This window comes from Bacillus sp. AR2-1, from assembly GCF_008368755.1.
GTDB lineage: Bacteria > Bacillota > Bacilli > Bacillales > Bacillaceae_G > Bacillus_A > Bacillus_A wiedmannii.
In genome coordinates this window covers 173,014-555,370 of sequence record NZ_QORY01000001.1, presented here as the reverse complement: position 1 = coordinate 555,370, position 382,357 = coordinate 173,014, and the positions used below count along the sequence as shown (strand labels likewise).

Genomic DNA, 382,357 nt, shown 5'->3' with positions numbered 1-382,357 from the left:
GCGCCCGTGTTACCTCGAGGTCCGGTAGCACCAGTGGCGCCCGTGTTACCTCGAGGTCCGGTAGCGCCAGTAGCGCCTGCTGGCCCAGTAGGCCCGGTAGGTCCTTTAATGAATGAAGCAGAATTAACTAGAGCGGTTTGTAATGCTGCTATTAATTTAAGAAGCTCTTGAAGTGTGCAAGGGTCGATTCGGAATAGTTTTGTAATGTATAGTAAATAATTAATTAGATTTTGAAGCTCGATAAATACAGCGCTTGCTACGAAGGTTGGATTTTTTAATATAGTTATTAAGTTTTTAATAATAGCTAACCCTTGTGCTTTCAGGGAGGAAGTAGCGTCTAGTGAACAAATAAATTTACTTAGTAGGTTCAATGTATCGATTAGATCTTCAATGTTTTGAGGAGATGGATTTGCGAAAAGTTTTGGGATTATTTTTGTTAAATCAATAATGATTGCACGGAATGTTCTAAGTTGTACCTTAGTAACTGGGATTGATGGGGTATTTGGGATTCGTCCGGCGCTACTTGGAAAGCATGGTTTGGAGAACTTGTTCTGACTGTCGTTAAAATGAGACATTAAATCTCTCCTTTCTCATGAGGATATGAACGAAACTCATCATAGTAGATGCAAAAATTAGTTAAATGGTCATAGTAAAATCGTTTGTTTAAAGAAAAAATAGAAAAAACGCCTTATCATAAGGCGTTTTTTCTATTTTCTGCGTATTGATAATATCGTTTTAGTGAAACTTTTGATTTGAATCCAGCTAGTTTTATAATTTCTGACTCCGGAGTTTCTTTTTTTATTAAGTTTAAAATATAGGTGTTACGAAAGTGTTGTCCTGAGATTCCTTTGCGTAAATTAGCTCTAGATACTTCAAGGCGAATCATTTTTTGGATAGCGATTTCTGTTAATCCCTTCGGTGCATCATTTTCGTATACCCATCTGTATGTTCCACGATTAAAATCAAATGCGATAAATAATGGGTCATGGCTATGATATTTTGGACGAACGGGTTCCGGGATGCTTTTGTAATAAGCATATAGTTGTTTTTTGTCTTCGTTAGTTAATGTAATTGTTCTTTCTACCCCTGCGGTTGCTGGGATAGATAATGTGTTAGTTTCAAAGTGGACGTGATGCAGAGTTAATGCTGTAAGTTCCTGTAAGGATAATCCATAGTCGATTAATAAGTTTAAAATAACGATATTACGGTCTATCAATAAAGGGCGCACAGGACGTTGTTTTTCTGAAAGTCCTTCCAATGAAGAGACTATATGTTTTAATCTTTTTTCCTCATCAGATGAAATGAAATCTTCATCGCGAAGCCTGCGGTCTGGTTGGATAGAAATTTCCATATTCTTTAATGGATTAGGGATGTTTAGAAAGTGATGCATTCTATTTAATACAATAAATACACGGTGCATCGTTTTCTCTGAGTAATGTCGATTCTTTTTTAAGTCGAAAAAATAATCTTCATAGTCTTTTGTACAAAGTGTAGCCCATATATTACTGGAAGGGAGCTTTTTGTTTTTTTTTAACCAATGTCCGAAATCTTCAATGTCATAAACATAACGTTTAATGGTTGAAGGTTTTCGGCCTTTATTCAATAAAAAAATAGAAAAGGCTTGTATTGTATCATGGAATTCCGTTGTCTCCATAGTCCCACCACCTTCATTATTTCTTATATTATAGCAAACTTTTCTGAAAATAGTCATTTGCAAGGGAGACAGGAATAATAATATTTGGTGAGTGGATAAAGCGAAATTTTAATCAGTGGGATTTTGTTAATCCATCGCTGATCATTAGCCTGCACCAATCGGGCATTTACGGGCAATTATCTGCCGCCTAACTTCCTAATATTTGCTGAATTTTGAGGTGGGAGTCTTACTGCTCGCAAATAGCGGGATAAAATGAGGTGATTGTATGGAACAATCGATGCGAAAGAAAAATAATAATCAAATTAATATTGTGTTAAATCATCGAAAGAAAATTTCTTTACCAGCCGCAGAAAATAAAACAGTAATTTCAAATGAAACTACTACGAAACATGAGATGCTGCAAAGAATTGAAGAAGAAATGGGAAAGCTTATTGGGATGGATGATATAAAAAAGATAATAAAAGAAATATATGCTTGGATTTATGTAAATAAAAAAAGACAAGAAATAGGGTTAAAGTCTGAGAAGCAAGTACTCCATATGTTGTTTAAAGGGAATCCAGGTACAGGGAAGACAACTGTTGCTAGGATGATAGGGAAATTGTTGTTTGAGATGAATATTCTATCAAAAGGGCACTTAGTTGAAGCTGAACGTGCGGATCTTGTAGGAGAGTACATCGGTCATACAGCTCAAAAAACAAGAGATTTAATAAAAAAAGCAATGGGAGGTATTTTGTTTATTGATGAGGCGTATTCATTAGCCCGAGGGGGAGAAAAAGATTTTGGGAAAGAAGCAATTGATACACTCGTAAAGCATATGGAAGATAAACAACACGGTTTTGTATTGATATTAGCCGGATATTCAAGAGAAATGAATCACTTTCTTTCATTAAATCCAGGTCTGCAATCACGTTTTCCGTTTATAATTGAATTTGCGGATTACTCAGTAAATCAGCTGTTAGAAATAGGGAAGAGGATGTATGAAGAACGTGAATACCAGTTATCGAAAGAGGCTGAATGGAAATTTAGAGATCATTTACATGCCGTAAAGTACTCATCGCAAATTACATCGTTTAGTAATGGAAGATATGTACGGAATATTGTTGAAAAATCGATTCGTACACAGGCTATGCGGTTGTTGCAAGAGGATACGTATGATAAATATGATTTAATTGGGATATCAAGTTGTGATTTGATGCTTGAAGAGGAGACGCACAGTACGTAAACTGTGCGTCTGTTTTTTGTATAAGTGCTTTTACTCTTTTTTTGCTTTTTCTTGATAAGATTTATGGAAGTGTTCCATTTTAGCGCTTTTTTCGTGTGCAGAATTAGGATCGTGTCCAATTTGACCTACTGAGCTTTTTTGAGCGCCTTTATTAACATGGTTTGTCATTTGTATTCACCTCGCTTTGAGGATTAGTATAAACATTATGTAAAGAAAAACTCATTAGAAAAGAAAAACCTCTTTACGATATGTAAAGAGGTTAGATTGCTATTTATGCATTGAACGTTCTTTTGTATCGATACGTCTATGCGGTAAATGCCATTTGTAATGAATAGAAACCATGCGGAAGCAAACAATTAAAATGAATAAGGTATATAGAGCCCAATCGCTAACAATAATTTGAGCGCCGATTAAGAAACCTGCTAGAATCGTCCAAAAGGCATATACTTCAGCTCGAAGGACGAGAGGTTTTCTGCGGGCTAAAAGATCGCGGATGATACCACCGCCAATACCAGTTAAAACAGCTGCTACGATTGTAGCGCTAATTGGTAAATTTAATTTTTGAGCATATAATGCTCCTTGTACGGCGAATGCTGATAAGCCGATAGCATCAGTGATATTTTCCCACTTTTTCCAATGTCTAATTAATTTATTAGGAAAAAGAAAAATAATCGTCATTGATAGTAGTGCGATTTGGAATAACATGTCTTGTTGCCAAAACGCGACAATCGGATAACCGATTAATAAATTACGAAGGGCACCTCCCCCAAATGCGGTTGCCATTCCTAAAATATACACCCCGAAAATATCATAATCCTCTTCCATTGCAACAATGGCTCCGCTTAGTGCGAAAGCGATTGTGCCTATGATGCTAAAAATCTCCCATGCCATGAATTTTCTCCCCCGCTAACTAGATGAAATGTGCTTCCTCTGCTATTATATTAGAAGGTTTAAATTTCGAAAAGGATGAGTGAACATATTTGATGGAAGAAAAAGAAAAAGTCATATTAGTAGGCTGTCAATTGCCACAAGATGATGATGAAAAGTTTATGCATTCCATGAAAGAGCTTGCATCGCTAGCGAAGACTGCACGAGCAGAATTGTTAGTGTCTACAACGCAAAAACGACCGAAGTTTCATCCGGCGACCTATATAGGTAAAGGTAAATTAGAAGAGCTTACAATGTTAACGGAAGAATTAGAACCGGATGTTATCGTATTTAATAACGAATTAACGCCGAGTCAAATTCGGAATTTATCCTCAGTATTAGATGCGAGGGTGATTGATCGAACGCAACTAATATTAGATATTTTTGCGCAACGTGCGAAGTCGAGGGAAGGTAAGCTTCAAGTAGAATTAGCTCAGTTGCAATATACAATGCCACGTCTTATGGGGCAAGGATTGTCTTTATCACGTCTTGGTGGTGGTATTGGAACGAGAGGGCCGGGTGAGACGAAACTTGAGACGGATCGTCGTCATATTCGATCACGCGTTGATGAAATAAAGAAACAACTTGCAGTTGTTGTGGAGCATCGAAAAAGATATCGTGAGAGAAGAAAAGATAATAAAGTATTTCAAGTTTCATTAATAGGGTATACGAATGCGGGAAAATCTACACTGTTTAATAGATTGACGGAAGCAGATACGTTTGAAGAAAACTTGTTGTTTGCAACGCTAGACCCGACGACAAGGAAGATGCCGTTACCTTCAGGTTATACAGTATTACTAACTGATACGGTGGGCTTTATACAAGATTTACCTACGTCATTAATTGCTGCTTTTCGTTCGACATTAGAAGAAGCTGGTGAAGCGGATGTTATTTTACATGTAGTTGATTCAGCGGATCCTAATTATGTAGGGCATGAGAAAACAGTAAAACAATTATTGTCAGAACTTGAAATTAATCATATTCCTATTATTACGTTATATAATAAAAAAGATGAATTACATCAAAACTTTATTCCGTTTCCGAAAAGTGACTTCTTAATGACTAGTGCCTTTGAACAAAGTGATTTATTGCATATAAAAGAAGCGATAGAAACGAAAATGAAGGAAGAAATGAATCGTTATCAAGTGGAAATTCCACCGAGTGAAGGTAAGTTGTTAACGCTATTAAAGACGGAGACGCTATTAACAAAGATGGAGTTTCTGGAAGATAAATTTGTATATAATTGCGTGGGGTATATTTTTGCTCATTCATCGCTTAATGTGCAATTAAAGAGATTTTTAGTGGAAGAAGGAGAAAATAAAAATGTTTGATCGTTTGAAAAATGGAGAAAAAATTGCTCCAATCGTAAAAGAAGTAGAGAGCCAGATTACAGAAGTACATAAACGCGCGGATGAAGTAATTGAAAGCAATCAGTTTCGAGTGTTAGAAAGTTTCCGTAAACATAAAATTAGTGACTCGCATTTTATTCCGACGACAGGTTACGGTTATGATGATATTGGCCGTGATACGTTAGAAAAAGTGTATGCGGATGTATTTGGAGCGGAAGCTGGTCTTGTTCGTCCGCAAATTATTTCAGGTACTCATGCTATTTCTACAGCGTTATTCGGTGTTTTACGTCCGGGAGATGAGTTATTGTACATCACTGGCAAACCGTATGATACATTAGAAGAAATCGTTGGTGTACGCGGAAAAGGTGTAGGTTCATTTAAAGAATATAATATTGGTTATAATGCAGTTCCGCTTACTGAAGAGGGGCTTGTTGATTTTGGAGCTGTTGCGACTGCAATTCATAGTAATACGAAGATGATTGGGATTCAGCGCTCAAAAGGTTATGCTACTCGTCCATCGTTTACTATTTCTCAAATTAAAGAGATGATAGCATTCGTTAAAGAAATTAAACCTGATGTTGTTGTGTTTGTAGATAACTGTTATGGTGAGTTTATTGAAGAGCAAGAACCATGTCATGTAGGTGCAGATTTAATGGCAGGTTCGCTTATTAAAAACCCTGGTGGTGGAATTGTTAAAACTGGTGGTTACATTGTTGGTAAAGAACAGTATGTTGAAGCGTGTGCATATCGTTTAACATCTCCGGGAATCGGTGCGGAAGCAGGGGCATCTTTATACAGTCTGCAAGAAATGTATCAAGGTTTCTTCTTAGCGCCGCATGTAGCGGGGCAAGCGCTAAAAGGTGCGATTTTTACAGCTGCATTTTTAGAGAAGTTAGGAATGAATACATCACCAGCATGGAATGCACCAAGAACAGATTTAATTCAGTCTGTTCAATTTGATGATAAAGATCGTATGATTGCATTCTGCCAAGCGATTCAATATGCATCTCCAATTAATTCTCACTTCACTCCATATGCCAACTATATGCCGGGTTATGAAGATGATGTAATTATGGCTGCGGGAACGTTTATTCAAGGTGCAAGTATTGAATTGTCAGCTGATGGTCCAATTCGTCCGCCTTATGTTGCTTACGTGCAAGGTGGGTTAACTTATTCACATGTGAAGATTGCGATTTGTTCTGCAATTGATGCGTTAATTGAAAAAGAATTATTAACAATTTCTTAAGGGGAAGCTGTCGATTTCGACAGCTTTTTTCGTGTGAAAGTAATGATTAATCTCATTAGAAAAAAGAATGAAAAAATTTATAAAAAAATCATGTAAGAAAAGCTAACATCTATTGACACTAAACATAACATGGTATAAAATGAGAAGCAGTTAAGGCGAAGGAGGAACTGAAACAATGAAAGAAGATAGACGTTCTGCCCCGCTGTTTCCTATTGGTATTGTTATGGATTTAACACAATTATCTGCACGTCAAATTCGCTACTATGAAGAGCATAATCTTGTTTCTCCAACCCGTACAAAGGGGAATCGTAGATTATTTTCATTTAACGATGTAGATAAGTTGTTAGAGATTAAAGATTTATTAGATCAAGGCTTGAATATGGCTGGTATTAAACAAGTGTTACTAATGAAAGTAAATCAAACAGAAACAGTGAAAGTAAAAGAAGAAACGAAAGAAATTTCAAAAACTGAGCTTCGCAAAATACTTCGAGATGAACTACAACATACAGGTAGATTTAATCGGACTTCATTGCGACAAGGTGACATTTCAAGGTTTTTTCACTAAAGATAACTGATTCTGAAGGTGTTTAGAGGGACTAAGGAGGAATTTATAATGGCTAGGTACACAAGAGAAGATATTTTCCGTTTGGCGAAAGAAGAGAATGTAAAGTATATCCGCTTACAATTTACGGACCTTTTAGGAGTAATTAAAAACGTAGAAATTCCAGTGAGCCAATTAACAAAAGCTCTTGATAACAAAATGATGTTTGATGGATCTTCTATTGAAGGTTTCGTACGTATTGAAGAATCTGATATGTACTTATATCCAGATTTAGATACTTGGGTAATTTTCCCTTGGACAGCTGAAAAAGGAAAAGTAGCTCGATTAATCTGTGATATTTACAATGCAGATGGCACTCCATTTGATGGCGATCCACGTAACAACTTAAAGCGTGTATTAAAAGAAATGGAAGCATTGGGATTCTCAGATTTCAATCTTGGACCAGAGCCAGAATTCTTCCTATTTAAAGTAGATGAAAAAGGAAATCCAACATTAGAATTAAACGATAACGGTGGATACTTCGACCTTGCGCCGATGGATCTAGGGGAAAACTGTCGTCGTGATATCGTGCTTGAACTTGAAGAAATGGGCTTTGAAATTGAAGCGTCTCACCATGAGGTTGCTCCAGGGCAACATGAAATTGACTTTAAATATGCAAATGCAATTCGCTCATGTGATGACATTCAAACATTCAAACTTGTTGTAAAAACAATTGCTCGTAAACACGGTTTACACGCAACATTTATGCCAAAACCATTATATGGTGTGAACGGTTCAGGTATGCACTGTAACTTATCACTATTCAAAAATGGTGAGAACGTATTCTTCGATCAAAACGGTGACTTACAATTAAGTGATGATGCTCGTCACTTCATCGCAGGTATTTTAAAACACGCACCAGCATTTACAGCGGTAGCAAATCCAACTGTAAACTCTTACAAGCGTTTAGTACCTGGATACGAAGCTCCTTGTTACGTAGCATGGTCTGCACAAAACCGTAGCCCATTAGTACGTATCCCTGCATCTCGTGGTATTAGTACACGCGTAGAAGTACGTAGTGTTGACCCAGCTGCAAACCCATATTTAGTAATGGCTACATTATTAGCAGCAGGTCTTGATGGAATTAAAAACAAATTAACTCCACCAGCTGCAGTAGACCGTAACATCTATGTAATGACAAAAGAAGAGCGCGAAGAAGCAGGTATCGTTGACTTACCAGCAACATTAGCGCAAGCATTAGTTACATTACAATCTAATGAAGTAGTATGCGGTGCACTAGGAGAACATTTACTTGAGCACTTCATCGAAGCAAAAGAGATTGAGTGGGACATCTTCCGCACACAAGTTCACCAATGGGAACGCGATCAATATATGTCTCTATACTAAGAGAGAAAAAAGCCTTGATACTACGGTATCAGGGCTTTTTTTATTTGTGGGCAAATATAAAGGCTTGTGAAATGAATTAGATGGGTGCCCGCAAAGTGCTCGAAAAAAGTCATGTGGATTATTTAAAATGCGTGCTAGCTATGAATGAAAATGTGGAAGTTGAAATATGGTGTGGATGTATTTAATTCGAAAATTAAGTATTGAAAAATATAGTACCTTGCAATGAATAATACTAAGTGGTATATTATGGATATAACGGGTACCGTGTATTGAATAGTACTGAAATGAGAAAGGGGGATTGACCTTGAACGTTCAGTTTAAAAAAGGCGTGTTAGAACTGTGTGTTTTAGCACTTGTGAAACGTAAAGATTGTTACGGCTATGAACTTGTTCAGCAAATCTCAAATAAATTTTTAATATCGGAAGGGTCAGTGTATCCTTTATTACGTCGTTTAACGAAAGAAGGATATTTTCAAACGTATTTAAAAGAATCTACAGAGGGACCGCCTCGTAAATATTATCAACTAACTGAGCAAGGGGAAACGCAACTGAATTTGTTAGTAACGGAGTGGCGTGATTTTGCAAAAGGCGTACAAGAAATTATTGAAGGGGTGGAATGGGATGAGTAAAGAACAGTTTCTTAAAGAATTATCAAGTCATCTTAGAAAGTTACCGGAAGAAGAGAGGAAAGATATTTTATTTGATTATGAAGAGCATTTTCAGTTTGGAATAGAAGAAGGAAAAACTGAATCGGAAATAATAAAGGGCCTTGGCTCTCCGAAAGTAATTGCAAAAGACTTACTTGCTTTGTATCGCTTTGACGAAATGAAAAAGGACCCATCAACTACCAATATAACAAGGGCTGTTATGGCAGCGATTGGACTTAGTTTGTTTAATTTTATTATTGTGTTAGGCCCGTTAGTTGCAATTATTGCTTTTATATTTTCCTTCTGGCTCGGTGGAATTGCTAGTGTAGTGAGACCATTTTTCGTTATTGGAAAAGTATTTATGGGTACTTTTATATGGTTGGATTTATTCGTTAGTATAACGTTTGTTGGAGTAGGTTTGTTGTTATGTATTATCGCTTATTATAGTACGAAGTGGTTTAAAAAGTTATGCGTACGTTATGTAATATGGAACTTCAAAATGATAAAAGGGGAGTAGATGATGAAGAAAATATTGTTAGTAGCTATCGCTTGTATCATTATTGGAGTAATAGGGATTTCACAAACATATGAAAAAGCAGTGCAAACTGCAGAAGAAGGAAATAAAGAAGACGTAATTAAAAACGAAACACTAAAAAATATAGAAGTTAAGTTAGATGCTGGGGATATTGTTGTCCAAAAATCTCCCGACTCTTCTTTTTATGTAAAGCAATCAGGAGATGTACGTAAACACGAGGTTCGTATTGCCGAAGATGGTGACACATTAAAAATTATTGGGGAAAGAGAAAAAGGTGCTTCATTTGATTTTTCTTTTTACGATTTTAGATTTCAAAGGTCTACAATAACTCTCCTTGTGCCTGAACGTTCATACCAAGAGATAAAAATAAATTCATCAGCTGGACAAATAGAAATAAGTGATGTGAAAAGTGATTGTGTAAGTGTTGGGACACTCGCTGGAGAAGTAGATTTGAAAAATGTCACAGCAAAAAGTGTGGAAGGATCTTCAAAAGCTGGTGAGGTGAGCTTTAAGAAGGTAATAGGAAAAGTAACTGCGAAGTCGGCTAGCGGGGAAGTGCATATTATGGATCATGATCCTAAATATGATGTAGAGGCAAGTTCAACCGCTGGGGATGTAGATATTACTTTATTAGAAAAACCACAAGATGCAGTTATAACTGGGCAAAGTGCTGCTGGCGAAGTAATGATTTTTAATGAAGAAAATAAAAATATAACAATTGGCAATGGTAGTAAAAAGATTAGTGGTAAAACAGCTGCTGGCGATGTGACGATTGAAACTCGTTCATAAGAAATAAAATGTATGAAAATCTATCAAAATACAAAAAAGAAGATAATTACCGTATATAAATAAGGTAATTATCTTCTTTTATTATTCTTAATGTAAATCACGATATACGCCAATTACTTTTCCAATAACTGACACTTGTTTTAAAATGATAGGTTCTAATGAAGAGTTTTCCGGTTGTAGACGGAAATGGTCTTTTTCTTTATAGAAACGTTTAACAGTTGCTTCGTTATCTTCTGTTAAAGCGACTACAATTTCACCGTTGTATGCAGACTGTTGTTGGCGAACAACAACTAAATCCCCATCGAAAATACCAGCTTCAATCATACTATCTCCGGAAATACGTAACATAAATACTTGGTCTGCTCCAGCAACAATGCTAGCTGGAAGTGGGAAATGATCTTCTACACTTTCAACTGCTGTAATAGGTAATCCAGCAGTAACTTTTCCGACAATTGGAACTTGAATAACAGATTGTGTCTCTGTATCCATTCGGTTGTCACCTAAAATTTCAATTGCTCGTGGTTTTGTTGGATCGCGTCGAATATATCCTTTTTCTTCTAGTCGTGATAAATGTCCGTGCACTGTAGAACTAGAAGCGAGGCCGACTGCTTGACCGATTTCACGTACGGAAGGTGGATATCCTTTTTCTTGTACTTTTAGCTTAATAAAGTCGAGAATGTCTTGCTGGCGTTTCGTTAACTTTTCCATGTTTTCTAACACCTCGTTTTCTTTCATTTTTCTTATTAATAAGTATAACATGCGAAAAAACATTCTACAAACATAAGTTCGAACGAAAGACGAATTTATGATACACTATAAGGAAAATATAGTGAGAAAGAAGGGTTCAATATGAATGCAATTATTTATGCACGTGTGAGCACAACAAAAGAAGAACAGGAAACATCATTATTGCGTCAAAAAGATGAATTATTGCATTTAGCTGAGCGCTATCAAATGAATGTTGTAAAGGTGATTGAGGAGCAGGCTAGTGGTTATACAATTGAACGTGATGGCATATTAGAAGTGCTAGATACAATTCGCGATGAACAAGTTGATGTACTTCTCATACAAGATGAAACGCGCCTTGGTAGAGGGAATGCAAAGATTGCATTAATGCACTGTTTACATAAAGAGGGAATAAAAGTATATACGCATACGCATAATGGAGAATTAGAACTCTCTGACTCTGATTCGATGGTACTAGATATAATTGGGATTGTTGAAGAGTATCAAAGGAAGATCCACAATTTAAAAATTAAACGTGGCATGCAAAGAGCGGTAGAGAAAGGATTTCGTCCAGAGAATAATTTGAAAAATCGTCATTTAAGTATAGGACGTGAGAAAAAAGAAGTGCCAATTGAGGAAATTGTACGTTTACGCCGGAATGAATTAACTTTTGAAGAAATTGCAGCAACACTTCGTGGTTTTGGTCATGATGTTTCAAAAGCAACTGTACATCGAAGATATGTAGAATATACAAAGCAATTGCTTGATAAAGAGGACTAACTATTGTATGATAATAATCAGTTTTGAGTAAAAGGGGGATTCGAGATGCAAAGTCACGAACTCATTGAACGCATTAACTTCTTAGCGAAAAAAGCAAAAGCTGAAGGTTTAACTGAAGAAGAACAACGTGAGCGCCAATCGCTACGTGAACAATATTTAAAAGGATTTCGTCAAAATATGTTAAACGAACTTAAAGGAATTAAAGTTGTTAACGAAGAAGGTACTGATGTTACACCGGCGAAATTAAAAGCTTTAAAAAAGCAAGATAATGCAAAATTAAACTAAAAGATGGGCGAAGCCCATCTTTTTTATTTATTATATCCGTTATTTAATAACTTTCCAGTTGTTATTGAATGTTGCTTCTATCTTTTTGTGCTTCAATATATAGTTAGCGATAAGTTCAGACATATCTGTTGGTATGTCTTTTATTACGGGCTTATTTTGAAACATAAAGAAGTTCCCTCCGCCACTTGCGCGATAATTATTCATAACGACGTTATATTCTTCATTCATATGAAGTGGAGCGCCTTTATACTGTAAGGATTCTACTCTCTCGCCAATTGGTTTGGAAATGTTTAATACGTACGAAATTCCTTCCCACATATCGTAATTATAGTGTTGCGGCTTTGGTTCTATGTAGGTAGGGTTTACGATGATAGTTCCATCTGCTTTTAATATGAAATAAGAAGCAGAGAGTTCAAGGGCATCTTTTATATCCGCTCCAGTTATTCTAATTACTTTTAATGTATTTGGATAAATATAATTAGAAACGATGTCACGCATTGTTACATATTTCGGGAAACCTGGAGATGTATTATGGAATAAGCTTGTACAAGAAATGGAAACATTAGCTATATCCATCTGTATTTTATTTATGAATTCAATAAAAGGATGGTCTTGCAAACGAGTTTGCATAGCATCTGAAATTTGCATGTTCCCATAGATTACTCCAATAGGTTGATCGAGCCAATTTTGTGTTTTTTCTTCATAATCGGCAACCAAGGAAAGAATATCTTGGTCAGCCTCAATTCCTTGTACGGGCAATAATTGTGAATAACTCTCTTTTTTTACCCATTTTTTTTCTGTTTTTTCGAATGTTACTGTTACTTTTCCAACGGAGTGTCCATTGCATCCAGTCTGTAAAATTGTTACACCATTCATTACGTTGTGAGCGATTTCCCGGTGTTGGTGGCCTGTTAGTAAAATGTCTATGCCTTCAATTTCATGGCACATTGCATATCCTTGGTTTTCACCTGTTAAAACTTCAGTCGGTACCCCAGTTTGTAAATCGCGTTCAAATCCCCCATGGTAGGCTACGACTAATAAATCGGGTTTCTCGTGTTCGCGAATGTAAGAAACCCATCTTTTTGTTGTTTCTAATGCATCTTCAAATTGTAAATCTTGAATGTGATGGGGGTGTTCCCAATTGGGAATGTAATGCGTTGTCATCCCTAAAATAGCAATTTTTATATTTGATTCAATATGTTTTATTATATATGGTTTCCCGAAATAAGGTTCTTTTCTGTTTTTATCTAAAATATTTGCTGATAGATACGGAAAGTTTGCAGTAGAAATAGCATTATTTAATATGTCCATTCCATAATTAAATTCATGATTCCCAATAACTGCAGCATCATAACGTAAATAGTTCGCTAATAAAGACATTGGATTTTTCTTATCTTCTTCATATGTAGCGTAATGATAAGTGAAGGGTGTTCCTTGTATGAAGTCACCGTTATCAATTAAAAGAACGTTTCTATTTTGGGAACGTTCTTTTTTTATAAGAGTAGAAATTTTGGCTAAACCAATTTCAGCTTGGGAGTTATCTTGGTAGTGAATTGGATAAACAGTGCCATGTATATCACTTGTTAATAAAATGTTTAAAGTTACAATTTGATTTGGATTTAATATCATTCACCTTTTCTATTGTTATCTACTAATTAAGCATATCAAATATATGAAGAGAATTTTAATGAGAATGTATAGAATGTGTAAAGATTCTGTAAATAAGCAATTGTACGTGAAAATGTGTGATATATTTCTTCATGTTTACGGAAGGCAATTTCATAACAACAAAATTGGAGGCATTAATATGTTGAAAAAAGTTTTTGCAATGAGTACGACAGTTGTACTAGCGGCGGGATTATTAAGTGGTTGTGGAACGAAAGAATCAAGTGCAAGTAAAACTGAAGATACGAAAAAAGGTTATGTACCGAAGACTTTAAATGTTCAATTTGTTCCTTCTCAAAATGCAGATACGTTAGAGGCAAAGGCAAAACCATTGGAAAAGTTATTAAGTGATAAATTAAATATTCCGGTAAAAGTTAGTATTTCAACGAATTACAATACAATTGTAGAAGCGATGGCGTCTAAGCAAGTAGATGTAGGGTTTTTACCTCCAACAGCGTATGTGCTAGCGCATGAGAAAAAGGCTGCAAACGTAATTTTACAAGCACAACGTTTTGGAGTAGATGATGAAACGGGAGCTCCTACAAAGGATTTAGTAGACTTTTATAAATCTGAGTTTGTAGTTAAGAAAGATTCAAATATTAACAGTGTAAAAGATTTAAAAGGTAAAAAAATTGGTTATCAAGATGTAACGTCATCAGCGGGGTATGTATGGCCTGCGGCTGTATTGTTAAAAGAGGGAATTGATCCGCTAAAGGATGTGAAACCTGTTACATTAAAAGGTCACGATCAGTCGCTGATTGCTCTTTTAAATGGTGATGTAGATGCATCTGTTGTATTCCAAGATGCTCGTAATATTGTGAAAAAAGATTATCCGAATATATTCGATCAAACGAAAATAGTGAAATTTACGGAAAAAATTCCAAACGATACGATTTCGGTACGTTCTGATTTAGATGCAGAGTGGAGTAAGAAATTACAGGACGCTTTCATTGAAATAGGAAAGAATGAGGAAGGTCACAAAATCATTAAAGAAGTATATTCACATGAAGGATATGTTAAATCTGATGATAGTAAATTTGATATCGTTCGTGAATATGGAAAGAAAGTAAAAACGCAATAATACATATGGAAATGGCAGCTAACTGGAAGGGATATGTTTCCAGTTAGTTTGCCATTTTGAATACATAGAAGGTAGGTAAGATGTGTGATAGAATTTCGAAATGTTTCCAAAATGTATCCGAATGGTACAAAAGGATTGAATAATATAAACTTGAACATTCAAAAAGGTGAGTTTGTTGTAATGGTAGGGCTGTCGGGGGCTGGAAAGTCTACACTTCTTAGATCGGTAAATCGCCTTCATGAGATTACAGAAGGAGAAATCTTGATTGAAGGTGAGTCTATTACTGCTGCGAAAGGAAAAGAATTACGCCGCATGCGCCGGGATATTGGTATGATTTTTCAAAGTTTTAACCTTGTAAAACGATCAACGGTTTTGAAGAATGTATTAGCTGGGCGTGTTGGATACCATTCGACTTTTCGTACAACGTTAGGTCTATTTCCAAAAGAAGATTTGGAGCTTGCCTTTCAATCGTTAAAAAGGGTGAATATTTTAGAAAAAGCATATGCGCGAGCTGATGAATTATCAGGAGGACAACAGCAACGTGTATCGATTGCTAGAGCGTTGGCGCAAGAAGCAAAAATCATATTGGCAGATGAACCTGTTGCGTCGTTAGATCCGCTAACAACAAAGCAAGTATTAGATGATTTGAAAAAAATTAATGAAGATTTTGGGATTACAACAATTGTAAACTTACATTCTATTGATTTAGCTAGGCAATATGCGACACGCATTATTGGATTACATGCAGGCGAAATTGTTTTTGATGGTTCAGTAGAAGAGGCAACGGATGAAAAATTTGCTGAAATTTATGGAGACGTAGCGCAGAAAAGTGAATTATTAGAGGTGGCAGTTAAATGAATGACGCGACGATATATTCGAAATCGATACCGAAGCCGCCGAGTAAGTTGAAACATATGTTAACGGCTATTCTAGTCATTTTACTGTTGTGGGGAAGTAGTGTACAGGTCGACGCATCATTTTCAAAACTAGTAGTTGGTTTTCCTAATATGATTGATTTGTTAAAAGAGATGGTGCCGCCTGATTGGAGTTATTTTCAAGTTATTACAACAGCGATGTTAGATACAATACGTATGGCGATTATTGGGACGACTTTAGGAGCGATTTTAGCTATTCCACTGGCACTATTTGCGGCAAGTAATGTGTTTACTAGTACATTTTTGTACGGTCCAGCTCGATTGGTTTTAAATTTTATCCGAACGATACCAGATTTATTATTAGCGGCAATTTTCGTAGCTATTTTTGGAATAGGACCACTTCCAGGTATTTTAGCTCTTACTTTTTTCTCAATTGGGCTCGTGGCGAAATTGTTGTATGAGTCAATGGAATCGATTGATCCAGGTCCATTAGAGGCGATGACAGCAGTAGGAGCAAATAAAGTGCAATGGATTGTGTATGGGGTAATTCCGCAAGTGAAAGCACATTTTGTCTCCTATGTTCTTTATACATTTGAGGTGAACGTACGTGCAGCAGCTGTTTTAGGTTTAGTAGGAGCGGGTGGTATTGGGTTGTATTATGACCGTACACTTGGATTTTTACAATATCAACAAACTGCATCTATTATTATTTATACTCTTGTTGTTGTATTGTTAATTGATTATGTAAGTACATTGTTGCGGGAGAAATTATAATGAGTAAAACGACGATAATTGTACCAAAACCGAAGAAACCGAGTGTGTATCGCTGGTTTATTTTTATAGCACTTGCATTTGTTTATGTATGGGCTTTTTCAGGAGTCCCGCTAGAGGGAATAAAGGATACGGCAGGAGAAATTACAAAAGCAATTATGACAGGTGTATTGAATCCAGATTGGTCGTATGTATCTTTGCCAGATGGTGAAGATTTATTACATGGCTTAATTGATACGTTGGCAATTGCGATATTAGGTACATTTATTTCTGCCTTTTTATCTGTTCCATTAGCTTTTTGGGCGGCAACGAATATGAGCAGTGGAAAATTAACGGCAGGAACTGGGAAATTTGTACTTAGTTTTGTTCGTACATTTCCTGAATTAGTTATGGCTCTTTTATTTATAAAAGCTGTTGGACCAGGCTCCTTTGCCGGAGTTCTAGCTTTAGGATTACACTCTATCGGAATGTTAGGGAAATTATATTCAGAAGGAATTGAAAATATAGATAAAGGACCGACGGAAGCGTTAATAGCTACAGGTGCGAATCGCTTTCAAATACTTTGGTATGCAGTATTGCCACAAGTATTACCGGATTTTCTATCGTATACGTTATACAGGTTCGAAATTAATGTACGATCCGCTGCTATTTTAGGTGTTATTGGAGCAGGTGGGATTGGTACGCCTCTAATTTTTGCACTGAGTTCACGCAACTGGTCTCGTGTGGGGATTATTTTATTGGGTATTATTTTAATGGTAATTATCATTGATTTTATTTCAAGTTCGATACGGAAGAAAATTGTATAATTTATTTTAAGCACCTATAAAAGGTGCTTTTTTATATAATAAGAATAATAAATGTGAGCAATAGGGGGGATAATTTGGCTTTACAGCACGAGTTTGTATTTGTTTCGAATGAAAAAAAGGGTTGGATTTTATAGGTATAGATTGGATTGAACTTTGTTTTCTATATAAAGAAGAGGCAACGATAGATGAGTGTGTTGTATTAAGTGATGAGCTAATCGTATATCTATTAGATTTTACCCATTGGATTCCGACCTATTATCCAGCGAAAAGAGCAGAAGGATTTGGAATTCACTATTATGGTATTACGAAAATAGAACAGCAAGGGGCAGTGATAGCAGAACAGTTATTTTGTTCGGTAGTTAACATGTTTTCTCTAGCGCCAGAAACAATCGAACTGACAGGACAGTTTCAATGGGAAAATGATAATAATACTGATGGAGAATATGAAAGATACGTATTTGATCGAGATAAATTATGCCAAGATTTAAATTCTTTTATTCGTTTGCTTTGCAGAGTGAAAAATGGGGAAGGATATATTTTGCATTATGGAATTTGAAAATGATGAATAAATATACAGATAATTCCCTTTCTTTTTAAAATAAAAACAATGAAAAAGTATGTCATATTGAATACCCATACATTCCCGAAATCATTGATTTTTTTATGAAAAACCAAAAAAATATCAACATATTTGTCGATACATGTTGTATAATCTTGCGTGGGAAGCTATCATATAAATGTATAAAACGTTTACTAATATAAGCGAAGGGAAGAATAGCATGTCACATTCAATCGAACAACTTTCTATCAACACGATTCGCACATTATCCATCGATGCGATTGAAAAAGCAAACTCTGGTCACCCAGGAATGCCAATGGGTGCAGCACCAATGGCTTATACATTATGGACTCAATTTATGAAACACAATCCAAATAACCCAACGTGGTTTAACCGTGATCGTTTCGTATTATCTGCAGGTCATGGTTCAATGTTACTATACAGCCTACTTCACCTATCTGGTTATGATGTAACAATGGATGACTTAAAGAACTTCCGTCAATGGGGAAGCAAAACTCCAGGACATCCTGAGTACGGTCATACAGCAGGTGTAGACGCAACTACTGGTCCACTTGGACAAGGTATTGCAACTGCTGTAGGTATGGCAATGGCTGAAAGACATTTAGCGGCTAAATATAACCGTGATGCGTATAATGTAGTAGATCATCATACATACGCTATTTGTGGTGATGGAGATTTAATGGAAGGCGTTTCTGCTGAAGCATCTTCATTAGCTGCTCATTTACAATTAGGTCGTCTTGTTGTGCTTTATGATTCAAACGATATTTCATTAGATGGCGATTTAAATCGTTCATTCTCTGAAAGTGTAGAAGATCGTTACAAAGCATACGGATGGCAAGTAATCCGTGTTGAGGATGGAAACGATATTGAAGCTATCGCGAAAGCAATCGAAGAAGCGAAAGCTGACGAAAAACGCCCAACGCTAATTGAAGTAAGAACGACAATTGGTTTCGGTTCTCCAAACAAATCAGGAAAATCAGCTTCACATGGTTCTCCACTTGGTGTAGACGAAACAAAATTAACGAAAGAAGCATATGCTTGGACTGCTGAGCAAGACTTCCATGTAGCAGAAGAAGTATATGACAACTTCCGTAAAACTGTACAAGATGTTGGTGAAACTGCGCAAGCAGCGTGGAACACTATGCTAGGTGAATATGCACAAGCATACCCAGAATTAGCAAACGAATTACAAGCGGCAATGAATGGTCTTCTTCCAGAAGGTTGGGAGCAAAACTTACCAACTTATGAATTAGGATCAAAAGCAGCAACTCGTAATTCTTCAGGTGCTGTAATTAATGCAATTGCAGAGTCTGTACCATCATTCTTCGGTGGATCTGCTGACCTTGCTGGTTCTAACAAAACATACATGAATAACGAAAAAGACTTTACAAGAGATGATTACAGCGGAAAAAACATTTGGTACGGTGTACGTGAGTTCGCAATGGGTGCAGCAATGAACGGTATTGCACTGCATGGCGGTTTAAAAACTTACGGTGGTACGTTCTTCGTATTCTCTGACTACTTACGTCCAGCAATTCGTCTTGCAGCATTAATGCAATTGCCAGTAACGTATGTATTCACACACGACAGTATCGCTGTTGGTGAAGATGGTCCAACACATGAACCAATCGAGCAATTAGCAGCGCTACGTGCAATGCCAAATGTATCTGTTATTCGTCCAGCTGATGGTAACGAATCTGTTGCAGCTTGGAGACTAGCTCTAGAATCTACAAACAAACCGACTGCTTTAGTATTAACTCGTCAAGACCTTCCAACATTAGAAGGTGCAAAAGAAGATACGTATGAAAAAGTAGCAAAAGGCGCATATGTAGTTTCTGCAAGCAAGAAAGAAACAGCTGATGTAATCTTACTTGCATCTGGATCTGAAGTAAGTCTAGCTGTTGAAGCGCAAAAAGCGTTAGCAGTAGACGGCGTTGACGCAGCTGTTGTCAGCATGCCATCTATGGATCGCTTTGAAGCTCAAACAGCTGAGTACAAAGAATCTGTATTACCAAAAGCAGTAACAAAACGTTTCGCAATCGAAATGGGTGCTACATTCGGATGGCACCGTTACGTAGGTCTTGACGGAGATGTGCTAGGTATCGATACATTCGGTGCTTCTGCTCCTGGTGAGAAGATTATGGAAGAGTATGGATTTACTGTAGAGAACGTTGTTCGTAAAGTAAAAGAAATGCTTTAATGATTTTAGAAAAATCTCTCCGGCATGGAGAGATTTTTCTATGTAAATGAGTTTTTTCGACAGAAAAAGTTTTTTATCTCTCCGCAGTCAGACAATCATTGCAAAATTTCTTCTATATAATGAAGGGAAAAGGTTGTCCAGATTGGGAGGCGAAAGATGAAAACGTATGAATTGTATTTAATTCAAGAGGATATTGCGAAAGCTTACTTTGGTCGTGAATATTTGTTTTTTGATTTATTTGCTAGATTTTCAGAATCTGGGTCCCTTTCGGAGAAAAAAGTGTTATATAAACAAATGATGTATATAACGATGCCATTACAAGTAATGAAAATTCACCATAAATTAGAACAAGCTTTGCGCGTTCTTGGTAAATATGATCGAACACATCATACACATACACTTTATACAGGAGCGGAATACGGCGAAATAATGGTGAAACCGCACTATATTCGCATGAATACCTCTGGAAACGTTTCTATGGAAACGACTTTCTTTGAGGTGTTAAGAAAGTGTGAATTAACATTTTTAGCTATGGATTATGAAAATACAAAGTACGGATGGCTGAATCCTCTAAAACAAGTACGAACATATGTGTAAAAAATGTCGAATTGTATCTTGTCTTATTGAAAAGGTTTTAGTACACTGTAAGGTAGACAACATGAAGGAGGAAAATATATGCCAATTTGGTTAGGTATTCTAGTGGGCGTAGTAGCACTAGTAGCAGGCGTGGCGTTAGGATTTTTCATTGCCCGCAAATACATGATGAACTACTTAGAAAAAAATCCACCAATTAATGAACAAATGTTAAAAATGATGATGATGCAAATGGGACAAAAACCTTCCCAAAAGAAAATCAATCAAATGATGAGCGCGATGAATAAGCAACAAACGAAATAAGCGCTAAAAGACACTCGCTAAGAGTGTCTTTTCTTTTTGTTAGTTATGCAGTTTAAAACTTTTAAAAATTCTGTATTTTTGGTAAACTGAAAACATCGCTCATTTTAAGGGAGGAGGATAAAAATGAAGGTATTTATTAATTTAGCGTGGTTTTTTAAACAAGAAAAACGAGCGTATATAATCGGAATTATTATGTTATTTGGTGTCGCGCTTCTTGAACTTGTAGCTCCGAAAGTACTAGGTATTGTAGTAGATGAAATTAATAATGGAACATTAACATCTGAAAAATTGTTGAAGTGGGTTATTCTGTTAGTAGTTGTAGGGATTACTATGTACATATTACGTTATTTATGGCGTATTATGATTTTTGGATCTTCGTTAAAACTAGCCCGTCAATTACGAAAGAATTTATATGAACATTTTACAAGGATGAGCCCATCTTTCTATCAATCACGTCGTACGGGTGATTTGATGGCGCATGCGACTAATGATATTCAGGCGATTCAACAAACTGCTGGATCGGGCGTTTTAACACTTGTTGACTCATTAGCGGTTGGGGGATGTGTACTCGTAGCGATGGGTTTTACAATTAGTTGGAAGTTAACATTGTTAAGCTTAATTCCAATGCCGATTGTAGCGATTTCGACAAATTATTACGGAACGTTATTACATAAAAGGTTTCATAAAGCGCAGCAATCGTTTTCAGAAATCAATGATAAAGTGCAAGAGAGTATGAGTGGGATGAAGGTAATTCGATCACTTGGACAAGAGAAAGAAGATTTACAAGCATTTCGAAAAAAATCAGAAGATGTTGTACATAAAAATATGTTAGTCGCACGTATTGATTCGTTGTTTGATCCAACAATCTCTCTTATCGTTGGATTTTCTTTTTTAATTGCAGTGTGTTACGGGTCAGTATTAGTTGTGAGGGGTGAATTAACTGTAGGTGATCTCGTTACATTTACAACGTATTTAGGTACCCTCGTTTGGCCAATGTTAGCCTTTGGATGGTTGTTCAACATTATGGAACGTGGGCGTGCTTCGTATGACCGTGTAGAAAAAATTCTCTCGCAAAAATCAGATGTAGTAAATAGAGAAGATGCTGTACATAAAGTAGCAAGCGGTGATGTTACATTTGCGGTCGATTCATTTTCATATAAGAAAAATGAACTGTTACAGCTAATAGATGTTCACTTTGATTTGAAGAAGGGTGAGACACTAGGCGTTGTCGGACGTACAGGAGCAGGGAAAACGACTTTATTAAAATGTTTAATCCGTGAGTATGATCATTTTAGTGGTGAATTAAAAGTTGGGGAGCGGGATATTCGCGATGTAACACTTTACGGTGTCCGTTCTGCCATTTCATACGTGCCGCAAGATCATTTTTTATTTTCAGCGAGTATTGGGGAGAATATTGCTTTTGGAAAGGCGGATGCTACATATAATGAAATAACCCGCGCTGCAGAGATTGCTTGTATTCATAATGACATCCTCCAATTTTCAGAAGGGTATGAAACGGTAGTAGGAGAAAGAGGCGTTTCGTTATCTGGAGGCCAAAAACAGAGAATCTCTATTGCACGTGCTTTATTAACGAATGCGGAAATTTTAATTTTAGATGATTGTTTATCAGCGGTAGATGCAAAAACAGAAGAAACGATTTTAAATGCATTAAAGAGGGAAAGAGCAGGAAAAACAACGATTATTACTGCTCATCGTTTAAGTGCAATTCAACATGCCAATCTTATACTTGTTGTGGATGAAGGCAGAATTGTGCAACGAGGTACACATGAACAATTAATGAAAGAAAACGGTTGGTATAAAGAAATGTACGAGAGCCAGCAGTTAGAAGCATTAGTCGAGAAAGGAGGCGTATGATGACCGGGAAGAAGCGGAGTGATTTAAGTAGATTACTTTCTTATATGAAGCCATATAAAAGGTTACTATCTTTAGCATTTATCTTTTTAGTTGGTGCAACTGTAACTGAAATGATGGGTCCTTTTTTAATTAAACAATTTCTTGATGAACATTTAGTACCACGTAACTTTGATCAATCAGCACTTGTTACTCTATTTGTAGTGTATCTTATTGCTCACTTATTAAAAGTATTATTTACTTATTTAGACTTATTGTATTTTCAAAATATCGCTTTTAAAATTGTTCAAGATATGCGTGTTGAAGTGTATAATCATGTTCAAAAGTTGTCATTAAGTTTCTTTGATCGTACGCCGATTGGTACGCTTGTATCGCGCATAACGAATGATACGGAAGCAATTAAAGATTTTTATGTCAGTGTATTATCCACATTTGTCAAAAATGTAGTCTTTTTAATAGGTATTTTAGTAGCAATGTTTTTATTAAATGTAAAACTAGCGCTATTTTCTCTCGTATTAATTCCGATAATGTTTGCAATTATGGTGCTATATCGCCGGAAGAGTGCAGCCTTTTATTTAGAAGTACGTAATCAATTAAGCGTGTTAAATGCAAAGTTGAATGAGTCCATTCAAGGAATGAATATTGTTCAAGTGTTCAGACAAGAAAAGCGTATGAGAAAAGAGTTTGAAGAAGTGAATAATAAACATTATAGTGCAGGGCGACGGACGTTAAAGTTAGACGCGTTACTTTTACGCCCAGCAACGGATTTAGTTCATATTATAGCAATTGCGTTAGTACTTGGTTTATTTGGAATTGATGCGCTGAAGAGTCCTGTTGAAGTAGGTGTCTTATATGCGTTTGTTAACTATATACATCGTTTCTTCCAGCCTGTAAATGAGATGATGATGAAATTATCATTTTTCCAACAGGCACTTGTTTCATCATCACGTGTATTTCATTTAATGGATGAGAAAGATTTAGCTCCAGTTCAAAAAGGGGATGGAAATCCTCAAGTTGTTAATGGAGAAATTGAATTTAAAAATGTTACTTTTTCGTATGATGGAAAACGTGATGTTTTAAAAAATGTATCTTTTCACGTGAAACAAGGGCAAACGGTTGCTTTCGTTGGGCACACTGGTAGCGGAAAAAGTACCATTATGAATTTGTTAATGCGATTTTATAATATTAAGTCCGGAAATATTGTAATAGATGGTGTGGATTTAGAGAAATTTGAAGAACGAGAAATTAGAAAGAAAATAGGACTCGTATTGCAAGATGCATTTTTATTTGCGGGAAATGTAAAACAAAATATTCGTATGTACAATGAAGAAATTACGGATGAAGAAGTAAAAGAAGCGGCACAATTTGTGCAAGCGAATACGTTTATTGAAAAATTACCAGAGCAGTATGAAACAGAAGTAGTAGAAAGAGGAGCTGCATTTTCTAGTGGTCAACGCCAATTAATTGCTTTTGCTAGAACGATAGCAACGAATCCGAAAGTATTAGTATTAGATGAAGCAACAGCTAATATTGATACAGAAACAGAAGATGCGATTCAAACAGCATTACAGCAAATGCGAAAAGGGAGAACGACTATAGCAATTGCACACAGATTATCTACAATTCAAGATGCAGATCAAATTTTTGTTATGCATGATGGAGAAATAGTAGAAAGAGGAACACATCAAGAATTACTGAGTGAGCAAGGGTTGTATTATAATATGTATTTACTACAAAATAAAGGGATTTTACAAAAGGCCTTGTAATTACAAGGCCTTTTTACTTTGTTTATAAAATATGTTTGCTCTCAATATCTATAGTATAAACGTCGTGACCCTTTATTAAAGTTGTACATATTGTATGTATACGAAATGAAAAAAATTGATAGGAGCTTTTATATGCAAGATAGATCTAGTTCAAATATTACGTTTATCGATGTGTCTCATTGGGAAGGGAACATTGATTGGAATGCAGTGAAGGGATCGGGTATTTCAGCGGCGTATGCAAAAGCGACAGAAGGTGTGAATAATCTTGATCCTACTTTGGTTCAAAATGTACAAGCAGCGCGAAATGCGAATGTATTAATCGGTGCATACCATTTTGCACATCCAGAACTAAATGATGCAATTTCAGAAGCGAAACATTTTGTGAACATATTACAAAGCAATCAGACAGACTTAATACCAGTTTTAGATTTAGAATCACCGATAGATCCGAGTAATAGTAATTTAACTGGTACTGCTATATCTAATTGGGCAAGAAGTTTCATAAATTATGTGAAACAGGCTACTGGAAAAGATGTCATGTTATATACAGGAGTTTGGTATATTAATGAGTTTGGAATTAACGGATTAAGTGATATTCCACTTTGGATTTCTAAATACTCTAGTACGCCGCCTGCTGATGCTGGTGGATGGACAGAGTGAACAGCATGGCAATACACAGATTCTGGTCAAATTTCAGGTGTAGTAGGAAATTGTGACGTATCAGCAGCGGTTTCATTAGAAGCTTTGCAAGGAAATGGAACAAATGGTGGTGGAAATGTTTCTCCACCTAGTACTGCTACTGCAGTCTACGGCGTTGCTGTAATTAAAGGCGATAATGTAAATTTACGGAGTGGACCATCTTTACAATCTAGTGTAATTCGCCAGCTAAATAGAGGAGAATCGTATGAAGTTTTGAATGAACAAGATGGTTGGCTTGCTTTAGGTAGAAACGAATGGATATACTATGATCCAAGTTACATTCAGTATAAACATTATGTGGCGACTATTACTGGTGATAATGTGAATCTGCGGGATGCTCCATCATTAAATGGAAATGTTATAAGACAGTTACATCACGGTGAGGCTTATAGAGTATGGTGTAAGCAAGATGGCTGGCTTGGGTTAGGTGGAAATGGCTGGATATACTATGATCCAAGTTATATTCAGTATGGTGTACAATAAAATGCACGTAAAAGGTATCTCGCCTGAGATTCCTTTTATTCTGCTATTTGCGGGCAACCTGAAACAATCAGTGGGAAATGAGAAAAATCGCTTATTAAAGTCTCTCTTCATTAAAAATATGTAATTCTTACAAAGTGTATATTGAAAGCATAGTATAATATAATGGATGTTTATAAAAATAAATGAAAATGGAATAAAGGAGTAAAGATATGGATTATGTGCTAATAGGTGTGATTTTATTATTATTAGCTGTAGTATTCGTGCTGTTCTATAAAAATAAACAGCTAGAATCAGAGAGTCAGCAAGTAGAATTTGAAAAGAAACAAGCAATTGAAACGTATGAAACTGAAATTGCAGCTACGGTTACAGAGCATAAAGAACAACAAAATACATTAAAAAATATGGAACAGAAGAAATACAATGATTTACAAATAAGTGCAGCTAGAGAACTTGAAAATATGCGTATGATGAAAAATCAATTAGCTATGCAACATAGTAAAGAACGAAGTGAAATACAAGAAAAACATAGTAACGAAATACACATGTTTCAAAAGTTAATTGCAAATTTGCGAGAGTATACGAAAAATGGAGCTGAAGTGAATACACACGAAACATTACATTATATGAAGCGTGGATTCGTAGAACAAGGCATAATACTAGACAATGAATTTCATATTATGCCGAATGTTTTTATTAAAAGTCAGCACGGAGGAAATGATTTTCGCATTCATCATCTTGTCTTAAGTAAAACGGGTATGTATCTACTTGAGACGAAAGAATGGACAGGGAAATTAATTCATGGCTTAACGAAAGAAAATGCTAGTATATATTCATTTATGATTGATGAAATTGGCAAGTATCAACAAGAAGTAGAGAAAGAAGAGACGTTTGAATGTATTACAGGTGAAGATTCATTAACGATACAAGTGAAAAATGAAGGGAATCCAGTATATAGAGCGAAGAAACTATCCCATATTCTATACAATTATTTGAAAGAAATACAAGTTGATATTGTAAAGGAAAACGTAAAACCGATTGTATATTTTTATAATGAGAGTGGGAAAGAAGTGCTAGATCTGTCTGAAGAAAAAACGCCGAGATTAAAAGATAGAGAGCAAATTGTAATGTTCTTTAGAAATGAGATCTTAACAGGGAAAGTAATATATACAGATCAAGAGTTAGAAAAACTTCGAGAAATCATTAATCGGATGAATTATAAAATGAATTAAAAAGAGGTGGGCTTTCTGCGTGCTATATTAAGGGGTATTTTGTATGCTTATGTATGTTTGTATATACTAATGTATCTTGCGTTTATTTACATTATCGATATAACTCATACGTCATTAAGTGTAAAGAGTATTTTTGTAGTAATCATGCCATTTGCTTTATTAATCATGATTCAAAAATCTATCTTATATGTTTCTAAAAATCGTAATGAAGAAAAGAAGCAAATGTCGGGAGTATTAATAGTAGCACTCATTCCGTTAATAGTGTGCACTGCGCAATTAAGTATGAATATATACACTTCTAAGTTTAATCAAAATCGGTGGTTACATGCTGAAGAGAAACGGGTACATATGGTAGATGATCTAATGCAAAAATATAAATTAACAGGGAAATCAAATGAAGAAATTACAAAATTATTAGGAGCACCTACTAAAACGAGAAATGGAGAAGAAGGGATTACCACTTCGTACTATCTTGGAAATGAACGTGGCTTCATTTCAATAGATAGTGAACAGCTTGTTTTACAATTTGATAGAAATGGTAGAGTTATAAAATGTGAGATACTAAGAGATTAAATAAATTTAGAGAGAAGCTATATGTTATAGCTTCTTTTTTATTTTTCAATATGTTACGGAAGGGAGAGAAGGATTTTGAGTGGAATAAGGAATGAAAGCGGAGGTGATGCATATATATGGATGCATTGGGTTGTTTTTATCTCGCTATTTGCGGGCAATAAGACTCCCACTTCAAAGTTTCACTTTATCATATTGTATAAATGAAAAGGAGGTAAGACGGTGAAAGCAATCCCGACTGATGTCCTGAGTAAAGAATTAATGGAAAGAGAAGGAGTTATATCTATTACAGTAAAGGAATTTGAAAAGATAGAAGTAGCTGGAGTAGTAGTTGCTGGTCCGGCAGTTATTTTGATTAATCAAGATTAAGTACATATTATTGAAATAAAAAGCATCCATCTAGGATGCTTTTTATTTGTATACAAGGAAGAATATGATGGATAATTGCTTTACTGGAGGGAAAGTCTGTGGCAATTATTATAACGATGTTAGTAATGGGAGTTTTATTAGGATTTGTTGGAGCAGGGGGAGCTGGTTTTATTATCGCAATACTCACTTTAGTATTCCACATTCCTATTCATGTTGCGCTTGCAACGTCTTTAACTGCAATGGCATTTACGACATTATCTGGGGTTATAAGTCATTATCGTGAAGGAAATGTTGTAGTTACTATAGGAGGGATTGTTGGTGGATGTGGAGCACTTGGTTCTTATATTGGTGCAAAGCTTGGTTCACTTATACCACCGCATCTTCTTCATTGGTTTACAGCTGGGATGTTATTTTTATCTGCAATTTTTATGTTTGTTAAATTAATTAAGTTTCAAAATAGGAAAGAACTACTTTTAGCAGAAATTAAAGATTTTTCGAAAGACAATATAATGAAATGTATATGTCTCGGATTAGTCACTGGAATGATGGCTGGTTCATTTGGGATTGGTTCTGCACCATTTATTCAACTTGGATTAATGGTTCTATTAGGATTAACAATCCAGCAATCTGTAGGAACAACAATGCTTGTCATATTGCCGATTGCGATTGGAGGTGGGCTAGGATATAGTTCAGAAGGCTACCTAGATTATATACTGTTATTGCAAGTATTAATTGGCACGATGTTAGGAGCGTATATCGGGGCGAAGTTTACAAATTATGCACCACGTATGCTTTTGCAGCTTTCAATGATTATGACACCAGTTGTAGCTGGATGTATGTTATTGATGGAATAAAAATAATATAGCAAACTAATATGTTTTACGAATGAATTATGTAAGTAATTCATATTTCCCATATAAAAGGATTTGCTTTAATATAATGAGTGTAAAGTTCGAGTATTCGAAGTACTACTTGAATTATATCCCTATCCCTTTTCTAAAAATGCGAACAAGTTTTGCCCTATTCTATTCAATAATTAATTGCATAGAAATATATTGTTCGATGACCATTATGGAACGTACATAATGGGAAAATCCCGATCCTTAAAGAGGATGCCCCTAATCTTCATGTGAAAATATGATCGGATAAGAAAGCTGACCAATTTATGGTCGGCTTTCTTTTTGTTCAAAAGTTATTTCTTCTTTAATTTCTGTTTGCAATAATAAAGCTTTTCCGAAACGACGTTTACATTCCGCACGCACTTTTTCAATGGCTAGTAGCTGAGTAGTGGCGGGAACTGTTACGATAGCTTGGCGTGGTTTTCGATTTTCTTCACAAAAGACACATTCCACAACATATTTAGAAATCATATTTTCATCCTTCCGTTTTTAATTTCTAAGAAGGGATTGTCTATGAAGTTAATGTGATTTTTCGTCATTAGTTTACTTTTTTCCTCTTTTTTCAAGGAGAAAATGATAAAGAAGGTGAATTTTTGTAGGGGAGGGATGTATATGGAAAGATGGATAGGTTGTGCAGCAGTATGTATAAATGAAAAAAATGAAGTTTTAATGGTGTTGCAAGGGCAAAAGGGTGAAGAAAAAAGGTGGTCTGTTCCAAGTGGAGGGCTTGAAAAGGGAGAGACACTAGAAGAATGTTGTATTCGAGAAGTTTGGGAAGAAACAGGTTACAATGTGGAAGTTGTAAATAAAATATACGAAAAAGAGGGTATTACATACGGGGTTCCTGTATACGTTCATTATTATGTCGTTAAAAAAATAGGCGGTAGTATGAAAATCCAAGATCCTGATGAGTTAATACATGAAATTGCTTGGAAGAGGATAGATGAAATGAAGGAATTAACGCTATCTTTCCCGGAGGATTATGAGGTTTTAAATAAATATATAAATAAAAAAGCAAGTGTTTAAACACTTGCTTTTTCAATGTATCCACGACAAGAAAAGCGGAACGATAACTAAACTAGCTCCTGCTGTTAAAAGCATAGATAAACTTGCAATGGTTCCTTCTACAGGGCCGATTTCGAATGCTTTTGATGTACCGGTTCCATTTGCGCTAGTGCCTAACATAATGCCTTTTGCGAGCGCTGTTTTAATACGGCATATACGTATGAGAGCAGGTCCGAGCAATGCTCCTGTTAACGCAGTTAAAACAACAAATACAGCTGTTAATTGTGACATACCACCGATCATTTCTGAAATGGCCATTGCAATTGGTGTCGTTACAATATGAGGCGCTAAACTATGTTCTAACGATGAATCAATTTGAAAATAATTAGCTAGTAGTGCTGAAGTAATAACTGATAAAAATGAGCCGACAATGACATTAAGTAAAATAGCTATTCCATGTTTCTTGAGTAAATCAAAGTATTTATAGATTGGCCATGCGAAAGCAACTGTTGCAGGCTTTAATAATTCTGTTAACCATTGACCACCTGTTTCATATGTTTCATAAGGTGTGTCTAGTCCGAGTAATAAAGCAATTAAAATAATAGGGCAGACGAGAAGAGGAGAAAGTAAGCTCCAATTCCAGCGTTGATACATTTTCTTCGATATCCAATATGTGAATAGTGTTAATAGTAAACAAAGAAAGCCGATCATTGTGTTGATCCTTTCCGCTTTAGTAGCAATTCTGTTAGGAGTCCTGTAGCGAGAGTGACACAAAGTGTACTAATCATAATAATTAAAATGAGATCGATTCCATATTGTGATAGTGTATCTTTGTAGCGTATGACAGCGACTGCAGAAGGAATGAAAAATAAAATAAGTTCTTTTAATAAAAAGTCTGCTCCGTCCTGTACCCACTCTTTCTTCACTAGGTTAAATTTTAATGAAATTAACAATAAAAAAATACCGAGTATACTTCCTGGAACTGGGAGGTGTGCCTGTTTTGCAATCCATTCACCTGTCCAAGCGAAACAAAATAATAATAAAATTTGTCCGCTTAATTTCCACCATTTCATACAGTACCCACCTCTTTCTTTTTTTACATAAAAATTGTAAAAAAGAATTAACAATTTCTACTATACGTTCATTCGAAAAATTTGTCTAATATATAAATTATATGTTATTAATATATTAGATGTATTAATTGAAAGTGAAAAGGGTGTCCAAAATGGAATTACGGCATTTGCAATATTTTGTTGTAGTGGCAGAGGAGTTACACTTTGGACGAGCAGCTGCTCGTTTACAAATGACACAACCACCGCTTAGTCAACAAATTCAGCAATTAGAAAAAGAAATGGGAGTTATGTTATTTTCAAGAACGAAGAGAAAAGTTGAATTAACAGAAGCTGGAGAAATGTTTTTAAAAGAAGTAAAAAAAGCGTTCGAACAAATTGATAAAGCAGTAGAAGTTGCACAAAGTGCCCAAAGGGGAGAAGTGGGATCACTTTCAATTGGTTTTGTAGGTGCGGCGATATATGATATTCTACCATCTATCGTAAGGGAGTATAGAAAGAAATTTCCGAGAGTGTCTGTTGCATTACATGAACTGTCAACACCGGATCAGGTGCATGCACTTCACGATAACCGTATTGATATTGGCTTTTTGCGTCCGCCAATTCCAACGCAATTACTAGAGTTAGAACCAATTCAAAAGCTTTCTTGTACGTTATGTTTACCGAAGGCACATCCACTTGCTGAAAAGGATGAAATACATATTGAAGATTTAAGAGACGAACCGTTCGTATTTATTACGAGACCGGTATGGCCAGCGTTATACGATACAATTTTATCACTTTGCCGCGACGTAGGATTTAGTCCACACATTGTACAAGAAGCAACGGAATATCAAACAGTTATGGGACTTGTAGCAGCAGGAATCGGAATTACGGTAATACCTGTATCAGCGAATAAATTGTATAAAACAGAAGTCGTATATAAAGAGTTATGTGATTCTAATTTTGTTGCAGAAATGTCAGTAGCGTACAAAAAAATGAATACTAATCCAGAACTTTTAGAGTTTTTGAAAATTGCAAGAGAGAAGAAAAGAATAGAAGTTGAGGATGAGATTAATTAATTTGTTAAAAAGTACACCTCGTTAAACACTAAAGCGGAAATGCAATATAATTGCATTTCCGCTTTAGTGTTCTTTTTTTAGTTCTATACTAAAGAGATAAACATGTTCGTTTTCTTGTAATAGTTGGTCAATAGCAGTTTTTTCCTCAAGCATTGGAATTCTTACGGTTTCTTTATTCGTTTTTATTATAGCCGCTAAAGTCGTCTTTTGATTGTATGTTAAGTTTATAGCAGATTGAAGAGTAGTAGAGGTAGAGCTATTTATGATTGGAGGTGCTTCTTCAGGAGCGAGCATGGAACTACCTTCAATATTAACATACCAATGTTTTTGCACTTGTACATCTTTATCGAGCTGGGATTGAGGTGGTAAAAAAGAAAGCTTTACTTTCTTTTTTTGAAAATGGGAGGTAGCTATATTCGCAATTACGTTTGTTTTTTTACCATTTTGATAATAATCAATTGTAGCATGTATTTCATCTTTTTCATTTTTTAGGGTAACGTTATAAAACATGCTGTCTCCTTCTTGAAAAGGAGTCATTTGTAAAATAGAAGATTGCTCTTCTGTTAATTTGTATGGCTCAACAATGGCGATCTCATTGTTTTTAAGTGAGCTACAACTTGTGAGAAATAATAAAAATAAGATTGATAGTAATTTTATGCGCATGCAACCCCCTCCTTTTTACAATTATATTCTGAATATGAATTATTTCCTATTTTATTTTCTAGGACTAAAGACTTAGAAAAAATTCAGATTGTAGTGCGATGTTTAAAATGTCATATTTTTATACACTAGTAGTATAGAATGAGTATGGTATGAAGTAAGGTAGGGGAAGAACATATGTCTTTATGTCAGTTAGTGAGAAAAAATATAAGAACATTTGCTGCCAAAAGGATGAAGCAATTCATGTGGGTTGCTATGAGTACTATGATTTTATTTTTTATGATATCGCTCCAATTTAATGAAGGAGCTATTGGGAAATTAGAGACTACACTTTTATTTCAAATGAGCTTTTACATGCTTTTTATTGTATTCATTTTTATTTGTATTTTTACTACATATAAAATAACGTTTTCTCTTCTGCAAGTGAGGAAAGAGGAAATTAAATCTTATGTAGCAGAGAGTAGGAAGAGAAATGACGTACTATGTTTATTATGTCAGGAGCAATTATTTATTTATGGAGCAGCGTTTGTTTTTGGATTAGTGAATGGGATGTTATTTTTGAAATTATTTACGATTATCTTTATGAAAATAGCAGGAATACAAGGGATAAATAGTGCACCGATTACAATATATGCAATAGTAGTTGTTAGTATAATTATGATTGTGATCGTCCTATTATCGATGATGCAATGTTTTCGATTTGTTCAAAGTTTACAAGATGAAAATTCGTTTTAATTCAAGGAAAAGGCATGAGAAATCATGTCTTTTCTTATTTTACACATAAAAATAATCATGTTACAGTGTAAAGACCTGACAAAGAATGGAAAGGAAAGGTTGTATAGTATGACAAATGAACAATCAATTGTAAAGGTTGAGCGGTTAACGAAGCGAATCGGTTCAAAGACACTTGTAGAAAATATTAGTTTCGAAGTTAAAAAGGGTGAAGTAGTTGGCTTACTCGGACCAAATGGTGCTGGAAAAACGACTTTAATGAGAATGATGGTCGGCATGATTCGTATGACAGAGGGTGAAGTTTGGATTGACGGTCAATCTGTAAAACAGCAATTTGAAAGTACTGCTGCGAAAATTGGAGCAGTAATTGAGACACCAGAATTTTATCCTTTTTTGAGCGGCTATGAAAATTTAACATATTTCGGACGAATGAATGGTAACGTGACGGAAGAACGTATCGATGAAGTAGTGAAATTATTAGGGATGGAACAAGTAATTGACCGAAAAGTAAAAGCATATTCACTCGGCATGAGACAACGTTTAGGAATTGCCCAAGCGCTTATTCACGATCCAGATGTATTAATATTAGATGAACCAACGAATGGATTAGATCCTAGTGGAATACATGAAATGAGAATGTACATAAAGAAAATTGCACATGAACAAGGAAAAGCGGTACTTGTATCTAGTCACTTACTTTCAGAAGTTGAATTAATGTGTGATAGAGTTATCATTATTCAGCATGGAGAATATGTGGCGACGCAAAATATTCAGCATAATCAAAGAGAAGAGATGGAGACAATCCGTATACGTGTAGATGATGCGAATAAAGCAGCAGAAATGTTAGACCAAGATGTTTTAATAAAAGGTAATGATCTACTTATTCATGTGAAAGATGAAGAAATCCCAAATGTTATTCGTATATTGCTTGAGAAAAATATTCAAGTGTATCGTGTATATGAAGAAAGAAAAACGTTAGAAGAGCAATTTTTAGAATTAACAGGGGGAAAAGATATTGTTTAATTTAGTGTATAACGAACTGTATAAAATATTTAAGCGAAAGCGAACGATTATTCCCTTTGCAGTTATTGCAGTATTAATAATTGGATTAGGGTGGGTCACGGTAAAGTATTTAGAACCGGAAACAAAAGGATGGAAAGCCGATTATACAGAACGAACTGTAGAAATAGAGAAAAAGCTAGGTATGAAAAAAGAATCTATATTAGCAGAACGATCTGGGGACGAGCTTGTAAAGGAATATCAGCTTAAGATGAAGCATTTAGATACAGATACAGCACCGGCAAGCAGTTCTCCGCTTTCTTTCATGAGAGATACAGGTTTTATCGTATTTCCAATATTGCTCCCATTTATTCTCGTGTATGCAAGTACAATTTTTGCGAATGAATATAGCTGGGGAACATATAAATTTTTAACGATACGACCAGCGAGTCGATTTAAAATTTTGACAGCTAAATTTTTAGCAATTGTGATATTTGCAGCGTTATTGTTTATATTTAATATGATTTTCTCCACTTTATGTGGACTTGTTATTTATAAATTCCAACAGCCTGCATGGAGCGAGCTTATTTTCCAAGATGGAAATATTATAAAACAAAATATTTTTGTGGAAGCTAGTAAGTATTATATTTTATCGTGGTTGCCGACCATTGTGTACGCAGCGTTTGCATTTATGATTTCTGTATTAACAAGATCTAGTGGGGGCGCGATTGGTATTTCACTATTTCTTGCTTTATCAGGAAATATTGCATTACTAGCAGCAACTAGATATGATTGGGCGAAATATTTATTGCCAGCAAACACAGATTTATACAGTATTTCAAAGAATGGAAGTTTTATTGATGGAGTAACATTCCCGTTTGCTTCATGTATGTTATTACTATATTTATTTGTATTTTTAAGCATTTCCTATACAGTATTTTTAAAACGCGATTTAACTTAAAAAAAGGAGCCGTTAAGTATTTCTTAACGGCTCCTTTTTTATGCAAATTGTTTAAGTGCTTTTTCAGCTAACAAAGCGAAGTATTCTGCACTTATAGGTAATGCTTGCTCATCTACTGTAAAAGCTGGATGATGCCATTCATGTGTACCACTCGTTCCCATAAAAACGAATGAACCAGGTATTTCTTGTTGATAAAAAGAAAAATCTTCTCCGGCCATTGACGGGGTAGGAGAGATGATATTTAAATTCATTTTTTCAGCAACTTGAGAGGATAAGTTTGTTAAAGATGTATCGTTATGAACAGCAGGAGGACCTGCATAAAAACGAAATTCTGTTTTTACACCTAATGCATCAGAAATCCCTTGAATAATACGTTTCATTAGTGCAGGAATCTTTTCACGTGTTTCAGTTTGGAATGTACGTACAGTTCCTTCCAGCGTTGCTTTTTCAGGAATTACGTTCCACGTATTTCCTGAATGGATGTTTGTGACACTGACGACGGCATTATGTGAAGAGCTTATATTTCGGCTTACAATTGTTTGGAGTGCCATCACGATTTGAGAGGACGCGACAATAGTGTCTACCCCAGCATCTGGTACAGCTGCATGTGTACCAACTCCGTGAATTTCAATTTCAAATCGATCGACCCCGGCCATCAGTGGACCATCTTTAATACCGATTGTACCTACTGGTAAATCAGGTTTATTATGCATACCGAAAATAGCTTGCACGCCATGTAAATGCCCAGCTTCAATTACTTTGCGAGCACCATTGCTACTTTCTTCAGCTGGTTGGAATATAAAGCGTACAGTTCCGCTAAGAGAAGATTCTTTTTCTTTTAATAAATAAGCGGCACCTATAATAGCAGCTGTATGAAAATCATGCCCACAAGCATGCATTTTACCGGGAATTTTTGAAGCGTACGGTAAATTTGTTTCTTCTTGAATAGGAAGGGCATCAATATCAGCACGGATTGCTATAATTGGTCCGCTATTATTCCCTGAAATTTCAGCAATAACGCCTGTTTCTAAACTAGAATTTATAATCGTAATGTTTTTCTCTTCTAACCAATTTTTTATAGTCTTCGTCGTTTCAAATTCTTCGTATGATAATTCTGGATGCTCATGTAAATTTCGACGAATAGAAATTAGCATCTCAGTTAATTGCTCTAGATTTGCTGCCACGTATAATGCCTTCTTTCTTAATTAATGTATTTACATTAATTATACAATAAGAAAAGAGAGGATTCTCAAATGAAAATCCTCTCTTTTCTTATGCTGCCAATTTTTTGTGTGTATGATGTTTATGATAACGTCCACGCATTGCATAGGCAATTTGCGGGATTGCAATACCGATTAAAATAAGTGATACACCGATCCATTGTGAAGATAGCACCGCTTCTTTTAAAACGAATACAGACATAATTGTTGTAACTGGTAGTTCTGCTGCACCAAGAATAGTCGCTAAGCCAGAACCGATCTTTGGAATACCGATTGTAAAGGCGATAGAAGGAATAACGATACTAAATGTTCCTAATCCTAAACCGTATTTCCAAAGTCCTTCAGAAATAGCACCGCTAAAAATAAATGTTGGCGGGAATACGATCATTACTAAAGTTAAAGCGCCAGTCATTAAGAGAACACCGCGCGGTAATGAAGGTACTTCAACAGCAACTTTTCCGCTCACGAAAATGTATGTTGCGAATGTAACAGCAGATAATAAACCTAGTATGATTCCAGTCATATCGAAATTACCTGCTGATTTTTCTAGTAAACCACTTGATAAAAATGTACCTGCAAGTAAGAAAATAACGGAAATAACCTTTTCTCTTGAAGGTAATGTTTTTGTTGCGACTGCTTCAATAATAATTCCGACCCAAACGAATTGGAATAAAAGTATAATTGCAATAGATGCTGGTACAGTTTTTAATGAAGCATAATAAAAAATTCCAGTAAAACTTGCAGATGTACCTGCAACGAATAAAATTAACGCTTGTTTTAATGGAACACGATGTCTAGAAAATAGAAGAGTAATAGCAAACAAAATAATCCAACCGAACAAATATTGGCTGCCAATTACCTCTCCAAGTGAAAATCCTTCTGCATAGGCAAGTTTAACGAAAATAGCTAAAATTCCATAACTACACGCTCCTAATAAAACTAATAGAGAATAACGAAGCATGAAAAATTCCTCCCATCTATATGAAATTGTTCCTAACGGACATATATAACTAGAGGGAAGTATACAAAATTAAAAATAAAGGGTCAAATAAAAGAAAAGTGTGACATTTTATAGAATAATAATAAAAGTATGATATTTATGCATAATCTTGAAATTAGTAATAATAAAAGTATTGTAAAATCAGCTTCGTATTGTATAAAGACAGCATTTGAAAAAAATATTTTTTAGGGATATAGAAGGGTAGTCCATTATAGTGTGCTAATCATTTGAGAAACTATGTTACCTTTGTTATGTTAATAACAATTAAAGAAGTTTCTTAGTCCAATTGAGATTGTTCTATATAATAGAAGGAAATGAAAGCGTTTTATTAGAAACTGTTTGTAAGGGGAGTTTTTCTTATTATCACGTTGTTAAAGTGAGTTCACGAATTGTTCATAGTATTTTTATGTGTTTTTGCTACAATATGTAAGGAGAGGAGTGGAATCATGCAAGATATTAGTATTTTTTTAGCGTTTGGCGCTGGATTTTTATCATTTATTTCCCCATGTTGCTTACCGCTTTATCCGGCATTTTTATCGTACATAACAGGTATGTCGGTTTCTGAGTTGAAAGAAGAAAATGCAATGCTTCGCAAAAGAAGTATGATACATACAGCGTTTTTCTTACTTGGATTTTCAATTATATTTATTGCAATTGGGTTTGGTACAAGTTTTATTGGAGGCATCTTTACAAATTATAAAGATTTAATTAGACAGTTAGGTGGTATATTTATCATCGTGTTCGGTCTTATTATTGTCGGTGTGTTTAAGCCAAAGTTTTTAATGCAAGACCGTAAATTTACGTTTAAAAATCGTCCGAGTGGCTATTTTGGATCCGTTCTAATTGGATTGGCTTTTGCTGCAGGATGGACGCCTTGTACTGGACCTATTTTAGTGTCTGTCATTGGATTAGCTGCAACAAATCCAGAATCAGCAATGATTTATATGATAGCATACATACTTGGGTTTGCTATCCCATTTTTCGTGCTATCTTTCTTTATTACGAAAATGTCTTGGATTAAAAGAAATAGTATGAAATTCATGAAAATCGGGGGATACGTTATGATTGTCATGGGTATCTTCCTATATTTTAACTGGATGACGAAAATTATCGTATATTTCTCAAGTTTATTTGGTGGTTTTACCGGTTTTTAGTATTATTCTGTGAAAATGTTGGAAATACTAACGGAAAAGCATATAATGAAAGTATATTTTGCATATAGCCACAAAAAAGGATGAGAAAATATGAACATAGTTGTTTTATCCAGTATCGTTGCTGTTTGTATGGCTGTTGGTGCGATGTTTATTCGTTTAAAAGCAGCTAAGAAACCGGCAACATTGAAAAAAATTATACTTCCACCATTTTTTATGAGCACGGGAGCGTTGATGTTTGTTTTTCCTGAATTTCGATTAACTCCAGCAGAAATGTTAGAAGCAATTGGCGTCGGTTTGTTTTTCTCTATTTTTCTTATTAAAACATCTAAATTTGAAATTAGAGGACAAGAGATTTATTTGAAGCGTTCAAAAGCATTTGTTTTTATATTAATTGGATTACTTGTCGTGCGGATTGTATTTAAAACATACTTAAGTCAATCTCTTGATTTAGGACAACTTAGTGGCATGTTCTTCTTACTGGCGTTCGCGATGATTGTGTCATGGAGAATTGCTATGTATCGTTCCTTTACGAAATTACAGAAGGAAATGGAAAAAGAAGATGGTTTTTATAATGAAAAAGATATGAAATTAACTTAAAAACTGTATATGTATAAAATGAAAAGACAGCGTTTTTTGACGCTGTCTTTTCATTTTATATTGTTAACATCTTCTGTCCCAACCGCGTCGTATAAAGCGTTCCCCATTAAAGAAACAATTTAAATTTGGTGACACAAACGGACCGATAAACGGAATAATATTTGGTTCTGTAGTCTCATCAACAGGAATCGGTGGTTTAGTAGGATCAGGTCTAAGTGTATAGCGAACGCGGGCGGTATTTCGAATGAGACCGTTTCGTGGCTCTGCTGTTACTTGAACGATAAAACGGAAAACAACGGATTCACCTGGATTAACAGTTTCAATAAGAATACCAATAGTTGGATTACTTCCAGGACGTGAAACGCCGTTTACTGTTACTGAATTTGGATAGAAAGTAACTTCGGGAGGTAGTGGATCGGTAATGAGTACATTATTTGCAGGGATAGCGCCATTGTTAGTAAAGGTAAGTGTATATGTGATGAAGTCACCGAGCTCCACACTATTTACATTTGCGGTCTTAATGAATGTGTTTGGCACATTAGGGTTTACTTCTATCGTAATTGGTGGTGTTGTTGTCGTTGTTGTGACAGGTGGGTTGGATACGGCTGTTACAACGGCTGTTGTTGATGCGAATCCACCAAATTTAGTTACGCCTGATGGAACGAGTACACAAGTGACAATAAATTCAGCAGGGTCATCAGGAGGGATGAATTTACCTTTCATAGCCAATGTTTATAATCGAGCAGCAGACGTAACATCTTTACTACAAGGATTACCAAATCGAGCAGCAGGAAGGTATAGCGTAACAAGATTACATACACGTCAGCCAGTCGGTTATGGTGCTGGATGGTCGTTGATTGTTGTATATCGTGATTCTTCATACCCGATGAGAAATGTGAGTTTATTTCCAGGTTTTTTATTATCAGGTACACCACAAACCCTTTCTGGATTTTTCACACCAGCTGCAGGGACAGTGACAGCAAGAGCTTTTGTAATGGCGGTAAATGGTGATCCGAACTTTACAGGTGATAATTTTCAATTGAACTCTGTGACATTAACAGGACCAAATAATCCAATAGGAAACTTTTTTAGAGGGCAAGTAAATGATATTAATGGAAATTTAAATACAATTGGTAGTTTTGCAGATCGTAATTTTTCTGGAACAACTACAAATGCAAATGCGAGAGCTGAGTTTGATATTACAAATGTAAATGCAACAGGTTCTATTGCACCAAATACGATATCCACACAAGTCAACATTACAGGCACAGGCGATACGATTTATACGAGTGTGGTCGGATTACAAATAGACTTGGCAGAAGCTAGATTAACAGCCGTAAAATCAGTAACTGTAAGTTAAAAAAAGATTGCTATAATCTAGCAATCTTTTTTTATGAGGAGGATTTTGTCAGTAAAGATTCATAATGAGAATAATCAATCTCTTTTTCTTGTAGTTTTTTAACTAAAAATTTATGGTCGCGTTTTGGTGTAGCAATAATATATCCTTTAATAATTAAATCTTGTGTAATTTGAGAGGCTTTTTCTTGTAATGCCAGTTCTCCAATTTTGCCAGCAATTTTTGATTTAGCGACATCGCGAAATAGTTCTGGAACAGGACTTACGAGCTCTTCTAACAATTGTTTTTGTTCTTCATCCCATAAATGTCTAGTTTTATTAATATAGTGCTCTTCCCAATCTAAAATGGACATACCATCTTCTTTAGGTAATCGTTTTAGAAATTTTCTGAACATAAAGTATCCACCGATAGACATAAGTCCTAATAAAATAACAGTCCATAGCACTATGAACCAACTGAACCATCCTTCGAGCAAGTTTATCCCCCCTTAATGATTGCGGTTTTCTTTTATTCATATTATAAACAGTGAGATTCATAGAAAGCAAGAACGCTTGGTCATTTTGACCAAGCGTTATCATTTAAACAAAGTATAGTTGTTCAACACATAAATTATTATTATCATCTTCTACATATTCAATGATTAATGTGCCAACTTTACGATCTTTATCTTCAGTTGTGAAAATAGAGTAAGAAGTAAAACGTACTGTTGATAGGCCGCTTATATGTGTAGGTAAAGAAATGTAGTCGTTATCGCGGAAGAATTCCATCAGTTCAATATCTTCAAATTCTTTTCGATCAACTTGTTTGTTTGTATAGCGGCGTTGAAGTTGTTTTAAAGACTCATTCCAAGAAATTGCTTTTGTGTCGTATACCATTGTTCTATCTCCTTACTGTATGTAATCATTAAGAACATACGTTCTAAACTAGTATACTCTTTTTATTAGAAAAGGGAAAGCAAAAAATAATGTAAGCTTGGATTTCCAAGCTTACATTATTGATGCGTCCGTCATAATCTCTATTTTTTATTATAAGTTAGATAAGAATAAGAAACAAGATGATATATATTCTGTTGATGATTTTTAAAATTCTGTATATTATAGATATACTAAAATGCAAGGGAATGAGAGGAATGGCATATGTAATTTCACTCCAAGGATCGATGGCAAGCGGAAAAACAACATTGACTAAAAGGTTAGAGAGAAGTGGGCTTTCAGTTATATATGAAAATCCATATCCAATTGTAGAAAAGCGAAAACAATTAAATTTGGATATGAATTCAAAAGAAGGATTTATTATAAATCAAAAAATGTTTATTGAAGCAAAAATAAAGGAGTTTCAAAATGTGAAAGATTCAGTCGTGATTTTTGATCGCGGACCAGAAGATATTGAATTTTATACACTCTTTTATCCGAAAGTGATAGGGAAAGAGTGGGATATAGAAACAGAATTAAAAGATGAATTGTATAAATTAAGAGAATGCTGTTCGGATGCAATTTTTTATTTAGATGTTTCGAAAGAAAATTTATATGATAGAAAAAATAATGACGGGGCAAGAAATCGAAGTACATTCGAAGAACAATTTAAATTAGTAGAAACTGAAAAAGAATGGTATAAACAATTTCCTGTAACTTATGTGGACACGAATACATTAACAGTGGATGAGTTAGAAGCATATTTTATGGGCTGGTTAAAGGAGAAAGGACTATGAAAAAAATATTATTATTCGTATACCCAACATTTGCGGAGTTTGAAATTACAGTAGCAACAGCATTGCTGAAAAAGAAATATGAAATCATTACTGCGGGCTTAACAAAAGGGTTGATTATAAGTGAAACAGGCTTGCAAGTACAACCGCATATAGAATTAAGTGAAGTGCGTGTAGATGAATATGAGGGGATTATCATTCCAGGGGGAGACGCAGTACATATGAAAGACGCAGATATTCTCTTTTCAGTCATTCGCCAATTTTCTGAAAAAGAAAAATTAGTAGCTGCGATTTGTGCTGGACCGTATGCGTTAGCAAGAGCAGGTTTATTTAAAGGGATTTCTTATACAGCGACTATAGATTATCAAAAGTTAGATTGTTTTCCAGTAGAAAATTTTGTATATAAAGAAGTTGTACAATACTCAAATATTATTACTGCACAAGGACATGCTTTCGTACCATTCGGAATAGCAGTTGCTTCTTATTTTGGAGTAGCGAACGAACATAATATAAATTTTTATGGCGGAAAGGGCAATATGATGATGGACAAACTTTTACATGAGAATGTATAAAAGCTAGCATTTTTGCTAGCTTTTTTCTTTTTGACATCGATAAATGGCTAACGTTTTCGGGTCGCGCCATATACCGTTATGAAGTGACAATTCATTTTCTACTTCTTTTTTTAGCCATTCCTTCATTTCGGCGTGAAGATATGTACTATCAGGTATATTTAGCGATGGAAACATGCTAGAAATATAGCTTACAATCGGAGTAGCATGATGAAAAACGAGAGCATTATGAATAACTGTTTCTTCAACAGTTGAAAAAACAGACTGTAATATCTCTTTACCATTTTCTAAACAAAATGGAGTGACTGATGATGTTGTTTTCGGTAAATCAAATGCGTCTAACATGCGGTTACACATTTCAACTATATGAGGTAATGTAACGTCAGAATTTGTTGTAGCTAAAAGTGAGCCTCCGGGACGAATTACTTTATGGAATCCTTGAACTGTTTTTTCGACATCTTTCATGTGATATAACATATGTCTTGCGATGACCCAGTCATAGCAATTAGCTTCAAAAGGAAGTTTACCAGCATCACCTAGTTTCCATTCAATAATGCTATTCTTTATTGCAGCTTCAGAAAGCATCGTTTTTGATTGATCAAAACCGGTTAGTTGGCCTTTATGACCGTTAGTTTGTAAAAGGGAAAGAAAATTTCCATTAGCACAGCCAACCTCTAATATTTTTTCTTCTCCTTGAAGTTGTAAATGTTCCATGACGAGTTCATCTAAATTTACTTGTTTTTCTTCGTAATGTTTATGCGTATCGATACGTGTTTGTAAATGGTTGCTTACGTTATATTGGCGTTTTACATCATTCATTTTTTCACATTCCACCTTCGTGCAAAATTGCTGAATCGCGTGTGTTAATACGTCGGTTTTCTTTAAACCTTCGTAATGGAGTGCAGATTCAAACCTTTCAAGTAGTTTTTCTTCAATTCGAAAATGAATATCTTTTCGCTTCGTCATTGAAATATCGCCCCTTTGCATCTGTTAGTGAGACTATAGCACGCCTGAAAAATTCGTGTAAATAATTTGTGTACACAAATGGAGGGGATGAAAAAATTGTTCGAATGTGAGTTTAAACTATTGACGATTTAACCGTTTTCATATATTCTTAAATTAAGAAATATTCAAATAATTAAAAGAAATGAGAGAGTCACATGCTTCTTCAAGGAACACATCGAATTGGTCGTATGGCCATGTTGTTGGCACTTGCGGATGAGAATGAAAGCCCTGTATTATCTATTCCAAAAGGTTGGAAGTATTGTACGGGGAAAGTGGGTTCGATGAATTCGCAAAAAGTTGTAGCAGCAATGGAAACAGCGGCTAAGAGCACCCAAGTTATTGAAACAGATGTTTACAGAGAAACACATGCACTTTATCATGCAATTATGGAAGCTTTGTACGGAGTGACGAGAGGTCAAATTCAGTTAGCAGACGTTCTTCGTACAGTAGGACTTCGCTTTGCGATTGTGCGCGGTAGACCATACGACGGAAAAAAAGAAGGCGAATGGGTTGCTGTTGCATTATATGGAACGATTGGTGCACCTGTAAAAGGATCTGAGCATGAGGCGATTGGTTTAGGAATTAATCACATATGATTTGCCCATAGTCTATTAGTTAGAAGGGGGCCTTACTTTTTTAGGACAGAAGTCTGTCTTAAAAAGATAAGGTCCCCTTTTGCCTTTTTAAGGAGGAAAAAGAATGATTACGTTAACAGGACACACATTGACAATTGAAGAAATGAAGAGGTTGTTACTTGAAGGGGAAGGTGTAACAGCTTGTCCAAATAGTATGCAAAAGGTGGCGGAGTGCCGCGAAGTTGTTGAGAAAATTGTAGAGGACGGAAAAGTCGTTTACGGTATTACAACTGGATTTGGAAAATTCAGTGATGTGCTTATTCAAAAAGATGATGTAAAGGCACTTCAACACAATTTAATTCAGTCACATGCATGCGGTATAGGTGATCCATTCCCTGAAGAAGTATCACGCGGTATGTTAATTTTACGAGCGAACACGATGCTTAAAGGAGTATCTGGTGTTAGACCACTTGTTGTAAATATGCTTCTTGAGTTTGTAAATCGTAAAATTCACCCAGTCGTTCCGCAACAAGGGTCACTTGGTGCGAGTGGCGATTTAGCACCTTTATCTCATCTTGCGCTTGTATTATTAGGCGAAGGTGAAGTGTTCTATAAGGGGAAACGCGTTCATGCGATGGTTGCTCTTACAGAAGAAGGGCTTGAACCGATTGAACTTGAAGCGAAAGAAGGGCTTGCATTAATCAATGGTACGCAGGCGATGACAGCGCAAGGAGTTCTTTCTTATATAGAAGCAGAAGCAATGGCGTATCAAGCTGAATTCATTGCTTCGATGACAATTGAAGGATTACAAGGCATTATTGATGCATTTGATGAAAATGTTCATAAAGCACGTGGTTATAAAGAGCAAGTGGAAGTAGCGAGCAGAATTCGTGACATCCTTCATGATAGTAAATTAACAACAAAACAAGGAGAACTACGAGTACAGGATGCATATTCACTTCGTTGTATCCCGCAAGTACACGGTGCTTCTTGGCAAGTTTTAAATTATGTGAAAGAAAAATTAGAAATTGAAATGAATGCAGCAACAGATAATCCGCTAATCTTTGATGGCGGAGAAAAAGTAATTTCGGGTGGGAATTTCCATGGTCAACCGATTGCGTTTGCGATGGACTTCTTAAAAGTAGGAATGGCGGAACTTGCAAATATTTCAGAGCGTCGTATCGAGCGTTTAGTAAATCCGCAATTAAATGATTTACCTCCATTTTTAAGTCCAGAACCAGGACTTCAGTCTGGTGCAATGATTATGCAATACGCTGCAGCGTCACTTGTTTCTGAAAATAAAACGTTAGCACATCCAGCGAGTGTTGATTCAATCCCGTCATCAGCTAACCAAGAAGATCACGTCAGTATGGGAACAATCGCTTCACGCCATGCACATCAAATTATTCAAAATGTAAGACGTGTTCTTTCAATTGAGATGATTTGTGCGATGCAAGCAGCAGAATATCGCGGTATTGAAAACATGAGTACAGTGACGAAGAGCTTCTACCATCAAGGCCGTCAACAAGTACCTTCTATTACAAATGATCGCATATTCTCAACGGATATTGAAAATATTACGCACTGGTTAAAAACGAATTATTCGATAAAAGAAAGATTAGATGTAAACGCGGCACTATAAAATGAGAAAAGGGAGAGATTGAAATGGAAAAAGTTAAACAAACAATTCGCGCGCCAAGAGGTACTGAATTACAAACGAAAGGGTGGGTTCAAGAAGCTGCACTTCGTATGTTAATGAACAATTTAGATCCTGAAGTTGCTGAAAAACCAGAAGAATTAGTTGTATATGGCGGAATTGGCCGTGCAGCTCGTAACTGGGAAAGCTACCATGCGATTGTAGATTCATTAAAAACGTTAGAAAGCGATGAAACATTACTTGTTCAATCAGGAAAACCAGTTGCAATCTTTAAATCGCATGAAGATGCACCTCGCGTTCTTTTAGCGAATTCAAACTTAGTACCAAAATGGGCGAACTGGGATCACTTCCGTGAACTAGAGAAGAAAGGTCTTATGATGTACGGACAAATGACAGCAGGTAGCTGGATTTACATTGGAACACAAGGTATTTTACAAGGAACATATGAAACGTTTGGCGAAGCGGCACGTCAACATTTCGATGGTTCATTAAAAGGTACATTAACACTTACTGCTGGCTTAGGTGGTATGGGTGGTGCACAACCTCTTGCTGTAACGATGAACGGCGGTGTTGTCATTGCTATTGATGTTGATAAGCGCAGCATCGATCGTCGTATTGAAAAGAGATATTGTGATATGTATACAGAATCATTAGAAGAAGCATTAACGGTTGCGAACGAGTATAAAGAGAAGAAAGAACCAATTTCAATTGGTTTATTAGGAAATGCGGCAGAGATTTTACCAGAACTAGTGAAGCGCAATATTACGCCAGATTTAGTTACGGATCAAACATCTGCTCATGATCCATTAAACGGTTATATTCCAGTAGGTTTCACATTAGAAGAAGCAGCGAAACTTCGTGAAGAAGATCCAGAACGTTACGTACAATTATCAAAAGAAAGCATGACAAAACATGTAGAAGCAATGCTTGCTATGCAAGAAAAAGGCGCAATTACATTTGATTACGGAAATAACATTCGCCAAGTTGCTTTCGATGAAGGTTTGAAAAATGCATTCGATTTCCCAGGATTCGTTCCAGCATTTATTCGTCCATTATTCTGCGAAGGAAAAGGACCATTCCGCTGGGTAGCACTTTCTGGTGATCCAGAAGATATTTATAAAACAGACGAAGTAATATTACGTGAGTTTGCGGATAATGAGCATTTATGTAACTGGATTCGTATGGCTCGTCAGCAAGTTGAGTTCCAAGGTCTTCCATCTCGTATTTGTTGGTTAGGTTACGGTGAGCGCGCGAAATTTGGTCGCATTATTAATGAAATGGTGGCAAATGGTGAATTATCAGCACCAATCGTTATCGGTCGTGACCATTTAGATTGCGGATCAGTAGCATCTCCAAACCGTGAAACAGAAGCGATGAAAGACGGTAGTGATGCAGTAGCAGACTGGCCAATTTTAAATGCATTAATTAATAGTGTAAACGGTGCGAGTTGGGTATCTGTTCACCACGGTGGTGGCGTTGGTATGGGTTATTCACTTCACGCTGGAATGGTTATCGTTGCAGATGGAACAGAAGCAGCAGCAAAACGTATTGAGCGCGTATTAACTTCTGACCCTGGTATGGGTGTTGTTCGTCACGTTGATGCAGGATATGACTTAGCTGTAGAAACTGCGAAAGAAAAAGGCGTTAACATTCCGATGATGAAATAAGGAGGAGAAAACATGCTGGACACTTTACTAATAAATATCGGTCAATTACTAACAATGGATCAAGAAGATGGCTTGTTAAGACGGGAAGCGATGAACACGCTTCCTGTTATCGAAAATGGTGTGGTTGGAATTGAAAACGGCGTAATTACTTTCGTTGGAACAGTGGAAGAAGCTAAAGGATTACAAGCGAAAGAAGTTATTGATTGCGGCGGGAAAATGGTTTCTCCTGGTCTTGTTGATCCGCATACTCACCTTGTATTTGGTGGATCTCGTGAAAATGAAATCGCACTAAAATTACAAGGAGTTCCGTACTTAGAAATTTTAGAAAAAGGCGGAGGTATTCTTTCAACTGTAAATGCAACGAAAAAGGCGTCGAAAGAAGAACTTGTTCAAAAAGCGAAATTCCATTTAGACCGTATGCTATCTTTCGGAGTTACAACTGTAGAAGCGAAGAGTGGTTACGGATTAGATGATGAGACGGAATGGAAACAATTAGAGGCAACTGCACAATTACAAAAAGAGCACTCGATTGATTTAGTTTCCACATTTTTAGGTGCTCATGCAGTTCCGAAAGAGTATAAAGGTAGATCAAAAGAATTTTTACAATGGATGTTAGACCTACTACCAGAAATGAAAGAGAAGCAATTAGCTGAATTCGTTGATATTTTCTGTGAAACAGGTGTGTTCTCTGTTGAAGAGTCAAAAGAGTTTTTATTAAAAGCGAAAGAGCTTGGGTTTGATGTGAAAATTCATGCAGATGAAATTGACCCTCTTGGTGGCGCGGAAGCAGCGGCTGAAATTGGTGCAGCATCAGCGGACCATTTAGTCGGCGCTTCTGATAAAGGAATTGAAATGCTTGCAAACTCTAATACAGTAGCGACTTTATTACCAGGAACAACTTTCTATTTAAATAAAGAAAGCTTTGCTCGTGGACGTAAAATGATTGATGAAGGTGTTGCAGTTGCTTTGGCTACAGACTTTAACCCAGGTAGTTGTCCAACTGAGAACATTCAGCTTATTATGAGCATTGCAATGCTCAAGCTGAAAATGACACCAGAAGAAGTTTGGAATGCAGTAACAGTTAACTCTTCTTACGCAATTAATCGTGGCGATGTAGCTGGGAAAATTAGAGTTGGTCGCAAGGCAGATTTAGTTCTATGGGATGCTTACAATTATGCTTACGTACCGTATCATTACGGCGTAAGTCATGTAAATACAGTATGGAAGAATGGTAATATCGCATATACAAGAGGTGAACAATCGTGGAGCACGGCCACTATTTAAAGAAAAATGCAAAGTTTATCGATCGTGAAGTGACGAAATGGAGTGAGATGATTAAAGATTGGGAGGAAGGCTTGGAAATATTCGGTGCTGCCTTAATTGGAGCACCCCTTTCTAAACCATCTATTAGTCATTCAGGAGCAAGTTTTGCACCAAAAACAATTCGTGCAATGTTAGATGCATATAGCACGTACGCAATTACAGAAGAACATGATATGAAAGAAAGTGTCTTATATGATTGCGGCGATATTACGATGCATGTGACGGATATAAAAGAAAGTCATAAGCGAATTGCGAAAACAGTTGGTCATGTAACGAAAGTAAATCCGAACATGATACCAATCGTTCTTGGTGGTGACCATTCGATTAGTTTTCCGAGTATAACAGGGTTTGCAAATAGTAAAGGGAAGGTCGGCGTTATTCAATTTGATGCCCATCATGATTTACGTAATTTAGATGATGGTGGCCCATCAAATGGGACACCGTTCCGTAGTTTACTAGAAAATGATGTCATTACAGGAAAACAACTCGTTCAAATCGGAATTCGTAATTTTTCAAATGCACGAGCGTACCATGAATATGCAAAAGAACATGGCGTGACAGTGTATACAATGAAAGATGTACGAGAGCGACAAATCAAAGATATTATCACAGAAAGTATTGAAGTATTAAGAAAGCAAGGCGTGACTTCTATTTACATTTCTCTTGATATGGATGTACTAGATCAAGCATTTGCACCAGGTTGTCCAGCAATTGGTCCTGGCGGTATGGATAGTACGACTTTACTTGATGCGATTGAATTTCTTGGTAAAGAACCGCTTATTCAAGGGATGGATATAGTAGAAATTGATCCAACCCTTGATTTCAGAGATATGACGAGTCGAGTAGCTGCACAAGTGATTATGAGTTTTCTTTTAGCGAGAGAGACAGTACGTAAGCAGGTAAGTGTATAGGCGTGAAATTAATAGGGAATGTTTAACGATTCCGTATAAAAAACACATTACTATTTATATGTAGTAATGTGTTTTTATGTAAAAAGAGAAGGTGCAATTAGAATGTATATATGTGCGGAAAAGTTAATAAGATTGCGGGTTTTTAATGATATTTTACGAAATTATTTTCTTAGTTCGAAAGGATTGACATTAAAAATAATTTTATGATAAAATAAAAATTTTGCTAAAAAATTGATTGTGTGTTAAGATTGAGAAGGTTACCATATATGGAGGTGGATTATTTGTTTCAAATTGGCGATAACATTGTTTATCCAATGCAGGGAGCAGGTATAATTAAAGCCATAGAAGAGAAGGAAATCACAGGAGAAAAACAACAATATTATGTTATAAAAATGTCGGGTAGTAATATGGAAGTAATGATTCCGGCAGGGAGAATATTGAGCTCAAATATACGACCAGTCACGGATATAACGGCAATAGCACACATATTGGATATTTTTCAACATGGAGAATCTGATAGATTACTTACGTGGAAACAAAGGTATAAATTGAACACTGATAAAATAAAGACGGGTAAAATACAAGAAGGTGCTGAAGTTGTACGTGATTTATTACGTATGCAGAAAGAAAAAGCACTTAATGCAAGCGAAAAGAAAATGTTAGATAACGCACACGAATTTTTGATTAGTGAACTGGGATTAATTGAAGGTATCACAGAAAGTCAAATAAAAAGCTTTTGTTAAGATTCATTACAAATAATGTATTAGATCCCAAAAAAGGTTTTGAATTTTTTGGGAACATAATTATAGAGAATTAATCATTTCAAAGACATTCAATTCTTTCAAACCACTTTTAGAGCATTAACCTCTTTTGTTATTACTACAATCAAATCCATTTTTATTTTTTAAATTCTTTACGAATATTCGAAGTTTAATTAAACACTTCGATAGAATAGTTACTTGATTTTTGCAATCCTGATTCACACTGGCACGGACGAGGAGCCGTAAGGATGAAAGAGAGGTAGGGCTTTCATTGTTTTAGGTTTATAAGTTATTATTTTTAGAAGAATACTGAACCATTCTCACTTCTACTGCTAAGGAATTTTTTATATGTGAAGAGATAATAATTGTTTATATTCTTTATATTAAAGACATAAATGAATTTTTAGCCATATACGGTCAACTAAAAAGGAGCTGTCACATAGTCAATAATTCGACTATGTGACAGCTCCTTTTTTCATGGGGATGAACGGATAAATAGAAAAAACAACGTGTTAGATATGCAATTTTATATTAAAGACATAAATGAATTTTTAGCCATATACGGTCAACTAAAAAGGAGCTGTCACATAGTCAAACTATGTGACAGCTCCTTTTTTCATGGGGATGAACGGATAAATAGAAAAAACAACGTGTTAGATATGCAATTATTATCGTAATGCTTGTTGTTTGCATGTTGGAAACGAATTTGTTCCCTATCTTCTTTAGAGCAATGACAGAGATGGAGACTAGGCGATGTGGACTAAGAAATCAATCACGAAAGAATATAAATGGCGAGGCTGATGTACGTATATGGGGAAAAAACCGTGCTTTTGCACGGCTTTTTTTATGTTAGTTATGAAGAGAAAGCAAACAAATGTTACTCCATTACGATAATCGGCTTAATCGTTTTCCCTGTTTTAGAATCTTCAAATGCTTGAGCGATTTCTTCAAAAGAATAGAATTGTACAAATGTATCGAATGGGAATAATCCTTTTTGATAGAAATTAATTAATTTTGGAATGAATAGTTGTGGTACTGCATCACCTTCAACTACTCCTTTAATTGTAATAGCTTTTACGACAATTTCATTTGTTACGTTTATAGTTAAATCTTTTTTACCGACAGCAACAGTTGCCATAGTCCCTTTTACTCGTAAACATTGAATGGATTGAAGTGTAACAGTATTTACGCCAGTTGTTTCAAATGAGTAATGAGCTCCACCGTTTGTAATTTCTTTAATTTTGGCAACTGGATCTTCGATTAAGCTATTAATCGTGTGTGTAGCCCCTAATTCTTTTGCTAATTCTAAACGACTATCATGAATATCAACGGCAATGATTGTAGTACATCCAGCAATTTTAGCTGCCATTAAGCCACTAAGACCAACAGCGCCAGTTCCAAATACAACTAGGCTACTACCTGGTTTTGCTTGTAGTGAATGTAAGATTGTACCGCTACCAGTCATAATTCCGCAACCAAGTGGACCTAACAAACGTATATCAACATCTTTTGTTACTTTTACAACATTATTTTCATCAACTACGGCATGGTATGCGAATGAAGATTGGCCGAAGAATTGAGAAATATCATTATTGCTAAGATCGTGTATAGGTGTTACATGGCGTTTGTTTTTTCCAGAGAAGTTTAACTCAATCATATTTTCGCAAGCAGCAGCATTACCATCTAAGCAACTTTCACAATGACCACAGTAAGAGAATCCGAGTACTACATGGTCACCAGGTGTAACGGATGTTACATTACTTCCCACTTTTTCCACGATACCAGAACCTTCATGTCCTAAAACAACTGGTTTTGGTGTGGGCATTGTCCCGTCTAAAACTGTTGCATCTGTATGACATATACCAGAAGCGATAATTTTTACTAATACTTCATCATCTTTAATCTTGTCTAAGTATACTTCTTGCATATTAAAATCTTTTTCGGGTTTAGAAACGATAGCTTTTGTTTTCATTGTTATCCTTCTTACTAAAAGTTAAATAAGAAAAAATACGTTCAACTATGTAGGAGTCTTTTATTCGTTCCTAAAATTTTGTTTGTACAATAAAAAACAAATGAATGATTGAAGCCTCGTTACTGTAAGTTTGAATATAGTACAGTGGAAATCGTTTTTTTTAGTAAATAGTTTGAAAAACAATTACCAATATATTCTATAGTAATAAAACTAGAAGAAATGAAAACATCCACTTAACAAGTATTTTCCTCATCCACTTACTGAACATAAAAATAGACAGTAGAGTCTTGAATACCAGAACCCTTAAAGTTAAAAAACAGTTAGTTTTATTATGCGAATATTTCTACATAAGAGCGTATAAATTGACGTTACTATCTAAAAGTAAGTATGATGCGATTATAGTAAGAATTTTTTAGGGGGAAGAAAAATGACAAGTTCAAATAATAAAGCAGCAAGTATTTATGAAGGAACAAATATAAATGATTGGGGTTCTTTTGAAAAGATTGAAGAAACGAAGTTATTTGACTCGATTCAAATTGGACCTTGGTCTCTTCGTAATCGCATAGCAATGGCACCGATGACGAGATGTTTCGCGAATCATGAAACAGGAATCGTTGGTACTGATGTAGTCGAGTACTATAGAAAACGTGCAGCTGATGGAGTTGGCTTAATTATTACAGAGGGAATCGTCATTAGCCCAAGAGCAAAAGGAAATCCAGGAGTACCAGGGATTTATACACAAGAGCAAATCGATTCGTGGAAGCCTGTTACAGAGGCAGTACATAAAGAAGGTGGAACGATTATTGCTCAAATATGGCATGTTGGCCGTATGAGTCATCACGAGATAATTGGTGGACAAATGCCACAAGCACCGTCTGCTATCGCTGCAGAGGGAAATGTTCCGCGTTTTCGTAAACCGTTCGACACGCCAGAAGCAATGACGTTAGAAGAAATACAAGAGGTGATTGGTCAATACGCACAAGCTGCGAAAAACGCGATCGAAGCTGGATTTGATGGAGTAGAAATACACGGTGCACACGGATATTTAATCGATCAATTTACTTATGAGTTCGCAAATAAGCGTACTGATAAATACGGCGGAGATTTAAAGCAAAGGCTAACGTTTATGAAAGAAGTAACGGAGGCTGTAATAGAAGCTGTTGGGGCTGATAAAACACTTCTTCGCTTCTCTGCTTTCAAAGGTGATAATCCAACTTATATGTGGGAAAACCCTAAGCTTGCAATTGAAACGTTTGTAAATATGTTCAACGAAGTTGGATTAACGATGATTCACCCTTCAACGATGAATTATACTGCAGTTATTGCTGACGGAAAGAATTTTCATCAATTAGTAAGAAAATATTGGGAGGGTACGATTGTAGGAGTAGGGAATTTAAATCCGAAAGAGGCTGAAGAAGCGTTGCAAGAAGGAACAATTGATGTAGTGGCATTCGGAAGACCTTTAATAGCTAATCCAGATTTTGTTCATCGAATTAAAAATGCTGAAAGTTTAGTTGAATATGATGCGAAAGAGCATCTTGCTACGTTAATTTGAATAAAGATAAAAGGAGAACACATCAGGTGTTCTCCTTTTATTATGGATTTTCATAGGAGGAAGCGGGATGAGTGAAACGCTACTCGTTATTATTAGTATATTGCTCTTATTGATGTTACTATTAATCATTTTTTTTATTATTACATTTTTTATTAAAAAACGGACGCATCATTCTATATTAAAGCTGCATCCATACTTAGGAAGGATGCGTTATTTACTTGAAAAGATAGGACCGGAATTTAGGCAATATTGGTTTGATCATGATACGGATGGAAAGCCCTTTTCACGTTATGATTTTCAAAGTGTAATGTTTCTAGCGAAATACCGTTCAGAAATACTCGGTTTTGGATCAAAACGAGATTTTGATGCATCTGGATATTATATTGCTAATACATTATTTCCGATATTAACAGATGAATTAAGTGTGAATGTAACGCAAGAACATGAAGGGAAAAAGTATGTGATTCATAAAGAAGGGTTATTTTCACGAAGAGAAAAATTGACAGCGGATACAACGAATCTTTGGTTATATGAAGAAGACGATGCAATTATAGTCGGTGAAAACCGCAAATATCCGTGGAAACTACATGGCATGTTTGGGGCATCTGCGACTTCTTACGGTGCGATTGGCGAAAATTATATTTTAGCGAGCGGATTTGGTGCGAAGATGGCTGGCGGATCGTGGATTAATACTGGCGAAGGTGGCGTTATTCCAGAACATTTACATACAGGTGCGAATATCGTTGCGCAAATTGGTCCGGGTTTATTTGGGTACCGTGATGAGGGTGGTAATTTTTCAATGGAGAAATTTATGGAGAAAGCAAAAGAAAGCAATATTAAAGCATTTGAATTGAAATTTGGGCAAGGTGCGAAAATACGTGGTGGTCATCTAGAGGGACAAAAAGTAAATGAGAAAATTGCTTCTGTTCGGAATGTGCGAGAAGGAGACACGATTAATTCACCGAATCGATTTCCATTTTTAAAGAATGCAGTAGATACACTTTATTTTATTCAACGTTTGCAAGAAAACGGCGGTAAACCAGTCGGTATGAAAATTGTAATTGGACAGCAGGAGCCGTTGGAAGATTTATTCAAATCGATGAAAGAGTTAAACATTTATCCAGATTTCATTACAGTTGATGGTTCAGAAGGTGGATCAGGTGCAACGTATAAATCGATGGCAGATAGTATGGGGATGCCGCTTATTCCAGCGTTACTGACATGTATTGATACAGCGAATCATTATGGTGTTCGGGACAAATTCAAAGTGTTTGCCTCGGGGAAATTAATTACACCAGATAAAGTGGCAATTGCTTTAGCTATTGGTGCAGATGCTGTAAATTCAGCACGTGGATTTATGATGGCAAGTGGCTGCATAATGGCACTTCAATGTAATTCCGGACAATGTCCATCTGGAGTTGCCACGACGAATCCGCACTATCAAAAAGCGCTAGATCCGTATGAGAAGAAATGGCGAGTAATGAATTATGTTGTTAGCATGAGATATAGTTTGTTCTCACTTGCGGCCGCAGCGGGAGTAAAGAGCCCGCGTCATTTAACGAGAGAGCATATTGTGTTTAAAGATGAGGTGGGGCGGATAGTTCCTCTTTCAGAATTGTTTCCTACTAGTAAATAGAAGATAAGCTATGTTTAATAGATTAAAAGTCATACATTCGTATGGCTTTTTTTCTTTTAAAATTTGTCTGATAAGTGAATGAAAATAAGGTGTGAAAAAACGGTATTATATTTTCTGAATATTTTTACTTTAATTTATTTTAAAACCGGGGTAATCCACTGGGATAAAGGCGTTTATAAAGGTTTTCACATGTAGTGAAAAGGGCCTGTTCACTTGAAAGAACAAAAAATGTTTGTTAAGGTAGGGAACCATAAGCGAAAACAAGAAAATAGAAAAAGTCATTTTTCGAAATTTTGAATGGCTTATGTAACTAAGGGAGAGATTCGGTGAAGATTGAGATTATGGTTTCGCTTGCTATTTATATGGCAGGTATGTTGTATATCGGTTATTGGTCTTATAAGAAGACATCCGATTTATCAGATTATATGTTAGGCGGAAGGGGACTCGGTCCAGCAGTTACAGCTTTATCAGCTGGTGCTTCTGACATGAGTGGTTGGATGCTAATGGGATTACCTGGTGCGATGTATGCAACAGGATTATCTAGTGTATGGATTGCGATAGGGTTATTAATAGGTGCTTATGCAAACTATTTAATTCTTGCCCCGCGTTTGCGAACGTATACAGAAGTGGCAAATGATTCAATTACGATTCCAGACTTTTTAGAGAATCGATTTAAAGATCGTACGAAAATACTTCGTTTTGTCTCCGCTATCGTCATTTTAGTATTTTTCACATTTTATGCGTCGGCTGGTTTAGTATCAGGTGGGCGTTTGTTTGAAAACTCTTTCAACCTTGATTACAAAATTGGTTTATTTGTAACTGTCGGTGTCGTAGTTGCTTATACACTATTCGGTGGCTTTTTAGCAGTAAGTTGGACCGACTTTGTGCAAGGATGTATTATGTTTATTGCGCTTGTATTAGTACCAATTGTTGCTTTTACAGATGTGGGCGGTGTAACAGAAACATTCAATACAATTAAGCAAGTTGATGCATCGCGTTTAGATATGTTTAAAGGGACTACAATTCTTGGTATTATTTCATTTTTAGCATGGGGTCTTGGGTATTTTGGGCAACCGCATATTATTGTTCGCTTTATGGCAATTACTTCTATTAAAGATTTAAAAACTTCTCGTAGAATCGGTATCGGTTGGATGACGATTTCAATTATAGGTGCAATGCTTACTGGTCTAATTGGTATTGCTTATTACGCTAAAAATAATGAGACATTACAAGACCCGGAAATGGTCTTTGTAACATTCTCAAATATTTTATTCCATCCGTACATTACTGGGTTTTTACTATCAGCTATTTTGGCTTCGATTATGAGTAGTATTTCCTCGCAATTACTTGTTATTTCAAGTGCAGTAACGGAAGATTTCTATAAAACATTTTTCCATCGGGACGCTAGTGATAAAGAACTTGTATTTATCGGTAGACTGTCAGTATTAGTAGTAGCTATGATTGCAGTTGTTTTAGCATATCATCCAAGTGATACAATTTTAACACTTGTCGGTTATGCTTGGGCAGGATTTGGTTCAGCATTCGGACCCGCTATTTTATTAAGTTTATATTGGAAGAGAACGAACAAATGGGGCGTTCTTGCTGGGATGATTGTAGGTGCAGTAGTTGTTATTACTTGGGTACAAATTCCAAGTTTAAAAGCCACTATGTATGAAATGGTACCTGGATTCTTCTGTAGCTTATTAGCTGTTATTGTTGTAAGTTTATTAACGAAAGAACCAGTGAAAGCAATTCATCGTGAATTTAATGAGATGGAAGCAGTGTTGGAAGAGGAAACGAAATAATTAGCGAAGAGAGTAAATGATAACTAGCATTTACTCTCTTTTGATTTAAAATGAAAATAAGTAACTTGTTGACAACTAAAAGTAAGTAACTTATAATAAATCTTAAGTTCAAGATAATTTATTTCCGAATAAAGATTTCAGATGGAGTAAATATTTTTTGGAAATTATCTCGAATTCGAGATGAATTCAATGATATAGAAGATAATGCGTAATTTCACAGCTTATATCTCGAATTAAAGATAAAATCATAACGATGGATTTTACTTTGCAGTATGGACAAAATGAATAATGAATTTTAATGTATACAAGTTTTTAAAATGAAATAAAAAGGGGCGGAGAAAATGGAAAAGAAAATGATGGGAATTCATCACATTACAGCAATCGTAGGACACCCACAAGAAAATGTAGATTTTTATGCTGGTGTGTTAGGTTTACGTTTAGTGAAACAAACAGTGAATTTTGATGATCCAGGCACGTACCATCTTTATTTTGGTAATGAAGGAGGAAAGCCTGGAACAATTATTACGTTTTTCCCATGGGCAGGTGCTCGTCAAGGAATTATTGGTGACGGTCAAGTAGGCATTACGTCTTATGTCGTACCAAAGGGCGCAATGGAGTTTTGGGAAAATAGATTAGAAAAATTCGATATTTCGTATACAAAAATGACTCGATTTGGAGAGCAGTATTTAGAATTTGATGATCCACATGGTTTGCATATAGAATTAGTAGAAAGAGAAGAAGGCGAATTAAATAATTGGACTTTTGGAGAAGTTACGCCAGAAGTAGCAATTAAAGGATTTGGCGGTGCTGTTCTTTTATCTGCACAACCTCAAAAAACAGCTGAATTGTTAGAGCATGTTATGGGTCTTGAGAAAATTGGAGAAGAAGGTGAATTCGTTCGATTCCGTTCTTCTGCTGATATTGGGAATATTATCGACTTGAGGCTATCGACAATCGGGCGTGGCCAAATGGGTGTTGGTACAGTCCACCATATTGCTTGGAGAGCGACTAACGATGATGATCAACTAGACTGGAAAGAGCATGTGTCTCGTTTTGGATATCACGTAACTCCTGTACAAGATCGAAATTATTTTAACGCAATTTATTTTAGAGAACACGGGGAAATCTTATTCGAAATTGCAACAGACCCTCCTGGTTTCGCTCATGACGAATCGTTAGAGACGATGGGTGAGGAATTAAAGTTACCGGAGCAATATGAACCACATAGAAAACAAATTGAACAAACACTTTTACCATTTGAAGTGAGAAATTTAGACGAAAAGTGATTGAAAGGGGAAAAGGATTATGATGAAACATATTTTTCAAAAAGGAAAAGATACGTCAAAACCAGTGTTGTTATTACTTCATGGTACAGGAGGTAATGAATTAGATTTATTACCACTTGCAGAAATAATTGATCGGGAAGCATCTGTATTAAGTGTTAGGGGGAATGTATTAGAAAATGGCATGCCACGTTTCTTCCGCCGATTGGCAGAAGGTATTTTTGATGAAGAGGATTTAATTTTCCGTACGAAGGAATTAAATGAATTTTTAGATGAAGCTGCAAAAACATATGAATTTGATAGAAATAACATTGTAGCTATCGGTTATTCAAATGGAGCAAACATTGCTGCAAGCTTATTATTCCATTACGAAAATGCATTAAAAGGTGCTGTGCTTCATCACCCAATGGTGCCTAGAAGAGGAACACAATTGCCTAATTTAGCAGGGGAATCCGTGTTTATCGCTGCTGGGACAAATGACCCGATTTGTTCATCAGGAGAGTCAGAGGAATTAAAGGTACTATTAGAAAATGCAAACGCTACTGTTACAATGCATTGGGAAAATAGAGGGCATCAATTAACAATGAGTGAAGTAGAAAAAGCAAAAGAATGGTATGACAAAGCATTTTAAAAAAGAAGCATCTGCTAACAACTAGTAGATGCTTCTTTTTTTATTTACGGCTGAATTGCAAGATGAGACGAAGAAAGTGGTAGCTGAATATCAACGATCGTACCTTTATTTAATTCGCTTGAAATGTGTAATTTACCATGATGTTCTTCAATTATTTTGTAACACATCATTAATCCTAGTCCTGTTCCCTTTTCTTTTAAACTATAAAATGGTTCACCTAGACGAGAGATACGATCTTCTGGGATACCGCAACCTTCATCGATAATCCGTATTAAAATGAAGGTATCATCTAATGGTTTTGTCTGGATGTAAATATTTCCGCCATTTGGCATTGCTTCTATCGCATTTTTTAATATATTTATAAAAACTTGTTTTAATTGGTTACCATCACATTGAATATCATGTTTGTAATCAAAATGATCCATAATGATATGAACACTATGCATAATAGCAGTTGGTAAAATAAATGTAACTACCTCTTCAATTAAAGCTTGTATGTTACAAGTTTGGATAGATAGTACTTGTGGTTTAGACATCGCCATAAATTGACTTGTGATAGATTCCATCTGTGAAATCTCACTTAACATAACATCGATATACCATTTCTGCTCCTCATTTATTTCAGGGAGTAGCAATGTTAGAAAACCTTTTAGAGAAGTGAGTGGATTTCGAATTTCATGTGCAATTCCAGCTGTCAGTTGTCCGACTACTGCGAGCTTTTCTGATTTTCGTAATAACTTTTCCGTTTCTTTTAGCTCGGTAACATCTCTTCCCATTACGATAAGACCTTTACGGGAGCCGTCAGAATGATAAAGTGGAACTTTCGATATACTTAAGATTAGATCGAAATCATCTCTATGAATAATAAATTCCTCGCCATGAAGAATTTGTCTTTGTTGCCATGCTAGTTCGTCGACTTCTTCACAATGTAAAAAAGCCTCTCGGTACGCTTCGTTATATTGAATGAGTTCACTATCTTTTTTCCCGTGGTAAGGTACATGATGGAAATTGAAACAAGAAAGTGCGTAGTCATTTGCCTCAAGCCAGCGTCCCTCATGATCCTTAAATATAACAAACGCAGGCATGGAGTTCACTAATGTACGTAACCTCTTCTCACTTTCTTTTAGCATATTCTCAATTCTTTCTGATTTTTCAAGAGGCTTCATAATGGCATATACGCCAGTTAGACGATTTTGGACAAAAATAGGAACTAGTTTTGTCACGACGTCTAATAAGAATCCATTTTTATGATAAATTGATAAGATATACTCTTGTTGATTATCCGCTCCAGTATTCTTTATATTTTGTAATACTTGCTCAGAAATACGAGCTTCTAAAATAGAGGTAATATTTTTCTGTTCTAATTCTAAAGAAGTGTAACCTAATATTTTTTCGGCAGAAGGATTTATATGTAGTATAACTCCCTCTAAATTTAATGAAATAATACTATCAGGATTGTGTTCGAACAGAGATGCGTACATTTCTGTTAATGAACGATTTTGTATATGGTCTCGCAAACGTCTAGAAATGTTCGGATGACGTTTTCTTTGAGTTGATGAATATTTTTTACGACTCATAATAGTTCCTCCGTACAAATAGCATCTAAAAAGATTTGTCTATTCATAACTATAATATAGATGTAATGTGTATTTCTATAAAAAATGGAAGTTATATAATAAATTTTGTTTTCTTTATTTTTTGCAAAGTGAGTACAAGTTGGTAATAAGGGGAGCTTATATTGTTTTATAACTCTTTTGTAAGTTACAAAAGTAGGTTTTCTTTATAACATTAGGGTAGAAGAGGGGGAAAGAAAATGAGACATTATATTCAAGGTATCGATCATGTACAAGTAGCTGCGCCTGTAGGATGTGAAGAAGAAGCACGAGCGTTTTATGGTGGAAAAATAGGTATGGAGGAAATACCGAAGCCGGAGGAATTAAAGAAGCGTGGTGGGTGCTGGTTTAAGTGTGGAAATCAAGAGATTCATATCGGAGTTGAGCAAAACTTCACCCCAGCTAAAAAGGCGCATCCAGCTTTTTATGTTTTAAAAATTGATGAATTTAAACAAGAGTTAATAAAGCAAGGCATTGAAGTAATAGATGATCATGCACGGCCAGATGTAATTAGATTTTATGTGTCAGATCCGTTCGGAAATCGAATTGAATTTATGGAAAATAAAAACTAGGTGGAAATCCACCTAGTTTTTTAACCTTTTCTAAACAATCCTAATACTTCAACTGTTTCGGTAATGTTAACGAATGCATGAGGGTCAATTTCGGAAATTGTTAATTTCATACTTGCTAATTCTTCACGAGAAACGACGGTCATAAGTACACGTTTTTTTTCGCTGGAATAAGCACCTTCGCCATCAAGTAATGTAATTCCACGTACAACAGTTGAAAGGAGTTGTTTTTTCATTTTTTCTGCTTCATTTGTTACAATCATAAGTGTAACCTTTCGATGTTTCGTATGAATAGCATCGATCACTTTACCAGTTACATAAATTGAAAGTAAGCTTGTAAGAGCAACATCCCAAGTGAAGAAGAATCCTGCAATTATTACAACGACTGCATTTAAAATAATAAGGAATCCACCAAGTTTAATGTCTCTTTTTCGAGACAATAGCATACCGATAATATCAAATCCACCAGTTGATCCATTACAGTTAAAAACAAGGCCGATACCAGCTCCGGCAATGACACCACCAAAGATAGATGATAAAAGTGGGTCTGTTGCTACGACTTTTACTGGAACGTAGTATAATGCAACAGATAATACAATAACAGAGATAACAGTGTTAAAAATCACTTTTTTTCCAAGACCTATGTAACCTAAAATAAGGATAGGTAAGTTTAATACAAAGTTAATAATACCCGTGTTTACAGGAGTTACAATCCCTAAAATAATAGCAATTCCGCCAATTCCACTACTTAAAATTTTGTGGGGGATAAGGAAAAGATTAAATGCAATCGCAATAATAATAGAACCGATAATAACACCAAGAAATCTGACCATTTCTTTCCCGTCCTTCACTAAAAAATTCATATTATTTCAAGATTATATATGATATTGAAAGTTTTGGGTAAAAACAGTTTATTTCGGAAAATTAGATTAATCAAAAGAATTCGAGTATTTTCTCATTTGAAAGGGGATACAGATATGAGGATAAAAACGTATCAACAGAAAAGCCCGTTGAAGCAAGAATGTGAGGATTCTTATTTTTGTAATGAAGAAAAAAAGATGTATGGTGTATGTGATGGTGCAACACCGCTCGTCCCGTTTCGTGATGAAAAGGGACATAATGGAGCATACATCGCTTCGCATTTATTTGCAAGTTATTTTGCTTCATTACGTGAAAATCATAGTTTGCAAGTTGCCGTTGCAAAAGCAAATGAAGCATTGCAAAGCAAAATGTTAGAGTATGAAGTAGATACGAGAAAGAAAGAGCATTTGTGGTGTACATGTATTGCGGCAGTTCAAATAGATGGTGAGAAAATTGAATACGCACAGTTAGGGGACTGTATGATTGTCGCAATACTTCAAAATGGAACGATGCAAGTATTAACGCAAGACACGGTTGAAGGAATTAGTAAACGAGCAAAAAAAAAGAGGGAAGAAGACCGTAATAAAGGGTTAACTGTACCAGAAGAACATGTTTTTCAAGATGTGCGAGAACAGTTAAAATATAATCGTTATCTTGCAAATATGCAGGAAGGGTATTCTGTTGCAAATGGAATGAAAGAAGCGATACATTATTTACAACATGGTGAACTACATATAGATGAAGTGAGTGGGATTTTTATTTGTTCAGACGGATTATTCCACCCAGATTGGCCACTTGAACAAACTGTTGCATATATAAGAAAGAATAGTATAAGTGAATATGTAGCAATTATTGAAGAGCTAGAAGGGGAAAAGAGAATAAGACCAGATGATAAAACAATTATGATCATTGATTTTTAAGGGGAGGATGTTCAAATGGAAATTAAATGTGTTAATTTAACATTTCAAGATGAATTAGTTCCTTTAGAGAAAGTTAATAAACTGATTATCCACCATACATCCGAAGATGGATGGGATGTGTATAAAACACATGAATTTCATCAAAAAGTAAGAGGGTGGAGCGGGATCGGTTACAATTATTTTATTGAAGAAGATGGAACTGTAGTCCAAGGGCGAGGTTTACATATTGGAGCACATGCGAAAGATAATAATAGGGATACAATTGGAATATGTATGACGGGTAATTTTGATAAATATGATCCAACTACCGCACAAATGAATGCATTATATTCTTTATGTAAAATGTTTATGAAGCAGTTTGCTATAAAGAAAGAAAATATACTTGGTCACAGGGAGCTAGAAGGCGTTACAAAAAGTTGTCCTGGAAAGCATTTTTCTATGGTAGAGTTAAGAAACGGACTAACTTAAATATAGAGGAGTAACAAATGATGATGAATATAAAAATACCTAATGATAAAAAAGAAGAGCTTGTGGCACAAATTCAGCAATTTTTCGTTGAAGAAGATTTAGATGAAATTGGACGTTTCCAAGCAGAGCGATTAATAGAAGAAATGATTAAATTAGTAGGACCGTTTGCATACAATCAAGCAATTGGAGATGCTAGAAAGCTTGTAACAGAGAAACTATCTAATATTGAAGAAGATTTGTATGTGTTAGAGAAGAATGAAGGGAAGTAAAAAGAGCCATTTTGGCCGTATTCCGTCAATTATAAAATAAGTATTATGCCACGGCTTTTTCCGATGTTCTGTTTGGAAAAGGCCGTGAAGTTGTTTTTGGGCATATAAAATAAAGTTTCATTTCTTTTGTCAAAAAGAACCCTAGAACTAAAAACGTTATTCTTTCTTAACAAGCTAGATGAGAAAGAATAACGTTTTTTAGATTGAGATTAAAAATATATTATCTTAATTTTATCTTTTTTTAATAATTTATTTATAGGCAATTTATAGTTGCTATTTATAATTCCTATATATAGCAGCTATGGATACTACAAAGAAGAAATTTGGATGTGTAACCCTTTGTATCCAATTAGCTGTAATCAAAATTTAAAACATGAATTGCTCACATAGAATCTTCTTTTGGAAGATAAGTGGTGTAATTCTTTGTTAAATGAAGGAAGGGATTGGGAAGCTATGAATAAAACAATTTTAAAAACATGTATCATATCAGCAGTTTTAGGTGGAAGTTTATTAAGTGAAACGAGTGGAGAGGTGAAAGCAGAAGAGGTTACACCAAACACGAATCATACTGGTGTATTCAAAGATGTTCCAAAGGGGCACTGGGCATATGAGGCGATTCAGCAATTAGCAGGTGAGAAAATCATTTTTGGCTATGATGATGGAAGATTTGGTTTTGGAGATAACGTAACACGTGAACAAGTTGCAGCTTTAATGTATCGTTATTTTAATATGGAAGAAAACAAAAATTATCAAAACCCATACGGTGACGTAAGTGAAGATTCAACAAGCTATATAAAGGAAATTTTATCTTTAACAGAAATGGGTGTTTTTAAGGGGGATGAGCATGGAAACTTTAGACCGAAGGCATCCTTAACACGCGCAGAAATGGCACAGGTTCTTACAAATGCTTTTCATTTAAAGGCAAAGAGTGATCATACTTTTAATGACGTTGCAACGAACTCATGGGCAAGAAATGCAATTAGTGCTGTTCAAACAAATAATATTGCAAAAGGAGTAGGAGGAGGGAAATTTGCTCCAAGTATGGATGTGACGCGTGAACAGTACGCACAATTTTTATACAATGCAATACAAGAAACCGAGCAAATTCAACAAATGAAAGGGCAACTACTAGCTAGCATGCTTGGTGAAACAAACTGGAAAGGGACAAAAGTCTATGACAAAGATCATAATGATGTAACGAAAGAAAATCAAAATTTCATCGGGCTTGCAAAATATGATGCTAAAACTGCAAGGTATGAATTTTTTAATGCAAGTACAGGAGAGAGTCGTAATGATAGCGGTACCTTTTTTATAACGAATGATGGAAAGAAAAGGGTGTTAATTTCTGAAACGCAAAATTATCAAGCAGTTGTTGAATTAACGCAATTAGACAAGGAGAAATTTACATATAAAAGAATGGGAAAAGATGCAAAAGGGAACGATGTAGAAGTGTTTGTTGAACATGTTCCTTACCATGGAAAAGAACTTTCTTTCACGCGACCTGATAAAAAGTTGGAAAGCTCGACGGGGAAAATAGTTACAGACGTTAATGGAGATGAAATTTTATCTAGTACACTATGGAATGGAACGGTGGTATTAGACGAACAGGGTAATGATGTAACAAAATACAACTCAAACTTAATCAGTCTAGCAAAATACGATAAAAATACAAATAAATACGAGTTTTTCAATGCGAATACAGGAGAAAGTCGTGGAGACTATGGTTTCTTTGATGTTGTACATGGTAATAAAATAAGGGCTCACGTTTCGTTAGGAAATAATAAATATGGTGCGGTCCTTGAACTGACTGAGCTAAATAAAGAGAAATTTACGTATACAAGAATCGGGAAAGATGCGAATGGAAAAGATATAAAAATCTTTGTTGAGCATGAACCGTATACAGGTGACCTAAAACCAAATTTCACAAAGTAATCTTTTACTCTAGCAAATGCACTATGTTAGTAAGAGAAAGCCTGAGCTATTAGGTAATTATACAGTAGAAGTAAAATAGTTATTTAAAGACAAATAGATGCCTTGAGGCATCTATTTGTCGGTTTAAAATGATTTTATGGGCAAATATAAAATACAAATTCTTTTTTCTAGGATCTAGTAACTCCCTACTTGCACAACCATATATCCTAGTTCTTTTTTATTTATTCTCTTTATGCTCTTTATATTCATGTACTTTCTCTTTTACATTACCGACCGTATCTTTAGCAGTGCCTTTCACTTTATCCCATTTTCCTTCAGCTTGTAATTTCTTATTGTCAGTTACTTTCCCGACAACTTCTTTTACTTCACCTTTTACTTTATCAATGGCACCTTCTACTTTTTCCTTTAAACCATGATCATTCTTAGTCATACATTTCTCCTCCTTGTAGTTTGATTAGAATTCTCTTTTCATGTTGCAAGTTGAATGATGTATCTAGTAATAGCGTAACAAATCTAGTTTGAATATTCAAATGATTAATAGGATAGAAAAGGAATTGTCATGAAATGTATAAAATTGTAATGAGAAGAGAAAGCATGTAAATTACATGTCTTTTGCAGTCCATATTGATTTTGTATAAGCAATTTTCATATGGGCACGTTCCATATTATTTTGACTTCCGGTACCGAACCTTGCTTGTCCGACTATTAAATGACAGTTTTTCGCTAGGGCTTTTTCTATTCGTTTTTGAATTAAGGCAGTATGACAGCCTTTACGCTGAAATTCTGGCAAAGTAGCAGAAGCAGCTAATGAAGCAATCCCATTATTTATATACAGGACACCAATGCCTGCAGGAGTATTTTGAACTTCGGCTATGAAAAAATGCCAGCCAGGTTTATTGTAGAGAATTTCGTTATTTTGGCGTACGCCATCTTTTGTAAAGGGTGGCATGTTAAATCCACGTACATATATGTCTGCAAAAATATGAAATTCATTTTCTTTTAGTTGGCGTACTGAAATGTTAGAAGTAAGTAGGGATGGATCTTCTCTCGGTATACTATATAAAGCGGTATGGAAGCTGGATTGGTAAAATCCTTTTTGAGATAAGTATTGAAATAATTCAGCTGTACCTTGAGCGGGTGTAATTTCAAAACGACAAGGGATTTGTAGCGATTGATAATAAGAGATGATTTCATCTATCTCATCTGTATTTGTAAAGGTAACGCCTTTTACTGTGTTAAAAGCAGGACCAAAAATTATTTTTGATGAAAAGGCAGTGGCATTCCCGAACTTTTTCATTTGTATTTGCATTGGATTTTCAGCTAACGCTTGTAGTGCTTGTAGTCTAGAAGAGAGCATATGTATTTCTGCGTTTTCAATTTCTTGAGCTGCATTGAGTGTCATAATTGTACTCATAATATTCCTCCGTCAATAAATATATTTCATAGTACATATACGATGTTTGTTCGGAGATTCCTGTTGAAATGTAAGAGAATAAGAGGTTTTTTGGAAGGGAAATGGAAGTGAACTGTCGAAGGAAGTGGAAACAGATTAAAGGTGGTGCTCTCATGAAACAGGAAGACGTGCAGACATGCTCTAATTGTGGTTCTCATAACATAGGAGAAGGGGAGTTTGTCGGTTATGCACAAATACGGAAAAAGGAGACGATGTTCACATCTTCACCAGTAGATGCTTATATTTGTACAGATTGTGGGAATATCCTTTTATTAAAAGTACGACATTATGAAAAGTTTAAGCAGAAGCCGTTATGATTATGGAGAAGTGTTTTTATTAGGGAAGTTAGAGGAGTAATATTTTACATATATATATATATGAGTATGTCCTTATATAAAGAGATGACAACATATACTGTGTGGGATGCTTATTAATCGTTGCACGACATACAAAAATGTATAGAAGAAATTGTGAATCAATATGGGGAAGACAAATTAACCCTTATTGGAATACTTCATATCGAAAACTCCTTTAAATGAATAAGGGAGTTTTTGTTTTTTCGTGACAGTAATTACCTTTAATTGTTATAATTGGTTATTAGGAGAGGGTATTTTATTAACGCCATAATCATAGAAGAAAACTAGCTAAATCGTATAGAAAACGGCTATATAACACAATCGCAACCATAAGTTTACAAAGTGCAACTGCAGGAAGATAGAGATAAGGGTAATGTTTACATACAATTTAGTTAAGAAAACAAAGGGGGACACACATATGGGATTTGGTGAAAAGCTTTTTAAATTAAGAAAGGAAAAGGGCCTTTCTCAAGAAGCATTAGCTGAAAAATTAAACACAACAAGGCAAGCGGTTAGTAAATGGGAAAACGGTCAAGGTTTTCCTGAAACTGAAAAGTTAATAATGATTGGAAATGTATTTGAAGTATCACTCGACTATTTATTAAAAGAAACTGCTGAGCAAAGTAATGAAAATGTGGAGGGCTATTACGTAAGTCAGGAAATGGCAGAAGGGTATATAGTGTATGGGCAAAAAATTTCTAAATATATTGCGTTAGGATTTAGTTTGCTCATTTTATCGACAATACCGTATTTATTATTTAAAGAAAATGCAACAATGTCGACATTTCTTGTCATTATCATTGCTGTCCTTGGAATTGGAGCAATGATGGTACCGGCAACGATAGAAGAGAGTCGATACAATGTATTGAAAAAAGAAGAACTACTATTTGATCAAAACTTTCTAAAAGAATTGACAAAAAGATATGCGATTATTAAGAAGAAGTATGCTGCAGTGATGATTGTTGGATTTTGTTTTATAGCAGCAGGAGCGATACCATTTTTATTTGAGAAAAAGCATATCACTTCAGGAGAATTAGTGCAGTATTATCCGTACTGTGTTGTACTTATTGCGATTGGAGTCTATCTTTTTGTTCGTGTTGTAGGAGTGTGGGAGATATATCGAATTTTAGTAGAGAATAAAGAATATAGCAATCGTATTATTTTTAAAATGAAAAAGAAAGTAAGAAAAAAGGTAGATAGTTTATAAAAAATAAAAAACATGTTTCGAATCAATGTATTCAAAACATGTTTTTTATCGTTCTGAATTATTTCCAAAGAAATAATTCAGAAAATACAGAAAAATGTCGTAATCACTTGTAGAAGTCTGTTATAATGAACGAAATGAAAACGCTTTAAAGGGGGATATAACCAATATGATGATGAATGTACCGTTAACAATTAGTTCTATGATGGAAAGAGCAGAAAAACTGTTTTCAAAGAAAGAAATTGTTTCACGGACACATGATACAGTTACGACGTTAACGTATAAGCAGTTAGGTGAAAGGACGAGAAGGCTTTCTAGTGCGTTACAAAAGCTTGGGATTAAAGAAGGCGAGCGTATAGGAACGTTAGCGTGGAATCATCATCGACATGTGGAAGCGTATTTTGCTATTCCTGGTATTGCTTCCGTTTTACACACAATTAATATTCGTTTATCTCCTCAACATATTTCATACATTATTCAGCACGCAGAAGATCGAATTCTACTTATAGATGAAGATCTCGTACCACTTGTTGAAAATATTCAATCACAATTATCAACTGTACAAGCCTACATTATTATGACTGATAAAGATGAACTTCCCAATACTACGCTAGAACCTGTATATCATTATGAAAAGCTATTAGAAGAAGGCAATCCAACTTTCCAATTTGTAAAAGATATTGATGAAAATACACCTGCTGGTATGTGTTATACGTCAGCGACTACAGGAAACCCAAAAGGTGTTGTATATACGCATCGTAGTACTGTATTGCATTGTATGGCACTCGGTTTAGCGGATACAGCTGCTTTATCGGAAAGTGATGCGGCGATGGCAATTGTACCGATGTTCCATGTGAACGCTTGGGGGCTTCCTTTTGCAGCTACTTGGTTTGGAACTAAACAAGTACTGCCAGGACCAATGTTTACTCCAAAAATTTTATTAGAGATGATTCAAGCTGAAAAAGTAACGATAGCAGCAGGTGTGCCGACAATTTGGCTCGGTGTATTACAAGAGTTAGAAAATAATAGTTACGATTTATCTAGTATAACGAGAATATTATGCGGTGGTGCTGCTGCACCGAAAAGCGTTATTAAAGCATTTGAGCAAAAATATAATGTTCCTTTCGTACATGCATATGGTATGACTGAAACAAGCCCACTCGTAACACTTGCACGTTTAAAAAGTTATGAAACAGAATTATCATATGAAGAGCAATTAGAAATCCGCTCAAAACAAGGGTATCTTGTCCCTGGTGTAGAGATGAAAGTAGTCGGTACAAATGGTGAAGTGAAGTGGGATGGTACGGAAATGGGAGAACTATGTTTACGAGCACCATGGATCGCTGAAAGTTATTATAACGATGAACGTACTGTCGAAGGTTTTCGTGATGGTTGGTTATATACAGGAGATGTCGTTACGGTTGACGAGGAAGGCTGCGTGAAAATTGTTGACCGTACGAAAGATGTTATTAAAAGCGGAGGTGAGTGGATTTCTTCAGTTGACCTTGAAAATGCATTAATGGCACATGATGCTATATTTGAAGCAGCTGTCGTTGCCGTTCCTCATCCGCAGTGGCAAGAGCGACCAATTGCCTGCGTCGTTCAAAAGAAAAATAGTACAGTAACAAAAGAAGAAATATATGAGTTTTTAAAACCACAGTTTGCGAAGTGGTGGTTACCAGATGATATTGTATTTATGGAAGAAATACCGAAAACATCTGTTGGGAAGTTTTTAAAACAGGCGCTTCGGAAAGAACTTGAGCATTTGCATAAAGAGAAATAATTGAAAAAATATTTGTAAACCTATATTTAAAACAAGTTGACAAAGACTAAATAGAAAGATAATATAACTCCTATAATATGTTACCTGAAAATCATTTTAAGTTTACAAATAGGAGAAGCAAATATGAATACAAAAAACTTAGTTTTCGTCGCTTTATTTAGTTCTATTATGGGAGTGTTAGGGTTAATACCTCCAATTGCTCTTGCTATTACACCAGTTCCGATTACATTACAATCACTCGGTGTTATGCTTGCTGGTGGATTGTTAGGATCACGTCTTGGTGCGTTAAGTCAGCTTATTTTCTTACTTATAGTTGGAGTTGGAGCACCATTACTTGCTGGTGGACGCGGTGGTCCAGGCGTATTTGTTGGGCCAAGTGCAGGATATTTACTTGGTTATATCGTTGGAGCGTTTGTCATTGGTTATTTAATTGAGCGTTTACGTGAAGTTTCTATAATAAAGGTATTATGTATTAATATAATTGGTGGTATTTTCGTAGTTTATGTATTTGGTATTATTGTACAAGCTTTCTTTATGGATGTTTCTATATGGCAGACGATGAAAGTAAGTGCCGTATTTTTACCAGGTGATTGCATAAAAGCGATTATAGCAGCAATTCTTGTAACGAAATTACATCGTTCATTGAAACATATTATTACGCCTGCTCTCAAGAGTGGGAAATATACAAATGCGGGATAAGAAAGAGAAGAAACACGTTCATTGCGTGTTTCTTTTTATTATTTTGTAAAGAAAGGACGTCTCAAATGGGGATTACAAAAGAATATAAAAAGTATGCCTCTTTACAAACAAATAAAATAGCAATAAAGGAAAATGATCGAGTATTAACATTTAAAGAATGGTTTGAGTCAGTATGTAAAGTAGCAAACTGGTTGAATGAAAAAGAATCGCAGAATAAAACAATAGCAATTCTATTAGAAAATAGTATGGAGTTTTTACAACTATTTGCTGGTGCTGCTATGGCCGGATGGGTTTGTGTGCCGTTAGATATAAAGTGGAAACAGGATGAGCTCAAAGAAAGAATTGCGATCAGTAATCCGGCTATGATTGTGACAGAGCGATATAAGGTAAAGGATTTACCGGATGAAGAAGGAAGAGTAATTGAAATTGATGAGTGGAAAAGAATGATAGAGAACTCTCTGCCTGCATATGCCCCTGTAAAAGATGTACAACATGCTCCGTTTTATATGGGATTTACATCAGGATCGACTGGGAAGGCAAAAGCATTTTTACGTGCACAACAATCGTGGGTTCATAGTTTTGATTGCAATATACATGACTTTCATATGAAAAAAGAAGAGTCTATTTTAATAGCTGGGACGCTCGTTCATTCTCTTTTTTTATACGGCGCAATAAGTGCATTATATGTAGGGCAAACGGTGCATATTATGAGAAAGTTTATTCCAGATCAAGTACTGGAAAAGTTAGAAACAGAAAATATTTCGGTCATGTATACAGTTCCGACAATGCTAGAATCTTTATATAAAGAAAATAGAGTAATAGAAAATGGGGTTAAAATTATTTCGTCAGGAGCGAAATGGGAAGCTGAAGCGAAAGAAAAAATAAAGAGTATATTTCCTTATGCGCAAAAATATGAATTTTACGGTGCATCGGAACTAAGTTTTGTAACAGCACTTGTTGATGAAGAGAGCGATAGAAGGCCAAATTCAGTAGGAAAACCTTGTCGCAATGTTCAAGTTCGAATATGTAACGAAGCAGGAGAAGGAGTACAGAAAGGCGAGATAGGAACTGTTTATGTGAAAAGTGATCAGTTTTTTATGGGCTACATATTGGATAAGGTTTTAGTTCCAGAGTTGACTACGGATGGCTGGATGACAGTGCGAGATGTAGGTTATGAAGATGAAGAAGGCTTTATATACATAGTGGGTAGAGAGAAGAACATGATTTTATTTGGAGGAATTAATATTTTTCCAGAAGAAATAGAAAGTGTATTACATGAACACCCAGCTGTTGATGAAATAGTTGTAATTGGTGTGAAAGATAGTTACTGGGGTGAAAAACCTGTCGCCATTGTAAAAGGAAGTGCTACGAGGCAACAATTAAAAAGTTTTTGCTTACAACGATTATCCTCGTTTAAAATACCGAAAGAATGGCATTTTGTAGATGAAATACCGTATACAGATAGTGGGAAAATCGCTCGTGTTGCAGCAAAAAATATGATTGAAAACCGGGAGAAGATATATGAATAGAGCGGTTATTGTAGAAGCGAAAAGGACACCTATTGGTAAGAAAAATGGGATGTTGAAAGATTATGAAGTTCAGCAATTAGTAACGCCGCTTCTTACGTTTTTAAGTAAAGGGATTGAGAGAGAAATAGACGATGTCATATTAGGGAATATTGTGGGGCCGGGAGGGAATGTTGCAAGATTATCTGCTTTAGCGGCAGGACTTGGTTATCATATTCCTGGTGTAACGATTGATCGGCAATGTGGTGCCGGATTGGAAGCGATTCGCACCGCATGTCATTTCATTCAAGGCGGCGCAGGTAATTGTTATATTGCAGGAGGAGTAGAGAGTACAAGTACATCAACTTTTCAAAATAGAGCACGATTTTCACCAGAAACAATTGGTGATCCTAATATGGGAGTGGCGGCTGAATATGTTGCAGAGCGTTATAATGTAACGAGAGAAATGCAAGACGAGTATGCTTGCCTTAGTTATAAACGGACACTGCAAGCATTAGAAAATGGATATTTACAAGATGAAATACTTTCTTTTAATGGACCTTTAGATGAGGCTATAAAACGAGAAATGAATTATGAAAGAATGATTAAAAGAACTAAGCCCGCATTTTTACAAAATGGTACAGTAACGGCAGGTAATTCGTGCGGTGTAAATGACGGAGCATGTGCTGTTCTTGTAATGGAAGAGGGGCAAGCCCGAAAACTAGGATACAAGCCTGTTCTTCGTTTCGTCCGCAGTGCTGTAGTTGGAGTGGATCCAAATCTTCCGGGGACTGGTCCGATATTTGCGGTGAACAAATTATTAAACGAAATGAATATGAAAGTAGAGGACATTGATTATTTTGAAATAAATGAAGCATTTGCTTCAAAGGTTGTTGCTTGTGCAAAGGAGTTACAAATTCCTTTCGAAAAATTAAATGTAAATGGTGGTGCAATTGCGCTCGGTCATCCGTACGGTGCATCTGGAGCTATGCTTGTGACACGTTTGTTTTATCAAGCGAAAAGAGAGCATATGAAGTATGGAATTGCGACGTTAGGAATTGGTGGTGGAATAGGGTTAGCGCTATTATTTGAAAAAGTAGAAGACTAGAAAAGAACTAGTTTTCTACTTTTTGAGGAACATAAGCATTGCTACCAGGTTGTGCTTTTATTTCATTCCAAGCAGCGATAGCATCAGCTTTTGATTTCCCTTTGTTATTTGGATCTTCGAAAAAGTCGCGAGTGAAACGATTGTATTCAAACTGCGCGCTAATAGTTGTTTTGTATGTAGGATCTTTTTTTCGTTCGTTTTCTTCATACCAAAACGTTAGCGCGTCTTCATATGTTTTTCCGACATTCTCTTTAAAAAACTTTTGAAGAGCTACTGTAAAGCGGAAGTTTGCTCCGATTTTTTCTTTGAAAAAAGCACGAACTTCTTCGCTGCAGCGGTGATTGTTAGTAATAATCGTTTGAAGAGAAAGTTCTTTATAAGAGAGGGAAGCTTTACTCACCTTTTGACGAGAGTTGTTTTTTAATATTTTACCAGTATGTAAATAATGTGAGATACGCTCGGTTATTTCAATCTTAGAGCCACTAGCTGGCAAACCATGCTCACGACAAAATGTTTGGAGTTCTGCTTTTAACCAATAAAAGTTTTGGAAATCTTCAAGTGATATAGACTTTGTTAAAGGTGGACGCATAGATGTAACAACTTCTTTCTTCCATAATTTTCTTTAATTATAAAACGTATGTTCTTTTTGTGAAAGGATTAATTTGTAAATATAACGGGAAGAGGAGATTACATATGGAAAGTGTAATGCAAGTTCGTGTTACGGGAATTTTAATTGAAGATGAACAAGTATTGCTAGTAAAGCAAAAAGTTGCTAATCGCAATTGGTCTTTACCTGGGGGAAGGGTAGAAAATGGTGAAACGTTAGAAGAAGCGATGATTCGAGAAATGAGAGAAGAAACAGGATTAGAAGTTAAAATTAAGAAGCTACTCTATGTTTGTGATAAACCAGATGCTAGTCCATCTTTATTACATATTACGTTTCTGCTTGAAAGGATTGAAGGTGAAATTACGCTACCTTCTAATGAGTTTGATCATAATCCAATTCAAGATGTGCAAATGGTACCGATTAAAGATTTAAGTCAATATGGTTTTTCGGAAACTTTTATAACTCTTATAAGTGAAGGTTTTGCAAGTGCAGGGAGTTATCAAGGCTTGAAACAAAATATAGGCTTGTAAATATAGTTGAAGGATAGCAGTTAGCTATCCTTCATAAACATGTTTTACACTTCTGACTGTAAAGAAGAAACAAGTTGATTTAAAAATTCGTCTCCGGTCATAACCGCTTTTCCGCCGCCGCGAGCACTCTTTTTATTTCCGCCACCTTTTCCTTCAATTGTAGGAAGTGCCTCTTTTAAAAGAGCATTCATATCGAGCGTGACTGTTTTTCCGCAAGCAAGGATACATTGTAATTTGTCTTCATTTTCAATAACGAAATATGTAATGGCATGCTCTTGTTGTTCTGTAATAATGGCAGAAAGTTTTGCGATTTCTTTCATAGAGCGATTTGTAAATACTTTAGAAATAAGAATGCCAGCATGTATTTCCGTAGGCTGTTGAAGTAGTTCATTTGCCTCTACAAATAATAATTTTTCATTCATTGTTTGTATTGCTTTTTCATTTTCTTTTTGAGAAGTAAGAAGTTGTGCTACTTTTGCGGGGATATCAATCTCGCTACTGTTTAATTGTTTAGAAACATTTTTCATAATTTGTAGTTGTTGGCCCATTAAATTTAGTGTGCGCCAACCAGCGATAAACGTTAATCGTATGCCACCTTTATTGCGCTCCCACCCTAGTACTTGAATAGGACCTACTTCACCTGTACGTTTCGGATGCGTTCCGCCACAGCCGTTGTAGTCGAAGTTCTCAATTATAACAACACGTATATTTTCTGTTATAGTCGGTTCTTTACGAAGAGGTAACGTTTTCGCTTCTTCTAAATTCATCCACAGGGTACGGATTGGATGGTTTTCAAAAACAATTTTGTTTGCAATTTGTATTGCCTTTTCAACTATTTCTGCATGAAGATTTTCTGTTTCTAAATCAATTGTTACCGTTTCTTTACCAAGGTGGAATCCAATCGTAGGTATGTTAAAATGGTCCCAAAAAGCAGCAGATAAAATGTGTTGAGCCGCATGTTGCTGCATATGATCAAAACGGCGCTCCCAATTGATTTTACCTTCTACTTCTTCTGTATGTAATTTTTCTACAATGAAGTGACGAATTTCTCCATGTATCTCTTCTACATTGATTACATCGATATCATTTAATGTGCCAGTATCATGCGGTTGTCCGCCACCTGTCGGATAAAATGCTGTTTCATTTAAAACAACGTATAAGTTACCGTCTTTATCATAATCTTGCTTTATGACTTTCGTAGTAAAGTCTTTTTTATAAGCGTCAGTGTAATATAATTTTTGCTCCAATTTTCTTTCCCCTTTCGTGTTCACTAGTTTCATTGTAAAGCAATCGAAATTAGTTTCCTAATATTTCAGAAGAAAGAAACTATTTTTAGAATTTTCTTGCTATAATAAGAAGAAAATGCGGGGGTGGAATGAATATGTTATATGAAAACGGCGTAGATAAACTGCTTAGTTTAAGCAAAAATATTTCTGAATTGTATCGAGAATTAAATGAAATGACCCGGATTTTAACGGATTGTAATCGAGAAAGTGTGAAGTTTGATCGGTTATATGTAAAAGAGGTACTGTGGAAGAAAGAAGATGTAATAGAGAAATATGATCAGCTGCTTGTGCAACTTTGTATAAATGAATGCTTTGATTTAAAAAGTGTCATTACAGGGGAGTATAAGTATACATATGAAGAAGTAGAAAATATCGTTTTACAATTTAATGAGAAGTATAATGTTGCAATTTTAATTAAAGATGTTTGTAAAGAATTACAGTTTACATATGGCATAGATATGGATATAACGAGAACAGCTCGGGTATCAACAGCTCAAGTATAAAAAGGGAAAAGAAAGCAGATCCTTTGCTTTCTTTTTTTTTGTAAGAACAGGGAGAGTAGGTTTAACGATGAAAGGGAAGTTACAAAATATTCATCCGTTAGGAATGACAATTATAATAGGGACTTTATTTGCGAGGTTCGCCACGTCAATGAGTATTCCTTTTTTAGCAATTTATTTAACGACTGTTAAAGGTGTATCAGCTGGAATGACGGGTGCTATTATCGGAACGAGTGCACTTGTTGGAGTGTTTGCTAGTTTTATTGGAGGGAATTTATCGGATCGATTCGGCCGAAACATGATTATAATATGGTCCATGATCGTTTGGGTGTTTGTATTTATAGGTTTTTCATTTGCAAATCATGTTTTAAGTTTCTTTTTATTAAATGCTTTGAATGGATTATGTCGGTCTTTTTTTGAGCCGACGTCAAGAGCATTATTATCAGATTTAACGAAACCAGAGTATCGTTTACTCGTATATAATTTGCGTTACGGTGCAATAAATGTTGGAGTAGCGATTGGCCCACTTGTCGGATTACAGATTGGAAGTGCAAAATCTACAATTCCTTTTTTAGTAGCAGCTGGAGTATATATTCTATATACAGCTATATTAGCATTCCAATTTAAGAAGTATCCAATTGAAAAAAAGAAAGTAAATACAGAAAAGCCTGTCACAATGTTAAATGCAGTTCGTATATTGCGAAAGGATGTCGTATTTTTAGTTGCTTTAGTCGGTATTATTTTGAGTAATTGTGGCTTTTCACACTTAACGACAACAGTATCTCAATATTTTGCGAATTCACATATATTTCAGGATGGAGTGACATTGTTTTCGTATATGTTAGCTTTAAATGCGATTGTTGTAGTCGTAATTCAATACCCTGTTATTCAAATATGTAAAAAGTATACACCGTTAACATCAATTATGGTTGGAACTTTATTTGTGAGCGGAGGGTTGTTTGGATTTGGAATAGCAGAATCTATGCTAGGTGCTGCTATTTGTACAATTATTTTTACAGTTGGAGAAGTTTTAATGTTTTCCATGACGGATGTATTTATTGATGATATAGCTGTTTCACATTTAAAAGGAACATATTTTGGAGCAATGGGATTTTCAGGGATTGGAGCAGTAATTGGTCCATGGTTTGGAGGAGTGCTTCTCGATTACTACGGGTATCAAAATGGGTTTGTAGTATTTTCAGCACTAGCTATATTTTCAACTGTAGCATTTCCTGTACTTGTAGTTACAAAAGGTTTATTGAAAAAAAGATATGATAGAAATTGTAATTTAGAATTAGATGCGAAATAAAATAAGCCCCAGCAGATGACTGGGGCTTATTTTTGTATTTATCCCGCATTAACGGGCAAGTAAGAACCCCCACCTAAAAATTCAGCGAAAGCAAAGAAGTTAGGTGGGGGAATCAACTACCCGTAAAAGCCCGATTGGTTCAACTAATAATCAGTGGGGGATGAAGCCCCCACTGATTAAAGTTTCACTTTATCCCGCTATTTGCGGGCAGTAAGAACCCATTGATTAAAGCTTTACTTTATTTTAATTCTCAATTTGAAAAAGAACTTTTTCTTCATGTTTATTAGCAACTTCATTTTTGGAAATATGAATGGCTAAATATCCATTCTCTAAGCAGGCTAGCATCTTTTTATAAATAATAGTAGCGGGTAAAGGGATGATCCGCTGCAAAGAAATATTTTTATGAAGTATGCAAATATTTAGGCCTGTCTCCATCTTTTTAATAACTACATTTTGTTCGGATACATTTGGTACATCTGTTTCCAAAATGTATTCTTGTTCAGTTTCACAAAGGTCAATATGAATTTGATTTGGGAAACTAAAGTTACTACAAGAATCAGAACAAAATTGATCCATCCATTCTTCGAAACCATCAACATGAAAAAGACAATCCTTCTTTTTCTTGCCCATGTAAGACACCCTCCGTAAAATCTCAATTCATACTATGTTATGCATGAATGAAGTAGGGGTGAAGAATAAATGGAAAAATATAAACATTGTATGTGGCAAAGGTAGCTAGTGTGAGCCTTTTGTTTTACATATCATGATGTGCATGATTTTTTTGGCGTGAATGGTTACGGTTTTTTACTTTATGAGATCCGCTTAATGGTTCAGGTTGTCCCTTTTTTTCTTTCGCTTCACGATTGTTTTTTCCCATTGTATGTGACACCTCCTCTTTCTCTTTAGAATGAGAGAAGTTTGCAAATTTATACGAGAATGTTTTTAGAAAAAAAGGTAAAGATAAATGGGACTAACTATTATGGAAAGGGGATTATATAATGCCATATCATAAAGATAAACAACAAGCTTTTCAAGCAGCGCAGCAAGGAGTTACACAAGCAGAAAACGCATTTAATAACATTGTAAAAAATGATCCAAACTACGGTCATGATTTAAAAGAGTTACGCCAAGAGGTTCAGGAAGCGTATGAACAAATTCAAAATGCGTTAGAGGTAGCTTCAGAAACACAACGCCCACAACTTGAGCAATACGAAAATAATCTCCAAAACATTATGCGAAATGTAGATCAATTAGAAAAGTAAATGAGATTGTTGTGTATTCGACAACCTTATTACTTTGACGAACGTTATGCTAAAACAGAAGATTTTTCTATTCGTTTTTTGTTTATTATGCGCAGTACATATATTTCAAGTTGAAAAAGTGGAAGCGAAAATGTTGCTCAGAAAAGAGCTAGAACCAACTGGCTATGTAACGTGGGAAGTACCTAATAATGAAAAGATTATTGCCATTACATTTGATGATGGCCCAGATCCAACTTATACACCGCAAGTTTTACATTTATTACGTCAATATAAAGCAGAAGCAACATTTTTTATGATTGGATTTCGAGTTCAGCGTAATCCATATTTAGTGAAACAAGTGTTAAAAGAGGGACATGAAATTGGAAATCATACGATGAATCATTTATATGCGAGTAATTCATCGGATGAAAAATTAGAAAATGATATTTTAGATGGAAAGAAATTTTTCGAAAAATGGGTGAAAGAACCTTTACTATTCCGTCCACCTGGCGGATATATTAACGATGCTGTATTTAAAACAGCGAAAGAAGCAGGTTATCAAACTGTTCTATGGTCGTGGCATCAAGACCCGCGTGATTGGGCAAATCCAGGGGTTGAATCCATTGTAAATCATGTAGTAAAAAATGCTAAAAGTGGAGATATCGTATTGTTACATGATGGAGGAAATGATCGTAGTCAAACAGTAGCAGCATTAGCAAAAATTTTACCTGAGCTGAAAAAACAAGGATATCGATTTGTAACGGTTTCAGAATTACTACGTTATAAACATTAGAAAAAATCCCAAAAGGAAATGGACCTTTTGGGATTTTTCGTTACTGGTTCTTTTTACGTTTTTTATTATTTTGTCGCTCTGCTGGAGTTAAAGGCTCGTTTGCAAATTCTTCATTATAACCAGCACCTTGTCCTTGTGCAGATGCCGCATTCATTCCTGAAATAGTATGATTTGCTTTTCTTTTACCCATTTTATTTCACCTCTATAACTTTTTTTGTATGTTGAATGATGAGCAGTTCATAGTATGTATGAACTGTAAGTAAAGCACTAATAGAGCACTTTACTTTATGGTAATAGTATTCATAAGGAGCGTGAACACTATTCAAATTTAGAAACATAAAGAAAACTTATGATAATCTATAAGTTTCTTATTATTTACTTATTTAGAAAGTTGTAATAAGATATTATCGTAAGGTATTGAAAAGTTTGTCTACATTTTATATTCAGACAACTTAGTCACGTTTAACAGGGGGGAAACATAATGGTCAAACATAATCCATTTCAATCACGTGCAACTTTTGAATTAGATGGAAAAACGTATCATTATTATGATTTGAAAGCGCTTGAAAACGCAGGGGTTGGCAACGTATCTCAATTACCATATTCCGTGAAAGTTTTACTTGAATCAGTACTTCGTCAAGTAGACGGACGTGTAATTACAGAAGAGCATGTTACAAATTTAGCGAAATGGGGAACGAAAGATGTGCAAGATATCGATGTTCCATTTAAACCATCTCGTGTAATTTTACAAGATTTCACTGGTGTACCAGCTGTTGTAGATTTGGCTTCGCTTCGTAAAGCAATGGCAGATATGGGCGGGGATCCTGATAAAATTAATCCAGAAATTACTGTAGACCTTGTAATTGACCACTCTGTACAGGTTGATAGAGCGGGTACGGCAGACGCGCTTGCATTCAACATGGACTTAGAGTTTAAACGTAATGAAGAACGTTATAAATTTTTAAGCTGGGCACAAAAATCATTTGATAACTATCGCGCAGTGCCACCAGCTACAGGTATTGTACACCAAGTAAACCTTGAATATTTAGCACCAGTTGTTCATGCTGTGAAAAATGCTGAAGGTGACTTAGTTGCATACCCAGATTCATTAGTTGGAACAGACTCACATACAACAATGATTAACGGTATCGGCGTTCTTGGATGGGGCGTTGGTGGTATAGAAGCGGAAGCAGGAATGCTTGGACAGCCTTCATACTTCCCAGTACCTGAAGTAATCGGTGTGAAATTAACTGGTACACTTCCAAGTGGTACTACAGCAACTGACGTTGCATTAAAAGTAACACAAGTATTACGTCAAAAAGGTGTAGTTGGTAAATTCGTTGAGTTCTTCGGTAATGGACTAAAGAGCATGCCTTTAGCTGACCGTGCAACAATTTCAAACATGGCACCAGAATACGGTGCAACTTGTGGATTCTTCCCAATTGACGATATTTCATTAGAATACTTACGTTTAACAGGTAGAGATGAAGAGCAAATTCGCATTGTTGAAGAATACTGTAAAGCAAATGGTTTATTCTATACAGCAGACAGCAAAGATCCAATTTACACTGATCTTGTTGAAATTGATTTAAATACAATCGAATCTAACCTTTCTGGACCGAAACGCCCACAAGATTTAATTCCACTTTCAGATATGAAAGATGCGTTCCATAAAGCTGTTGTAGCACCAGTTGGAACACAAGGACTTGGATTTAATGAGCAAGAGTTCGATAAAGAAGTGAAGGTTACATTAGAAGATAAAGAAGTAACGATGAAAACAGGTGCAATTGCAATCGCTGCAATTACAAGCTGTACAAATACATCAAACCCATACGTATTAATTGGGGCAGGTCTAGTTGCGAAGAAAGCAATTGAAAAAGGGCTTGTAGTACCTGAGTACGTAAAAACATCATTAGCACCAGGATCTAAAGTTGTTACTGAATACTTAGATAAATCAGGTTTAACAACATATTTAGATCAATTAGGTTTCCAAACAGTTGGTTACGGTTGTACGACTTGTATCGGTAACTCTGGTCCGTTAGCAGAGGAATTAGAAGAAGCAATCGCAGCAAACGATTTATTAGTAACATCTGTTTTATCTGGTAACCGTAACTTTGAAGGTCGTATTCATCCACTTGTAAAAGCAAACTACTTAGCATCACCACCACTTGTTGTGGCATATGCACTTGCAGGTACTGTTGATATTGACCTGAAAAATGATGCAATCGGTAAAGATGCAAATGGCAATGCTGTTTACTTCAACGACATTTGGCCATCAGCTAAAGAAATTGAAGATGTAGTTCAAAACGTTGTTACATCTGAACTGTTCAAGAAAGAATATGCACAAGTATTTAACAGCAATGAGCGCTGGAATGAAATTCAAACTTCAAATGAAGCTTTATATACTTGGGATAATGATTCAACTTATATTCAAAACCCACCGTTCTTTGAAGGATTATCTAAAGAGCCAGGTGAAGTTGAAACGTTATCAGATTTACGCATAGTTGGTAAATTTGGAGACTCTGTAACGACAGACCATATTTCACCAGCAGGTTCAATTGGTAAGCATACACCAGCAGGACGCTACTTATTAGAAAACGGCGTACAACCTGTTGACTTTAACTCTTACGGTTCTCGTCGTGGTAACCACGAAGTTATGATGCGTGGTACATTCGCGAACATCCGTATTAAAAACCAAATCGCACCAGGAACAGAAGGCGGATACACAACATATTGGCCAACTGGTGAAGTAACATCAATCTATGATGCTGCTATGAAATATAAAGAAGATGGCACAGGCCTTCTAGTTATTGCTGGTAAAGATTACGGTATGGGAAGTTCTCGTGACTGGGCTGCGAAAGGTACAAACTTATTAGGTATTAAAGCGGTAATCGCAGAAAGCTTCGAACGTATTCACCGTAGTAACTTAGTATTAATGGGTGTATTACCACTTCAATTTAAAGATGGCGAAAGCGCTGAAACGTTAGGTCTTGTTGGTAACGAGTCATTTGAAATTCAAATTGACAAAACAGTTAGACCACGCGATCTTGTAAAAGTAGTTGCAACTGATGCAGATGGCAACGAAAAACAATTTGAAGTAGTAGCTCGTTTCGATAGTGAAGTAGAAATTGACTACTACCGTCACGGTGGTATTCTGCAAATGGTTCTTCGTGAGAAAATTGAAGAGTCTAAAGTGTCAAACTAAATAATTGAAATGAACGATAAGGAAGCTAACAACTGTTAGCTTCCTTATTTTATGGAAAGGGATGAAACCATTTGGTTTCATCCCTTTCTTTTTACTATAAAAATGGAGGGAACATCATGAAAGAATATAAAAGAATATTGTTACCGTTACAGAAAGAAAAATTATTAGTAATAGCAGCTGTATGTAGTGGATGCTTTGCTGCTATTTTAAATTTATCTCGTCCACTATTCATGGGATTAATTGTAGATAACCTTATTCAACGAGAGTTAAAGGAGGTGTATCTTTACATTACTTTGTTTGCAGCTAGCCGCTTGTTGATGTGGGTGAACAATCTTTCATTTGATTATGTAAGTTCAAAAGCGAGTCAGCGAATATTACGAGAGAAGCGTATAGATGTATTGCGTCATTTCTTCTCATTACCGTTTGAAGAGAGTGAGAAGATTAAGGGAGGAGAGTTAGAGACATTAGTTGTGTCTGATATTCCGAACTGGGTCAGATTATATGGATCTATATTAATAGAATATATACATGCTATTGCCCAATTTATTGGCGCAATCATAGCACTACAACATATAGATATAAAGTTCATATTATGGGTAGCTCCGTTTTTATTTTTAAGTGCAACGGTTCCGATGTTGATGGGGAAAAAGGTAAGAAATATCGCCAGCATTGCTCAAAGAAATCAATCAAGTGTTGTAGAGATGGTGTCACAGTTTGTAAAAGGAGCACAAGATTTACGTAGTTTGCAAAAAGAAAAATGGGCCATTCGCTTATTTAAGGGAGTAACGGCACAATCTTATAAAACAGAAGTAAAGAAGACGATGATGCAACATTGCATTGGAGTAGTTGGAACCGTGATTGAAACAGGGGCATATATCGTTGTTCTCATTATAGGCGCGCAGAAAATAATGAAGGGGGAAATGGAAGTTGGTTCAATTGTTGCCGTGTTAGCCACAATTGAAATGCTCTTTTTTCCAGTCCGCTACGTTGGCGATTTATTAATGATGACACAAGTTGCAGTTGCTTCGGCAAATAGAGTTTTTTCCTTTTTAGATAAACGAGTGGCAAATAGTAAGGTAGAAAGAGCGATGGGGATGACGGTAACAAATGTTTCATTTCAGGAGAGTAATGAAGAGAAATGCAGAATTCATAATATTGATTTGCAAATTAATCCTGGTGAACTCGTTATGATTGTAGGAGAAAGTGGTGCAGGAAAGACGACACTTTTAAAATTAATGATAGGGTTGTATAAACCATCTAACGGTAACATTGTTTATTATGGTAATGAGGCTCGTATGACGACAGTGTGGCAAGAACCTCGTTTCTTTCGGACGACAGTAAAAGAGAATATGTATTTCGGGGGAAAGTATCTAGAAAATCAGTTAGAAAAAAATATTGAACTTGTAAATGTGAAACCGATTATTAGTGATTTACCTAGGGGGATTGAAACTGTACTACATAAAAGCGGGGAAGAGTTTTCTGGAGGGGAAAGAAAACGTCTTGCATTATTACGCGCTATTGGTTCAAATCCGAATCTTATTATTTTAGATGAACCGACTGCGGGATTAGATCCGGGCAATCAAGAAACTGTTTGGAATATGATAGAAGGATTAGGAAGAGGGGTCACGAGAATTGTGGCAACACATGATGTAGAGAAAGCGATACTAGCAGATCGTGTTGTTATAATGAGAGAAGGAAGTATTGTTGCATGTGGAAGTCCTGAAAAATTAATAAATAGTCATTCGTTTTTACAGAGATATGAATAAAGATAAGAGAACTGCTCTTATCTTTATTCAGCATCATTTATTTGATACTCGATAGATTCGGAGTGATTCAGATCAACGTTAAAAGTAGCAGTCATAAGGAAAGTTGCAATTCCGAGAATTAAGAAAAGGACGAATGAGACTAGAGAGACGTAGAGACAAATACGCCCTACTTTCTTTTTTTCAAGATCTTTACTAAAGAGTGAAATGATCCATGTAATAATGCCGATTGGGTATAAAAGAAAACTAAGAATATATAATGTTGTTTTTTCGAATGAATTCATAAACAATCCCCCTTTTGTTGAAGGTTATTTAACTACGAGAGTAAATAGGTAAGTGGGTCAATAAGAAGATAAAACACCTCATCTGTTTTTCTAATTATATGATAAAAAGGAAAAAACTTCACTTTGAATAAGAATATTCTAATTATTTTGACTGTGAATATTTCCAAGCTTGTCCGTATAAGCTAAAATAAGGTATATAGTATTTGGGTAATTAGGTTAATAAGAAGATAAATACGTTAGGGTGATATAAAATGTGGCGGAAGCTTACGATTATTGTAGTGTTACTTTGTTTAGCGGGATATGCAGCTTATGAACAGTTTGGTAAAAAAGACCAGGCGGTACAAGGGGAGCAAGAAAAAAGTGAAGCTGCTATGAAAGAGATGATTGCAAGTAATGGTATCGAAATAGGGAAGAGTGCGCCAAACTTTGAATTAACGAAGTTAGATGGAACGAATGTAAAGTTATCAGATTTGAAAGGAAAGAAAGTGATTTTAAACTTTTGGGCAACGTGGTGTGGACCTTGCCAGCAAGAAATGCCGGATATGGAGGCTTTCTATAAAGAACATAAAGAAAATGTAGAAATTTTAGCAATAAATTATACGCCTTCAGAAAAGGGCGGGGGAGTAGAAAAGGTAAGCAATTTTGCAAAAGAAAAAGGAATTACTTTTCCTATTTTATTGGACAAGAACATTGATGTGACAACAGCGTATAAAGTAATTACGATTCCAACTTCGTATTTTATAGATACGAAAGGTGTCATTCAAGATAAGTTTATTGGACCGATGACGCAAAAAGAGATGGAGAAACGGATTGCTAAATTAAAATAATGGTGAAAAGGTAGAGGTGGAAAGTTACCATTTCTGCCTTTTCTTTTTCACGTAGTGATAGCAGCATGTTATGATAAAAGAAATATAAACGTTTAGAGGTAAAGGAGTGTTTGGAGTGGGGAATATATCCTTACCGTTAGATTATGTTGTAATTGATTTTGAAACAACAGGATTTAACCCTTATAATGATAAAATTATTCAAGTAGCAGCAGTGAAATATCGTAATCATGAACTAGTAGATCAATTTGTTTCCTATGTGGATCCAGAGCGTTCAATTCCGGACCGAATAACGAGTTTAACAGGTATTACAAATTATCGTGTTTCAGATGCACCGACGATTGAAGAAGTATTACCTTTATTTTTAGCATTTTTACATACAAATGTTATTGTCGCTCATAATGCATCTTTTGATATGCGTTTTTTAAAAAGTAATGTAAATATGCTTGGGCTGCCTGAACCTCAAAATAAAGTGATTGATACTGTGTTTTTAGCGAAGAAATATATGAAGCACGCACCTAATCATAAACTTGAAACGTTAAAGCGAATGCTTGGCATTCGTTTAAGTTCTCATAATGCATTTGATGATTGTATTACTTGTGCAGCTGTTTATCAAAAATGTGCATCTATTGAAGAAGAAACAAACAGGAAATCGAATACAGAAGTACTTGATGAAACAGTAGTATATGAAGCAGTAAAAAAGATACTTGTACGAAATAAACGTGATATCGAATGGATTCGTTGTATGAATGTAGGAAGCTATTTAGATATAAAAGCTTTTTATCCAGTTATGAGAGTAAAAGTAAAAGGGCGAAAGAAATACGTATTAACAGAGATATTAGAAGATGATGTGAAAGAAATATGTACGAGTTTAAATTGTGAACCCGCGTTAAAAAGTGAAGTTGGTAATACGAGAATTATGCTTAATAGCTTAGAGGATGTCCTGAAATTAGAAAGTTATATTTTAGGACAGTATGATTTCGTACTGCAAGCGCTAAGTGAGTATAAACAAAGTGAAATGAATGCAGATGAAAAGCTAAAAGAATATTTAAATATAATGGTATAAAAAACTCCGTGTACAAGAAGTTGTGCACGGAGTTTTTTTAGGAGTACTAAAACATAAAATTTTCTTACAAATCTGATTAAAGAGTTTTTCATTTGCTCATACTATGTATAGTAAGAATGCGAAGGAGAGAGGGTGAACAGCATGAGAAGAAGTCGCCGTAAATCATTTGACGAACTTGTGAAAGAAAATAAACAACAATTATTAAGTGATCGTGATGCAATCGATCGCATTGAAGAGCGTATTGAAAAACGTTATGAAATGCAACTTTTTAAGCAAGCTGAATAATTCTTAACACTAGTACGATACTAGTGTTAAGGAGGCGATAGTAATGGGTAATCCGAAAAAGAATTCAAAAGACTTTGCACCGAATCATATTGGAACACAATCAAAAAAAGCTGGTGGCAATAAAGGAAAGCAAATGCAAGACCAAACAGGCAAACAACCGATTGTTGATAACGGTTAAAAAAGAGAGAATGTTGTCATTCTTCTTTTTGTGACGGATTTTTAATAATCAAAAAGGGCTGACTTATGTCAGCCCTTTTTCGTAATCGTAAAATTTTCAACGAGTAAACGCCAATTTTGCGGGAATGGTAAGCCAATCTTCCAGTAACTAATACCGCCTATACCTTGTTCTTTCATTAAATTGAATTTGCTTTGAATAGACCGTGAATCTTCAAACCAAACTTCGTGTTGAACACCATTTTCATCAAAATAATTAAAATGAGGAGCTTGAGCTGTGAAATCATAGCGGATGGGGACATTGTATTTACGAGCTAGTGCGACAGCTGCGACAGAGCTAATTGCTTTTGCAGGCGGATTGCCTTGTTTGAACGGAAGTTTCCAATCGAATCCGTATAAGTTTTGCCCCATCATAATTTTTTGGGGAGGCATTTGAGATTTTGCATATTGAAGTACTTCTTTTACAGGACCGATAGGAGAAATAGCCATCGGTGGCCCGCCTTGCCAACCCCAGTCATATGTCATAATGACGACGAAATCAACAATTTGCCCTTGTGCTTTATAATCGTGAGCTTCGAAAAATTTTCCCTTTTGATTTGAACTTGTTTTCGGTACAAGCGTTGTACTCAATGTGTATCCGTTAGGTAAGCGTGTTTTTACATTTCGTAAAAAACGATTATACGCTTCGCGATCTTCAGGTGCTATACTCTCGAAATCAAAATGAATGTCTCGCATACCGTACTTCTCAGCTGTTTGTAAAATGTTAGTAATAAATTTGTTTTGAATCGATGCATCGCGTAAAATAACCGATGTCAGATCGGCACTGAAATTTCCATTTTCAATATTTGTAATAACGAGCATCGGGATGGTTTTGCCTTGCGTTGCAATATTAGCGATTTTAGCTGTTTCAGTTGGTTCTTTTAACGTACCATCTCTTTTTGCCTCGAAACTGAAGTAAGCCAAATATGTTAAAAATGGATTAATGGCACGCGTAGCGTTAACCAAACTTTCTTTTATTGGTATTGTTGAAGGTTGTAAATAAGCGATGGATTCTACTGCGCGTTTTGTCCCTTTTGGTATATATAATTGCTGTCCAACATGGAGAATGGATTTTAAAGATAAGTTATTAACCTTAGCTAAACTAGCGAGAGGTACGTTATATGTTTGAGAGATTCGATATAGGCTATCGCCAGGCTGTACATAATAATTATTCCCTTTCGTATTAACGATCAGTGCCTGACCTACAACGAGTGTTTCAGCTGGATTTAGTCCATTGTCCTTTACTATTTCGTCAGGTGTTGATCCGTACTTTGATGCCAAGCTATATACGCTATCACCGCTACGAACAGTTACAATTTGAATCATATGCTTGCTCCTTTCAGTAAAAGATTCACTGTTTTTATTTTATTTTTGATGTCACTGTATTATGATTAAATGTATGCAAGGTAGCAGAAGTGAAAGAAGGCGAATACATATGTTTGTAGCAGAACATGAAGTTGAAATCCGTTATGCGGAAACAGATCAAATGGGTGTTGTTTACCATTCAAACTATTTGGTGTGGCTTGAACTAGGTCGCACGAAACTTATACAAGATTTAGGATTTTCATATGTTGAAATGGAGAAAGAGGGAATTATTTCTCCTGTGTTAGATTTGCAAATTTCATATCGTAAAGCGATGCGTTACGGAGAAAAAGCAATTGTGAAAACGTGGATTGATACTGTTAGTCCGCTTCGCGTTGTATATGGTTATGAAATATATAACGGTGAAGGTGAACTTTGTATTACTGCAAGTACGACGAATATTTGCGCGAAAAAAGAAGGGTTCAGGCCTGTATCATTTAAAAAGTTATATCCAGAGTGGTATGCGAAATATGAGGAAATTAAGAAAAAATAAAAAAGCGTGGCAGAAGCCACGCTTTTTTATTTTTCATAATTAAATTGCGGGAAATCATCACCGTCGTTAAATGTAACAGCTAAATTATGTCCATCGAAGAACCACTCATCATCGCCTTCAATAAAGAAGTTAATACCTTCTTCTTGAGTTTGAACAGCAGGATGTGCAGGATCATCTTTACGAATACCTAAAGAAAGTCCTTTTTGCACAGTACTGCAACCGCCGTATTGTACGAAAAGGCGTAGTGTTTCACCCGATTGTAAGTTTAATTCGTTTTTATACCATTGTGCTGCTTCTTTTGTTACGGAAAGATTCATGTATAGTTCCTCCAAATTATGTTGCTTTTTCTTTAGTATAAAAAATAACGCAAAAAGACGCTATTAATATGCTTCACGTTTTCTTTTTGCGTTATGTGGGTTACGATCTTATTTTTGCTTTTTTGAAAAGTTTGCTTTCGGTTCAGTTTTATTTATAATTCGTCCGATATTTGCACGGTGTTTATAAATAACCATACCTGCTAATAAACACATCGCAATAATGAAGATTTTATCCCCGCTAACAATGGATGCAATAACAGCAACGACGGCTGTTACCATAGAAGAAAGTGATACGTATCTTGTTGTAAATAAAAGGCTGAAAAAGACAACAGCTAATATTGCAAAAACAACTGGAGAGTAGCATAATAGCACGCCAGCAGAAGTTGCAACAGCTTTACCACCACGGAATTTCGCGAAAATCGGATACACATGTCCAAGAACAGCTGCTAATCCGAACCATAGTGGGTGAACATCTAAACCGAAAATAATCGGTAGACTTGTTGCTAATGTACCTTTTAAAATGTCAGCAATTGTAACGATAAAACCTGCTTTTTTCCCTAGTGTGCGGAATGTATTTGTTCCGCCTAGATTACCGCTTCCGTGCTCACGAATATCGATTCCGTAGCCGATTTTTCCAACGACTAGTGCGAATGGAATCGAGCCAAGTAAGTAGGCAACGATAAATAAAAGATATGTAATAACCATAAGTTCAGTCTCCTTTATTCAAATGTGTTGATAAAGGGTAAAAAGAGTTTTTCCCGTATATTGTACCATACATTTGTAAAGAGCACATTTCTTTTTTGTAAATGAAAAATTCATTATTTCGTGAAAAAAATTTCACAGGAATGTTACATTTCTCACAGAAACACCAAGACTATATGTAGTAACATTTTAATCAAAAGACAACAACATATTGGTGGAGGGTTATAAATGTTACAACGAAATGTACGTGGAGAAGAATTAATGAGAGTGTTTGAGACGATTGTCCACGGTAGTGAGCAAGATTTAATGCAAGAAAATGCAAATGTAGATGGTCGCTCTCCAATGGGAGTAATGGGAACGTTCGCATCAGAGAGTGCGAAATATTATGCAGTTGAAAATTTATTGTCAGATCAAGTGAAAAAAGCGATAAATCAAAATATATTATATCCACATGACTTAGATTTTTATGCGACAGGAACGACGACTTGTTCGCAAATTCCGTTAGCGCAAATGCTTGCGGACGGTTTTCATACCGGACATGGGCATATGAGACAACCGCAGGATATTAAAAGTGCATTGGCTCTTTCGTCTATTATTTTTCAGGCGAATCAAAATATGCAGCACGGTGGTCAATCATTTGCACTCTTTGATATTGATTTAGCTCCATATGTGAGAAAAACAGTAGCGAGACATAAGAAACGATTACAGTCATATCCGCTTACGAAAGAACAAATAGAAGAATTTGCATGGAAAGAAACAGAAAATGATACGTATCAGGCGTGTGAAGCCTTCGTTCATAATTCAAATAGTATGCACAGTAGGGGCGGGGGACAAGTACCGTTTATTTCTATTAATTATGGAACAGACACATCAAAAGAGGGACGGTTATTAGTTAGACAACTTTTAAAAGCGACACAAGCTGGTCTTGGTAAAGGAGAAACACCAATTTTTCCGATTCAAATTTTTAAAATGAAAAAAGGTGTGAACTTTGAAGAATGTGATCCGAACTATGATTTATTTGAATTAGCGTTAGAGACAACGGCTGAACGATTATTCCCTAACTTTTCATTTTTAGATGCGCCATTTAATGCAGTGCATTATGACGGACGACCGGAAAGTGAAGTATGTTATATGGGATGTCGTACCCGTGTCATGTCTAACATACATGGAGAAGAAACAGCGATTGGAAGAGGCAATTTATCATTTACGTCTATCAACTTAGTGAAATTAGCGTTAATTAGTGGTTCAAAAGAAGCATTTTTTGAAGCGTTAAATTATTACTTAGATTTAGGGATTAAGCAATTATTAGAGAGATTTGAGTATCAATGTACGAAGCGAGCAAGAGATTTTCGATTTTTATATTCACAAGGTGTATGGCGCGGTGGAGAGAAGTTACAGCCTGAAGATTCTGTAGCATCCATTTTAAAGCAAGGGACGTTAAGTCTTGGTTTTATCGGTCTTGCGGAGTGTTTAGTAGCTTTAACAGGAAAGCATCATGGAGAAGATGAAGAATCATGGAAACTCGGATATGAAATCATTTCCTTTATGAGAGATAGAATGGATAAAGCAACGGAAGAACATGAACTGAATTTCTCAGTAATTGCAACTCCTGCAGAAGGGTTATCAGGGAAGTTTGTGAAAAAAGATAGAGAAGAATTTGGTGTGATTAGCGGTATAACGAACCATAATTATTATACGAATTCATTCCATATCCCAGTTTACTATAGCATTCAAGCGATAAATAAAATTCGTTTAGAAGGACCTTTCCATGCTCTATGTAACGGGGGACATATTACGTATATTGAGCTAGACGGAGCAGCTATGCATAACAAACAGGCGTTAAAACAAATTGTACGAGCGATGGCAAATCATGGCGTTGGATACGGTTCAATTAATCATCCTGTTGACCGTTGTAAGTGCTGCAGTTATCACGGAGTTATTGGAAATGAATGCCCAAGTTGCGGAAATGAAGACGAAGCTAATATAGAAAGAATTCGCCGTATAACAGGTTATCTTGTAGGAGATATGTCGAAGTGGAATAGTGCGAAACGTAGTGAAGAGATGGATCGGGTGAAGCATAAATGAAAGTGATGAACATCATTCATGATAGTGTAGTAGATGGGGAAGGGTTGCGGACAGTCGTGTTTTTTGCGGGCTGTCCGCATCGTTGTTTCGGTTGCCATAATCCAAAATCGTGGAATATTTGTAATGGAACTGAAATGACAGTAGAAGAAATTGTGAACGAGATTGCAAGTAATTCATTAACTGATGTAACATTTTCAGGTGGAGATCCATTCTTCCAAGCTGCTGAAGTGAAAAAAGTAGCAAAAGCTGTGAAAGACTTGAAAAAAAATCTATGGATGTATACAGGTTATACGTTAGAAGAGATACAGAGTTCTCAAAATAATGATATGATAGAGTTGTTACATTATGGGGATGTTTTAGTCGATGGAAGGTTTGAAATCGAGAAAAAAGATTTAACACTTCCATTTCGCGGAAGCTCCAATCAACGTATTATTCGATTGAAAGAGTAAAAAGGCGGGATAGATTATATGAATAAAACAGTATTACTTGTTGAAGATGAAAGAAGATTACGTGAAATCGTTAGTGATTATTTTCGTAATGAAGGCTTTGAAGTAATCGAAGCAGAAGACGGAAAAATAGCGTTAGAATTATTTGCAGAGCATGAAATTGATTTAATTATGTTAGATATTATGTTACCAGAAATAGATGGATGGTCTGTTTGTAGACGAATTAGAAAAGAATCAGCAGTACCGATCATTATGTTGACAGCACGTTCAGATGAGGATGATACACTACTAGGGTTCGAATTAGGTGCAGATGAGTATGTAACGAAACCTTTCAGCCCGAAAGTGTTAGTAGCTCGTGCGAAGACGTTATTAAAACGCGCGGATGGTGTGGTAGGAGTAGCGGAAGAAAATGCTATGTCTTTAGCTGGAATAGAAGTGAATCGTCTATCTAGAACCGTTTTAGTAGATGGAGAAGAAATTATATTGACACATAAGGAATTTGAACTTCTTGTTTATTTAATGGAGAACAAAGGAATTGTGTTGTCACGTCAACATTTATTAGATCAGTTATGGGGATATGATTACTACGGTGATGACCGAACGGTTGATACTCATATTAAAAAACTACGAAATAAGCTAGGAGATAAAGCGAAGCATATCGGTACTGTTATTCGAGTGGGTTACAAATTTGAAGAATAACCTTTAAATTACTATGCGCTTTGGCTTTGGGATATAGCAAATTTATACTCTCTTTTGTAGGTGGAATGTACAAAAAATACTTTTCTTGTCTACAATGTTAGATAAGAGTATTTTTTTAATTGGATTTCACGATGAGTTCACAAGAAGGACACAAAACGTGACTATACTGAAAATACGAATTCACCAGAGAGGGGAAGTAAACATGGGATATTACGACGGACCAAATTTAAATGAAGAGCATAGTGAAACGAGAGAAGTGAGAAAATCAGGTAGTAAAAAAGGTTATTTTTTCACAGGTTTAGTCGGAGCTGTAGTTGGGGCTGTCACAATTAGTTTTGCGGCACCATATATGCCATGGGCTCAAAATAATGGAGCGGCTGTATCATCATTCAGTTCGGATTCAAAAGTTGAAGGTACTGTAGTTCCTGTTGTCAATAAAGCAAAAAATGAAACTGATTTACCTGGTATGATTGAAGGCGCGAAAGATGTTGTTGTAGGTGTTATTAATATGCAACAAAGTGTTGATCCATTTGCAATGCAACCGACAGGCCAAGAGCAACAAGCTGGCTCAGGATCAGGTGTTATTTATAAAAAAGCAGGAAATAAAGCGTATATTGTAACGAACAACCATGTAGTAGATGGAGCGAATAAACTTGCTGTAAAACTAAGTGATGGTAAAAAGGTAGATGCAAAACTTGTAGGGAAAGACCCTTGGTTAGATTTAGCGGTTGTAGAAATTGATGGATCTAATGTAAATAAAGTTGCCACTTTAGGTGATTCAAGTAAACTTCGTGCGGGTGAAAAAGCGATTGCAATTGGTAACCCACTAGGGTTTGATGGAAGTGTAACGGAAGGTATTATTAGTAGCAAAGAACGTGAAATTCCAGTAGATATCGATGGCGATAAGCGTGCAGATTGGAATGCTCAAGTTATTCAAACAGATGCAGCAATTAACCCAGGTAATAGTGGTGGTGCGTTGTTTAACCAAAATGGTGAAATAATTGGGATTAATTCAAGTAAAATTGCACAACAAGAAGTTGAAGGAATTGGATTTGCTATTCCAATTAATATTGCAAAGCCAGTTATTGAATCACTTGAAAAAGACGGAGTAGTGAAACGTCCAGCTCTTGGAGTAGGTGTCGTTTCATTAGAAGATGTGCAAGCTTATGCAGTAAATCAATTGAAAGTACCGAAAGAAGTAACAAACGGTGTTGTATTAGGTAAAATTTACCCAATATCACCTGCAGAAAAAGCTGGTTTAGAGCAATATGATATTGTAGTATCATTAGATGATCAAAAAGTAGAAAATTCACTTCAATTCCGTAAATATTTATATGAAAAGAAAAAAGTAGGCGAGAAAGTAGAAGTTACATTCTATCGTAACGGTCAAAAAATGACGAAAACAGCTACTTTAGCAGATAATTCAGCTACAAAGAATCAATAATTGAAATAAAAGAAAGTCTCTTTCATATTGAAAGAGACTTTCTTTATCGGCTATACTAAAGGAATAGGAGGGATAAATTATGACAATTGAAAACCCAACTCGTACGGAAATTGGTGAAGTATTAAAGAAAAGCAAAACGATTGCAGTTGTTGGATTATCGGATAAGCCAGAACGTACATCGTATATGGTTTCAAAAGCAATGCAAGATGCTGGGTATCGCATTATTCCAGTAAACCCAACAGTAGATGAGGTGCTTGGAGAAAAAGCAGTTTCTTCACTAAAGGATATTAAGGAACATGTTGATATTGTAAATGTATTCCGTCGTTCAGAATTTTTAATGGATGTTGCGAAAGAGTTTGTAGAGATTGATGCAGATGTTTTTTGGGCACAATTAGGAGTACAAGATGAAGATACATATAAACTTTTGCAAGAAAAAGGCTATACTGTAATAATGGATCGTTGCATTAAAGTAGAACATGCGATGACAAAATAGTATAGGTTTTAAAGAGAGAAAGATTGATTCAGCCCTCTTTATAAATAAGTAGGGCCGATGAACGAGGTGTTCATCATGAGATTTTTTAAAGGCTGTTTTTGGGGAATGTTACTTGTTATCCCATTTTGGATATTGATCATTTGGATCATGATAAAGGTTTGGAATGTATAATCTTGGCATACATATCCATTTCTCGTTGACAAACGATTATTTTTCTGAAATAGTAGCCTAGAGGAATCCTTGTGAAAAAACAAGGATTTTTCTATTGAAAATGGTATATAAAAGAGATAAGATAACTTGCCAAAACTATAGTCGAGGCGTTATTCTATAATAGAAACATATGTTCTGATTTGATTAGGAAAGGGGCAAGGAGTTTGGCAAAGCATCAGTTCCAATATAATGAAGATGCAATTCAAGTGCTAGAAGGACTTGAAGCCGTTCGAAAACGCCCGGGTATGTATATCGGGAGTACGGATAGCCGTGGATTGCATCATTTAGTATATGAAATAGTAGATAACTCCGTTGATGAAGCGTTAGCGGGATTTGGCGACGAAATTTCTGTCGTAATACATAAAGATAATAGTATTAGCGTTATTGATAAAGGGCGAGGAATGCCTACGGGAATGCATAAACTTGGGAAACCTACACCTGAAGTTATTTTAACTGTACTTCATGCCGGTGGTAAGTTTGGTCAAGGTGGCTATAAAACAAGTGGTGGTCTACACGGTGTTGGGGCATCAGTTGTAAATGCCTTGTCAGAATGGTTAGTAGTGACGATTAAACGTGACGGAAATATTTATGAACAACGCTTTGAAAATGGTGGTATTCCTGCAACGACACTGGAAAAAATCGGGAAGACGAAAGAGTCTGGTACGACAATACATTTTAAACCAGATACAACGATTTTCAGCACAACAAATTACAATTACGAAACATTATGTGAAAGATTACGTGAATCTGCATTCTTATTAAAAGGGATGAAAATCTCAATAAAAGATGAGCGAAATGATTTAGAAGATGTCTTTCATTATGAAACAGGAATCGAAGCTTTCGTTTCATACTTAAATGAAGAAAAAGATTCAATCCATCCGGTTGTATATTTTACTGGTGAACAAAATGGAATTGAGGCAGAGCTAGCTTTTCAATTTAACGATGGCTACTCAGAAAATATTCTTTCGTTTGTAAATAATGTACGTACAAAAGATGGTGGAACACACGAAGCTGGGTTTAAGACAGCAATGACTCGTGTGTTCAATGAGTATGCTCGTAAAGTATCGTTATTAAAAGAAAAAGATAAAAACTTAGAAGGTACAGATATTCGTGAAGGTGTAGCGGCTATCGTTTCTGTACGTGTACCAGAAGAAGTACTTCAGTTTGAAGGGCAAACGAAAGGGAAACTTGGTACAAGTGAAGCTCGTTCTTCAATTGATGCAATTGTATCTGAGCATTTAGCTTACTTTTTAGAAGAAAACCCGGATGTTGCTACACTTCTTGTGAGAAAGGCAGTTAAAGCAGCGCAGGCACGTGAGGCTGCTCGTAAAGCGAGAGAAGAAGCGCGTACTGGTAAAAAGAAAAAGAAATCAGAAGGTACATTAAGTGGTAAGTTAACACCAGCACAATCACGTAACCCGCAAAAAAATGAACTGTACCTAGTAGAGGGTGACTCTGCGGGTGGTTCCGCGAAACAAGGTCGAGACCGACGTTTCCAAGCGGTATTACCGTTACGTGGTAAAGTAATCAATACAGAAAAAGCAAAACTTGCTGATATCTTTAAAAATGAAGAGATTAATACAATTATTTACGCTATTGGCGGTGGTGTAGGGAATGAATTCGCTGTTGAAGATATTAACTACGATAAAATTGTAATTATGACCGATGCTGATACAGATGGTGCGCACATTCAAGTATTGTTACTAACGTTCTTCTACAGATATATGAAACCACTTATCGAAGCTGGCAAAGTATTTATTGCACTTCCTCCTTTATACAAAGTAAGTAAAGGAAAAGGTAAGAGTGAAGTGATTGAGTATGCATGGTCTGATGAAGAATTAGATGGTGTAACAAAAAAGGTCGGTAAAGGCTACATGCTGCAGCGCTATAAAGGACTTGGCGAAATGAATGCAGACCAATTATGGGAAACGACGATGAATCCTGAAACACGTACGTTGATTCGTGTGAAAATTGACGATGCATCAAGAGCGGAGCGCCGAGTTACGACGTTGATGGGTGATAAAGTAGAACCTCGCCGTAAATGGATCGAACGAAATGTACAATTTGGTATGCAAGAAGAAGGAAACATTTTAGAAAATGAAATGATTATGGAGACGGAGGTGGAATAACATGCAGGCAGAGAAGTTTCATGACCTCCCGCTTGAAGACGTGTTAGGTGACCGCTTTGCACGTTATAGTAAATATATTATTCAAGATCGCGCGCTTCCAGATGCGCGTGACGGTTTAAAACCGGTGCAAAGACGTATTTTATATTCTATGTATGTAGAAGGAAATGTACATGATAAAGCATTTCGTAAATCAGCTAAAACAGTTGGTAATGTTATTGGTAACTACCATCCACACGGTGATTCCTCTGTATATGAGGCGATGGTACGTTTAAGTCAAACTTGGAAAGTACGTAATGTTTTAGTTGAAATGCATGGTAATAATGGTAGTGTGGATGGCGATCCAGCAGCGGCAATGCGTTATACGGAAGCACGATTATCACCAATCGCATCTGAGTTATTGCGTGATCTCGATAAAGAAACAGTAGAATTCGTGTCAAATTTCGATGATACGAGTGAAGAACCTGTTGTACTTCCAGCGATGTTCCCGAACTTACTAGTGAACGGATCGACAGGAATTTCAGCTGGTTATGCAACAGAAATTCCTCCGCATCACCTTGGGGAAGTAATTGATGCGACGATGATGCGTATTGATAAGCCGAATAGTACTGTTGATGATTTATTAACAGTTATGAAAGGACCAGATTTCCCGACAGGTGGTATTATTCAGGGGATTGATGGTATCAAAAAAGCGTATGAAACAGGAAAAGGTAAAATTATTATTCGCGGAAAAGCTGAAGTTGAAACAATCCGTGGTGGGAAGCAACAAATCGTTATTACAGAAATTCCGTATGAAGTAAATAAAGCGAACCTTGTTAAAAAAATGGATGAATTACGTCTAGATAAAAAACTAGATGGAATTGCTGAAGTACGTGATGAGACAGATCGTACAGGTCTTCGCATCGTTGTAGAGTTAAAAAAAGAAGTAAATGCTGAAGGTATTTTAAATTATTTATATAAGAACACAGATTTACAAATTCCATATAACTTTAATATGGTAGCGATAAATAATCGTCGTCCGACACTTATGACATTACCTAAGATTTTGGATGCGTATATTGGGCATCAAAAAGAAGTTGTTACGAGACGCTCACAATATGAATTAAGAAAAGCAGAAAACCGTCAACATATTGTAGAAGGTTTAAAGAAAGCATTATCGATTTTAGATGAAGTGATTGAAACAATCCGTGCTTCTAAGGATAAACGTAATGCAAAAGATAATTTAAGTACGAAATTTGGATTTACAGAAGCGCAATCAGAAGCAATTGTTTCGCTGCAACTATATCGTTTAACGAATACAGATATTACGGCGCTAGAACAAGAAGCAGACGAGCTTAATAAGAAGATTATAGAGTTACAGTCAATTTTACAAAGTGAAAAAAGACTTCTTCAAGTTATTAAAACAGATTTGAAGAGAGTCAAGAAAACATATAGTGATGATCGCCGTGCTATTATTGAAGAACAAATTGAGGAAATTAAAATCGATGTGGAAGTTATGATTCCGCAGGAAGATGTCATCGTTACTGTAACGAAAGAAGGATATGTGAAACGAACAGGTTGGCGTTCACATAATGCATCGAACGGAAAAGACTTCGGTATGAAAGAGGGTGACATCTTACTGGAGCGATTCGATACGAATACGACAGAGACAGTCCTCTTATTTACGAATAAAGGAAACTATATATATCTGCCAGTATATGAAATGCCAGAAATTCGTTGGAAAGATTTAGGTCAACACGTTGCGAATCTCGTTTCACTCGAGCGGGATGAAATGATTATTTGGGCGACCGTCGTACCGAATTTTGAAGAAGAAAAACGATTTATCGTATTTGTTACACGAAATGGTATGATTAAGAAAACAGAATTAAACCAATATAAAGTTCAGCGTTATTCAAGAGCGTTCGTCGCTGTGAATTTGAAAAAAGATGATTATGTTGTAGATATATTTGCAACAGATGGAACGAGTGATATTGTTCTTGCAACCTATGGTGCATATGCACTTATTTTCCATGAAGATGAAGTAAGTCCAGTCGGTGTAAGGGCCGCTGGTGTAAAAGCAATTAACTTAAAAGAAGATGATTATGTCGCTTCGGGTAAACCTTTAAATGGTGACAAAGATCAACTTATTCTTGTTACGCAGCGAGGTGCTGTAAAACGTCTAAAAGCATCAGAAATTGAGAAATCAACGAGAGCGAAGCGAGGTCTTGTTATTTTTAAAGAGTTAAAACGTAATCCATACCGTATTGTCGGTATTGAAATTGTTCGAGATGATGAACTAGTATATATGAAGACTGAGAAACATATTGTAGAAGAAATTGATCCGAAAGCGTATCGAAATAAAGACCGGTATAGTAATGGTAGTTTAGTACTAGATGTTAATGATACTGGTGAAGTTATTGAAACGTGGACAAAAAAACGACCAGAGTAAAAAAGCATCTTGCTATGAATAATGGCAAGATGCTTTTTTCTAGGCAAATTATTATGTAAATAATAATAATCTTGTTATAATAACTGAATGAAATCGTTCTCATAAAGTGGAACTTTAATCAATCGGACTTTTACGAGCAGTTGATTCCTCAACTAATTTCTTTGCTTTCGCTGAATTTTGAGGTAGGAATCTTACTGTCCGTTAAAGCGGGACAGATGGAGGGGCAACATGGAAAAAATAGGTGTAGGCATTGTAGGATTTGGATTTTCTAGTACAACATTTCACATCCCATTATTACAAACGATAGAAGAATATGATATTCGTGCTATTTTATCTTCAAAAGAAGAACTAGTGAAGCAAGCATTACCAAATGCTGAAGTTGTTGGCACAATTGAGGAATTAGTAAATCGTGCTGATATTGACTTAGTGGTCATTACTTCACCGAATACAACTCATTTTCCATATGTAAAAGAAGCAATTTTACATGGTAAGCATGTAGTTGTGGAGAAGCCATTCGTTGTTTCAATTGAAGAAGGCGAAGAACTAATTTCATTAGCAAAACAGCATAATGTGGTGTTAAGCGTGTATCATAATCGCCGTTTTGATAATGATTTCTTAACGATAAAGAAATTGTTAGAAGAAAATAGAGTAGGGAATCTATACGCATATGAAGCGCATTTCGATCGTTTTCGCCCGAATGTACGTGATCGCTGGAGAGAAAAGAATTTACCAGGATCAGGTATACTGTATGATTTAGGATCGCATTTAATTGACCAAGCATTATCATTATTTGGGAAACCAGATGCGATAAGTGCAGATGTAATCAAACAACGACCAGGTGCAGAAATTGATGATTACTTCCATGTTATACTTCACTACGGTGTTAAACGTGTCACTTTACATAGTAGCAGTTACGTAAAGCAAGAAGGTCCACACTTTACACTGCATGGAGATAAAGGTTCTATCGTGAAATACGGTATGGATTCACAGGAAGAACAATTAAAAAATGGAATGAAGCCAGGCGATAACGGTTATGGAGTAGATGCTGAAGAGAATTTTGCTACTTTACATACGGAAGAAAAGCTAGAGCGTATTCCAACAGAAGTTGGCTGTTATGACATGTATTATAAAGGTGTAAGAGATAGTATAGTAAATGGTGAGAAACCACCTGTAACAGCACAAGAAGGCTTAGAAGTTATTCGACTTATTCAATTAGCGATTGAAAGTAGTGAAACCGGTAGAGTCATCACTATAAAGTAAAAAAGACACGAATTTCGTGTCTTTTTTATTAGGAATATGTGAATATGGATAATTATTTAGTTTAATCGTTTGTCATACATTAACTGGATTTGTATGCCGTAAGGATCTTCAATAATCCCATATGCTTCACTAAATATATTTTTTTCTAGCGGAGAGATTATCTTCACATGCTTATCGGAAATTAAATTATTATAAAACCTTTGTATTTCTTCTAAATTAGCGCTTTGAATGCAAAGTGACATGTTATTTCCAACGTTATAACGTTCATTAGGTTTCATTGTATCTTCTGCTATCATTAGCTTTGTATTCCCAATTTGTAAAACAGAGTGAGCAATATGATCTTTATTTTCACTTGTAATTTTAAAAGAACTATCTCTTTTGGCCATTTCTCCATACGTAACAATCATTAACTGCGTAGCTTCTAAATTACGTGTGTAAAAATTAATTGCCTCCTTTGCTTGCCCATTCATTGAAAGAAAAATAGCTATTTCTAATGTCATAAATATATAACTCCTTTATTAGTTAATAATTATAATATAGACTAAAAAGGTTCCAATACATGACACCTTTTTGGGAGGGAAATATGAAAAAAACGGAACGAATAAATGATATGCTTATTTTCTTAAATAATAAAAGATATTTTAATTTAAAAGATTTAATGGCTAGATATGATATTTCTAAAAGTACCGCGTTGCGAGATATTCAATCATTGGAAGAAATAGGTGTACCAATATATTCTGAACTAGGTAGAAATGGAAGTTATAAAATTATAGAAAATAGTGTGTTATCGCCAATTTATTTTAGTGTGGATGAAATGTATGCGTTATACTTTTCGATTCTTACGCTAAATGGATACAAGACAAAACCATTTAATGTAGAAAGTATTGCGCTTGAAAATAAATTTAAACATGTATTACCTGATAATGTGAGTGAAAATATTTCAATCATGGAAAGAACGCTTTCTTTTGAAGTAACAAATCATAGTAATTTTAGTCCGTTCTTAAAAGAAATTTTACAGGGGATTTTTGCTGAGCGAGTTTATCATTTAACATATTTAAAAAAAGATGAGGAAAAAGTATTGGGCGCCCAATTTATTCGAATAGAATCTAAATTTGGCCAGTGGTATGCTAAAATCTTTAATTTTGAGACAAATAATGTTCAAATAATTAGATGTGATAAAATTCTTTCTATTGAGGAAACAAGCAATACGAATCCAAAAAATCTTGAAGAGTTGTTAAGTTATCTTACAACTTTTCACAGAAAGCCGGATGCAATTGATTTTCGTGTCATTGTTAATCAAAAAGGAAAAGATATTTTTGATAAAGAGAATTATCCTTCCATGAGGATACAAAAAGAAAATGAAAATTATAGTATAACAGGCTATTTTAACAAACAAGAAGTTGAGTTTATTTCAAGTTACTTTCTGAATTTCGGTGAAACAATTATCTCAATTCAGCCAGTTATGCTAAAAGAGTTAATCTATAATAAGGTATTATCTATAAAGCAGCATTTAACTGCTTTAAGATAAAGTTAGTTTTAATCATTTTATTGACATGAAAAAGCCCTTGAGATTTAAATATCCAAAGGGCTTTTTTTGTGATGGTATTTGTTCTTTAGAAACATTATTTTTCTGGGACGGACAGTCCATAAAAGAACATCGTAACGATATCTTGTATATGTTTTTCGCGATCTCCTTCAAGAAGCTGAGCCCCGAAATCATCACCTAGTTTAGTGAACATTTGAATGTATAGTAACATCATTTCTTTAGTAAGGTGAGGGTTAATTTCATTTTTTTGCTGTGCTTGTTCTAGTATTTCTAAATACCAAGGCAGGATTTTTTCGTTTTGATAACTATAAATAAACTCTCGGAGCTCTTCATCTCTTTGCATCATTTGTAGTAACATATCCGGCTGAAATAACCCACCAGTATTCATTTTTCTTACAATCATTTTTTGCATCATCTCATGAAAAGGTAATTTTTCCTCTGCAAGATCTTTATAATATTGAAATTCAGATATGATAAATTCTTGTATAAGCTCTCTAAATAATGCATCTTTACTTCCGAAATGATTATAAATGGTAACTTGAGAAACATTTGCTTCTTTTGCAATATGTTCTATTTTCACTTCATTAAATCCACGTTCTGAAAATAATAAGAAGGCTGCCTCTTTAATGGCACGTTTTTTCTTTTCTTTCACTTTTTCAAAGCCGTTCAATGCAATCACCTCAATTAAAATATACAAGAAAAAATAATGGAAAACAATAATTTTGAAATATGGACATATAAATATTTCAAAAAGTTGTTGCGAATATGAAAGATGAGGAGTACAATGATTTTGAAATATCACATATTAAATATTTCAAAAAATGAGGTGGAATTATGATTTCAGTTCAAAATGTCACAAAACAGTTTTCAAATGGAAAAGGTTTGTTTCATATTACATTTGATGTAAAAGAAGGGGAAGTATTTGGTTACTTAGGACCAAATGGTGCTGGGAAATCCACAACAATTCGTAATTTAATGGGATTTATAAAACCGACAGCTGGTAAAGCGACAATTTTTGGATTAGATTGTTGGAATGAAGCGGCGAAAATCCAAAGGAAAGTTGGGTATCTGCCAGGTGAAATTTCTTTTATTGAAGGAATGAACGGATTAGATTTTTTAAAGTTAATGCAAGGAATGCGCGGGTTAAAGGATACGAAAAGACGAGATGAATTAATAGAACGTCTACAATTTGATGTGAAAACACCGATTCGAAAAATGTCTAAAGGAATGAAGCAAAAAGTAGGAATTGTTGCTGCTTTTATGCATGATCCGGAAGTGTTAATTTTAGATGAACCAACATCAGGACTCGATCCACTTATGCAGCAAGTGTTTATCGATTTAATATTAGAAGAAAAGCAAAGAGGGAAAACAATCCTTATGTCATCGCACATTTTTACTGAGATTGAGAGAACTTGTGACAGAGTGGCTATAATTAAAGATGGTCGCCTTGTAACGGTTGAAAATATTCATGATTTACAAAGCTTGAGACGACAGGTAATAGATGTAACCGTATCATCGCAAGAAGAGATTGAATCTCTTACACAATGTAATTTGCAATTTGAAGCGGTGAAAGGTAGAGAAGCATCGATTATTGTGCAAGGAAACTATCAAACTGTTTTACAAACACTTTCAAACTATAATGTAACGGCGCTTCAAACGAGAGCAATGGATTTAGAACATTTATTTATGCATTATTACGATAAGAAAGAAGGGGTAAAGCATGAATAAGCAATTGTTTTTAGCTAGTTTGAAAGAAACACAAAAAAGTATTTTGAGTTATGCAACTGGTGCAGCTCTATATTTATGGTTATTAATTTGGATCTTCCCTTCAATGGTATCAGCGAAAGGGTTAAATGAATTAATAAGTGCTATGCCTGATAGTGTGAAAAAAATTGTTGGAATGGAAAGTCCGATTCAAAACGTAATGGATTTTTTAGCTGGCGAATATTATAGTCTATTGTTTATTATCATATTAACAATTTTTTGTGTAACAGTTGCAACGCATTTAATTGCTCGTCATGTAGATAAAGGAGCGATGGCATACTTGCTAGCAACACCTGTATCTAGAGTGCAAATTGCAATCACGCAAGCGGCTATTCTCGTATTAGGGCTACTAATCATAGTAACTGTTACGTATGTAGCGGGTATAGTAGGTGCAGAGTGGTTTCTACAAGATAATAACTTAAATAAAGAATTATTCCTGAAGATAAATATAGTCGGTGGGTTAATATTTTTAGTCGTTAGTGCGTATTCATTTTTCTTTTCTTGTATATGTAATGACGAAAGAAAGGCACTTAGCTACTCAGCAAGTTTAACTATTTTATTTTTCGTAACGGACATGGTAGGTAAATTAAGCGATAAGTTAGAGTGGATGAGAAATATATCATTATTTACGCTATTTCGTCCGAAAGAAATTGCTGAGGGAACATATAATATATGGCCAGTGAGTATAGGTTTAACTACTGGAGCACTTTGTATTTTCATAGTAGCAATTGTAGTGTTTAGAAAGAGGGATTTACCGTTGTAAAGTAGAAAGTCCACGGATAGAGTGGGCTTTTTTTGATGAGGAGGAAACGAATGGGGTGCAGCTATATATATGATGTAGAAAAGTCATTATTGTTTTATGAGAAAATAATTGTTTTAAAGTTGTCGATCCAAATGGATATGTCCTCAGAGTTACGTATAAAAAAGGTAAACATGAAGAATGTTTACCTTTTTTTATGGAAATATTCAAAAAAATGAACCTTTTTCTAGGCTCATCCGTCTAATACATGTAAAGTTAAATTTGAAGTGAGGATGAAACAGGAGGAGCAATTGTGAAAGTAATCCCTTTATATAAAATGATTGTAAAAGAAGAAACCGATGTTTCCTTAGCGAAAAAAGGTGATCATGAAGCGTTTATGGCGCTTATACATACAGAAAAAATGAAGATGTATCGTATTGCAAAGGCTATGTTACGTGATGAGACAAATATAGAGGATGCGATACAGGCAACAATTTTAAAAGCCTATGAAAATATAAAAAAATTAAAGAAAGAAGAGTTTTTTCAAACTTGGTTAATTCGAATTTTGATAAATGAGTGTAACAACATTATTAGATCATACAAAAAGATAATGGTAATAGAAGAAAATGATTACAATATGAGTGCTTGTGATCAGTATGAAGATATAGATTTGTGTAATGCGATTCAATCATTACATGGAGAGTTAAGAGCGGTTACGGTGCTTTTTTATTATGAAGATATGAATCAAGAAAGTATAGCGAAGCTTTTAGAAGTGCCAAAAGGAACAGTGAAATCGAGATTGTCACGCGCGAGGGAACAATTGCAAAAGCGATTAAAGATGGAATAGGAGGTGTATAGGATGGATAACGAAAAATTATTTGATGAGAAAATAAAAAAGAGAATAAAAGAAGAGAATGTTATAGTACCACCAGAGTTAAATGAAAAGATTAATCGTACACTACATAATCTTCCGGTAAAAAAGAAAGGTTACAAAGTTTATATGATGGCTATAAGTGCTGCGGTTCTAACACTGTCTATTGTGTCTATGTCGGAGTTTTCTGATCAAATTTTTGCTCAAAATGGTGGGGTATTTGAATATGTAAAGAAAAAGGCGTTTTCTGATTATGAAAATGAAGAAGAAATAAAATCGAACGTAAACTATCCAGATAAAGAAAAGATTCATGAAAAGATGCTGGATTCCATTGATCATTTTAAAAATATTTCAGGACAATTTGAGGAATATTCTAGTTCGTCAAGAATCGCTACAACATACAAATATGCGATTGATACGGAGCAACAAAGAGGTATCTCTTCGAAAGAAGATAAGCTAACGAAAAAACGAACAATTATATATAACGAGGGCAAGAAAAAAGAATTTGATGATGAGAAGTATACATATAGAGAGACAAAATGGAGCCCGAAGGAAAGAAACTATGAACTATTAAAATTAAATCCTACGGAAAGATTATTGAGAAAATCAGGTGAAAAGAAACGATATGATGACGAATATGTGGGATTTGCGAAGTATAGTATGCAATCAGAATTTGCTGAGCTATTAATCCGATATAAAGATTGGAATTATAAAGAAACGAAGTATCTTGGACTTGATTGCTACAAAATAGAAGGGACAATAAACATAGAAATGCCTGTAAGTACATCTGAAGATTTAAGAGGGAAATTTGAAATGGTTGTAGAGAAAAATACGGGGATTATGCTAAAGTTCCTTAGTTTCCACGAAGGTATGATTCAATATTCGATTACAACTGAATGGATACAAATAAACAAAGGGTTGAAAGAGAATGTATTTCAAAAGGATAGTACTAATTATGAAAAATTGAAAAATATATTAGATGAATAGAAAACGGAGGGAACGATATGGAGAATACCTCTTCTTCAAGAGAAAAGAAAAATAAAAGAAAATATAAAAAGACAACGATAATAAGTGTCTTGTTAGTAGTATTACTATTTGGCGGAGTTGGATATGGTACTTATGTATATATGAAAACTTCTAATCTCGTACAAAAGTCTAGTTTAAATTTAGCGCGTGGTGAAAAATCACATTTACGTGAGGAAACTGTAAAGCCAATTGCAAACAATGTTTCACTTTTAATTATGGGAGTTGATGAAAATCAAGAACGACAAAAGGAGTATAATGGTGCTTTCCATACAGATGCACTACTGTTAGCTACTTTTAATAAAGATGATAAGACAGTGAAATTAACGAGCATACCACGTGATACATATACATATGTTCCAGTTGAAAAGAAAAAAGATAAAATAACGCATGCATATGGAAGTGGTTTCGTTAAAAATGGTAAAGATGGAGGACCGCAAGCTTCAGTGGAAGCAGTAGAAAAGTTGTTACAAGTGCCTGTTGATTATTTTGTGAAGTTTAATTTTAATTCATTTACTAAAATTGTTGATGGATTAGATGGAATTGAAGTAAATGTCCCAGTTGAATTTACGGAGCAAAATAGTAAAGATGAACCTGACGCAATCCATTTGAAAAAAGGACTACAAAAATTAACAGGGGAAGAAGCACTTGCACTGGCAAGAACGCGTCATATTGATAGTGATGCAATGAGAGGTCAGCGCCAACAACTTGTTATTGAAGCGATGTTAAGTAAATTAAAAAGTGTAGGCTCGATTACGAAGCTAGAAAAAATAGTTGAGGCGATTGACGGCGATTTTAAAACAAATTTAGTAATGGATGATATTTTATCTTTTTATAAATACGGTTTAAATGGTTCAGTTGAAAAGATTCAATTAGGCGGAGATGATTTATATTTACCTAACGGTCCAAATGGGCAACGTGTATATTATTATAACCCTAATAAAAAAGATCTACAGAGTTTGAGTAATACGCTTAGAACACATCTAGGATTAAGTGAAAAGCAGATTGAGGAGAATTAAAGCAGGCATAATGTCTGCTTTTTTATTACGTTTAATAGTATGGCATTTAAATTCAAATATTATATACTATTTTCAAATTATTGATAATAGTGTAACGTAATGATGTGGTTTAAGTTAAATAGCAGGGGGGCTATTACATAAAATACATCATTAGCAATTATTGAAATCGTATGGGAGAAATGAACGAAACAGGGGAGTATTAAAAATGAGAATTGTAAAGAATTTAACATTCCAAGTTATTGTGGCAATTATTTGTGGTATTGCAGTAGGGGCAATTTGGCCTAGTGTTGGACAAGAGATGAAGCCAATTGGTGAAACATTCATCAATATGATTAAAATGGTTATTGCACCGATAATCTTTTTAACGATTGTGCTTGGTATTGCAAGTATGGGAAGTATGAAAAAGGTAGGTCGTGTTGGTGGGAAGGCACTATTATATTTTGAAATCGTTACAACAGCGGCTTTACTTATTGGTATCATCGTAGCGAATGTTGTACGTCCCGGAGATGGATTAGATCCTTCGAAACTAAAGGGAGGAGATGTTTCACAATATGTACAAAGCGGGCAAGAAATGCAGTGGATGGATTTCTTTTTACATATTGTGCCGTCTAACATGTTTGAAGCATTTGCAAAAGGTGATATTTTACAAGTTCTGTTCTTCTCCATTTTATTCGGTGCAGGGTTAACGATGCTCGGGAAAAATGGACAACCTGTTATCGACTTTTTTGAAAGATTATCGAAAGTATTTTTTAATATTTTATCTATTGTTATGAAGTTAGCGCCAGTTGGAGCATTCGGTGGAATGTCGTTTACAATTGGTAAATATGGTTTAAGTACGTTAATACCACTTGGTAAACTAATGATTTGTGTATATACGACAATGGCATTATTTGTTTTTATTGTTTTAAATTTTATTTGTAAACTGTACAAATTTAGTTTGTGGAAATATTTAGCACATATTAAAGAAGAATTATTTATTGTTCTAGGGACATCATCATCAGAATCAGTACTGCCGCGAATGATGACAAAGATGGAAGACTTCGGGTGTTCTAAGCCAGTAGTAGGTTTAGTCATTCCGACAGGTTACTCTTTTAATTTAGATGGAACGACGATTTATTTATCGATGGCAACTATATTTTTAGCTCAAGTTTTTCACGTCGATCTTTCACTAGGTCAACAATTAACTATAATAGCTATTTTATTAGTTACATCTAAAGGGGCAGCAGCAGTAACAGGTGGAGGTTTTATAGTACTAGCATCTACTTTATCTGCAATGAATGTTATCCCGTTAGAAGGGTTAGCGCTATTACTTGGTGTAGATCGTTTCATGTCAGAAGCACGTGCTATCGTCAATTTAATTGGTAACGGTATTGCGACTGTAGTTGTTGCAAAAAGTGAAAATGAATTTGATGAAGAGAAGTATACGAGAGTAATAGAGGAAATGAAAAAAAAGAAAATGGCCGGATAAAAAAGAGGTTTGTTACGATATACATTATTTATTAACAATAATTTACAAGTGTTTTATAGCGAAGGGATATAAAGACTATTAAATCAATACATAGAATTCAATGAGGTATAGTGTTTTAAAAGATTATGGAATTTTTATGAATATTACTGTAAAAAAATAATTTTTTAAAAATTTTCAATAATAACACTTTACAAAACTCGAAAAATTAGTAGAATAATAGTTAATAAGAATCTTCTGATAAATATATAAAGAAAAACAGAATTATCAGAAAATTCTTAAACGAGAGCGTTTAGAATTAGGGAGGGTACAGAAAGTGAAAAAGAAAAAAATGAAAAAACTAACAGCAGTTGTAGCACCAGTTTTAGCAATGAGTATGGCATTAACAGCATGTTCTACATCAGGTGGAGATAAGAAGACAAGCACAAATTCTAGCTCTGGCGGAGATAGCAAATCAGAAGAAAAATTAGCAGCGAAACAAGTGTTCAATAAAACAGAAAATCAGGAAATTCCAACAATGGATACATCGAAGAGTACAGATACTTTGGGCTCTCAAATTTTAGGGAACACAATGGAAGGCTTATACCGTTTAGATAAAGAGAATAAACCAATCCCAGCTGCGGCAGAATCAAGCACGAAGAGTGAGGATGGTAAAAAATATACATTTAAATTACGTAAAGATGCAAAATGGTCAAATGGTGATCCTGTAACAGCGAAAGATTTCGTATTTGCATGGCAACGTTTATTAGATCCAAAAACAGCTGCTGAGTATGCATTCATTGCATTCCCAATTAAAAATGCAGAAGCGGTTAATAAAGGTGAAAAACCTGTAACAGAACTAGGAGTTAAAGCAGTAGATGACCTTACTTTAGAAGTTGAATTAGAACAAGCAGTACCATACTTCTTAAACTTAGTAGCATTCCCATCGTACTATCCATTAAATGAGAAATTCGTAAAAGAAAAAGGGGATAAATACGGTTTAGAATCTGATACAACTGTATATAATGGACCGTTCGTTCTTACTGATTGGAAGCATGAGCAAGGTTGGAAACTGAAGAAGAATGATCAATATTGGGATAAAAAGACTGTAAAATTAGATGAAATTAACTATAGTGTTGTAAAAGAGCCAGCAACTAATGTGAATTTATATGATAGTGGTCAAATTGATTTCTCCTTATTAACAGGTGAATTTGTTGACAAATTTAGAAATAATAAAGAGGAATATGGGGTGTATAACGAACCAAGTACGTTCTTTATACGTTTAAACCAAAAACGTGGTGGACAAGATACACCATTAAAGAGTAAAAAATTACGTGAAGCAATTGCGCTATCAATTGATAAAAAGAATTTAACAAATGTTATTTTAAATGATGGGTCAAAACCTGCAGATTATTTAGTGCCGAAAGGCTTAGCAGCTGGACCTGATGGGAAAGACTTCCAAGAAACGTTTAAAAACGGTATTAAACCAGATGCGAAAAAAGCAGCTGCTGCATGGGAAGAAGCGAAAAAAGAACTTGGAAAAGATCAAGTTACAATTGAGTTTTTAAACTATGATACTGGTAATGCGAAAAAAGTTGGAGAATATGTAAAAGATCAAATTGAGAAAAACTTAAAAGGTGTAACAGTAAATATTAAACTGCAGCCGTTTAAACAAAAACTTAAATTAGAATCAGATCAAGATTATGATATTTCATATGGTGGATGGAGCCCAGATTATGCGGATCCAATGACATATTTAGATATGTTTGAAAGTAAGCACTCTCATAACCAAATGAGTTTCTCTGATCAGAAATATGATGAAATAATTAAAAAAGCTGGCGGGGAATTAATGAGTGATGCGAAGAAACGCTGGGAGGAACTAGGAAAAGCAGAGAAACTACTTCTTCAAGAAGATGTAGCTCTTGTACCTTTATATCAAAGTGCTAGATCTTATGTTATGAAACCGCATGTAAAAGGTGTTGTTAAGCATAATATTAGCCCAGAATACAGCTATAAGTGGGCATATGTTACTGAAAAATAATAGAGTTGAAAAAGTACTTCAAAGCAGTCTACATGCCTTGAAGTACTTTTTTTATTGTACAATTGAACGCGAAAATGAAAGAGTAGAGAAGAAATGAAATGTAGTAGATGGAGGATACGTGTAGTATGGTCATAGAAAATAGAATGTTACTATCTTTAAGTAAAATAAATTTTCTAAATATTTTAAAAATAACTTTACAAAAACGGAAAAGTTAGTAGAATATTAATTAATAAGAATTTTCTGATAACTAGTTATTAGAAAATCTCTCAAAATTAGTTTCGTACATATAATTGGGGAGGATACAAAAATGAAGAAAAAGATGAAAAAGTTTACGGCGGTTGTAGCGCCAGTTTTAGCGATGAGTATGGCGTTGACAGCGTGTTCTGGATCAGGTGGGGAGAAGAAAACAACTACGACGTCTAATGGTGGTGGGGAAGAGAACAAATCCGAAATTAAATACGCAGCAAAACAAGTATTAAATCGTACAGAGAATCAAGAAATTCCGACGATGGATACTTCTAAATCTACTGATACGTTAGGGTCACAAATTTTAGGGAACACGATGGAAGGATTATATCGTTTGGATAAAGATAATAAGCCAATCCCAGCTGCTGCAGAATCTAGTACGAAAAGCGAGGATGGCAAAAAATATACATTTAAATTACGGAAAGATGCAAAATGGTCGAATGGTGATCCTGTAACAGCGAAAGATTTCGTATTTGCATGGCAGCGCTTACTCGATAAAAATACAGCGTCAGAATACGCATTTATTGCTTACTATATTAAAAACGCAGAAGCAATTAATAAGGGTGAAAAACCTCTAACAGATTTGGGGGCAAAAGCGGTAGATGATTATACACTAGAAGTAGAATTAGAAAAGCCAGTACCATATTTCTTGAATTTACTAGCATTCCCGTCATACTATCCGTTAAATGAAAAATTCGTAAAAGAAAAAGGCGATAAGTACGGTTTAGAAGCAGATACAACTGTGTATAACGGGCCGTTCGTGATGTCTTCATGGAAACATGAACAAGGATGGCAGCTAAAGAAAAATGATAAGTATTGGGATAAGAAGACTGTGAAATTAGAAGAAATTAACTATAGTGTAGTAAAAGAAGTTGCGACGAAAGTAAACTTATATGATACAGGATCAATTGATTTTACATTACTATCAGGAGAATTTGTAGATAAATATAAATCGAACAAAGATGAGTACGGTGAGTATTCAGAAGCAAGTACATTCTTCTTACGTTTAAATCAAAAGCGTAACGGACAAGATACACCGTTAAAGAGCAAAAAGCTTCGTGAAGCAATCGCATTATCGGTTGATAAAAAAGGGCTGGCAAACGTTATTTTAAATAATGGTTCAAAAGCAACGGATCAATTGGTTCCAAAAGGGCTGGCGACAGGACCAGACGGTAAAGATTTCCAAGATACATTTAAAAATGGTCTGAAATATGATCCGAAAAAAGGTGCAGCAGCATGGGAAGCAGCGAAAAAAGAACTTGGAAAAGATCAAGTTACAATTGAATTACTAAGTTATGATGATGGAACTGCGAAAAAGATTGCTGATTATGTAAAAGATCAAATTGAGAAAAATTTAAAAGGTGTAACGATTAATACAAAAATTCAGCCGTTCAAACAAAAACTAAAATTAGAGACTGCACAAGATTATGAAATTTCTTATGCAGGTTGGAGTCCAGACTATGCGGATCCAATGACATTTATTGATATGTTTGAATCGAAGAGCCCATATAACCAAATGAGTTATTCAAATGCAAAATACGACGAAATGGTACAAAAATCAGGGAATGAATTAATGAGTGATGCGAAGAAACGTTGGGAGACGTTAGGGAAAGCAGAAAAATTATTCCTTGAAGAAGATGCAGGGTTAGTTCCTTTATATCAAACAGGAAGAGCGTATGTAATGAAACCGAATGTAAAAGGAATTGTGAAACATAACATTAGTCCAGAATATAGCTTTAAGTGGGCTTATGTAACGGAAGGGAAATAGGAAAAAAGAGCGTTAAAAAAATATATTATTTATTTTTTTAACGCTCTTTTACTATTCAATTAAATTTAAATAAATAGAGAAGAATAAGAAAAGTGGTACTTACATATAGTAGATGGGGGAGAATTCGTATAGTAGTAATAGATTGTTATTGATTTAAATAAATTAATTATTATGAATATTCTTTAAAAATACTTTACAAATCGCGAAAAATTAGTAGAATGATAATTAGTAATAATTTTCTGATAATTTAAATTTGAAATCTCTCAAAGTTAGTTTCGTACATATAAATTGGGGAGGGTACAAGAATGAAGAAAAAGATGAAAAAGTTTACGGCGGTTGTAGTGCCAGTTTTAGCGATGAGTATGGCGTTAACAGCGTGTTCTGGATCTTCTGGTGGGGAGAAGAAAACGACAACGACATCTAATAATGGTGGAGAAGAGAAGAAATCTGATATTAAATATGCGGCAAAGCAAGTGTTAAATCGTACAGAAACGAATGAAATTCCGACGATGGACACTTCAAAAAGTACGGATACACTTGGGGCACAAATTTTAGGGAATACAATGGAAGGTTTATATCGCCTTGATAAAGATAATAAGCCAATCCCTGCTGTGGCAGAATCTAGCACGAAAAGCGAGGATGGTAAAAAATATACATTTAAATTACGGAAAGATGCAAAATGGTCGAACGGTGATCCTGTAACAGCGAAAGATTTCGTATTTGCATGGCAACGTCTAGTAGATCCAAAAACAGCTGCTGAGTATGCATTTATTGCTTACTATCTTAAAAATGCAGAAACAATTAATCAAGGAAAAGCAGAAGTAGCTACATTAGGTGTAAAAGCGGTAGATGATCATACGCTTGAAGTTGAACTAGAAAGACCAGTACCATATTTCTTGAATTTAATGGCATTTGCGTCATACTATCCATTAAATGAAAAATTCGTAAAAGAAAAAGGAAATAAATTCGGTTTAGAGTCTGATACAACAGTATATAACGGACCTTTTGTTCTTACTGATTGGAAGCATGAGCAAGGTTGGAAATTGAAGAAGAATGAGCAGTATTGGGATAAAAAGACTGTAAAACTAGATGAAATTAACTATAGTGTAGTAAAAGAACCAGCTACTAGAGTGAATTTATATGATACAGGTGCAATTGATTTCGCAATTTTATCAGGAGAATTTGTTGATAAGTATAGAAATAATAAAGAGGAATTTGGAGCATATTCAGAAACAAGTACGTTTTACTTGCGTCTAAATCAAAAGCGTGGTGGGCAAGATACACCGTTAAAGAGCAAAAAGCTACGTGAAGCAATCGCATTATCCATTGATAAGAAAGCTTTAACGAATGTTATTTTAAATGATGGTTCAAAACCAGTGGATTATTTAGTACCAAAAGGTTTAGCGAGTGGACCAGACGGTAAAGATTTCGCAGAAACGTTCAAGAATGGTTTAAAACAAGATTCTAAAAAGGCAGCAGCAGCATGGGAAGAAGCGAAAAAAGAGCTTGGAAAAGATCAAGTAACAATTGAATTGTTAAATTATGATACTGGTAATGCGAAAAAAGTTGGGGAGTATGTAAAAGATCAAGTTGAAAAGAATTTAAAAGGCGTGACAGTAAATATTAAATTGCAACCATTTAAGCAAAAACTAAAATTAGAATCAGACCAAGATTATGATTTTTCATATGGTGGCTGGAATCCAGATTATGCGGATCCAATGACGTACCTTGATATGTTTGAAACGAAAAATTCTCAAAACCAGATGAGCTACTCAAATTCAAAATATGATGATATTATTACTAAAGGTAAGACAGAATGGATGGCTGATGCAAAAAAACGTTGGACAGAGCTAGGGAAGGCAGAGAAATTGTTACTTGAGGAAGATGTAGCACTTGTACCTTTATATCAAAGTGCTAAATCATATGTTATGAAATCGAATGTAAAGGGAATTGTGAAACATAATATTAGTCCGGAATATAGTTTCAAATGGGCGTATGTAGAAGAGAAATAAAAAAGAGAAGAGCATTTTCAAGTTGCGGTATAGCACTTGGAAATGCTTTTTTTATGTGCACGATTTATTGATAGGTGAATATATGTATTATAGAAAATTTAAAGGAGAATTTTATGAAACGAAATACTTACATCGATTTCCTAGCTTATTACGGAATAGGAAGTGCTCATCCTGGTGGTTTTACGTTAACGAAACAATTGTTAGCACAATTGCCTTTTAGATATGGAGCAAATGTCCTTGAGATAGGCTGTGGTACGGGGAAAACAGCGGCATATATGAAGAAAGAATATGGTTATAAAGTAACGGCGGTTGAAAAGAATGAGATTATGATTCAAAAGGCGAAAGATAGATGGTCGTTTGAAGGAATAGACATTCAATTAATTGAAGGAAATGTAGAGCAATTACCTTGTTTGCATGACTCATTTGAGTTCGTACTCGGAGAATCGATACTCGCTTTTACAGAGAAAGAAAGGGTTATCCCGGAGTGCTATCGTGTACTACAGAAAGACGGTAAACTTGTTGTCATTGAAATGATTATTGATAGGCACATTGAGAAGAGTGAGGAAGGAAAAATTGCCCGACTATACGGGATGAAAGAACTATTAACTGAGAGTGAATGGGTACAATTATTTCAGAAAGCAAATTTTAAAAGAATTACAATTGCTGGCGGTGGTACAATTGCAGAAACAATCTCGGGCTATATAGAAGAGCCAGAATGGAATGTATCCTCGCATATTCCAAATGAATTATATGAGGCATGGGTACAGCATGAAAATGTACGACTTATGTACCAACATATTTTAGGACATCGTATTTTTATATGTGAAAAATAAAGAAAGAGAGTTGACTAAAGCTAGTCAACTCTTTACTATGTTAAATGAAAAATAATGCAGCTAATGTAATTCCGAAGATGAAACCAAATCCGAGTTCAACGCCCCAGCCGCCGCCACCCCAGCCACCACAACTACCGCAACCACGACCGCCACATCCACAGCCGCTGAATCCACCACCACAACCAAATCCGCAACTATCACATCTGCTAAGGCCCCCACAAAGGTCACAGCCACCGTTTGCATATGCGTCATAGTATCCAAATCCTGTATCAAAAGATGAGCGCTGTTGCACTGGTTCAATCCATACAGAGCTGTTTGTCACATCAATTATTTTGCCTAAATGAATGCGACCATCACGATCTTCAATTCGAACGACTTTACCGAAATAACGTTGGCACGTATCGTAACATTTTTGTCTATGCATGTTCTTTCCTCCTTCCCCATTACAGTAATACGATATGTAATGGGGACAAGTGCGGCTTGTACGAATGCCCTATCTATCATAATTGTTATAGGAAAGGGGAAATATAGGAAGAGGATATATAAGGAGGCAAAAGGCATGAAATCTACAGATCAGTTTCAGACATACGAAGTACCGTGGGAAGAATTTATTGAAGCATTGCGAGAGGAAATGAAGAAGCAAGTAGGGGCAGATATAATTGATACAGTAGTTTGCAATTTAGAAGATGGCTTTGAAGTGTATACATATGTGCAGGGGGATTTGGAGTTTGAATACAAGGAAGCACTTGAAAGAAAATACGGAAGCGATGCAAAAACTCCTAATGTGCTAACGATTATGTTATTAGCTAGTATTTATAGTACAAGTGAAGAGAATTTACGCTTGCATGCGGATAATAAAGAAAATCCGGTTGTTGAAGTGTATGTGAAGCAATAAAACACGCTGTGAAGGCGTGTTTTTTATTTGTCCCGTATTAACGGGCAGTAAGGCCCCCACTGATTCAAGTTTCACTTTGTATGATAAAATGTTAGAAAATTAAGAAATATGGTGATGGTTTGAAAATTAAACATCTTAATTTAACAGTTTCAGATGTAGCAGCTACTAGAGAGTTTTTAGAAAAATATTTCGGTTTAACTTGTAGCGGAGCAAGGGGAAATGGCTTTGCGGTTATGCGTGATAATGATGAGTTTATCCTTTTCGGCAAGAAGACTCCATCTGATTTGTGTTACGGGTGAAACCCAACAATTCAGGTGGAGATGAATTGCCGTCAGTCAATAAGGCTGAACTCTTTTGTTTCGTTCATAACAATTTTTTAGGGCGAATGTTTGTTTTTTTGTCTTACGATACAATCTGTCCTTAGATAAGGAGGGAATAGATTGTAAGACAACGAAATTGGATAATGATCATCATTCGGCTACTTGAACCAAAAGGAATTACGATGAAGACCATGTTCACATTTCTTTCCAAATATTGATTTATCAAAAGTAATGAACTTTCTAAGAAAGGTGGTGAAAACAATGGCTAGAAAGAAAGCAGTGAAAGTATTACGTAAACAAAAGAAAAGAGAAACCATGCAACGATTCACTCAAAAACAAAATATCGGACGAGCGTGCCTCACAGCTAAAGAATTTCGTTTACTTCAGCGCATGTCGCATAGTTCAAAAGCATTGCGAAATGTTGGATTGTATACCATTAAACAAAGTTACCTGAATAATAATAAGATTGCTACTGTAAAAGAAGTGGACACTGCTATGCAAGCCGATTTGAATTACTGGGGCATGCAATCAAACTCTGTTCAAGCGATTCGTAGAGCCTTATTTACAGAAGTGAAGAGCTTTTTTAAGGCATTGGAACAGTGGAAGAAAAAACCTGAAGCATTCACAGGTCGTCCTAAGTTTCCAAATTATTCTCGTTCTACTGATAAACGAATTATTGAAATCTATCAAGTTCCAAAAGTGGATGAGAACGGGTATTGGATCATTCCGATGAGTGTGGCATTCAGAAAAAAATTCGGTTCCATTAAAATACGTATGCCTAAGAACTTAAGAAATAAAAAAATCTCCTATATTGAGATTGTACCGAAGCAAAAAGGTCGGTTCTTTGAGGTGCATTATACATATGAAATGCACGTTTCTCAAATGAAGAAACAATCCACGACCACTAGTAACGCTTTGAGTTGCGATTTAGGCGTAGACAGATTAGTAAGTTGCGCAACGAATACAGGTGATACATTCTTAATTGATGGAAAAAAATTAAAATCTATAAACCAATATTTTAACAAAATGATATGTAACCTCCAACAGAAAAATATTGACAATGGAATTTCAAAACGTATTGTAACGAATCAAATGGCTGCACTTTGGCATAAACGAGAACGACAAATAAATGGTTACATTTCACAAACTATAGGCCTGTTGTTCAAAAAAGTGAAAGCATTAGGCATAGGTACGGTTGTCGTAGGCTATAACGTTGGTTGGAAACAAAAATCTGATATGGGAAAAAAGAATAATCAAAAATTTGTTCAAATCCCATTTCATAAACTGATTGCAGCAATTGAGAATAAATGTATAAAAGAAGGTATACGATTTTTCAAACAAGAAGAAAGTTATACTTCAAAAGCTAGTTTTCTAGATAAAGATCCGGTTCCAGTTTGGTCTAAGGATGAGAGGACGCATTATCACTTTAGTGGCAAACGAATCACTCGTGGTCTGTACCAAAGTAAGGCAGGAACATGTATCCATGCTGATATTAATGGTGCATTGAATACATTGGAAAAATCAAGAGTTGTAGAATTGGATGACAATCTCAAAGTGAAAACGCCGATTCTATTAGAAGTGCAAAAACGTAAGGCTGTTGCTTCGCGCATAGCTTAGTGGGTGCGTCAACCATCCATGTGTACTCGACTTGTCGGGGCTTGTAGCAAACGCCGGGTTCATCTGAGTGGTGGCTTCTTCCACAAGGGAGAACTGCTCTTTTTCGAAAGGGTGGTGCAAGTGGGAAAACAATCGTTCGTTGCCAGTACCAACCAAAAATATACTTGGGGTGTTACCGGAAGGTGGCATGAATGCTAGAGCGTCAAACTGTCTAGCGATAGACGAAAAGACCTAGCGTTCGAACTCAAGCCCCCACTGAAACGCTTCATCTCAGTGGGGGTAGTTGACGTTGAAGCACCTGGCGGATTTACAATTGAAGTGATGTGTTAATTTAAAATCAAACTTTTTGATGCTTGTTTTCAATATGAAAAGTAGGAAAAGTCTGTTTTAAGTGTAGAGCTTAAACAGGCTTTTTTACTTATAGTATCGGATAGAAAACGCTAGAAGGAATCATATTCAATATATATATCTGTTTACATAATAAAGTTATGCTGCGCTAGTTGTCCTAAAATACAAGTCATATATCTTGTATCCTCTCATAAATTTAAACATAGGAATTTGTCTACAAAGGTGGCGAAGCCTCATCATGAAAATTCGAATTTGTGCCACATTCATGTTGTTTCTATTTATATGGTTACATCCTTTTTGGACTTTTGCAAAAGGAGAGGAGGCAAAGGAAAGGGTCGTTTCACTTGTATATGATGATTCGGGCAGCATGAGAAATAACGATCGCTGGAAATATGCCAATTATGCTTTGCAAAGTTTAGTTGCGCTATTAGATGAAAAAGATAAATTCTCTTATGTTCCAATGAGCAAGCCGAATGATCCATTAAACATTTCGTTAACGAAGGATAAGAGACAAACAGAAATTGAGGGAATTGGAGCATGGAAAACGTATTTAAATACTCCGTTTAGCGCAGTAGAGACGGCGATGCAATCTATAAAAAAGGAAGCAGATATAGATGGAAAACGTGAATTTTGGCTTATTGTCTTAACTGACGGGGCATTTAATGATTTAGAGAAAGATAAGGTTGGCGGAAAAGAACAAATTACACAGAAGCTAGCACAGTTTAAGAAAGAAATGGATGCAAAAAAGATATCGTTACATCCAATTTTAATTACAATGGAAGAGGATTTAGGGCAGCAAGAAAAGGCACAACTAAATACGTTTAAAGAAATATGGAAGAAAGAGATAAATGGCGTTACGATGCCATCTAGTGGAGAGGATGGTATTGTAAAAAGCGTCAATCAAGTGGCAGCATTAGTTGCAAATCGTGATCCGTTCTCCTCGGTTGAATCGATTGTAAAAACGAAAGTAGTAGGAAAGAAAGTAGAGATTACAACACCATTCCCGTTAAAGCGTATGACGCTTGTACGGCAATCGCCTTCTTTGTCTAATTATCAGGTCACACAAATTTCTAAACCATTACAATTACAATCTTCTTATTCCATACATGCACCAGGAGAAGCGAAATTATTCGGAAATATAGTTCATATAAGTACGGAAAATCACGAAGTTATTAAACCAGGAACGTATACGATAGAAGTGGATCGAGATATTGAGAAAGAAGGATTACAAGTACTAGTTGAACCGGCGCTTAACTATACTGTTTCTACTTATGACAAAGACGATAGTAGTCAAAAAAATGTGGAGAAAATGTACGAAGGTGTTACTGCTGTTATTGAAGCGAAGCCTACGGAATTACCAATTCAGTCTTCATATTTTCAGTCAGAAGTAGAAATAGACGGAAAACAGTACCCGATGAAGTGGGACGATAAAAAACATGTATTTTACTACGAAACGAAGATCGATAAAGGGTTAGTGCGCGGGAAAGTTCATATGAACATAAAGGGGTTTTACAGACAGACGAAGGAATTTAAAATTGAAGTAACTGAAAAACCAAAATTATCATTGCAAACTATTACGAAAGATTATGAGGAAAAAGTAACGAATTTAGAGAATAGTAAACCGTTTATTATACAACCACAGTTAGATGGTAAGCCGATGACAGAAGAAGCTGTAAAGAAACTATTAAAATCTACTGGTGTCACATCTAAACAATCAATCAACTATGAAATAAAACAACAGGATAATCAAATTTATATTTATCCTCGCCCTCATTACTCCGACACATTCAATTTTACAGATACCGGCACCGTAGAAGCTACCATCGTAGTGCAAGATTCAAAATTACAAGAAGTAAAGAAAAATATATCACTTCATATTCAAAATGCACCGTTCTATGAAAAATATGCGCTTATTTTTAAGTTTGTTATTCCTATCACTTTATTATTGTTAGTAGTAGGAATAATCGTTTTAGGATGGATTGTTCGTCCAAGATTTCACCGAAAAGCACTATTGTATTACGAATGGGATCAAGAGGTAGCGAAAGATTGGTTATATCAATCTGAGCCAGAATTACTTAAAAATAAATGGTGGAAACACTATTTTGGCATTCCATTCCGAGCAGAAAGAAAGACTGTGCAATCCGTTACGTTTATAGCAAAGAAAGGATCGAAATCAATATTTGTAGCGAAAGAGTCACAAGTAGTAGGAATGATTATTGATGGGATGTTTATAACAGAAGATGAGGTTGGAATGGAACATAAGACGCTATATCCAAATGAACTTTTAGTAATTGATAGAGGGTATGGTAAAGAAATTTACAAATATGAGTGTGAATAGTAGATAGGGAAAAGGAGGGAGTCTTATCTTTCTCCCCTCTTTTCAAACAAGCAAGAATAGGAAGGTGGTTCACATGACGTTACAAGTTCCAACGATATTAATTGGTTTAGGTGGAATCGGTAGTACTGTGACACATCAAATATATGAAAGGCTACCTGAGGAGCGCCGAAAAAAGGTAGCAATGCACGTATTTGATACAGATGTGAATACATTGAGTAAATTTGATCATATTCGAAAGTTTAAGACGCAAACGAGTTCTAGTAAAACGCCAAGAGAGTATATTGCAGGAGATCCAACGATTCCAGAGTGGTTTCCGATGGACCCGACTATACTTGATAAACCACTGACAGAAGGGGCAGGACAGTTACGCGTCATTTCCCGTTTAGCGTTACTTGCTGCGATGAAAGAAGATAAATTGACATCCTTTTGGCAAGAAATCGAGAAGATTTTTCCGGTTACAAGCGATCAAACGGAGTATGGAGTGCGTGTCATTATCGTAACATCACTAGCGGGCGGAACAGGTTCAGGGATGTTTCTACAAATTGCATTATATTTACGTGAAATGCTTCGGAAAAAACTGCAGCATCACAACATTTTAATACGTGGTGCGTTTTTAATGCCGGATGTTTTAGTTAAGACGAGAACGGTTAGTGCGAAAGAGTTTGAAACGGTGCAAGCAAACGGCTATGCCTCGTTAAAAGAATTACATGCCATTACACTCGGTTCCACTGGAGAATTATCAAAACGTGGCGGTGTGACGATTGAATTAGAATATCGACCTGATCAAGTAGATGAAGACGGAAGAACGAATCATACGATTAAACAACATCATTTACCATACAATTATTGTTTCCTATACGATTACGAAAATCTACATGGACACCATCTGCACAATTTATCAGATTATATGGAGCAAATGGCAAATACGATTTATTTACAGTTATTTAGTCCGATGTCTGCAAATCATTTTGCACAGGAAGATAATCAAATTCAGCAATTAGCAGAATCAAGTGGGAAAGGACGATATTGCGGGGCAGGAACGGCAAAGATTATTTATCCGTATGAGCACGTGTTAAAATATTGTGCTTTAAAATGGGCTGTGCAAGGTTTAGATGAGTCTTGGCTGCATTTAGATCAACTGTTTCAAGAGAAGAAGCAAAGATATGACCAAGACGTCAAACGCGGGATGCAACGTGAAAAGCCAGAGCGTGGGAAAAGTTATTTAGAAGACTTAGAACATCTTGCTACCCGTCCAGAACAGGCTCATATTTTTTATAGACAAATGTACAATGAAACGCGTGAAGGAGCAGAGGGCGGTAAGGTCGGTGTTGCGAAATCTAAACTGTTTTTAGAGGCTGTAGAAAGTTATGTACAGCGTACGGTGCAAAAAGATGAGGAATTAAACCGACTGCAGCACGAGTGTAAAATTTCGGCTGCTAAACTGAAAATGATGGAGCAAATGAAAGGTGAAGTAGCAAGGGTAGATCATGCGGTTCGTTTATATGCGTATGCGATTCCGAGCCGCGTACATGAGCATGTAACGACACTATTGTATGACATGATTGAATCAGACCGTTTTGCACCAAGTGGTTCTGAAGGGCAGTCCTATCAATTAAATACATGGTTTTTAAAGAAAACGGATCCTGTTCATCCAGTATCAGCTCGTTTTATGTTGTATGAAATTCGAAAGCAGTTAGTCGAGAAAATGAATCGACTACATGAAAATAATGAACAAAAGCGTAATTTAATTCAAAACTACGATAAGAAATTTAATGTGAGTAATATTGATGGAACGGTAACAGCTGTTCGCCGAGTAGAAATCGCGCAGCAACAAGGCTGGTTTGGAAAAATGATTAATAATCAGCAGCGTTTGTTTAAAAAAGAATTTGAAGATATTGTAACGCAGTATGTACACAAATTAAATGAGTATCGCAAAGAAATGCTATTAGAACTCGTTTATCAATCGCTTTATCAAGCAGTTAATAAAATGATTCAATATTGGGAAAGGTTTTTTGATAATTTACACGAAACGCGTGAAAATTTATTGTTTGAAATTCAAAAACGAAGCAAGGAATTTGAAGGGAAAACAAACCCAACGAATGTATACGTATTAGCTGAAGAGAAGTTGCAAGAAAAGATATGGCAAGATATGCAGCAACATTTAAATTTGGGAGTATTACCGAAAGATATATCTGCGGAAATTTATATGAGTTTATACGGGGAATATTGCCGGGATGCAAAAACAGAAGAGATTCAATCGAAAAAAGTAGAAGATTTTTATCGTGAGCACATACTAAGTTATTGCTACGATGAATTACAAATACGCTATCGTGATAAATTAGAGCTGAATATCGTTGAGGCGTTACGAAAAGAGGCAGATTATAAGAAGCGTGATCGTGATGAATACGTCCGTGAAAAAATTGAAGACTTGTTCCATTTAGCAAGTCCATTCGTTCCGAAAGTTTCCCATCATAGGGAATTACAATATTGGGGTATACATCCATCTTTAAAGAAAGAATTGCAAGAGGAATTAATTCAAGAAATGTTTAAAGAAAAAGATACAGTACATGAAGCTTTTTCGCCATTTGAAGTCATTTGTTATCGTGCGCATTACGGTTTATCACTACAAGACTTTCCTAAGCTGTCGTCTGGACATATTGCAAATGGATTTATGAATGATAAAGGTGATTATTTTCAGTCTTACTATCGCCGTGTGAACAAGTTGAATAGTAAAAAATCTAGTTTAACGCCGCATTTAGATAAATATTGGCACTTGCCAGCTTTCATGCCAGACTTAAATGCAACGCAAACGAAGTTGGATTACGATAAATGTAATCGCGCTCTTCTATACGCGTATATGTATCGTTGGATTAGTTTAGTTGCTGTTGATGGCCAGTTCGTGTATCAATATAACGGTGTTGGACGTAGCTTCTTAATTCAGTCGATGGGAAAAAATATTTCAAGTGAAAGTTACAAATTACACAGAGCATTGCTTCATAATCCGTTTATTTATGAAAACATCTTGTCCAGATTTGAAGAAGAACAAGAAAAAGCTATGATACAGGGCGGACATTTATATACACATCCGTTCGTATTAGGTGCTCAAGATATTAGATGGCTTCGTAAAGAGCATGTCCATAATATTTTAGATATGATTTTAATGTATGACCGTGAAGCAAAATATGATCCAACGTTAGAAGAAACTTCTGATGAATTATTAAGATTATTCCTTGACGAAATTGAGTTATATTTCCAAAACTATTACGGTACAGGTGCCGATATGGTTGCAAAGAAAGAGAAAGAAATGTTTATTAAACAATTGTGGGATCGTTCGTACGCGAAAGGTTATGTAGATCCAAATAGTGCTCCTTATAAAAAGTGGCAAAATTTATTAAGCGTTCATGATGAAGAAGAAACGCCAAAAACGAATGTATAATGAATGAAAAGGGAATCCTTAAAAGTGGCAATACAACTTTAGAAAAGAGGGATTCCGATGCCGTTTTTAGGAAGTGTATATCAAATATTTGGATTGTATCCAGAAATTTATTATGGAATGATTTCAGCCGAACTTGCGGAGCAGCAAAGATTGGAACAGGCGGAAAACGAAGAACCAGAAACAGAAGCGTAACTGTATAGGAAGCTTCAAAATAAAAATGATAACACGCTACTTACTCTTTGCACGTATAAGAGCAAGTAGCGTGTTTTTTTTATTTAATAATCCCGTTCTCTAAAATTTTAATAGTAGGTGCTACTTTCACATTAGACTTTGAAAAGGCACTCGGCCAATCGTCTTCAACCGTTTTCCATTCTTTATATTGAAATGCTCTCGCATAATCACCAAACCCGAATGGATCAAGTTGCTGTTTTTGAATTTTGTGGATTAAATCGTTTAAATCTTTGTTTAGTTGTTTTGTAATAAGTGAAGTTAATTTCTTTCTACCTTTGTCTATATCCATGTTGAATGTAAGTTCAGATACGGAAACTTTAAAATTCATTGCAATATTAAATTTGAAGTGGTTATCGTTATAGCCTGTGTGAATGTCACGATTCATGCTAAGAACATTTATTGTTGCGAAGTCGTCGCCGTCTGTATCTTTTAGATGACTATTACTTTCAACTGAATTAGAAGGGATTTTCAGTGTAAGTGAAACGGGTATATTCGCTTTATTTTGTAATAGAAGAAGGGCACTTTCATATCGATTTAAAGACATTTTATAGATTCCGCGAGAAGTTAATAATGCAGAGCCGGTAACGAGAATATCTTTTTTACCTTTTTTTATTTGTGAGATAGCAGGTGTTATACCTTTATTAAAAGTTTGCCTATGGAATTCATGGAATGTCGTAAACGCGGTTCGATTGTATAGTTTGTTCGTATTAATTAAATCTGTTAAATATTCAGGAAGTGCAGGCTTATCTTTAAAATTATTATATATAACTGAAGAGATTGAACCGTCTACTGCAACCATGCGCATATTTCCAGTATTTTTAGGGTCGCGATACCAAACATCAAGGTAAGGCATAGCTCCTTCTTGTTTTAAAAATTTCGTACTAAATAAAATGAGTTGTAACTTTTCTGTAGATACTAAACCGCTACTTGAACTATTAAATGTTGCTTTTGCTTCTCGAGGGGTATGTACTGTCGCTTCATGAGTTTCGTATTTTTTCTCCACATCTTCATTAAAAATAGGGTTTACGTGGTATACAATTAATTTTCCTTTTGCTTTTGCATCAAACCCGTAAATTAATGAAATGGATTGTTTTTCTAAGTCAAGCCGATCTCCTCCACATCCTGTTAAAAAGGTTATGAGAAAGCAAAATATAGTGAAAATAAAGCGTCTCATTTAAATTTTTCTCCTTTTCCAATGCTGATAAAGTGTCATGTATAAGAGAAATACGACTGGGAATAGAAAAACGATAAAATAACTTGCAGTTCCCCAAAATTCCCGCAATGCACTTATTTGATACGAGGATGGGATATAAAAAAATAAAACGAAAACACACCCGAATAATAAAAACCAAACAGGTAATGAACTCCCTTTTTTGTTAAGTAACTGATTGATTCCATCTGAGGCAGTAAAAATATAAGGAATGCAAGAATCAAAAATAATGAAGAGATAAAATGACAAAAAGATAATTTCAAACCGTTCCAGAAATGAAAAGTGAAATGGTGTAACAAGAGAAAGAGTGGGCCATAAAAACTTAGTTATACCATCTGGGCTAAAATAAACGAAAGAAACGAACGTAACTTGCAGGTAAACGAATAAAGTAATCATATTTGCAATAACGATTCCTTTTTTTGCAGATGATTTATTACTGAGATAAGGATAAAGGACAAATGCAAACTCAAATCCGAGAAAGACAATAATAGTTGATTTTACTGTGTTGAAAACTGGTAGCCATCCCTCTTTAAGGAGAGGAAGAAGATAAACCCAATGCCCGTCTTTAAGTGGGATAAATAATAGCAATGGCATCCAGAGTGTAAATAAGACAGTAAAAACAGCATAGCGGCTAATAATAAGAACACCTTTACATGCGAGCATAACCATTGGGATAGATAATAACATCATGATTAAAAACATTGGAGATCTAGGTAAAATCCAAATGTGAATAACGTATAAGAGGGAAAAAATTAAGGATACAGCTGCAAGAACAGCATATAAAATCCAAAAAATCATTCCTACTCTTCCTAGCCACTTCCCAAGATAACGAGTTAGCACATCAAGTAAAGTATACCCGGGATGTTTTTCCATAATTTTTACAATACATAGACTGACTAAAGTAGTGATAGCGCACCCTATTATAATAGACATCCAGCCATCTGTATTCGCCCCTTGCGCAACTTCACGTGGCAGTGTAAGTACACCGAACCCTACTTGAACACCACTAATCGTTAAAATGTATTGAAATAAACTAATCTCCCTCTTTGCACGCTTTGTCACTTATCTTCCTCCGTTTCTTCTATATCGCGTTGTCGATTCTCTTGTTTTAAGTTAAGGGATAGTGGTCGTTTCTTCATTAGTTTCCATGGTAAACGTACAAGAATGTCTTTTAAATCTGAAGCAAATGACGGAGAAAAAGGACTACCATAAGGAACACCAAGTGATTCCATAGAAAGAATATGGATGATGATAACTGCCATCCCGACCATAATTCCAATGACCCCAAACAAAGAAGCGGTTATCATCATTGGAAAGCGAAGAAGCCGAATTCCTGCTGACATTTCCATGTTAGGGATGATAAAAGAAGCGACTGCAGTAATAGATACGACGATAACCATAACATTACTTACTATTCCTGCTTGGACAGCAGCTTGCCCAATGACAATCCCTCCTACGACTCCAATCGTTTGTCCAACGGGACCAGGAAGCCGAACCGCAGCTTCGCGGAGCATTTCAAGTACTAGTTCCATCAAAAGTGCTTCTAATATGGGGGGGAAAGGAATTTTAGCTCGAGATTCTCCAATTGTTAACAATAATTTAAGTGGAATCACTTCATAATGAAAGGAAATCATAGCAATATAAAGAGCTGGAGCAAATATTGCAATAAATAGTCCGGTAAAACGAAGTAGTCGTATGAAAGATGGAATCATTGGCCGGAAGCTGTAATCATCTATCGTCTGAAAAAAAAGATGAAAAGGTCATAGGTCCAATTAATACGCCGGATGAGCGGTCTACAACAACAGCAATTCGTCCATCCAAAATGTGATGGGCCGTTGTATCAGGGCGTTCGGTTATTGATAATTGCGGAAAGAGAGTATAGGAATTATCTTCAACAAAGCCTTCTAATTCTCCGGTAGTAATAATGGCATCCACTTTGATTGATTCGATACGGCATGCCATTTCTTGTACAACGTCTTCGTTTGCAACATCTGCTAAGTACAGCAAAAAAACCTTTGAAGTAGCTCGTTCACCAACAGTGAATTCCTTCACTTTCAATTCGCGATTTGGAATATATCGACGAATAAGTGCAAGACTGTCGCTCGCTACTTCATTAAATCCTTCGTGGGAGCTTTTTATAGCAGTTTCTGTTGTAGGTTCTTCAATACTTCTTTTTGGCGCCGATTGCGTATCTAGTTCTAATGCTGTAAGTTGTCCATTTATAAATAAAATGCTTTTACCATGTAAAAGGGAATGTTCAATGTCGGACCACTGCTGAACTTTCTTTATATTCCCGACTGTAACTGAGGATTCCCAACAATCAACTTCATTCCACTCTTTAAATAGGAGAGGTCGAAGAATATCAATGTTAATAACGGTTTTGTCTACAAGTCCTTCCATATATATAATTGCAGCTTCTTTTCCGTTTTTTAACGGAAAAGTACGTGTAATTAATTCTGGAATACCGCTAAAAAGTTTGGACAAGTGCTTTAGATTAAGGGAAAGAGAGGAAGATATAGATTTATTTAAAAGGTGATCAGCTTGTTCTTGTGCAGAGAAAGATTTTTCACCACGTATCCATTTATTAAAAGACCCCATTTGTTCGCTTACTCCTTGTTATGTTTTATATGGGTTATTATGGATAGTTCCGTGCTGACATATGCGTAGTTTAAATTTTATATTGTATATTTCCATCTTTAACGCTATAATTATAGTGTTAAAGATGGAATCGTGATATGACCTGTTATGAATCTATCGTTTTATTTATGAATAAATGGATTGGTATTTTAGCAAGATGTGCTAATAAACTACTCCACCATGATAATAACGTGCCGAAATGTGGTGCGTATATTTTCGTGGTGGAGTTTTTTTATTCTCAAAAAGGGGGAAAGACCATGAATAACAACATGGTTCATATTACAATTGACGGAAAAAAGTATACAGCGGAGCCTGGTTCAACGATATTGGGTGTTATTAATGAGAACGGGATTGAACATCCGCAAATTTGTTACGTGCCAGAAGTAGATCCTATTCAAACATGTGACACTTGTATTGTAGAGGTTGACGGAAAGTTAGTGCGCTCTTGTTCGGCAGTAGTGACAGAAGGTATGAACATTGAACGTAATTCTGCTCATGCCAAAGAAGCACAAACAGAGGCAATGGATAGGTTACTAGAAAATCATTTATTATACTGTACAGTATGTGACAACAACAATGGGAACTGTAAACTGCATAATACAGCAGAATTAATGGAGATTGAACATCAAAAATATCCTTATGAACCAAAAGTAGATGCAAGTGAAGTTGATATGACGCATCCGTTTTATCGCTACGATCCTAATCAATGTATTGCATGCGGTCAATGTGTTGAGGTTTGTCAAAACTTACAAGTAAATGAAACGTTATCAATAGACTGGGAAGCGGAACGTCCACGAGTTATTTGGGATGAAGGAGTAAATATTAATGATTCTTCATGCGTGAGCTGTGGTCAATGTGTAACCATTTGTCCTTGTAATGCTTTAATGGAGAAAACGATGCTCGGTGAAGCTGGATTTATGACGGGATTAAAACCAGATATTCTTGAACCGATGGTAGATTTAATTAAAGAAGTTGAGCCTGGATATAGCGGCATTTTTGCGGTATCAGAAGTGGAAGCGGCTATGCGTGATACTCGTACGAAGAAAACGAAAACAGTATGTACATTTTGTGGTGTAGGTTGTTCATTTGAAGTGTGGACGAAAGGGCGTAAAATCCTTAAAGTACAACCTTCTTCTGATGCGCCAGTTAACGCAATTTCTACTTGTGTAAAAGGAAAATTCGGTTGGGATTTCGTAAATTCTAAAGAAAGAATTACGAAACCTTTAATTCGTAAAAATGGAACGTTTGTTGAATCTACATGGGAAGAAGCACTAAATGTAGTTGCAAGTAAATTAGGATCTATTAAAGAAGAATACGGTAAAGATGCTGTCGGCTTTATTTCTTCATCTAAAATTACGAATGAAGACAATTATGTAATTCAGAAATTAGCTCGACAAGTATTTGAAACGAATAATATTGATAACTGCTCACGTTATTGTCAATCGCCAGCGACAGACGGATTATTCCGTACAATTGGTATGGGCGGAGATGCTGGAACGATTAAAGATATCGCAAAATCCGGTCTTGTTATTATTGTAGGTTGTAATCCGACAGAAGGTCATCCTGTTTTAGCTACACGTATTAAACGTGCGCATAAATTACACGGACAAAAATTAATTGTGGCTGATCTTCGTAAAACAGAAATGGCAGAGCGTTCAGACGTTTTTATTAGTCCAAAACAAGGAACAGATCAAGTATGGTTAATGGCTGTTACGAAATATATGATTGACCAAGGCTGGCACTTTCAACGATTTATTGATGAGAATGTAAACTTCTTTGAAGATTTTAAAGAGAGTCTTACAGAATATACACTTGATTATGCAGAAGAAATGACTGGTATTTCAAAAGAAATACTTATTCAAATGGCTGAAATGATTCGTGATGCAGATGGTACATGTATCCTTTGGGGTATGGGAGTAACGCAAAATACAGGTGGATCGGATACTTCCGCTGCGATTTCAAACTTACTGCTTGCAACAGGTAATTATCGTCGTCCAGGTGCTGGTGCATATCCACTTCGAGGTCATAATAACGTACAAGGTGCTTGTGATATGGGTACTTTACCAGGATGGCTTCCTGGATATCAGCACGTTACTAACGATATGGAACGTGCGAAATTTGAAATGGCTTACGGAGTGAAAATTAATAGTGAACCAGGTCTTAATAATATTGAAATGCTTCACGCAATTGATGAAGGGAAAATGAAAGCTATGTATCTTGTCGGAGAGGATATGGCTCTTGTAGACTCTAATGCGAACCACGTACATGAAGTGTTATCAAGCCTTGATTTCTTCGTTGTACAAGACGTTTTCTTATCTAAAACTGCTCAATATGCAGATGTTGTATTACCGGCAGCACCGTCTCTTGAGAAAGAAGGTACTTTCACAAATACAGAGCGTCGTGTACAAAGATTGTATCAAGTTCTTCCTACGCTTGGAGATGCGAAGCCAGATTGGTGGATTGTGCAGGAGATTGCGAATAAATTAGGTGCAAACTGGAATTATAGCCATCCAAGTGAAATTTTTGCTGAAATGGCAAGTTTATCACCACTATTCTCACAAGCAAACTATGAAGTACTTGAAGGGTGGAATAGTTTCCATTGGGGAAGTTTTGATGGAACGAATACACCACTTCTGTTCCAAGATGGATTTAACTTCCCAGATAAAAGAGCTCGTTTTGCGATTGCTGACTGGGTACGTCCAGCTGAATTCCCAGCGGAGTTCGATCTTCACATTAATAACGGTCGTATGCTTGAGCATTTCCATGAAGGGAATATGACAAATAAATCAACAGGTATTCAAACGAAAGTACCTGGTGTGTTTGTAGAAGTTTCTCCAGCACTTGCAAAAGAACGTGGAGTGAAAACAGGTTCATTAGTTCGTCTTGTTTCTCCTTTTGGAGCATTAAAATTACGTGCACTTGTAACAGACCGTGTAAAAGAAAATGAGTTATATTTACCGATGAACTCTACAGATAATGAAACAGCAATTAATTTCTTAACAGGTCCTGCTGTGGACGTACGTACGAACACACCTGCTTATAAACAGACGAAAGTGCGTATGGAAGTGCTAGAAGTTGATGGCGCAAATCCGATGCCAAAAGCGAACCCGCGTAACAAAAAACGTCATCCTCAAGCTGGTATTGAGGTAAATCGTAAGTGGGCACGTCCAGGGTATGTGCATTTAACGGATAAGTAGGAGGAGAAAAATATGGCTGCACCTATAAAAGTGATTCAAAAACAAGAATTAACTGAGGAAGAAATAAAACAGCAAAAATTAGATGATTTAAAAGAGCTTCTAGCTAATAATGAAGAAGCTTTAAATCAAATGTTTAATATTGTTGGGGAATTAAATGACATCGGAATGCTAGAAGCTGCAAATTCTATGCTAAAGGCGAAAGAACCGATCGCAAAGATTGTTCTTGGCCAAGTGACTCGTGAGCCTGTTACGAATTTAATTAATAATATGATGGGTGCTGCGGGTGCTTTAACAGAACTTGATCCGGGGCTTACGAAAAAGCTTATAGGTAGCTTATTAGTAGGACTAGAAGAAGGTAATGAACATCTAGAGAGTAACAAAAAAGTAGGGGTATTCGATCTTATGAAAGTATTGAAAGACCCAGACATTAACCGTGCTATCGGGTTTGGACTTCATTTCTTAAAAGGTATGGGGAAAGGGTTAAAAGACGAATAAACTTCATGAAGTGAACCTTTTCGCCCAAATGTTTGTACGAAATAGTTTGGGCGGAAGGATCATTTTGGTAAAATATATAATAAAGTAAAATGAGGCTTTTGGGAGGTATAATTGTATGTCAAAAAAAGTACATGAATTTAATGATATGATACGAAAACTTCGAAAAGAACTTTTCGGAAAAGGGCCAGAACGAATTCATACTGTATTTGCTGAAAATATGGCGATTGCAACCCTTTATGGAAACTTAACACCTACTGAAAAATTCATTTCAAGTACGATGGACGGTGCGGAAATGGTTCATATGGCTAGAACGAAAATGATTCAAGAAGTGTATGCTGCGAATTCCCGTGAACACTTGGAGGAACTTGTTGGAGCGAAATTAGTGAATTTATTTTCAGATATGAAAGTAGAAGAGGATATTGCAGTTTCGGTATTTGTTTTTGATAAAAATATAACGTGAGAGAAGGATACTGATCGTGAAACCGATACAGGTAGAAAGAGAAATCTTCCGTTATGAACAAGGGGCGTTTAAACATATAGAGGACAGCATTGTAACAGAGTTTCCAGTCACGATCAAAATGAACGGACAGGAGTTTGTTACAATGGTTAGTACTCCAGAATATATAGAAGACATGGTAATCGGGTTCTTGGCATCTGAAGGGATTATTCGGAAGTATGAAGATATTGATGACATATGGGTACAGGAAAAAGAAGGATTTGTACATGTAACAACGACAAAAGTAAATCCGTATTATGAAAAAATGCAAAATAAACGATATATTACTTCCTGTTGTGGTATGAGTAGACAAGGGTTTGTTTTTGCAAATGATGCACTAAGCGCTAAAAAAATGAATGGTGTCCATGTACAGGTTGCTGCAGAAGACTGCTTTCGATTAATGAAAGAAATGCAGCAATCTGCGGAGACGTTTCAACATACAGGTGGCGTTCATAATGCATCTTTGTGCGATGTGAATGGCATTATTTTAAGCCGAATGGATATCGGTAGGCATAATGCATTAGATAAAATTTACGGTTATTGTTTAAAAAATAATATTTCTATAAAAGATAAAATTATTGTTTTTAGTGGTCGTATTTCTTCGGAAATATTATTGAAAGTTGCAAAGATCGGTTGTGAAATTATATTGTCAAAATCAGCTCCAACCGAGTTGGCTTTGCAGCTAGCAGAAGAATTAGGTATTACTACGATAGGGTTTATTCGGAATCAATCCTTAAATGTATATACGCATCCAGAGCGTGTTATAAATATAAAATAAGTAAAAGCGAGGCAATAAATATGAAATCTGTCACATTAGACAAACTACAACGCCCTTTAAAGGATTTACGTATTTCTGTTACTGATCGCTGTAATTTTCGCTGTCGCTATTGTATGCCAGAAGAAATATTTGGTCCGGATTATTCGTTTTTGTCTAATGATAAAATTTTATCTTTTGATGAGATTGAAAGGATAACACGTATTTTTGTTTCTTTAGGTGTAAGAAAGTTACGAATTACGGGCGGAGAACCGTTACTTCGAAGAGGTCTTCCGCAGCTTATTGAGTGCCTTAATAAAATAGAGGGTGTGGAGGATATCGGTTTAACAACCAATGGATCACTACTGAAAAAGTTTGCTCCTGATTTATATAAGGCGGGTTTATCACGTGTGACAGTTAGTTTAGATTCCTTAGAAGAAGATCGGTTTTTCTATTTGAATGGTAATAGAAGCAAAGTGCAAAGGGTCCTGGAAGGAATACAGGCTGCAGCTAAAGTTGGTATGAAAATTAAAATTAACATGGTCGTTCAAAAAGGGAAAAATGAACAAGATATTTTGCAGATGGCGCAATACTTTAAGGAAAATAAACATATTCTTCGGTTTATTGAGTATATGGACGTTGGAAATTATAACGGTTGGGAATTAAAAGAGGTCGTCTCGAAACAAGAGATAGTAGATGCCATTCATCAAGTTATGCCATTAGAACGGATAGAAGCGAATTATGCAGGTGAAGTTGCTACTCGCTATCGTTATATTGGAAGTGATGAAGAAATAGGTATTATTTCATCAGTAACAGATTCCTTCTGTTCATCATGTACGAGAGCACGTATTTCTGCAGAAGGAAAATTATATACTTGTTTGTTCGCTTCTAAAGGAAATGACTTGAGAGAACTACTTCGATCTGGATACACTGACGAGGAAATAACATATATCGTACGTGATATATGGAACAACCGAGAAGATCGTTATTCAGATGAACGCTTAAATAATACAAGTAAAAAAAGAATACCTAAAATTGAAATGTCACATATTGGTGGTTGATATATATAAGTGACGCTATGAGGAAGTATATACAAAATGGAAAGTATGCAACGTTTGTAGATTTTCTATTTTATAGTAAAAGTGATGATTGATATCTCTGTAAAAGATGTGCAGAGATATTAAGCAGCATTCAAAAACCTTTATTTTGAGGAGGTTTTTTGAAGCTGCTTTTTTATTTGGAGAAAATGGAGGAATTAGTAATGGCATTTCATAAACCGGAACAAATTGCTGAACTCGTAATTGAGGCCGGTGTTCAAAAAGTAAGTCAGACGTTGCCAGCAATGCTTATTCTCGGTTTTTTAGGAGGAGCGTTTATTTCGCTCGGTTTTTTGCTTAACATTCGTGTTTTAGGTAATTTACCTGAGCGCTGGGGGAGTTTAGTCAATGTATTAGGAGGAGCAGTTTTTCCTGTTGGACTAATGCTCGTCGTATTAGCGGGAGGAGAATTAATTACTGGAAATATGATGTCACTTTCTATGGCGCTATATGCAAAGAAAATTACATTGGTAAGTGTACTAAATAATTGGGTTTGGATTACTTTCATGAATTTCGTGGGAGCTATTTTTGTTGCGTATTGTTTCGGTCATCTTGGCGGATTAACAGAGGGAGATTATTTAAATAAAACGGTAGCGATAGCGGAAGGGAAATTACATGAATCATTTGGGAGAACTTTAATTTTAGCGATTGGATGTAATTGGCTCGTTTGTCTTGCGCTTTGGCTCGCTTATGGGACGAGTGATCTGGTCGGAAAGATAATCGGAATTTGGATCCCGATTATGGCATTTGTAGTGATTGGATTTCAGCAAGTGGTAGCAAATATGTTTGTCATCTCGGCAGTTATTTTTGCAGGTCATCTGACGTGGATGGATCTTGCTAGAAATTTTGTTCCTGTCTTTATCGGAAATGTAATTGGAGGAGCTGGATTTGTTGGATTTGCTTACTTTGCTTGTTATCAAAAACAACATTCTAATATGAAATAGAGTTCTTGAGAGGAAGGGTATGTAATGGCTGAGCGGTATTCACGACAACAGTTGTTCAAACCGATTGGGAGTAGAGGGCAAGAAAAAATTCGAAATAAACATGTGTTAATTGTAGGAGCAGGCGCATTAGGAAGTGCAAGTGCCGAAAGTTTCGTACGTGCAGGTATTGGCAAGTTGACGATTATTGATCGTGACTACGTTGAATGGAGTAATTTACAAAGGCAACAATTGTACTCTGAACAAGATGCGAGAGAGAAAATGCCGAAAGCAATTGCTGCTAAAAATCGGCTAGAACAAATTAATTCGGAAGTACAATTACATGCTTTCGTAATGGATGCAGTTGCAGAAAATATGGAAGACCTATTAAAAAATGTAGATGTAATAATTGATGCAACAGATAATTTCGATATTCGATTTGTAATCAATGATTTATCACAAAAACATAATATTCCTTGGATATATGGTTCTTGCGTTGGATCGTACGGTATGAGTTATACGGTTATTCCGCAAGAGACACCGTGTTTACATTGTGTGCTGAAGAACGTTCCTGTTACAGGTGTGACATGTGATACAGCTGGAATTATTAGCCCGACTGTTCAAGTTGTCGCAGCATATCAAGTGGCGGAAGCACTCAAAATTTTAGTCGGAGATTTCTCAGCAATTAGAAAAACATTTTTCATGTTTGATATATGGAGTAATCAAAACCATTTTATAAAACTAGGGAAAAGCAAAACAGAAGATTGTCCCTCGTGCGGTTTGAATCGAACTTATCCTTATTTATCATACGAAAACCAAACGAAGGTGGCTGTTTTATGCGGAAGAAATACAGTGCAAATTAGGCCGGTAGAAAATAGGAAGTACGATTTTGACGATATAGAAAAAGTATTAAAAAAATTGGGGGAAGTAGATCGGAATCCGTATTTACTATCTTGCCAACTAGATGATTACCGCGTCGTTATTTTTCGAGATGGTCGTGTTTTCATTCATGGTACAAATGATATTTCGAAAGCGAAACAATTATATTATCGCGTATTCGGTTAATAGAAAGGGTTGTCAATAATGGAAAGAAGAGTGCCAATTACGGTTGAAGAAGCTGTTCGTAAAGTAATGGGATTTGCTAATGAGGGATTAAAGGAGTTACTACCTATTGAATTAGCTTACGGACGTATATTAGCGGAGGATTTAATAGCTGACCATGACGTACCTTCATTCAATCGTTCACCGTATGACGGATTTGCTATTAGAGCAGAAGATACGAATGTAGCAAGTTATGAAACACCAATTGTGTTTGAAGTAATTGGTGAAATTGGTGCGGGATCAATATTTCACGAGAAAGTAGGGCCGTTTCAAGCGGTTCGAATTATGACGGGAGCGCAAATTCCGAATGGGTGTGATGCGGTTGTTATGTTAGAGCTGACTCGTCAATATGAGGAAGCTGGCAACAATTATATGGAAGTGAAGCGATCATTCAAAACGGGTGACAATATTTCTTTTCAAGGTGAGGATGCTCGTAAAGGAACGGTTCTTGCAAAAAAAGGATCATATATTCATCCAGGTATTTCAGCTCTTCTTGCTACGTTCCGATATAGTGAGGTACCAGTGGCAAGAAAGCCTGTAATTGGATTGTTAGCGACTGGTAGTGAATTACTGGATGTAAATGATTCATTACAGCCAGGGAAAATCCGAAATAGTAATACGTATATGATATTGTCTCAAATTCGAAGAGCGGGCGGAAGAGTAAAATATTTTGGGAAGTTTAGCGATGAGTTTCATACATGCTTCACAGCTGTAAAAGAAGCGTTAAGCCAAGTGGATATGCTCATTACAACAGGTGGTGTATCAGTAGGGGATTACGATTATTTACCAGCTATTTACGAAAAATTAGGTGCATCGGTTCTTTTCAATAAAGTTGCAATGCGGCCAGGTAGTGTTACGACTGTAGCACAATTAAATGGCAAGTTATTATTTGGTTTATCAGGAAATCCATCTGCTTGTTACGTAGGATTTGAATTATTTGTAAGACCTTGTATTCGGACGTATATGTTTAGTGAAAAAGCACATGTAAAAAGAGAAAAAGCGTTATTAGGAGAAGATTTTCTAAAACCAAATCCATTTACCAGATTTGTGCGAGCAAAACTGACATATAACGAAGGGCAATTAATCGCTTATCCGTCAGGGTTTGATAAATCTAGCTCGGTTTCTTCTCTAGCAGAGACAAATATATTTATTGTACTTCCAGGTGGTACGAGAGGTTATAAAAAAGATATGTTCGTAGATGTTCTTTTGCTGGAAGATAACGAAGGTAGTGAATGGCCTTGGGCATTTTATAAAGTGAGAGGTGTTTCTAATGGGACAAGCGCTATTTGAGATTGTAGATATACCGATTGTAGTTGAAGAAGTAACGAATAAAGTCGCAAGAAGAGAAGCAGGTGCAATTACAACATTTATTGGTACGGTGAGAGAATTAACAAAAGGAAAACGAACGTTATATTTAGAGTATGAAGCATATAAACCGATGGCAGTAAAACAACTTACAAAAATTGGTGAAGAAATTAACGGAAAATGGCCGGACGCAAAAGTAGCAATTAAGCACCGTGTAGGGCGGCTAGAAATCATGGATATTGCGGTCGTTATTGCAGTTTCATCACCGCATCGTAAAGTAGCGTATGAAGCGAATGAATACGCGATTGAACGTATAAAACAAATCGTCCCAATTTGGAAAAAAGAATTTTGGGAAGATGGGATGATGTGGATTGGAGATCAACTTGAAAATACGGCATATCCAGAAGGAAAACCGAAGAAGGAAGAATGAGAAGATGATTACAATTTTATTGTTCGCAAATTTGCGTGAGGAAATCGGATCGGATCAATTAATAATTTCAGAAAAACAAGAAATGACAGTGCAGCAATTAAAAGAATGGCTCAAAGCAAGCTATTGCTTACAATCGCTTGATAGAGTGATGGTGGCTGTTAATGAAGAATTTGTAACGGATGAAGAGATGATAAAAGCTGGAGATATAGTCGCATTAATCCCGCCCGTTAGTGGGGGATAATAAGCTTTTTCGCCAAGAAGATGTTGTATATAAATTCGAATACGAGAAGGGATGAGTTCTATGATTACTCAAGAACAAATAATGAACGCATTAAAACATGTAGAGGATCCGGAGTTACACAAAAGTATTGTAGAATTAAATATGGTTAGAAATATACAAATGAATGGAACAGAGGTTAAACTTGAAGTAGTGCTAACGATTCAAGGTTGTCCATTAAAGGCAAAAATTCAACAAGATGTGGAAGAGTCTCTTCAGGCAATTGGTGCATCTAAAGTAGATTTGACATTTGGTTCTATGACACAAGAAGAACGAGCTGCGCTAACAGAGAAGCTAAAGAAAAATAGTAGAACAGAAACTGGAATGCCGAGCATGCTTCGCCTTGATTCAGGGGTACGATTTATTACTGTAACGAGCGGTAAAGGTGGAGTTGGAAAATCAACAGTGACAATTAACCTTGCAACTGCTTTAGCTCGTATGGGAAAAAAAGTGGGGATATTAGATGCAGATATATATGGTTTTAGCATTCCAGCTATGATGGAAACGAATCAAAAACCGACGATGATTGATCAAACGGCAATTCCGGTTGTAAGTCACGGTGTTAAAATTATGTCGATGGGATTTTTTGCAGAAGGAAATAACCCGGTTATGTGGCGCGGACCGATGTTAAATAAATGGATTCAAAATTTCCTTGCGAATACGCACTGGGGAGAATTAGATTATTTACTTCTTGATTTACCACCTGGCACAGGAGATGTAGCTATTGATGTTGCAGCAATGATCCCGCAGGCGCAAGAAATTATCGTTACAACACCACACAACGTAGCTTCATTCGTAGCATCTAGAGTAGGTGTTATGGCAAAACATACGAAACACGAGATTTTAGGAATTGTAGAAAATATGGCTTATTATGAAGAACAAGATGGATCGAAAAATTATCTCTTCGGAAAAGGAGGCGGCGAAATGCTTGCAGAACAATTGCAAACAGAAGTGATTGCACAAATACCTTTTGCAAGACGAGAAGAAAATAACGGTTCATCTGTATATGATGAAGAGTCTCTTGTAGGAGAAGTGTTTACATCGTTAGCGGAGGATATTATTTATAGAGGATAGAGGGGGAAGTTTAGTATGGCGTGTAATATCGATCATTCTATGGAAGATGTAATGAGTAAACTTGAAAGTCAAAAGAGTTTTTTACCGGAAGTGATTTTTAAAGAGTTAAAGTTATTTTTGCGAGGGAATCATTCACAGGAAATATTAAATGATATCTTTCATCTTTTAAAAAAGTATGATTTGGTTAGTGAAGAAGAACGAGAGATGAGAAATACTCAATTATTGCTGATTATAAAATAAATACGCTTTGGCTTTTGTTTTTTGCAGAAGGGGTGAATGTAATGAATATGAAAAAGATGATTGAAACGATAGAAGCAACTAAAGTGACTAACGAAGAATTATCGATTTCTACTTTACATCAAAAGCTTGTGAAGTTGTATAGTCAAAAAGATAGTGCGGAGTATACGGAGATATTAAAATATATTTTATCATTATCCGTACAGCTGAACCTACATTTCGTATTGAAATATTTTGGTGTGCGCCCGGTTGTTGCTGCAGATGAACGTATGCAATTTCAAGAGATATTTAAATGTTTAGCTAAGAAAGATGATAATGGGGAATGGTTTCTAAATTTCGTTTCTTTATATGTAGGACTAATTGTAGTTCTTCATTTTGATGAAAAAGAGATTGAGAGAAGTTTTTTCGATGATATGGTAGTGGATGAAGGGAATGCAGTATAAGATTCTGCTCATAATACCTTTCTATTTAATTGCTGTAACTGCGATTTTAGTTGGTTATTTAAATATAAAGGTAACCAATTAATAAAAAGTGTTCTTCAGTTGTTTCCAACGTTTTTTCATGTTACCATTAAGCGAATTTTTCATAGGGAGAGAAAGCGATGAAATGGATTTATTTTATTATTATTAACGTTATAGCTTTTAGCCTTATGGGGCTTGATAAACGAAAAGCGAAGAAGAAACAGTGGAGAACGCCAGAAAGTACGTTGTTTTTATCAGCGGTAGCTGGAGGCGCAGTTGGTGCTTGGATTGGTATGTATATGTTTCACCATAAAACACATAAAAAGAAATTTGTTTTCGGTATACCGTTACTTGTCGTTATAACAGTATGTTTACTTTTTGCTGTATGAGAAATGTCGAAAGAATTGCAGATTGATTATTGGTAAAGTGAGCATGCGGGACCGTATAATGGAGAAAAATGAGAAGAGGAGAAAAGGGAAGATGGGGAGTCAATCAGCACAGCAAAAAAAAGGAATTATATATGCGGCTGGTGCTTATACTATGTGGGGAATCCTACCAATCTATTGGAAATGGGTTGAGGAAGTTCCAGCAGATGAAATATTAGCACACCGCATCGTTTGGGCGTTCGTTTTTATGTTACTTGTGTTAGGTGTCACGAAGAGGTTTCGTCAGTTTATTGGGGAGTTCGTGAATCTTTTTAAACGACCTAAATTATTAATGTCATTAACAATAGCTTCAGTCTTGATTAGCGGAAACTGGTTTGTCTACATATGGGCCGTTAATCATAATCATGTCATTGAAGCAAGTCTTGGATATTATATTAATCCGCTTATTAGTATTTTACTTGGTACAGTCGTTTTAAAGGAAAAGTTAAACTTTTGGCAATATGTTGCAGTTGGTTTAGCTGGAATAGGGGTTATCATTTTAACAGTCCGTTTCGGATCTATTCCGTGGGTTTCTTTATCACTTGCCTTTTCATTTGGATTATATGGATTAACAAAAAAATTGTTAAACTATGATGCGACAATTGGTCTTACGATGGAAACGATGTTAGTGACGCCGTTTGCGATTATCTATCTCGTTATGACAGGAGCGCATGGATTCGGTTCATTTGGATCTATTTCCATGTCATCGACGTTACTATTAATAGGAGCGGGCATTGTTACAGCTTTACCACTTTTTTATTTTGCAAAAGGAGCACAACTTATTCCGCTTTATATGGTAGGATTTTTACAATATATTGCACCAACGATTAGTTTAATTTTAGGTGTATTCGTATTTGGTGAACATTTCACATCTACTCATATGATGGCATTTTTCTGTATATGGGTTGCATTATTTGTGTTTTCAATAGCGAAAACAAAGTTTTTAGTGCAGAAACAACCGAAATTTATAAAAAATAAATCAGCAAAAGTATCATAATGCGTAGTATTTTCTACGCATTTTTCTTTATACTGATACTATATAGATTTCCATTATAGTCAGTAGGGAGCTGAGAACGTGGAAACAATTTTACATAATGATCCGCTTATGGCCGCTGTAATTTCATGGTTTCTAGCACAATTAACGAAAGTAGTCTTTAAATTATTCAAAACGGGTGAATTTGATTTTGCAAAGTTTTTCGCTTCAGGTGGGATGCCGAGTTCTCATGCTTCAACTGTTACAGCACTTGCGACAGGTGTTGGCGTTGTAGAAGGTGTGGAAAGTACCTTATTTGCTATTGCTGCTATCTTTGCAATAATTGTTATGTATGATGCTTCAGGAGTAAGACTTGCAGTTAGTAAACAAGCGAAAATATTGAATGAGTTCTTTCACGGTAGACAAACAGAATATAAGAAGTTAAATGAACTTGTCGGGCATACACCGTATGAAGTAGTAGTCGGTGCTTTAGTAGGGATTATTGTCGGAGTGGGATATTGCTTATGAGCAGAACATTTTATATGTTCTGTTTTTCTTTGTTTTCATACATATTTAGCTACCTTTTTGAATATCGTTATACGGATTTCGAAAGGGTGGGTGAGTAACTTGTTATTATATGAAAAAGTGCATGAAGAAATAGCGAGAAGAACAACTGCACTTCAAACGATGCAACGGCAAGATGGTACGTGGCAGTTTTGCTTTGAAGGAGCACCATTAACAGATTGCCATATGATTTTTTTATTAAAATTATTAGGTAGAGATAAAGAGATAGAACCGTTTGTAAAAAGATTAGCATCACTTCAAACAAATGAAGGAACATGGAAATTGTATGAAGATGAAGTGGGTGGCAATTTATCTGCTACAATTCAATCTTATGCTGCCTTACTAGCTTCAAAAAAATATACAAAAGAAGATGCGAATATGAGGCGAGCCGAAATGTTTATTAAGGAACGTGGAGGCGTGGCGCGTGCTCATTTTATGACGAAGTTTTTATTAGCAATTCATGGAGAATATGAATACCCTTCGCTCTTTCATTTGCCAACACCGATTATGTTTCTGCAAAATGATTCACCCCTCAGTATATTTGAATTGAGTAGCTCAGCACGTATCCATTTAATTCCGATGATGGTGTGTTTAAATAAAAGATTTCGAGTAGGAAAAAAGTTACTGCCAAATTTAAATCATATCGCAGGCGGGGGCGGGAAATGGTTTCGGGAGGAGCGGTCTCCGTTGTTTCAAACGTTATTAAGTGATGTAAAACAAATCATATCGTATCCACTTTCTTTACACCATAAAGGATATGAGGAAGTCGAACGTTTTATGAAAGAGCGTATCGATGAAAATGGAACGTTATATAGTTACGCAACTGCCTCATTTTATATGATTTATGCTTTACTCGCGTTAGGACATTCTCTTCAATCATCAATGATTCAAAAAGCTATAGCAGGGATAACATCTTATATATGGAAGATGGAAAGAGGGAATCATTTGCAAAATTCTCCTTCAACTGTATGGGATACGGCTTTACTCAGCTATACGTTACAAGAGGCCCACGCTTCGAAAGATAATAAGATGATTCAATATGCAGCAGCGTATGTATTAAAAAAACAGCATACAAAAAAAGCTGATTGGAGCGTACATGCTCCGACGCTGACTCCAGGCGGTTGGGGTTTTTCGGATGTGAATACGACAATTCCAGATGTCGATGATACAACAGCTGTGCTAAGAGCGTTGGCAAGAAGTAGAGGGAACGAAAATGTAGATAATGCTTGGAAGAAAGGGGTCAATTGGGTTAAAGGATTACAAAATAATGATGGTGGCTGGGGAGCGTTTGAAAAAGGTGTGACGAGCAATTTATTTGCAAATTTACCAATCGAAAATGCAAGCGATATGATTACAGATCCGTCCACACCAGATATTACAGGAAGAGTGTTAGAGCTTTTCGGGACATACGCGCAAAATGAATTGCCTGAGAAACAAAAACAAAGTGCGATAAATTGGTTAATGAATGTGCAAGAGGAAAATGGATCATGGTATGGGAAATGGGGGATTTGTTATATATATGGTACGTGGGCTGTTATGACTGGTTTACGGTCACTCGGAATTCCATCTAGCAATCCATCAATGAAAAGAGCAGCTTTATGGCTGGAACATATACAGCATGAAGATGGTGGGTGGGGGGAATCGTGCCACAGTAGCGTGGAAAAAAGGTTCGTTACTTTACCATTTAGTACACCATCCCAAACAGCATGGGCGTTAGATGCTCTCATTTCTTACCATGATGAAGAAACGCCAGCTATTCGAAAAGGTATTTCATATTTGCTTGCGAATCCTGATGATAATGAACACTATCCTACCGGAACAGGTTTACCAGGTGGGTTTTATATTCGTTATCATAGCTATGCATATATATATCCGCTACTTACTTTGGCACATTATATAAAAAAATATAGAAAATAAACCGAGAGGATATCTCTCGGTTTATTTTATTGGGTAGTAGGTCCCTGTTGAAAAGAATAAGGTTGTGCGTTCCTTATTTTTCTATTGACTGGCGTTTTTGACGTGCATCAGCGGCATTTGCACGTGCGTTCGCTTCTAAGTCATTGTGATCAGCGAGTTCACGAGAGAACTCAACATCAATGCCATCAGCAGCTTTGTTTTGCTTGAAATTTTTTTTGTTCATTCGACACAATCTCCTTGTGTTTTATGCGACGTTGCAAAGTTAGTTTGACACAAATAGACTTTTTTATACAAAGAGGAATTGGGAAGCAAAGAGCCGAAATATACAGTATAAGTAATAGAAATGGGGGATAGGGATGGAGTTTTTAAATGGGAAAACAGCTGTAGTAACAGGAGCTGCACAGGGAATTGGAAAAGAGATTGCAAGGGTTTATGCAAAACTAGGGGCTAAAGTATTAATTAGCGATGTAAATGAAGAGAAGCTACAAAAAACGACACGTGAGTTATCAGATGAAGGATATGAAGTGAAGCAGTATCGTTGTGATGTGAGTAATCAAAATGATGCGAAGTCCTTAATTGAATACGCTGTCCAAACATTTGGTACACTGCACATTTTAGTAAATAATGCAGGAATTACGCGAGATGCTATGTTACATAAAATGGAGAAACCGGAATGGGAACAAGTACTGCAAGTAAATTTAACAGGAGTTTTTTATTGTATGCAGCCAGCACTTCTTTACATGAGACAACAAGGGTATGGACGCATTATTAATATATCTTCAATTAGTAGAGAAGGAAACATAGGTCAAGCGAATTATGCGGCTACGAAGGCAGGCGTTGTAGGTTTAACGAAAACGGCAGCGAAAGAAGTTGGAAGTTTCGGCATTACGTGTAACGCGATTTGCCCAGGATTTATGGATACAGATATGACAAAAACGATACCAGATAAAGTGAAAGAAAAGATGGTTGGCGCGATTCCGGTTGGTAGAATTGGAACGCCAGAAGATATTGCGAACGCAGCGGCCTTTTTAGCATCAGAGTACGCATCCTATATTACAGGAGAAGTATTAAATGTGAGCGGGGGATTGCAAGTTTAAATGAATACATAATGAAAAGAACCTGACCGGATAGGTCAGGTTCTTTTTTCGTTAATTTAAGTTGAGCCAAACACTCTTCACTTCTGTATAGTTATTTAATGCGTAAGATCCCATTTCACGACCAAGACCAGATTGTTTAAATCCTCCGAATGGAGATGCTGCATCAAAGACGTTATAACAGTTTACCCATACTGTACCAGCACGTACTTTACTTGCAACATAATGTGCTGTTTTAACGTTTTCTGTCCACACACCAGCCGCTAAGCCGAATTGTGATTTATTTGCACGTTCAATTACTTCATCAATATCGTTAAAAGGTATTGCAGAAATAACTGGACCGAAAATTTCTTCTTTTGCGATCGTCATTTCGTCATTTACGTCAGCGAATACTGTAGGAGAAACGAAGTAGCCTTGATCGAATGGATTGCCTCCTCCGCAAAGTACTTCAGCGCCTTCTTCAATCCCTTTTTCAATGTAGCCCATTACACGTTTTTGTTGTTCTTCGGAAACGAGAGGACCGATTGTTGTTTCAGGGTTAAGACCGACACCTTGATTTAGTTTTTTAGAATAGAGGACGAGATCAGCCATGACATTATCATACATTTTCTTCGGAACAAATAAGCGTGATCCAGCAGAGCATACTTGTCCTTGGTTAAACATAACACCAGAAAGTGCACCAGGAATCGCGCGAGATAAATCAGCATCTGGCAAGATGATATTTGGTGATTTACCGCCTAACTCAAGTGTAACGCGTTTTAATGATTCAGATGCTTGTCGCATAATTTGTTTACCGACTGGAGTAGAACCAGTAAATGCAATTTTATCAACGAGTGGATGATTAACGAGAGCTTGTCCAGCTGATTCACCGAATCCAGGAACGATATTAATAACACCTTTCGGGAATCCAGCTTCTTCAATTAATTCAGCTAAGTATAGAGCGGATAGTGGAGTTTGCTCTGCAGGTTTTAAAACGATTGTACATCCTGTAGCAAGCGCTGCTCCCATTTTCCACATTGCCATAAGAAGTGGGAAGTTCCAAGGAATAATTTGACCGACGACACCAACAGCCTCATGGCGTGTATAGTTAAAGTAATTACCAGAAACAGGAATTGTTTGACCAACGATTTTCGTAGCCCAGCCAGCATAATAGCGCATATGTTCAATTGCAAGTGGTATGTCTGCTGCCATTGTTTCACGGATTGGCTTTCCGTTATCTAATGTTTCGAGCTGTGCAAGCTCTTCTTTATGTTCTTCCATTAAATCAGCTAACTTGTACATAAGACGGCTTCGCTCAGCAGTGCTCATGCGAGACCAAGGACCTTCGTCGAAAGCCATGCGAGCTGCAACGACAGCTTTATGAATATCTTCTCGACCAGCCTCAGAAACGACGGCAAGTGTTTCGCCGGTTGCTGGGTTAGGTGTTTTAAATGTTTTTCCGGAAGCGCTTTCAATGAAAGATCCATTCACATATAACTTTTTTGTACCTTGAAGAAACTTTTCTACCTTTTCATGAAGATTTACAGCTAGTTGACTCATTGTATAACCCCCTTGAAAATATAATGTAAACGCAGTACGAGACGGCGTTTATTCCGAAATCAAGGATGTGGGAACTAGATGGAAAGCCTCTAATTTTAATCATAATTAACAAATACTGAAAATTCAAATTTCATTTGTGTTACAATTGTAAAAAATATGTAATGTAAGAGAAACTTCTATATGATTATAAAAAATCCTGCTTGTTTTTGCTTTCTAGTAGGAAAAACTAGAAGAACAATGGTACAATAATACATCGTGAGAGGAGGGAGAAAATGAAGAATTATCATGATGATCCACGCTTTCGAATTGCCCATAGAGAAGCGTTAATTGGTCTTGGACTTGCTATTATCAATTTTATAATATGGTACGGATTTGCTTATGGGCTTGGTAGTAAAAATCCAAGTGAATATACATATGTATTCGGTTTTCCAGCATGGTTTTTTTATAGCTGTATCGTTGGATTTATCGTTATGGTTATTTTACTTAGTTTAGTTGTTCGTTTTGTATTTCAAGATATTTCACTCGATGAGGAAGAAAAAAGTGAGGAATAATAGATGAATTGGTATGTAATCATTCCAATGATAATTTCGTTTATCGTTGTATTTTTAATTGGTGTATATGCTTCAAGACGCGTACAAGCGACTGCTAATAATAAATTTTTACAAGAATATTTTCTTGGTGGGCGTGAACTTGGCGGTTTATTATTAGCGATGACAATGATTGCTACGTACGGTAGTGCTAGTAGCTTTATTGGTGGTCCAGGTATTGCGTACAATATGGGCCTCGGATGGGTATTATTATCTGCGATTCAAGTTGTAACAGGGTATATCGTTTTAACGGTTATCGGTAAAAAGTTTGCAATTATCGCTAGGAAGATGGAAGCCATTACTCTTATCGATTATTTAAAGGGAAGATACAATAATAAAGCAGTTGTTATACTTTCTGCGTTATGTATTATTATCTTCTTATTTTCAGCAACAGTAGCTCAATGGGTCGGTGGTGGCCGATTAATTGAATCACTAACGGGTCTATCTTATACAACAGCACTATTTTTATTTACTTTTTCTGTACTTGTGTACGTATTAATTGGTGGATTTCGTGCAGTTGCTTTATCAGATACGTTATTAGGAATCATTATGTTAGTTGGAACGACAATCATTTTAATTGCTACTGTCATTGCTGGTGGTGGAATTGAAAAGATTATGCAGGAGCTTATTCAAATCAATCCAAATTTAATTACACCATTCGGAGCGGATGGTAGTTTAACGAAATCATATGTGACATCATTTTGGATTTTAATTGGAATTGGTGTTGTTGGGTTACCGCAAATTAGCGTGCGTGCCATGTCTTATAAAAATTCAAAAGCTATGCACCAAGCGTTAATAATTGGAACGGTTGTTGTAGGTACAATTATGATTGGTATGCATTTAACAGGTGTATTTGCGCGAGTCGTACTTCCGGATATAACGGTACCGGATAAAGTCATGCCGCTACTCGCGATGGAAGTGTTGCCACCTTGGCTAGCTGGAGTTTTCTTAGCTGCGCCAATGGCAGCAATTATGTCTACAGTAAACTCGTTATTGTTACTTGTAAGTTCATCAATTATTAAAGACATATACGTAAATTACATAAATAAAGATGCAGCAGACAGTACGATTAGAAAAGGAAGTTTGTGGATTACTGGTATCGTAGGGCTGCTCGTTTATGCAGCAGCAATTAAACCACCAGATTTTTTAATATGGTTAAATTTATTTTCTTTCGGTGGGTTAGAAGCAGCATTCATTTGGCCAATCGTATTAGGGTTATATTGGAGAAAAGGAAATGCAACAGGAGCGCTTGCCTCTATTTTAGTTGGGGTAGGCTCATATATGTGTATTCATCTTTTCTATCCAAATCCGTTCGGTATACATACAGTTGTCTTCCCAATTTGTTTTGCGTTTATAGCTTATATCATTGGAAGTATGAGTGCTGTGAAGAAAAACAGTATAGGTTAGAGGAAGAACGTAGTCCTTATAGAGGACTACGTTTTTTTGTGTGAATTTATTCTTTTTTATTCTGTATATGTAAGGTTATTCATAAATTAATAACAATTGAGGGGATGGAGTTGAGGTCGATGAAAAAAGTATTATTTTTGGGAGACCCAGGAATTGATGACTCTTTAGCAATTATGTATGGATTGTTGCATCCTGATATTGATATTGTCGGCGTAGTAACGGGATATGGAAATGTAACGCAAGAAAAGGCGACGAGTAATGCAGCATATTTATTACAATTAGCAGGAAGGGAAGATATACCGGTTATTAATGGTGCGAAGATTCCTTTATCTGGAGATATTACAACATACTATCCGGAAATTCACGGGGCAGAAGGTTTAGGACCAATTCGTCCTCCGAAAAATCTTTCTCCGAATATAAAGCCTTTTTGTGAGTTTTTTGATATTCTTGAAAAATATAAAGGAGAATTAATCATTGTCGATGCTGGCAGGTCAACGACACTTGCGACAGCGTTTATTTTGCAAAAGCCGATGATGAAGTATGTGAAAGAATATTATATAATGGGTGGTTCTTTCTTAATGCCTGGAAATGTTACACCAGTTGCAGAGGCGAATTTTCATGGTGATCCGATTGCGTCACAATTAGTTATGCAAAACGCCAAGAATGTGACATTAGTGCCACTTAACGTTACATCTGAAGCAATTATTACGCCAGAGATGGTGAAATATATTACGAAACATTCTAAAACGAATTTTAATAAATTAATTGAACCGATTTTTACGTATTATTATAAAGCTTATAGAAAGCTAAATCCGAAAATAAAAGGAAGTCCAGTGCATGACGTTGTCACAATGATGGTTGCGGCGAATCCGTCTATTTTGGATTATGTGTACCGTCGTGTCGATGTAGATACAGTGGGGATTGCAAAAGGAGAAAGTATTGCTGATTTTCGTCCACAACCTGATGCAAAATCCTTAAAGAATTGGGTGCGAATTGGTTGGTCATTACATTATAAAAAATTTCTCGAAGACTTCGTGAAAATTATGACGTAGACATAATAGGAGAATACAAGTTAAAATAATGGAGATGATTACTAAAATAATCATCTCCATTATTTTGTTTGAAAGAGATAGATAGAGAAGAGTTATACAATAGGAGAGGAATTTTACTTGAAAAAAACTATAGTATGCGCAGTGATTGTGGGTATTTTCGTTTTGCTAATATCGGGTAATTTTTTAGTGAAAAAAGTGTGGAGTTCAAATAATGATGATGCACAGTATATCGCATCCTTTATTGAAGAACATAAAGATGAAAAAAATAGTGCGCTTCTCGTGAAGAGAAATGATAAAGTTGTTTATTCTGTAAATCCAAATGTTGTATTGCCAGTTGCTAGTACGATGAAGTTAATTGTGGCGCTTGAATATACGAAACAAGTTACGGAAGGGAAAATTGACCCGTCTAGTTTCGTTTCCATTAATGATATAAATCGTTATTATGTGCCGAATACAGATGGCGGTGCACAAGATAGATGGCAAAGGTATTTGCAAAAGACAGACAAGATAACAGAAGGAGCAGTTTCTTTAGAAGAAGTGGCAAAAGGAATGGTTAAGTTTAGTTCGAATGCGAATGCTGAATATTTGATGGAAGTGTTAGGATTAGATAATATTAATCGTAATTTACAAAGTTTATCGCTTCCAGCACATCAGCCGCTATTTCCGATTGTTTCATCTTTATACATCCCTGGGTATTTGCATAAAGAACTACATGTTCCGAAATATAAAATAGAGAAAAAGTTAAAAGAAATGTCTCAAGAGCAATATCGTGAATATGCGATGATTATACATGAACGCTTAAAGAAGAAGGGACCATTATTACAGAAGGAAATTCCTCTTTATTTAGAGGAACGTTACGATAAAATTTGGTCAGATCGATTACCAGCAGCTTCTGCAAACGATTATATGGTACTGCTTCAAAAGGCAAATCATAAAGGTGGCCTAACAGAGGCCGAAGAAAAAGTGTGGGCGAATATCGTTGAAACAGATATGAGTGCTAAGAAATATCGTAAAACATTTAGACATGCAGGGCAAAAAAATGGTTATACGCCATGGACAGTTACAAAAGCAGTTTATGCGATGGATAAACGCGGGAATTGTACAGAAATAGTGTTTTTAGCAAATAATTTAAATGAGGACGACAGTGCAGAAATACGGAAACATTTAGCGAACTTACATTTCCAAGTGCTGCAAAGTGATAAGTATGATGCGACTTTTATTAAGTAAACTCGGTGCAGAGAGCACCGAGTTTATTTTTATCCCGCTTTAATGGGCAGTTGATCCCCCACCTCAAAATTCAGCGAAAGCAAAGAAGTTAGGTGGGGGTCGGGCTGCCCCTAAAAGTCCGATTGGTTCAACTAATAATCATTGGGGGATGAAGAAAACCCCCAATGATTAAAGTTTCACTTTATGTACAAGCACTTTTTTCCTATCTCTGGGTATGATGGGTAGTAATACTTAGGTGAGAGGGGAAAAGGTGATGAAACAAAGTAAAGAAGAGTTTATAAAGAGTGAAGGCGCTGATTTCCCTGGAAAAACATATGTAGATTGCGTATTACAACATGTATTTCATTTTCAGCGAAATTACTTATTGAAAGATATGTTTCAAGTGCATAAAGCGCATATCACGATGCTGACTGAAGAAAATTTAATGAAAAAGGAAGAAGCTAAAGTTATACTACACGCATTAAAAAAGGTAGAGGGAATTCCAGAAGAGCAATTGCTCTATACAGAGCGGCATGAAGATCTCTTTTTTTTAGTGGAACATTTAATTTCTCAAGAAGCGAAATGCGATTTTGTAAGTAATATGCACATTGGTAGAAGTAGAAATGATATGGGTGTAACGATGTATCGCATGAGTTTAAGACGATATGTATTACGATTAATGGAACATCATTTATTATTGCAAGAAAGTATATTACAACTTGCCGATGATCATAAGGAAACGATTATGCCAGCTTATACACATACACAACCAGCACAGCCCACAACATTTGGTCATTATACGTTAGCGATTTATGATACGATGCAAAGAGATTTAGAACGAATGAAACGAACGTACAAACTTTTAAACCAATCTCCAATGGGAGCTGCCGCTCTTTCTACAACAAGTTTCCCAATTAAACGAGAGCGAGTTGCCAATTTACTTGGGTTTACAAATGTAATTGAGAACTCATATGATGCTGTTGCTGGAGCGGATTATTTATTAGAAGTTAGCTCGTTACTTATGGTAATTATGACGAATACGAGTAGATGGATCCATGATTTCTTACTATTAGCGACGAAAGAATATGATGGTATTACTGTCGCAAAGCCATATGTACAAATAAGTAGCATTATGCCGCAAAAGCGAAATCCAGTTTCCATTGAACACGCCCGTGCGATTACGAGTAGTGCTTTAGGAGAAGCATTTACAGTATTTCAAATGATTCATAATACTCCATTTGGTGATATTGTCGATACGGAAGATGACCTGCAGCCGTATTTATATAAAGGGATTGAAAAGACCATTCGTGTTTTTTGTATTATGAATGCAGTTATTCGAACGATGAAAGTAGAAGAAGAAACGTTGAAGAGTCGTTCTTATAAACATGCAATTACGATAACTGATTTCGCAGATGTTTTAACAAAAAACTATAGCATTCCATTTCGGCATGCGCATCATGCAGCGAGTGTTATTGCGAAAATGTCATTGGAGCAGCAAAAGGAGCTGCATGAATTACATGTAAAAGATGTAAATATATACTTACAAGAAAAATTTAAAATACATTTATTGGAAAAAGAGTGGGAAGAAATTGTATCGCCAGAAGCATTTATTCAAAAAAGAAATGTATATGGTGGACCGAGTAAAAAGGAAATGGAGCGTATGATTAAAAATCGAAAAGAGTCATTTCAAAAAGAAGAAGAGGTATTTGAAAAAGAAAAACAGAGAATTTTACAAGCTGAAACTGATTTGAATATGTTAACTTCGCATAGTATTGAATCGTAAAAGAGGGATTTAATGAATTAATCGCCAATACTTAATGAAACTATAAATAGAGAGAAGAGATTGTCGATGATTCAATTACATGTATATGAAGAGATTCTTACTTTTAAAAAAGAGATTACGCCATTTTTAGAAAAGAATGAGCAGGAAAATAATCTCATATTAGGTGTATTACAAATGGTCCAACAACCGATATTTATGGGGGTAGCAAAACAAGAGGAAGAAATTGCAGTTGTATTTCTTCAAACAGAAGAAAAGAAACAAATCATTGTTGCTACGTCTGAAATGTCGGAAGAGGACATCGTGGAACTTGCAAAAAAATTAACGAAAGTATATCCAAATGTTCCTGGGTTGATTGGTAATAAGAAAACTGTACAGAGATTAGCGGAAGAGATTGCAGTGTTAGAAAATAAGAAAACTACTGTTGCAATGGAGCAAGGTATATATGAATTAAAACAAGTGAAGAAAAAGTGGAACGGAGATGGAGTATTTCGAGAAGTAAGTAGTGATGAGCTAACATTAATAGAACAGTGGATATATCAATTTTGCGAAGATGTGAATTTGCCTACTACGAAAGAAGAAGCGACCCAAACCGCTCATACATTAATTACTAACCGTCGTCTATTTGGTTTAGAAGTAGATGGGAAGCTTGTATCTGTAGCTGCAAAAACGAGACCGACTACAAACAATATAACAGTTAATTTCGTATATACGCCGAAAGAAGAACGGAAAAAAGGATATGCATCTAGTTGTGTCGGTGCACTTAGTCAACGTATGTTAGATGAAGGGTATAAGACGACTACGTTATATACTGATCTAGCGAATCCTACGTCTAATAAAATTTATCAAGAAATTGGTTATGAACAAATTGCGGAGTCTATACTTATATTTTTAGAGAAATAAAATGAAAAGGCACGCTATTAGAGCATGCCTTTTTGTTATTCATCAATTCGAATGACTTCACCTTGCGGGAAATTCTCAGTTTCTAGTAAGTTACGAATTGCTTTCGCAACGTATTCAGGTGACAATAGTTTTCCTTCTTCTTTTAGTGCGATGAAGCGGTCTAAATTTATGAAATCTTCTTTATTTGTTTCACGAATTTGTGCTTGCATACTTGTGTCAACAACACCAGGTGCAAAAGAGACGATTTTTACTGGATATTCTTTTTCTGCTTCTTCGGTTGCTACGCACTGTGTAAACATATTTACACCAGCTTTCGTCGTGCAATAAGCGCCCCATCCGAAATAAGGATTTTTCCCTGCACCAGATGAAATGTTTATAACACGTTTATCTACTTTCCAGTCTTTCGTATGTTTCATGAAAGTGGAGGTAAGGATCATCGGTGCAAGTAAATTAATTTGAACATTCGTAATGAGTAGTTCGCTTTCAGCTTTTTCTATTGGTCTCATTGGTGCGAGTGTACCAGCGTTATTAATTAAATGAATAGATGATACAGTGTCTTCTTGAATGGATGAAATGATTTCGTTAAAGTTCGTTTCTAAATTATGTACATCTTGAAGATCTAAGGAGTGGAAAACACAATTGCTGTTATATTGCTGTGCAAGTTTCGTAAGCTCTTTATTTTCTCTTCTAGAAATAGAGATGATACTCGTGTTTTCTTCTAACAATTGTGCGGCAATTGCCTCACCTAAACCTTGTGAAGTTCCTGTTACGATAACATAGCGCATAGTGTAATAAGCTCCTCTCGTATGTGCGGAATTTTGTTGGACAAAGTACATTGCATAGTTTGTCTACATTTTATAGTATAGAGCACTTTTTACTATAATTGAAATGAGATGATTGTGTGCCTTTTATAAATCGTTTTACAACAACAGTACCTGGTGCCGTCACGTTCACTGGGAATACGTTAGGGCTTAGCCCTACATCACCTGCACCAGGTAATATTTTTGGTACACTTGCTGTGTTTACGACAGTAAATACAGCGCTACAAGTACCAGGATTCCCGGTAGGGACAACAGATGAATGGCAATTGAATTCTTCAAGTGCAATTTTAAATCTTCCAGCGGGAAGTAGTGTGTTATATGCAGAATTAGTTTGGGCTGGTACTTTCCGGACTGATACGGAAGATGTTTTACCGTTTTTAAATGATAATATTACATTTACAACACCGGCTGGGACTTTTTCTGTTACGCCAGATCCTGCTACTGCGCAGCAAGGTTCAGTAGGGAATCAGTTTTATTATGCGCGCTCTGCCAATGTAACGAATCTTGTTAGTGCGGGTGGGGCAGGCACATATACAACCGGGGCTGTGCCAGCTGCAAGAACTTCATCTGATCCAACTATTAGTCGTTCGGCTGGATGGACGCTTGAGGTTGTGTATCAAAATGCTAGTTTGCCACTTCGGAATTTATCAGTTTATGCAGGTCAAGAAATTATCGATGCTTCATCACCACCAGTGGATGCTACTATTTCAGGATTTGCTACTCCAGCCACAGGAGCTGTAACAGGACGGGTGCTCGTAACTGCTCAAGAAGGTGATTCTAACATTGTTGGAGATCAACTTCGTTTTGGACCGAATGCAAATACTACAGTTGCATTATCCGGCCCGAGAAACCCCGCAAATAATTTTTTTCAGTCACAAATTTGTAACGATATTGGAGAGTTAGATACAACTGGAACGTTTGGAGATTTGAATCAGCCTTTAGGGATAGCTTTAGCCGTCCGAAGACAAGGGTGGGATATTACAAATGTAAATGCCTCTGCATCATTAGTAAATAATCAAACGTCAGCAACGGTTCGATTCGTTACTAATGGAGATGGATATGCTGCAGCTGGTTTTGGGGTTCAAATTGATGCAACGGGGCCAATTATTAATCCTGTTAAATCGGTCAATAGAACAGTTGCAGGAGTTGGAGATATTCTTACCTACACAATTACAGTTCCTAATACAGGTACGGGAAGTGCAGAAAATGTTATATTACAAGATAGTATTCCGAACGGAACGACGTTTGTTACAGGTAGTGTAACGGTAGGTGGAGTAACACAGCCGAATGCGAACCCTGCTAATGGAATTAATTTAGGCACAATCCCAACTAACGCGCAAAGAGTTGTTACATTTCAAGTGCGAATAACATCGTTTCCGAACCCAAATCCTATTCCGAATCGCGCAATGGTGTCATATCAATTCCGTCCTTTCGTCGGTAGTCCACCAATTACAAGTATGTCTTCTTCAAATTCAGTACAAACGACAGTGAATCAAGCAACTATAAGTATGCAAAAATCTGTAGATTTACAGACAGCAACCCTTAATGATGTATTAACATACACAGTTAATGTGACGAATAATGGAAATGTCACTGCAAATAATGTTGTTTTTGTTGATAGTATCCCTGGTGGCACAACATTTGTTCCAAATAGTGTCACGGTAAATGGGGTAGCACGTCCAGGAGCAAATCCAGCAAGTAGTATTAATCTAGGAAGTATTAATGCTTCGCAAACGACGGTAGTGCGTTTTCAAGTTCGAGTAACATCTAATCCGCTTGTAAATCCAATTCCAAATCGTGCGAGTGTAACATTTAACTTTACTCCAGTACCTGGTCAACAACCAATTTCAGGACAGGCGACAAGTAACACTGTATTTACTACAATTAATGTAGCTGATATAAGAACGAGAAAAGCAGTGGATAGAGCTTTTGCGACAGTGAATGACGTTCTTACGTACACTATTACAATTGAGAATGCCGGAAATGTACTTGCGACAAATGTTATTTTTCAAGATCCAATTCCAATTGGAACAACTTTTATCGCAAATAGTGTGACTGTAGATGGGGTTTCACAACCAGGAGCAAATCCTTCGACTGGGTTTGCGGTAGCAAATATTTCTCCAGGTGGAAGTAGGACAGTGCGTTTTCAAGTCCGAGTGACATCTACGCCATCAGGAGGTACGATTGCGAATCGTGGAAATGTATCTGCTAATTTCGTCGTTATTCCGAATCAACCACCAGTGACGATTAATAGACAAACGAATACAGTTGTGACACAAGTTAATACAGGCGGTTTAAATGTAATAAAAGAAGTGAATACAACGCAAGCGGCAGTAGGGGATACTTTAACATACACAATTGCCGTTCAAAATACAGGAAACGTTCCGTTAACAAATGTATTTTTCCAAGACATTATCTCTTCAGCGGTTTCTTTCGTTGCAAATTCTGTAACCGTTAATGGAGTATCGCAAAGTGGTTTGAATCCGAATACAGGATTCTCTCTTCCGAATATTCCTGCGGCTCAAACAGTTGTAGTCACATTTGACGTATTAATTGTACAGGATCCAGAAAATGAAGATATTTTAAATCAAGCAAATGTAACAGCGAGTTTTCAAGTGAACCCGAGTGAACCACCAGTAACAATCAATGTTCCGAGTAACATTGTGAATACAACAGTACAATCAGGGAACTTTGAAGTTGTGAAATCAGTGAATACGAATGTTGCAACGGTAGGGGATGTTTTAGTATATACAATTGAAATCATAAATGCAGGTAGTGTACCAGCTACAAATGTATTTTTTCAAGATTCAATTCCACAAGGGACATTATTTATTGAAAACAGTGTAGTTGTTAATGGTGTTTTACAAGAAGGGGCAGATCCAGAACTTGGATTCTTATTAAATAATTTGCCTACTGGCGCGAGTGTAATTGTTACGTTTGAAGTATTAATTGATGAAATTCCTCAAGGAAATAATGTTGTAAATAATGCGAATGTAACTGGAGATTTTCTTGTAAATCCAACAGAGCCACCAATTACTGTAACGGTGCCAAGTAATACTGTTAATACAGTGGTGAATTCTTCAGGGCTAAATGTAATAAAAAGTGTAAGTGCTACTGAAGCAGGTGTAGGAGATACGCTAACGTATACAATTCGTATACAAAATAGTGGAACAGTAGCAGCGACAAATGTATCATTCGTTGATCCAATTCCATCTGGAACAACGTTTGTAGCAAATAGTGTAACGATAAATGGAACGCCTCAACCAGGTTTAAGCCCAATAATTGGATTTCCACTTGCTAACATTCCGGTAGGAGGGATGGTAACAGTTACTTTTCAAGTGACGATTACGAGTGTACCACCAAATAGAGTTCTTCCGAATAATGCGAATGTAACTGCTGATTTCCAAGTAAGTCCTCTCCAGCCACCAGTTACAATTGTAACGATTAGTAACATTGTTGTGACACGAGTGAATGTAGGATCACTTAATGTAATGAAGAGTGTAAATACACCACAAGCAGGAGTAGGAGATACGTTAACGTATACGATTCTTATTCAAAATACAGGAACTGTTCCTGCAACGAATATTATTTTTCAAGATCCAATTCCGTCTGGTACTGCGTTTGTAGCAAATAGTGTGACGATAAATGGAGTTGTTCAGCAAGGCGCGAATCCTATGGTAGGTTTCCCAGTACCAAATATTCCGGTCGGGCAAACATCTACGATTACGTTTCAAGTTACAGTGACGAGTGTTCCGAGCGGTGGAAATATAAGAAACCAATCGAACGTTACTGCAAGTTTTCTTATAAATCCAGCAAACCCTCCAATAACGACTGTTACGAATAGTAATTTCGTTGTGACGCAAGTAAACACTGCTCGATTAAATATACAAAAATCTTCATCTGTACAACAAGCTGCACTTGGAGAGACTTACACGTATTCTGTAGTCATTCGAAATAACGGCACAGTAACAGCAACGAATGTTTCCTTCATTGATTCAATTGCTCCAGAAACAACATTTGTAGCAAATAGCGTAACGATAAATGGAACGCCTCAACCTGGATTTGATCCAAATATAGGTTTTACGCTTCCTAATATTGCTGCTGGAACATCATTGACTGTAACGTTCCAAGTAACAGTAGTTGCGCCATCCACGCGCGGAGCCGTATTAAACACGGCATCTGCAACAGCTACTTTTTTATTAAATCCTTTACAGCCCCCTGTAACAACAACCAATTCAAGTAATACGACAGTAGTTACGATACCGTTACCTCCTCCTGGTGAAGTAACAGCAACAAAAACAGTTGATGTTGCTGCTGGAGCGGTTGGGGATGTATTAACGTATACTGTGCTAATTTCAAACGTAGGAATTATACCAGTTACAGATGTGTTCTTTCAAGATGTCATACCAGAAGGAACGATATTTGTAGCAAATAGTGTAACGATAGGTGGGGCGCAGCAACTTGGCTTAAATCCAGAAACAGGATTTCCAGTTAGTCCGTTATTAAATGCAGGTGCAAATATTGCTGTGACGTTCCAAGTGACGATTACGGAGATTCCAGATAATGAAGTCATATTAAATGATGCAGATGTTACATTTACTTCACAACCAAATCCGCAGGAACCACCAATTACGGAAACGATATTAACGAATTTAGTCGTTACGACAATTAATATAGCGTCTATATTTCCATTAAAACTAGTCGATAAAGAGGTAGCGACGGTTGGAGAAATATTAACGTATGATGTATTAATCTTTAATTTCGGTACAGTGGCAGCAACGAATGTTAAATTTATAGATACAACTTCCGCCGGTGTAGCATTTGTACCGGGAAGTGTGAGCATAAATGGGGTGCCGGCACCAGGATTAGATCCTTTCATTGGCTTTACAATTCCAGATATCCCTGTAGATGATTTTGTACTTGTCACATATCAGGAAGTGGTTACGAGCATACCTGAGGGGGGAACGATTGTTAACTTTGTAGACGTTACAGCTACATTTGCTGTAAGTGAAACAGAGCCGCCTATTACAGAAACAACAACAAGTAATACGACATTAACAGAAATTAATGAACCCGGTTTAAATGTTTTAAAATCAGTAAGTCAGCCGGTTGTTGCAGTAGGTGATACAATCACATATACAACAATAGTTCAAAATACAGGTACAGTGGTAGCGACAAATGTTCAATATAGTGATGTATTACCGTCCTCGATCACATTTATACCAGATAGTGTAACGATAGATGGTGTGCTACAACCTGGATTCAATCCTAATAATGGATTCCCGCTTCCAGATATAAGCCCAGGTGAAAGTGTAGAAGTTACGTTCCAAGTAACAGTTGTCAGTGTTCCATCAAACGGAACAATTGCTAATACTGCAAATATTACGGGAAGCTTTATATTAGTACCAGGAGAACCACCAGTTGTAGTAAACCAACCGAGCAATACAACACTTACAACTGTAAATAGAGGACGATTTAATGTTATTAAACAAGTAAATAGGGCTGCTACTCTCGTTGGAGATGTATTAACGTATACAGTTCAAATAACGAATACAGGAACAGTAACAGCTAATGATGTTCAGTTTATTGATACGATTTCAGCAGGAGCGTCATTTGTACCAAGTAGTGTAACGATAAATGGAGCCCCGCAACCAAACTTAAATCCGATTACTGGCTTTGGAGTTGGAGATATACCAGTTGGAGAAACAGTTATCGTGACGTTTCAAGCGACAGTTACAAACATCCCGTCATCAGGAACCATTACGAACGTTGCAAATATAACAGGAAGCTTTACTTTAGTACCAGGAGAGCCGCCGGTTGTAGTAACTGAACCGAGTAATACGACAATAACAAGGGTAAATAGAGGGAGATTTAATGTTATAAAAACCGTAAATAAGCAAGCAACACGATTAGGGGATACGTTAACTTATAGTGTGCAAGTTACAAATACGGGAACGGTATTAGCGACGAATGTTCAGTTTATCGATGTTCCGTCACCTAGTTTAGAATTCATTCCTGGAAGTGTACAAATAAATGGAATTTCGCAAGTAGGTTTAGATCCATTTGTAGGCTTTTCATTACCAGATCTTGCAGTAGGGGACAGTATATTAATTACATTTGAAGTAAATGTAATCGCAATTCCGCCTTCTAGTAGCATTATGAATACAGCGAGAGTAACTGGTGATTTCGAATTGATTCCAGGAGAACCACCGTTTACAATTACGAACTCAAGTAATACGACAGTCACACCAGTAAATCGAGGTAGTTTAGATATGCTGAAAGAAGTAGATCATCCGATTGTTGGAGTGGGAGAAACGGTAACGTATACTGTTCGTATATTAAATACTGGTACGGCTGATGCGATGAATGTTCAATTTATAGACGTGTTATCTCAGGAAGCTGAGTTTGTTCCAAATAGTGTAACGATAAATGGAGTTCCGCAACCAGGGTTAAATCCACAGGCTGGATTTACGATACCAGACATCCCAGTGGGTGAGACGGCACTTGTAACATATGAAGCTACGATTACAAGTTTTCCAGATGGTGGTACAGTAGTGAACCTTGCTGGGGCGTTAGCAGAATATATTTTAGTACCAGGAGAACCGCCAGTTACAGTGATGGATACGAGCAATACAGTTATAGTGACGGTAAATACGGCAATCTTATTTGTTGCAAAAGGAGCGGATTTTGAAGTAGCGATGGTAGGAGATGTTGTCACTTACGGAATTGCTGTTATAAATGATAGTACAGTTCCTGTGACGAATATTGTTTTAACAGATATCATTGATCCGAATACGTTATTTATAAATGGCTCGGTAACGGTAAATGATGTACCTTTTCCATTTGCCAACCCGAATACAGGTATTCCGTTAGGTGATTTTCAGCCAAATGATGCAGCAATTATTAATTTCCAAGTTGTAATAACAGGAGGGCAAATAAATAACTTAGTTACAAATACAGCTACGGCGAGTGGGCTTGCAATTGTGAATCCAAATGAACCGCCTGTAGTAGTTGAAGGCGATAGCAATACAGTTGTTATCCCGTTTATTCCTCAAAATGTCTCAACGACTGTTGTAAAAGTGGCAGACCATCAAACAGCAACAATAGGAGATGTTATTACGTTTACGACAGTTATTACAAATACGGGAGATACAGCGATACAAAATATTCGTTTTCAAGATATGTTAGATAGTAGTGTTCAATTTGTCCTTGGAAGTGTAACGGTTGATAATACGCCAGTGCCAAATGTAAACCCAATATCAGGATTTCTTATAGGAAGTTTAAATCCAGGTGAAGCACGCACAGTCTCGTTCCAAGTAGTAGTTCAGAGCGCGCCAAGTGGTTCAGGAAATTATATAAATCAAGCGAGTATTCGCTTCGAACATCAAGTAGGTACAGTGTTACCGCCTGTTACACAAATAATAGAAAGTAATATTGTGGTCATACCGTTCGTCCCAACGATCGAACAAATTTGTGAAACAAACTTTAATTGCTTAGATAAAATTCCATTTCAATGTTCTCCGTGTAATCATTTGCACGAACATAAGAAATAAAAACAAAAAGAGCATCCTGAAAGAATAGGATGCTCTTTTTGTATTAATCACATAGATTCATTTTCCGGTGAGGTAAAAAACTCGTTGATTTTGTTGGAAAGTAGAAATGGAATGGCTCCTTTTATAACAGAAATATCCCAATCCCACCATGCGAGTTTTTCTAGCTTGTCAATCGTTTCTTGCGGGAAACGATATCGAACAAATTTTGCAGGATTACCAGCTACAATTGCATATGGAGGTACGTCTTTTGTAACAACACTCTTTGCCCCAATAATGGCTCCGTTACCAATTGTAACACCAGATAAAATGCAGGATTGATAACCAATCCATACATCGTTGCCGACTACGATGTCACCTTTTGAAGAAGGATGACCAGTAATATGTGCTCCTTCATTAAAAAATGCATTAAATGGGTATGTCGTTATCCAGTCTGCGCGATGTTCACCGCCAAGTATAAAAACGACTTCTTCTCCTAATGAACAAAACTTACCTATTTTTAATTTTGTTTCATCATTCCAAGAAAAAATGGTTGGACCTACTTTACTATAAGTATAATCACCAATATCATATTTATTATATTCAGGTTTTTGATTTAAAAATAACATAACAAATTTAGCATCCTCTCTAAAGCAAGTAATGGATATGGAACATTATATGCAACTTGGAATAAGTCGAACTGTGTTGTATGAATTGGTAATGCACAAAAATAGTAGTAGGCGTAATGCATAAAAAAGGAGTGGAATGAATGATATACGAAATGGGATTATATAATAAACCTTTTCAATCAATTCAATTAGGAAAAAAAGTATATGAAGTACGTTTATACGATGCAAAACGTCAACTTATAAAACAAGGCGATCATATTGTATTTACGCACCTTACGACAGAGGAAACGATGACTGCCAAAGTAACGGAAATAAAACGATACGAAAGCTTTAAAGCGATGTACGAACAAATTGATCACAAATTATTGGATTGTGAAAATGATAGTTTAGAGGAAATGCTAGAAAGTACATACAAAATATATACGAAAGAACAAGAAGAAAAGTGGGGAACAGTTGCGATTCGTATTGAGGTAATAAAATGATAAGAAATCGCGGCGCGGCTATCATTGTGCAGGAAGGGAAAATCGTACTTATAAAACGTATCCGAGAAGGAGAAATATATTATGTTTTTCCGGAAGGAGGAATTGAAGAAGGAGAAACACCTGAAGAGGCAACGAAGCGAGAGGCTTATGAAGAGTTAGGGGTACATATAAAAGTGGAGCATCTCATTGCAAAGGTGGAGTATAAGGGAACGGAGTATTATTTTAATGCCCATATTGTAGGTGGAGTTTTCGGAAGTGGTAAAGCTGAAGAATTCGAAATGAAAGATAGAGGGAGTTATATTCCATTATGGTTGCCGATACACGAGTTGGAGAAAGTGAATATAAAACCGTATGAAGTGGTCGGAAGTATATGTAATCATTATAAAAAGTAAGGTCTGACAACATACAAAAAAAACCATTGACATAGCCTTCTGATTTAAGTATTGTATTCGAGTATGTTTATAATCAGGAGGTTTATATGAGCAATCAAACAACTACACATCATGTGAAAATGACAACAGCAGATCCATCTGGAATTGGTCTATTTGGATTAGCGATGGTAACACTTGTAGCATCATCTCAAAAGTTAGGCTTAACAGATGGCGTTTCACTTGTATTACCGTGGGCAATCTTTTTAGGAGGATTTGCACAAATCTTTGCGTGCATTCACGATGCAAAGCATAACAATACGTTCGGTACAACAGCATTCGGTGCATACGGCCTATTTTGGTTAGGTGTTGGAATGTCTTGGTTAATTCAACTTGGAGTATTTGGCGAAAAATTAGCACAAGCTGCAGATTCAAAACAGCTGGGTGTAGCCTTTATTGGATATTTGATTTTCACAATCTTTATGACAATTGGTGCAATGGAAACACATAAAGTATTATTTATGATTTTCGTCCTTATTGATTTCTTATTTATTGGTCTTTCATTAAGTACTTTAGGTGTTATGCCACATGCAATGCATAATTTAGCAGCGTATTCTGAACTATGTATTTCATTATTATCTTTCTATGGTTCAGCAGCAGCAGTGTTAAATACACACTTCGGTAAAGTTGTATTACCAGTTGGAAAGCCGTTTGGTATTTTTAAAAAGTAATAAAAAAGCACAGGTGATTGTATAGTCATCTGTGCTTTTTTATATGGAATAAATAAAAATGAAAAATACAATTGAAATTGATTATCATTATTAATATAATGAGAATGAGAATCATTTATTGTGAGAGGGGGATGCCGAAGTGGCAAAAATTTTAATAGCTTATGCAAGTATGTCAGGAAATACAGAGAGTATTGCTGATTTAATAAAAGTTAGTTTAGATGCTTTTGATCATGAAGTAGTATTGCAAGAAATGGAAGGCATGGATGCTGAAGAATTATTAGCCTATGATGGAATCATTTTAGGATCTTATACGTGGGGCGATGGTGAATTACCGTTTGAGGCGGAAGATTTCCATGAGGACTTAGAAAATATAGATTTATCAGGAAAGAAAGTAGCGGTATTCGGATCAGGTGATACGGCGTATGAACTATTTTGTGAAGCGGTAACGATATTTGAAGAAAGACTTGTAGAACGCGGTGCAGAGCTTGTACAAGAAGGATTGAAAATCGAACTAGCTCCAGAAGATGAAGAGGATGTTGAAAAATGCAGTAATTTTGCAATTGCATTTGCTGAGAAGTTCTAAGAATGGGAGTGTCAACGTGGAGACAATGTTAAGTGCGACCGCTATTACAAAGTTAAGAGATGGAAAACTTATGTTAGCTACTACATATAATGGCTTATTTATTGAACGAGACGGAGAATGGAAACAAATATTAAAAGGTTTTCAAAAACGAATTAGGGATTTACATAGCGAAGATAATGTAGTGTATGGTGTAGGTGACGAAGGGATTTTTATTCGTAGTATGAATGGTGGAGAGAACTGGACGGTTCAGCGTTTTCCAACAAAAGCAACGAGTTGGAATGTGTGTAGTAATGTACAAGGAACAGTCATTGCTCATGGAGATAAAACGTTGTATCGTTCTAATGATTTTGGTTCGACATGGGAAACCATTCATCCATTTCTTGAGTATGGTGGCGGGGCACCATCTATTCGATCGTTATTTTTATATAAACATTACTTATTTATCGGTACGAAAATACATGCTAAATATGGTGGGGTTTGGCTCTTTAATTTGGAGACACGTAAATTAAAGAGGATTAAAATCGTGATGAATCAGATGATCTCAGCGTTGACTGTACACAATTCTTATATAGTAGCAGCGAGTGGATCGTGCAAGGGGATTAGCGGGAATATTTCTTTTTGTAAAATAGATGAAAGTATTGAGAGTGAAAAAACATATTGGCACACATGTCAAAGTGAGCAGAAAGCAAGTAGCTATTTAGCCTTGAGTGTAGATCAACATGTGCTATATACAACGTCAACGCAAAATAAGGCGGGGATTAGTACGGTTTGTCGTGTACTTTTAGAAGAAGGACTTGTTACAGTATGTGACTCAGTTAAAGGGCATGGCTGGCGCATCGTTAACCAAAAAGAGGGTTATGTTGTAGCTGGATCAGGTGAATCAAAAGCGATGCAGTGGAAGAAAAAAATTATATAGCAAAAAAAACTTTACTTTTATTATATTGATATGATATAGTTACTTTAAACCATTTTACTTTTAATAATATAGAGATTTAAATGAGCTGTAACTTCCGAGGAGGATAGCAATGTTAAATCTCCTCTGGGGTTGCAGTTTTTTAATGTTTGAAGTATTATTGTAAAGTGGTTGAAAATGAATATGTACATATAGGTACATTGTAGGAGGATTTTTTAAATGCAAAACGGTAAAGTAAAATGGTTTAACGCAGAAAAAGGTTTCGGTTTCATCGAGGTTGAAGGCGGAGAAGACGTATTCGTTCATTTCTCAGCTATCCAAGGCGACGGCTTCAAATCTTTAGAAGAAGGTCAAGAAGTTACTTTCGAAGTAGAACAAGGTAACCGTGGACCTCAAGCTACAAACGTTAACAAGAAGTAATTACGGAAAAAAGAAGGGCTTGCCCTTCTTTTTTTTGCATTTTTATTGAATAACCTCCTATGTACATATAATAATGAGATTAAATTTTCGTTTATTAGACGAAGTATTTCATGCATAAAGTGTATGAATAAATAAATACTGAAAATAGAGTATGTGTGTGAAAAGGAATTTAGAAAGAGGTAAATAAATTGGAAAACGCTACACATTTTATTGTGTTCGATATAGAGAGAAATTTCAGGCCGTATAAATCAGAAGATCCGTCAGAGATAGTTGATATCGGAGCTGTAAAAATAGAAGCAAGTACAATGAAGGTAATTGGAGAATTTTCGGAGTTAGTAAAGCCGAGTGCACGACTCACTCGTCATACGACAAAATTAACGGGAATTACAAAGGAAGATTTAATTGGTGTGGAGAAATTTCCGCAAATTATAGAGAAATTTATTCAATTTATCGGAGAAGACTCTGTATTTGTTTCATGGGGAAGAGAAGATTATCGTTTTTTATCTCATGATTGTACGTTACACGGTGTAGAATGCCCATGTATGGAAAAAGAGAGCAAATTTGATTTGCAGAAGTTTGTTTTCCAAGCGTATGAAGAGTTATTTGAGCATACACCAAGTTTACAATTTGCAGTAGAACAGCTCGGTTTAACGTGGGAAGGGAAGCAGCACCGAGCTTTAGCGGATGCTGAGAATACAGCGAATATACTTCTTAAAGTATATAGCGAGAGAGACATTCGTAAACGGTACAAAAGACATGGTGAGCTTGAACTTGTAGAGAACGGAAAACTAACAGAAAAAGCGAAAAAAAAGATGCGGAAATGGGTATTTAAAGAAATGAGAAAAAATACAGAGCGTCCTTTCGTTTGGAGTGCATTTGAAAATAGTGACACGTGGGAAAGTATAACGGAAAGATATTATATAAGTGAAGCTACAATAGCACTTCTGAAAAAGCATTTTCCTACGGCGGTGAGAAAAGCGGAAAGGCAGATTAGGTATTTGGCTGAGATGGAGGAGAATGTAGAGGTTAAATGACATTCTCCTCTATTTCTAGCTACATAAATTTAACGTCATTGTACTGATGGATGAATAAAGTATTCATATTAAATAGGAATTGATTTGTTGTGATTGGGCCATTATAATTGCTTTGAAAATTAAGGTGTGGTAAGAATTTTTAAATACATTCATAAAATTAGAGCCCATAGAAATGAAAAAGGATAGAGTTAAATGGAAGCAATCTTTAACATTGTAACAGTTTTAGTTTTTGGGATAATATTTACCACGCTATTAGCAGTAATTACACTTCCTTTCATAGCAAAGAAGAAAAATTGGAAAACGCTTAATATATCTTTAAATCATGGTGTATTAAAGGTTAAAATCGAAGAGTAAAATATGAGTTTTATACAAGGGAGGTGTGATGGTGATAGACTTGGATATTAAAGACGTCGCCGTAAAGATGGAATTAAACGGAGTCTTTTGGAATGAGGATGGGATTGCTGAAATGACCGTGACTACAAAAGAAGAGCATTCTCTTCTTCTTCGTCTAGTAGTTGACTTAGAAAGTAAAACTATTAGGGCGAAGAGTGCCGAAATAGTGAATGGATTCTGCCCTCTGTGCAAACAGAAAAGGGACGAATGTAGTGAACTTAATGACTTACAAAACAAAATGGATATTTTAGAAGAAGCTTACGATTGGGTGAGAGAGCATCCAGAATATCGTTTTCAATTATCTTTTTACGAGTACAATAAATTTGAGGTAGTGAAGTGAAATTTTCATTTTACCAATATACATAGTGACTACTCTAATGGAAATACACTTGTACAACAAGGAAGGAATCTACTGGATTCTGCAACAATTGTTATCTTGGATTAAAAATAAGCATATTTTGTTTTAAAGCAGAAAAACCGATTCTTAGAAGAATCGGTTTTTTTATATAACTGTCAACTATGTCCTAAATAAAAGAGCGTTTGTTAACAGCGCTCAGTAAGAATAGTTATATGGAAGGATTTATCCCGCATTAACGGGCAGTTGATCCCCCACCTTAAAATTCAGCTGAAGCAACGAAGTTAGGTGGGGGATCAACTGCCCGTAAAAGCCCGATTGATGAGAGCTGATAATCAGTGGGGATGAACAAAACCCCCACTGATTAAAGTTTCACTTTATTCAATCCCGTTCGGATCGTAAGAATACTGTTGCTTATTCTCAATCCGCTCAATCACATCTTGCAATTCATCTGGCTTCAGAAATTCAATCGGAGAGAAGCCTTTCTCAAACGTAAGTGTATCAGCTTCGATCATTAGTACGTATCGGTCATTTACCTTTGCGATATGTATTTGATCCCCGAAATCAGCAAGCAGGGCCTTTACGGAGATATGGTCTGCTTTTAGCTTTAATTCCACTTCAGGAGCGTGCTCGACGATTTGAGCGGTAGCTTCCATTACTTCTTCGGTTGAAAATTGTTCCATAATTTCGCGTTTCGGACTGGCAGCCCATACTTCCATTGCTTGGTCGAATTGTTCGCGTTCTTCCGTACCTTCTTCAAATACATCTTCAATTTGGTCGTATACCATGTCCATTACTTGTGTTTTCATAATTTCAGGCATAGAGCGTTCGTACTCGACGAATTTTAAGAAGTCCTCAAAATAACGGGCGTGAGATGCTTGGTGAATTTTTAGTTCGCCTACTTCGACCATACCTTCTTCAGGCATGTACGGATATTGGATAGATTTCATATTTTTTGTTGTGATGGCCATTTCAACGTTACGAATCAGTGTGGATTCATCTGAAATAGAAGCGACTTTCGGTTCGAAGTCACATTTCATAACGAAAACGAATGGATCATCAAAGTATTTGCGTAGTTTTGCTTGCGCAATTAAAAATACACCACCGCGTACAGCGCTTGTGTCCAGATATGTATAAACGAGAGGTTCACTCATATCTTTGAAGTTTTCTTTTGTTTCCGCAAAGCGAATGCGATTAAAGAGGTTGTAATGGGGGTTTGAATCAAGTTCGTGCCCTTCTTCTACAATGAAGCGACCGATCTTTGTCGGAGCTTGTTCTGTTTTCGCATGACGTTCTACTTTTCGCTTTGAGATTTTTAATAATTCACCATTTAAAAATTCTTTTAAGGAGCTATCTTCATACTCTTCAGCGTCTAACGTTTGAAAATGTTTGTAGCGTTTATCAACAGCTTCACCTTTTCCTTCTACTTGTACAACATAAAAGGAAAGATAATTTATTTCAAAATCCATATTTATCACCTTGTTTCATTTCATTAACTCTTATCAGTATAGAGATGGAAAAAACTTTCGTCAATTTATATAAAGGAAGGGGGAGCCCCTTCCTTTATATATTTTTTACTTTCGAAATTAAAATCCGTCTTCTAATGCTGAAAATGGAATGTTTAGTCTGTTTTCTATTGTACGTAAACGCTGGTTTAATCGGTTTAATCTACGTGTATGACGCTCAACCGTGTTTTCTAATTGACGTACTCTTTGTTCAAGCTCATTTACTCGTCTTTCTAGTTGACGGTTTCCAGTACCAGGAAAAGAGATGGGAAGTTGGAATTGTCGATTTTGATCATATGGATTAACTTGTTCTGCTGGATCTATATATTGTTGGTATTGTGCTTGTAAATCATATTGAGGTTGATAACCATTTTGGTTATATGGATCGTATGGATTGTAGGGGTACATAAAAACATCCTCCATTTCTTTAAAATAGGTTAATTCACCATAATGTATGTGTAAAAGCGGAGTGTGGCACGGCAAATACCTATTTATGTTCACAAGGTGTTCCTTTATAAATAAGAATATGGAGTTTTACATTTGTATTTCTTTTGTTTTATGGTATATACTGGATAAAAAGGTGAGGTTACATAAAGGTTACAATTCTATCGGACTCCAACTTTTATATAAATATGTATAGACATTTAGAAAAGAAAAGAGTAATTTATATAGAGTAAAAAATAACTTGTAACATTTTATAAATATATTGTAAAATGATTGTAACAAAACATACATAAAAATGAAATAATACATAAAAGTAATATTGGGAAAAAGGGGAGAGTATATTGTTCCGTAAAGTAAAGGGTATATTAGTTGGGGTGTTATGTGTAGCTATAGTGAGTGGTTGTGGTGCAAAAGTAAGTGATGTTGCATTAGTAAGTGACATTGGTGGCCACACGGTAGAGGCTAAAGCAGAGGTACAGGATTCTATTAGTTTAGTAGATGGTCGTACTGGTACGGAAGTGAAAAAGCTAGATTTATCGAGTCTAGGTTATTTTGAAGACGAAGCAAAATTTAAAAAATCGGTAACGAAGGTTGCTAGCGAGGTTGGAAAAAGCGTGGACAAAAAGATGGTCCCTTCACGTGTAGCACCTGATGGAAGTTGGCAAGAAGGAAAACCTTCTTATGAATTAATGGAAAAAGAATTAGTAGATAAATTATTAAACGTTGGCATGTGGGATTCTTCATATCAATTACCTATTGTTGAGAAAAAGCCTATCGCAACATTAAGTGATGCGCAAGGAAGTGGTACGGTAATTGGTAGATATGAAACGAATTTAGGTGGCTCAGCAGGTGGCCGTATTGAGAATATCCGTTTGTCAGCAGCGAGCATAAATGGAGTTGTATTAGCAAAAGGAGACAGTTTCTCTTTCAATGCATTAATTGGTGATACAACGCCAGATAAAGGGTATCAATTAGGAAAAGAAATTGTAGATGGTAAATTAGTAGATGGATATGGCGGTGGTGTTTGTCAAACATCATCAACATTATACAATGCAGCAGATCAAGCTGGTTTGAAAATGGTAGAGAGAACGACACATTCTAAAACGGTAGGTTATGTTCCACAAGGAAGAGATGCTACAATTGCATATCCATACTTAGACTTAGTGTTTGAAAACACGAATGATGCACCTGTGAAACTTTATATGGGCATTCAGGGTGGAAAGTTAGTTGCTGAAGTACATAAAATGAAATAATAGTTATAAAGTCACCTTTTCTGAAAGTTAGAAGAGGTGACTTTTTTATTATGAAAATAAAAAATGAGTGTAAATTCTGACTTTTCTTATTTACATAGGATGATTTTAGTTGTATCCTTCATAGTAACGGTTATATGAAATAGGAAAATATCAGGATAAGGAGATGGAGTTATTCATGGTACAAATTCACCCGAAAACACGTATTGGTCATGTTGAATTTAAAGTGCAAAATTTAGAGCGCCAAATTGTATTTTATGAGAATGTAGTAGGCTTAGAAGTAATTAAGCAAGAGGCGAATAAAGCATATTTATCAGGAAAAGGTGGAAAGAACACGTTACTTGTTCTTGAAAAGTTAGAGGACGGGGTACTGCAAGAACCGCGTACGACTGGTATATATCATGTAGCCTTTTTAGTTCCGACTCGTGAGGCTTTTGCTTCGGCATTATTTGGTGTAATTCGTAATAAGAATGTAATTGATAGTCCGGCTGAGCAAGAAGGACGTTATACATATTCAAATGAAATTTTACCGATCTCAAGGTTTAATAGTGCAAGTGATCATACGTATAGCGAAGCGTTTTATTTACAAGATTTAGAGGGGAATGGTATAGAAATTTATGCAGACCGTCCGCGCGAACAATGGGGAGAAGGACCAGGAGGCAGTACGCCGCTTGATTTAAAAGAACTGGCAACACTCGTTGATTATGAGGTTGATGGGTTGCCTGCTAATACTGTCGTTGGGCACGTACATTTACGAATAGCAGATGTAGAGAAGTCACACGAGTTTTATGTAGAGACAGTAGGATTTGAAGTACAACAGCGTGAAGATGACTGCTTATTCATTTCTGCAGGAGGATATCATCACCATATCGGTGCAAATACGTGGAACGGAGTAAATAATCCACACCCACCCGCACATGCAACTGGACTTAAAGTGTATACAATTGTATTACCACATAAAGAAGCATTAGATGAAGTGAAAGAAAGATTAATAGAAAAACAACATAAAGTAAACGAAAGTACAAACGGATTTACAGTAGTAGATCCTAGTGGTATTACAGTGCAGTTTGAAATAGAGAAAGCATAAAAGAAGTCGGAAGGTGTATAATCACTTTCCGACTTCTTTTTGATACGTAATCCAAGTAGCACAAGGATTACATAGAACGGATTTGTATACATTCGAAAGTATGTGCAGTATGGATGGAAGTTACTGTTCCACGTGAAAAAGACGCCTACTACATCTTTTTTATAGTAGGCAATATACACACATTTTGTTTTATTATCTCGTAATAAGTTAAATAGATAAGAGTCTTCATTGTATAAATCAATAAGTTGTTTTACTTTTAGCTCATTACTTCTACTATATTTCTCTATAACAAGATTATTTTCATCGGATGACTTCTTCATAGCTCAATCCAAAATCTTCTTACTACATTTCCATCTTCCTCAATGAAATCATCATCACGAAGCCCGCCGTTATGTAAAATTGTTTTTTCTGAAGCTGTATTCACGTCGTTGCAAACGACAAGTGCTTTCGTAATGTTTAATTCCTTCGTTTTTTCTAGCGATAATTCTAATAACTTCGTAGCATAACCTTTTCTTCTTTCAGAAGGGCGAATGCCATAACCGATATGACCTCCAGCGTTAAATAAATGCTCGGTTAAACTATGACGTATATTAACAGCTCCTACAATTTTATTTTCATCTGTAACGAGCCAATACGTAGAGTCTGGTACCCAAGATTCAGGGAGGTTTATTCCGTTATGCGCATCGAGCAATTCTTGAATCATAGCCGGAAAGTTAGAAGGGTCCTTTGAAATAACCCACGGAATCATCGTTTCACCGCTATCTTTCCATTCGTTATAAAAATCTAAGTATTCTTCTTGTAAATCGATAGTAGGTGTAAGTAAAGAGACGTTCATTGTTAGTAAGCTCCTTTATTTATTTAGTATGTATAAAAAAATACGGTATAAAATGTAAGCGTTTTCTTAACTTTCTCAACCTCATTTCATGTAATCCACCTTTGTTTTTTAAGAAAATTAGTGGAGTTTTAAAATTAGAAGTTATTTATTTTATGTTAATATTTAAAATATTAACATAAAACGGTCAGAGTATTAAGTGTATTTTAGCAAAATTCCTTCATATCGATAAAAGGATGTGTGTGATAATTTTTGTTTTATCTATCTATAATGAATGAAAGGGGGAAGGGCTCGTGAGTGTAAATTTTGATTTGATTATACGAATCGGTGTTGCGGGTTTGTTAGGAGCAATAATCGGTATTGAAAGGGAAATTCGATCAAAAGAAGCGGGATTAAAAACACATTTCCTAGTAGCGGTAGGAAGTGCATTAATAATGGTCGTTTCGAAATATGCTTTTTCAGATATTATGAATGAGGAACATATGGCTCTTGATCCGAGCCGTATTGCAGCACAAGTTGTAAGTGGAGTAGGGTTTTTAGGTGCAGGTACAATTATTATTCAAAAACAGGCAGTGAAAGGATTAACGACAGCGGCTGGTTTATGGGCTACAGCAGGAATTGGATTAGCAATTGGGGCTGGCATGTATGTAGTAGGCATTGGAGCGACGATTCTAGTTTTAATTGGTTTAGAGATTGTGAGTCGTATTTTTAAGGTGCAATTTTTATTTCCGCAAAATATAACAGTGCAAATGTGTATAAATAAACATGAGGCGGTACAACAAATAGTAGAAACGCTACAAGTGAAAGGTATTCCAATACTGTCATATGAAGTGGAAGCTTTGCAGCGAGGTACAGAAATAGTTTATAAGGTAGGGATGCAGCTGAAAAATATATCGTCAGAAGAAAAGAATGAATTTATTCAGCATATGCAAGCATTACCGGAAGTTACGTTTATAAAGTTAAAATCATAGCGTTGAAAACGAGGATAGATATAGCAGGAATTTCGCTATTATCTATCTTTTTTGATATAAAATTCACATAAAGTCAAGTGTTAATTTTGCGCGGTATGGATACATATGTGAACGTTCCCTTATTTTTCTCAATACAGAATAAAAAGTAAGAATAGTAAAATAATGGTGCGGGACACTAAAAAATGTAAGGTAGGGGAGAGCATGAAAGGCTATTCAAAAAAAGTGTTAGTAGGGGTAAGTTTTGCTAGTTTAATGTTAGGGAGTTTTCAAGGGAGCACATTGGCAGAAAGTAAAAAGGGAGAGCAAGTTTCTTATCGGAATGTGCTCAAAATGGAGCCAGTTGGTGTACAACTGCCAATGCAAGAATTAGCTCATCCATCAAAAGTGCTTGAAAATAAGTCTTTTGAGAAAAGGCTACAATTTGCTGATTTATCGCAAAGGCCACCTGAAGTAAAAAAAGAAAGTAAGCAATTAGCTGCAGCGAAAACTTATACAATTGCTGAATTAAATCAATTAAACAACCAGCAATTAGTAGATCTACTCGTAACAATTGATTGGGAGCAAATTACGGGTCTATTTCAATTTAATAAGGATAGCCTTGCATTCTATCAAAATGATAGTAGAATGCAGGCAATTATTGATAAATTGAAGCAGCAAGGACAAGCTTATACGAAAGATGATTCCAAAGGGATTGAGACTTTAGTAGAGGTATTACGCTCAGGATTTTATTTAGGATTTTATCATGCGGAATTAAGTAAACTAAATGAGCGGAGCTATCATGATAAATGCTTACCTGCATTACAAACGATTGCGAATAACCCGAATTTCAAACTCGGTACGTTAGAACAAAATAGAGTAGTATCATCATACGGAAAATTAATAGGAAATGCTTCGAGTGATGTGGAAACGATAACATCAGCTGCAAAGATTTTTAAACAATATAACGATAATTTTTCTACATTGGTAGACAATCTTTCAGCTGGAAATGCGATTTACGATATTATGCAAGGTGTTGATTACGACATTCAATCGTATTTGTACGATACGAGAAAAGCACCGAAAGATACAGTATGGTACCAAAAAATTGATAGCTATATTAATGAATTAAGTCGTTTTGCTTTAATTGGAACGGTGACAGAGAAGAATGGTTGGTTAATTAATAATGGTATTTATTATACAGGTAGACTTGGTACGTTCCATAGTACAGGAACGAAAGGATTGCAAGTTGTAACGGACGCAATGAAAATGTATCCGTATTTAGGAGAGCAATATTTCGTAGCGGCTGAGCAAATTGCGACGAACTATGGCGGGAAAGATGCAAATGGAAATGTTGTGAATTTAGATCAAATACGAGAAGACGGGAAGAAAAAATATTTGCCGAAAACGTATACGTTTGATGATGGGGCAATTGTTTTAAAGGCTGGAGATAAAGTGACAGAAGAAAAAGTAAAACGTCTATATTGGGCGGCAAAAGAAGTAAAGGCACAATTCCATCGTACAGTTGAAAGTGATCAACCTTTAGAAAAAGGAAATCCTGATGATGTATTAACGATGGTTATTTATAATAGTCCAGCTGAATATCAATTTAATCGTCAATTGTACGGATATGAAACGAATAACGGTGGCCTATATATAGAAGGAACAGGTACGTTCTTTACTTATGAACGTACGCCAGAAGAAAGTATTTATAGTTTAGAAGAATTGTTCCGACATGAGTTTACTCATTACTTACAAGGTAGATATGAAGTACCAGGGCTTTGGGGACAAGGTAAGATGTATGAGAATGAGAGATTATCTTGGTTTGAAGAAGGGAATGCGGAGTTTTTTGCGGGGGCAACGAGAACGGATAATGTTGTACCGAGAAAGAGCATTATAGGAGGAATATCTTCAAATCCAGCAGAACGTTATACGGCAGAGCGAACGTTAAATGCAAAGTATGGAACGTGGGATTTCTATAATTATTCATTCGCTTTACAATCGTATATGTACAATAAGAGATATGATATGTTTGACAAAGTTCATGATCTTATTAGAAAAAATGATGTAACAGCATATGATGCATACCGCTCTGCATTAAGTAAAGATGCGAATTTAAATAAAGAGTATCAAGACTATATGCAAATGTTAGTCGATAACCGAGAGAAATATAATGTTCCATTAGTATCAGATGATTATTTAACAACTCACGCACCAAAACCAGTTTCAAATATTGCGGCAGAAATTACAGCAGAAGCAAAATTAAGTAATGTATCAGTTAAGAAAAATAAATCACAGTTCTTTAATACATTTACACTGCAAGGAACGTATACAGGTACTACTGCAAAAGGGGAATATGAAGACTGGAAAACAATTACACAAAACGTAAATGATACGTTAAAACGTTTAAGTGCAAAAGAATGGACAGGCTATAAAACAGTAACAGCTTACTTTGTAAATTATCGTGTGAATGCATCAGGACAATTTGAATATGATGTTGTATTCCATGGTATGAATACAGAAGAAGGTGCTGTGAATAAAGCACCAGTTGCGGTTATAAATGGTCCATATAACGGAAATTTAAATGAAACAATTTCGTTTAAAAGCGATGGATCAAAAGATGAAGATGGAAAAATTGTTGCTTATAAATGGGAGTTTGGTGATGGTACTGTAAGCAATGAACAAAATCCAACTCATGTGTATACAAAAGAAGGAACGTACACGGCAAAATTGACAGTAACAGACGACAAAGGATTAACGAATACTGTTACAACGAATGTAACGGTTCAAAAGAAAGAAGATAACAGTGTAGAAAAAGAGCCAAATAATTCATTCCAAACAGCAAATAAACTGCAATTAAATCAAGTTTTACGTGCTAGTTTAGGAAATGGTGATACGAGTGATTACTTTGAAATAAATGTGGAAACTGCGAAAAACCTACAAATTAATGTAACGAAGGAAAATAATATCGGAGTAAACTGGGTTCTTTATTCAGAAGCGGATTTAAATAATTATGTTACGTATGCCCAGCAAGAAGGGAATAAGTTAGTAGGAAGTTACTACACATATCCAGGGAAATATTATTTACATGTGTATCAGTATGGCGGAGGAACAGGGAATTATACGGTAGAAGTGAAATAGCAAAAGAGAAATTGTCTTTCAATGAATGGAAATTAATTTAAGTCTATATCAAGTAATACAGGTTACAATATCAGTTATGAAGATAAAAATTGGTATCTTTATGAATGTTAAAAATTTAATATTTAAAATAAAAAAATAACTATAGGTAATGTATCTAATGATATTAAGAAATCAAGTATCAAGAGATCTTATCTTGAAGTTAAGTAGACCTAATCAGTAAATGAGATACAATCGATGAATTATGATTTCATAGAGATGTGAGCAAAGTAATAAAATTTAAGTATATTTGATTTAATTAAAGGACTAGAGTATATCCGTAAAAACAGATATGCTCTGGTCCTTATTACGTTTAATTTATTCACGAAATCAAGATGATTAATGAGTTAAGTAGCGGCATTTTTGAAATTTATTTTATAAGTTAAATAGAAAAATTTAATTATTTAAATAATTCCGTCATATTAGCAAGGGATACTAATGGAAAATCGTGTACCTTGGCCTAATTTACTCTCTATTTCTATATCACCGTTTAATTCTTTAATAATACTATAAGCAATCATAGTACCAAGCCCAGTTCCTTTTTCTGTTGTTGAATAGAATGGTAAAGCAATCCGCTTTATTTGTTGAGAGGACATTCCAACCCCTGAATCAATAATATCGATTATAATATTACCTTTAATTTTCTGTATATTTATTTGTAATACTCCACCATTTATCATGGCCTCAATTCCGTTTTGTATGATGTTGTTTAGACAGATCCTGAATTTTTCGGGGTCTCCATTTATATAAAAGGAATTTGTACTATTTTGTATTATTTCAACTTTGTATGATAGAGCGAGTGGTGAAATAGTGTCTTTCACTTGATTTAAAATATGATTAATATCTATTTTCTCTTTTAGGGTGTTCTGTGGTTTTGTTAAAGATAAATAGTTATTAATAGTAGATTGTATATGTTGCATTTCAATTAACATGATTTCTAAGTACTGATTCTGAGGTAGCTTAGAGGCATGTTTTTCATTTAACAATTGAGTGAATCCATGTACTGTGGTTAGTGGATTGTGGATTTCGTGTGCAATGGACGCGGCTAGTTCGCTAGCTATATAAAATTTTTCAGCCCGTTGCAGCTTTTCTTTCATTTTATATTTCTCAATCATTCCCTCTATTAAATACACTGATAATAATACTGTAAATATATTAATGATTATATAATTTAATAAAAATTCTATGAGAGTAGAGTCAATTTTACCACCTGTATTTATTTGAGTTACAATACCGCAGATAGAAAGTGAAGTTGTACATACTAAAATAAGAAGCAAGCTTAATAATATCTTTTTTTCTTTAACATACATTGGTAATAAGTAACGAAAGAGCATTGTTATAACAGAAATAATAGTAAAGATAATAAATGATGGAAGAACTCCATTTCCGCCCAAGAAAAATCGATAAGAAAGATATAAAATTCCTATAAAAACAATGTTTTTTGTATTTCCATATAGAAAAACTAATATGATAGGAATAAAACGTAAATCATAAATAAATCCAGCATGTAAATGAAAAGGAAAAGTCATGCAAAAAATAATAGCAATGGAGGAAAGGATAGAAATCAATATATTATTACATGTTTTTTTTTCTTTAAATTCTAGCCAAAATACGTGGTAGCTAAGGATACAAATTATTATTATAAAGGTATTTAATAAAAGAGTAGATATTCCCATAGGTTTGCATCTCCGATAGTTTGTATATTGGATTATGTATGAGTTAAACTTAGATGTTTAGTTATCAGTAGACTTTCTATCTAAAAAAGGAAGAGCGCTTGAAAAAGTACTATAATATTACTTTTATCCCGCATTAACGGGCAGTAAGACCCCCACCTCAAAATTCAGCGGAAGCAAAGAAGTTAGGTAGGGGATCAACTGCCCGTAAAAGCCCGATTGGTGAGGGCTGATAATCAGTGGGGGATGAACAAAACCCCACTGATTAAAGTTTCACTTTATTAGAATTGATAAGGAAGTTAGGAAAAATAATAGATAAAAAAATCTACTTAGATATTTATACATATGAAACTAGAAATTGACTTTTGTATAAGGAAAACTAGGATTGAGTTACTAATAAAATAATAGGATTTTAAGTATGAATATTCTATGAAAAAATATATTTTGTGGATTCTATTTGTAGCCTTCGTTATATTAACATGGAATATACCAAATTATAAAGTGTAAATTTCAAAATTTTTCATTAGTATATTTTATCTAAAATGGAAACGCTATTTATTTGCGTGCTTGGTACTTAATTGTATGAATTCTCGTTAAAAAGATTTTGAAATTTACATGTTTTTTATGAATCATAATACTGTAGCTTTATCAATGTGAGTTTTTCAGTAACTATTAAGGTGTAAAGTTAAAATATATAGGTTTAAAGATATGAATTATTACATAAAAAAGCACCTGAAAAAGAATGTATGATGGTAATAGATTACAAACATCAAGGGGGAACTTAAAATGAAGTTAAATAAACTAGTGCTTAGTTGTGGAGTAATTTCAGCATTAACACTTGGTGTGTTAGGAAATAATACTTATGCTGAAGAAATACACAAAACGAATGATACAATTCATATAGTCGAACATGTTCCTGTAGACTTATTATTAACTCAAACAATGGATTATAGTGGAGAGGCTGTAACTTCTTTTGTATATAATGGGAGTGAAAATTTAAGCTTCTTTATGAAAAATAATGGCCAAAATACAATGGGATATAGTGTGAAAGGTCCAAATATGGAGCTAATTGTTGGTGGTTATATAAAACCTGGAGAACAAAAAAATAATGTTACAAATGTACGGAATGCTTTATCTCCATTACCAATTGGAACATATAAAATTTACGTTTCAAATGATGATGGTTCTAAGGGACAATTCCAAGTTGCAGTAAGATCTATGAATTAAATTTAAAACGCTTTGTTTTAAGTTGATTTAATCTTTCCTTATTGGAAAGAAACTAAATTGAATTGAGAATTACCGATCAAAATGAAAACGAGCACCTTATCTAATTTGAGAGGATGTTCGTTTTTTGCTATTAAACAAAAAACAATTACTTCCAACCGCTTATTAATACATTTTCATATTTCCATCGCTAATCTACTAGTTTGTGTCAACGAGAGAATGTCTACTATAAAATAATTTTTTAAAAACAAAATATAATTTGGCTAAAAATTAGAGGGCATCAATTCATTGGAACAGTAAAAGCTGTTTATTGGATTGGTGTCTTTTTTTGTTTAAGAACGAGAATACATTTTCTCAACAGGACAAATGGTAAATATCTATAAGTACTACTTATGAGGATAATTGGAAAATAGAAATTAATAATAAAGGGGAATGCGAAATGACAATATTAATATCTAATAGAGATCTAGCTAACATTCAAGAGGAAGATGTAGATATATTAAAAGTAATGGCACATCCCGTTCGATTGAAAATTGTAAATGAATTAATGCACCATAAACTGTGTAATGTTACACAGTTGACAGAAATATTAGGACTCCCGCAATCTACTGTTTCACAGCATCTATCAAAATTAAAGGGAACCGTGCTCCGTGCAGAAAGACGAGGGTTAGAGATGCATTATTATATCGATAATGTTAAGGCTCGTCAGATTGTAGGAGTTCTAGGTTTGTAGCTAAAAAGAGTACTTTTCAAAAGTGCTCTTTTTAAGATGTGCATTAGGACTTGAAGGAGGCACCAATGCTAGTTTAGAGGGAGTGTGCTTTGAATCAATCTTTGCTTAAAATACGAGATAATTGTTTATATCGTTTAATAATTACTTAATACATTATTAAGTTTGTTACCTTACAAAACTGTAAGGTTATTTCAATTGACACTCGTATATATAAGTAACTATACTAGTTACACAATGTTGGTGAATATATGTAATAGTCTCAATCTATAAGTGTATGCCGAAGGGTTCTTTTCGAAATGATAATTCTATACTAGATTCTTTATCTTATAATAGTGATGACGCCAACTTGATCTATACTTTATTCGAATTCATATTATTTAAAGATTAACTATATTTTACATAATTTACCGACTTGTAATAATTTTTTAGAGGTGCTAAATTTTGAAGAACAAATTAATTGCTACAGGAATTCTTGCTGGAAGTTTACTATCTTATTCTACTAGTATTTTTGCAGATACTCACAAATTTCCAGATGTTCCTGCATGGGCTGACAAATCCGTTACTTATTTAGTTGATAAACAAGTATTGAGTGGTTATCCAGATGGAACTTTTGGTTCAAGCGATACACTAGATAGAGCTTCTGCAGCAACCATTATGACAAGGGCTCTTGGTATACACATTGATTTAAATGCAAAACCATCTTTTAAAGATTCACAAAACCACTGGGGAACCCCTTATATCGCCGCAGCTGAAAAGGCAGGAATAATTAAAGGTGAAGGAAATGGAATATTTAATCCTTCTGGAAAAGTTACTCGTGCTGCTATGGCTACTATGCTAGTGAATGCATATAAACTACAAAATAAAAACACTAGCAATGGACAAAGTAAATTTGAAGATTTAAAGGGACATTGGGGTGAAAAGTTCGCAAATACTTTAATTGATTTAAAAATTTCAGTTGGTACAGATAATGGTTGGCAACCAAATAGGTTCATAACACGCGCTGAAGCTGCACAACTAACCGCAAAAACAGATATGCTTCAATATAGTCAAAGTAATCCTTTAGAAAATAAGACAATAATTATTGATCCCGGACATGGTGGCACAGATCCTGGAAAAGACACAAAGGGATTACCTGAAAGTAAGATTGTACTTGACACTTCTTTACGTCTACAACAATTGCTTGAAAAACATACACCATTTACAGTTTTACTAACTCGTGAATCTGATACTAGACCTGGACATGATCAAAAAAGCTCTTTACAGGAACGTGTTAAATTTGCTAAACAAAATCAGGGGGATATCTTTATAAGTGTTCATGCAAATGCTTATAATGGTAATGCAAAAGGGACAGAAACATACTACTATAAATCTTCTAAATCTGAAAAAACAAATCCTCATGTGGAAGAAAGTCGTGTTTTAGCTGAAAAAATTCAAACCCGATTAGTAGACGCTCTTCAAACACGTGATAGAGGCGTTAAACATGGCGATCTTCATGTTATAAGAGAAAATGAAATGCCAGCTGTGTTAACGGAACTTGCTTTTATAGATAATGGTATTGATTACAGTAAGTTATCTACAGAAAACGGAAGGCAGGTTGCAGCAGAAGCCATTTATGAGGGGATTTTAGATTATTATGAATGGAAAGGGAATAATGTATCTGAATATAGGTTGCAATAAGTAAATGAAAATATAGTAATTCTCGAAATAAAGAATTCTATAATTTTTTTGCATTTTTTTAAACAACAATTTTAAATATGTATTTAAAATTGTTGTTTAAATCGTTATTATGTGTTTTAATAATATTGATAATAGTTATCAGTAAAAAAAGAGATGGAAATTAGAAAAACAAGTGTTGATAGTTATTGTCATAAAGATTAATAAATTTCTACATTGTAAAGTTATGAACCTATCTCTAGTATTGAGAGCTAAAAGTAATATGTTTATACCTTTTAAATGTTTAAGAAGGAGAGGCTGTCTGTATGAAAAAAACAAATGGAATAGCTAAAAGTGTTGCGGTAGCGTCCGTTATTATGTCTGGATCACTTGGTTTACAAGCAACATCTGTATTTGCAGATTCTAAAGGAACTGTAGAAAATCTTCAAAATGGTGGAAAAGTCTATAATAGTTTTAAAACTACTTATGACATGAAGCAAAATATTAAAAATTCAATAAAGGTTTCTTTTATTGAGGATCCTTACGCAGATAAAAAGATTGCAATTGTTACTACTGATGGTAGTAATATAGATGCTAAATATACAATTAATGGCGGATACTATAACGCAGGTTTAAAGTGGCCATCGGCTTATCATACTGAAGCAGAAATAACAAGTGGTGATAGCGCTCAATTCCATAAAGCTGCCCCAGTTAATACAATGACTTCAGCAAAGGTTACTTCTGAAGTAGGGTATACACTTGGCGGAAGTGTTAAAGTTGGGGTAAATGATAAAGGCCCAAATGCTGATGCAAGTATTACAGGTAGCTTTGCTTGGAAAGAAAGTGTATCTTATGATCAAGTAGACTATAAAACGGTATTAGAGACTCACACAGATAAAAAATTAAATTGGAAAGTAGGATTCCAATCATTTAATTACCCGGAGTGGGGAATTTATAATCGTGATTCATTTAATACTTTCTACGGTAATCAACTATTTATGAAATCACGTAGTTACAATGAAGGAACGAATAATTTTGTTTCAAAAGATACAGTACCAGCTTTAACAGGATATGGTTTTTCTCCTAATGTAGTAGCAGTTATTACTGCAGATAAAACAGAATCTACATCTGATTTAAAAATAACAAATCGTAGAATATCAGATCAGTACAATATCGAATGGGTAAGTTCGAAATGGTGGGGAACAAATAATAAAGATACATATAATGAGTTCTTTACAAACAACTATAAGTTAGACTGGAAAAACCATCAAGTTACTCTTGATAACCAAAAAGCCCTTGAAGAACAAATGAGTAGTATCAACAATGTGAATAACCAACTTAACAAAGGCAAAGGGAAATTATCTTTTTCAATGAATGGAAATCAGCTCAAAGCGACATCTAGCAATGCTGGTTATGGTATTAGTTACGAGGATAAAAATTGGGGTATCTTTGTGAATGGTGAAAAGATCTATACGTTTAATGAAAAAACAACTGTAGGTAATATTTCGAATGACATTAACAAATTAAACATCAAAGGACCTTATATTGAGATTAAACAAATCTAATCAGTAAATGAATTGCAAATGAAAGGGCCAGAGTTTATCTGTAAAGATAGATAAACTCTGGCCCTTATTATTTTTTTCATTCTTATACGCAATTAGAAAAGAACGTGAGGTATTTGAAAGCTATTCATGCCACGCAGGGAGATATTGTTTTAAGTAGGGTGTTTATTTTTATTTCATTTTTAAATGAATTCTTTGTATGATGACATAGGGTAGGCGATGTTCAGGAGATGTTTCTTTTTGAGGAGTATGTTGTGTGGCGAATAGTTTAAAGTAAGCAAGTCTTCATCGGTTGTTAAGTTATTACTTTAAATATATAATTAAACTTCATTAAAAAGATACTCTATTCAAAGTCCTTAGTGGATTTTTGAAGTGAAATATATATTATTTGAGGTGTGTGAAATGGGGAAATCTCGAGAGCAGACGATGGAAAATATTTTGAAGGCTGCTAAGAAAAAATTTGGAGAGCGTGGTTATGAAGGTACGAGCATACAAGAAATTGCAAAAGAAGCGAAAGTGAATGTTGCTATGGCTTCTTATTATTTTAATGGGAAAGAAAACCTATATTATGAGGTGTTTAAGAAATATGGTCTTGCTAATGAGTTACCTAATTTTCTTGAGAAGAATCAATTTAATCCTATTAATGCTCTAAGAGAATATTTAACAGTCTTTATTACACATATAAAAGAAAATCCTGAAATTGGCACATTGGCATATGAGGAGATTATTAAGGAAAGTGCAAGATTAGAAAAGATTAAACCGTATTTTGTAGGTAGTTTTGAACAGTTAAAAGAAATATTGCAGGAGGGGGAGAAACAAGGAGTATTTCATTTCTTCTCTATAAATCATACGATACATTGGATCACTTCTATTGTTTTATTTCCAAAGTTTAAAAAGTTCATTGATTCTTTAGGACCAAATGAATCGAATGATACAAATTATGAATGGATGCCAGAAGATTTGGTGAGCAGAATTATTTCTGCTTTAACAGATAAGCCCAATATGTAAATTACTCATTGTTTATGAATCCTAATTTTCCTGTTAAAAAGCCTAATTTCTCAATGGATTGTAGAGAAATTAGGCTTTTTTGGACACTTCATTCAAATACTTTATAGACTAATGGCTTGATTTATTAATGATTCGAGTGGAGTTACATAGATATAGTTTTCGTTGCAACGGTTTGTTGAAATGCCTTATCATGCTCAACAATAATCATTGTGGGATTAAATTGTTGAATCAGCTCTTCAATTTGCATACGTGAATAAATATCTATAAAGTTTAATGGTTCATCCCATATATACATATGGGCTTTTTCACATAAACTTTTAGCGATAAGCAGTTTTTTCTTTTGTCCACCAGAATAATGAAATATATCTTTCTCAAATTGAATTCGGTCAAAATCCATCTTTCGTAGGATGGATTTAAATAATGTCTCATCAATCTTGTGCTCTTCAATAAAATTTGATAGCGATCCTTTCAAATGAGAAGTATCTTGTTGGACATAGGAGATGGTGAGTCCTGTACCTAAAGTAACTGAACCTGTATGCTGTATCGGATACCCTAGAATTAGTTTTAGGATACTGCTTTTCCCGCTCCCATTTTTGCCATCAAGCACAATTCGGTCACCTTGTTCAACTACGAAGTTAATTGGCTCATTCACGACTTGTTCATCGTACGTAACAGACACGTCAGCCAAAGTAACTAATTCATTTGACTTGAACTTTAATGCTTCTAATTTTAATGACTCAGTTTTCTCCACATTTTTTAGTAATTTTGACTTTTCTTCAATAGCTTTTTGTTGCCTTGATTCTAGGTTTTTTGCCCTTTTCATCATCTTGGCTGCTTTATGTCCTACAAATCCCTTATCCAACTTAGAACCTGAATTTCTTGTTCCATTTTTTGAAGCTTCTACATCATGAGACCAACTTGCTGAACGCTTGGAAGACTGTTTTAATCTTCCTATGTCTTTTTGTAGACGATCATTTGTAGCCTCTTCGTGCTCTTGCTGTCTATCAAAATTTAATTTCCAAGAAGAATAGTTCCCGCTTTGAACTTCAATATTTGCTCTATTTATAGATAAGATATGGTCAACGCATCCATCCAAAAAGATTCTGTCATGTGAAATTAAAATAAACCCTTTTTTCTTCCTTAGATAATCAGAGACTATTTTTCGTGCATCAGTGTCTAGGTGGTTTGTTGGTTCATCAATTAATAGGAATTGGCCCTCATTTAAAAACAGTGCAGCAAGCAACACCTTTGTTTGTTCTCCATTTGATAAAGTTTTAAACGGTCTGTACATGACCTCGGCATCAACATTTAAATAGGATATTTCACGTAGAAATTCCCAATCTTCTGCTTGGGGACAAATTTCTTCAAGGATTTCATAAGTAAATTTGTTCTTATTTGCAACAGGGTAGGGGAAGTAATTGAATTCTACAGAAGCAAGGATTTTTCCACTATACTCGTAATTTCCTAATAATAAATTAAAGAATGTCGTTTTACCTCGTCCGTTTCTACCGATAAATCCTAGTTTCCAATCTGTATCTATTTGAAAGTTTACAGCTTCAAAAATATTATCAAAGCTACCTGGATATGAAAAAGTTAAGTCTTGAACTTTTATCATTGACATAATAATTCCTCCTTTATATATCGAAACGTTTCATATAAAGTCGGAATATCCATCCATTTTTTAATTCCTCTATATAAGTTTGATGGATATTAACGACTTATATAGAGCATTACATGTGTAACAATAGTGTCTGAATTAGCCATTTTTCTCGCTCCTTTACTTGTTAGGGAAATTTAGCGATTAATAAATTTTAACTTACATAAAGGGGAATAAAAAAATCCCCCAATTTTTAATCGGAAGGATTAGCCTGTCGTTTCTACTTAATAAGTACTTATTAATCATTTGAATCATGACAAATAAAGTATGAAATGAATTATAAAAATGGATAGACTAACCCTATATTTTGTAGTTTGAAGTTATAAAATTCAACTTAAAATATAAATTAGTTAATCATTATTCATCCATCATTCCTTTCATCATTCTATTTTTAGAGTAACATTCTTTTTTGGTAGATGCAATATCAGAATTTCCTTTACTTAATCCTAGATCATTTATAATTTTTTGAGTAAGGAAATAAAACTGAAATGAATTTTAATGTATATAAGCAAGTGATAAGTAAATTAAATAAACAAAAGGCCCTGTAAAAAATACAGGGCCGGATACAGGGTTAAGGGAACGCATAGTTTCTTAGTAACATATTAGCATAAACTTTTCATGTAGCTACATAAGAGTTTTGACAACTTTAAGAACAAAATAGAGTGTTTGTAAGAATAAATACACTAATTTAAATTAGAATTGTGATTTAAATTAGTGTGGTTATAATGTGAAAAAACAGATGAGTATTTTAATCATAATAACTTTTAGGAATGTATATGTAAGAAATATTTTTTGATTAGATTAAAAGTGAACTCTGACAATTTATTATATGTTATACCCAAATAACTTTAAGTTTTCTCCAGAGTCTGAAATTATCTCTTCGAACTGAAATCCTACTTTTTCTAAAAGATTTCCTGAATTGATGTTATCAATAGTAGTAATTGCTACAATTCGTTTCAGCGCGAGCTTTTGTACACCGTAGTCGATTACAGCAGAAGCTGATTCAAAGCCATACCCCTTCGAACGGAATTTCTCTAAAAAGGCAAAACCGATATCGACATCTTCTAATGAATCTCTTTTAATAAGTCCGCACATACCAAGTGGAGTGAAATCTTCTTTTCGTTCAACTAAGTAAAGACCAAATCCCATTTTATTATACATATCAACTGGTCCGTTTAAGATGTATTTTTTTGCATCTTCTAAGTTTTTAATCCTTTTATCACCAATAAACTGAATCCAGGCAGGATCGTTTACTAATTCAAGAATAAATGGAGCGTCTTTTATATGAAACCAGCGAAGAACGAGTCGTTCAGTTTCAAGAACTATCAAGCTATTGCACCACCTTTAACATTTATAATAATTAGTATGGAGTGTGTAATACGAAATCGCAACATATTTTAAAATAGTCCTGCTTGTTCACATAAAGTTCGTTTGTTTTGTATAAAGGGATATCCTATAATTAAAATTGATTGTAAAGAGTGAGATGCTTATACAATGACTCCTAGGTGACTAGGAGTTTTTACTATATAACTATCATTATTACTAAATATGGCACACTACACATTCTACTCAAGGAGGTACATAATGAAGAAATTATATAATGCATCGTTTACGTATTTGATTATCGGTTTATTATCAGGAATTTTCGCCAGGGAGTATGGAAAGTATAAGGGGATTTTAGGTTCTACTTTGTTAAATTTATTGCATACACATACACTTGTACTTGGCTTTTTCTTCTTTTTAATTGCTTTAGGATTAGCAAAAGTATTCGCGTTTCATGAAGCGAGAAGTTTTAATAAGTGGTTTGTTGTACATAATATCGCATTAATTTTAATGTTAGGTTCATTGGCCGCAAGAGGGCTTCTTCAGTTAAATGGAGCGGACTTTAATGGATTAACTTATATTGTTGGGTTTTCTCATTCGCTGATGGCAGGTACTTTAATTTGGTTTATGTTGTTAATAAAGAAGTCATTTAAAATGTAGTTTTATAGTAAAGAACTTGCGATAGGTATTGCAAGTTCTTTTTGTTTATTCGACAGTATGAAACTTGCATATGTATAAAACTTGAATTATTTAATTTTTCGGATTATTATGTATAAAATAGTTAACATATTTTGTAATTCAAATTTATAGAAAGTAGGAGAGTGTACGATGGAAATAACGGTAGAGCGTTTAGTAAATGAATTAAAGGGTGTACTTCCCGAAGATCGAGTAGTTGTAAATACGACAGTAAGAGAGTTACATAGTAAAGATGAATCTTATCATACTAGTAGTTTACCTGATGTAGTAGTTTTTCCAAAAACGACTGAAGAGGTTAGTAAATTAATGAAAGTAGCGAGTGAGCATAAAAAACCTGTCGTTCCTTTCGGTGTAGGCTCTAGCTTAGAAGGCCACGTTATTCCATATGAAAAAGGAATTACAATGGACTTTTCGCTCATGAATAAAGTACTCGAAATAAGAGAGAAAGATTTCCTTGTAAGAGTACAGCCGGGAGTGACTCGCTCTCAGCTTAATAAAGAATTGAAAAAGTATGGATTGTTTTTTAGTGTGGATCCAGGAGCAGATGCAACGTTAGGTGGAATGGCTGCTACAAATGCGAGCGGAACGACAGCAGTTAAGTATGGGGTAATGCGTGATCAAGTTCGTGATTTAGAAGTCGTTCTTGCTGATGGGGAAGTAATACATACTGGAAATTTAGCGGCGAAGTCATCATCAGGTTACCATTTAAATGGTGTTTTCGTAGGATCAGAAGGTACGCTTGGATGCTTTACAGAGTTAACGTTAAAAGTATACGGCATACCAGAACATGTTATGGCTGCGAGAGCATCGTTTCCAACTATAAATAATGCAGTAGAAGCTGTTATTAATATACTACAAGCGGGTATTCCAATTGCAAGAATTGAACTTGTAGATGAATTGTCTATGAAACAAGTAAATCATTATAATGAAACAAGTTACAGAGAAGAACCTACACTGTTTTTAGAGTTTCACGGTAATGAAGCAGGGCTAAAGCAAGATATTGAATTCACGAAGGAAATTGTTTTTGATCATAAATGTAAAGAAGTTGCTTTTGAAACGGAAACTGCGGCGAGAAATAAATTATGGGATGCGCGGCATAATCTAGCATATTCTTACGTTCATAGCTATCCTGGTAAAAAGCTTATGAGTACAGACGTATGTGTACCAATTTCAGAATTAGCTGGTGCAATCCAACATGCGAAAGAGACATTAGATAAAGTAGGTCTTATCGGTGGTATTCTTGGGCATGTGGGAGACGGGAATTTCCACGTGCTCTTAATGGTTGATCCAAACGATAAAGAAGAAGTGGGAAAGGCGGACGAAATAAATGAAAGTATCGTTTTATATGCTCTTAAACGAGGTGGAACGTGTACGGGAGAACATGGCGTTGGAATCGGAAAACGAAAGTATCAAGAAGAAGAACATGGGGCGGCATTACTCGTAATGGAAAAAATAAAGAAAGCTCTTGACCCACAAAACATTTTGAATCCGAATAAAGTTTTTCAGTTGAAGGATAGGGGATGATTGGGTGAAAGTACTAGAAGCGATAAGTAATATAGCTGGAAAGTATTTTGCATTTTGGGTTATTTGTATGGCAGCTATTGCATATTTCATTCCTGGACCATTTCTCGGGTTAACTAGTTATATAACAATTTTACTCGGGATTGTAATGTTTGGGATGGGATTAACATTAAAGGCTGTTGATTTTAAAATCATTGCTACAAAACCATTGCCAGTTATTATCGGTGTATGTGCTCAGTTTATTATTATGCCACTTGTCGCATACGTACTAGCCTACGTTATGAAGTTACCAGCCGAATTAGCAGCTGGATTAGTGTTGCTCGGTTCAGTACCGGGTGGCACTGCATCAAATGTTATGGTTTATTTAGCAAAAGGGAACTTAGCGTTGTCTATTGCAATGACTTCATTATCAACGTTACTAGCACCAATTGCTACACCTCTTATTTTATTATTACTTGCGGGACAATGGATGCCAGTAAATGCTATGTCTATGTTTCTTTCTATCGTACAAGTCATTATCCTACCTATTATTTTAGGATTAGTAGTGAAGAAGTTTTTCCCTACAACTGTTACGAAAGGAATGACTGTTATTCCTTTAATATCAGTTGTAGCAATTATTATTATTGTTTCTGCAGTTGTTTCAGCGAATGTAAGTAGCATTACTTCTTCAGGCCTGCTTATCTTTATTGCAGTAATGCTTCATAATGCATTTGGTTTTTTACTCGGATATATAACAGCGTTCGTACTTGGACTAGACGAAGGAACAAGAAGGGCTATTTCAATAGAAGTAGGAATGCAAAATTCAGGCTTAGGTGTTGCGCTGGCAACAGCACATTTTGGAGCAGCAGCTGCACTTCCAAGTGTATTAGCAGCAGTATGGCATAATATTGCAGGGCCGATATTAGCAACCATCTGGTCAAAAAATGCAAAGAATACTTTTAGTGATGAAAATTTATCGGTAAATATAGAAAAATAGGAATGATAAAGAATGCAAAAACGTATTGTACATTTTGAAGGACTGGTTGTTTTCGTAGCCACGATTTATGCGTATTCAATATATGAATTTAGTTGGATTATATTTTGGGTATTCCTTTTAGCACCGGATTTATCAATGTTAGCGTACGGTATAAATAATCGTGTTGGTGCTAAAATTTATAATATATGTCACACATATATTATATCTATATTAATAGCTATCATAGGTGTCTATTTTAAGATAGATACCGTTATAATGATTGGGCTAATATGGACAGCACATATTGGGATGGATCGAATGTTTGGATATGGATTGAAATATGAGACGGATTTTAAAGATACTCATATTCAGAGGTTATAAATTGTTTTTGGGAGAGGGATACGTTGAAACAGGGAATTACAATCGAAGAATATAACATCAAATGGGAAAGCGAATTTTATAAATTAAAATCGCTCATTAACAATGTAATAAATGAACTCGTTTTGTCCATTCAGCATGTTGGGAGTACATCTGTTAAAGGACTTTCCTCAAAACCAATATTAGATATTGATATAGTAATAGAAGAGTACGAAATTTTTCCTGAAGTAGTAAAAATGCTTGAAACGATAGGGTATTACCATCAAGCAGACTGGAGCTGCAAAGGAAGAGATACGTTTGGCAGAAAGGACGCTTTCGTTCCATGGAACGGGGAAAGTATAGTTTGGATGGAACATCATTTATATGTGTGTGATAAGAATAGTGAAGAGCTAAGAAGACATATAGTATTTCGGGATTACCTTCGTGAACATGAAGATGTTGCTTTTGAATATGGACGTTTAAAGAAAGAATTAGCAAGAGAATCGAAAAATCGATCCAGTTATAGTGAAGGTAAGACGGCATTTATTACAAGTATACTGGAGGAAATAAACTAAGGTTGCATTGAGTACATGCGGCCTATTCTTTTTAAATTGGAAGCTGCCATTATAAAATAATGACAAACTGTCCCTGTTGATTGATACGACTACTAAATATAATAGGAAATAAAAAAGAAAAGATCGGAAAAGAGGGAGCTTATGTACATACCAAAATATTTCGCAATACAAGATGAAGAGATGAAGTACGAAATAATGGAACAAAATAGCTTTGCGACATTATTTTCTCAACATAACGGGGAACCATATGCAACGCATTTGCCGTTGTTATTAAATAGGGAGACCCTAACTTTACATGGCCATTTCGCACGTCCGAATGAACAGTGGAAAGATAGTGGGAATCAAGAAGTATTAGCTATATTCCAAGGACCACATAGCTACATATCGCCGTCATGGTATGAAACAAACAATGCAGTGCCAACATGGAATTACGTTGTGGCGCATGTATATGGAGAGTTGGAAATAGTTGAGGATCAACAGGAATTATTAAAATCTCTTCAAGATTTAGTACATAAATATGACGAGCCGCAGAGTACTTACTCGCTAAATGAGGTAGATTCGAATTATATGGCAGGATTAAGTAAGGGAATAGTCGGATTCAAAATAAAGATAAATAAAATAGAAGGAAAAGCGAAGTTAAGTCAAAATCATTCTGTAGAGAGACGGAATTTAGTTGTTGAGGAACTTGAGAAAGTTGGTAGTGAGGGGAGTAGGGGGATTGCGGAGTTGATGAGAAAATAAAGTCTACATGAAAGGAAAATATTCTAAATAAGCGTATTTAAAAAGACCTTCTTAATTGAAGGTCTTTCATTTTTTAAAGTGTTTTTTCAACTGTTGTTGAGCTGTAATCCTTACTTATATCAACAGATTGAATAAAGTTAGGTCTTTGTGGTGCCGGGAAATCCGCATGGCCTGCTTGATATGTAAATGAACTATTGAGACCGATAGATACAATACCTATAACAGATAACCCTAAAACGATAGAACTAATTTTTTTTATCATTTTAATGCCCCCTTCTCAAACGTTTTTTCTTTTGCTTGTAATGCTTTATGAAAATACTCACTAGCTTTTATATGATTATTTTCATCGTAAAGTTTAACTGCTAATTTCTCTGAATATTCTTGCGTGTAGTTATATAAGGATTCTTTGTCGAAATACGCAATTCCTTCAAGAATAATATTTTCTAAGTCTTCAGTGGACTCATTATTGTTAAGAGACTCTAAAATTTTAAAGTGAAGCATATATTCTTCATTGTTTAGTTCTGTACAAATTTTTAATCCTTTTTTTATGAATTGATCAGCAATATTTATTTCATCAAGTTTAGAATGTTCTCTAGCTTGTAAGAAAATTGCTTTGAAATGGGTAGGCATTTTTGTCGTTACTTCAGATAGATGACGAATAGCTAGTGTCGATAAGTTTTGATTGGCATATAGCCATCCTAAATTATTACGCACTCTTAACAGTAATGATTCTTCATCCTGTTTCTGTAAAATGTTGATTGCTGAATTATATTTTTCCTCTGCTTGCTCGTATTGTTTTAAATATACAAATGCTGCACCTAATACGCTTTCACAAGAGGCGATGTTCTTTTCATACCCTACAGCTTTTATGAAGAATTCTTTCGCTTTGGTTGCATATTCAATAGCTTCAATTGGCTGGTAAAAGTGATAGTGGAAAATAGCCATTCGATAATTAAATTCACCTTTTTCTAGATCCTCAATGGCATTTACTAGTAGTTTCCCAGCTTTTTCATAATGTTCACTTGCTAAATTATAATTTGTTGTTAAAGTAGCATGAATTGCTTTAAATAAATGATAGTAGTAAGAAAGTTGGTGATTAGCTGGAATCGAGTAAGAATCTATCTTATTGAAACTGTCTTTTGTAATACTTAAACCATCAGTTAAAACTTTGAAACGAAAATTTAATAGAAAATAGTATAATGCTAAGTTTTCATCCTCTTCAAAGTTTAGTTCCTTTTCCTCAATTTCATGCTTTAAGTTGGTCGCCTGGGACACATCTTGTTTAAGCATAGCTAAATACCAATCATTAAATAATTTCGTAACTTGTTCATTACCTTGTAGTTGAACGTTCATGAAATCCCCTCGCTTTTTGAATATTCTTATAAAATATAGTATCAAAAATAACAATATTTAGAAATGATGTTTTATATTTCTCAACATTTGTATAGTAAAGTTATTATTAAGCTCATTGGAATAGAGTGGATTTTATTTTGGGCTAAAGAAAGAGCGGAGGAGAGAGTATAAAAAAGGTGTGTTCACACAATTTGTATGAACACACCTTTTTACATATTAAACAATCAAGTCCCACAAAAAGTACGATAAGGACGATTCGTCGGTACAGGTGGAACGCAGTATTCTTCTTGATCTGTAGCATACGCATAAGGATTTGATAGAGCTTCAAGAAGTTTTTCCATTACGCTATAGTCGCCATTTGCCACAGCTGCTTCTAGCGCTTCTTCTACGCGATGGTTTCTTGGGATGATGGATGGGTTATTATTTTTCATCATTTCGTAGGCGTTTTCTTTCGATTCTTCTTGTCTTTTTAATCGAGATTGCCACAGTTTGTACCATTCTTTAAATTCAGGACTTTCAAATAGAGCTGTATTTTCTATAGTATCAAGAGTTAATGAACGGAATGTATTTGTGTAATCTGCTTTAAATTTCTCCATCATTTTTAAAAGTTGCTCAATAAGTGATTGATCTTGTTCCTCACTGCTAAATAGTCCTAATTTCTTTTTCATTCCAATGAACCACAGGTTTTCATATTGTACGCTAAATTTTGAAATTTCGTCTTGAGCAATTTTTAATGCTTCTTCTTCATCTTCATGCAGAATTGGTATTAAAGATTCTGCTAGTCGCGCCAGGTCCCATGCGGCCATATATGGTTGATTTCCATATGCGTAGCGACCTTGTGTATCAATAGAGCTAAATACAGTTCCTTGGTCGTAATTGTCCATAAATGCACAAGGGCCGTAATCAATCGTTTCTCCACTAATCGTTATATTGTCAGTGTTCATTACGCCATGGATAAATCCAACAAGTTGCCATTTAGCGATGAGACTTGCTTGTTTCTTTATGACTTCTTGTAGTAATGCAGTATATCGATTTTCATGTGCTTCAATTTCTGGATAATGCCTTTTTATCGTATAGTCAGCTAGCGATTTAAGGTCATCGATGGAACCTCGAGCAGCAGCATATTGAAATGTGCCGACACGTATATGACTGCTAGCGATTCTAGTTAAAATTGCTCCAGGTAACTTTGTTTCCCGATATGTTGGCTCGCCTGTTGTGACAACTGCTAAACTGCGAGTAGTTGGAATATCAAGTGCATACATTGCTTCACTAATAATATACTCACGTAGCATCGGACCGAGTGCAGCACGACCATCACCACGGCGTGAATACGGAGTAGGGCCAGAACCTTTCAGTTGAATATCAAAACGTTTACCTGAAGGAGTAATTTGTTCACCTATTAAAAGCGCGCGACCGTCGCCTAACATATTAAAATGACCAAATTGATGACCTGCATACGCTTGTGCTAATGGATGAGCTCCTTCTGGGAGTGCATTACCAGCGAAAATAGCAATTTCAACTTCTTTTTTCAATTCTTCAGGATTAAAGCCAAGAGATATTGCTAGCGAATGATTTAGTTTAACGAGCTCCGGTGAACTTACTGGAGTAGGGGGGATTTCTGTATAAAATGATTGTGGTAAAGTTGTATAACTATTATCTAAATTCCAACCAGCTTCATTTTTTTTAGTCATTTTATCTCCTCCTTGTTTATTTTTTATTATGTATTTGTACGTATGTATTCTTTGTAAAGTTAGCTAAAAGTATAATATGATATTTCCCCTTGCAATCTATTGTAAGGACTTCACTGCACTATGTCTATTTAACAGCAAATATAAAAACTTCATTTTTTTAAATGGAGTTTTTATTATTACTTAATTTTTACGATTATTTTTCCTTTTGCTCTTCCAGCCTCTGAATATTCCATTGCTTTTTGAGCATCTTCAAAAGGGAAAACTCGATCGATTACCGGTTTGATTTTGCCTGCTTCAATATAATTTGCGATAGTACGTAATTGATCTCCGCTTGGCTTCATAAATAAAAATGAATATTGCGCATTATGCTTTTTTTCAAGTGCAGTAAGTTTTTTGCTTGCTAATGAAAATAAGAGTGTTTTAAAAAATCCTGAACCAAATTCTTTACCGAAACGAGCATTCGGCATTCCTGAAACGGAAACAATGTTGCCGCCGCTTTTTATAATATTGAATGATTTTTCGAGTGTTGTCCCGCCGATTGTATCAAATACCGCATCATAATCTTTTAGTATTTCTTCAAATTTTTCGGTTTTGTAATTAATAATTTCATCTGCGCCAAGAGACTTTACTAAATTGGCACCAGCTTCACTAGCAGTTGTTGTAACGGTAGCACCCATTATTTTTGCTAACTGAATTGCGAAAGTACCCACACCACCAGATCCAGCGTGAATTAATATTTTTTGTCCTTTTTGTAAGTGCATGATGTCATGTAGTGCTTGATATGATGTTAAGCCAACGAGAGGAATTGACGCCGCTTCCTCAAAACTTAAATTCACTGGTTTTAAAGCTATATCATCCTCATGAATGGCTATATATTCCGCGAAAGTACCAATCTTATTTTTTCTTGGACGTGCATATATTTCATCGCCGACTTTAAAACGAGTCACTTTTGATCCAACCTTTACAATGACACCGGAAAAGTCATTCCCAAGGATTAGGGGCATTTCATATTTAAGTAACATCTTCACTTTTCCATCGCGTATTTTAAAATCAATCGGGTTAATACTAGCTGCATGAATTTCTGCGAGCACTTCATGCTCGTTTATTTCAGGAGTAGGTACCTCTGCCATACGCATTGGAACTTTTCCGTATTTATCAATTATCATTGCTTTCATTTCTTATACCTCCACATTTCAATAAAGTGAAACTTTAATCAGTGGGGGGGTTCTTCATCCCCCACTGATTATTAGTTGAACCAATCGGACTTTAATGGGCAGTTGATCCCCCACCTAACTTCTTTGCTTTCACTGAATTTTGAGGTGGGGGTCTTACTGCCCATTAAAGCGGGATACAAGTTGTGCAATAGTTTGCCAGTTGATCCCCCACCTAACTTTTTTGCTTTCACTGAATTTTGAGGTGGACTGCCCATTAAAGCGGGATACAAGTTGTGCAATAGCTTTTCAATATCTAATACAAGATTTTTTAATACACCTAATTTTGTACGTATATCAATATAATAAAAGTTTTTTGTACCTTCTTTTCGCATTAAAATAATACCGGCTTCTCGTAAAATTCTAAGGTGATGTGATACCGCTGGTCGAGAAAGGTGTGTTTGTTTCGTAATTTCTCCTACACGTAATCCGGTTTGACATTCTGTTTCCATGAGAACGAACAAAATAGCTTGACGTGTTTCATCACCAATTGCCAATAATACTTTTTGAGAATCAATAAAATCTTTTTTTATAACATTTAATTGTTCTTGTTTATTCATTTCAATCACTTTACCTCCAATAAATTAGTCGAAAGGTTTAAGATGATGAACTATTACATCGATACGGTAATGCTACATGATTGTTGAATGAGCTGCAATATTGGGAAAGAAAATCGAGACGAATGAAATTTTATGAGTTGAAAATGGTAGGGGATAGAAAAGGCTTTAATAATACGTTGTTTACAGATGAGAAAGGATAAGGAGTTTAAAAAAATAAGCGGTCGTACCCTGAATAACTTATAGGGTTACGACCGCTTATCATGTTTTTATTATGTTGGTGTCTACTAAAGTGAGTTGTTTCATTTTACTCTTTCATACATGCATAATTCAAGCAGATTATAGATGTATGAAAAAGTAAAAGTAATTTGGGGCGTAATCTATCTATATGATAATTCAAAATGAAATATAAGTCTATATCTTTGTTGTTTTTTTGATTATATTTATATCACTGAGCTCAGAACAATGATGGGAGGATAAATATATGAAATCGAATTACGTACCAGTTTTAATTATTGGAGGAGGATTATCAGGGTTAGCATCTGCGCTATTCCTTGCAAAACATAACGTTGATTATTTATTGGTTGAAAGGCACCCGTCTACTGCAATTCATCCAAAAGCAGGTGGAATCACTTTTCGTACGATGGAGTTATTTCGAGAATTAGGTTTAGAACAAAGAATTAGATTGGCGGGTAAAGCATTAGAAAATTGTCGAGGAAGAATAGCAGTTCATACGATAGCTGAGGCGAATAAGGAAGAATTGGCAAAAATGCGGGCGACTCAGTATGGAAATGATGAGAAGTTACTTCAAAAAATAGAAGAGATTAGTCCATCAAAACAAACGGCTTGTTATCAAATTATTTTAGAAGAGATGATGTTACAAGAAGCGAGGTCATTAGATGGAGAATTATCTTTTTATCATGAATTGGTTTCTTATGAACAAAATGAGCACGGAGTAATCGCAACGATTCGGAATCGTGAAACGGAAGAAGAAAGTATTATTCATTGTGACTATGTAATTGCAGCAGATGGAGCGAAAAGTAAAATACGTGAGCAGCTAGGGATAAGTACTGAGGGACGAGGTACAATCGGTGGCTATTATATGAATATTTATTTTGAAGTGGATTTAAGTGAGTTTATACAAGGAGATGCATTTGGTTTTACTATGGTACTTCATCCGGAAGTTCTTGGTGCGCTTATTCCAGTTGATAACGAAAGAAGATGGATTTATCATGTATCCTACGATCCATTAAAAGGAGAGCGACCAGAGGATTTCACTATAGAACGTTGTAAACAAATTATTCAAACAGCAATTGGAAGCACAAATGTTGAGCCAGAAATAGTAAGTGTTTTACCGTGGGAAGCGACTGAAAGTACTGCTACAAAATTTCAAGATAATCGCATTTTTTTAGTTGGCGATTCTGCACATATTATGCCGCCAACTGGAGGGTTTGGTTCAAATACAGGGATACAAGATGCGCACAATCTAGCTTGGAAATTAGCGGCTGTTATAAAAGGGAAAGCAAATCCAAAATTGTTAGAAACATATTATGAAGAGAGATACCCTGTTGCAAAATTAACGAAGGAGTATGCGAATAGTTTATTGTTCCGTGCTGCGAATAGAGAAGAAGGCAGTTTGAATAATATGGATGGTTTAGCTGTAACTGTCGGGTATCAGTATTGTTCAAAAGCAATAATAGATGACTCATCCAATCCACATAGAATGGATATCATAGATTTGAACGGAAGGCCTGGAACGCGAGCACCTCATTTTTTTGGAATGTATGAAGGGGAGAAAGTTTCTATATTAGACTTATTCGGTAAAAATTTTGTATTACTTACTGAAGTAGAAAATAGTACTTGGGCTGAAGCTGTATTTGATGTTTCATCTAAATTAGGAATAAATATAAAAGTTTACAGCGTTGGTTTAAGAGGAGACTTTATTACTCAAGAAAATGTTTTTCGTGAATTATATGGGATAGAGAATGAAGGAGTTGTACTAATTAGACCAGATGGCTTTATTGGATGGCGTTCGGAAAAAGCAGTGGTAAATCCAGATGTAATATTGGAGGAGGTAATGAGTAATTTATTATGTGGTTTTTAAATAATTACGGAAGCATTGTCTTATATACTTCACTTTACTGAAAAAATAATATTCACAAAGTTTAATAGGTTTGGTATGATTAATTTCGACAAGTTAATCGAGGCCGGAGATATTTGAGATAAGCCATACATTTATTTAGGGATACAGAAGTGTCCTCTAAATAAATTATGGCTTTTTTATTGATGAACTGTAATTAATAAGGAGTTACATGTGAATAGGAGGGATATGGAAAATAAATAGTATAGTAATAACATAGGGGAATTGTATTTGTAAGATTGGAATTTTAATATAAGCTTATAAAAATAAGGAAAGTATATCTTCTATTTCGTGTAAATCTCATTAACTTGTTGAAATTTGCAACGTAGGAAGGGTTAGAAGGATGAGAAAAATTATTAGCGTGTTAGTTGTTTTCTTTATGATGGGAAGTATCTTTGCTGGGGGAGCTGTTCATGCGAAAGCAGAAGGGAAGCATGAATGGAATACGAATAAGTTTTTAAACATTGCACATCGCGGAGCAAGTGGACATGCACCTGAGCATACTTTTGCTTCTTATGATCTTGTGAAAAAAATGAAAGCGGATTATTTGGAGTTAGATATTCAATTAACTAAGGATGGCCAATTAATCGCAATGCATGATACAGCAGTTGACCGCACTACAAATGGAACAGGTGAAGTACGAGATAAAACATTAAGTGAAATAAAGAGCTTAGATGCAGGATCTTGGTTCAATAAAGCTTATCCAGAAAAGGCTAAGCAAGAGTATGTGGGGCAAAAAGTTCCGACTCTTGAAGAAATCTTCCAAAAGTACGGAAGAAGCATGAAGTATTACATTGAAACAAAATCACCAGATGTGTATCCAGGAATGGAAGAGAAATTGTTAGCGTTGTTAAATAAATATAATTTAGTAGGTCAAAACATGTCTTCTAGCCGTGTTATGATTCAATCATTTAGTAAAGATAGTTTAACAAAGATTCATAGTATGAATAAAAATATTCCGTTAGTTCAACTGCTTTGGTATTATCCAAATGAAAACAATGAGATTGTTGAATGGTCTGGAATTACACATGAACCAAAAAGTGTAACGAATGATGATTTTCAAGAAATTAAAAAGTATGCAGTTGGTATTGGGCCAAACTTACGTAATGATAACGGAGAACTAATTATTGATGAGTCATATATGAAAATGGCTAGAAAAAATGGACTGTTAATTCACCCGTATACAATTAATGAGAAACCAGATATGAGATTGTTAATTAAATGGGGTGCTACAGGAATGTTTACAAATTATCCTGATCGATTACATAGTGTGTTAAACGAAAAATAAATAGGAGAAAAGGTATACCGACGTTTTGGTATACCTTTTTCTATTATGCTAGATTATAGTAGTAGGATACATATTCCTCTAAGCCTTGAACTTCTTTTTCAGGAGGCTCAATGCCGCCTTTTCTACCATAGCAAATATTTCTCAAGTATTCTCCAAAAATCATAGAGCGACTCTTTTCATTTTCCATCCAGTTATATCTATTCATTTTAAACTCACCATCGAAACTTGTATCAAATGTAAATGGAATACAAGTAACAGTATTAGGTAGATGTTTTTTTAATACTCTATATTGTCGACCAGCTCCTAAACTTTTACATACAAAGAGTAATCGATTAATCTTTGTGAAATCAAAAATCTTTTTCGCTTCAACTACATTGGCGATAGAATGGAGGGAGTTTGTCTCGAATATAATAACGTCTTTTGGTACGCCATGTTCCATTAATTTATTTACAATTACTTCTGCTTCTGATAAATCCCCGTAATTCCAGGTCGGATGTTTCATGCCATGCAAACTAGTACCGCCTGTAACGATAATTTGGTTTCCTAAGCCTTGTTGATAAGCTTTTAGAGGGGCTTGCCAATTGCCAGGATGAGAACCGCCAAAAACGAAAATGGCATCACATTTTTGTGGTGTGATTTCTTTTAGAAAAGTGATTTATGTAATTTGATCGATTTGTTTTTTCGTAAGAGTAGGGACATCAGGATATTTAGGGATTACCATTTGAAAACCTCCTATATAGTAAAATGACAAATTCATTATATAGCGATTTTATTAAGTGAAAAAAGGGAAGCTTTTAATTTGAAAGTTCCCCTTTTAAGATAACTCTCCAGTAAACCAAATCTCTTTTTCATCGATTGTATCCTCATCATAAATAACTTCTTGAAAGTGCAATGTTTGGACAGTAGGACAAATTGAAATTCCCCATATCTTCCAAAAATCAGATTCATTTGAAAGAGGAATCCATTTTTGAAATTCACTATTTCTATTAAAGAAATTATGAAAGTAGTCCTCATTTTTAAATACAATAATTTGCGAATCCCACAACCTTTCTATAGAAATCAAAACAACAACTCGATATGTATGCATATCGCTCGGTTTTATTTTTATTAAATGGCTTGCTTGATTTAATAGAGTTTGTATACACAATCGTTTTACTTTTCTAGGTGTTTTATACGAATCGATAAAAGCTTGGGAAACTGGTAAAGGCATATACCAATATTCATCGTTATAGAAAGCAGAAGGGAACGTTTTTGTATGTTCTTCAATTCGCTTTATCATCGTGTTTGTTTTACGCTTCATCCCACGTATTTTCTTTTCACGCATTGTTAAATCATCTCCATAAATTTTTGTAATGCAGCTGAGTGATATATATCTTTTCTAGTAATAAAAGTAGTAGGAACCTTTTTGAATCTATTTGGTAAAGGGTTGAATGATAAGTTATGTGCATGACCATTTAAAATAGATTTCATCATAATTGCTACGCCCATATTTGATTTTACACAGGCGAGTATTGCTTCAATTGTTCCGAACTCTAATATTCGTTTAGGCGAGATGCCTTCTTCTTGAAGCCAGTCTTCTAATAAACTTCTATAATAGCAACCTTGACTAAAAGCGAGTAAATTCATATCTTCTATGTCTGTAAGAGAGGGTAAAGGTTTTTTACTAATGAGAACTAATTCTTCTTCACGAAATACACTTGTATGAAGTTCAGCGTGCTGAGTAGAGCCAGCTATAAACGCTCCGTCTAGTTTTCTTTCTAACACTAGCCTAATTAGTTGTTCGGTCGTATTTGTTTCTAAAATCAATTCGACTTTTGGGTGTTTCTCATAGTAGGCCGTTAATATAGAGGGAAGCCTTACCGCAGTTGTAGATTCTGTACATCCGATTTTCAACGTGCCCTTTGGCTCAGTTCCATTACTTTGAACCGCTTTTATAGATTGATCCATTAAGTGGATAATTTGTTTAGCGTATGTTAATAAAATCTCACCGTTAGAAGTTAAAGTTACACCTTTTCCGTTACGGTAAAATAAAGGCACACCTAATTCATTTTCTAGTTGTTTCATACGCATTGTTACGCCTGATTGTACATAGTTCAAATTTTTAGCTGCGTGAGAAATATTATTTTCCTTCGCAACTTCGTAAAATACAGTTAAATCTTTTATGTCCACGTTTCATTCCTCCGAAAAGGTATCAATTTTTTTGATGGATTATATGATGAATATTTATTTTATATGATATCAGAACTTTCATACAATGGAAGGGGGTGGAGGGATGATTGTGTTAATCGAAGAAAGGATGAAAAGTACTTATAAGTGGATGATGTTAATTGTTGCGACGATTGCTCAAACAACAGCGACGCTTATAACGTATGGTGTTGGAGTTTTGGCGTTATTTTGGAAAGAAGAATATGCGCTTAAGAATATGGAGAGTGGATTGTTAGTAAGTTTTGTAAATGTTGGACCATTATTTTGTATGCTTTTTGTTGGGCGGCTACTTGATCAATATGATGAAAAGTTGTTAATTTCTATAAGTTCATTTTTGCTAGGAGGTTCGCTTTTACTAACTAATATAGTAAATGGATTTAATGGACTGTTATTTGTACTTTTATTAGTAGGAATGTTTTATAGTGTTTCCCAGCCAGGAGGAAGTAAAGTGATTTTAAAATGGTTTCCAAAAGAAAATCGTGGATTAGCGATGGGAATAAGGCAAGCTGGTATACCGATTGGTGGCGCGTTAGCGGGAGTTTTAATCCCGTTTCTTACAATACAATATAATGTGACTTATGCGATAAATAGTATGGCATGCATTTGTATAATTGGAGGTTTATTATTTTTTATATTTTATAAAGAGCCATATGTCCAAGAGGATGTAAGGAAAGAATATATTAAAAATTCTTTATGGATGCAGCTAAAAGTAGTGATATGTAAAAAAGAGTTGTATCCAATTTATATAACTGGTATTTGCATGATTTCATTACAAATGGTGTTAGTTGGACACTTTATGAAATTTTTAGTAAGGGAACAATCCATTACATCTATTGTAGCCGGAACAGTATTTTCAGTTATGTTCTTTTCTGGAATGATTGGCCGTGTTGCATTAGCAGCTATTAGTGATGTGTTTTATAAGGGGAATCGGCGCATACCTTTATTTATAACTGTCTGTGCTTCTATCGGTTTGATTCTATTGTTAGTAATGAGCATACATACAGTAACGAGTGGAGTATTGTATGGTGTCAGCGCATTGTTAGGCTTCTTTTCAATTGGTTGGTTTAGTCTTTTTATCGTCGAAGTTGCTGAATTGGCAAGTGAAGAATCTGTTGGAATAACAGTTAGTTTGGCGCTGACATTCAATCAAATTGCTATTATTGTTGCACCTGTTTTATTTGGTTATATTGTCGATGAGAAAGGGTATACGTGTGCGTGGTTGTGTATAGTGGTATTACTAAGTATTTCGGCAGTGAGTTTATATAGTAAAAGCAAAAAATAAAAGAAAGTTAGTAATGTAAATTTTATATGAAGAAATTCTAAAGAAATGCCGAATGTGCGACATTTCTATTTTATATGTTGTATAATCAAAAAATAAATGAGATTCGTTTTCAATGACGTTCATTGCCTCTTTTGAAATTACCTGTTACTTTAGCTATAATGAGTTGTTTTTCTGTATCGTTATGTTATGTGCATGATTTATTTTGTTTAAAAATTTTTCAGCATCATTTCCTTTTAATATTTTAATTTATTTTCCGTAATATTCAATTAAAACTATATTATTTTTTGTTACTCTGTAATGGAACATCATATCATTTAAACGATTGTGTTTATCGGTATTTTTCATCGTAACAACTCCATTTCTTATTATGTGTAACAAATGTTACATAAGCTGTTGAAATTATAGTAGGGTGTATCCGATTGTAAGGTGGAAATTTTGCAAGAAAGAAATACAATAGAGAGTAGCCAAAAACTGAATATGAGAAAAAGGAATCTAGTTTAAATAGGTGAATAATAGATAGATAATATTATGAAATATTTGAAAATTAAAAGATATAGAATAGAATGGATGCATGTTAAGTGAAACTAGATAAAAGAGGGTTCCTATTATGCTAAAGAAATGGTTAATTGTTTTCTTTATTTTTGCTATTTTTTGTGGGAGTGTCGTTACACTAATACATGCAAATAAAGGTAAGAAATATGATATAAAGGCATTTTCTAATGTAAATAGTAAGAAAAAGGGCGATATGCAAGAAGTTGATGCGAATGAGAAAAAGCGCTATGAAGTTGCAGCTGGAAAACTAGATCAATATTTAAAAGATAAAGGATTTAATGGGAGTGTTCTTGTAGCTAGTAAAGATCATGTAATTTTACGCAAAGGTTATGGGTATGCGAATGTGAAAGATAAAGTAGTAACAACGCCAAGAACGAAATATCGCATTGGTTCTATTACGAAAACAGTCGTTGCAATATCTATTATGCAGCTAAAAGAAAAAGGGAAATTAAATATTGAAGACAATGTAAATAAGTATATTCCATCATTTCCGGCAGATAAAAACATTACGTTACGAAATTTGTTAACCCATACGTCTGGGTTGCCAGATCAGGGACAAGGTAGGGTTGATGCGGCGTCACGATTAAAGTTAGTAACGTGGATTGGTGCACAAAAATTGCAATTTCCTGCAGGGACTGGTTGGAAATATACAGATTATAATTATATGGTGCTTGCGTATATTGTAGAAAAGATATCGAATAAACCGCTCGCTGAATATGTGAAAGAAAATATTTTTACGCCTGTTGAAATGCATGAATCTGGAATGGGTGCAACTCTCCCTGAAGATATTTTTTTAGCAGAAGGTTATACGAAAAAAGATAACGAGTTAATAGCTGCGCCTCGGTTAAAAATGAATTGGCTGTATGGGTGTGGTGAAATGTATACGACTATTGAAGATATGAAAAGATTAGATGAGGCTATTATGGATGGAAAGTTGATTTCTAAACAAAGTGTATCAGATATGTTTACTGCATCATCTGTAAGAAAATATGGGTTTAGTTTCTATACTAATCCAGATTATTATCATAATCATGGTGTATTAGCTGGTTGGAATACATTTAATAATTTTAACCGGGATAAACGAACGTTTGTAATATTATTCTCTAACGTACAAAATGGTATGAATGATTCGTTTAATCAGGAGTTTAGGAAAATGGCGAATGATTTAATAGAAGGAAAATAATAATTTTAAAAGTCGGTATTGATATGTAATTATCAATACCGATTTTTTTTATTTAGTCATGTTCTATTTGCTGACTAAGTAGGTGAGAAAGGTGGTTGATATTTGAATAAATCTATATAGGTAGTTAAATGATATGAATGTAAAGGATAATTGGTAATTTTTACATTGATGAAAAAGCTTGAGCTTCACACTATATGAAGCTTTACATTATTGGAGGTAAGAACAGGAGGATGAAAAGGTGAAAAAAGTAGTAAAGTTTTGTTTAATAGCTGTATTATCCGCAACGATTATTAGTGGTTGTTCTTTTGAAGGTGGTAATGAAAATGCAAAAGGGAAAGAGAGTGAAAAAGTAGAGGTACAGAAAAAAGTTGGAAAATATACGATGCCAGATGAAAAAGATAAACATGAAGGTACATGGCTGCAATGGCCTCATGAATACACATATGGTCAAGAATATAAGCAGGAAGTTGAACCGATTTGGGTTAAAATGGCAATCGCTTTAACTGAGGGTGAAAAAGTTCATATTGTTGCATACGATGAGGAAGAGAAAGAGCGCATCAATAATCTTTTAATAGATAAAGGACTGAATATGGATAAAATTGATTTCTATATCGCTCCTACTGATGATGTATGGGCAAGAGATAGTGGACCGATTTTTGTTTATGACAATAATAAAAATCTCAAAATATTAGATCCGGCATTTAATGGTTGGGGAAAGAAAACACCTTATAAAAATGATGCTCGTATACGTGAAAATGTTAGTAAACAATTAGGGATTGAAAGGATTGATTGGGGGAACTTTGTCCTTGAAGGCGGCGCAATTGAATTAGACAGTAATGGGACTGCTTTATTAACTCGAAGTGCAGTAACAAATAAAAATAGAAATCCAAATTTATCAGAAAAGGAAATTGAAAAGTATATAAGTGACCTAGGAGTATCAAACTTTATTTGGTTAGATGGAGTACCTAATTTAGATATTACTGATTTTCATATCGATGGATTTGCTAAATTCCATGGTAAATCTACCATTGTAACGATGAAAGAAGATGACCTAGCCGAATGGGGTTTGTCAAACAAGGATATGGATACATTGTTAGATGCAAAAAATGCTTCAGGACAGAAGTATAAGTATGAATACTTACTCCTTAGTAAAGATAAAGTTACTTTAGAAAATGGAAAAGCTCTCGATTATAAAGGCTCGTATATCAATTATTATATTGGGAATGCTGTGGTATTGGTTCCTAATTATAATGATCCGAATGATAAAATCGCAAACGATACGATTCAGAAGTTATATCCAGATCGTAAAGTAGTTGGTATTGATGTGAGAGAGCTTTATAAAAATGGCGGCATGATTCATTGTGTTACACAGCAACAACCGATTCAATTGAAATAATCGATTGAAATTCAGCAACCTACCGACAAAATAGGTACATTGTTACCTTTATCTATTTTGTCATGTTTTATTTTTCGCAAAAAGGAGCAAGGGCATTGAAAGGAATAATATTAACTAGTTTCCTAATGATAGGGCTTATGATTCTATTATTAAATTTCATACTTTCATATAAATTTTTATTATTGTATTTTAAAACCCTGTCAAGAGTCAATTTTTCGCTCAACCACGGCTATATATTTTTTATATAAATATATAATATTTCTCCGTGCTATAATCCATTCATGAAATGTGCACGTTTCGAACATTGTTATGAAAAGAGAAATAGTTGGCATAGTGAAATTAGTTATTCAACCATTATTAAAAAGCGAGGTAAATAATATGGAACAAAAACATAATGGAATTATTTTTACTGCAATACCAGATAAATCAAATGCATATTATCGTCCATTTTATGAAGACCTGATTTATTTTAATGAATACTTAAATGAAAATAAATCATTTACTGATCAACTTGTTTCTTTATCCATTGAAGAGCAAGACTTTCATACAAGCTTTTTTGAGTATGATGATATTTGGCTAAGAGATGTTGCACCAGTTGTTACAAATCATTTAGTTAAATTTAAATATCAACCAAATTACTTACCGAAAGATCAATGGAGATATTTAGATCAACAATTTAATAAATGGTTAAAAAAGAACGATTTTGAATATGGGAAGTCTCCATTGATATTAGACGGTGGAAATCTTATTTGGAATAAAAAAGATACTGTTATAGTAACGGAACGCATATTCGATGATAATGATGATTGGACGGAAGAAGAAATTATAGAGCAACTGGAATGGGATTTGGATGTGAGCCGAGTTATTATTATTCCTGCTGAAGAAGGGGACGTACTTGCACATGCAGACGGAATGGTTAAATTTATTGATGAACATACGATGTTTATTAGTGATTTTTTAGGGGATCATGAATTTAGATATAATGTTCAAGAAATTATTCAAGAGCAAATGCCAGAAGCTAAATTTATAGTTGTTCCATCATCATATACAGAAAAAGGACAATATGATCAAGAAATAGCATCGGCAAAAGGGTTGTATATAAATATGTTAGAAACATGTGATGCGATTTACGTTCCTAAGTTTGGACTACCTAAAGATCGGGAAGTTTTACAATATATTCAACAACATACGGAGAAACAAGCTATTCAAATTCATGTAGGAGAAATATCAACAATGGGAGGCGCAATAAATTGTTTAACGTGGTATTGTCCTGATCATTTGTTACCTTCAAAAATGAAAAGATTGCACAATCAGAATGAAGAATTTTCAGTTAGGGAGATTTTTGATTGGTTTTAAAATAAGCGTATAAGAAAATGTATTCAAGGGGTAAGTATATGTATACAATTACTGAGTTTTCGCGGATTTGTAAAATGAGTACACGGATGCTAAGGCATTATGACAAAGAGGATATATTAAAACCAGCATATGTGAACCCGGAAAATGGGTATAGATATTATGAGCAAGGACAGTTAGAAATAGCGTTGAAAATAAAAAAGTTAAGAGAGTATAAGTTCCCTCTACCAAAAATTAAAATCATTTTGCAGTCATCAGATCAAGACTCGTTTGTGAAACATATGCAAGCACAAATTATAGAGTTGTCTCACGAAGTGAAGCAAAATTTACAGGTTATTTCAGAAATGAATGAAATGGTAAATGTGAATAATGGCCTGCATATTGCTCGCCATAGAAGTTACGATATATTAATTGGAATGAGAAATGAAATAACAGTAATTGCTCAAAGACTGCAAATAAATATAGATGATATGGATGATTATTTCTATGACTTATATGAAAAAGTACAAAAGCATAACTTATCAATAGTTGGTTCGCCCTCTACGGTCTTTTATGATGAAGAGTATATTCCAAATGAAAGTGATGTTGAATTAAGGATTCCGGTCATGCATGGGAACAATAAAGATGTAGTACAAGAATATGAAATAAAAAAATTAAATCCACATCAAGTCGTTACTACTATGCATTATGGAAGTTATGACTATATAGGCTACGCTTATATTGCGTTAGAAAAATGGATTGAAAGAAATGGTTATGTAATAGATGATTCACCATATGAGGTCTACATAAAGGGACCTGAATGTGATTGTTTAGTAGAGGAGTATGTGACACAAATTTGTTTTTTAGTTATGAAAATAGACTGAGGATAAGGATTGACATTAACATTATGTCAATCCTTATTCTATTTATGTAAGTAATTCATCATAATAAAAAGGAGAAAGAAAATGAAAAGAACAATCATGATTATTTGTCTGATTCTAAGTATGACATGGGTTTCAGCGTGTACTCCTGGAGCAGGAGAAGGTGAGAATGGTAGCTTCGTTCTACCTAATCAGTTGCCCAAAAATGTAGTGTTTAAAAATGGTACAATCTATACTTCAAATGACAAGCAAGACATTGTAGAAGCTGTAGCCGTTAAAGAAGGGAAAATTACATTTGTTGGTTCAAACAAAGATGTAGAAGAATTTATAAATGAAGATACGAAAGTGGTGGATTTACAAGGACGTTTTATTCTTCCTGGTTTTGTGGACAATCACAATCATATATTTGAGGCGAAATCACCAGCAGCAGGGAATTGTAGTGTTTCACCGGATGCTGCGCTGCAAGAACAACGCTCGTATTTAAAGGCGTGTAAAAAAAATGTGAAAGATGGCGAATGGATAAGTGGAACAGGATTTAGTTTGGAAGAGCTGTTAAAAGATATGGACGAAAAGTCAGAACAACAAACGCCATTACAAGTTCTTGATGAGTTATTTCCTAATAACCCTGTATTAATTATGGAAAGAACTTCTCATTCTGTATGGGTTAACTCAAAAGCATTGGAAGTAGCGGGAATAAATAAAGAGACGAAAGATCCGCAAGGCGGAAGAATCATCCGGGATCCAGAAACAGGAGAACCTTTCGGGCTTCTGTATGATACAGCAGGAGATATCGTGATGGAAAAAGCATGGAATGCTCAGCCTAATCTCTTTGAAAAAAATTATGAAGGTTTGCTGGACGGTTTAGATGAGGTTGCGAAGAATGGGATTACTACAGTCGGCGATGGACGTCTTTATTGGAAACGAGGCTGGTTAGATGTTTGGAATAAAGTTAACGATGAGAAAAAGTTAACGTCGCGAGTAGTACTTCGTCCGTGGGTATATCCGAACTTAAATGAAGCAGAACAAATAGAGTATTTCAAAAAGATTAAGCGTGATGATGTATCATCTCGAATGCTTATTAATCAAGTGAAGATGTATAGTGATGGAATTAGCATTAACAGTACAGCTAAAATACTAGAAAAATATAAATTTGAGTGGTTTCAGGGAACGCCGTACGGTTTGAACTATATTCCAGAAGAGAAAATGAAATGGTGGTTGAAGGAACTTAATAAACTTGGTTACGGTGCGCTCATTCATACGATTGGAGATGGCGGGGTAAGAGAGAGTTTAAATGCAATTGAGGCAGCGAAAAAAGAAGGGGCGAATCAGCCTTATACGCTTACGCATGTTGAGATGGTAGAAGATAGTGATATAAATCGTTTTGCTAAGTTAGGTATTAGCGCTGATTTCCAAGTAGGTCATGATTTTGCAGAAGATCCTAAACAAAGCTGGGCAAGTACGTATTTTACAAATCAACAGATGAAACGAATTATGCCGTTAGGACGCATTTGGAAAACAGGAGCAAACGTGTCACTTAGTAGTGATTGGGATGTAAATGAACTAAATCCACTTGTGACAATTTCAAATGCACTAAGTATTAATGAAAAGGGCTTTTCTAATGTATATGCAGCTATTGATGCATATACAATTAAGCCCGCTAAAGCATTAGGCCTTGATAATATTACTGGTTCAATCGAAGTAGGTAAATCAGCCGATATGATATTACTAAATGAAGATATTACTAAAATGAGTGTCGATAAGATTCCAGATGCGAAAGTTTTAGTGACGGTTTTACAAGGAGAAGTAGTGTATCACAAGGAGAAATAAAGAAACACCTTATAAAGTAGTTACAAGTATATGAATATATTTCTGTTGACCTTAACACGATGTCAAAGTTTAGACTGAACTTACATTGATAGAAGGGGTGAACACGTATGACAAAAAGTTTATTTTATATGCCTGCTGAGTGGGAGAAACATGAGGGGACATGGCTCCAATGGCCTCATGATAAAGCTCATAGAGGTGAAGGTTACAGAGCTAAGCTAGATGATATTTGGATAACGATGGCAAAGGAGCTTCATTACGGAGAAATTGTGCATATTGTTGTATATGATGAAGAAGAAAAAGTACATGTCCAATCGAAGTTAATGGAAGTGAAAGTGGATATGGATAAAATTGATTTCTTAGTTCAAGAGACGGATGATGTGTGGGTAAGAGATAATGGACCGATTTTTGTAAAAGATAAGGAAGGCAATCTCTGCTTAACACAATGGATTTTTAATGGGTGGGGTGAGAAATATCCGTATGAAAATGATGCGGGTATTCCGGCGGAAATAAGTGAAATGTATAGCATTCCAAAAGTTAATTCTAGTGTCTGTCTAGAGGGCGGGGGAATAGAGATAAACGGAAATGGAACCTTAATGGCGGCAAAAACTTCTATTATAAATGAAAATCGAAATGCTACACTAAGTCAGGAAGAGATTGAAATAGAGTTAACGAAGCATTTAGGGGTAACGAATTTTATATGGATAACGGGCATTCGCGGTGAGGATAATTATGATGAAGATACGGATTACCATATTGATGGAGCAGCACGTTTTGTAAATGAAAATACAATTCTTTATGAATATGATCCTTTCGGAGAAAGTGAATCATACCTTTTGGAGGCGTACGAAAAGCATTATCAAGAATTGCGACAAGCAAGAAATATAGATGGAAAGCCATTTCAGCTCATACCAGTACCGGTGACAAGAAAAGTGGTAAAAGAAGCAGACTGTAAGGGCTCATATTTGAATTTCTACATTGGAAATGAAGTTGTATTAGTTCCTATATATGGCGATGAGCATGATAAGTTAGCGCTTCAAATCATGGAAGGGCAGTTTCCTGGAAGAAGAATTGTCGGTATTTATGTAAATGAACTGTTTGCGTATGGTGGCATGATTCACTGTGTGACGCAGCAACAGTTAGCATAAAGTAAGAAAAATGAAAAAAGCATGCAGAGTATATACTCTGCATGCTTTTTATAATGCTGAAAACTCTTCAACAAGTGAGCTAAAACGATTTAGTGCACTTTCAATCGGTTCTGGCGTAGTTAAATCAACTCCAGCTTTTTTCAGTAAGTTTAATGGATAGTCAGAACTTCCGCCTTTAAGGAATTCAATATAATGTTTTTGAGTATTTGGATCGCCGCTCAATAACTTATCAGCAATTTGGATTGCAGAAGCGAAACCAGTTGCATATTTGTATACGTAAAATGGACGATAGAAATGCGGTATTCTAGCCCAGCCGTATTTTACTTCTTCGTCAAATACGAGGGAGTCGCCATTATACGCTCTAAACAAGCTTTCATAAACTTCGCTAAAGACTTGGGCATTTAATGGTTTACCTTGCTGCGCCATTTCATGTGTGATTTTTTCAAACTCAGCGAACATAATTTGTGTAAAGAAAGTGCCTTTAAATTTGTCGATGAAATGATTTACTAAATGGTTACGTACATTAGCATCTTTTGCTTCTTTTAATAAATGATGAATTAATAGCACTTCATTTACTGTAGAAGCGACTTCTGCAACAAAAATAGTATAGTGTGCAGAAATTCTTGGTTGGTATCCGTGTGAGTAGTGCGTATGCATACCGTGTCCACATTCATGAGTGAGAGTGAAAAGGCTATTTAAATCATCGTGATGATTTAAAAGAATGAAAGGATGAACACCGTATACACCAAAATTATAAGCGCCGGAACGTTTTCCTGGCGTTTCTCTCACGTCAATATAACGTTTATCTTTAAAGCTTTTTAATGTTTCAATATATTCTTCACCTAATGGAGCTAGTGATTCGATCATCATGTCAAACGCTTTGTCATATGGAATGTCTTGTTTTACACCCGCTACTAAATCAACGCTCAAGTCGTACTGGCGTAGTTCATCTACATGTAATTTTTCTTTTCGAAGTTCATTATAAGTATGTAGTGATTGAATGTTTTTTTTCGTCGTATCAATTAAATTTTCATATACTTCTTTCGGAACCATGTCGCCAAATAATGATTTTTCTAAAGCAGATGGATAGCTTCTTAGCTTTGAAACAGTAACATTATTTTTAATAGCAGCAGATAAAGTAGAAGCGATAGAATTTTTTAATTGAACGTATGGTTTGTAATAAGCTTTATAGGCTTCTTTACGTTTCTCGCGGTTTTCATCTTCTATTAACTTTGCATACATTCCGCGCGTTAAAGTAACTTTTTCTCCCTCATCAGTAGTCACTTCACCAAATAGTATATCTGCATTATTTAACATGCCGTATGTATGCTGCGGGGAGGAAAGTGCTTCACCCATTTGTGATAAAATCTCTTCTTGGTCTTTATTCAATACGTGTTTTTTATAACGGTATAATTCAAATAAGTCTTCTTTATAATATTGTAAACCTTCTGCTTCTTCTATGTAAGAATGTAATGTGTTTTCATCTACGCTAAGTAAGAATGGGGAAAAGAAAGATTTAGCCGCACTTACTTTCACGTGTAATTGTGATACTTTATCGACAAGAGATTGAGCGTCAGTATCGCGCGTATCAAGATCAGATTGTAATCGTGCATAAGCGAACATTAAAGATATTATGCTAGAAATTTCTTCGCTCTTTGTTAAATAGGCTAATAAACTATTGCCATCGTGAATATGTCCATTAAACTCATGTAATTCTTTCGTTAATACTTCAATTTTATGAAAATCGCTTTCCCAATCTTCAATTGTATGATAAATATCCGTTAAATCCCATTTCTCTTTATCATCTACTTGTAGTCGATCTTTAAGTTCTGTCATAATCATTTCCTTTCTAAATATGTAGTTATATTCCTATATAACTATGAAATACAACAAATTGCAAAAAATCCCTGCTGGAAAATGAAAAGCCTTGCTAAAATGGCAAGGCTTGAAAAATTATAATGTAATTCCGAATTTTGAATGTAAAAGATTTTTATATTGCGCATTTGTAACATTTTTTTTCGTTTTTTTACCGTTTTTCGCTATTGTGAGACTATCCTTTGTTAAAGATGCATGCCCATCTTCAGTTAGTTTTACAATAAGAGGTACTTTATTAAATGGTGAGCCCTCATGTTCAACGATAATTTCTTGTGCTGCATTTGCTTTTTCTTCATCCACTTCTTCTATATAAAATGCATAGCCTAACGTCCAATCATCAGCAGAAGATTGATCCAAAAACTCATTGTTTTTACGCATCTCTAACATGTAATTTCCCTTTTCAGTCATTTCTTTACGAATACGATAATCTCCTGTAATGGAGTGAATGACTTCACCTGAGAAAGGAATAGGTGTAAGAGGTAAGTATGATCCGAATCCTACTTCAATTAAATAAAGTTCATTATGATGTGCTAAAACAGTTGCGATGTGTCCAGAATCAACAGCCCATATAGAATTTGCAGCATTGTACACTGTTCCTGAAACGAGATGAACATCAAATCCAGCGTCTTTAAGGAAGTAGTACATAGTAGGATTGAGTTCATAACAAAGACCGCCACGGTTGTTTACTAAAATTTTTTCTTTTAGATTTTCTTTTGATATTTCTGTAAAGTTGTTTTCGAGTATATTTAAGTTTTCAAAAGGGACAGTTTGTGCCATCGCGTACATAATGTTAGGTAAATCTTCAAATGAAACTTTTTGTTTTTCTTCTATATGTAATCGTGCGAAAAATTGTTTTTGAAAGTCGGTCATAGAAATCCCTCCGTCATGCTTTTATAGATAAATTGTAAACAATCTTGAATAAGATGTGAAATGAAAACTACTTTGAAGTATTTGTTAAATATGTGAAGTTAGATTAAAAAATAATGTGGGAGAGTGAGAGATTGCTACTTTACTAATTGTAGAACGAATATTATAATAATTCCGATAAACCATGCAAACGTTTTCTTGAAAGGGGATGATGTAAATATGTTGAAAAGAATAACAGTAGTCGGCTTGTCGGTTGTTTTGTATTTACCTAGTATATATGGGGGGAGTAAAGTTTATGCAGATACGGTTAACAATGGAACGTTAATGCAGTATTTTGAGTGGTATGCTCCGAATGATGGGAATCATTGGAATCGTTTGCGTTCGGATGCTGGAAATTTAGCTCAGAAAGGAATTACATCTGTCTGGATACCGCCTGCATATAAAGGAACTACGCAAAATGACGTAGGATATGGAGCGTATGATTTATATGATTTGGGAGAATTCAATCAAAAAGGAACGGTGCGGACGAAATATGGGACAAAAGCACAGCTGAAATCTGCAATTGAAGCTTTACATAAGCAAAACATTGATGTATATGGTGATGTAGTTATGAATCACAAAGGTGGAGCAGATTATACTGAAACTGTAACAGTTGTCGAGGTAGACCGTAACAATCGAAATATTGAAGTATCCGGTGATTATGAAATTAATGCATGGACAGGGTTTAACTTTCCAGGGCGTGGCGATGCTTATTCTAATTTTAAATGGAAATGGTATCATTTTGACGGAACGGATTGGGATGAAGGAAGGAAATTAAATCGAATTTATAAATTTAGGGGGATAGGTAAAGCATGGGACTGGGAAGTGTCTAGCGAGAATGGAAATTATGATTATTTGATGTATGCAGATCTTGATTTTGATCATCCAGATGTTGCGAATGAGATGAAAAATTGGGGAAAGTGGTATGCGAATGAATTAAATTTAGATGGCTTTCGTTTAGATGCTGTTAAACATATTGATCATGAATATTTACGCGATTGGGTAAATCATGTCAGACAGCAAACGGGGAAAGAAATGTTTACAGTAGCTGAATATTGGCAAAATGATATTCGAACTTTAAATAATTATTTAGCGAAGGTCAATTATAATCAATCTGTATTTGATGCACCACTGCATTACAATTTTCATTATGCTTCAAAAGGAAATGGGAATTATGATATGAGAAATATTTTAAATGGAACAGTAATGCAAAATCACCCTGCACTTGCAGTTACTCTCGTTGAGAATCATGATTCTCAGCCTGGACAGTCATTAGAATCTGTAGTAAGTCCGTGGTTTAAACCGTTGGCATATGCATTTATTTTAACTCGTGCAGAGGGCTATCCTTCAGTTTTCTATGGTGATTACTATGGGACAAACGGAAATAGTAGTTATGAAATTCCAGCATTAAAAGATAAAATTGATCCGATTTTGACGGCACGAAAAAACTTTGCATATGGTACGCAGCGTGATTATTTAGACCATCCAGATGTGATTGGATGGACAAGAGAAGGTGATAGTGTACATGCTAATTCTGGTTTAGCGACATTAATCTCTGATGGACCGGGAGGATCAAAGTGGATGGATGTTGGAAAGAATAATGCAGGGGAAGTATGGCACGATATGACGGGTAATCAAACAAATACTGTAACAATTAATAAGGATGGATGGGGGCAGTTCCATGTAAGTGGAGGATCAGTTTCCATATATGTTCAGCAGTGAATTGTTAATAGAAAAGAAGAGGTAGACTGAAATATAAGTTTTCCTCTTCTTTTTATATTATTATCATTCCTAAATCTTTATTTTAATAAATGAACTAGTCGACTTTTGAGACAACAAGAGATGCGTTGGAATAAATAATGTCACCTGTGGCTTCTCTTATTCGTACTCGAAGAATATCTCCTTACTGTGATTGCTATAGAACTAAATATTAGTATGTTTTTAACGTGATTTTAATAGATATTATATTTGCTTTACGGTAAAATGAACATAGTGTAAAATTACACAATAAGTGTAAAGTGATAATAAATAGGTGTTTTTACACTTGTGACTATTGAAAGAAGTTCTTTATATAAATCGTAATTTAAAATCGATAAGGACATTTCTATATAGGTAGTAGTAGCAAAAGGAGAGGCAATATGAAAAGAACAATAATGAAATATAGCATAATGTTTAGTTTATTCCTATTAACATCATGTGATATATCGGATAAAGAAATTGAACAAAAAGCACAAAGTTATACAAAATTGGAGCATGGTATTTCTGTGAAACTAGATCGAATTGAAATACCCGAACAAGGTAAGGATTTTTTAGGCCCAAACAAACGGATAGCTTATGTACAGCAATTAGATGAACCATATTTACAATTTCAAATAGGGTTCGATGGACGAACCTCTCCAAAGGTAAATAATGATAACTATAAAATAAAAAAAGAAGCGAATGATTTACGAGAAAGATTCAATACATATTATGAAGAAAAAGGGACTAATACTATACTTACTTTCGAGAAAATGCAAACAGGGGACGCTGTTTTCGGTAAGAATGAAGAGAAAAAAGTAGCGAAGCAACATCCGAAGCATTATGTTACTGCGGTTTTCAAAAGTAATATCTTTTTAGATGTAAACAACCGTGCGCATATGGAGACATTAGCGGAGGTTGCGAGAAGTATTCAGGAATTTAATAAAACGATTGAAGATAGTAAGAGTAGTGTGGATGATATAACAATTCAGTTGCCAAATGATAATAAGGATGTATTACTACATATTGCGATAGATTATATAGTAACGGCTGAAGATGCGAAAAAGACCCTTGAGAAAAAGGTTGATTATATGAAAGCTTTACAATCTGCAAGGGAATAGTCTGACACCTTTACTTCTCACAAAACATATAGTATGATGATTTCAGTAAATTAGATTTCAATGACTATAATATAAATTAATGAGAGGTGCTTTTTTGTGAGTGCGGTAGGTACTAAATAGGAAAAATTTAATGAAATAAATCGGATAAGACCAGGGGATTTTTATGTATATCATACCCCTAATTTGGTCATGGATTTATTTCGATACCTATGAAGATACCTACAATACTTTATAAAGCGTGTAATAAGGGGAGTGCCATCCGTTTTTTATGGCTTATTTCCTCATATGTTATTACACATGCCTTGTAAATGTAAAAGCTGCGGTATCCCCGCAGCTTTTTTGTATATTTTTTTAATGTATAAAAATGGTAAATGAATCATGTAGAACTCATTGGAATCTAATGAGTAGGTATCTTCATTTATGATAAAAATCAATCATAGTGAGGAGAAACAAAATGAATACGATGACTTTTGAAAAGTTACAATATAATGAATTGAAGGATATAGTGAAATCTTATTGTGTAAGTGGGTTAGGTAAAGAATTATTAAATAAATTAGAGCCGAGTACGAGTATAAAAGTAGTGAGGAATCGTTTGAATGAAACGACAGAAGCACGAGCTATAGTAGATGCAGAGGGGCATGTTCCTTTCTTTGGCATTTCAAATATTGCTAGTACAATTCAAAAATTAGAAAAAGGGATGATTTTAGATCCTGAAGAGTTAGTAAGTGTTTCTGACTTTTTACGCGGCTGTAGAAAGATTAAAAAATTTATGTTAGATAAAGAATTTTTTGCGCCAGTATTAGCTTCTTATGCGAATTCAATGACTGAATATAAAAGTATTGAAGAGGAAATCAACTTTTCCATTAAAGGTAATAGTATTGATGCAGCTGCGAGTAAGGAATTAAAACGAATTCGCAATAACATTGATTCGGTAGACGGAAAAATAAAAGAGCGCTTAACGAAGTTTTTAAATAGTAGTGCAAATAAGAAGTATATTCAAGAGTTCTTTATTAGTAAGAAGGATGATAGGTATACGATTCCAATTAAATCTTCTTATAAAAATCAAGTTGCGGGAAGTATAGTTGAAGCGTCCGCTAAAGGTTCTACTGTATTTGTAGAACCGCATACGGTTACAAAGTTAAACGTGGAACTCACAAGTTTGAAAGCAGAAGAAGCGATGGAAGAGTATCAAATTTTAGCGACTTTATCAGGCATGGTAGTAGAAAATATTTATCATATAAAAATTAACATGGAATTGATTAGTCAATATGATATGGTATTTGCGAAAGCGAAGTTTAGTAAATCGATCGATGGAATAGAGCCGAAGTTAAATGATCATGGCTACATTCATTTAGTGAATTGTAAGCATCCGCTTTTAAGTGGAAAAGTAGTACCGTTACACTTTGAAATCGGTCAAAGTTACCGTAGTTTAATTATTACAGGACCGAATGCGGGCGGGAAGACAATTGTATTAAAAACAATTGGACTACTAACATTAGCGACAATGTCAGGCCTGCACATCGCTGGAGATAAAGAAACAGAAATTGCTATTTTCGAAAATGTATTTGTAGATATTGGTGATAATCAAAGTATTGAAAATGCACTAAGTACATTTTCATCTCATATGAAAAATCTATCTGAAATTATGAGGATGTCAAATAATAATACGCTACTAATATTTGATGAGATAGGAAGCGGGACTGAACCGAATGAAGGGGCAGCACTTGCAATTTCTATTTTAGAGGAGTTTTATCTTGCGGGATGTATTACAGTTGCGAGTACTCATTATGGTGAAATTAAACGATTCTCAGAAATGCATGATGATTTTATGAATGCAGCGATGCAATTTAATAGTGAGACACTAGAACCACTTTATAAATTAGTAATCGGAAAATCAGGTGAAAGTAATGCACTTTGGATTGCAAATAAAATGAACGTAAGAGAACATGTACTGAAAAGAGCGAAAGAGTACATGGAAAATAAAGAATATCGTTTTGAAAAACTGAATGAAAGCAAAATTAGAAAACCGAAATTTGTGCAAGAAAAAAGAGAAAATCATTACGAGTACAAAATCGGCGATCGTGTAAATGTATTAGATTATGATGATTTTGGTATCATCTATAAGGAAATAGATAATTTCTATAACGTCGTTGTATATTATAACGGTGAATTCGTTGAAGTGAATGTAAAACGTATTACGTTAGAGGTAGCAGCAAAAGAATTATACCCAGAGGGATACGATTTAAATACACTATTTGTCGATTATAAAGAAAGAAAAATGCAACATGATATTGAGCGTGGATCGAAAAAAGCGCTTCGTAAAATCCAAAAAGAAATAAGAAAGAATAGAGAATAAGTTAAAATGGTAACGATTAGACAAGAACAACAAAGTGATTATAAAAAAACAGAAGAAGTTGTACAACAAGCATTTTTAAAAGAAGAATTCAGTGATAAAACAGAACGTGAACTTGTGAGTCGTATTAGAAAATGTGACGCGTTTATTCCTGAATTATCAATCGTTGCGGTAAATGAAGAAATTGTTGGGCACATTCTGTTATCAAAAATAAAGATAGAACAAGGTGCAACTTCTGTAGAATCATTAGCACTTGCACCGGTTTCAGTTGCTAGGGGCTATCAGAAAAAAGGAATTGGTGGAAAACTTATTGGAGTTGCGTTAGAAAAAGCGAAAGAACTTGGATACGGGTCAGTTGTAGTATTAGGACACCCAGAATACTATCCGAAATTTGGCTTTAAGAAAGCAAGTGAGTGGAATATAAAAGCACCATTTGAAGTGCCAGATGAAGTATTTATGGTGATGGAGTTAAGTGAGAACGCTCTGCAGGGTGTAGAAGGAATTGTACAGTATTCGAGTGCTTTTGCTGAGTAGGAATATCAGTTAAGAAATGTAATCATAAAAGATGCTATCTTTTTGTAGAGATATACAGAAAGATAGCTTTTTTTATTGAGCAAATTCACTTACGTATATTTTGCTCAATGAATAATTAAGATGGTAAAATTGATATAGAAATGTAAAGGGAGAGAAAAGAATGAAGAATCGAGATACAGATAGCAATGAGAATGTAGTTACGTTATATGTTACAAGACACGGTAAAACAATATTAAATACGAATCATCGCGCGCAAGGTTGGGCAGACTCTCCATTAGTAGAGAAAGGGGTGGAAGTTGCCTCTAATTTAGGAACGGGATTAAAAGATGTTCATTTTATGAGTGCATATAGTAGTGATAGTGGACGAGCGATTGAAACTGCTAATTTAGTATTAAAATATAGTGAGCAATCAAAGTTAAAACTTGAGAAAAGAAAAAAATTACGAGAATTAAATTTTGGTATTTTTGAAGGTGAAAAACTTGAAAATATGTGGGATGTAGTTGGAAAAGCTGCAGGTGTTGCATCACCAGAAGAACTTATGAAGTTTTCTATTCAAGAAGTGATTAATCTGATTAGAGCAGCAGACCCTACGAAACAGGCGGAAGATTGGGAACTATTTTCTACTCGTATAAAAGAAGAGATTGATAAAATTAGTGAAGAATCTGCTGCAAATGGTGGCGGTAACGTTTTAGTTGTTGTTCATGGGCTTTTGATTACTACATTAATCGAAATGTTAGACAGTAGTAAAACAAAACTTGGAGTGGAAAATGCTAGTGTGACGAAGATTGTATATCAAGACGGAACATACACAGTCGAGTCTGTTGGAGATATGAGTTATGTTGCAAAAGGGAAAGCAAGTGTGGAAATATAAAAATAAGAAAAGGAAGGTAGAGAAATCTAGCTTCCTTTTTATGTTGTTAATTATGGGATCAATAAAATTTTCCCAGTACTTTTTCTGCTCTCTAATAATTCATGAGCACGGGCACCATCTTGTAAAGAGAATGTAGTAGAACTTGTGATCTTTAATTTTTCGGTCGCAATCCATTTGAATAATTGAGAGGAGCGTTCTTTTCTCTCTTCATAAGATGTAAGCACGTTCCAAAGGTCTCCGCCAGTTAAAGTTTTCGAAGTATCCATAAGCATACGCGGATCAACGGGCGCAGGATTACCACCGGCCATTCCGTAAAATACGACAGTACCACCAGTTTTAGTTGCGCTAAAACTTTCCTCTAATGTAGAACCTACTGATTCATATACAACATTTACTCCATCACCGTTTGTTGTTTCAAGTACTTTCGCAGGCCATGCTTCAGTATATAAAAATACGTGATCAGCACCAGCTAATGTAGCTATCTGTGCTTTTCCTTTTGATGACGTTAGGCCGATCACTTTTCCGCCCAGTAGTTTAATGATTTGAATAAGTAGTTGCCCAACACCACCAGCTGCAGCATGTACTAAAGCTATATCACCTTGTTTTATTTGATAGCTATCTTTCGTTAAATAATGTGCCGTTAGACCTTGCAATAAGACAGAAGCGGCTGTTTCAAAAGAGATAGAATCTGGAAGGTTAATTGCTTTCTCCGATGGAACGGCAACTAGTTCTGCATTTGCAAATGGAACGTCAGCAAATGAAATACGATCTCCAGGATTAATATTAGTAACGTCAGCTCCTACTTTTTCAACAATACCAGCGCCTTCATAACCTAATATATAAGGCGGATTGCCAGCGAGATGATAATCACCGCGGCGTCTATAAATATCGGCGAAATTTAATCCGATTGCTTTCGTACGGACAAGAATTTCATTTGGATTTATGATTGGATCATGTATTTCTTTATATTGTAGTACATCCGGACTTCCAAATTGTTCGAAACAAAGTACTTTCATATGGAATACCTCCATTTTTATTGTTTGTCGATGCTCTTTATCATACAATACAAATATCGATAGACAAAGAGGATTATTTCGATGAAATCAATCGGAAATATCGATTGGAAAGAGGGACGATAAATGGAGATAAAACAATTAATTACATTTAAAGTGGCGGCAGATAGTTTGAACTTTACACAAACTGCGAAGAAACTAAACTTTGCTCAATCGAGCGTAACGGCGCAAATTAAAACGTTAGAAGCTGAGCTAGGTACGCCGTTATTTGAAAGATTAGGAAAACGTCTTTTTCTAACTGAAGCAGGTAGGAAGTTTCAACTATATGCGGACAAGATGATTGCACTCAGCAACGAAGCGAAAATGGCTGTGAAAGATGATGAAGAAATAGCAGGTACGTTAATAATCGGTGCGCAAGAAAGCCAATGTACATATAGACTGCCTTCTATATTAAAGAGGTTTAAAGCGAAATTTCCTCAAATAAAGCTTATATTTAAACCTGCGCATTCCAATAAAGATGCGAAGGAACAATTGATGGAAGGGAAAGTCGATCTTGCATTTATTTTGGACGAATGTAAAACAGAAGATGCTTTACATGTGGAGCCGCTTATGAAAGAAGAATTAAAAATAGTAGCTGCTTCAGGGCATCGTTTACTTGAACAACCTTCCATTACTACAAAAGATTTAGAAAGTGAGACACTTTTACTAACGGAGCTTGGTTGCTCGTATCGAACTTTATTTGAAGAGCTATTTTGTACGGAAGATGTGTATCCAGCAAATAAGATTGAGTTTGTTAGTGTCGAGGCAATTAAACAATGTGTTATTGCAGATTTAGGAATAGCCGTTTTACCAGCGATAGTAGTAGAAAAAGATATAAGAGAAGGGACGATAAAAGAGTTACATGTAGAAAATGCAATCTCACCGATTTATACACAAATTGCTTGGCATAAAGATAAATGGATGACAGCGCCGCTGCAGCAATTTATTGATGTGACGAGGGAGTTTTTTACGACGGATTAAGTGGAGAAATATTTGATTTATATAAAAGAAAAAATGACAATTTTGTATAAAGAACCGATGCTTGAGTGAAATAAGTATCGGTTCTTTTATGTTTTAAATAGGGATGCAATAAAATGTGTATTTCTCAACTTTTTTTCTTAGACGGATAAGTAAATTTCTTCGTATATTCCAATAACTATAAGGGGATTTACAACGTTTATTCGTTTCTGTAAGATGCCTCTAGGAAGCATGAAAGGAGGGCTTACATAGGGGATAGATTGTCTTTATGATACGTACTTATTTTGAAGGAGGAGATTTACAATGTTTAAAAAGTTAATGAAAGTATGTGTGTTAAGTGTAGTGAGTGTAGGTGTATTATTTAGTTTTCAAGGAAGTACATTTGCAGCTACTGATTTAAGTAGTTATTATGACGGAAAAAATCCAGCAACAACGAAAGTATACGGAGGTAGTACAACGTGTGATGCAGATGGATTTAATGCAAAGTCTACAGCTGTATATGAAGGGAGTAAAAAAGTAGGGACAGTGTATTTACGTTATAGTAATAAATGTCATGCAGCATGGTCTAAGCTTGTTTTAGATCAACCAGCACCTTCTGTTTCTGGGGGAGTATATGCTTACGCTGTTATTAATAAATATAAAAACGGTGTATTCCAAAAATCAGTAGATTCTAATAGTGGTAATGGAGCAATAAAAACAGGTCAAACGAGCACTTATACAGGAATGGTATTTGATTTAACTGCTGATTTTGGTTATACAGCTGATGCCGAAGCGGTGACGATTAATAATGGTTACGGGAAAACTGGACGTTATTAATAAGGGAGCGGAGTGCTATGAAACTTTTAAAAAAGCTGAGCGCATGTTTTTGCCTATCTTTTCTCGTTTTAACTAGTGTGTTTAGTACGACGAATAATGATAAAGCATATGCAGAAGATCATTCGTATGATGGGAAAAGTCCGTATTACAATAGTTGTGATCAATCAGCAGTAACGAAAGAAAAGAAGTGGATTGATTCCAATTCTTATGTGGAATTAAAATTTAGCACAACGTGTAAGACAGCATGGGCAAAAGTTACAGTAACTCGTGCAGCAGTATATAATAACGAAGCTGATGCAAGGATTGTTAGAAAAACAGATGGAAAGGCATACACTTGCGGGAGTGCTGGAGGAAATGGTGTTGTGAATAAAGGGCAAACATCATGCTATACGCCAATGGTATATGATTTAGATCCAAGGAAGGCACAAGCGCAAGGGAAACATGCCATTCCGAATAGTGATGCATATAATTATGCGGAGACAATTTGGTATTAATATAACACATGAGTTAAGAGTTGTTATTTGATATAAAAATGAAAGAGCCTTACTGCATTTTATTGTGGTAAGGTTCTTTCAAGTTGTTAATAGTTTAAGAACAGTTATTTACAATGACATATCTTTATAATCACTTTCAAGTATTGCCATAATAATTTCATCCGAGTATGTATCGTTATAAAATAAAGATTGACGTAGGGTTCCTTCTTTTACAAAACCAACCTTTGCATAAGCTCTAACCCCGCGTAAATTATGACTAAATACTTCTAACTGTAAACGATTTAATATGAGTTGTTCAAAAACAAATCTTAAAACGATTTTAATAGCTTCAGTTCCATATCCTTGTCCTGTTAACGCTATTGAAAGCAATGATATTCGGAACCCTGCTCTTTTGTTCTCCTCATCGATATCTAAAATCGACAACTCTCCAATCATTTCGTCAGTGCTTTTTAAACAAATAGCGAAATCATAGCGACTTGAATCATTATTTATATGATCTATGTGTGTCTTAATTTGCTCCAATGAAAAAGTAGACTTGGTTCCAGTCATATATCTTATTTCATCATCCATTGTACTTTCTAATATAATAGGCGCATCTAGCTGACAAAGAGACCTTAAATAAATTCTTTCACTCTCTAATCTCATTATAAATTTCTCCTTAAGGTTGATGATAGAGTATATAAATATTTTCGATCTACATGGAAGAAGAGTTTTGTTTTTTGTATTGTTTGAAAAGTATGAGTCTTAATTTTATGTTACATGAATTTTATAATGATATGGTATACCTAAAACAAATGATAAAAGTTTTATACACAACAAAATATATCAACAAGTTTTTTTATAATCGAATTAACTAAGGTCTGTATCAGGAGGATTGTATCCAAGGTGACGAGCCATTGATACAATTTGTCCTTTATGATGAAACTCATGTGTCTCTGTATGAGTTAAAAGCCATAGCGGAGTTGTACTCCAAGGTTCTTTTTGCCATTTTACTTCATTTGCTATATTTTCGAGCCAGCGGTCATTGTATTCATCTAAAAAACGTTGTACAGTCTCGTCTACTAACTTAAATCTAGCACGGACTTTTGCGATATCTGCATGCTCAATTTCATAATCACTAGCAAATGAAAAATCTGCTCGCTTTTGCTTGAATGCGAATGATCCAAGCCAGTATCGATAGCAATCGGCTACATGAATATGCGTCTTTATAATGCTACCGCTCCCGAAATTTGGAACAGTACTATGTAATTTTTCTAGTGGGATTTCTTCCAAAAACGAAAATAGAGTTTCTCTTGTAGAGCTAATAAGATTATATTGTTGTTTTAAAACATGTAACATGTAATTGACACTCCTCTATTATTTACTAAACTAACTTTGTAGTAAGTAATTCTATATTTATTAGGGGTGAACCTTTTAAATATTTTGACTAAGCATATTAGATGTTTTTCTTAATCGTTTCTGATAGATTAAACAAGGTAAAACTTTAATGTGTTGAACATTCTTAGTTCATAATAAATGGTACATGAAGAAGGGGAACGATCAAATGAATAGACTAGTTGGCTTAAAACAATTTGAAATAACGCGTGGGGAATTGCTTAAATTTATGGAGACGCTAGACGATAAAACTGTGGATACGCAGCCAGAAGGTTTTAACAATACAATTCGCTGGCATATCGGTCATGTGTTAACGGCAGCAGAAGTTTTCATGTTTGGAAAAGAATTCAAACAATTACCAACTGAATATCCAGGTATGTTTGGGTATGGATCAAGACCGTCTAAATGGAAAACAGAAGGACCATCGTTAGAAGTGTTAACGGCTCAATTAAAAGAACAAGCAAAACGTATTAACGAAATTCCAGCAGAAGCATTTGAAAATAAACTGCCAGAGCCATTCCTAGGATTGGAAACAGTAGGGGAGCTTTACGGTATGATGCTTTATCATGAAGCTGATCATATTGGACAAATGAAGGCGATGGAACGTATTATTAAGGCTCTTTAGTTGTAATTGCATGTAAAAAACGAAATTACACCTGTATTGTGAAATAATATAACGACAAAAAGGATAGATAATTTATTATCTATCCTTTTTGTCGTTGAGCTTAAAGAATTATGAACGCTTGCCATCGTGATACTGATAAAGTAGGTATAGTTATTATATTTGTTTTACATGAAGGCGATGGAACGTATTATTAAGGCTCTTTAGTTGTAATTGCATGTAAAAAACGAAATTACACCTGTATTGTGAAATAATATAACGACAAAAAGGATAGATTATCTATCCTTTTTGTCGTTGAGCTTAAAGAATTATGAACGCTTGCCATCGTGATACTGATAAAGTAGGTATAGTTATTATATTTGTTTTACATAATAGAAAAATATTGAAGGAAATACAGAATTAAGGTTGCAAAAGCCGTATGAAATATAAGTATAATAATAGAGAAGAAATAGAAGTAGGGGTGAATACTATGATTACATTAGAACAAAAGTTGGAGCAATACACACATACATATGGACAATTAAAGGGAGAGCTAAAATGGAAAACGAGTGATTCTCGAACAGGAATGATGATTGCAGCTATGTATGCAGGTAGTGATAAATTGTTTGATCTTGGACGTTTTTTAGAAATTAGTAGTTATATTAAGAATCAGGTAGGGATGTTTTCATACTTGAAGTCTTATCATCGCTTTGTGGTGGCCGCAACTTTAGATATTCACTTTACAGATTATAAGAAAGCTTTTCAGAAGTTTTTAGATTTATATGAACAATTGGTTGCTGGTGGTTTTAGCCGAAGTATATTTACTTATCTCGCAGCAGCCGTGCTTTTAACAGAAGAAAATGAACAGCCTAGCATGCACATTCAGCGTTCGATGCAAGTATATAAACGTATGAAAGAGGATCACCTTTTTCTTACAAGTACAAATGATTATCCACTTGCAGTTTTACTAGCAGGACAATCAGAGAATGTAGAAACACTTATGGACCGTGTAGAACGTCTGTATCAGAAACTAGCGAAAGCTGGTTTGCGTAAAGGGAATGATCTTCAGTTTTTAAGTCATATCCTCTCACTAAAGAAGGATGTTCGTGAAGAAATGTTAGTTGCAACATGTACAAACATATGGAATTCGTTAAAAAAAGAAAAGGTAAAAGTGAAACAGATGCATTACCCAGCCATAGGGCTACTAGCGTTACTTGAGGATGGAGAAAAAGAGATTCATTCTATTAAAGCATTGATTGAAAAATTGCAGGGGGAGAAATTATTCCGTTGGCATACAGATGCGAATATTCTTATTGCTATTCAACTGTTCGTAAGTCAGAAAGGTGAGGAAAGTAAAACTACCAACACAGGTTTACAAACAATGATAGAAGTCCTCATACAGGCACAACAGGCAGCTATGATGGCAACGATTGCTGCTTCATCTGCAGCAACATCTTCTGCTAGTAGTAGCTCATAATGTGTAACTCCTTTAATAAGGAAGGTAAAAAAGCCCATCACTCTCTAATGAGTGATGGGCTAACTATTTTTTACATAATCAGCATTATCTTTTTGACTCCTTCAAATGTTTGAGTTGTGTAACAATTATAATGCTAATAACAACGAGTAAAAACCACGAGCTAATTTTACTTAAGTGAACGAGATTCCATGCTTCCCGTTGATTTGGATATTGCCATGCTCCGAAAAATGTTGCGATGTTCTCTGCAATCCAAATAAAGAAACCAATAAGGAAAAAGGAGAGAACGAGTGGTATTTTATATGTAACGCCTCGTAATGAAAATTCTACAAATGTCCGAAAGAAAACGATGAATAAAAGTACAGTTAATACCCATCTAAAGTCATATAGAAAATGATGTGTAAAAAAATTAAAGTAAATCATTGCTCCTAGAGGTATTGCAAAAATAGCTTTTGGCCAATGATGCATTTGCAAATGTAATCTTCTCCACGCCTGGCATATGTAACTGGCAACACTTGCATACATAAAGCCACTGTAAAGCGGAACTCCAAAAACTTTTGAATATGCCTCTTCCGGATAACTCCATGAACCGAAATGTACTTTATATATTTCTAGTAGAAGGCCGATGAGGTGGAAGACAGTAATTACTTTTAATTCATCTTTCGTCTCAAGTCCAGTCTTGTACATGATCCACTGCATAAGAAGACATACGATGAGTATGAAATCGTAGCGGTATAACCCTGGGATAGAAATGATTTTTGATAGGGCTAGCGTTAAGAAAATAACGACTGGGAATAAACAAGATAATGCTTGCTCGTAAGTGAAGTGTAGTAGTTGTTTTATATAGAACATTGTGTCACCTTCAATGTTTTTGTTGGAAAACTCAAAATAATGACTAAGTATACTACAATTTAAAAAATAAGCCAGTAGTTTATTTTTCATGTATTTGTAAGTTTTAGAAAGGAATTGTAATAAGTATTTTAATATTTAACGAAGTAAAAAAATAGTTTGCTATTTAAAAAAAGTGGGGATATAATATCTAAATGAAAATGATAATTATTATCAGTAATGATTATAAATTAAAAATAATTATAAAAAACAACTGCATATAAAGGATGAAATGAAACATGTTACATAAGTTTGCTGTACATGCTGGCAATAATCGCTGGATACATATTAAGTTCATATGTTTCATGAGCTTAACAATTTTATGTTTAATCGGATCTATATTTTTAGCTATTGCATTCGGTGCAAAGGATATCCATTTGCAAACCGTATGGGCAGCGATTTTTGATTATAATCCGAAATTAACGCAGCACCAAATTATTTATGAATTAAGGCTCCCAAGGGTAATTGGCGCAGCAGTTGTAGGAGCAGCTTTTGCAGTCGCTGGTGCTGTAATGCAAGGGGTAACACGAAATCCTTTAGCTGATGCAGGTGTGCTTGGTATAAATGCAGGTGCGATGTTTGTAGTAGCACTTAGTTTTGCCTTTTTCCCGCATATGCCGTATTCCTATTTAATGATTGTTTCCTTTATTGGAGCAGTTTTAAGTACAGTACTCATTTTTATTATCGGATCAGCAACATCAGGCGGATTAACACCAATGAGGTTAACGATTGCAGGGGCAGTTATGGCCGCGCTATTGCATTCGTTGAGTTCAGGTATCGCGATTTATTATGACTTAAGTCAAGATTTAGCGTTTTGGTACGCTGGTGGTGTTGCAGGGGTTAAGTGGGAACATTTGAAGTTTTTAGTTCCTATTATTCTTATAACGATTCTTTTTGCGATAGTGATAGGGCGATCTATTTCACTCATATCAATGGGGGATGACGTCGCTACGAATTTAGGAGTAAAAACGAACCGAACGAGAATACTAGGGATGATTATAGTAGTCATTCTTGCAGGTGTATCTGTTTCAGCTGTTGGTTCTATCGGATTTGTAGGACTCGTTATTCCGCATATTGCTAGAAAATTAGTTGGTGTGAATTATCGACTCATTATTCCTATGTCAGCGTTATTAGGAGCTATGTTATTAGTTTTAGCTGACTTAGGGGCAAGAACAGTAAACCCTCCTAAAGAACTCGCGATAGGAATTATGGTAGCTCTTGTTGGAGTTCCGTTCTTCCTCTATATAGCACGTAAAGTTGGGAGGGAGCTATAAGTGAAGGATCTTTTGAACACAGATAAAAAGAGAGCTATTACTGTAACTACAATTTTTGGTTGTATTAGTATCGCTGTCATTTTAATTAGTTTAAATACAGGGACACTGAGCATAGCGCCACTTAAAGTAATTCAAACGCTTTTCGGTTATGGTGATTTTGAGAGCGCAACAGTGCTATACGATTATCGTATGCCAAGAATTATAATCACCATGTTAGCTGGTATTGGCCTTGGGATTTCCGGTGCGATTTTACAAGGATTATCACGTAATGCACTTGCAGACCCTGGTATTTTAGGATTACATGCAGGTGCATCTTTCGGGCTAATTATATTTGTTACTTTCTTTCATTCTATTAATGAGAATGCATCGATTTTAATACCGTTATTTACATTTGGTGGGGGAATACTAGCTGCATTTTTAATTATTATACTTGCGAGTGATCGATCAAAAGGTTTACTACCTATTAGACTTATTCTCGTTGGTATTGCTGTTTCAGCTGGCTTTAGTGCGATTTCGTTATTTTTCTCCCTCAAGTTAAATGATGAGACGTATACATTCGCTTCTAGATGGTTAGTTGGTAACGTGTGGGGAAGGGATTGGATTCATGTCCTAGCATTATTACCTTGGATTTGCATACTAACCCCGTATGCATGGCTAAAATCTAAAACGTTAAATGCATTGTCACTAGGTGATAGTGTGGCAGCGGGACTTGGTGTTTCTGTTCAAAAAGAACGGTTACTCCTTTTAGCTACAGCGGTTGGATTATCTTGCGCGAGTGTATCGATGGCAGGAGGGATTGGTTTTATCGGTTTAGTTGCTCCGCATATTGCAAGAAAGTTAGTAGGTACTACGTATCAACATTTCCTTCCACTAGCTGGCATTATCGGAATGATTGTTTTAGTACTAGCAGATACGATAGGTCGTTCTATATTCGAGCCAAATTCTATTCCAGCTGGTGTAGTAGTGGCAGCTTTAGGAGCACCGTATTTTCTTTATTTACTTACAAAAACAAAATAAATACTTCAAAGAGGAGAACATATGAAAAAGAAACTTACTATTTTATTTAGCATGATGTGTATTTTAGTATTAGCAGCATGTGGTCAAACGAAATCTAATGAAGAGGCAACGAAAAAAACGGAAAAAAGTAATGAGCCGAAAATCGCTTCTATGTCCATTCATTTAACGAATAATTTACTGGCATTAGGAATTACACCTGTAGGCTCCGTTATTGGTGGAGATTTAAAAGATTTCTTACCGCATGCAAAAGAGCAGTTGAAAGATACGAAGAAACTTGGTGTTGTAACGGATCCGAATATGGAAGCATTACTTCAATTGAAGCCAACTGACATTTACGTGGATGAAAAATACGCGGGCAAAGATTTAGCGAAATACGAAAAAATTGCAAAAACACATTCTTTCAATTTAGATGAAGGTACGTGGAGAGATCAGTTAAAACAAGTTGGTAAACTTGTAAACCGTGAGAAAGAAGCGGATACATATATTCAAGATTACGAAGAGCAATCAAAACGAGTAAAAAGTTTAATAGATAAAGAATTAGGTAATAACGAAAAAGTAATGGCAATTCGTGTTACTGCAAAAGAATTACGTGTATTTAGTACGAAAAGACCGATGGGACCAATTTTATTCCAAGACTTAGGATTACAACCTGCAAATGGTGTAGAGAAAATTGATGGAAATCGTCCTTTCGAAGTCATTTCACAAGAAGTATTACCTGACTTTGATGCAGATGCTATTTTCGTTGTTGTAAATAGAGACGATAAGGCAAAAGCTGCATTTAAACAACTTCAAGAAACACCAATTTGGAAAGACTTAAAAGCTGTTAAAGGAAAGCACGTATACATTATTAATGACCAACCATGGCTTGACTATTCTGCTTTAGGTAACAAAATGGCAATGGATGAAGCAGAGAAAATGTTTACGAAATAATATCGATTCGTCGTTAGGAAGATCCTCTAAATTTTGAGGGTCTTTTATTATTGTTAGAATAAATGAAAAATTATACAATGAATGTAATTTAATGTAGAGGAGATGTGCCAATGTCAGCGCTTATTGTAAGTATCCCGTGTATAAAGCAGTTTATAGAATAAGGGGATAAATAGGCTAAAATAAGTATCCCCTTTATTAAAAAAGGGGGAGTTTGAAATGACAATGAATCTTTTTCAAAATAAAACGATTAAATTATCAGTTATGAGAGAAAACGACGCTGAAGTAATGGCTAAATGGCAAGAAGATAGTGAGTATTTAAGAAACGTCGATACAGATATAGCATTTCCGCAATCGTTACATGAAATAGCGAGTGATGGGCTATTAAAGGGACGAAGATCGAATAGTGTTTCTTTTATGGTAAGGACAGTTCAAGATGATCACTTAATTGGTTTTGTTGCAATTCATGGCATAGAGTGGAATAACAGAATGGGTTTATTAGCCATTGGTATAGGAGATGCAAATGATAGAGGGAAGGGATATGGAAGAGAAGCGATCCATCTTATCTTAAAATATGCTTTCTATGAATTGAATTTGCACCGCGTCGGTCTTGATGTTATTTCTTATAACAAAGCTGCTATTGAGTTGTATAAAAAGATGGGGTTTCAGATGGAAGGTTGTATGAGAGAAGCGGTTCAAAGAGATGGGAAGTGTTTTGATCGTATCATTATGGGGATATTAAGGGATGAATGGATGGAGCTGCAAAAATAAAAGTGATGATATGAATAATTGACTAAAAAGGAAAACTAGATAGGTATTAGTTTTCCTTTTTTATTTTTGTTACTAATTATATTTTCTTATAAATAGTTTGTATCCTGCGAATAAAAGAGTACAGCCTAAGACAAATGTTAACATAACTCCAGTTGAAAGATTAATAGAAGGATTAAAAACTAAAGTCGCTGTTTCGCCAGTTAGAACACTGTGAATATTCACGTAAGTAAATGGGTTGTAAGGAGAAGAGAAACTCTTCATTCCAATAAAAGCTATAATACCTACAAAAGACGTTGTAATACTTAGGCTTTTTAGTAAAAGTGATGAAATATAGTAAAAAGAATATAGAAAAAATGTGAGTACAACAGTTAGTAATAATACTTGTCCGAAGTAATTTTTCAAAGTGATAAAGTGAAATTGATCTTTAATGGGATTTAAACTATTATACTCACTGCCAAATGGATTAGGCTCTGATCCTTCGTATACAAGGACTGGATAATCAAAATTTCCTATTCCTTTCGTGAAATAGCTACATAACAAAGGAATGAGTAGCATTAGTAAAACGAAAACAAGTGTAGAAAGGAATCCACTAAAATACTTTGTTATAAATAATGATTTTCTTTTAATAGGCAAAGTATAGTAAAAGTGCAAACCACGCTTCTTATTATTCATTTCAGAAGAAATATTATTTCCGAAAATAAAGCATCCCAATAAAATGAGTACTGGTATATAGTAGTACTGGATTATTTGATATAAAAATAAAGAACCAGTTGTACCATAACGCATAGTACTCTTTTCCCATTGTTCTAAGGAACTACCTGTAAATTGATCGTAAATTGTAAATAGGTAGGGTGTATAAATGGTATTTTGAATGAATGGTTCAGCTTTATTTTTTTTCAGTAACAATAATTCTTCCAACGTTGCCCGTGCTGTAAATAAGGAAATATTTTGTTTCTCAATTGCGTAAGGGAAAGTATTAGAGCCTTTTGAGCTCTTAAACATAAATTGTAAATGATTTATATTTTCTTCATATTTGTCTTGCCAATTACCTTGAGAATAGTTCGTAATCCATTTGTTCTTCTTTGAAAGAGATTGCTGAGATTCTTGAATAGCTAATTTATTTTCTGTAATTTTTTCAACATCGCCATTCTTTTCAGCTTCAATCTTTTGTAATTCTAGTTCTTTTAAAATCTGTTGCGAAATGTTAACAATATTTTGTGCAAATGCCAAATTCCCGCGCTGGATATCTTTTGCGACAGAATAATTTAAGCAATATAAACTACTAACGAAAAGAATAGAAGTTAATACTGCAATCCATGTTGTTTTTTTCTTGAAATATTTTTTGAATTCAAATTGGAAGAGTTGTTTCATATTACACACCACGCTTTCGATTCATGCATATGGCACATAGTAAGAGCAAAAATGTACTTCCAATTAACACCACTGCACCTAATGGATAATATCCATTATTATTTAAAATGACGCGATCTATTTGTTGATAGGAAAGGGGAGATAGAAACGGATTAAAGCCGATTTTTGATAAAATGAAACCACTGCTCAAAATAAAAGTGAGAATTAAATATGTAACAAGAGTATTTCTTATCCAAAATCCAATGAGCACTAATAAGGAAATAGCTACAGTGGAATAACATAGACTGTAAGTGAGAGCTGTTTTTAAGTATGTACCTGAACTAATAATAGTTTCTGTTTTTGTGAAAAGCGGGTAATTAAAAATATTACCGGTAGATTTTCCGAATATTATTGGTAGTATATAAGACAGTGAAAATATTAGTAAAATCCATAGGAGACTAACAACAAGTAAACTGAAAAATTTTATTAAGATATAGTGAGTACGAGAAATAGGTAAAGTATAGGCTAGCTTAATCGTATGGTCTTCAAATTCTTTCGTAATGACTGTACCTAGTAAGAGTAGTAAAATAAGAAATCCTGGGGCATTGAGTAGTAGTGAAATTACTTTTTTTATAAATAGAGATGGTTGAATGGAAAGGTCAAGGTCTTCCTTTGGTAAACCTTGTTGTAATAAATTTTCATTCAGTTGTATTGCTTTTTTCATATCTTTTTCGCTGGCTGAGAAACCCCCTTCTACTTGTTGAAAGCGCATAGCTAAGTCATACACTTTCATTTCAGTCTGTAATTCATTTTTCCACTTGTTTTCTTTTACTTCTTGTATAAGCTGATTTAAATTTTTTAATAGCGGAAGTCCGATCTCTAATCGAGATTCAATTTTTGCGTTAGGTCCTTTTTTTAATGTCTCTTTATCTCCTGTAACTTGATTAGAAACTTCTGTTTCATATTTAGAAAATAATTCAATCTTGTTTATTTTGACTACTTCTTGTTTAAGCGCATTATGAAGAAATAACCCGCAGATGATTAGCATAGTAGCAATGATTAAAGTAAAGAGAATATTAGAGTAGAGCATTTTTTTTAGTTCGAATAGAAATATTTTCATGTCGTATCACCACATACATGAAATACTTCTTCATATCTTTTTTCAGAACCGATAACTTCTTTTTGGATATCCATAATATTAATTTTATGAGAATGAAATATATTAATAAAGTCTTGGATGGTGTGGTGCTCTAATTGGATTCGAAGGCTATTCTTAGTTAACACTGCTTGTACGTTTTCTTGTAATAAAACGTGTTGTGCATGTTTTAAATCTGAAAATAAGAAGTGGTAATAAATTTTTTCGTACTTTGTCATATCCTCTTCTATTAATTTACCGTCTTTTAAAAAAAGAATCTTCTTTGTAACACGATCAATTTCTGACAAATTATGAGAAGAAAGAATGATTGTTGTACCTTCTTCTACTAAGCGTAATAAAATATTTCTCATCAGTATCGCACTAGTTGGATCCAAGCCGTTCAGAGGTTCATCAAGGAACATAAGCTTTGGTTTGTTTAAGATTGCCATCGCTAAGAGAAGGTGTTGTTTCATACCTAAGGAGTAATCTTTAATTTTCCTCTTCGCATAACTTTCCATTCCTACATATTTTACAACTTCATCCATGCGTTCTTTTGAAAGTTTTTGCACATCACAAATGAATGTAAGATGATCGTAGCCATTTAAATAGTCATATAGTACAGAATTATCTTGTAAAAAAGAAACGTCTTTAAACAAAGCAACATCTTTGTTAGATCTCCCCATCAATTCAATATTCCCGGATGTAGCGGGCAAAAGATTGGTAACTATATTTAAAAAAGTAGTTTTACCAACACCGTTAGGACCTACTAAAGCCCAAATTCCTGGAGAGTTAATTGTGAGGTTAATTCCATCTAATATTTTTTTATGTTTGTAACTTTTTGATAAATTATTGATAGATAGAATAGTCAATTAGAATTCCTCCTTTTCAATAAATTGGTATAAAATGTAATTATTCTGTTAATTATAACTGAAAATTCAGGTTTATAAAGAGGTATAGTTGTAAATTTAAGCTTTTTTCTAAATCTCATTCTGAAATCTATTATATGAATAATTTAGAAATGAGACTGTGAAGAAAGGAAAAAGAGCACTTGTTGGAGAATTTTTACAATGTGTCGATTAGAGAAAAAGGAGTTATGCAAAATGAATTTAGAAAAAGCAAAACCAGTAAATGAAGAGGTCGCTGAATTGAAGGAACTAATTAAAGAATTACACGGAAGTGTACATCAACTTCAAAGTGAAGTGCAGCAACTAAGGCACGAAAGACCAGTTGTTGAAGTGCGAAAGGGTGTTCAACTATCACCAACAATCGTTGGACAAATTGGTGGTATGATTTTAGGTGGTTTAGCAATTATCGGTATATTTTGGTGATGAAAAAAAGGTTTGAAGCATAGTGCTGCAAACCTTTTTTATTTGACGATATAATTTCATGCAATACAACTTTTACATTAAATAACGTAAATATATGTAAGCATGTGATAACAATAGCGCAATGATTGTTAACGGTAAACCAATTTTTAAGAAGTCCATATACGAGAAAGCATGTCCTTCACGTTTTGCAATACCAGCAACGACTACGTTTGCGGATGCTCCGATTAATGTTCCGTTTCCTCCTAAGCAAGCTCCAAGTGATAACGCCCACCAGAGTACTTCAATTTGCGGAGAATCAACAGATAATCCGAGTCCTGTAGCTAAGTCTTGAATAAGCGGGATCATCGTTGCGACAAAGGGGATATTGTCAATTGTCGCAGATGCGATGCCTGATACCCACAAGATAAGTATCGCAGCGAAACCGATATCGCCATTTGTTACGTCGAGTACTTCTTTTGCTAGTGAAGAAATAAGTCCGATATCAATTAACCCGCCAACGAGAACGAATAGTCCAGCGAAGAAGAAAATGGTTACCCATTCAACGTGGGCAAATACATCTTCAATATCGTGTTCTTTTACTCCAATTAGCATAAGAAGTGTAGCGCCTGTCATCGCGATAACCGCAGCGTCTACATGAATAATCGAATGAAGTACAAAGCCTAAAATAGTTAGTCCTAAAATTGAAATGGATTTTAAGAGGAGGCTTTGATCTTTAATATAATCTTTTTCGTTCAATGCCATTAATATTTTAATTTGCTCAGGTGTTGTTTTTAGTTTGTTGCGATACATGAAGTAAATAATACCAAGTGTAACGATAGAGATAATGATTACGATTGGAGCTAAGTTTAGTAAAAAGGCATTAAAGTCTAAATGCTTATTTGCTGATCCGATCATAATGTTCGGTGGGTCACCGATTAATGTTGCTGTTCCACCTATATTTGAAAATAGTACTTCTGAAATCAAATAAGGAACAGGGTTTACTTTTAAAATACGTGTAATGGACAGTGTAACAGGAACGATTAGTAGAACGGTCGTTACGTTGTCCAAAAAGGCAGAACCGACAGCAGTTAATAGGGATAGTAATAATAAAATGCGGATTGGTTTTCCACCAGCTGCCTTCGCTGCTTTAATGGCCACAAATTCAAATACGCCTGATTGACTCGTAATATGTACGAGAATCATCATCCCAATTAAAAGGGTAATCGTTTCCCATTGAATATGTGATGTGAAAGCAGTATGTAAATCTACAACTCCAAAAATAATCATAATAGCAGCGCCGAATAGTGCGATTACAGCACGATTCAATTTCTCAGAAATAATAAATCCGTACGTGATTAAAAATACGGCAATTGCAAAATAATATTGCCAATTTGCTACTTCATGTGCTGATTGTTCCAATCATGTCACCTTCTTTAAAGTATATATTCAATTGTCAAAATGTATCTCGCTGCATAAATACGGGATAAAATATATTGTAGCAAATTCAAAAAAGAAAGAAAACTATTTAACAAAGTGAAGGAAAAAATATAAAAAACATAGTGCAAATTATTAGGAAAAGTGGGCGTTGTCCTCTAATATAGAGATAGCAATTTACATTATTTTTGCGTAAAATGGTTTAAAGAGGTGAATTCCGATGGAAATAGTAAAAGATAGTTCTCTTATTCAAAATGAAATTGAACGTTTTGTAAATAAAGATGTATATATTCATTTAGAAACAACGAACGGAGCGTATGCGTCACACTTTAACGAAAAGATGATGACAGTTGGAGCATTCATTCGAAATGCAATTATTCGCTTTGAACGTGGGAAGATTACTGGAACAAATCCATACCGAGTTGGTTTGAAAATGGATCATGGCTGGGTATATGCAGAAGGTATTACGCACTGGGAAGTAGACGATAAAGAGCGTTTATTACTTGCAGGGCATGATAACCAAGGCCGCTTAGCAGTTGCACTTGAGTTAAGCTTAACGCCATTTAAGTAAGAAGGAGGGAAACTTATGGAGAGACATGTACTTGTTGTATTTCCGCATCCAGATGACGAAGCATTTGCTGCTGGAGGAACAATTCGCTTATTAACAGATCAAGGAGTACCTGTAACGTATGCATGTGGTACTTTAGGACAAATGGGACGTAACATGGGGAAAAACGTATTCGCTAACCGTGAAACGATTCCAAATATCCGTGAAAAAGAATTAAAAGATGCATGTGAAGCGATGGGAATTCAAGATTTAAGAATGCTTGGTTTCCATGATAAAACGTTAGAATTTGAAGATGTTGATTTCGTTGCAGATAAAATTGAAGCAATCATTCAAGAAGTAAATCCATCTCGAATTATTACATTTTATCCAGAGCACGGCGTACATCCAGATCATGATGCATTTGGCCGCGCAGTTGTTCGCGCTGTATCACGTATGCAAAAAGAAGAGCGTCCAGTCATTCATGCCGTTGCGATTACGAGAAATCGCGAAGCTGTATTAGGTGAGCCGGATGTTGTAAATAATATTAGTGAAGTATTCGAGCATAAATTAGCTGCACTAGGTGCGCATCGTTCACAAACAGAAGCGATGTTAGAAGAAACACACGTAAAAATCAAAAACAAAGATGCAGCAACATTAAAATGGCTGCAACTGGAACAATTTTGGACTTATAAATGGGAGTAGGCTAGAAGGGGACCTTCTAGTAGCTCTTACATAGAAAAAGCACCGTCATTTGGACGGTGCTTTTTTAGTGAATAACTTTTAATTTAAGCTATTTGCGAGCAGATTTCACTTTATCCCGCATTAACGGGCAGTAAGCCTACCACCTGGAAATTCAGAAAAAGCAAAGAAGGTAGGTGGAGGCGGACTGCCCGTAAAAGCCCGATTGGTTCAACTAATAATCAGTGGGGATGAACAAAACCCACACTGATTAAAGTTTCACTTTATCTTGTACTCCATTCTTTTGTAAATTCATCATGGTATGCTTCGCTCCAATGGTATGGCTGCAACTCTTTTAACGGTTTGAAAATGATATCTTGTTTAGAATTTGTAATGGCGCATAGTACTTCTGGTCCCCAATAAAATAAACGTTCTTGGCATACACCACAAGGTGATAATACTTTTAATTCAGAATGCTCATTTTCCCTTGCAAGACAAATAGAATGTGTAACTTTCTTATGAAATTTATGTGCTTCTAAAATTGCACCTGTTTCCATACAAAGTTCTGTTGAAGCGTTTATTACGTCAGGGGCCACACTTGTATAAATGGATCCATCTTCTACACGGATTGCTGCAGCTCCGCCCCAATTATGTGGATATCTTTGGTCAATTAAATTTTTCACTGCATCATATAATTGTTGTTCAATGCTCAATTGTATGTCCTCATTTCTGTTTAATTTTCGATTCAATGACTGTTATTTTTTTAGTAATACCGTTAAAAAAGAATAGTCACTCAATTTTAAACTATAAATGCAAGAATTACTTTTCATCTGCATACTTTTCCTCTAAGGCAATTAATAGAGGAATTGATATAGTTACAAGAATGATTAAAGTGGTTATAAAAGATTTAGAAAGAGCAAAAGAACCTTCGATTAAAGGTGATAAAAACTTGAATGAAAGTATACTTGTTATTAAGGAAACTACTAAAAAGCTAAAAAGAGACACATTTTTATTTTTGATAGATGTTTCTATAAAATCTTTAAGACAGCTTATGACGACAAATATAGTTAATATAATAAGAGAAATAAAATAATGTGTTAAATTTGTCATACTAATAGTAGGACCGTCTATTATGTAAGCAAGTAACTTAGATACTAACATACCTCCAAATAATAAAATAATAAAAGCAAGTAATCCTTCCGATGTATAAGTGCTGAAATTATCTTTCTTGTTAAAGAGTTTATAATTCAGAGTAGATTGGCTTATTTGCATTAGGAATAGGATAATAATCCACACATAATATACAATTGGTAATTCTCCTGAGAATAGAGCGATCAGGAAATTTATTACTGTCCTTAAAATTTCAATCATTACGAAAGGCCTCCTGTTTGCAAGCTTTACGACATTAAAAATGCTGGTCTATCGCTTGATAATTAGAACTATTAATTCAAACTATTTCTAATTATTCCATAAAAAGGTGGTAGCTTCAAGTTATCTTTTTAACAAAGCTTCCAAGGCTCAACACTAGAAAAAGAAACGCAATATGTAATATAATTGAAAAAGTATATATTAAAATTAATGTTAATATTACCCTCCTATAAGTATTAACATACGTAATTGAGGTGTTTTCTTTGTTGTTTTATGATCGAATTTCTATAATGGCCCCTCCTGTTCCGTAGCTAAGGAAAGTCTTTTTATTTCTGAGATTTTCAAAGTTATAGGAGGGTATGAAAAATGAAAAAAGTCTCAGTACCATCACTTTTGTTAATGATCATTCTTGTCGCATTTCCGCAAATTAGTGAAACGATTTACACACCGTCTTTACCTGACATTTCACAGGCGTTACATGTAAGTAATAATGAGGTACAGTTAACACTTAGTGTGTATTTTGCTGGATTTGCTTTAGGTGTATTTTTTATTGGATGGTTGTCAGATATAATTGGTCGTCGCCCGGCAATGTTATTTGGAATTGTCGTATATGGCATTGGGAGTTTTTTATGCTTTATTGCAAATTCCATTGAATTTTTATTGGTAAGTCGTTTTATTCAAGCGTTTGGAGCAAGTGCTGGCTCTGTTGTTACACAAACGATTCTTCGTGAAAGTGTAGAAGGGCATAAGAGGTATGTTATGTTTGCTCAAATCTCGGCAGTCATTGCTTTTACACCAGCGATAGGGCCGTTAATTGGTGGTTTTCTTGATCAAATGTTTGGATTTAAAACCGTATTTTTAAGTTTAGTAGTTATGAGTATCGGGATTTTTCTGTATACGTTTGTTTCTCTTCACGAAACAAAAACGGACTCAGTAACGAATAAAATAAATGTATTCTTAGTCTTGAAGAGGTTAATTACAAATCCGAAAGTAGTAACATATGGGTTATTAATTGGAGGAGCGAATGGTGTTTTATTTAGCTATTATGCAGAAGCGCCGTTTATCTTTATTGAATACTTTCAGTTATCGCCTAGTATGTATGGACTTCTAGGAATTGTTGTTGCTTCCGCTTCTATTATTGGAGCCAAAGTTTCTAAACGATTGCTTGCCACGTATAAACCAGAGAAGATTATATATATCGGTTGTCTTGTAATGACAGGAGGAGCTATCCTTTTATCTGTTATTACGTTTGTTGGATCAAATCCGAATGTAATATATATGATTGTATTTTTAGTAGCGATGTTTATATTGCTATTAGGAATTGGGATAGCGTTACCTAACTGTTTAAGTTTAGCATTAGTAGATTTTCAAGATGTCATTGGTACAGCCGGAGCATTGTTTAGCTTAGGGTACTATGTAATTGTGACGATGACAGTTTGGGGAATGAGTCAACTTCATACGGGCTCGTTACTCGTGATGCCACTTTATTTTCTGGCTATTGTAGTTATCATGATGGTGTTTACTAAAGTGTTTATTTTAGGTAAACAAACTTCAAAAATGATTTAAATATGAAATGGTAAAAGGGTCTCATTAAAAATGAGACCCTTTTATATTTTATCCTGCTGTTTTGAGGCAGTAAGATTCCTACCTCAAAATTGGGCTGGACTAAAGAAATCAGTAGTTTATTAATATATTAAATTTCTGGTTAGTATATGAATCGGACGTGTGGGAAATTACGTTATCAACTATAAAGATTGAAGTTCATGAGATGTGAAACCTAGGAAGAAATACTCTCCTCGGTTATTTATATTGTAATAATGTTCATGCCGGAATCATATTGAATAGATGTATTTTATTGTTAATTTAGTTAAAAATTAATCAGACTATGTATAATGATTTACCGAAAAAATAATTGAACTTTTCAGATAAATGAATTAATATAAGGTAAGTAATTTTAAGATTTATAGAATATTGGAAGATGAAAGGTTTTGAGAATTTTGTAAGAGGCAATAACGATTTTAGGATAGCTTTAAAGTTAGTCTAAAATGACGTTTGCTTCATCATTTTCAGGGCCGAAAGGAATTAGGGGAAAGCATCTTGTTTTAAAATGCGGCTATGAATCATCTAAGAGGGGGAAGTGAAGTGGCAAACAAGGAATTGAAAAGGGGTTTAGAAGCACGTCATATTCAAATGATTGCTTTAGGCGGAACGATTGGTGTTGGCTTGTTTATGGGATCAGCCAGCACAATTAAATGGACAGGTCCATCAGTAATGCTTGCGTATGCAATTGCAGGTATTTTTATTTTCTTCATTATGCGTGCAATGGGTGAAATGTTGTATATGGAGCCGAGTACAGGTTCATTTGCGACGTTCGGTCATAAGTATATTCATCCGTTAGCTGGTTATATGACAGCGTGGAGTAACTGGTTCCAGTGGGTTATCGTTGGGATGTCAGAAATTATTGCGGTTGGGGCATATATGCAATATTGGTTCCCGGACTTACCAGCTTGGATACCAGGTGTAATCGCAATGGTTATTCTTGGCGCAGCTAACTTAATTTCTGTTAAGTCATTTGGCGAATTTGAATTTTGGTTTGCGATGATTAAAATCGTTACGATTCTATTAATGATTATTGCGGGATTTGGACTTATTTTCTTTGGAATTGGTAACGGCGGAGAAGCAATTGGTATATCAAATCTTTGGTCAAATGGTGGTTTCTTTACAGGTGGTTTTTCAGGGTTCTTCTTTGCATTATCACTTGTAGTTGGTGCATACCAAGGTGTGGAATTAATCGGTATTACTGCTGGTGAAGCGAAGGATCCGAAGAAGACACTTACAAGAGCAATTCAAAGTACAATTTGGCGTATTTTAATTTTCTATATTGGTGCTATTTTCGTTATTGTAACTGTGTATCCGTGGGATCAATTAAGTACAATTGGTAGTCCGTTCGTAGCAACTTTTGCGAAGGTTGGTATTACGGCAGCAGCTGGACTTATTAACTTCGTTGTTATTACAGCGGCAATGTCGGGTTGTAATAGTGGTATTTATAGTGCGGGCCGTATGCTTTATACGTTAGGTGTAAATGGACAAGCGCCGAAATATTTCACGAAACTTTCTGGAAATGGTGTACCTTTATTCGGTACAGTTGGCGTAATTATCGGTTTAGCGGTTGGTGTTGTTTTAAGTTATATCGCACCGAAAAACTTATTCGTATATGTATATAGTGCGAGCGTACTTCCTGGTATGGTACCATGGTTCGTCATTTTAATTAGTCAAATTAATTTTAGAAAAGAAAAGGGAGCAGAGATGAAAGATCATCCGTTCAAAATGCCATTTGCTCCTGTTACAAACTATTTGACAATTGCCTTTTTAATTATGGTATTAATCGGAATGTGGTTTAACGATGATACACGTATTTCATTAGTTGTAGGTATTGTTTTCTTAGCTATCGTCACAATTAGTTTCTATGCTTTCGGAATAGGGAAACGACGTCCGTTAGATGTTCCAAATGATCAGGAGATTTCAAGTAAATAAAGATAGTAAAAAGTCCGATTTCTTATATGGAAATCGGACTTTTTATTATTAAAATTTCTCTAAAACGATTTTCCCAATTGTACTTCCGCTTTCAAGCAGTGCATGTGCTTTCTTTACGTTTTCAGCGTTAATTGGTGCGAATGTTTCATTTAGAGTAGTCTTTAAAATGCCTTCATCTAATAGTTCGCTTACTTTATTTAATAGTTCGTGCTGCGTGATCATATCGCCAGTTTCGTACATCGCTTTTGTAAACATAAACTCCCAAACGAATGTAGCACTTTTACTTTTTAAAATACCCATCTCAAGAGGGTGTTCATTTTCTACGATAGAGCAAATTTTTCCTTGTGGTTTAATGAGGTCACAAATTGCTTGCCAATGTTCATCTGTATTGTTTAAGCAGAAAATATAATCTACATCTTTTAGCCCAAACTCTAATATTTGATCTTGTAAAGGTTGGTGATGGTTAATGATATAATCGGCACCAAATTTTTCAACCCAGTGTATCGTTTCATTACGGGATGCAGTTGTGATTACATTCAGTCCAGCCCATTTCGCCAGTTGAATGGCAATTGAACCTACACCACCAGCTCCGCCGATAATTAAAATGTTTTTGAATGTATTCTCATCTTTCTTATTATAATCAATGCTTAAACGTTCAAATAAACCTTCCCATGCTGTAATAGCTGTTAAAGGAAGTGCTGCAGCTTCAGCATCATTTAACGTTTTAGGTTTCTTGCCAACGATTCTTTCATCAACTAGGTGGTATTCACTATATGTACCTTGTCTCGTAATACTTCCAGCGTAAAATACTTCGTCGCCTTCTTTAAATAACGTACAACCTTCGCCCGTTTGTACGACGACACCACTAGCATCCCAGCCAAGTATTTTCGCTACATCTTCTTTTTTATCTTTCGGAGAGCGAACTTTTGTATCAACTGGATTAACGGAAATAGCGTTAATTTTAACAAGTATATCTCTTCCTGTAGCAACAGGTCTTTCAACTTCAATATCAATTAAACTGTTTTCTTCTTCAATAGGTAAGTATTCATGTAAACCAATTGCTTTCATTTCTATTCCCTCCATTAAAGTAAGAGTTTTTCTCTTTTATTATAGTAGGTAAAGCGTCATTATGTAAAAAAGTTGAGTTCTTTCCATTTTGTAAAAGAGCTGTTTCAACTTCATTTAGAACTTTGTAACTGGCGAGCAACATCCATCACTCTGATTTTATAAGCGTCGGATGAGAGGTATACTTATTTTTCCAGTGTACCTTGCAATGAACAATACCAAGTGTTATATTATACTTGTAGTTATTAGTTATAAAACAGTACTAAATAATAAACAGTAGTGGATATCAATTAGAATAGGGTGAATGAATATTGAATGTACAATTTAAAAAAGGAGTTTTAGAACTTTGTGTTCTTGTCTTACTGGATAAGCAAGACCGTTATGGATATGAATTAGTTCGAAATATTTCCAATCGAATTGAAATATCAGAAGGGTCTGTTTATCCTCTTCTTCGAAGGCTAACTAAGGAAGAATATTTTACAACGTATTTACAGGAGTCTTCAGAAGGCCCTTCAAGAAAGTATTATACACTGACGGATAAAGGTAGAACGTATTTGTATCAACTTTTGGAGGAATGGAATGAGTTTTCACAAGGTGTCAATCAATTAATTAAAGAAGGTGTAGGTAATGACGAAAGATAAATTTTTACAACAATTAAATGTATCTCTAAAAAGGTTATCTGATAAAGAGCGTGCAGATATTTTAAAAGATTATGAAGAACATTTTACTTTCGGATTAGAGGAAGGGAAAAGTGAAGAAGAAATTGCAACTTCATTAGGCTCTCCAGCTCAAATCGCCAAAGAGTTATTAGCAGATTATCATATTGAGAAAGTAACAGCAAGTGCAACAACAGGAAATGTTTTTCGGGCAATTTGGGCAGTAATTGGATTAGGTTTTTTTAATTTGTTAATCGTGCTTGGACCTGCAATTACATTAGTGGCATTAATTTTTTCAGGATGGGTTCTAGGTATCTCATTTTTAGGCGCACCATTACTTGTTTTAGTTGATACGATTATACATCCAAATACATTCTTGCTATTTAATCTTTTTGTTTCTTTAGCGCTTTGTGGACTTGGATATTTCATTGTTATTGCTATGTTATTTTTAACGAAGCTAGCAAAGAATGGATTTGTTCGTTATTTAAAGTTCAATATAGCATTAGTAAAAGGTGGTTTAAAGCATGATAAATAAAAAGAGTCTTTCAATCATTGCAGGTATTATTTTCATTATTGGTATTATCGGAAGTTTATTCACTTATCGTTCAATTGCTGCAGTACCAATTTCAGAAGAAAAGGTCGTTAATAATAATAATGTGTCAAGCGTCATTATTGATACAAATAACGTTCGTGTTAATATCAATCCTACAAAAGATAGTAACGTGAAAGTAAAATTAGATGGCGAGGTTAATCCAAACGTAAAAAGAACATTAGCTACGGATGAGGAAGATTCAACGCTTCTCATTTCTTATAAAGAAAAACAACAGAGCTGGTTCAACTTTAATATTTCTGAAGTATTGGCTCCATTAACATTAAATGTGTATCTACCCGAAAAACAATATGATTCATTAAAAGTTTCCAATAATAATGGCTACGTTTCTGCTAAAAAACTAAACGCAACACATTTTAATATAAATACAAGCAATGGACATGTTGAATTAAGAGAAATCAATTCGCCAAAAATTATCGCAGAAGCAAACAATGGAATTATGGATTTCAAAGATGTATTGGCACAAAATATTCATGTGAAATCGAACAACGGACGAATAATGCTAGACCATGTTGAAGGTGAAATAGAGGGGCAAACTAAAAATGGAAGTCTTACTCTTAAAACGAATGAACTGGATCGAAATCTCAATTTTATGACTCATAATGGGAAAATTAATATTGAAACCGAAAAAGAACCAACTAATGTTCAATTTAATGTTTCTGTCGACAACGGCAGCGCGAATATCCTGAATAAATATAACGGGAATACGGTTATTGGAAAGGGAGAAAATATAATTAAATTAAACACACATAACGGAAATATTACAGTGAAAAACCAATAGCATATTACCTTTTATAATCTCAGCTCGTTGCACATAAAGAGCAATAATAAATAAAAAAGAACCGACTCCTTTTTTCAACATATAGGTAGTCGGTTTTTTTTTATGTAACCTTCGTTTAAGTGTGTATCCTTTTCATATTTCAAAATACAAACAGTTGATTTATTACCCTGGATTCTTAGAAAAATAACGAATAATAATTAATAGTGTAAGGAGAATTTGTGAATGACTCAAAAATAATAGCTGAAACAATGAAAAGTGAGAAGGAGTTTATTTCTAGCAAGAGGAATTCTTTACTGTATTGTTTTATTCAAAACTAAATTTAAAGGTGGATACATAATGACAGTAAAGAAGCTTTATTTCGTCCCAGCAGGTCGTTGTATGTTGGATCATTCGTCTGTTAATAGTACATTAACACCAGGAGAATTATTAGACTTACCGGTTTGGTGTTATCTTTTGGAGACTGAAGAAGGACCTATTTTAGTAGATACAGGTATGCCAGAAAGTGCAGTTAATAATGAAGGTCTTTTTAACGGTACATTTGTCGAAGGGCAGGTTTTACCGAAAATGACTGAAGAAGATAGAATCGTGAATATTTTAAAACGGGTTGGTTATGAGCCGGAAGACCTTCTTTATATTATTAGTTCTCACTTGCATTTTGATCATGCAGGAGGAAATGGCGCTTTTATAAATACACCAATCATTGTACAGCGTGCTGAATATGAGGCGGCGCAGCATAGCGAAGAATATTTGAAAGAATGTATATTGCCGAATTTAAACTACAAAATCATTGAAGGTGATTATGAAGTCGTACCAGGAGTTCAATTATTGCATACACCAGGCCATACTCCAGGGCATCAATCGCTATTAATTGAGACAGAAAAATCCGGTCCTGTATTATTAACGATTGATGCATCGTATACGAAAGAGAATTTTGAAAATGAAGTGCCATTTGCGGGATTTGATTCAGAATTAGCTTTATCTTCAATTAAACGTTTAAAAGAAGTGGTGATGAAAGAGAAGCCGATTGTTTTCTTTGGACATGATATAGAACAGGAAAGGGGATGTAAAGTGTTCCCAGAATATATATAGTACAAAAAGTCATGAGCTTATTCGCTCATGACTTTTTCGTTTAAATGATTTTTTTAAATAAGTTATAAACTTTTTTAGAACTATCTTCATTTAATTGATAGTACGTAAGGTTTACATCATTAGGAGTATCTTGTTGAGCAATCATCACTTCGTTACTGTGATGGTCAACTACCCATATGAAATATTTTTTATAAGTCCCATCCTCGAAAGTAATCCACATATCACAGTCTATTAAATCTGATCCTTCTTCATCTAATGTTAATTTTCCTTTTTTGGCGGTATCCATACTGTTAATGAATGTTTTTAATTCATCTGTTTTTGTGAGAAAGATATCTTTTTTTGTTTTAATTGACTCGACATGTATATCTTTTATTTCCTGTTTCCCTAAAAAGACAGGGGGCCCATTTGGATCTCTTTGAGTTGAAATGATAGTAGCTTTCTTCTTTGGTTTATTTGCTGTATAGAAATCTTGAATAGATTTCCCAGAGTTGAAAAACCATGCGATTCCAAAAATAATCAATGCACTACCTAGCAGTAAAATGATTTTTTTAATAGAATATTCTCCTCTCTATCACTTCGTATGAAGAGCTTTTCTATTAATATATGATAGGGAAGCGTAAAGTATTATAATTGAACTTGTTTATTCTGCACAGTTTTAACAGGGCGATCTACGAGTAAATTGTAAGTGAGTCCGATTAGTACGAAAATGCCACCGACAACCTTTCCTATAGAGAGTTCGTGTGACAAGATGAAATCAATGATAGTCCCCGCAAATAATTGTCCGATAAAGATGAGTAACGTTAAATAAAATGCTGATATTTTAGGTGTAATATAGTTCGATAACGAGATGACGATAACGCCTACTAATCCGCCTAAGTAAACAGCGATAGGAATAGATTGCAACGTATGACTAGGAATGTACATTGAATCTGAACTGAAAATTAAAAATAACATAGAGAAAAATAATCCAGTAATATAATTAAAAAACGTACCTTCCCAATTACCGATTTTCGCTGCTAAATTTGCGTTAATAATTCTAGCAACAACGATAGAAACACCAGCTAAAATAGCGATAGTAATATATAACATTTTCTTGCCCCCATTAATAAATTGTCATGATTATAATTCCGGAAGAGATGAAACATAATCCAATTAGTTTTTTCTTTTCAAACTTTGCAACTTTCATTCCTAATAAGCCGAAATGATCAATAACGATGGAAGCAATGGATTGACCAAGTAAACTTAATGCGATCGTAATAGAGGCACCAAGGACGGAGAAACTTATATTATTAAAAAGGACAGTGAATACCCCAATCGCTCCAGCGCTATATAAAAAAAGTGGAATGCTTTTATCAAAATAAATTTTATTTTTGTTTATGATTAAAACGAAAATAACTGCAATTAAACCGACAAGGTGAATGACAACGCTTGCTGTATACTTGCCAATTAATTCAGATAAAATCCCATTCAATGGAAGCATAACGGCGATGAGCACACCAATAAAGACAGAAAGAAAGTTGTACAATGTAATATCCCCTTTAATTTTCATATTTGTAATGACTGTATCATGCTGAAATTGTGAATTACTATGACATATGTCATAGTGGAAGGGGAAAATTTTGATTACAATGGGGAGTAGTTGTAAAGGCGGGGGAACTATGAAGAAAATATGTAATTCTATTAAATTAACAAATTATATGAAAGAAAATAATATTGACTCCTTTTTTAGTAATGATATGAAACCATATATGGAACTAATATTTTTTAAAAAGAATGAGTTTATTTGTAGAGAGAATGAAGAGATAGATTATTTATTTTTCTTCGTTGAAGGAAAAGCGAAAGCGTTTAATACATTAAGTAACGGGAAATCTGTATTGTTATGCTTTTATGATAGCTTGCAGCTGTTAGGAGATGTGGAGTTAATTCATTCTCAAAAGACAGCTTCAAACGTACAAGTGATGGCAGATTCATATTGTGTTGGTTTGCCTTTAGGGAAAGTGAGAAATCAACTATTTCATGATGCGAAATTTTTACGATGTATTTGCGGATCGTTAGCACATAAGTTAAATCGGCTTTCAAAAAATAGTACAATTAATTTACTATATCCACTTGAAAATAGACTTGCGAGTTACATGTTAGCAGCAGGGGAACGAGCGGTGCAGCATGGAAATAGAATTGTATTTAGTGGGAATTTAACGGAAACAGCGGAATTGTTAGGAACGAGTTATCGTCATCTATTACGTACATTAAATATTTTTTGTGATAAAGAGATAATAAAAAAGAACAATGGTTGCTTCGAAGTAGTAAATGTGGATGTTCTGAGGGAATTGGCAGCAGATGTTTATAAATAATATATTAAAGTGGGGATTTAGATGAAAATAGCAATTATTTCAGATGTTCATGGAAATAGTCAAGCTTTGAAATCCGTATTAGAAGATATTGAACGTCGCAAGGTCGAAATGATAATTAATTTAGGTGATAGCGTCTATGGGCCGTTAGATCCTTTAGGTACAATTGAAATATTAATGAATAACGAGATGATACATATTAAGGGAAACTGTGATCGCATGCTTTGGGAACCTATACAAGAGCAGTCTGCTACACTAACTTTTGTCCGAAATCAATTAACAGAAAATCATATAGATTGGTTAAAACAACATCCTTTCCAATTCATTGTTGACGATATTTTATTTTGTCATGGTACACTAACTTCAGATGAGGTGTATTTACTAGAAGAAATGGACGAAAATGGTGCAGTATTAAAGAGTGAAAAAAATATAATGGATCAACTCAAAAATATAGAACAAAAAATAATAGTATGTGGTCATACACATATTCCTAGAGTTGTTTATTTAGCGAACGGAAAAATCATAATAAATCCAGGGAGTATAGGGCTTCCAGCGTACAAAGATGAATTACCCATTGTGCATAAAATGGAATCAGGAACTCCGCATGCAAAATATGTAGTGATAGAAAAGGTTTTGGGAGAATGGGTAATTGAACAAATTTCAGTTCCTTATAATTGGGAGGAAGCTGCTGAGTTAGCTGTTCAACAGGAAAGACATGACTGGGCACAGGCACTAAAGACTGGGAAGATAGAATGAAAGGGAGTTTACCCCTTTTTTTATTTTGAGTAAATATTGAATGATGTAAAAATAAAATGTTATGATTATGGAAACGTATGAATATATGAACAAGTATTCATACGTTTAGTGGAAGGAGGGATTAGAATGAAAGACTTAATTATTATTGGAGCTGGTCAAGCTGGATTAGCAATGGGATATTACTTGAAGCAAGAAGGATATAATTTTTTATTACTTGAGGCAGGAAACCGAATTGGGGATTCATGGAGAAACAGATATAATTCTTTACAGCTCTTCACACCGAGAGAATATAGTAGTTTACCAGGTATGGTAGTAAAAGGAGAAGGAAATGGATTTCCATGTAAAGATGAAATGGCAACATATTTAGAAGAATATGCAAGGCACTTTACATTACCGGTCCAATTGCAAACTGAAGTTTTTAAAATAAAGAAAGAAAAAGATATATTCGAATTACATACTCCTACAGAAATTTTACAATCAAAAAAGGTTGTTATCGCAACAGGTGGTTTTCAGCAACCGTACATCCCTTCATTTTCACAACATCTTTCATCGCATGTTTTTTAAATACATTCATCACAATATAAATCACCATCACAAATTCCTGAGGGGAAAGTATTAGTAGTAGGTGGCGGGAATTCAGGAATGCAAATTGCAGTAGAACTTGCAAAAACTCATGGAGTTACAATGTCTATTAGTCATCCTCTAACATTTTTACCGTTACGTCTTTTTAGAAAAAGCATTTTTAGTTGGTTAGAAAAATTGGGTTTACTGTATGCTGAATTAAATACAAAGAGGGGAAAGTGGTTTCAGAAGAGAAAGGATCCTATGTTTGGTTTTGAAGGCAAAGAACTTATTCGTAGTGGGGCAATTAAACTAGAGGGAAAAGTGGTTCATGCATCAGAAAATAGCATTATGTTTCAAAATGGTGGCACGTATAGTGCAGAAAGCATTATATGGTCAACTGGTTTTATTCAAAACTATAAATGGATTGAAATAGAAAAGGCAGTGAATGAGAAAGGATTTCCTAATCATGTAAAGGGAATAAGTCCCGTGAGAGGATTATATTATATCGGTTTGCCGTGGCAATCTCAAAGAGGCTCTGCACTTATTTGTGGTGTAGGAAAGGATGCATCATATTTACTTTCTGAGATCAAAAAAATAGATCAGTAGCAGCGACTACTGATCATCCATATGTACATGAATTAGGAGAGGTCAAACATTTATTAACTTTATTATAATTGATTTTCATAAGAATAAAAACTGAAAATTCTAATTTTATGTTGAGAAAGTTTTTTGTATCGAAATATATAAAAGAATAGGGGTTTTTAGTAAAAAGAAATATGATATTTATATTTTAATAAATTGTGATATAGTTTATAAAGAACAGATTACATAAAATGTTATTTTATTACATATAAAGTAAGGGGGAATGGTTGTGAAGTTTGATGATCAACGCCTACTAGGAGTACGATTAGGTTCTATACTTGTAACAGAGGAAAATCAATATTTAGTAATTAAGAAAAAAGATCATTATGCACTTTTAAATATACATAATTTAGAATGCACACATGTTGAAGTGCAGCTAGAACATATTGAAGAAATGTTGCAGGAAGATTTTCAAGAAAGTATAACGGAGATTATCGCACCAGAACATATAAAAATTGTTGCCAAAAATGTAATATAAAGAAAGAAGCTGGAAGGGAGAGCTTCTTTCTTTTCGTTAAAAGGATAACGTTTTTAACACGTCACCAATAATCCCTTCCATTTGATGAACGCCTAAGTCAGCGTTCGTCATTATCACAGCACCATTACCTCGGTATGGATAGCATATCATCATACATTGAAATCCAACGCCCCATCCAAGTGAATACATTTGTAAGTCTTTATTCGAATCATCTAGAAACACACCTAATCCAGTCCATTTTGAGCAACCTTGAGGAGAAATCATATCTTGTACTAATTTTTGAGAAAGTTTTAGTTTGCCCTTTCCTTGTAAGGAATGAATGATTTCAATTACTAAAGTTGATAAGTCTGTTGGTGTTGTCCAAATACCTGAAGCGGCTGCGAATGGATAAAATGGATACTTCTCATTTGTAACGGTGCCATCTTTATTATGCCCGCAAGCAAAGGCCTCCATTTTATTTATATCTTTAGTAGAGAATAGCATACTATTTTTCAGTTGTAGTGGATGAAAGATATATTCTTCAAGTAAAAGATTGAATGGTTTTCCAGTTATATCTTCAAGTAGTAGTTCAATAATACAAAAGTTTGCATCAGAGTAGTGAAATTCGCTTTCTGGTTTATAAGTTATTTCTATCGGTACTGGACAATATGATGTTTTACCGGCAAGGATTTCAGACATGTTTGGTCGCCCTTGTGCAAGTGTATAATGCTCAAAACTATTAGGAGGATCAATGATTCCAGATTGGTGGCTTAATAAATTTCGCAGGGTGACTTTTTTCTGTGAGGTAAATAGACTGGTAGGTATGTTCCAAGATGTGAGTCTATCATTTACGTCTTCATCTAAATGCACGATCTTTTGATCTGATAACGTTAGTACGAGCATTGTAGTGAAGAATTTACTAATAGAACAAGAATTGAATATGGAATTCGTAGTGACAGTTTTAGTTGTTCCAGATTCAAGTGTTCCGCAGGCAGTTGCTTCATCTAGTTTACCATCACGTATAACGGCAAGGCTTAAACCTTCAACGGAATATTGGTTCATTTTCTCGTATATAGTGTTACTTTTTAAGTTCATAGTGACTCCTTTCTTATGAAAGACAGAATATTAGTTCTATTATACAGTAGTTAATAGAGAGAATGAGAGAAAAAGAAAAAACTTCATCTTTTATCGATGAAGTTCTTTTAGTTAATTCGAAGTGAATGCTTTAAAAAATTTATCTCGGTACATGTACATTAGCCATGAGGTTGTTAGTAAAGAAATAATGATTTGTTTGTTTTGAATTGGCGCATTGAAAACAAGCCAGCCAACGATATCAAATAATAAATGTAGTGCAATTGAAAGAACTACAAATTGTAGTAACGTCTTAAAAAATCTTTTCATAAAGTATCCCCCTAAAATAAAAGGTTTTATCAACAGTGTTGTATATTACTATTATACATTAAATGTGTTTCATGGTAAAATTTACATAAGTTAGTGAAATAAAACAAATGAAAGCTAATGAGGAGGAATAGTCATGGAATTTTGGATGATCATACCGATAGCGGTCTTTGGGTTTATTTATATTGCTGAAAAATTAAATAGAATCGAAAAGAAAACGGATGCACGTTTAAAGAGGATGGAAGATAGATTACAGCTAATTACGAAAGAAATGGGAATTATAGATAGAGAACCTGAAATTAATAAAGAGTTACGCCAGCTTATGGAAGAAGGAAAAACAGTTACAGCAGTTAAGAGAGTAAGAGAGGCTTTTGGGTTTTCTTTACTAGAAGCGAAGCAATATGTTGATAAATTATAAAAAAGATCATCCATTTGGTTGATCTTTTTTCAATGCACCATGCGTGTATTTACATAAGCAGCGATTATAACGTGGCCAATTATAATGATAGGAAATAAGATTTTGACATTAGGAGTAGTGAAGACACTACCAATTGTGGCAATAGCACCGGCAGTTAAATTATAAAGACCAACTATTTTTGATAACTTACCTTTATCTGGCACACGGCGTTCATTGAATCCTGATAAGAGCCAAGTGTATTGTTTAACTCCGATGAAATAGGCTAGTGCAAATGAAATAATTGCTAGTATGAATAATGATGGGGAAGCGAAGAGAGTCATTGAAAACACCTCCGTTAAAGGGCTATAAATAAATTATAGTATGAATGTTATAATTTAACAAAATATAAGTGTAATAGAAAACGGAGTATTTATCATGAAGGGAGATTAAGTATGAATATTGTGGAATTCCAGAGATATGTATTAAATTTCAGTAAAGAAAAAGGATTTCAAGAGACAACGATTGAAGAGCGAACGATGTATGCGATGGCGGAATTGGGTGAATTAGCGGAAGCTATATTAAAACGTGAATGGTAAGTGGAATATTAATGTGTAAAGATGGGGGATACGAATGAAAAAGAAGCTTATTATAGGAGGAGTCTTTACCTTAATTAGTGTAATGAGTGTTTTCGCTTATTTAGTCTTTCAAGGCATATTTATTCCGAATCAAATAAGTGCGGATAAGTATGAAATAAAAGGTGTAGATGTTGCGTCATACCAAGGAGATATAGATTGGAGAGAGTTGGAAAAGCAAAATATGAAGTTTGCGTTTATAAAGGCTACTGAAGGAAGCTCGTTTGTAGATAAGTACTTTTCGGAAAATTGGACGAATGCGAATAAGACAGGTATGCGCGTCGGAGCGTATCATTTTTTTAGTTTTGATAGTAAGGGTGAAACACAAGCAGAGCAATATATACGAACTGTTCCAAAGTATAAACAAGCATTGCCACCCGTAATTGATGTTGAGTTTTATGCTAACAAAAAAGATAATCCCCCTAAGCGTGAAGATGTTGTGAAAGAGTTGTCGGTCATGATAAAAATGCTAGAAAAACATTACGGTAAGAAAGTAATATTGTATGCAACTCAAGAGGCATATGATTTGTATATAAAGAATGCGTATCCCCAATGTGATATATGGATTCGTAGTGTCTTTACAAAACCGAGTTTATCTGACGAGAGAAAATGGACGTTTTGGCAATACACGAACCGCGGGAGATTAAATGGTTATAATGGAAAAGAGAAGTATATTGATTTGAATGTATTTTCTGGGAACGAGGAAGAGTTTGAGAATTATGGAATAAAAGGTTAAGTTTTCAAGCGCACAAAATTTGTGCGCTTTTTTGTTACTTACATAAAAATATGCAAATAAAGATGGAACAAACTTTTGAGCTGAATTGTCTAATATAGGTAATAACTATTTCGTTTGAAAGAAAGGGTGGAGAAAATGAAAAATACATTATTAAAATTAGGGGTATGTGTTAGTTTACTAGGAACAACTCAATTTGTTAGTACAGTTTCTTCTGTGAAAGCGGAACAAAAGCTAGAGCAAAAAGTAATAAAAAATGAGGCAGGAACTATTTCAATTTCTCAGTTAAACAAAAATGTATGGGTTCATACGGAGTTAGGTTATTTTAACGGAGAAGCAGTTCCTTCGAACGGGCTAGTTCTTACTACTTCAAAAGGATTAGTACTTGTCGATTCTTCTTGGGATGATAAACTAACGAAGGAATTAATAGAGATGGTAGAAAAGAAATTTAAGAAGCGTGTAACGGATGTCATCATTACACATGCGCACGCTGATCGAATTGGCGGAATAAAAACGTTGAAAGAAAGAGGCATTAAGGCGCATAGTACAGCACTAACTGCAGAACTAGCAAAGAAAAGTGGATATGAAGAACCGCTTGGAGACTTACAATCCATTACAAATTTGAGGTTTGGAAATATGAAAGTAGAAACATTTTACCCAGGGAAAGGACATACAGAAGATAATATCGTCGTATGGTTACCGCAATACAACATTTTAGCTGGAGGCTGTTTAGTGAAATCTGCGGAAGCTAAAGATTTAGGAAACGTTGCTGATGCATATGTAAATGAATGGCCCACATCAATTGAAAATGTGTTGAAACGATATGGAAATGTAAATTCAGTAGTGCCTGGTCATGGGGAAGTAGGGGACAGAGGATTGCTTTTACATACATTGGATTTGTTGAAATAAGAAACTGTGGGAATATAAAAGCGAGGAGAAACAATTTTCTCCTCGCTTTCTTCTAGCTATATTTAAATGCGAAGCTATCAATTATGCCTGCATACGTTACTGAGATTTTAATTCCAAGTATACAAATACCAGTACCGTCATAATTGCTATAACAACGTAAGTAATATCGAGCATTATAAGTGTTTTTAAAGTTTCAGTCATCCTAATTCACCCCTGTTATGAAAATATAACATAATCTCTTATCAATCAGATCAGAGATTATAAAGATAACAATGTACATGAAATTTCTTAAGTAGTTTCTATATAAATATATCATATAAATAATGTAAGTAATGTTAAGATAGTGTAAATGTATTGTAAATAAAGTGATTTTTCATAAAATATTTAATTAAAAAATTGATAGTTCTTAAAAATGAAAAAATGCTATTCTTTCTGTTGAATAATAAAAAGAAAGAATAGCGTTTTTGTATGTCTATTTCTGTTTTCTTAAGAGATTCATAGTACGAAATTTTCATTTCGTACTATGAACTAACTAGTAAGTTAATTCTTTAATTCAGCAATAGTCTAGCTATTTGAAAACTTGAACAACAGGATTATGTAACGTTTTTTTTAGGTGTCAATAAAAATATTATGTAAACAATATAAATTGTCACAAATTTATACATAGTATTGTGATTGATATCACATCCTTTTTTCCTAATGGGTATTATGCTTGACTTGTAAGAAATGATTGGGAGAGGGTGGGATGATCATGTTTTGTTATCAATGTGAACAAACGCCAACAGGTGGATGTAAAGTGATTGGTGTTTGCGGTAAAAATGAAACAATTGCAAGTTTACAAGATACGATTGTGTTTGGGCTAAAAGGAATTGCAGCTTATCGTACGCATGCTGCTCAGCTAGGGTATACTGATGCATTTGTAGATGCTACGACGCAAGAAGCACTGTATATGACATTAACAAATTCCAACTTTAATGAACAAGAACATATTGATATGGCTATGAAAGTAGGGAAATCGGCTTTACGAGTAATGGAGTTGTTAGATGAGGCGCATACGAATCACTTTGGTGTTCCAGAGCCTGTTCAAATTACGCAAAACCATGTAGAAGGTAAGGCAATTGTAGTTACTGGACATAATTTATTTGCGTTAGAAGAATTATTAAAACAAACAGAAGGAAAAGAAATTAATATTTATACGCATTCTGAAATGTTACCAGCACACGGTTATCCGCAGCTAAAAAAATATAAACATTTAAAAGGAAACATCGGTAAGGCATGGTATGATCAACGACGTCTTTTCGAAAAATTTACAGGTGCTATATTAGCGACAACGAACTGTGTTATGCCAATTAAAGGGTCGTACTCTGATCGATTCTTTTCATATGATATTGCAGGTTTAGAAGGTGTACAAAAAATTGAAAATGATGATTTTGCACCATTGATTCAAAAAGCGCTAGAACTTCCAGAAGTACATATGGAGTCGGATGAACAGTTAGTAACAGGGTTCCATCATAATACAGTATTATCATTAGCTCCTGAAATTATTAAGGCAGTAAAAGAAGGAAAGATTAAGCGTTTCTTTGTCATCGCAGGTTGTGATGCACCAGGAAAAGGCGGAGAATATTATCGTGAATTAGCAACGTCACTTCCACCAGAAACAGTTATTTTAACGACTTCTTGCGGGAAATTCCGCTTTAATGATGTGGATTACGGTGTTGTACCTGGTACAAAGATTCCGCGTTACATTGACTTAGGGCAATGCAATAATTCAATTTCAACAGTGAAAATAGCAGCCGCTTTAGCAGATGTTTTTCAATGTGAAGTGAACGAATTGCCAGTTAGTATTGTCCTATCATGGTTTGAACAAAAAGCGGTTGCGATTTTACTTGGGCTATTTAGTCTTGGAATTCAAGATATTCGCATCGGTCCAAAGGCGCCTGAATTTATTTCACCTGGCGTGCTTGATGTATTACAAGAGACATTCGGTTTAAAACTGATTACAACTGCAGCGGAAGATATGGAAATGATGTTATCGTAACAGAAAAGATGTTTTCATTTAATTATGGCTTTATAAATCATTTGTATGTGCGTGAGTAAACGTACATACAAATGATTTATTTTATTAATAAAGAGAAGCTGCTATATCTATAAAATTTATGATTTTATAAGGCTTTTAAAGGGTACCACCATATGCCTATAAACTTAAGATTTGTAAGCAACCCCAAAATGAAATTTCTACATGAATATCTATAATTTCACCTCTTTTTCATTTGGTTTGAAAATATTGAAAAAAGCCCCACTCATTTTGATTACACTTTTCAAAATGGAGGGCTTTTTTTTACTGTAACAATAAGTTGGGGTACAGAAGCATACCCATCAACCATTTATTATAAAGTAACCTCTGAACGTATTATATTATTGTTTTTTTCTTGACAGACATAAAAATGATTTATTTGTCTTATTGATAATTCATAAACGTTGTTATAAAATGTTTATGTATATATAAACTTATTTTATTTTTGTTTGGTTTTATTTGGTGTGCAGGGAATGTTGATGACAATAAAATAATGGGTATATCACCTGCAAAAAGAGTGGAACTAATACGGGAAGGATGCGTTTGTTAAAAAATTAAAAAAGTAAGCATTGTTAGCTCTTGAAGAAAAATGACTAAAAAAGTTACAAGCATTTGGAGAACAGGTTTATATAAAAAAGTCCTAAAGGGGGACGGAATTATGGAACAAAGAAAGTATTTGGTAACACCTCAAGATCGAATGAATTATTTATTAGGTCTTTATTCTGCAGACCAACAAATTAATGTAGTTCTTTATTTTCCTGTAGGTATATCAAAGGAAATACTTGAAGAATCAGTAAGGATAACGTTACAATTGCAGCCAGTTTTGAACAGCCGGTTTGTAGAAAATGATATTCCTTACTGGGAGGAACATTCATCTGGCACTAACTCATCCATTTGCCTTTTTGCAGAAGGAAATAATCAAGAACTTGAAATAATGGCGATAGATTTTATTAAGGAACCTGGTGATCGTATTCAGGGGCTTATGGTTCAAACGAAATTATTACGGGGCACTACAACAGATATGTTAGTTGTGAAATTATCTCATCTATGTTCAGATGGTGCAGGAGTCAAGGAATATATTAAATTACTTGGAACAATATATACTCACCTTTCATTGGGGCGATCTAAGAATCAAATTATAAAGGAATTTGGTGAGGGAAATGAGGGGTGTCGAGATCAATCACATGTATTCAAATATGCTGGAGTATCGGACATAAAAAGTGCGTATCGTCCTAACAAAGAACAACAGGCATCGTTATGGTCTTTTCCATCTCAACCTAACAAAAATAAATTCCCCCAGATGTCCGTAAGGCGGTTGAGCCATGAGCAAACTTTACGTCTAACCCAATGGACAAAAGTACAACAGGCTACCTTGAATGATGTAATTATGACTGCATACTTCCGGGCTTTATCACATTTCACTGTGTATGCAGAACCTCGCACCGCAGAAAAAATGATTGGTTTGACAATTGATTTACGTAGATATCTGCCTAATTATACAACTGGTGCTATTTGCAACTTATCTGGTATGGAAATGCCAGTGATTAAAATGGAAGACGATGAAACATTTAATCAGACTCTTGTTCGAGTTAAACAATCAATGGATAAAATAAAGTCTCAAAATCCAGGTCTTTCTTCAGCAGCAGGAATGGAGCTACTGGCAGAAATGAAGCTATCTACAGTGAAGGAAATGTATAATCAGCAATTCGAACGGGCTGTACAGATGGGGATGGCGTTGCCATTACTGACAAATTTGGGAGTGATCGCTGATGAACCGATTCAGTTTGGTGAAAATCAAGCTGAGGACGGGTATATGACATCACCTATTATGTATGCACCATTCTTTTCAATGGGAGCAAGCTCTTATAATGGAAGACTTACATTTACGATTGGTTATCACGCGCCGGATACATCAAAAGAAAAGGTAGAAGAATTTTTAGATAGTGTTGTGAATCAACTATCATAAATAAAAGCGAATACAGCGTAAAAATTTCTAATGTGGATGGTATTTTAGTGGCTCGTCGCATGTACGGCTAATCTTTGATCGCACCTATTTTTATGTTTTATATTTATAGAAAATCGTAGTGAGAAACAAAATGTATCGGTATAAAAGCACTAAAAAAGAGCTGATTTAAATTACACTTTGAATCAGCTCTTTTTATTATTTTTTTGAAATGTTTTATACATATTACTCATAATAGGAGTAATATGTATGCTCATCAACCCAAGATTTTAATATATCCTCAAAACCAAAATTTTATATCTCTACAGTTGCGAAATGAGAGGGAATTGCCAAACGGTTATGTAAGAGATACGGTTGTATCCCGTTAGGGTAAAGCGGATTTTTAATTTTTTTGAAAATCGAGTTGACATTCTTTCTACTCAGTCATACAATGTAGTTGTAATAAGTAATACTGAATAGTGTGGTTTTACTCAAAAACTATTCAGTAAAAATTCGCCTTAGTACTCTGTGATACTGAATATAAGTCAGACAGAATAGGGGGTAAAGGAGGATCATAACATGGAAAATTTAACTGAAATGCTGAAAGGTTCACTGGAAGGGTGTGTGCTGGAAATCATTAGTCGCCGTGAAACGTATGGCTATGAGATTACCCGCCACCTGAATGATCTTGGGTTTACTGAAGTTGTGGAAGGGACAGTTTATACTATCCTCGTACGATTAGAAAAGAAAAAGCTTGTGAATATTGAAAAGAAACCATCAGATATGGGACCGCCTCGTAAGTTTTATTCATTAAATGAGGATGGCCGTCAGGAGCTTGAATTGTTTTGGGAAAAATGGGATTTTGTATCTTCAAAAATTAACGTCTTGAAGTCAAACTAACCTCATAATATAAAACGTTCCGGCTCATATTTGGTGAGTTTCTTGTTCTGCTTTATAAAAAAGGAGGAAAATAAGATGTTGGAAATGTTTAAAAAATTAATAGGTGATAAAAAAGAGTACAAAATGATGATGGCACGTGTTGGAGCACTGCCAGAGGACTATCAGTTTGTGTTTAAGAAAATTCAAAACTACATGTGGAATTTCTCAGCGGGTAATGGAATGGATATGCTGCACATACAGTATGAATTAATCGATTTGTTTGAAGCAGGTGCAGCGGAAGGCAGACAAGTGCTTGATATTACTGGGGAGGACGTGGCATCCTTTGCTGACGAACTAGTGGCAAACGCTAAAACGTATGTCTCCAAGTATCGTGAAGATTTGAATGAAAGTATTATGAAGAAATTGAGAAAAAAATAAATGCAATTAGTAATACCGACTGATTAGCTGGTTACAAATGTGAATTGCCGCCATCGCTATTCAGTTATATTTTTAAACCAGTACTAAGTAATACAGATTATCAGTGGTACTAAATAGAGGGTGTATGTAATCTAATTTTATAAGGGGGAAAAAGTATGAGCAATGCAGCGATTTCTATAAAAGGGTTAAAAAAATCTTTTAAAGATAAAGAAGTCTTAAAGGGAGTGGATTTTGAGGTGCAGCGTGGTGAAATTTTTGCGCTGCTAGGCTCAAATGGAGCTGGAAAGACGACAACGGTCAATATTCTTTCGACGTTAATGAAACAAGATGATGGTGAAGTGAGTATTTGCGGTTTTGACGTCCAGCGACAACCAGATCATGTTCGTCAAAGCATCAGTTTGACAGGACAGTTCGCAGCTTTAGACGGCATGCTTACTGGAAGGGAAAACTTGATAATGATCGCTAAGTTACGTGGTCTTTCCAATCCGGCACAAGTTGCTGATAATCTACTTGTAAGATTTAGCCTGACTGATGCGGCCAACCAGAGGGTAGACCAGTATTCAGGCGGGATGAAACGCCGACTTGATATCGCGATGAGTTTGATTGGGGCGCCAGCCGTTATTTTTCTAGACGAACCAACGACTGGACTTGATCCGGAAGCACGGATCGAAGTGTGGGATACAGTCAAGGAACTTGCCGGCAGCGGCACAACGATCTTACTTACGACTCAGTACTTGGAGGAAGCAGAACAACTGGCGGACCGTATCGCTATTTTGCATGGCGGAAAAATTATTACGACAGGTACTCTTACTGAACTGAAAGAGATGTTCCCGCCAGCAAAAGTAGAGTATATCGAGAAGCAGCCGACGTTGGAAGAAATTTTCCTTGCGATTATCGGTAAAAAGGAGGAGATGTAAATGAAAAGCAAAACAGGGGTATTACTAGGGCGCTTAATGCGCAATATTATGCGTAGTCCAGATACAATTATTACTGTAGCAATTACACCGATTATGATGATGCTATTATTTGTTTACGTATTTGGCGGGGCTATAAAGACAGGAACGGATAACTACGTTAATTATTTATTGCCGGGAATTTTGTTAATGGCTATCGCATCCGGTGTAGCTTATACTTCTGTACGATTATTTACGGATGTAAAGAGTGGGCTGATGGCACGTTTCATTACGATGCCTATTAAGCGCTCATCAATATTGTGGGCTCACGTTTTAACTTCTCTTGTTGCTAATGTACTTACTATCGTGGTGGTTATTCTTGTTGCGCTCTTAATGGGTTTTCGTTCTAGTGCAAATATGCTAGATTGGCTTGCGGTAGCGGGAATACTGGGGATGTTTACGTTAGCGCTCACATGGCTAGCTATCATTCCAGGGCTGAAAGCGAAGTCTATGGAAGGGGCGACAGCTTACTCGTACCCGCTAATTTTTCTTCCATTTATTAGTTCGGCCTTCGTACCTACTGAAACAATGCCTAAAATTGTTCGTGCGTTCGCTGAGAATCAGCCTGTAACTTCAATCGTGAATGCGATTCGCGCCCTATTATATGAAGGGACTGTTGGCAACGATATTTGGACTGCACTCGCTTGGTGCGTGGGTATCATGATCATCTCTTACTTTTTCGCTAGCAAAGCATTTAAACGTCAGTTAGGATAAGTGAATTAAGTCATCCGAAATTATATATATTTGAAAAAGCACGGGAGGTTTTCCGTGCTTTAATAATACATTCATACTTCGCTTAATTGTATTAGTTTTAAAGTAAATAGGAGAATAATGAATCGAATACACGTGCCTTGAAATATGGTATGTAATCCTTAACTAAAATAACTTACAAATAAACAGAATATTCTATGTAAATATAGAGGTTATAGTTGTGGTATGTTATATTTATACTTATAAGGTATATAATGTATAACCTGATTGTTTAGGGGATGGAAAAGGGAGAGGTTCAAATGAGATGGTATTTATATGCTCTCAAAAACTATGCGAAATTTAGTGGGAGAGCAACGAGAAAAGAGTACTGGATTTTTACTTTAGTTAATAAGGCTACGTTTTGGTCATTAATATATTTTGCCTCATATTCTCCGTCGGTCTTCTATTTAAGAGCCAATATTACTTTGCTATATATAGCAATTTTTATCGTTCCTACTCTGGCAGTGGAAGCTCGTCGATTACATGATAGTGGAAAAACAGGATGGTGGCAGCTATTAAATTTGGTGCCATTTGGAGGAGCGGTTCTACTTGTGTTTTGTATCATTGAAAGTGATGAAGGCGAGAATAAGTATGGACCAAATCCACATTCAAATCTTAAACAAGCAATTTAATGTATGTGTAGTAAACTCTAATATAAAAAGGTGTGAACTAAAAGCTAGTTCATACCTTTTTTGTTGTATTATTCCTAGAAGCTTCGTTCAGCATTGATAGCAAATACATGGTTTTCCCTAGGAATTTAAAAATATGGACAACTGGTAACGAATAAACCTCAATATTTTGAGGTTTAACCGATCACTGCTTATGGAGAATATAAACATAACCGCTCTTGTAAATCGTTTAATATTTCTTCAGGCATTTCCTTGATTGTAATATCTTTCCCTAGGAAAAGTAGCCAATTTGTTATATCTGTCACTTCATCGGAATTGTTAACATCGATAAATGTTTTTAAAATGGCTGTGGATTGGTAAGGATTTGTATAAGAAATTGAAATTTTTAAAGGATGGTATTTTTTGTACTGGGCAATCGCTTTTGGACCAAGTTCAAGTACAAGGTTAATTTCTTCGTCCTTCTTATTGAGTTTTTCTAAAATCTGTTTCTTATTTAACCTCTTTTTCGTCGTGTACGGCTCGATATTGACGAGGTCATCGACAGGAAACAGCAGTTTCTTTTCTTCTTTTAAGTCAAACCCTTCAATGATCCAACGGCTTTTTTCTTGATAAAGGTGTAATAGATAAATTGGGTAAGGCTTGATTTTCTCTTCTTCTTTGACGGTAATCAATAAAGGTCTATCCAAAAGAAGAATTTGGATGAGTTTTTCTAACATCGGATGGGGGAGGTCAGAAAGCTCAAGTAGATCGGGATTATGAGGGTTAGTCCCTTCAAAAAGAAAAAGTTGATTTAAAAGAACAAGGTCATCTTGCTGGGTTTCTGAGATGAGTCCTAATAGTTTTTCGGCTAAAGACTGGCGACTCTTTAGATAGGGAAGTTGTTGATTTCTTGTAGCCATAAAGGCAATAAAAAGAGCTTTGACTTCATTATCAGTAAAGCGAACAACGGGCAGGATAGAATTATGCATGACAAAATATCCACCACTTCTCCCAACTTCAGCGACAAGTGGCATTCCCATAGCTTCAATTTCTCTAATGTCTCTAATAGCTGTCGATCGTGATATGTTAAATTCTCGTATGATTTCAGTAATCGTAAAGTGAGAGCGGTTGTTGATATACCGCATAATTGTATTAATCCGTTCAACTTTTTTCATTGGAGTCTCCTAAACAGTATCATTTTTTGACATGTTTTAAAGATATTATAAACTCATTAGATGAAAAGATAAATCATTTGATTCATTTTAAAAAAAAGGAAGGTTTTGAATATGAAAAATTATACGATTGAAGAAAAAGATAGCTTTATTGTGTTAGGAATTGGAACTGAAATTAAGAGCGAATATACAAACTTTGTTGGAATAAATAAAGAAAAAGAAGACTTTTGGTCAGCTGTTAAAGAAGATGGAAGGTTGGACACTCTAAAAGCTCTAGCTACAAACGAATACATTTTTTCTGTGAGCGAAGCGGTGAATAACAAGATGATGTATTATGCTGGTGTCATGACAGAAGCACAAATAGAAGAAGAATCTAGAGTGATTCAGTTTCCGAAGGGAGAATACTTAGTAGTAAAAGGGGAAGACAAAACGGCTGAAGAGCTAAGTAATAAGCTGACTGGCATCGCCTTCGGTCAAGCTTTACCAGATGCAAAAGATTTTGCTTATGTTGGTGGGCCGAATACAACGGTTGAGATGGGACAGAGAGACGGCTTAGTATTTGGCGAAATGTGGATTCCAGTTGTAAGGAAGTAAAGTGATAAAAGGTACGAAGATGGAAAGTAAAGGCTAACAATCTTGAATTGTTAGCCTTTTTGACATGAATATAATATTCATATGCTACTACACATTATGTTCTGGTAAAATGGAATAAAAGGAAATTATTGTAAGGTGGTGGCAAGGTGAATAAAAAAAGGATATTTGAGCTTTTCATAGTAGCGTTTGTTTTTCTATTCCTTCATGTAAGCACATATACCAATGAAAAATTTAACGATAAATTTGGTTCCTTTACTTTTATCGTTCTACTTCTTATGGTTTATATTTACGCTTTATTTATAGAGCGGTATTTTGAGGATATACAAAAGTGGGTTCGAAATATCACAATTTGTTTTGCTTTGTTAGTAGTTGCTGTAGTATCACTATGGATAGGGTACTTTTAAACCTTAACTTAATTGATCTTTTCTTTCCTCAGTCATGATAAGATTTACAATAGGAAGTTTTATGTAACATGAAGGGGGAAGGGGTATGGTCAGCTTTAGTACTTTGTTAGCATTTGCAATTGTTTCACTTAGCATGGTTTGTTCACCTGGGCCTAATATGATTTATCTTATCTCTCGTTCCATTACGCAAGGACGTATGGCGGGATTTATTTCTCTCTTGGGCATTATACTCGGAATTGAAGATTTTTTAATGATACGGTAGGAATACCGTTTTTTTTTATTTTAAGGGAATTTTGACTTGTTATCTTGATAGTCATGTGGCAAAAGCCCTATTACGTCTAAACTAAAATATGGTCATATTGTTTTCGGTACTTTTTTTATAATATAACCATATTATAAAAAGGAGGGGGAGATGAATGCCTAAAATAGTTGATCAAATACAAAGGAAGAATGAGATAGCCACCGCTACTTGGCGTGTAATATTAGAAAAAGGTATCGATAAAGCTTCCATACAGCAAATCGCTGATGAAGCAAACATGTCGGTTGGCCTTGTTCAGCATCATTTTTCGTCTAAAAATGCATTGATTTACTATGCAATGAATTTAGTATTGAATCGAATGGAAGGACGGGCGAAAACTCGTACAAGTGATTTTAAGGGAACGAAAGAAGAAGCGCTTAGAAGATTAATGAAATTTATTATTCCTATTAATAAGGAAGAAATGTTGGAAGGGAAGGTTTGGATTACATTCTTAGGAATCTCTTTTAGTTCCCCAGAGCTTATTGAACTTCGGAAGAAAATGGATGACCATACGAGGTACCTAATGGGAATGATCCTAGATTTAATGGAGGAGTTAGGATACGTTACATCAGGATACAATAGAGAGTGTGAATTGGAGATACTGTACGGATTTATCGATGGGCTAGTAATTCATGTCCTTCAAACACCAGAATCATATCCAAAAGAAAAAGTGAATCAACTTATTGAGTATTATTTAGTAGAAAAAAAGAGGGATTGATCGCATGAATAAAGTTTTCATTATTATTCTTGTAGTTGTTATCGTATTGATCATTAGGCAGCTTATCCCTAAGAAAGTAGATAGTTTTGATCTTCTTGGTATACCCATCATGGCTATAATTAGAACTTATATCGGTCTTCCAAATAAATTGGACTTTATTATTACAATTGAATTAATTAGCTTGCTTATATTAGGAGCAATAGTTGGTTATTGGCAAGCTAAGAGGGTGAAAGTTTTTCATCATAACAATCAATTATGTAGTGTTGGGGGCTATTCGTATATTATCGGATGGATTATTATGCTTTTGGGAAGGCTTGTTATTTTATTGTTGTTCAACCTTACTTCTCTCATATCAGCATTTCATGCGGGACAGGAACAGTTTACGAGTGAAGTAATTAAAGTTCTTTCGCATACTGGAGATTGGTTAATATGGTCTACTATTCTTGCATCTTCCATCATGTATACTGTTACCTTATATAAGAATCACCCGGATATCAAAAAAATTATACATGCTCGTTTTAAAGAGATAAAACAGCGGATAAAATATTAATTTAACTAATACGAATTGTAAAAGCATGTATTTGTTATAGAGCTGCCGACTATACCTATCAACTTAATAAATAAATATTTTATAAAAAATATTTTTTGACCCCCATAAAATTATATATTCCTCCGAATATGTATATTGAAGAAAATAAATAGAAGAAAAATGGTCATGAAAGAACATTGAAGTGTTAATAAAATTACTAGATTAAGTGTGGAATCCGAAATCAAAGGATGAAATTACCAATGGTAAAGAGAAGAGTTATTCAAGGATTGCAGATAAAATAGAAAAAGAGCAAGCAAAACAAGCGGAAGAAAACAAGAAAGTACATTAAAATACAAACTTAACTTTAGTGACGAGATAAAAGGAAAATCGTTAAGAAAACAGTGGGAAAAAGTTAGTCTCAAAAAATATAAGTAACAGCAAGAGGACAAACCAAAAGAAAAAAACTTACAAAATATGGTTAAGTGGTCACTTGTTTAGTGGCCTTTTTGCTATTTGAAGGAGGCTGGAAGATTACTAGTGTTGAGTTTAGTAATGAAGATCCTAAGAAAACCGAAAATAGAAGATATCGTATATAACATACAAAACAACGGAGGAGATAGGGAAGCATTTATCGTACAGTATCAGCCTTTTATTAGAAAATCCATATCGTCTGTCTGTCGCCGATATATTACAGAACAGGATGATGAATATAGTATTGGACTGTTTGCGTTTAACGAAGCAATTGAACAGTATTCATATAAAAAAGGGAAATCTTTTCTAGCGTTTGCTGATCTTCTTATAAAAAGAGATGTAATTGACTATATACGCAAGGAGTCTAAGCATAACTTTGTCTTTTTAAAAGAAGATGAGCAAGAGAAAATGTTAGAAATGCAAGTATCGCTTACGGAGTATATGAAAGAGATCGAAAATAGTAACCGTAAGGAGGAAATTCTTCATTTTCAAAGTGTGTTAGCTGAGTTTAAAATCACATTTTCAGAGCTTGCTAAAGAATCTCCTAAGCATCGTGATACGCGTGAACATCTAATAGAAATTGTGAAGATTATTATAAAAGAAGAGGAAATGATGGAAGAGTTGTTCCGAAAGAAAAAATTACCACTAAAACATATTGAACCACGTGTTAGGGTAAGTCGTAAAACGTTGGAACGACATAGAAAATACATTATTGCAATGTGCATTATTTTTGCAAACAACTATACATATATTCTTGATTACATAAGAGGGGAAAAGCATGATGAATAAAGGAATTGTGATGGATATAAAAAAGCATAACGTAGTTGTTTTAACTCCAAATGGAGAGTTTATTACATTTAAAAGAAAAGCGCACCCATACATGATAGGAGAGGAAATCTCGTTTAACAAACAGGAACAAAGAGCGCCGCGTTTTTCCATACCACCTTTCTTAAAGCCTACAACAGTAATTGTTGCTGGTTTTCTATGCGTATTGCTGTTTTTTTACAATCAACCAGAAGAAAAAGTGTTTGCTTATGTCTCAGTTGATATAAATCCAAGTTTAGAGGCGAGCGTAACGGAGGATCTTCGTGTTATAGATTTGCGGGCTTGTAATGATGACGGAAGGCGTATTTTAAAAGAAATGAAAGGGTGGGAAAATAAGCATCTGCAAGACGTAATACGTACGATTATAAAGCAGAGTCAAGAGGATAAGTACTTAACAAATGATAAGAAAGTTATGCTAACGGCTGTTGCAAAGGATAAATCGTTAGAACCACAGTTGGAAAAGGCTTTGCAGGAATTAAAGAAAGAGTATGAGATAAAACATATTACAGTTGAATATCAAAGCAGTACGATGCAAATACGGGAGGATGCCAAGAAAGCAGGAGTTGGAACGGGCGTTTATATAAAACAAGAGAATGAGAAGAAAAAATCGCTCACTCCATCTCATCAAGAGCAACCAAAGTCGCCATCTGACATATCACCGGACGCAACTCATGTAAATGAAGAAAGATATGAGAAAAAAGAGTATATAGAACAAAAGCACTCTAAGCAAATAAAAGAAAATCATGGGAACCAGCAAGAGAACAATGGTAGAGGATCGCAAGGGAATAGTGGAAATCAGGAAGGGAACAACGGAAGAGGATCCCAAGGAAATAATGGGCGCCAGCAAGAGAACAACGGAAGAGGGTCACAAGGGAATAATGGAAATCAGGAAGGGAAAAATGGCAGAGGGTCCCAAGGAAATAGTGGACATCAACAAGAGAACAACGGAAGAGGGTCCCAAGGAAATAATGGGAATGGTCAAGGAAACAACGGAAGAGAATCGCAAGGAAATAATGGGAATGGTCAAGGAAACAACGGAAGAGAATCGCAAGGAAATAATGGGAATGGTCAAGGAAACAACGGAAGAGGGTCGCAAGGGAATAATGGGAACCAGCAAGAGAACAATGGTAGAGGTTCCCAAGGGAATAATGGGAACCAGCAAGAGAACAATGGTAGAGGTTCCCAAGGGAATAACGGACATCAGCAAGAGAACAATGGCAGAGGGTCTCAGTAAGGAAAGCTCCTACCACATAATATTTAGTGGAAGAAAAATCTATAGAATATTGAATAGAGGGGAGATTCCTTCCATCTGAAGATATTTTTTAACATTTTTTTAAAATGACGGACATAAAATCGTATATCCTTTCGAATTATATATATGGATATCAATAATATTTATATAAAAGGGGAGAAAAAATATGAAAGAAATGTATGAAGAAATCACTGAAGTATTGAAAGTATTGGCACATCCTGTCCGTTTATCATTAGTAAAAATAATGCTTGCAAAAGGCCCAATTAACGTAACGACAATGTATGAAACGTTACAAATGCCTCAAAGTACAATTAGTCAACATTTATCTAAACTAAAAGCTACGAAAGTCGTTACAGGTACTCGGAAAGGGTTAGAAATTTATTATGAGGTAACGGACCATCGCACAAAATCAATATTAGCATGTTTAGTTTAAATACTGATTGTCTAGACATTAAGAAGAGGATGCTAAAGTAATTGTGTGACTACAATTTTTAAGATTTTATACAAAAGTAATATGTATAAGTGTATGTGATTTTCTTACTAACATAAGTTGTATGTAGACTGGTTATTAATTTGTTATACATCTTAGTTAGATTATTTTATTTATGTACACATGAAATATTTTATAAAGAGTACGACTTTACTCCAAAGTTACATTTTTAGTTTTTTATCTATAGATCTAATACTAAAGGGAAAATAACTGAAATATAAATGTAATTGAAAGGAGTGGAGTAACAATGGAGGTAAGCCTTTTTTTAGGATTTTTTTGGGGGTGGATAACGGTTATCATCTCAGGAATACTTTTTGTGCGACCATCTATACTACGTGAACTGAAAAAATTAGTGGTAGAAGACAGAGGATTTGGAATTATGTATGGCTTTCTATCAATTTTCCTAGGATTAGGTACTGTTATTCTACATAATGTTTGGGAACTTAATTGGCAGGGACTCATTACACTTATTGCATGGCTCGCACTATTAAAAGGGATTTATGTAATTGCATATCCTGAACCATCCAAGAAAACCGATTTCGAAGTAAGGGTACTATCTACTCGTATAGTGCTTGCTATCCTTGGTGCTTTATCTTTATGGATGCTTATCATACTTTATATGAAATAGAGACAAATATTTTTGATCATGGGAGTATGTAGGTGGGGAGTTTTGGGTAGTCCTTTGGAACGGGATTTTATAGTTAACTGTAAATGTAGTGTTTCTTCCGTTGTAGATATGTTTTTATAAATAGTGAGATGGGCAAAACGAAGAGAGTCCTAAATAAATAGGATTCTTTTCGTTTTATAAAAGTGAATTTATCTTGTATCACTAATACAATTGATAATCATTTTTCTGGACTATTCGCAGTTATCTACCTTGTTATACTCAATGTCGGCTATGTGACCATCCGGTCGAATCAAAACGGTATCTATATTTTTTAACTTGGAATCTTGTATTTCTCCTATTATCACTTTTATGTGTGAATCAATATTTATTTTATTTATCTTATCTATATAAGAAGGGTGTATTAATAAGATAAATTTACCATCCTGCATTAATTCAAAGAGTTTATAACTTTTCTTATTTAGTAAAGAAATAGTGAGATTTGTACATCTTTTTCCTATCAATGGATGCCTTTCTGTATCGTGCATCGACGAATACATTATCCCTAAGCCGCTTACTCTTTCAGATAAATCGTGATTTATCTCGGGGTATGTAAGTAGGTGCGAAAATAAATCCCTTAATTCCATTCCTGCGTTTGAAAAGTTTATCATTAATTGTTCTTGCGCTTGTACTTCCTTGAAAAATTGTTTTCCCACAGCATGTCTTTCAATATGATAACTTTCTAATAGGCTTTCATATTTTTTTTGTTTTATTACGAGTCCCAATTTCCATCCTATATTAAAAGCATCTTGTAGACCTACATTCAAACCTTGTCCTCCAGCAGGGAAATGAATATGTGCTGCATCCCCTGCTAAGAATACACGCTTATGTTGATAAGTATTTGCTAGTTTGGTTGCATTGCCAAAACGAGAAAGCCATATTGTGCTCTTAATTTGAAGATGTTCACCTGTAATACTATAAATACTATCTATAAACTCTTTTTCTGTAACAGCAACATGAACAGGTATTGTCTGATTCTTAGGATCAACAATTGCAAAACGAAATACATCAGTTGTAATAGGTACCATCATTAATATCCCATTTATATTAGAAGTAGATAGAAATGGAGTATCTGGTATATCTTCTAAAATAACATCACCTAATATAGCAGTAGTTGTTGTGTTTGTTCCATTAAACAGTATATTTGACAACTCACGAACTATACTTCTTGCTCCATCAGCTCCTATTACATATGGAACTTCTATTTTATATATTGTTTCTCTTTGTTCTATTTCTAGTTGTACAAATGTTTCATATTGTTTTAAGTCTTTCACAGTATGCCCGCGTTTAATGACTACACCTAATTCTAATGCACGTTCTTCTAATATTTCTTCTGTAATAGATTGGGGAATAAAAAGTGTATACGGAAAATCAGTATTTAAATTTTTAAAGTTTAATCTTGTATCTAAGGCAGCAAAATGACTTGTATTTAATTTCTTTCCTCTAGCTAAAAATCGATCTGCAATACCTCTCATAGCCATCAATTCTAAGGAGCGGGGGTGTAGTGTGAGTGCTCTAGAATTTCGTACCCGGTCTAATCTTCTCTCTAAAACAACAACTTTTACGCCTTGGATAGCTAATTCACATGCTGCCATAAGTCCAACTGGACCACCACCAACTACCGCTACATCATAATAATTGTCCATATCATGCCCTCCATTTATTTAATTGTTTAAGAGCTAATGTGAAAAATTGTAAATAGATTTATAAATGTTATCTATTGTACATATATAATTATACTTCATTTTGGTTTCCGAGGAAACTAAAATGAAGTTCCTAGGAGAAGTTTACTTAGTAAGTGTGTAGTTAAAGCTATATAGCGTGTCTGCAGCTTCTTCTGCTTGTGATATTTTTGCTAAAAATGCTACTGCTGTATTTCCATGTGAGAGTTGTAAAGGTCTTTCCGTTATTCGTAGTTTTAATGAAGTAGTAGTGGTTTTAACTCGACCTCAAATAATTCGCTTTCAATTTCATTAAGTGCATACATTGATACAGGATGTGGAGAGGTATTAGATAAGACTTGTGATGAAAGGAGTTCTCCTGAGGAGGAGTAAAATGTAACAAACACTTGTGAAAATGGAGGGACCATAATGATTACACGGTCAGTTTTTTGTAACGTATTAACCAACTCCAAAATAATATAGTTTTATAAAAATTAAAAAACAATAGATAAATATAAAGATATTATTATGGGTACTTTTCCGGTAGTGAATTAAGAAAATTAATAAACTCTTTATTTTATTGTAAATAATTTAAGAGCACACAAATATGCGTGCTCTTAGAATAGAAAGGTAGTTTTCTATGAGTAGGGAGTCCCCATATAATAAAATATGCTTGTCCAATTTAAATGTGAGAAGTTTTTTATAAAAATTCTATTTGGTAAGTCTATGTGAAAAATCACCTTGTACAGGAACTCTTTGCAAAGTATTTTGTCTGCAGTCATGATTATTAAAGTTGATGAGAGCTGTTATCCGAATAATAAGACCACATCTCAAATTGTTGACTATATGTCTAACAACTAGGATGCGGTTCAATTAATAAAAAGTGTCCGAATAAAATATAAGGTAAAAAGTATAGGATACTTTTGTTATAAAGAGTATTTATAGATGAATGTTATTGTTTTTTACTTCTGAAAGATTTTGGATTCTAAATTACGAGTTGTTGGAGTACCTCTAATATAAAATTTCAGTAGAAATATTGAACTACTAATATGAATGTAGAAGATTTAATAAAGACGGTAATGTTCTTTTAGTCATGTAATCTTTTCATTTGATGATCTTTTCCCCATTCACATAGTTCATCCATAATTTGCATTAAAGATTTCCCGTATTCGCTTATTGTGTATTCAACCTTTGGTGGTACTTCTTGATATACAGTACGATGGATAATCCCGTCAGCTTCAAGTTGCCGAAGTTGTTGTGTCAGAACTTTTTGCGTAATGTTTGGGATGTCTCGCCGGATTTCATTTGTTCGCATTTTTCCATCCATCAAAACACATAAAATATGAACTTTCCATTTTCCGCCGATTACATCGAGCGTCGTTGCAATTGGGCAGTCTTCATTTTGATTCATATAACACCTCCACAGGTACTTTAAGGTTCCTATAGCACTTTAAAGTACGTACTTTTCAATTATATGTGACTCACTCATACTAATACGTAAAGGATTGAATAATTTAAAAAGGGGATGGAAGATGATGAGAACACTTGTAATTGTAGCACACCCTGATATTGAAAAATCAAAAATTAATAAAAGATGGATCGAAGAACTTGAGAAACATTCGGATGAAATAACGGTGCATGAATTATATAAAGCGGCACCGAATTGGGAGTTTAATATTGAAGAAGAGCAAAAGCTATTAGTAGAACATGACAGATATATATTTCAATTTCCGCTTTATTGGTACAGTTCACCACCATTATTAAAAAAATGGTTTGACGATGTATTAACATATGGATTTGCGTACGGATCAAAAGGAGATAAAGTGAAGGGGAAAGAGTTTGGTGTAGCTATTTCTATAGGTGGATTAGAAAAAGACTATGAAAATAGCGGAATCACGATGGATGAGTTAACGAAACCATTTCAAGCTACGTGCTTATATACAGATATGAAATTTATACCTTCATTTTATTTATATGGTGCCGAATATAAATTAAGTGATGAAGAGATTAATAAAAGTGCACCGGAGTATGTGCGCTATGTGATGAATAAGGAGTATTCTAATATATAAGAGGAAATAGCCATTTACTTGTTAAGTAGATGGCTATTTTTATTGATTTTATATTCACTAAGTGTAATCTTTAGTAAATTAATAGTTAATCTGATAAAATAAAAAACCTAACATATATAAAGGGGAGTTTTACTTGAGAACGATGCAAAAATTATTACAAAAAAGAGCAATGCAATCACCAAATTTGGAAGCGCTTGTAGGGGGAGAGAAAAGGTATTCGTTTCAGCAGTATAATGAACGAGTAAATCAGCTTGCACACTATTTGCTACATAACGGTGTACAAAGAGGAGAGCGTATTGGAATACTATGCAAAAATAATCATCCGTTTCCGAGCGTTATGATGGCAAGTTTAAAAATTGGAGCTGTATGTATTCCGCTAAATCATCAACTTACTGCTTATGAATTAGAAACGATTGTAAATGAAGCAAAATTAAAAGTGTTAGTTATTGATGAAGAATTTCATGAAGCTTTAAAGATTGATGCTGTTAAAGAAATTCCTTATGTAATTAAAACGACTGAAGAAGGATTTGGTTCATTTGAATTAACATTACAAGAACAGCCAATGACAGAACCGAATGTAGAAGTTCATGAAGAGGATGATGCGATTTACTTATTTACTTCAGGAACGACCGGACAGGCGAAAGCATGCGTAATTGGACATAAAAACTTACATCATTATTTTGCTGAGATTGCGGGCCAAAGAGAAATTCCTGCAGGTGAGCGCTTTTTATCCGTACATCCATTATTTCATATGAGTGGAGTGCTTTCTATTTTAAATTGTATTTATCATGGTGTTACGATGATCTTTTTAGCTGATTCGAATCCTGCTCTTATTTGGGATAAGATTGAAGAAGAGAAAATTACTACGATGCTTGCGTTCCCAGCTGTTTATAGCTACATGCTTGAGGAGCTAAATAAAAAAGAACGTAACATTTCAACTTTTAAAGTAGCACAAAGTGGTGGTACAAAAGTGCCAGAAACACTTATTCAAAAATATATGGAAAAAGGAATATATATGGTGCAAGGATATGGGAGTACAGAAGGTTGGGTTGTAACTTCATGGCATCCAATGATGGGAAAAGAAAAGATGTTTTCTGTAGGGAAAACTTTGAAACATGTAGAGTTAAAAATTGTTCATCCAGAAACAGGTGATGAACTAACAACAAATGAAGTTGGCGAGATTCATGTAAGAAGTCCATACATGTTTAAAGGGTATTGGAATAATGAAAAGGCGACAAAAAAGGTAGTAAAAGATAATTGGTTTAACATGGGCGATGCTGGCATGATAGATGATGACGGATTCCTGCATATTATGGGAAGATATAAAGACGTTATTATACGCGGTGGTGACAACGTATATCCAGATCAAGTAGAAGATGTTATTCATGAAATACATGGTGTTTTAGAAGTTGCAGTAGTTGGAGTTCCAGATGACTTTTGGGGAGAGATTCCGACAGCGTATATTGTAAAAGATATGCAAACGTCTTTAACGGAAGAAGAAATTATACGGCATTGTAAAGAGAAACTAGCAAGTTATAAAATACCATACGTTGTATTTATGGACAAATTACCGAAAAATGCTTTAGGGAAAGTGTTGAAGAGGGAATTAAGAGAAGGTGTACTTGTAAAATAAAAAACGATTAGATGATGAGGAATCCAGTTATGTACAAAGCATAACTGGATTTTTGTTTGTAAAGAACATAATAATTTACTAGATTTTGTATTTTGCGTAAGATAATAAAGAATATTCAATCATTAATAAAAGGAAGAGATATAAATGAAGCTACCGTTATTACAAGTAGAGACAGGGAGGCTCATAATCCGTCCGTTCCAAAATGATGATTATGAAAGTTGGTTAGATGGATTTCATAAGAGGCTACCATCGCAGTATAAATATGACGATGGCCATCAAGTTATGGCATCATCAACAAAAGAATGGTTCACGGAATGGATAAGAGGTTTTGATGAAGCAGCAAATCGAGATGAGATGTATGTATTAGGTATTTTTCGTAAAGAAGATGGGGCTAATATTGGGAAGCTAGAGCTTATAAAAATTTTACGTATGGACTATCAATGGGCGATGATGGGGTATTCCATACATAATCAATACTGGAAAAATGGATATGGTATTGAAAGTGTGAAAGCTGCGTTATCGTTATTTTTTAATAGTCTTCATTTCCATAGAATTGAATTACATATACATGTTGATAATGAGCCATCCGTTCGTCTTGCGGAAAGAACAGGTTTTTCACTTGAATGCAAGAGAGAGGCGTTTTCTTTAGAGAATGGTAAATGGATGAACTTTCTTATTAATTTTAAAAATAAGGAGATGGATATATGAGAGTTCTAATTACAGGGGGAAATCGCGGGTTAGGGTTACAGTTAGTAAAAGTATTTCATGAAAATGGGCATATCGTTTATCCGTTAGTTAGAACTGAGGTTGCGGTAACGCAATTGAAGCAAATGTTTAGTTGTAGATGTTTTCCTATATTGGCAGACTTATCACTTGATGAGAGTACGGAGCAGATTAAGAACCAGCTCGAGGGATATACAGAGTATATGGATCTAGTTATAAATAACGCTGGAATTACTGGAAAGGAGACTGAGATTTTACATACAAATTCAGAAGAGTTAACGGACTTATTTAATATTCACTGCTTAGGCGTAATTCGAGCTGAAAAAGGTACATATGTGGCTTTAGCTAAATCGGATCAGCCGAGAATAATAAATATGTCCTCTCGGTTAGGATCACTACATAAAATGGCGAACAAAGAATTTCCGCAAGGTCAGTTCTCATATTCCTATCGAATTGCTAAAGCTGCGCAAAATATGCTAACACTTTGTTTACAACAAGAGTTTGAGAATAAAGGAATTCGTGTAACGGCAATTCACCCAGGAAAATTAAAGACTGATATTGGTGCCTTTGATGCGAATATGACTCCGGCTGAAGGAGCGCAAAATATATATGATTGAGTAATTGATTCAAATGAGGACGTTTCAGGGAAGTTTATTGAGCCAGGGATAGGAGAATTAAAGTGGTGAAGTACGATTTTATAAGTATTCAATGACTATTTGGGTTTTCATGGAGAATATGAAATGGTTTGCTAGATGTAATTACAATTCGATAAAAAAAGAAAGCCCGGAATACATCCGGACTTTCATTATCTGTTCAACACTTCAATATACGAAGCATCTCCAGTTGTTCTTAAAGCAGAGCGGAAATTGTTGTTTTCTAACGTTTTAGCGACTTGTTGTAATTGCTGTGCATCATCATGATGGATAAGTAAGCTGTCAGCACCGCTTTCTTCTATATGAATGTGTTCGACACTTCCAATGGCATCATGTACTGCTTTTAAAAATTCAGGTTTCATATTGTCCTCCTAATATGTATGTAACGTTGTTGTTAGTATTTCCTTATTTTTGAAATATAAAAGTAAATGAATTTTTGTTATATTAAGATTTTGGAAGGGGTTTCCTATTCGTTTGTCAAATAATAGTAAAGTTGTCTTTTGAATTGGGGGGATCTTCGAAATTAAAGGGTGAGAGAATGGACATTTCAATAATTGCTGCACAACTAGTTAAAGAGAAAGTTATTTCACATGCTCCAAATAGCGTAAAAGCGTTGAACGGAGGAACGACAAGTACTGTATATTTGTTGGACGAAAAATATGTAGTAAAGCTGAATGAAGCGGAAGTAATACGTGAAGAAGCTAATTTTCTTTCTTTTTATGAGGGGAATACTTTATTTTCAAAGCTTTTGTATAAGGAACCTTTACATACATATTTCGTGTATTCTTTCCTGGAAGGTAATACTTCGTGTAAACAAGGATATAAACGAAGTACGCTTCGTACACTTGTAAAAGAAGTTATCAATAAGTATAAAATGGTTCCAGAGGCAGAAGGCTGGGGATGGAAAGAAGGTCCGGTTCAATCTTGGAATGAATTTTTAACTGCAAATGTGATGGAAGCTTATGAAAATGTAAGATGTTACATAAGTGAAGAAGAATATAGAACGGTTCTTAAACTAGCAAATAGGGAAGCCGGAGTAAATCAACCCTTTTTATTACATGGTGATTTCGGATTTCATAATTTTATATTCCGGCAGAATAAGTTACATGGAGTAATTGATCCGTTACCAGTCCTTGGAGATCCTTTATATGATTTAATTTATGCGTTCTGTTCAACTCCTGAAGATGTAACGAAAGAAGCAATTGATTTTGCGATGAAGCAATGTGTATTTCATAAAAAAGAACGAGATTTATACGAGGAGATAGTCATAGGATTATATTTGCGTATAGATACATGTTTGAGACACCACCCGAAAGATTTAGAAGATTACTTAGTAGCTTGGCGTTATTGGATGGACGAAATTGAGCCGGCTTTATAGTACAAATAGTTTGGGGGAGATAGTGAAATGAACATTCTAGAAGCAAAAAGAGATTTAGCACAAAGAACGAAAAGAGGATTTCCAGTTATAATAGCTGGTATTTTATTTTGGATTGTAGCAAGTGTAACGGGTATTCTTCTTTCAGAAAAACAAGTTGTGTGGGTGTATTTAATTGGTATGGGTTGTGTATTTCCTTTTGGCTTAATTATAGCTGCTATATTGAAAATTGATATGTTTGCGAAAGGAAATCCGCTAGGGACTTTAGCTGGATTAATTGGCGGGATAAATGTATTAAATATTCCGTTTGTATTACTTGCCTATTTTCAATTTCCAGAGTGGCTACCTTTTGTAGTAGCGATGTTAATAGGGGTTCATTTTATACCGTACGTATGGATTTATGAAAGTAAAAGTTATGGTGTATTGTCAGTAGGGACTGTACTCGTAACGTCAGTTTGCGGGATTCTTTTTGCAGACAATGGATTTACTGCCATTCCATTCGCAGTTACAGTTGTCTACTTACTGACTCTAATCGGTTTATTAATTGAAAATAAAAAATTAGATCATTATCAACAAAAATCAGCTTCATAAAAATATAGGGATAGGGGGAATTATTATGAAAAATTTCGTTTGTACAACGTGCGGCGTACAGTATGCAGCGAGTGTCGAAGAACCGGTAAGTTGTATTATTTGTGATGAGGAGAGACAATATGTTAATCCGAAAGGACAGTCTTGGACGACTTTAGAAAACTTGCAATCGAGTGGTACATATAAAAATGAAATGATAGAAGAAGAAAATGGGCTTTATAGTATTACGACAAAACCGACATTTGCGATTGGTCAAACGGGATATGTAGTAAAAACGGAAGCGTATCGATTACTATGGGATTGTATTACTTATTTAGATGAAACGACAATTGAGAAGATAAAGGAGTGGGGCGGGTTAGATGCGATAGCACTATCTCATCCTCATTATTATTCAACGCAAGTAGAATGGGCAGAAACGTTTGATGTACCAATCTATATACATGAAGACGATAAAGAGTGGGTAGTACGCCCGAGTAGCCGTATTATTTATTGGTCTGGCGAGTCTTTACAATTAGCGGACGGAATTACTATTCATCGTCTCGGAGGACATTTTAGCGGCGGTTCTGTATTACATTGGGAAGAAGGAAATGGTGGGAAAGGTATTTTATTAACAGGTGATATTATTCAAGTCGTAGCGGATCAGCAGTGGGTGAGCTTCATGTACAGCTATCCAAACTTAATTCCATTACCGGCGAGAAAAGTGGAGGAAATGGCGAATCGAGTGAAGCCGTTACAATTTAATCGTTTATATAATGCTTTTCACCGAGTAGTGAAAGAGAATGCAAATGAGGCAGTGGAACGTTCTGCTGAAAGATATATTAAGGCGGTAGAAGGAAAGTTGTTTCGTACGTAAAAGGAGAGTTAGCTCTATGAAAACGTTAGTATGCTTTGGTGATAGTGTTACAGCTGATGAAACGTTTTTTGATGGAACACCGAGGTTAACACCGCGTTTGCGGGAGATGTTTCCAAATTGGAAGGTGGTAAATGCGGGGGTTCCGGGTGATAATACGTTCGATGCGTTACATAGGATTGAAGAGGATGTACTATCACATAAACCAGACTTTGTAACAGTTTTTCTTGGTACGAATGATTCGGTATTATTCGATCCAGTACCATTACAAGTATACAAAGATAATTTAGGGAAGATTGTAAGTATGATTTCACCAGAAAAGATATTACTTATTAGTCCTGCGCCAGTTGATGAAGAACGTCAGCATAATAGAACAAATAAAGTACTTGGTCAGTATGCAGACGTAGTAGAGGAAGTGGCGAAGGAAACAGGAAGTTATTTTTTAAATTTATATGTTGAAATGATTCAAGAGCTTCATTATAAAAGATTAGTAGAAGATGATGAAAAAGACGGTTTGCATTTTGGTCGACAAGGTTATGAATATGTAGCGGAGTTAATTGGTAAAAAGTTAAAAGGGATTTTGTAAGAAGCAAAGTGTGCGCGCTTTGCTTTTTTTGTCCGCGTATTTCCTCCTACAATGTTGCTGTGTTCAATGCAGTAGCTTTTATTATGCTAAACATGTCGGGAAGAAATGAATAAAGTGGAATATAATTTATTTCGCTAATGGAATGCATCCAAGACTTAACAGTTGATTAATAGAACTGTAAAGTTTAAAATTACAGTATAGTTTTTAGAAGTGAGTTGCTATTGTTTGTAAAAAACAGATAAATTAAATATTCTCGAATAAAAAATATAACGTGTATTTCATTCTAAACTGTAATTTTTTTTAATACATTTCAATAATCTATATAATAATTTAAAAAGTAAAGGAGTGTGTGTAAAATATGGTGATTTTATATACGACAGCAAGCTGTAGTTCGTGCCGAAAAGCAAAAGCATGGCTTGAAGAACATCAAATTGATTATACCGAAAAAAATATCGTATCAAATTCGCTTACAGTTGATGAACTTAAATCCATTCTTCGTTTAACTGAAGATGGTGCTACCGAAATTATTTCAACTAGATCTAAAACTTTTCAGGAATTAAATATAAATATTGAGGCGCTTTCGCTTAATGAGTTTTATAAATTAATAATTGAGTATCCTCAAATGTTACGTCGTCCAATTATGCTGGACGAAAAAAGATTACAGGTTGGTTTTAACGAGGAAGAAATTCGCAAATTTTTACCGCGTAGCGTTCGAACATTTTTGAATATTGAATTGCAAAAAATGGCTAATTAATAAGTAATATTTTGAAAGGAGGAAATAGAAGTGATTGAAGTATGTGTTACAGTTAATTATAAAGATAGAAACTATCACACAAATGTTATTGTGAGTAAAGATACGATTTGGACAAAAATTAAACAATTGGCAGAAGAACAAGTTAAGAAACAGTGGACTGTTTAAATTTATTTGCAACTTAAAAAGCTACATGAAGTTAGGAGATATAGGGGAGTTCTGATAGAATATAAAGGGATTTATTTTTTCATGCTAAGCATGATTCTTATATATTTTAACGTTTGACTAACCTATCTGTAATATTTATGGTTACAGTATGTTACTAAGCGAGAAATCATATTTTTTATCGTAGGAGGACAACGATGAACAGCGACTTTACCTTGGCCATTCACAGTTTAACTTATTTAGCTTTACAGCCAGATCGGATGTCAACAAGTAATGCTATTTCAGAAAGTGCAGGTGTTCATCCAGTACGCATTCGCAAAGTGCTAAGTTTGTTAAAAAAACATAAGTTTATACAATCAAAAGAGGGAACTGGTGGAGGTTTTATTTTTGCCCGTGATTTAAGTGAAATTAATCTTTGGAATATGTATCAAATAACCTCTGAAGGTGCATTGCAGCCGAAGTGTCCAGAATCAAATGATCAGTGTATTGTAGGTTCGAACATGCGGAAAGTTCTTTTTGCTATTTTCTTAGGTGCGGAAGAACATCTAGGTGAATATTTAAAGAATTATACAATGAAAGAAGTTGTTGACCTTATTAATCAAGAACGTTAAGCGGCTTAATTATTATGTAGCCGTGAGTTCTTAAAAAACAACTGTAATAAAAAGAATTACAGTTAAAGTTAGTTTTTATATCTTTTTTATCGTTACAAAAAATATTTATAAGAAGGTGAAAAGTATGATGTCAAATAATAATCATGTTTTAAAAGTGGGAGATTGGGTTCGTGGAATATCAAATGAGGGTGAATTCATAGTTGGTTACATTGTATCACTTGATGAAGTGGAAGATGTAGTTACAGTTAGCATTGTGAAACGTGACGACAAGTACACAATGAACGAAGCGATTTTACTCTTTAGTAAACACGTTAACAAACTCCCTGAATCAAAAGTAATAAATAAGGAGCAAATCCTTTATCTTATAGACCTTGCATTATTAACAGGGGATGAAGAATGGTTTATTGAGCTCTCTGCAAAATTAAACTTGATAAAAGAGCTAGTTAATGAGGGGTTTTAAAGATTACATTATTCGTATTTAATAGGTTTAATGGTGTAATAATCAATAATATCATCTCTTTTGTTGCATTTTAATAAAAGAGGTGATTGATGGTATGAAAATAAAAATAATTAGCATCATATATCTTCTGAGTTTTTTATTACCCTGTATTTCTGCTCAAGCAATTGGAAAAAGTGAAAATGAAATCAACGAATATTTTGACATAGATTTAACTGGTTATGAACTTTATTCGTTTGGTGACTTTAATCAAATAGGTTATAAGATAACGCCGCTTACTCAACTGTTTTTAGGTATACTTCAAACAGAAGGTGAATGGATTGATGAACCACGATTATATATTAAGGGGACTAAAGGTTATTTTCATCTTTGGAAAGAGGATGGTACGAATGTTCTTTATACCGTTGAACAGAAAAGTGGTTTTTGGAAAATTATAAATGTAAATAGAAAAAGGATTAACAGAATACCTGTACCAAAAAAAATTTAAAAGAAGTAGTAATTAATCTTTTATTAGAACCAATAAGTAAAGAAGTTGAAAAATATTATAAGGAACCGAAGCTTTGGTACCGGGGTTCTGAAAAAATTGTTGAAATAACAAAAGACGAAGCAAATTATATTTTCTATGTAACTGTGCAAATTCAAACTTTTGAAGGGGCACACAATCCGCCTTATGGAGAGGACACAATTACTTTTCGTATAAAAGGAAATGAAATAAAACCCATTCAATACAAACATAGAAATATCCCTGAAGAAGATTTGAAAAAACTAAAATTAAGATGACATTGAAGTGATTCGTTTGCCTACACCTAACAATGATAATGATGTAAATAAGCTGTCCATATATGGGCAGCTTATTTTATTTTTTCGTTTAGCGAAGATTTTTGCGAAATGTTAGCGGTTCTCTTATTGTCATCAAGTTAAAATATGTATTTTCCTAAAAATGTATATGAATGCAATATTGATAATATATAACCTAAAAATTGGTTTATGCATTTAAAAAGAAATTTCTTTTTAACCACGTTAATTATTTATTAGAATATCTTTTTTAAATCAAAATAAAATTTTTAGATAAAGAAGAATATAAAAATTTTTAAAATGAGTATCTTGAATAAACAATATTTTACTGCGTTTTTTGCTGATTAATTCCGTTATAAGCGATAGGAACAAGGGTTGCATGCTAACTGTAAATTATTATCCATGTAAAATTATATCCATTGAATATTTCTGAAAATATAAAAATATTAATTTTATAAATATACACGTTATAATGAGGGCGTCGAGAGAAATTTTATGATCTCTGGAGAAAATATAAAAAATGCGATTAATAGAAAGAAAGGCGTGTGATTAGAGGCGAAATGTATGTAAAGTGCTTCAGTGGCTTGTGTAATCAATACCATAAATGCTGCCGAAGTTATGAAAGTGATGTATAGAATTGAGAAAGAAATGCCTCATAAATGAAGAGAGGCCGGTTTATCTAAAATTACTGTTACAAGTAAGTAAGAGAAACCATTAAAGTAACACACTGTTATTAGAAATGTTGCAACGTATTTATGAAGTCTATTCAATATTGTTCTCTTAAGCGGTCTTTATATAAAGAGCGGATAGTACGAGTAAACTTTTTTGTGAACGCTAACATTTATGTTAGGACGCTAACTAGCGAATGTTTCAATTTGGATTCATTATGATGAAGGACATACAATGTGGGGCAACTTGTAAGGAATTTATTTTCCGAAAAAAGGGAATGTTCGTTAGCTATAAAGAGATACGCAAGAATAGGATACAAGGGGGAGTTATTATATGAACGGGAATACTGCAAAGAAAATAGAAGTTCAAGCTGAAAATATCGCACTAGAAAATGAGCAATATGCAGATCCGAAAAAGTGGCATAAGCAGGATACTACATGGGCATTGAGCCTATTTGGAACTGCAATTGGAGCAGGGGTGCTCTTTTTACCGATTAATGCAGGTTCAGGTGGTTTATTATCATTACTACTAATTACATTGCTTGCATATCCAGTTATGTATTACTCACATAGGGCACTTGCTAAAATGATATACGCTTCTAATTCTGCTGATGAGGGGATCACAGGTACAATTAGAGAGTATTTCGGAAATAAAGCAAGTATCATTTTTAACATCGTATATTTCGGTTCAATTTACACAATCGTACTAATGTATTCGGTTGCGCTTACAAATACTGCAAGTAGTTTTATCGTGCATCAATTGCACATGCCAGAGCCTCCAAGGGCTATTTTATCACTTGTATTAGTTCTTGGTCTTATCGCTATACTGAATTTTGGTCAAGATATTACTGTAAAAATCATGAGTATGCTAGTGTATCCTTTCATAGCTTCTCTACTTTTTATCGCAATATCTTTAATTCCACAGTGGAATACGTCAATGCTTAGCTTTTCAGCTGTTTCTACTGCTTCAACAGGAACAGGATATTTTGGAACGATACTGTTGATTCTACCAATCATCGTATTCTCATTTAATCATTCACCTATGATTTCATCATTTGTTGTAAAACAGAGAGCTACGTATGGAATAGAAGCTACTGATGCTAAATGTGCGCAAATACAAAAAGTTTGTTATATCATGACATTCGCTGTAGTTATGTTCTTCGTTTGGAGTAGTACATTAAGCTTGACTCCAGAGGATTTAAAAATGGCAAAAGAGCAAAACTTATCAATCCTTTCATATCTTGCTAATGAGCTTAATTCACCTGTAATCACGATTGCAGCTCCAATCATTGCTTTTGTGGCTATTACAAAATCTTTCCTTGGCCATTATATCGGAGCATTTGAAGTAATGCGTGACATGATTATTAAGTTCGGTAAATCACGTGGAAAAGTTATTGAAGAAAAAACAATTAAGACAATCGTCCTTACTTTTGTTGTATTATCATGCTGGTTTGTTGCTTATACAAATCCAAGTATTCTTGGACTTATTGATTCTCTAAGCGGTCCATTAGTTGCTGCTATCTTATGTCTATTACCGATGTATGCGATTCAAAAAGTACCAGTACTAGCTAAATACAAAGGGAAAATGAGTAACGTATTTGTTATTATTGTAGGTGTACTTACTGTTTTAGCAAGTATTAAATCATTATTCTAATTCACGATTGTTATTTCTAATGCAAAATAGAACGATTTTGGGACAGACTTCTCCGTTTGGAGAGTCTGTCCCTTTTTAATGCGTTACAGTTTGATCTTATTGATTTTATGAGGGATTCACGCATAATTGTAACTAAGGGAGATGATTTCAGATTGAGTAAACTGAATATTAGTACAACGGTTTCCGGAGATATAATTGTTACTCGTCTTATAGGCAAGATTAAAACAGATGATGTTTATGAATGGTTTAATGGCTTCGAGCAAGTTTGTCAGCAATTCATTTCCGAAGGGCGGAAATACAAATTGTTGGTCGATAGAAAAGGATACATACCAGATCACTTTTCTGTTCAAAAAGCATGGAAAGAGAAGTTTTTCAATGAAACGATTTTGAAACACAGTAAGGCAATTGCTTTTCTTCTTGAAGAAGGAGAGATACTGAATTATTTACAACAATCTAATACAAAAGAATCTGTAAAATTTTTCGATGATTATGAACAAGCATTCCTTTGGTTGAATGAATATTCTAGATAAAACTTTTAGTGAACCAGTTGCTTAAGTAACTGGTTTTTTTATGCTTGTAAGTAGTAGCAGGAAGAAAACTTCTATACGAAATGTTTGGTACGAAAGGACATACATTTTTAAGGCGTTAAATATAATTCATAATAGCACCAAGAAGAAAAGAATACGCTTTACGTTATTAGTTATATGGAAAGTCCGTACGGTAGGGTCGCATAATTTTAAAAATAGCAATGTGGTATAAAGTGAGTAAGGGGGATAAACATATGAGTACTTCAAATTTGAATGAAATTAGTAAACAAATTTTAATAGAGGAGGAAACACTTCAATTTTCGTCTTTTACAAATGAAGATGCTTTGCAAATAGGTTTATTTATCGTTGAAACTGCGAAAAAGGAAGGGAAATTGATTGCTGTTGATATAGCGAAAAATGGTGTGCAACTATTTCATTTCAAGATGACAGGGACAACTGCAGAAAATACGCAATGGATTGAGCGTAAAAAACGAGTTGTTTCTTTGCATAATCATAGCTCGTATTATATGCAAATACAAAGTGAAATAACGGGCATTCCATATAATGAAAAGTATCTTTTAGATAGGTCGGATTATGCTGCGTTTGGTGGCTGCGTTCCTGTCCAAATAAAAGATGTAGGGGTTATTGGAATGATAACAGTTTCAGGATTACCACCAGAAGAGGATCATGAATTAGTTATAAGGGCAGTTAAAAATCATTTGAAACAATAATAAAAAGGCAAAACCAAACAAGAATATGTTCGGTTTTGCCTTTTTATTATTCAGTTCATGAACATATTTTTAATAAGATGTTACGGAATAAAAATCTTTAATTCGAGACACTTTTCTTGACGATTATAATCTATGTAGTTAATATGGTAGACATAACATAATTAAATTACTAAAAGTAATTAAGTTATTTTATATAAGTTAAGGTGGGTAAGTAGCATGTAGTAAAAATGCTTTGAATTGCCACTATTAATATTGGGGACAATTAGAAAGCGACAAATATAAAAAATTAGAAGTTAAGAAGTAAGATTGGATCAACAATAGTAGTAGCTTCTGTACAATGCATTTTTACTAAGGTGACAATGACTATACATCACGAGGGGGACTGAAATTGGAATCAATGACCTTTGTTTTATTTGGAGCGACAGGGGATTTAGCGAAAAGGAAAATTTACCCTGCGCTATATAACTTATATAGAGATCAAAAGCTTCCAAAGCCAATATCCGTTATTGGGCTTGGAAGACGTGAAGTATCTCATTTAGATTTTCAAAAAAGAGTAAAAGAATCCATAGAAACTTTTTCTCGTCGCAGAGAAGAAGGTACTCCGAAAATAGAAGATTTTTTAGAGTATTTTCGTTATTGTCCGTTAGATGTGAATAAGCCAGAAGATTATAAAAGGTTATTACAAGTAGTTCATGAAAGGGAAGAAGAACAAAATATACAAGGGAATAGAATGTTCTACCTTTCAGTTACTCCTGACTTCTTTGAGACCATTGCTTTAAATATTAAAGAAAGTGGACTTGATAAAACAGATGGATGGAAGCGCCTAATGATTGAGAAACCGTTTGGTCATGATCTTACATCTGCCCGAGAGCTGAATGATAAGCTTAGTCGAACGTTTGAAGAAGACGAAATATACCGTATTGATCATTATTTAGGTAAACCGATGGTTCAAAATATTGAAGCACTTGAATTTGCAAATCCTGTTCTTCAATCAATTTGGAATAAAGAACATATAGCGAATGTACAAATAACAGCTAGTGAAACGGTTGGGGTAGAAGAAAGGGCAGCATATTATGATCATGCAGGAGCCATTCGCGATATGGTTCAAAATCATATGTTGCAAATATTAATGATGACTGCTATGAATCTGCCGGAAAAGATCAATGCATGTGAAATTCGTGAGGAAAAACGAAAGGTCATGGAGACTCTTCGTAAAGTGAAAAAAGAAGACGTTCAGAAGCATATCATTCGCGGACAATATGCTTCAGGGGAGATAAAAGGACAACAAGTTGTGGCGTATAGAGAGGAGCCAGGAGTAAATCCTTCTTCTCAAACAGATACATTTGTTGCGGCTCGCTTATGGATTGATAACCCATTTTGGACTGATGTTCCTTTTTACATACGAACAGGAAAAAGAATGAAAGAAAAGTCTACTCGTATTGTAATTGAGTTTAAAAATACATTAAAACAGCAGTATCAAGATAGTAATCCAAATGCAGCGCCTAATTTGTTAATCATTGAAATTAGCCCAAATGAAAATGTTTCACTCCAATTAAATAGTAAAAATCCATTGAACAATGGAGAGCTTGAACCGATCCGTATTCATTTTACTTGTGAGCAAACAGGTGTGGGAATACCTGAAGCTTACGAAAGGCTTATCTATGATGCTGTATGTGGAGATTCTACATTCTTTGCACACTGGAGAGAAGTTGAATTGTCATGGGAATGGGTGCAGCCAATCCTTGAAGCATTCGAAGAAAACTTGTTACCACTTCATGAATATAAGTCGGGTTCGTATGGTCCAGATGCTGCGAATGCTCTATTACAAGAAAGTGAGTTTAAATGGTGGTTAGATGAGGAATTGAAAAAATAAGTACATTCTTACATGAAGGTATTTCATACGTTTCTTTATATGTAAAACAATATGACAAAAAGATATTCATCATTTTATTAACATGTATTTATGATGAAAGGTAATTCAAGGAGGAATTATATTATGAGAGTAGGATTAATTGGTTTAGGTAAAATGGGATTAAATTTAGGGAAGAATTTAATGGATCATAAACATGAAGTAGCAGCATTTGATTTAAATACGAGTGCAGTGGAAGAAATGAAAGAGTATGGTGCTACAGGTGTAGCTAGCTTAAGTGAACTCGTTCAATCATTACAATCACCAAGAATTCTTTGGGTTATGGTACCACACGCTGTCGTTGATTCTGTTATTGATGAAGTTACACCATTGCTATCAAAAGGAGATATTTTAATTGAAGCGGGTAATTCACATTATAAAGAGTCAATTCGCCGATATGAGCAACTAAAGAAAGATGGCATTCACTTTATGGATGCAGGAACTTCTGGCGGAATGGAAGGCGCGCGTAATGGAGCTTGTTACATGATCGGAGGAGATCAAGAAGCTTGGGACATCGTTGAACCTATCTTCCGTGATACTGCTGTAGAAAATGGATTCTTATATGCTGGAAAAGCTGGTAGTGGTCACTTCTTAAAAATGGTTCATAACGGAATTGAATACGGTATGATGGCTGCTATTGGTGAAGGATTTGAGATTCTAGAGAAAAGTGAATTTGACTACGATTATGAAAAAGTATCAAGAGTATGGAACAACGGTTCAGTAATTCGCTCTTGGTTAATGGAATTAACAGAAAACGCATTTTCTAAAGATGCAAAACTGGATGAAATTAAGGGCGTTATGCATTCTTCTGGTGAAGGAAAATGGACAGTAGAAACAGCATTAGACCTTCAAACAGCAACTCCTGTTATCGCAATGTCTCTATTAATGCGCTACCGCTCATTAGACAATGATACATTTACAGGAAAAGTTGTAGCAGCACTGCGTAATGAGTTTGGTGGACATGCAGTAGAAAAGAAATAAATATCTTAAAATTATAACTCGTTAACGTTTAAAAAATGGAGGGAATGAATTATGAAGTTTTTTATTGATACTGCAAATCTTGAGGACATAAAAAAAGCATATAAACTTGGAGTTTTAGCCGGCGTTACAACGAATCCTTCTTTAGTAGCGAAAGAGGGCATTAAGTTTGAAGACCGTATTGCAGAAATTTGTCAGGCAGTGCCTAAAGTTGAATCTGTTTCGGCAGAAGTAACTCCAGATGTTGTAGAAGCTGAAGAAATGATCTCTCAAGCAGAAGAACTGATTAAAATTAACGGTGGTGATAAAAACATCACGATAAAACTTCCGATGACGCTAGCAGGATTAGAAGCTTGTCGTTACCTTACTGAAAAAGGTGTGAAAACGAACGTTACCCTTATTTTCACTGTGAACCAAGCCCTTTTAGCTGCTAGAGCAGGTGCAACGTATGTTTCACCATTTTTAGGTCGCCTAGATGATATTTCTGAAGATGGCGTACTATTAGTTGCTAAAATAGCTGAATTGTTCGATATTCATCAATTAGATACACAAATTATTGCGGCTTCTGTTAGACATCCAGACCATGTCACTCGTGTAGCAATGGCAGGTGCTCACATTGCAACAATTCCTTATAAAGTCATTGAACAACTTGCTATGCACCCATTAACAGACCAAGGTATTGAGAAGTTTGCTGCGGATTGGGCGAAGGCGCCTAAGTTATAAGGAAGTAAAGTTTACACAAATTGCTTTTTCACGAGAGGACCAATCTCTATGTAACTTCATCCTTTAAAATAAATCCCGAGTTTGGTACCTTATTACGTAAAAGCAGCGATATGAAAAAACACCATGCATTTTCAAAACAGCACAATGGTTATAAAAAGGATCCCCTTATGAGAGTGAAGTTTATGAAAACGTAGCTCTCATAAGGGAGCGTCTTTTTGTAGACACCATGGTGCTCTTTTGTTATAGGAATGATTTGAAAGGGGTTACATAGTGAGCTCGAAATATATGATTGGTGTAGATATTGGGACAACTAGTACAAAAGCAGTTTTGTTTTCGATCGATGGATCTGTTATTGCAAGCCATGGGATTGAATATCCTTTATATTCTCCCGCACCAGAAATAGCAGAACAAGATCCAGAAGAGATTTTTCAAGCGGTCATACATACGATTAAAGAAATTATACAATCAAGTAATGTGCAGCCAGTTGATATTCTTTGTGTTTCTTTTAGTTCGGCCATGCATAGTGTCATTACTGTAGACGAAGCAGGGAATCCGTTAACGAGATGTATTACTTGGGCAGATAATAGAAGCTCGAGCTGGGCAGAAAAAATAAAAACTGATATGAATGGTCATGAAATTTACCTTCGTACTGGAACACCAATCCATCCTATGTCACCACTTTCAAAATTAGTTTGGCTTAAAAATGAACATGCTGAGTTGTTTGCAAAAAGCTATAAATTCATCTCAATTAAAGAGTATGTTTTCTATAAGTTATTTCAGAAATATGTAATTGATTATTCTATTGCATCAGCAACAGGAATGTTCAATTTGAAAACTTTAAAATGGGATGAAGAAGCTCTTCGTGTTGCAGGAATTACAGATGAAAAGCTATCTACAGTTGTTCCAACGACGCACAGTTTAATCGGGATAAATGAAGAACTTGCAAGAGAGATGAATGTACTTGTTACTACTCCTTTTATAGTCGGTGCGAGTGATGGAGTACTATCGAATTTAGGTGTGAATGCAATAGAACCTGGAGTAGTTGCTATTACAATTGGTACGAGCGGTGCGGTGCGAGTTGTAACAAATCAGCCTGTAACGGATCCGAAAGGTAGGACTTTTTGTTACGCGTTAACTGAGGACCTTTGGGTAATTGGTGGACCGGTTAATAATGGTGGCATGATTTTTAGGTGGGTTCGCGACCAATTATGTACGTTAGAAGTTGAGGATGGGAAGCGCTTAGGAAAAGATCCTTATGAATTGCTTACTGAAATAGCAGCGAAAGTGAATCCTGGATCTGACGGTTTATTATTTCATCCGTATTTAGCAGGAGAAAGAGCTCCTTTATGGAATGCGAATGCGCGAGGATCTTTCTTTGGGCTTGGTCTACATCATAAGAAAGAGCACCTTATCCGTGCTGTTTTAGAGGGAATCATTTATAACTTGTATACAGTTCTCCTTGCTTTAAAAGAACTAATTGGCGAACCGAAAAAAATTCAAGCGACAGGTGGCTTTGCAAGATCGGAACTTTGGAGACAGATGATGGCAGATATTTTTCATCAAGACGTATATGTTCCTGAAAGTTTCGAAAGCTCTTGTCTAGGAGCAGCTATCCTCGGTTTATATAGTTTAGGTGAAATAAATACATTACATGTAGTTTCTAATATGGTAGGTGCTAATTTTTATCATGAGCCAAACATGGAAAGTGTGGAGAAATATAAAGAATTAATACCAATCTATATTCGTTTGGCCCGTCACTTGGAAGAAGAATATGAAAGTATAGCAGCTTTTCAGAAAAAGTGGGTTTAGAGGCTATTTGGCAGAAAAATATGGTAACTTATAAAGAGGTACTCCGATTTTTTAGGATATTCTTTCAATCAAAAATAGTTTTATGAACTTGGTAAGAAGTATGATGAACAAAAACTATAGGGAGAGGGTTATGAAAATGACGGATAACAAAGAGTTTATTGGATATGTTGGAACGTACACGAAAGAAAATAGTGAAGGGATATATACTTTTACTTTAAATACGGAAGCACAAAAAGTTAGTAATGTAACGCTTGCGGCTAAGCTGGATAACCCTACATATGTAACGATTAGCAAAAATAATCAATATCTCTATTCTGTTGTTAAGGAAGGCGAAGCTGGTGGTGTAGCTGCTTATTCGATTAACAGTTATACAGGAGAGCTAACGAAACAAAACAGACAAGTAGTAGAAGGGGCTTCTCCTTGTCATATTAGTGTGGATAGTGAAAACGGTACGATAGTTACAGCAAATTACCATAAAGGAACAATTGAGTCTTTCGTAGTTAATGAAGAAGATGGAACTGTAAATCCTGTTACATCGATTATGGCAAATGACGGTTCTGGTCCAAATAAAGAAAGACAAGAAAAACCACATGCGCATTACGCTGGATATACTCCTGATGAAAAATATGTGGTTGGTGTTGATTTAGGGATTGATAAAATCATTACGTATGAAATAAAAGATAGTAAGTTAAAAGAAGTAAATAGCTTGTCTGTAAACCCAGGAAGTGGTCCGAGACATATTGCTTTTCACCCGAACGGAAAGTATGCGTATGTAATGACTGAACTTAGTTCGGAAGTTATTGCATTATCATATAATCCGGAAGAAGGGTCCTATACAGAGTTGCAGTATATTTCTACCGTTCCAAAAGAATTTGATGACAATAGTCAAGGAAGTGCGATTCATATTTCTTCTGACGGCCGCTTTGTATATGCAGGTAATCGCGGTCATAATAGTATCGCTGTTTTCAGTGTGGATCAAAATTCAGGTCAGCTTACATTTGTTGCACATACATCTACAGAAGGAAATTGGCCGAGGGACTTTGTATTAGATCCGACTGAAAAGTTTCTTGTTGTTACAAATGAAAAGTCACATAATCTTGTGCTATTTTCAAGAAATGAAACGACAGGTGAGTTAACATTGTTACAATCTGATGTTATTGTACCAGAGCCTGTTTGTGTGAAGTTTTTGAACGTTTAATTTGTGATTGGTAGAATTTCTATATATCCCAAAAACAGTAAAAAAGCAAAGCGATATCGCTTTGCTTTTTATTGTTTCTTTTTCGGTCTACGTACTAGTTCGCCGCCGCAGTTTGGGCAAACGTTTTGTCTTTCTTCTGTACATGGTGCACAAAATGTACATTCATACACGCAAATGTAAGCTTCAGAGTTTGGTTCGAGAGATTGATCGCAAATTTGACAGTTTGTTTTCATTTCGAGTGCCATAGTAAGTCTCCTTTTAATTTGAATATTTGTAATTTAATTATAATTCATTAGATAGAAACTGTCTTTTTCAATTGAAAGGAAATTGCATGATAAATTTATGATTTGAAATGAAAGATGCCCTTTTATATTAAAATTGATTATTTCATGCAGTTGGAATATTATGAAATAGTCAAAAGACAACAGGGGGTATATATTTTGACTAATCATAACGATCATTTAAAAGCAAACTGCGAAAAATGCTTCGGTCTATGTTGCGTGGCGTTACCGTTCGCAGCATCGGTAGATTTTGCGGTGGATAAAGATGGTGGGAAGCCATGTTCTAACTTACAATCAGACTTTAAATGTAGCATACATAAAAACCTTAGAGGAAAAGGTTATAAAGGTTGTACAGTATTTGAGTGTTTTGGCGCTGGGCAGAAGATTTCGCAAGTTACATTTAACGGGATTGATTGGCGAAAAGATGCTAAGTATGCGAGAAAAATGTACGATGCTTTTCCAGTTATGCATCAACTTCATGAAATGCTTTGGTATTTGAATGAGGCTATTCTTTTACAGGCAACACAATCGATTCATAAAGAACTAAGTAAAGCAATTGAAGAGACGGAGCGCCTTTCAAATTTAAATGCGGACGAGTTAATGAAAGTAAATATTCCATTACACCGTGCGGAAGTAAATGTGTTACTTTTAGAAACGAGTGAGCTAGTTTGGAAGGAAATGAATTCCGCGCGTAAGAAACGAATTAGTCACCGCGGAGCAGACCTTATGGGAGCAAATTTGAAGAAGAAAGATTTACAAGGAGCGAATTTAAGAGGAGCTTATTTAATTGCGGCTAACTTAAATGGAGCAAATTTAAGAGGAGCAGATCTTATCGGAGCAGATTTACGAGATGCAGATATTCGCGGGGCTGATTTTACAAATAGTATCTTTCTGACGCAAGTTCAAATTAATGCAGCGAAAGGGGATAAACATACGAAATTACCGAAAGTGTTGTCCCGTCCATCGCATTGGAGTGCGTAAAGAATGTGGAACAGGCAGAGATTAAGAATCTCTGCCTATTTTTTCATTTCTTTTCAAAAGTAGTAATGAAAACACTACATATAATAAGAATACCACCAATAAAAAAGTTAATATTTAATGTCTCATTTAAGAGTAACCAACCAAGCAATGATCCGACGATAGGTTGGAAGAAGAAAAATAACGAGCCGATGCTTGCGTCCATTAATTCTAACCCTTTATTCCAAAGGAAAAAGGCACCTGCCGTTGAGACGACTCCTAAATATACTACGCCTAATATTACGTACGTATTTATTGTTTCGATAGAGGTTGATTGTAGTTCCCATATCATAAAAGGTGTAATGAAAAAGAGTGAAAAGAATATGGCGTACGTTGTAATAACTAAGGATGAAAATCGAGCTGAAGCAATCTTCACATAAATGGATAGTAAAGCCCACGTAATAGCGGCCCCGACTAATATGATTGTACCGATAAAATAGGAGCCAATTTCAATATCCCATCCGATTACGATAATTACACCGATTGTCGCTATGATAGTAGATAGCAGTCTACGAGCGGTTAGTTTTTCTTTTAAAATGATCGCTGCAAATATAACCATAAATGCAGGTGTAGCTGATGTTACTAAAGAGCCTGTATGAGCGTCAGATAATTTTGTTCCGATAAATTGACAAGTAATCGAAATGAAATATCCGATAAATCCAATCCAGGCGAAGAGTAGCCAATCTTTTTTGTGAATGGTTACTTTTTTCTTTTGCTTTTTCTCAGCTATTTTCAAAATGAAATATAAAACAACGAAAGCGATAATAAAGCGTAGCCAAACGAGTGTCAGTGGTGGGATAAAGTCGAGTACATATTTGCTAACAACATACATACCGCCCCATATACTAGCTGCTAGTGATAAACATATAGCTCCTAAAATTGTTTGTTTCATGTAAAGTACCTCCGTCTATTTTTAGGGTTTTATGAGTTCCCTAAGACGAGGCATAGTGTTAAGTGTTATATGAATGCCCGCCTTAGTTTATAGACGGCTTACAGGTTGATCGTTTTCGAATGAAGTGTTGTAGTACATGAGTGCATTCCTCCTTCATAATTTAATAAAGATATTATAACTTAATTTTCAGTTTATTGGGATGTTTCTTTAGAAAATGGTGGTTGTCTAAGAAAGCATAGTATATGGTAGAAAAACATATTTTAAAAATAAAAGAAACCAATTACATAACTGATAAGTATAGTAAGAGTAGGATGAAAAAGTAGATTAATAGAGAACGAGGAGGAGATTGTTATAACTACAACCGTTATTTCTCATTTTTACAATGAAGAGTATTTATTACCGTGGTGGCTTGCTCATCATACGAAACTGTTTGATCATGGCATTTTAATTAATAAAGGTTCAACAGATCGTTCGGTTGAAATTTGTAAAAAATTCGCACCACACTGGGAAGTACGAGATTCTGCAAATCCAGAATTTGATGCATTAGCGACAGATCATGAAGTGATGAGGGTAGAACAAGAAGTAAAAGGATGGAAAATAATTTTAAATACGACCGAGTTTCTTTGTGTGCAAGATAAAAATCAGTTTTGGAAATCCCTGAATGAATTGGGAGGGAGGATGTATTGGCTGGAAGGGCTTATTATGGTCGATGATCTTAACTATAATTATCCGGACCTTAACTTTGGAATACCTTTAATGAAACAGCGATTTCATGGTTATTTACCAGAAGATTGGGCGTTATGGAGAAGAGGTAGATTTATTCATAATCATGAACACGGAAGTTATACGGTTGGGAGACATTTATCTGCACATGAATCTATGATTTATCCGCCACTTGCGTGTATTGCATGGTTTGGTTTCAGCCCTTGGAACGATGCGATGAGAAAGAGGAAATTACAAATTGGCCCGACTCTTTCTGAAGCTAGTAAGCATGGGGGAATGGGAACACATCATATTATTACACCTGAAAAATTAGAAGAATGGTATAAGGATTTAGCGAGAGGGACGAAGGATTTGCGTTTTAGTGGTGCGTATCGTTATGTTTTTTTATAAATGATTCCCACCATAAAATTGTTTCTTCGATCCCAGTATTTAGATCGTATGTTGGTTTCCAATTTACTTCAGTTTTTAAACGCTCTACATTAACGCCGACGAATAAAGGTTCATCTTTAGAGAAAGGAATCGTACCTAGTTTAATTAAATGTTCTTTTCCTAACTTTTTAGCAATGATAGAAGCTAATTCTTTAATTTGTACAGATTGACCAGAAGCGATATTGATTGTGCCTGTAACGCCATGTTCTAATACTGTTACGAGAGCATCAGCGACGTCGCTCACATGGAGGAAATCTCTTGATTGTTTTCCATGTGTACATAGTGCTTCCTCATTTTTTAATAAGGAAGTGATAATGTTAGAAACGAGCCGATTCCCTTGTTCGTGAGGGCCATACATATGAAAGATGCGGCCCCAACACATGCTGAGGCCGGTTTGCTCAGCGTACGTTTGTAGCCAAGAGTGTAGTGCGTTTTTACATAATGCATACGGTGTTTTATAGGAAAGAAGCGGTGAATCTTCAAATAGTACGCCGTTAAACCATTCGTACTCTGCGCCGGTGCCGGCAACAACGACTCGCTTTCCGCCGCATGTTGTGAAGTGCTGAATCAATGAGATGCTGGATGTAAGCCAATAGTAATTATTAATAGATACATAACAAGCTGGCGGCACTGCTTCCCAAGCTAAATGAATGAGATGACTAGGCTTCATGTCGTAAATGAGTTTTTTTACTTCTTCATCACAAAGTAAGTTTACTTTATGCCAGTGGCAAGGGATGTGAGAAGGCTTCTTTGTATGATAAGTGGCGTGCACCTCATAGCCCCTTTGTATAAGAGAATTTACAACATATTTACCAATCCATCCACTACCGCCTGTTACAAGAATTTTTTTCATGGCTCAATTACCTCAACTTCTGGAATGGTTACTAAAAATTTGCCGCCCCATTCACGAATGAAAGAGCATTCTTTCATAATTTCATCTTTCAAATTCCAAGGGAGTATGAGAATGTAATCAGGTTTTGTACGCTTAATTTCTTCTGGAGATTTTATTGGAATGCGTGTTCCTGGTAGTAGGAGATTTTGTTTGTGAGGGTTTTTATCTACTGTATAAGCTAAAAATTCTTTTCCTATTCCGCAATAATTTAAAAGGGTGTTTCCTTTAGCTGGTGCACCGTAACCAATAATTTGTTTGTTTAAAGCTTTTGCTTCGATAAAAAACTTTAAAATATTTATTTTCAATTGCTCGATGCGTTTAGAAAAAAGGAGATAACAATCTAATGTATTTAGCCCGTGATCTACTTCTTTTTCGATTAATTTTGTAACACTGGAATGGATAGTGGATTTGTCGCTATGATGTTTTACAAAAATACGTAAGGAACCACCGTGCGTTGCAAGCTCTTCTACATCGACAATTTGTAAATGATGATGAGCTAAAACTTTTTGAAGACTTATAAGTGAGAAATAGGAGAAGTGCTCATGGTAGATCGTATCAAACTGTTTAAAGGATATGAGATTTAATAAGTGCGGGAATTCAATTGTTATTGTTCCGTCTTGTTTTAATAACGTTTTTAAACCAGCGACAAAATCATGTAAGTTCGGGACGTGTGCCAATACGTTATTTGCGATGATTAAATCAGCTTTTGGTAATTTTTTTGCAAAGTCATTGCTGAAAAAATTCACTTCAGTAGGAATTCCTTTTTGGATAGCGATTTCTGCTACATTTTTTGCTGGTTCAATTCCTAACGTTTCGATATTTTCTTTTTGAAAGTATTGTAATAAGTACCCGTCGTTACTCGCGATTTCAATCACTTTCGAATGATTGGTTAAGTTGAAACGCTTAATCGCCATTTCTACATATTGCTTAGCGTGTAGTAGCCAGCTTGATGAGTAAGAACTGAAGTATAAATAGTCATGAAAAATATTGTGAGGAGATTCAAATTCATCTAATTGTACGAGTAAACAAGAGGGACAGACAAACGTGTGCAGTGGATAGAATGGTTCCATTTTATATGAGTGTTCTGGATCTACAAATGAGTTAGCGAGAGGGGAAACACCTAAATCTAGAAAAGTATTTGTTAGTAATGAGTGGCAAAAACGGCATTTTTTCAGTTCCATTTTATAGCCCCCTTATAAATTTTTGAATGCATCGATTTGTTGGCGCGTGAAAGATTCCATATTTTCACCAGATGCATATTTCTTGTACCAATCAACAGTCCAAGCGATAGAGTGATCTGTTGATAACTTAGGAGTCCAACCGAGTTTATTTACTGCTTTTGTACTATCGAGTGTTAAAATAGGTGATTCATAAGGAGTGTTTGTATGAGGAGAAAGTATTGTTAGTGGTTTATTCCATAATTTCATTATAGATTGAATGACATTATGAACGGTTCTGTTAGGTTCATTTATCGGGCCGAAATTCCACGCCGCTGCAAATTCGGCGTCTTTCCAAAGTTTTTCAGCTAAAAGGATATAGCCATGTAAAGGATCTAATACGTGTTGCCACGGGCGGATAGCGTGTTTGTTTCTAATATTTAACGTAGCATCTTGTAAATATGCACGAATGACATCTGGGAATAATCGGTCTTTTGCCCAATCACCGCCGCCGATAACGTTACCTGCTCTTACTGAGGCAAGATTCTGAGTGTTAGTGCGGAAGAATGAGGTTTGATAGGAAGTTGCCACTAGTTCAGCACAAGCTTTACTAGCACTATAAGGATCGAAACCTCCTAATCGGTCACTTTCCACGAATGCACGGTTACCGCTCCCATCATTTTCATAGCATTTATCACTTGTAACATTAATGATGCCGCGTATACTTTCTATATGTTTTGCCGCTTCTAATACGTGAACAGTACCTAAAACATTCGTCTTAAATGTTTCGATAGGATTTTTGTATGAAGTGGTGACGATTGGCTGGGCAGCTAAATGAAATAGTATGTCAGGGTTATGATGTTTTAGGGCATGTAATAAAGAATCGTAATCTGTAATGTCGCCTTTAATTGTTATGCACTCTTTTGCTACGTTACATTGTTCAAAAAGGTTTGGAATGGATGGTGGATGAGAAGAATAGCCAATTACTTCTGCGCCTAAAGAAGTTAAAAAAAGGGTGAGCCATGAGCCTTTAAAGCCAGTATGTCCTGTAATAAATACTTTTTTCTTATTCCAAAAAGATGAAGAAGCCATATTACCAAACCTTCCACGGAGCGTTATTACTTTCCCATAGCTCGACTAATTTATTTTTATCGCGCAATGTATCCATCGGATGCCAAAAACCAGAATGTTGATATGCGGCTAGTTCATTTTTGTTTACTAACTGAACTAAAGTGTCTGTTTCAAAAACAGATTTATCTCCGCTAATGTAATTGAAAACATCAGGGTTTAAAACGAAAAATCCACCGTTAACCCATCCGCCATCCCCGAGTGGCTTCTCTTGAAAGGATGTGACAGACTGTTTATCTAATACGAGAGAACCGAATCTACCAGGAGGTTGTACGGCTGTAACAGTCGCCATTTTACCGTGTTTTTTATGAAATGCAATGAGTTCTTTTATATTTACATTACTTAATCCATCGCCATAAGTGAGGCAGAAAGGTTCATCCCCGACGTAATTTTGTATTTTTTTAACTCGTCCACCTGTTTCGGTATTTAGACTAGTATCAATTAATGTAACTTTCCATGGTTCAATGCGATGAGAGTGGTTCGTAATTGTATTGTCACTTAAATGTATCGTAAAATCGGACATGTGTAAGTTGTAATTTAGAAAGAATTCTTTAATTGCATATCCTTTATAGCCTAAGCAAATAATAAACTCAGTAATCCCGTAATGACTATACAAACTCATAATGTGCCATAAAATAGGCTTTGTTCCAATTTCAATCATAGGTTTTGGTTTTAAATGAGTTTCTTCCCCAATCCTTGTTCCATATCCACCTGCAAGAATAACAGCTTTCATTTTTTCCTCCTAAAATAAAAATTTATAATATATACAGTATTCATATGAAATACAAATGGTATGGTTTTTAGCTAAGTGCGTAAAAATGTGTGGAACATGATAGGGTGAGAAATGTTAAGGTTTGAATTTAGGGAATAATTGTTGATACTCAGGGTGATTACGTAGATCTTGTGTTATGTTACTAAGCTCTAAAAATCGAGTTTCGAGTTCCTCAGAGGACTGACCATAATGAGTTTGAAGGCCCATTTGAACACCCGTTTTTGAAAGAGTAGGTGTAATTTGTAATTTTCTTGCCTTTGTATGTTCGTTCCAAGGGCTAAAATAAAATTTTAAAATGAATGAAGGGGAGTTATAAACGATAGGTTGGTGCTGCGTAAAATGTCTGCCTGGTAAATATGCGCCGTTAAGATGGTTGTGTATAAATCTCCAGGCACAGCCGATTTCTGGTTTATAAGGAAAGAGCCCGTGATATCGTTGCTCTACTAACGGAATAGAATATCTTAGTTTTGAATAATTGTAATTATGCTTATCAATCATGACAATCATTCTAATTGCATACATATTTTGGCCTAACGTATGAAGTGATGAGAAAAACTCTTCTACATTGTTACAACAAAGAAATTCCGTAGTATTTAATACCATTTTCCAACCTGAAACCTCTCTTTCAATTTCCATCACCTCAATATCAGTATTAGTGGGATCGAAATCAAGGAATCTTGAATTTCGTACTTCCCAGTTGGGAGCAAATAATTTACAAATTTCAACAGAACGATCTGTAGAACCTCTATTAATTAATATGCCGTGATCAAATATTTTTGTATGATGCATAAGCCACCATGGTAATAAATACTCCTCGTTATAAAAGTGAGAGATAATTGTCCTAGTGATTTTAATCTCCTCCAGTTGCATAAATAATGATTTTATTTCAATATTATTATCATATGTTTTGAATTAAGGAAGGTTGAAAGGAATGTGTGATTCCATTTTTATATTTTGGTATCGGCATATCGAAAAAACAGTAATCTAACTATATGGATAGAGTTATAGAGTGTGAATATACTACATACTTAGATGGCATGTGAAATTTTGTATAAATTATGAATAATAAACCGTCACGTTTGACTGTACAGTTTATGTATTGTATGATGTTAGTAATATAAACAAGGGGGGAAGATCGTTGGGAAGGTGTATCGAATCGGACAGTTGGCTCTCATGGCTCACGTGTCGAAACGCACGATTGATTATTATACGAATCTAGGAATCTTAAAAGCGGAGCGATCTCAATCTAATTATCGCTATTACGATGAAACAGCATTTGAGACATTACAATTTATTGAGAAGTGCAAAGAAATGCATATGCCGCTTTGTGAGATTAAAGAGAAAATCGAGGAGAAGAAGAAGCTGCTCGGTATCAATGAACACGTTTCGAAACAAGTGAATGAAGTGACAGACCATATTCATCGATTAGAAGCAGAGTTAACGGAGTTAAAGCCGCTTTTAGATGGATTGACTGATTCACAACGTGAAAAAATATCGAAATCTTTATCTGGTCAAACGACAGCTTTAATACAGACACTTGTTCTATTATTATAGAAAAAAGTGAAATCCGACCTCTTTAATTTTTGTATCGGGCTATGTTTTCTAATGAACAAATAAGAAAACATTATAGTATACAGGAGGTGGACACCTTAGTTTTTTAAACTAAGGGGATTCATTGGAAATATTTAATTTAGTCATGGTTGCGATTTTAATCGCATTTACTGGATTTTTCGTAGCAGCAGAGTTTGCGATTGTAAAGGTACGTTCAAGTCGTATTGATCAGCTTGTTGCGGAAGGGAAACGCGGTGCTTTAGCAGCGAAAAAGGTAACAACAAATTTAGATGAATATTTATCTGCTTGTCAATTAGGTATTACAGTTACAGCTATGGGATTAGGTTGGTTAGGTGAACCGACAATTGAAAAGTTACTACACCCGTTATTTGAGAAATGGAACATAAATCCTTCTATCTCATCAGTATTAACATTTGGTCTTGCTTTTATGCTAATGACGTATTTACACGTTGTAGTAGGGGAATTAGCTCCGAAAACGATGGCAATTCAAAAGGCTGAACAAGTAACATTGTTATTGGCAGGTCCGTTAATGATGTTTTATAAAGTCATGTATCCATTTATTTGGGTATTAAACGGTTCAGCTCGTGTTGTAACTGGCTTATTCGGTTTAAAACCAGCTTCAGAACATGAAGTTGCTCATACAGAGGAAGAATTACGCCTTATCCTTTCAGATAGCTATGAAAGTGGCGAAATTAATCAGGCTGAATACAAGTATGTAAATAACATTTTTGAATTTGATAATCGTATTGCAAAAGAGATTATGGTACCGCGAACAGAAATCATTGGTTTCTACCTGGAAGATTCAGTAGAAGAACACATGAAAGTAATCCAAAATGAACGATACACACGTTATCCGATTTTTGGAGAAGATAAAGATGATATTATCGGTATGGTCAATGTAAAAGATTTCTTTATTCGATATATGAACAACGATAAAGAAGATTTATCATCGATTCGCACGTATATGCGTCCGATTATTGAAGTGATGGAAACAACTCCAATTCACGATTTATTACTTCAAATGCAGAAGAAGCGAATTCCGATGGCTGTTTTATATGATGAGTACGGAGGAACAGCAGGAATTGTAACGCTTGAAGATATCTTGGAGGAAATCGTCGGCGAAATTCGTGACGAATATGATGAAGATGAAGCACCACCAATTCAGCATGTGAATGAGCACCATAAAATCGTTGATGGAAAAGTGCTTATCTCCGAAGTGAAAGATTTATTTGGATTACACATTGAAGAAGATGATGTGGATACAATTGGTGGCTGGATTATGATGCAAAATCATGAAATTGAAGAAGGGCAACACGTTGAGGCGGAAGGTTATGAATTTAAAGTGTTAGAAAAAGATGCTTACCAAATTAAACGTGTTGAAATTCGTAAGATGGAGCAAGAGCAAGAAGAAGAGAAAGCAGCAACTGTGTAAGTTGCTGCTTTTCTTCTAAAGTATAAAAAATGTGAAATTAGGAGCGGATATTTTGATTCAAGCAGCCTTACGTGTATATCGATTACAATTGTATGCGATCTTTAGTGGTTTACTACTTATGTGGACGATTACTCCGTTTGGAAAACAAGTAACAGGGTTTGGTATCGGATTAGCTGTAAGTGCATATTGCCTTTGGTTATTGGCTCGCAGAGTGGAGAAACTCGGGAAAAGTATCGTAATGAAAGAAAAGGCTCCTGGATTAGGAGTTTTAAACCGATTTGCAGCAGCCATTTTAGGAGCTATTATTATGTATGAAATTGAGCATGAAATGGAAATGTGGGCATTCGGTACAGGCATTTTAGGTGGTCACTTTTTAATGATTGCGAATTTAGCTTATGCAAATGTGCAGTTAGTGAAAGAAGAAGAGAAGCAAAGAGAACAGGCTTCGAAAAACATAGAGCTATGATGAAAGGGGCCTAATGGGGTTCCTTTTTGTGTTTAAAGCGAGCTAATGAAAGGAATCAAATTTACGACAAATATAATACGCTTCTTTTTTACGTTTTTCAATAGTATGAAAAATAATGTAAAAAAATTTAAAAACCCATCGATTTCTAAAGGTTATGTATGTTATTATGACAAAAGACTTTTTGAAAGAGGTGGATACCAATGTTACAAGCGTTACTTATTTTTGTGCTTCAAATTATTTACGTTCCAATTTTGACAATCCGTACGATTTTGCTTGTAAAGAATCAAACAAGATCCGCTGCTGGTGTTGGATTGTTAGAAGGAGCTATTTACATTGTCAGTTTAGGTATTGTGTTTCAAGATTTATCAAATTGGATGAACATTATTGCCTATGTCATTGGCTTTAGTACGGGACTATTATTAGGCGGTTATATAGAGAATAAATTAGCAATTGGTTATATTACGTATCAAGTTAGTTTGCTAGACCGTTGTAATGAATTAGTAGATGAATTACGTCACTCAGGATTTGGCGTTACAGTATTTGAAGGCGAAGGTATTAATTCTATACGTTATCGCTTAGATATCGTTGCAAAGCGTTCTAGAGAAAAAGAACTGTTAGAAATTATTAATCAAATTGCACCAAAAGCGTTTATGTCTTCTTATGAAATCCGTTCATTTAAAGGCGGATATTTAACGAAGGCGATGAAGAAAAGAGCGTTAATGAAGAAGAAAGATGAACATGCATCGTAAAGAGAAGGGAGTTGTGCAGCTTTAAAAGTGCAGTATAAGCCCCATAGAAAAAAGAGAGGAATCTATATTGAAAAAGATTCCTCTCTTTTTTCTGCGTTATTTTTTTCTGCTTTTTCTCAGATTAACAAGTAACCATACAACTTGAATAATTAGTGGTAATATAAATGCAATTAATAAAACGATAAAGGCTATTAATTTCAGCTCAGGTGTTTGAGTAACACCAGTCCCATCAACCTCTCTTAGCCAAATGATAGCTGCCAATATCCCGAAAGTTATAATCCAAAATATGTTACCAATCCACCAATAAATCCATCTTCTTTTCATGCTAGCACCCCTTACATTTACCCTCTGTTAAAAGTGAATTTTCGTTCGTTACATTTATAATGAAATACCTATAAAATTAATTTTTTTTAACTGTATATCTAACTTGTTTAAACGTTACCATCTCTCCATTTTTATGATCATCTTGCGTTTGCAAAAGTTGAACTTTTGGTTTGTAATCTGTCCTATGAGCGTGCTCGATATCTTTAATGTTAACTTTGTAGGATTCGCCATTATTAATTTTTTGTTCCAATACTTTTTTATTGGCGACATAAATAAACGTCACTTTATTTTCATCAATGCCTTCAGTCTTAAATTCTAATTCGTTATCTTTTGTTGTAATCGTCGGTGTTAATAATTCAATACTGCCTTTTCCAGTTTCTAAAGAATTTTCTGCTATAGTTGAACATCCGGATAATATGATTCCAATGAATAGAAGAGCACTTAATTTCTTTCTCATAACATCCCCCAATTTCAAATGATTTTTGATTTTGGCATTGCTAGACTGCTAGTGTGGAACGTAACTGTTTAGCTAGCACTCTTTTTAATTGTACCATAATATGTAAATTTAAATAGGCTGTATATCCAATTTAAGGGGTTTGAAAAGTGTACTTATTGTTTTAAATCAGTATCTTTCCAGTAGGTATATATTTTCTGTAGAAAGCAGTGTTGTCAAAATCATTATGAATTGGCTATCCAACTATATGATGACATGTAGACAGGCGAAAGAACTTATTTTTATGGAAATTACAATTTTTTCATATTAAAATAACGATGTGGAATAGATGAATTCATTCACTTCGGAGGTAGTTACTTGAACATTAACGAGAAGGCAATTGAAATGTTTGAACAAAATGAATATGAGGAAGCAATGGAACTGTTTCAACGAGTTGTACATGAATCTAGAGGTGTACAATCTCTCAATAATCTTGCTTGGATGTACTTTTATGAGGAAGAGAATGATGCTAAAGCTCTTGAATTAATAAAAGAAGTTGTTAAGTTGAATCCTTCCTCATACTTTCCTTATAACATCTTAGGGGAAATTTACACGAAACAAGAAAAGTGGGAAGAAGCGAAAGAAGTATTACAAAAGTCTATTTCGATGCAACCATCCAATGAAGCATTTCACAATGTAGCTGTAGCGCATTATAACCTTGGAGAGTTAGAAAAAGCTTCGGAATTTTTCTTGCGAGTGGCAGGGGATTCGGACTATATAATGTATAGTTATGTAAAATGTTTAATTGATTTAGGGCGAACGACAGAAGCGAAAGAGAAGTTAGATGCTTTTAACAGGAAATCTGATGATTTTGTAGGAGAAATTCATGTAGCAGATTTATATGTTGAGTTGAATTGCTATAAAGAAGCAATTGAATGCTTCGAAAAGGGGTATAAAGAAGTTTGGAAAAGCCCCAATTGGATTGGTAGATTTGTTTATGCTTTATATAAAGCTAATAATTTCACCCGTATAAATGAAGTTATACGGGAATCTATCGAAGCGAAAACAGCAGAAATAGAAGATGTTCAAAATGAAGAAGTAGAAGAAAACTGGACAGAAAAAGATAAGAAAGAGTTAATTGAGGAATATACAGAAGAGAATCATTGTTATAAAAAAATGATAGAACGTATCAAATCTGGATATGTTCCAGGGTTAGAATTTGAAACTTATCATATAGGGGCTTGTTATTTGTTTGGTTGTAAAAGACATAATCATCTTGAATATGAAGAATAAAAAAATTCGACTGTCACATATGATGGTCGAATTTTTTATTATAGGCTGGTTGTCTAAAGGTACCATCTCAATTGTAATGTGTTAAAGATGTTTCGTCTCATTACATAGGTATATATCTTCTTTAGAGCTCTCTTTTTTAATATTTAAAATATGTAGTGAAATAAAACCGATAAGTCCAATTCCACCGAAAATAAGCCATGGTGTATACATTCCGCTTAAGTTGGATGTAAAAGATGTACCGGTATAATTACCGATGATAAAACCAAATGCGAGTGATAGTTGATAAAATCCGAAGTAAGTAGCTGTATATGATTCGTTACTGTAATTTGCAATAGCAATATCAGCGTTAGGTAATACGAGTGTTTCGCCAATTGTAAATAAAATTACACAAATAAATAGCCAATATGGGTGTGGAAATAAAGGAATGAGTAAAAAAGAAAAACTCATTAATAAAACACCGTATTTAATAATCGAAAGTGTATTGTATTTATGAAATAGTTTACGAAATAATACCATAAATATGACGCCTGTCATTGCATTTATCGTAATAACGAGTGTAGCAAGCTGATTGCTATTACTAATGTTTTTCATATGAAGTGGAAGTGCGACAGTAAGCTGAGTAAACATAATATAGAAGAAAATCATGATAAATGAAAACAGAAGAAAAGGCTTGTTTTGTAAGATAGCCTGTATTCCAAATGTAATAGACGTGTTTTCAGTAGTGACTTGAAAGTGATTTTTAAGTAAGTAAAAGATAAAAGCGAATAACAGCATAAGTGATCCTGTTAGAGAGAAAGCATAGATGGGATTGAGTAAGAGTAAGAACCCTCCTGCAATTGGTCCGATTATTGCACCGCAATTAAAACTAAGGTTTAAATATGTAAATAAATTTTTTCTCATATGAGCTGGTTGTGAGCCGAATATGGCGCGCGCAGCAGGTTCGTAAAATGCGGTTCCGAAGCCAATAAGTGCAGAAGAAATAGAAATTGTATAGAAATCAGAGCATATTCCTAAAGCGATAAATCCGATTCCTCTTAAAAATAATCCGGCTATCATCATAATGATATAGCCTATTTTGTCAGCAATTAATCCTGAGAATAAAGGGATAACTCTTGATGTGATTGTCATAACCGTCAACACTGTTCCTACTTGGACAGCAGAAAAATGAAGAAAGCTTAATAGATAAATAGCTAAAAATGCGTATACTGCAAAATAGCCAAAAGACATAAAGAATGAAGAAATAAGCATGAAACGTATCGGTATTGAGAAACTTTTCATAGAACTCCTCCTAATGTTGTAACCAGTAAAATTATTTAATGGTTAACTAATTTATATTATAATTATACATAAAGTCAGAAAAAAGTAAATTTTAAGAAGAAGGTGGATGGAATTGAATCAAAATGCACCAAATGAATTAGAATATATTCGGGAATTTTTAAATACATGGAAAATACCAAACGATACGAGAGAGCCAATTGACATGCTGCAAACAGAAGAGGATATAAAGCTCTTTATGAAAGAATATTTTCATGAAGAGGTTCCATTCCATACGATAGAGGAATTAAAAAGTTTTCGAGAAGATATTCGGGTGGCAATTGAAGGCGGAAAATCATTGCAAAAATGGTTAGAGAAATACCCATTTCATGTACATGTAAAGGAAGATATGAAAGGTATTACATATGAGCCTGTGCACGAAGAGAATGTATATACAAAAGTATTAAGCGTGGTTTTAATGGCGATTCAAGAAAATTTGTGGGGAAGGTTAAAAGCATGCCCAGATTGCCGCTGGGTATTTTATGATCATTCGCGAAATGGAAGTAAAAGATGGTGCGGTATGTATGCTGGAGAAGCAGGAGGAAGAGCGTGCGGTACGATTGCGAAAGTGAAAAATTATCGGGCGAAGAGAAAAGGGAGATCGGGTTATAATGTGTAATTTATATTAGGGGAAGAAAATTGGATGGGGGAATGTAGAATATGAAAGGGACACAAATGTTAGCTTTAAATAAAAAGTGTTGGGATACAGTTGCACCATATTTCTTTCAAGTGGATTGTTTACCGAAATATGGTCCGTATACGGCGTCTGAAGATGAGATTCATATGTTCGATTCAATTAGAAATAAAAAGGTTCTTGATATTGGATGTGGAAGTGGGCATTCGCTGCAATATATGGGAGAGCATGGTGCGGAAGAGTTATGGGGGCTTGATCTTTCAAGTGAACAAATTAAAACAGCGAATGAAACTTTAAAGTGTTGGAATCCAAAGTTAATATGCGGAGCAATGGAAGAAGAATCGGATATTCCAAAAGGATATTTTGATATTGTATATTCCATTTATGCATTAGGTTGGACTTCGAATTTACGAAAAACGTTGGAACTGATTTATTCATATGTAAAGCCAGGAGGAAGTTTTATCTTTAGTTGGGAGCATCCAATATATTCAAATTTACAGTATGGTACAGAAGAAATTGCTTTAAAGTCTTCTTACCATGAGGAAACACCTATTACGTTTGAAACATTTAAAGGGGAAAATGTACAAGCGACATTATATAAGAGAAAAATAAGTACATACATAAATGAGTTAAATAGAGCGGGATTTACAATGGAGAGAATAGAAGAGCCTGAACCATCAAGCTCGTTTGATGGAGAGTTAGCTGCGCCGTCTACGAAATATTATTCTTTATGTAAAGCTAGGATGGTGCCGACTACCTTTATTATTAAGGCGAGAAAGTAAAGTGCTTTATAAAAAGAAGCCTATCATTTTAAATAAATGAAATGATAGGCTTCTTTATTTTTTGAAAAATGAGTTCAGAGGTGTACTTTTCTTATAAAAATGCATTTCATATAAAAGGTGTAATTATTTTGGGGAAGGGGGATTGTTGTGCGTCATCATAGAAAGTGCAAAAAATTTGGAGTGGCACTGCCTCTTCCGCTTATAGGAGCAACGGGTCCTACTGGTAATAGTGGTCCAACTGGTCCAACTGGAGGGCATGAAGGTCCTGTCGGGCCTCCGGGAATCACTGGGCCTTTAGGAGCAACGGGTCCACAAGGCTCTCAAGGTATTCAAGGTATACAAGGTTCGCGAGGAACAGCAGGAGCTCAAGGAATACAAGGTGCCATTGGTGATACTGGAGAGCAAGGAATTACAGGTCCAGTCGGCTTACAAGGTCCTCAAGGATTAATTGGAGAGCAAGGTCCTGTTGGCGATATTGGATTACAAGGACTAGAAGGAATACAAGGAATTACAGGCCCTGCTGGTAGTCAAGGTATACAAGGCATCCAAGGAATACAAGGAGAAATAGGCGAACGAGGACAAACGGGAGCACAAGGAATGCAAGGTGTGGTAGGTGAAGCTGGTATTACAGGTGTAACAGGTCCACAAGGTCCCCAAGGAGTGCAAGGAATTCAAGGGGAGGACGGAACTACAGGTATACAAGGAGAAGAAGGTCCACAAGGAATACAAGGAATTACTGGAGAGCAAGGGCACCAAGGTGATCAAGGGATACAAGGTGTAACTGGCCCTACAGGTTCTACTGGAATACAAGGACCTCAAGGTATAAGTGGAATAAAGGGGATAACAGGTGTAATAGGTCCTCAAGGTCCACAAGGAATACAAGGGATACAAGGAGTAAGGGGATCCACAGGTTTTCAAGGACCAAAAGGAATACGAGGAATAACAGGAGCAACTGGGTCTACTGGTACACAAGGTGCAGAAGGTCCACCTGGAGGACCAACAGGAATAACCGGTCCAATTGGTCCCTCTAGTGGAGTGACTGGTCCATCTGGCCCGCCCGGTCCACCTGGGGGACCAACAGGTCCAACGGGTGAAACTGGTGAACGTGGTGTAACAGGGGGAACTGGTGCAATAGGAGCGCAAGGTTTACAAGGTATAACGGGTCCCACTGGTGCTCAGGGTGCAAGGGGAGCACAAGGTTCTCAAGGGATAATTGGTGTAGCTGGCGTACAAGGTGCACAAGGAATACAAGGAGTTCAAGGAATAACAGGAGCAACTGGCGCAGAAGGTCCCCAAGGAACTCAAGGTCCACAGGGAGAAATCGGTCCAACTGGTGCAGAAGGTCCTAAAGGTGTGCAAGGAATACAAGGGATAACAGGTCCAACAGGAGCACAAGGAATACAAGGGTTACAAGGAATAATCGGTCCCACAGGCACAACAGGAGCGGCTGGAGCCCAAGGTCCCCAAGGAATACGAGGGGAAACAGGAGCAGCTGGAGCACAAGGGATACAAGGTCCCCAAGGAATACGAGGGGAAACAGGAGCAGCTGGCGTTCAAGGAATACAAGGACCTCAAGGAATACAAGGGGAAATTGGATTAACTGGTGGTCAAGGTGCTCAAGGTCTTCAAGGAGTCCAAGGAATAATCGGTCCAACTGGTGCCATCGGTCTCCAAGGTCCTCAAGGAACACAAGGTATAGTAGGCCCAACAGGAGCGCAAGGTTCTCAAGGTATGCAAGGGATACAAGGAATAACAGGCCCGACAGGTGCACAAGGAATTAGAGGCCTTCAAGGGAATATAGGAGAAAGCGGGATAACAGGCCCACAAGGAGTGCAAGGGGCGCAAGGTATCGAGGGACCCGAAGGACCACAAGGAAATGTTGGGATTACGGGTGTAACTGGAGAAACAGGAGCGACCGGAGCAACAGGGGCGACCGGAGTACAAGGGATACAAGGCGTTCAAGGGATTATAGGGATACAAGGAAGTACAGGAAGTACAGGACCTACCGGAGCAACCGGAGTAACTGGAATACAAGGTACTCAAGGTATTCAAGGTTTGCAAGGCCCAACTGGAGTAAGTGGAATGACAGGCGTTAGTGGTAGTCAAGGGCCAGCCGGAGCGCAAGGTAGTCAAGGGCCGATTGGAGCTGTGGGACCTACTGGAGCAACTGGTAGTCAAGGGCCTATAGGTTTTTTAGGAATTGTAGGTGCAACAGGAGCGACTGGCTTACCTAGCGGTGGCGGTTATTTCTTTTCTACTTCAACGAGTGCAATTGCAGCGAATGCGTTAATACCAATCAATTCTGGATCTACAACTTTTGGTTCCGGTGTCAGTTTAACAAATGCAACAACTGTAACGTTAAGTACGCCGGGAATATATTTAGTAAGCTATTATTTTCAAGGTGATCCAAATGGGGGGAATGAAACGATTTCTGTGAGTCTTACTTTAAATGGAACGCAAGTCGCAGGGAGTTTTATTTTTTATGTTACAGGAGGTACTTTTGTATTAGAACCAGCGGTTTCGAATACGATGGTCATTAATGTTACTTCTTCAAATGCTACTTTATCTTTGCAAAATGGTCCATTAGCTATTGGGCATGTAACGACATTATCTGGAGTGATAACAGCTAGTTTAAATGTATTAAAAATAGTTTGACACGTTAGTTATAACGGGGGAGATGCTTGTGAGGGATCAAGATAAGTGTAGTAAGTTTCAAGCACCTATTCCTTTTCCGGCGTCAGGTATTACGGGGCCAACAGGTCCAACGGGTCCGACAGGTTCTTTAGGTGGACCGACTGGCCCGCAAGGAATACAAGGCGTACAAGGACCAATTGGTCCAACAGGTCCGACAGGAATTCAAGGAGTGCAAGGGGTGCAGGGAGAAATTGGCCCAACTGGTCCAACTGGCTTAACAGGACCACAAGGTGCTCAAGGTAGTCAAGGTCCGATGGGGGAACAAGGTCCACGGGGAATTCAAGGTGTTCAAGGTATACAAGGCGAAAGGGGTCCGACTGGTCCAACAGGTATTCAAGGGATACAAGGAATACCTGGACCAATGGGAGAAACAGGTCCAACCGGAATACAAGGTATACAAGGAGTGCAAGGAGAAATTGGTCTAACCGGCCCAACCGGAATACAAGGTATACAAGGAGTGCAAGGAGAAATCGGTCCAACTGGTCCAACTGGAAATACGGGTATACAAGGTGTTCAAGGTAATTTAGGGAGTAGTGGTTTACAAGGGGTAACAGGAATACAAGGCATTCAAGGGCCAATTGGTCCAACTGGTCCAACAGGTTCTCAAGGAATACAAGGTCCACAAGGGCCGATGGGACCAACAGGAGCAACTGGCATTCAAGGTTTACAAGGTCCACAAGGTGAGATGGGTCTAACCGGTCCAACCGGCTCTCAAGGAATTCAAGGGGTGCAAGGTGTAATAGGCCCAACAGGGGCAACTGGCTTGCAAGGAGATCCAGGTCCAACCGGCTCGACAGGTCAGGCGGGAGTAACAGGTCCAACTGGATCTGCAACAGGTCCAACAGGAGCAACGGGTCCAACAGGTCCACCAGGAGGCCCAACAGGTCCAACGGGTCCAGCAGGATCACCGGGAGGTCCAACAGGTCCGACTGGAGCAACAGGGGCAACCGGGGCGACCGGAGCAACAGGAGCGACTGGAATTCAAGGAGTGCAAGGAATACAGGGACCGACAGGGGCAACCGGTTTAACAGGTTTGCAAGGAGTACAGGGACCGATGGGGGTAACCGGTCCAACGGGTGATCAAGGTATTCAAGGTCCACAAGGAGTAATGGGAGCAACCGGTCCAAAGGGTTTACAAGGTCTACAAGGAGTACAGGGACCGATAGGAGCAACAGGCCCAACCGGTCAACAAGGAGTGCAAGGGGCACAAGGTCCAATTGGTCCAACAGGCCCGCAAGGAATACAAGGAATACAAGGTGAGCAAGGAGTAATGGGAGCAACTGGACCAACAGGCTTACAAGGTCTGCAAGGAATCCAAGGTCCACTCGGTCCAACCGGTCCTCAAGGTTTACAAGGAGTGCAAGGGATAAGTGGTATAACAGGTCCAACTGGTCCTCAAGGAATCCAAGGAATTCAAGGTCCACAAGGGGATATAGGTCCAACCGGTGCGACTGGAATACAAGGAGTGCAAGGTCCAGAGGGTCCAACTGGTCCAACGGGTGCAACAGGCCCGCAAGGAATTCAGGGAATACAAGGAATCCAGGGTCCAACCGGTCCACAGGGAATTCAAGGTCTGCAAGGAATTCAAGGTCCGATTGGTCCAACAGGCCCAACTGGACCTCAAGGCATACAAGGTATAACTGGCTCGACGGGTCCAACCGGAGCAACAGGAGCAACAGGTCCGACGGGAGTAACGGGCCCTCAAGGTCCTCAAGGAATCCAAGGCCCACAAGGAGTAACCGGACCAACGGGAGCGACTGGAGCGACGGGAGTAACGGGTCCACAAGGAATCCAAGGAATCCAAGGCCCACAGGGGATAACGGGTCCGACGGGAGCAACCGGAGTGACTGGAATAACAGGCCCACAAGGAATCCAAGGAATTCAAGGCCCACAAGGTGTGACGGGAGCAACCGGAGCAACCGGAGCGACTGGATCGACTGGTGCAACAGGACCGACAGGAATCCAAGGAATCCAAGGAATAACAGGAGCAACAGGGGGAACGGGAATAACAGGCCCAACAGGTGCTACGGGCCCAACCGGCTTAACCGGAGCAACTGGATCGTCTGCTATATCAACAGGTGGCGGCTATTTCTTCTCTACCTCAACAAGTACAATTGCAGCAAATGCCAACATCCCAATTAATTCTGGATCCACTGTATATGGAACTGGTGTATCTTTAACTAGTGCTACAACTGTCACAGTATCCACACCAGGAATATATTTAGTAAGCTACTATTTCCAAGGGGACGCGACTGGTGGGAATGAGACAGTATCTGTTAGGTTGCTATTAAATGGAACACAAGTAACAGGGAGTTTCATACAAAATGTGACGACATCAACGGTAGTAATCGAACCTGCCATTTCAAATACGCTTCTTGTGAATGTAACGAGTGCTAATTCAACATTAATATTACAAAATGGCCCGTTAGGTGTAGGGCATGTGACGACTATAGCAGGTGCGATTACGGCAAGTTTAAATGTAGTGAGAATACTATAAGGAATATAAAAAACACAAGGAATGTCTGTATAGACACACCTTGTGTTTTTTTCTTTATCTTTTCGGTTGAAAAATATGTTGAAAGAAGTATTTGTGATGTAAGTTATCTACAACTTTATTAGCTTGATATGTGCGATGTTGTTCGAGTCGAAGTCTTTGCTCCATCATTTTTATTGCGTGATCAGATAAACGTAACATTATACATGTCTCCTTTTCTATAAATATAGGTGTCTATTGGTATCGATCCCATATTTATAATTAAGGAGGTACACTGTGTAACATAGGCAAAAAGCACCTTCCTCTCCCATTACGCTTACGAGGTTAGCTGTCGGACTCGGGAAGTGAGAGTTTCCCTACTTAAATAAGATTCGCCCCAAGTAGCATGGCTACAAAAATGGTTCCCCCGCTCCAAAATTTGGACTCAGCAAAAGGATTTATAAAGTAAAGGATAACATAAATAAATTGATGAGTCAAACTATTTTATGTTTTCTGATTTTTTGAGTGAGGTTAAAACCACTCCATCGGGTAATATAATATCATTTATTTTAATAAATCCATGTTTTTTATATAAAGACAGAGCAGGTGTATTTTCTTTCCCTGTTTGTACAATATATGTTTGTGAAGGGGAGAACATGTCAAATACATAAAGTAGTAGTTTTGTGGCGATTCCTTTATGAAAATGATCGGGGGATACTACTAAACGATGAATATCAACTTCCTCTTCATCCATTTTAAAAGAAATAAACCCAGCAAGTGTATCTTCATAAAAATAGCCGTAAAAAATTTCATCACATAATTGAATATCGGTTACAGTATCATAAAGACGAGGAATAGCCGTACTATTTATATATTTTGCTTCAATTTCATAAGCGGGTATTTGAATGTTTAAAATAGAAGTAGCGGTGTTGTGAGAAGTTGTTACTAATTTTTGAATCATAGGGTAAAACCTCCTTATAGACTTTATTTTCATAGATTTGACAAGATTTTTCTTTATTGGATATAATAATTATAATAGTTACATAACAATTTAGTATGAAAAAGAAATACACCATAATAGAAATGGAGGGCTAAAGATGGGATGGATTATCACATTAATAGTTGGTGCTATTATAGGTGCAATTGCAGGTTCTATAACGGGTAAAAATTTTCCGGGTGGTATGTTTGGAAATATTATCGCAGGTTTGTTAGGTGCTTCATTAGGTGGTAGACTATTTGGAGCTTTTGGGCCATCATTTGGTGGGATTCATGTCGTGCCAGCATTATTAGGTGCAATCGTATTAATTCTTATTGTATCATTTGTAGTGAAAGCTGCAAGAAAATAAAGATATAGATCATGATGAAAAGCCCTGAATAAGGGCTTTTCATCATTCGAAGAGGTGGTTTCATTGGAGAAATTAAATATTAGAAAAAGAGATAAGTTGAAAAAGTTTTTTAGAGAACAAAATTATTTAGCGGTGTTACTCGGCTTTGCGTTATTGTTTATTAACATATTACTGCTAACGAAAATTTCTTTTGTTTTTACTCCGTTTATCGTCTTTTTAAAAACAATTTTCTTCCCCGTATTATTAGCGGGAGTGCTATTTTATATTTTGCATCCATTCGTTTCGCTTTTAGAAAAGAAAGGTGTTTCAAGAATCGTATCAATCGCTTCTATATATATAATAGTACTAGGATTATTTGTATTTTTAGTTGTAACAGTAATCCCGATTATTAAAGATCAAATTGATGCATTAATAGATAACTTACCGTATTTCGGTCATGAAATTGAACGAGCAGCACGTAGATTCGGGGAAAGTAATTTACTAGGCAAAATTCAAGAGAATTTAAATATTGATGTAGCGAGTATGGTAAAAGACTACACAGTTGATTTTACGAAGTCGCTATCATCAGTAACTGGAAATGTAACTGGATTTTTAAGTACTGTTACAGAGGTCGTTTTAACGTTTGTAATGGTTCCGTTTATATTGTTCTATCTTTTAAAAGATGGTGAACAATTACCGAATCACTTTTTAAAGTTTATTTCAGAGCAAAGACAACCAGCAGCGATGAGAATACTAGATGATATGCATTATGCGATTAGCTCGTATATTAGAGGACAAATTATCGTTAGCTTGTTTATCGGTATTATGCTATTAATCGGTTACCTTATTATTGGTATTAAATATGCGGTATTACTCGCTATTTTAGCAATGATTGTAAATATCGTTCCGTACGTAGGACCAATCATTGCAATTACACCAGCATTAATTATCGCATTTATTGACTCGCCAGCAATGGTGTTAAAAGTAATTATTGTAATGATGGTCGTACAATTAGCAGAAGGTAAATTTATTTCTCCGCAAGTTATGGGAAAAAAGCTAGACATTCACCCAATTACTATCATTTTTATTATTTTAACTGCCGGAAATTTATTTGGAATTATGGGGATTATTTTAGCAATTCCAGGATATGCGATATTAAAAGTGTTAGTAACGCATAGTTATAGATTTGTTAAGTTGAATACGTAAAAGAAGAGCTAAAACAGATAAAACTGTTTTAGCCCTTTTTTTATTTATACTCTTGTTGAAGTAAACAAATAAACCTTATGCGTAGGCTTTTAATTCAATGATAGGTAGATTGCTTTCCTTTAGTTTGTAATCAAAAATTAAATCGTCCATGCGAAAATTAGCATCTACTTCAAGAGAAATGAAGGTACCCCCGATTTCTACTTGATTTCCGTTCTCATTTTCAAAAGTGAGCGCACCGTCAAATGTTTCTATGTACTCATCGCAGGTGTATAAATATATTGCGATAGGTGTGAAATGTATAATTACCCCTAAAGTATCATCGTGACTATTATCATCGTTCTTAAATACATCAATCTTAAACGTATCATTCTTTTTAGTAAAACAACCCATGACATCACCTCGTTTTTGTATTACAAATTAATTCTATATATATTGATTATATATCGTTCGGAATAAATTGGTAATAACTATTGTTAAAACTTAATAAAAATAGAAAATTCAGTTTTGAGAGAACGAGAAATGTGATAAACTGTAAAAAAATAACGAAAAGCAATGAAAGAGAAGAGTACATATTCAAAACTTTGCAGAGAGCTGATATGTGGTGGAAATCAGTAAGGGATGAATATGGAATGGGCTCTGGAGCTTCTAGCTGAAATGAGTAGGCAAAGACGGTTACTTCACGTTACGAAGTTGAAGTGAGCTATGAATGATAGCTAATGAAGGTGGTACCGCGGGAGTCTCTCGTCCTTTTTATAGGATGAGGGGCTCTTTTTATTTTAAGGAAGGAGGAGTTAGGGTGAGCGAAAAAATAATGTTAACAGGAATTAAGCCGACAGGTTATCCTCATTTAGGAAATTATATTGGTGCGATTAAACCTGCATTACAAATGTCAAAGAAGAATGAAGGAAAAGCATTGTATTTTATAGCGGATTATCATGCGTTAAATGCTGTTCATGATCCAAGTCAGTTTAGTAGTTATACGAAAGAGGTAGCAGCTACTTGGTTATCACTTGGACTTGGAGAAGATGTTATTTTCTACCGACAAACAGAAGTGCCGGAGATTCTAGAATTAGCTTGGATATTAGCTTGCCTAACTCCGAAAGGGATTATGAACCGTGCCCATGCGTATAAAGCGAAGGTGGAGCAAAATAAAGAATTGGGTTTAGAGGTAGATGCAGGCGTGAATATGGGATTATATACGTATCCGATTTTAATGGCAGCTGACATCTTACTATTTCAAGCTACTCATGTGCCGGTAGGGAAAGACCAAATTCAGCATATTGAAATCGCGCGTGATATTGCGACGTATTTTAATCATACATTTGGTATGACATTTACGCTTCCGGAGTATGTCATACAAGAAGAAGGTGCCATTTTACCTGGTCTTGATGGAAGGAAGATGAGTAAAAGTTATGGAAATGTGATCCCATTATTTACAGAGCAAGAAAAACTACGAAAATTAATATTTAAAATTAAAACAGACTCCTCACTTCCGAATGAACCGAAAGAACTAGAAACGTTATTTATGATATATAAAGAATTTGCGACAGAAGATGAAATACAGTCGATGCGCGAAAAGTATGAAACTGGAATCGGATGGGGCGATGTGAAAAAAGAGTTGTTTCGCGTTGTAGACCGTGAATTAGCTGGACCTCGTGAAAAGTACGCTCTGTATATGAATGAGCCAAGTTTATTATATGAAGCGTTAGAAAAAGGTGCTGAGCGGGCGCGTACTATTGCGAAGGTAAATTTAGCAGAAATTAAAAAACGGATTGGGTTTGAGAGGGAACGCTGAGCGTTCCCTTGTTTTTTTATAAAAAAATCGAACGAAATTTAAATTTGTTACCAATATAGAGTGAGGGAGGGATAGAAATGGATACAATTCTCCAATTAAAAATGTTGCTAGTTCAAATAGGAACAGAAATTGTACCACCTAGTAATTTAAAAGAAAAAATTTTAATTCAAGTTAATCTGATGGAGGAAGTAACATTTAATCATGTTGAGGTGAATAAAGATGAGTGAAATTGTGTTAGCAGTTCAAGGTTTAAGTAAGACTTATGAGAGTGTAGATACAAATGTTAGAGCTTTACAAAATGTATCTTTGGAGTTAAATAAAGGAGAACTCCTTGCTGTAATGGGAACGAGTGGGTCTGGGAAGAGTACATTGCTTAACATACTTGGTGCTTTAGACAAACCTGATGAGGGAGTCGTATATGTAAATGGTGAAGTCCCTAAAAATATGTTTGTTGAACCATATGCAACGGAGTACAGGCGGGATAACATAGGATTTATATTTCAGTCATTTCATTTATTAAAGGATTTATCTGTAGAAGAAAATATTGCGTTACCCCTCATATTATCAACTGATTCAGAAGAGGAGATACGAGAAAAAACAAATAAAATATTAGATGTTCTTGGTTTAGTAAATTGGAGAAATCATCGACCAGTTCAGCTTTCTGGGGGACAACAACAGCGTGTTGCAATTGGTAGGGCATTAATAACATCTCCTCCAATTGTTCTTGCAGATGAACCTACTGGAAATTTAGATTTCAATACGTCTAATGATATTTTACGAGTACTAGTCGATATGAAACAAAAATTTAATCAAAGTATGATTCTTGTTACTCATGATCCTCACATTGCTACGTATGCAGATCGGGTTCTCTTCTTTCATAATGGAGAAGTTGTTGATGATTATACGTGTTCTCATGGAGTAAATGATATGAATATTATTTTAGATAAATTTAAAAAATTAATGGAGAAATCAAAATGATAAAATCAGTACGAGGATTAGGTTTACGCTTTTTTAAGATGAATAAATTTACTGCTATTTCCTCTATAGTTAGCGTTATGTTGGCTGTTTCTCTAATTGTTACGATGATTGTATTTTCGAGTCATGCGAAACAGTCTGTTATAAATGAAGTTAAAAATTTATATGGAGATATGGATTTATCTATTGGATATAACCCTGATCAAAATAAATTGATGGATAAATCTTTACTACAAAATATTAAGGAACAAGGAAATATTGAATACATGTCAAAAGTATTGGTAAATCATTTTCAAGTGAATAAATTGAATACAACTATTTATACAGTAGGTGTTCAAAATGATTCGTTATCTAAAAGTCGATATCACTTCTCTAAAAATCTATCAAATGAAGAAGTAACATTAAATGATGGATTAGCGGAAACTTTACAAGTAAAAGTTGGGGAAAAGGTTGAAATAGAAAATAAATTCTATGTAGTAAAAGAAGTTTTACCTGATATAGAAGCTGGAGGTTCAGCTCCAGACATACTCGTTTTATCGGAAGGTGCGGTGAAACAGCACGTATATGAAAAAACGGGTAAACACAATGAGGCTACTTATGTGTTGATAAAAGCAAAAGAGAATGCAGATGTACTAGCATTGTCTAGTCAAATTCATAAAATAGACAAAGAATTAAGAATCGATATTGCGGAGGAAGACGAGTTTTTAAAAAGTAACTTAGTGTCATTACATATTTTTATAGTTATTGTATCTGTATTAATACTTATTATTACATCGTTATTATTAATGTCTAATTTTGAAGTGTTTTTATATAAATATAAAAGTCAATTTGCTATTATGCGATCAATGGGAGCAACAACGAAACAAATGTTTAAAGTTATATTTATTCAATGTAGTGTAATTAATTTCTTTGGTGGAATATTTGGTTTGTTACTAGCTGTAATAAGTAACCGTTTTTTACAAAGTTGGCTAGAGCATGTATTTGCTTTTCAAATTAATACAATGAGTTTCGACTATGAAATAGCAATTGTAACAATGATTTGTAGTATCTTTTTTATTGAATTGTTTATGTTATATCCTTCATACAGAAGTTCGAAAATATTGCCAGTAAAGCTTATGCGCGAAAATGAGGAATCCGACTTTTCTAATAAAAAAACACGCAGTATGATGGGGAAATTCCTTTTAATTAGTAGCATATTTTTAACTGTTTTAGGTGGATTTGTAGCAAATACGGGAGATACGCAGGCGATAGTGATATTAATAGGGTCTATATTTCTTGTTTTAGGGGTGTATATATTATTTCCTATTTATCTTTCTTCGATATTAATAGCATGTCTACCTATAATGAAAAAAATATTTGGAAGGAATACATTTGTTGCTATTAAAAATGTAATTCCGCAAGTAAGGAAAAATACATTTGTTATTTTAATGATAAGTACAATGATGGTGATAGTTGTCTTCGGATCCACTATATTTAAAACGATGCAAAAAAATAATGAAAGATATTTAAAACGAGAATTTCCAACACATATTGTTGTAGAAAATCGTTTGAATAATGATTCAACAATTTCCTCACCTCATATACAAAATATATTTAAAGAAATAAGTAGTGTAAAAGGAGCTAGTACAATTAGTACGAACTCACTTGCAGAATTAAAGCAAGGTGAAAAATATATTACTTTTGACTATAATTTAGGTGATTTGAAGGAAATGGAAAAGCAAGGATTACTGCCAGAAGTACCTGCGAATTTGGAGAATAGTATAATTATTACAGAAGAGTTAGCAGAGCGGTATAAACTTCATGTAGGTGATATCGTTCAATTGGGTCTATTTTCAGAACAGGAACAAAAAGTTAGACCGACTAGTAAGGTGGAAATTGGGTTAATTGTTAATGAGCTACCGAATTCTCCTGCGGTACTTATGGATTGGAGTAATGTAACATATAAACAAGATTATACAGTTTTTGAGCGTGCATTTATTAGTTCAAATAATGAGAGAGAGACGTTGGAGCAATTAAAGGAATTAAAAGGTCAATATCCACAATTAAAAATAAGTAGTTATACCCAATCGTTAAAACAATCTAATTTAATGTTTCAGCAAAGATGGTCCATCTTCATTGTTGTTATTATAGTAATTTTGTTAAGTGTAACATTAGGGGTATGTAATACACTTATAAATAATATTCAATCTAAAAGAAAAGAGTTTGCCATTTTACGAGCAATAATAGTTAAGAAAAAGGGGATTGTACAAGTTATTTTGACGCAAGTTAAATTATATGTACTTATTGGAATAGTGCTAGGCGTTGTGATAGGAACATTATTAACCTATATGGTAAGTATAATAGATCGTACACCTTTATTTTTTGATTTCAAACTTATCGTAACGGTAATAGCGGGGATGTTTGGAATAGTCCTTATTATTTTTCTACCTTTTGCTAATAGAATAGGAAAAAGGGATATTGTACAAGAGTTAAATAAGGATAATAAATAAAAATATAGTCAAGGTGAATCTCATCTTGACTATATTAATAGTTCAATTCGAATTCCGAAAGTCAGTAACAATCCTCTCAATAACAGAAGGAAGATTACTAGGTAACTCATCAAGTGAAAAGAAGCGTAGTTCTTTCGATTCCGTTTGGTCGCATACAAGTTCGCCATTGAATTCGCGGCAAATATAAACAACGAGTACACCGTGTACTTGATCGCCGTTTGGATAGATTTGAAAGAAATCTGGTCCTGAGTATGTACGGAATAGTTCTGGATTTTTAATAATAAGTCCAGTTTCCTCATATACTTCTCGCTTTAAAGCGTCTTCTAACGTTTCGTTATATTCTAAGGCGCCGCCAATAATGCCCCAGCGGTTAAAATCTGTACGTAGCTGCAGTAATATTTCATCTTTCTCATTTAATATAATGGCGTGTGAACCTATTAAAATAAGTGGATGGTTTCCTACTAAATTTCTCATGTCTTCAATATAACCCATGTTATTTCTCCTTGTTTTTAATAATAGTTAGGAAGTTCTTTTAACATTCTTTCTGTTTTACGTGCTGTATAGGCTAAGTTATGATCATCTTTCGTTCTGAAAAATAATGTGCGTAAAAAGGTTTTAATGTTGGCACATAATATACAATACTCATTAAGCGAAAGGCGTTTTCTAATTTGAGGAAGCCTTTTTATTTTTTTATAGATAATTGAAATTAACTCATCTTGCGGAAAATCATGATATAGCATCGATAGTAACGGTGTAACAATTCGTTCATCTTCATTATTATGAAATAGATCCGATGGGATAAAAATTTTATTTAATAAACAATGAATTAATTCTTCATACCATTCAAAGGTCGTATAGGAATTGTGAACAATTTCAGTAAAAGCATCAGATACGTGGGCAAGACAATGAGCCCATCCTTTATTTTCAATATAGCCTCGAAAATCCATTTCTAAGTTTGTATATGTAATGAGTTTATTTTTTATTTCTTCAATATCCTCCTCTGTGAAAAAGTAGTGCGAGTTAGCGAATTGGAGTATTAACGCAAGTAACGAAACAGTGTAAGAACGTGTGAAAACCCCATCTGTATGCGGGGAGTAAATGTCACAATATAAATATTCATCACTTAAACAAGTTTGTAGAAGTAATTTCAGTTGATCGTCCATAAGGAATTCATGATGAATGAAATGTGCAAAACATTTATATATAAGTTGGTAACGAACGTAACTATCAGTCGTTCCGATATACTGAAGCATGTTGAGTGTTAACTCATTTATATCTATATGTTGCAGTTGCGTATAATCATTTTGTTGTATAAGCTCTAACTGTTGTTGCAATGCTGTAATATCCAATGGAGAACCTCCTCCGCACTTTAAAGATGCGATGTTTTCTAGTATTCTATATATTCAAGGACAATCCTGCTCATGCAAGGAGAACAAGTAGAAATTCGAGTATGACATAGATGAGGGAAGTATATGATGACTATAGAACAGTTAGAAAAACATTTTAAAATAAGAAGAAATGCTTCTTCTATAATAATAAAAGAAAATAATGCAGAGCCTATTACAGAAGAGAAATTAAAGGAAATAATGCAATATTGCGTTGCTGAGGCTGAAAAAGAGGGAATAGAAAATTTACATTTTGAAATTTCTTCAAAAAGCCCAAATTATGATGTATATAAGAAATCTTTCGAAACGTATTCATTTGAATATACTACTGAAAACATGATTGTATTTAAGGATATATATGAAGTAGAAGGTGTAGAAAGTGAGATTGATTTTAAGCTTATTGAAGAGATAGGCGAAGACGCTTTTTATTCACTGTGGAATGAAGTGACGGGAGAACAAATCGATTATGATCACTTTGTAAATATGATGCTACAAGAAATTGGTGAGCAATGGAAAGAGCATTGTTTAACAGCGAGTGTCGATGAAGAGCCGGTAGGAATTGTAATCCCACATATTGAGAGTGGTACGTTAGAAGAAGGAAAACTAATGTATTTCGCAGTTGCTCCAAATATGCGAAATAAAGGGTATGAAGCAGCGTTCTTTACAGGGGCAATGTTTGTCTTAAAAGAAATAGGCGCATCTTATTATATTGGCGAGACAAATGTACAAAATGAGTGGATGAAGGATGTTTTTGAAAAGAATGGATGTCAGTTATTAAGTTGTACTGAGCGATATGTGAGAAGGTTTTAGGAAGGGGAAAGGGTTCTTGAACTTGTTTAACGGGAATCCGTGTACAAATTTTGAACAAGTAAAAGAACTTCTAGCCTGTTTGTAAGATAAAAAGAAAAATGAGAACGACAAAATAGATATTCCTATAATACAATAGAGAAAGATTCGATTATACGAGAAAGTGTTGGTGAAAGAATGGAGCAGCAAAGAAATTGGTTACAAGCAACTGTAGAAAGAAATGAAGACAATACGTTATATATAAAGTGGGAAAATAATATAGAAGAAGTTCGCATTTACTGGAGTACTTCACCAGAGTATATTGAAGAAACGGGAGAATTACTTGCAACGGTAAATGGAGAATCATCATGTACAGTTCAAAACCCGAGTGAAAATGAGCGTCCATATTTTAGACTAATTGGAAGTAATGGACAAGCAGTGACAGTAGCTGAGCGTAGATTGCCATTACAAGGCGCGTTTAACTTCCGAGATATGGGAGGATATGAAACGACTGAAGGCCGTAAAGTAAAATGGGGCAAGTTGTACCGTTCTGAAGAATTAGCAGGACTAACAGAGTGGGATATCTACTATTTACAAAAGTCTGGCTTAAAATTAATTTGTGACTACCGTACAGATTTTGAAGTGAAGCATAAGCCGAATCCAGAGATTACGGGTGCTCGTCAAGTGTGCTTACCAGTTATGCAAGACTTGGCAAAAGACTTGAACATAAATGAATTTTTCCAAGTTGGTGACCTTTCTATGTTAGGGAAACCAGGCGAGTATCTTGTGAAAATGAATCAAGATTTCGTAAGTGGTAATGAAGCATTCGTGAGCTTCTTAAACTTAGCACAAAACCCAGAAAACTTACCGTTAGTAAACCACTGTACAGCTGGAAAAGACCGTACTGGATTCGGATCAGCACTATTATTACTTTTACTAGGTGTACCGGAAAAAACAGTAATGGAAGACTATTTACTAAGTAACGGCTTCCGTGAAAAATTAAATGAAAAAATGATGGCTTTTTTAGGTGCAAAACTTCAAAACGATGAAAGTAGAGCGATATTAGGTGCAATGTTTGAAGCGCGCGCTGAATATTTACAAGCTGCGATTGATGAAGTGAAAAAGCAATACGGTTCAGTTGAAGCGTATGCTGAAAAAGCACTTGGCTTTACGAAAGAGTCGTTAGAAGACATGAAAGTGTTATTGCTAGAGGATAAATAATGAGGAGGGAGGCTAATTGGATTAGCCTCCTGTTTCTATTATGAAATTTTTCGTTGTCTTATTATTCCTATGACAATTGGAATAACTGTCCCAATTAACAATATCGGTAAAAATAATTTTCCGAAACCGCCGCTCCAATCTAAAGCTATTGAAATTGTTTCAAATTGGATGAAAGCAAAAATAAGTAAACAGACATTTTTTAATTGATTAAGCATTTTTCTGCTATTTAAATAAAACAGTGGAGCATTCGATTCATTAAGTCTTTGTGGGTAGTTATGAACTTCTGGAAACTTTTCTAAAGTTTGCATTAAAAGGAGTATGAATGCCCCAATTCCTGGTAGAAGCAAAAGTTGCCACTTTGATCCCCAGCGATCTACAGCCCCATATGCGTTATAATGTGTGGGTACTTCCTCGGGTAATCTTCCCCAAATGATAATCAAAAAAATGATTGATCCAAAGAATAATGAATATCCAATGATATCTCCAACCCATTCACTTTTTGTTTTTGGGATTTGTATTTTAGGTCTTCCCCATGAATTTACTATGTTTTTCCGCCCCTTTCTATTCCTGTATTCCCTTTTTTAAAATTGGATTCATTATCCAAATTATCTCAAATTTATAGTATTTTCACAATTAATTATTTTTGAATAACATGATTCGTGTGTCTGAAACAACTTTAAGATTGCTGTACAGCTATTATTCGTAAAGGGAAAAAGTTCGACTTAAGAGACGATTAATGAGAAAATACAAGTTGTAAATAACGTACTAGTTGAGGAGAGCATAATGAAATACAAAGTTATATTATTCGACGTAGATGATACATTATTAGATTTTCCTGAGACGGAAAGAAACGCATTACATAACGCGTTTGTACAGTTTGGCATGCCTATAGGGTATGATGATTATCTTGCAAGTTATAAAGAGATTAGTAATGGATTATGGAGAGATTTAGAAAATAAAATGATTACACTAAGTGAATTAGCGGTAGATCGATTTAGACAATTATTTGCACTGCATAATATAGAAGTAGATGCGCAGCAATTTAGTGATGTATACCTTGAAAACTTAGGGAAAGAAGTACATCTTATAGAAGGTGCAGTACAATTATGTGAGAAACTACAAGATTGCAAGTTAGGTATTATTACGAATGGATATACGAAGGTGCAACAATCGAGAATTGGAAATTCGCCTTTATGTAACTTCTTTGATCATATTATTATTTCAGAAGAGGTTGGTCATCAAAAACCAGCGCGGGAGATTTTTGATTATGCATTTGAGAAGTTTGGGATTACTGATAAATCAAGTGTACTAATGGTCGGAGATTCGCTAACTTCTGATATGAAAGGCGGAGAAGATTACGGCATTGATACGTGTTGGTATAATCCAAGTTTGAAAGAAAATAAGACAGATGTTAAGCCGACTTATGAAGTGGAGAGCCTGCTACAAATTTTAGAAATTGTGGAAGTGGCGGAAGAAAAGGTAGTTTCATTTTAATCGTGTCGATATAATTTGAGTTGCGTTCAATTTATAGGTACGATCGGTGTAATAACTAGAGGTGAGTGAAAGATGTTAACGTTATTATTTGAGTTAGACAAGAGTATTCCGCAGAAAGATGAGCCACGGTATGCTGCTTATGCAAATGGCTTTATTGAAGGGGATTTAACGATTCATGTGGGTGACAGAGTACTTTTTCAAAAGTCATGTATGAAGGTCGCAGAGCTCGGCATTTATTTAGGACAGTGGATGGAACAAGTGCAACATGGGAAGAACGAACAGTTGAATTATGAAACGAGTGACCGTGAGGAAGTAATTCTCGGATTCGTATATGAAGAGGAAGATCAGTGGAGAGTTGCTTCCAGTTGGCAGCAAATTGAACTTCAAGAGCGTATATCGACTACAGTATTAGTAGAAAGCGTTGGGCGTTATTTGAATGAGCTCAATAAGGAGCTGCGCGCGATAGAATATCCTGTGACGTTTGATCAGTACTTAAGAGGAGAGCGAATGATGCAGCTTTCTTATAAACGACTGTGTGATAGTAAAGCGGATACGACTTCAATAGAGGTTTACAATGGAAGCGAAGGAGTAGGCGTAGTACGGGGCTATTATAAAAATGCGTTGATGAAATTGCTAGACTTCATTCCGAAAGTCGGTAGTAATATCATTTATGAAATAAAGGATAGTAAAGACAATATTCGTGTCATTGCAAAGGATGTAAGTAGGCAGCGTCAAAGAAGGATTTTAGTAACGTACATCGATAATAATGATGCAGAGCATGAAATACTTGTATGTGACGGAAAGTTATTAGATGCAAATTTCTTATTTACTTTTACATATAAGGGAGAAGAATATGTTGTTCACAAAACTTCAATTGGGCTTGGAAAGTTATTACGAAACGGCTATGTAATCGCAGATTGGAATATTCGTCTTGAGGAAGATATGTATTATATCGAGATGGATGTATATGATGAAAATTATATAGAAGATCAATACTTACTGTTAGGCGTATTTCATGCTGTTTTGTATGGTTGATAAATGAGAAGTACCGGCATTCTTCATGGGAAGGATGCCGGTATTTTTATGTGATTTTGTGTCCTTAATTAATCCTCAAAAATAAAAATCTCATCAATCGTACTATGAAGTGCCTTCGCTATATCGTGAGCGAGTTGTAAGGAAGGGTTGTATTTTCCTTTTTCGAGATGGCTTATCGTTTCACGACGTACACCAACAGTTTTCGCTAAATCTTCTTGTGTCATGTTCGATTTGGCGCGGTATTCTTTTATTCTCGTTACGAACGCCATGGCGCATCTTCCATTTCATCAACAGGTTTATCATAAAAGAACATAGAGAAGCCGAACGTAAGAATGAGTGTGCTGAAAATAAGAGCGATATCAATCTCTTGTAGCGCCGGGTTTGGAAATAACATTTCAATAAACATAATGATAGCGGTCGTTAGTAATGTAACGATAAAGGCATTGCGGCACGATTTATTGACGATTTGTTCAAATAGTTCATCGTGTTGAACCGTTCTATACGTTGTGAAAAAGGAGAAGAAACAAAACATAGTAAACAATCCTTTTTCATAAAAAAAGCCGAGGAAACCGAAGAAACCGAGAAATCCTAAATATTTTATCCAAGTTGTTTTCACGATAGATTCTCCTTTCAGTGTTAGAAATAAATCACGTTATGTTATAAATATATCACATATAGAAATATATAGTAATAATAGTTTTCCAATTCTTTTCATAATAATAGTAAAAAGAGGAAATATACTGCGAAATAAAGAGGATAATATTGTAAAATGGTTGTAAGGAGGGGGAGGAAGGCATGTTAACTTGGATCATGATCGTTGTATTACTTGTAGTCATTACTGTAGTGGCGACGGTGTTAATTGGGCGAAATGGTGATGCGAATTATAGTAAAGCGACAAAAGGGAATATTAAACGGCTGACGATGATTTATATTATACTAGCTATCGTTTTAATCGTTGGATTAGGTTTGTATATTTATTTTAAAGGTTAAAAAACTGAAAAATAAAAAAATAGAAGTATGCTATAATGTTAATATAGTTATTTGGTAATTAAGGAAAGGATTGGATGGAATGATTGAAATTACGAATGTGTCAAAAAGTTATAATGGGTCTACCTATGCAGTAAAAGATTTAAGTTTATCTGTGCCTAGCGGAGAAATTTTTGGATTTCTAGGGCCGAATGGTGCGGGTAAATCAACGACAATTAAGATGATTACTGGTATTCATGGGGTGGACAAAGGGACGATTACGATTAACGGTATAGATATTATGAAAAATCCGATGGAAGCGAAAAAGACGTTTGGTTATGTTCCAGATAGTCCAGATATGTTTTTACGTTTAAAGGGAATTGAATATTTAAACTTTATGGCAGATATGTATGAAGTGCCGAAAGAAGTACGCCAAGAACGAATCGAGTCTTTAGCAAAGAAATTTGATCTTTACAATGCGTTATCGGATCAAATTCAAAGTTACTCGCACGGTATGAGACAAAAAATCGTTATTATTGGTGTGCTCGTGCATGAGCCAGATGTATGGATTTTAGATGAACCGTTAACGGGGCTTGATCCGAAATCTGCATATATTTTAAAAGAAATGATGAGAGAACATGCGGATAAAGGAAAGATTGTATTTTTCTCTACACACGTATTAGAAGTAGCGGAAAAAATATGTGACCGCGTTGCGATTATTAATAAGGGGAATTTGCAGTTCAAAGGGAATTTAGATGAAATGAGAGATCATTTTAAATCCAATGAATCACTTGAAAAAATGTTCTTGGAGATGACGGGCAATGAGTAAAATTTTGATGTTAACGAAAGTATTATTGAAATTAAATTATGCAGATTTCATAACAGATAAGAAGAAGCGATGGGCGTATGTATTTTCATTTGCAGCCATTTTATTTGTTGGCTTTTTAATATTTGGTTCGATGACGCACGGAATGTATGAGGGTATGAAACATTTAGGGCAAGACCCAGGAATGATTATCGCAATGGGACTTGCGATTGCGAGCATATGGGTATTTTTAATGAGTATAACGAACATTTTAACTGTATTTTACTACAGTAATGACATTGAAATGTTATTGCCATTACCATTAAAACCAGCACAAATTATTTCGGCAAAATTTTTAACGGTATTAATTACACAATACGTAATGAGTTCATTTATTTTATTACCAATCTTTATTACGTACGGGTTAAAAAGTAGCGCATTTATTACATATTATATATACATGATTTTTATTTACTTACTCTTCCCGATTGTGCCGTTAGTATTAGCTTCATTACTGATGACAGTTATTATGAGGTATACAAATATAGCGAAAAACAAAGATCGAGGCAATATATTTATTGGAATCGTAAGTATACTATTTATTGTAGGAATTAATGTATTTTTACAGTGGAAAAATAAAAGCTCGTTTTCTGAAGATGCGCTTACGAATTATCTTGCGAACAACCAATCTTCTCTTTTAGTACAAATGACAAATTATTTTCCAACTACATATTTTGGAGCAGTGGCGTTAGTAGAAAATGCAAATTGGAAGGGACCTTTATACGTAATAATCTTTGCACTTATTTCATTTGTATTTTTTGTGTTGTTTTATTACATTGCAGAGCGTACATATTTAAAAGGGGTTATTGGACTTTCAACTAGTACAGCAAAAAAAGAGGTCATTTCAGCAGAAGGTTTACAAAAATCAACGGTACAAAGTTCACATTTAAAAGCGTATGTGAAAAAAGAATTTAAAACGTTATTCCGTACACCGCAATTTTTCTTAAATTGTATCATACAAACTTTCGTTATGCCGATTATGTTATTCTTTGTTTTATTCGTGCAAGATGGGAATTTAAAATGGATTACAGGGTATATTGATAACCCAAAATCAGCAGGATTGGCGATTGGTGTAGGACTTTGTGCATCGTTATTTTTAATGGGAAGTAACGTTATCGCAACAACATCATTTTCACGTGATGGAAGCTCTTGGTTTGTGAATCGTTATTTACCTGTAAAAGCTTCGGATATCTTTTTTGCGAAAGCGATCACTGCTTGGTTAATTAATGTAATTATTTTAGCAGTATTCGGTATTACGATGGCAGTTGTAGCGGGGATTTCTCCTGTATTCATGTTACTGTGGTTTTTACTAAGTGCGAACGGTTTACTGTTAATTAATTTAATTGGTACACGCTGGGATGCACAAACAGCAGATATACATTGGGATACAGAGCAGAAATTATTTAAGAGCCGCTATACAACATTGTGGAATTTTTTAGCTAATATTTTTATAGCTTTAGTTATTGTAGCGGGAGTAAGTCTATTATACTTCTTCCTTCAAGTAGGACTGTGGGTTATGTTTATCGTTTTATTTGTAATGTTTACGATTGTAAATTATATCTTCATTAAAATTTTAAAATTAGGTGCAGAACGCATATTATCAAATATTGAATAAAAAGATAGATCCTCTGTATTCGTGCAGGGGATTTATCCATAGATGGAGGAGAAAAGGTGAAGAAAATAGCAATTGTAACAGGGGCAACTCGTCTGAATGGAATTGGTGCAGCTGTATGCAAGGTGCTTGCTCAAAAAGGGATAGACATTTTTTTCACGTACTGGTCTCAGTATGATAAAGCGATGCCGTGGGGAATGCATGACAAAGAGCCCTTTTTGTTGAAAGAGGAGATTGAAAGTTTAGGTGTTCGATGTGAAATGGCAGAAATCAATTTATCGCAGTCGTATTCGCCAAATCGTTTGTTTTATATGGTCTCAGAACGTTTAGGTGATCCATCTATTTTAATTAATAATGCAGCGTATTCTACACATACGAGAATTGAAGAATTAAATGTAGAACAGCTAGATAAACATTATACAGTAAATGTCCGCGCTACTATGCAATTAAGTTCATTATTTATAAAACATTATGCACTGAAAACGAATGGAAGTATTATTAACCTTACTTCAGGACAGTCACTAGGGCCAATGCCTGATGAACTAGCATACGCAGCAACGAAAGGAGCAATTGAAGCATTTACAAAATCAGTAGCACCAGTTGCGATGGAGAAGGGGATTACAGTGAATGCTGTTGATCCAGGACCGACGAATACAGGATGGATTACAGAGGAGCTGAAGCATCATTTAGTATGGAAGTTCCCACAAGGTAAAGTAGGAGAACCGTCAGATGCAGCACGCTTAATTTCTTTTTTAGTAAGTGAAGAAGCAAAATGGATTACGGGGCAAGTCATTCATTCGAACGGTGGTTACTCATAAATATATTATGTTAACAATTGTTGAGAAACAAAAAAATAAAAGAAAATTTTATTTTTTTGTTTAAATAAAATGTCAAGAAAGATAAAAATTTGATAGGAGAGTATATCGTCATATGAAGATAGTAATTCTTCATTTGACAATATACTCTTTTTCTTTTACTACAGAGAAGAAAAATGAAGTAGAAGAAACTCGAATATTCAAATGGGTTTATCAGTTTTTGTACGTAATATTATGAAGATTACTGTCGGAAAGATGGTAATTCATGTGAAAAGGGATTTTTTAAGGGGAAATCGAATCGTAAAGGGGAGGATAAATAAAGTAAACATAGGGGGATTTATATGAAAATGAAAAAGGTCGCTATCGCATCGATAACAATTGGTACAATGCTTACTATGGCAGCTTGTAGTCCTTCAGCAGATAAAGAGACAGAAAAGAAAGAGCAAGTAACAGCGCAAAATGAAGGAGAATCAAAAACGACAAGTGCAGAGGAGACGTCAAAAACAACGAAAGATACTGAAAAAGATACAAATACTTCTTCAAATGAAAAAACAGATAAGGATGCAAAAAATACGAAAGAATCATCAGGAACAGAGAGTAATGGTAAAACGTCATCTCAAAATGAGAATGTGAAAACAAAAGAAAAAGAGACGACAGGAAAAACGAATGACGAAACGACTAGCGGAAAAACAACAGATCAAAGTACAAGTACAAACTCAAACGGAAAAACAACGAAAGATCCGAAGAAAAGCGTAGCTGTGAAAACAAATGTAAAAGAAGTTGCTGCATTAGTTGATAGTTTAGACAAGCAATTAGCTGCAAATCCGAAATTAGAAACAGTAAATAAACTTGGAAAACAAATTAATGAAAAGTGGGATGTAATCGAGAAAGAGTTAGAAGCATCACATCCAGCTGAATATAAAACAATCGGACAAAGTATGTATCCGTTAATTGTAGGAGCGGAGAAAGAAAAGATAGATATTAATAAAATGAAATCATTAACGACGAAAACGAAAAAAGATTTAACTCAGTTATTAACGAAACTTTCGTAGTTTGAAAAGCCTACTGTGGAAGTAGGCTTTTTTGTGTTGAGAGTGTAAGTAAAGTTTATGGGAAACCTAAGGAAAAAGGATGGTGATAAAAATGACAATCGATCGAGTTTGTACAATTGGGCCAGCAAGTAATAATAAAGAAACGTTAGCGCAGTTAATAAACAATGGTATGAAAATAGTGCGCTTGAATTTATCACATGGCACGCATGAAAGTCATAAAGACATCATTCGTTTAGTCAAATCGTTAGACGATTCTATTAAAATTTTAGGCGATGTACAAGGTCCTAAAATAAGGTTAGGTGAAGTAAAAGGAGAACAAATTACACTTCAGGCGGGAGATTCTTTTATTTTACATACGCAAGCAGTTACAGGGAGCAATAGAGAAGCAAGTGTTGATTATGAAGGAATCACGAATGATGTGAAAGTTGGAAGTAGAATTTTAATTAATGATGGAGAAGTTGAGTTAATCGTTGAAACGGTAAGCGCGGATAAAATAGAAACAAAGGTCAAAACAGGTGGTAATATCTCATCTCATAAAGGGGTGAATTTACCAGGGGCAATCGTTAGTTTACCAGCTATTACAGAGAAAGATAAAAAAGACATTCAGTTTCTTTTAGAAGAGGATGTTGATTTTATCGCATGTTCTTTCGTACGGAAACCTAGTCAAATAAAAGAAATACGAGATTTTATACAACAGTATAAAGAAACATCACCTAATGTAATTGCCAAAATAGAAACGATGGAAGCGATCGAGAATTTTCAAGATATATGTAAAGAAGCAGACGGAATTATGATTGCAAGGGGTGATTTAGGAGTAGAGTTGCCGTATCAATTTATTCCGCTCTTGCAGAAAATGATGATTCAGGAATGTAATCGAACGAATACATATGTTATTACAGCGACACAAATGCTTCAATCAATGGTAGATCATTCTATTCCAACAAGGGCTGAGGTAACTGATGTGTTTCAAGCTGTACTGGACGGAACGAATGCAGTTATGCTTTCTGCTGAAAGTGCATCAGGCGAGCATCCAATTGAAAGTGTAAGAACATTACGTCTCGTTTCTGAATTCGCTGAGCATGTGAAAAAAGACGGGCCTTTTGTGATGAAAGATGTACTGGAATTGTTGCATAAGTCTTTGGGTGAGTGATAAATAAAAAGAGGGCGGATATGCATCCACCCTCGTGTTTTTCATTCTTATTATTCTTGCTCTTGCTCGTCCAAAATTTTATCAAAAGCAGCAGATACTTTATCAAACTCTTCATCATTTTCAATGTATGAAAACTCATTATCTTCTTCTACTTTTAAAAAGAAAATATCAATGTCTTCCTCAGATTCTGTTTGAATGTCTTCTACGAAGGCAACTGCAATATATTCTGCGCCTTCGACATCCATCGCTCCGAGTACTTCTACTTCCTGATCCTCATTATTCTCATCACTGAGAGTAAACACTTCGCCAACTTCAATATCAGACATATCCATTCTCCTCCTGTTCGACTCTAAAAAATAGAGCGCTCAAACTGTATACATACTAACATATCTTTCCATGAAAAATCAATTTCATACATTAGAAAAACAACTGATTCTTCAATAGAATAAGTATTTAGCTAGAAGGAGTTTTATTTGTGAGTGCTATATTACTTAATCCATTCAACAATTGTATCCATAGTTTGTCTTGTTTTATCACGCTTTGGCTCTTCTTTACGGTAACCAAAGGCAACCATAACAGATACTTCAAGATTATCGTCTTTTATAATGCCTTCTTGACGAAGTAAAGAATCTATTTTCTCTTTATCAAATCCTTCTATTGGACAAGAATCAATGCCGATTTGAGCTGCACTCGTCATCATATTACCTAAAGCAATATAAGTTTGCTTAGATGCCCAATCAAATACAGCACGATCGGATTGTAATAAGTTAAAATCTGTTTCCTGGAACTTTTTGAAGAATTCATATCTAATTTTTTGAGTGTCTTCAGGTAATCCAATAATATCGTTCATCATATGTTTAATATACTCTGCATCATAATGCATATCTTTAATATTTCTTGAAAGAACAATGACAAAGTGACTAGCTGTTGCAAGTTGCCCACCAGCGCCCCATGAATAAGGTTGTAGTTTTTCTCTTAATTCTTTATTTTGTACGACAATAAATTTCCAAGGTTCATAACCAAAAGAAGAAGGAGATATTCTGCCTGTTTCTAAAATGAAATGAAAATCCTCTTCTGAAATTTTGTGCATAGGATCGAACTCTTTACATGCATGTCTGAAATGGAAAGCCTCCATAATTTTCTCTTTTGTAATTTGTTTTGTATTTGTCATAAAAGTTCCTCTTTTCATTAATTTATTTTTGTAAGTAAATTATATTTTTAAAGTAACATAGATACAAGTACGCACATTAATGTGTTATAGTATCAAAAAAGATACTATTGGTAAGGGAAGGGACTTATGATGGATTGTTCAAACGAAAATAATATAAATTACCCATTTTTAAATAAATATTCTTGTCCAGTGGAAGCTATGGTTGAGGTTATTGGCGGAAAATGGAAAGGGGTTATTTTGTATCATTTATTAGATGGTACAAAGAGATTTAATGAATTAAAAAGATTAAAACCTAATATCACACAAAGAATGTTAACACTGCAGCTGAGAGAACTTGAAGCAGATGGCATTATACATCGTGAAGTATACCGTGAAGTGCCGCCAAAAGTAGAATATTCGTTAACGGAGCTTGGTGAATCACTACGTCCAATGATTCTATTAATGATGGAATGGGCAACTCATAATATGGAGAAAGTTTTGGAGAGTAGAAATACGAAAAATAATAGTTAAGAGTTGTAGAAATAAAAGGTGTTTTCCATATGTGAAGAAACCTTTTATTTTTTACTTTCTTAAATTTTGGTTGTAATTAAAATGCATGTGAATCTATTCTGGGGATGTGCTGTTGATTTTGCTATGAATTAAAAACTTCCTTTTTAGTAGTAGAAGCTGCATCTAATAAAAGGAAAACAGCTGCTATAATATGTAGAACGACGTCTATATAAGGAAAGAAGGCAACTAGAGTAACGATAATACCTATATAATGAGCGTACGTATTCATGCCTGCTTTGTTAGCTAATAAAATAGTAGTAATATGTAAAGCAATCAATAGTAGTAAAGGTATCCCGTCTAGGTTAATAAAACTTGGAGATAAATAATAACAAGGAAGTAATAATAGGTGAGAGATCCCTGTAGTCCACTTTAGTGCTTGTATGTAAGTTTTCAAAGTAAATCCTCCTAAAATAATTAATATCTATATATTACCAAAAATAATAGGTAATTGGATATTAAATACTTGTGATTTTTAGTAGAATATAATTGTTTTATGTTAACTAATGGTTTCGTTATCTATAAAATAGAAAAACCACCCAAACGAGGGTGGTTCGTATTATAAATAACTATTTAAAGAAGAAAGGGGAACCTTCACCTCACTACCTTCCTTCATATTCCGCAGCATAACGGTTTCTGTACTAAGTTCTTCTTCCCCAATAATAAGCACATAAGGGATGTTTTCCTTATTGGCATAATTAAGGGCCCGTTTTAATTTGCGTCCTGCTAGTTCGAGTTCGACTTTTAAGGAAGTTGTAGAACGTAATTGCTGGGCAATTTGTAAACATTGTAATTCTGTCCCGAGTGGGATGATAAATACATCCGCTGTAGATGATATTGTTTCTTTCTGAGATAGTGCTGTGTAAATAACGTCTAAACCGAATGAAATACCGACTGTTGGATAGTTCATATTATCACCACGGAATGCTCCGATAATATTATCGTATCGACCACCGCTACCGATGCTGGATGTAATCGAGCCATCTTTTAAAAAGATTTCATACACGGTACCTGTATACATTGTAAGTCCTCGTGCTAAAAATGGATTGAATATAGCATTTTCATTTATTCCAAGGGCAATTAAGTATTGCTGTAATTGTTGTAGTTTGTTTACTCCATCGGCAACGAGTGGAGTATTGAAAGCGTCTTTAAAGTCAGCAATTGAAAGCTTTAGACAAGATAAAACGGTATTACATATCGTATCAGCCATTTCTTCAGAAATTCCGCGTTCTAATACATCTTTTCGTACACCATCAATCCCAATCTTTTCGATTTTGTCTAATGATAAAATGACGTCACTCGTTCGTTCAGTAGGGATGTTAATGGACTCGAGAATACCATTTAACAATTTTCGGTTATTATATTGGATCGTTACTTCTAAGTTTAGCGTTCGGAACAGTTCAAACGCCATACTCATAAGTTCCGCCTCTGCCATGACTGATTCTACACCGACTATATCAACGTCACATTGAATGAACTCACGAAATCTTCCTTGTTTAATGGGCCCATCTCGAAAGACTTTTCCAATTTCATACCGCTTAAAAGGGAGGCGGATGTTCGGATTCATTGCCACGAATTTTGCGAATGGAATGGTTAAATCGTAGCGTAAGGCAAGGTCACGTTTTCCTTGATCCCTAAGCGTATATATTTCTTTTAAAATTTCATCGCCACCGCCGTACTTGTAAGACATAAGCTCATATATATTTAACGTTGGTGTTTCTAACGGTTTACATCCGTATCGTTCGAACGTGTCTTCACAAGCTCTTTTAATTTTATTTCGCAACACTTGTTCCTCTGGTAAATAGTCTTTCGTTCCTTTTACATTTTTCATTTCCATTATAATCACTCCTTTTTAAATTAAAAAAAGCTATGCAGGTATAAAAATACCCACATAGCTTTATGGACGCTTCGTGGGTCAACAGGAAAAGCCCTGTACCCACGAAGAAAAATTTTTCTTCGGATACACGGCGTTACGTATGATGATGAAGTTGGAAAGAAGTATTTAAATTTCGCATGACAAATCTCTCCTTAACATAAGTTTTTCCAAATTATATCAGATGATTTTTGAATTATCAATATTTTTAGTTTTGAAATATACGTGAAGTTATGTAGAAGAAATGGAAAAGAGTGTATAATAAAACTTAATAATATGAAATAACCTTTTAAGGAGCTCACTATGAAAAAAGATAAAACAAATGCGATGCGAATATTAGATAAAGAAAAAATCGAATATTCGATGATGTCATATGATCCAGACGATGGAAAAATTGATGGCGTATCAGTAGCTGAGAAAATTGGACGAGAAGTGAGAGAAGTATATAAAACGTTAATTGCTCAAGGGAATAGTAAAAATTATCATGTGTTTATCATTCCGGTAGATGAAGAACTGAACTTGAAAGCAGCAGCAAAATCAGTTGGTGAAAAGAAGATTGAAATGATTCCCGTAAAAGATATTACGAAAGTATCAGGATATATTCGCGGTGGTTGTTCACCAGTAGGAATGAAAAAGTTATTTTCTACATGCATTGATGAGAGTGCTCAATCGCTTGAAACAATCATAGTGAGCGGCGGGAAGATTGGTATACAAATTGAGCTGAAAGTGGATGACTTAGCGAAAGTGACGAGAGCGCAGTTTGGTGAAATAATGAAATAATGATACATAGGAAAAGAAGTTCTAGTTTTATTGAGTTTAGATAATAATTTATAGGGTAGCTAGTCCGTTTTGTCTTAGAAAGGTGTAGATTTTTTGAATACGAAATTAATCATAGTAGAAGGGCTTCCTGGCTTTGGGAAATCCACCACTGCAAGCTTGCTTTACGATATTCTAATTGAAAAAAGTATTGACGCTGAGTTATTTCTTGAAGGGAATCCGGACCACCCTGCTGATTATGATGGGGTATCTTGTTTTGATAAAAGTGAATTCGAAAGTTTGTTAGTGAATAGTGGTAATTTTAAGGAAGTAATTAGTGATAGAGTCACGGAGCGAGAAAACAATTATTTATTGCCATATAAAAAAATTAAAAATGAATACAGCTCTAATTTTCCTGAAAATTTATTAAATACCATTTTCAAAAATGATATATATGAATTACCGCTAGAGAGGAATATTGAATTAATAACTGAAAAATGGAGGGATTTTGTTGAAATAGCCAACAACGAAAATAAAATTTATATTTTTGAATGTTGCTTCATACAAAATCCATTAACAATCGGGATGGTTAAATATGGTGAAAAAAAAGAGAAAGTTATAAGTTATATTAATGCATTAGCGAAAATCATAGAAAAATTAGATCCAGTATTGTTATATATAGAACAAGATGATTTGGAATTCTCATTCAGAAAGGTATTTAATGAAAGAGCAAAAGAATGGTCTGCTGGATTTATTGAGTATTATACAAATCAAGGGTATGGGAAAATGAAAGGCTATCACGGTTTAGACGGAACAATTAAAGTTTTAGAAGCAAGAAGAGATATTGAAAGAGAAATATTTGATATGTTAAATATAAAAAAGACAAAAATTGATAATTCACAGTATGAAGCTATCAAATATAAGTCAATGATAATTGGAAAATTGAAATCACTTGAATTTCTAGATTAATGTAGTGCTTTAAGTGAGCAAGAAACTAAGGGTTTTTAACTTCAGCTTTCGAAAATTATACAAATAATCTGTTCACTGGATTCTCATAGAAAACTGTAGTGAGATGAAATATTTGATGTTGAAGCATGTCAAAATCTTAACTAGATGGTTAGTATCGGTACCCACAATAAAAAGGCAGGAACATATCAAATATGTTCCTGCCTTTCATTTTAGAGAGATGTTTCCTAACAGTTGATTTTGTTAACGAAAGTCGACTTTAAATCCATATTTTGTATAGAATAAAGTACATATAATAAAAGTATGAGGTGATACAGTGAGAGAGATTCATATTCATAAAATAATTGCGGATAAGAGAAAAGAAACGGGAATTACGCAGGAAGAGTTAGCAGCGTATATCGGTATTACGAAGGCGTCTGTTTCCAAATGGGAGACAGGGCAGAGTTATCCGGATATTACATTTTTACCACTGTTAGCATCGTACTTTAATATAAGTATAGATGAACTAATCTGTTATACACCACAAATGGAACAGGGAGATATTAGGGATTTATATCATAGACTAGCGGAAGCTTTTAGTGAAGAACCGTTTGATGAAGTAATGATGGAGTGCAGGGGAATAATTAAAAAATATTATTCTTGTTTTCCATTATTACTTCAAATGGGACTACTTTTTATTAACCACCATATGTTAACAAAGGATACGGATAAAAGAATTGGAATTTTAGAAGAGGCAATGTCTCTTTTTAGCAGGGTGCAGGAAGAGAGTGATGATGTTTCTCTTGTGAAAGAGGCGGTATCGTTTCAAGCAACTTGCTATCTTATATTCAATAGACCAAATGAGGTGCTTCAATTACTTGGTGAAACGATACGTCCTAATTTTCCAGAAGAGGATTTAATTGCACAAGCGTATCAAATGCTTGGAAATGCTGAAAAGGCGAATGAAATGATGCAAATTAGTATGTACCAACATTTAATACACCTCGTTGCGACGATACCGAATTATGTAGTAGTAAATGCTTCAAACACTGAAAAGGTAGAGGTAATTTTAAATAGAGCTTTCCTGTTAATAGATATATATGAAATAGAAACATTACATCCCAATATGACTTTAAAAGTATACTATGCTGCTGCACAAGTATATTGTATGCAAGGGAATTTTGAAAGAGCATTAGAAATGTTACGGAAATATGCAGCGGTTTGTGCGTCTAGCTTTACAATAAATAGTCTGCATTTACACGGCGATTCATATTTTGATGCGATTGATGGATGGTTTGCAGAATTTCCGCTTGGCGCTAAAACGGTTAGAAATGAGGATATTATAAAGCGAAGCATGCTACAAGGTATTGCAGAGAACCCCATTTTCGCATCGATGAAAGATGTAAAAGAGTACAAAAATATAATAGCGAGTTTGAAATTTAAATTGGATATAACAGATTAGAGGGAGGACAAATATGATGACCTTTGACGAATATGAAGTAGCGATAAATAGTGAATTTACTTTGCAAGGTACGATTACTAAACCGAAAGCTGACGGGAAGTATGCTGCTGTTGTCATTATCGCTGGTTCTGGAGAAGTTGATCGTGATGGAATGATTGTACCGTTAAAGCTTGCGTCGAATATTTACAAAGATTTAGCACATGTAATAGCGAGACTTGGAGTAGTAACGCTCTGCTTTGATAAGCGCGGGGTAGGAAAGAGTGAAGGGGAATTTCAGAAGACTGGAATGTGGGATTTAGTTAATGACATAGAGGCTATGATTACGTATGTAAAAGAACAGCCATTTGTTGATTCGGAAAATATCATTTTAGTTGGTCATAGTGAAGGGTGTATGTTAGCAAGTGTAATAAACGCAAGAACACCAGTTAATGGACTCATACTTCTTACAGGAGCTGCGGAATCATTAGAAGAAGCTACGAAAAGACAAAGAGAAATTGCTTATAAAGAATTAAAAGAACAAAAGGGAATAAAGGGAAAACTAATGCGCCTTCTCAATGTGGAGAAACGTGGAGAGAAGCAGATGGGAAAAATAAAAGAGAAAATGATGAATACAGAAAAAGATACAATTAAAGTTGGTTTTAAACCGATGAACGCAAAATGGTATAGAGAGCATTTTCAGCATGATATTTATAAAGATTTACAACAAGTAACATGTCCAGTACTAGCAATTGCTGGTGATAAAGATTTTCAGGCGAATCCTGAAAAAGCGAAGAGAATTGGTGATTATGTACAAGGTGATTCTGAAGTATACGTAATAAAAAATATGGATCATACCTTAAAGTATTTTGAAGGAGATTTTAAAGCGTTACAATTTAAAAAGATTTATACGGAAAGTGCAGATAAGCCGCTTCATCCAGAGTTGGAAGGAATAATTGTAAATTGGATGGATGCGCGTTTTATCTCGCATAAGATCCCTGCATCAACATTAAGTGAATATGAGGGAGATGGAAAGGAGAGTAACTGTCTGTAAAAGACGGATTGGTTTAGATTAATAATAGGTATAAGTTCTTTAGTAGTTTCAAGCATATCTCCCTGACCGTACATTCTATAGTAAGATAATAAGCTTTTGTTATTAGATTGCTATAGTAAATCCTCTTAATCAATTCAATATACTACTAAATTCTGTATAGGGGTGTTTATATAAGGTTCGAAGTATAAATTCATATTCCGCTTCAAAACTTTTATCTAAATCAATATAGGTGTAGGCTCAAAGTAAAGTTAGAACAATTATATAACCCCCTATAAATAATCCAGGCTATTTAATATTAGGAGGAAGCCAACTATACACATAATCCATGACAGAGCTGATCCTGAATGATTAGCGATTTTCATTCGAAGCCTCTCGAGAGATTTTTGCATCCATCGACCAAATAGGAGATAGAGGAGAAACAGCAAGAGAGAGGGCAATACCATGATAAAGTTGTATCCAGCTAAAATAGAAGACCATTCTATCCATGATAGATTAGAAGTAGTTAATATGCCGATTGCTGCAAAATAAGGGAATGCAGTTCCCACTTCAATTAATGTAGTAGTGAATCCGAGCGCAATTATTGAAAGAATGCTATTTGATTTTGGTGAAGGGAGCTTTGAACTTTTCTTTGGTGGAATATAAAAGCTTGCGATGAATAATAGGGCTCCAATAATAAAGAACGTCCAGCTTACGATTTGGTTTTGAAATACGCCAGAAATAATCTCAAACAAAAAATCTAATCCTAGCATGAGTGAAACTCCAACAACAAAATAACATCCAGCTACCGTCAATAAATAAACGAATAAACGTTTCGTGAGACGCTCTTTATCTGTTAAAAGTAGATATATTGTTACTCCTATTGTAGTAGGGCTTAGCGTGTCCAATATAGCTAATCCGCCTATTAGGAGAAGGTGTTCTGTACCCATCGTGCTTTCCCCCTTATTTCGGCTCAGGATTATTTTTTTCAGTCATAAAAATGGCATATGCCTCGTTCATAAACTGAAGCACATCTTGATCAATTGGATATAAACTAAGTTTCTCTGATTGTTTGGGAGACATCCTTATCTCCCAAAGCTTATTTAGAAATTCATCCTCACCTTCAAATTCTTCTAAGCGTTTTTCCTCCATTCTTCTTATGATATTTTGAACTTTTGTTGCTTTTGGACCGTCCTTCATATAACGCTTTAACTGGCCGATGAGAGCAATCCATTCAAGTGAATCAGAACAGTCACTTGCCATTTTGGGAACCTTTTCCAATAGTTTTATTTCTTTTTCTTTAAATACAGATTCGCGATAATACTGTTGTATATCTTTATCTTTGCTGGATAATTGCATAATCTTCTGAATCGCAATCCAGCTTTCTTCTCCTTCTATCGCAATTCCATTTATCAATTCCCGTAAGGATAATTCTATTTTCTTTAAATGTTCCTGCTCTTTTATGACATAAGATAATTGACTCTGTAAACTATCCGACCAATTCCACTCATTGAAGTCGAGCATATTTTTAATCTCTTGTAACGGAAATCCAACCTTTTTTAAAAATTGAACTTGCTGTAATTTTTTTATTTCTTCATTTGTATATAAACGATGGCCACCCTCTGTTTTGGATGCTGGTTTTAATAATCCGATTTTATCGTAATAACGCAGTGTCCTTACTGTAACGCCTGTCAGTTCTCCAACTTTATTAATGTGTATCAACGGATAAACCTACCTTTCTGTACGTTAAGATTTTATCGTTAACGATTATTTTCTTCAAACCACATCTATTTTTCTTTACTAAAAATGTTTTTAAGTAAGTATCCTGCTCCTAGCCCAATTAGTACACCAGGAAAGGCATGATCCAATGTCATTCCGATCCCTGCACCTATAATGACGCATCCATAAATAATAATATCGCCTTGCTTCATCTAAAAACCTCCTATTTTTTTAATTTCTTTTATGAAATTGCTAAATAGTAGCTACTTAACAGTATATAAAATGACCCAACGTCAACTTCAAGTGTTTTTGATTTTTATTAATAAATTTATATAACTCTTTAACAGAAGGCTTAGTTTCGAAATGTTTTTATGGACTTATCGTTCCGAAAAATTTATACTAAATTATATAATAGGGGGTGTTGTTAAATGGGTAGAAAGATTAGTTTTAACAAAGAACATGCTTTAAATAAAGCGATGCATTTATTTTGGGAGAAAGGTTATGATGCTACGTATATTTCAGAGCTTATTGAGACAATGGGTATAAGTCGCTCTACTCTGTACGATAGTTTTGGAGATAAGGATGCACTATTTAAACTAGTTTTGGAACATTATAAAAATTATGGCTCTCAAAAGAGAAATTTACTTTTTAGTGGTATAAACACAAAAGCATCACTTCAATCCTTTTTTTATCAACATATTGAAAAATGTTATTCAGATGAAATTCCAAAAGGTTGTATTATAACAAATTCTTCACTGCTTATTGGACAAATTGATCCTTCCATAGAAGAGATACTCATAAATGATTTTAATGAACTTGAAAAAGTATTTAAGCAAGTTATCGAAGAAGGAAAAAAGAAAGGCGAAATTTCACAAGAGGCTGATACTGAATTAGTTGCATATTCTTTATTAAGTTTAAATCATAGCCTGAATGTAATGTCCAAATATAAAAAAGAGAAAAATCTAGCTTATAATCTAGTGGATAAGACTATAGGAGACATATAGTCTTTATTTTTAAAAATATTTTGGAATGAACGTTCCGGAAAAAGGGAAGGAATGATAAAGTTGACTAAAAAGGAAAATTTCCTAATCTTTATTTTAGCAATTAGTTGTGGTTCACTTGCTGCAAATATTTATTATGCGCAACCAATTGTACAATTCATTGCAAAGGACTTGAATATCTCCTCTGATTTATCTGGATTGCTCACTACTTTTACGCAAATTGGGTATGGATTGGGATTGTTTTTAATCGTACCAATGGCAGATTTATTTAAAAGTAAGAAAATAATAGGGGGTCTTATCGGGCTTACTATTCTTTCATTAATTAGTGCGTTAATTTCGACAAATGGAATTGTTTTTTTACTATTAACAACTATAATTGGCATTGGAGCTTGTGCGGCTCAAATGTTAGTTCCGCTAACAATGAGGATTGTGCCTATTGAAGAGACGGGGAAATATGTCGGTAAAGTAATGAGTGGTTTATTGATTGGGATTATGATTGCTCGCCCATTATCGATCGGAATAGCTGAATGGTTTGGCTGGAGAATGGTATTTCTTTTTTCATTAATAGTCTTAGTTGCTGTCTTACTGTTAATTATAAAATTTTTACCCAACTATGAAGTGGTATCGACTAGTAACATGTTATATCCAAATTTAATAGCTTCTATGGTAAAACTACTTATACATACTTCTCCGTTACAACAACGAGCTTTTTATCATGCATGCTTATTCGCAACATTTAGCCTTTATTGGACAGTTATTCCCATTTTATTAAGGTCGGAGCCATTACATTTCTCAAATAATGAAATTGCATTGTTTGGATTTGTTGCAATAGCTGGAGCTGTATTAACTCCTACTATTGGTAAAATAGCAGATAAAGGTTATATGTTTACAATGACTAATCTATCAATGGTGCTCGTACTATTATCTGTTGTACTACTATTTTTTGTTCAAGATCATTCACTGTTTAGTGTGATTTTAATACTTATTTCAGGCATTAGCATCGATATTGGTGTAGCAGGAAATTTATTATTAGGTCAAAAAGTTATCTTTAGTTTGAATCCCGAGATAAGAAACAGACTGAATGGATTATATATGACCATCTTCTTTTTGGGGGGAGCCTTTGGTTCATGGGTTGGAAGTTATACGTACTATAAATTTAATAGTGAAGTAACTTTACTCATTGGAGCAGCTTTTCCTTTAATCGCCTTAGTTGTTCATTTCATAAAGAATAATACAAAAAAATTATCGAAAACCAAAAGTGAGTTCATATCATGACTATGTATGTCTCTAAAAAGTCAGGGTTAAAATCTAGTCTGGGATACCTTTGATGGGCAAGGGAATCTTCACATGCCCATCAAGCTAATTAAAGTTTCTTTTTCACAGATAGAAAGGAAATGAAATCATGGAAAAATCAATAAAAAGTGAATTAATTGGAATGTTTATCTTTAATGAAATTTTTCATACATATGAACAAAACGAAGGAAACGTACATTGGGGATTGGATATTGGAAAAGAGCTTGTACATGTACATGAAATGATGAAAAGAGCAGAAAAGCTTTATGTATGTTTAGAGGAATTTGATAAAAAAGCTAAGGTCGCTATAGCGAAAGAATTAATAGAGTATAAAAATGATTTTTGGCCTGAATATGATGAGAATGATGAACATTTAGATTGGGATGCTGTAGATGCAGGAGAATATGATATGACGAAAGAAACATTTGAGCAATCTATTACTCTTATGGACATTGTAATTAGAGAAAATGATATATATTGCGAATACAATGATGGAGATGTATTTGGTGGCCATAGAATCCATGCTTCTTTTGACAATGAGTACAATTTATTAGCTGCAGAGATTTAGTTTTGAGAGATAAAAGTAAAAAGGATTGATTACTATAATCAATCCTTTTTGTCATTATTATAAGATAACGGTGAAATACTAGGTAGAGAGTTGCATAGTTTTAACGTATTATCCGAAAGGAGTCTCCTTCCTGGGGCGTGTGAAAGGCGATAGTCTAGCAGTAGGTGGGAGATGAATTTCGGTTTTGTGTAGCCAAACATTTGGTTTTCCTATTTATTTCGCCCTTGATATAATCAGTCTTATAAGAGGTAACGTTTGGTATAACAATGAAAGTAGATAATAATCTTGTAGGTTGTGTGATTACCGTCATAGCTTATGGGAAATGAAGCGGAAAATGAGGTGAATGGATATGGCAAAGCAGAATAAGGCGTACAAATTTCGTCTGTATCCCACAGCAGAACAAGCACATCTCATACGTAAAACGTTCGGATGTATACGCTTTGTGTATAATAAAATGCTGGCTGAACGGAAAGAACTATATTTATAAAGATTTAAAACAAGTAACATGTCCGGTACTAGCAATTGCTGGTGATAAAGACTTTCAGGCGAATCCTGAAAAAGCGAAGAGAATCGGTGATTATGTGCAAGGGGATTCTGAAGTACATGTAATAAAAAATATGGATCATACCTTAAAATATTTCGGAGGTGATTTTAAAGCGTTACAATTTAAAAAGATTTATGCGGAAGGTGCAGATAAGCCGCTTCATCCAGAGTTAGAAGGAATAATTGTAAATTGGATGGATACGCGTTTTATCTCGCAATACGAGGGGGAAAAGACTTCCAGCTCAATATAAGGCGGAAGTGAGAAAGCTTAATTGTTTGTAAAAGATCGGTTGTTGTAGGTGGGTTTAGTTTAGTATTCAGATTATAAGTTTTTTGCTGTATTTTTTATTTCGAAATACAAAATACGATTAATTATTCTTTTGAAAAACGAACATTAAAAACACTTTAAATCTAAATGTTCACATTTAGATTGCGTGCACACTAAAAGTTTGATATATTACCAATATAATAATTTTACACATCATCACTCGTATATACTCGGTAATATGGTCCGAGCGTTTCTACCTAGTTCCCAATGAAAGAACTGGACTACGGGTTAAAGTATTCGGCCGTGCTATTTCATGAGCGCTACCGATCTATAATTTGGCATTTGTTTTATCTTTTGCTTAATTAACTTTGACTACCGTAGTTCTAGAAAGTAGAGATTCTTCTACAATTTCTAGAACTTTTTTTGTTTGGACTAAAAGCATCGAGTATAGAAAACAACAAGAGAAAGAGGAGATTATTTATGAAGAAGAATACGTTGAAAAAATGTGCCGCCCTAGTAACTACTGTTGCATTGTCATTATCAATACTTGCGGGATGTAATGTGACTCCAAAACAAGTTGAGGCAAAAAGTAATCAACAACCTATTTTAATTCAAGGGCCAATGCCGATAGAGGCTGAGAAGTTTGCAAAAAGGTTAAAAAATGTGAAAGAAGAAAAGTCTGGAACTTTCGTATTTTATAAAGGCACTGTCGACAATTATCCTGTAATCGTAGCGAAAACAGGTAAAGGAATGGAAAATACAGCAGCTGCTACAGCAGTGGCTATTGAAAAATATAAGCCTAAGGCGATTATTAACCAAGGAACATCAGGTGGACACGATCCAAATTTAAACGTATTTGATATTGTTTTAGGAAAACAAGTAGCAAACATAGGTTCATTAAAAACAACAAATATGGATGAGAATCAAGGGATTGAACCGACAAAATGGATTTCAATGGACTTAATGGCTTCTGAAGGAAGTGCAGGAGAAGATCCAAATGCTGAGAAAGTCCGATACTACGAGGGAGATAAGGGTTTACTTGCAGCAGCTAATGTGGTAAAAGATAAATATACAAAAGGTAAAGTGGTTGAAGGGACTATAGGTTCAGCAGATGTTTGGAATAATGAAGTTGATAGAATTAAATGGTTCCATACAAAATACGGTACATCTGTTGAAGAAATGGAGGGTGCTGCCGCAGCGCAAATCGCAAAAGCTTATGACGTACCATTTTTAGGAATTCGAGTGTTATCTAACAATAAAACAAACGGCGGAAAATACAATCCAAATACAGCAGCGGCAAATCAAGAATATGTATATGAAGTAATTAAAAAGTATATAGATTCGATACCAAATAAATAGTAGTAGTTCTGTCTCAATATAAAAATGTTATCATTACTGCACAATGTGTTGTGAACTCAGAATTGACACAGTTTCTTTAATTAAAATAGATTGGTGCCTACATGGTATCCAATCTATTTTTGTACTTATTCTTCAGAGGGAGAAGGGTTTTACACCAAAAAATAAAGACAATTATAGAAAAAGGAAAAGTCGAACTATCATCTTAATTTTTATTCAAAATGTTTTTTGAACGATTTATCAAATATGCATAATTGCATGAAAAAATTGAAATTTATAAGTTAACATTAAACTACTTTTTAATTGTAAAGAATATTTTAATAATCTTTACTAGAGAAGGATATTCCTTGAGAAGTAGATAAACAAAAAGTGTGGAAATAATACAGAATCAATAGAGTTTTGTATTAAATAAAAAGAAAAGGATGGGTATGGCTTTCTAAAAGTTTTTGGGGGTTAGAAAGCATTTTTTAGTTAATAGCTTCAAATTATATTTTAAAGGGGAAATGGGTATATGAAATTTCGAAATACAAAGCTTGCTATGGTTACACTATCTTCATTTTTTATTTTAAGTACTGCATCTCTATCATTCACAGATATCATACACGGTGAAGTAGCTTCTGCATCACCACAAGAGATTACTGTAAAAAGCTATGATGATACATATTATAATAATGCAATAGGAAAAACGGGTTTAGAGTTAAAGAAGGAACTTCATAATATTATTGATGATCATACAAAGTTATCATACAGTGCGGTTTGGGAAGCACTAAGAGATACTGATGAAGATCCAAATAATAAAAACAATGTGATACTCTTATATACTGGGCGTTCGCAAGGGAAACTTACGAATGGTTCGGGAGTTGATAATTGGAACCGAGAGCATGTTTGGGCAAAATCTCACGGTGATTTTGGAACGACTGCAGGAGCTGGAACAGATTTGCATCATTTAAGAGCGACGGATGTATCTGTAAATAGCTCACGTGGAAATCTGGATTTTGATAATGGTGGTGTGAATCATTCGGAAGCGACAGAATGTAAATATGATAGTGATTCTTGGGAACCTCGTGATAGTGTAAAAGGAGATATCGCTAGAATGCTATTTTACATGGCTGTTCGTTATGAAGGAGACAACGGCGAAATAGACTTAGAATTAAATGAAAAGGTGAATAACAATAAAGATCCATACATGGGCAAACTATCCGTTTTACTAAAATGGAATGAACAAGACCCGGTAGATGATTTAGAGCGAAAGCGTAATGAAGTGATTTTTACAAAATATCAACATAACCGCAATCCTTTTATTGATCATCCTGAATGGGTAAATAAAATTTGGAACTAAAATATTTAAAGGTATTTTACCTTGAGAAAAGGGATTAATCATTATGATTAATCCCTTTTTATATCTATACTAGAATAAGTGATTTTTATAGGATTGGAGAATAGAATCGATATTTTATTAAGTAAAGTATAATATGAGTCTTTTAATACGGTCCCCACTCAATATTCACGCCAATAATAAGAAAAATAAGTCCGATGATAAACCAAATGAATGCAAGTGGAGCCATGAAGCGAATCCATTTGCCGTAAGAAATGCCGCTCGCTGCGAGTACGCCCATTAAAACACCGGAAGTTGGATTGAGGCAGTTTACTACACCTTCTCCAAGCATAACAGCTTGTACTGTAACTTGACGTGTAATGTGCATGAAATCAGCTAATGGAGCTAATATCGGAATGAAAATAACAGATTCTCCTGTCCCGGATGAAATGAGGAAATGTAATGCGGCACTACTTACATACATGCCGATAACGCCAAATACAGGGCTTTGTCCTTCGAGAGACTGTGCGAGTTGGTTAACGATTGTATCAAGTAATTTGCCTTGTTCTAAAATGACTGAAATACAACGAGCCATTCCGACGATCAAAGCACCGTATATGAGATTTTGGCAGCCTGCTAGAAAAGTAGAAGCGATATCGTTCGCTTTCATACCACCTATTATTCCAGCTGTAATTGCTATGAAAATAAAAGTAGCGGTCATTTCTGCGTCAGTCCAATGTAGACGAAAAGCGCCTATTAAAAATACAATTAATGATAAAGCTGAAACGAGTAAAATTAATTTGTGACGTATTGTCCAAGGAACTTCAGTTTTCTCTAGTTCTTTCTCACTTGAAAGAGCATTACTTGGAAACCAGTTATCTCCGAGTATGCTTCCTTTATTCGGTTTCTTCAAACGTTTTACGTACCAATTAATATATAAAATGGTAGCAATTAAAAAAGAGATATAAATTGCCGTGCGTAAACCAATCCCCGAAAACATCGGAAGTTCTGCAATTTTTTGTGAAATGCCTAAAGGTGAGGGAGATAAAATAGTAGCATTAAAACCAGCATAAGTGCCTAAATAAATAATTGCTACACCAACGATAGCATCCCATTTTAATGTGCGTGCAACGATGATACCGATGGGGATAAAGCCGATAACTGAGTTAACGATAATACCAGTCGTTCCGAGAATAGAAAAGAGTGCAGCGACAATGCAAATGAAAAGTAATTGCTGATTGCGAAATTTATTAATAACATGATAGATTAAACCGTCAAGAGCGCCTGTTTTTTCAAGAATGGCGATGGCTCCACCTGTAAATAAAATTAAAAAGATGATTGGAGCAGCAAGTGTCATTCCTTTTTCAATAGCGGTAAAAAAAGAAACAAATCCTACCGGCGATTGTGGAACAGAATGATAACTTCCTGGTATTGTCGTTGTAACAGTACCGTTTGTAACTCTTTTAAACTCCCCAGCAGGAACGAAATATGTAGCAATGGCACAAAGTAAGGCAATAAAAAATAGTAGTACGTACGCGTCAGGCATTTTAAACTTTCGTTTACTCGGCTGCTTTTTTACCTCGGTATGTAATTGCATAAAACCCCTCCTTTTTCACTTAGTTAATTTTTAATATTCTGAAATTTATCTGTGAAATAGATTATAATAAAGGTGGCTTCTTAAGGCAATAGTTTTTCTATCCTTTTTCTGCACATACAAATTCTTGCAACATTAGACAGGGAAACGAAAATAATCCAAGAATATGTTATATAGAAAGAATAAGGAAAAGAGGGGAAAAAAGATGTGGAAAACTACGGATCTATGTGATGAGTTTGAAAAGGAATTACAAATATGTCGCCAGTCATTTCGGTCTTTTGGGAAGAAAGAACAATTTCACGGGAAAATTGCAACGGTGAAAGTGAAGGATGATAATGTACTAGTGAAGGAAGGATTGCAAACATTACCAGAAGGAACGGTATTAGTTGTTGATGGCGGAGCGTCTACGAATTGTGCGTTACTTGGTGATAATTTGGCAGCTATTGCGGAGGAAAGAAAGCTGGCAGGAATTATTATAAATGGATATGTTCGTGATTCTAGTGAACTAAAGAATATTAATATTGGTATTTTAGCGTTAGGGACGATGCCAAATAGAAGTATAAAAGAAGGAAAAGGAGAGCGGAATATTTCGTTGCAATTTGGACAAGTAGAATGGAAGCCGAATGAATATGTTTATGCGGATGAAGATGGCGTCATTATTAGTGAAAAGAGTTTGCATCGTTAAAGGATAGTAAACTACTATTCTTAGAAAATAAATCCGATAAAGCATGGACAAAATTCTTTGTCAATAGTAAAATAATACAGAAATTTATAATTAACAGAATGTATAGGTTTATCGTTTTACGATAACTTGAATGGAAGTCAGTTTTGCCTAGAAAAGTGAATGTTATCACAATGATACGTTCATAAACAAAATTATTTTTCCTATACAAATATAGCCGCGAATGATGCGGGTAGGAGGTGTTGCACAGTTTGTTCGACACTTACAAAAAAAGAGTGTCAATTGCACGCCCTTGAAGGGCCTTTTTTTGTGTAAATAGTAGTAAGGGAGGAAATTTTGGGATGGCAATGTTGAAAAAATGGCTGCTTACGTCGTTAATGGCAGTTACACTCGTATTTGTTTCTTTTGCGAATACAGTACATATTACGTTTGCTGAAGGAAATACAGCAAAACTTGCAATTATTGGTGAATCACAAAAGGGCATTATGTTATGCCCGAAAGAAGAGCAAATTACAGATGGGGAAACAGCTTTAAGTTTGCTGCAAAAAGTCATGGGGGACAAAGTAACAGCAGAGACGATGTCTTTTGGAACGTATGTCAAAGGCATTGACGGCTTAATGGCTGGGGACACTAGCGGCTGGTTGTATGATGTAAATGATAAATCTGCAGAAGTTGGAGCAGATAGTTATAAATTAAATGCTGGAGATGTTGTTGTCTTTCGTTTTGTTGCAGACTGGAGCAATATGAGCCAGGAAACATTACAGCATACATTGGATAAATTTGGTACTTGTAAAACTGTAGAAGAACCAAAGACAGATGACCCAAAACAAGAAAAACCCGAAGAACCAAAAACAGATGATCCAAAACAAGAAAAACCAGAAGAACCAAAAACGGATGATCCAAAACAAGAAAAACCAGAAGAACCAAAAACGGATGATCCAAAACAAGAAAAACCAATCCAAAACAAGAAAAACCAGAAGAACCAAAAACGGATGATCCAAAACAAGAAAAACCAGAAGAACCAAAGACAGATGATCCAAAAAACCAGAAGAACCAAAAACAAATGATGAAAAGGTAGAACAACCAAAGCAAGAGAACATTCAAGTTCCAGTGGCACAAGTAAATGACGCGATCTTTAAGACATCTGAAAAGATGTTACAAGATGGAATTGAAAGTGATTGGGTAGCTTTAGGCCTTTCTCGTTCTGGAAAGAATGTTCCAATTGAGGCGAAATTAAATTATGTTAAGTCAGTAACTGAAAAAGTAGAAAAGCGCATTAACCGTTTTTCAGCGACAGATTTAGCTAGAACGATTATTATGATGAATGCAATGCAAGCAGACCCTACAAAGGTTGGCGAACATAATTTAGTTCGAAAATTGTACGAATCAGATAAAGTGAATTCTGTTACAGGTTATACATTTGCTTTACTTGCATTTGATACGAAGAAATATGAAGTGCCAGTGAATTCAAAATGGAATCGAGTTGCTTTAGTAGATGCGCTTTTAAACTCACAGCATACAGATGGTGGCTGGACTTACGATAGCGCAAGCAGTAAAGACAGTGCTAGTAGCGTTGATGTAACAGGTATGGTTTTATCAGCATTAGCTCCTTATCAAGAACGAGAAGATGTGAAACCCGCTGTGCAAAAGGCTGTTGCCTATTTATATAACGAACAGCTAGAAAACGGTGGTTTTTCTGCTGATGGACAAGAAAATTCTAATAGTGTTGCACAAGCAATTATTGGATTATCTCTTGTACAAGATGTAGATCAAAATCGTCTACATAAGGCAATGCAAAATCTACTGTCATACCAACTTCCAAATGGTGAATTCAAATGGTTACCAAGTGATCAAAACGGTAGCGGAATGGCTACAGAGCAAGCATTCTTAGCTTTACTCCAGTTTAAAGATCTTGGAAAATCGATTTATGACTGGTCAACTGTATCTGTTCCTGAAATTGATACGAAACCAAATGTGGATGCAGAAAATATTGTAGTAGAAAAAGAAGTTACTGAGCAACCAGAAGAACAAAAACAAGTACAACAAGAAACGAAAGATGACACTCTAAAAGTTGTTGTCGATAACGAACCAGTTAAAAGCAAAAAGTCAGGAAACGGTAGTACGTTACCAAAAACAGGAGCATCTTCTCATAGTGCAGCTACAGAAGTAGGTATGGGTGTATTATGTATTGCTTCTGCATATGTATTATGGAGACGTAAAGCAGCTTAACAAAAATTAGGAGCAATCATTTGCTCCTAATTTTTAATATGAAAGGTGAGAGACAACATGAGTAAGATGAAGTGGTTGATTTCTTTAATGCTTTCACTTGGGCTACTTGCCGGGTGTGAAGAGGCAGCTGTAAAGCCTGAGAAGAAAGTAGAACCAAAGCAAGAAGAGGTAGCAAAACAAGAAGAGAAAAAAGATGAAGCGAAACCGGAAGAAAAACCGGAGGAAAAACAAGCTGAACAAGAGCAAAAGCAGCAAGAAGAGCAGAAAGAGAAACAAGAGCAAAAAGTAGAAGAGAAGCCGAAAGAAGAAAAGGCACAGGCACAACCGGAAGTAAAGAAAGAAGAGAAACCTCAGGAACAGCCTGCTATTAAGCAACCAGAACAGCAAAAAGCACAAGAAGAGAAACAACCGAAAGCGCAAGAAATAAAAGAAGAAGCGAAGGTTGTGAATCAGCCGAAAGAAACACCGAAGCAGGAGCAGAAGGTTGATCCGAATAAAGAGCAACAAGCAACTGTACCAACGCCACCAACACCGGTACCAGATCCAGTACCGCCAGTGTCAGTGCCAGATCCAGTAATACCAAAACCAAAACAAGTCACTATCTCAGTAAAAGGTGATAAAGGGTACTTATTAGGTGCGAAAAAAATGGATGTACAAGAAGGCGATACTGTTTATAAAGTATTGCAGCGTACAGGTTTAGATGTGGATGCAATGGGCTCTAAAGGTGATATTTATGTAAAAGGTATTAATGATTTATATGAAAAAGATATTACAGATACTAGTGGATGGAAATATCGTGTGAACGGTGCGTTTCCAAACCATAGTGCAGGTGTAGTAACAGTTAAACCAGGAGATACAATTGAGTGGGTGTATGTATTAAAATAAGAAAGGCATTCGGTAAAGGACTATGAAAATAAGTTTTTCTTCTTTACATCCTTTTGTGAATTTTTTCTATTATATCGGGGTGATGATACTATGTATGATGTGTCTTCATCCTCTTTTTTTAATTGGAGCAATACTATTAATCGTCATAATCAATATAATGCAAGGGAATAGTGAAAAGATAAGAAAGATGTTACCGAGCACAATCGTTTTCTTTTTTATGGTCATTTTATTTAATTCGTTATTAACACATAGAGGGCGAACTACGTTATTTTGGTTAGGTGATAGCCGTATTAAGCTTGAGGCGATTATGTTTGGAGTAGTAATGGGATTATTATTAGTTGCGATTATGTTTACGTTTGCTTCGTATAATGATATTATTTCGAGTCATAAATTTTTATATTTGTTTTCTAGAATTTCACCGAAAGTAGCATTGTTAACGATGATTACGGTGAGGTTTGTTCCTTTGTTTATGAGGCGATTACAGAAAATAACACTCGTTCAAAAAACGAAAGGTGTACAAGTAGACGCAGGTTCCATTGTAGAACGGGTGAAAAATGGTATGCAATTGCTGCAAGTATTATTAATTTGTTCATTAGAAGATGCGCTGCAAACAGCAGATTCTATGCAAGCCCGTGGATTTGGTGTAACGAAGCGTACGACATATATTCGGTATAGAATGGAAAGACGAGATTGGTATACGCTCAGTTATTTAAGTATTCTACTTATCATTGCTATTATATGTAATACGTATGGCGGGGGAAAGCTAATCATTTATCCGAAAGTCGAATCTATTCTATTTCAGCAATACGATGGAGTAATGTTCGGAGTATTTATGATGTTTATTAGTCTACCAATTATAATGGAAGGAAAGGAATGGATATGGTGGCGCATGCAGAAATAAACAATTTATCATTTGTATATGCTGATGAAAACGAATATGCGTTACAGCATATTTCTCTTTCTATTCAAAAAGGAGAGTTTATTGCACTTGCTGGAGGGTCAGGCTCTGGAAAGACGACTTTATTGAAGCATTTTAAAAAGGAATTACTTCCAATCGGTACACGTTCAGGAGAAATTTTTTATGATGACGTTTTATTAGAGGAAGTACCTGATTTATTATCTGCACAAGAAATTGGTATGGTATTTCAAAATCCAGAAAATCAGCTCGTAATGGATACGGTCATTCAAGAATTAGCATTTTCTTTAGAAAATATCGGGTTACCATCACAGATTATTCAAAAACGAATAGCAGAGCTTATTAGCTTCTTAGGATTTCAAGATTTATTGCACCAATCTGTTCATACGTTATCTGGCGGGCAAAAGCAGCTCGTCAATTTAGCTGCGGTATTAGTTATGCAGCCAAAACTATTATTATTAGATGAACCGACGGCGCAGTTAGATCCAATTGCTGCGAAAGAGTTTTTAGGATTGTTAAAACGTATTAACGAAGAACTTGGGATTACGATCGTTTTAAGTGAACATCGTTTAGATGAGGTGATACCACTTGCAACACGCGTTATTTGTATGGATAACGGCCGAATCGTTTATGATGGCAGTCCTAAAACGGTTATAGCGAATATGTGGGAAGTAGAAAAATTTTGTCCATTTATTCCGCAAATTCCAAGATTGTTTTTAGAGTGGAATGTAGAAGATATTCCATTTACAGTGCGAGAAGCACAAATGAAACTGAATAACTTTTCAGAGATATCATATGTGAATGAGCAAATAGCACAAAGTGAAAAGCACGAAGTTATTTTAAGTGCAGAGCATATTTCGTTTCAATATGAAAAAAATAGTCCACTTATTTTACGAGACTTAACCGTATCGATTGAAAAAGGGAAATGGGTAGCTCTCGTTGGAAAAAACGGTACAGGGAAGTCTACACTGTTAACGATTTTGGCGGGATTACAAAAAGCGAGAAGAGGGAAAGTAAAGTGGAATGGGAAAGTGATACATAAAATTGATTCGAAAGAACGATTTAAAAGGATCGGGTATGTATCGCAGCATCCGTATTATCATTTTACATTTGATACAGTGTGGGAAGAAGTGTATGAACGTGCACGTGAGTTATACGGAGAACAAGGAAAAGAAATAGCAGAAGATATGTTGAAGAAGTTTTGGTTGTATTCGCTTAAAGAACGCCATCCGCATGATTGTAGCGGGGGAGAGCAACAACTACTTGCGTTATGTACAACGTTATTATCAAAGCCGACTTTATTGTTACTTGATGAACCGACAAAGGGATTAGATCCGTGGAAAAAAGAAAGAGTAGGAGAGCTATTTAGAAAGCTGCAAAAAGAAGGTACAACAATTGTAATGGCAACGCATGATATTGAGTTTGCAGCGAAATACGTTGATCAATGCATGATGTTATTTGACGGAGCAGTCATTATGAATGATACACCGAAAGAATTTTTTAGTGGCAACTTCTTTTATACAACCTCTATTAATCGATTTATTCGAAAAGAGTTACCATATGCATTAACGTGGGAGGATGTGTACGAAGCGTGTCCAAACGATATGTTGCATTCATAATATGTATTTTTGCAGTAATAATAGGCACACTACTCTTTACTACACTTATCATGGACGGTTATTACATGTTAAGTAGTTTGTTTTTATTAGTTGTTATTATGTTACCGTTTTATATCCGTTTTGAAAGAAAGGCTTTTGTTTCACGTGAAATTGTGCTCGTTGCTGTGTTAGCGGCAATTGCAGCAGTTAGCCGTGTACCATTTTCTATTTTACCAAGTGTACAACCGACTTCATTTGTCATTATCGTTTCTGCAATTGTGTTTGGGAGTGAAACTGGTTTTATGATCGGTGCAACAGCGGCTATCGTATCTAACATCTTTTTAGGACAAGGTCCGTGGACGCCGTGGCAAATGTTTTCTTGGGGCATGATTGGTTTTATAGCTGGATTATTACGTAATACATTTTTAATGAAAAAGCTATGGGGAAGGCTTCTATACGGATTGTTTGTTGGATTTTTATTTGGCTGGATTATGAACTTATGGGGGCTTCTCGGTTTCATACGTGAGGCAACGTGGGAAGCAGTCGTTTCGTATTATATTGCAAGTTTTTATTTCGATTTGAGTCATGCAATTTCGAATGTTATTTTCTTACTACTATTTAGTACGTCTTGGATTACGATTCTTACGAGATTTAAAAAGAAATACGGCATATTAGATAAGCATAACATGGCATAGAAAAGCATACTCATATAAGGTAGGGTCGCGACTTACATATTCGTTTGCCTCTTTCATGCTTCTTACACATTGTAAGGAGCATTTTTTATTGTCAAAAAATAGTCCAATATATATACGTTACTATATAAAATTATTTGTATAATAGTAGGTGAGAACTGCTTTCAAAAGGGAGGTGTATAGTTAATGAAGTTAGTTATTCCGAAGCAACACGGTGCATGGGCCATGCTCGTTATACCATTTCTATTAAGTGTCATGCTTGGGAAACCTACTATGTATCATATTCCATTGTTTTTAGCTTGGTTCTTTATCTATTTAGCTACGTATCCATTTCTTACGTACATAAAGCAAAAACGAAAAAAAGAGTACTTACATGCTGCAATTGTATATTTTATCATCGCTTTCGTATTTGGGATGATCTCTCTATTATATGAATGGCGCATTCTTTTATTCATAGCAGTAATGATTCCGTTATTTATAGTAAATATGTATTACGCCCGTCAAAAGAATGAAAGAGCGTTACTAAATGACATTAGTGCGATTATTGTTTTCTGTATTGGTGGTTTAGTTAGTTATTATTTTTCAATGAAACTTATAGATAAAACAGCATTATTTATTGCGCTTATTTCATTTTTATATTTTTTAGGAAGTACATTTTATGTAAAAACGATGATTCGCGAGAAAAATAACCCGAAGTATCGTCTTATATCATGGGGGTATCATATTGTATTAACAGTCATTGTCTTTGCTATCAATCCGTGGTGTTCTCTTATTTTTATACCGAGTGTCATTCGAGCAATTATGTTATATGGCAAAAAAATTTCTATTATAAAAGTAGGGGTTTTAGAAATTGCTAATTCTGTATATTTTTTAATTATAACGGTAATAATTATGAAGTATGCCATTTGAAAAAACTTCCCACCTTATGATGGGAAGTTTTTTCAATCTTGTTCTAAAATATGAACCGTGTAATCACAGCGTTGAATAGCTTGTTCGATCGCATAAAGTGATTGTTCAATACGAGCGCGATTAAAATCTTTTTCAACAGTCTGTAGCGCTTCTTCTAAACAATGTTTTGCTTCTTGTAATGATTGAAAAGAATTTTGGACATATCCGCGAGCATTTTCGTGCATTTCATAATCCTCCTTGCATATTCATATATGTATAGTATGAACAGTAAGGAACAAAATATAATTTGTTATATTTGTTTGACAATTAGAATGAAATTACGTATAGTAAGAATTAAGTGAATATTTTCTTATCCAGAGAGGTGGAGGGACTGGCCCGATGAAACCCAGCAACCGCGATGCAGGTGCTAATTCCAGCAGAACATATTTGTTCTGGGAGATAAGACGAAGATATATACGTAACTTCTTCTTATCGGAGAGGTTTTTTTGTTGCAAAAAAACCGATTACGAAAATTTATATTAAGAAGAAAGGGGTTGCGAAGTACTGTGACACTCGAAAAATACGTAAAACTGCGTAGTACAGTTTATGAATATATGATAGAGCAAGATAAGCCAATATCATTGTTAGATATTCAAGAACATATCGTTTCGCATCATGAAGGAAAATTCACGAAAAAGATGTTACATCAATTTTATTTATCAAGACTATTAGATGAACTGAAACTGGATGGGAAAATTACATTAGCTGATGAATATCTCTATACTGAAAAAGGGGTATTTTATAAGGCGGGAAAAGGGAGCTAAGCTCTCTTTTTTTTTGAAGTATGTAGAGTAAAAGACTGCTTAAGCAGCCTGATACAAGGGAATGGTGTTGAGTGTGTAGTGTCAAAGATTGAATGTGCCTGAAAGAGGCACTTCATATCGGCTGCAAATGAAAAGAGACACCTCCGCCGAATAGGTGTCAGTCGTTTTGTCATATAGACTTGCTATTTGACAGTTATTAGAATAACATGCAGGGTTTTGGAAGTCAAAAGGGAATTAAAGGAAGAGGTGTTGTTATGTACGCTTACTTACTAAATGATATAACGAAATGGATTCCTAAGTACATTATGGATAAAGGTTATGAATATTATGAAGAAGGACATGTAGAAGATGTTGAAATACAAGAAAAGAAAATATTTGCTTTTGTTACTGGAAATGCAGGAAACTATGAAGTAATGATTGATCTTGAAAATTTTACAGAAAGTAGCTGCGAGTGTCCATATGAGAATTATTGTAAGCATATGGCGGCAGTTGTTTATGATATTCAAAGTGCTGGTGAGAGTACGGTGAAAGAGAAACTGAAAGATTTAGAAAAGGAAGAGTTACTTACATTATTAAATCGTTTATTACAAAGTTCGAAAAACGTGCAAATTGTAGAGAAGATGTTAAAGAAGGGGAAACTTTAACTTATAGAGGGAGTTGTTATGTAGTGAATGTACTAATTGTATACGCTCATCCTAGTCCTTCCAGTTTTAATGCGGGGATATTAAAGCATGTGCAAAAAGGATTACAAGAAACAAATCATTCGGTTACGGTACTTGATTTATATAAGGAACAATTTGATCCCGTCCTTGTATTTAATGAGGAGAAGAAAAGACGTGATTTAGTAAATGAAGAAGAGACAGCTCGGTACAGAACGTTAGTGGAAGAAGCGGATACTCTTCTCTTCATTTATCCAATATGGTGGTGGGGGATGCCAGCTATTTTAAAAGGGTTTATTGATCGCATTTTCGTAGCTGGTTTTGCTTATAAATATGAAGGTGCCCTGCCGAAAGGCTTATTGAAAGGTAAGAAGGCATGGGTAATTAATACGTTAGACTCACCGTTATGGTACGTCGCACTACTATATCGATCAGCCGATTGGATTATAATGAAGAGAGGTATTTTACGTTTTTGCGGCATTCGCGATATAAAACGATCTGTTTTTCAATCTGTGAAAACGAGTAAACGAGAGAAGCGGGAAAAATGGTTATTACAAATAGAAGAAAAGGCTCGTACGTTATGAATGAAATGGAACGTATTATAAATTGTTGTCAGTATGATAACGAACTTTTTCGTACATATATTAATTGCTTAATCCAATTGAAGAAATGTAGTGAAACGTTTCAACAAATACAGATTCAATTAAGAAATGATTATTTAATAAGAGGAATTTGTGAAAGAGAAGTGGATGAGGTAGTAAGAGGAAGTAAAGAGTATGAAACGTATTTTCTTCCTAAAGCGTTACAGTGGAATTTCTTGAGGGAAAATCCACATCTGATTGAAAAAGTATGTGAAGATTTTTTTGCATTTGAGGCATTACAGCTTACGGATATAGAGTGGAAGATCGTGATAAATTGCGTGGGAAATAAGTGATTTATTATATAAAAAAGCTAGTATAAAACTAGCTTTTCGTTTAAATAAATAAGAAACATAGACTAATGATAAATCCTGCATATAGTAAGTTAACAACGCAAAATCCCATAATATCACGAGCACCTAAACCAGCTATCGCTAATGCCGGTAATGCCCAGAATGGTTGAATCAAATTCGTCCAAGCATCGCCCCACGCAATTGCCATTGCTGTTTTTGCGGCAGGTACACCAAGTTCAGCGCCAGCTGGAATCATAATTGGTGCTTGCACAGCCCATTGACCCCCACCAGATGGAACGAAAATATTAACGATTCCAGCACTTAAAAAAGTAAAGAGCGGGAAAGTCGTTTCGTTTGAAATGCTAATAAAGTAATTCGAAATAGCCCCTCCAAGTGAAAGTCCTTCACTATTCGCTCCAATCATCATCCCCATAATTCCTGCGTAAAACGGAAATTGAAGTAAAATGCCAGAAGCACTTTTCGTAGAGTCTGAAAAAGCGCGAATATATTGAATCGGAGTACGGTGGAAAATAAGTCCAGCAATTAATAACATAAAAATAACGATGTCTAGCGTAAGGTTAAAGCCTTTCGTATAAAAGTAATTGAAAATATAAATGAGACCTAACAATCCAACGCAAAGTGTAATAATGATGCTATTTTCCATTTTTTCGGCGAATGTATTGTTTCCTACTTCTTGCGCGGCAGCTTCTTCATGGAATACGCTAGGATCTACCGTTATCGTATGTTTTTCATCTGGATGCATCGCTTTATTAATGAGAGGCATCGTAACGAGAAAAATAATAACTGGTACAAGTGCGTATGGTGAGAATAACGTTTCTGTTATTGGAATCGCTTCTTTAATACTTCCAGCTGTCGTTTTAATTAACGTTTCGCCGCCTGTTGCTAACGTAAGAGGAATAGAAGCAGAAAGCCCCGCATGCCAAATGAGAAATCCAGAGTAAGAAGAGGCAATGGCTAGTCTATAGTCTAATCCTTCAAGCTGCCGTGCTACTTCTTTTGCATATAAAACAGATACAACAATACCAAATCCCCAGTTTATGTATGCCCCTAGTAAACTTACGATTGAAATGGCAATAATACCTTGTCCATTCGTTTTCGGTAGTTTTGCCGCTTTCGTTAATCCTTTTTTAATGAGAGGCGCGTTTGCTAAAGCAGATCCTGTCACGAGTACAAGTGCCATTTGCATAGAAAAGGCGAGTAGTCCCCAAATGCCATTACCCCAGTGATTAATCATTTCCACAGGTGTTTGGTGAGTCGCAAACATGCCGAAGAAAATAACGAAAACAGTTAATAAACATGATAAAATAAACGGCTCTGGCAAGAAACGTTGCACTAAGGCGACGCAACCATTTGTAAAAGAACGAAACAAAATAGATCAACCTCCTTATGTATATGTATTACAATTATTCGAGGTTGATTCGTTCATAACCTTTTAGAATTAGAAGATTCTGATATTTTTGGAGGGATTGAAATATTGTCAAGAAGAGTAGTACCACCATCACCCTGACAGAAAAAGTTGCTTTTCCTCAATATGAAATATTGCATATAAAAATGAATTGATGCAAATGCAAAAGCTTATTATAATGAAAGCATAAATATACAACGCATCTTAATACAGCAAAGAGGAGGAAGTAATATGGAAATCGCAATGGCAGTTTTAAAATTTTTAGGTGGAGTAATTCCTTTAGTTCAAGAACTTTTAAAAGCGTTTATGTAAGGTTATTAGTTAGCTATCATATATCAATCATTATTATATCTTACTAAAAAAGAACGGGGTGATTTTTCTGAATAATAAGAAAAGTACCAAGAGAAGAAAGTTCCTTGCATGTTTATTAGTTAGTTTATGCACTCTTAATTATTCATCTATTTCTTTCGCAGAAACACAAGCCGGTAATGCAACTGATATAACTAAAAATGCTAGTAGTATTGATACTGGTATAGGAAATCTTAAATACAATAATCAAGAGGTTTTAGCTGTAAATGGTGATAAAGTAGAGAGTTTTGTTCCGAAAGAAAGTATCAATTCAAATGGTAAATTTGTAGTAGTGGAACGCGAGAAAAAATCACTTACAACGTCACCAGTCGATATTTCGATTATTGATTCTGTAGTAAATCGTACGTATCCAGGAGCTGTACAACTTGCCAATAAAGCATTTGCAGACAATCAACCGAGTTTATTAGTGGCTAAGAGAAAGCCTTTGAATATTAGTATAGACTTACCTGGTATGAGAAAAGAAAATACAATCACTGTTCAAAATCCGACATATGGTAATGTGGCTGGAGCAGTAGACGATTTAGTATCTACTTGGAATGAAAAGTATTCTACAACACATACGTTACCTGCAAGAATGCAATATACAGAATCTATGGTTTATAGTAAATCACAAATCGCAAGTGCTCTTAATGTTAACGCTAAATATCTTGATAACAGTCTAAATATTGACTTTAATGCGGTAGCAAATGGAGAAAAGAAAGTGATGGTGGCCGCATATAAACAAATATTTTATACTGTAAGTGCTGAACTACCAAACAATCCATCTGATCTCTTTGATAATAGTGTTACTTTTGGTGAGTTAACTCGTAAAGGAGTAAGTAATGCGGCTCCACCTGTTATGGTTTCAAATGTAGCTTATGGTAGAACGGTTTATGTAAAATTAGAAACCACATCTAAGAGTAAAGATGTACAAGCTGCTTTTAAAGCTTTACTTAAGAATAACAGCGTCGAAACGAGTGGACAGTATAAAGATATTTTTGAAGAAAGTACCTTTACTGCTGTCGTATTAGGCGGAGATGCGAAAGAGCATAACAAGGTTGTTACAAAAGATTTCAATGAAATCCGAAATATCATTAAAGATAATGCTGAATTAAGTTTTAAAAATCCAGCATACCCAATTTCATATACAAGCACTTTCTTAAAAGATAATGCAACTGCTGCTGTTCATAACAATACAGATTATATCGAGACGACAACTACAGAATATTCAAGTGCTAAAATGACACTTGATCATTACGGTGCTTACGTTGCTCAATTTGATGTATCTTGGGATGAATTCACATTTGATCAAAATGGGAAAGAAGTATTAACACATAAAACATGGGAAGGTAGTGGCAAAGACAAAACGGCTCATTACTCTACAGTTATCCCTCTTCCACCAAATTCAAAAAATATAAAAATTGTAGCAAGAGAATGTACAGGTCTTGCATGGGAATGGTGGAGAACAATTATTAATGAACAAAACGTTCCGTTAACAAATGAAATAAAGGTTTCAATTGGAGGAACAACATTATATCCAACTGCTACTATTAGTCATTAGGTTGGAGTAAAGCGCCCTGGTTATAGGGCGCTTTTTTACTTGTTTGAAAGAATATCGGTGTTTTTAGATGTATCATAATCAATTCGCAAATCTTGTAATCATATTTTTTTATGGCTGTATCAATGTTATTAATGATTGCATTTCCCATTATTAAATCCCCATAAATGTAGCCTATCTTAGGTTGATAGTGATGCATGGTGCCTCAATGTATATAAATGCATTTTGTCGAAATTATTAAAAAGGGGAATTTTTCTATTTGAAGAACTAATAATTGATTGTCAATATGTATTAGAAATCTCAATCTAAACTAAAGGAGAACAAAATGGGACAAAACAATAAGGGCTTTTCTGAAACAGGATTGCGCAAAATGCGCAATATATTGGCGCGGCATGTTGATTCTGGAAAGATTCCTGGGCTCGTCGCCTTAGTCAGCCGAAACGGCGAGACGTATGTCGAAGCGCTTGGAACAATGAGGCATGATGGTGGTGCACCAATGCGTCGGGACACGATTTTTCGATTGGCGTCCACTAGCAAGCCAATCGCAGTTTCACCAGTAATGGTTCTGCTCGATGAGTGCAAACTGCATTTAGACGACCCAGTAGACAAATGGCTACCGGAACTCGCCGACCGACAAGTGTTGAAACAGCCCGATGGCCCGCTAGAAGAGACCGTCCCAGCACGACGTCCTATCACTGTACGAGACTTGTTGACCTCCACATTCGGGCTCGGAGTGGATCTCACGTTGATGGGTTCTCCAATCATGAACGCGTTCTTCGAGAGTGGGATATTCGACACGCCAGGTCAGGATATGCCCGATCCAGATGAGTTTATGCGTCGCCTAGGTGCACTTCCGCTAAGCTATCAGCCCGGAGAGCGGTGGCAGTATCATATCAGTATAGAAGTAATCGGCGTTCTTGTTGCCAGGGTCACGGGTCAGACGTTCGAGTCGTTCTTGCGCGAACGCATATTCGATCCGCTAGGAATGAAGGACACTGGATTCTACGTACCTCAGCTCAAGATTGATCGGCTTCCACCAGCCTTCAACCCCAATCCGCAGACAGGTGAATTCATCGTTTGGGATGAGGGGGCGGGTGGACGTTACAGCAAACCTCCAGCATTCCAAGCAGGCGGTGGTGGACTGCTTGGAACCGTCGACGATTATCACGCGTATTTGCAGATGCTTTTGAATAAAGGGGTGCACGGTACTAAACGGATCTTGTCTAGGCCCGCAGTCCAGCTGATGACCACCAACCGTCTTACTCCGGAACAACAAGTATACCGAGACGATTTGGCCAAAAATAACGTCCATTTGTCGTTCGGACAAGGGATCCAAGGTGGCTGGGGCTTTGGGATGGCGGTGCGTACCTATCTTGGAGACTACGCGTCTATTGGTCAATTCGGCTGGGATGGTGGAACCGGTACTTCAGCTTACGCTGATCCAGATAAACAGTTTATTGGAATTCTGTTCACCCAGGTTGGGATGTCCACTCCGGCCCCATCGCATCTTATCCAAGACTTCTGGACCACGACCTATCAAGCGATCGAAGACTAGGGTATCGTTTAAAGGAAAACGCCAAGACGGATAGATAATCATAGGCTTGATGGCCACGATCAACACCATGGTTAAAAGTTAGGATAGGACCGTGTTGGAAGTACTGCGGTAATAGTTGGGCATTATTAATAATAGCACAACAAAAAATCCCCTTGGATGCAAGAGGATTTTTTTATTGGGAATAGTAAGGACGAGAGGAGGTGCATTACATATGGGAAAAGGTAGAAGTAATAATGCTGGTAAAAAGCAACCGAATTTCGATGATTCATCTAATTTCGCTAAACAAAGCCAACCGACAGAAAAGAAGAAGAAGTAAAAAAAGGATCTCTCTTGATAAAGAGAGATCCTTTTTTAATATATTGACGTTTCGGCACAACATATCGATTGCTCAACCAAATAGTCATTATAGTCATTCAGGCAAGGCTTAAACTCCTTCGAATGGAAGTTAATTTAATATTATTGCCCTGCTTTTTATAATGCTTCTTCACGTTTACCTTATTTAAAAAGCCAATAAAAAAAAGACACGTTTCCTAAATAAACGAGCTCTTAATGGAGTATTATCTTTATTTTGAGCATTTAATAAAATTCTCCAATTTATATTTTACTCTAATAGTCTATGAAATTTAATTAATTAAATGTAAAATTTATATAGTAAGTTATAAAAATTTATGAAGAACTTTAAATATATTATTCTACAATTAGGCCAAATTATAGAGTGCAAGTTCTACTAGGCTTAAAACTATTGAGAAACATGAGGAGAGGATTACATTGACTATTTATGAGCAATTTATAGAGGCTCTTAAAGAAAAGATAGGCGATACTGTAACATCTGCAGAGATAAAGGACAGATTAATAACAAAATTTAATACAAAACCGGGGAGTATTAATCCTGCTGATTATTGTTATAACCGTTATAACAAAGGGAGAGCTGTTAATAAAAATCTGTTTATATATATAAATAAAAAAACTTTTAGATATGTAGGTGAAAATTATCCTTATACAGGATTAGTTTTTCACAAACCTAAAGGGACAGATTGTGAATCTGTTGTAGGTGAGTGGGATAATGGGAAACTTCTTGTCTATGGGGATAAGGATAAAATAGGAATCTCACAAATTAAAAAGTTATATGAGGCATATTTTGAAATGTTACGATTTGAAATGAATGTTCTTGGTTGTAAGGCGACTGAATTAAGGCATCTTATAGGTCGTCTAGGTGAATCTTTTTGTGTTCTTTATACGAATGGTGAGCTATCCAAAGTGACGAATCAGCATGGATATGATGTCATTAAAGATGGACGAAGAATAAGTGTTAAAACAACTGCCCAAGAAAAAGGGTTTATCACGATCAATCAAAACACATTTGACCAATTTGATGACTTCTTTGTAGTTCAGTATAAAGATGATGAGTTGAAAGTATTATTTTATGGGCCAAAGGAAGAACTTTCGGCGCTTAGACCATATGGGAATAATTATGAGGTCGATATAAATTCTTTTCTTATAGTTTTTTAGCAGAAGCAAGCAGCTCCAACGATGATTAATAAAATAAACAATACAACTAATAAAGTAAAACCTTCAGCAAAATCGCAACTACCACCAAATCCCATAATAGTTCCTCCTTTAATAAGAGGGAACAACAGGGGTATGCTCATGTAATTACATTCTAAAAAAAAACATATTTGGAGCCACTTGGCGTTCTTATCATTAATTTTAACTTTTTGTTCAGGAATACAAGCTCTAGCATTTTGGACAATCCGTTTAGATTTCGATATTTCTTGGTGGATTCCTAATTTATATTTATTAGTTTACCCATGCTTCTTTTTAAAAAGTGTTTGGAGAGAGTGTGGACGGTATGACAGTAGCATGAGAAAAGAAAGAAAAGAATTCATTTAATAAAAGAAAGACAGGGGCTTTAAGCACATTCGAATTCTAGATCAGTTTTTTCGCTAGCCTTACAGCAGAAGTTAAAACAGAAGCTAAACAATTTTTGAAATGAAAATAGCCGATGTTTCCTTAACATAGGAAACATCGGCTTGTATTATTTATATTGAGTTAGTTTACGTTTCTGGAATAATTGTAATAGCGACGGTCCGAACAGGAGCCTCTTTTTCGTCACCTTTACTTTGGGTATGGTAGTATTTATTCATTAATTCATTAAGTTCGTTTTGAAAGTTCATAAAGTGTTCTTCATCTAGCTTTAATTCCACTACAGAAAAAGTAGCATTATCTTCTTGACTGTTTTGTTCCTCTAATTTTTTAAGGTAACTTTGATATTGTGTCATAAGTGATAATTGGTAATAGGAAATGTAATTTAACTTTTCCTCATCACATAATCCTTTCCACTCACTTCCTTCAATTTTTGCATCTTCTTCATTGATTGCGTAATATTTTTCAGAAACAGATTTTACCTTTTTTTCGTTAATTACATGGACGATATCAGAATCAACCATAGTTTGTAGATGTCTATATAGAGTTGCTTGTGGTACATTTTTAATGATTTTTACCATTTCTAATGGTGTTAGTCCATCTTCTTTATTTCTCATTAATACTTGGCAAATTTTCATTCTTACTGGATGCATTAAGATTTCAACTTTATTACTCACTATATATCACCTTATTCATTATTTATTCTCATTATAAATAATGAGAATAATGTTTGCAATGCATCTGCTCTTGATTTATCATTATTATTATCAATAATGATAATGAGTTTAGGAAGGAATGATAAAAATGCAACTACATTATGGATGGAATGATCTTAAAGACATGGATATTATGGCGTTTCTCCCAATCATATTGCCAGTTATTGCAGTCGGGGTACTTTTAGTTTTCATTGCACTAATTGATTTATACCGACATAGAAAAACAAGAAAAAATGTACTTGTATGGGCGCTAATTATTCTTTTTGTTAACGTATTGGGACCTATTCTATACTTTGTTATAGGGAGAAAGGACAGTGAGAAATTATGAAATTAGAGATTAGAAATGTAACAAAATCATTTAAAGGGAAAATTGCTGTCAATACTTTCTCAATGGAACTGCAATCAGGGGAATGTGTAGGGTTAATCGGACCAAATGGAGCAGGGAAATCTACATTAATAAAAGTGATTTCGGATATTATTAATCCAGATGTGGGTGAAGTGTTATTGAATGGGATAAAAATATCAAAAATGAAAAGGGAAATTGGCTACTTACCGCAATACCCTAATTTTTTTCATTGGATGACAGCGCGAGAAACCCTTATGTTTATGGGGCAACTTTCAGGGATGAAAAAAGAAGCTTTGTCAAAGTCGATACCAAAAATTTTGGAGAAAGTTGGATTAAGTGGGGAAGAAGATTCGAAGGTGAGTACCTTTTCTGGTGGAATGAAACAAAGACTCGGTATTGCACAAGCATTACTGCATAAACCGGCGCTTATTGTCATGGATGAGCCAGTATCCGCATTAGATCCAATAGGTAGAAGGGAAGTATTAAATCTCATTGAAGAAATAAAAAAAGATACGACTATTTTATTATCAACCCATATATTGAGTGATGCAGAAGAAATCTGTGAACGATTTGTCATGATTAAAGATGGAACAAAGATAGAAGATACAACAATTACTGAGCTTTTACACCGTAATAGCGAAAATAAATTAATCATTGAAATTACAGCTAAAGATCGAGAGTGGATTGACGTTGTAAAAAATTTGCCTTATGTGAAGGATGTAGAAGTGATTGGACTTAAAGTCAAAGTGAAGGTTGAAAGTATCAAAATAAATAAAAATATGTTACTGCAAAATGCACTCGAACATAAAGTGGACATCGTTAAGTTTGAAATAAACAACGATACTTTAGAAGAAATTTTCTTGAAATTGGTGGTGCAAAAATGAATAACTCAATGATATTGATAAAAAAAGAATGTGTTCAAATGTTACGTGATTTTAAGATCATTTGGCTACCAATTGTTTTTATATTTTTAGGGGCAACACAGCCAATAGTAACGCATTACTTACCATCCATTTTAGGAGCATTAGGTGGAGGGCAGGGAATTACCATCGATCCAAGTATGACATCACAAAAAGGAGGCGAAGTATTAGCGAGTACTTTGGGGTCTCAGTTTGATCAGCTCGGACTTATGATTCTAGTGATTTCTATGATGGGTGCTATTCAAACAGATAAAGCTAACGGTATGTTGGCCTTTATTTTAACGAGACCTGTTACGGTTACTTCATATATAGTGGGGAAAATAGTATCAAATTATGTAATAGTAGCGCTTAGTGTAATGATTGGATACTTTACCTCTTATCTATATACAAACTATCTTTTTACTGTTGTTCCGTTTTCGCACATGATTACTGGATTACTATTTTATTTAATTTGGGTTCTTTTTATCGTATCTTTCACAACAATGATAAGTGCTATTTTTCACAGTCAAGGTATTATTGCACTAATTTCAATTGTTGTTCTTTTAGCTTGTAGAATAATCGTCGGTTTGAGTCCAATAATAGATCAAGTTAATCCAGCCAGTATGAGTAAACACGCAATGGAAACGTTAGTCACAGGGGGAGTGAATGCAACTGCAATGGTCAATGTACTACTAACGATTATTTGGATCTTATTGACACTCTTCGTGACAAATTATTGGATTGCTAATAAAAAATTCACGTATGAATAAGAAAAGAATAATCGTGATGAGGGGATTTATTAAAATAAATACCCCAATAAGAAGAAGCTTCCACTACTGTGGAAGCTTCTCTAAATGATGTGCAATATCAATATACATATTTGAGTAGACTGAATGTATTTCATTACTTGGCGTAGCGTTAGAAGAGAAGTGGACAATGACCATATTTGCTTTCGGATCGATGTAAAGTGTTTGTCCGTAACTACCTAACACTTCAAAAGCACCTTGTTCATTGTGCGGAATCCACCATTGATTATGATAAGAAATGGAAGCTCCAGGGCCAACTGCAAGTTCACCTTCTTGGACATTTTTTATATCTTTAGTAATAGAAGAAGGGAGAATTTGTTTTCTATTATATTCCCCGTTGTTTAATAGTAATTGCCCGAATCTAGCCATATCTCTAGCAGTTGCATTTAAACCAGCGCTAGCTTGTTCAACTTTTGTTTCATCGGTGACATAATAAGCATTTTCTTCCATACCAATTTGAGACCATATGCGCTCGCTAACATTTTCAGCTAATGATTTACCCGTGATAGTTCGAATAACCCAAGCGAGTGTTTCGGCTGATCCGTTATCGTAAGAAAAATCGGAACCAGGCGTTGCAGTTTCTTCTGCTTCTCGTAACATATCATAAATTTTCATCGGACCGTCGTAGTTTTTACCTCTAGGTAAAATATTGCTCGCTAAATATAGTTGTGCATCTTGATTTTCTAACGCTGGATGTTCGTATCCGTGAGTAGGGTATTCTACAGAAACTTGCATGTCCATTAATTGCTGAAGTGTGGCATTACCGAACGGTGTATTTTTTAATTCTTTTATATATGCGTCAGCTGTTTTTTCTAAGTCAATACGATTTTCTTCAGCGAGAGATTGTATAATTGCACCGGTAAAAACCTTTGCTAATGACGCCATGCCATGAGGTTCACTCTCGTTATACCCGTTGAAATATCGTTCATAAACAAGTTGTCCATTGTGTACAACGACAAAAGCATCCGTTTTGTTATCGTCTAAAAGTTTTTTTAGAGGAGTTGTATTTCGAAATCTACGCTCCACAGCAAAATCGTCTAAGTTTTGTGATGCGGTAGAGAAGTGGGAAACGTGATCCGGGTTATTATTTACCTCGTTAATTAAAGTGAATTCTTTCATATGTGTGTACGACCAACGTAAGTAAGGATCATCTAACCAATTTTTTTTCGTCACGTTATTTTTTGATGGGATTGTTTTATTATGTTTGAAGTATGTAAAACCGAGCCCTGTAATTACAAATATGAATGTGATTATGAGTAAGAGTAGGGGAGATTTTTTAAGTTTCATATCGGTCCCTCCTTTTTTATTTCTATTATAAGTATACGCTTCTATTAAAAGAAATACAAAATAAGGAAAGTAAACGGGGAAGTTTACTTTCCTTATTCATGTTAAGCGGAAACTTTTCCATCTGTATGTTGTTTCTTGAATTTTTGTTTTCGTCCGTGTAATCCATAATATAGAAGTAAAGTGAAGGCAACGATAATAGCTGCGATAAAATACATATTATGGTAACTTGATTTCGCTGCGACGATACCTAAAATGAAAGAACCAAAGCCAATACCACTATCAAAGAATGAGAAGTAAGTAGCTGTCGCAGAACCACGTCGGTGGTTTGGAGCGGCAGAAATCGCAATCGTTTGGAAGCTAGGAATTAATGTCCCGTAGCCTAAACCGATTAGCATACCTGCGCCAAGGAACCAAAATGAAGTTTGTGCTTGGCTTAAAATAAACATCCCAATTGTGAAAATAATGATAGCAGGGTAAACAAGTACATTTTCACCGAAGCGATCAAAAATCTTTCCTGTAAATGGACGAGAAATTACAACAACAAGTGCGTATACAATAAAGAAGTAACTAGCAACTTCTCCTAAACCGATCTCTTTCGCATAAATAGGAATAAAGGATAAAATGCCACTATAAGAAAAGGCTAAAACAAATCCTGTCAGAGCGATCGGAATAGAGGATGGTTCAATTAAGTCCTTCCATTTCATTTTTTCTCGTTTTTGTTTGTTCACTGGTGCTTCATGCGGAATATTTACAAGTAGTCCTAATAAAAATGCAAGCAATGAAAATACGGAACAAACGATAAATAGTACAGTAAATGAAAAATGAGAAATAATTGTTAAACCTAAAAAAGGACCAATTACCATCGGCAGACTCATGAATACGCCGAAATAGGCAAGTGCTTCGCCTCGTCTATGAGCTGGCGCAACATCTGTGACAATCGTACCAGTTGCTGTCGTTGCCATACCGAACCCAATACCATGTAAGAAGCGAAGGGCAAGTAATAAAAATAAACTTTGCGCACCGAAATACATAACAGTAGCAGCTAAAAATAATGAAAGTGAAATAAATAATATTTTCTTTCTTCCTAAATCATCGAGCCATTTACCTGTAAATGGTCTACATAAAACAGATGAAATAAGAAAAACAGTTGCAACTAAACCAATTTCCTCAGGTTTTCCTTTTAGGCCGTCTATTACATAGACAGGCAGAGTAGTCATAAGCATGTAAAATGTTAAGAAGAGAAATAGACTACTAAAACAAGTTCCGAGGAAATCCTTCGTCCAAAGTTTCTCACTTTGCATCGTCATCCCTCCAATTTAATCTAAATTTTTAATAATTTGTTGTAACACTTCAAATGCTTGATGTAAATCATCTTCGTTAATATCTTCTAGTGTTTTTTCTTCGAAAGTATCAACTTCTTCTTGCCATACCGGAATCATTTTTATCGCTGTCTCTGATAAAGAAATGAGCTTCTCACGACGATCTTTTCCTTCTGTACGAATAATCCAGCCCATCGTTTCCATACGTGTTAACGTACGAGTCATCGTTGGTGATTCAACATTTAAGTACTGGCACAATTCTGTTTGCGTACAAGAACCGGTTTGATTAATGCGGAAAATAACAGCCCATTGCGCACTGAATAGCCCAGTTGGAGATACGCGTTCATTAAATTTCTTTGTGAATTTTCGAGAAGTCTGGCTGACAATGTGAAAAAAATGTTGTTTTTCGTCCATGTATTTTGATCCTTTCAAATTAGTTACCTAGCTAACTATATACTTTTTCATTATAATTGTCTAGTAATAGACATGTTGATTTATGTAAAAATTTCGTATAGGTTTTATGTTGCGAACGTATATTCTGCATGCTATTCTTTAAGTAAGTAAAGAATTTTCTTTCTATTAAAAAGAATGGGGGAACTTGTGATGATTAAGCCTGCAACAATGGAGTTTGTTTCACTATCGAACGGAGAAACGATTGCGTATCAGGAAGTTGGAAGGCAAAATGCAGAAATTCTTGTACTCATTCACGGAAACATGACATCGTCACAACATTGGGATTTAGTAATTGAAAAGCTGCAAGACCGATACCATATTTACGCTCTTGATTTAAGAGGATTTGGACAATCAACATATAATCAATCGATAGATTCATTACAAGACTTTGCAAGAGATGTAAAACTATTTATTGATCAATTAAAACTAGAGAAATTTTCATTAATGGGCTGGTCAATGGGTGGTGGTGTTGCGATGCAATTTACAGCGAATCATCCAACTTTTGTTGAAAAGTTAATTTTAGTAGAATCAGTAGGCATGAAGGGATATCCAATTTTTAAAAAAGATATAAACGGGCAACCGATCGTATCAAGTTTAGTAAAGACGAAAGAAGAAATCGCGCAAGATCCCGTACAAATTGCTCCAGTGCTAGATGCGATAAAAAATATGAATAAATTATATTACCGTACAGTATGGAATCTATTAATATATACACATAATCAACCGGAACCGGATCGTTACGAAAAGTATTTAGACGATATGTTAACGCAACGTAATTTCGTGGATGTAAATTATGCGCTCATTACATTTAATATTTCGGATGAACATAACGGGGTTGTAGAGGGAAATAAGCAAATTCATCATATTAAAGCTCCAACACTCGTCATACAAGGTGACAGAGATTATGTCGTACCGCAAGTAGTCGGTGAGGAATTAGCAAAACATTTGCCGAATGCAGAGTTGAAAGTGTTAGAGGATTGCGGTCATTCGCCGTTTATTGATTGTTTAGATGTATTTATAAAACATGTAGAGGATTGGTTAGAAGAGAAATAATCCCCGAAATGATAAGTATTGCATATACTATAACATTGTAGGTAAAAGGGGAGATTATCCATGCATCATCCGTTCTTAATTGCGCATTCGCCATATAATCATCACTTATATACAAAAATAATGATAGCTCCGATGTATATGCAAGTTTCACCAGCTGTAGTTCCTTTACAAATGCAATACCCGCAGCCACCAATTGCTCATGCACAGCAATACGTGTATGAAACTGCTTTTTATAAACATCCGTATTTCAAGCAATTCCATAACAATGTGAAAGCGCAAGTATGGGAAGGATAAGAAGCTAAAAGATTCATTCTTTTAGCTTCTTTTTTATTCATAATATTCGTACACGCATTTGGAGAAACAGTTTATAATGAAAAGTGGAAAGCGTGAG

At 35.2% G+C, this 382,357-nt stretch carries 374 protein-coding genes, 19 pseudogenes, 3 riboswitches and 1 other annotated feature; of the genes and pseudogenes, 280 read left to right on the top strand and 113 right to left on the bottom strand.

The window, feature by feature from the left end; translation table 11 throughout:
- Nucleotides 1-575: collagen-like protein (locus tag DT250_RS02875; RefSeq protein WP_149212454.1), on the bottom strand; the 575-nt coding region annotated here is incomplete at its 3' end.
- A 116-nt stretch (nt 576-691) separates the two neighbouring features.
- Nucleotides 692-1,654, bottom strand: coding sequence for a tyrosine-type recombinase/integrase (locus DT250_RS02870; RefSeq protein ID WP_088064237.1), 963 nt, complete (start codon nt 1,652-1,654; stop codon nt 692-694).
- 265 nt (nt 1,655-1,919) lie between these two features.
- On the opposite strand from DT250_RS02870, the gene spoVK reads away from it, so the two are divergent.
- Nucleotides 1,920-2,876 carry a stage V sporulation protein K gene (spoVK, locus tag DT250_RS02865; RefSeq protein ID WP_087982006.1) on the top strand — a complete coding sequence of 319 codons (957 nt, stop codon included), beginning with the start codon at nt 1,920-1,922 and terminating at the stop codon, nt 2,874-2,876.
- A 30-nt stretch (nt 2,877-2,906) separates the two neighbouring features.
- Here the strand turns inward: spoVK and DT250_RS31550 are convergent, their stop codons facing one another.
- Both DT250_RS31550 and DT250_RS02860 read right to left on the bottom strand, forming a co-directional pair.
- Entirely contained in the window at nt 2,907-3,044 is a 138-nt protein-coding gene (locus DT250_RS31550; protein ID WP_165775587.1) for a hypothetical protein, read from the bottom strand.
- 99 nt (nt 3,045-3,143) lie between these two features.
- A complete protein-coding gene (locus DT250_RS02860; RefSeq protein WP_000312270.1) occupies nt 3,144-3,767 on the bottom strand; it encodes a trimeric intracellular cation channel family protein in 624 nt (207 codons plus the stop codon).
- Between the two features lie 92 nt (nt 3,768-3,859).
- Between DT250_RS02860 and hflX the strand changes: the two genes are divergently transcribed.
- The 7 genes from hflX to DT250_RS02825 all read left to right on the top strand — a co-directional run bounded on the left by hflX (nt 3,860) and on the right by DT250_RS02825 (nt 10,316).
- Nucleotides 3,860-5,134, top strand: coding sequence for a GTPase HflX (gene hflX / locus DT250_RS02855; RefSeq protein WP_141555657.1), 1,275 nt, complete (start codon nt 3,860-3,862; stop codon nt 5,132-5,134).
- Nucleotides 5,127-6,398, top strand: a complete 1,272-nt coding sequence (locus tag DT250_RS02850) for a methionine gamma-lyase family protein (protein ID WP_000460307.1) — start codon at nt 5,127-5,129, stop codon at nt 6,396-6,398. The genes hflX and DT250_RS02850 overlap by 8 nt, the downstream gene beginning before the upstream one ends.
- 175 nt (nt 6,399-6,573) lie before the next feature.
- Nucleotides 6,574-6,963, top strand: a complete 390-nt coding sequence (glnR, locus tag DT250_RS02845) for a transcriptional repressor GlnR (protein WP_000656785.1) — start codon at nt 6,574-6,576, stop codon at nt 6,961-6,963.
- Nucleotides 6,964-7,011: 48 nt separating this feature from the next.
- Complete coding sequence (glnA, locus tag DT250_RS02840; RefSeq protein WP_000135338.1) at nt 7,012-8,346, top strand: type I glutamate--ammonia ligase; 1,335 nt, start codon at nt 7,012-7,014, stop codon at nt 8,344-8,346.
- A gap of 304 nt (nt 8,347-8,650) precedes the next feature.
- A complete protein-coding gene (locus DT250_RS02835; RefSeq protein ID WP_001102620.1) occupies nt 8,651-8,974 on the top strand; it encodes a PadR family transcriptional regulator in 324 nt (107 codons plus the stop codon).
- Nucleotides 8,967-9,509 carry a DUF1700 domain-containing protein gene (locus DT250_RS02830; RefSeq protein WP_149212453.1) on the top strand — a complete coding sequence of 181 codons (543 nt, stop codon included), beginning with the start codon at nt 8,967-8,969 and terminating at the stop codon, nt 9,507-9,509. Before DT250_RS02835 ends, DT250_RS02830 begins: the two co-directional genes overlap by 8 nt.
- Complete coding sequence (locus DT250_RS02825; RefSeq protein ID WP_149212452.1) at nt 9,510-10,316, top strand: DUF4097 family beta strand repeat-containing protein; 807 nt, start codon at nt 9,510-9,512, stop codon at nt 10,314-10,316. It begins immediately after the preceding gene.
- 87 nt (nt 10,317-10,403) lie between these two features.
- On the opposite strand, the gene lexA is transcribed toward DT250_RS02825, so the two are convergent.
- The gene (gene lexA, locus DT250_RS02820) at nt 10,404-11,024 is read right to left on the bottom strand and encodes a transcriptional repressor LexA (protein WP_000413737.1); all 621 of its coding nucleotides are present in this window, start codon (nt 11,022-11,024) and stop codon (nt 10,404-10,406) included.
- Between the two features lie 141 nt (nt 11,025-11,165).
- Here lexA and DT250_RS02815 point away from each other — a divergent pair, with 141 nt between their 5' ends.
- Nucleotides 11,166-11,822 (top strand): YneB family resolvase-like protein, encoded by a 657-nt coding sequence (locus tag DT250_RS02815; protein WP_046956545.1) that lies wholly within the window; start codon nt 11,166-11,168, stop codon nt 11,820-11,822.
- Between the two features lie 45 nt (nt 11,823-11,867).
- A complete protein-coding gene (locus DT250_RS02810) occupies nt 11,868-12,107 on the top strand; it encodes a DUF896 domain-containing protein (RefSeq protein ID WP_001190582.1) in 240 nt (79 codons plus the stop codon).
- Nucleotides 12,108-12,146: 39 nt separating this feature from the next.
- Here DT250_RS02810 and DT250_RS02805 read toward each other — a convergent pair whose 3' ends face one another.
- On the bottom strand, nt 12,147-13,736 hold the full coding sequence (locus DT250_RS02805; protein WP_149212451.1) for a bifunctional metallophosphatase/5'-nucleotidase: 1,590 nt from the start codon (nt 13,734-13,736) through the stop codon (nt 12,147-12,149).
- A gap of 178 nt (nt 13,737-13,914) precedes the next feature.
- On the opposite strand from DT250_RS02805, the gene DT250_RS02800 reads away from it, so the two are divergent.
- The 15 genes and pseudogenes from DT250_RS02800 (at nt 13,915) to DT250_RS02730 (ending at nt 28,824) form a co-directional block, all read left to right on the top strand.
- On the top strand, nt 13,915-14,853 hold the full coding sequence (locus DT250_RS02800) for a phosphate/phosphite/phosphonate ABC transporter substrate-binding protein (RefSeq protein ID WP_000915072.1): 939 nt from the start codon (nt 13,915-13,917) through the stop codon (nt 14,851-14,853).
- 84 nt (nt 14,854-14,937) lie between these two features.
- A complete protein-coding gene (gene phnC, locus DT250_RS02795; RefSeq protein ID WP_000569233.1) occupies nt 14,938-15,711 on the top strand; it encodes a phosphonate ABC transporter ATP-binding protein in 774 nt (257 codons plus the stop codon).
- The gene (gene phnE / locus DT250_RS02790) at nt 15,708-16,502 is read left to right on the top strand and encodes a phosphonate ABC transporter, permease protein PhnE (RefSeq protein WP_000996079.1); all 795 of its coding nucleotides are present in this window, start codon (nt 15,708-15,710) and stop codon (nt 16,500-16,502) included. The genes phnC and phnE (DT250_RS02790) overlap by 4 nt, the downstream gene beginning before the upstream one ends.
- Nucleotides 16,502-17,305, top strand: coding sequence for a phosphonate ABC transporter, permease protein PhnE (gene phnE / locus DT250_RS02785; RefSeq protein WP_149212450.1), 804 nt, complete (start codon nt 16,502-16,504; stop codon nt 17,303-17,305). Before phnE (DT250_RS02790) ends, phnE (DT250_RS02785) begins: the two co-directional genes overlap by 1 nt.
- A gap of 74 nt (nt 17,306-17,379) precedes the next feature.
- Nucleotides 17,380-17,861 (top strand): annotated as a pseudogene (locus tag DT250_RS02780) (coproporphyrinogen III oxidase).
- Between the two features lie 223 nt (nt 17,862-18,084).
- The gene (gene tkt, locus DT250_RS02775) at nt 18,085-20,085 is read left to right on the top strand and encodes a transketolase (protein ID WP_060487429.1); all 2,001 of its coding nucleotides are present in this window, start codon (nt 18,085-18,087) and stop codon (nt 20,083-20,085) included.
- Nucleotides 20,086-20,241: 156 nt separating this feature from the next.
- Nucleotides 20,242-20,682 (top strand): sporulation inhibitor of replication protein SirA, encoded by a 441-nt coding sequence (sirA, locus tag DT250_RS02770; protein WP_000860645.1) that lies wholly within the window; start codon nt 20,242-20,244, stop codon nt 20,680-20,682.
- A gap of 78 nt (nt 20,683-20,760) precedes the next feature.
- Entirely contained in the window at nt 20,761-20,982 is a 222-nt protein-coding gene (locus DT250_RS02765) for a YneF family protein (RefSeq protein ID WP_001123315.1), read from the top strand.
- 123 nt (nt 20,983-21,105) lie between these two features.
- Nucleotides 21,106-22,857 (top strand): ABC transporter ATP-binding protein, encoded by a 1,752-nt coding sequence (locus DT250_RS02760; protein ID WP_048544175.1) that lies wholly within the window; start codon nt 21,106-21,108, stop codon nt 22,855-22,857.
- Nucleotides 22,857-24,620, top strand: a complete 1,764-nt coding sequence (locus DT250_RS02755) for an ABC transporter ATP-binding protein (protein ID WP_149212449.1) — start codon at nt 22,857-22,859, stop codon at nt 24,618-24,620. The genes DT250_RS02760 and DT250_RS02755 overlap by 1 nt, the downstream gene beginning before the upstream one ends.
- 132 nt (nt 24,621-24,752) lie before the next feature.
- Nucleotides 24,753-25,802: pseudogene (locus DT250_RS02750) on the top strand (GH25 family lysozyme).
- 209 nt (nt 25,803-26,011) lie between these two features.
- On the top strand, nt 26,012-27,031 hold the full coding sequence (locus tag DT250_RS02745; RefSeq protein WP_149212448.1) for a nuclease-related domain-containing protein: 1,020 nt from the start codon (nt 26,012-26,014) through the stop codon (nt 27,029-27,031).
- Nucleotides 27,032-27,037: 6 nt separating this feature from the next.
- On the top strand, nt 27,038-27,604 hold the full coding sequence (locus DT250_RS02740) for a hypothetical protein (RefSeq protein ID WP_149212447.1): 567 nt from the start codon (nt 27,038-27,040) through the stop codon (nt 27,602-27,604).
- 219 nt (nt 27,605-27,823) lie between these two features.
- The gene (locus tag DT250_RS02735) at nt 27,824-27,970 is read left to right on the top strand and encodes a BC1881 family protein (protein ID WP_000644411.1); all 147 of its coding nucleotides are present in this window, start codon (nt 27,824-27,826) and stop codon (nt 27,968-27,970) included.
- Nucleotides 27,971-28,068: 98 nt separating this feature from the next.
- Nucleotides 28,069-28,824: a sulfite exporter TauE/SafE family protein gene (locus tag DT250_RS02730; RefSeq protein ID WP_147786358.1), complete on the top strand. Its 756-nt coding sequence runs from the start codon at nt 28,069-28,071 to the stop codon at nt 28,822-28,824.
- Between the two features lie 309 nt (nt 28,825-29,133).
- On the opposite strand, the gene DT250_RS02725 is transcribed toward DT250_RS02730, so the two are convergent.
- Complete coding sequence (locus tag DT250_RS02725; RefSeq protein ID WP_000624203.1) at nt 29,134-29,340, bottom strand: DUF3903 domain-containing protein; 207 nt, start codon at nt 29,338-29,340, stop codon at nt 29,134-29,136.
- A 141-nt stretch (nt 29,341-29,481) separates the two neighbouring features.
- On the opposite strand from DT250_RS02725, the gene DT250_RS02720 reads away from it, so the two are divergent.
- Nucleotides 29,482-29,895 carry an NUDIX hydrolase gene (locus DT250_RS02720; RefSeq protein ID WP_000442959.1) on the top strand — a complete coding sequence of 138 codons (414 nt, stop codon included), beginning with the start codon at nt 29,482-29,484 and terminating at the stop codon, nt 29,893-29,895.
- A 12-nt stretch (nt 29,896-29,907) separates the two neighbouring features.
- Here the strand turns inward: DT250_RS02720 and DT250_RS02715 are convergent, their stop codons facing one another.
- Nucleotides 29,908-30,585, bottom strand: a complete 678-nt coding sequence (locus tag DT250_RS02715) for an LrgB family protein (protein WP_000578955.1) — start codon at nt 30,583-30,585, stop codon at nt 29,908-29,910.
- Nucleotides 30,582-30,947: a CidA/LrgA family holin-like protein gene (locus DT250_RS02710; RefSeq protein ID WP_088608932.1), complete on the bottom strand. Its 366-nt coding sequence runs from the start codon at nt 30,945-30,947 to the stop codon at nt 30,582-30,584. Before DT250_RS02710 ends, DT250_RS02715 begins: the two co-directional genes overlap by 4 nt.
- Nucleotides 30,948-31,099: 152 nt before the next feature.
- Here DT250_RS02710 and alsR point away from each other — a divergent pair, with 152 nt between their 5' ends.
- Entirely contained in the window at nt 31,100-32,005 is a 906-nt protein-coding gene (alsR, locus tag DT250_RS02705) for an acetoin biosynthesis transcriptional regulator AlsR (protein ID WP_000423221.1), read from the top strand.
- Nucleotides 32,006-32,068: 63 nt separating this feature from the next.
- Here alsR and DT250_RS02700 read toward each other — a convergent pair whose 3' ends face one another.
- Complete coding sequence (locus tag DT250_RS02700) at nt 32,069-32,668, bottom strand: histidine kinase (RefSeq protein WP_088064221.1); 600 nt, start codon at nt 32,666-32,668, stop codon at nt 32,069-32,071.
- Nucleotides 32,669-32,842: 174 nt separating this feature from the next.
- Between DT250_RS02700 and DT250_RS02695 the strand changes: the two genes are divergently transcribed.
- The 3 genes from DT250_RS02695 (at nt 32,843) to DT250_RS02685 (ending at nt 35,357) form a co-directional block, all read left to right on the top strand.
- Nucleotides 32,843-33,400 carry an ABC transporter permease gene (locus tag DT250_RS02695; RefSeq protein WP_088064220.1) on the top strand — a complete coding sequence of 186 codons (558 nt, stop codon included), beginning with the start codon at nt 32,843-32,845 and terminating at the stop codon, nt 33,398-33,400.
- A 108-nt stretch (nt 33,401-33,508) separates the two neighbouring features.
- Nucleotides 33,509-34,420 carry an ABC transporter ATP-binding protein gene (locus DT250_RS02690; protein ID WP_142310841.1) on the top strand — a complete coding sequence of 304 codons (912 nt, stop codon included), beginning with the start codon at nt 33,509-33,511 and terminating at the stop codon, nt 34,418-34,420.
- Complete coding sequence (locus DT250_RS02685) at nt 34,413-35,357, top strand: ABC transporter permease (RefSeq protein ID WP_131934750.1); 945 nt, start codon at nt 34,413-34,415, stop codon at nt 35,355-35,357. The genes DT250_RS02690 and DT250_RS02685 overlap by 8 nt, the downstream gene beginning before the upstream one ends.
- 38 nt (nt 35,358-35,395) lie before the next feature.
- Here DT250_RS02685 and DT250_RS02680 read toward each other — a convergent pair whose 3' ends face one another.
- Together DT250_RS02680 and DT250_RS02675 are read right to left on the bottom strand one after the other, a co-directional pair.
- Nucleotides 35,396-36,541: a M20 peptidase aminoacylase family protein gene (locus DT250_RS02680; protein ID WP_149212446.1), complete on the bottom strand. Its 1,146-nt coding sequence runs from the start codon at nt 36,539-36,541 to the stop codon at nt 35,396-35,398.
- A gap of 88 nt (nt 36,542-36,629) precedes the next feature.
- Nucleotides 36,630-37,538: an EamA family transporter gene (locus DT250_RS02675; RefSeq protein ID WP_149212445.1), complete on the bottom strand. Its 909-nt coding sequence runs from the start codon at nt 37,536-37,538 to the stop codon at nt 36,630-36,632.
- A 325-nt stretch (nt 37,539-37,863) separates the two neighbouring features.
- Between DT250_RS02675 and DT250_RS32610 the strand changes: the two genes are divergently transcribed.
- The 3 genes from DT250_RS32610 (at nt 37,864) to DT250_RS02660 (ending at nt 39,328) form a co-directional block, all read left to right on the top strand.
- Nucleotides 37,864-38,007, top strand: a complete 144-nt coding sequence (locus DT250_RS32610) for a peptidase T (RefSeq protein ID WP_149212444.1) — start codon at nt 37,864-37,866, stop codon at nt 38,005-38,007.
- A 16-nt stretch (nt 38,008-38,023) separates the two neighbouring features.
- On the top strand, nt 38,024-38,731 hold the full coding sequence (gene ccdA / locus DT250_RS02665; protein WP_001152684.1) for a cytochrome c-type biogenesis protein CcdA: 708 nt from the start codon (nt 38,024-38,026) through the stop codon (nt 38,729-38,731).
- A gap of 90 nt (nt 38,732-38,821) precedes the next feature.
- On the top strand, nt 38,822-39,328 hold the full coding sequence (locus tag DT250_RS02660) for a CcdC family protein (protein ID WP_001028637.1): 507 nt from the start codon (nt 38,822-38,824) through the stop codon (nt 39,326-39,328).
- A gap of 63 nt (nt 39,329-39,391) precedes the next feature.
- On the opposite strand, the pseudogene DT250_RS02655 reads toward DT250_RS02660, so the two are convergent.
- Nucleotides 39,392-39,928, bottom strand: a pseudogene (locus DT250_RS02655) (DUF11 domain-containing protein); the annotation flags it as partial.
- On the opposite strand from DT250_RS02655, the pseudogene DT250_RS02650 reads away from it, so the two are divergent.
- Nucleotides 39,909-40,688 (top strand): annotated as a pseudogene (locus DT250_RS02650) (hypothetical protein); the annotation flags it as partial. The pseudogenes DT250_RS02655 and DT250_RS02650 sit on opposite strands and share 20 nt — an antisense overlap.
- 31 nt (nt 40,689-40,719) lie before the next feature.
- On the opposite strand, the gene DT250_RS02645 reads toward DT250_RS02650, so the two are convergent.
- On the bottom strand, nt 40,720-41,160 hold the full coding sequence (locus DT250_RS02645; protein WP_000889389.1) for a DUF2621 domain-containing protein: 441 nt from the start codon (nt 41,158-41,160) through the stop codon (nt 40,720-40,722).
- A 103-nt stretch (nt 41,161-41,263) separates the two neighbouring features.
- Nucleotides 41,264-41,560: a hypothetical protein gene (locus DT250_RS02640; RefSeq protein ID WP_000262405.1), complete on the bottom strand. Its 297-nt coding sequence runs from the start codon at nt 41,558-41,560 to the stop codon at nt 41,264-41,266.
- 245 nt (nt 41,561-41,805) lie between these two features.
- On the opposite strand from DT250_RS02640, the gene DT250_RS02630 reads away from it, so the two are divergent.
- The gene (locus DT250_RS02630) at nt 41,806-42,393 is read left to right on the top strand and encodes an AAA family ATPase (protein WP_149212443.1); all 588 of its coding nucleotides are present in this window, start codon (nt 41,806-41,808) and stop codon (nt 42,391-42,393) included.
- Nucleotides 42,390-42,962, top strand: a complete 573-nt coding sequence (locus DT250_RS02625; protein WP_149212442.1) for a DJ-1/PfpI family protein — start codon at nt 42,390-42,392, stop codon at nt 42,960-42,962. Before DT250_RS02630 ends, DT250_RS02625 begins: the two co-directional genes overlap by 4 nt.
- A gap of 15 nt (nt 42,963-42,977) precedes the next feature.
- On the opposite strand, the gene DT250_RS02620 is transcribed toward DT250_RS02625, so the two are convergent.
- On the bottom strand, nt 42,978-43,925 hold the full coding sequence (locus DT250_RS02620) for a class I SAM-dependent methyltransferase (protein ID WP_149212441.1): 948 nt from the start codon (nt 43,923-43,925) through the stop codon (nt 42,978-42,980).
- A gap of 194 nt (nt 43,926-44,119) precedes the next feature.
- Between DT250_RS02620 and hutP the strand changes: the two genes are divergently transcribed.
- From hutP to DT250_RS02590, 6 genes are all read left to right on the top strand, one after another.
- Complete coding sequence (gene hutP / locus DT250_RS02615) at nt 44,120-44,560, top strand: hut operon transcriptional regulator HutP (protein ID WP_000926520.1); 441 nt, start codon at nt 44,120-44,122, stop codon at nt 44,558-44,560.
- A gap of 103 nt (nt 44,561-44,663) precedes the next feature.
- Nucleotides 44,664-46,181: a histidine ammonia-lyase gene (gene hutH / locus DT250_RS02610; RefSeq protein ID WP_000631835.1), complete on the top strand. Its 1,518-nt coding sequence runs from the start codon at nt 44,664-44,666 to the stop codon at nt 46,179-46,181.
- A gap of 23 nt (nt 46,182-46,204) precedes the next feature.
- Nucleotides 46,205-47,863 carry a urocanate hydratase gene (hutU, locus tag DT250_RS02605; RefSeq protein WP_000416700.1) on the top strand — a complete coding sequence of 553 codons (1,659 nt, stop codon included), beginning with the start codon at nt 46,205-46,207 and terminating at the stop codon, nt 47,861-47,863.
- Between the two features lie 12 nt (nt 47,864-47,875).
- Nucleotides 47,876-49,147, top strand: a complete 1,272-nt coding sequence (hutI, locus tag DT250_RS02600; protein ID WP_075312265.1) for an imidazolonepropionase — start codon at nt 47,876-47,878, stop codon at nt 49,145-49,147.
- Complete coding sequence (hutG, locus tag DT250_RS02595) at nt 49,126-50,097, top strand: formimidoylglutamase (RefSeq protein WP_149212440.1); 972 nt, start codon at nt 49,126-49,128, stop codon at nt 50,095-50,097. Before hutI ends, hutG begins: the two co-directional genes overlap by 22 nt.
- A gap of 281 nt (nt 50,098-50,378) precedes the next feature.
- Nucleotides 50,379-50,840 carry a CarD family transcriptional regulator gene (locus DT250_RS02590; RefSeq protein ID WP_170771247.1) on the top strand — a complete coding sequence of 154 codons (462 nt, stop codon included), beginning with the start codon at nt 50,379-50,381 and terminating at the stop codon, nt 50,838-50,840.
- An 895-nt stretch (nt 50,841-51,735) separates the two neighbouring features.
- Here the strand turns inward: DT250_RS02590 and DT250_RS02585 are convergent.
- Nucleotides 51,736-52,830, bottom strand: a complete 1,095-nt coding sequence (locus tag DT250_RS02585; protein WP_088064208.1) for an NAD(P)-dependent alcohol dehydrogenase — start codon at nt 52,828-52,830, stop codon at nt 51,736-51,738.
- A gap of 427 nt (nt 52,831-53,257) precedes the next feature.
- On the opposite strand from DT250_RS02585, the gene DT250_RS02580 reads away from it, so the two are divergent.
- From DT250_RS02580 to DT250_RS02560, 5 genes are all read left to right on the top strand, one after another.
- Nucleotides 53,258-54,385, top strand: coding sequence for an alkene reductase (locus DT250_RS02580; protein ID WP_149212439.1), 1,128 nt, complete (start codon nt 53,258-53,260; stop codon nt 54,383-54,385).
- Between the two features lie 67 nt (nt 54,386-54,452).
- Nucleotides 54,453-56,021 (top strand): FMN-binding glutamate synthase family protein, encoded by a 1,569-nt coding sequence (locus DT250_RS02575; protein WP_149212438.1) that lies wholly within the window; start codon nt 54,453-54,455, stop codon nt 56,019-56,021.
- 326 nt (nt 56,022-56,347) lie between these two features.
- Entirely contained in the window at nt 56,348-57,826 is a 1,479-nt protein-coding gene (putP, locus tag DT250_RS02570; protein ID WP_149212437.1) for a sodium/proline symporter PutP, read from the top strand.
- Nucleotides 57,827-58,167: 341 nt separating this feature from the next.
- Entirely contained in the window at nt 58,168-59,112 is a 945-nt protein-coding gene (locus tag DT250_RS02565) for a ring-cleaving dioxygenase (protein ID WP_088608922.1), read from the top strand.
- Between the two features lie 19 nt (nt 59,113-59,131).
- Entirely contained in the window at nt 59,132-59,740 is a 609-nt protein-coding gene (locus DT250_RS02560) for an alpha/beta hydrolase (protein WP_097889926.1), read from the top strand.
- Between the two features lie 44 nt (nt 59,741-59,784).
- Here the strand turns inward: DT250_RS02560 and DT250_RS02555 are convergent, their stop codons facing one another.
- Nucleotides 59,785-61,317, bottom strand: coding sequence for a BA3702 family sensor histidine kinase (locus DT250_RS02555; protein WP_088608920.1), 1,533 nt, complete (start codon nt 61,315-61,317; stop codon nt 59,785-59,787).
- Nucleotides 61,318-61,553: 236 nt separating this feature from the next.
- On the opposite strand from DT250_RS02555, the gene DT250_RS02550 reads away from it, so the two are divergent.
- A complete protein-coding gene (locus DT250_RS02550) occupies nt 61,554-61,925 on the top strand; it encodes a VOC family protein (RefSeq protein ID WP_088608919.1) in 372 nt (123 codons plus the stop codon).
- A gap of 20 nt (nt 61,926-61,945) precedes the next feature.
- Here the strand turns inward: DT250_RS02550 and DT250_RS02545 are convergent, their stop codons facing one another.
- Nucleotides 61,946-62,755: a YitT family protein gene (locus DT250_RS02545; protein WP_000251342.1), complete on the bottom strand. Its 810-nt coding sequence runs from the start codon at nt 62,753-62,755 to the stop codon at nt 61,946-61,948.
- Nucleotides 62,756-62,899: 144 nt separating this feature from the next.
- Here DT250_RS02545 and DT250_RS02540 point away from each other — a divergent pair, with 144 nt between their 5' ends.
- From DT250_RS02540 to DT250_RS02525, 4 genes are all read left to right on the top strand, one after another.
- Entirely contained in the window at nt 62,900-63,703 is an 804-nt protein-coding gene (locus DT250_RS02540) for a protein phosphatase 2C domain-containing protein (protein ID WP_179952822.1), read from the top strand.
- A 15-nt stretch (nt 63,704-63,718) separates the two neighbouring features.
- Complete coding sequence (locus DT250_RS02535) at nt 63,719-64,171, top strand: peptidoglycan recognition protein family protein (protein ID WP_088122887.1); 453 nt, start codon at nt 63,719-63,721, stop codon at nt 64,169-64,171.
- A gap of 17 nt (nt 64,172-64,188) precedes the next feature.
- Nucleotides 64,189-64,440 (top strand): DUF2164 domain-containing protein, encoded by a 252-nt coding sequence (locus DT250_RS02530; RefSeq protein WP_001994665.1) that lies wholly within the window; start codon nt 64,189-64,191, stop codon nt 64,438-64,440.
- 453 nt (nt 64,441-64,893) lie between these two features.
- Nucleotides 64,894-66,372 carry a DUF4822 domain-containing protein gene (locus DT250_RS02525; RefSeq protein ID WP_142293478.1) on the top strand — a complete coding sequence of 493 codons (1,479 nt, stop codon included), beginning with the start codon at nt 64,894-64,896 and terminating at the stop codon, nt 66,370-66,372.
- Nucleotides 66,373-66,589: 217 nt separating this feature from the next.
- On the opposite strand, the gene DT250_RS02520 is transcribed toward DT250_RS02525, so the two are convergent.
- Entirely contained in the window at nt 66,590-66,802 is a 213-nt protein-coding gene (locus DT250_RS02520; RefSeq protein WP_016077378.1) for a CsbD family protein, read from the bottom strand.
- A 171-nt stretch (nt 66,803-66,973) separates the two neighbouring features.
- Entirely contained in the window at nt 66,974-67,786 is an 813-nt protein-coding gene (locus DT250_RS02515; protein WP_087982102.1) for a GNAT family N-acetyltransferase, read from the bottom strand.
- A gap of 152 nt (nt 67,787-67,938) precedes the next feature.
- On the opposite strand from DT250_RS02515, the gene DT250_RS02510 reads away from it, so the two are divergent.
- The 6 genes from DT250_RS02510 to DT250_RS02485 all read left to right on the top strand — a co-directional run bounded on the left by DT250_RS02510 (nt 67,939) and on the right by DT250_RS02485 (nt 74,480).
- Nucleotides 67,939-68,142, top strand: coding sequence for a hypothetical protein (locus DT250_RS02510; RefSeq protein WP_048544090.1), 204 nt, complete (start codon nt 67,939-67,941; stop codon nt 68,140-68,142).
- 457 nt (nt 68,143-68,599) lie between these two features.
- Entirely contained in the window at nt 68,600-69,388 is a 789-nt protein-coding gene (locus DT250_RS02505; protein WP_098134758.1) for a helix-turn-helix domain-containing protein, read from the top strand.
- A 166-nt stretch (nt 69,389-69,554) separates the two neighbouring features.
- On the top strand, nt 69,555-71,168 hold the full coding sequence (locus DT250_RS02500) for a long-chain fatty acid--CoA ligase (protein WP_060487399.1): 1,614 nt from the start codon (nt 69,555-69,557) through the stop codon (nt 71,166-71,168).
- Nucleotides 71,169-71,291: 123 nt separating this feature from the next.
- Nucleotides 71,292-71,867 (top strand): biotin transporter BioY, encoded by a 576-nt coding sequence (locus tag DT250_RS02495; protein WP_001093321.1) that lies wholly within the window; start codon nt 71,292-71,294, stop codon nt 71,865-71,867.
- Nucleotides 71,868-71,932: 65 nt separating this feature from the next.
- Nucleotides 71,933-73,396, top strand: coding sequence for an acyl-CoA synthetase (locus DT250_RS02490; RefSeq protein WP_149212435.1), 1,464 nt, complete (start codon nt 71,933-71,935; stop codon nt 73,394-73,396).
- Entirely contained in the window at nt 73,389-74,480 is a 1,092-nt protein-coding gene (locus DT250_RS02485; RefSeq protein ID WP_088064194.1) for an acetyl-CoA C-acyltransferase, read from the top strand. The genes DT250_RS02490 and DT250_RS02485 overlap by 8 nt, the downstream gene beginning before the upstream one ends.
- Before the next feature lie 7 nt (nt 74,481-74,487).
- Here the strand turns inward: DT250_RS02485 and DT250_RS02480 are convergent, their stop codons facing one another.
- Nucleotides 74,488-75,069 (bottom strand): DUF6434 domain-containing protein, encoded by a 582-nt coding sequence (locus tag DT250_RS02480; RefSeq protein ID WP_098134762.1) that lies wholly within the window; start codon nt 75,067-75,069, stop codon nt 74,488-74,490.
- 104 nt (nt 75,070-75,173) lie between these two features.
- On the opposite strand from DT250_RS02480, the gene DT250_RS02475 reads away from it, so the two are divergent.
- Nucleotides 75,174-75,617, top strand: a complete 444-nt coding sequence (locus tag DT250_RS02475; RefSeq protein WP_106383394.1) for an NUDIX hydrolase — start codon at nt 75,174-75,176, stop codon at nt 75,615-75,617.
- 44 nt (nt 75,618-75,661) lie between these two features.
- Here DT250_RS02475 and DT250_RS02470 read toward each other — a convergent pair whose 3' ends face one another.
- Entirely contained in the window at nt 75,662-76,864 is a 1,203-nt protein-coding gene (locus DT250_RS02470) for an alanyl-tRNA editing protein (RefSeq protein WP_149212434.1), read from the bottom strand.
- 134 nt (nt 76,865-76,998) lie between these two features.
- Between DT250_RS02470 and DT250_RS02465 the strand changes: the two genes are divergently transcribed.
- Both DT250_RS02465 and DT250_RS02460 read left to right on the top strand, forming a co-directional pair.
- A complete protein-coding gene (locus DT250_RS02465) occupies nt 76,999-77,406 on the top strand; it encodes a hypothetical protein (protein WP_000965140.1) in 408 nt (135 codons plus the stop codon).
- A gap of 67 nt (nt 77,407-77,473) precedes the next feature.
- Entirely contained in the window at nt 77,474-78,712 is a 1,239-nt protein-coding gene (locus DT250_RS02460; protein WP_060487392.1) for an MDR family MFS transporter, read from the top strand.
- A 243-nt stretch (nt 78,713-78,955) separates the two neighbouring features.
- Here DT250_RS02460 and DT250_RS02450 read toward each other — a convergent pair whose 3' ends face one another.
- Nucleotides 78,956-79,342, bottom strand: a complete 387-nt coding sequence (locus DT250_RS02450; protein ID WP_048544065.1) for an Hsp20/alpha crystallin family protein — start codon at nt 79,340-79,342, stop codon at nt 78,956-78,958.
- 124 nt (nt 79,343-79,466) lie between these two features.
- The gene (locus tag DT250_RS02445; protein ID WP_000517650.1) at nt 79,467-79,589 is read right to left on the bottom strand and encodes a small acid-soluble spore protein P; all 123 of its coding nucleotides are present in this window, start codon (nt 79,587-79,589) and stop codon (nt 79,467-79,469) included.
- Between the two features lie 121 nt (nt 79,590-79,710).
- Here DT250_RS02445 and DT250_RS02440 point away from each other — a divergent pair, with 121 nt between their 5' ends.
- Both DT250_RS02440 and pdaB read left to right on the top strand, forming a co-directional pair.
- Nucleotides 79,711-79,974 (top strand): hypothetical protein, encoded by a 264-nt coding sequence (locus tag DT250_RS02440; RefSeq protein ID WP_001146295.1) that lies wholly within the window; start codon nt 79,711-79,713, stop codon nt 79,972-79,974.
- A gap of 46 nt (nt 79,975-80,020) precedes the next feature.
- Nucleotides 80,021-80,746, top strand: coding sequence for a polysaccharide deacetylase family sporulation protein PdaB (gene pdaB, locus DT250_RS02435; RefSeq protein ID WP_097889942.1), 726 nt, complete (start codon nt 80,021-80,023; stop codon nt 80,744-80,746).
- A 40-nt stretch (nt 80,747-80,786) separates the two neighbouring features.
- Here the strand turns inward: pdaB and sspO are convergent, their stop codons facing one another.
- A complete protein-coding gene (sspO, locus tag DT250_RS02430; RefSeq protein ID WP_000518053.1) occupies nt 80,787-80,936 on the bottom strand; it encodes an acid-soluble spore protein SspO in 150 nt (49 codons plus the stop codon).
- Nucleotides 80,937-81,227: 291 nt separating this feature from the next.
- Here sspO and acnA point away from each other — a divergent pair, with 291 nt between their 5' ends.
- The gene (gene acnA, locus DT250_RS02425; RefSeq protein WP_048544062.1) at nt 81,228-83,951 is read left to right on the top strand and encodes an aconitate hydratase AcnA; all 2,724 of its coding nucleotides are present in this window, start codon (nt 81,228-81,230) and stop codon (nt 83,949-83,951) included.
- A 116-nt stretch (nt 83,952-84,067) separates the two neighbouring features.
- Complete coding sequence (locus DT250_RS02420; protein WP_141542805.1) at nt 84,068-85,717, top strand: ABC transporter ATP-binding protein; 1,650 nt, start codon at nt 84,068-84,070, stop codon at nt 85,715-85,717.
- Between the two features lie 23 nt (nt 85,718-85,740).
- Here the strand turns inward: DT250_RS02420 and DT250_RS02415 are convergent, their stop codons facing one another.
- On the bottom strand, nt 85,741-85,998 hold the full coding sequence (locus DT250_RS02415) for a hypothetical protein (RefSeq protein WP_046954569.1): 258 nt from the start codon (nt 85,996-85,998) through the stop codon (nt 85,741-85,743).
- A 251-nt stretch (nt 85,999-86,249) separates the two neighbouring features.
- On the opposite strand from DT250_RS02415, the gene DT250_RS02410 reads away from it, so the two are divergent.
- The 4 genes from DT250_RS02410 (at nt 86,250) to sspN (ending at nt 88,351) form a co-directional block, all read left to right on the top strand.
- Entirely contained in the window at nt 86,250-86,825 is a 576-nt protein-coding gene (locus DT250_RS02410) for a TlpA family protein disulfide reductase (protein WP_000269060.1), read from the top strand.
- A gap of 115 nt (nt 86,826-86,940) precedes the next feature.
- Nucleotides 86,941-87,888: a 3'-5' exonuclease gene (locus DT250_RS02405; protein ID WP_149212433.1), complete on the top strand. Its 948-nt coding sequence runs from the start codon at nt 86,941-86,943 to the stop codon at nt 87,886-87,888.
- A gap of 141 nt (nt 87,889-88,029) precedes the next feature.
- Entirely contained in the window at nt 88,030-88,173 is a 144-nt protein-coding gene (locus tag DT250_RS02400) for an FbpB family small basic protein (RefSeq protein WP_001254698.1), read from the top strand.
- A 43-nt stretch (nt 88,174-88,216) separates the two neighbouring features.
- Nucleotides 88,217-88,351, top strand: a complete 135-nt coding sequence (gene sspN / locus DT250_RS02395) for an acid-soluble spore protein SspN (RefSeq protein ID WP_000527987.1) — start codon at nt 88,217-88,219, stop codon at nt 88,349-88,351.
- 68 nt (nt 88,352-88,419) lie between these two features.
- Here sspN and DT250_RS02390 read toward each other — a convergent pair whose 3' ends face one another.
- On the bottom strand, nt 88,420-89,712 hold the full coding sequence (locus DT250_RS02390) for a glycoside hydrolase family 18 protein (protein ID WP_088608910.1): 1,293 nt from the start codon (nt 89,710-89,712) through the stop codon (nt 88,420-88,422).
- A 109-nt stretch (nt 89,713-89,821) separates the two neighbouring features.
- Between DT250_RS02390 and DT250_RS02385 the strand changes: the two genes are divergently transcribed.
- Nucleotides 89,822-90,241: an acyl-CoA thioesterase gene (locus DT250_RS02385; RefSeq protein ID WP_000495804.1), complete on the top strand. Its 420-nt coding sequence runs from the start codon at nt 89,822-89,824 to the stop codon at nt 90,239-90,241.
- Nucleotides 90,242-90,267: 26 nt separating this feature from the next.
- On the opposite strand, the gene DT250_RS02380 is transcribed toward DT250_RS02385, so the two are convergent.
- Nucleotides 90,268-90,558, bottom strand: coding sequence for a HesB/YadR/YfhF family protein (locus DT250_RS02380; RefSeq protein WP_001054448.1), 291 nt, complete (start codon nt 90,556-90,558; stop codon nt 90,268-90,270).
- 108 nt (nt 90,559-90,666) lie between these two features.
- Nucleotides 90,667-91,263 (bottom strand): glycerol-3-phosphate 1-O-acyltransferase PlsY, encoded by a 597-nt coding sequence (plsY, locus tag DT250_RS02375; RefSeq protein WP_000237189.1) that lies wholly within the window; start codon nt 91,261-91,263, stop codon nt 90,667-90,669.
- A 225-nt stretch (nt 91,264-91,488) separates the two neighbouring features.
- On the opposite strand from plsY, the gene DT250_RS02370 reads away from it, so the two are divergent.
- The 8 genes from DT250_RS02370 to DT250_RS02335 all read left to right on the top strand — a co-directional run bounded on the left by DT250_RS02370 (nt 91,489) and on the right by DT250_RS02335 (nt 102,451).
- Nucleotides 91,489-93,345 (top strand): anaerobic ribonucleoside triphosphate reductase, encoded by a 1,857-nt coding sequence (locus DT250_RS02370; protein WP_087982126.1) that lies wholly within the window; start codon nt 91,489-91,491, stop codon nt 93,343-93,345.
- Complete coding sequence (gene nrdG, locus DT250_RS02365) at nt 93,342-93,794, top strand: anaerobic ribonucleoside-triphosphate reductase activating protein (protein WP_000867068.1); 453 nt, start codon at nt 93,342-93,344, stop codon at nt 93,792-93,794. Before DT250_RS02370 ends, nrdG begins: the two co-directional genes overlap by 4 nt.
- Before the next feature lie 18 nt (nt 93,795-93,812).
- Nucleotides 93,813-94,490: a response regulator transcription factor gene (locus DT250_RS02360; protein WP_001044675.1), complete on the top strand. Its 678-nt coding sequence runs from the start codon at nt 93,813-93,815 to the stop codon at nt 94,488-94,490.
- A gap of 202 nt (nt 94,491-94,692) precedes the next feature.
- Entirely contained in the window at nt 94,693-95,934 is a 1,242-nt protein-coding gene (locus tag DT250_RS02355; RefSeq protein WP_046957742.1) for a S1C family serine protease, read from the top strand.
- 79 nt (nt 95,935-96,013) lie between these two features.
- Nucleotides 96,014-96,427: a CoA-binding protein gene (locus DT250_RS02350; RefSeq protein WP_048565897.1), complete on the top strand. Its 414-nt coding sequence runs from the start codon at nt 96,014-96,016 to the stop codon at nt 96,425-96,427.
- Nucleotides 96,428-96,801: 374 nt separating this feature from the next.
- Nucleotides 96,802-98,766 (top strand): DNA topoisomerase IV subunit B, encoded by a 1,965-nt coding sequence (gene parE / locus DT250_RS02345; RefSeq protein WP_001062189.1) that lies wholly within the window; start codon nt 96,802-96,804, stop codon nt 98,764-98,766.
- 1 nt (nt 98,767) lies between these two features.
- Nucleotides 98,768-101,191, top strand: a complete 2,424-nt coding sequence (gene parC, locus DT250_RS02340) for a DNA topoisomerase IV subunit A (protein ID WP_001147486.1) — start codon at nt 98,768-98,770, stop codon at nt 101,189-101,191.
- A 228-nt stretch (nt 101,192-101,419) separates the two neighbouring features.
- Entirely contained in the window at nt 101,420-102,451 is a 1,032-nt protein-coding gene (locus tag DT250_RS02335) for an oxidoreductase (RefSeq protein WP_088064186.1), read from the top strand.
- Nucleotides 102,452-102,507: 56 nt separating this feature from the next.
- On the opposite strand, the gene DT250_RS02330 is transcribed toward DT250_RS02335, so the two are convergent.
- The gene (locus DT250_RS02330; RefSeq protein WP_097889910.1) at nt 102,508-102,951 is read right to left on the bottom strand and encodes a VOC family protein; all 444 of its coding nucleotides are present in this window, start codon (nt 102,949-102,951) and stop codon (nt 102,508-102,510) included.
- 59 nt (nt 102,952-103,010) lie between these two features.
- Here DT250_RS02330 and DT250_RS02325 point away from each other — a divergent pair, with 59 nt between their 5' ends.
- A complete protein-coding gene (locus tag DT250_RS02325) occupies nt 103,011-103,979 on the top strand; it encodes a helix-turn-helix transcriptional regulator (RefSeq protein WP_097889909.1) in 969 nt (322 codons plus the stop codon).
- A gap of 94 nt (nt 103,980-104,073) precedes the next feature.
- Here the strand turns inward: DT250_RS02325 and DT250_RS02320 are convergent, their stop codons facing one another.
- On the bottom strand, nt 104,074-104,694 hold the full coding sequence (locus DT250_RS02320; RefSeq protein WP_116300162.1) for a TetR/AcrR family transcriptional regulator: 621 nt from the start codon (nt 104,692-104,694) through the stop codon (nt 104,074-104,076).
- A gap of 137 nt (nt 104,695-104,831) precedes the next feature.
- Between DT250_RS02320 and DT250_RS02315 the strand changes: the two genes are divergently transcribed.
- The 10 genes from DT250_RS02315 to DT250_RS02265 all read left to right on the top strand — a co-directional run bounded on the left by DT250_RS02315 (nt 104,832) and on the right by DT250_RS02265 (nt 117,757).
- A complete protein-coding gene (locus DT250_RS02315) occupies nt 104,832-105,725 on the top strand; it encodes an ABC transporter ATP-binding protein (protein WP_060487381.1) in 894 nt (297 codons plus the stop codon).
- Nucleotides 105,718-106,524 (top strand): ABC transporter permease subunit, encoded by an 807-nt coding sequence (locus DT250_RS02310; protein ID WP_097908438.1) that lies wholly within the window; start codon nt 105,718-105,720, stop codon nt 106,522-106,524. Before DT250_RS02315 ends, DT250_RS02310 begins: the two co-directional genes overlap by 8 nt.
- 289 nt (nt 106,525-106,813) lie before the next feature.
- Complete coding sequence (locus DT250_RS02300) at nt 106,814-107,347, top strand: sigma-70 family RNA polymerase sigma factor (RefSeq protein WP_149212432.1); 534 nt, start codon at nt 106,814-106,816, stop codon at nt 107,345-107,347.
- A 12-nt stretch (nt 107,348-107,359) separates the two neighbouring features.
- Nucleotides 107,360-108,358 (top strand): hypothetical protein, encoded by a 999-nt coding sequence (locus DT250_RS02295; RefSeq protein ID WP_060487378.1) that lies wholly within the window; start codon nt 107,360-107,362, stop codon nt 108,356-108,358.
- Between the two features lie 17 nt (nt 108,359-108,375).
- Entirely contained in the window at nt 108,376-109,413 is a 1,038-nt protein-coding gene (locus DT250_RS02290; RefSeq protein WP_149212431.1) for an LCP family protein, read from the top strand.
- 205 nt (nt 109,414-109,618) lie between these two features.
- Nucleotides 109,619-110,881, top strand: coding sequence for a dicarboxylate/amino acid:cation symporter (locus DT250_RS02285; protein WP_106383400.1), 1,263 nt, complete (start codon nt 109,619-109,621; stop codon nt 110,879-110,881).
- A gap of 313 nt (nt 110,882-111,194) precedes the next feature.
- Nucleotides 111,195-112,898: a peptide ABC transporter substrate-binding protein gene (locus DT250_RS02280; protein ID WP_149212430.1), complete on the top strand. Its 1,704-nt coding sequence runs from the start codon at nt 111,195-111,197 to the stop codon at nt 112,896-112,898.
- 307 nt (nt 112,899-113,205) lie between these two features.
- A complete protein-coding gene (locus DT250_RS02275) occupies nt 113,206-114,912 on the top strand; it encodes a peptide ABC transporter substrate-binding protein (RefSeq protein ID WP_088064175.1) in 1,707 nt (568 codons plus the stop codon).
- Nucleotides 114,913-115,217: 305 nt separating this feature from the next.
- Nucleotides 115,218-116,924 (top strand): peptide ABC transporter substrate-binding protein, encoded by a 1,707-nt coding sequence (locus DT250_RS02270; protein WP_088608901.1) that lies wholly within the window; start codon nt 115,218-115,220, stop codon nt 116,922-116,924.
- 113 nt (nt 116,925-117,037) lie between these two features.
- Nucleotides 117,038-117,757 (top strand): class I SAM-dependent methyltransferase, encoded by a 720-nt coding sequence (locus DT250_RS02265; protein WP_048565907.1) that lies wholly within the window; start codon nt 117,038-117,040, stop codon nt 117,755-117,757.
- Between the two features lie 40 nt (nt 117,758-117,797).
- On the opposite strand, the gene DT250_RS02260 is transcribed toward DT250_RS02265, so the two are convergent.
- Nucleotides 117,798-118,181: a hypothetical protein gene (locus DT250_RS02260; RefSeq protein WP_048544012.1), complete on the bottom strand. Its 384-nt coding sequence runs from the start codon at nt 118,179-118,181 to the stop codon at nt 117,798-117,800.
- Nucleotides 118,182-118,316: 135 nt separating this feature from the next.
- Between DT250_RS02260 and DT250_RS02255 the strand changes: the two genes are divergently transcribed.
- The 6 genes and pseudogenes from DT250_RS02255 to DT250_RS02220 all read left to right on the top strand — a co-directional run bounded on the left by DT250_RS02255 (nt 118,317) and on the right by DT250_RS02220 (nt 126,903).
- Nucleotides 118,317-118,652 (top strand): hypothetical protein, encoded by a 336-nt coding sequence (locus tag DT250_RS02255; RefSeq protein WP_088064493.1) that lies wholly within the window; start codon nt 118,317-118,319, stop codon nt 118,650-118,652.
- A 119-nt stretch (nt 118,653-118,771) separates the two neighbouring features.
- Nucleotides 118,772-118,912, top strand: a pseudogene (locus DT250_RS02250) (VOC family protein); the annotation flags it as partial.
- A gap of 321 nt (nt 118,913-119,233) precedes the next feature.
- Complete coding sequence (locus tag DT250_RS02240) at nt 119,234-120,589, top strand: RNA-guided endonuclease TnpB family protein (RefSeq protein ID WP_149212429.1); 1,356 nt, start codon at nt 119,234-119,236, stop codon at nt 120,587-120,589.
- A 586-nt stretch (nt 120,590-121,175) separates the two neighbouring features.
- Complete coding sequence (locus DT250_RS02230) at nt 121,176-123,275, top strand: vWA domain-containing protein (protein WP_087982149.1); 2,100 nt, start codon at nt 121,176-121,178, stop codon at nt 123,273-123,275.
- A 73-nt stretch (nt 123,276-123,348) separates the two neighbouring features.
- The gene (locus DT250_RS02225; RefSeq protein WP_046957761.1) at nt 123,349-126,711 is read left to right on the top strand and encodes a tubulin-like doman-containing protein; all 3,363 of its coding nucleotides are present in this window, start codon (nt 123,349-123,351) and stop codon (nt 126,709-126,711) included.
- 57 nt (nt 126,712-126,768) lie between these two features.
- Nucleotides 126,769-126,903, top strand: coding sequence for a hypothetical protein (locus DT250_RS02220; protein ID WP_001116178.1), 135 nt, complete (start codon nt 126,769-126,771; stop codon nt 126,901-126,903).
- A gap of 79 nt (nt 126,904-126,982) precedes the next feature.
- On the opposite strand, the gene DT250_RS02215 is transcribed toward DT250_RS02220, so the two are convergent.
- The 3 genes and pseudogenes from DT250_RS02215 to DT250_RS02205 all read right to left on the bottom strand — a co-directional run bounded on the left by DT250_RS02215 (nt 126,983) and on the right by DT250_RS02205 (nt 130,750).
- Complete coding sequence (locus DT250_RS02215) at nt 126,983-128,116, bottom strand: Ger(x)C family spore germination protein (protein WP_149212428.1); 1,134 nt, start codon at nt 128,114-128,116, stop codon at nt 126,983-126,985.
- The gene (locus DT250_RS02210) at nt 128,117-129,214 is read right to left on the bottom strand and encodes an endospore germination permease (protein ID WP_149212427.1); all 1,098 of its coding nucleotides are present in this window, start codon (nt 129,212-129,214) and stop codon (nt 128,117-128,119) included.
- A pseudogene (locus DT250_RS02205) lies at nt 129,211-130,750 on the bottom strand (spore germination protein). Before DT250_RS02205 ends, DT250_RS02210 begins: the two are co-directional and overlap by 4 nt.
- Before the next feature lie 296 nt (nt 130,751-131,046).
- Here DT250_RS02205 and fdhF point away from each other — a divergent pair.
- The 17 genes from fdhF (at nt 131,047) to DT250_RS02120 (ending at nt 146,512) form a co-directional block, all read left to right on the top strand.
- The gene (gene fdhF / locus DT250_RS02200; protein ID WP_149212426.1) at nt 131,047-133,986 is read left to right on the top strand and encodes a formate dehydrogenase subunit alpha; all 2,940 of its coding nucleotides are present in this window, start codon (nt 131,047-131,049) and stop codon (nt 133,984-133,986) included.
- Nucleotides 133,987-133,998: 12 nt separating this feature from the next.
- Nucleotides 133,999-134,481 carry a helical membrane plugin domain-containing protein gene (locus DT250_RS02195; protein WP_149212425.1) on the top strand — a complete coding sequence of 161 codons (483 nt, stop codon included), beginning with the start codon at nt 133,999-134,001 and terminating at the stop codon, nt 134,479-134,481.
- Nucleotides 134,482-134,596: 115 nt separating this feature from the next.
- On the top strand, nt 134,597-134,941 hold the full coding sequence (locus DT250_RS02190) for a Na-translocating system protein MpsC family protein (RefSeq protein WP_000039582.1): 345 nt from the start codon (nt 134,597-134,599) through the stop codon (nt 134,939-134,941).
- Nucleotides 134,942-134,957: 16 nt separating this feature from the next.
- A complete protein-coding gene (fdhD, locus tag DT250_RS02185) occupies nt 134,958-135,755 on the top strand; it encodes a formate dehydrogenase accessory sulfurtransferase FdhD (RefSeq protein WP_097907361.1) in 798 nt (265 codons plus the stop codon).
- Nucleotides 135,756-135,775: 20 nt separating this feature from the next.
- Nucleotides 135,776-136,792, top strand: a complete 1,017-nt coding sequence (gene moaA / locus DT250_RS02180; protein ID WP_218951289.1) for a GTP 3',8-cyclase MoaA — start codon at nt 135,776-135,778, stop codon at nt 136,790-136,792.
- Between the two features lie 200 nt (nt 136,793-136,992).
- The gene (locus DT250_RS02175) at nt 136,993-137,772 is read left to right on the top strand and encodes a formate channel (protein WP_033662741.1); all 780 of its coding nucleotides are present in this window, start codon (nt 136,993-136,995) and stop codon (nt 137,770-137,772) included.
- Between the two features lie 24 nt (nt 137,773-137,796).
- Nucleotides 137,797-138,813, top strand: a complete 1,017-nt coding sequence (locus DT250_RS02170; protein ID WP_149212423.1) for a molybdopterin-synthase adenylyltransferase MoeB — start codon at nt 137,797-137,799, stop codon at nt 138,811-138,813.
- 18 nt (nt 138,814-138,831) lie between these two features.
- Nucleotides 138,832-140,139, top strand: coding sequence for a molybdopterin molybdotransferase MoeA (gene moeA, locus DT250_RS02165; RefSeq protein ID WP_097907358.1), 1,308 nt, complete (start codon nt 138,832-138,834; stop codon nt 140,137-140,139).
- Entirely contained in the window at nt 140,120-140,584 is a 465-nt protein-coding gene (moaE, locus tag DT250_RS02160) for a molybdopterin synthase catalytic subunit MoaE (RefSeq protein WP_149212422.1), read from the top strand. Before moeA ends, moaE begins: the two co-directional genes overlap by 20 nt.
- 4 nt (nt 140,585-140,588) lie before the next feature.
- Nucleotides 140,589-140,825, top strand: a complete 237-nt coding sequence (gene moaD / locus DT250_RS02155; RefSeq protein WP_087982170.1) for a molybdopterin converting factor subunit 1 — start codon at nt 140,589-140,591, stop codon at nt 140,823-140,825.
- 60 nt (nt 140,826-140,885) lie between these two features.
- Complete coding sequence (locus DT250_RS02150) at nt 140,886-141,935, top strand: P-loop NTPase (protein WP_087982172.1); 1,050 nt, start codon at nt 140,886-140,888, stop codon at nt 141,933-141,935.
- A 15-nt stretch (nt 141,936-141,950) separates the two neighbouring features.
- On the top strand, nt 141,951-142,175 hold the full coding sequence (locus tag DT250_RS02145) for a group-specific protein (RefSeq protein WP_087982174.1): 225 nt from the start codon (nt 141,951-141,953) through the stop codon (nt 142,173-142,175).
- Between the two features lie 41 nt (nt 142,176-142,216).
- A complete protein-coding gene (locus DT250_RS02140) occupies nt 142,217-142,615 on the top strand; it encodes a nucleoside triphosphate pyrophosphohydrolase family protein (protein ID WP_149212421.1) in 399 nt (132 codons plus the stop codon).
- 158 nt (nt 142,616-142,773) lie between these two features.
- Nucleotides 142,774-143,022 (top strand): DUF1294 domain-containing protein, encoded by a 249-nt coding sequence (locus DT250_RS02135; protein ID WP_000871331.1) that lies wholly within the window; start codon nt 142,774-142,776, stop codon nt 143,020-143,022.
- A 91-nt stretch (nt 143,023-143,113) separates the two neighbouring features.
- Nucleotides 143,114-144,055, top strand: a complete 942-nt coding sequence (gene rarD, locus DT250_RS02130) for an EamA family transporter RarD (RefSeq protein WP_000535553.1) — start codon at nt 143,114-143,116, stop codon at nt 144,053-144,055.
- Between the two features lie 78 nt (nt 144,056-144,133).
- Complete coding sequence (locus tag DT250_RS02125; protein ID WP_000447816.1) at nt 144,134-144,559, top strand: divergent PAP2 family protein; 426 nt, start codon at nt 144,134-144,136, stop codon at nt 144,557-144,559.
- Between the two features lie 99 nt (nt 144,560-144,658).
- Complete coding sequence (locus DT250_RS02120; RefSeq protein WP_149212420.1) at nt 144,659-146,512, top strand: terpene cyclase/mutase family protein; 1,854 nt, start codon at nt 144,659-144,661, stop codon at nt 146,510-146,512.
- Between the two features lie 73 nt (nt 146,513-146,585).
- On the opposite strand, the gene DT250_RS02115 is transcribed toward DT250_RS02120, so the two are convergent.
- Nucleotides 146,586-146,735 carry a YfhD family protein gene (locus DT250_RS02115; protein WP_060487356.1) on the bottom strand — a complete coding sequence of 50 codons (150 nt, stop codon included), beginning with the start codon at nt 146,733-146,735 and terminating at the stop codon, nt 146,586-146,588.
- Between the two features lie 133 nt (nt 146,736-146,868).
- Here DT250_RS02115 and fabG point away from each other — a divergent pair, with 133 nt between their 5' ends.
- The gene (gene fabG / locus DT250_RS02110; RefSeq protein WP_000395032.1) at nt 146,869-147,609 is read left to right on the top strand and encodes a 3-oxoacyl-ACP reductase FabG; all 741 of its coding nucleotides are present in this window, start codon (nt 146,869-146,871) and stop codon (nt 147,607-147,609) included.
- Nucleotides 147,610-147,660: 51 nt separating this feature from the next.
- Here fabG and dhaS read toward each other — a convergent pair whose 3' ends face one another.
- A complete protein-coding gene (gene dhaS / locus DT250_RS02105; RefSeq protein ID WP_046954598.1) occupies nt 147,661-149,145 on the bottom strand; it encodes an aldehyde dehydrogenase DhaS in 1,485 nt (494 codons plus the stop codon).
- Between the two features lie 272 nt (nt 149,146-149,417).
- Here dhaS and DT250_RS02100 point away from each other — a divergent pair, with 272 nt between their 5' ends.
- From DT250_RS02100 to DT250_RS02075, 6 genes are all read left to right on the top strand, one after another.
- On the top strand, nt 149,418-149,696 hold the full coding sequence (locus DT250_RS02100; RefSeq protein WP_000800722.1) for a YhdT family protein: 279 nt from the start codon (nt 149,418-149,420) through the stop codon (nt 149,694-149,696).
- A 3-nt stretch (nt 149,697-149,699) separates the two neighbouring features.
- Nucleotides 149,700-151,139: a sodium/pantothenate symporter gene (gene panF / locus DT250_RS02095; RefSeq protein WP_149212419.1), complete on the top strand. Its 1,440-nt coding sequence runs from the start codon at nt 149,700-149,702 to the stop codon at nt 151,137-151,139.
- Between the two features lie 104 nt (nt 151,140-151,243).
- Complete coding sequence (locus DT250_RS02090; RefSeq protein ID WP_149212418.1) at nt 151,244-152,191, top strand: nucleoside hydrolase; 948 nt, start codon at nt 151,244-151,246, stop codon at nt 152,189-152,191.
- 117 nt (nt 152,192-152,308) lie between these two features.
- Nucleotides 152,309-153,418 (top strand): serine hydrolase, encoded by a 1,110-nt coding sequence (locus DT250_RS02085; RefSeq protein ID WP_087982182.1) that lies wholly within the window; start codon nt 152,309-152,311, stop codon nt 153,416-153,418.
- 253 nt (nt 153,419-153,671) lie between these two features.
- On the top strand, nt 153,672-155,180 hold the full coding sequence (gene argH / locus DT250_RS02080; protein WP_149212417.1) for an argininosuccinate lyase: 1,509 nt from the start codon (nt 153,672-153,674) through the stop codon (nt 155,178-155,180).
- Between the two features lie 66 nt (nt 155,181-155,246).
- Nucleotides 155,247-156,080, top strand: coding sequence for a GNAT family N-acetyltransferase (locus tag DT250_RS02075; RefSeq protein ID WP_149212416.1), 834 nt, complete (start codon nt 155,247-155,249; stop codon nt 156,078-156,080).
- Nucleotides 156,081-156,115: 35 nt separating this feature from the next.
- On the opposite strand, the gene DT250_RS02070 is transcribed toward DT250_RS02075, so the two are convergent.
- Nucleotides 156,116-156,865, bottom strand: a complete 750-nt coding sequence (locus tag DT250_RS02070) for a (S)-benzoin forming benzil reductase (protein WP_088064154.1) — start codon at nt 156,863-156,865, stop codon at nt 156,116-156,118.
- Nucleotides 156,866-156,981: 116 nt separating this feature from the next.
- Here DT250_RS02070 and DT250_RS02065 point away from each other — a divergent pair, with 116 nt between their 5' ends.
- The gene (locus DT250_RS02065) at nt 156,982-164,454 is read left to right on the top strand and encodes a DUF7507 domain-containing protein (RefSeq protein ID WP_149212415.1); all 7,473 of its coding nucleotides are present in this window, start codon (nt 156,982-156,984) and stop codon (nt 164,452-164,454) included.
- Nucleotides 164,455-164,501: 47 nt separating this feature from the next.
- Here the strand turns inward: DT250_RS02065 and DT250_RS02060 are convergent, their stop codons facing one another.
- On the bottom strand, nt 164,502-165,059 hold the full coding sequence (locus DT250_RS02060) for a CatB-related O-acetyltransferase (protein WP_097908199.1): 558 nt from the start codon (nt 165,057-165,059) through the stop codon (nt 164,502-164,504).
- A 140-nt stretch (nt 165,060-165,199) separates the two neighbouring features.
- Between DT250_RS02060 and DT250_RS02055 the strand changes: the two genes are divergently transcribed.
- The 9 genes from DT250_RS02055 (at nt 165,200) to DT250_RS02020 (ending at nt 170,323) form a co-directional block, all read left to right on the top strand.
- Entirely contained in the window at nt 165,200-165,541 is a 342-nt protein-coding gene (locus DT250_RS02055; RefSeq protein ID WP_097889890.1) for an ASCH domain-containing protein, read from the top strand.
- On the top strand, nt 165,538-165,933 hold the full coding sequence (locus DT250_RS02050) for an NUDIX hydrolase (protein WP_149212414.1): 396 nt from the start codon (nt 165,538-165,540) through the stop codon (nt 165,931-165,933). Before DT250_RS02055 ends, DT250_RS02050 begins: the two co-directional genes overlap by 4 nt.
- 86 nt (nt 165,934-166,019) lie before the next feature.
- On the top strand, nt 166,020-166,640 hold the full coding sequence (locus tag DT250_RS02045) for an acetate uptake transporter (RefSeq protein ID WP_149212413.1): 621 nt from the start codon (nt 166,020-166,022) through the stop codon (nt 166,638-166,640).
- A 139-nt stretch (nt 166,641-166,779) separates the two neighbouring features.
- Nucleotides 166,780-167,223, top strand: a complete 444-nt coding sequence (locus DT250_RS02040) for a flavodoxin (protein WP_001062763.1) — start codon at nt 166,780-166,782, stop codon at nt 167,221-167,223.
- A 16-nt stretch (nt 167,224-167,239) separates the two neighbouring features.
- Complete coding sequence (locus tag DT250_RS02035; RefSeq protein ID WP_088064150.1) at nt 167,240-168,139, top strand: WD40/YVTN/BNR-like repeat-containing protein; 900 nt, start codon at nt 167,240-167,242, stop codon at nt 168,137-168,139.
- 216 nt (nt 168,140-168,355) lie between these two features.
- On the top strand, nt 168,356-168,556 hold the full coding sequence (gene cspB, locus DT250_RS02030; RefSeq protein WP_001179147.1) for a cold shock-like protein CspB: 201 nt from the start codon (nt 168,356-168,358) through the stop codon (nt 168,554-168,556).
- Nucleotides 168,557-168,744: 188 nt separating this feature from the next.
- Nucleotides 168,745-169,590 (top strand): exonuclease, encoded by an 846-nt coding sequence (locus tag DT250_RS02025; protein WP_149212412.1) that lies wholly within the window; start codon nt 168,745-168,747, stop codon nt 169,588-169,590.
- A gap of 192 nt (nt 169,591-169,782) precedes the next feature.
- Nucleotides 169,783-169,944, top strand: coding sequence for a hypothetical protein (locus DT250_RS31545; protein WP_088064148.1), 162 nt, complete (start codon nt 169,783-169,785; stop codon nt 169,942-169,944).
- A 31-nt stretch (nt 169,945-169,975) separates the two neighbouring features.
- Nucleotides 169,976-170,323 carry a hypothetical protein gene (locus tag DT250_RS02020; protein ID WP_137014375.1) on the top strand — a complete coding sequence of 116 codons (348 nt, stop codon included), beginning with the start codon at nt 169,976-169,978 and terminating at the stop codon, nt 170,321-170,323.
- A gap of 392 nt (nt 170,324-170,715) precedes the next feature.
- Here DT250_RS02020 and DT250_RS02015 read toward each other — a convergent pair whose 3' ends face one another.
- Nucleotides 170,716-171,807 carry a DUF3900 domain-containing protein gene (locus tag DT250_RS02015; RefSeq protein ID WP_000345047.1) on the bottom strand — a complete coding sequence of 364 codons (1,092 nt, stop codon included), beginning with the start codon at nt 171,805-171,807 and terminating at the stop codon, nt 170,716-170,718.
- Nucleotides 171,808-171,924: 117 nt separating this feature from the next.
- Nucleotides 171,925-172,266 (bottom strand): hypothetical protein, encoded by a 342-nt coding sequence (locus tag DT250_RS02010; RefSeq protein WP_116480664.1) that lies wholly within the window; start codon nt 172,264-172,266, stop codon nt 171,925-171,927.
- A gap of 362 nt (nt 172,267-172,628) precedes the next feature.
- Here DT250_RS02010 and DT250_RS02005 point away from each other — a divergent pair, with 362 nt between their 5' ends.
- Both DT250_RS02005 and DT250_RS02000 read left to right on the top strand, forming a co-directional pair.
- Nucleotides 172,629-173,540 carry a VanW family protein gene (locus tag DT250_RS02005; protein WP_000488977.1) on the top strand — a complete coding sequence of 304 codons (912 nt, stop codon included), beginning with the start codon at nt 172,629-172,631 and terminating at the stop codon, nt 173,538-173,540.
- A 175-nt stretch (nt 173,541-173,715) separates the two neighbouring features.
- Entirely contained in the window at nt 173,716-174,624 is a 909-nt protein-coding gene (locus DT250_RS02000; protein WP_149212411.1) for a VOC family protein, read from the top strand.
- Nucleotides 174,625-174,695: 71 nt separating this feature from the next.
- Here DT250_RS02000 and DT250_RS32050 read toward each other — a convergent pair.
- Both DT250_RS32050 and DT250_RS01990 read right to left on the bottom strand, forming a co-directional pair.
- A pseudogene (locus tag DT250_RS32050) lies at nt 174,696-174,944 on the bottom strand (GNAT family acetyltransferase); the annotation flags it as partial.
- Nucleotides 174,941-175,459, bottom strand: coding sequence for a GNAT family N-acetyltransferase (locus DT250_RS01990; RefSeq protein ID WP_149212410.1), 519 nt, complete (start codon nt 175,457-175,459; stop codon nt 174,941-174,943). The pseudogene DT250_RS32050 and the gene DT250_RS01990, both read right to left, overlap by 4 nt.
- 290 nt (nt 175,460-175,749) lie before the next feature.
- Between DT250_RS01990 and DT250_RS01985 the strand changes: the two genes are divergently transcribed.
- Together DT250_RS01985 and colA are read left to right on the top strand one after the other, a co-directional pair.
- Nucleotides 175,750-176,427, top strand: coding sequence for an MgtC/SapB family protein (locus DT250_RS01985; RefSeq protein ID WP_088064142.1), 678 nt, complete (start codon nt 175,750-175,752; stop codon nt 176,425-176,427).
- A gap of 201 nt (nt 176,428-176,628) precedes the next feature.
- Entirely contained in the window at nt 176,629-179,544 is a 2,916-nt protein-coding gene (gene colA / locus DT250_RS01980) for a collagenase ColA (protein ID WP_149212409.1), read from the top strand.
- 458 nt (nt 179,545-180,002) lie between these two features.
- On the opposite strand, the gene DT250_RS01975 is transcribed toward colA, so the two are convergent.
- A complete protein-coding gene (locus tag DT250_RS01975; RefSeq protein WP_088064140.1) occupies nt 180,003-181,256 on the bottom strand; it encodes a sensor histidine kinase in 1,254 nt (417 codons plus the stop codon).
- A gap of 783 nt (nt 181,257-182,039) precedes the next feature.
- Between DT250_RS01975 and DT250_RS01965 the strand changes: the two genes are divergently transcribed.
- The 5 genes from DT250_RS01965 (at nt 182,040) to hlyIIR (ending at nt 187,433) form a co-directional block, all read left to right on the top strand.
- The gene (locus DT250_RS01965) at nt 182,040-182,480 is read left to right on the top strand and encodes a hypothetical protein (RefSeq protein WP_088608873.1); all 441 of its coding nucleotides are present in this window, start codon (nt 182,040-182,042) and stop codon (nt 182,478-182,480) included.
- A 436-nt stretch (nt 182,481-182,916) separates the two neighbouring features.
- The gene (locus DT250_RS01960; RefSeq protein WP_088608872.1) at nt 182,917-183,210 is read left to right on the top strand and encodes an ArsR/SmtB family transcription factor; all 294 of its coding nucleotides are present in this window, start codon (nt 182,917-182,919) and stop codon (nt 183,208-183,210) included.
- Nucleotides 183,211-183,651: 441 nt separating this feature from the next.
- Nucleotides 183,652-184,887 carry an N-acetylmuramoyl-L-alanine amidase gene (locus tag DT250_RS01955; RefSeq protein ID WP_149212408.1) on the top strand — a complete coding sequence of 412 codons (1,236 nt, stop codon included), beginning with the start codon at nt 183,652-183,654 and terminating at the stop codon, nt 184,885-184,887.
- Nucleotides 184,888-185,189: 302 nt separating this feature from the next.
- Nucleotides 185,190-186,428: a hemolysin II HlyII gene (gene hlyII / locus DT250_RS01950; RefSeq protein WP_088608871.1), complete on the top strand. Its 1,239-nt coding sequence runs from the start codon at nt 185,190-185,192 to the stop codon at nt 186,426-186,428.
- A gap of 399 nt (nt 186,429-186,827) precedes the next feature.
- Nucleotides 186,828-187,433: a hemolysin II regulator HlyIIR gene (hlyIIR, locus tag DT250_RS01945; RefSeq protein WP_000520491.1), complete on the top strand. Its 606-nt coding sequence runs from the start codon at nt 186,828-186,830 to the stop codon at nt 187,431-187,433.
- 142 nt (nt 187,434-187,575) lie between these two features.
- Here the strand turns inward: hlyIIR and DT250_RS01940 are convergent, their stop codons facing one another.
- Both DT250_RS01940 and DT250_RS01935 read right to left on the bottom strand, forming a co-directional pair.
- On the bottom strand, nt 187,576-189,054 hold the full coding sequence (locus DT250_RS01940; RefSeq protein WP_149212407.1) for an Lsa family ABC-F type ribosomal protection protein: 1,479 nt from the start codon (nt 189,052-189,054) through the stop codon (nt 187,576-187,578).
- Between the two features lie 861 nt (nt 189,055-189,915).
- Nucleotides 189,916-190,419 carry a GNAT family N-acetyltransferase gene (locus DT250_RS01935; RefSeq protein WP_087984039.1) on the bottom strand — a complete coding sequence of 168 codons (504 nt, stop codon included), beginning with the start codon at nt 190,417-190,419 and terminating at the stop codon, nt 189,916-189,918.
- 255 nt (nt 190,420-190,674) lie between these two features.
- Between DT250_RS01935 and DT250_RS01930 the strand changes: the two genes are divergently transcribed.
- The 6 genes from DT250_RS01930 (at nt 190,675) to DT250_RS01905 (ending at nt 195,258) form a co-directional block, all read left to right on the top strand.
- Nucleotides 190,675-191,073, top strand: a complete 399-nt coding sequence (locus tag DT250_RS01930; protein WP_088610281.1) for a DUF2871 family protein — start codon at nt 190,675-190,677, stop codon at nt 191,071-191,073.
- Nucleotides 191,074-191,241: 168 nt separating this feature from the next.
- Nucleotides 191,242-192,633, top strand: a complete 1,392-nt coding sequence (locus tag DT250_RS01925) for an FAD-binding oxidoreductase (protein ID WP_149212406.1) — start codon at nt 191,242-191,244, stop codon at nt 192,631-192,633.
- Nucleotides 192,634-192,637: 4 nt separating this feature from the next.
- The gene (locus tag DT250_RS01920; RefSeq protein WP_088064135.1) at nt 192,638-193,606 is read left to right on the top strand and encodes a bile acid:sodium symporter family protein; all 969 of its coding nucleotides are present in this window, start codon (nt 192,638-192,640) and stop codon (nt 193,604-193,606) included.
- A gap of 12 nt (nt 193,607-193,618) precedes the next feature.
- Nucleotides 193,619-193,966: a DUF4260 domain-containing protein gene (locus DT250_RS01915; protein WP_088610280.1), complete on the top strand. Its 348-nt coding sequence runs from the start codon at nt 193,619-193,621 to the stop codon at nt 193,964-193,966.
- Between the two features lie 23 nt (nt 193,967-193,989).
- Nucleotides 193,990-194,517, top strand: a complete 528-nt coding sequence (locus tag DT250_RS01910) for a GrpB family protein (RefSeq protein WP_149212405.1) — start codon at nt 193,990-193,992, stop codon at nt 194,515-194,517.
- 141 nt (nt 194,518-194,658) lie between these two features.
- On the top strand, nt 194,659-195,258 hold the full coding sequence (locus tag DT250_RS01905) for an FMN-binding negative transcriptional regulator (RefSeq protein WP_149212404.1): 600 nt from the start codon (nt 194,659-194,661) through the stop codon (nt 195,256-195,258).
- A 73-nt stretch (nt 195,259-195,331) separates the two neighbouring features.
- On the opposite strand, the gene DT250_RS01900 is transcribed toward DT250_RS01905, so the two are convergent.
- From DT250_RS01900 to DT250_RS01880, 5 genes and pseudogenes are all read right to left on the bottom strand, one after another.
- Nucleotides 195,332-195,520, bottom strand: a complete 189-nt coding sequence (locus DT250_RS01900; RefSeq protein WP_149212403.1) for a Phr family secreted Rap phosphatase inhibitor — start codon at nt 195,518-195,520, stop codon at nt 195,332-195,334.
- Nucleotides 195,517-196,611: a tetratricopeptide repeat protein gene (locus DT250_RS01895; RefSeq protein WP_149212402.1), complete on the bottom strand. Its 1,095-nt coding sequence runs from the start codon at nt 196,609-196,611 to the stop codon at nt 195,517-195,519. The genes DT250_RS01900 and DT250_RS01895 overlap by 4 nt, the downstream gene beginning before the upstream one ends.
- 224 nt (nt 196,612-196,835) lie before the next feature.
- Nucleotides 196,836-198,302 (bottom strand): protein adenylyltransferase SelO, encoded by a 1,467-nt coding sequence (locus tag DT250_RS01890; RefSeq protein WP_149212401.1) that lies wholly within the window; start codon nt 198,300-198,302, stop codon nt 196,836-196,838.
- A 176-nt stretch (nt 198,303-198,478) separates the two neighbouring features.
- The gene (locus DT250_RS01885) at nt 198,479-199,477 is read right to left on the bottom strand and encodes an NADP-dependent oxidoreductase (protein ID WP_149212400.1); all 999 of its coding nucleotides are present in this window, start codon (nt 199,475-199,477) and stop codon (nt 198,479-198,481) included.
- A gap of 263 nt (nt 199,478-199,740) precedes the next feature.
- Nucleotides 199,741-200,082: pseudogene (locus DT250_RS01880) on the bottom strand (ArsR/SmtB family transcription factor); the annotation flags it as partial.
- A 472-nt stretch (nt 200,083-200,554) separates the two neighbouring features.
- Here DT250_RS01880 and DT250_RS01875 point away from each other — a divergent pair.
- Together DT250_RS01875 and DT250_RS01870 are read left to right on the top strand one after the other, a co-directional pair.
- Entirely contained in the window at nt 200,555-202,174 is a 1,620-nt protein-coding gene (locus tag DT250_RS01875; protein ID WP_149212399.1) for an FAD-dependent oxidoreductase, read from the top strand.
- Nucleotides 202,175-202,553: 379 nt separating this feature from the next.
- Nucleotides 202,554-203,498: a glycerophosphodiester phosphodiesterase gene (locus DT250_RS01870; protein WP_149212398.1), complete on the top strand. Its 945-nt coding sequence runs from the start codon at nt 202,554-202,556 to the stop codon at nt 203,496-203,498.
- A 43-nt stretch (nt 203,499-203,541) separates the two neighbouring features.
- On the opposite strand, the gene DT250_RS01865 is transcribed toward DT250_RS01870, so the two are convergent.
- From DT250_RS01865 to DT250_RS01855, 3 genes are all read right to left on the bottom strand, one after another.
- On the bottom strand, nt 203,542-204,153 hold the full coding sequence (locus DT250_RS01865; protein WP_255449964.1) for a YdcF family protein: 612 nt from the start codon (nt 204,151-204,153) through the stop codon (nt 203,542-203,544).
- Between the two features lie 159 nt (nt 204,154-204,312).
- Nucleotides 204,313-204,822, bottom strand: coding sequence for a DUF3916 domain-containing protein (locus tag DT250_RS01860; RefSeq protein ID WP_149212397.1), 510 nt, complete (start codon nt 204,820-204,822; stop codon nt 204,313-204,315).
- A gap of 2 nt (nt 204,823-204,824) precedes the next feature.
- A complete protein-coding gene (locus DT250_RS01855) occupies nt 204,825-205,667 on the bottom strand; it encodes a LysR family transcriptional regulator (protein ID WP_088122765.1) in 843 nt (280 codons plus the stop codon).
- 85 nt (nt 205,668-205,752) lie between these two features.
- On the opposite strand from DT250_RS01855, the gene DT250_RS01850 reads away from it, so the two are divergent.
- Nucleotides 205,753-206,985, top strand: a complete 1,233-nt coding sequence (locus DT250_RS01850; protein WP_141542862.1) for an MFS transporter — start codon at nt 205,753-205,755, stop codon at nt 206,983-206,985.
- Between the two features lie 109 nt (nt 206,986-207,094).
- On the opposite strand, the pseudogene DT250_RS32045 reads toward DT250_RS01850, so the two are convergent.
- A pseudogene (locus DT250_RS32045) lies at nt 207,095-207,330 on the bottom strand (hypothetical protein).
- A 262-nt stretch (nt 207,331-207,592) separates the two neighbouring features.
- Between DT250_RS32045 and DT250_RS01840 the strand changes: the two are divergent.
- The 6 genes from DT250_RS01840 to DT250_RS01815 all read left to right on the top strand — a co-directional run bounded on the left by DT250_RS01840 (nt 207,593) and on the right by DT250_RS01815 (nt 215,301).
- Nucleotides 207,593-208,720 carry a serine hydrolase domain-containing protein gene (locus DT250_RS01840; protein ID WP_088064124.1) on the top strand — a complete coding sequence of 376 codons (1,128 nt, stop codon included), beginning with the start codon at nt 207,593-207,595 and terminating at the stop codon, nt 208,718-208,720.
- 238 nt (nt 208,721-208,958) lie between these two features.
- Complete coding sequence (locus DT250_RS01835; RefSeq protein WP_149212396.1) at nt 208,959-210,116, top strand: agmatine deiminase family protein; 1,158 nt, start codon at nt 208,959-208,961, stop codon at nt 210,114-210,116.
- 378 nt (nt 210,117-210,494) lie between these two features.
- Nucleotides 210,495-211,472 (top strand): agmatine deiminase family protein, encoded by a 978-nt coding sequence (locus DT250_RS01830; protein WP_149212395.1) that lies wholly within the window; start codon nt 210,495-210,497, stop codon nt 211,470-211,472.
- 38 nt (nt 211,473-211,510) lie between these two features.
- Entirely contained in the window at nt 211,511-212,332 is an 822-nt protein-coding gene (locus DT250_RS01825; RefSeq protein WP_097889777.1) for a MerR family transcriptional regulator, read from the top strand.
- A gap of 81 nt (nt 212,333-212,413) precedes the next feature.
- Nucleotides 212,414-214,156, top strand: coding sequence for an amidohydrolase (locus DT250_RS01820; protein ID WP_149212394.1), 1,743 nt, complete (start codon nt 212,414-212,416; stop codon nt 214,154-214,156).
- A gap of 107 nt (nt 214,157-214,263) precedes the next feature.
- Nucleotides 214,264-215,301, top strand: coding sequence for an agmatine deiminase family protein (locus DT250_RS01815; RefSeq protein ID WP_149212393.1), 1,038 nt, complete (start codon nt 214,264-214,266; stop codon nt 215,299-215,301).
- A 48-nt stretch (nt 215,302-215,349) separates the two neighbouring features.
- On the opposite strand, the gene pepF is transcribed toward DT250_RS01815, so the two are convergent.
- Nucleotides 215,350-217,137, bottom strand: a complete 1,788-nt coding sequence (pepF, locus tag DT250_RS01810) for an oligoendopeptidase F (protein WP_097858345.1) — start codon at nt 217,135-217,137, stop codon at nt 215,350-215,352.
- Nucleotides 217,138-217,254: 117 nt separating this feature from the next.
- The gene (locus DT250_RS01805) at nt 217,255-218,046 is read right to left on the bottom strand and encodes an arylamine N-acetyltransferase family protein (protein WP_149212392.1); all 792 of its coding nucleotides are present in this window, start codon (nt 218,044-218,046) and stop codon (nt 217,255-217,257) included.
- A 216-nt stretch (nt 218,047-218,262) separates the two neighbouring features.
- Here DT250_RS01805 and amyS point away from each other — a divergent pair, with 216 nt between their 5' ends.
- Nucleotides 218,263-219,804: an alpha-amylase gene (amyS, locus tag DT250_RS01800; protein WP_097858347.1), complete on the top strand. Its 1,542-nt coding sequence runs from the start codon at nt 218,263-218,265 to the stop codon at nt 219,802-219,804.
- Nucleotides 219,805-219,898: 94 nt separating this feature from the next.
- On the opposite strand, the pseudogene DT250_RS32535 reads toward amyS, so the two are convergent.
- Nucleotides 219,899-219,985 (bottom strand): annotated as a pseudogene (locus DT250_RS32535) (exosporium leader peptide); the annotation flags it as partial.
- Nucleotides 219,986-220,220: 235 nt separating this feature from the next.
- On the opposite strand from DT250_RS32535, the gene DT250_RS01795 reads away from it, so the two are divergent.
- The 4 genes from DT250_RS01795 to DT250_RS01780 all read left to right on the top strand — a co-directional run bounded on the left by DT250_RS01795 (nt 220,221) and on the right by DT250_RS01780 (nt 224,698).
- Nucleotides 220,221-220,940, top strand: a complete 720-nt coding sequence (locus DT250_RS01795) for a hypothetical protein (RefSeq protein ID WP_149212391.1) — start codon at nt 220,221-220,223, stop codon at nt 220,938-220,940.
- 454 nt (nt 220,941-221,394) lie between these two features.
- Nucleotides 221,395-223,296, top strand: a complete 1,902-nt coding sequence (locus DT250_RS01790) for an endonuclease MutS2 (RefSeq protein ID WP_149212390.1) — start codon at nt 221,395-221,397, stop codon at nt 223,294-223,296.
- 6 nt (nt 223,297-223,302) lie between these two features.
- Nucleotides 223,303-223,827, top strand: coding sequence for a GNAT family N-acetyltransferase (locus tag DT250_RS01785; RefSeq protein ID WP_149212389.1), 525 nt, complete (start codon nt 223,303-223,305; stop codon nt 223,825-223,827).
- 160 nt (nt 223,828-223,987) lie between these two features.
- Nucleotides 223,988-224,698 carry a histidine phosphatase family protein gene (locus tag DT250_RS01780; protein ID WP_149212388.1) on the top strand — a complete coding sequence of 237 codons (711 nt, stop codon included), beginning with the start codon at nt 223,988-223,990 and terminating at the stop codon, nt 224,696-224,698.
- Between the two features lie 50 nt (nt 224,699-224,748).
- Here the strand turns inward: DT250_RS01780 and DT250_RS01775 are convergent, their stop codons facing one another.
- On the bottom strand, nt 224,749-225,714 hold the full coding sequence (locus DT250_RS01775) for a quinone oxidoreductase family protein (RefSeq protein ID WP_106382880.1): 966 nt from the start codon (nt 225,712-225,714) through the stop codon (nt 224,749-224,751).
- 123 nt (nt 225,715-225,837) lie between these two features.
- Here DT250_RS01775 and DT250_RS01770 point away from each other — a divergent pair, with 123 nt between their 5' ends.
- The 3 genes from DT250_RS01770 (at nt 225,838) to DT250_RS01760 (ending at nt 228,038) form a co-directional block, all read left to right on the top strand.
- Nucleotides 225,838-226,731, top strand: coding sequence for a LysR family transcriptional regulator (locus DT250_RS01770; RefSeq protein WP_149212387.1), 894 nt, complete (start codon nt 225,838-225,840; stop codon nt 226,729-226,731).
- Nucleotides 226,732-227,031: 300 nt separating this feature from the next.
- On the top strand, nt 227,032-227,544 hold the full coding sequence (locus tag DT250_RS01765; protein ID WP_097907077.1) for a DUF2690 domain-containing protein: 513 nt from the start codon (nt 227,032-227,034) through the stop codon (nt 227,542-227,544).
- 17 nt (nt 227,545-227,561) lie between these two features.
- A complete protein-coding gene (locus tag DT250_RS01760; protein ID WP_060487834.1) occupies nt 227,562-228,038 on the top strand; it encodes a DUF2690 domain-containing protein in 477 nt (158 codons plus the stop codon).
- Nucleotides 228,039-228,146: 108 nt separating this feature from the next.
- Here DT250_RS01760 and DT250_RS01755 read toward each other — a convergent pair whose 3' ends face one another.
- Complete coding sequence (locus DT250_RS01755) at nt 228,147-228,683, bottom strand: GNAT family N-acetyltransferase (protein WP_149212386.1); 537 nt, start codon at nt 228,681-228,683, stop codon at nt 228,147-228,149.
- A gap of 204 nt (nt 228,684-228,887) precedes the next feature.
- Nucleotides 228,888-229,376, bottom strand: a complete 489-nt coding sequence (locus DT250_RS01750; RefSeq protein ID WP_060487832.1) for a DinB family protein — start codon at nt 229,374-229,376, stop codon at nt 228,888-228,890.
- A 184-nt stretch (nt 229,377-229,560) separates the two neighbouring features.
- Between DT250_RS01750 and DT250_RS01745 the strand changes: the two genes are divergently transcribed.
- Both DT250_RS01745 and DT250_RS01740 read left to right on the top strand, forming a co-directional pair.
- Nucleotides 229,561-230,037 (top strand): DinB family protein, encoded by a 477-nt coding sequence (locus DT250_RS01745; protein ID WP_002009359.1) that lies wholly within the window; start codon nt 229,561-229,563, stop codon nt 230,035-230,037.
- A gap of 415 nt (nt 230,038-230,452) precedes the next feature.
- A complete protein-coding gene (locus tag DT250_RS01740) occupies nt 230,453-231,490 on the top strand; it encodes a DUF4003 domain-containing protein (protein ID WP_106382882.1) in 1,038 nt (345 codons plus the stop codon).
- Between the two features lie 84 nt (nt 231,491-231,574).
- Here the strand turns inward: DT250_RS01740 and DT250_RS01735 are convergent, their stop codons facing one another.
- Nucleotides 231,575-232,339: a DUF817 domain-containing protein gene (locus DT250_RS01735; protein ID WP_106382883.1), complete on the bottom strand. Its 765-nt coding sequence runs from the start codon at nt 232,337-232,339 to the stop codon at nt 231,575-231,577.
- Between the two features lie 275 nt (nt 232,340-232,614).
- Here DT250_RS01735 and DT250_RS01730 point away from each other — a divergent pair, with 275 nt between their 5' ends.
- From DT250_RS01730 to DT250_RS01715, 4 genes are all read left to right on the top strand, one after another.
- Nucleotides 232,615-233,649 carry a FecCD family ABC transporter permease gene (locus DT250_RS01730; protein ID WP_149212385.1) on the top strand — a complete coding sequence of 345 codons (1,035 nt, stop codon included), beginning with the start codon at nt 232,615-232,617 and terminating at the stop codon, nt 233,647-233,649.
- The gene (locus DT250_RS01725) at nt 233,650-234,666 is read left to right on the top strand and encodes a FecCD family ABC transporter permease (RefSeq protein ID WP_098134286.1); all 1,017 of its coding nucleotides are present in this window, start codon (nt 233,650-233,652) and stop codon (nt 234,664-234,666) included. It begins immediately after the preceding gene.
- Nucleotides 234,667-234,687: 21 nt separating this feature from the next.
- Nucleotides 234,688-235,596 carry an iron-hydroxamate ABC transporter substrate-binding protein gene (locus DT250_RS01720; protein ID WP_060487827.1) on the top strand — a complete coding sequence of 303 codons (909 nt, stop codon included), beginning with the start codon at nt 234,688-234,690 and terminating at the stop codon, nt 235,594-235,596.
- A gap of 216 nt (nt 235,597-235,812) precedes the next feature.
- Nucleotides 235,813-236,364: a GNAT family N-acetyltransferase gene (locus tag DT250_RS01715; protein ID WP_088609585.1), complete on the top strand. Its 552-nt coding sequence runs from the start codon at nt 235,813-235,815 to the stop codon at nt 236,362-236,364.
- 72 nt (nt 236,365-236,436) lie between these two features.
- Here DT250_RS01715 and DT250_RS01710 read toward each other — a convergent pair whose 3' ends face one another.
- From DT250_RS01710 to DT250_RS01700, 3 genes are read right to left on the bottom strand one after another with little or no spacing between them, the layout of a single operon-like run.
- Nucleotides 236,437-237,735: an ABC transporter permease subunit gene (locus DT250_RS01710; protein ID WP_149212384.1), complete on the bottom strand. Its 1,299-nt coding sequence runs from the start codon at nt 237,733-237,735 to the stop codon at nt 236,437-236,439.
- A 1-nt stretch (nt 237,736) separates the two neighbouring features.
- Nucleotides 237,737-238,834 (bottom strand): ABC transporter permease, encoded by a 1,098-nt coding sequence (locus tag DT250_RS01705; RefSeq protein ID WP_149212383.1) that lies wholly within the window; start codon nt 238,832-238,834, stop codon nt 237,737-237,739.
- Nucleotides 238,831-239,718 (bottom strand): ABC transporter ATP-binding protein, encoded by an 888-nt coding sequence (locus tag DT250_RS01700; RefSeq protein WP_097889789.1) that lies wholly within the window; start codon nt 239,716-239,718, stop codon nt 238,831-238,833. The genes DT250_RS01705 and DT250_RS01700 overlap by 4 nt, the downstream gene beginning before the upstream one ends.
- A gap of 231 nt (nt 239,719-239,949) precedes the next feature.
- Between DT250_RS01700 and DT250_RS01695 the strand changes: the two genes are divergently transcribed.
- Nucleotides 239,950-240,177 carry a coiled-coil domain-containing protein gene (locus DT250_RS01695; protein ID WP_001047304.1) on the top strand — a complete coding sequence of 76 codons (228 nt, stop codon included), beginning with the start codon at nt 239,950-239,952 and terminating at the stop codon, nt 240,175-240,177.
- A gap of 72 nt (nt 240,178-240,249) precedes the next feature.
- Here DT250_RS01695 and DT250_RS01690 read toward each other — a convergent pair whose 3' ends face one another.
- On the bottom strand, nt 240,250-241,575 hold the full coding sequence (locus tag DT250_RS01690; RefSeq protein WP_088064104.1) for an ArsB/NhaD family transporter: 1,326 nt from the start codon (nt 241,573-241,575) through the stop codon (nt 240,250-240,252).
- Between the two features lie 235 nt (nt 241,576-241,810).
- On the opposite strand from DT250_RS01690, the gene DT250_RS01685 reads away from it, so the two are divergent.
- Together DT250_RS01685 and bshB2 are read left to right on the top strand one after the other, a co-directional pair.
- A complete protein-coding gene (locus DT250_RS01685; protein WP_000407039.1) occupies nt 241,811-242,161 on the top strand; it encodes a YojF family protein in 351 nt (116 codons plus the stop codon).
- A gap of 15 nt (nt 242,162-242,176) precedes the next feature.
- Nucleotides 242,177-242,839 carry a bacillithiol biosynthesis deacetylase BshB2 gene (gene bshB2, locus DT250_RS01680; RefSeq protein ID WP_088064103.1) on the top strand — a complete coding sequence of 221 codons (663 nt, stop codon included), beginning with the start codon at nt 242,177-242,179 and terminating at the stop codon, nt 242,837-242,839.
- A 260-nt stretch (nt 242,840-243,099) separates the two neighbouring features.
- Here bshB2 and DT250_RS01675 read toward each other — a convergent pair whose 3' ends face one another.
- Both DT250_RS01675 and DT250_RS01670 read right to left on the bottom strand, forming a co-directional pair.
- Nucleotides 243,100-243,528 carry a cytidine deaminase gene (locus DT250_RS01675; protein ID WP_000021272.1) on the bottom strand — a complete coding sequence of 143 codons (429 nt, stop codon included), beginning with the start codon at nt 243,526-243,528 and terminating at the stop codon, nt 243,100-243,102.
- Nucleotides 243,529-243,634: 106 nt separating this feature from the next.
- Entirely contained in the window at nt 243,635-244,186 is a 552-nt protein-coding gene (locus DT250_RS01670) for a DUF5823 family protein (protein ID WP_088064102.1), read from the bottom strand.
- 363 nt (nt 244,187-244,549) lie between these two features.
- Between DT250_RS01670 and DT250_RS01665 the strand changes: the two genes are divergently transcribed.
- Both DT250_RS01665 and DT250_RS01660 read left to right on the top strand, forming a co-directional pair.
- Nucleotides 244,550-245,749, top strand: a complete 1,200-nt coding sequence (locus tag DT250_RS01665) for a multidrug effflux MFS transporter (RefSeq protein ID WP_149212382.1) — start codon at nt 244,550-244,552, stop codon at nt 245,747-245,749.
- Between the two features lie 576 nt (nt 245,750-246,325).
- Entirely contained in the window at nt 246,326-247,717 is a 1,392-nt protein-coding gene (locus tag DT250_RS01660; protein WP_142291789.1) for an amino acid permease, read from the top strand.
- A 48-nt stretch (nt 247,718-247,765) separates the two neighbouring features.
- Here the strand turns inward: DT250_RS01660 and DT250_RS01655 are convergent, their stop codons facing one another.
- Entirely contained in the window at nt 247,766-248,785 is a 1,020-nt protein-coding gene (locus DT250_RS01655; RefSeq protein WP_088064099.1) for a zinc-binding alcohol dehydrogenase family protein, read from the bottom strand.
- Between the two features lie 308 nt (nt 248,786-249,093).
- Between DT250_RS01655 and DT250_RS01650 the strand changes: the two genes are divergently transcribed.
- The 4 genes from DT250_RS01650 (at nt 249,094) to aiiA (ending at nt 251,918) form a co-directional block, all read left to right on the top strand.
- Nucleotides 249,094-249,423, top strand: a complete 330-nt coding sequence (locus DT250_RS01650; protein ID WP_001102638.1) for a PadR family transcriptional regulator — start codon at nt 249,094-249,096, stop codon at nt 249,421-249,423.
- Nucleotides 249,410-249,973: an HAAS signaling domain-containing protein gene (locus DT250_RS01645; RefSeq protein ID WP_088064098.1), complete on the top strand. Its 564-nt coding sequence runs from the start codon at nt 249,410-249,412 to the stop codon at nt 249,971-249,973. The genes DT250_RS01650 and DT250_RS01645 overlap by 14 nt, the downstream gene beginning before the upstream one ends.
- Nucleotides 249,963-250,829, top strand: coding sequence for a DUF4097 family beta strand repeat-containing protein (locus tag DT250_RS01640; RefSeq protein ID WP_000608748.1), 867 nt, complete (start codon nt 249,963-249,965; stop codon nt 250,827-250,829). The genes DT250_RS01645 and DT250_RS01640 overlap by 11 nt, the downstream gene beginning before the upstream one ends.
- A gap of 336 nt (nt 250,830-251,165) precedes the next feature.
- Nucleotides 251,166-251,918, top strand: coding sequence for a quorum-quenching N-acyl homoserine lactonase AiiA (gene aiiA, locus DT250_RS01635; RefSeq protein ID WP_046954672.1), 753 nt, complete (start codon nt 251,166-251,168; stop codon nt 251,916-251,918).
- Between the two features lie 40 nt (nt 251,919-251,958).
- On the opposite strand, the gene DT250_RS01630 is transcribed toward aiiA, so the two are convergent.
- From DT250_RS01630 to DT250_RS01620, 3 genes are all read right to left on the bottom strand, one after another.
- Nucleotides 251,959-252,453, bottom strand: coding sequence for a hypothetical protein (locus tag DT250_RS01630; protein ID WP_142291788.1), 495 nt, complete (start codon nt 252,451-252,453; stop codon nt 251,959-251,961).
- 89 nt (nt 252,454-252,542) lie between these two features.
- Complete coding sequence (locus DT250_RS01625) at nt 252,543-253,007, bottom strand: DMT family transporter (RefSeq protein WP_088064096.1); 465 nt, start codon at nt 253,005-253,007, stop codon at nt 252,543-252,545.
- 13 nt (nt 253,008-253,020) lie between these two features.
- Entirely contained in the window at nt 253,021-253,467 is a 447-nt protein-coding gene (locus DT250_RS01620) for a DMT family transporter (RefSeq protein ID WP_070168987.1), read from the bottom strand.
- A 109-nt stretch (nt 253,468-253,576) separates the two neighbouring features.
- Between DT250_RS01620 and yeiL the strand changes: the two genes are divergently transcribed.
- From yeiL to DT250_RS01600, 4 genes and pseudogenes are all read left to right on the top strand, one after another.
- Nucleotides 253,577-254,269: a transcriptional regulator YeiL gene (gene yeiL, locus DT250_RS01615; RefSeq protein ID WP_048544259.1), complete on the top strand. Its 693-nt coding sequence runs from the start codon at nt 253,577-253,579 to the stop codon at nt 254,267-254,269.
- A gap of 21 nt (nt 254,270-254,290) precedes the next feature.
- Nucleotides 254,291-255,022, top strand: a complete 732-nt coding sequence (locus tag DT250_RS01610) for a metallophosphoesterase family protein (protein ID WP_088064095.1) — start codon at nt 254,291-254,293, stop codon at nt 255,020-255,022.
- A gap of 126 nt (nt 255,023-255,148) precedes the next feature.
- A pseudogene (locus tag DT250_RS01605) lies at nt 255,149-256,192 on the top strand (flavin-containing monooxygenase).
- 265 nt (nt 256,193-256,457) lie between these two features.
- Nucleotides 256,458-256,706, top strand: a complete 249-nt coding sequence (locus DT250_RS01600; protein ID WP_000666938.1) for a hypothetical protein — start codon at nt 256,458-256,460, stop codon at nt 256,704-256,706.
- A 36-nt stretch (nt 256,707-256,742) separates the two neighbouring features.
- Here DT250_RS01600 and DT250_RS01595 read toward each other — a convergent pair whose 3' ends face one another.
- Together DT250_RS01595 and DT250_RS01590 are read right to left on the bottom strand one after the other, a co-directional pair.
- On the bottom strand, nt 256,743-257,780 hold the full coding sequence (locus tag DT250_RS01595; protein WP_088064094.1) for a serine hydrolase domain-containing protein: 1,038 nt from the start codon (nt 257,778-257,780) through the stop codon (nt 256,743-256,745).
- 111 nt (nt 257,781-257,891) lie between these two features.
- A complete protein-coding gene (locus DT250_RS01590) occupies nt 257,892-258,086 on the bottom strand; it encodes a hypothetical protein (protein ID WP_088609569.1) in 195 nt (64 codons plus the stop codon).
- 133 nt (nt 258,087-258,219) lie between these two features.
- On the opposite strand from DT250_RS01590, the gene DT250_RS01585 reads away from it, so the two are divergent.
- A complete protein-coding gene (locus tag DT250_RS01585; RefSeq protein WP_061677629.1) occupies nt 258,220-258,501 on the top strand; it encodes a hypothetical protein in 282 nt (93 codons plus the stop codon).
- Between the two features lie 29 nt (nt 258,502-258,530).
- Here the strand turns inward: DT250_RS01585 and DT250_RS01580 are convergent, their stop codons facing one another.
- Nucleotides 258,531-258,821 (bottom strand): DUF3784 domain-containing protein, encoded by a 291-nt coding sequence (locus DT250_RS01580; RefSeq protein WP_048543795.1) that lies wholly within the window; start codon nt 258,819-258,821, stop codon nt 258,531-258,533.
- 111 nt (nt 258,822-258,932) lie between these two features.
- Here DT250_RS01580 and DT250_RS01575 point away from each other — a divergent pair.
- From DT250_RS01575 to DT250_RS01530, 10 genes and pseudogenes are all read left to right on the top strand, one after another.
- Nucleotides 258,933-259,070 (top strand): annotated as a pseudogene (locus DT250_RS01575) (nucleoside triphosphate pyrophosphohydrolase family protein); the annotation flags it as partial.
- 40 nt (nt 259,071-259,110) lie between these two features.
- A complete protein-coding gene (locus DT250_RS01570) occupies nt 259,111-259,848 on the top strand; it encodes a glycoside hydrolase family 25 protein (RefSeq protein WP_149212381.1) in 738 nt (245 codons plus the stop codon).
- Nucleotides 259,849-259,983: 135 nt separating this feature from the next.
- Nucleotides 259,984-260,754 (top strand): BcII family subclass B1 metallo-beta-lactamase, encoded by a 771-nt coding sequence (gene bla2 / locus DT250_RS01565; protein WP_098858399.1) that lies wholly within the window; start codon nt 259,984-259,986, stop codon nt 260,752-260,754.
- Between the two features lie 751 nt (nt 260,755-261,505).
- Nucleotides 261,506-262,792 carry a hydroxylamine reductase gene (gene hcp / locus DT250_RS01560; protein ID WP_149212380.1) on the top strand — a complete coding sequence of 429 codons (1,287 nt, stop codon included), beginning with the start codon at nt 261,506-261,508 and terminating at the stop codon, nt 262,790-262,792.
- A 694-nt stretch (nt 262,793-263,486) separates the two neighbouring features.
- Nucleotides 263,487-264,794, top strand: coding sequence for a condensation domain-containing protein (locus DT250_RS01555; protein ID WP_149212379.1), 1,308 nt, complete (start codon nt 263,487-263,489; stop codon nt 264,792-264,794).
- 555 nt (nt 264,795-265,349) lie between these two features.
- A complete protein-coding gene (locus DT250_RS01550; RefSeq protein ID WP_000429485.1) occupies nt 265,350-265,670 on the top strand; it encodes a PadR family transcriptional regulator in 321 nt (106 codons plus the stop codon).
- Between the two features lie 75 nt (nt 265,671-265,745).
- Nucleotides 265,746-266,087: a DUF1048 domain-containing protein gene (locus tag DT250_RS01545; protein WP_000891990.1), complete on the top strand. Its 342-nt coding sequence runs from the start codon at nt 265,746-265,748 to the stop codon at nt 266,085-266,087.
- A gap of 155 nt (nt 266,088-266,242) precedes the next feature.
- Complete coding sequence (locus DT250_RS01540) at nt 266,243-267,004, top strand: ABC transporter ATP-binding protein (protein WP_149212378.1); 762 nt, start codon at nt 266,243-266,245, stop codon at nt 267,002-267,004.
- Nucleotides 267,005-267,754, top strand: coding sequence for an ABC transporter permease (locus DT250_RS01535; RefSeq protein ID WP_000837803.1), 750 nt, complete (start codon nt 267,005-267,007; stop codon nt 267,752-267,754).
- 296 nt (nt 267,755-268,050) lie between these two features.
- Nucleotides 268,051-268,422 (top strand): DUF805 domain-containing protein, encoded by a 372-nt coding sequence (locus tag DT250_RS01530; protein WP_098199718.1) that lies wholly within the window; start codon nt 268,051-268,053, stop codon nt 268,420-268,422.
- A gap of 188 nt (nt 268,423-268,610) precedes the next feature.
- Here the strand turns inward: DT250_RS01530 and DT250_RS01525 are convergent, their stop codons facing one another.
- A complete protein-coding gene (locus tag DT250_RS01525) occupies nt 268,611-269,573 on the bottom strand; it encodes a helix-turn-helix transcriptional regulator (RefSeq protein ID WP_149212377.1) in 963 nt (320 codons plus the stop codon).
- Between the two features lie 111 nt (nt 269,574-269,684).
- On the opposite strand from DT250_RS01525, the gene DT250_RS01520 reads away from it, so the two are divergent.
- From DT250_RS01520 to DT250_RS01480, 9 genes and pseudogenes are all read left to right on the top strand, one after another.
- Entirely contained in the window at nt 269,685-270,164 is a 480-nt protein-coding gene (locus DT250_RS01520) for a GyrI-like domain-containing protein (RefSeq protein WP_149212376.1), read from the top strand.
- Nucleotides 270,165-270,310: 146 nt separating this feature from the next.
- Nucleotides 270,311-270,568, top strand: a complete 258-nt coding sequence (locus DT250_RS01515; RefSeq protein ID WP_149212375.1) for a DUF3963 domain-containing protein — start codon at nt 270,311-270,313, stop codon at nt 270,566-270,568.
- An 85-nt stretch (nt 270,569-270,653) separates the two neighbouring features.
- Nucleotides 270,654-270,821, top strand: a pseudogene (locus DT250_RS01510) (LysE family translocator); the annotation flags it as partial.
- A gap of 163 nt (nt 270,822-270,984) precedes the next feature.
- Nucleotides 270,985-271,584 (top strand): TetR/AcrR family transcriptional regulator, encoded by a 600-nt coding sequence (locus DT250_RS01505; RefSeq protein WP_149212374.1) that lies wholly within the window; start codon nt 270,985-270,987, stop codon nt 271,582-271,584.
- Between the two features lie 4 nt (nt 271,585-271,588).
- Complete coding sequence (locus tag DT250_RS01500; RefSeq protein WP_088064086.1) at nt 271,589-272,134, top strand: hypothetical protein; 546 nt, start codon at nt 271,589-271,591, stop codon at nt 272,132-272,134.
- Between the two features lie 516 nt (nt 272,135-272,650).
- Nucleotides 272,651-273,373: an RNA polymerase sigma factor SigI gene (sigI, locus tag DT250_RS01495; RefSeq protein ID WP_106382892.1), complete on the top strand. Its 723-nt coding sequence runs from the start codon at nt 272,651-272,653 to the stop codon at nt 273,371-273,373.
- Nucleotides 273,366-274,643 carry an anti-sigma factor domain-containing protein gene (locus DT250_RS01490; protein WP_304488579.1) on the top strand — a complete coding sequence of 426 codons (1,278 nt, stop codon included), beginning with the start codon at nt 273,366-273,368 and terminating at the stop codon, nt 274,641-274,643. Before sigI ends, DT250_RS01490 begins: the two co-directional genes overlap by 8 nt.
- 184 nt (nt 274,644-274,827) lie before the next feature.
- Complete coding sequence (locus DT250_RS01485; protein ID WP_087984108.1) at nt 274,828-275,094, top strand: ArsR/SmtB family transcription factor; 267 nt, start codon at nt 274,828-274,830, stop codon at nt 275,092-275,094.
- A 304-nt stretch (nt 275,095-275,398) separates the two neighbouring features.
- Entirely contained in the window at nt 275,399-275,779 is a 381-nt protein-coding gene (locus tag DT250_RS01480) for a hypothetical protein (protein WP_088064083.1), read from the top strand.
- A gap of 230 nt (nt 275,780-276,009) precedes the next feature.
- Here the strand turns inward: DT250_RS01480 and DT250_RS01475 are convergent, their stop codons facing one another.
- Both DT250_RS01475 and DT250_RS01465 read right to left on the bottom strand, forming a co-directional pair.
- A complete protein-coding gene (locus DT250_RS01475) occupies nt 276,010-277,461 on the bottom strand; it encodes an FAD-dependent oxidoreductase (RefSeq protein ID WP_149212372.1) in 1,452 nt (483 codons plus the stop codon).
- Nucleotides 277,462-278,563: 1,102 nt separating this feature from the next.
- Nucleotides 278,564-278,887, bottom strand: coding sequence for a winged helix-turn-helix transcriptional regulator (locus DT250_RS01465; RefSeq protein WP_098708776.1), 324 nt, complete (start codon nt 278,885-278,887; stop codon nt 278,564-278,566).
- A gap of 124 nt (nt 278,888-279,011) precedes the next feature.
- Between DT250_RS01465 and DT250_RS01460 the strand changes: the two genes are divergently transcribed.
- The 4 genes and pseudogenes from DT250_RS01460 to DT250_RS01445 all read left to right on the top strand — a co-directional run bounded on the left by DT250_RS01460 (nt 279,012) and on the right by DT250_RS01445 (nt 282,587).
- Entirely contained in the window at nt 279,012-279,545 is a 534-nt protein-coding gene (locus DT250_RS01460) for an NAD(P)H-dependent oxidoreductase (protein WP_149212459.1), read from the top strand.
- 133 nt (nt 279,546-279,678) lie between these two features.
- Complete coding sequence (locus DT250_RS01455) at nt 279,679-281,178, top strand: class I adenylate-forming enzyme family protein (RefSeq protein WP_149212370.1); 1,500 nt, start codon at nt 279,679-279,681, stop codon at nt 281,176-281,178.
- 144 nt (nt 281,179-281,322) lie between these two features.
- Nucleotides 281,323-281,886 (top strand): GNAT family N-acetyltransferase, encoded by a 564-nt coding sequence (locus tag DT250_RS01450; protein WP_149212369.1) that lies wholly within the window; start codon nt 281,323-281,325, stop codon nt 281,884-281,886.
- Nucleotides 281,883-282,587 (top strand): annotated as a pseudogene (locus DT250_RS01445) (SDR family NAD(P)-dependent oxidoreductase). The gene DT250_RS01450 and the pseudogene DT250_RS01445 overlap by 4 nt, the downstream one beginning before the upstream one ends.
- Nucleotides 282,588-282,706: 119 nt before the next feature.
- Here the strand turns inward: DT250_RS01445 and DT250_RS01440 are convergent.
- Complete coding sequence (locus tag DT250_RS01440) at nt 282,707-282,916, bottom strand: hypothetical protein (RefSeq protein ID WP_044443258.1); 210 nt, start codon at nt 282,914-282,916, stop codon at nt 282,707-282,709.
- Nucleotides 282,917-283,092: 176 nt separating this feature from the next.
- Between DT250_RS01440 and DT250_RS01435 the strand changes: the two genes are divergently transcribed.
- From DT250_RS01435 to DT250_RS01355, 17 genes and pseudogenes are all read left to right on the top strand, one after another.
- On the top strand, nt 283,093-283,932 hold the full coding sequence (locus DT250_RS01435) for a phosphotransferase family protein (protein WP_149212367.1): 840 nt from the start codon (nt 283,093-283,095) through the stop codon (nt 283,930-283,932).
- Between the two features lie 27 nt (nt 283,933-283,959).
- The gene (locus DT250_RS01430) at nt 283,960-284,520 is read left to right on the top strand and encodes a DUF7010 family protein (protein ID WP_149212366.1); all 561 of its coding nucleotides are present in this window, start codon (nt 283,960-283,962) and stop codon (nt 284,518-284,520) included.
- 25 nt (nt 284,521-284,545) lie between these two features.
- Complete coding sequence (locus DT250_RS01425; protein WP_149212365.1) at nt 284,546-285,370, top strand: MBL fold metallo-hydrolase; 825 nt, start codon at nt 284,546-284,548, stop codon at nt 285,368-285,370.
- Between the two features lie 16 nt (nt 285,371-285,386).
- Nucleotides 285,387-285,953 carry an SGNH/GDSL hydrolase family protein gene (locus tag DT250_RS01420; protein WP_149212364.1) on the top strand — a complete coding sequence of 189 codons (567 nt, stop codon included), beginning with the start codon at nt 285,387-285,389 and terminating at the stop codon, nt 285,951-285,953.
- 358 nt (nt 285,954-286,311) lie between these two features.
- Nucleotides 286,312-286,707 carry a transcriptional regulator SpxA gene (spxA, locus tag DT250_RS01415; protein ID WP_000236196.1) on the top strand — a complete coding sequence of 132 codons (396 nt, stop codon included), beginning with the start codon at nt 286,312-286,314 and terminating at the stop codon, nt 286,705-286,707.
- Nucleotides 286,708-286,737: 30 nt separating this feature from the next.
- Nucleotides 286,738-286,872, top strand: coding sequence for a BA3454 family stress response protein (locus tag DT250_RS01410; RefSeq protein WP_000573513.1), 135 nt, complete (start codon nt 286,738-286,740; stop codon nt 286,870-286,872).
- A gap of 194 nt (nt 286,873-287,066) precedes the next feature.
- Complete coding sequence (gene saiR, locus DT250_RS01405) at nt 287,067-287,480, top strand: Rrf2-family transcriptional regulator SaiR (protein WP_001083471.1); 414 nt, start codon at nt 287,067-287,069, stop codon at nt 287,478-287,480.
- A 124-nt stretch (nt 287,481-287,604) separates the two neighbouring features.
- A complete protein-coding gene (locus DT250_RS01400; protein WP_000987459.1) occupies nt 287,605-287,940 on the top strand; it encodes an IDEAL domain-containing protein in 336 nt (111 codons plus the stop codon).
- 94 nt (nt 287,941-288,034) lie between these two features.
- Nucleotides 288,035-288,717, top strand: a pseudogene (locus DT250_RS01395) (DUF3888 domain-containing protein).
- A gap of 1,017 nt (nt 288,718-289,734) precedes the next feature.
- A complete protein-coding gene (locus tag DT250_RS01390) occupies nt 289,735-291,054 on the top strand; it encodes an aromatic amino acid transport family protein (RefSeq protein WP_046954708.1) in 1,320 nt (439 codons plus the stop codon).
- 107 nt (nt 291,055-291,161) lie between these two features.
- On the top strand, nt 291,162-291,584 hold the full coding sequence (locus DT250_RS01385; RefSeq protein ID WP_098090532.1) for an STAS/SEC14 domain-containing protein: 423 nt from the start codon (nt 291,162-291,164) through the stop codon (nt 291,582-291,584).
- 251 nt (nt 291,585-291,835) lie between these two features.
- On the top strand, nt 291,836-292,312 hold the full coding sequence (locus DT250_RS01380; protein ID WP_098090325.1) for a heme-degrading domain-containing protein: 477 nt from the start codon (nt 291,836-291,838) through the stop codon (nt 292,310-292,312).
- Between the two features lie 388 nt (nt 292,313-292,700).
- Nucleotides 292,701-294,185: a glucose-6-phosphate dehydrogenase gene (gene zwf, locus DT250_RS01375; RefSeq protein WP_137051333.1), complete on the top strand. Its 1,485-nt coding sequence runs from the start codon at nt 292,701-292,703 to the stop codon at nt 294,183-294,185.
- A gap of 123 nt (nt 294,186-294,308) precedes the next feature.
- Nucleotides 294,309-295,202, top strand: a complete 894-nt coding sequence (gene gnd / locus DT250_RS01370) for a phosphogluconate dehydrogenase (NAD(+)-dependent, decarboxylating) (protein WP_149212363.1) — start codon at nt 294,309-294,311, stop codon at nt 295,200-295,202.
- A gap of 51 nt (nt 295,203-295,253) precedes the next feature.
- Complete coding sequence (fsa, locus tag DT250_RS01365; RefSeq protein WP_087984123.1) at nt 295,254-295,922, top strand: fructose-6-phosphate aldolase; 669 nt, start codon at nt 295,254-295,256, stop codon at nt 295,920-295,922.
- A gap of 267 nt (nt 295,923-296,189) precedes the next feature.
- Nucleotides 296,190-297,731 carry a gluconokinase gene (gene gntK / locus DT250_RS01360; protein ID WP_149212362.1) on the top strand — a complete coding sequence of 514 codons (1,542 nt, stop codon included), beginning with the start codon at nt 296,190-296,192 and terminating at the stop codon, nt 297,729-297,731.
- A 136-nt stretch (nt 297,732-297,867) separates the two neighbouring features.
- Nucleotides 297,868-298,929 (top strand): lactonase family protein, encoded by a 1,062-nt coding sequence (locus DT250_RS01355; protein WP_149212458.1) that lies wholly within the window; start codon nt 297,868-297,870, stop codon nt 298,927-298,929.
- A gap of 68 nt (nt 298,930-298,997) precedes the next feature.
- Here DT250_RS01355 and DT250_RS01350 read toward each other — a convergent pair whose 3' ends face one another.
- Complete coding sequence (locus DT250_RS01350; protein WP_048525140.1) at nt 298,998-299,174, bottom strand: DUF1272 domain-containing protein; 177 nt, start codon at nt 299,172-299,174, stop codon at nt 298,998-299,000.
- 195 nt (nt 299,175-299,369) lie between these two features.
- Here DT250_RS01350 and DT250_RS01345 point away from each other — a divergent pair, with 195 nt between their 5' ends.
- Complete coding sequence (locus DT250_RS01345) at nt 299,370-300,191, top strand: pentapeptide repeat-containing protein (protein ID WP_149212361.1); 822 nt, start codon at nt 299,370-299,372, stop codon at nt 300,189-300,191.
- A gap of 43 nt (nt 300,192-300,234) precedes the next feature.
- Here DT250_RS01345 and DT250_RS01340 read toward each other — a convergent pair whose 3' ends face one another.
- Nucleotides 300,235-301,119: a DMT family transporter gene (locus DT250_RS01340; RefSeq protein WP_088609545.1), complete on the bottom strand. Its 885-nt coding sequence runs from the start codon at nt 301,117-301,119 to the stop codon at nt 300,235-300,237.
- Between the two features lie 327 nt (nt 301,120-301,446).
- Here DT250_RS01340 and DT250_RS01335 point away from each other — a divergent pair, with 327 nt between their 5' ends.
- Nucleotides 301,447-302,232: a glycosyltransferase family 2 protein gene (locus tag DT250_RS01335; protein ID WP_149212360.1), complete on the top strand. Its 786-nt coding sequence runs from the start codon at nt 301,447-301,449 to the stop codon at nt 302,230-302,232.
- Here the strand turns inward: DT250_RS01335 and DT250_RS01330 are convergent.
- The 5 genes from DT250_RS01330 to DT250_RS01310 form a co-directional block, all read right to left on the bottom strand.
- Nucleotides 302,201-303,124 (bottom strand): NAD-dependent epimerase/dehydratase family protein, encoded by a 924-nt coding sequence (locus tag DT250_RS01330; protein WP_048546522.1) that lies wholly within the window; start codon nt 303,122-303,124, stop codon nt 302,201-302,203. The two genes, DT250_RS01335 and DT250_RS01330, sit on opposite strands and share 32 nt — an antisense overlap.
- Nucleotides 303,121-304,344, bottom strand: a complete 1,224-nt coding sequence (locus DT250_RS01325) for a class I SAM-dependent methyltransferase (protein ID WP_088122708.1) — start codon at nt 304,342-304,344, stop codon at nt 303,121-303,123. Before DT250_RS01325 ends, DT250_RS01330 begins: the two co-directional genes overlap by 4 nt.
- Before the next feature lie 12 nt (nt 304,345-304,356).
- The gene (rfbG, locus tag DT250_RS01320) at nt 304,357-305,412 is read right to left on the bottom strand and encodes a CDP-glucose 4,6-dehydratase (protein WP_048546516.1); all 1,056 of its coding nucleotides are present in this window, start codon (nt 305,410-305,412) and stop codon (nt 304,357-304,359) included.
- A gap of 1 nt (nt 305,413) precedes the next feature.
- A complete protein-coding gene (rfbF, locus tag DT250_RS01315) occupies nt 305,414-306,181 on the bottom strand; it encodes a glucose-1-phosphate cytidylyltransferase (RefSeq protein ID WP_149212359.1) in 768 nt (255 codons plus the stop codon).
- 114 nt (nt 306,182-306,295) lie between these two features.
- Entirely contained in the window at nt 306,296-307,090 is a 795-nt protein-coding gene (locus DT250_RS01310; RefSeq protein WP_048546514.1) for a glycosyltransferase family 2 protein, read from the bottom strand.
- A gap of 276 nt (nt 307,091-307,366) precedes the next feature.
- On the opposite strand from DT250_RS01310, the gene DT250_RS01305 reads away from it, so the two are divergent.
- The 4 genes from DT250_RS01305 (at nt 307,367) to DT250_RS01290 (ending at nt 310,439) form a co-directional block, all read left to right on the top strand.
- Complete coding sequence (locus tag DT250_RS01305; RefSeq protein WP_000285638.1) at nt 307,367-307,774, top strand: MerR family transcriptional regulator; 408 nt, start codon at nt 307,367-307,369, stop codon at nt 307,772-307,774.
- A 121-nt stretch (nt 307,775-307,895) separates the two neighbouring features.
- A complete protein-coding gene (locus tag DT250_RS01300; protein ID WP_046957914.1) occupies nt 307,896-309,224 on the top strand; it encodes a hemolysin family protein in 1,329 nt (442 codons plus the stop codon).
- A gap of 52 nt (nt 309,225-309,276) precedes the next feature.
- A complete protein-coding gene (locus tag DT250_RS01295; RefSeq protein WP_048546511.1) occupies nt 309,277-309,690 on the top strand; it encodes an ATP synthase subunit I in 414 nt (137 codons plus the stop codon).
- A 200-nt stretch (nt 309,691-309,890) separates the two neighbouring features.
- On the top strand, nt 309,891-310,439 hold the full coding sequence (locus DT250_RS01290; RefSeq protein WP_088064064.1) for a DUF2179 domain-containing protein: 549 nt from the start codon (nt 309,891-309,893) through the stop codon (nt 310,437-310,439).
- A gap of 96 nt (nt 310,440-310,535) precedes the next feature.
- On the opposite strand, the gene DT250_RS01285 is transcribed toward DT250_RS01290, so the two are convergent.
- Together DT250_RS01285 and DT250_RS01280 are read right to left on the bottom strand one after the other, a co-directional pair.
- Nucleotides 310,536-310,763, bottom strand: coding sequence for a DUF3923 family protein (locus tag DT250_RS01285; RefSeq protein ID WP_087984131.1), 228 nt, complete (start codon nt 310,761-310,763; stop codon nt 310,536-310,538).
- 76 nt (nt 310,764-310,839) lie between these two features.
- The gene (locus tag DT250_RS01280; RefSeq protein WP_142310822.1) at nt 310,840-311,220 is read right to left on the bottom strand and encodes a hypothetical protein; all 381 of its coding nucleotides are present in this window, start codon (nt 311,218-311,220) and stop codon (nt 310,840-310,842) included.
- A gap of 354 nt (nt 311,221-311,574) precedes the next feature.
- Here DT250_RS01280 and DT250_RS01275 point away from each other — a divergent pair, with 354 nt between their 5' ends.
- Nucleotides 311,575-312,489 carry a tetratricopeptide repeat protein gene (locus DT250_RS01275; RefSeq protein ID WP_149212358.1) on the top strand — a complete coding sequence of 305 codons (915 nt, stop codon included), beginning with the start codon at nt 311,575-311,577 and terminating at the stop codon, nt 312,487-312,489.
- Between the two features lie 81 nt (nt 312,490-312,570).
- Here DT250_RS01275 and DT250_RS01270 read toward each other — a convergent pair whose 3' ends face one another.
- Nucleotides 312,571-313,767 carry an MDR family MFS transporter gene (locus DT250_RS01270; protein WP_106382904.1) on the bottom strand — a complete coding sequence of 399 codons (1,197 nt, stop codon included), beginning with the start codon at nt 313,765-313,767 and terminating at the stop codon, nt 312,571-312,573.
- A gap of 112 nt (nt 313,768-313,879) precedes the next feature.
- Between DT250_RS01270 and DT250_RS01265 the strand changes: the two genes are divergently transcribed.
- The 4 genes from DT250_RS01265 (at nt 313,880) to DT250_RS01250 (ending at nt 320,410) form a co-directional block, all read left to right on the top strand.
- The gene (locus DT250_RS01265) at nt 313,880-314,422 is read left to right on the top strand and encodes a CGNR zinc finger domain-containing protein (protein WP_142291783.1); all 543 of its coding nucleotides are present in this window, start codon (nt 313,880-313,882) and stop codon (nt 314,420-314,422) included.
- Nucleotides 314,423-314,463: 41 nt separating this feature from the next.
- Nucleotides 314,464-315,219 carry a class I SAM-dependent methyltransferase gene (locus tag DT250_RS01260; RefSeq protein ID WP_088064059.1) on the top strand — a complete coding sequence of 252 codons (756 nt, stop codon included), beginning with the start codon at nt 314,464-314,466 and terminating at the stop codon, nt 315,217-315,219.
- Between the two features lie 147 nt (nt 315,220-315,366).
- Nucleotides 315,367-317,874, top strand: coding sequence for a collagen-like protein (locus tag DT250_RS01255; RefSeq protein ID WP_149212357.1), 2,508 nt, complete (start codon nt 315,367-315,369; stop codon nt 317,872-317,874).
- A 22-nt stretch (nt 317,875-317,896) separates the two neighbouring features.
- The gene (locus DT250_RS01250) at nt 317,897-320,410 is read left to right on the top strand and encodes a BC_3345 family exosporium-associated protein (protein ID WP_149212356.1); all 2,514 of its coding nucleotides are present in this window, start codon (nt 317,897-317,899) and stop codon (nt 320,408-320,410) included.
- Between the two features lie 54 nt (nt 320,411-320,464).
- On the opposite strand, the gene DT250_RS31540 is transcribed toward DT250_RS01250, so the two are convergent.
- The gene (locus DT250_RS31540; RefSeq protein ID WP_000945246.1) at nt 320,465-320,608 is read right to left on the bottom strand and encodes a hypothetical protein; all 144 of its coding nucleotides are present in this window, start codon (nt 320,606-320,608) and stop codon (nt 320,465-320,467) included.
- 96 nt (nt 320,609-320,704) lie between these two features.
- A riboswitch (cyclic di-AMP (ydaO/yuaA leader) is annotated at nt 320,705-320,847 on the bottom strand.
- A 38-nt stretch (nt 320,848-320,885) separates the two neighbouring features.
- Nucleotides 320,886-321,347 carry a GNAT family N-acetyltransferase gene (locus DT250_RS01245; RefSeq protein WP_097907285.1) on the bottom strand — a complete coding sequence of 154 codons (462 nt, stop codon included), beginning with the start codon at nt 321,345-321,347 and terminating at the stop codon, nt 320,886-320,888.
- A 136-nt stretch (nt 321,348-321,483) separates the two neighbouring features.
- Here DT250_RS01245 and DT250_RS01240 point away from each other — a divergent pair, with 136 nt between their 5' ends.
- Nucleotides 321,484-321,732, top strand: a complete 249-nt coding sequence (locus tag DT250_RS01240) for a GlsB/YeaQ/YmgE family stress response membrane protein (protein ID WP_088609535.1) — start codon at nt 321,484-321,486, stop codon at nt 321,730-321,732.
- A gap of 63 nt (nt 321,733-321,795) precedes the next feature.
- Entirely contained in the window at nt 321,796-322,917 is a 1,122-nt protein-coding gene (locus tag DT250_RS01235; RefSeq protein WP_048546503.1) for an AI-2E family transporter, read from the top strand.
- Nucleotides 322,918-322,992: 75 nt separating this feature from the next.
- Here the strand turns inward: DT250_RS01235 and DT250_RS01230 are convergent, their stop codons facing one another.
- A complete protein-coding gene (locus DT250_RS01230; RefSeq protein WP_149212355.1) occupies nt 322,993-323,307 on the bottom strand; it encodes a hypothetical protein in 315 nt (104 codons plus the stop codon).
- A 153-nt stretch (nt 323,308-323,460) separates the two neighbouring features.
- Nucleotides 323,461-323,669 (top strand) — a binding site (T-box leader).
- A 5-nt stretch (nt 323,670-323,674) separates the two neighbouring features.
- Between DT250_RS01230 and DT250_RS01225 the strand changes: the two genes are divergently transcribed.
- The 4 genes from DT250_RS01225 to DT250_RS01215 all read left to right on the top strand — a co-directional run bounded on the left by DT250_RS01225 (nt 323,675) and on the right by DT250_RS01215 (nt 328,176).
- Nucleotides 323,675-324,712 carry a tryptophan--tRNA ligase gene (locus tag DT250_RS01225; protein WP_097907286.1) on the top strand — a complete coding sequence of 346 codons (1,038 nt, stop codon included), beginning with the start codon at nt 323,675-323,677 and terminating at the stop codon, nt 324,710-324,712.
- A 77-nt stretch (nt 324,713-324,789) separates the two neighbouring features.
- Nucleotides 324,790-324,939, top strand: a complete 150-nt coding sequence (locus DT250_RS31535) for a hypothetical protein (protein WP_179952821.1) — start codon at nt 324,790-324,792, stop codon at nt 324,937-324,939.
- Nucleotides 324,932-325,690: an ABC transporter ATP-binding protein gene (locus DT250_RS01220; RefSeq protein ID WP_088064055.1), complete on the top strand. Its 759-nt coding sequence runs from the start codon at nt 324,932-324,934 to the stop codon at nt 325,688-325,690. Before DT250_RS31535 ends, DT250_RS01220 begins: the two co-directional genes overlap by 8 nt.
- Entirely contained in the window at nt 325,687-328,176 is a 2,490-nt protein-coding gene (locus tag DT250_RS01215) for an FtsX-like permease family protein (protein ID WP_149212354.1), read from the top strand. The genes DT250_RS01220 and DT250_RS01215 overlap by 4 nt, the downstream gene beginning before the upstream one ends.
- A gap of 42 nt (nt 328,177-328,218) precedes the next feature.
- Here DT250_RS01215 and DT250_RS01210 read toward each other — a convergent pair whose 3' ends face one another.
- Nucleotides 328,219-328,668 carry an NUDIX hydrolase gene (locus DT250_RS01210; RefSeq protein ID WP_149212353.1) on the bottom strand — a complete coding sequence of 150 codons (450 nt, stop codon included), beginning with the start codon at nt 328,666-328,668 and terminating at the stop codon, nt 328,219-328,221.
- Nucleotides 328,669-328,685: 17 nt separating this feature from the next.
- Nucleotides 328,686-329,525: a DUF2785 domain-containing protein gene (locus DT250_RS01205; RefSeq protein WP_149212352.1), complete on the bottom strand. Its 840-nt coding sequence runs from the start codon at nt 329,523-329,525 to the stop codon at nt 328,686-328,688.
- Between the two features lie 123 nt (nt 329,526-329,648).
- On the opposite strand from DT250_RS01205, the gene DT250_RS01200 reads away from it, so the two are divergent.
- Both DT250_RS01200 and DT250_RS01195 read left to right on the top strand, forming a co-directional pair.
- Nucleotides 329,649-330,371 carry a GNAT family N-acetyltransferase gene (locus tag DT250_RS01200; protein WP_149212351.1) on the top strand — a complete coding sequence of 241 codons (723 nt, stop codon included), beginning with the start codon at nt 329,649-329,651 and terminating at the stop codon, nt 330,369-330,371.
- A gap of 174 nt (nt 330,372-330,545) precedes the next feature.
- Complete coding sequence (locus DT250_RS01195) at nt 330,546-331,568, top strand: tyrosine-protein phosphatase (RefSeq protein WP_149212350.1); 1,023 nt, start codon at nt 330,546-330,548, stop codon at nt 331,566-331,568.
- A 38-nt stretch (nt 331,569-331,606) separates the two neighbouring features.
- Here the strand turns inward: DT250_RS01195 and DT250_RS01190 are convergent, their stop codons facing one another.
- Nucleotides 331,607-332,080, bottom strand: coding sequence for a DUF1648 domain-containing protein (locus DT250_RS01190; RefSeq protein ID WP_306298741.1), 474 nt, complete (start codon nt 332,078-332,080; stop codon nt 331,607-331,609).
- Nucleotides 332,081-332,351: 271 nt separating this feature from the next.
- Between DT250_RS01190 and DT250_RS01185 the strand changes: the two genes are divergently transcribed.
- Nucleotides 332,352-333,062: a YjjG family noncanonical pyrimidine nucleotidase gene (locus DT250_RS01185; protein WP_149212349.1), complete on the top strand. Its 711-nt coding sequence runs from the start codon at nt 332,352-332,354 to the stop codon at nt 333,060-333,062.
- A 72-nt stretch (nt 333,063-333,134) separates the two neighbouring features.
- Nucleotides 333,135-334,097 carry a tubby C-terminal domain-like protein gene (locus DT250_RS01180; protein WP_149212348.1) on the top strand — a complete coding sequence of 321 codons (963 nt, stop codon included), beginning with the start codon at nt 333,135-333,137 and terminating at the stop codon, nt 334,095-334,097.
- 68 nt (nt 334,098-334,165) lie between these two features.
- On the opposite strand, the gene DT250_RS01175 is transcribed toward DT250_RS01180, so the two are convergent.
- Both DT250_RS01175 and DT250_RS01170 read right to left on the bottom strand, forming a co-directional pair.
- Nucleotides 334,166-334,366, bottom strand: coding sequence for a helix-turn-helix transcriptional regulator (locus DT250_RS01175; protein ID WP_087984149.1), 201 nt, complete (start codon nt 334,364-334,366; stop codon nt 334,166-334,168).
- Nucleotides 334,354-334,713: a DUF3796 domain-containing protein gene (locus DT250_RS01170; RefSeq protein WP_033656368.1), complete on the bottom strand. Its 360-nt coding sequence runs from the start codon at nt 334,711-334,713 to the stop codon at nt 334,354-334,356. Before DT250_RS01170 ends, DT250_RS01175 begins: the two co-directional genes overlap by 13 nt.
- A gap of 179 nt (nt 334,714-334,892) precedes the next feature.
- On the opposite strand from DT250_RS01170, the gene DT250_RS01165 reads away from it, so the two are divergent.
- The 6 genes from DT250_RS01165 (at nt 334,893) to DT250_RS01140 (ending at nt 340,557) form a co-directional block, all read left to right on the top strand.
- Nucleotides 334,893-335,087: a hypothetical protein gene (locus tag DT250_RS01165; RefSeq protein WP_088064046.1), complete on the top strand. Its 195-nt coding sequence runs from the start codon at nt 334,893-334,895 to the stop codon at nt 335,085-335,087.
- Between the two features lie 79 nt (nt 335,088-335,166).
- Nucleotides 335,167-335,892, top strand: coding sequence for an ABC transporter ATP-binding protein (locus tag DT250_RS01160; protein ID WP_088122691.1), 726 nt, complete (start codon nt 335,167-335,169; stop codon nt 335,890-335,892).
- A complete protein-coding gene (locus DT250_RS01155) occupies nt 335,885-337,543 on the top strand; it encodes a putative ABC transporter permease subunit (RefSeq protein WP_149212347.1) in 1,659 nt (552 codons plus the stop codon). The genes DT250_RS01160 and DT250_RS01155 overlap by 8 nt, the downstream gene beginning before the upstream one ends.
- 56 nt (nt 337,544-337,599) lie before the next feature.
- Nucleotides 337,600-338,358: an SDR family oxidoreductase gene (locus tag DT250_RS01150; RefSeq protein WP_048544550.1), complete on the top strand. Its 759-nt coding sequence runs from the start codon at nt 337,600-337,602 to the stop codon at nt 338,356-338,358.
- Between the two features lie 338 nt (nt 338,359-338,696).
- Nucleotides 338,697-339,407 (top strand): hypothetical protein, encoded by a 711-nt coding sequence (locus DT250_RS01145; protein ID WP_149212346.1) that lies wholly within the window; start codon nt 338,697-338,699, stop codon nt 339,405-339,407.
- Between the two features lie 79 nt (nt 339,408-339,486).
- Nucleotides 339,487-340,557: a pyruvate kinase gene (locus tag DT250_RS01140; protein ID WP_087984156.1), complete on the top strand. Its 1,071-nt coding sequence runs from the start codon at nt 339,487-339,489 to the stop codon at nt 340,555-340,557.
- Between the two features lie 50 nt (nt 340,558-340,607).
- On the opposite strand, the gene DT250_RS01135 is transcribed toward DT250_RS01140, so the two are convergent.
- Together DT250_RS01135 and DT250_RS01130 are read right to left on the bottom strand one after the other, a co-directional pair.
- Nucleotides 340,608-340,889 (bottom strand): DUF1292 domain-containing protein, encoded by a 282-nt coding sequence (locus tag DT250_RS01135; protein WP_002008111.1) that lies wholly within the window; start codon nt 340,887-340,889, stop codon nt 340,608-340,610.
- Nucleotides 340,890-341,044: 155 nt separating this feature from the next.
- On the bottom strand, nt 341,045-341,728 hold the full coding sequence (locus DT250_RS01130; protein WP_088064041.1) for an NAD(P)H-dependent oxidoreductase: 684 nt from the start codon (nt 341,726-341,728) through the stop codon (nt 341,045-341,047).
- Nucleotides 341,729-341,857: 129 nt separating this feature from the next.
- Here DT250_RS01130 and DT250_RS01125 point away from each other — a divergent pair, with 129 nt between their 5' ends.
- The gene (locus DT250_RS01125; RefSeq protein WP_000340656.1) at nt 341,858-342,238 is read left to right on the top strand and encodes a winged helix-turn-helix transcriptional regulator; all 381 of its coding nucleotides are present in this window, start codon (nt 341,858-341,860) and stop codon (nt 342,236-342,238) included.
- Between the two features lie 121 nt (nt 342,239-342,359).
- On the opposite strand, the gene DT250_RS01120 is transcribed toward DT250_RS01125, so the two are convergent.
- On the bottom strand, nt 342,360-342,671 hold the full coding sequence (locus tag DT250_RS01120; RefSeq protein WP_088064040.1) for a hypothetical protein: 312 nt from the start codon (nt 342,669-342,671) through the stop codon (nt 342,360-342,362).
- 162 nt (nt 342,672-342,833) lie between these two features.
- Nucleotides 342,834-344,111, bottom strand: a complete 1,278-nt coding sequence (locus DT250_RS01115; RefSeq protein WP_088064039.1) for a histidine--tRNA ligase — start codon at nt 344,109-344,111, stop codon at nt 342,834-342,836.
- 339 nt (nt 344,112-344,450) lie between these two features.
- Here DT250_RS01115 and ybaK point away from each other — a divergent pair, with 339 nt between their 5' ends.
- The 4 genes from ybaK (at nt 344,451) to DT250_RS01095 (ending at nt 348,340) form a co-directional block, all read left to right on the top strand.
- Complete coding sequence (gene ybaK / locus DT250_RS01110; protein ID WP_088064038.1) at nt 344,451-344,927, top strand: Cys-tRNA(Pro) deacylase; 477 nt, start codon at nt 344,451-344,453, stop codon at nt 344,925-344,927.
- Between the two features lie 93 nt (nt 344,928-345,020).
- Entirely contained in the window at nt 345,021-345,872 is an 852-nt protein-coding gene (locus DT250_RS01105; protein ID WP_088064037.1) for a P-loop NTPase family protein, read from the top strand.
- A 313-nt stretch (nt 345,873-346,185) separates the two neighbouring features.
- Nucleotides 346,186-347,310 (top strand): helix-turn-helix domain-containing protein, encoded by a 1,125-nt coding sequence (locus tag DT250_RS01100; RefSeq protein WP_088064036.1) that lies wholly within the window; start codon nt 346,186-346,188, stop codon nt 347,308-347,310.
- Nucleotides 347,311-347,323: 13 nt separating this feature from the next.
- Entirely contained in the window at nt 347,324-348,340 is a 1,017-nt protein-coding gene (locus tag DT250_RS01095; RefSeq protein ID WP_149212345.1) for an alpha/beta hydrolase family protein, read from the top strand.
- Between the two features lie 269 nt (nt 348,341-348,609).
- Here the strand turns inward: DT250_RS01095 and DT250_RS01090 are convergent, their stop codons facing one another.
- From DT250_RS01090 to DT250_RS31530, 3 genes are all read right to left on the bottom strand, one after another.
- On the bottom strand, nt 348,610-349,266 hold the full coding sequence (locus DT250_RS01090; RefSeq protein WP_088064035.1) for a GAP family protein: 657 nt from the start codon (nt 349,264-349,266) through the stop codon (nt 348,610-348,612).
- 13 nt (nt 349,267-349,279) lie between these two features.
- Nucleotides 349,280-350,038, bottom strand: coding sequence for a MerR family transcriptional regulator (locus DT250_RS01085; RefSeq protein WP_088609515.1), 759 nt, complete (start codon nt 350,036-350,038; stop codon nt 349,280-349,282).
- Between the two features lie 65 nt (nt 350,039-350,103).
- The gene (locus DT250_RS31530) at nt 350,104-350,247 is read right to left on the bottom strand and encodes a hypothetical protein (protein ID WP_179196846.1); all 144 of its coding nucleotides are present in this window, start codon (nt 350,245-350,247) and stop codon (nt 350,104-350,106) included.
- A gap of 216 nt (nt 350,248-350,463) precedes the next feature.
- Here DT250_RS31530 and DT250_RS01080 point away from each other — a divergent pair, with 216 nt between their 5' ends.
- From DT250_RS01080 to DT250_RS01050, 7 genes and pseudogenes are all read left to right on the top strand, one after another.
- A complete protein-coding gene (locus DT250_RS01080) occupies nt 350,464-351,039 on the top strand; it encodes a TetR/AcrR family transcriptional regulator (RefSeq protein ID WP_149212344.1) in 576 nt (191 codons plus the stop codon).
- Between the two features lie 51 nt (nt 351,040-351,090).
- The gene (locus DT250_RS01075) at nt 351,091-352,311 is read left to right on the top strand and encodes an MFS transporter (protein WP_179952820.1); all 1,221 of its coding nucleotides are present in this window, start codon (nt 351,091-351,093) and stop codon (nt 352,309-352,311) included.
- 127 nt (nt 352,312-352,438) lie between these two features.
- Nucleotides 352,439-352,897, top strand: a complete 459-nt coding sequence (locus tag DT250_RS01070; RefSeq protein ID WP_149212342.1) for a DUF2262 domain-containing protein — start codon at nt 352,439-352,441, stop codon at nt 352,895-352,897.
- A 349-nt stretch (nt 352,898-353,246) separates the two neighbouring features.
- Nucleotides 353,247-353,378, top strand: a pseudogene (locus DT250_RS01060) (helix-turn-helix domain-containing protein); the annotation flags it as partial.
- Nucleotides 353,377-353,691, top strand: a pseudogene (locus tag DT250_RS31525) (alpha/beta hydrolase); the annotation flags it as partial. The pseudogenes DT250_RS01060 and DT250_RS31525, both read left to right, overlap by 2 nt.
- A 217-nt stretch (nt 353,692-353,908) precedes the next feature.
- Nucleotides 353,909-354,012: riboswitch (purine riboswitch) on the top strand.
- Between the two features lie 176 nt (nt 354,013-354,188).
- A complete protein-coding gene (locus DT250_RS01055; RefSeq protein WP_149212341.1) occupies nt 354,189-355,067 on the top strand; it encodes a 5'-methylthioadenosine/S-adenosylhomocysteine nucleosidase in 879 nt (292 codons plus the stop codon).
- Nucleotides 355,068-355,575: 508 nt separating this feature from the next.
- On the top strand, nt 355,576-356,403 hold the full coding sequence (locus tag DT250_RS01050) for an endonuclease I family protein (protein WP_144525088.1): 828 nt from the start codon (nt 355,576-355,578) through the stop codon (nt 356,401-356,403).
- Nucleotides 356,404-356,545: 142 nt separating this feature from the next.
- Here the strand turns inward: DT250_RS01050 and DT250_RS01045 are convergent, their stop codons facing one another.
- Complete coding sequence (locus DT250_RS01045) at nt 356,546-357,976, bottom strand: YfcC family protein (RefSeq protein WP_149212340.1); 1,431 nt, start codon at nt 357,974-357,976, stop codon at nt 356,546-356,548.
- A 202-nt stretch (nt 357,977-358,178) separates the two neighbouring features.
- On the opposite strand from DT250_RS01045, the gene rraA reads away from it, so the two are divergent.
- The 7 genes and pseudogenes from rraA to DT250_RS01010 all read left to right on the top strand — a co-directional run bounded on the left by rraA (nt 358,179) and on the right by DT250_RS01010 (nt 365,884).
- The gene (gene rraA / locus DT250_RS01040) at nt 358,179-358,658 is read left to right on the top strand and encodes a ribonuclease E activity regulator RraA (RefSeq protein ID WP_149212339.1); all 480 of its coding nucleotides are present in this window, start codon (nt 358,179-358,181) and stop codon (nt 358,656-358,658) included.
- A 338-nt stretch (nt 358,659-358,996) separates the two neighbouring features.
- Nucleotides 358,997-360,884, top strand: a pseudogene (locus tag DT250_RS01035) (DUF4430 domain-containing protein).
- 57 nt (nt 360,885-360,941) lie between these two features.
- Nucleotides 360,942-361,769, top strand: coding sequence for a DUF4430 domain-containing protein (locus tag DT250_RS01030; RefSeq protein WP_149212338.1), 828 nt, complete (start codon nt 360,942-360,944; stop codon nt 361,767-361,769).
- Between the two features lie 22 nt (nt 361,770-361,791).
- A complete protein-coding gene (locus DT250_RS01025; protein WP_088064026.1) occupies nt 361,792-362,670 on the top strand; it encodes an energy-coupling factor transporter transmembrane component T in 879 nt (292 codons plus the stop codon).
- Nucleotides 362,643-364,304 carry an ABC transporter ATP-binding protein gene (locus DT250_RS01020; RefSeq protein WP_149212337.1) on the top strand — a complete coding sequence of 554 codons (1,662 nt, stop codon included), beginning with the start codon at nt 362,643-362,645 and terminating at the stop codon, nt 364,302-364,304. Before DT250_RS01025 ends, DT250_RS01020 begins: the two co-directional genes overlap by 28 nt.
- On the top strand, nt 364,277-364,978 hold the full coding sequence (locus DT250_RS01015) for an ECF transporter S component (RefSeq protein WP_000044898.1): 702 nt from the start codon (nt 364,277-364,279) through the stop codon (nt 364,976-364,978). Before DT250_RS01020 ends, DT250_RS01015 begins: the two co-directional genes overlap by 28 nt.
- A gap of 183 nt (nt 364,979-365,161) precedes the next feature.
- A complete protein-coding gene (locus DT250_RS01010; protein WP_149212336.1) occupies nt 365,162-365,884 on the top strand; it encodes a YwiC-like family protein in 723 nt (240 codons plus the stop codon).
- 32 nt (nt 365,885-365,916) lie between these two features.
- On the opposite strand, the gene DT250_RS01005 is transcribed toward DT250_RS01010, so the two are convergent.
- Nucleotides 365,917-366,108, bottom strand: coding sequence for a hypothetical protein (locus tag DT250_RS01005; protein WP_000545003.1), 192 nt, complete (start codon nt 366,106-366,108; stop codon nt 365,917-365,919).
- Nucleotides 366,109-366,230: 122 nt separating this feature from the next.
- Nucleotides 366,231-366,329: riboswitch (SAM riboswitch) on the top strand.
- 40 nt (nt 366,330-366,369) lie between these two features.
- Here DT250_RS01005 and DT250_RS01000 point away from each other — a divergent pair.
- The 4 genes from DT250_RS01000 (at nt 366,370) to DT250_RS00985 (ending at nt 368,280) form a co-directional block, all read left to right on the top strand.
- Nucleotides 366,370-366,687 (top strand): hypothetical protein, encoded by a 318-nt coding sequence (locus tag DT250_RS01000; protein ID WP_002096439.1) that lies wholly within the window; start codon nt 366,370-366,372, stop codon nt 366,685-366,687.
- A 254-nt stretch (nt 366,688-366,941) separates the two neighbouring features.
- Entirely contained in the window at nt 366,942-367,331 is a 390-nt protein-coding gene (locus DT250_RS00995; protein ID WP_060487719.1) for an SWIM zinc finger family protein, read from the top strand.
- A gap of 23 nt (nt 367,332-367,354) precedes the next feature.
- On the top strand, nt 367,355-367,930 hold the full coding sequence (locus DT250_RS00990; protein ID WP_098857658.1) for an NAD(P)H-dependent oxidoreductase: 576 nt from the start codon (nt 367,355-367,357) through the stop codon (nt 367,928-367,930).
- The gene (locus DT250_RS00985) at nt 367,927-368,280 is read left to right on the top strand and encodes a group-specific protein (protein WP_142293508.1); all 354 of its coding nucleotides are present in this window, start codon (nt 367,927-367,929) and stop codon (nt 368,278-368,280) included. The genes DT250_RS00990 and DT250_RS00985 overlap by 4 nt, the downstream gene beginning before the upstream one ends.
- A gap of 40 nt (nt 368,281-368,320) precedes the next feature.
- Here DT250_RS00985 and DT250_RS00980 read toward each other — a convergent pair whose 3' ends face one another.
- Entirely contained in the window at nt 368,321-369,667 is a 1,347-nt protein-coding gene (locus DT250_RS00980) for a short-chain fatty acid transporter (protein WP_060487716.1), read from the bottom strand.
- Nucleotides 369,668-370,073: 406 nt separating this feature from the next.
- Here DT250_RS00980 and alo point away from each other — a divergent pair, with 406 nt between their 5' ends.
- The 3 genes from alo (at nt 370,074) to DT250_RS00960 (ending at nt 374,673) form a co-directional block, all read left to right on the top strand.
- Nucleotides 370,074-371,612 (top strand): anthrolysin O/cereolysin O family cholesterol-dependent cytolysin Alo, encoded by a 1,539-nt coding sequence (gene alo, locus DT250_RS00975; RefSeq protein ID WP_088064022.1) that lies wholly within the window; start codon nt 370,074-370,076, stop codon nt 371,610-371,612.
- 322 nt (nt 371,613-371,934) lie between these two features.
- The gene (locus DT250_RS00965) at nt 371,935-373,164 is read left to right on the top strand and encodes a serine hydrolase domain-containing protein (RefSeq protein ID WP_088064021.1); all 1,230 of its coding nucleotides are present in this window, start codon (nt 371,935-371,937) and stop codon (nt 373,162-373,164) included.
- 768 nt (nt 373,165-373,932) lie between these two features.
- The gene (locus DT250_RS00960; RefSeq protein WP_088064020.1) at nt 373,933-374,673 is read left to right on the top strand and encodes a DUF7225 domain-containing protein; all 741 of its coding nucleotides are present in this window, start codon (nt 373,933-373,935) and stop codon (nt 374,671-374,673) included.
- Here the strand turns inward: DT250_RS00960 and DT250_RS00955 are convergent.
- On the bottom strand, nt 374,670-374,768 hold the full coding sequence (locus tag DT250_RS00955; RefSeq protein WP_088064019.1) for a YjcZ family sporulation protein: 99 nt from the start codon (nt 374,766-374,768) through the stop codon (nt 374,670-374,672). The genes DT250_RS00960 and DT250_RS00955 overlap by 4 nt on opposite strands.
- A 49-nt stretch (nt 374,769-374,817) precedes the next feature.
- On the opposite strand from DT250_RS00955, the pseudogene DT250_RS00950 reads away from it, so the two are divergent.
- A pseudogene (locus tag DT250_RS00950) lies at nt 374,818-375,054 on the top strand (DUF5360 family protein); the annotation flags it as partial.
- 164 nt (nt 375,055-375,218) lie between these two features.
- Here DT250_RS00950 and DT250_RS00945 read toward each other — a convergent pair.
- Entirely contained in the window at nt 375,219-375,764 is a 546-nt protein-coding gene (locus DT250_RS00945) for a transcriptional regulator (protein WP_088064018.1), read from the bottom strand.
- 127 nt (nt 375,765-375,891) lie between these two features.
- Between DT250_RS00945 and DT250_RS00940 the strand changes: the two genes are divergently transcribed.
- From DT250_RS00940 to DT250_RS00930, 3 genes are read left to right on the top strand one after another with little or no spacing between them, the layout of a single operon-like run.
- Complete coding sequence (locus DT250_RS00940) at nt 375,892-376,131, top strand: PLD nuclease N-terminal domain-containing protein (protein WP_087984180.1); 240 nt, start codon at nt 375,892-375,894, stop codon at nt 376,129-376,131.
- Nucleotides 376,128-377,033, top strand: a complete 906-nt coding sequence (locus DT250_RS00935; protein ID WP_088064017.1) for an ABC transporter ATP-binding protein — start codon at nt 376,128-376,130, stop codon at nt 377,031-377,033. The genes DT250_RS00940 and DT250_RS00935 overlap by 4 nt, the downstream gene beginning before the upstream one ends.
- Nucleotides 377,030-377,818 carry an ABC transporter permease subunit gene (locus tag DT250_RS00930; protein ID WP_088064016.1) on the top strand — a complete coding sequence of 263 codons (789 nt, stop codon included), beginning with the start codon at nt 377,030-377,032 and terminating at the stop codon, nt 377,816-377,818. Before DT250_RS00935 ends, DT250_RS00930 begins: the two co-directional genes overlap by 4 nt.
- A gap of 63 nt (nt 377,819-377,881) precedes the next feature.
- On the opposite strand, the gene DT250_RS00925 is transcribed toward DT250_RS00930, so the two are convergent.
- From DT250_RS00925 to DT250_RS00915, 3 genes are all read right to left on the bottom strand, one after another.
- Nucleotides 377,882-379,141, bottom strand: coding sequence for a serine hydrolase domain-containing protein (locus tag DT250_RS00925; protein ID WP_149212335.1), 1,260 nt, complete (start codon nt 379,139-379,141; stop codon nt 377,882-377,884).
- A 101-nt stretch (nt 379,142-379,242) separates the two neighbouring features.
- Nucleotides 379,243-380,442, bottom strand: coding sequence for an MFS transporter (locus tag DT250_RS00920; protein WP_087984184.1), 1,200 nt, complete (start codon nt 380,440-380,442; stop codon nt 379,243-379,245).
- Between the two features lie 15 nt (nt 380,443-380,457).
- The gene (locus DT250_RS00915; RefSeq protein ID WP_046954781.1) at nt 380,458-380,874 is read right to left on the bottom strand and encodes a MarR family winged helix-turn-helix transcriptional regulator; all 417 of its coding nucleotides are present in this window, start codon (nt 380,872-380,874) and stop codon (nt 380,458-380,460) included.
- A gap of 174 nt (nt 380,875-381,048) precedes the next feature.
- Here DT250_RS00915 and phaZ point away from each other — a divergent pair, with 174 nt between their 5' ends.
- Nucleotides 381,049-381,966 (top strand): intracellular short-chain-length polyhydroxyalkanoate depolymerase, encoded by a 918-nt coding sequence (gene phaZ, locus DT250_RS00910; protein WP_142291779.1) that lies wholly within the window; start codon nt 381,049-381,051, stop codon nt 381,964-381,966.
- A gap of 60 nt (nt 381,967-382,026) precedes the next feature.
- A complete protein-coding gene (locus DT250_RS00905) occupies nt 382,027-382,260 on the top strand; it encodes a hypothetical protein (protein WP_000546484.1) in 234 nt (77 codons plus the stop codon).
- Nucleotides 382,261-382,357: the final 97 nt, after the last annotated feature.

Coding starts and splice junctions, on each gene's coding strand:
- DT250_RS02870 (WP_088064237.1), bottom strand. CDS start 1,654: ATGGAGACAACGGAATTCCATGATACAATACAAGCCTTTTCTATTTTT.
- spoVK (WP_087982006.1), top strand. CDS start 1,920: ATGGAACAATCGATGCGAAAGAAAAATAATAATCAAATTAATATTGTG.
- DT250_RS31550 (WP_165775587.1), bottom strand. CDS start 3,044: ATGACAAACCATGTTAATAAAGGCGCTCAAAAAAGCTCAGTAGGTCAA.
- DT250_RS02860 (WP_000312270.1), bottom strand. CDS start 3,767: ATGGCATGGGAGATTTTTAGCATCATAGGCACAATCGCTTTCGCACTA.
- hflX (WP_141555657.1), top strand. CDS start 3,860: ATGGAAGAAAAAGAAAAAGTCATATTAGTAGGCTGTCAATTGCCACAA.
- DT250_RS02850 (WP_000460307.1), top strand. CDS start 5,127: ATGTTTGATCGTTTGAAAAATGGAGAAAAAATTGCTCCAATCGTAAAA.
- glnR (WP_000656785.1), top strand. CDS start 6,574: ATGAAAGAAGATAGACGTTCTGCCCCGCTGTTTCCTATTGGTATTGTT.
- glnA (WP_000135338.1), top strand. CDS start 7,012: ATGGCTAGGTACACAAGAGAAGATATTTTCCGTTTGGCGAAAGAAGAG.
- DT250_RS02830 (WP_149212453.1), top strand. CDS start 8,967: ATGAGTAAAGAACAGTTTCTTAAAGAATTATCAAGTCATCTTAGAAAG.
- DT250_RS02825 (WP_149212452.1), top strand. CDS start 9,510: ATGATGAAGAAAATATTGTTAGTAGCTATCGCTTGTATCATTATTGGA.
- lexA (WP_000413737.1), bottom strand. CDS start 11,024: ATGGAAAAGTTAACGAAACGCCAGCAAGACATTCTCGACTTTATTAAG.
- DT250_RS02815 (WP_046956545.1), top strand. CDS start 11,166: ATGAATGCAATTATTTATGCACGTGTGAGCACAACAAAAGAAGAACAG.
- DT250_RS02810 (WP_001190582.1), top strand. CDS start 11,868: ATGCAAAGTCACGAACTCATTGAACGCATTAACTTCTTAGCGAAAAAA.
- DT250_RS02805 (WP_149212451.1), bottom strand. CDS start 13,736: ATGATATTAAATCCAAATCAAATTGTAACTTTAAACATTTTATTAACA.
- DT250_RS02800 (WP_000915072.1), top strand. CDS start 13,915: ATGTTGAAAAAAGTTTTTGCAATGAGTACGACAGTTGTACTAGCGGCG.
- phnE (WP_000996079.1), top strand. CDS start 15,708: ATGAATGACGCGACGATATATTCGAAATCGATACCGAAGCCGCCGAGT.
- phnE (WP_149212450.1), top strand. CDS start 16,502: ATGAGTAAAACGACGATAATTGTACCAAAACCGAAGAAACCGAGTGTG.
- tkt (WP_060487429.1), top strand. CDS start 18,085: ATGTCACATTCAATCGAACAACTTTCTATCAACACGATTCGCACATTA.
- sirA (WP_000860645.1), top strand. CDS start 20,242: ATGAAAACGTATGAATTGTATTTAATTCAAGAGGATATTGCGAAAGCT.
- DT250_RS02765 (WP_001123315.1), top strand. CDS start 20,761: ATGCCAATTTGGTTAGGTATTCTAGTGGGCGTAGTAGCACTAGTAGCA.
- DT250_RS02760 (WP_048544175.1), top strand. CDS start 21,106: ATGAAGGTATTTATTAATTTAGCGTGGTTTTTTAAACAAGAAAAACGA.
- DT250_RS02755 (WP_149212449.1), top strand. CDS start 22,857: ATGACCGGGAAGAAGCGGAGTGATTTAAGTAGATTACTTTCTTATATG.
- DT250_RS02745 (WP_149212448.1), top strand. CDS start 26,012: ATGGATTATGTGCTAATAGGTGTGATTTTATTATTATTAGCTGTAGTA.
- DT250_RS02725 (WP_000624203.1), bottom strand. CDS start 29,340: ATGATTTCTAAATATGTTGTGGAATGTGTCTTTTGTGAAGAAAATCGA.
- DT250_RS02720 (WP_000442959.1), top strand. CDS start 29,482: ATGGAAAGATGGATAGGTTGTGCAGCAGTATGTATAAATGAAAAAAAT.
- DT250_RS02715 (WP_000578955.1), bottom strand. CDS start 30,585: ATGATCGGCTTTCTTTGTTTACTATTAACACTATTCACATATTGGATA.
- DT250_RS02710 (WP_088608932.1), bottom strand. CDS start 30,947: ATGAAATGGTGGAAATTAAGCGGACAAATTTTATTATTATTTTGTTTC.
- alsR (WP_000423221.1), top strand. CDS start 31,100: ATGGAATTACGGCATTTGCAATATTTTGTTGTAGTGGCAGAGGAGTTA.
- DT250_RS02700 (WP_088064221.1), bottom strand. CDS start 32,668: ATGCGCATAAAATTACTATCAATCTTATTTTTATTATTTCTCACAAGT.
- DT250_RS02695 (WP_088064220.1), top strand. CDS start 32,843: ATGTCTTTATGTCAGTTAGTGAGAAAAAATATAAGAACATTTGCTGCC.
- DT250_RS02690 (WP_142310841.1), top strand. CDS start 33,509: ATGACAAATGAACAATCAATTGTAAAGGTTGAGCGGTTAACGAAGCGA.
- DT250_RS02675 (WP_149212445.1), bottom strand. CDS start 37,538: ATGCTTCGTTATTCTCTATTAGTTTTATTAGGAGCGTGTAGTTATGGA.
- ccdA (WP_001152684.1), top strand. CDS start 38,024: ATGCAAGATATTAGTATTTTTTTAGCGTTTGGCGCTGGATTTTTATCA.
- DT250_RS02660 (WP_001028637.1), top strand. CDS start 38,822: ATGAACATAGTTGTTTTATCCAGTATCGTTGCTGTTTGTATGGCTGTT.
- DT250_RS02640 (WP_000262405.1), bottom strand. CDS start 41,560: ATGGTATACGACACAAAAGCAATTTCTTGGAATGAGTCTTTAAAACAA.
- DT250_RS02630 (WP_149212443.1), top strand. CDS start 41,806: ATGAGAGGAATGGCATATGTAATTTCACTCCAAGGATCGATGGCAAGC.
- DT250_RS02625 (WP_149212442.1), top strand. CDS start 42,390: ATGAAAAAAATATTATTATTCGTATACCCAACATTTGCGGAGTTTGAA.
- DT250_RS02620 (WP_149212441.1), bottom strand. CDS start 43,925: ATGACGAAGCGAAAAGATATTCATTTTCGAATTGAAGAAAAACTACTT.
- hutP (WP_000926520.1), top strand. CDS start 44,120: ATGCTTCTTCAAGGAACACATCGAATTGGTCGTATGGCCATGTTGTTG.
- hutH (WP_000631835.1), top strand. CDS start 44,664: ATGATTACGTTAACAGGACACACATTGACAATTGAAGAAATGAAGAGG.
- hutU (WP_000416700.1), top strand. CDS start 46,205: ATGGAAAAAGTTAAACAAACAATTCGCGCGCCAAGAGGTACTGAATTA.
- hutI (WP_075312265.1), top strand. CDS start 47,876: ATGCTGGACACTTTACTAATAAATATCGGTCAATTACTAACAATGGAT.
- DT250_RS02585 (WP_088064208.1), bottom strand. CDS start 52,830: ATGAAAACAAAAGCTATCGTTTCTAAACCCGAAAAAGATTTTAATATG.
- DT250_RS02580 (WP_149212439.1), top strand. CDS start 53,258: ATGACAAGTTCAAATAATAAAGCAGCAAGTATTTATGAAGGAACAAAT.
- DT250_RS02575 (WP_149212438.1), top strand. CDS start 54,453: ATGAGTGAAACGCTACTCGTTATTATTAGTATATTGCTCTTATTGATG.
- DT250_RS02565 (WP_088608922.1), top strand. CDS start 58,168: ATGGAAAAGAAAATGATGGGAATTCATCACATTACAGCAATCGTAGGA.
- DT250_RS02560 (WP_097889926.1), top strand. CDS start 59,132: ATGATGAAACATATTTTTCAAAAAGGAAAAGATACGTCAAAACCAGTG.
- DT250_RS02555 (WP_088608920.1), bottom strand. CDS start 61,317: ATGAGTCGTAAAAAATATTCATCAACTCAAAGAAAACGTCATCCGAAC.
- DT250_RS02550 (WP_088608919.1), top strand. CDS start 61,554: ATGAGACATTATATTCAAGGTATCGATCATGTACAAGTAGCTGCGCCT.
- DT250_RS02545 (WP_000251342.1), bottom strand. CDS start 62,755: ATGGTCAGATTTCTTGGTGTTATTATCGGTTCTATTATTATTGCGATT.
- DT250_RS02540 (WP_179952822.1), top strand. CDS start 62,900: ATGAGGATAAAAACGTATCAACAGAAAAGCCCGTTGAAGCAAGAATGT.
- DT250_RS02535 (WP_088122887.1), top strand. CDS start 63,719: ATGGAAATTAAATGTGTTAATTTAACATTTCAAGATGAATTAGTTCCT.
- DT250_RS02530 (WP_001994665.1), top strand. CDS start 64,189: ATGATGATGAATATAAAAATACCTAATGATAAAAAAGAAGAGCTTGTG.
- DT250_RS02525 (WP_142293478.1), top strand. CDS start 64,894: ATGAATAAAACAATTTTAAAAACATGTATCATATCAGCAGTTTTAGGT.
- DT250_RS02520 (WP_016077378.1), bottom strand. CDS start 66,802: ATGACTAAGAATGATCATGGTTTAAAGGAAAAAGTAGAAGGTGCCATT.
- DT250_RS02515 (WP_087982102.1), bottom strand. CDS start 67,786: ATGAGTACAATTATGACACTCAATGCAGCTCAAGAAATTGAAAACGCA.
- DT250_RS02510 (WP_048544090.1), top strand. CDS start 67,939: ATGAAACAGGAAGACGTGCAGACATGCTCTAATTGTGGTTCTCATAAC.
- DT250_RS02505 (WP_098134758.1), top strand. CDS start 68,600: ATGGGATTTGGTGAAAAGCTTTTTAAATTAAGAAAGGAAAAGGGCCTT.
- DT250_RS02500 (WP_060487399.1), top strand. CDS start 69,555: ATGATGATGAATGTACCGTTAACAATTAGTTCTATGATGGAAAGAGCA.
- DT250_RS02495 (WP_001093321.1), top strand. CDS start 71,292: ATGAATACAAAAAACTTAGTTTTCGTCGCTTTATTTAGTTCTATTATG.
- DT250_RS02490 (WP_149212435.1), top strand. CDS start 71,933: ATGGGGATTACAAAAGAATATAAAAAGTATGCCTCTTTACAAACAAAT.
- DT250_RS02485 (WP_088064194.1), top strand. CDS start 73,389: ATGAATAGAGCGGTTATTGTAGAAGCGAAAAGGACACCTATTGGTAAG.
- DT250_RS02480 (WP_098134762.1), bottom strand. CDS start 75,069: ATGCGTCCACCTTTAACAAAGTCTATATCACTTGAAGATTTCCAAAAC.
- DT250_RS02475 (WP_106383394.1), top strand. CDS start 75,174: ATGGAAAGTGTAATGCAAGTTCGTGTTACGGGAATTTTAATTGAAGAT.
- DT250_RS02465 (WP_000965140.1), top strand. CDS start 76,999: ATGTTATATGAAAACGGCGTAGATAAACTGCTTAGTTTAAGCAAAAAT.
- DT250_RS02460 (WP_060487392.1), top strand. CDS start 77,474: ATGAAAGGGAAGTTACAAAATATTCATCCGTTAGGAATGACAATTATA.
- DT250_RS02450 (WP_048544065.1), bottom strand. CDS start 79,342: ATGGGCAAGAAAAAGAAGGATTGTCTTTTTCATGTTGATGGTTTCGAA.
- DT250_RS02445 (WP_000517650.1), bottom strand. CDS start 79,589: ATGGGAAAAAACAATCGTGAAGCGAAAGAAAAAAAGGGACAACCTGAA.
- DT250_RS02440 (WP_001146295.1), top strand. CDS start 79,711: ATGCCATATCATAAAGATAAACAACAAGCTTTTCAAGCAGCGCAGCAA.
- pdaB (WP_097889942.1), top strand. CDS start 80,021: ATGCTAAAACAGAAGATTTTTCTATTCGTTTTTTGTTTATTATGCGCA.
- sspO (WP_000518053.1), bottom strand. CDS start 80,936: ATGGGTAAAAGAAAAGCAAATCATACTATTTCAGGAATGAATGCGGCA.
- acnA (WP_048544062.1), top strand. CDS start 81,228: ATGGTCAAACATAATCCATTTCAATCACGTGCAACTTTTGAATTAGAT.
- DT250_RS02420 (WP_141542805.1), top strand. CDS start 84,068: ATGAAAGAATATAAAAGAATATTGTTACCGTTACAGAAAGAAAAATTA.
- DT250_RS02415 (WP_046954569.1), bottom strand. CDS start 85,998: ATGAATTCATTCGAAAAAACAACATTATATATTCTTAGTTTTCTTTTA.
- DT250_RS02410 (WP_000269060.1), top strand. CDS start 86,250: ATGTGGCGGAAGCTTACGATTATTGTAGTGTTACTTTGTTTAGCGGGA.
- DT250_RS02400 (WP_001254698.1), top strand. CDS start 88,030: ATGAGAAGAAGTCGCCGTAAATCATTTGACGAACTTGTGAAAGAAAAT.
- sspN (WP_000527987.1), top strand. CDS start 88,217: ATGGGTAATCCGAAAAAGAATTCAAAAGACTTTGCACCGAATCATATT.
- DT250_RS02390 (WP_088608910.1), bottom strand. CDS start 89,712: ATGATTCAAATTGTAACTGTTCGTAGCGGTGATAGCGTATATAGCTTG.
- DT250_RS02385 (WP_000495804.1), top strand. CDS start 89,822: ATGTTTGTAGCAGAACATGAAGTTGAAATCCGTTATGCGGAAACAGAT.
- DT250_RS02380 (WP_001054448.1), bottom strand. CDS start 90,558: ATGAATCTTTCCGTAACAAAAGAAGCAGCACAATGGTATAAAAACGAA.
- plsY (WP_000237189.1), bottom strand. CDS start 91,263: ATGGTTATTACATATCTTTTATTTATCGTTGCCTACTTACTTGGCTCG.
- DT250_RS02370 (WP_087982126.1), top strand. CDS start 91,489: ATGTTACAACGAAATGTACGTGGAGAAGAATTAATGAGAGTGTTTGAG.
- nrdG (WP_000867068.1), top strand. CDS start 93,342: ATGAAAGTGATGAACATCATTCATGATAGTGTAGTAGATGGGGAAGGG.
- DT250_RS02360 (WP_001044675.1), top strand. CDS start 93,813: ATGAATAAAACAGTATTACTTGTTGAAGATGAAAGAAGATTACGTGAA.
- DT250_RS02355 (WP_046957742.1), top strand. CDS start 94,693: ATGGGATATTACGACGGACCAAATTTAAATGAAGAGCATAGTGAAACG.
- DT250_RS02350 (WP_048565897.1), top strand. CDS start 96,014: ATGACAATTGAAAACCCAACTCGTACGGAAATTGGTGAAGTATTAAAG.
- parC (WP_001147486.1), top strand. CDS start 98,768: ATGCAGGCAGAGAAGTTTCATGACCTCCCGCTTGAAGACGTGTTAGGT.
- DT250_RS02335 (WP_088064186.1), top strand. CDS start 101,420: ATGGAAAAAATAGGTGTAGGCATTGTAGGATTTGGATTTTCTAGTACA.
- DT250_RS02330 (WP_097889910.1), bottom strand. CDS start 102,951: ATGACATTAGAAATAGCTATTTTTCTTTCAATGAATGGGCAAGCAAAG.
- DT250_RS02325 (WP_097889909.1), top strand. CDS start 103,011: ATGACACCTTTTTGGGAGGGAAATATGAAAAAAACGGAACGAATAAAT.
- DT250_RS02315 (WP_060487381.1), top strand. CDS start 104,832: ATGATTTCAGTTCAAAATGTCACAAAACAGTTTTCAAATGGAAAAGGT.
- DT250_RS02310 (WP_097908438.1), top strand. CDS start 105,718: ATGAATAAGCAATTGTTTTTAGCTAGTTTGAAAGAAACACAAAAAAGT.
- DT250_RS02295 (WP_060487378.1), top strand. CDS start 107,360: ATGGATAACGAAAAATTATTTGATGAGAAAATAAAAAAGAGAATAAAA.
- DT250_RS02290 (WP_149212431.1), top strand. CDS start 108,376: ATGGAGAATACCTCTTCTTCAAGAGAAAAGAAAAATAAAAGAAAATAT.
- DT250_RS02285 (WP_106383400.1), top strand. CDS start 109,619: ATGAGAATTGTAAAGAATTTAACATTCCAAGTTATTGTGGCAATTATT.
- DT250_RS02275 (WP_088064175.1), top strand. CDS start 113,206: ATGAAGAAAAAGATGAAAAAGTTTACGGCGGTTGTAGCGCCAGTTTTA.
- DT250_RS02270 (WP_088608901.1), top strand. CDS start 115,218: ATGAAGAAAAAGATGAAAAAGTTTACGGCGGTTGTAGTGCCAGTTTTA.
- DT250_RS02265 (WP_048565907.1), top strand. CDS start 117,038: ATGAAACGAAATACTTACATCGATTTCCTAGCTTATTACGGAATAGGA.
- DT250_RS02260 (WP_048544012.1), bottom strand. CDS start 118,181: ATGCATAGACAAAAATGTTACGATACGTGCCAACGTTATTTCGGTAAA.
- DT250_RS02255 (WP_088064493.1), top strand. CDS start 118,317: ATGAAATCTACAGATCAGTTTCAGACATACGAAGTACCGTGGGAAGAA.
- DT250_RS02240 (WP_149212429.1), top strand. CDS start 119,234: ATGGCTAGAAAGAAAGCAGTGAAAGTATTACGTAAACAAAAGAAAAGA.
- DT250_RS02230 (WP_087982149.1), top strand. CDS start 121,176: ATGAAAATTCGAATTTGTGCCACATTCATGTTGTTTCTATTTATATGG.
- DT250_RS02225 (WP_046957761.1), top strand. CDS start 123,349: ATGACGTTACAAGTTCCAACGATATTAATTGGTTTAGGTGGAATCGGT.
- DT250_RS02220 (WP_001116178.1), top strand. CDS start 126,769: ATGCCGTTTTTAGGAAGTGTATATCAAATATTTGGATTGTATCCAGAA.
- DT250_RS02215 (WP_149212428.1), bottom strand. CDS start 128,116: ATGAGACGCTTTATTTTCACTATATTTTGCTTTCTCATAACCTTTTTA.
- fdhF (WP_149212426.1), top strand. CDS start 131,047: ATGAATAACAACATGGTTCATATTACAATTGACGGAAAAAAGTATACA.
- DT250_RS02195 (WP_149212425.1), top strand. CDS start 133,999: ATGGCTGCACCTATAAAAGTGATTCAAAAACAAGAATTAACTGAGGAA.
- DT250_RS02190 (WP_000039582.1), top strand. CDS start 134,597: ATGTCAAAAAAAGTACATGAATTTAATGATATGATACGAAAACTTCGA.
- moaA (WP_218951289.1), top strand. CDS start 135,776: ATGAAATCTGTCACATTAGACAAACTACAACGCCCTTTAAAGGATTTA.
- DT250_RS02175 (WP_033662741.1), top strand. CDS start 136,993: ATGGCATTTCATAAACCGGAACAAATTGCTGAACTCGTAATTGAGGCC.
- DT250_RS02170 (WP_149212423.1), top strand. CDS start 137,797: ATGGCTGAGCGGTATTCACGACAACAGTTGTTCAAACCGATTGGGAGT.
- moeA (WP_097907358.1), top strand. CDS start 138,832: ATGGAAAGAAGAGTGCCAATTACGGTTGAAGAAGCTGTTCGTAAAGTA.
- moaE (WP_149212422.1), top strand. CDS start 140,120: ATGGGACAAGCGCTATTTGAGATTGTAGATATACCGATTGTAGTTGAA.
- moaD (WP_087982170.1), top strand. CDS start 140,589: ATGATTACAATTTTATTGTTCGCAAATTTGCGTGAGGAAATCGGATCG.
- DT250_RS02150 (WP_087982172.1), top strand. CDS start 140,886: ATGATTACTCAAGAACAAATAATGAACGCATTAAAACATGTAGAGGAT.
- DT250_RS02145 (WP_087982174.1), top strand. CDS start 141,951: ATGGCGTGTAATATCGATCATTCTATGGAAGATGTAATGAGTAAACTT.
- DT250_RS02140 (WP_149212421.1), top strand. CDS start 142,217: ATGAATATGAAAAAGATGATTGAAACGATAGAAGCAACTAAAGTGACT.
- DT250_RS02135 (WP_000871331.1), top strand. CDS start 142,774: ATGAAATGGATTTATTTTATTATTATTAACGTTATAGCTTTTAGCCTT.
- rarD (WP_000535553.1), top strand. CDS start 143,114: ATGGGGAGTCAATCAGCACAGCAAAAAAAAGGAATTATATATGCGGCT.
- DT250_RS02115 (WP_060487356.1), bottom strand. CDS start 146,735: ATGAACAAAAAAAATTTCAAGCAAAACAAAGCTGCTGATGGCATTGAT.
- fabG (WP_000395032.1), top strand. CDS start 146,869: ATGGAGTTTTTAAATGGGAAAACAGCTGTAGTAACAGGAGCTGCACAG.
- dhaS (WP_046954598.1), bottom strand. CDS start 149,145: ATGAGTCAACTAGCTGTAAATCTTCATGAAAAGGTAGAAAAGTTTCTT.
- DT250_RS02100 (WP_000800722.1), top strand. CDS start 149,418: ATGAAGAATTATCATGATGATCCACGCTTTCGAATTGCCCATAGAGAA.
- panF (WP_149212419.1), top strand. CDS start 149,700: ATGAATTGGTATGTAATCATTCCAATGATAATTTCGTTTATCGTTGTA.
- DT250_RS02090 (WP_149212418.1), top strand. CDS start 151,244: ATGGAGTTGAGGTCGATGAAAAAAGTATTATTTTTGGGAGACCCAGGA.
- argH (WP_149212417.1), top strand. CDS start 153,672: ATGAAACAAAGTAAAGAAGAGTTTATAAAGAGTGAAGGCGCTGATTTC.
- DT250_RS02075 (WP_149212416.1), top strand. CDS start 155,247: ATGATTCAATTACATGTATATGAAGAGATTCTTACTTTTAAAAAAGAG.
- DT250_RS02070 (WP_088064154.1), bottom strand. CDS start 156,865: ATGCGCTATGTTATCGTAACAGGAACTTCACAAGGTTTAGGTGAGGCA.
- DT250_RS02060 (WP_097908199.1), bottom strand. CDS start 165,059: ATGTTATTTTTAAATCAAAAACCTGAATATAATAAATATGATATTGGT.
- DT250_RS02055 (WP_097889890.1), top strand. CDS start 165,200: ATGATATACGAAATGGGATTATATAATAAACCTTTTCAATCAATTCAA.
- DT250_RS02050 (WP_149212414.1), top strand. CDS start 165,538: ATGATAAGAAATCGCGGCGCGGCTATCATTGTGCAGGAAGGGAAAATC.
- DT250_RS02045 (WP_149212413.1), top strand. CDS start 166,020: ATGAGCAATCAAACAACTACACATCATGTGAAAATGACAACAGCAGAT.
- cspB (WP_001179147.1), top strand. CDS start 168,356: ATGCAAAACGGTAAAGTAAAATGGTTTAACGCAGAAAAAGGTTTCGGT.
- DT250_RS31545 (WP_088064148.1), top strand. CDS start 169,783: ATGGAAGCAATCTTTAACATTGTAACAGTTTTAGTTTTTGGGATAATA.
- DT250_RS02015 (WP_000345047.1), bottom strand. CDS start 171,807: ATGGATTTTGAAATAAATTATCTTTCCTTTTATGTTGTACAAGTAGAA.
- DT250_RS02010 (WP_116480664.1), bottom strand. CDS start 172,266: ATGGAGGATGTTTTTATGTACCCCTACAATCCATACGATCCATATAAC.
- DT250_RS02000 (WP_149212411.1), top strand. CDS start 173,716: ATGGTACAAATTCACCCGAAAACACGTATTGGTCATGTTGAATTTAAA.
- DT250_RS01990 (WP_149212410.1), bottom strand. CDS start 175,459: ATGAACGTCTCTTTACTTACACCTACTATCGATTTACAAGAAGAATAC.
- colA (WP_149212409.1), top strand. CDS start 176,629: ATGAAAGGCTATTCAAAAAAAGTGTTAGTAGGGGTAAGTTTTGCTAGT.
- DT250_RS01975 (WP_088064140.1), bottom strand. CDS start 181,256: ATGGGAATATCTACTCTTTTATTAAATACCTTTATAATAATAATTTGT.
- DT250_RS01965 (WP_088608873.1), top strand. CDS start 182,040: ATGAAGTTAAATAAACTAGTGCTTAGTTGTGGAGTAATTTCAGCATTA.
- DT250_RS01960 (WP_088608872.1), top strand. CDS start 182,917: ATGACAATATTAATATCTAATAGAGATCTAGCTAACATTCAAGAGGAA.
- hlyII (WP_088608871.1), top strand. CDS start 185,190: ATGAAAAAAACAAATGGAATAGCTAAAAGTGTTGCGGTAGCGTCCGTT.
- hlyIIR (WP_000520491.1), top strand. CDS start 186,828: ATGGGGAAATCTCGAGAGCAGACGATGGAAAATATTTTGAAGGCTGCT.
- DT250_RS01940 (WP_149212407.1), bottom strand. CDS start 189,054: ATGTCAATGATAAAAGTTCAAGACTTAACTTTTTCATATCCAGGTAGC.
- DT250_RS01930 (WP_088610281.1), top strand. CDS start 190,675: ATGAAGAAATTATATAATGCATCGTTTACGTATTTGATTATCGGTTTA.
- DT250_RS01925 (WP_149212406.1), top strand. CDS start 191,242: ATGGAAATAACGGTAGAGCGTTTAGTAAATGAATTAAAGGGTGTACTT.
- DT250_RS01915 (WP_088610280.1), top strand. CDS start 193,619: ATGCAAAAACGTATTGTACATTTTGAAGGACTGGTTGTTTTCGTAGCC.
- DT250_RS01905 (WP_149212404.1), top strand. CDS start 194,659: ATGTACATACCAAAATATTTCGCAATACAAGATGAAGAGATGAAGTAC.
- DT250_RS01900 (WP_149212403.1), bottom strand. CDS start 195,520: ATGATAAAAAAAATTAGTTCTATCGTTTTAGGGTTATCTGTTATAGGT.
- DT250_RS01895 (WP_149212402.1), bottom strand. CDS start 196,611: ATGAACGTTCAACTACAAGGTAATGAACAAGTTACGAAATTATTTAAT.
- DT250_RS01890 (WP_149212401.1), bottom strand. CDS start 198,302: ATGACTAAAAAAAATGAAGCTGGTTGGAATTTAGATAATAGTTATACA.
- DT250_RS01885 (WP_149212400.1), bottom strand. CDS start 199,477: ATGAAAGCAATGATAATTGATAAATACGGAAAAGTTCCAATGCGTATG.
- DT250_RS01875 (WP_149212399.1), top strand. CDS start 200,555: ATGAAATCGAATTACGTACCAGTTTTAATTATTGGAGGAGGATTATCA.
- DT250_RS01870 (WP_149212398.1), top strand. CDS start 202,554: ATGAGAAAAATTATTAGCGTGTTAGTTGTTTTCTTTATGATGGGAAGT.
- DT250_RS01860 (WP_149212397.1), bottom strand. CDS start 204,822: ATGCGTGAAAAGAAAATACGTGGGATGAAGCGTAAAACAAACACGATG.
- DT250_RS01850 (WP_141542862.1), top strand. CDS start 205,753: ATGGAAGGGGGTGGAGGGATGATTGTGTTAATCGAAGAAAGGATGAAA.
- DT250_RS01840 (WP_088064124.1), top strand. CDS start 207,593: ATGCTAAAGAAATGGTTAATTGTTTTCTTTATTTTTGCTATTTTTTGT.
- DT250_RS01830 (WP_149212395.1), top strand. CDS start 210,495: ATGGAACAAAAACATAATGGAATTATTTTTACTGCAATACCAGATAAA.
- DT250_RS01825 (WP_097889777.1), top strand. CDS start 211,511: ATGTATACAATTACTGAGTTTTCGCGGATTTGTAAAATGAGTACACGG.
- DT250_RS01820 (WP_149212394.1), top strand. CDS start 212,414: ATGAAAAGAACAATCATGATTATTTGTCTGATTCTAAGTATGACATGG.
- DT250_RS01815 (WP_149212393.1), top strand. CDS start 214,264: ATGACAAAAAGTTTATTTTATATGCCTGCTGAGTGGGAGAAACATGAG.
- pepF (WP_097858345.1), bottom strand. CDS start 217,137: ATGACAGAACTTAAAGATCGACTACAAGTAGATGATAAAGAGAAATGG.
- DT250_RS01805 (WP_149212392.1), bottom strand. CDS start 218,046: ATGACCGACTTTCAAAAACAATTTTTCGCACGATTACATATAGAAGAA.
- amyS (WP_097858347.1), top strand. CDS start 218,263: ATGTTGAAAAGAATAACAGTAGTCGGCTTGTCGGTTGTTTTGTATTTA.
- DT250_RS01795 (WP_149212391.1), top strand. CDS start 220,221: ATGAAAAGAACAATAATGAAATATAGCATAATGTTTAGTTTATTCCTA.
- DT250_RS01790 (WP_149212390.1), top strand. CDS start 221,395: ATGAATACGATGACTTTTGAAAAGTTACAATATAATGAATTGAAGGAT.
- DT250_RS01785 (WP_149212389.1), top strand. CDS start 223,303: ATGGTAACGATTAGACAAGAACAACAAAGTGATTATAAAAAAACAGAA.
- DT250_RS01780 (WP_149212388.1), top strand. CDS start 223,988: ATGAAGAATCGAGATACAGATAGCAATGAGAATGTAGTTACGTTATAT.
- DT250_RS01775 (WP_106382880.1), bottom strand. CDS start 225,714: ATGAAAGTACTTTGTTTCGAACAATTTGGAAGTCCGGATGTACTACAA.
- DT250_RS01770 (WP_149212387.1), top strand. CDS start 225,838: ATGGAGATAAAACAATTAATTACATTTAAAGTGGCGGCAGATAGTTTG.
- DT250_RS01765 (WP_097907077.1), top strand. CDS start 227,032: ATGTTTAAAAAGTTAATGAAAGTATGTGTGTTAAGTGTAGTGAGTGTA.
- DT250_RS01760 (WP_060487834.1), top strand. CDS start 227,562: ATGAAACTTTTAAAAAAGCTGAGCGCATGTTTTTGCCTATCTTTTCTC.
- DT250_RS01755 (WP_149212386.1), bottom strand. CDS start 228,683: ATGAGATTAGAGAGTGAAAGAATTTATTTAAGGTCTCTTTGTCAGCTA.
- DT250_RS01750 (WP_060487832.1), bottom strand. CDS start 229,376: ATGTTACATGTTTTAAAACAACAATATAATCTTATTAGCTCTACAAGA.
- DT250_RS01745 (WP_002009359.1), top strand. CDS start 229,561: ATGAAGAAGGGGAACGATCAAATGAATAGACTAGTTGGCTTAAAACAA.
- DT250_RS01740 (WP_106382882.1), top strand. CDS start 230,453: ATGAAATATAAGTATAATAATAGAGAAGAAATAGAAGTAGGGGTGAAT.
- DT250_RS01735 (WP_106382883.1), bottom strand. CDS start 232,339: ATGTTCTATATAAAACAACTACTACACTTCACTTACGAGCAAGCATTA.
- DT250_RS01730 (WP_149212385.1), top strand. CDS start 232,615: ATGTTACATAAGTTTGCTGTACATGCTGGCAATAATCGCTGGATACAT.
- DT250_RS01720 (WP_060487827.1), top strand. CDS start 234,688: ATGAAAAAGAAACTTACTATTTTATTTAGCATGATGTGTATTTTAGTA.
- DT250_RS01715 (WP_088609585.1), top strand. CDS start 235,813: ATGACAATGAATCTTTTTCAAAATAAAACGATTAAATTATCAGTTATG.
- DT250_RS01710 (WP_149212384.1), bottom strand. CDS start 237,735: ATGAAACAACTCTTCCAATTTGAATTCAAAAAATATTTCAAGAAAAAA.
- DT250_RS01705 (WP_149212383.1), bottom strand. CDS start 238,834: ATGAAAATATTTCTATTCGAACTAAAAAAAATGCTCTACTCTAATATT.
- DT250_RS01695 (WP_001047304.1), top strand. CDS start 239,950: ATGAATTTAGAAAAAGCAAAACCAGTAAATGAAGAGGTCGCTGAATTG.
- DT250_RS01685 (WP_000407039.1), top strand. CDS start 241,811: ATGGAAATAGTAAAAGATAGTTCTCTTATTCAAAATGAAATTGAACGT.
- bshB2 (WP_088064103.1), top strand. CDS start 242,177: ATGGAGAGACATGTACTTGTTGTATTTCCGCATCCAGATGACGAAGCA.
- DT250_RS01670 (WP_088064102.1), bottom strand. CDS start 244,186: ATGATTGAAATTTTAAGGACAGTAATAAATTTCCTGATCGCTCTATTC.
- DT250_RS01665 (WP_149212382.1), top strand. CDS start 244,550: ATGAAAAAAGTCTCAGTACCATCACTTTTGTTAATGATCATTCTTGTC.
- DT250_RS01655 (WP_088064099.1), bottom strand. CDS start 248,785: ATGAAAGCAATTGGTTTACATGAATACTTACCTATTGAAGAAGAAAAC.
- DT250_RS01645 (WP_088064098.1), top strand. CDS start 249,410: ATGACGAAAGATAAATTTTTACAACAATTAAATGTATCTCTAAAAAGG.
- DT250_RS01640 (WP_000608748.1), top strand. CDS start 249,963: ATGATAAATAAAAAGAGTCTTTCAATCATTGCAGGTATTATTTTCATT.
- aiiA (WP_046954672.1), top strand. CDS start 251,166: ATGACAGTAAAGAAGCTTTATTTCGTCCCAGCAGGTCGTTGTATGTTG.
- DT250_RS01625 (WP_088064096.1), bottom strand. CDS start 253,007: ATGTTATATATTACTATCGCTATTTTAGCTGGTGTTTCTATCGTTGTT.
- DT250_RS01620 (WP_070168987.1), bottom strand. CDS start 253,467: ATGAAAATTAAAGGGGATATTACATTGTACAACTTTCTTTCTGTCTTT.
- yeiL (WP_048544259.1), top strand. CDS start 253,577: ATGAAGAAAATATGTAATTCTATTAAATTAACAAATTATATGAAAGAA.
- DT250_RS01610 (WP_088064095.1), top strand. CDS start 254,291: ATGAAAATAGCAATTATTTCAGATGTTCATGGAAATAGTCAAGCTTTG.
- DT250_RS01595 (WP_088064094.1), bottom strand. CDS start 257,780: ATGAACTTAAAAAGTAACACTATATACGAGAAAATGAACCAATATTCC.
- DT250_RS01590 (WP_088609569.1), bottom strand. CDS start 258,086: ATGAAAAGATTTTTTAAGACGTTACTACAATTTGTAGTTCTTTCAATT.
- DT250_RS01585 (WP_061677629.1), top strand. CDS start 258,220: ATGGAATTTTGGATGATCATACCGATAGCGGTCTTTGGGTTTATTTAT.
- DT250_RS01580 (WP_048543795.1), bottom strand. CDS start 258,821: ATGACTCTCTTCGCTTCCCCATCATTATTCATACTAGCAATTATTTCA.
- DT250_RS01570 (WP_149212381.1), top strand. CDS start 259,111: ATGAAAAAGAAGCTTATTATAGGAGGAGTCTTTACCTTAATTAGTGTA.
- bla2 (WP_098858399.1), top strand. CDS start 259,984: ATGAAAAATACATTATTAAAATTAGGGGTATGTGTTAGTTTACTAGGA.
- hcp (WP_149212380.1), top strand. CDS start 261,506: ATGTTTTGTTATCAATGTGAACAAACGCCAACAGGTGGATGTAAAGTG.
- DT250_RS01555 (WP_149212379.1), top strand. CDS start 263,487: ATGGAACAAAGAAAGTATTTGGTAACACCTCAAGATCGAATGAATTAT.
- DT250_RS01550 (WP_000429485.1), top strand. CDS start 265,350: ATGGAAAATTTAACTGAAATGCTGAAAGGTTCACTGGAAGGGTGTGTG.
- DT250_RS01545 (WP_000891990.1), top strand. CDS start 265,746: ATGTTGGAAATGTTTAAAAAATTAATAGGTGATAAAAAAGAGTACAAA.
- DT250_RS01540 (WP_149212378.1), top strand. CDS start 266,243: ATGAGCAATGCAGCGATTTCTATAAAAGGGTTAAAAAAATCTTTTAAA.
- DT250_RS01535 (WP_000837803.1), top strand. CDS start 267,005: ATGAAAAGCAAAACAGGGGTATTACTAGGGCGCTTAATGCGCAATATT.
- DT250_RS01530 (WP_098199718.1), top strand. CDS start 268,051: ATGAGATGGTATTTATATGCTCTCAAAAACTATGCGAAATTTAGTGGG.
- DT250_RS01525 (WP_149212377.1), bottom strand. CDS start 269,573: ATGAAAAAAGTTGAACGGATTAATACAATTATGCGGTATATCAACAAC.
- DT250_RS01520 (WP_149212376.1), top strand. CDS start 269,685: ATGAAAAATTATACGATTGAAGAAAAAGATAGCTTTATTGTGTTAGGA.
- DT250_RS01505 (WP_149212374.1), top strand. CDS start 270,985: ATGCCTAAAATAGTTGATCAAATACAAAGGAAGAATGAGATAGCCACC.
- DT250_RS01500 (WP_088064086.1), top strand. CDS start 271,589: ATGAATAAAGTTTTCATTATTATTCTTGTAGTTGTTATCGTATTGATC.
- DT250_RS01490 (WP_304488579.1), top strand. CDS start 273,366: ATGAATAAAGGAATTGTGATGGATATAAAAAAGCATAACGTAGTTGTT.
- DT250_RS01485 (WP_087984108.1), top strand. CDS start 274,828: ATGAAAGAAATGTATGAAGAAATCACTGAAGTATTGAAAGTATTGGCA.
- DT250_RS01480 (WP_088064083.1), top strand. CDS start 275,399: ATGGAGGTAAGCCTTTTTTTAGGATTTTTTTGGGGGTGGATAACGGTT.
- DT250_RS01475 (WP_149212372.1), bottom strand. CDS start 277,461: ATGGACAATTATTATGATGTAGCGGTAGTTGGTGGTGGTCCAGTTGGA.
- DT250_RS01465 (WP_098708776.1), bottom strand. CDS start 278,887: ATGAATCAAAATGAAGACTGCCCAATTGCAACGACGCTCGATGTAATC.
- DT250_RS01460 (WP_149212459.1), top strand. CDS start 279,012: ATGAGAACACTTGTAATTGTAGCACACCCTGATATTGAAAAATCAAAA.
- DT250_RS01450 (WP_149212369.1), top strand. CDS start 281,323: ATGAAGCTACCGTTATTACAAGTAGAGACAGGGAGGCTCATAATCCGT.
- DT250_RS01440 (WP_044443258.1), bottom strand. CDS start 282,916: ATGAAACCTGAATTTTTAAAAGCAGTACATGATGCCATTGGAAGTGTC.
- DT250_RS01435 (WP_149212367.1), top strand. CDS start 283,093: ATGGACATTTCAATAATTGCTGCACAACTAGTTAAAGAGAAAGTTATT.
- DT250_RS01430 (WP_149212366.1), top strand. CDS start 283,960: ATGAACATTCTAGAAGCAAAAAGAGATTTAGCACAAAGAACGAAAAGA.
- DT250_RS01425 (WP_149212365.1), top strand. CDS start 284,546: ATGAAAAATTTCGTTTGTACAACGTGCGGCGTACAGTATGCAGCGAGT.
- DT250_RS01420 (WP_149212364.1), top strand. CDS start 285,387: ATGAAAACGTTAGTATGCTTTGGTGATAGTGTTACAGCTGATGAAACG.
- spxA (WP_000236196.1), top strand. CDS start 286,312: ATGGTGATTTTATATACGACAGCAAGCTGTAGTTCGTGCCGAAAAGCA.
- saiR (WP_001083471.1), top strand. CDS start 287,067: ATGAACAGCGACTTTACCTTGGCCATTCACAGTTTAACTTATTTAGCT.
- DT250_RS01400 (WP_000987459.1), top strand. CDS start 287,605: ATGATGTCAAATAATAATCATGTTTTAAAAGTGGGAGATTGGGTTCGT.
- DT250_RS01390 (WP_046954708.1), top strand. CDS start 289,735: ATGAACGGGAATACTGCAAAGAAAATAGAAGTTCAAGCTGAAAATATC.
- DT250_RS01385 (WP_098090532.1), top strand. CDS start 291,162: ATGAGGGATTCACGCATAATTGTAACTAAGGGAGATGATTTCAGATTG.
- DT250_RS01380 (WP_098090325.1), top strand. CDS start 291,836: ATGAGTACTTCAAATTTGAATGAAATTAGTAAACAAATTTTAATAGAG.
- gnd (WP_149212363.1), top strand. CDS start 294,309: ATGAGAGTAGGATTAATTGGTTTAGGTAAAATGGGATTAAATTTAGGG.
- fsa (WP_087984123.1), top strand. CDS start 295,254: ATGAAGTTTTTTATTGATACTGCAAATCTTGAGGACATAAAAAAAGCA.
- DT250_RS01355 (WP_149212458.1), top strand. CDS start 297,868: ATGACGGATAACAAAGAGTTTATTGGATATGTTGGAACGTACACGAAA.
- DT250_RS01350 (WP_048525140.1), bottom strand. CDS start 299,174: ATGGCACTCGAAATGAAAACAAACTGTCAAATTTGCGATCAATCTCTC.
- DT250_RS01340 (WP_088609545.1), bottom strand. CDS start 301,119: ATGAAACAAACAATTTTAGGAGCTATATGTTTATCACTAGCAGCTAGT.
- DT250_RS01330 (WP_048546522.1), bottom strand. CDS start 303,124: ATGAAAAAAATTCTTGTAACAGGCGGTAGTGGATGGATTGGTAAATAT.
- DT250_RS01325 (WP_088122708.1), bottom strand. CDS start 304,344: ATGGAACTGAAAAAATGCCGTTTTTGCCACTCATTACTAACAAATACT.
- rfbG (WP_048546516.1), bottom strand. CDS start 305,412: ATGGCTTCTTCATCTTTTTGGAATAAGAAAAAAGTATTTATTACAGGA.
- rfbF (WP_149212359.1), bottom strand. CDS start 306,181: ATGAAAGCTGTTATTCTTGCAGGTGGATATGGAACAAGGATTGGGGAA.
- DT250_RS01310 (WP_048546514.1), bottom strand. CDS start 307,090: ATGCAACTGGAGGAGATTAAAATCACTAGGACAATTATCTCTCACTTT.
- DT250_RS01290 (WP_088064064.1), top strand. CDS start 309,891: ATGTTACAAGCGTTACTTATTTTTGTGCTTCAAATTATTTACGTTCCA.
- DT250_RS01285 (WP_087984131.1), bottom strand. CDS start 310,763: ATGAAAAGAAGATGGATTTATTGGTGGATTGGTAACATATTTTGGATT.
- DT250_RS01280 (WP_142310822.1), bottom strand. CDS start 311,220: ATGAGAAAGAAATTAAGTGCTCTTCTATTCATTGGAATCATATTATCC.
- DT250_RS01270 (WP_106382904.1), bottom strand. CDS start 313,767: ATGAAAAGTTTCTCAATACCGATACGTTTCATGCTTATTTCTTCATTC.
- DT250_RS01260 (WP_088064059.1), top strand. CDS start 314,464: ATGAAAGGGACACAAATGTTAGCTTTAAATAAAAAGTGTTGGGATACA.
- DT250_RS01250 (WP_149212356.1), top strand. CDS start 317,897: ATGCTTGTGAGGGATCAAGATAAGTGTAGTAAGTTTCAAGCACCTATT.
- DT250_RS31540 (WP_000945246.1), bottom strand. CDS start 320,608: ATGTTACGTTTATCTGATCACGCAATAAAAATGATGGAGCAAAGACTT.
- DT250_RS01245 (WP_097907285.1), bottom strand. CDS start 321,347: ATGATTCAAAAATTAGTAACAACTTCTCACAACACCGCTACTTCTATT.
- DT250_RS01240 (WP_088609535.1), top strand. CDS start 321,484: ATGGGATGGATTATCACATTAATAGTTGGTGCTATTATAGGTGCAATT.
- DT250_RS01230 (WP_149212355.1), bottom strand. CDS start 323,307: ATGGGTTGTTTTACTAAAAAGAATGATACGTTTAAGATTGATGTATTT.
- DT250_RS01225 (WP_097907286.1), top strand. CDS start 323,675: ATGAGGGGCTCTTTTTATTTTAAGGAAGGAGGAGTTAGGGTGAGCGAA.
- DT250_RS31535 (WP_179952821.1), top strand. CDS start 324,790: ATGGATACAATTCTCCAATTAAAAATGTTGCTAGTTCAAATAGGAACA.
- DT250_RS01220 (WP_088064055.1), top strand. CDS start 324,932: ATGAGTGAAATTGTGTTAGCAGTTCAAGGTTTAAGTAAGACTTATGAG.
- DT250_RS01215 (WP_149212354.1), top strand. CDS start 325,687: ATGATAAAATCAGTACGAGGATTAGGTTTACGCTTTTTTAAGATGAAT.
- DT250_RS01210 (WP_149212353.1), bottom strand. CDS start 328,668: ATGGGTTATATTGAAGACATGAGAAATTTAGTAGGAAACCATCCACTT.
- DT250_RS01200 (WP_149212351.1), top strand. CDS start 329,649: ATGATGACTATAGAACAGTTAGAAAAACATTTTAAAATAAGAAGAAAT.
- DT250_RS01195 (WP_149212350.1), top strand. CDS start 330,546: ATGGAGCAGCAAAGAAATTGGTTACAAGCAACTGTAGAAAGAAATGAA.
- DT250_RS01185 (WP_149212349.1), top strand. CDS start 332,352: ATGAAATACAAAGTTATATTATTCGACGTAGATGATACATTATTAGAT.
- DT250_RS01180 (WP_149212348.1), top strand. CDS start 333,135: ATGTTAACGTTATTATTTGAGTTAGACAAGAGTATTCCGCAGAAAGAT.
- DT250_RS01175 (WP_087984149.1), bottom strand. CDS start 334,366: ATGGCGTTCGTAACGAGAATAAAAGAATACCGCGCCAAATCGAACATG.
- DT250_RS01165 (WP_088064046.1), top strand. CDS start 334,893: ATGTTAACTTGGATCATGATCGTTGTATTACTTGTAGTCATTACTGTA.
- DT250_RS01160 (WP_088122691.1), top strand. CDS start 335,167: ATGATTGAAATTACGAATGTGTCAAAAAGTTATAATGGGTCTACCTAT.
- DT250_RS01155 (WP_149212347.1), top strand. CDS start 335,885: ATGAGTAAAATTTTGATGTTAACGAAAGTATTATTGAAATTAAATTAT.
- DT250_RS01145 (WP_149212346.1), top strand. CDS start 338,697: ATGAAAATGAAAAAGGTCGCTATCGCATCGATAACAATTGGTACAATG.
- DT250_RS01140 (WP_087984156.1), top strand. CDS start 339,487: ATGGTGATAAAAATGACAATCGATCGAGTTTGTACAATTGGGCCAGCA.
- DT250_RS01135 (WP_002008111.1), bottom strand. CDS start 340,889: ATGGATATGTCTGATATTGAAGTTGGCGAAGTGTTTACTCTCAGTGAT.
- DT250_RS01130 (WP_088064041.1), bottom strand. CDS start 341,728: ATGACAAATACAAAACAAATTACAAAAGAGAAAATTATGGAGGCTTTC.
- DT250_RS01125 (WP_000340656.1), top strand. CDS start 341,858: ATGGATTGTTCAAACGAAAATAATATAAATTACCCATTTTTAAATAAA.
- DT250_RS01115 (WP_088064039.1), bottom strand. CDS start 344,111: ATGGAAATGAAAAATGTAAAAGGAACGAAAGACTATTTACCAGAGGAA.
- ybaK (WP_088064038.1), top strand. CDS start 344,451: ATGAAAAAAGATAAAACAAATGCGATGCGAATATTAGATAAAGAAAAA.
- DT250_RS01095 (WP_149212345.1), top strand. CDS start 347,324: ATGATGACCTTTGACGAATATGAAGTAGCGATAAATAGTGAATTTACT.
- DT250_RS01090 (WP_088064035.1), bottom strand. CDS start 349,266: ATGGGTACAGAACACCTTCTCCTAATAGGCGGATTAGCTATATTGGAC.
- DT250_RS31530 (WP_179196846.1), bottom strand. CDS start 350,247: ATGAAGCAAGGCGATATTATTATTTATGGATGCGTCATTATAGGTGCA.
- DT250_RS01080 (WP_149212344.1), top strand. CDS start 350,464: ATGGGTAGAAAGATTAGTTTTAACAAAGAACATGCTTTAAATAAAGCG.
- DT250_RS01075 (WP_179952820.1), top strand. CDS start 351,091: ATGATAAAGTTGACTAAAAAGGAAAATTTCCTAATCTTTATTTTAGCA.
- DT250_RS01070 (WP_149212342.1), top strand. CDS start 352,439: ATGGAAAAATCAATAAAAAGTGAATTAATTGGAATGTTTATCTTTAAT.
- DT250_RS01055 (WP_149212341.1), top strand. CDS start 354,189: ATGAAGAAGAATACGTTGAAAAAATGTGCCGCCCTAGTAACTACTGTT.
- DT250_RS01050 (WP_144525088.1), top strand. CDS start 355,576: ATGAAATTTCGAAATACAAAGCTTGCTATGGTTACACTATCTTCATTT.
- DT250_RS01045 (WP_149212340.1), bottom strand. CDS start 357,976: ATGCAATTACATACCGAGGTAAAAAAGCAGCCGAGTAAACGAAAGTTT.
- rraA (WP_149212339.1), top strand. CDS start 358,179: ATGTGGAAAACTACGGATCTATGTGATGAGTTTGAAAAGGAATTACAA.
- DT250_RS01030 (WP_149212338.1), top strand. CDS start 360,942: ATGAGTAAGATGAAGTGGTTGATTTCTTTAATGCTTTCACTTGGGCTA.
- DT250_RS01025 (WP_088064026.1), top strand. CDS start 361,792: ATGAAAATAAGTTTTTCTTCTTTACATCCTTTTGTGAATTTTTTCTAT.
- DT250_RS01020 (WP_149212337.1), top strand. CDS start 362,643: ATGGATATGGTGGCGCATGCAGAAATAAACAATTTATCATTTGTATAT.
- DT250_RS01010 (WP_149212336.1), top strand. CDS start 365,162: ATGAAGTTAGTTATTCCGAAGCAACACGGTGCATGGGCCATGCTCGTT.
- DT250_RS01005 (WP_000545003.1), bottom strand. CDS start 366,108: ATGCACGAAAATGCTCGCGGATATGTCCAAAATTCTTTTCAATCATTA.
- DT250_RS00995 (WP_060487719.1), top strand. CDS start 366,942: ATGTACGCTTACTTACTAAATGATATAACGAAATGGATTCCTAAGTAC.
- DT250_RS00985 (WP_142293508.1), top strand. CDS start 367,927: ATGAATGAAATGGAACGTATTATAAATTGTTGTCAGTATGATAACGAA.
- DT250_RS00965 (WP_088064021.1), top strand. CDS start 371,935: ATGGGACAAAACAATAAGGGCTTTTCTGAAACAGGATTGCGCAAAATG.
- DT250_RS00955 (WP_088064019.1), bottom strand. CDS start 374,768: ATGGGATTTGGTGGTAGTTGCGATTTTGCTGAAGGTTTTACTTTATTA.
- DT250_RS00940 (WP_087984180.1), top strand. CDS start 375,892: ATGCAACTACATTATGGATGGAATGATCTTAAAGACATGGATATTATG.
- DT250_RS00935 (WP_088064017.1), top strand. CDS start 376,128: ATGAAATTAGAGATTAGAAATGTAACAAAATCATTTAAAGGGAAAATT.
- DT250_RS00930 (WP_088064016.1), top strand. CDS start 377,030: ATGAATAACTCAATGATATTGATAAAAAAAGAATGTGTTCAAATGTTA.
- DT250_RS00925 (WP_149212335.1), bottom strand. CDS start 379,141: ATGAAACTTAAAAAATCTCCCCTACTCTTACTCATAATCACATTCATA.
- DT250_RS00920 (WP_087984184.1), bottom strand. CDS start 380,442: ATGCAAAGTGAGAAACTTTGGACGAAGGATTTCCTCGGAACTTGTTTT.
- DT250_RS00915 (WP_046954781.1), bottom strand. CDS start 380,874: ATGGACGAAAAACAACATTTTTTTCACATTGTCAGCCAGACTTCTCGA.
- phaZ (WP_142291779.1), top strand. CDS start 381,049: ATGGGGGAACTTGTGATGATTAAGCCTGCAACAATGGAGTTTGTTTCA.
- DT250_RS00905 (WP_000546484.1), top strand. CDS start 382,027: ATGCATCATCCGTTCTTAATTGCGCATTCGCCATATAATCATCACTTA.